Below are 461,373 nucleotides of genomic sequence, written 5' to 3' on the forward strand. Positions count from 1 at the left end.
AAAATTGGTAGCAACAGAATATCGAATATCTAATGGTGCTATCTCAGCCAATGGCTCTTCCCAAGTTAAATTGTCTGCGTAAGTATAGGCCAATTGTGCCGACTGACTGAAATTTTCTGAAATCAAATGATTAAAATTAAATTCAAAACCACTTTTAAACACTTCTCCAATATTTACAAACTGTCTAACTCCTGGGCTATTCATTAATTTAGGCTGAAGAGCTGTTTTTTCAGCTCCAATATAATCGGTAAGATAGGATGCAAAAAAATTGACTTCTGCCTGCCAATTCGATTCATCATAGCTTATAATCCAATCCATTTGATTATTTTTCTCTGGACTAAGCCCTGGATTTCCCAATAGCTCATAAGGATCCATGCCGACCGCAAAATAATTGATATAACGCTCAGTTAAGCCTGCACTCCTTTGAACTCTTGCCAGCCATAATGCAGTTGATAGATTATCGTTTATTTCCGTTTTGAAACCTAAGCTTAAAGCTGGGTTAATTTGATTTACTGAAGTTTCATTATAAAAATCATTAAAATTTTCCTCCGTATCCAAACTTTGACCACGGTTATATTCTATCCTAGCGGAAGCATGTATTGATGATTTATTCAACTGATAAGCATAGGAAGAAAAAACTGAAAATTTATCTATCTTTCCTTTTTGCCATGGATTATCATACACTCGCATCCCGGCATTAGGTCCCATCAAAAATTCTCTTTCCCTCTTTCCCTCAGCGGACTCTGCCTTATAATCAACGCCTAAAAAAATCTGCTCCCTTGCACTTAATTTCTGTAATTCTGACCGATAACCGTAATTCTCAGTTTCAGCAGGAGTGGAAGCATTCATCATCCTCGGATCTAAAGGCTTCAGTAAGTTATCCATCAAATGGTCTACTTTTGTGTAGTATGCCTTATTTACCCATTTAGTAAAAAAACGTGACTTGAATTGATGTTCATATTCTGAATTAATCATCCAGGTATCATCCGTTCTCAAGTCCATTCCAAGTGTCGGAAAATCCACATCTCTAGCGAAATTTCTATTGACTGTAAAGGATAACAGATCTGAAGCAGAAGGTTTGTAATGGAGATAAGCCCCAATACTACCTCTTAAAAAGTCACTTGCCACCCTTTCGCCATTTCCATCGCTATAATCACTACCTTCTGAATAAGAAAAAAGAATCCCTGTATTCAGTTGAGCTGATGTTAAACCGACTTTAGCTTCATTTCTGATTACATTTCCATTTGTTTCGTATAAAGCTGAGGCTCGTCCATGAAGTGCTACTTCAGGTGTAAATAGGGGCGACTCTGATACAAAATTAATTGTTCCGAATGCATTTCCGTATCGCAAAGCATGTGGTCCCTTCAATATCTCTACCTTCTTTATTTGATTTAACATGATTTGACTGCTTCCCGGATCCATCCTGTTAGGGCAGGCTGCATTTGCAGATTGAAGACCATCAATAACTACATTGAGCTGATCATATTTAAAGCCTCTCATAACAGGATCAAACCCAAAAGCTGGGCTTTTCCTGATTGCGTTTATTGCTGGATTTATTGATAAAATAGCGCCAGCATCATGATGAATTTTTTCTGTATCATTTAAGCTTAATTGCTCATCTTTTTCTGCCAAATTGGGCCTTAAGCTAATGACGCTTACCGGCTGAAGAATTTCAATATGCTTAGTTCTAAGTAATGGCTCATTAGATTTTAATGCTTCCGATATTTCATTCGATTTTAGTTGCCATTTACCATAATTAATATGGCTTAGCACCAATCTTTCACCTTCTACAAAATAAAGCTCAATTTCTCCACTTTCATTTGAAGCTCCAGATTGCTTTGCATATTGATAATATAGACCAACGATAGGCTCTTTGGTGTCAGCATCCAAAAATTTTAATTTTTCTTTTTTTTGTGCATAGGCAGATAAGCCTATTAGCACAGCCAGAAGCAATAAAATTGCTTTGGGCATAGTAATAGAATGAATCATAATATTTTAAATTTGAATAGATTATAATTTGATTTTGCAGCAAAACTATTGCTGCATTTTGTCTCAATATGGTCTATTCAAAAAAATAGGTGGGTGAAATATTTGACTCTCAAATATTCTAATAACAAAGGAATTAGTAACTGGTGTTTTTGAAATGTGGCCTATGATATGATTAGATTTGATGCCAACATATTTGTTTTTGATTATGAAAAGTTGCTCTACAAGCTTTACTAGAAAAGATTCTTGTTCTTTTTCCTTATTTGAGGCTTCATTTAACTTTTGAGATAAAAGACATTGTCCTTGACAGGTATTAATTGCCTTATCACGTTCTACACAGAGGTTCTCAATGATATAATCACGATTAAAACCGAATTGAATAAGAATAGCCAACTTTACCATAGGCAATGCCAAGATAAGAATTGAAAAAGATATGGCTATTCGTTTTTTCATTTTGCTGCGAAGGTAGCTTAATCATAAAATATATTATGTGCCATTAGTTACTTAATTCAATAATTTTTTCAATCGTTTCTTTATTATTTACGCCTAAGCCTTCTTGCTGATGTTGCATTACCCCTTCTGTATCAAAAACAGAGATAATGTTGGAATGAGAAAAGTCAATGGGAGAGATTTGTTTGTATTTAACCGCCACGATATTAGCAAATTCTCTTACGGTTTCTTCTGTTCCTCTTAGAAATAACCACTGATCACCTTCTAATTGATAATCTTTTCCAAATTGGGTTAATCGCTCTGGTGTATCATTTTCCGGATCAATACTCACTAATACATATTTCACATTTTCTTTTCCTTTTTCAGCTACTTGCTCTTCAATATTGCGCATATCAGCAGCTAATCTTGGGCATGCTGTCTGGCAAGAAGTATAGACCATTACCACAGCCAAAACACTTCCTTGCAAATCTTTGAACTCTATTTGCTCATTGTGCTGGGTAGTCCAAACAGAGGGAATGTTATAAATAGATAAATCATTAAATTCTTCTTTGGAAGTAATACCTTTATCTTCATCATTTGAGTCCGGTTTTTCGACATTATCACAAGCGAAAAATAGAATAGTAGCGAGAAACATCATTAGCGTTTTCATAGCGATTGTATTTTAAATTAATTAGTATTACGCCCTTTCAGGGCTTTGGAGATAGTTTTTTTTAAACACAGGGCTTCACCCTGTGTTAAAATATGACGTCCTTTCAGGACTTTCATTGATTTAATTCTAATGCATTCTTTTCGTAATCTTTTACACAGCGAAAGCCCATATTGCTCATGGTATTTCTAGCTTTTAAACTTGATCTTATGGCATAGCGCATGAAAGCGGCATAATTCATGAGATCATTAGCACTTACAGCTCCCCCTGCACAAAATAAATTAGCGTCTGTATTATTGTTGGATCTTGATTCTCCTGTAATAATGATGCTATTAAAATCATAAACCCATTCCCAAAGCAAGCCATGTAAATCATAAACTCCATAATAATTTGGACTACTTTGCCCTACTTCCTTCAAATAGGTTTTAGGTTTTTCATAGCCTGAAACTATTTTTTGGTTAAATAAGCTGTCTTCTCTAGCATCAACTGAATGCTCACTTGCCATTGCCGCAAATTCCCATTCATCTGTTGTAGGAAGTCGCTTATCTTGACATTCACAATAAGCTTTGGCTGCATACCAAGAGACATTATTGACAGGGCTATTTATTAAATGCTTAGGCACTTCACCATCAGCAGTCCATTTGGTCAAATAGCTGGCATCTGCAAATAATGCTTTCACATTTTCTTTTGACCATTGAGGATATTGCTTGATAAATTCGGCAAACTCTTGATGCGTAACAGGTTTAGCATCCATGTAAAATGGTTCTATTTCTACCTGCACTTCTTCTTGGCTTCCATAAAGGGGGATATAAACTCCCCCTTCAATTTTGCGCATCTCAATTTCCTGTCCATTTACATTTAAATGGAATAGGAAAAAGATTGCGATAGTGAAATATCTAAGCATGGTATTTTATTTATTGTTTTTTACTTGCTCAGGTGTAATGGTAGTTCCATTGTTGCCCCAATTGCTGTAAACATAATTGAGCACAGCAGCTACATCTTCATCGCTCAATCTTTGAGCAGGCATTGCGCTATTATAGGTTTCACCGTTTACTTTAATCTCACCTGTTAAACCATTTACCACTGCATTGATTGCCTTTTCTGGGTGACCATTTATATAATCAGATCCAGCAAGAGGCGGGAAGGTTTTAGGAATACCCTGACCTTCAGCTTGGTGACATGCCAAACAGTTTTGAGAGTAAATCTTTTTGCCTTTCGCAATACTGCTTTGTAAATTAAAATCAGCTGGTGCCGGTGCTGGCTCTTCAACTTTTGCTTCAACTTCTTTTTCCTGTGGAGGAGTGTTTTCTGCAATTTCAGATTCTGGAATGTAAGGAATTGCTTCTGTGCCTTCGTCATATACCACATGGTTTTCCTCACCAGATACGCTTAAAATACCCAAAGCACCTTTATTGAATGCTCTAAATATTGAGTGATCTACCAAAACCAAATTATCAGGAGACTCCACTGTGAACTCCAACATTGCTGAACCACCAGCTGGAACTAAAGTGGTCTGTACGTTCTCATTAATACTTTTACCACCTTCTAGGTACACTTTGTCAAAAATTTCACCAATTACGTGAAAAGAAGAAGCCAGATTAGGACCGCCATTTCCAAAGAAAATTCTTACGGTTTCACCCACTTGGGCAGTTAGTGCATTTTCACCCGTTAAAGCACCTACTTTACCATTAAAGACTACATAATCAGGGTTTTCATCCACCGCTTTTTGCAAATCAAAATCTTGCAAGCCTTTTTCTCCATGTTTGCCTTTGGTATAAAAATCACCTTGCATCACATAATATTCTTTATCTACAGGTGGCAATCCTCCTAATGGTTCTACTAGAATCAGTCCATACATACCGTTTGCAATGTGCATTCCAACTGGAGCCGTAGCACAGTGATAAACATATAATCCCGGATTGAGTGTCTTGAAAGAGAAGGTTTTCTGTTGACCAGGTGCAACAAATGAAGCTTCCGCTCCTCCACCTTGACCTGTTACAGCGTGTAAATCAATGTTATGTGGCAATTTATTATCAGGGTGATTTTTAAGTGTGAATTCTACTATATCTCCCACTCTTGTTCTAATAAATGAACCTGGCACACTTCCTCCAAATGTCCAGTAAACATATTCTACACCATCATCCATTTCAGCCACTTCTTCGATGATTTCCATATCAACAAAAAGCCTTTTAGCAGTTCGTTTACCAATAGGTTTAGGAACATGAGGAGGAGCGGTCAATTCCGCTTTCATGGTACCAACTACTTTAATGTCTTCATTTTTATTTTTGTTTGATTTCACAATTTCTTCCTGTTGCTGACAAGCCGCGAAAAGAAAGGGAAATATCAGTGCAAAAAACAAATAAGCGAATCGGGTCTGTGTTTTTCTATGCGTTTTCATAATCTCTAATTTTAAATATAATCGGATGTTTTTATCCTTTATTTACAGAAGCAAATATCTACAGAGAATTTTACAATAGAAATGTTCCAAATCAGGGATTAAGAAGTTTATTCACAGAGATAAGTCTGCGAAAACGCAGGAAATTAAATAAACTGTTCGTATTCGGAGAGTAAATTATACACCCCTGGGAGGTTTTCAATGCAAATACAACGACCATCCAAGGATAATAAGTTATCATTCCTATGGATTCTTTTTTCCTTAGGAAAGTTAAAATACTGCGTTTTATTGACTTTAAGGCACTATTCCATTGTTTTATGGTGCTCTAGAGGGCAGATTTAAACTTTATATTACCAATTTTTGCATTTTATTGCTGACTTAATCATTCATACTTTTTCCATTGATGAAAAAGTATGTCGGCCAGAGGCTGACCAGCTATTGGCTGGCAAAAAATCTAGGTAAAATGATGCTTCTTCCCGCGAATGCCAACGCCTGCCCGCCATTTTACCCTCCAGCCCGCTTTTTCGCTTAGGCGAAAGTGGGGGAGTTAGCCATTAATGAATTCAGCAATTAAATTCGGTCACTTATCATCCTAATTTAAATTCTATTTAACAGATCCTTAGATGCTTTGAATAACTATACTGTTCCAGAGAGGAAAGCAGGAACTTAAATAAACTGTTCGTATTCGGAGAGTAAATTATACACCCCTGAGAGGTTTTCAATGCAAATACAGCGACCATCCAAGGATAATAAGTCATCATTTTTCATATGGCTAATGGTTCGGCTAACTTGTTCGGCATTGGTTCCGGCAATCTGTGCAAGTTCTTGTCTGCTGAGCGTAATCATAATTTGCCCTTTATTATTCTTCTGTCCCACTATTTCCCCAGTATAAACAATAGCATAAGCCACCTTTTCATCCGTGGTCATTTGGGCAAAGAATTTATTTCGCATCTCACTTTTTCGAAGTTCTTTTGAGTAGAACATCATAATCTCAATAGTGAAATGCGTATTATTCAAAAAAGCATCATATAGCAACTCATTATTAAGAAAACAAACACGGGCATCATTGAGTGCTACTGCCCCTATAGGATAATTCTCTTTAGCCTCACCTTTATGCCCCATCATGTGACCAGCCTTAGCTAATCGCACAATATTTTGTCTTCCTGAAAAGCTGCTGCTTACAATTTTAACATCCCCTGACTGAATAAAGTATGCTCCAAATACAGGTGAGCCTTCAGAGAATATATATTGCCCTTTTGGATAAACCACCTGATTTTTGAATTCACTTATTTTAGCTAGCCACTCCGGATTTGTCTGTTTTACAAAACATGAAGTGGTAGTACATTCTTCGCAGCTTATTTTATTGGTTTTTTGGGGCATGAAATATTTAAATTACTGATAGTAAAGGTAGCTTTTGAAATAGTTAATTTCAATCAGTTATAATAATTATTATTGAAACTCAAGCTAAAACCCAATCCCATTGCCATTATTCAATTGATATTGATGTTCCTCCAAATAGTAAATTTCTGAAAGGTTCATAGGATTATGGACTTCTTTTTCCACACCCAAATGAGCAAGTAAAGCCTTTGATTTAGGGATGCTCAATTTGTTAAATTCATACATTAATTTCAATCTTCCTTTTCGCATTAAAGCTGGGTCGATTTGATGCAGTTCCGTATTGAAAGTGGCAATAATTTTGATGCCCAATCCATCACCTAAAATTCCATCAGTCAGGTTTAATAACATGGAAATGGCTGATGTTCTGGCACTATTATCAGACTTCAATAATTCTTCAGCATCTTCAATTACCAGAATTATGTTTCTGTTATCCAAAAGGAAATCGGTAAGAGCAAAATCATCTAGATTAAGCGCAACTTTTGGAGGGAGGAACACCATCCTTTTATTTACTTGGTGAATAAGGTATTTGATGTAGGAACTTTTACCAGTTCCGGGGGCTCCATAAAGTAAATAAAGACCCGAACCATCTTCTTTGGAGAGTTCCCTTTTCAGTTGTTCATCCACTGCATCAAAGCCTTCATTATAATGTAATGATAAATCAACATCCTGCTTTTTAATCTCTAGGTCTTTGGGCATTAAACCCATTTTACTTTGCACAATCATCGATATTCCTGACTTTTCTTTATTCACAAAAGTCTTCATCCCGTCTATTAGCTCCTCTTTCAACTTAGAGTTTTCACCATATGCCATTTGCATCATGCTCGAGGCGATCTCAAGTACAATCTCATCATTAAAAACATAAATAGTAGAAAGCATTTCCTCTCCCTCCTTTTCAGAAAATTTTTCTCGTTTATGTTTGCTGCTAATCTCATCAGAAAAATTCTTTTCTAGCCATTCACTAATTTTCTTGATGTCAACCTCATACATTTCAAAAGTATTGGGTACTTTTTCAAAACGACTAAAAAATATTTGCCCCGCATTTATGTCCCCTTGAAAATCAAAGGGAGACAATGTCCATTGAATTGATTGCTGGTTTTGATGGATGCTCTTCATTATGTGTTATTTTATGATTCTCAAATGCCAAATTAGCGGATATAGCAACGCATTCAAATTAATTTAAATTTCATTTGAGGTTCAGTTCAAAAATGATGAATACTTGGTTGTAAAATAAATATTACATAGTTTAATGGAATTATTATATTATATATTTTCAACTAAACCTATCAAGAATGAAAAACACTAAAGACTCCCACCTAAAATTAATTACTCAAAAAGGGAGATTTAAAATGGACTGTAGCCTTGCTATTTTTAGTAATGAAGAAAGAGCGATTTTAGAAAAATACGGACATTGGTTCAAGGCTTTGATTTCTGGTGAATTAGAACCTTATACTGAAAAACAAAAACTATTTATAGAGGCAGCAAAAAACGAACGACATCCCATCTCTATAGAAGAAAAAACATGGTTTAAATATACTAAAAGAAAGGAAATAGAAGAAAAACATGGACATGTGCTGAGTTCCAGGCCAGAATTAAAAACTGATCCATTTTATTCCAGGGAAGGTGCTAAACATTTGAGAAAAAGTCAAATGAGCATAATGGGGAAAAATCATTGGGCTTGAGTGGTTTATAAATTTTAAGTTTAAATTTGGCTGCCAATGTCAAATATTAGATTTTAAAACATGTATATTTTATTTCCGGGAAGACATCATATACTTACCTCATTTCAATTCGAATATCTTACACAAACAATAAAGTCATATTCTGAAAGTGCTTCAAATGATATAGTGGGTGTTATTTTTGCAGTTACTTCGGCAAATCATAGTGGAACAAAACGCAATCCTGTGCCTTTTTATCTGCGAGCTATGATGATACAGGAATTTTCAAAGAATCTTGATGTACCCACCTACGTTTTCGGAATTGATGATGTAGGCACCATTGATAATTTTGCAAACTATACAGTTAAACAGATTAAACATCAATCTGATGGGGAATTAAATCTTACCCCCGAAAACACTTCTGTTATTTGTTCCACACCAGTATTGAAAATGTACCAAGAGTTGGGCTTTACTATTCTTCCTGCTGAATTGGAAGATACTAACACTCAAAAATATCATGCTAAACTACCTTGGGATATAGTGGAAATGATTGTTGAAAATAGAAATTGGGAAAATGATCAAAATATCGTTCAGTTAATTCATGAATCAAGTTTTAAAATTTGGAATACTTATAATCTTGGAAGCAAAGTAAGAAAGATATTATCGGATCCAATAATAGGGGAAGACGGAGATATTACAGAATCAAGGGATTATAACACCTATGTTCGTCAAATGGATGAAATAGCAGAGCTTAAATTCAGAGAAACAAGCCCGTATATTTTATCGGGTCGAATTGGAGATATTGGATGTGCTGTAGGATCTTGGATTAAGCAGGCATGCGAAGTATCTGAATTGAGGGAATCAGATTTTTATGGAATTGAAGTAGCACGGCAGTTATATGATGTATGTATTCAAAGAAAGCATAATGGTGAATTCAAAAATCCGAATGTCTTCTTTGCACAAAAAAATGCTGTCACTTCTTTAGTCTTCGAACAGCAGTCAATGAATACAATCCATACTTCTTCACTGACTCATGAAATTGAATCTTATGGAAGCAGATCAGATTTGTTGAGTTTCATTCAAAATCGTTTTGATGAACTAAAATCAGGTGGTGTATGGATCAATAGAGATGTAATCGGTCCTGAAGATGGCGAAAAGAAAGTTTTAATGCTCTTAAATAATGAAGATGGAGCAAATGAAAATATCTATCAATCTTTTTCAAACCAAACAGAGTTAGCAAACCACCTTAATAGTCTTTCTACCTTTTCAAGATTCCTGAGGTTTACAGAAGATTTTAGAAAAGAAGAAAATGATCAAATCAGCTTTAGTCTAAAAACTATTGAAGGGAAAACCTATGTTTTACTGGAACTGAAAGATGCTGCCGAATTTATGTTGACCAAGGACTACACTGACAATTGGAATAGCGAAATGCATGAACGTTTCTGTTTCTGGAGCATCAAGGAATGGAAAGAACAATTAAGCGCAGTAGGTTTCGAATTATTAAATAATTCGGTTGCTTATACTAATCCATGGATTGCTAATAACAGATTCGTTGATAAAGTAAAGTTGTTTGATGAACAGATGCAAGAATTACCCTATCCACCAACCAATGCCTTAATGATTGCAAAAAAACTCTAGCTCTTAATTTGTGTAATAATTACATAATTAACTAACTTTATCAGTATGACTATAACTCAAAATATTAAGGTTGCTGTAGATGCAGTAGTTTTTGGCTATAATTCAACTGATGGGCTATCCATTTTATTAATAAAAAGGAAAAGTGACACTTTTCATGGTACCTGGGCACTTCCTGGAGGATTAGTCCATGAGGGTGAATCATTAGAACAAGCTGTAACCAGAGAATTAAATGAGGAAACAGGAGTATCCATTAATTATTTGGAGCAGTTATACACTTTTGGAAAACCAGAAAGAGACCCAAGAAATAGAGTTGTATCAGTTGCTTATTACGGATTGGTTAAACCTGATATTTTTAAACTTAAAGCTGCAACTGATGCAAGTGATGTTGCTTGGTTTGAAGTAAAAAAACTTCCAACATTAGCTTTTGATCATAATGAGATTATTTCAGAAGCCATCAAAAGACTTAAAGGTAAAATCACTTATGAACCTATTGGATTTGAACTCCTCGATGAAAAATTCCCTTTTTCAGAATTAGAAAAACTGTATATGACAGTATTGGATCGCCCATTGGATAGAAGAAACTTCAAGAAAAAGATCATGAAATTCGGCTTTTTAGAAGAAACCAATGAAAAGCAAAGCTTGTCAGGTGCTGGCAGACCTGGTAATTTATTTCAATTTAATCAGGAGAAGTACTTCCAACTCAAAAAGGAAGGCATAAACTTTGAAATATAACTCACTGTAAATTAAAGCTGTATAAAATTCTTTTATTATTTGCGTAAAAAATACATTAAATATTTTGTGTAGTAATTACACTTATTTATATTTGCGTACATTAAACGCAATTAGAAATGAAGACAGCAGTAATAATAGCAAGATTTCAGACCCCGTATTTACATAGTGGTCATACAGAATTAATTCAATCCGTAAAAGCTAATCACAATAAGCTCATTATCATTTTGGGTATTGCACCAATTGCAGGTAGCAAACGAAATCCTTATGACTATTATACCAGGGAAAAAATGATAAAAGCCAGCTATCCCGAAGTAATTGTACTTCCTTTATCTGATCATCCTGATGATAATGTTTGGTCGCAAAATCTGGATACTTTGCTCAAGAATACTTTTACTACAGAAGGATTCATTTTATATGGTAGCAGGGACAGTTTCATTTCCTATTACAGCGGAAAATATGAAACAGCAGAATTACCACAGCATGGTGATTATAATTCTACAGATATTCGAAAACAATATGCTGATAGAGTTACAAATTCAGAAGATTTCAGGGCAGGTATTTTATATGCCTATCACAATCAGTACACAAAAGTTTATCCGACTGTTGATGTTGCTGTCTTTAGAAATAATAGAACTGAAATTTTGCTGGGGCAGAAGGTAATCAACAAGAAATGGAGACTTATTGGTGGTTTTGCAGATGCTGAAGATTCCAGTTTTGAGGAAGCTGCAAAAAGAGAGTTAACTGAGGAATGCGGTTCAATAGAGGTCGGTAATTTAAAATACGAAACCTCACTCAAGATTAACGATTGGCGGTACAGAAATGAAGCTGATAAAATTATCACCACTTTATTTAGCTGTGATCATCAATCTGGAAATCCTACTCCTTTAGACGACATAGAGCATCTGGAGTGGATAAAAGTCAATGACTTATTTCAAATGATAAAGGATAAAACAATAACTGAGGAGCATATAGCACTATTTCAGTTCCTCTTGAAAAAATAATATTCACCATTAAGTAATAAAGCCATGAATAGAAATAACTTAATATTATTAGCCGATGCCTACAAATATTCTCACCACAAATTATATTACCCAGGCACAAAAAAAGTATATAGCTATTTGGAAAGTAGAGGTGGGAAATTTAACTCTACTGTCTTCTATGGACTTCAATATTTCATAAAAGAATATTTAGAAGGTATAGCTTTTACTCAACAAGATTTGGATGAGGCAATTCCTATTTTAAAGGAAGTTTTTGGCAGGGATGATGTTTTCGACCCTAGTAAATTCCAATACATATTAGATAAATATAATGGAAAACTGCCCATAAAAATAAAGGCCGTTCCAGAGGGTACGGAAGTTCCTGTAAGCAATGTACTATTGACTATTGAAAATACAGATCCCAATTGTTTTTGGCTAACCAACTTTTTGGAATCATTGCTTATGCAGGTATGGTATCCTATAACTGTTGCCACAATTAGCAAAGAAATTAAAAAGGTTTTGACCAATTTCTATAGGGAGACAGCAAGCAACGGAGCTGAAGCGGGTATTGAATATGTCCTAAATGATTTTGGCTTGCGGGGAGTCAGCAGTGTTGAAAGTGCTGGTTTAGGCGGTAGTGCTCACTTGGTAAACTTTCAAGGAAGTGATACAATCATTGGATCTGTCTTGGCGCAAAAGTATTACAATACTTCTACAATTTACGGAAAAAGTGTGCCCGCAACAGAACACAGTATTTGCACACTATTAGGGGAGAAAGGAGAACTTGATATCTTCAAACATGTGCTAAACAGCTTCCCAACAGGAATAGTAGCTTGTGTTTCTGACAGCTATAATATTTTCAAGGCTTGTGAAGAATATTGGGGCGAGGATTTGAAAACACAAATAATGGAAAGGGAAGGAGTATTGGTCATCAGACCAGACAGTGGTGATCCAATTAAAACCCTATTGAGAATTTTCGACATCCTATTTGATAAGTTTGGCTATACCATAAATGAAAAGGGATTTAAGGTGCTTCCACCTCAAGTAAGAGTGATTCAAGGAGATGGGGTAAACTACGATGCCATAAAAAACATCTTTCAAGCACTAAAAGAAAATAAAATCAGTGCAGAAAATTTAGTATTAGGCATGGGTGGGGCATTGCTCCAAAAGCTGGATCGTGATACACAGAAATTCGCTTTAAAATGCAGCTATGCTGAAATAAATGACGAAGGAGTAATTGTCCAGAAAAGCCCGACTGAGATGGATGAAAATGGAAATATCACTGAAAGTTTCAAGAAAAGTAAAGGAGGGCGTCTAAAGCTTATCAAAAGTGAGGGAGCATTCAAAACTGTTAATGAGCATGAATATCCAGAAATTGAGGACGAGCTTGATACCGTTTTTGAAAATGGAGAAATTATTCAGGATTGGACTTTTGAACAAGTGAGAGCTAATGCAAATAACACTTTAAACGATAAACAATATGATCTCAAAAGCAATATACAGAGCATTACATAATGCTAAACAAAAGAAATGGGGTAAAACTTTTTGGGCATTTGATATTCATGAGACCATTGTAAAACCCAATTGGTCAACTGAAAAAATATCAACTGAATTTTATCCTTTTGCAAAGGAAGCATTACAGTTAATCAGTCAGAGAATGGATGTTACAAGCATTTTATATACATGTACCCATCCTAAGGAATTAGAGAAATATCTGGTTTTTTTCAGACAAAGTGGGATTCACTTTGACTACGTAAACGAAAACCCTGAAGTAGTGAGCAAAAACTATGGATACTTTGAAAAGAAACCCTATTTCAATGTTCTTTTTGAGGATAAAGCAGGTTTCGATGCAGAAAACGATTGGAAAGAAGTATTAAAAATAATTAACAAAAATCAAGAGAGATGTTCGGTATAAACTATATTAAATTCGATTCAATGACCTATGTCATTCAGTATAAAAATGGAAAAATAGCTAGAGAAGGTAAAGGCTTATCATTCTTTTACTTTTCACCAAATTCTTCTATTGCATCCATTCCTACTGGCAGTAATGATATCAATTTCATTTTTACAGAGACAACATCAGACTTTCAGGAAGTTAGTATTCAAGGGCACATTACTTATAAGATTGAAAAGCCTCGTCAACTAGCAGAACTACTTGATTACACGGTTGATGGTAATGGTAACTACAAAAAAAATGACTTTGAAAAGCTAGATGAAAGATTGATAAATGAAGCTCAAACAGCTACGGCTTCTTTTATTAGAGAGATGGACTTAGTTGATTCTATTAACAGTTCAAAAGAACTATCATCTGAAATTTATCAGAATTTGAAAGATTCAAATGCGATATCTCAGCTAGGGGTTATTCCATTAAAAATTAATATCCTATCGATAAAAGCAACGCCAGAAACACAAAAAGCTTTAGAATCCAAAGCACGGGAGGAGTTACTGAAAAAGGCTGATTTAGCAATCTATGAAAGACGTAACTTCTCAGTTGAGCAAGAACGCATGATCAAGCAGAGTGAGTTGAATACTGAAATTGCAATTGTTGAAAAAGAGAAGGAGATTGCTGAAAAACAAATGGAAAGAGATGTTGCGGAAGCTGAAAACGATAGAAAAATAAGAGAAATGAAAGTAACAGCAGATTTTTCTGTTGAATCCAAACGTCAAGACCTGATAGATATTCAAGTTAGCAATGAAAAGAAATCTGCAGAATCACAGGGCTATGCAGTTGAGGCAATGATAAAGCCTTACAGAGATTTAGACTGGAGACTCCTTTCTGCTTTAAATCAGCAATCAGGTGATGCTCGCAACAATATTGCTTTAGCCTTTAGGGAACTTGCAGAAAATGCAGGTAAGATCGGTACTTTAAATATCAGTCCTGATTTATTTGACATGCTTCTCAAACAAGAAAAAGGAAAGAGATGAATTACGAAAGAGCTATAATCATAAAAGGAAAAACACGGTTAGAAAAGCTTCTTGATCGATATAACAGCAAATCTCAAGCGCAATTTTATATCAACCATAATGGTGGTGATTTTTCTGAATATGAAATGGAGCATGAGCAGTTTTACAATGGCTTTAACTATGCCAAAAAGCTAGTTAGTAGACAGTTAAAGTCCACTGTACTCGAAAGAAATTTCCTGCCCTCCTTTCTGTTTGAGAAAAACGACTTGATAGTGGTAGTTGGACAAGACGGTTTAGTCGCGAATACTGCCAAATACGTATCCACAAATCCTATTTTTGCAATTAATCCTGATTTAGAAAGAAATATGGGTGCTTTATTACCATTTGATTTAAATAGTTTGTCAGAAGGGTATAAACGAATACTAAGGGGGCAGAATGAATGCAAGCATATCACATTAGCAAAGGCTAAAATGAATGATGGGCAAGAATTACTGGCTTTCAATGATTTCTATATTGGAAAATCAAATCACAGCTCTTCACGCTACAAAATCATTTATCAAGGCAGGCATGAAAACCAATCTTCAAGCGGAATTATTATTTCCACTGGCGCTGGATCAACTGCATGGCTAAGCTCTGTACTAAATGAATTCAGGGGTTTGGAAAAGTTTTTAGGTTATAAAAGCACGGGCACATTTCAAAGCATGGAATGGGACGATGACAAATTATGCTATATTGTGCGGGAACCCTACAAAAGCCCAAATTTCGGTACTGATATGGTCGCAGGGTATGTCAATAGAAATGAAAAATTAATAATTGAATCTTTAATGCCAGATGATGGGGTTATTTTTAGTGATGGCATCATGGAAGATTATCTTGTATTTAATTCTGGTAGAACTGTAACTATTACTAAGGCTCATGACAAAGCCAAGCTCATTATATAAAATGGGCTTGGCTAAAGATGAAAATTACATTCCAGTTAGTAAAAATTAATGAAATGAAAAAAATCATATTTAATACTTCAGACTATAAATATTTAGCTCAAAAGGTTCTTGAACTGGGTGAATTTGAAAAAGGAGAATTAGAAACAAATACTTTTTCTGATGGAGAACGATATCAAAGAATATTATCTCAAGTTGAAAACCGAAATGTAATTCTAATTGGCGGTACTGTAAATGATTCTGCAACCTTAGAGCTTTATGATCTTGCATCTGCTTTAGTTAGCTATGGAGCAAATTCATTAAGTTTAGTAGTGCCTTATTTTGGATATTCAACCATGGAAAGAGCCGTTGCTACAGGGGAAGTTGTGACAGCAAAAACTCGTGCTCGTCTCCTTTCATCTATTCCAAGGAGTAATAAAGGAAATCATATATATTTATTTGATTTACATACAGAAGGTTTACCTCATTATTTTGAAGGAAACTTATTTCCAATTCACCTTTATTGCAAAGATTTAATAATAGAAGCCTGTCGAGAATTTGGTGGTGATAATTTTGTATTGGCTAGTACTGATGCGGGCAGGGCAAAATGGGTGGAATCGCTGGCAAATGACATGCATGTGAATGCTGCATTTGTGTTAAAACGAAGATTACAAGGTGACAAGACAGAGGTAAATGCCGTAAATGCTGATGTTGAAGGGAAAAATGTAATCATTTATGATGACATGATACGATCTGGGGGAAGTATAATTAATGCAGCCAAAACCTATAAAAATGCAGGGGCAAATAAAATTTTTGTCATAACCAGTCATGGACTTTTCGTTAATAATGGATTAGAAAAAATCAAGAATTCAAATATAATTGAGAAGGTAATTTGTACTGATACCCATCCCAACACACAACTTATTAAAGATGATTTTTTAGATGTAAGGAGTATATCGAGGCTTGTAGTGGATAATTTAAAATAAGAAGGATGAAAATTTCACTTAATAAATTCTCAATGCTTCAATTAAATATTAAAGTAAAGACAAATCGGCACAGGCTCTGCATCTAAAACTCAGCAAACCTAGTGGTCTCGGCAGGAATCGAACCTGCATCTAAAGTTTAGGAAACTTCTATTCTATCCATTGAACTACGAGACCAATGTTGCTTAAAAATAAAGCTGCAAATCTAAATTAGTAATAAGTGTTTTTCAAGTAATTCGGGAAGATTGTAAAATGCTTCGCTTCTACCAGTTTTCTTAATTTGTTTTTAAGCTCTTCTATATTTTCTTTTTTGGTTGCAGAGATGAATACCACATCATTTTGTTCTTTGTGCCAATAAGTGTTTTTCAGGTTTTTGACTTTTTCCTTCACGCTTAATTCTTCCTCATCTTCCAATAAATCCACTTTATTAAAAACTAATAAAGTTGGCTTATCACTGGCGCCTATATCAGTCAATGTTTGGTTCACCACACTAATATGGTCATCCAAAGTTGGGTGGCTTACATCCACCACATGAATTAAAACATCAGCTTCCCTAATTTCATCCAATGTAGATTTAAAGGATTCAATCAGGTGTGTAGGTAATTTCCTGATGAAACCAACAGTATCGGATAAGAGAAAAGGAATATCTTCAAAATTGACCTTGCGAACTGTAGAATCTACTGTAGCGAATAACTTATTCTCCGCCAAAATATCAGATTTTGATAAAAGTGTCATTAATGTAGATTTACCCACATTGGTGTAACCCACTATCGCAACCCTCACTATTTTTCCTCTTGATTTTCTTTGGGTTCTACTTTGCTTTTCAATTTTAGCAAGCTTATCCTTCAACTTGGTGATGGTATTGCGGATATTCCTTTTATCCGTTTCAATCTCTTTCTCACCAGCACCTCCACGAGTTGCAGTTCCTCCTCGTTGTCTTTCCAAGTGAGTCCACATACGGGTTAGGCGGGGTAATAAATATTGATTTCTCGCTAATTCTACTTGTGTTTTAGCTTGAGCTGTTTGAGCCCTGCTCAAGAATATATCCAAAATCAATAAACTTCTGTCATAGACTTTTACTTCCAGTTCTTTTTCTAGGTTTCTTAATTGAGAGGGCGTTAAATCATCATCAAAAACAATCCAATCAGCATTTTCAGCTTTTATGTAAGCACTGATTTCTTCTAATTTACCTTTACCCACAAAACTTCTAATATCAGGCTTTTCCAATCTTTGGGTAAACCTTTTGATTGTTTTTGCACCCAAAGTAGATGTTAAGAAAGCCAATTCATCTAAATATTCATTGACTTTCTCTTCGTTTTGATTTTGCGTAATGATAGCCACCAAAACGGCTTTCTTCTCATTCTTTTCCTCTGCAGAATTATTTTGCATATATTAATTTATAGATATTCTATTATGTGATTACGAATAAAATCCATCTTGGGTACTGGATTTCGAAGAATCACAATTATTTCTCATTTTATCAATCAAATGAGCTTATTTTAATTCATCCAAATAAAGTGCAACTGCTTCAATCTCGGTTTCGCTCAACTCTTCTTCGTAAGCTGGCATCACGCCTTTCCCTTTTTTAATCCATGCTACTCTTTCTGAAAGATTAAGCTTACTTTGCGTTAAATCAGGTGATTTAAAAAGTCCTTTTTTTCCATCTTTTCCGTGGCATTTTTTACATTCTGCCAAATAGATTTCTTTTCCATTTTTCAACAGATCTGCCGTGGATCCTTCGATATTTACTTCAGCTGCATTTTTAGCTGGACTATCATCAGAAACCGCTACTGTTTCATCTTTAGAAAAAGTTAAACTTCCAACCTCTGAAGCTCCATAAATGTAAAAAGTTAATAATAATGCGATAATAGCCATTGCTTTGTTTTCTTTTTTAAATGCCACAATTCCAATAGGTATAATAATCAGTACTAATACTAATTTCACCCACAAATAAGTTGGGGCAGATGATCCGTATAATGACAATAAATATCCGCCAGTTGCTAGCATGAGTACACCTAAAATAGGGTCAACCATTTTAAGTTTAGTTCTGACTTTTGTTAAAAGTTCTTTCTTATTAATCAATAACAAAACGGTCTTGAATAATAAGAACAGTAAAAATAAAGTAACCACTAATACGTGGGAGTGTAACATTCCAATTTCCATATCTATTTCTTTTTTGTACAAAAATAATAAAGGCTATGGGAATAATTTCATAATGTCCATTATATTTGAATTTTATGGGTATTTTAAAGTGAATTAGAGTATGCTAATCCGCATTATGTGATTACCTATCGAAATCTCCCCATCATAAAAGAACCGTAAGTGTTATTATTTGTAGATTTGTAATAATAAAATGAAAGTTGCTATCACTTTAAATACCTCATGGAACATCTATAATTTTAGGATGTCACTTATTCAAGCCTTGATAAAAGATGGGCATGAAGTAGTAGCTATTGCGCCCCATGATGAATATACAGTAAAGTTAATCGAAGCAGGTTGCGAATTTGAAGATGTTACGATGGATAGCCGTGGTGCTAATCCAATACGTGACCTAGGATTAACTTTTGAATTACTCAATATCTATAGAAGGGTGAAACCTGATATCATTTTACATTATACCATTAAGCCCAATATCTATGGTACTTTGGCTGCAGCTACTTTAGGAATTCCAGTTATTAATAATGTAAGTGGCTTAGGCACAATTTTCTTGAACGATGATTGGATTTCAAAAATAGCATTAAGCTTATATAGATTTTCCTTTAAATTCCCTAAAAAAGTGTTTTTCCAAAACCATGAGGACTACCAGCTCTTTATGGATAAAAGATTAATTCAAAGAAATATTTGCGAGGTAATTCCAGGTTCAGGTATAGATTTAAATGAATTCACTCCTCATCCGCCTCAAGAAAAATCAGAAGGGGAGGCATTTGAATTTTTAATGATTTCTCGTTTGATTATCGATAAAGGAATAAGAGAATATGTTGCGGCTGCAGCTATTTTGCAAGAAAGAGGAATGAATGCTAAGTTCAGTCTTTTAGGGAAATTAGATGAATTACATTCGAGAGGGATTTCTTCCGAGGAATTAAATTTCTGGATAGAAGAAGGTTATGTAAATTATTTAGGCAGTACTGATGATGTTCGACCCTTCATCAATAAGGCTGATTGCGTTGTCTTGCCAAGTTATAGAGAAGGAACTCCAAGAACATTATTGGAGGCTGCAGCAAGTGCTAAGCCAATTGTGGCTTCAAATGTTCCTGGATGTAACAATATAGTAGATCACAGATTGAATGGCATCTTATGCAAAGTAAAGGATGAAGATGATTTAGCCTTGAAAATGAAGGAAATGTATTATATGACTCCTGAAATGCGACATGAAATGGGTTTAAGAGGCCGTGAGATTGTGGAGAGACGCTTTGACCACAATTTAGTGATAGAGCGATATTTGAAAGCAATTGATCAAAACAGCACTTTAAAGCCCGAACTTAGAGCAGCATACGCAAATAATTTATAAGCATTTCCAATATATTATGGTCTTTTGCTTAATTGGTTATATTTTTACAATTAGTGAATAAAACTATCAAAAAAATCTACCTATATCCTATTAGTATTCTTGCACTTGCACTGGCTATGAGTGGCTGCAAAGTGTACAGGCAGAATATTATCCTTCAAACAGAATCAGATATTAAATCTGAGAATTTCAAAGAAGAGATTTCTAAAATTGAAGGGGCTTATAAAATACAAGCTGGGGACAAACTTAATATTGAAGTTTATACCAATAAAGGAGAAAGAGTAATCGATCCTAATATGGAACTCAATGCCATCACTGGTGGAGGAGGAGCAGGAGGAGGTCGTTTTATGCCCGATAAAGAATTTGAAGTTTTGCCAAATGGAACGGCTATTTTACCCTTATTAGGTGAAACTAAAATTGAAGGCTATTCCATTGCTGGTCTCCAAGAAGAATTAAAAGAACAATACTCAGAGTATTATATTCAGCCCTACATACGGGTTCGGCCATTAAATAGGAGAGTGGTTGTATTAGGAGCTATGGGAGGACAAGTGATTCCACTTGAAAACGAGAAAATGACGGTATTAGAAGTCCTAGCATTATCTGGTGGTTTAAATAGAGATTCAAAAGGAAGAAATATTAGATTGATTCGTGGGCCACTGGAAGATCCATCTGTTCAAGTAATTAATTTGGCTACCATAGATGGAATGCAAAAAGCAAATTTGAATGTGTTGCCCAATGATATCATCTATGTGGAACCAATCCGAAGGATATTTACTGAATCAGTTAGAGATATTGCACCCGTTATAGGAATTGTTACTAATGTGGTAACCTTGTTTATTGTGATTGAAAATTTAAATTAATCAATGACAGTGGACAATCAAGAGACACGATATAAAAGAAACTTAGAGTTAAGTAACTCACATAAGCCACAAAACCAACCAACTGAGGTAGTTGATTTATTTAAGCTCAAAACCATTCTTAAGAAGAATTTGCCTTGGGCAATTTTATTGATTGTTTCATCTCTATTTGTAGCTTTTCTATATGTCCGATACACAAATGTAAAATTCCAATCTTATGCGGAATTAAAACTTAACAAAAGAAGTGAGGCTAGTGTATTTGGTTTCAATCCCTTGAATGAAGAAAGTTCAAATCTTAATACGCTATCAGGAGAAGTAGAACTCATTCGCTCAAAACTTTTCTTAAAGCAAGTAATAGCAAAATTGCCTCTAGATGTATCCTATCATGTTATAGGTCGATTTAAAAATGAAGAACGCTACAAATTCACGCCATTTACCGTTAGTTACGAAGAGTCCTGTGCAGCCTACGGACAAAAATTTTATATTGATATTGTTGACAAAGAAAATTTCAAACTGTCAACCAATCCTGATGATGATAAATGGAAGAGTCTAAAATTTGGTCAATCATTTACATTTAATGGTTGTAAATATAAATTAGAAACTACTCCACATTTCTTTAATACTGAACGATTATTTTTTACCATTTCATCACCTGAAAGTTTGATGAGCTATGTCGAGTCCAATCTTTCAGTGGCTCCTGAGAACTTAAATGCAAATACCATAAAAATAACTTTTGAAGATTATAATCCATACAAAGTTGAAGCTATTGTTGAGCAGGTAAGTGAGCTTTACACAGAATATAGTAAAGAACAGAAAAACAGAGCAAATCAACTTAAAATAGAGTTTTTAAACAAACAATTAAGGCAGACTGAAAGTGAATTATCTAATTATGAGACTTATATAGAGGATTTTACTATTCAAAACAAAACGGTCAATCCATCAGAAGATGTCAACAGATTGATATCAGAAATGGTAAAAATGGACTCCATTTTATACGGAGTTAACTATCAGCTTGGAGAAATAAATAATATTCAAAATCAGCTGGAAAAAGACACTTTAAGTTTTGATCAAATTAATTATTTGGTGTTGCCTGCCAATATGCAACCACTATTTGAAGAGTTTTCTGAACTCAAACAGGAATATCAGTTGTCTAAAACTCGCTATAAAAAAGAAAGCCAGGTATTACTTCAAAGAAAGATAGAAATCAATGCTTTAAAGGATAGGATTAATAATTATTTAAGCAATAAAGCCGAAATTCTACAAGAAAGAAAAAGAACCATCTTAAATAGAAAGCGAGAAATTGAGAATAGGTTTAACCAATTACCTGCTAAAACCAATGAGCTCAATCAGAAAATGAGATTTTACTCCTTATACGAAGAGCTTTATTTGTCTTTAATGCAAAAGAAAACGGAATTTGAGATAGCTCAAGCTGGAACATTATCTGAAGTGGATATCTTAACTCCCGCTAATTTACCTAAAAAACCGATTGGACCATCTACAAACTTAATCTACATAGGGTCTTTCGCAGTAGGCTTTATTTTAAGTTTTATTTTTATAGGTTTCAGATACCTGATTTATGATGAAATTAACAGTATTCATGAACTTGAGCGATTAACCAGTATTCCAATTATTGCTAAAATAAGTCGCTTAAAAAAATATGTAGCTAAGAAAAGTGGAGTCATAGTATCAGAAAAACCAAGATCTCAAATTAGTGAGGCTTTTAGGACTTTAAGAACAAGTTTAGATTTTATTGGCATTAAAGAAGGTAAAAAGATCATCTCTATAAGTTCCACCACTAGTGGAGAAGGCAAAACATTTGTTTCGGTAAATTTGGCTGCCATCCTGGCCATGTCCAATAAAAAAGTGATTATACTCGATTTGGATATGAGGAAGCCTCGTGCCCAATATGCATTTAACTTGGAGCAAAATGAATTAGGTATTAGCTCTATTTTGAGTGGAGGAATTCACTGGAAAGAATGTATTAATATCACTAAAACCGATAACCTGCATTTTATTCCTTCAGGTATATTGCCACCTAACCCAGCAGAATTATTGGAAGGGGAATATTTTGACCAATTACTGAATGAGTTAAAAGAAGAATATGATATCATACTCTTAGATACTCCACCAATTGGCTTGGTTTCTGATGGGATTATTGCACTGAAAAAATCTGACCATTCACTATTTGTAGTAAGAGCAGATTATTCTAAAAGATCATTTATTGATGATTTGCATAGAAGCTTGAACCTGAATAACATTCAAAACATCTCCATAATCTTTAATGCGGTAAGAAAGGAAAACAAAGGTTATGGCTATTATCAAGATTACTACAATGATAATAACAGCAAATCCATTTCAACACTGAAAAGGCTCTTCAATATTTAATGAAGCAAAAAAACCTATTAATTACAGGTGCTACTGGTCTTTTGGGTCAGCAAATTCTATTAAGATTAACTGATCTGGATTATCAAATTTATGCTGTTAAAAGAGCTCATTCAGTTAGCCAGGTAGATTCAGAAAAAATTAATTGGGTTGAGGTAAATTCAATTGAGGATAATTTATTCAAGCGTGTTCCTGTAAGAATTGATTATGTAATCCATGCCGCTGCTTTTGTTTCTTATAAAAAGTCAGATGCCGCCAAAATTTTCCAAATTAATACGGATTGGACTTCGAAATTAGCTAAAGATGCTTTGGAAGCAGGAGTAAATAAATTTGTTTTCATCAGTAGTATTTCCGCTTTAGGTAAAAATTCAATTGATCATCTCATTGATGAAAACACACCTAAATCAGATGATGAATTTCTAAGCAATTATGGAAAAAGCAAAAGAAAAGCGGAAACAGTGCTATGGGAATTATCTAAAGAAGGCTTACCAATTATCATTTTTAACCCTTCAGTAATTATTGGTCCGGCAAAACGTTATCAGAGCAGTGCGCAATTATTTGGGTATGTTGGCGATCAAAAACCCTTTTACACCAAAGGTTTAATCAATTATATTGATGTGAGGGATGTGGCTGAAATTATTTTGAAGAGTTTGGAGAATGAAATCCAAAATGAGCAGTTCGTTTTAAATGCAGGATGTATTAGCTACCATGATTTTTTTAGCGCTATTGCAAAACAGCTCAATGTAAAAGCTCCCAATATAGGTGTTCCGAAATTTATGGTGATTTTGGGCGCAGTAATGGAAAACATATGGAGTAAAATTAGCGGTAAACCTGCAACACTCACCATGGAAACCGCTAAAATGGCGGGTAACAAGAAAATATATAATGCAGATAAGGCGAATAAAATATTTAATTTACGTTATAAGACTTTAGATGAATCCATTGAATGGACAGTGAAGGAAATGCTGATATGTAATGAGTTATAAATTACCTATCAGCATTTGTTAATGTTATAAGGGTAAAAAGGACTATTCTTTTATAAATGATTCTTGCAATATAACTTTTCCATTTTTAATAAGAACCAACTTGTAATAATCCTTTTTTAATGATCTTAAATCGATTTCTACTTCTTCGTCAAAATCACTACTCATAATATGTTTTCCATACTTATTAAATATCGAATACTGATAAATATTAGTAGTTTTTTCACTAGAATCAAACCCTATAGGACATGGCGGGTCTATCGGGGCTAATGTCAAATAATCAGAAGTTGGATTTGGGGATATGGCATAAGGAATATTATCACAGTCGCCTCCGCTACCAACACTAACATTTTTATATTCATAATTACTACCGCATGCATTTGATACGGTAACACTTACTATTCCCGAGTTACTTCCAGCCTTTATTCTAGCATAGTTACCACTTTCTGAAATTATTGACCAACCAATGCCTGAAACACCCCAATTATAACTAACTCCACTTCCAAAACCAACTGCATAAAAACTCCCTTGACCACCAGAAGCCATACTTGATTGTCCTGAAATATAGCCTGAATTAGAAGGGCTAGTTAAATTGATGTTTTTATTAAAGCAATAATTCCCATAAGGTGTTGAAACATTTAAACTTATTATTTGGTTATTTGAGTAACCAGATTTACCTCTCAAAGTTAGAGATGAAGTGCCTTGCCCTGACATTATCCTCAAACCACTACTAACTGTCCAATTATAAGTAGCTCCCCAAATACCACGGATACTATAAGTACGATTTGATGTACAGCTAATACTATTATTTCCTGCGATGTTTGTTACATTATCAGAAAATGTACTACTGGCATTATCATACATGATTCCTTTTTGCCCAGTCGAGAAAAAATTCCTACATCTTCTGTTACCGTAAGCCATTACATTTCTTGCATGAGGCACCCAAAGGTCATCCCATCTATCCGTTCTGTAAACTCCTTCGTCAGGCAGTCTATAATCACAAGGTGCAACACCTCCAACATTATTGTGCGGATTGTCATTGTAGTCTATATCACCAGCAGTGCCCATATTCGGGTCAGCCTGTGTATCACATAAAAAATCTCCATTTACTTCACATTTTTGCATCTGATCAGTGCTGGTACATCCCTTATACCAAAAGTTTGTTCTTCTACGAGCCACCGATTCTTGAAAACATTTACGCCAAACATTAGCATTATCCCCATTGAATACCTCTGACCCTAACCTTCCTGCCTTGTGCGTATGTTCCAACCCTAAATTATGGCCCAGTTCATGTGCCATAGTTCCTGCTACTCTCTCTATATTAAACTGGACAACATTTGGATTATCCACATCTTGCGAACCAACCCAAGAGTTACTATTGAATGGTAAATTAGGCGGTACTGCTGAACCTCCCCCATCATCAACAAGATGCATGGTAAATTGATTGGAATTGTGCTGGGCAACGAACATATCTAGTTCTTGAGCATTGGTTAGATCTCCATTAGCAAATTCAGAATTGTTGATATAAACGGGGCTTCTTATCAAATAAAACCTCACATCAGTTCCAGACTGTAAAAGCCTTAAATTGGTTTCCTCCAATAATTCTTCAATTGTTTGATTAGTAATAAATGTATTATTATCTATATCTCTATGCACAACGATCCGAAGGGGTAGATGATAACTGACAGATTGTGAACAGACAGTATTCATCTTTTCAAGATTATCATTTTTATATTCATTGTTTAAAGTTTTATTAAATTTCAATAGCTTTTCTTGTTGTTTTTTTTGATGTAGTAAATTTACCTTTTCCAGGTACTTGTTATTCCCATAATAATTAAGACTTTTGGCTTGAATCGAATCGACTCCTATAAACCCACATTCAGCTTTTTGTGCATTAATAATTAAAGGATATAGCAGGGAGAATACAAGGATAATATATTTCATAAGGCATTTTGGTGTTTGAAAATTTAATCCATTTTAATATTATTTTTTACTAAATAAATAGGTTGTGAGCCACAACTTCCAGTTTCATATTCATTAGTCTGCTCATCAAAAGTAATACCATTATAGCTAAATATTTTATAGTAATAATCGTCATCTGTAGCAGGATAATGATATACTTTTAAAGTATCTATATCCTTATTAGAAAGACTTATAAAGAATGTTAGAGTATCAATAGAGTCCCATGGTCTCGAAATCCCGAGGACTTGTAAACTGGGTGATACGTATTCTCCTGAATCCCCACAACTTCTGAATTTCTCTGTAATAATTTGATCCCAATTCAATGATTTCAATGTAATAGAGTCTGGGTGAAATTGATTAGAATTATGCCCGATTATATGTTCTCCATTTTCATTTAAAATTACAAATTCAAAATTTGGAGCAAACTTAAAATCCTCTTCATCAGAATTTTCTGATAAACTGCAAGCATTCAGAATAAGGGAGGTAAAAAATAAAACAAGGAATTTTTTTAACATTGTGTAAAGTTTTAGTTAAACTAACTTACTAAATCTTTAATTAAATACAAATAGATTTTTTGGAAATTTATAGGTTGTTCTTGATTTTCAGTTTTATGTCAAAGTATTTGTAGGATTGATTAATTAACCAAAATATATAAACTTTAAAATTTAATTCAACGTTGCTTGATTTTCACCTTTTAATAAGTAAATTTATTTAACACTATTTTATTGTAAAGCTCCATCCTGCTATCTGATTTGTTTTAATACAAATGATGTTGTTAATGAGTATAATTATAAAGTAGATTTAACCACTTATATATTATTTATGAGCGAATTTTTCAGAAACAGAAAAGACGAAGAAAAAGAGTTGATTAAAAAATTCGAGAATCATATCCAGGGCAAAGATTTCCACTTTTTTGATGTGGAAGAACTAGAAAAAGTGGTTGAATTGTATTTGGATAATGACAAATTCATGAAGGCCCTCAAAGCCAGTGAATTTGCAGTAGAACAATTTCCTTTTTCAGTAGAACTTTTGATTCTAAATGCACATGTTTTAGCAAGCAATACTAAATATGACAGTGCACTTCAAGTATTGGATAGAGCTGAAAACATTCAGCCCAATGATGTTGATTTATTATTGACCAAGGCTAATGTATTAAGCATTTCCAACAGAAATAAAGAGGCGATAGAATGCTTGGAGAAAGCCCTTACTTTCGCTGAAGATAAGGATGAAGTATTATTTCAAATGGGTATGGCTTATCAGCAACTCGGGAAATATGAGGAAGCGATTAAAAATTATAAAGCGGTTTTAGAAGAAAATATTGACCACGAAAGTGCTATTTACGAACTGGCCTACTGTTTGGATGTGACTGACCAATTGGAAGGCAGCATCGCTTATTATGAGAAATTTATAGATGCAGATCCGTATTCATACCATGCTTGGTACAATTTGGGGGTAGTCCTTCATAAACTAGGCAAATATGAAAAAGCAATAGAAGCTTATGAATATGCTGTGGCAATAGATGAGAATTTTGCTTCTGCTTATTTCAATATGGGGAATACCTATTCCGCCTTGGAGAAAAATAATAAATCCTTGGATGCTTTTTCTCAAACGCTAAGAATTGAGGGGCCAAGCGCTGAGGTTTTCTGTAGGATGGCGGAAATATACGATAAACTAGATCAAGCTGATTTGGCCATAAAGTATTTCCAAAAGGCCGTAAAATTTGATTCACTTTATGATGAAGCCTATTTTGGAATGGCACTTTGCCTTATTCAACAAGAAAAATGGATAGAAGCAGTACATTATTCTAAAAAAGCGATAAAAATTAATAAGCATGAATCAAAGTATTGGCAAGCACTAGCCAATGCTGAATATCAATTAGGCAATCAAAACTCAGCAATTGATGCTTATGAAGAAGCTGTAGCGCTTGATCCTGAAGAAGTTAGTCTTTTTTTAGATTGGTCATTTATTTACTATGAATCCGGTGATTTGGAAATAGCTATCAACATCATTAAAGAAGGAATGGAGGATAATCCTGATGCTTCTGAGCTCTATTATAGAATGACGGCTTACCTAATTGAGTACGGTAAATACAAAGAAGCCTTTATCTTTCTGGAAAATGCATTAGTTTTGGACTTTGAAATGCATACGGTGCTTTATGAATTCTTCCCGAGGGTAGAAACACAGAAGGCATTGTTCAAAATCATAGATCAATTCAGAAAAGATAACCAGTAAAACATGAACTACGAATTAAAAGACATCCCTGAAAGACCAGCCAAACCAAGAGATGTAGGATTTACCATGGCCATGGATAAAGGACTGAGCCTTAGAGAGGTGGAAGATTTTATTGATAGCAGTGGTGAATATACCGATATAGTGAAATTAGGATGGGCTACATCTTATGTAACCACTAATTTGAAAGATAAATTAGCGCTGTATAAAGATGCTGGAATTCCAACTTATTTTGGAGGCACATTATTTGAAGCTTTTGTAATCCGTGACCAGTTTGAAGATTACAGAAAGTTATTAGATAAATATGACATGCCTTTTGCGGAAGTTTCAGATGGTTCTATTGAATTACCACATGATTTGAAGTGTGAATATATAAGTAAGCTTTCAGATCAAGTGACCGTTCTATCAGAAGTAGGTTCCAAAGATGCTGAAAAAATTATTCCACCATACCAATGGATAGAACTCATGCAAACCGAATTGGATGCCGGTGCTTGGAAAGTAATAGGAGAATCTAGAGAAGCGGGAAATGTAGGCTTATTTCGTGCCAGTGGAGAAGTTCGTTCAGGTTTGGTACAAGAAATCTTGACTAAAATTCCATTTGAAAAAATTATCTGGGAAGCACCACAAAAAGCTCAACAAGTGTATTTCATCAAATTAGTGGGTGCAAATGTAAATCTTGGAAATATTGCTCCTAATGAAGTAATTCCACTAGAAACCATTCGTTTAGGCTTGAGAGGGGATACCTTCCACCACTTTTTGAATAATAAAGATTTACTTTAAAACTTATTTTTGTGCGGTCGATTAAAGAATATTTTGTATTGCTTTTAAAAGGCATTGCAATGGGCAGTGCAGATGTTGTACCCGGAGTCTCGGGAGGAACTATCGCATTTATTACCGGAATATATGATGAATTGCTGAACAGTATCAAATCAGTTGATCGTACAGCTTTTAGATTATTATTTCAGTCTAAATTCAAAGAATTCTGGAGCCATATCAATGGCTCCTTTCTTCTTACCTTGGTAGCTGGCATAGCAATTAGTATTTTCAGTTTAGCTCAGCTTATTAGTTTTCTATTAAGCACATACCCCGTTTTGGTTTGGTCATTTTTCTTTGGCTTAATCATTATTTCTGCAGTTTTAGTAGCGAGAGATATTGAAAAGAAAGACTGGAAATCGATTATAGCGGGTATAGTCGGAATTCTTATTGCTTATTTTATTACTTCAGCTTCACCTGCTCAAACTCCTGAGACTTGGTGGTTTGTTCTTATTGCTGGAGCCATTGCTATTTGCGCCATGATTTTACCCGGTATTTCGGGTGCTTTCATTCTCTTGATCTTAGGGAAATACAAGTACATGTTTGAAGCTATTGATGCATTTGATATAACCACAATGGCTGTATTTATAGTGGGTTGTATAATCGGACTTTTGAGCTTTGCAAGATTGATTTCTTGGTTTTTAAGAAATTATCAATCTATAACAGTTGCGGTACTTGCAGGATTTATGATAGGCTCCTTAAATAAAGTTTGGCCATGGAAAGTTGTAGATAGCTTCAGAATCAATAGTGATGGGGAACAAGTACCGCTATTTGACCATAATGTTTTGCCAAAAGAATTTTTGATTGAAACAGGACAAGATCCTCAATTAATGCAAGCTATTCTGATGGCAAGTTTAGGTATTTTATTGGTTGTAGCTATCGAGAAAATTGCTTCCATTTTCAATGTAAAGAATGTAAGTAAATGAAAACCTATGGTTTAATCGGTTATCCGCTTGAACATTCTTTTTCTGGTAAATATTTTACCGAGAAATTTGAGAAGGAAAATATCCAAAATTGTGAGTACCGATTATTCCCACTTGAAAATATTCAAGAGTTTGAAGAACTAAAAAACAAGAATATTGCTGGTCTGAATGTCACCATTCCTTATAAAGAAAAAGTAATTACGTATTTAGATGAATTAGATGAGCATGCTGAAGCCATTGGGGCAGTCAATGTAATCCAATTTAGAAATGGGAAAGCTAAAGGCTATAATTCGGATTATTATGGCTTTAAAGATTCTCTTATAAATTTCTTGCCGAAGGAGTTTAAGTCAAAAGCAATTATTTTGGGAACTGGCGGAGCCTCCAAAGCCATCAAACAGGTGCTGATTGATTTATCTATTCCCTTTAACATTGTTTCCCGTAAAGAAGGGTATGATTTTACTTATAATGATTTAAATGACAAACCTGAAATTCTTGATGACTACCATTTAATTATCAATACCACTCCTTTAGGCACATATCCGGAAGTAGAAGAAAAGCCCGATTTACCATATCATGTAATTACTAAAAATCATTATTTTTACGATTTAGTCTACAATCCTTCGGAAACTGCCTTTATGAAAGCCGGAGCAGCTCAAGGAGCCAAGACCATCAATGGATTGGAAATGTTGATAGGACAGGCTGAAAAATCTTGGGAGATCTGGAATAAAAAGTAATCATCATGAAAGGCAAAGAATACTTGCATAAAAAGTTTGGCTATATCAAGAAACTAAGTTTACTTATACTGGTAGTAAACCTCATTTATTTTAACCTTAAGTTTGGTTTCAATAATCCCAATATGGATATGAATACCATTTATATAGTATCAATGGGAATGAATATCTTAAGCGCAAGTTTTATATTAAATCATGTTAAGGATTTAGTGAAATCTGTGAAGTGATTATTCCTTTTAAATTATTTAGAAAGATTTTTATGTTTATTCTATAATTTCTTTTACTTTAGTAACCAATAAACTTGTATGAAATGAAGTTTTTGAAATTATTATTAAGGTTTTTCTATTTAATAAGCATCTCTTTTGGACTAGCAATACTCATAGCTAGTGTCGTATCTGTATTTAATAGTGTATTAAATTATGATCAAATCAATAGTTGGAATGATCATTATATAATGGTAACAGAATTGCAAAAGAAATTAATTCGTCCGCTTTTTCTACTTTCATTTTCATTTTTTTTCATAACGGCTATTTATTTTTATATGAAAGATGATCGTAAGAAGTTAAGTCAAATTTTACCATTTTAATTTGTTTAACCCTTGTATTGAATGATCAGTTTCATTCCAAAGAATGAATCATTTATTCCTTTCCCAATAACTCTACACATAATTGATTTGGCCCTGGATAATATTCTATAAAAATGGAATCAGTAGCTAAAGATTGCTCTTCGGCATATAATTTCAATTCTTCCAACATATCTTCGGGTGTAGGCATAGCCAAAACATTAGCTTCAATACAGCCTTTTACAGATTTATTTTTCTTAAAAGTCTTAATTTCCCAATTGTCAGGTATTTGATAAATAGGTTCATCCCCAATTACTACACCAATAAAATTCTGAACTGCTCCACTTTTAGAATCGGCTTCTCCATAATATACTATAGCTATGGAAGTAGCAGTTTCTTCTGATTCTACTAAATCTTTAGATTCCATGAATAGCATTTGCAAACTGTCTGAACCTACTTTTCCAGCATATTCAGTTCCTGCTATGCGAATTACAGGATTGTCCTCAACCGTCTTCTCAATAGACTTAAACCCGCCTAAAAAGGCATAACTGATGAGAGAGATAATTATTAACAGAACTATTACTAATAGAACTTTTTTCATATTTACTAAATTTCAAATTTGAATTTTAAAATTAACATAATTCTCTTTTAAGATTAAGAAGATTTTAAGTATTCTATTTGGTTTTTTTAACTCTTAGAGTGAAATAATAAAATCATCAACCTTTCTCCTTTAATAGTGCTCATTTTTCCATTCATGGAAAAGAACTCAAAATTTTAAACATAATAATCCTGTATTGTTAGATTAGCAGGAAATTAAATGTACATACAATGAAAAAAATAATATTAAGTATTGCTTTAATGGCTTTTATTGGTCTTTCTACGCAGGAAGTCAATGCCCAGCTATTTGGCAAAAAGAAAAAAGAAGATACTAAAGAAGAGAGTAGTTCGAAATCAAAATACAAGCCTTATTCAAAGGTGATCACATCAGAAGCTGAGTCTGATGAAGGATTATTTACTTTCCATAAAGTAGATGATAAATACTACTTTGAAATCCCAGAAGATTTATTGGAAAGAGAAATCTTGATAGTATCCAGAATTTCAGGTCATGTGAAGGGCTTGAATTTTGGTGGTGCTGGAATGAAATCTCGTCCACAGCAAGTAATTCGATTCCAAAAGAAGGATAATCAATTATTGCTTCGCTCTGTTTCTTATAACTCCGTAGCAGATGAAGAAGACCCAATTTACGAATCAGTAAAGAATAATAATTTTGAGCCAATTGTTCACACATTCAAAATTGAAGCTTTGGGTAAGGATTCGTCTTCTTATGTAGTTGATGTAGAAGATTTCTTTACCACTGATGTTCCAATGATTGGTGCTCTTTATGATTATCAAAGAAAAGCTTTCAAAATTCAAACGGTTGATAAAAGCAGGTCAGTTATCGTTCACGGAAAAGCTTTCCCTGAAAATGTAGAAATCAGACACATTTTAACATATAAAGGAAGTGAGATTCCTGATAACCAATTAACTGGAGCATTGTCGATTGAAATGAATCAATCGATGATTTTGCTACCTGATGACCCTATCGTGCCGAGAAACTTTGATGATAGAGTAGGATATTTCTCTATTCGTCAATTAGATTATTCTAAAGATTCTCATAAAGCAGATGACAATCGTTTCATTACTAGATGGAGATTAGAGCCATCTGATTGGGAAGCATATAACAAAGGTGAATTAGTAGAGCCTGTAAAACCAATTGAGTATTATATTGATCCTGCTACTCCATTAGAGTGGAGAGAATTTATCAAAAAAGGAATTGAAGATTGGCAACCAGCTTTTGAAGCTGCTGGTTTTAAAAATGCAATCGTGGCCAAAGATGCACCAACTAAAGAAGAAGATCCAGATTGGAGTCCTGAAGATGTTAGATATTCAGTGATTCGTTATATCGCTACTGATATTCAAAATGCACAAGGGCCTCATGTACACGATCCAAGAACTGGTGAAATTTTAGAAAGTGATATTCTATGGTATCATAATGTAATGAACCTTTTGAGAAACTGGTACTTCATTCAAACTGCTGCAGTTAATCCTGAAGCGCAAAAAGTGAAATTCGAAGAAGAATTGATGGGGGAATTGATCAGATTCGTAGCTGCTCACGAGGTTGGTCATACATTAGGATTACCCCACAACATGGGATCAAGTGTAGCCTATCCTGTTGATTCATTACGTTCTCCTGAATTTATGAAGACACATGGCGTTGCACCCTCTATTATGGACTACGCTCGATTTAATTATGTAGCACAGCCAGAGGATGGAGTTGAAAATTTCTTCCCTATGGTAGGTGAGTATGACAAATGGGCTATAGAATATGGTTATAGAGCTATTCCTAACATTGATACTGCCGAAGAGGAAGAATCTATTTTAAACGGATGGATTTTGGAAAAAGCAGATGATCCTGTTTATAGATATGGACGTCAGCAAAGAGGTGTTGTTGACCACACAGCTCAAACAGAAGATATTGGAGATGATTCTATGATTGCTTCTGAATTAGGTATAAGAAATCTTAAAAGAATTGCTGAAAAGCTTATTGAATGGAGCTCGGAAGAAGGTGAAAATTATGATGAACTTGCTGAATTATACGGGAATGTATTAAGTCAGTATAATCGTTATATGGGACACGTAACTGGAAATGTGGGGGGTATTAGCGAATATTATAAAACATCTGATCAAGAAGGTGTTATTTATACTCACGCATCTTTAGATAAACAGAAGAGAGCGATTGAATTTTTAAATGAGCAATTATTTGAAACTCCTGCATGGTTAATCGATAATGAGATTTTAGGTAGAATACAGTCTGATGGTATTATCGATAGAATTAAAGCATTACAGACAAGAACTTTAAGTAGTTTATTCAGTGGTTCAAGAGTAAAGAGAGTGCTGGAAAATGAGGCATTAAATGGAAATGATGCTTATAAGGCGACTCAAATGATGAATGATTTGCGCACTGGTATTTTCTCTGAACTAAGAACTGGTAGAAGCATAGATACTTACAGAAGAAATTTGCAAAAAGCTTTTGTTGAGCAATTAGGTGATTTAGTGAATATTGAAGATGAGGATATCCGTACTACAGACATTCCTTCTCTTTCAAGAGGAAATCTGGTTACTTTAAGAGCTGAAATCAATAGAGGGTTGTCAAGACAAAGTGATCAAATGTCTCGTTACCACTTACAAGATTTAGTAAGCAGAATTGATCAAATTCTAGACCCAAGAGGATAATAAGGTTGATTTTTATAATTGTTTAGTTCAAAGCCTTTCGAAAGCAATTTCGAGAGGCTTTTTCTTTTCATCCAGCTTGGAAGTGGTATTCAAATCTTAATATCTGAAAATTCTAATTATTAATTATCAAATTATTAATTACTAATTATGGTGCAAGTTAATATAGTTTGGACAAGTTTGTTAATAAAGTCTGGACAAAGTACCTTCCCATTTGTTAATAAAGTTTGGACAAAATAAAGAATTCTTCCTAAGGAATAAGTCCTCAAACAAACCGACTCAAAAATTTATCTGAATAAATTATTTTTGTGCTGACGAATGATCTACAGAAAGAAGAAAGAATAGAATGTTTTGGTAATTGCAAATCTACGACTCAAACAAAACACTTTAACTCTTCAAGAACAAAGTTTATTAGATGTAAAAGGTACTAATTTTGGCTCAATCAATACATTTCAAAAAGAATCATTCTTCCACCTATGATTTGAAAAGAGTTTTAAGTTAGCTGATTCAAGCTTCAAATTATAAACAAAATATTTTAAGGAATATCACAGGATATCCAATTGGTTATCAACTTTAATATATTGGATTGATTTTGATAATCTCTATAATCCAACCTCATTATTATTCAATTAAATTACTGTAAAGCTGTTTAATCAATGAAAATAGGTTGACAACTAATTAATTACCGACATACAACCTTGATGTTTTGCTTTATAGAATTGAATCTACAAATAAAGACTTGCTCATTTTTAATTCAAGAATTGAACCACAACCGCTATCACCCACCCTTACTCCGCATGATATTCTTAGATTTCATAAGCGGTTAGCCTCAGCATAAAGATAAAAATTCACCATTTATATAACTCAACTTTCGATCTAGTCCAATGCTTAACTTTCAACTAAAAAACCGAAGGCACTTCATACTATTTAAAACGCTCCAGTATAAAAGGATCAAGACTCACTGAAGGAGTATGCTTTGCAATAATTTCAGTAAGCAATTTTCCGGTTATGGGTCCCAAACTCCACCCCATCATAGCATGACCAGCAGCAACATTCAAGTTCTTGTATTGTGAAGACTTGCCAATAAAAGGTAAGCCATCAGGAGAAATTGGTCTAAGACCACTTACTGCAGACTCTTTTTCTTCTTCCGTTAATGTTAAATCACGGTAAAAATCACTTGCAGCAGCAGCTATGGTTTCCACCCTATTTCGCTTTATCTTTGTGTTATTCCCTGATAGTTCCATGGTACCTGCAAATCTCGTGAAATTTTGCATAGGGGTCACAGCAACTTTTGCTTCGGTTAATATAGCGGGTAGTTTAATATTAATATTTCTAGAAATATCCATACTATACCCCTTACCACCTTGGATGGGAATATTCAATCCTAATTGTTTGCTTATGGCCGTAGTCCAGCCACCCGAAGCTAGAAGGAATTCATCTGCTTCAACACGTTCCGAACTTGTTTTTAGTGACAAAATAGTATTTCCGGCCACCTCAAATCCATCTACTTTCTCTTCAAGAATAAACTGCACTCCGTGAGCTTCAAGCCACCTTTTCAGATTACTCATAAATACATTGGGAGTACCATGACTATCACACTGATAATGAACCCCTCCCAAAATATTGTCTTTGAATCCAGGTTCGATTTCTTTAATCCCTTTATTATCCAGTACTGAAACCTCTAACCCTAATTCCTTTCCTTTCTCAGCTAATTTCGACTCATGATCCTGGTTCTTTTCTGTCTTATAAACCATTAACAAGCCCTTCTTTTCCATATGGAATTCAAAATCAAGCGAATCAAGGATTTCTAAATACAAATCACGACTTCGAAGATTTAGATCTACTAGTACCGGGATGGCTTTATCCACTTTCTTCTTTGTAGAGGCTTTTTTAAAGTACCAGGCCCACTTAAAGAATTCTGTATCCCAACGTGGCTTTATATAAAGAGGACTGGAAGAATTGAACATCCACTTAATCCCCTGATTAATCATCCCCGGTTCTGCAATGGGTACAAAATGACTTGGAGTCACAATACCAGCATTAATAAAAGAAGCACCATCAATTATATTTCCTTTATCAACAATTGTTACCTGAAATCCTTCTTTTACCAGATAATATGCGGAACACAAACCGGTAATACCACCGCCTACAATCGCAACTTTTTTCATAATCTAAATTTTACAAAACCTGGAAGCCGAGAGAATAAGGATCAGCATCATCTATCACAATAGTATTGTAGCCGGTTACCATCGCCCAACCCTCTATGCTGGGAACTATTGATTTAATTCCTGCCAATTCTGTTTCTTCTTCTATTCGCCCAATAAATTTACTACCGATAATACTTTCATGAATAAATTCATCTCCTTTGTCTAATCTACCTTTTGCATACCATTGAGCCATCCTAGCTGATGTTCCCGTGCCACAAGGGGAACGGTCAATTGCTTTATCCCCATAGAAGACAGCGTTTCTAGCAGTAGAATTTTCATCAATAACTGCACCAGTCCACTGAATATGGCTTAAGCCATTGATAGTAGCATCTTCAGGATGCACGAAACTATGAGCTGCATTTAATTTATTTCGAAGTTCACGACTCCAAGTAATCAGCTCACTCGCTTGATAGTGCTCAAGACCTTTATAGTTATGCTGGATTTCAACAATAGCGTAAAAATTTCCTCCATAAGAAACATCAACCGTTAAATCACCAAGATCAGTACAACTCACCTTAATATTTTCTTTTGCCAAGTAAGACTTAATGTTTACTATTTTAACTGATACCACTTTATTTCCGTCTTGCTTATAGGTAACTTTTACTAAGCCAGCAGGAGTTTCTAAACGTAATCTACCGGGCACTTTTGGGGTCACCAAACCTTCTTCGATTGCAACAGTTACAGTTCCGATTGTTGCATGACCACACATGGGAAGACAGCCACTGGTTTCAATAAAAAGAATCCCACAATCATTTTCAGGATCTGAAGGTGCAAACAAAATGCTTCCACTCATCATATCATGTCCTCTGGGTTCAAACATTAGACCTCGCCTAATCCAGTCGTATTCGCTCATGAAGCGCTGTCTCTTTTCACTCATGGTGCGTCCTTCTATAAAAGGTTCACCTCCTGCTACTACTCTTACAGGGTTTCCACCTGTATGAGCATCAACACAAAAAAATGTTTTCCTTGCCATGCAATTCTATAAACTATCGGTTGTGAACCTGCCGTTAACGTTTCTCAAGATTCCCAGGGGATTACTGCTTTTCAGAGCCTCCGGTAATAATTCATCCGGCCAATCCTGATAAGAAATTGGGCGAACCCAGCGCTGAACTGCTGTCAGGCCAACCGAAGTAAACTTAGCATTAGATGTGGCGGGGAATGGCCCACCGTGAGTCATAGCAGCACACACCTCCACACCTGTTGGAACATTGTTATAAACAATTCGTCCCACGGTTTCCCTTAGCGATTCAATAATATCATTATATTCCTGCAGTTCTTGTTGATCAGCGCTTAAAATCGTTCCTGTAAGCTGTCCTTCCATGTTACGAAGCACCTCATTCAGTTGATCTTTATCCTTACATTTCACTACAACGGAAAAAGGGCCAAACACCTCTTTATGAAAAGCACTATTCTGAAGAAAAGATTCCCCAGATACTGAAATCACTTCCTGTCTTCCATAATTAGGCTGAAGATCCCCGTCAAACTTGTTTATCTGGTTATAGCCGTCCTGTGATAACACTTCGGATTTTGCTGCTTCAAACTGTCTCTGAATTTCAGGGCTCAACATAACACTGGGAGCAACTTTTGATAGCTTCGTACCCAGTTTTTCAATAAAACTATCTAAAGCAGGGCTTTCAATAGCAAGAATTAACCCGGGGTTTGTACAAAACTGCCCGCAACCAGCGGTGATAGAACCCGCATATTGCTCTGACCAATCATCACTTTTTTGTTCCAGTGAAGAAGGCAAGGCCACTACCGGATTCACACTTCCCATCTCAGCATATACTGGAATAGGCTCTGGTCTATTCGCTGCTAATTTTTCAATTGCAACACCCGCTTTATAACTACCAGTAAAACCAACCGCCTTAATCTTTGGATGTTTCACTAACCACTCTCCTACTTCAATTCCTTTACTGTTAAGATTAGAGAAAACACCATCTGGCATCCCAGTTTTAATAGCAGCATTTACGATGGCTCTGGAAACCAATTCGCCAGTTCCTGCATGCAAAGGATGTGATTTCACGATCACCGGGGATCCGGATGCAAGCGCACTTGCTGTATCTCCTCCTGCGGTAGAAAATGCAAAAGGGAAATTACTGGCACCAAAAACAGCTACGGGGCCAAAAGGTATTTGCATTCTTCGGATATCTGGTTTCCCTTCCGGATTGCTAATAATTGCATCGACCCAACTTCCATCTTTAAGCATTTCAGAAAATGCTCTTAGCTGATTAACAGTCCTGGTAAACTCCCCATTTGATCTGGCTTCTGGTAACCCAGACTCTGTCCTATATATTTCTTTTAGCGCCTCAGCATCAGCTTCCAATTCTGTAGCTATCGCTTCAAGAAACTCAGCAATTTCAAGGTCAGACTTCTTCTTATAAACCTCAAATGCCTTAGCCGCCTTTCCCACTGCCATATTGACTTCTTCTCTGGTGGCTTCAAAAAAGGTTGGTTCCGTTTCTTTATTATCTATTGGATTAAAAGTTCTAAATTGAACCTCTCCATCATTGGAAAGCTCTTTTCCTAAATAGTTTTTTCCAGTAATCATGCTTTCTTGTTTTTTTAAATTATAAAGATGTATAATCTACTAAAGTCGGTCTTTGTGCCATTGCATTATCAATAATTGCCAGAACTCTTTCCCGTTCTGCACCTTGAAGTGGTAATCTAGGTGGTCTGACATATTCTGTACCCAAACCTGTGGCTACCTCAGCTAACTTAATGTTTTGTACTAGTTGTGGTGTAATATCAAGTTCCAACAGCGGCAAAAACCACCGGTAAATTCTTAAGGCTTCCTCCAGATCACCTGCCTTCACTAGCTTATAAATAGCTACCGTCTCCCTAGGATAAGCTGCTACCAAACCCGCAACCCAACCATCAGCACCTGTAACCATACTCTCAAGAGCTAATGTATCCACACCACATAAAACTTTAAGGCGATCTCCAAATCTATTTTTAAGTCGCACTACATTGCTAATATCTCGTGTGGACTCCTTCACTGCCTCGATATTACTACATTCACCCAGTAGTTCTTCAAACATATCATGAGTTATCTCAATCTTATAATCCACAGGATTATTATAGATCATAATCGGTAGAGAAGTACTTTTTGCTATTTCTTTCAAATAAACTACCGTCTCATGATCTGTTGCCTTATAACGCATTGGAGGTAAAAGCATTAGCCCTTGCGCGCCCCACTCTTCGGCATCTTTCGCAACTTGAATAGCATCTTTAGTAGATTGCTCTGCTATGTTTATAATTACCGGAACTCTACCATTGGTAACTTCCAGTGTTTTTCTGACAAGAGACTTCTTCTCACTTGCTGTGAGAGTACTGGCTTCACCCAAGGTTCCACCTAAAATAATACCGTTTACACCAGCATCCAGCTGAGCCTTGATGTTCTTTTCAAATGTGATGAAATCTAATTCATCATTACTGTCAAACTTAGTTGTTACTGCGGGCATTACCCCTTCCCATTTAACTGCCATAATCTTATATATTTTTGACAAAATTAAATTGATTATTTATCATAACATTTGTAGATATTAGCTAAGACTAATACTATATTACCGTATATCTTTACATATTTATTTTTTTTTAACAATATTTACATAAAAAAAGCAAAGTGAAAGTCTTACCCTTTAAAATTCCCAAGCCTGAAAAAGAAGCTTTGGTTTATCAAGAAGACCATGAAAAAGTGTTCTATGATAAACTTCATCAGCATGAAGAGATTCAGATTAGCTATATAATGGAAGGAAGTGGTTCTCTAATTGTTGGTGATAGTATAAATGACTATCAACCTCATGATATTTTGGTCATTGGGGAAAACATTCCTCATGTATTCCGAAGTGATTCCCTAGCCTATCCCAAATCACTTATGTATACACTGTTCTTTACAAAAAAATCGTTTGGAAAAGAATTCTTCAACCTAACAGATTTAACAGGGCTTCAAAAGTTTTTTGATGAGTCTGAATATGGAATGAAAATAAAAGCTAACGAAAATAATTACACTCTTTATAACCGATTAAAACATCAAAATAAAATAGAGAGAATAGGATCCCTTCTATTTCTACTTAATGATCTGATTCGATCAAAAAAACAAGCCCTCTCTTCCTTTGTATACAGAAAGAAATATACAGAAGATGAAGGCAAGCGCATGAATGATGTTTTTCAGTATGCTATGGATAATTTTCAAGAAAGTATATCACTCGATGAAATTGCAGACATTGCTATCATGAGTAAAAATGCTTTTTGTCGCTATTTTAAAAAGAGAACCAACAAGACGTTTTTTCAGTTCTTGATTGAAATCAGAATAGATCACGCCTGTAAACTTTTGTATCAGGATCATGAGCTATCAATTTCAGTAATTTCAGAATTATGTGGCTTTCAGAATATCGCTAACTTCAACCGAAAATTCAAGGAATTAAAAGGATTAACTCCAACTCAATATCGTCACCAATCGAATTAAAACAACAGTTAATCTAAACCATTATGTTCTAAAAAATAATAAGTAATTAGCGAATACAAGTGTAGTGATGTGTTTTTTCCTTCATAAATTCCGTGAGAACGGTTTGGATAAGCCATCATATCGAATTGTTTGTTATTTCTAATCAATTCGTTTATTAAATATTCCATATTTTGATAATGAACATTGTCGTCACCAGTCCCATGAATCAACAGCAAATTTCCTTCAAGATTTTTAGCATATGTTACTGGAGATCCTTCTATAAATATATCCATATCTTCACTTGGTAACCCCATATAGCGTTCCTGATATATATTATCGTATAATAACTGATTAGCTACCCCTGCTATTGCTACTCCAGTTTTATAAATCTGCGGATAACGGAACAATAAATTTTGAGTCATGGAACCACCACCGCTCCAGCCCCAAACATTTACTCTGGTCTTGTCCAGATAAGGATAGGTTTCCAGTACCTTTTGTGCGGCCATAGCTTGGTCGTTGGTGTTCAGAACTCCCACATTTTGATAAATACTTTTTCTCCATTCACTACCTTTTAGGGACGGTGTACCACGATTATCAATATTGATTACCACAAAACCCTTTTGAGCCATATATATCTCATATAAACCAATCCATTGATCAGTTGCAACCACTCCCCATGGCTCTCCATACACATGAAATAAAACTGGGTATTTACTTGTGTCCTGAAAATTTAAAGGTTTAGTCATTCTTCCATCCATTTCAACCCCTTCTTCCGTAGTCACCTTAAAAAAGGTTGTCTCTGGTAATGACAAACTCTTCAATTGGTCTTTAAAAGGTTTATTATCTACCAGTGCTTCGATCACTTCATGCTTTGGAAGATTAACCAGATGCACAGTATTTGGTATATCTGTATTGGTATACTTATGAATAGCAAATTTCCCGTTTGGAGAGACATTGTAGGTGTTTACTCCTTCAAATTCAGCAGGAGTAATCCTCTCTAGATTACCAGTTCCACTTAGCGGAACCCTGAACAAATAACGTTGGGTAGCATTTTCAGGGGAGGCTACCAAATATAGATATTTATCATCTGTTTCATAATAGGCTGCCACATCATAATCACCAGGAGTCAACAGTGTTTTCTTTCCTGTTTCCAAATTAATCTTATAAATATGACGCCACCCGTCATTTTCCGTCATTCTCAAAAAGCTCTCTCCATCATCTACTAGTAATTGATTATTCTTGCCCCATTGGTTTGAAGAAATGTCAGGATACCGAAGATCGACCCAGGTATTCTCCGTTTCGGAATAGATTTTCTTCAGATCCGAAGAAGAAGGTTGATAGGTATAAACTGTTAGTTCATTCTGTTTTCTATTCATTTGCTGTATAAGCAATAAATCTTCATTAACCCACTGCATTGCAGGTAAGTAATGTTGTACCGGATCTCCGGGGATGGGTATCCAGCTCACCTCAGAAGTCTTTAGGCTGATCAAACCTACTTTTGCAGAAGAAGGGTCGAAGCCTACCTTTGGATATTGCACTGGAATAGGTTTTGAATATACTGAATCAGTATTATTCATCATGTAAAAAGTACCAATCTCTGACGCATCTAATTGCCAGAAAGCAATTTTTGAAGCACCGGGACTCCATGCAAAGCCATCACGCATACCAAATTCCTCCTCATATACCCAGTCAAAAGTACCATTGATGATATCACCGTTCCCATCTTTAGTTAACTGTGTGATTTTTCCGCTCTGAAAATGTTCTTTATAAATATTAAATTCGTGAACATAGGCCACAAACTGATTACTTTCGGAAAATTTAGCAAACATTAAAGAAGAAGGGGGGAAATCTCCCCCTAATTGTTTCAGCTTATCTGTATCAAAATCATACACCCAGAAATCACCTTTGGTGTTCGATCTCCAAACACGACTGGAGTTAGTAAAAATCATCACTTTACTACCATCAGGCGACAGCGAGAAATCCTCAATAGCCAGATTTTCAGCATTTACTTTCAGGTTTTCAGCAGAAAGGTATTTACTCCATTTATAGGTTTTACTCTCGTATCTAACTAGCTCGTCATATCCTTCTTCGTTTTTCTCAATACTCACAAAAGCATCGCCATCCTTAATCCAGGAAATGGGACGCTGATACTCTCTTCTAAATTCTCCAGAAGCAAAGATTCTCTCTAAACTTAATAGGGAATCATTTTCTTGTGCAATGGCAGAAAATGAAACAGCATAAAGCACTACAAGCTGAAACATTATATTCCTATACATTCTTATATCCATAATTTCTTAAAACTGATTGGACTCTTAGGCATTTTTAAGCTCTTCTATTTCTTCTATGGTTTTAGCTAGTGGATCACCTAGTAGTTTTACACCGCCTTGGTCTATTAGAAAATCTTCCTCAACGCGTACACCCCCAAAATCTTTAAATTTTTCCACCTCGCTATAGTTAACAAAATCAGTGTATTTACCTTGTGCTTTCCAAGAATCAATCAAGTACGGGTTGAAGTAGATACCTGGCTCCACTGTAAGTACATTCCCTGCTTCCAACTCTTTCCCTAACCGAAGTGATTTCAAACCAAATTCAGTGCTCTTCTGCATATGTTGGGTATATCCCACTAATTGCTCGCCAAAATTTTCCATGTCGTGTACATCCATTCCCATAAAATGACCTAGTCCGCATTGAAAAAATAGAGTATGAGCCCCAGCATTTACTGCATCATTGGTATCTCCTTTCATTAGCCCCAAAGCTTTTAAGCCTTCAACAATTTTACTACTGGCTAGCATATGTGCATCTATAAACTTATATCCTGGCTTTAAGGCAGCAATAGCAGTCTCATGAGCATCCAACACAATAGAATAAATATTGCGCTGTATATCGCTAAACCTTTCGGCTACAGGAAAAGTCCTGGTCATATCTCCAGCGTAATTCATGGAAGTTTCTGCTCCACAATCACATAAAATAATATCACCGTTCTTCACTACATCCTGAGTGGGGTGATTGTGTAAATACTGCCCATTTTTGGTTAGTATAATCGGAAAAGACAGATTCCCTCCTTCAGCAATAGCAATTGCCTGTAGCTCGCCAGCAATCTGCTGCTCTGTAACACCATGTTTTGTGTTTTTAATTGCATAACGGTGCATAGATGCCGTTATATTAACGGCTTTATGTAGTTCTTGTATTTCCTCAGTAGACTTAATAGAGCGTTGTGCTGCTACTGCCTTAACAAACTCTACCGAATAATTCTGATGCACATCCGCAATCGGAATACCAGTGAGATCAGTAATTTCTATGGTTGCATTACTCCTGTACGGTGGCAGGTAGTGTAAAGCTCTTCCGCTTTGTTTTGCTTTTTGCAGGGTATCCTGCAATTTAGACATTGGTTGAACAGTTTCAACGCCACATTTCTCAGCTAAATTAGCCAAAGGTTCTGCAGCCCCAACCCAGACCATATCTTCCGGAGTCAAATCATCTCCAAATAGAATTTCTTTATCTTCATCCAAATCTATTATCATATAAAGATCAGGATGGTTTATCCCAAAATAATATAAAAAGGTGCTATCCTGCCTGAATGGGTACCAATTATCTTTATAATTCATACCGGCCTCCATATTGCCAGGGAAAATAAGGAGGCCGGAATTCATTTCTTTCTTTAACACTTTGCGCCTTGCAGCATAGGTTTCTTTTGAGAACATCGATTCTTTCGTTTATTTTATAATTAATTCTTCCTCTATTATAGTTTTGATATTAAATCTTTGAGAGCGTATAGTGGCATTGGTTCTTACTCAAAACCATCTCATCCTGCTCACAAGTGCACGCCTTCTAGTTATCTCAGCAGGCGTAAATTGCAAGCTAATAAAGTACTAAACTTGAGAATTATAATTCACTTCAACAACTCACATTGCATTCTTGAACACAATAGTATCATAAATGGATAACATTCTATAAATCTTCTCATCTAAAAATCAAATTAGTAGTTAAATTGTAGCTCAAATAAAGAACTGACCCGCTAGTTCAAAATAGTTGTAACTTTTTTATCTCATCTTATCGAATGTTTGTGAATTCACTAGTACACATCACTCACATAATTTTAAAAGGACGAAAATTTCAATAATTAAAACAATTTTCAAAACAATAATAATCACATGCAGTTTAACAATTCTTATTTCCTGCTCCGTCAGTCAAAGCATTAAGGCATTCTGTTGTTTATGATATGTTTGTAAAAGAATTACAGGAGAAACGTAAAGAATATTTACAATCAGCAGTCTAGCTTATGATAACTGCCAAGAAAATATTATGAAGTTCTACAATTTGCACTAAAAGGCGAGAACTGCTTTCCGGTTAAAATCAGATCAAATAAGTCTCTTTCCAAAGACTTTGTGATAATGAATCAAGAACTTGCTGAAGTTTTTAGTGCTTCAAAAGACCGGAAAGGATACGGCTATTCTGTTTATTTCAGAAACCATAAGACATCGGCAACATGGAATCCATGATACCCCCACTGAGATTACTTTTGAGAGTTTGGATGATTTTCTCAAGTTTTTGAATAAAGAAAAGGAGTTCAGTTCACTAAAAGACAATTATCATTATATAAAAAATGAATTGCCCCAATTAAACCAGTGGTTGATTGAAAATCCAAAAGAGATAATTTCCAACTCAACTATTTGGTTAGATTTAGTCAAGGTTTGTCAATGGTTTATACATCATTTCGAAGCAAAAAAATACTACATTAGGGAACTTCCAATTTCTGTCCACACAAAATTCATCGAAAATAATGCTAAGACATTAAGAGCAATTGGTACCAGAAAATGTAATTCAATTGGAAATTGGCTTTGCACAAAGATTTTAACTTAAATATGATCAGGATATCATTCGCTTTCGATCATTAGATATATCTTGTTGGAAAAGTGGTGGTTACAATGATATTAGTGTTCCAATCGAACAATTCAGATCTCACAAATTAAAATGTAATCGAATTTTTATCATCGAAAATAATATGAACTATCTGACCTTTCCTGATATTCCAAACTCTATTGCGGTGTGGGGAAGAGGGTTTGCAATAGGTTCTCTTAAAAATATAAACTGGCTAGATGAAATGGATCTTTATTATTGGGGTGATCTGGGTGCCCAAGACTTTCAGATGGTGTCTCAAATCAGAAAATATTATGGTCAGGTAAAATCTTTTTTGATGGATAGTCAATTCTTGAGGAGTTTAGTCAATATATCACAGTAGGCACTATTACTAAAATTGAAAAACTCCAATTTCTTAACGAAAATGAATTGAACACTTTCCACCACCTTAAAGAGAACAATTTACGGTTAGAACAAGAAAGAATTCCGCAATCTTATATAAATAACCACATCAGATTATCTTTTCTCTAAAAGCCACCATCTTATTTTGTTTTAACAAATTATTAATTCTGGTAGTAGACATTTTAATCTTCAAATGTGCAGATAAAAAAGAGGGTGTCCGAAAAGTCGAGACACCCTTTTTTGTTTGTTGATTTTCTCTAAAAATATTATTTTAGAGTCGTACAAAATACAACGATGGCTAAGATAGTTTTTAAAAATCAAACAGGCAATTGCCCAGAATTATTTCCAGTAAACATTTTTGATAAAATCCCTGAAAATCATCCTGTCCGTTTAATTGACTCGGTGGTCAATTCATTGGATATCAGCGACATTCTTAAGAAGTACAAAGGAGGTGGGACATCGGCCTATCATCCCAGGATGATGATCAAGGTTTTATTTTACAGTTATCTCTCCAATGTGTATTCCTGTAGAAAAATAGCCAAGGCACTCCATGAGAATATTCATTTTATGTTTATATCGGGAAATTCAACTCCTGATTTCAGGACGATCAATGATTTTCGTGGTAAAATTTTAAAAGACTCGATCAAGACCTTATTTGCAGAGGTAGTGAAAATGCTGGTGGAAATGGGGTATGTCAGCCTTGATGTCCAGTACATTGACGGAACAAAAATAGAGGCTAAATCGAATAAATACACCTTTGTTTGGCGGGGCTCGGTTGAAAAGTACAAAGACAAGCTGGAAACAAAAATCAATAGCGTTCTATCGGATATTGAAAGGAGTATTTTATCAGACAATCAAGAAGTCAATAAGGAGGAATTGCCCCAAAAAATTGATTCGAAGGAGTTAAAGGAAAGACTTTCGCTACTCAACAAAAAACTAAAGGAGCCATCAAAGAAAGTTGCCAAAGAACTGCAAAAGCTTCAAGAGGAGCATCTTCCAAAGTTAGAGAAGTATGAAAAGGACTTGGAAATATTGGACAAGCGAAAATCCTACAGCAAAACCGATAAGGGTGCCACATTCATGAGAATGAAAGACGACCACATGAAAAACGGCCAATTAAAGCCTGCTTATAACTCCCAAATATCAACAGAAAATCAGTTTATCACCCATGTTTCCATCCATCAAACACCTGGTGACACCACTACTTTAAAATCACATTTGACCGGTTTTGAAGAACTCTACCATAAACAGAGTAAAGAAATAGTGGCCGATGCAGGATACGGCAGCGAGGAAAATTATGAAATGCTTGAAGAAAAAGGTGTTGAAGCCTACGTGAAGTATAATTACTTCCATAAAGAGCAAAAGAAAAAGATGAAGAACAACCCGTTTCTTCCACAAAACCTCTTCTATAATGCCGAGCAAGATTTTCACGTATGCCCCATGGGGCAAAGAATGGAAAAAATTGGAGAGGGGAAACGCACTTCAACTAACGGTTATGAGTCTAAAGTCGCTTACTACCAAGCAAAAAGATGCGAGCAATGTCCATTGAGAACATCTTGCCATAAGGCTATAGGTAACAGAAGAATAGAGGTAAACCACAGATTAAACCTTCTAAAACGGCAGGCCAGAGAAAACTTAACAAGCAAAAAAGGACTTGAGCACAGAAGTAAAAGACCAATAGAGCCAGAGGCTGTGTTTGGTCAATTAAAAAGCAACAATAAATTTAACCGTTTTACATTTTCAGGATTAGAAAAAGTAGAATTAGAGTTTTTGTTGATGGCAATAGGTCACAACTTCAGGAAAATGATAGCCAATAATGTGATTTTAACATCAAAATCAGATGCCGAATTACCAAGAGTTGGTAAAAATGCCCCTTATCATAAAATGTCCACAGAAATTAAGTCGAAAATCCATGGACAGCAAAAAATAAGTGAAAATGGATGTGGGTATCTGAAAATAGCGGCATAAAAAAAACTGTCCTTTTTGGACAGCCTCTTATACTAAACGTTATACCTTGTCCAAACTTTAATAAATTTGTCCAAACTTTATTAACATGCTCCAATTAAGATATCCTGCTCCAATTCACATTTTTCTTTTTCTGCTGCTCAACCTGGATTTTAATAAGTCTATTTTCTTCCATTTCTAGTTCCGGATCCTTAGCTATAACACTTTGCGCACTTTGCCTTGCTATAGATAAAATCGGTTCATCATCCCTCAAATCACCTATCATTAAATCAAGCTGACCGCTCTGCTGAGTGCCCATCATATCACCTGGCCCTCTTAATTCCATATCTACCTGTGCTATTTCAAATCCATCAGTAGTTCGTACCATAGTTTCCACTCTGGTTCTGGCTTCTTTACTTAATTTATAGCTGGTCACCAATACGCAATAGGATTGTTCAGCCCCTCTACCCACTCTTCCTCTTAGCTGGTGTAATTGTGCTAAGCCAAATCTCTCAGCATTTTCTATCACCATAACCGAGGCATTTGGAACATTCACTCCCACCTCAATCACAGTTGTAGCCACCATAATTTTGGTTTCTCCTTTTACAAATCTGGCCATTTCAAAATCCTTATCGGCTGGCTTCATTTTTCCATGCACTATGCTGATTGGAAATTCAGGAAATGCTCTTGCAATACTTTCATATCCATCCATTAAATCTTTCAAATCCAGCTTTTCAGATTCTTCAATTAAGGGATAAACCACATATATCTGCCTCCCTTTTTCTATTTCTTTTTTTATAAATCCATTTAGCTTTAATCGATTAGCATCATATTGATGAATGGTTTTAATTTCTTTCCTGCCTGCAGGTAATTCATCTATAATAGAGATATCCAAATCACCATAAACCGACATGGATAAAGTCCTGGGGATAGGAGTGGCCGTCATTATCAAAACATGGGGGACGAAGTTTTCATTCTTTTTCCATAGCCGTGCTCTTTGAGCAACACCATAGCGATGCTGTTCATCCACTATTGCTAGCCCAAGATTTTGAAACTGTACTACTTCTTCTAAAAGAGCATGAGTGCCAACGAGTATTTTCAGTTCTCCTGATTTTAATTCTTCATGAATGATTCTTCTCGCTTTGGTTTTGGTAGATCCAGTCAACAATGCGATGCTCACGCCAATTTTATCAGCAAATTCTTTTAAACCTTCATAGTGTTGATTGGCCAGAATCTGAGTAGGTGCCATTAAAGCAACTTGTGTTCCACTATCAATCGCAATAAGCGAAGCAATAAAAGCCACTATGGTTTTGCCACTCCCTACATCGCCTTGTAACAAGCGATTCATTTGTTTCCCACTTTTAAAATCGGCAAAAATTTCTTTTATCACTTTTTTTTGAGCTCCAGTCAAGTCAAATGGAAGATGTGATTGATAAAATTCGGTTAACAAATCTGTTTTCTGCAAAACTTGCCCTTTAAACTTCTCAAGCCGAACTTTTTTCTGCATAAGCAACCGTAGCTGCATAAAAAAGAACTCATCAAACTTCATTCTAAAGCGTGCTTTTTGGAGAAGTTGTTGGTTTTTCGGCACGTGAATTTGAGCAACAGCATCCTTTTTTGCTAAAAATGAATATTGCTGGATAATATGTTGGGGAAGTGTTTCTGGAATTCTGTTGTAGGCCTCTCGTAACAGAATTTTTTGAATTTTAAAAATGGCTTTACTATCCAAAAATTTTCTCCTCAAGGTCTCCGTTGTGGAATAAACAGGTTGCAAAAACTCTTTCTGAGCTGCCGAAGGTGTTAAAATCTCTATTTCAGGATGTGCAATATTGATTTTACTACCAAAGCGGGTAGGCTGACCAAAAACCACATAATCAATCCCACTTTTTAATTTAGGGCTAATCCAATTAATTCCCTTGAACCATACCAGTTCTACAGTTCCTGTTTCATCAGCAAATTGAACTACCAGTCTTTGTTTTCTTCCAACTCCTGCTAATTGCTTTGAGCGTATTTGTCCTTTTATCTGGACATTTGACATCTGCTGATGCAGATCTCTGATTTTGTAAAATTTGGTTCGGTCTTCGTAACGAAATGGATAATGCTGTAATAAATCAGCATAAGTGAATATATTTAATTCTTTATTGAGTATGCTCGCCTTTTGTGGGCCAACTCCTTTTAAAAATTCTATAGGCGTTTTAAAGAATGAAGCCATCCTAATTCCACTCTAAAGTATTTAAACTGTGGATAATATCTTTTTTTACATATTCTATAACAGGTGCCAAAGAATCATTTTCCGTAGCAGTCCTAAAATATAATGCTCCTCTCAAGAAATGAGTGGTGGAATCCGTAGTGTAAAACTGAAACTGACTAGGGACATCTCCTTTTAATTCAGCCAAAGATACTTTTTTGCCATTTGGAGTCATCATAATAGTTTCTTGAATAGAGCTCGCTTTGATTTGATGTTTGGTGGTTAATTTATAAGCATCATCAATATTTGCTCTTAATGAATCTCGATTATTATTTAAAGGTTTATATGTGATATGTACCTCAGCTATAAATTCAGGATAAAATAAGGCAAACCAATAGCGCTCTCTGATGTAGGATGAATCAGGCAAGATTTTGGCATGAACGGAATGCTCAAAACTAAATGGAAATGAATCAGGTAAAGCCTGATATTGATGGTTGGGTAAATCTATTCTATTATATCCTTTGGGCTTAGGATAATAGTCTGATTCACAAGCCATAAATAAAATGGTTGCAATGATAAATAGCCCGGAAATTTTCGAAATACTCATAGTACAAAGTTAATGGCTTAAGTTAAGCAAGCTTTCAGAAATTAAAAAAGTTTTGAATTTGTTAGTCATTTATAGTTTGGTCTGTGGTCTAAAGATGAAAATTTAACATAAAATAATCTCTCACATAATATTATCTTTTTAAATTGTAATCTGTTTATAAAGGCACTTTTTCAAATTTTATAAGCAAATCAATGTTCACACTAATTTAAGATTCGTATAAAATAAATGAATCATTAAATACCTTAATCTCTTACAGATAATTTCATATTATGGATACTAAAATAACTATAGAAAATACTCCCATAGATAAACAGAAAGCTATTTATAAATCACAAAGAGATTTTTTCGATAGTCAAAAAACCAAGGATTATGATTTCAGGAAATCGCAATTGCTCAAGCTGAAATCAATTATAAAAGAAAATGAACAGCAAATTATGGATGCTTTGGCCAATGATTTTGGTAAGCCGCCATTTGAAAGTTATGTAACTGAAATAGGGTTTTTGTATGATGAGATAAATTTCACACTCAAAAATCTTAAAAAATGGATGAAGCCAAAGAAGGTGAGTACTTCCCTAGTACATTTTCCATCCAAAAGTAGAATTATTTATGAACCAAAAGGCGTTACCTTAATTATTGGGCCGTGGAACTACCCCTTTCAGCTCTTATTAGCTCCTGTAATAGCAGCTATTTCCGCTGGAAATACTTGTATGATAAAACCACCAGAGGAAACCCCACATATTTCTCAATTGGTCAATGATTTAATTAGCAAAAATTTTGACGAGGGATTTTTGGCTGTAGTGATGGGTGAAGGTAGAGTTGTGGTGCCAGAGTTAATGGAGAATAATCGTTTTGATCATGTATTTTTCACAGGAAGTGTGCCTGTCGGAAAAATAATAGCGCAATTAGCAGCTCCACAATTAGTACCTGTGACTCTGGAATTAGGTGGTAAATCTCCTGCAATAATCGATGAAAAAACTAACCTGACTGTTGCGGCAAGAAGAATTTCATTTGGTAAACTGATTAATTCAGGACAAACATGCGTTGCCCCTGATTATTTGCTTGTTCATGAAAAGATAAAAGACGAGTTCGTAGATGAACTCAGAGCCACTATCATGGAGTTTTATGGTATCTCACCAACAGAAAGTAAGGATTTAACACAAATAGTGAATCAAAAAAGGTATGAAACTTTAAAATCTTATCTGAAAGAAGGAAAGATTGTTTTTGGCGGAGCTTTTGATGATGATAAAAGGAAAATAGAGCCAACTCTTGTAGAAGACATTACGGAAAATGATAAATTATTTCAAGAAGAAATATTCGGACCTATTCTACCAATTTTTACTTATTCTAAAAATGAGGAAGCTCTAGAAATTATTAGAAAAAATCCTGATCCATTGGCTTTTTATCTTTTCACCTCCCAAGCTAAAACTGAAAAATTCTTCCTAGATAGAGTTCGGTTTGGTGGTGGAGCTATAAATAATACCATAGTTCACCTGGCAAATCCCGAATTACCATTTGGTGGAGTGGGAAATAGTGGATCTGGGAATTATCACGGAAAATCCGGATTTATGGCTTTTTCTCACGAAAAATCCATTCTAAAATCAGGAACCTGGTTCGATTTAAGGAAAAAATACCCTCCTTTTGACGAAAATAGTATGAAAATGATAAAATTTCTGATGAAATGATTTCTAAATGTAATCAGAGATTTCACTAAATTTTTGAATTTCTAATAAATCAATCCTAATTCTCTTATGAATTAAAAGGCGTATCGATTAAATTGACTGTCAAATTATTACGCAATGGCAAAAACAATTATAGTATCGAATCGTCTGCCCATCAGAATTGAAAAAGAAGATGGGAAAAAAGTATATAAAACAAGTGAAGGTGGGCTAGCCACTGGCTTAGGTTCCATTTATAAAGAAGGTAATAATATTTGGATTGGTTGGCCCGGTATTTCGTTGGAACATGAGGAGGAAGAAGAAGTAGAAAAAGAATTGATAAACCACAATACGAGACCGGTTTTCCTTACCGAACATGATGTGGAGGAGTTTTATTTAGGCTTTAGCAACCAAACTTTATGGCCTGCTTTTCATTATTTTATTCATCATATGCGGTTCAAAGATGAAGAATGGGAAGCCTATTATAATGCCAACCGAAAATTTGCTGATGCTATTTCAAAATGGTTAGAGCCGGATGATATCATTTGGGTGCATGATTATCAATTGATGTTGGTGCCAAATATGTTAAGAAAACAATTCCCAAATGTAACCATAGGATTCTTTCAACATATACCATTTCCTTCCTATGAGGTGTTCAGAATGATACCTTGGAGAAAAAAGTTATTAAATGGAGTCTTGGGCGCTGATTATATCGGATTTCATACCTATGACGACATGCGCCATTTCTTAAGTAGTTGTCACCGTTTGGCGGGTTATAGCTATGAACGAAATCAAATTTTAGTTAAAAATAGATTAGTGGAAGCTGATTCACTTCCAATGGGAATAGATTATGATAAATATTTAGCATCAGCCACCAGTCAATTGGCTAAGGCAAAGGAAATATCCTATCGTGATTCTCTAGGCAAACAAGAGCTAATTCTTTCAATGGACAGACTGGATTATTCAAAAGGAATACCAGGTAGGTTGCAAGCTTTTGATAAGTTTTTGGATAGATATCCGGAATATCAAGGGCGGGTTTCATTATTTTTGATCGTGGTACCTTCTCGCGATCAAGTAGCCAGTTATAAAGCACTTAAAGAAAAAGTAGAATTCTTAGTGGGTCATGTTAATGGAAAATATGGTACTATTAACTATGTTCCTGTCCATTTTTATTATAGGAGTTTTCCATTGGATGATTTGTCCGCTTTCTATCGTATGTGTAAAATTGCCATGATTACACCTAAGCGAGACGGAATGAATTTAGTTTGTAAGGAATTTATTGCCAGCCGTGAAAATGAAGATGGCGTTTTAATCCTTAGTGAAATGGCGGGTGCTTCAAAAGAGCTTTCAGATGCTATTTTGGTTAACCCAAATGATGAAAATGAGATGGTGGAAGCCATTAAAAGAGCATTGGAAATGCCTTTGGCCGAGCAGAAACGCAGAATGAAAATCATGCAAGGCACTGTTAAAAAATATACCATCTTCCAATGGGTTGATTTATTCATGAATAACCTCAAAGACCTGAAAGAAAGACAGCAATCTATGGCCACCAAAAGGCTAGATAATGAATTAAAGAATTCCATTACTAAAGACTTTAAGAAAGCAAAGAATCCGATTATTTTCTTGGATTATGATGGCACTTTAATGCCTTTTAATGAAAATCCAGACGACTGTGCACCGGATGCAGAGCTATCCCAAATTCTACATCAATTAGCTGTTAAAGCAAAATTAGTGGTCATTAGCGGTAGAAAAGCCGCTACACTTGAAGAATGGTTAGATGAATTTAATATTGATTTAATAGCTGAACATGGTATAAAAACCAAAAGAGCTGGCGCTAAATGGGAAGTGAATGGAGATTTACAAGAGGATAGTTGGAAAAATGAAGCCAGAGATATTTTAGAGTTTTACATCCAAAGAACTCCAGGATCATTCTTAGAAGAAAAAGAGCATACGCTAGTTTGGCATTACAGAAAAGTGGAGAAAGGCTTAGGCGATTTGAGATCAAGTGAGTTATCGAGTCATTTGAAGCATTTTATGACCAATAAAGGATTGGATGTAATCGAAGGGGATCATGTAGTGGAAGTTAAACCATCCGTAATCAATAAAGGAAAAGCTGCAGTTGAAAGATTGAAAGGAGAAAAAACTGATTTTGTAATGGCTTTCGGAGATGATAGAACTGATGAAGATACTTTTGAGGCTCTTCCAAAAGATTCCTTAACCGTGAAAGTAGGCAGTGGATTTTCTTATGCTAAATATGCTGTTGAAAATAATGAGGAAGTAAGAGCGCTATTGCAGGATTTTGTGAATGAGTAAGATTAATATAAAATTTATTTTATCAGCATCTCTTATTCATCACTCCTATTGAAAGTGTTTTAACCTTCAAGTTTATATGAGATTTCAAAGGACATTCATTGCGAAAGTTGGGGTGAAAACACCCAAATGGGGGAGAGTACCTAGGTAAGCTCAGCTTTTTAATAAAAGTCAATGGCTTTATTTTCTAAAAGATCGAATTTCCCATTTTAATTGACTGATATTTCAATGAAGCTTGTAATTTTGCATTATGAACTATTTGCTCATAGAACAAGCCGACTTTAGAAATCAACTTAAACCATTCACTTTTACTCGACCAATTGCAGAAATTCGAGTAGGGATTTTAACCATTAGGGAGAAATGGGAAAAGCATTTAGATGCTTCATTATCTTACATTTCAACACCCGCTTTAAGTGAGAAATACCCTAAAAAAACTGAAGCTCAAAATATCTTAATAAACAGCTCTGTTTGCCCTAATTCTGAATTAGTAAGAGCGATTCAGTTGGGTGCTAGTTTGAAAAAAGATGGGATTTTAATTTCTGCCACTGCGACCGAAGAAGAAATAGGTTTTTTTGATCCTAAGCAAAAACTGGAAGAAGCTGCTGAATATGATGGTGAAATCACCTTGATCACTCAGAACTGGCATATTTTCCAAAAAAATGCAAGTGAAATCAGAAGTGATTTTGAATTGATAACTTCTGGAAGAAATTCACAGCATGTGAATGATCCACACACTACGGTTTACGGAGAGAAAAATATTTTTATAGAAGAAGGTACATCTATTAAAGCCGCTATTTTAAATGCTGAAAATGGTCCAATCTATATAGGAAAAAATGCTCAAATTCATGAAGGTGCTATAATAAAAGGTCCTTTTGCTATGCTAGATAATTCCCATGTAAATATGGGAGCTAAGATAAAGGGCGATTCTACCATTGGGCCTTATTGCAAAGTAGGTGGCGAAGTAAGCAATTCTGTTTTCTTTGCATATTCCAGCAAAGGACATGATGGCTTTATCGGGAACTCTGTAGTAGGCGAATGGTGCAATTTAGGCGCAGATACCAATACTTCTAATCTTAAAAATAATTATGCCAACGTAAAACTTTGGGATTATGCCAAAGGCGGTTTTAAAGATACGGGTTTGCAATTCTGCGGATTAATGATGGGTGATCATTCCAAATGCGGAATTAACACCATGTTCAACACAGGAACGGTTGTAGGAGTTTGCTCTAATGTTTTTGGAAGTGGATTCCCAAGAAACTTTATTCCTTCCTATGCTTGGGGAGGTGCTGCAGGCTTCAGCACATTCAATTTGAAAAAAGCATTTGAAGTAGCCGAAAGAGTGATGGAAAGAAGAGACAAGATTTTGGATGAAGTAGAACAAAAAATTCTGACTGAGCACTATGAGGAAAGTAAGCCTGATAGAATTTGGGAGAAAGACTAAAAGTGACAATAGTTGAGACCTGTCAGGTTTCAGAAACCTGACAGGTCTCTTTAAAATATTTATAAAATAAATCATACAAAATGAAAGTAGCAATAGGTGGCGATCATGCTGGATTTGAATACAAAAAACAATTAGTTGAATTTCTTGAAAAAGTAGGACATGAGGTAAAAGATTTTGGTTCAGATTCGGAGGCATCTGTGGATTATCCTGATCATGTGCACCCTTTGGCAGAAGCTGTTGAAAAGGGAGAGTTCGAATTAGGAATATTAATTTGCGGAAGTGCAAACGGAGTAGCTATGACGGCCAACAAGCATCAGGGAATCAGAGCAGGTATTGCTTGGGAAGATGAATTAGCGGCTCTAACTCGTCAGCACAATAATGCCAATGTCTTATGTATCCCTGCTCGTTTTATTGATTATGATAAAACATTATCTATTATAAAAACTTTCTTAGCGACTGAGTTTGAAGGTGGCAGACATGAAAGAAGAGTTGATAAGATTGGTTGTTAAATGGAAAAGAGCCTAATTTTCAAAAAAATTAGGCTCTTTCATGATCACCTCTTCAAAGAAGCCTTATTAAAAATATATTCTGGAATTTCGGGGTTGAATTGAATATCTAACACTATAAAATCAGTTCCTTCACCTTCCTTTAATACATCCTTATAATTCACATTTTTAGGATACCATCTCCCATCTATTTTTTCGATATTCTTCATTGTGATTTGCTTCAGAAGCTGTCCGCTTTTGGCATAAAGCTCTTCTTTTAAAGGAACAAATCTTTCTTGATCAACCCAGGTTTTGCGCTTTTGATAACTGGCATCTTCCACAGTAGCGTTAAGCTCTAAAACCCAGCATTTTCTATTATCCATAACTTCCTCTCCCGTAATTTGAGCATCATAAATTTCAGTAAGCTTTCGGTCTTCCATTAAATCTTCATAGGAAAGATCAGAGCCCATAACTGATTGTCTTAGCATGTGACCTGAAAGCTGAATGGTTCTGTCAGTGGAAGGATTATAAATCCATAGCTTATCTTCCAACTTTAGCATTTTGGTGCCTTTTTCACGATCTGGGGCTAGGTATTCTGTGAAAGCTTTTTCATTTCCCTCGGCATAGCCTTTAGATACCACTTCTCTGGTGTTCCTCCTCCCATGAATCACCATTTTGGATTCCGTTATAGTGGAATTGGAACTCATGTTTTCATCTACTTTCTGAAGAATTTCCTCAGCCGTGAATTGGCTTTGCCCTATCAAATTAAATGATACTAATAACATCAAAGCCAATATTTTCATGTAATTTCTCATACTTCTAATTCTTTAAATAAATGTGCAGTTTGTCTTTTGTAAATACCCAATCCTGAGAGCATATTCCCTAGAACCATAGCAAATACACCAGGAATAAATCCTATGTAAAATTGACTTGGAATCATTTTCGCTCTCAAAGTAGAAGGGATCATCATGCTTGATTGAGGCATTAAATCACTGATATCAACTCCTACTTCTTGCATATAATAGGTAGCTAATAGTCCCAGTATTGTTCCTATAATTGATCCCATACCTCCGATTAAAATTGCTTCAATAATTGATTTTCTGTAAATACTGCCTTTTGATTCTCCTAAAGCGAGCCTGATCCCGTATTCTTTATAGCGTCTTAATCCGCCCAATAAACCAGTATTCCATAGCACTACAGACATGGCGAATATTAATATGATCACTATGATTTGTGACATATAATTACTGTACGCCAACATATCACCCAGATTATTTTGCTGTTCTAAGCTGAACATTTCAGGAGCAAATTCATCCTCTGAAGAAGCATGCTTTTGATTAAATTCATTGGTAATTTCAAAAGCTTTTTCGCTTTCATATTGCCCACTTTCAAAATATCCTAGAATTTCTGTAGCGCCATTGTCCATATCCAACAAGACCTGCGCATCAGAAATATCCATGACCACGGCTCCTCGATCAAAACCTGCCGTTCCAAAATGCACTGTGCCTGAAACGATGAAATTCTGAAATGCCATGCTTCCGTACATAGTGGAGCCCACATAGGTAATTTCATCACCTATCTCAATATCTAATTTTTCAGAAAAATCGTGAGCAATTAAGACTTCTCCAATTTTACTGGGAATTTTTCCGCCTACCAAAGCCTGTTTAATATTCAATCTTTCTGCTTCTTGACTTTCCTTTGAAAAAAGTGAAATAGCCATAACGCTGGCTGGTCCCTGACCTTTTGTATTTCCTTTTTCATCGGCTATATCCAAAAGACCTCCAAACTTTATGCGCTTTACCCATTCCACACTAGAGTAAGATTTTTCTAAACTTTCTTGAAGTTGATCCACATCCAACAAAGCCAAGTCAATTGGTAATTGCTCTTTATTATCCGCATAAGATCGACTCATGATTTTCACATGACCGGTTTCAAATCTTGCATTTTGACGTATGATATCTTGAAAAACGCCTGCCAAATAACCGCTCAAAAACACTGTTAAAGTAACCCCTAAAGCCACAATGATGATAGGCAGAAGGCTGCGGTTTTTATCTCTTAATATTCCTTTCAAAATAAATTGTATCATTGGACTTTTCCTTTTAAAGCATCAACAGGATCCATTTTTGCTATCTTTCTGGAAGGTAAAAAGCTCACGATAGTGGCTGAAATTACCACCAAAGCTAGTGTACCCACCAAAAGACCAATACTAAAAGCAGGGTAAATTCGCTGAGCAATTGTTATCCCCATATCTTCTGGCGTTACATATTCGGGCATTCCGATTCCATTAGTGGCAAAATACCAGAAAACTGGTGTGCCAATTATGATTCCTACAACACTAGCCATTAAGCTGTACATACTACCTTCGATCGTGAATAATTTTACTACTTGCCAACGAGTCATGCCCAAAGCTATATAAGTCCCAATTTCTTTTTGTCGCCTGAAAATGGACAACACTTGAGTATCAAAAATCGCCAAAAGTGCGATGCCCAATAACAGCAAATACAAAATGGAACTACTGGCGCTTTTCATTTCAATTATTTCCTTAAGCTGGTTCAAAAGCTCTTCTTTTGAAATGAATTTCCAGCTTTCTATATCTTCATGTTGATAGTTTTCATTCGCAATAAAATAAGTAGCGTGTCCATTCAATTCCGTCATTTCCCAAAGCTTTTCAATTGGAATCCATATTTGACCTAAATCAACACCTGCTACATCCGTTTCAAAAATCTTTTTAATGGTGATTTCTGATGCATCAAAAGTTCCATTCTTATCTCGCCAACGCAGTAAAATCTGGTCTCCAATTTTAAGATTATTTGAATTAGCCATTCGCTGACCGATTAAAGCAGGAATTTCGGCTTCTGTTCCTTGAAATGCTTCGGTCGGAAGACTCAATGTTTTCTGGTGGGAATCTATTCCTTTCATCAGAATAGAAATCATTCTGCCTTCTGGATACAAAGAGGCTTGGCGAATTAAAATAGGAGATAGGTCTTCGCTTTTTGATAATGCCAATTTTCCATGAGCATCTGTTAAAGTAAACGGATCTAAAGGGTCATAATCTTGATGACGTAGCTGACCATTTCCATATTCCCATTTAATACTTTCCCTTTGTGCTTGCAGATTCCAGCCATCCAAATAACCATTAAAAAATATAATGACAATGAAAGTGAAAGCTAAAATCCCAACGTTCAGCCAGGTGCGCAATCCTGCACCTACTAAATTTCGATATGCCAGTTGAAATGCAAGCTTCATGACTGTTGGTTTTGAGCTGTTATAATTTCATCTTTTTCCACTTCCCCACCTTTTAGATGGATGATGCGGTTCAGATATTGCATTACCTTTTCATCATGAGTGGAAAATAAAAAAGTAGTACCGAGCTCTTCATTAAGCTTTTTCATGGTTTGGATAATGGCATGTGCATTGGTTGCATCCAAATTGGCTGTTGGTTCATCTGCCAACACGATCTTAGGTTCTTTCACCATTGCCCTGGCAATTGCTACTCTTTGACCTTCTCCACCTGAGAGCTTTGAAGGTTTTTTATCGGGTATATTTTCCAAACCCACCCATTCCAAAGCTTGCATGACTGCCTTTCTTCTTTCTTCCTTGCTTTTGTTTTGTAGGAGCAATGCAAATTCAACATTTTCAAAAACCGTATAAACAGGCAATAAATTATATACCTGAAATATAAAGCCCAAATGTAGATTCCTTAGCTGAGCAGATTCTTTATGACTCAATTCTGCCACATTTTTATCCATCACCCAAGCATTTCCGCTACTTGGCTGATCTAAAGAACCAATGATATTGAGCAAAGTAGTTTTACCAGAACCGCTGGGTCCAACTATTCCTGAAAATTCACTCTTCTCAAAATTGAGATTGATATTTTTCAAGGCAACAAATTCCCCTTCTCCTTCAGGAAATTTTTTGGTTACGTTTTCAAGTTTGATGATAGGTTCCATAAGCATTTTGTTTAATGATTTAAGACCAGCATAATGCGTACTCCTGGTCACTGAGAAATTATTGACTAATTCGTTCTGTTGAATTCCTTGAAATTCCGATGGATTATAATACCCCATTAAATAGCCTACAATTTTCTTGAACTGATGTTGATAATTTAGAAAAAAGGTAGTGCTTTCGGTTTCCCAGCTGTAATAAGCCAAACCACTTAAGCTATCAAAAAAGCCTAACGGGTAACTTAAACTAGTTGCCGTGATATTGGCATAGTTATCAGAAAAGTAATCATCACTATTTCCAAATAAAAGATGTTCTGTAATGACAGTAAGCCCATTACCTAAGCCGAAAGTATAATCAGCTCCGAGATTTATTAGATTTTGATTAGTCAAAGCACCAATATTTTCAGCTTTATGAATATAAGTAGATTCCAACCAAAGCCCGACTACCCAATCTAACTTTATATCTATTGCCCACCTGTTTTCAGCAATATTATTGAGTGCATTATCATTGAAGAACTCACTAGCATCTGCTTTTCTGTGGTGGTAAGTAAAACCAATCTCTCCTGTGAGTAATGGAAGTTGAACTCGCCCTCCAAATTCAGGGACTTTATCATTAGTTTCAATGGCATCAAAGCCTCTTCTTTTGCTATTTCCATATAAGCCCCACACCCAAACATTAGCATTTTTTTGAAAATAGTAATTACCCATAATTCCATAAACTCCATTGGTAAGAGCCAAAGGATCGCGTGGATCAATTTGATTGAACCATTGCAAAGGACGAAGCAAAGTCGCCACTCCAAAATCAAGCTTTTGCAATCCCGCTCTCAATTGGTAATTTTTTCCTGAGTAGCGAGCCCATAGTCGGTATGGGGCTAAATTCCCATCGGTTTGCACATCGTGAAAAGGATCGGAGAGCACAGAGCCACTGATATCTGCTGATGCCAGTATATCAAAACTCTTCCCTGAATCTAATACATGAGTGTAATTGATTTCAGGTATGTATCGTCCACCTGCAAATAAGTAATATTGATTATCGGGACTGTAATTACCAAATGCAGACACTTGCCCATCCCATGAAATCTGACTTTTCAGCAGAAAAGGAAAGAGAGTCAGCAATATGATAATTGTCCGTTTCATTGGCTATCTTTTGACAAAAACCCCATAGAAAAAGAAATTACTTAATTCCATAATGGCTTCATCCATGCTATTGAACATTTTTAGGAAATTTTCATCCTGCATTTTGGATTTTATTACTCCAAGCATCTCAATGATAAATTCAGGTTTCAAATCGGCTCTTACCCAACCCTCTTTCTTGGCTTTCTCAAAATCGGCTATTATTGCTTTGTATGATTTGAGCGTATGCTTGTGAATAAGTTCACTTAGTGCAGAGGCATCTTCTGTTAAGATCTCATTAATAAATTCTTTGCTTAAGTTTTTTGATTCTTGGTGCTTGAGGTGCAAAATCTCGTTGACTCTTTCGGGAAATGGTTTTTTCTCATCCATTATAGCCGAATATCTCCTTAAATTATCTTCTAAGATGGCTTCCAGGATTTCTTCTGCGGCATGTTCCTTATTTACAAAGCGTCTATAAAAGGTCATTTTACTCACACCTGCGTACTCGCAAATTTCCTCTACGGTTACTTTCTTTAAACCGTATTTCCAAAACAGATTCTTGGCGCTAGCTAATATCGCTTTTTGACTTTTCGTCATGTGCTTAAAATGTTACTAATTTATAATTATGTTACAATTATAGTAATATTTATTAAATACGTAACAATTTAAGAATGGTTTTTTATCCTGAAACTTTTATAGTTGATTGATTACTTCAGCAATAATTGTTTTGTCTATGCCTTTTTTAGAAAGAAAATATGCTTCTAATTCAGATTGACTAAGTTGATGGGTAGCTAATAAGCCTTTAATTATGGTTTTTAAATAATGCTGATTAGGTTGGTTAATCTCGTCAGACAAGTAATTCTCATTAGTAAAAGTAAAAATTGGTGCATCATCTTTTTCGCCTAAACATAACAAATTACCATACCAGCTATTTTCTTTTATGACTGAGGATTCTTGATTTTTAGCTCTTTCAAAATTTATATCAGTAGGTTTATGAGCATTGTTTTCTTGTTGAACCACTTCTATAAACTGCTGACGATTGATCAGATACATATTGCCAAGCGTTTCAGCCTTGTGGTTTTTATCAGGATTGATAAAACAAACACCGCCACCATTCCATACTTTTGCATTTTTAGCGAAGTATAATTCATGTGGTATTTCTATAGGTTTTTGGTCTAAGGGAGGAGTTTGGTCTTCACATCCATGATAAGTTCTAGTGGCACCCTCTGGCTTACCTCCTTGAATGTAGCACATAAATCTATCATAAGAGATATTGGAACCATAGCTCATGTACCAAATATAATCTGTCATCTTTAAATAAAGTCTTTATTAAAAAGTAATATTTTCAACCCAAAATCCAAAACAGAAGCATAACCATTAACATGGAACTTACGGACAATAAAATAGTTCCAATACTATAGCTTTTCAATGCTTGCTTAACACTCATGCCGCTAAATTCTTTTACTACCCAAAAGTATGAATCATTACTATGACTCACCATCATGGCCCCTGAACCAATGGCTAAAACCAAAAGAGAGGTTCCCGTTACGGTATCTAAGGTAGAACCAATTATGAGTGGTGCAATAATAGCACTGACAATAATCATGGCTGAAGTACTAGAACCCTGAGCTGTCTTAATGAAAAATGCCATCAAGTAGGCTATAATTAATATCATAAAGGGTTCTTGCGTTTGGATATTAATACTGTCAATCAGTAAATCGGAAAAGGCGCTTTCTTTAATGACTTGCCCATAAGATCCTCCTAAGCCAGTAATAACCAAAATAGGACCTGCTTGTAAAATGGCTTTTTTGATTAAGTCTGTTTTGAGTTCTGTTGACTTCTTCTTTAATAAATATAAGCCAATCAATACTCCAATGGCCAATGAAATAATGGGATTACCTATAGTTTCTAGTGCAATTAAAACCGAATTTTCTGAATCGATTATACCTAAAATACTACCGTTTGCAATGAGAATAATGGGTAAAATTAAAGGTAAAATAATGTTGGAAGATAGCTTTGAAGTACTGCTTTCATCTTTCTCATCTTCCATTTCAATATCTTCATTTAGTGTTTTCCTAGATATAAAACGAGCATATATACTCAGTATTAGAACCAAAAATAAGCTAATTACAATTCCCAATAAAAAAACTAGTCCAAGTTGGTCTGCTACCCCGAAATTCCCTATTACCGCCAACGGACCAGGAGTTGGAGGAATTAAGTTGTGTGCTATATATAATGAGGATGCAATGGTGACTGATGTGGAAATTCTGCTTACTTTAGCTTGCCCCGCTAGTGTTTTACTAAAATCAGAAAGGATAATATAAGCGACATCACAAAAAACAGGGATTCCAATTAAACCGCCCAGGGAGCTTAAAAGCAAAAAAGGCTTTTTTAATCCAAATACACGAATAAATAAATTGGAAAGATATTTTATCGATTGTAGTTCTTCTAATATCACTGCCAATACACATCCCAATAAAATCAGTATTCCGATATTGGCCAGCATATTACCAAAGCCAAAACTAATGACTTCAACAGATTGAATTACGGGAAAACCCAATCCAATTGCTGTTAAAAGCGCAACAGAAAAAAGCACAATGGCAGGGTGGAGTTTAAAACGTGCTGTTCCAAGGATAATCAAGATGATGGATAGCACAATCCAGAAAATAATGACATAAAAGTCTCCCATGTTTCTTAAATTGAATAGTGCCTATTAGGCAATTATGTGAGGCTCATTTGTATCTACTTGAATGTAAGAATCAAATAATAACACTTTGTATAATTTAATTTTAGATTTCATTTTGATGAATATAAAGAATAAATTTCAATTCCTATGAAGATTTTAATAGCTCCTGATAAGTTTAAGCATAGTATGTCTGCCCAAGACGTTTGCAAAATAATTGAGACTACCTTAAAAAAAGAATCTACTAATTTGAAAATTGAAAGTCTACCTATGGCAGATGGAGGAGAAGGAACATCTGAAATTTTAGCATTACAAGCTAATGCAAAACCAGTTACTGCTAAAGTGTACGACCCACTTATGCGAAATATAGAAGCTCAATATTTCATTAAAGGTAATACCGCATTTATTGAAATGGCTTCTGCTTCTGGTTTACAATTATTAAAGTCTGATGAGCAAAATGTATTAAAAACCACTTCTTTTGGAACAGGAGAATTAATCAAAGATGCCCTAAATAAAGGATGTGACAAGATCATTTTATGTATAGGGGGTAGTGCTACAAACGATGGGGGTGTAGGCATGGCATCCGCTTTAGGTTTTCAATTTTTAAATAATGAAGGAGAACAATTCCTTCCAACTGCCGAAAATCTACACCAAATCAAATCAATTAAATTACCAGAAGATAACTTATTGAAGGGTAGTAAAGTTTCTGTTTTAACGGATGTGAACAATCCACTAACAGGAAAAAATGGAGCTAGTTATCAATATGCAATTCAAAAAGGAGCTTTAAAAAAAGATTTAGAATTTTTGGATCAAGGAATGATGCATCTAAAGGATTTAATTTTCCAGCAATTTAATTTCAATATTGATCAATATCCTGGGGCGGGTGCTTCTGGAGGAATGGGAGGAGGCGCCACTTTTTTTCTAAATGCAGATTTGTATTCTGGCATTGAATTTATTGCAGATGCACTCAATTTAGATAATAAGGTGAAGAATGCAGACCTTGTGATTTCTGGAGAAGGCAAATTGGATACACAATCTTTTCAAGGCAAAGTAGTTTCTGGAGTTTTAAATTCTTGTCATAAAAACCATAAGCCCTTATTTTTAGTGGTTGGTTATAATAGTTTCAAAAATGAATTTCCAAAAGAAATTAAAGGGGTTTACAGTTTGACAGATTTAGCTAAAAGTCAAGAAGAAGCTATTAAAGCACCTGAAAAATGGTTAGTAGAAGCCACTCAAATATTATATGAAGATTCTATTTCACTACTGTTTTGACCTTCGTCCCAGATTTTTTTTGACTGTTTGGCATAAAATTCAAACCAAAAGTATAGGCTAAAGACAGGGAAACGATTTGATAATTTCCTCTTAGGTCATCTTCATACGTAAGGTCACCCACTTCTGTAGAGTACTTCCCGCCTAAAAAGGTTTGACAGAAATAATATCTTGCTTCTATCACAAAATAATTATCTCCTACGGATGGAAGCGTGAGCCCAGTACCGAATATAAAGCCATATTGAAATCTGTTCAGTTCATTGGGATCATTCGATTGATTTGTATCTCGATTGAAATCAATTTTATAAGAAGCGGAGAGATTTTCAGTATCATTTGTGATGCTTGTTTCACCTCGACCATTAAGCCAATAGCTTATCTGACCACCAACATTAAAGAAGTATTCGAACTTTCCAATCATTTTATTTTTTGCTGGGAAGCTTATTTCGAATAATATAGGAGCATCAAGATGATAATTATTGAATTTCGTTTCAATAGTTGAATCCATTACGGATCGTGTTTTCTTTACGTAATTCAATTCTCCATGGAGGCTGATGAAATCGGTTACCTTAAACTTATACATAAAGCCACCACCGAAACCTATTGGACTTCCATTTGATTGTGGTACACCTTGTAAGTTTTTACCTGCTGTATAGTTGGCAACATTAATGCTAGCGCGAGGACCAATATAAAATTGAGTACCGCCAGCATTGTACTGTGCAATTGCAACAGAGGAATAAATTAAGATGAAAAAGAATAAAATTTTAAACCTCATCGCTAAATTTTTTCGATAGTCGAAAGTTGACTCAAAGATATCATTTACTTTAATATCTTAAGTTAAAATTATCAAGGAGATAATACATGAATAAGTATGCTTAATTTCATTTAATAAGTATGATAAAATATAATTTCTGAATACGAGAATAAATTAATAAAACTCCTTAACCTCTATAATTGAAGTTTATTGAATGTTTTCTCTATGAGAAAAAGTTAGGGATATAATTTCCTTTTTAATAAATGCAATGGTTAATCTCTGTAATTATTACTTGATATTTAATTTTGAGTTTTCATTCAATTCATACATCAAAAGATGAATTTTGTAATAATTGTCATTGTACAATGTTAGATTCACCTCTTCATAAAAGATAAAATCGATCTTTTTTCTTTCTACATCCTATTATAGAATCAATTTATCGAATACTGCCTATTTGCTTTAAGTATCTAATAACTAGTAAAGTCTGTAGTTTGTAATATTTCATATTAGTTTACAGTTTAAGGGACTAAGTGATCAGTTAAATTTGTTGTAACATATGTTTTAGAGTTTTATAATTCTAAAACGATTAACTGTAGCCATTAATTAATGAGATCACTTTTAACGTTTATTCTTTTACTTTTTTCGATAGCCGGACTTTTTGCTGTAAATCCAGATCGTTTAGAGGTTGTTGTTCTATCAGATAATAATCTGTGTGATGATGATCTCAGTCCAACTGGATCCGCTTATGCAGTAATTATAGAAGATAACGGGAATGAAGATTCAAACTTAAAAGATTATACAATTAATTGGTATCAAGGAACTACTACATCTGGTACTCCAATATCTGTAGGTGCCTCTTATGATCAAATGGCTGATGGGACTTACACCGTCCAGGCTATTCATGATAAATCCACTTTCACTGACGAAGTAACCATTACTATAAACAATACAGAAGTTGGCCCAGATGCATATGTTAAGGAAATTAGAAATGCAAAAAATTGCAAAGAAAACGATGGTAGAGCTAGAGTTAGGGTAAGGGCTGATTTTCCTTCTGAAGGCCCCGATCATAGCCATGATGATCTTAAAGACTGTAAACATGGTATCTGTTGGAATTTTGTTTGGTATGAGGGTAATAATCCATTTATTGGAGATGTAGTAGCTGTTGGTGCTGATGCCAATAATCTTAAACCAGGCACTTATGCTGTAGTAGTTACCAATGAGTCAACTGGATGTCAGACAGTTGTAAGTTTATCAGTAGGGTTGGATGCGGAAGTACCGGTTGTAGATGGAAATGTGGTAGCTAATATAACGGATTGTGAAGATCCTACAGCAGGGGCTCTAACAGCATTTGTACAAGGGGAGAATAATAATAAATTTGAATTTGATTGGTTTATAGGTGGCTTTGTAAAAGACGCACCTGATTTTAATAATATGGCAACAATTACGGGGCTTACTGCCGGAAGTTATACTGTTGTTGCTAAAGAAAAAAGTTCAGGTTGTTCTGGGAATCCCTTAACCTTAACTGTAGAAGATTTAACTTCCATACCCGATGTTTTAGTCAATTTAGATCAAGAGCAAACCTCTTGTGATCCAGCTAACCCAAATGGGGCAGTTTCAGCTACAGCTGATGGAACTACCTCTGGTTATGATTTTGAATGGTTTGAAGGGCAAAATACACTAGATGCGAATTTAATTGGTACTACTGCTTCCTTGACTAACTTAGCGACTGGTTTTTACACAGTTCGAGCAACCAATATCTCAGATCCTAATTCTCAGAATTGTTCTTCAACTGCTGAAATTGAAGTGACTGAAACATTAACTTTCCCAACTAACATAAATGGAAACATAACGGATCAAACATTTTGTATTAATCCAAACGGTTCCATTTCTGCTAATGTAGATGGGGCAACTTCAGGTTATAATTTTTATTGGTTTGATGGAAATATAGCAAGCCCTGATATTAATAACCCTGATTTTACAGGAACAAGCTACAATAGTTTATTAGCAGGTGATTATACATTGGTAGTGCAGAATAATACTACTTTGTGTACTTCTGACCCAGAGGTATTTACTGTAGCAGATCAGACCTCAACCCCTGTTATTGCCCTTGCTTCCTCTTCAGAATTAACTTCTTGTAATAGTCCTAATGGAGCAATTTCTGTAACAGCAGAGGGAGGAACTAGTGGTTTTGATTTTCAATGGTTTAATGGTTCTAGTACGGCTGCATCTGATGAAATCACTCCATCACCAGGTGCAAGTATTAGTGGATTAAATGCTGGTACTTATACTGTTTTAGCAACAGATCAAACTACTGGTTGTTCAGAAACTTATGAGCATACAGTTTTAGATAACCGTGTTACACCAGTGCCCACTACTACTATTACAGATCAAACACAATGTGATCCTTTAAATGGTGAGATTCAAGCATCTGTTGGTGGAACCACAGCGGGTTATAATTTTTATTGGTTTGATGGAAATATTGCCGCACCAGATATATCTAGTCCAGACAGAACTGGTGCCACAATCAGTGGCTTAGTAGCTGGAAATTATACTTTAGTTGTGGAGGATGATGCTTCGAAATGCTTATCTTCTACTCAAGTTTTAACAGTAGAGGATTTAACTCCTACAATTTCAGGGGCAATTTCTTTAGTAGCATCACAGACATCATGTGATACTACCGCACCAAATGGTGAACTAAGTGTAACAGCTAATGGAGGCACTTCCTATACTTATGAATGGTTCGTTGGCAGTGATGCAACAGGAAGTAGCTTTGCAAGTGGCATCTCAGTTTCTGGATTATCAGCGCAAACCTATACGGTTTTAATTACTGATGCTAGCGGATGTACTGATGAAGTGAGTTATGACTTACCAGAAGAGATTAAAAAGCCATTAATTGACATTGACCCCACTACTGACATAATAGCGAATACGGTTTGTGACCCATCTTTAACCAATCCTGCTATCACTTATAGCGGAGCGATACAATCAGCGGTGACTTATGATGGAACAGCCATTACTTTATCAGATTATCGATTTGACTGGTATACTGGAACGGACACGAGCGTGGCACCTGTATTTACAGGAACAGGAGAAGATTCCTATACAAATATAGCAGATGGTACCTATACCTTGGTAGTAACCAGAATAACAGCAGGGCTAGGTTTCGATTGTTCATCAGATCCGGTAACGGTAGTAGTCCCAAATGAAAGAGAATCACCGGTTGGAACAATATCTTTAGACTTTGCACAGAGCTCTTGTGATCCTGCACAACCAAATGGTCAATTAACGGCTTCAGCCTTAACGGGCGGTTCAGCATCAGCAGAAGGTTATACTTATGAATGGTTTGTAGGGGGAGATACGAGCGCACCATTTGATCCTGCAACAGACGGCACCATATCCGGAACGGATGGGGAAGAGATTAGTGAATTAAGTGCCCAGACCTATACCCTATTAGTTACCGATTTAAGCAGTGGTTGTCAAGATGAAGTAAGTTATGCATTACCAGAAGAGATTAAAAAGCCGGTAATTGACATTGACCCCACTAATGACATTACAGCGAATACGGTATGTGACCCTTTTTTAACCAATCCTACTATCACTTATAGCGGAGCGATACAATCAGCAGTAACCTATGATGGAGCAGCCATCACCTTATCAGATTATCGATTTGATTGGTATACTGGAACGGACACGAGCGTGGCACCTGTATTTACAGGAACAGGAGAAGATTCCTATACAAATATAGCAGATGGTACCTATACCTTGGTAGTAACCAGAATAACAGCAGGGCCAGGTTTCGATTGTTCATCAGATCCGGTAACGGTAGTAGTCCCAAATGAAAGAGAATCACCGGTTGGAACAATATCTTTAGACTTTGCACAGAGCTCTTGTGATCCTGCACAACCAAATGGTCAATTAACGGCTTCAGCCTTAACGGGCGGTTCAGCTTCAGCCGCAGGTTATACCTATGAATGGTTTGTGGGAGGAGATACGAGCACGCCATTTGATCCTGCAACAGACGGGACCATATCCGGAACGGATGGGGAAGAGATTAGTGAATTAAGTGCCCAGACCTATACCCTATTAGTTACCGATTTAAGCAGTGGTTGTCAAGATGAAGTAAGTTATGCATTGCCAGAAGAGATTAAAAAGCCGGTAATTGACATTGACCCCACTAATGACATTACAGCGAATACGGTATGTGACCCTTCTTTAACCAATCCTACTATCACTTATAGCGGAGCGATACAATCAGCGGTGACCTATGACGGAGCAGCCATTACTTTATCAGATTATCGATTTGATTGGTATACTGGAACAGATACCAGCTTACCAGTGGCCTTTAGTGGATTGGGAGCTGACAACTACACAGATTTAGCTCCAGGAGATTATACACTTATAGTGACTAAAGAAGCAACTGGACCTGGTCAGTTTTGTAGTTCGGAAGCTATTACCGTAACAGTACCCAATGATATTACTACTCCAACAGCTTCTATCAATAAGGATGCATTACAAACTTCTTGCGGTAGTCCTAATGGGCAGCTTACCACCTCAGCTTTAACAGGCGGAGCAGCTTCAGCCGCAGGTTATACTTATGAATGGTTTGTAGGTACTGATACTAGCACTCCATTTAATAATGGCGTTGATGGAGATGTTATTGGTGGAGACGGAGAAACAATACAAAATATTGATGCTGGTGATTATGCAGTAAGAGTTACAGATTTAGCAAGCGGCTGTCAAACTGTTCAAAATATTTATTTGGATGAAAATATAATCGATCCAGTTGTAGAGGCAACTGTAACCACTCCTTTTGTCGATTGTAATACCGATGTAGAGATAACACCCAACATTACTTCAGCTAATGCGGCACCAAATGGACATGATTTTACTTGGTATGAAGGTCAATTTGCATCAGGTGCAAGTTTAGTTACTACTACAGATGATGGTGCCAGTCCTGTTTTAAGTGAACCTAACACTGGGGTTGCGATCTATTCTGGCTATTATACAGTGGTGGCAACAGATCGATATACTGGCTGTGTTTCTGATCCATTTACTATTTTTGTTGATAGGCCAATTCCACAATTTAATGTAGCTGCTCAAATTTATTTAAAGCCAGCACAATGTACTGACAATGATGGTATTATTACAGCTTTTGTAGATTCTAATAACAATGGAGTTGTTGATGCAGGTGAGGCGGATTATAGTGATTGGACTTTCGAATGGTATCAGGGCAGTCCAATAGATGCTAATTCTAACTTTTATACTAATCCTGAAGCTACATTCTTAGCAAGCGCTTTAGAAGTAGATCCTAATAACGTTAATTCTGGAGGGGTCCCGCCACCAAGTGAAACAAGTCCTCCCCCAGTATTTGCAGAGGAAGCTGCCAATCCAAATGCAGGTGCAACAATATACAGTAGAATTACTAATAGATACACTGTGGTTGTAACTGATAAAAGTACTGGCTGTAAAGAATTTTTAGTTGTAGATTTACCATATGTTGATGGTGCTGAAGTTACAGTAGCTAAAATGGATGTTGATAATTCTACAAATTGTTCAACACCAAATGGTAGACTAGAAGTTTTAGATCTTAATAATATTGCAAGTGGGCAAGATTTTGATGATTATATTTATAATTGGTATGATGGTACAAATGAGGCTGTAGCAAATATCATTACTGATGGAGGAGGAAATGATATCGAAACTGCTGTTTTAGATCAAATCAATGGTACCCCAGGTTTAACACCTGGTTATTATACAGTTGTGCCTATTGAGACCTTTGGTTCTAAATGTAGGCTTACTCCTCACACAGTGTTTTTAGATTCTGCAGCTCGACAGCCAGAGCTAGATGCAGCTATTACACCTAACACAAGCTGTGTTGGAAATGGAGAAATTACAATTACCCCTTCAAAAGGAGCAGGAGATACTACACAAGTAACCACCTATTCATACTCATGGAGTTCAGGTGAAACCACCGCTACTATAAGCGATAAATTGCCGGGAGATTACACTGTAACCGTTACTGATGATGATACAGATTGCTTTGTGACCAAAACTTATACTATTCGAGATGAAAGAGTAACCCCTGAAATATCCAACATTATAGCCACACCACAATTTTATTGCAATGCAAATGGTACGCTAAGGATACTTGATACTGACATCACCCCAGGAATTATCAGTGAATACGATTTTACTGTATATCTAAATGGAACTAATGCGGGTAATATTATAACTCCTACTCAAAATGCAGTAGCAGGCGGAGTTGAATTTACGGATTTAGGGGCCGGGACTTATTATGTGTCCGCAACTAGAAATGTTGCCGGAGCAGATGCAGAAGGCTGTACTAGTGCATTTATTCAAGAAGTGGTGGCTGATGAGTTAGATCCAGTAGTACTAAATTTAAGTCAAGAAGCGAATACTGCATGTGATCCAACTACAAATTCAGATGCTTCTATTGAATTAACAATGTCCACGCCTTCATCAGATGGTAGTATTTCTGGTGCAAATTATAATATTACAGTCGATAATCAGCCAGGAGCAACCTTGTCAAATCAAACTGGGATAACTAGTCCATTTGTATTTGGTGCGGATGCTCCAGGCAACGGTGAAAATGTGTTACCAGGTTCTTATACTTTCACAATTGAAAATACTGTTTCAGGATGTGTAACCACAAGAAGTATAACGGTAGAGGATAATCCAGAGCCAATAATCTTTAGCCGATCAGATTTAAATGTAAGAGGAGCAGAATATTGTGTGCCTAGCGGAAGAATAGAAGTAAATAACATAGGGCCGGCAGCCGTATCAGATTACACATTTACTTGGTATGAGGGAAAAGCGAACTATGATAGCAATACTCCAATAGGCGGGGTAAACGGCCCACTATTAGATAGCATGACATATGCCAATATAGGAGCGGGAGTTTATTATGTAGTGGCTACAAGAGATGCAGCCACGGATCCAGGTTCAGGCTGTAGTTCAGTAGGGGTCAGGGTTGAGATTCCAGATGCTCAGGTAGAGCCGACATTAGCATTAAGCCAGACAGTAAATACGGCCTGCGATGCGGATCCTAATTCAGATGCAACCATAACGGTGAACATGTCCACACCTTCGGGCTATTTACCAATATCGTCCTCTAATTATGACATTACATTTACGAGCAAACCGGCAGGGGCAACGGTAGCAGATGTAACGGATGTGGCCAGTCCCTATACTTTCACTTCTGCACCAGGAGATTTAATATTACCAGGAAGTTATACAGTAGAACTATTCAACAGAGAGTCCGAATGTATCACTACCCGATCAATTACGGTAGAGGACAATCCAGAGCCAATAGTTTTTAGCCGCTCAGATTTAAATGTAAGAGGAGCAGAATATTGTGTGCCAAGCGGAAGAATAGAAGTAAATAACATAGGGCCGACAGCCGTATCAGATTACACATTTACCTGGTATGAGGGAAAAGCGAACTATGATAGTAATACGCCAATAGGCGGGGTAAACGGCCCACTATTAGATAGCATGACATATGCCCATATAGGAGCGGGAGTTTATTATGTAGTGGCTACAAGAGATGCAGCCACGGATCCAGGTTCAGGCTGTAGTTCAGTAGGGGTCAGGGTTGAAATCCCAGATGCTCAGGTAGAGCCGACATTAGCTTTAAGCCAGACAGTAAATACGGCCTGCGATGCGGATCCTAATTCAGATGCAACCATAACGGTGAACATGTCCACACCTTCGGGCTATTTACCAATATCCTCCTCTAATTATGACATTACATTTACGAGCAAACCGGCAGGGGCAACGGTAGCAGATGTAACGGATGTGGCCAGTCCCTATACTTTCACTTCTGCACCAGGAGATTTAATATTACCAGGAAGTTATACAATAGAAGTATTCAACAGAGAGTCTGAATGTATCACCACCCGCAGCATCACGGTAGAGGACAATCCAGAGCCAATAATCTTTAGCCGATCAGATTTAAATGTAAGAGGAGCAGAATATTGTGTGCCAAGCGGAAGAATAGAAGTAAATAACATAGGGCCAGCAGCCGTATCAGATTACACATTTACCTGGTATGAGGGAAAAGCGAACTATGATAGTAATACGCCAATAGGCGGGGTAAACGGCCCACTATTAGATAGCATGACATATGCCCATATAGGAGCGGGAGTTTATTATGTAGTGGCTACAAGAGATGCAGCCACGGATCCAGGTTCAGGCTGTAGTTCAGTAGGGGTCAGGGTTGAAATCCCAGATGCTCAGGTAGAGCCGACATTAGCTTTAAGCCAGACAGTAAATACGGCCTGTGATGCGGATCCTAATTCAGATGCAACCATAACGGTGAACATGTCCACACCTTCGGGCTATTTACCAATATCGTCCTCTAATTATGACATTACATTTACGAGCAAACCGGCAGGGGCAACGGTAGCAGATGTAACGGATGTGGCCAGTCCCTATACTTTCACCTCTGCTCCGGGAGACTTGATTCTACCAGGAAGTTATACAATAGAATTATTCAACAGAGAGTCTGAATGTATCACTACCCGATCAATCACAGTAGAGGATAATCCCGAACCGATAGTATTAAGAAGATCCGATTTTACAGTTGTAAATTCTACTAACTGTTCTCCAAGTGGGAGTATAGAAGTTAATAATATTGCGCCAAATACTCCTGCTGGTGTAAATGACTATATTTTCACCTGGTATGATGGTGAAACAGACTATACTAATAATAATCCGATTTCAGGGGTTTCAGGTTCAATATTAGATAATACAAATTATGCTACTATTCATCCAGGAGTATATTATGTGTTGGCTACAAGAAATGTAGGGGTTAATCCAGGCTCAAGCTGTATTTCAAATGCAGTAAGAGTAGAAATTTTGGATGTAGCTGTTCGTCCTGACATTGTAATAGTAGAAAATGATCCGAACTCAAGTTGTGACCCTACGAATCCTAATGGAAGCATGAGTGCTTCAGTAAATGGCGAAACTCTAACGGATTACACTTTTGAGTGGTTTACAGGTTTAAATAATACAACTAATGCAGTTGATGCTTCTTTAATTTCTGGCGCTGCCGGAGAAACAGTAAGCGGATTGGCTGCTGGTAATTATACTGTAAGAGTTACGGATAATACTGCACCGGGTGAAGCTTGTTCAAGTATCAAATCTTTTTACTTAAGTGAAGATTTAACAATAAGTGTGGCTAAAAATGTAACATTTGATATCACTTTTCAATCTGATTGTTTTGATTCAGGTAGTATTACCGTAGCTTCATTAAATCCTGGGGCACCTTCTGATTTTACTTATGAATGGTATTATGAAAGTTATGATGGCAATGGTTTGATTAGCGGAGAAACGACTGCCTCTCTTACGGGAAGACCTGCTGGTAGCTATTATGTTATCATCACAAATTCAGCAACTAGTTGTGTAACTGATAACCCGATTGAAGTTGAGATTCCTTTTACTGCAAGTAGTCCTGCTATTGAACTGACAGATGCTAAACCTAATACGGATTGTAATCCTGTTACCCCTGATGGATTTTTAGAAGTAGCCGCTGATGGTGGTCAAACTTCAGACTATACTTTCACTTGGTATGAAGGTGGTTTACCAATTGCGTCAGATGCAAACTTAATTGGCAATGCAAATAGGTTAAATGAGTTGGATAGTGGTTATTATTCTGTCATTGTATATAGTGCTGTTACAAATTGTTCAGATACTGCACAATTCTATGTAGAATTTTTACCTGAATTGCCTAAAATCTCCTTGTCAACATCTCCCGTTACAAATTGCGGTAGCCCGAATGGAAGTGCCTATGCACAAATCTATAATCTTGATGGAAATTTTGAGTTTAACTGGTATATAGGGACATCCATAAAAAATCAACCTGATTTTACTGGGCCATGGCAAAGAGATTTGCCAGTTGGTGAATATATAGTGGAAGCAATTGATTTAGATGCACCAGATTGTGTATCAGATCCAGTTAGCTTCACTATAACAGAACGGATAGAAGAACCTCAGTTAAAATTGAATCAGATTAGTCCTAATACTTATTGTGATCCTGAAAAAGTAAATGGAGTAGCTGAAGCTATCCTTTATTATGTAGATGAAGATGACCCAACTGACTCTGTATTTGTCACATCCAATTTTGAAGTGCTTTGGTATAGAACAGCTTCTTTACCAGATTCTACTGCAGAATTTAACGGCAGAAAAAATTCAGAACTTTCAGCTGCTGAGTATACTGTTACTTACAGAAACGTAACAACTAATTGTTTATGGGAAGAAAATATTGTTATCACAGAGGACCTGACCGTAATTCCTCCTCCAGAAGTGGAAATCACAGAAATGTTTGATAGTTGTGAAGAGCCAAATGGGGCAGCAGAAATTTCTGCTTCAGATCTCAATCCTAATTACATTTATAAATGGTATTTAAATGAAATAAGTGATATAGCTGATTTTGAAACTACTGAAGTGGCTGAGTTAGAAATAGGGAATTATTTAGTTACTGCTACGGATACCGTTTCAGGTTGTATATCAGAACCAAGAGAGGTTGAAATTACTGATAATAGAAAAGCACCCATAATCAATCTTACTTTAGAGCCTGAGAATTGCGGTGATTATAATGGTGTTGCAAGCATTTCTATCAATTCTGACTATGAATATCGCGCAATTGAATGGGAAACACCTTATGGAACGGCCTTTGGAGAATCTTTTGATGAATTTACAGCAGGCGATTATAGTGTTACCGTCATAGGGAGTAATGGATGTGCCTATACAGAAGAATTTACCATCACCTCTGAAATAAATGTTTATAATGGGGTTTCACCTAATAATGATGGGGAAAATGATACATGGGAAATTGGGTGTATTGAAAACTTTCAACAAAATAAAGTTGAAATCTATAATAGAGCAGGGGCTTTAGTTTTCGCTGCTCAAAATTATGGTAATAACTCAAATGCCTTCGAAGGGCTTGGGAACAGAGGAGTATATGCTGGAGAAAAGAAACTTCCAGATGGAACTTACTTCTATATTATTGATAAGGGGGATGGTTCAGAAGTAGTAAAAGGATATTTAGAATTGTTTAGATGAGAATATTATTTTTTATCATACCGCTTTTTTTATGTGCTTTGACCAGCTTTGGTCAGCAAACGGGAGTATTGTCTCAATATCGTTACAATCAGCTTGTAATTAATCCTGCCTATGCTGGTCATAAAAATGATCTGACGCTAAACTTGCTACACAGAAACCAATGGGTGAATTTAGAAGGGGCGCCAGTAACTAATATTGCTTCTATCCATACTGGAATTAAGGATAAACATTCTGGATTTGGAATCACCTTTATTGATGAATCCATTGGTGTGCACGAAAGCTTTGCTTTATATGGTGTTTATTCTTTTAAGATACAATTTGAAACTGGCGTATTGGCTGCAGGTATTCAGGGAGGTGTGAATCAATTGAATTCTAATTTTGATGAGTTAAATCTTCAAAGCCAAACAGATGTGGTCTTTTCCACCTTTCAAAATACTTTAAACCCTAATTTCGGACTAGGGCTTTTTTACAGTAACAAAAAAGGCTTTGTAGGTTTATCTTCTCCTTATGTAGTAGAGAATCGAGTTTTAAGAACTGGAAATGGGCTGGCTGAGGCTAAAGAATCTAGATATTACTTTTTAAATGGAGGTTATTTATTTCCTATAAATAAAGATTTCATTTTTTATCCTTCTGCCATGATAAGGGTACAAGAAAATGCCCCTATGGGATTCGATATTAATGCAAATGCAATTCTTCAAGATGTATTAAATGTAGGGATGTCTTATAGAAGTAATGATGCTATATCATTAATGTGTTCGCTTACAGTTAATGAGAATTTTACATTTGGCTATGCATATGATTATACCATTTCAAATCTTAGTAATTATACCAATGACACCCATGAGCTAATGCTAATCTATAGGATCAATCTGCATAAAGAAAAGTGTTTTACATATTTCTAAAAGAAAATTAATCTGTTCATATATAAAACCATTGATCGAAAGCAGATTAGTGATTATTTATAATAACTTGAAAACCTGCTAACCTATCTCACCACTCTCCTGATTTCTTTTCTATAATCTGAAGGACTTTTGCCAGTAACCTCTTTAAACTGTCTGTTGAAGTGTGAAATATTGTTAAAACCACATGCGTAACAGATATCTGTTATATTTAAATTTCCTTCAGAAAGTAATTTTGAAGCATGTACTATCCTATGTTCGTTAACAAAATGCGTAAAAGTCTTATTAGAGATTCTTTTAAAATATCTGCAGAAAGCAGGAACAGTCATGGCCGCTTCTGCTGAAATTTCCTCTAAGGATATATTTCTCTTAAAATTATCCCTCACATAATCATATATTAAATTAACCCTTTGCTGATCTACTGCTTTAGCTTCAATCGAAACTGCTTCAGAATTGAGCAAATAGTAATCTTTAATCTCAGATAGTTCTTTTAGTATCTGAATTAAACCTACTAATCGATCAAAAGGAGGCTTATCTACCAATTCCTCTATTTTATTTCCAATCCTTTTTTTAGTATCCCCAGTGAAAACTATTCCAAGCTTAGCATTTTCTATGAGTTGTTTTATCGGTTGAATTTCTGGAAGATTCAAAAATACTGAACCAGGAAAATCCTCTTTCATTTGAATAATGGTTTCGGATTCGTTTCCTGTGAGCCTATCTGTAAAACCGTAGTGGGGTAAGTTAGAGCCAATCAACATTAAATCACCATCCTGATAATAGGATATATGATTTCCTATATGTCTTTTTCCATTTCCACCTTTAACGAATACTAATTCAATTTCAGGGTGAAAATGCCAAAATGGTTCTTTATTTGGTTTCGATTGCTCAAATTTCTTGATTAATACTGAACTTCCGAAGGTAGGTTCAATTTGTTCGAGTGTTGGCTTATAAAACTGCATAATGAGAGTTTAAACGCTTGAATCTAAATTTTGTTATTGAATTTTACCTCTTAATAACAATTAGATAACACAGCATGGTTAATATAGTATTGATATTGGAAAATCTTAACATAGTTGCTTGCAAAAAAGTGCCCTACATTTGTAATGTACTTAAAAGAAAAAGCTTATGAAAAATTTAAACATTCAAAAAACGGTATTTGCATTCGTATTGATAGCACTACCTTTAATGAGCTTTGCAGATGGATTCCCATTTGTGAAATTAACAAGCAAGGAAAACAAGATGATTACCTTAAGGGTAGGTTCAGCACAGTCTGATATGACTAATATAAGATTAAAAAATCAATTTGGTCAGGTTGTTTACAGTGAGACTGTAGAAAATGTAAATGGTATTTTGAAAAACTTTGATTTAAGACATTTAGAATCGGGTCAATACAAAATAGAACTTGAAAATGCATTGAATATCGAAGTATTGCCTATTACAATTACTTGGGATTCTGTAAGGGTTGCAAATGACCAATTTACTACCATACACAAACCATTTATCAATTTAAAAGAAAATGGCACGGTAGATTTCAATTATTTGAATTTAAATGCTGCATCAACTTCAGTATTGATTACCAATGATAAAGGTAATGTGATTTACAAAGAAGATTTAGGTAGCAATTCAGATATTGAAAAGCGATATGATATTTCTTCTTTAGAAAAAGGAAATTATCAATTCATAGTTCAAAGTGGCGATAGGAACTTTAAACATAGTATCGCCCTCTAAATTTGTATTCAATTAGTCGTTTCCATAGTAGGGCTCGCCATTGGAGAATGGCGGGCTTTTTTTATGCTCTTTTTAGGATAGAAACTTTTCCAAAGTTTTAAACTTTGAAAAAGATGGAATCAAAAGAATTATGCCATTTCTTTAGGCTGAGTTTCTTTAACCTTTATTCTTTTCACTCCACCATAAATAAATACTGTGGCAACAGCCATCATCACATGGCTTAAAGATAAGTAATTAAACCACCTATGAATACTAAATTCTGTTGCAAACACTAGAGCTGAAAGTGCAGCAAATCCAATTCCTGCCATTATATATTGAGTAGCTTTATTTTTAGTTTTAAGGAAGAGCAAGACTTCAATAGTGAAAACGACAAACATTAAGCCGTAGCCAGAATGGAGTTGTACATAAAAGAAATCTAATGTAAATAATACCAATCCTAAAAAGATCAGAAACTCAACTATATTTACTACCCCTAAAATCTTTACATATTTTTTATTTAGGACTATCCGCGTATGCTCTATTGCACCTCTTTCAATTAGCATAATGGCAAACATACTGATTATCCAACCCACTAATTTCCATGTTTTAGTGAATTCATAATAAAAAGCATGACCTATAATACCGCCAAAGGTAGTTGCCAGTCCCATCACTAGGAAATAATATTTGAAGTAGGTGAAAACTTGCCCTTTTCGAGGGGATACCGTCATTTTATAAAAATATAAAAAACATAAAAAGCTAACTAATAAATCGGTAAGAGTTACCATTGGCTCATCTATGCGAACACCAAATAATTCAATTTGAACAATATTATCCATATACTATCTATCGAAAAAGTTAAAAAAGGGTTACTCAAGTTACCTATATAACTTTTAGCCAATGTTTTTATTTTATAGAAAGTAATAAAGCGGAAGCTTTACGTTATCCGCTAAACTTTATAATTTGCTTCAAAAATATAAATGGTAAACCAGTCTGAAAATCCTTTTATGGGCAATGCCTCCTCCATTTATCAAAGCAAAGCGGCTTTGAAATGGATAGCATTAGCATTTTCACTTATAATTGGTTTCGCTTCGGTTTTATATACTAATAGTATAGTTGAAGAATTAAAAGAAAGGGAGGAGCGCTATATTGAGCTTTTTGCCAAAACACAGGAATACACTAGTGATCCCGATAATAGCGAAAACTTGATTTTCATTTTTCAGGAAATTGTTACCCCTAATAATTCCATCCCAGTTATTGTAGTAGATGCCGATGGTAATCCCAGTATTTATAGAAATATTGATATTGACAGTAGCAAACATGATGCAGAGGATAGAAAAAAAATATTAAAGAAGGAACTCGAAATAATGGAACAGGAATATGAGCCAATTGTCATTTCGTGGACTGACTCTAATGATCCTGAGGATTATCAATATATTTATTACAGAAATTCAGATTTGATTTACAGGTTGAGATATTATCCATATGTTCAATTGTCTGTTATAGCTGCTTTTGTGTTTTTTGGTTATGTTTCTTTTTCCTATTCCAGAAAAGCAGAGCAAAACCAGGTGTGGGTTGGTTTAGCAAAGGAAACAGCTCACCAGTTAGGCACACCGCTTTCATCCTTAATGGCTTGGTTAGAAATCATGAAAATTGATGATGATATAAAAGATAAAGAGGTGACTAAAGAACTCGAAAAGGATATAAGCAAGCTGGAGTTGATCACCTCACGCTTTTCTAGCATTGGGTCTGTACCTGTTTTAAAGGATGAAAATATATCCAAAATTATCCAGTCCACTGTCAGTTATTTGCAAAAGCGAACTTCCAAAAAGGTGTTGATCAATTTTGTATCTAAAGATGACTTAGTGACTGCTGATATCAATAAACCACTTTTCGACTGGGTGATAGAAAACCTATGCAAAAATGCAATTGATGCCATGAGTGGGGAGGGAGAAATTACCATCACTTTAAAAGAAGGAAAATATGGTGATGCATTGATAGATGTGAAAGATACTGGAAAAGGAATTCCATCTAGCAAAATAAAAGAAATCTTTCAACCAGGGTTTTCTACAAAGAAAAGAGGCTGGGGGTTAGGCTTAACCTTGGCTAAAAGGATAATAGAAAATTACCATAATGGAAAAATAACCGTGAAAGAGTCAGTTTTGAATAAAGGCACTACTTTTAGAATCATTTTAAGAAGGTAGTTTTTTTCATTAATCTAGCTAGCATAAACTACATAGCTGTCTGGCATTTATGATTTGAAAGTGGTTAAAAACTTTTCTAAATATAAAAGCTTCAACTCCTAATCATAAAACAAGTCTTCAATTGAAATATTTATATTGACTTTCCTGAAATTTAATTACATTTGCAACCCAAAGAATGAAAAAAAGAAATAACATACAATCTATTAAGAGGTCAGGCAGTCTAATATTTGGAATGGCAATGGCTGTGTTGTTATTTTTTCAGCAACCTTATGTAACTGATATTTCTGATAAGGTTGAGAAAACTGAGCAAAACGAAAAAGAAAAGCCTCAAGCAGAATATAGAATGCTGGCTTATGATGTGCTTTTGCCAGTAATGCAATTCAATTTATTCCATTCATTTGATTTATTATTAGAAATCCCTAATCCAGACAAAAAGGATTTCACAATACTTGAATGTGTAGAAAAAGCTTATCATAATTACTTTCATACACTATTTAGGCTCATTATATCACCAAATGCGCCCTAATTATTAAAGTAGTCCAATCAAGTTCTAGATTTTTAAAATCTAAGATTCAAAAATAATTTAATAAATAATCAAAATATAAATTGCTTCAGTAGATGGAGCGATTTAGATAATCACTTAAATAAATAATAAATACAGATGAAGAACAGAGGATTTATCGTGTTTATGACAGCTATAGTTACATTATTATGTATCTACTATTTGTCATTTACATTTGTTTCGAACGGCATAAAAGATGATGCCACTGCTCAAGCTACTGATGAAGCTGGGAATATTGATTACTCAAAAAGACAGAATTACCTAGATTCAGTTTACAATGTTCCTGTTTATAACCTTTTAGGTGTAGAGTTTACCTATAAGGAGGTTCAGGATATGGAATTAAACTTAGGCCTTGATTTACAAGGTGGTATGCACGTGACTTTAGAAGTTTCACCTGTAGATATCATTAAAGGATTAAGTGGTAATAATGAGGATGAAGCATTAATCAATGCTTTAGAAACTGCAAAGGAAAGACAAAAAACTAGTCAAAGCAGTTTTGTTGATTTATTTTACCAAGCTTTTCAGGAGGAAAACCCTGACAAAAAGCTAAGTGAATTCTTTGCTACTTCTGCTAACAGAGATAGAATAAGCTTCCAAACAGAAGACAGCGAAGTATTAAGAATAATTCGTTCAGAAGTGGATGATGCCATTGATCGTTCTTTTGAAATCTTAAGAACTAGAATTGACCGTTTTGGTACCTCTCAACCTAATATTCAGAAATTAGAAAATACTGGAAGAATTCAAATTGAATTACCTGGTGTTGATAATCCTGAACGGGTAAAGAAATTATTACAAGGTGTTGCGAAATTAGAGTTCTTACAAGTTGTTGAACTAAATGAGGTTTCAGATGCTCTTGGTGAAGCGAATGAAATTTTAGTAGCAGAGCAAAAAGCAAATCAAAAAGATGAATTAAGTTCTGACGATTCTACTGAAACATCAGAAGAAAGTGGAAATCTTGCAGATCTTTTGCAGGATGAAGATTCGGACACTACAGCTACTGAAGGTCAAGAAGCTGATACTGCTGATGCTAATCTTGATTCATTAGAGAACGCACAAAATGTTTCTCCTTTATTTAGTTTAATGAGAGGTCGTGGTTTAATATACGAAATCACTGATACGGCCAAAATCAATGATATCATTCAAAGAGAGGATATTCAAGCGCTATTCCCAAGAAACACAAGACTTTTATGGGATGTGAAGCCAAGAGAATTAGAAGATGGAACCGAGCTATTGGAACTTTATGTAGTAAGAACGCAAAGGGGAAATCAAGCATTATTGACAGGTGAAGTAGTCAACGATGCAAGACAAACATTTGATCAGGGAGGTCAACCGGCTGTTGATATGAGCATGGATCCGACCGGAGCCAGAAAATGGGCGAAAATTACCAGAGAAAATATCAATAACAGAATTGCTATTGTTTTAGATAATTATGTGTATTCTGCACCTAGAGTAAACAGTGAAATACCGAATGGTAAATCGATCATAGAAGGTGATTTCACTATGGAAGAGGCTAAAGATTTGGCAAACATTCTGAAAGCAGGTTCATTGCCAGCTCCTACCAGAATTGTGGAGGAAGCGATCATTGGTCCAACTTTAGGTAAAGAAGCCAGAGCACAAGGAATTATTTCTATCGTGGCTGGTTTAGGTATGGTGTTGATTTTCATGGTTGCCTATTATTCAAAAGGTGGTTTGATTGCCAACATTGCTTTGGTATTCAATATCTTCTTTATCTTAGGAATTTTAGCGCAATTGAATGCGGCACTGACTCTACCAGGTATAGCAGGTATTGTATTAACTATTGGTATGTCCATTGATGCCAACGTACTAATCTTTGAGCGTATTCGAGAGGAAATGCGGGCTGGTTCTCCATTGTTGAAAGCAATTTCTTCTGGTTATGCTAAAGCTTACAGCTCTATTGTGGATGCTAACGTAACCACTTTCTTGACTGGTGCTATTTTATATTGGTTAGGTCAAGGACCGGTTAAAGGATTTGCTATTACTTTAATGATTGGTATTGCATGTTCATTCTTCTCAGCGGTATTTATCACAAGAGTAATCGTAAGCTGGATGAGCAAAAAAGGTGATCAAAGTAAAATTTCTTTTGCTACTCCATTCTCTAAGAACTTATTGAATGATATTAATTTTAACTTTATGAGCAAAAGAAAAATGGCTTATATAGGTTCTGGAATTGTTATCACAATTGGTATTGTTTTAATGGTGACCAAAGGCCTGACATTAGGCGTTGATTTCACCGGTGGTCGTTCTTATATAGTGAGATTTGCTGAACAAGTTGAAACTACAAGCCTTAAAGTTGCTTTAGATGGAAAATTGGAGGATGCCGGAACGGAAGTAAAAACTTATGGTGCCAACAATATCCTTAAAGTAACTACTTCATATTTGGTAAATGAGGAATCAACTGAAGCAGATAATACAGTTAAAACTAAAATCGTTGACGGAATAGCGGAAGCAACCGGAATGAGCTATGTGGAAACTGAATCTGCAATGGGAGATAATGATTTCACTATAAGTGGTTCTTCTAAAGTAGGAGCAACTATTGCCGATGATATCAGAAACTCTTCTCAGGAATCAGTAATATTTGCGCTAATAGCAATCTTTATCTACATCTTAATCCGATTTAGAAGATGGCAGTTTGGATTGGGTGCGGTTGTGGCTTTATTCCACGATACATTATTCGTGTTATCAGCATTTGCCATTGCCAAACTACTGGGCTTCTCATTCGAAATTGATCAGGTATTTATTGCGGCAATCTTAACGGTAATCGGTTATTCCATTAACGATACTGTGGTTGTGTTTGATAGGATCAGGGAAACTTTGGGTATTAAATCGAAAGCTACTAATGAAGAAACCTTCAATACGGCTATCAATAATACAATAAGCAGAACTGTAATGACTTCTTTAACGACTTTACTGGTTATCTTAATTCTATTTATTTTCGGTGGAGAAGTATTAAGAGGATTCTCTTTTGCTTTATTGGTTGGTATCTTAGTTGGTACTTACTCTTCTATCTTTATTGCAACTCCAGTTGTATTGGATTTAGCAAAGAGAAAAAAGAAGGCCGTAGAAGCTTAATTTATATTTAATTGATAGTAAAAGGCCGAATCGGAATTATCTGATTCGGCTTTTTTACTTTTAATCCTTCTAAAAAGATTACTTCAAAGTTTTATTTTCCTCAGGGGTATACATGCCAACCATGACAATGTTGAAACTATATAAATCAAATTTTAACCACCAATTTACCTGAAACTCCTCCCTTTTCAATGTGCTCATGTGCATTTCGTATTTGGTCTAAAAAGTAAATAGTATCAATTAAAGGTCTTATTTGATTTGTACTGATCATTTTGGAAATTACTGAAAGATCCTTTCCATGGGGAGACACCCATGCGAATGTCTTATTCTTAACCTTTTTCCTTTTTCTTAAGCAAGGAATTAATGCTGCAATTGGACTGGGAGTATTGGAGATAAATACCCCTTTTTTATTTAATAAGGGTTTTGATTTACTGTATGTTAAATTGGAAGCAATATCATATATAACATCAAATTTCTCCTCAATGTCGTAAATTGACTTCTGTTTATAATTAAAAAAATGATCTACTCCCAAATCTAGCATTAATTGCTTATTTTGCTTACTTGCAACAGCAGTTACCTCAGCTCCAATTGATTTTGCAATCTGCACAGCAAAAACCCCAACTCCACCAGACGAGCCATTTATCAGAATTCGGTCATCCTTCTTGATTTTGACTTTTTTGACTAAGGATTGATAAGCAGTTAAAGCACACAAAGGCACTGAAGCAGCTTCTTCAAAAGAAAGATTCTGAGGTTTCAATGACAAAGTATCTGCTCGAGTTGCAACATATTCCGCATATGCTCCTGGCTTAGCAAATCCGAAATAGGATGGTTTTTCATTTGTATCAATCATACCATAAACATGATCTCCTACTTTGAAATCATGAACATCTTCTCCACATTTTTCTACTATTCCAGCTACATCATTTCCAAGAATCATGGGGAATTTATTACCAAGAACTTGTTTTAATTCCCCTTTTCTGATTTTATAATCCAAGGGATTAATACTTGCGGCTATTACTTTAACCAGAACTTGGTTTTTCTTTATTTCAGGTTTTGGGATGTCATTTTCTACAGATAGAACCTCTGAATTACCAAAACTATTTATTATGGCTGCTTTCATATGCGTATTATTGTTAAAGAATGGTCACCCTTGTTAATCGGGCTACATTATGGAATTGAATAGATTTTGAAAATTGTTTACTTTACCTGTGCTTGTCAAGTATTTTCACTTTTTAGAGCACGTTATTTCTCACAAATTTCTAAATCTTATTTCTTCTTTGAATTGATAAATATCAAGAAATGGGCTTGCTCAGTTTATTTCTGATTCTGCTTAATGTTTCAGGTGTCATACCAAGCATAGAAGCCAGATGGTTTAAAGGGACTTGATTGAAGAGTTGTGGTTGACGTTCAAATAATTGAATATAGCGTTCTTCAGCGTTCATTGAAAGGTGGGAAATGATTCTATCTTCCACAACAGAAAAGCAACTGGTTAAAAACATCTTTTCCAATTTGTCCCATCTTGGAATTTTTTCACCGATTGCATCATAGTTTTCTTTGGACAGTGTCAGTAGATTGACATCCGTTAGAGCCTGGAAATTGACCTTTGATTTTTGTCCATATATAAAAGCAGTTAAATCAACTGCAAAAAAGCCACTAGTAGAAAACCACTTTGTGATTTCTTTATCATTCTCATAGAGAAATTCTCTCAGAATGCCATTTTCGACAAAACCCAAATGAGGCACATATTGTCCAGTTTGAAAAAAATAATCTCCTTTTTTAATTTTTTTCTGCTTAAAAAATCCTTTGATACTTTCGAATTCTTTTTCTGTAATCCCAAAAGTTTCAATTATGCTTTTTTTTAGTTCAGACATCTACATTTGGTTTATCCATAGTAATTTAAAATGTCTTCATTTAGATCTTGATGGAATTATTCTAGTAACTCAAAATCGTTAAAAACACCATTCCGATTAAGGCTAAAATTGCATAAAGTGGCAACATAAATTTAAGATATTTTTCATAGCCAATTTTCACCAATCCTAAAGATGCCAAAACCAATCCAGTTGGGCTAACACTATTAAACAAGCCATTTCCAAGTTGATAAGCATTTACAATTACTTCACGGCCAATATTTACATTGTCTGCTAGTGGGGAAAGGATTGGCATAGTCAGTACCGCCATTCCTGAACTGGAGGGGATGAAGAAAGTCAAGCCTTGATAAATAAAGAAAAGCACATTGACAAAAACTCCTTTATTCATGCCTGTAGTAAATTCGCTTGCATAGAAAAGAATACTATCACTTATCAAACCATCCGTCATCAGGATTGTAATTCCTCTTGCCAAACCGATAATGAAAGCCACTCCAAGTAAGTCGCCAGCCCCTTGGATGAAAGAATTAATAAACGCACTTTCTTTCATTTTGGCTATAAATCCGATCACAATTGAGCCTGCAAAAAACACTGTGGTCATTTCTACAAACCACCAATCCCATTGGGATACTCCCATTATCATGATGACAAAACAAGCAGTGAAAACGAGCAGAATTGCACGTAATCTTAAAGTTAACGGAATGTCATTATCTTTACTTGCTTCATTTATGTATGATAAAGATTTTGTAGTACTGGCATCTACTAATGATTTCTTAGGGTTTCTTTTTACATTCCTTGCATAAATTAGGATATAAGCAATGGTCACGGCCATACAAACTACATAAATAATCACTCTTCCTTCCAGGCCGCTTGTCCAGCTAATACCTGCGGCATCAGATGCAATGATGGTGGCAAATGGATTCACTGTACTGCACATTACGCCTATGGCAGAACCGAGAAAAATACTGGCAAGCCCAACCATGGAATCATAACCTGCTGCTATGAAAATAGGAATTAATATGGGATAAAAGGCTAAGGTTTCTTCTGCTAATCCAAATGTACTTCCTCCTAAAGAAATCAGTAAAGTAGTAAAAATGATCAATAAAAATTCACGTCCTTTTAATGCTTTTGATAGCCAGCTCATCCCGGCATTAAAAGCTCCTGTTACATTCATGATCCCAATCATTCCCCCAATGATCAAAACCAAGAAAATAATATCAGCTGCTTCTATAATTCCTTTTATAGGAGCAGATAGAAAATCGATCACTCCTTGAGGCTGGGAGGGAAGTTGCTGGTAGGTATTGGGAATACTGATAGGTTTATAGATTGCCCCGCTCGTAAATTTTTCCAGCGGTATCTTGATGTTTAATTGCTCTAAACTAGCCTGAGTTGCGGGTAAATTATAGCTAGAATCTTGGCTTTGAATGCTAAACTGATCTGAGGTTGCCTCATAACTTAAAGAATTATAGCTACCAGCAGGAATTAGCCAGGTTAAAATAGTTACTAAAGCTGCAATAATTAATAGAATGCTTTGCGCTGCAGGAAATTTCATAGCAAAATGATTAAGTGGTTGGGCAAATATAAGCAGGAATATTAGCTTGGTAAACCACTTTCTTTACTATAGTAAATTAGTAACTGTAGAATTGATTTTATTAATCACGCAAAATTTTTTCTATTTTCTTGCCTTTTGCTAATTCATCCACCAATTTATCCAAATACCTTACTTTCTGGGTTAAAGGATTCTCAATCTCTTCTACTCTATAACCACAGATTACTCCTTTAATCAGCTTGGCATTCGGATTTAATTTAGCCTTCTGAAAGAATTCCTCAAAAGTAACTTTCTCGTCAATGAGTTTTTGTTGCATATTTTCATCAAAAGCTGTTAGCCATTCTATGACCTGATGCAATTCTTCTTTCGTTCTGCCTTTCTTTTCCACTTTAGTGACATAATGTGGATATACGGAAGCGAATGTCATTTTTGTCATACGCTCATCATGTTTGCTAGTGGTTTTCATGGGATGAGTTTTTATTTTATCCTGAGAATATAATTAAACTTTCTAACTTCCCTTCTCTTTCACTAACTTAAAAAATTTAGAGCGGTTTTTATTTCCTCTTTCAAAATTAAGTTCGATTGATTGCTTACTATTGTTTATCCCTCCAACCTGATTTTATCCACAAATTTTTCAAAACTTTTATCTTTATTATTCAATACAGGTCCGTGCCCAAAACATATAATCCTTGGATTTAACTCTGACAGTTTTATTAAGGAATTAATATTTTCATTCTTGTCAGTAGTGAATAAGTTTGGGGGTAAATGCAATCCTGTAATAGTAGTTAATAAATTCATATTGGTAGCTACATCACCTATTATCAATACCCCATCTTTTTCTCTGAAAAAAGAAATATGCCCAGAAGAATGACCAGGGGTTTCGATAACTCTGAAAGTTCCTAGGAAGTCTCCATTTTTCAATGTTTTAGTTACTATATGACCGGATCCTGCCCAATATCTTTGTTGAAATCGAGCAATAATACTTTTATTCGATGGATATTCACTGGTAACTAAACCGGTTTCTGTTCTGATAACTTCCTTTTCATGACACAATAATGGCACCCAATGCTTTTTGCAAATCAGATCACTACACCCTTGATGATCTGGGTGGGCATGCGTTAAGGCATGACTATGAATGGAGACTTCTTTTATGCTTTTTTGAATTTTATTATATGAAGTTCGGATACCTGAGTCAACTAAAACGCCCTCAATTATGTAACAATTTATACTGTTTCTTGGCATTAATGGAATGTGAAAAACATCCTTTGCGATTTTCTGCATTTTTTTCTCTTTTTATGCAAATCTACCGCAGCATTTAGGATACAAAAAGGACATTTGTCCTATGATGTTGTATAGATAGTATCTTTCCTGACTCTGCTTAACGTTCGATGCGTGACACCTAAATAAGAAGCAATATAGCCAATTTGTACTCTTTTGATGATTTCAGGTGAGTGCGTAAGGGTATGAACATATTTTTCTTTCGCTGATTTATTATTCAAGTTTCTGAGATGATGTTCTTTTTCAATGTATTCTTGTTCCATAACCATTGTTAATATGGATTTCCAAGACGGGATTTTTTCTAATAATTGATGAAATTGATTGTAACTGATCACTAATAAATCACAATCCTCAATAGATTGTATGCTTATTTTTGAAGGCTGTTTTAGAGTAAAGCTTTCATAAGAAGTTATAAATTGATACTCAAATTTGAAGCAAGTGGTATTTTCCTCCCCATCGGATTGTACAGAAAAATTTCTTACACCACCTTTAAAGATAAAGCCTATTTGGTTGCATATACTTCTCTCAGACACAAAATAATCTCCTTTTTTAAGTCTAGTGTTTTCAAATAAAGAAATGGAATAATCAATTTCCTCTTGATTTAAAATCTTAAGTTTAGTTAAATATTTATGTAATTCTTGCTGCATTTATTAACTCCAGATTTGATTTGCTGATGTTAAAATAATTGGAGCACTATCAGTAACAAGAATTGTCTGTTCATGTTGTGTAATATATCCACCCTTATTTCCAACCAAAGTCCAACCATCATTTAACCCCACGGCCAAAGTTGAATGGGTAGATATGAAAGTTTCAATAGCAACCGTAGTGTTTTTCTTAAATCTTTCTCGGTTTGTTTTTACCTTGTAGTTCAGAATGTTTTCAGGCTTTTCGTGTAAACTTCTACCAACTCCATGGCCAGCTAAATTTTTTAGTACTTTAAATCCTGATTTTTTAGCTTCCGATTCTATTAAAAATCCAATATCGGATATTTTAATTCCTCCTTTAATACTTTGAATGGCTTTTTGTAGAATATGTTTTGATGCATCTACAAGAGGTTGATGCTTATATATGTCCTCTCCAAGTACAAAGGAGCCTCCATTGTCAGACCAAAATCTGTCAAGTTCCGCTGAAACATCAATATTAATTAAATCACCCTCCTTTAATATCTTTTTCTCAGAAGGGATTCCATGTGCTGCTTCTTCGTTTACACTAATGCAAGAATAACCAGGAAATCCATAAGTTTCGTAAGGCGCTGATTTAGCTCCATAACTTTTTAAGATTACACCCCCATATTCATCCAATTCTTTAGTTGACATACCAACTTTAGCATGCTCTCTCATTAGTTTAAGTGTGATCCCGACCACTTCACTAATTATTTTCATTCCAATTAGTTCGGATTCTTTGGTTATTGACATTTTATTCTATTTAATCAACCATTTTATATTGCTTATGAAGTTACTAAATAAAATTATTTCTTTACAACCCACTATTGATATTTATAAATTGATCATTTAGTAATAATTTTTCAGCAAGTGCAGGCCTTTTTAAGGTAAATCCCCATCTTGTATGCTCTAGTTAGTTAGGAGGTCTTTCTCTGGCGCTTTGTATAATTTAATTGAAGTGTATACAATCCAAGAAAAGTAAAAGAAAAAAACAATCCTTTGTCCTACTGAAGGGATGTTAGGGAAAATCCAATTCCAAGAACCAAAAATAATGCTTAACCAGACAAAAATGAGCAATGGTAAATTACTGTTTTTCCAGTAATCTTTTGCTCTCATCAATTTAGGATATGAAAAGGCTCCAATCAGAAAAAATAGATAGCTTCCCAAACTTCCTACCATATGTAAAAGGCTTGTAGTAGAGGAGCGATTATCTAGATCAGCAGGAAAAATACCTGAGATTGTCATAAAAAAGCCACTTAGAAAAATGCCAATTAAAGGTAGTTTGCTTGATTTTTCAGTTGCAACTGATTTATATAAGCCAATGGAATAAACTGAAATCAAAAGTCCAGGAATAATATAACCAAAGAGGTTCCACATCCTCTTATTTGGAGCATCAACCGACCCAAGTTCACTAATCGCTTTATATAAAAAACTGTATTCGGGTCTTTGGTTTGACATAATAAAATAAGTAGCCCAAAGAAGAATAGTTGCCAAAAAACCTGCAATTGCAAAATGCCTATTATTCATTTCATTGTAATTAAATGTTTCGAAACAAAAGTAGCCATTTACGCAATCTTTAAAATTGATATAAATCAAAAAGCACTTTTTGAAGATCGTACTCTACTTAATGTTTCTTGAGTCATACCCAGATATGAAGCTAACATTCCTAGCGGAACTCGTAGTAATTTATTTTTTGATGTTAGTTCAAAAAATTGGTAACGCTCTTGTGCAGAATTAAACTGAAGGGAGATGATACGTTCTGATTGCTCCAAAAAATATTGGGAAATCAGCATTCGGCCAAATCTTTCCATTTTAGGAAAATCTTTGAAGCACTCTTCAAGATGGTCTAATGAAATTTTCACAAGTTCCGTTTCTTCTAAAGTTTGAATGTAAAAGTGGTCAGGGATATTTTGAAGAAAACTATAGATTGATGTCACCCACTCATTTTCTGCAGAAAAATTATCTGTGATTTCTTTATCGCCATTTAAATAGTAAATTCTAACAAGTCCTTTATTTATGAAGTATGTATGCTGGCAAGCTTTATTCGGTTTGTGAAGAAAATGATCTTTAGGGAAAATCACAGTTTCACCAATAGTTTCAAGTCGGGATTTCAGTTCGTTTGAAACGGGAATATATTGAGTAATATGATGTATTAAATTATTAATGGCTTTTGCTCTCTTAAAGTTAACATCTTATTGACCTTTCTAGGTAATTTGACAGATTGGGATAATTTTTCTAAGACTTAAAAATTCCAAATAATTTCAATTCCGTAATTTCTAATTAAGGTATAAAGGTATCTAAAAAGAACTTTTAAAGCTAAATGAAGACATATTTGGGGTCTTCATTATTCAGTGGGATGTTAAATTCATTATTTTAACTTTTTATTAAACCAATCAATCAGTATTGCATCTCTTTCTTTTTGCATGTTGGAAAATTTATGGTCAGTTTTAAATTTTTCGAGGGTGAAGTCGTAATTAATTGCTGTCAATTTTTGGGCTAGTTTTTCAGATTGATTTGGATTTATACTTTTGTCTTCTGTGCCATAGAGAATAAGTAAGCTTGCATCTTTATCTAATTCGTCAATCCAATATAAGACGGACCGTTTTGCTAATTCTTCTTTTTTATTTTTTTCATAATTAGGTATTAATTTGGCATATACCCATTTTTCCATTTCGGGTCTGTCCTTAATTAGGGCTTCCATATCTGACGGCCCATTGCCAACCACCGCTGTTTTGATTTTATCAGTATGCTTTAGAGATAAGTAGGTCATCATTCCACCTCTAGACCAACCGAACATTCCAATACGATTAGGATCTGCTTTTTCTATCTCCTCAGATGTCTCTATTAAGTTGAGTACATCATGTATATCATCTCCTCCAAATTCATCATTTTCTCGATAACAACTAGCAATCGCAACATACCCTTCTTCTACTAATTTAGAGGTGGCCAATACCAAAGTAAAAAGTGTTTTGGCTTTCGCTACTTTACCAATCTCTTTATTTCCGCCTCGATTGAAAATTATAACAGGAAACTTGCCTTCTTTTTTGGGTTCAGCTATAATTCCATTTACCAATAAGGAATCACTTTTATAGACTATCAAATAAAAGTTTATTTGATTCAAATATTCATAAGCTTTTAATAAGGAATTGTTATTGTGAGAATTTTTTAAAATTACAAAGCAAAGGGGGAGATTGAGAAATATCGCCTTTGTACTTTTTCAATAACTATGGTATTTTCAATTATTTTAATTGGATGACACATTAAGAAATCAAAGAGAATAATTGTAATAATAATTATGATGCAAAATTACACAATATATTACACTAAAATTAATTTTCATAATCAATGTGATTTATTATATATTACATTTTTTATTATAAATCATGTAAAAATAATTATGTAAACGTTTGGATAAATATTTTTTTTAGCTAGTTTTGATACTAAATAATATTTCAACCAAATGATTAGACCCAAAAATAGTGCTGAAAATAGTATTAACACTACATTTGCTTTAATTAATAAGTTGAATGTACCTTTGACATTTGCCTCCTTAAATGATGCACTGCTTAAGCATCCTAATTATCCTAGTTTATTAACTATTGTTGATGTACTGAAAAAGTTTAAAATCGATGCAATTGCTACAAAAACTGATTATAAAAGCCTTTTAAATTTCCCAACACCATTAATTGCTTATTTAAAATTGCAGGGTGGAAGATTTGTAATTGTTGAGGATGTTTCTGAAGATGAGATCAAAATATCTGATAGTAATAAAAATCAACACTTCAGGAAAGAAAGTTTTAATAAAATTTGGGATGGAATAGTTTTACTCTCTGAAAAAAATAGTAAAAGTGGTGAAAATGATTTTGCCAAAAAAATCTCTAAAGAAAGGTGGGATAGATTTAAATTTCCTTTATTATTTTCAATACTTTTTTTACTACTATCATTAAAGACCAGTCTTATTTATAATACTGATTTTTGGATCAGTTATTATCCTATACAGTACTTCTTAAATTATTCTGGGTTGGTTATTAGTTCATTATTGATTTGGCATGAAATAGATGGTCATAATCCAATCCTCAATAAAGTTTGCTCATTAAATCTTAGCGGAATATCTGAATCGAAAGCAACAGGATGCGATTCTGTTTTATCTAGCCAAGGTTCTAGAATTTTTAATCTAGTCTCCTGGAGTGAAATTGGTTTTATATATTTTTTAGGGATTTTACTTTTTAATATTTTTTCTCCAATAAGCAAGTATAATATCTTGATTTCTTTAAATTACATAGCACTACCTTTTATTATCTATTCACTATACTATCAAGGCATTGTCCTTAAGAAATGGTGTGTATTATGTTTGAGTGTGCAGCTAATATTAATAGCTAGTATTTTAAATAGTTATTTTACAAATATAGAGGCCTTTAGTTTTTCTCATTTTTTTAATGAGGTTACAATTATTGATCAGATTTTAGTATTATTTACTTCATTCTTACTGCCAATATTGGTTTGGTTTAATTTCAAACCAATTATTCTTTCCAAAAAGGAAGATATTAATAGAAAATACGAACTAACCAGATTTAAAAACAATAGAGATATGTTTTCTATGGTTTTAAACAATCAGAAGAAGATTCAACAATATTCGAATGATATAGGGATTTCAATAGGTAATAAGGATGCAAGTAATGTACTTATTAAGGTCTGTAATCCTTACTGTAATCCATGTGCTAAATCCTATCCAGATGTAGAAGAGCTTTTAGATAATTCTGATAATTGGCAGGTACGTATAATTTTTTCTGCATCTGGTAATATTGAAGATAGGGGCACAATGCCTGCAGCCCATTTTTTAGCTATTTACGAGAATGAAGGCAAATCAAAATTTTCTGAAGCTCTTGATTACTGGTACAATCTAGAAAAGAAAAATTATTTAGATTTTACTAGAAAGTACCCAATAGCAATTGATTTGATAAGAGCACAATTTCCTAAGCTGAAGTTGATGGCTCAATGGTGTGATGAAACAGAAATATCCTTTACTCCTACATTTTTTGTAAACGGATATCAATTGCCAAATCAATATAAAATAAAAGATTTAGTTTATATGTAAATGAAAATATTTCATTGATTATTAAGAGCGTTTTTTTCCGTGAACGATTCTTTTTAATACGGAACAATGGAAGCTACTGACGAGTAGACATTCACCTTTTCTGCTCCAGTTGAGGTGAATGTAAATTTTAGGAGCAATGGAGTATTACTTCTGCAAGGTGCAGGAGGAGTTTTTATAATTTTAATTTAATTCAAAATGAATACTACATTAAGTAAAATCGAAAGTTTATCAGGTACATTAAGTCGAGATGAAATGAAAAATATAACTGCAGGTTCTGGAACTTGCGGCTATAGAGATGCTGATGGTTATGGTTACTGTAATTTATCAAAGAATGAAGCACAATTCTTTGCTGAAGCTGGCGGATATTGGTGCTGTGATAGTTGCGCAAGTAATGGTGGAGGAGCATCATATTGTTAAAAAATATATCCGAGGCCGATAAAATCGGCCTCGGATTATATTTTAATTCAAATTAACATTTATTCTAATTGTAAAAATAATGTGTAGAAATTTAGTTATAAGTATTCTTTTTTTAATACCTGTTCTTTCCTGTACAAATAATACTGAAAAATTTGATAATCAAAAAGTAGAAGCTAATTCTATAGTTGTTATTATTGATAATTATGACTCTAAGAGTAAATTAAATTTTGAAAATGGAATAACAATTCCTGCAAAAACGTTACTAGAATTTAATAATTATCCTGAATTAAGTACTAAGTATAATTTTAAAGATAGTAGAAATGATACAATATCATTAAAATTAGAAAAAAGTTTTATCGAAGTTTATCATCGCTATAATACAATTTGGGAATTTAAGTATTATTTAAGACCAGGCGATACACTTATTCTTGATTATGCAGATGATTACCCTTTTGGATCGTTAGTCAATAGCAAGTCAAAGAAATTTGATATTAATTATGATATTATGGTTAATAGATTGATTTATAACGATAGTATACCAGCAAAGATTAAATTAAACTTTCCAATGGCATTTATGAATCGATCTAATGATATTAGGATTGAATATCAAAATGTAATAAATGAAAATAAAATAAAATCAAAAGCAGCCTTAATAGAAGAAACTCAATTATTAGATTCATTAAATGATAATAATTTAATTAATACGACTTATCATAAAAATAGAATAGTTAGTAATTATTTTGATTTGTTGTCATTTAAAATCGAAAATGAAATAAAAGAGAGTTATGAATCAATAAAAAAATTCCCTAACAATATCATTGGATTTGATAGCCTGATATTAAGTAATAGGACATTTGATTCACTTTTAAATTATTCGTCATACTTAAATTTCATTGACAAGTATATTTCAGAAAAATATGCAAATGAAATACCAAATATCAAATCTAAGAATAGTAATTATGAAGATTATAGAATTTTGTATGATTCAATTTCAAACAATAATTTTTTATCTAGTAAAACAAAGGAGATTGTTCTATATGAAACTTTAACAGCAATAATCAAGAATTTCCCAAATACTGAAGCTAAAGAATATTATAATTACTTCAAGCGCGAATTTAATGAAAGTAGATTTTTATCAGTTTTGGAAGATGAACATCAATTAAATCAAATTAATGTTGATGATATTGAACTTATTGATGTAAAATCAAATAAAACTAGTTTGTCCAATTTATTGGAAAAATATAAAGGCAAGGTATTGTATCTTGATTTTTGGGCTAGTTGGTGTAAGCCATGTATTGAGGTAATGCCAGATTCTAAAACGGTAGCAGATTCATTAGAAAACTATGACATTGAATTTATTTATTTATCTATAGATGAGAATTTAACAGCATGGCAAAAAGCTACTGCTAAACATAAAATGGGGCGCAATAATTTTCTAATCAAGAACAGAAGTAATTCTAATTTTCTTGATGAAATTAAACTTGAGTCAATTCCGAGATATTTAATTCTTGACAAATCAGGAAAAACTTATCAATTGAATGCGCCAGGGCCTAATTCAAAAGAGCTAATAAATACACTAGTGAATTTAGCTAGCAAGTAAAAATATCTTTATGATTACCTAATTTATTAATAATGAAATTTCATCATTATAGTCAACATGATACTATGGATTGTGGGCCTACATGCCTAAGAATGATTACCCGTTTTTATGGTAAATTTTATTCTTTACAGTCCTTGAGACATAAAAGCGGCATCAATAAAGAAGGAGTGTCTCTATTAGGAATAAGTGAAGCTGCTGAAGAGCTTGGTTTCAGAAGTTTAGCTTTAAGAGCCAATTATGATAAATTGAAGAAAGAAGGAGTTTTCCCCTTTATTGCATTTTGGAATGACAGCCATTTTATTGTTGTTTATCAAATTAAGGGAGATAAAGTATATGTTGCTGACCCAGCTAAGACCAAGTTAATTTATAGTAAGGCAGAATTCTTAGCTGGTTGGAGCAAGAATGTCGAAAACGGCCAAGAACCAGAAGGTATTGCATTATTTCTGGAACCCACGTCAAAATTCTACGAAATAGAAGATGAAGGAAAACAAAAAATAAGTTTTTCAATTTTATTCAAATATCTTTTTAAGTATAAAAAATTATTAGTGCAATTGATCATTGGGTTGGTTGTAGGAAGTCTGCTTCAATTAATAATACCATTCTTAACTCAATCTATTGTAGATGTAGGGATTAATACTAGAGATGTTGATTTTATTTATCTAATCTTAATAGCTCAAATGATGCTCTTTATAGGACAAACTTCAGTTAATTTTGTTCAAAGTTGGGTTTTATTGCATATAAACACTCGTATAAATATTTCAATTTTATCCGATTTCTTAATAAAGTTGATGAGATTACCAATTAGTTTTTTTGATACAAAACTAGTCGGAGATATTATTCAAAGAATGGGTGATCATCAAAGAATACAAAATTTCCTTACTAAGTCGACATTAAATACTTTATTTTCAGCGGTCAATTTTTTTGTTTTTATGATCGTAATAATAATATATAATTTTAAAATATTTTTAGTCTTTCTTACTGGCAGTGTAGCATATATAATTTGGGTATTGGCTTTCATGAGATATCGGAAGAAATTAGATTATAAACAGTTTGATGCATCATCTCAAAATCAAGGAAAAATAATTCAATTGATTAATGGGATGCAGGAAATAAAAATGAATAACTGTGAAGTTAGTAAAAGATGGGAGTGGGAAAGAATTCAGGCGAGGTTATTTAAGGTAAGTATTAAGCAACTTGCTTTGGCGCAGTATCAGCAAGGAGGAGGTTTTATAATAAATCAGAGTAAAAATATTTTTATTACTTTCTTTTCCGCTATGGCTGTAATTGAGGGGGATTTAACTTTAGGAGCTATGCTAGCTATACAGTATATAATTGGGCAATTAAATGCACCTATTGAACAATTTATCTTATTTATTCAGAGTGCTCAAGATGCTATGATTAGTTTAGAAAGGTTAAATGAGATTCATAATTTGGACGATGAAGAGCCTAATACAGGAGCATTAGGAAAATTAAATAAGATAAGTTATTTACCAGAAAATAAGACCCTACTTATGAGAAGTGTAAGTTTTAGTTATGAGGGGGCAGGAAATGAGAATATTTTAAATAATATTAATTTAATTATTCCAGCTGGCAAAATGACGGCAATTGTAGGAGCTAGTGGGAGTGGGAAAACTACGCTACTTAAATTATTACTTAAATATTACAGCCCTACCAATGGCGAGATCAAGATCGCTAATAATAGACTCGATGATGTAAGTAATAAAACTTGGAGAAAAAACTGTGGAGTAGTCATGCAAGATAGTTACATTTTTTCTGACAGCATTGCTAATAATATAGCGATCGGTGACGAAGAACCAAACATTGAACAGATAAACAATGCTATTTCTGTGGCAAACTGTAGGGATTTTATTGAGGCCTTGCCCCAAGGGTTAAATACAATAATAGGAGAAGAGGGTAATGGATTAAGCCAAGGACAAAGGCAAAGAATTCTAATTGCAAGGGCTGTTTATAAAAATCCTCAATATATTTTTTTTGATGAAGCAACAAATTCTCTTGATGCTAATAATGAAGCAGAAATAATGAGTAATTTAAATGATTTTTTCGTTGGTAAAACAGTTATAGTTGCTGCACATAGGCTTAGTACCGTTAAAAATGCTCATCAGTTAATTGTTTTAGATAAAGGCGAAATTATTGAAAAAGGTAACCACGATGAACTTACAAATATGAAGGGTTCATACTTTGAGTTGGTAAAAAATCAATTTGAATTAGAAGTATAAGTTCAATGTCAGATACTATCTCCACAGAAAACATTAATTCTGATAATACCTCTAAGAATAGAGATAATTTCGACTTAAGAAGTGATGAAGTGCAGGAAATAATTGGAAGGCCACCAAGCTGGATAATACGATGGGGCCTTTCTATTTTCTTCCTTGTTCTAATATTGCTCCTAGGATTAAGTTATTTTATTTCTTATCCCGATGTAATAAGATCTGAGTTTAAGCTTTCTTCAATTAATTCACCTAAAATTGTTGTAGCTAAGGCTGAAGGTCAATTAAATGAACTACATGCAGAAGATGGACAATATGTGGAAAAAGGAGAAATTCTGGGTATTATAGAAAGCACATCAAATCCAAAAAAGGTATTCCAAGTGAGCAAGAAATTGGTAGATTTTGTAAATGCACTAGATTCTAATGATTTAGACAAGATAGATATTGGAAATAATGAAATTCAGCAGTTAGGAGCACTTCAAATTAGCTATCAACAATTTTATCAGGCTGTGCTGAATTTCAACAACTACTGGACTTCTGGATATTTTTTAGAAAGGCGAAAGTCTCTAATTAGTAAAATAAATAATCTAAAGCAATTGAAACTAAGTCTTAAGCAGCAGCAGAAAATTTTAGCTGAAGATTTACTATTAGCAGAAGAAGTTTTTGTTATACAAGGAAAATTATATAATGAAGATATTATTGACAAAATTAGATTTAATCAAGAAAGAAGTAAGTTCCTTAATAATAAGTTAGTAGTAGAAAGGTTGAATGCAAGTATCTTAAATAATGAGTCTTCACTTGTTGATTTAAACAATCAATTGATCGAATTAGACAATACAATAGCAGAGCAAAAAGGATTATTTAGACAAGCAATTAATACATTTCAAAGTGAAATAATGAGATGGAAAAATCAATTTTTAATTATAGCACCTGAAACAGGATATATTAGCTACACGAATTTAATAGAGGAAAATCAGCATCTTAATATTGGAGAAGAATTGTTTTATATTATTCCAGAGAATATCAAACATATAGGCTTGATAAATATTTCGCAAAATAACTTAGGGAAAATAAAGATTGGGCAAAATGTAAATATCAAATTTTCAAGTTATCCAGCAGAGGAGTACGGAGTAGTAGAGGGCATTGTTGACCAAATATCTAATATAACTAAAGACGACAAATATCTAATCAAAGTTAAATTACCTAATGAATTAAAGACAAATTTTTCCAGAGAGATTGCTTATAAAGAGGGGTTGACCGCAGAGGCAGAAATCATAACACGTAAATCTAGATTTATTAATAAGTTCACTTACCAGATTAGGAAAGCGTTCAATTCAAGATAGAAAAATATTGATAATATTTCTGTTAGGGCAATACCCAGATGTGAAGCCAACATTCCAAGAGGCACTCGTTGCAATTTATTTTTAGATGTTCTTTCAAAGAATTGGTAACGCTCTTGTGCAGAATTAAATTGAAGGGAGATGATACGTTCTGATTGGTCCAAAAAATATTGGGAAATCAGCATTCGGCCAAATCTTTCCATTTTAGGAAAATCTTTGAAGCACTCTTCAAGATGGTCTAATGAAATTTTCAATAATTCCGTTTCTTCCAATGTTTGAATGTGAAAGTGGTCAGGGATATTTTGAAGAAAACTATAGATTGATGTCACCCACTCATTTTCTGCAGAAAAATTATCTGTGATTTCCCTATCTCCCTTTAAATAGTAAATTCTAACAAGTCCTTTATTTATGAAGTATGTATGCTGGCAAGTTTTATTCGGTTTGTGAAGAAAATGATTTTTAGGGAAAATCACCTTTTCACTAATTGTTTCAAGTCGGGCTTTCAGTTCCTTTGAAACAGGAATATATTGAGTAATATGATGTATTAACTTATTAATGGCTTTTGCTAGTCTTTTGTTTTCTTACAGTTAAATCTTTTAAATCAGGAAAACTAGAGATTTGTTGAGCTTTCATCACAGATATCTTGAATATAAATGATAGACGCTAACTATTTCCATTTGACTTCCCCTGGTCTATATTTCACTTTTAAATTATCTTCTATCTCATCCATAGTAAAGAATACAGGCTTAAGTTTACCTTGAGCATAAAGCTCCGCCTGATCATCATAATGTTCTGATTCAGGGTGGTCGCTTTCTCCATAAGGAATAATAGATCTGGCTTTTACCTGCTCTCCAAATTCTACTATGGAAACATAAGCATCACCTCCTTGTGCTCGAATATCCAAGCCTTTTAGGCCTACATCTGGTAAATAGCTTTCAAATTTACCAGAAGAGGCAAACATGATTCCTGTAATTGAAATACCTCCGTCTATAGGATAGCTTGTTTCAAGCGAATCAAAACTATACTGATCAGGATCAAGCACACGTTGATGCCTGTAAATATCTCCCCATTTTACTTTCCAAGATCCTTTTTCATTTTCAAGTTTTTCAATAGTTTGTTCAAATGCCACCAAGTTCGGAAGCTTGGTTCCAATTCTTTGTTGATAAAAACTTTTGAAAGTCCAGATATAAAATATTGTAGTTTCCACAGACTCGCTGCTACTATATTTATCCCAGGATTGAAGTAATTTCAAGGGCTCTTCAATTTTAGCAATCCTTTCAGGATCTGTTCGATTCACTTCTATCACTTCTTTCATTAAGGCTTGCAAATTTTCATTAGCATTATGAACGTAGGTGTCAAATTTAGCAGCCTCTAGTGATGCCATTGTCACGTTTTGCATACTATCCAACATGATCTTGGCTCGCCTGCCTCTGTTAGTATTGCCCTGATAATAAGTCATATAATCAGGATAATCCTCAGGATTAGGATTCTCGTGAGTGGTGGTAGTAAATGGCTTGTTGTTGCAGTTCTGGACATAACCACATTCCGGGTTCAAGAGCTGTGGCAATTCTTCTAAACTATGATATCCTTGCCATTGACTCTGCTTCAAGCTACCATCCACGGGTGCTTGCCAGTTCAATGAAGTATCTCTTTTGGGAATAATGCCATTGTACAAATAGAGTATATTTCCTTGATCATCTGCATAAGTGATATTATGTACAATCAATGAATTAATTCGCAAAGCCTCCTTAAATGATGAGAGATCAGCGGATAAGGCCATGTGATAAAGCTGCTTAAGCATGCCCCCTTTCTCTAGCCCAGCTATTTTTAAGCTAATGGGTTTTCCACTTTTTGATTCGGTTAAAATAGGACCATGAATGGTTTTTCGGAAAGTGACTTTTTGATGCATAAAACCTGAATCCGTCTTTATTTTTATGCTATCCTGATAAGTCTCCACCTCTAAATATTCTTCTCCAAATCGATATAAAGAAGAATCCTCAGGGTGGTCAAACTGGATTTCATAAGTGTCCGCCACATCAGGACCATTTACTGTCCAAGACCAACCTAAATGTTCATTATGTCCCATTACAGGAATAATTCCTCCGCCACTGCCCACCATACCATAAAAATTTAAGCCTTCGTCACTAGTCAATTGTACTTCATAGGGGCCATCATAACTGTAATGAGGATTGATAACAAGCATAGCATTATTTGATTTTGTTTTTTTTCCGCTTAAAGCAAAAGCATTTGAACCAATACTTTTTATATCATCCATCAAATATTCTACAATCATATCATCATTTAGGCGTGCCTCTGCCAACGCGGGAAATGAATTACGTTTATATTCAGCTAAAATATACCAAGGTTCAAATTGAGTAAGTAATTGCGGGCTTACTTCGGGATTGTTTTTCAAATAGTAATTTAGACCCATGGCATAAGCATCACACAATTTCTTGACTTTTGGATCTAAAGATTTGTATTCTTCCTTTGAAAGGCGTTCGATTTCGAATGCTTTCACCCGCACATCATTGGCTTTGCCCGCTTCCCCTTTCACCTCGGCTAATCTTCCAATAGACTCAATGAGTGTGCTTTCAATTTTCTCGAAATGATCTTCTGCTCTTGCATATGCAAAACCGAAAATGGTACTTTCATCTGTCTCTCCCTTTACGTGTGGAATTCCATAGATATCTCTGTAGATAGTGACTTCTTTGGCTAGTTTTTCAGCTGTTGAAGGTGTTGAGTCTGTAGTGTTACAAGCAAAGCTTAAACATAGTACAAGACTGAAAAGTAGAGAGTGGAATTTTTGCTTCATGGATTTATATTTTGCTTGACAATAAGATTTTGTGACTAAGAATGGAGTGCCTTTTTGGGAGGTTTTCACCATCAAGGTCAACAAACATTACTACAAGAATAAATAAAAACCCATAAACCCCAATTTTTTTGATCATTAATTGACAAATCGGGCTTATTTAATCTTATAATATATTGATTTTGATAAATCTGTCTCTATTCGAGCCGTGGTTCTTATAATTGACCCACTTGCCAAATTCATCTCAGAAATATTAGTCGTTAATTCAACTTTTTCAAAGTCTATATTTGAAAACCCATGTGAAAGCACATATACATCATCTGAGGTAGTGATATTAATTATTTCACCATTATTAATTTGCCTTAAATATCTAGGAGAAGAACCATGAAACCCAGTTTCAATCAGTAGCTCCTGCACAGATTCAGATTCCACTTCGATCGTATCTATCGTAATCTCTTTAGCATCACTATCTTTAAAGACAATATAAGGTTCTTGGTCTGGTTCATCACATGATTGGATAATGAAGAGAAGCCCTAAGGCTAAAATGGTATAAGTTTTCATAGGTTTTTAGTTTTTTTAATGAATATAACTGGTGGTGTTCTAATTTCAATACAGTATAAACTTCAATTGTTTATAATATATTGCTTTTAAGTATGCCTTTGTATTGTTAGTAGTAGTTTGAGAAATGCAGGTTTATTTCTTAACACAATTAAAAACCTGTCAATTATTAACTTTTACCGCAGATTAACTTTAATCTGTCTCCTTCTTTAAATCCTAAGACTTCGGACTGATTACGCTGTCCAGGTTTTTATTTAGTTTAATGTTTACCAATATTTCATGCAAGGTTTCAGCCGCTAAACCATGCAGAACCAATCGATAGGCTGCGCTATAAGTAGTTTCTGGCACCATTGGATGCTTGTTGTTCACTAGCCCTAGGTGGCCAGGTGTCCCTAAAATTTGCGCAGAGTAAATGGCTATAGTCTCATCCAATTGTAAGGAATTGGAAGCCCTTACAAAATCATTGGAAGTCAGGAATAACTGGTAAAAAGGAGTAAAGAGTTCGATAGCCGAACGGAGATCTAAAATATTAGTCCACTTGTTGGGAAACTCAATATGGTCAAATTGATCTTCGGTAATCATTTCCAGCTTCAATTGTTTTTTGGGTGGGGCAATGGTTATTTCCTTCTCCCTGAGCTGTCGGTTCAAGTTAATTACAAAATTATAAAGGTTGAGGTCATGCTTCAGAAAAAGGTCATCCTTTACAGCTTCAAAATCCTTAGGCTTAAGCGGACTGCCAACAATGTTTACGCCCTCGATATTACCTGCTATAAATTGCAGAATTTCCGTGCCGACATGAAAATGCCGGAAGATAAGTAGATTGGCATCTGGGCTCACAAATCTGCGTAAGCCCCAAGCTAAAATCCGGTGCAGTAATTTGGAGGAATTAAAAATTTTCGGAAAGAAGAACTTAAAGATATGGATGAAAAACATCGTTACTTTCGACCAAATCTGAATAAAGGGGAGGAGGTAACGAGCGGATTTGGAAGCATTGTCCCGCATCAAGGCACTCTTCGTTTTTTTATTAATCGGGATGCTATCATCCAAGTACAAAGCCAACCAGGGGTTTGGATCCCTTTCATCATGTGCGGATATATCCATTTCTTTCATTTTAGCTATTTTAATAATTTCCTAATTCTTCCAGTTGCATTTTATACAATCTGGCAGTAGTTTTTGCAGTTTTAGCAATCTTCTTTGCTATCTCAATATTCATGGCAGGGTGGTTGAGTGCCTCTTCCAAATTGTGAAAATGGTTTTCATCCGCCACACCATGATAAGTGAAAAACGATACTTGCGACTCTTTCAAATTCAATTGGTCTTTTATCATTTCGCCCCAATAGGCTGCCAAGCGCTTTCCGATACCTTCAATAATAAACATGGCACCTAATAAATCAATAGGGTTGGCTTTGCTGGCCTGCTGAAACATAAATGAAGTTAAAGCCACAGAGCCAATATTTTTCTCTCCTGCTTGAATGGTGGAAAGTTCCTCTCCCAATGCCACATAGTTTCTTTCCAGCATTTGATAATCCTTATGCTCAGTGGCGGTATGTTTGATAAATGCCGATCGTAATTCAAATAAATCTATGTCTATATTGGAGGCCGCACGAGAAATCCACTGAGAGCCATCAATTACCTGTTGTCGTAAGTCAAGCAGTAGCAGTTTATAATCTTCTAGACTGATTTTACCTTCGTGTATTTTAGTAATGATGGGCACTTTCAGCAGTTCGGTTTCAAAATCAATCCAAATTTGAGCCAACTGCCTGATCAACCATTCCGAAGTTTCTGATTTCTCTACCACCAGTTCAGGTGCTTCAATTTCCCTAAGAGGATAGCTCTTGTTTTCCTGTCCTTGATTGCCTTCAACTGTCAGTTGCATAAATGAGGTGACAAAACGCCCGCTTTCAGGCACCATGCAAAGTATCTTGTCTCCAGTCTTCAATTTGCCTGAATACATCAGCTCCTCCAGCATAATAAAGATGGAAGCTGCGCCTGTATTTCCTTTTGTACTGAGATTACTGAACCATTTTTCATCCGCAATCTTAGCTCCGCCTTTATGCATAAGTTCTTTGATGGGTTCCTTAAATATCTCTGAAGAATAATGACAGCAAAGCCAATCTACCTCTCTTGTATTGATTTTCCCTTTGTCTATTAAATCGAAATAGTGAGCTACTCCAGTCTTTATTACCTGATCTAATAGACGGGTGTCCTGTTTTAAATTGATGGCACCTGCCTGTGAAGCCTCTTCATAGCTGGGGTAGTCCAGCCAGGTTTTTTCAGCTTCGTTTTTATTGTCTGTTTTGCCAGTAAACATACAGACTGGGAATTCATTAGCGTGTGATTTGAGGTCAATCCAATCAATCTTAAGGGAGATACCCTTTTCATTCTTCTTGTTTTGTAGTACAAAGGCACCTGCTCCGTCCGAAAGCATCCATCTTAAAAATTCGGCATTAAAAGGCAGGGATTGAATTTGTTGTTTTTCAAAACGGGATGCTTTAAACAGCCTGCTGGCAAATTCACTGCCCACACAAATGGCATTCTGCTTTTCATTGCTTTTTATTTGGGAGAAAGCATTTTTCAATGCCATCATTCCACTGGCACAAACACTCTGAAAACTGGCTACTTCACAGCGGTCAAAAGGCAAGTCGGCATGCACCATACTTGCAAAGCCGGGTATCGGCAGATCAGCCTGCGTTGTGCCTGTGCAAAGTAAGGCAACTTGCTTGCTATCAAGTGTACTTTTCTTCAAAGCATTTTTAATGGCATTTACAGCCATTTGGGCATTTGAGTGGGTGCTTTCCTGATATTTATTGATGGCATAATATCTGGTTTTGATACCATTTTGCTTTAAAATGCGCTCCTTTGCCACACTGTTTTTTCCATTTATCCTCCCCAAATAATCTTCCATTTCCTCATTTTGAATGGCTTTGTTGGGTAGAAAAACTCCTGAACTTGTAATGAAAACTTCAGTCATAATTTAGGATTTAAGCTTTTGGAATAGTTTGTCCATGAAATTGAGGGCAAAGCCATAATTTTTGCGCGCTTTGCTATGATGTTGGTTGTGCCATGTGCCGAAAAGCATCCAGCTTTCTCCTTTTCCATGCCCGAATCGGTAGTTACAATGCCCTGCATAGTTCAGCAAAATACTGGCCAATGGATAGATGAAAATGGCCATAATTGAAAAAGGAATAAATGGAGCTATAGTTAAAGGAACGGTACTTAATAGAACTGCCTCCAACCAGTGAAAACTGTATACTGAGTAAACAGTGGGTGTTATAGACCGATGGTGGATATAGTGCACCCGTTTCATAAAAAATTTGGAATGCATCATGCGGTGCACAAGATAAAAGTGAATTTCATTCCATAATGTAAGAATGATAATACCTAAAATGATATTAAATGCCGTATTGGGAAGTAAAGAGATATTATCTGCCCGGATTAAATAAATGATGGGAATTACGGATAATCCAAAAATCACAATTGATAGAAGGGAGTGCTTTATTTCAAAACGAATTTGAGGAAGAGTCACTTTTTTCGGTTCTATTTTATGTAATATTTTTTTGCGTTCCAGCCTTTTGCAACAGTAAAGAAATAAGGGGGCGATGCCAAAATACAAGAGCATAAAATATCCGAACGATAGCCAAAATAGCCTAAAATAGGAATATTCGTAAAGGATCTTTTGAATCAAATCTTGCATGTGTTAACTCAATAATATGCCTTAGTTAAAGGAAAGCGACTATTAAATTTTTAAAAATATACTTTAAATATGATAATGGAAAAAAGTCTGTAAAGCCTAATTTATCATTTTCGCCACTCTTTTCTAATGCAATAGACACATTATTTACGGAATAAGTTGGATAGATTTATGATTTGGTACAGGTTGTGGCCTTATAGTTCATGGCCGTCTATTCGATAGTTGCCCGTGTCGTTAGTATTTCCAAATTGCAAATTCAAATTGTGTGATGTTCATTAATTTTTTAGATTTTCATTTTGAAGCAATTCAATCACCTTAGCAATTTGTTTGACTCTATATTCTAGATTCTGATAGTCAATTTTATTTGATGTATCTGTTATTTTATGATAATCTGAGTGTAAACCTGAAAAGAAAAAGTAAGATGGAATTCCTTTTTTATAAAAATTGTAATTATCTGATCTTGTAAATATGCCCATAGGATCTTTTAAATCGCTTAAGGAATAATCAAAAGTACATTTATTATAGGCCTGATCTGCTTCTTCAATAAGGTCATCTAAAGCTTTTGACTGCCCAGAACCTATACAATAAAGATAGTTTCCCTTGGAATGCTTCTCATCAATTCTAGCAATCATGTCAAGATTCAAATTGAGTATAATATTTTCTGGATTGAAGGATGAACTATTGACATGATAATATGAACCCAACAGCCCTGCCTCTTCTGCAGAAGTTGCAAGAAACATTATATTATATTTTAAATTTTTCGACTTAGAGAATTGCTCTGCAAGTTCTAATAATCCAGCAACACCAGAGGCATTGTCATCGGCTCCTGGGAAAAATTGATTATCAATTTTACCAAGATGATCATAATGTGCAGAAATAACTATAGTCTTTTTTGTTTTGCCTTTAACAATTCCGATAACATTGGCCGTTTCAAGAACATTATTTATTCTTTCGAATTTGGTTTCGACTGTAGTAATGGGAGCTTCGGCTATTCTATTTAACCTCATTAATTTCTTCAATTTCCTTATGTGTAAACCACTAATATTTTTCACTTGAGAATTTGGTATTAGAAAGGAATTGACAAATCTGATAGTATCCCATCCTGCGGGTCTGATGCTATCTATAGTCACTTTATTTAGTAAAGTGACTCTTTTTGCTAGTGTGAAATTTTTAAGGGTTCTTTTAACAGATTCGAATTGTGAGCCATTTTTTGGATTGGCTAGCATTAGACCAAAAGCATTTCGCTTTTCCAGTTTTTTATTGATATCGTAATATGCACGGAGATTATTGACAAAAACCAGAACTAATCGATCAGTCACGTCAATTTGATCTAATTCCTCATCCGTTCCCGTTCCACCAAATACAATTTCTTTCTCCACTTCAACATTTTGGAAATTACTTCCTTGTAATACTATTTTTTCGAAATTGTTAAGTCTGCCACGGGATGTTTCAATATATACTTCACCCCAATAGGTCTTTTTTAATTTAAATTTCTCAAGAAAGCTATTTTGATAATGTGGCTCTAACCCTAATTCCGAAAAGCTATTAGCAATAAATCTCTCTGCTTTCTTTTGACCTTCAGTTGCAGTCCCTCTACCTTCAAGTGAATCTGCACTCAAAATTTGCACGATATGTCTAAGATCATCTTTATCAATACTTGGTTCAAGTTCTTGACCAAATCCAATGAAATTTAAACTTATTAGACATGTAATAAGTACTACTATTTTAATGAAATGCATATAAACATCAGCATTTAGTAAATGATGGATAGGGATAAAAAAACTATTATTTCCTTATTCTCACAGCCGAAACAACAAACAAATCTACAAATTATGATGAAAATACTAGTCTGATTTATCCCTATTCAAACCCAACTCATTTTGATAATTGTTATTCTTCAGTATTGAAAAATTCGAAATGTTGAAAAATCATTTCATTTTCATCAATAGTACTACAAATCTTAAATACATCTTCGTTTTTCATTACTATTTCTTTTGCAGTCACGATTTTTTTTGATTGTAATTGAATTAAAATCAAAGTAAAAGGTTATTAACAGTATAATTTGACCTTTATTAAAAATAGAAATCTACACCTAAATATAGCTATGGCAACTATTTTTTGCTAGGAAAATATCAAACCAAAAACTCTTTCAAATCATTAATTTTGATGTTTCCTTCATAGTAGGCTTTACCAAAGATTACGGCAAAAACGCCCATGTCATTCAATTTTCGGATGTCATCTACATTGCGTACACCGCCACTTGCCAAAACGCATATATCGGGAAATTCATCCAAAATACTTTGATATAAATCAAATGCAGGGCCTGATAATGAACCCTCTTTGCTGATGTCGGTAGTTTTCACATATTTTAAGCCTCTATCATAGAAATATCGGATGTGTTCTATGATATCGATATCCGTATTTTGTATCCAACCTTTGTAAGCAATCTTTCCATTTAGCGCATCAGCACCTAAAGTGATTTTTTCCCTTCCGTAAGAGACAATCCAAGAAGCAAATAGCTCTTTTCTCTCAACGGCTATACTGGCAGCAGTAATGTAATCTGCGCCATACTCATATGCCTTACTTATATCACCGTCTGTATTGATTCCGCCTGTAAAATCAAGCTCTAAGTCAGTGTAACCATGAATAGCCTCCAAAATGTGATAATTCACAGGTGATCCTCTGTGTGCGCCATCTAAATCCACGATATGGACAACCTTTATTCCACTATCTTCCAGTTTTCTGGCCACATCAATAGGCGAATCATCATACACTTTAGCACTCGCAATATCTGCGCCTTCAACTCTAATAATTTTACCGTCTCTGATGGCGATGGATGGAATAATTTGAATCATAGTTAAAATGGTTTTAAGAGTATGATATTAAAAAATATAGGCGATTTTACAAGCCTCAGCCCTGTTACTATTTAGTTAAGCTTTAAAGGGCTTTGAAATTACAGCTTAAAATGGAATTTACAAAAGAAATAAGAAGAGAAAAATTCAGTTGTATGAATTTGAAATCATGCATTAAGCTGATTAAAAGCTAATTTTATAAGATTTTCTCCTTAGTTTTGAATACTTTATGACGCATTACGAAAAACAAATACATCATAGAATTAGCCGCTTTGTTCCTGAAAATTCTGTTGATTTAGCTTTTAATTTATGGAAGGAGAAACCTTTTCGCTTTGTTATAGCTAAAGCTAGAAACAGTAAATTGGGAGATTTTAGAAAAAAGTCAAATGAAGATTGGGCGGTAATCACGGTTAATGAAAATTTAAATCCTTATTCATTTTTAATCACTTATGTGCATGAAGTAGCTCATCATTGGGTATTTGAAAAGCATAGAGGCAGGGTTTTCCCACACGGTAAAGAATGGAAAAATGCTTTTAAAGAATTGATGCTACCATTTCAAACACCCGATATTTTTCCTGAGGGGATTCTGAAAGCATTAAATTTTTATATGGTAAACCCCAAAGCAGCATCTTTATCCGATATTCGATTGGCAAAAGCGCTAAAAGCTTTCGATCCTGTTAATCCTGATGAAATAAGTTTGCTTGAATTAAGCCAAGGACAAAAATTCATGCTTGAAAACAGACTTTTCGAAAAGCAGGAAACTCGAAGAACAAGAGTGAGGTGTAAAGAGGTAAATTCAGGAAAATATTATTTAGTCCATAAAATGGCTATGATTATTCCTGAGTAGGATTCAGTGCAGATAAGTCTAGCTTTACTTTAACCACAAACAAAGCTTTTCACTAAGTTTCACAAAGAAAATAATTTATAATGACAGCCTTAGGCTGTTACTTTGTGGTCTCTGAGAAATTCTTAGAGGTACTTTGTGGTTAAAAATAAAATTAGAAATCCAATCTTTTCATCACATGCTCTTCCACTCTTTCACAAAAAACCTGTGGTTTTAAAGTTCTCCAATTTAAGTGTTCAAATTGTCCACCACAATTGATATAAGTATCTACATTAAATTGCGCCCATTCCTCTAAAACAAAATCACGGAAATTAACACCCACTATCCATCCATCTTCTACCTCATCAAACCATTCTTCATAATACTCATCATCCGAACCATGAAAATTCAAAATATTTTCACCTATTAAAATGTATTTGTTAATGCCTTGTAATAACATATGCTCAATAATATTTCTCTTTAAATGCATGATGTCATTGTGCAAGGTGTCATTCCATTCACCTATCATTTCAATTACTGCAATTCCATCTTCATAATTGGCATAAAGGATTTTTATATAAAGCGTTTCTGAACCGATAGCATCCCAGGCAGGATCTATATAATAGCCATAAATGGTATCTGTGTATAGTTCATAGTTATATTCTTTTCCATGGAAAGGGGAAAGCTCGTCAGTCGAGGAGTCATAATATTTTAGCCAGTTGTAGTAGGGCTCGATGTGATGCATTTTGCAGTAATACGTTATAGGTTTTAAGTCTTAAGTTAGTCTAAATGCGTATTGAGGTAAAAAAGTTTTAGAAAATCGTGATTTGTTCTAATGTCAGTAAAGTTTTGGTAAAAACACCAAAACGGGGATGCGGTTTGACGGTTTTTTTCACCGTCTAATCGCTAATTGGCATCGTACTAGGATATCGGTCAGATGGTTTAGAGCTATCGTTTAAACAGCCTATTTAGGTATTAAATAATATCAAAACTCTTTCCTGTAAGCGTCAGTCCGAGGCAAAAACTGTGCTCATATCAGACTTTTAAAAAATTGAGATAATTCATTTTATTATTTATAAATCATCTTTTCCCAGCTTCAACCGCCTTCCTTACAGAGCCATGTTCTAACAACAATTTTTTAGCTGCTTCATATCCGATTTCCAATTCATGCATAATCATTTTTGTACCGCGATCCACTAACTTATCATTGCTTAATTGCATATCCACCATTCTATTGCCTTTTACATGCCCCAATTGGATCATAGCTGTAGTAGAAATCATATTTAACACCATTTTCTGTGCAGTACCTGCCTTCATTCTGGTACTGCCCGTCACAAATTCAGGCCCAACAGCTACTTCAATAGGGTAATCTGAAACCTGTATTACTTCAGAATTTGGATTGCAAGTAATGCAAGCTGTCTTAATTCCTTTTTCTTGTGCCATTTTTAAGCCGCCAATCACATAAGGTGTCCTTCCTGAGGCTGCAATACCTATTAAAAAATCTTTTTCAGAGATATTGTATTCTTGTAAATCTTCCCATGCTTGAGCTTGGTCATCTTCAGCAAATTCAACTGCTTTTCGGATCGCATTGTCACCACCCGCAATCAATCCTATTACCTTATCATGACCTACACCAAAAGTAGGAGGGCATTCTGATGCATCCAATATTCCCAATCTTCCACTAGTGCCAGCTCCGATGTAAAATAGTCGCCCACCAGCTTTCATTTTTAATACAATTTGCTCCAGTGCATTTTCGATTTGCGGAATAGCCTTTTGTACTGACAATCCAACGGAATGATCTTCTTGATTGATCCCTTGAAGTAATTCACCTATGGAAAGATTTTCTAGATTATTAAAATTTGATTCTGACTCTGTAATGCTCATCAATGTTGATTTTTATGATAAAGTGTCAAGCCTGCTATTGGGCTCTCCATAAAATTACCTGCTGTTAAATTATTTTTTGTTAAAACCATCCGCATGATGGAATTGGCATTGAAAGCCACTCCCCCTACAAAATGGATAGGTAAATTCTGATGTTCCTTAAATTTTAGAACGGATTTTTCCAGAAATAACTGAAATGAATCAGAAATAAGCTCAAAAAAGAATTTTTCTTTTTGATTAAGTAGTGCAAACTGAAAAAATTGAGCAAAAAAACGATTAGGATACGGCTTTTGGTATATCTGTTCTAGTGCAGTTTCCAAATTGATTTCTGGAAACTGATTGCTAAACTTTTCAGCTAGCTTATTAGGCATTTCGTTTTCCAAAAATGCTTTTAAAGTTAGTTTGCCGATATAATTACCACTGCCCTCATCTCCTAAAGCATAGCCTAGAGATACCATTCGTTCTGAAATAACCCCTCCATCATAATGGCAGGCATTTGCTCCCGTTCCTAAAATACAAACTATTCCCTCTTCATTACCGCAGCTTGCTCTTGTTGCAGAAAGCATGTCATCTTCCACATAAATTTGCTCACAATTAAAAAATAAAGAAAAAACAGATTTTATTTTTTCTTTATTTTTTAGTTGGTTACAACCTGCGCCATAAAAATTAATTTCTTTAACATTTTGAATGAGTATGTTCTTAAAATCAGCTTTCAGGCTTTCAAAAAGCTCTTTTTCAGAAATTAAGTAGGGATTTATTCCGCTTGTTTTCAATTGTTCAATGGTATTATCGTCTTTTAAAAAGCGCCAATCTGTCTTACTCGAACCGCTATCTGCTATAAGCTGCATTAATCTTTATAATTATTTTAACGTGTAAATTTAACATCAACTGAAATTTATATAACTTAGGAATCAATTAATAGGTAAAGTTGTGAAAAAAAGTAAACTGTTAGGGCTTTTGGGACTAGATAAAATTATAGAATCATTACAAAAATTGCTAGAAGTACGCATAGCAATGATAAGAACGGAGATAGAAGAAAAAGTAGCGGAGAAATTAGCTAAGATTTTACCATTGCTGTTGGTAGTAGCATCTTTAACTTTACTGATTCTATTTGGTAGTCTTACGTTAGCCTTTTATCTAACTGAAATAATGGAAAGCTATGTTTATGGTTTTGGAATAGTCTCGTTAGGGTATTTGTTGCTAACAATTGTTTTTATTCTTTTAAAGGATAGCAAATTTATGAAGAAAGTATTTAGTGATTCCATCAACAAATCAACTAAAGAAGATTAATTTTAATTTTTAAATTCGAAAAGCATGAGTAATCAGGAAAAGCTATTAGAAAGAAGTAAGAAATATGAGCAAGATTTATCAGAGCAATTAAGCGAATATTCAGGGAAAGCCGAGAAGTTCGGGAAAAATGCTTTGATGATTGCTGGAGGAGTTTTTTTAGCTTATCAAGCCGTAAAACTTATAACAGGGGGTGGCAAAAAAAGCAGAAAATCTCAGGTTTATAAGGAAGTAAATGAGGATGAAAGTGATTACGATGACTCACCTCGAATTATTATAAGAAGAGAGGAAAGTAGCGGTGGTGGAATTATGGATGCCCTTAAAGCTGAAGTAGGAGGGATTTTGGTAGCTATTGCTAGAGATAAGATACTAGAATTTTTGAGTCAATTAGAAAATCGAAAATCTGATGATAGAGAAGAAGGAGCTTAACCAACTGATAGGTGGCAAAGCAAACGGGCAGAAATTTTTTGCCTTGCTAATCGATCCCGACAAGGTTCATGATCGAGCTTCTTTACAACGTTTAGTCAATATGGCTATCGAAAATGAGGTAGATTTCTTCTTTGTTGGGGGAAGTTTGATCGTTTCTGATTTTCTAAGCAGTTGCATTTCGGACATAAAATCAGCAACTGATATTCCTATCATCTTATTTCCAGGTAATAACCAATATATAGATTTGCAATCTGATGCAATTTTGTATTTATCCTTGATATCAGGTCGAAATCCTGATTTATTGATTGGGCAGCATGTTCTTTCTGCGCCCATTTTAAAAAGAAGTAAAATGGAAGTTTGGCCGACTGGCTATATGCTTATAGATGGTGGTAATAAAACTTCTGTTTCCTATATGAGTAATACCAACCCCATTCCTCATGATAAAAGTGATATAGCCGTAAGTACTGCTATTGCAGGTGAACTATTAGGGCTTCAGCTTATTTATATGGATGCAGGCAGTGGAGCAGACAAAATGATCAGTGAAAAGATGATTGCTTCCGTGAAAAGAGCTGTTGATATCCCTTTAATTATTGGAGGTGGTATAAATTCTGTGGCTAAAGCAAAAAACGCCTGGAAGTCAGGCGCTGATGTGGTAGTTGTGGGTAATGCCATAGAGCAAAACCCACAATTATTGATAGAAATGACCGAAGCAAAAATAACGCTCAATCAGCAATTACATAGAATCTAGTAATTAATTGCACAGAGCTTTTAATTTGATTCCACAACGTCAAGAAGGAATAACCCTACTCGTTTAATTACCTAATTGTCTTTATTTAGGCTCCTCTTGAAAAATGCTTGAAACAGCGAACGTTTAGGGGGTATGATAATTTAATTTCTTTACCTCAAGTATTTTTCCATCTTAAATATGATTTCAGACTCTTCGATTAGTACAATTTCCACTTTTAAACAGTTTGATTTTTTTCGTTTTTTAGCGATTGGACGTACCTGTCCTGTAAAATAATGTGATGTTCATTTTTTTCTCGTCAGGCTGCCATTCGGACTGGGGGAGAAATTTTGTTCAAGGCCAGTTTCTTGGCGTTCGATGCCATGACACCAAAGAACACCCATACCCTTTCGTTTTGAGCGCCCCTTGCTTTTATTTTCCTTAACCCATAGTGGTTTTTATGGTTCCCAAAACTACCTTCCAACACCGTTGACCTGTCCTTGTTAAGTTCTGCCTGTAAGGCTTTTTCGGGCTTGCTTAATTTGACGGGCCTTTTTTGGCAAAGTTGGTGAAGATATGTTTAGAGGTAATGTAGCGCCTGTTTTCATTTGTAGGGTATATCTTGTCGGCAGACAGTTGGTGCAGTTGCCCAAAAAGCATCCTATGCTTTAAACAGCTTATCTTAAGTCTTTTACATTCGTTATAGGCATTAAAGTCCATCAGGTCAAAATACTGAATACCTCCTGTTTGTAGCATGTGGACTTTCATCCCAAATTCCACGGGCTTGTTCTCCTTTCCCCTTACTATTGGGCGAACATAGGGCTTATAGAGTGAAACAATGCGGTCTTTTACCTTTTCGCCAGGATTATTGAACAGGTATTCTTGTTGTTGCAGTACTTTTTTAATGGTGCGGATGTAGCCGTACTGGTGGGAAGTAAGTATTACTTCCGGATGAAGGTTGAGAAAATCCTGCAATTGCCCCAGCCCTTTGCCCAACAGGTAGATCAAGCTCTTCTTACGGGCCTTCCCTTTTTTTATGCTCTTCTTGCGCAGCCTATCATAGGTGAGCTGTTTGCGCTTTTGATCAATAAACTTGTTCCTCGGTCTTCTTTCACCGGTAACCTTGCAAAGTTTGAAAAGCAGTTTTTCATATACCCATTGATTGGACTCCCATAATAACTTTACATCTGTGGGAAAACGGATGCAGCTCTCATAGCAGGTGGCATCCATGGACAGCACATGGGTGTTCTCTATGTCATCCTTCCAATGATTGAGCAAAACTGTTTGCAACTGGTTTAAATCCGCATGCTTGGCAATATAACTCCTGACCCTTGAAGGCAAATTCGAATCCTTGATCAACTCCCCATCGGAGAGTGGCCTGTTGCAAAATATTTGCAAAGACCAATCGGTATTAAAACGCTCTATCAACTGGTGGTCGCTCAGGTTCAGGTAATGCTTTAAAAACATCAGGGCAAACATGCCCTCATTGCTCAACCATCTGGGAGCACCTTTACTGTTTTCATCCTGTGGGGGGAGACATTCTCCCAGTTCTTTTAAAGGAAGCCTTTCATGTACTTTTCCGATTTCGAGTGTCTTGAAAATATACCATTTTGGAGAAACTATTGATTTGAGTGGGAATAAATTCAGCTGTGCCATATATTGCAGTTGTTATTTGTTTTTTTCTCAACTACAATATAACACAAAACCCCGAAAATTGCCATATATGGCGAAATTCGGGGTTTTAAATTAACTTTCCCAAGTATTAATTCATTGAAAAACAATTATTTATATCTATCCAAGGGGAGCCTATTTAAACGTTCATTAAAGATTCTCTTCTTCTCATTTTCCCTGCAGGAATTCCGAACATCATTTTAAATCTTCTGCAGAAATAAGCAGTATCTTTATAACCTACTTCATGCCCAATATCTCTGATGCTTTTCTTAGAAGTTCTCAATAAGGTAACGGCTTCTTCCATTCGCTGATACTCGATGTAATCCTGAGGGTTAATTCCAGTAAGCATTTTGAAGTACTGCCCAACGTAATCTTCCGATACATTGGCAACCTCTGCAAGTTTCTTGTTTGATAAATCACCACCTAAATGCTCATTGATGTAATTGAATATGTCAATTAAGCGCGGATCTTTGAAGTAAGTGCTATTGGTAGCTAATTGCTCAACAAATAATTTGTTTCTAACAATATGTCTAAATAATTCTACTAATAAATATTCCGTTAAAACCTTTACCATTCTATCAGCACCAGGCTCATCGGTATCTAGTTCTTCAAAAATCTTATCATTCAAAGATTTTATGACATCATTACTAAAAATAAAAGGAGGGATGTCGAGAGAAGCAAAAAAGTTTACTGAATCGAAAACCTTTGCTTCAAAGGAAATATAACTAAAGCTATCACCACCTTCTGTTAATAACTCATCGTGGGTAATTGAATTGAAATATTCTGATTTACCTGTTATGAATTTGTCATTGGTAATGGTCTCAATTTGGCTACCTCTTCCATAAGTGATTTGATGTACTTTTCCTCCAGGAATAAAAGCAAAATCACCCTCTTTTGCTAAAAGTTTTTCCTCTCCGAGAAGTACTTCTCCTTTGTTTACCCAAATCACTTTATTCTCTACTTCATAGAGATTATTTACGGTTACAGGCTTTTGAATTTTGATATTTTTTGCTTTGACGAACTTAACGCCTAAAGACTCAATGATTTTGTTGTAATCTTCCATTTTCTTGTTTTATGAATGGATTAACTATAAAAAGTAAAAGTATTGTTTTGAATAATTGTATAAATCTAATGAATAATAGCTTTATATCAAAAAAAATAAAAAACGCACAACCTCTATGTATATGTAAGGTTGTGCGTGATAACGAAGTTTTTATTGAATTATTTTAAGAATTTGACTTTATAAGAATATTTGATCTTTGACCAAAATCTTTTCTTATTTCAGTATATTTCTTGAGATTACAATTTTCTGAATTTCAGAAGTACCTTCATATATCTGAGTGATTTTCGCATCTCTCATTAGACGTTCCACATGGTATTCTTTTACGAAACCATAGCCTCCATGTACCTGTACAGCTTCTACTGTGGTGTCCATTGCTACTTGAGAAGCGTATAATTTCGCCATGGCACTAGCTTGAGAGAAATCTTGCTTTTGGTCTTTCAACCATGCTGCTTTTAAACAAAGCAATCTTGCTGTCTCAATTTGAGTAGCCATGTCTGCTAATTTAAATGCGATTGCTTGATGTTGGTTGATTTCCTTACCGAAAGCCTTTCTTTCTTTAGAATATTTCAAAGCTAATTCGTAAGCCCCAGATGCAATTCCTAAAGCTTGAGCAGCAATACCGATTCTACCTCCATTCAAAGTGGACATTGCAAAATTAAATCCAAATCCATCTTCACCAATTCTGTTTTCTTTAGGCACTTTCATGTCTTGAAACATCAAAGAATGAGTATCAGAACCTCTGATTCCTAATTTCTCTTCTTTTTTACCTACTACAAAACCTTCGGTTTCTCTCTCAACGATCAAGGCGTTAATTCCTTTATGACCTTTTTCTTTATCGGTTTGCGCAATTACTAAATAAACAGAAGCACTGTTACCATTGGTAATCCAGTTTTTTGTTCCGTTTACTAAATAATAATCTCCTTTGTCTTCTGCAGTTGTTCTTTGTGAAGTAGCATCAGAGCCTGCTTCAGGCTCAGAAAGACAGAAAGCACCGATTATTTCACCAGTAGCTAATCTTTTAAGATATTTTTCTTTTTGTTCTTCAGTCCCATATTTTTCCAATCCCCAGCAAACCAAAGAATTGTTCACTGACATGGCAACAGATGCAGAACTATCTATCTTAGATATTTCTTCCATTGCCAATACATAAGAAACAGTGTCCATTCCGCCACCATTATATTTAGGATCCACCATCATTCCCATGAATCCTAGTTCTCCCATTTTTTTAATCTGTTCGGCAGGGAATTTTTCGTAAGTATCTCTTTCGATTACTCCAGGTAATAAATCATTTTGTGCAAAATCTCTAGCTGCAGCTTGAACGGCTAGCTGCTCTTCTGTGAGTTGAAAATCCATCTATTAATTATTTTTTAGTCGTTTCTGTGCAAAAACAGAATGTTCCTGCAAAAGTTTTGCAAATATAGGAAAAATCCATTTAATCTCGACTGCCTAAGAACATCATCACATAATACAACAATGTAACTAATGAAGCTATTGCTGCAACTAAATAAGTCCTAGCTGCCCATTTTAAAGAATCTTTGGCCATATCATGCTCTTGTGGAGTGGTTACTCCTGAAGTGGTCATCCATGCTAAGCCTCTTTTACTAGCATCATATTCTACCGGTAAAGTGATAAAAGCAAAAAGTGTAAAAACAGTATAGCATCCGATGATGACCATCATAGCTAGATCAAAACTAATTAGACCCTGTAGAAAAAATGCACCAAAAAGCATAGCCATAAAAACGAAATTAATAATTTTCGCACTTACATTCTGAAGTGGCACAAGGGCAGACCGCAATTCTAAAAATGCATAAGCCTTGGCATGTTGAACGGCATGTCCTACCTCGTGAGCAGCAACAGCCACTGCAGCTGCAGATCGGTTATTATAAACTTCAGAACTTAGATTTACTGTTTTATTGGCTGGATTATAATGATCTGTAAGCTGTCCTTCAACAGACATTACCTTTACATCATAAATACCATTATCCTTTAACATTTTTTCAGCAGCTTCTCTGCCTGAAATACCGGAGCTTAAAGTTATCTTAGAGTATTTCTTAAACTTACTCTTCAAACGGGATTGCACAGCATAACTAATGATGGCAAATCCGATAATAATTACAATTAAAAACATTTTATTATTTGTTTATTTTATTAATAATATTGGTGGTGGAATATCCTTCGACTAACTCGATTGTCTCAACTGTTCCACCGTTTTCCATTACGACATCTGCTCCCACAATGTTGCTGATTTTATAGTCGCTTCCTTTTACTAAAACATCGGGTTTAAGTAGTTTTATTAAGGATAATGGTGTGTCTTCCGTAAAAAATACAACGGCATCCACGAAAGCTAAGGCTGCAATGATTCTGGCCCTAGCGTTTTCATTATTTACAGGTCTAGTAGGGCCTTTTAATTTGCTTACTGAAGCATCAGTATTTAAGGCTACAATTAATTTATCGCCTTTAGCTGCTGCCTTTTCCAAATAATCCACATGTCCTAAATGCAAAATATCAAAACAACCATTAGTGAACACTACTTTTTGATCTTTCCACTCTTCCCTTTTATCATTTAAAACTTCTAATGAATATATTTTATCAGCTGTTGACATAGGCTTTATTAGCATTTCTTTTAGGAATAATCATACTTAAAAATAAAGATATTGATCCGACTCCAATAATTGCTATTGAATTGGTAGTATGCAAAACAAAAGCAAAAATTATTCCTTCTTTTTCTGCCACTCCATATAGTAATAAACCTGCTCCTACTAAATAATGGAAGGCACCTATTCCACCTTGAACTGGTGCTGCCATTCCAATCCCTCCTAAAACTAATAGAATAAACCCTGCAGAATATCCAAGATCAGCAGTTGACTCCATGCTAAAAAATACTACATAGGTCATGAAATAATAGCAAACCCATATACCTATTGTAGCAACCCAAAATAGCGCTGGATTTTTCAATTTTCTTACTGAAGTGATTCCTTCAACTAATTGACGAAGAAAAGCGGTTAACTTATTATAATATTTATTTTTACTTAAAAATGCCTGATTTCTTTTTAATAGAAAGAAAATCACAATGGCCCCTAATAGAAAGGTGATTCCTATTGCAATTAATGTCAAGAAGTTTTCTTCTAAGGTAGTGGCCTTATCTAAAAACAATTCCAAAAAGAAATTATTTAATCTGCGAAATTCTAATGCAAGTGTAAATGCAACTATGGCAATTAAACAAATCATATCGAAAATTCGCTCCGTTACCACACTTCCGAAACCTCTACTTACTGATACATCATCTGTTTTCTTTAGTACTCCGCATCTTGAAACTTCGCCCATCCTGGGAACTACAAAATTGGCTAAATAGCCCACCATCACAGCCAAAAAAGTTCTTGAGGTTTTTAAATGATAACCCAAAGGTTCTAATAACATATTCCAACGCCAGGCCCGTAATAGATGGCTGAACATGGCCAATGCGATGGATAGATAAAGCCAGTTTAAATTGGCTTTTTTGAAACTTGTCATAATCTCATTTAAATCGACATCTTTATAAAGATACCAAAAAAGTAGAGCAGCTACAGATAATGACAGCGTATATTTTATAAATGATTGGATTCCTTTTCTCAAAGTTTAGGGTAGTTTATTGTTAGCATCAGGAAATATTAAAGAAGGCTTAAATGATTTTGCCTCTTCAAAATCCATATGTGCATAACCAATGATGATGATGATATCACCAACCTGCACTTTTCTTGCGGCAGGTCCATTTAAGCATACCATGCCTGAGCCTCGCTCTCCTTTAATAACATAAGTCTCCAATCGCTCACCATTGTTGATGTTCACAATCTGGACTTTTTCATTTTCTATAAGGTTAGAGGCTTCCATCAAATCTTCATCGATGGTGATGCTTCCAACATAGTGTAATTCTGCTTGAGTAACCTTTACTCTGTGAATTTTTGATTTACAAACTTCAATTAACATACTATACTCTTCAAATTGGGATGCAAAGTTATGAAATTAAATAGAGCCTATAAGGCAAACATATGATATAAATTTATATCTGTTTGATATCCAGTATCAAATAAGGAAATTATAATCCCATTAATTATTAGACATCACTTAAATACATGTTATCTATTAATCTCACATTTCCCATAAACCCTGCAATGCACAGAACGGTATCTGGCGCCAAGTAGTTCTCTGTTTTGGGAAGTAAATCTTTATCGCTTACAATTTCAAAATATTCTAATTCTGCTTTATGATTGTCAAAGAGGTGCTTTACTTCTTTTTTTGCTTCTTCTCCTGATTGGTTTTCTTTTAATATTGACTTTGCCTCAGTTAATGCCTGATAAAATATTCTTGCTTCTTCCCTTTCTTCTTTACTTAAGCGTTCATTTCTTGAAGACATCGCCAAACCATGAGCTTCCCTTTTAATAGGTACGGTAATAATTTCCAAGTTGAAAAATAATTCTTCAACCAGCTTTTTGATAATGGTCAGTTGTTGTAAATCTTTTTGACCGAAAAAAGCATAATTTGGGAGTACAATATTAAAAAACTTAGAGACTATCAAAGCAACACCGCTGAAATGCCCTGGTCGGAATTTTCCTTCCATTACCTGATCTAAATCTCCAAATTCAAATTTAATAGTATTTCTCCCAGCATACATCACTTCATCCGAAGGTAGAAATAAGATATCGCAACCATTTTCATCCAGTAAATCTTTATCGGTATCAATATTTCGAGGGTATTGCTTTAAGTCATCCTGATTGTTGAATTGGGTTGGATTGACATAAATGCTACAGACTACTATATCTACTTTTTCTTTAGCAGTTGCAACCAAGCTCAAATGCCCTTGATGTAAAGCACCCATAGTAGGAACGAAGCCAATTTTTTTACCTTCTGATTTAAATTGAGTGATAAGAGCTTGAATTTCAGCAATTGAGCCAGTTGATATCATAAAAAATGCGCTAAATTAGAAAGTTTTGGAACAAATCTAGCTTATTAATCAAAAAAATAATGGAAAGTGAGTATTTTTTTGTATTTTTGTGCTTCGTTTATGAATTAATCAAATCCAATAAGCATATGTCAAAGCTTCGAATTCTTTACGTAGCCAATGAAATCAATCCATTTTTAAAAACATCAGAAGTAGCAGAATTTGTACGAAAACTCCCTCAAGCCATGCAGGAAAGAGGAATGGAGATTCGTATTCTAGTACCCCGCTTCGGTCTTATTAACGAGCGGAAGAACAGATTACACGAGGTAGTGCGCCTTTCAGGCATCAATATCTCAGTAGGAGAGGAAGAGAAACCTTTAATCATAAAGGTGGCATCAATTCCTAATGCTAAACTTCAGGTGTATTTTATTGACAATGAAGATTACTTCCAGCGTAAATTTGTATTTCATGATAAGGAAAATAATTTTTATCCTGACAATGACGAAAGAGCAATATTTTTCTGCAAGGGAGCGTTGGAAACAGTTAAGAAACTAGGCTGGGCGCCTGATGTAGTACATTGTAATGACTGGATGACCAGCTTGATTCCAATGTACTTAAAGACCACTTATAAAAATGACCCAATATTTAAGGATGCAAAATCTGTATTTACTGTGTATAATACAGAATTCTCTCATAAATTTGGGACAGATTTGGTGGACAAGGTAAAAATGCTTGATATAGAAGATAGCATGTTGTCCAATCTAGAATCAGCCGATTATGAAGGGTTCATAAAAATCGGTGCAGAATATGCAGACGCAGTTATTAAAGCAGGTGATGAGTTTAAAGGAAACCTTGATGAATTATTTTCAACATTCGACAAAGAAAAGAAAGTTGACACCATTGAAAAAGGAGAAGATTTTGAAGAATCCTATTTCAACTTATATACAGAATTGGCAGGCTAATACCGCCACCTCAATTATTACAGGGCCAGCTATCCTGCTGGCCTTTTTTTTCGCCTCATGTGAAGAGCCAATAGAAGTGGAGAGTGATTTAGTTCCAGGAGGGAATAATACTGAAATTCGGTATTTGGAAATTCCTCTTGAAATGAATCATACTGCCTTTGATTCTCGGTTGATTAGTACTAATGCAGTAACAGGGGCTAGGGGTCAAATTTTTGTAGGGCATCAAAACGATCCTGAAATCGGAGATTTTACAGCCAAAGCATATTTTGGTGCTATATTAAATAGTGATTTTGTAAGGGATAGCTTACCAGCGAATGCTACAGTAATAGAAACAAGATTAAAATTAGGCCTGAATTATTATTATGGTAATGAGTTTGCTAAACCTCAAAACTTTATAGTAACCCAATTAAGCGATACTTTAGATATAAACGGAGGGTTATATACAATTTATGATGAAATCCCTTCTGGGGATAAAGTATCATTAGATGAGGAAATCATTATTGATCCAACGGATACTATTGCAGATTATGTTCAACTAGGTAATAGTTTGGGTAGAAACTTATTAAGTCTAGTAAGAGATGAGGATTTGAATCCAGTTGAAATTTACAACTCAATAAGAGGATTTAAAATTGAAACAGAGCAAGGAAATAATAGTCTACAAGCTATTAGTTTAGCAAGTGGTGAATCTTTCATTGAAGTAATGTATGATTCTCCGCAGCAAGACACTCTTAAAAGTGTGATTTTTGATATTTCAGGTTCAAGTTTTACTAATGTTGATTATCGACCAGGATCTTTAGTACCTTCTGATTACTCTAGTAAAAAATCTTTTGATTTAACAGATCCTTCAAAAGCATATTTTAATAATATGATGGGAATTTCACCCAGAATTGATCTAGGTAATTATTTAAACTTTCTTGATACTGTAGATTTTCTGCAAATAAATAAAGCTGAATTATCGATAGGAATTAATGATTTTACTGTAACTGAAAATGGAAATAGTCAAATTAGGCCAGCAGATAATATCGTTCCCTATATTTTAGAGGAAGACGGAAATATAGCTAAGCAAGGGGAAGATTTTTGGGCATTTCAAGCTAATTTTAATTCTAATGGTGCACCAGCAAATCCTAATCAAGCTTCATCGCCAGTTAATTTATCATATGATAATAATAAGAAAGAAATAAAGGGCGATATCAGTTTTTTCTTGCAAGAGATTTACAATAATCCTGACCTATGGGACGAGGGATATGATTTTATGTTTACAGGGCAAATTATCAGGAGAAATGAAACTCCTTTTAATGAAACTCCAAAAATCAATATCGGGAATTTTGATAATTTCTTAGTTGATAAGGAAGATATTAAATTAAAAATATATTATACCACTTTTAAATAATTTGCAATATGTGTGGAATTGTAGCATATGTAGGTCATCAGAATGCTTCTGAGATTATCATAAAGGGATTAAAAAGATTAGAATATAGAGGTTATGACAGTGCTGGAATAGCACTTATGAACGATGATGTTCTTAATGTATATAAAAAGCAAGGTAAAGTATCTGAATTAGAAAATTTTTTAAAAGATAAAAATACTAAGAGTACTATTGGAATAGGGCATACTAGATGGGCGACTCATGGTGCGCCAAGTGATGAAAATGCTCATCCTCATTTTTCTGAAAGTGGAGATTTAGCCATTATACATAATGGTATTATTGAAAACTACTCTTCCCTTAAGCAGGAATTAGAAAACAAAGGATATACTTTCAAGAGTGAAACAGACTCAGAGGTATTCATCAATTTCATTGAGGATATTTATAAAAATAATGAGGGTACTTTAGAAGAGGCAGTACGATTAGCACTAACTAAAGTAATTGGTGCATATGCTATTGTTATAATGTCTACCAATCATCCTGACCAACTAATTGCAGCACGAAAAGGCAGCCCATTAGTAATTGGTGTTGGAAAAGATGAATTCTTTTTAGCTTCTGATGCAACGCCTATAGTTGAATACACCAATGAAGTAATCTATGTTAATGATTATGAAATTGCCGTAATCAAGGATAATAAGATCAGCATTAGAGATACAAAAGATGTAAAGATGACTCCATATATCCAAAAGGTAGACATGGAGTTAGAAGCCATTGAAAAGGGTGGCTTCGAACATTTTATGTTGAAAGAAATTTTTGAACAGCCAAAATCTATTAAAGATTGTTTTAGAGGTAGGTTAATAGCTAATGAAGCTAAATTAGTACTAGGAGGGATTAGAGATTATTCCACTGCTCTGATTAATGCAGAAAGAATAGTTATTGTGGCCTGTGGTACTTCATGGCATGCAGGTTTAGTTGCAGAATATATATTTGAAGAATTTTGTAGAATACCCGTTGAAGTAGAATATGCTTCTGAATTTAGATACAGAAATCCAGTAATCAGAGAAGGAGATATTGTTTTTGCTATTTCTCAATCTGGAGAAACAGCTGATACTTTAGCCGCTATGGAATTAGCTAAATCTAAAGGCGCAATAGTTTTAGGAGTTTGTAATGTTGTTGGTTCGTCCATTTCAAGGGTATCTCATGAGGGTGTTTATACGCACGCAGGCCCTGAAATAGGAGTAGCTAGTACAAAAGCGTTCACTGCTCAGCTGACCGTTTTAACGATGATTGCTTTAAAAACAGCATTGAGAAAAGGAACTATTGCAGAGCAACGCTATAGAGAGATTTTAGTTGATTTAGAAAACATTCCTGCCAAGGTTGAGAAGGCCTTAAAAACAGATAAACAGGTTGAAAAAATTGCTTCAATCTATAAGGACGCAAGAAATTTCTTGTATTTAGGAAGAGGTTACAATTTCCCTGTTGCTTTAGAAGGAGCTTTAAAACTAAAAGAGATTTCTTATATTCATGCAGAAGGTTATCCAGCTGCAGAAATGAAGCATGGGCCAATTGCCTTAATTGACGAGGAAATGCCTGTAGTGGTGATTGCAACAAGGGATAGCTCTTATGATAAGATTGTTTCAAACATTCAAGAGGTAAAAGCCAGAAAAGGAAAAGTGATTGCAGTGGTTTCCGAAGGTGATTCCTTAATTCCAGGTATGGTTGATCATACGATTGAAGTACCAGGAACCCATGAAGTTCTAATGCCAATGGTTTCTACTATTCCACTGCAATTACTTTCATACCACATTGCAGTTATGAGAGGATGTAATGTTGATCAGCCTAGAAATTTGGCCAAATCTGTGACTGTAGAGTAAGGTAATTACATATGCATTTCGCACATGGGGTTCGATATTAAAGTTTGAACAAGTTTAATAAACTTTGAACATGTTTGTTAAAATTTGAACAATGATTTTAGATAAAAGAGGCCTTAAATGGCCTTTTTTTATGTCCTCTTTAAATGGATGAGTTTTTTGAATCAAAAGTTTGAAATCAGCATCTTTTCAAGATACTTTTTGTTTAAAATAGTTTGATATTTTGTTTAATATAGTTTGAACATCAGTACAAAATGTTAACTTTAAAAAAAAATTATCAAAATGGGAGCTCCTAAAAAATATAAAACTAAAATTAAAGACGGACAAGGTGTTGGTGAAGGTATTGATTATAAGCCGTGGTATGAAGCCACAGAATATGTTCCAAAAACTGGCATCTACACTTCTCCAGGAGAGCGAAATAAGAAACTAGGAAACAATACTAGAAAAAAGGGGATAACTATACCTCGAATTCACCATCTACTTTCCAGTTATGAAATCTTCCTATTTACAGTTTTTGATTTAAACCCTAATATTATTGACATAAGGGAGCAATTTCCTTTATTGAAATTAGACGAAGTGAGTGATATTTTTAAGTATTTTAATATAAAGCAAATACAGTCAGACGAGCCACATGTATTAACCACTGATTTTTTAATTAGGTTAAAGGACAAGTCGGAACTTGCAGTGACTTTTAAGCCTACTGAATTCCTTAGTAAAAGGCAAATGCAATTATTTCAAGTAGAAAAAGAATACTGGCAAAGAAATGGTGTTGAATGGAAATTGTGCACTGAAAAGGAATTACCTCAATCAAAAACGTATTTAAAAAATATTAATGAACTACATAATAACTTGAAAACCTTTAAAGATAAATCCATTTCATTCTATATCGTTAATGCCATTTATTCATTTGTAAACGAATGCTCAAATGACTTAAGAAATCATTCCTTATTAGAAGTGGCGCAAATAATTGATGAAGATTTATCAATTGATACAGGTACATCAGTTACGGTTTTTAAAGTATTGATTGCGAAAGGAATTTTTCAATTAGACTTAAATCAAAATTTCTTTTCAGAAAATGTTAAAATCAGTCAAATCAAAATCTTAAAAAATGGAGCTCTTAGTAAATCAGATATTGCAGCATAATTCCAATTTCTTTAGAGTTCTATACTTCAATGTCAAATTAGATATTTGCGTATTAATCAATTTAAGTGAAGAACAAAATCAACTGGAACATCTGGATATAGATTCGCTTACAAAACACAATTATACAAATCCAACTAACCCTCCTTCAAATTTTAATACAACCATCCTAAATGAAGTAATTTTAGAATTAAAAGAGAAAACCTTGGAAAGGTGGGAAAAATCTTGGGAGCAAATAAAAGATCTTGTCACAGATGAACCTAATATTTTTGAAACTTCCTATTTAAATAAAAAGTGCAAAGCGGTTTCAGAACAGTATAATGTCTCTAGACATACTGTTAAGAGAAACATTTTCAATTATTGGAGAAATGGCAAGACGAAGTATGCAATTTTACCGAAGTACTACCTTTCTGGTGGAAAAGGAAAAGAGAGACAATTAGAACAAAATAATGCATTTACAATAACAGATAAGATAAAGGAGGAAATTCAAGCTGCCTATAAAGCAAATCGACCAGAAGGTAAAGATGGTACCTTGAGAGGAGCTTATATAAACTACATTAGATTAAAATATAAAAAAGAGTTTGATAATAAGGAGACTAAAACATACCCAAGTTTAACTCAGTTCTATTATTGGGGTACCAAAAATTTATCAAGCAGTGATAAATTGGCAATAAAAAAAGGGGTTTTATCAAGGGATAAAGACCATAGATTGGTACCTGGATCTTCTTATAACAGCGTTTTCGGACCTGGTATTTTTCAGATAGACTCCACCCCCTCTGACGTGGAAATTATATCCGAAATTGACTTAAGTGAACCAATTGGATGCCCTACAGTATATTTCGTTGCAGATATATTTAGTGGATTATGTACTGGAATTTATGTCACTTTAGAAAATCCATCTTACCACGAGGCTAGCACTGCTTTGTATTATAGTTTTAAAGGATTTTCAATGTTTGCTAATGATATGCTACTCGGTACTTTAAACAAGTTTAATGTTGATGCAACTAGTGCGTTTTATCCTAGTACTTTTCTTCCACATCAAATTGTTACAGATAATGGAAAAGAATTAGTTAGCCGTAATTCTAATAATATTATAACTGATTTGGGTATTGATATTGAGAACAAAGAAGCTTACCGAGCCGATTTAAAAGGTTTAGTTGAAAATTTTTTTAAAATCTATCACAAAGATCTAAAATGTTTCCCAAAAGAAATAGGACATAAAAATATGGCCGAGGGTAGAAGAGGTATTAAAAAGGCAAGAAAAAATGCCACTTACACTTTAAAGCAATATACTGCAATGATTGCAGTAGCAATGGCTAATTACAATCATAAGTGTTCATTGAAAAAATATCCGTTAGCTCCTGAAATGATAAAGGATGGGCTAGTAGATCCATCGCCAATTGAAGTTTGGAATTGGGGAATGAAAAATAGAACAGGATTACTTAGGTCAAGTGAGATTTCAAATCTCAAAGAGTTAATGCTACCAAGAGCTGTAGGGAAACTAAATAAGCATGATCTTGAGTTTGAAAAAATCAAGTATGAAACGCCTCTTCATAAAGATTTGCGAAATATACAGCAACAAACAGGAGAAGTCAAATTAAAATATGATATTTCATATAATCCGAATAATATGAATACCATTAATCTTTTCTTCAATAATGAAATTATAAAATGTAGCATTAATGAACAGAAAAACCCGGGACTAATTAATAAAAGTTTAAAAGAAATAAGGGCCTTTAACAAAGTTCGAAAGAATGTAAAAAAAGAAAAAGAGCATGATAGAGATTCTGGAACTATGGATATTTTAGATATGGCCGATTCATTTAAAAAAGAAAATGATAAGAAAAGAAAATCTAAAGGACAAAAAAGTACTAATAAGGCCAAGGTGAGCTACAACAGGGAAAGAGAAAAAGAATACGAAAGACAACAAAAAGAATTTAAATCCACAGAAGAGCCTAATTCAGATACAAAAATCATTGATATCAATACATCAAAAGAGAACAAAAGAATAGAAGGTGATATAGGTGATATCTTAGATGATATCTATAAAAATATGGACAATGAATAAATTACATGAAGCAGTTTATGTAAAGTCAGATAACCCTGATCATGAGGGTAATCCTGTGATTGAAGCCTTACCTAGGTTGAATAACATTAAAGATTACTTCCGATATTGTGCAACAAACTCCATACACACCAGAGAGGAAGCAATTGAAAAGCCTTATCATATACGAAGGGATTATTTAAACCAGTTACAAAGAGATTTTGTATTGCCCAATTATGGAATTTGGGACGTATACCAGATGATTGTCAATGCACTTTTCACAAGCTACTCTTCTCGAAACCCTATTAAGGAAAACACCACAGAAAAAGTAATCAAGGATTATAGAGATTTATTACAAATAAAGGATCTGACAACAAAAGTTGCAGTAAGCAACAGTTGTTCTTTGTTCGGAATAAGTGGAATAGGAAAAACAACCGCTGTAAATCTGGCCATTAGCACTTTTCCTAAAGCAATATTGCATAAGAATTTAGATTGTGAAAATTTTATTCAGATTCCGATTGTGAAGGTAGAATGTCCAAAGGATGGTAGTATAAAAGACCTATGTCGATTTTTTTTTATAGAGCTTGATAAAATTTTGGGTGATTCGACATATGAAGAAGATTACTGCAAAAAAAAAGATTCTGAAAGTGATCGAGTTAACGCTTTATCTAAATTAGTTCTCAAACATCATATAGGAATTATAATAGTAGATGAAATACAACATTTGGATGCACAAAAAAGTGGTGGTGAAAAAAGAATGCTTCGCTTCTTTTTAAATTTAGATAATACATTAGGTATCCCTATCATGCTTGTTGGGACTAGAGACGGTATCGCAATATTTAAAGATGATGACAAACTAATTAGGAGATTTACTGCATCTGGTTTCTTGGAATGGAACCCTAAGCCAGAAGATGGGGAGTGGAAAAGATTTATTCAACGCCTCTTTATTTATCAGTATACAGATGAGAAAGCTGATGAGAATATCGACTGGCCACGATTGTTTTATCATTATTCTCAAGGTATCTACTCTCGCGCATTCCAAATCTTTAAAATTGCGCATCATTTGGCCTTTGATTATAATAAAGAGAAATTTACCGTCTCCTTAATCAATCAAGTAATTAGGGAAAGGCTTTATATCGATGAGCCTCTATTTGAAATAAAGCGGAAAGATAAAATAAAGGAACGTAATTATAATTTCCCATTAGAAGAAATTGACTACACTGATTACAGATCAATAGAAGTAAAAAATAAATTAGTCGAAAAAAAGATTTCATCAAATATTTTCAAAGGCAAGGTAACAAAAACGCTAGAAAGAAATAAGGAATTAAGTGCACAAGAAATAGCAGATAAAATAATCTTAGATCTCACATCAAAACCTGAAAAAACTAAAACTGTAAGTAAAGAGAAGGCTATTAATGAGGAAGAGGAAGTACTGGCTGCAAATACCTTTGCTAATCTATTTTGTGAAGATAAAGACGAGACCTATCAAAAGGTAAAGGAATTTGGGGATATTTTCGATTTCGAAAAATTTAGATTGTAAAAACATGCTTTATTATTGGCCTCATGCATATCCTGATGAAATTCTATACAGTGTGATTGCCAGATATTTAAAAATTTCCGGAAGCCGAGGCCCCAAGCATTTATTAAATAATCTTTTTGACAGAAAAACTATTAGTGCAACGCTTGATCTACCTAGCGGATTAAAAGATTTAATACATAACCTAGAAATGTTTGATAAGGATGTTGAAATGATTTTGGCCGATAACACCCTCTTCCCGTATTATCAGCCATTTTTAACTCCAACAAAAGCTGGGAAAGTTAGACACTCCATGTTAAATAAATCAGGAGATATTCATACGCTGATCGGAATTAACGCTGGGATTTTCCCCGCTGGCAAATCACCGAAATATTGCCCCTTGTGCGTTAAAGAAGATAAATCTGAAAATATATCACCCTACTTGAGAAGAACCCATCAAATCCCATCAATACAAATTTGCACTCAACACAATATATATTTACTAGAATTAGATAAGAGTAGAGTTCATTTTAACAAACATGAGTATTTATTTCTTGAGGATCACTTAGATCAATTTACCTTAATTGAGCAAAATGAATCTACTGAATACCTTAACATTTGTAAGGATATTGAAAAATTGTTGAAAGGAAAGCAAAATACTTTTGATGTCGATGATCCTTTCTTCTATCGTAAGGAATTATTTAAACTTGGCTTAGTTAAAAACACAAATCAATTAGATATTCAGGGGTTATATGAAAGTTTTAATGAATTATATGACAACGCTTTACTGGCTAAATTTAAGTCATCGGTAAATTTGGTTAATCCTTCTTGTTGGTTAAAAGGAATATTTAGAAAACACAGAAAGGGCTTCGACCCCTCTCGACATATTTTAATTCATAATTTTTTCAAATATTTAGAAACAAAAAATGGAAGCCTGGAAATCAATGAAATCGAAAATATAAATTACCCTTGCTTAAATAAAGTATGCGAGCATTTCAATCAATCTATCCAAACTACATTTTCAAGACACATTGACCATAAATCCAAAAGGCAAATTACGGTGGTTGAATGTAATTGCGGTCATAAGTATACTCATAGTTATATAGCTAGTAAGCAAACCTATTTTGTTAGAATAAAAGAATATGGCTCCGTATGGCATTCTAAACTAAATCAACTTTTGGTAGAGAAAAAAATGAGTATAAGAGCTATTGCCCGAATGTTAGGATGTGACTCCAAGACGATCAATAAATTTAAATCAATTAAAGTAGTAGGCGATTCCACACCTAAAACTGAATTGAAGGAGAAGCAGGAAATTTGGCAACAACATATTAGGAAAAACCCAAAATTTGGTATTACTGAACTAAGAAAAAAGAAGCCTGCCCTTTTTGCTTTTTTATATCGGAATTGTAAAGAATGGTTACAAAAACAGCAATACCATAAATCTAAGCCAAATTCGAAATTAAGGATTAATTGGAAAGCAAGGGATCTGGAAATTCTTCAAGAATTAAGGATAGCAAGGTCAAATGCATTGACAGAAAATCCTAAAAAAAGAATAACAAAAAGCTTACTTCTCATAATGGTGAAAAAAGAAAAAATGTTTTATAACAATCAAGAGAAGCTTAAAAATTGTGAAGAATACTTATCTAAAACTCATGAGTCGAAGTATTTTCATAGAAAAAAAAGACTTGTTCTATCTGCTTTAGAAATGAAAGACGAAAAAGCAGAAATTACCTACTGGACACTCTTAAGAAAAGCAGGCATAAGAAAAGAGTACCTTAACTATGAATTAATTCAAATTACTAAAGGGATTGTAAATGGGACTTTTGAATTATCAAGACAAGCATTAATTAAAACTGCATAATTATGGCATTTGAAGTTATCTCAGTACCAAATGCAGTCTTTTCAGATCATCAATGGCAGTTGGAAACCGAAGTTAAAAAAATAGGTATAAAGCCTTATTATCAAAAAGAATACTTTCCAGTTGATAGGACGCCTAACATTTTAATTGGAGGGGAAATTGAAAATTTTGAACAATTAAACCCTAATGCCTTTCCAAAAGCAGATTTACATTTTCAAGAATTTGGAAAAGGTGACTGCATTAATTTCAAGGATTTAAAGACTGGAGATTTTGATTTTTATAACCCTAGAATATTATATGATGAATCAATGATATATCGAATAGAGCATAATGGGGAATATTATGTTTTCTTCTGTTACGATCTATTTAGGGTATTACTATTTATCACCAGTGAAATAGGTTCGTTCATTTTTAAAAATGAATTTTTAGACATTGCCTTGGATCACCGCGAAATAATAAAAGAGGATTCTAAAAAAAAATTAATATTGCAGTTCAATGAATTTCTTCCTAAAAATTTATTGAAAAATCAAACCTTTATTTTCAATGTTGCTTACCTTCTATTTTGTAAACCAATAAAAAAATATTGGGATGATATTAAATTCAATCCAAATATATCAAAAAGAGACTTTTCGTTCAGCCAATTAAATCTAAAAGAAGTAAAGATGAATGTGTGCGTTAAAAAATACACAAATTTCAATTTAGTGCTTCAAATAAATGATATTGACATAAATGAGACATTACCATTTGAAGTAATAAAAGTAATTATCCCCGAATTGACCGAGACTCAATCTACCAAAGATGCTTCTGATAAAAAGAAAAACCCATTGGAAAAGGAATTCCCTATCGTCCCAGATATAAGTCAAAAAGGTCATAATCAGCAAAAAAGAAGTTCTAAAATACCTATAAGTATTGGTAATAACTTTGTGAAAAAACGACCAGAAATTGTTTATAAAAGAAGCACAAGTAATAATAGGAAGATAAGGAAATCAAATACATACAATAAAGACATTCCTAATAAAGAATTGAGATTTAGTTTTGGAGGAAAATCATTTGATGTTAACAATATTAAAGCCAAGCTTGAATCAAACTTGAAGTTTAAAGAGTTTGATTACTCTAAAATCCCTAATGGATTATTCACCTTTTGTAAGGCTTTTGAAATTACTGCAAATGGCTTTGGTCTATCTTTCGAGTATGTCATAAGAGATGTTCCTGAACACCTTGTATTTTCTAACATGAATGGACAGAAACGAAAAATTTTAATTATTGAAGTAACGGATCCTGATCCATTTTTCTTGTTAGAAGTCGATTCCTCAGATGGTAAATATATCTCAACTTTGGTTTTTGAAGATGTTGAATACATTGAGAAGGAAGAGTTTTTAGAACAAATCATTTTAAAAATGAGTGCAAATGGAGGCGTTTGGCCAGTTCAATACTTGGTAGAGTACAGTAGGCATTGGAGAATAAGACATCCAAGAGGTCTTAAATCAACAAAACCGGAGGATCAGGAAATGTACGAGAAAGTACAGAATAAATTAGTTGATAATTTAATAGAATTTTTTGCTGCATAGCTTTCTACTTAAGGAATAATATGACTGATGATCTTAAGGTATCAAATTTGACTAATGTCAAAATCATCATCAGATTCATCGAATAATACGGTCATCTTATGTGATTCTAAGAATTTTTGCCTTAATTTAAGTCATTATTATATCAATTTAATCCACAAATGACTGTAACAGCCAACCAAAACCCTGAGCAAATTGCCAGAGACCGCATTGATCAAATGCTGATGGATGCTGGGTGGTTGGTGCAGGATAAATCCAAAGTAAACTTATCAGCAGGATTAGGAATAGCGGTTCGAGAATACCAAACAGACATTGGGCCAGCTGATTATGTGCTATTTGTCAATCGGAAACCTGCTGGAGTAATTGAAGCTAAAAGAGAAGAATCTGGCGAAAAGCTGACGGTGGTAGAAGACCAATCTACACAATATGCAAATGCATCTTTAAAGTATAACCTCAATAAAGAACCACTTCCATTTGTTTATGAAAGTACGGGAGTAATCACCCGGTTTACTGATTATCGTGATCCCAAACCAAGATCAAGACCTGTTTTTTATTTCCATCAGCCACAAACTTTACTCGAATGGTTTGATAAAAGTGAAACACTTAGAGCTAGACTGAGAAAAATGCCCGCTTTACCTGAAACTGGTTTACGCCCTGCGCAGATCAAAGCTATTAATAATCTAGAAAATTCATTTAAGGAGAATCGCCCAAAAGCACTGATACAAATGGCTACTGGTGCTGGAAAAACCTTTACGGCCTGCACTTTTGCTTACAGATTATTAAAGCATGTAGATGCCAGGAGAATTCTGTTCCTGGTGGACACCAAAAACCTGGGAGAGCAAGCTGAACAAGAGTTTTTGAAATATCAGCCGGTTGATGATAACCGGAAATTTACTGAGCTTTATAATGTGCAGAGGCTAAGCTCAAGTTATATCGCAACAGATAGTCAGGTATGTATTTCTACCATTCAAAGACTCTACTCCATATTGAAAGGACAAGAATTGGACGAGGATGTTGAAAAAGAAAATCCTAATGAAAAAGGCTGGAATTGGCAGAAGAAAGAACCTCTTCCAGTAGAATACACCAGTAAAAACCCCATTGAGCAATTTGATTTTATCATCATAGATGAAGCTCATCGCTCCATCTACAATTTATGGAAACAAGTCCTTGATTATTTCGATGCCTTTTTAATTGGCTTAACAGCCACCCCTGATAAAAGGACTTTTGGTTTTTTCAATCAAAATGTAGTGAGTGAATACACCTATGAGGATTCCGTTTCAGATGGAGTAAATGTTCCTTATGATGTATTTACTATAGAAACAGAAATCAGCAAAAAGGGCAGTAAAATTGAAGCCAAAACCGAGCAGTTTGTTGAAAAACGAGATAAACAAAGCAGAAAGCAACGCTGGGAAAGATTGGATGAAGATTATGAATACACTTCCAACAAGCTGGATAAAGATGTTGTAAACCCCAATCAGATCAGGACTATTATTCAGGCTTTTAAAAAAGTACTCCCTACAATTTTTCCAGACCGATTTGATGAGAATGGAGAATTTGAAGTGCCAAAAACATTAATTTTTGCCAAAACTGATAGCCATGCGGATGATATTATCAATATCGTAAGAGAAGAATTTGGAGAAGGAAATGATTTTTGTAAAAAACTCACCTATAAAATTGAGGAAGATCCAAAATCGGTATTAAATCGCTTTCGTAATTCATGGGCACCACGAATTGCGGTTACCGTGGATATGATTGCCACTGGTACTGATGTAAAGCCATTGGAAGTACTACTCTTTATGCGAGATGTGAAAAGCATCAATTATTTTGAGCAAATGAAAGGAAGGGGTACGCGCACCATCAATTTTGATGATTTGCAAAAAGTAACGCGTACCGCTAAACATACTAAAACTCACTTTGTAATAGTGGATGCCGTGGGTGCTACCAAATCTAAGAAAACCGATAGCCGACCGCTAGAACGAAAGCCTGGAACTCCGCTTAAAGATTTATTGGGAGCAGTGGCAATGGGTGCTCAGGATGAGGATTTGTTTACTTCCCTTGCCAATCGTTTGATACGATTAGACAAACAACTTACCGAAAGCGAAAAATCAGAACTCTTAAAGCTGACTAATGGGAAGGCCCTAAATACAATCAGCAAAGAACTATTAGAGGCTTATGACCCTGATACAACATCTCAAATTGAAGAAGATACTCAAAAGGGATATGCTGGTTCTTCTCCTGATGATATTGGGAAAGCAATAAATAAGGCTTTGGAGCAAAAGCGCAATGAAGCCACTAAAGTATTTACGGGGGAGTTAAATGAATATATTGAAAATGTACGCAAAGTACACGATCAAGTAATTGACACCATCAATCAAGATAAAGTCATCAGTGCGGAATGGGATAGTTTTACTACGGATAAAGCTAAAGATGTGGTGAAGGAATTCTCCACTTACATTGCAGAACATAAAGACGAAATTACTGCTTTAAGTATTTTTTACGATCAAGCTTATAACCGAAGAGCCCTTAGTTATCAGATGATAAAAGAGCTGATGGAAAAGCTCAAAAGAGAAAAGCCATTACTTGCACCTCATTATGTATGGGAAGCTTACAACCAATTGGAAAATGTAAAGGAGAATAGCCCTAAAAATGAATTGGTTGCCTTAGTTTCTTTAATTAGGAAAGTGAGTGGGATTGATAAAGAACTCATCCCCTATCATAAAACGGTAGATAAAAATTTTCAGGATTGGGTATTTAAACAAAATGCTGGGCAGCACAATAAATTCACCACTGATCAAATGGAATGGTTACGCATGATGAAAGACCATATTGCCAATAGTTTTCATGTCGAAGCAGATGATTTGGACTATACGCCTTTTGATGCAAAAGGAGGAAGAGGAAAAATGTGGGCTCTATTTGGTGAGGAAATGGATAATGTAATTTTAGAACTCAATCAAAACCTAACAGCATAATTATGAAAGAATCTCAGAAGAACCTTTTCGAGCATTCAGATGCAAAAGTCTCATTGTATGAAAAATACTTCTCTATCTATTTAAATGTTATTTCACGAACATTTATTGAAAACATCTATTTATTTGACCTATTTTGTGGAGAAGGCATTTATAAGGATTCGGGGAAAGGTAGTCCAGTTGTTGCAATGGAATGCATAAAAAGACATTATTTCTCCAATAACAAGAGCTGTCCAAATCTCTACATAACTTTTAATGACACTGGCTATTCTCAAATTGAAAAAGGTGTGCTTAAGACTGAAAGAGTTGAAAGATTTATTAATGAGATATATAGACCATCAAATGTAAATGTTGGTTTTACTAATATTGACTATAAAGATCTCATTAAGAAATTATTGAATAGAGTTTCAAAGTTGAATAATAATGAAAGAGCTTTAATATTTATTGACCCATGGGGTTACAAGGAAATTAAACCTGAAGATTTAAAAGAATTGCTCAGGGATGGTAAAACAGAAGTGTTACTTTTCTTACCTATTTATTTTATGTCGAGATTTGCAGAAAAATCAAAAGATTCTGCCTTTCATGGTGGAAAACCATTAAGAGATTTTTTGATAGAATTATTTGGTTCAGTTGATAATATACCAAAATTCAAAAGTCAAATTGATTTTATTGAAAAATTAAGACTTCAATTTAAAAATTACCTAAGTGTAGAATTTGTCGATACTTTTAAGATTGAAAGAGAAAAAAATCTATGGTTTACTCTTTTCTTTTTTACCTCTAATAAAAAGGGTTTTGCTAAAATGTTAGAAAGTAAATGGAGTTTGGATAAAAAGAATGGTGAGGGATTTAGAATTGCAGACCAGGCTCAAAGTGCATTATTTGATGACATAACTCAAACAGGATACATTGATAAACTTGAAGATTTTTTGACAAATAATAGTGGGGTTACAAATCAAGATTTACTTTATTTTGGACTTCAAAATAATTTTTTACCCAAGCACACAAAAAAAGCATTGGATAGAATTAAAGAAAAAAGAGATATAGAACTTATTTCCTTAGATGGACAAAAGGCTTCAAGCTATTATATTTCAAATGAAAAACGTCTTGTTGAAATTAAAATAAAGTAAAATGGCACAATCAAGTATAGAATGGACAGAAATGACTTGGAATCCAACTACGGGTTGTGATAAGGTCTCTGCAGGTTGTAAATTTTGCTATGCAGAAGTAATGAGCAAAAGACTTAAAGCCATGGGTATTGAAAAATATCAAAATGGTTTTGATATTAAAATTCATGAAGAGGAACTAAAAAAGCCTTATTCATGGAAAAAGCCAAGAGTGGTTTTTGTGAATTCAATGAGTGATTTATTTCATCCGGATGTTCCAGTGGATTTTATACAGAAAGTATTTAAAGTAATGAAAGAAAATCCGCAACATGTCTTTCAATTGCTTACAAAGCGACCTGAAATTTTGAAATATTATGACAGTGAAGGCTGGTTGGATTGGAGCCATAATATATGGATGGGTATTTCAGTCGAAGATGAAAGGGTAATGGATAGAATTGATTTATTAAGAGACACTAATGCCCGAGTTAAATTTCTATCATGTGAACCTTTAATTGGCCCTTTACCCAATATGAATTTAGAGAAAATTGACTGGGTAATTGTGGGTGGAGAAAGTGGAAGAAAGCCTCGCCCAATGGATACTGATTGGGTAACGGATATTAAAGACCAATGCAAAAAAGCTAATGTGGCTTTCTTTTTCAAACAGTGGGGCGGTACAAATAAAAAGAAAACAGGTAGAGAGTTGGAAGGAAGAACCTGGGATGAAATGCCTATTCAATGAATCTTAAAATTTAATGGAGACTAATAAAAAGGTGGTTGAGATTATTAATAAATCAGGAAATAAGGACTGGTTTAATAATCTTGAACTGAAAATTGATTACAAGTATATTAGCAATGGGGAAATCTCTAAAGATGGTTTCTTATCGATATATGCCTACTTTAGGCGTCAATATAATGGATGGGGTAAATATGAGGTTCTTCCCAATGAATTAAGTAAGTCTAAATCTATATTTAACTTAATAACAAATAAACTTGATCAAATACTTAATAGTTCAACTTCTGAAATTAATCAACTTAACAGGTTGTGGAGCGAAATCGTAAATCAAACTAATAATTTCCAGCGTAACTTAATTATTCCTTATGACATCCCTGAGACTTCTTTTTTAATAGATTTACATAAAGATGCAGATACATTATGTTGGACTGGAGCCTACGATTTCTTGGTACAAAGGAGATTGAATAATAATTCATTTATTCAGCGAGACTATTATGAAGGGACTATTCTTGGTTATGAATTCCGAAATAAGGATTCAATTATCACAAAAAGGAGAAATAAAGAAAAAGCTACTTTTACTCAGCTACGTAATGAACTTGAAAATCAATTCACACAGAGTGAACTTAGTCTTCGGGAACATATTGAGCACATAGACGAAACGGTAAATGATTCTATTCAAAAACAAGAAAATTTGCAAGAATCAAAGAATATTGGTTTTGATGAATGGTTTAATAAAACAAAAGAAGAAAAAGAAAATTCTGTAACTGAATATTATGAAAAAATAAAACAACTTGAAAACACTTACGAGGAAAAACTTAAATTAGAAAAGCCAGCCGATTATTGGGATCAAAGAGCTAAAGCACTGAGGAAAGATGGTTGGAAATGGCTGAACTGGTTAATTGGTTTTACAGTCGGTGGAGCGATCTTGTTTTTTTTACTCTTGATATTAATAACCACTGGAGACATAGAGAATATTTTTAGCAAGGTTGGGACAGCTATTAAATGGTCAATAGTATTAATAACATTCGTTTCATTCATTGCATTTGGTATTAGAACATTTGCCAAATTAGCTTACAGTTCTTTTCATTTGGTTCGAGATGCTGAAGAACGAAAACATTTGGTGTATGTATTTTTAGCGCTTTCAAACGAAAAGGATTTAGATAAAGAGGAAAGAAATCTAATTATCCAATCGATTTTTAGTAGATCCGATTCTGGTTTGTTAAGAGAAGAGTCATCTCCTACTATGCCTGGATCCACAATGTTTTTCGAAAAATTGTTTAAATGATGAGAGAGGATTGGATAGAAATTGAACTGGGTGAAATATTAAATTATGTACAACCGACAAACTATATCGTAAAGGACACCTCCTATAGTGATAATTATAATACTCCCGTATTAACACCGGGTAAATCCTTTATTAAAGGCTATACCAAAGAAACAGATGGGATTTACGATAATTTGCCAACTATAATTTTTGATGACTTTACTACTGCTTCAAGATATGTAAATTTTCCTTTTAAGGTGAAATCTTCGGCAATGAAAATTTTAGAACCGAAGACTTCAGATATAAACTTATCATATGTATACTATGCTATGCAGATACTTTCTGTTAGAAGTGACACGCATAAAAGATATTGGATTTCAGTTTATTCAAAAAAAACAATACCTTTTCCTAGTTTACCTGAACAAAGTGCAATAATATCCAAAATAGAGCAACTTTTTAGCGAATTAGAAAATGGCATTGCTAATTTAAGATCTGCCAAAGAAAAACTAGAAATTTACAGGCAAGCGGTACTTAAAAAGGCCTTTGAGGGGAAATTTAAGAAACATCTTATTTCTGAGATTACAAAGAAAGTGCAAATTGGGCCTTTTGGATCTCAACTTCATAAAGCAGAATATATTACAGGGGGAATACCTTTGATAAACCCAATTCATATTAAGAATGGGAAAATTTGTCCCAGCGATGAATATTCAATTTCAGTTGAAAAACGAAATAAGCTTCCAAATTACATTCTTAAATTTAATGATATAATAATGGGGAGGAGAGGTGAAATGGGGAGAGGAGCTATGGTAACAAAAAAGGAAGAAGGTTGGTTTTGCGGAACAGGAAGCCTTTATTTAAGACCATTACCAGATCTAATTTATTCCCCATTTCTATTTTATTATATAATTAGTCCTGTTGTGAAAGAGCAATTATCAGGAAGTGCAGCTGGAACAACAATGATGAATTTAAATAAGAAAATTATAAATAATCTATATGTACCATTACCTTCTATTGAAGAACAATATCAGATCGTCCAAGAAATAGAAACACAGCTTTCAGTATGCGATAAATTAGCAGAAAACATCAATGAAAGTTTAGAAAAATCAGAAGCATTGCGGCAAAGTATATTGAAAAAGGCTTTTTCAGGTGAATTATTAACCGAAAAAGAATTGGAAGCTTGCAAGCAGGAAGTAGATTGGGAGCCTGCTGAGAAGTTGTTAGAAAGAATCAAAAAATCAAAGTAAATGAATATAATACCCAAAGACCAAACAATACATGGATTGCTTAATAATCCTATGGAGCAATTAATTATTCCTGCATACCAAAGAAGATATGCATGGGGTTACAATCAAACATTTGCATTGTTTGAGGATATTGACATGCTACAGCCAAATGATGGACATCTCTTTGGAATGCTAATCTTACATACTGGATACCATCAAGGCGGAATAAATGAAATAGATGTAGTTGATGGTCAACAAAGACTAACCACCATAACTTTATTATTACATGCTTTAAAGACCAAATTTCATGAAGTAGGTAAGGAACATATTAACCATCAAATACAAACCATGCTGTTTTGTGGGAATGATTCTAGTACTCCGAAAATTATTCTTGGAGAACTCGATAATAAAGATTTTAAAAAAATATTAAAAGGTGAGCAAGAAGGTATAAAAAATCAGAATCTTATTAATGCATTAAACTATTTCAATGAGTTAATATCAGAAAGGATAAGTGAGGAAGGGGAAGATTGGCTAGATAAATTTTATAATAAATTAACCCATACAGCTAAAATAATCCGCTTAGATGTCCAACAGGCACAAGATGCTTATAAATTATTTGAAACCATTAATAACAGAGGATTGAGGTTGTCAGCAACTGATATACTCAAGAATTTTATACTAGGTCATGCAGCTAAAATAGGTGAACAAAAACTTGAAGAGGTGAAAGAACAATGGAGTACTTTAATTACTACTTTAGACGGTATTCCTACTGATGATTTTTTCCGACAATATATAAGTAGTATTTATACTAGGAGAGTAACAAAATCAAAACTGATTGAATACTTTAAAGAGGACTACTTGAATAAAGTAGATAATGTGGATTTGATTGGAGAATATGCATATTATTCAGATTATTATAATGGTGCCGAGGAGTCAAATGATCCGGAAGATGAAGTGGAAGAAGCCCCTGAAGATCAGCCAAAAAGCAAAAAAGTCAAAAATAGCCATTCTAGAATCGATATAACAAACTACATACAGCAAATTTTGAGTTGTGCAGAGGTATATTCAAATATCTGGAACAAGACTTTTGATGAAGAGAAATTAAATAAAAAACTTAGAGACTTAAGTGATATTAAATCATTTCCAACTTATATCTTCCTAATGCACTTTTTACAAAGAGGTAAAACGCTTAATGAAAAGCTAGAAGTATTGGATATGATTAGTGCCTTAATGTTAAGAAGGCATGTTTGCGCAAGAAGAACCAGCGAAAATGATATTATATTTTCAAGAGTTCTACGTATTGAGGATGATGAAAACTTTATTGATAATTTTAAGGAAGAATTAATACTTGATTATCCTAATGATGAAGAATTCGAGGACAGATTCCCAAATCACGAATTGAAGTCTAGTCTGCATAATAGAGCAAAATATATATTAAGGGAAATTGAATATACGCTAACTGGTGGTACAGGAGAAATTACTATAAATGCGGGAAATGATGTACATCTTGAACATATAATTCCACAAAAGATAAAGTCCCAAAAATCAAAAGAGGAATTTGGAGATTGGGAAAGTTATTTAGGTGAAAAATCACTCACTAAACATCCTAGATATGTAAACCGAATTGGAAATATGACTTTGATAGCGGGTGATCTTAATATCTCTGTTTCCAACAATCCTTTTGTGAGTAAAAGAAAGGCATATAATAAATCAAACATTAAATTGACAAAAGAGATAGGAGAAAATTATACAGGCTTCAAATTCAAAGATGTTGAAGAAAGAGGAAAGGAACTGGCAAAAACTGCTCTTGAAATCTGGAGAATTGAAGGTTAAATAAAATTAATATTACAAATGAATAAATTAAATATTCATAAATATGAAGATATCTGGAAGCCCTTAATACCAAATATCATCGAATCTGTCAGAGAAGGAAAATCTCTAGAATTAAATATGAATAACGCAGATTTTAAGGCTGTTGGGAAAAGGAAAAATTATAGTTTTCGACTGGAAATTGAAAATAATACTGTTAAAAACAATATTGATGGAAGTGCTTTAGCTAGAGATTTAGCGAGAATATTAACTAATAACACTAATTTTTCACAAGCTTTAAATAAAAGAACCGTACTTCTGCGACTAGATAAAAAATTTACCTTTAAAATGGAAATCGTTTAATCATGACAGAATCATCCTTAATATCAAAAGTATGGAATTTTGCCAATGTATTGCGTGATGATGGCGTAGGCTATGGTGATTATTTGGAGCAAATAACTTATCTGCTTTTTCTTAAAATGGCAGATGAGCTCACTCGTCCGCCCTATAATAAAAAGATGGATTTCCCTCGAATAAAGGATACCGAGGGTAATGAAATTGAAGATGGTGATTTTTGCAATTGGGAAACACTAAGCAAAAAACGTGGGGCTGAATTGGAAGCTTATTACAGCCAAATGTTACGTTCATTAGGCACTGAAAAAGGAATTTTAGGGCAGATATTCACTAAATCCCAAAATAAAATTCAAGACCCATCCAAATTGCTCAGGGTAATCGATATGATAGGAAAAGAGCAATGGACTATGGTAGGGGCAGATGTAAAAGGCGATATTTACGAAGGCTTATTAGAGAAAAATGCTTCGGATACCAAAAGTGGAGCCGGTCAGTATTTTACGCCTCGATCTTTAATTCAAGCCATGGTGGCTTGTGTAGCACCAGAGCCGATGAAAAGCATACATGACCCCAGCTGTGGTACAGGTGGTTTTTTCTTAGCTGCTTATGATTACATTATTAAAAACCATGAGCTGAATAAGGAGCAAAAAGCTTTCCTGAAGAACAATACCTTTTCCGGTAATGAAATAGTAGCCGGTACTCGCAGACTATGCCTGATGAATATGTTTCTGCATAATATTGGTGAAATTGATGGAGAAACCTTCATCTCCCCTAATGATGCTTTAATAGCCGATGAAGGAAATCGTGTAGATTACGTCTTAGCCAACCCGCCTTTTGGTAAAAAGAGCAGCATGACCATCACCAATGAAGAAGGTGAGCAGGAAAAGCAAGAGTTAAGCTACAATAGACAAGATTTCTGGGCTACCTCAAGCAATAAGCAGTTAAACTTTCTGCAGCACATTCGCTCACTTTTAAAGATAAATGGAGAAGCAGCTGTGGTTTTACCTGATAACGTCCTATTTGAAGGAGGATCAGGAGAAACGGTTAGGAAAGAGTTGATGAAAACCACGGAGCTCCATACCATTTTAAGGCTACCTACTGGTATTTTCTATGCGCACGGAGTAAAAGCCAATGTTTTGTTCTTTGATAATAAACCAGCATCCAAAGAAGCCTGGACACAAGATGTTTGGATTTATGATTATAGAACCAATGTGCATCATACCTTAAAGAAGAATACCATGAAGTTGGAGGACTTGCAAGACTTCATCAAGTGTTATAATCCCTCCAATCGGAATGACAGAAAGGAAACCTGGTCAGAAGAAAACCCTGATGGCAGATGGAGAAAATATTCCTATGAAGAAATTATTGCCCGTGATAAAACCAACCTCGATATTTTCTGGCTAAAAGATAAAAGCCTGGCAGACCTAGATAACCTTCCTGATCCAGATGTTTTAGCTAGCGAAATCATTGAGAATATTGAGGCTGGATTGGAGAGTTTTAGAGTGATACAAAAGGAATTGGATAGGTGATGGAGGAGATATTTAATAAAGCTACCGAATGGTTAGGAAACAATATTATTGCAACCTTGTTTCTGACATTAATCGTTTACATTGTAACCTATTTATGGAATAAGTACTGGAAGAATAAGCCACGAATTAAAATCCATATTTCTAATGTTTTGGTTAGTCAAAAAAGGGACAGAGGTTCAATGTCTGATTTTCATTTTGAATGGAAACCTCAATTAATATTAAATAATAACTCAAATTTCAACGCATATTCAATGCAAATTGATTTCCCTAACGGCTATGAGTTAATAGATGGCGCCCCACTTAATTATGTTTTGCCTAATCATCGCAGGCTTGAAGCCAATTCTAATATTGAATTAGAACTCAGTGCGAAAGTAATTAGACCTTTTACTGACTTAGTGGCTGTCACCGAAGAAAATGGTAAGTGCATTATTCATCCCGGACGAAAAATATCAGACCCATATGAATTCTTCAAACCAGAAAAAGTTAAAAAAATCAAAATTATTCTTTCATTTGAAAATGAACTAGGAAAGAGATTCTACCTCCATTACAGTAGAAAATCTGAACAAGAGAAGAATAAAATACTTTTGTTTAAGAATCCACTATTTTAGAAAACCTTGAAACTCGCATCACTTTTCGAGCTTATTTATCATTATTGCTATTAGAAAAAATCATCCCTATCAGTCCGACCACTAGTGTTATAATGAAAACCCACATTATGAATTTTAATCTCATTTTTTCGAATTCAATATAAGCGTCACAGCTAAACAAACATAAAATTAATACTATAATGCCTGATAGTTTAAAAAGATTTCTCATTTCAATTACAAGTTTCTTTAATAGCTTCTTTATATTGTTTATTTCCTAAATCAAATGATTTTTGATAATCTTCGCATCCTTTATTTTTATTACCCATCATCAAATGAATATTGCCTCTGATGCCATAAGCATCGGCATATCCTTTCCTTAATTCTATTGCTTTATTAATATCAGTCAGGGCATCTTCAAATCGCCTTAAATAATATTTTGCTAAACTCGAAAAATATAAGACTGGAGCATGATCTGGATCTATGGTTCGTGCTTTATCAAAATGTTCCAAGGCTTGAGCATATTTTTCATCATATATTTCTATTTGTCCTAAGAAATAATGGCTATTAAAATTTTTATGATTCCGTTGACGTGCTTTTTTAAAATAATGCTTTGCACTATCATTTTCATCTTTAATAAATTTGACCATGCCCAAATTGGAGAAAATCTCAGATGTAATGTAGTTTCTGAGCCCGATATTTTCTTCTTGTTCTGCGTAAATTAATGCTTTTCTAAAGTATTGAGCTGCTGTATCGAAATGATGTTTCTCTAAATAATAAGTTCCAAAATTTGATAATGTGACGCTATTGGTGCTGTCGATTTTTATAGCTTTCTCAAATTGTTTCAACATCAGATAAGGTTGATTCATTTCAGCATAAACTTTACCTCTATTAACGTAGATCCCATCAAACTCCGGATAAATTAACTCTGCAGAATCTAACAATTTCAAAGCAACTGAATAACGTTTGTTTTTTGCATACAGGCTAGCTTTTTCTATATAAGCTTTATAATGTAATGAATCTATAAATATGGTGCTATCAAAATACTGTAAAGCTTTTATATCTTCATTTCTTTTTGAATTTAATAAGCCATATAAATAATAAAGTTCAGCACTGTCCTCTCTTGCTAGATCCTCAATTAATATCTTTTCTGCTCTTTTGAAATCCTCCAAATACAAGTACTTTTTAAAGTCCTGCTTTATCTCCTTTTCAGTTCTACTGGTGCAGCTAAATAATATCAAAATAAAAAAAGGATAGAAAATGTATGTGTACCGTTTCATTTTTAAAAGTTAGTGATTTTTTTCAAGATAAAATAGAATATATCTCATATATTAAAAATGTGTATTCGAGCTAAAAAAATGGTAGTTGTGCAAACTTCTTTCTAAAAATATCAGAATTGTATAATACATTTGGATAGTAAGAATTCTACTGAATTTGGGTAACTTGTTAATTTACAAACCTTAAGCCATCCAATATGAAAAATAAGCCAGTAGACATAAAATACCTCAACATCCCCAACATCTGTTTTTCACTTACAGAAAAAAATAATGAGAGGGAAGAGAAGTTCATAAAGCAAAGAATGGAGAGAGGATTTGATGACAGTGAAACATGGGGCTTAGATCACACCATTGCCAGTTTTATCATCCCTCGATTGGAAAGATATCAAGAACTAGCTAATGAAAGATTAGACCGAGATAAAGAGCAAGTTCAAGATGTTGATACTCTTTTAGAAGCAATGAAATTGATTGAAAAAGACGGGGGAATCCATGACTGGAATAAAAAAGAAGAAGAAACGGTAATGAAAGGTCTTGCACTTTTTCCAAAAGTGCTTTTACAGTTGTGGTGGTGACGGATAAATGATCAATTTTTAAACTGCTCCACCCGACTTCTCAAAACCATTTCAGTATTTACAGAAAAATCCCATGTTCAATATTATTCAACTCCTTTAATACCAATTGCTGACCAAATGTAGAATCCAGTAAATCCACTGGGCTTTTTCCGTCAAAGATTAAATTACTCTCTTCTAACCATATACTGAAGTTCTGATCGTCACAGAATACATTTTGCCCAACAATATTAATATTCATTGCCTGAAATATTTTTTGAGCTTGATTTATTTTAAAAATATGCGACTCTCTCTTCATATATCTTTTTAAGGTTGCAAGGCTAATGTCTAAAAGAGTTGCCCACTGGAGATCATTAAGAACACAAAAGTCTTTTATCTCCTTAAATAATTTAGTGTTTACTCCATACTCTAATGCATTTACAATAGTAAAATGATCCGATAGAAAAGTCTCATAATCATATGAATCTAGTCTTTTAGGATAAGAGGTTTCTAATTGCTTTAGAAAAATAACTAGTTCTGTATTCGTAGTATTCATTTTTACTAAATTGCTAAGCTATTTATAAATGTACTTATTTATATTCTTTCTATAAAACTGTAAGTTAGCGGCAAATAACTTTACTGAAATAGATACCAATATAGGAAATCAGCTCACTAAAATAATTTCTTATGAAATCAGAATCAATTGACATAAAGTACCTAAAAATCCCCAACATCTGTTTTTCCCTTACAGAAAAAGATGATGAAAGGGAAGAGCAGTTCAGAAAGCAAAGGATGGAAAGAGGATTCGATGATAGTGAAACATGGAGTCTCGATTACACTGTAGCTAGTTTCATTATTCCCAGATTGGAGCGATATCAAGAATTAGCTAATGAAAGATTAGCCAGAGATAAACAACTTATCAGAGAAGTTGATATGCTATTAGAAGCAATGAAATTGATTGTAAAAGATGAAGGCAGCCATCTTTGGAACGAAAAAGAAAAAGATATAGTAACTCAGGGTCTAGCATTGTTTCCGAAAGTATTTACCACTTTGTGGTGGTAACATGATTTAAAAAATGTTGTATTTATAACACATTTCGCTTGATTTTCGTTAATTTGTTGGATATATACAACAAATATAACTGTGTCAAAGGCATACAAACTCTATTCAAATACAGAAATTCTTCAAAAAATCGGGCAAGCACTTAAAGACAGAAGAAAATTCAAGGGCATTACACAGGAAGAACTCTCTTTTCAAACGGGCTATGATAGAGGAACAATAGTTCGCTTAGAATCAAGTGGTAAAGTTTCCTTAGTGGTTTTAATTGAGGTTTCAAGATATTTAGATATACTGGATGGTGTGGTTGATGCGATTGTGGGGGAAGAACTTCCTTTAGAGGGGATTAAAGAAATGAATAAATTATTTGGGAAGAAAAGATAAATTAGTTTTCTCCAACAATAATTGTCTAATCAATATTGGAAAGCAAATTGAATCGATTTTCCGATTGAAGCAAAGGATAGGATTTTGGATGCAAAGATTTTAGTTAATAACTTATCGGTTAGTAATTTATCAGACTACTACTAAATAAGTTGAATTGTGCGGTAGCTCACTTTAATTCTCTTTTGATTGTAAGTACTATTAAACCTTCAGTTATTAATTTTTTTTCAATGATGAAAAACGACCTTGTATCTTTAATTAACGAAAAGACTGAATTAATAGAAAGAATAAACTTATCTAAAAACGTAGTAATAATTGCGCCTTACAATTTCGGGAAAGAATCTTTAATCAACTACTCAATTCAAAAAGCATCAGTTGAAACGGAAATCGTGTCCATTTCTTTAAATGTGCTTTTTTCAGTCTCCGAAGATGAATTTCTATGCAAATATGCTTCTGAAATCCTAAATAGCCTAAAAGCAATTTCTAAAGATTCTTTAGAGTCTTATTTGCGGACAATGTCATCTTTGGAAATATTCTATAACATTGAAGCCACAGAAAATGCTAGTTATAAAATTTCAGTATCAGCCTGCACTGCACCATTTAGTACCTTACAAAAGGAAGAAATTTTAAATTTGCCAGAAAAGATAGCAAAGGAGAAAAAAATTGATTTACTGATATGCTTATCTGAATTTCAAAGTGTACTGTCATGGAACAAGATCAAACCGTCATTTTTAGACTTATTCCATGAGATTGCTAAAAGACAGAATCATGTTAGATACTGCATCTCCGGATCTCATATCTACCAAATGAACAAGCTATTTGGAAATAAGAACAGCCTTTTATACAAATTTGGTCATATTACATATTTAGAGCCAATTGCAAAAGAGCAATTTTCGGATTACATTTCTAAAAGTTTTAAAAAGGTCGATAAGGTTATTGAAAGAGATTTGATTAGTAAAATTCTGAATGTAACTGAACGTAATCCGCGCTACACTGAATTCCTATTTTCAGAAGTCTTAAAATCTAATAACAAGATTATTTCCCATGAATGGGTAGAAAATTGTATTGAAATACTACTTAGGAGATATATTGCTAGCTACAAATCGAAATTGAGCCAATATAATGTAAATCAAAGGCTCTTTTTAATTGCGCTCTCAAAATCGAACGGTAAAAAAATATATTCCTTAGACTTTATTCGGAAAAGTGGGCTGGAATATTCAGCCAAACTTGATAAAGTCAAAAATTCACTACTTAAGGAAGGCACCATTTATACGATTTCAGATAAAACTATCAAATTTACAGATCCACTGTTCAAATATTGGCTAGCGGAAAATTTTGATTAAATTGGAATTATATAAATTATACGTAAGTAAATATTAAAAAATCAACCGCTCCCTGTTAAAACCTTCATGTTCTTGCAGATCAATATATCCTAATTGATTGGTCATAAGTTGAGTCTCTCCAATTGGAAAATCTCTTATTTTAGCATGATGGTGTCCGTAAATCCAATAATCAGGTTTAAATTCCATTATAAGATCTTCCAATTCAACTGCAAAAGCTTCGTTCAATATGCTGCCGCTGTATTTGAATGGGTAATTTATTTTAGTAGGAACGTGATGAGTTATTACGATTGATTTTTCATCTTCATTACAATCTTTTAGTTCTTTCTGAATAAATGAAAGGCAATCCTTATGTAATTGATTATATTTTTTTGGTCTAAGACTTAATCCATCGTCTTTAATCACCCTAAAATCATTCATACCATGCTTTATTTCATTTGCATATTGAGTTCCGATATAAGTCCAAAGTGTACTAAATATGAATCTGTAATTTCCTATTTGAATGGATTTATTATTTAGCAAAATAACATTATCTCGTATTTTCTCCTGAAATGAACCGCTTCTATCATTTATATCGGATTGGTAATATTCATGATTGCCAGGAATCCAATAGGTCATTTCAAAATTATCCGAAACATAATCAAAAAAGTTATCTGCAACATGCATTATGTTGAAAGGAATAATGTCACCTGCTAATATCAAAATATCACCTACAGCTTGCAAGGGATATTTCTCAATAAAGGCTTTGTTCATTATGAATTCTAAATGGAGATCGGAGGCAAATTGGATTTTCATTGGTTCAATAAATAAAATTGATTGATTCTCTAGGTTTAAAATTAAAATCCGTGTTCAATATAATGACTACTGATCTTATTAATTCTTCCGCTTACTATATCTGGATTATTCTCATTAATACCATTTAGTTCTATAAAAGCTCCGTCAATCAATTTAGAATGTTGTTTAATTTGTTGCAGTTTTAATTCTGATGCTGAACGAAACTTCTTGATTTTCTTATTTGATTCTTCAAAGTTCATTTCTTATCGAATTTTTTATCATTTGTAGATTTGAGTATTTCTGAGTCAGAAATACTTTTAGCTAAAGAGGCCAATCCGTCTTTAAAATCCTTTTTTAGTAATTTGACATCCTTGCTCAGATCTTCTAAACCATTCTCAATCTTCGATAAATAACCCTGTCTTTGATTAAGGATTTCCATGATTCTTAGCCGTTTTTCGTTGTACTTATCCATAGTAAAGTTAATTTATGAATACTTTTTGGTATTACCCACTAAGCCAAAATGATATAGGATCAAGGATTGTTCCCCAAATCTAGATTAGATACTATCGCTCAGGTCTATCTAAAAACTTTACACTTCTTAATTCAATTAATTCGAGATCGCCAGAATCTAATTCGATTAAAGCTTTGGTAACAGTCTCATCTCTATTTGACATATAAACATATCGATGAAAATATCCTTTGTCGTTAAATCGGGGGCCATATTTTATCAGTACTCTTCTTAAGTGACTCATTTTACAAATAGCTCTATTTCGGTTTAAATATAAGCATAAATCTTTAAATCCGCACAAATAGTCTGTGTTCTGGATTTTCTTTTCAATCTACTTTTACAAAGTGGATATCAATATAAAAATAGGAGAACAACTAGCGCAGTTAAGAAAACAAAAAGGCTATACCCAAGAGCACTTAGCTTCTATTTTGGAATTACATGAAGACTATATTGGTAAAATAGAAAGAGGACAAAGGAACCCTTCCGTTAAAACTTTACTATTGATACTCGATAATTTAAAGATAAAGTATTCTGATTTTTTTGCTCTATTAGAGGATGCTTGATTTAAATAAAGGCTCTTTGTAAAAGTTGTGACTTAATTATTTATTCCATAATTACTAATTTTATTATTGGTAAGCTTTATATAACACAAAGTTTATATCCCTACTCACAAGGTTGATTTACCTTCGCTTTTTTCAATTTTGTGGTCTGACAATAAATACCGTACTTCGCATCTGAATGCAGCAATTTAAACATATATCAGCATCTTTCTTTCTGAGCATATTCAGTATGCTTTTGTTGCATCAGGCATTGCCTCATAATCATCATCAGCATGAGTTAAATGATGCAATAGAAATTTCCGGACATCAACATTCTCATGCTCATGGCCATGAGCACGACAAAGAAGAAAATAAAGATCCCGATGATCTTTCCGGATTATTGGGTTTTCTATTGGGCAGTCACTCACACACCTACCATTCCAATGATTTTCAGATAAGAAATGAGATTAAACCACAAATTCAGGTTTCATCCACATTCGTTTTACCGGAACTGCAACTTTTTTCATTTGTTCATCATATCAGCATTGTAGAGCCTGTTCCCCGTTTCACGACAGGCTATCATCATCCCTATTTATCTACTCCCTCAGTTAGAGGCCCTCCCACATTAGGTTAATCTTTTTGTGTAAATCATACTGCTATATATGCAGTTGGCTTACCAATTTTCATTCAGGTTTAACCTAAAATAATTATACATGTTAAAACAAATCGTATTGGCTCTTGGCGGATGCCTGTTTGCTTTGAGTGGTTTTGCTCAATCCACTCAAATTGATCAGGTACTTCGGGAAATAGAGCAAAACAATAAAGAACTAAAAGCTTTCCAATCGCTCATGGAAAGTAGAAAGCTTGACTTGAAATCCGGGAATAATTTACCCGATCCGCAGGTTGCTGCATTTTACCTTCCGTTTGGTGAACATAACACCGGAAACTATTCGGAATTTCAGGTTTCGCAGTCATTTGAATTTCCTACGGTATATGCCGCACGTTCTAAATGGATTGACAAGCAAAGGGATCAGCTACAATTGGAATATAACCAGCGAAGACAGGATATTTTACTGCCTGCTAAAAAATTTTGCTTGGAGCTGATTTCACTAACCAAGCGTAAGGAGGTGGAACTACTACGCATAGAACAGGCCCGACAGGTCTTTGACCAGGTGCAAGAGCTATTTGAAAAAGAACAGGTTGGCATTCTGGAGCTTAATAAAGCCAAAATTGCCTGGATGCAGGATCAATTTCAGGTAGAACAAATTGAGAATGAAATCCAAAATGTACTGATTTCTCTTCAAAAGCTGAATGGAAGCGAACCCATCCGTTTTGAGCAGTCTGAATTTTTGGATGCCTTGACTATTGCACCTTCTGACAGTATCTGGGAACAAATAAAATCCAGTGATCCTGTCATTAAAGCATTAAAAGGAGGTGAAGCAGTTGCCATGCGACAAGTACAGGTGCAGAAAAACCAAATGCTGCCTAACCTTACTGCCGGCTTCAATCATCAGGGGGTAATGGGAAATAATTATTCCGGTGTGTATGGTGGAATATCCATCCCCCTTTGGAATAGCAGGAATAAAGTAAAGGCGGCAAAAGCACAATACCAATATCGGCAGTCCAATACCGAAGCGGTTACTACTGAACGTCATTCAAATTTCATGGAGCAATACAATCAGTATGATTTGATGCTTCGGAAATACCGGGAGTATACAACTACATTGGAAGGTTTAAATAGTGAAAACCTGTTGTTGGAAGCTTACCAGCTAGGACAAGTTTCCTTTATGGACTATTACGTGGAACTACAGTTTTACCGGCAGGCTTATGATAGAATGCTTGAAATAGAAAAAGAGTTACATCAGCTAAAGGCTGAAATCATGAGTTATGAATTATGAATTATGAATTTAAGTTCAAAAAATTAAATACTAGAAATATGAAAACGAGAAATATAGTATTCGCATTACTAATCCTTTTTACCATTTCATGCACCTCAAAGTCTTCAAAAGAAGAACACGGGCATGAACACGAAACCGAAGAGGCACAGGGTCACGCCCATGATGAAGAGTCAGACCATCAGCATGAGAGTGAAGATCATCACGAACAGGAAGAGTTTACAATAGATGTGGACTCTACCCACACACATGATGATGGCACTGAACACCATGACCACTAAAAACTAAGAGATATGCGATACATACTAATTTTAATTATGCTATTGGCAATTTCTTGTCAATCGGCAGAAGAGCACGGTCACGCCCATGATGCGGAGGGAGGCCACATAGATGAGGCAAACGAGATACCAAGGGTAGATTATACCCGATGGACTGATAAGACGGAGCTATTCGTTGAATTTCCGGTATTGGTGGTTGGGCAAACCAGTCGATTTGCGGCTCACTTTACCGTTTTGAAAAATCACAAACCCGTAAGGGAAGGTAGTGTAACGGTCAGTTTGGTTAAGGATGGAAAAGGAATCAGACATGCTGTAGAAGCACCTTCTTCTCCGGGAATTTTCTCTCCCTCCTTACAGCCAAATACTGCCGGGAGTTATCAATTGATGTTTGATATTAAAACACCTCAGTACCAGGATAGAATTGTAATTAACGATATCCAGGTGTTTGCAGATTCTGAAGAAGCCGCCAATGCAGTTGGGGGCAACGAAGAAGATGGAGGTGCCATCAGTTTTCTGAAAGAGCAAGCCTGGAAAATTGATTTTCAGACGGTACCTGCAATTTCTAGAGAAATCTACGATGTGATTAATACATCAGGCGTATGGCAGCCTGCACCGGGAGCCATGAGATCTCTTTCAGCCAATGCTTCCGGGGTGGTAAATTTTGTCATTGACAACCTTACTGAAGGTACAGAAATAAAAAGAGGTCAGGTGTTGATGACTATAAGCAGTAAAGGGCTTACCTCTAACAACTTGCAAACAGAGATTGAGCAATCCAGGGCAAATTTTGAACAAGCTAAAGCCGAATATGAGCGTAAAAAGCAGCTCTATGAGTCTAAAATTGTACCCAAAGCTGAGTTGGAACAAGTTGAAAGCAAATACAAGGTGGCTAAATCAAATTATGAAACCTTGAAAGCGGGTTATTCGGCCGGAGGAAAACAGATCAAGGCTCCTTTTGATGGGTATATAAAATCAATTTCCATAAGCAATGGTGGTTTTGTTAATCAGGGAGTACAACTTGTGACCATAGGCTCACATCGCACTAAGTTACTTGAGACTCAAGTCAGCACATCCTATGCTTCTGCCTTGCAGCATATACAAAATGTGTTCTATCAGAAGGAAAATGACCAATGGTCAAATATAAGTGCTTCTGGAGGATCAATTCTTTCGATTGGAAAAGAGGTTGAAAGCTTAAAACCGATGCTTTCGATTTATGCACAGGTTACAGAGGAAATTAACATGCCGGAAGGCAGCTTTACTGAAGTTGAGATTGCTTATGGTGAACCCAAGCAAGCTGTACTTATTCCCGAAGCAGCTCTATTGGAAGATTATGGTAGTTACTCTGTAATAGTTCAGCTTTCCGGAGAAAGTTTTGAACGGAGACCAGTTATGATCGGTCGGAGCAATGGAGAATTTACTGAGATTACTGAAGGGCTTGAAACTGGTGAAGTGGTAGTAGCCAGAGGTGCTTATCAGGTAAAGATGGCCTCTGTGTCAGGATCTACGCCAGCTCATGGCCATGAACATTAAAAAGGAAATGATATGTTAAATAAAATATTATCAATATCACTCCAAAACAGACTGCTAGTACTATTGGGAGCGGTGGTGTTAAGTGTGGCAGGTCTATATATGGCACGAACAATGAACGTGGATGTATTCCCTGACCTTACTGCACCTACAGTCACCATCTTGACAGAGGCACATGGTTTGGAGTCAGAGGAAGTGGAAAAGCTGGTGACTTACCAGTTAGAAACCGCCATGAATGGCTCACCTAATGTGAGAAGGATCCGTTCATCGTCAGCCGCAGGTATTTCTATAGTTTGGGTAGAATTTGATTGGGGTACCGATATTTATCGTGCCCGGCAAATTGTAAGCGAACGCATACCAATGGTCCGTGAAAATTTACCCAGTGGTATAGGCGCACCGACTATGGCACCTATTTCATCCATTATGGGAGAGATAATGTTACTGGGTGTAACTTCAGATAGCTTGTCGCCCATGGAACTGCGTACGCTTTCTGATTGGACCATCAGGCCGAGATTAAAAGCGATTGGAGGCATTGCCAACGTCATTGTGATTGGCGGGGATTATAAGCAATACCAGGTGTTTGGCCATCCCGAAAAGCTTAAATATTATGATGTAAGTCTAAGTGAGTTGGTGGAAAAAGTAAAAGAAGCCAATGTGAATGCTCCGGGAGGTTTTTTTAATCAACATGGTAACCAATACATTATAAAAGGTAGTGGTCGTGCTTACGCTGTTGAAGAATTGCAAGAGGCTGTGGTGAAGCATGTAAGTGGACAAACTATAAAAATAAAGGATGTGGCCACTGTGCAAATTGGGGCAGCAGACAAAATAGGAGACGGCTCCTTGAATGCTTCTCCTGCGGTGATACTGACCATATCCAAACAACCGAATGTGAACACATTGGATCTGACTCAAAGACTGGATGAGGCAATTGCAGAACTCGGACAAACACTGCCAGAAAGTGTTGAAATCAAAAGCCGGATTTTCCGTCAATCAGATTTTATTGATGCTTCCATTAGCAATTTGAATCAAACATTGTTGGAAGGTGCTTTTTTTGTAGTGATCGTGCTGTTTATTTTCCTAATGAATTGGAGAACCACATTGATCTCACTGCTGGCCATTCCTATTTCGTTATTGGTTTCAATCATTGTTCTCAAGCTGCTGGGCTACACTATCAATACCATGAGCTTGGGCGGTATGGCCATTGCCATTGGGGCGTTGGTAGATGATGCCATTATAGATGTAGAGAATGTATACAAGCGATTACGTGAGAATGTAAGGAAACCAAAAGGAGAACGACAGCCTGTTCTTACGGTAGTGAAGGATGCTTCCATAGAAATCAGGAGTTCTATAATAATAGCCACCCTGATTATTATTGTTTCGTTTGTGCCCTTATTCTTTTTGAGTGGAATGGAGGGTCGACTGTTGCAACCTCTGGGTATTGCTTTTGTTACTTCTGTACTCACATCATTAGTGGTAGCCGTTACTGTAACACCGGTATTGTGCTCGTATCTTTTGAAAAACGAACGGCTATTGTTAAAAAGTGCTGAAGGTACCAAGGTGGAGCGATGGCTGCAAAAGCGATATGCAAGTGTGCTTGGTGGTGCCATGCGTTTTCCTAAAACGATCATTGGGGTTACAGTTATTGCTTTTATACTGAGCATTGGATTGTTTACTCAATTAGGTAGAAGCTTTTTACCTGAGTTTAATGAAGGCTCACTTGTAATAAGTGTAGTAGGACCTCCCGGTATGTCCCTGGAAGAAAGCAATAAGGTGGGTAAACTGGTTGAACAACAGCTGCTAGAAATGCCTGAAGTTGATGTGGTGACCCGCAGGACGGGACGTGCAGAGCTGGACGAACATGCTCAAGGTGTAAATGCTGCTGAAATTGATGTTCCGTTTACTCTGGAAGATAAATCCAAGGAGGAGTTTTTTGAAGACGTGAGAACAAAACTTAGCATTGTGCCCGGTGTAAATATCACCCTAGGCCAGCCAATAGCTCACCGAATTGATCATATGCTTTCGGGAACACGGGCTAACATTGCTATCAAAATATTTGGCTCTGATCTCCAACGTTTGTATGAAGTGGGCAAAAGTGTGGAGCAAGCTATCAAACCCATACCAGGCTTGGCTGATGTGGCCGTTGCTCAACAGATTGAAGTGCCTCAAATTCGTATCAAACCGAAACGTCAGATGCTTTCTGCCTTTGGTATGACGGTTGGGGATTTTATGGAGCAGGTAGACATCGCCTTTGCAGGAGAGGAAGCTGGTGAAATCTATGAAGGACAAAAATACTTTGATCTTGTAGTGCGCTATCAGGATGATTTCAGGGATAAGATAGAGCGCATCAAAACTGCCCTCGTAAGCCTGCCTAATGGTGGTCAAACGAGCATAGATCAGCTGGCGACTGTATCATCAGTAAGCAGTCCGAATACCATCAGCCGTGAAGATGTACAGAGAAAGATCGTAGTGGCAGCCAATGTGCAAGGGCGTGATTTGCGGAGTGCGGTCAATGAGATACAGCAAACTATAAGCAGTAGCATTGATATACCAGAAGGTTATCGGGTAGAGTATGGTGGTCAATTTGAAAGTGAAGCTAAGGCCTCCCAATTATTATTGCTTACCGCTATCATAGCCATTCTAATCATATTTCTGCTGCTCTACTTTGAGTTCAAAGATATGAAACTGGCTTTTGTGGTGCTGATCAATCTGCCATTGGCGTTGATTGGAGGTATTCTTATTGTCTATTTTACTTCAGGCATCATTAGCATTGCTGCTACCATCGGTTTTATCAGCTTGTTTGGTATCGCTACGAGAAACGGAATTTTGCTTGTTTCCAGGTATGAAGACCTGCGAAAGGAAGGCAAACAAGGTCTTGTGTTGATCAAAGAAGGTGCTTTGGACCGGCTCAACCCTATTTTGATGACCGCCTTTACAACAGGTCTGGCTTTGATCCCATTAGCCTTAAAGGGCGGTGAGCCAGGTAGTGAAATTCAAAGTCCAATGGCTGTGGTGATCTTAGGTGGATTACTATCAGCTACAATTTTGAATTTGGTTGTAATACCTTGTGTATATCAGTTGGTTTCATTGAAAAAATAATGGGTTGTTTAACAGCTGAGTCTTTGAATAAAAGACTCAGCTGTATTTAAACATATTTTAGAGTTCAATGGTGTAATAACAATTCTCCTGAAGTTCAAAAATGCGAATAAGCCCATTGTCAACGACTTCAAGCTGCTCAGGTAGCGCTTGTTGATGTACTTCAAATTTCTCCATCGACATACCACATACTGAGAATCTCACATTAAGTCTTTCGGCTTCAGTGAGCATTTTAGAAACGGCCTCATTGCTTTTATCAGCCAGTTCCTTTACCACTTTACCACAAACGACTACTTCAAATTCTTCGTAGTCTTTACCAGCTTCGTTCAACTGCATAGCAGTCTTGAGTGCTGCTCCCATATGCTGAGTTGTACGCACAAGCAATGCATATTTATTTAATCCCTTTTCGTTTGCTTTACAAGGCACATTTTGTGCCTCTGAAGAATAACTAAGCCCCACTAATATGATTGTGAACAATAAGCCTTTTGATATATTAATTAGAATTTTCATGATGTAATATTTTTTGATTTAGATTTTAGCATGCTATCAACACAATAGCACAGCGAACCATTGAGGGCAAAGAATATTAAGCCCCCTAAAATGGCTATGTTTTTAAAAAGTGGTCCTGCAGTAGCCCATTGCCCAACCTGAATAGTAAAGGTTATGGGCAATAGGATTAGGATCAGGCCGATAGCTGCTATTCGGGTTTTAAAACCGAGAAGCAGTGCCATTCCCCCTATGAGCATAAATGCACCACTAACTATAATTAATGGTTCTGGAGAACCTAGAGCTAATATAAATTCTGCCATTTGTGCTGCCTTTAATCTGGCAGCAACTTTATCGACAAAAAGAATATGATTGAGTCCGGCAATAAGAAATATGCCACTAATGGCCACTCGCAATACAACAAGCGAGCGACTATTGATTAAATAGTTGTTCATTTTAGAAAATTTTAAACCCTGATGGGTTAAGATTCAATTAAAGATTAGATGACTCTCTGTACACCATAAGAAATAGTGCGTAAGTCGAAAACTAGAGAGTAAATTGAGGTTAATATTAACCTTTTGGAGGGCAGGGATCTCTCCCTAAAGTGGGTGAATTATATAATTGAGCCAATGCGATATTTCTTTCGATAGATAGCGCATGCAAGAGAGGGACAGGGTTAACTCCAAAAGTTGAAGTCATACTTGTAACACAGATGGCGTTGAGCATTTGAGTCAAACCCAACTCGGCCTTTCTGGTAGAAATTTCTGTGGGGGATGTGAAATGAACCTGTTTTGCTTTAGCACATTTTTTTTTGACCACAAAATTAATCTCATCGCTTATAGAATCTGCAACAACATTTGGTGCGAAACCAAATGAATAGGTGATTGCTAATATTATGGCAATAATTTTACGCATCATTTAAATGAGCAACGCAAGTGAGGTTTTTTTGTTGTGATTGGCTAGGAAGATTAGCTTCTACATGGCTTACTATAGCCTAAAGGATTTCTAGTTATATTATTGCAAATATTAAATGATTAAATTTTATTCCTCTCTTTATTTTTTGAGAGTTGTATGTGTGCAACGATTATAAATACCAACAATAGCCCTATAGAAACAAATGGAGACTACTGTTAAGTAGCCTCATAATTTTTTTTAACTATTAAAACCATCTGCCTACCTGTTTCTCATAAGCAAAATAATCTTCTCCAAAAATACGCTCCAGTACCTTTTCTTCCAGCCCAACACGGACAAATACAATCAAGGAACCGAGTAATAGCAGTACACCTGAATAGATACTGGGAATGCAAAGAAAAAAGCCAATCAGTGTGGTTAGTTGCCCTAGATGGAGTGGATTTCTGGATTTAGCATAAATGCCGGTTGAGAGTAGTAACCAGCCTTTTGTTTCACTTCTTCTATTCAATCTTTGTTGATTTTTAGCTGAGAAAACGATCAGGAAGGCTAGTGACATGAGACCAACGGCTGCCCAGCTCAACCAATGACTTTTCAATGCCTCAAATGGCACAATGTATTGATGATAAAATTCCGGGTATAACGAGAAAACTGTCACTAGCACTATTACCAATAACCATATCAGGTTATTCAATAAGGTAACAGTTTTAAGCTTAGGTGGCTTTTCTTTCTTTTTGGAAGCGTACATTAAAAATGTAAGTAAAAAGTAAAGGAGGAAAAACACCGGCAGAAATATTCTTAAATGTATCATTCGATTTTGGTTTTAGGTTTTGTAAATAATAATGTTGTAATACCTACTAAAGCAGCTATTAAAGATGCTATTAAGATACTGATTTTAGATACCTTGACCAATTCAGGATCACTAAATGCCAGATTTGTGATGAACAGCGACATGGTAAATCCGATACCGGCTATCATGCCCATGCCAATGATGTGCCGCCATCTTAATGAGAAATGCAATTCTGCTATCCCCAGCTTTTCTCCGATAAAGGAAAAGAGGCTGATTCCCAATACTTTCCCTACCGCTAGACCCAATAATACACCTAGGCCCAGAGAACCTGATACGACCTCCAAAAAGCTAACATCCAGTCTCACGCCTGCATTGGCAATGGCGAAAATAGGAATAATGAAAAAGGCATTAAAATCAATCAGTGCATTCTCCAGTTTAAGCAAAGGCGGTCTTGAGTTTTCAGTATCCTTTTTGATGGCCTTTAGTATTTTTCTTTGACGAATATCCTGCATGGGGTCTCGTGTATCAATATCTGTTTTCTCCAATTCAGCCACATTCCTGACGGTGCGTTCTTTCAATAATTTACTATCGAGTTTAGGTTTTACAGGAATGGTAATGGCAAAAAGTACCCCAGCTATGGTAGGGTGAACCCCAGAATTTAGAAAGCAATACCATAAAGCTACTCCTCCCAATATGTACCACAAGAGGTTTTTCACTCCAAAACGGTTACATAACATCAAAAGAATAAAAATGCTGGCTGCTGAACCTAAGTACAACCCACTCAGCTCGTTGCTATAAAACAACGCAATCACAAGAATGGCTCCTAAATCATCAGCAATTGCCAGAGCCACCAAAAAGATTTTAAGCTGAGCAGGCACTCGTTTACCCAACAGGCCAATGATGCCCAAAGAATAAGCAATGTCAGTGGCCATTGGAATTCCCCAGCCGTTTATATTTTCAGTACCGGAATTAAAACTTACAAAAATCAGTGCTGGTACAACCATTCCACCCAGTGCTCCCAAAAGCGGCATAGAAGCTTTCTTAAAGGATGATAATTCACCTACCAAAATTTCTCGTTTTAACTCCATTCCGGCCACCAGAAAGAATATAGCCATCAGGCCGTCATTGATCCATTCTTCAATGGTCAAACCAAAAGTAAAATGCTCAGATAGCCCAAAGAGAAATTCATCTTTAAGATAGTGATGGTAAGCATCCGCCCATTGAGAATTGCCCAGCACAAGTGCTATAATGGTTGCTGCAATCAGAAGCAGTCCTCCGGTTGTTTCCCTGTCCAGGAATTTTCTGGCCGTTTGACGGATATACGCTATTGTTGACTGATTATTTTTTACTGACTGATCCATTCTTTTGCTTCTTCTTTTTCTTTTAAATCAAAATACTTTATTTCCGCGTTGGTAAACGGTTTCATGAATTGGGTGATCCAATTCTGCCATTTTTTGTCGCCTACCATCGCTATTTTTTCATAATCATCGGCATGAGACATATCCATTTTTAAATCCTTCCAAAAGGCATTGAATTTCCAGCCTGAGAAATTCTCCATTTCAAAGTACCACCGTACTTTTTGCCCACGGTTCACAATGTTATGAATCAAAGGATGTATTTTCTGAATATCCTTTTCAGTCAGGTTGTCCTCAGCCCTGGTGGCTATTATGTTGTTTTTGGTAAATTCTAATATTTGTAGCATAACGTTCTAATTTTAATTACAATTTTCTTCTTTCCATTTCTGCTTTGGCTATGGCCCGATCTATGGCTTCTGGCTTTGTGCATTTATCCTGGACGTAGAATTCTTCGGCATATTTTAAAACCAGCTTCCTGATATCCTCATCCAGTGCGTTGAGACGGTGCTTATAGTCTTTGAATAAATACTCTTCCATAAGATTAAAAAAGTTTTAAGACGAAAAACGCCATAATCAATAAATAGGCAACATAAGCTGCATCAAATACAAATATTTGCCATTTGCTAAATCCATGAAGCTGCTTGCTTTGATGGACAAAAACCGAATAAAGCAACGGCATCAATCCAACAAAAGCCAGGTTGACCCAGTACAATTGAAAATCCTCCACGGGTGTGGTCACCAGGGCCAAAGGAAAAAATGCCACGGTCATGGTTACCGCATTGTCAGCTATCACGCTGGTGGTTCCTGCAGTAACCTCTCCACCCTTTACCACACTCCAGGTCTTAAATACTTCAGGAGCAGTGGTCATAATGCCGGTGATGAATAGTCCTCCGACAATCTCCGATATACCCAAAGCCGAAACGATGTTCTCAGTGGCTTTCACAATGAAAAATGCCCCGGCCGCTATGGCAAATGCCCCGGCAATGGAAAGCCATATTTTCTTTTGTGTCCATTCTACTTTTTCTCCTTCTTTTCTTCCTTTAACAATAGCGTGAGTTAAAAAGGCACCATAAGCCCCAAGCATAATCCATCCGTCAATCGGTTGCAAGCCTCGCCAGGCTTCCGGTAAGGTTAGTACTGCTACCAGTGCGATTATACCCAAATAGGGCAGTGACAAAACGGATACGGAACGCTTATTTAAAGCCAATAGATTAGCATCCAGATGTTCCTGATGTTTGGGGTTGTTTTTGAATTGTTTGCGTGACGCAAAATAGGCTATCGTAACCATGAGGGGAATGGAGATGATATTAGAACCTAGTAAGTTTCCTAAGCCTATATTTGATACACCCCGAGCAGCACTGGTGATATTGATAGCTACTTCGGGGCTTGCTGTTACAATCGCAAGAAAAGCAGCTCCTGCCGAAGCAGTGAGCCCCCATTGTTTACGCAACATTTTGAGCGGTGTGAGCAATTGGTCAGCTCCCCAATGTGCAGCCCATGCGGCTGCTACTAAAACTCCTACCCATAACCATGTACTCATTCTTCTGTTTTTATCGGTTAATTATTTATTTAGCTATTTTCAATATCCTTACCGCCCCCCGCATTACGAAGGTGAAAACAATTGCCCCAATGGCCAAATCAGGCCATTTGCTGTTTAGAAAATAAACCAAAACACCGGCCAGGATCACTCCGCCATTCACTATAATGTCATTGGAAGTGAAAATAGCGCTGGCTTGCATGTGGGCCTCCTCACTTTTGGCTTTATTAATCAGCCAGAGCGAAACCAGGTTGCCGATGAGGGCCAGTACTGCTATGACGATCATCCATTGAAACAGCGGTGTTCCGCTTTCGCTGAAAAACCTGCGCAATACTTCTGAAAAGCCTAAGAGCGCCAATCCCATTTGAAAATAGCCACTGAATTTGGCTACTTTCTTCTTTCTGGAAACTGCACCACCAACTGCAAACAGGCTTAGTGCATACACGATGGAATCTGCCAGCATATCCAGTGAATCAGCTATCAGGCCCATAGAGTTGGATATCCAGCCTGTGGTCATTTCTACTACAAAAAATCCAAAATTGATGCCCAGCACCCACCACAGTATTTTTCGCTGTTTTGAATCGTCAGGAGCCAACGGCAACTCAGCTTCATCTTCGGTATTTTCCAACCGGTCATTGAGCTTGAGTTCGCTGATTGCCTGATGGATCTTGTCCACTTCGTTTGTGTGATATACTTCCAGTCTGCGATTGGGGATATCAAATGAAAGTTGCTTTACCTCACTATAAGGCTCAAGTTTCATGCGGATCATCTGTTCCTCTGAGGGGCAGTCCATTTTTGTAATTATGAATGCGCTTTTCTTCATGTATTTTTTTGTTTACCTGTTAATGCAGTTGGCAAAAGCAGTTGGCAGTTGGCAGTTGGCAAAAGGTACCGTCATTTATTTCTTGGTTTATATTTTTCGGGAATTTCAATCATATGGTTTAGCATTCGGCCTACCTCTTCTGATTTAACAACAAGTTCATTTCGCTCTCCCTCCGATATATAATTGCAGGCTAACGCAAAATCATCACTAAATACCATATAATTTAATTGACAATGCACTTAAGGCCGTTAAATATGTAACGCCCTGTCTTCGGTAGCTGCCAGACAGGCCTCCTTAAAGGTCTCGGAAAAAGTGGGATGCCCGTGTGACATTCTTGCAATATCTTCGGCAGATGCCCTGAATTCCATCGCTACCACTGCTTCGGTATAACTGTCTGCAATCCGTGGGCCAATCATATGCACCCCCAATATCTCATCGGTCTGTTTATCGGCAATAACCTTGATAAAGCCATCGGTATCCATACTTATTTTTGCTCTTGCATTGGCCTTGAATGGAAAGGAGCCTGTTTTGATACTTCTTCCTGCTTCTTTCAATTCTTCTTCCGTCAATCCTACTCCTGCAACCTCGGGTTGGGTGTACACGATATTGGGGATGAGTGAATAATTGATATGTGGTTTTTGGCCAACAATCCGTTCGGCTACAAATACGCCTTCTTCACTGGCTTTATGGGCAAGCATTGCTCCGCGGATTACATCCCCTATGGCATACACCCCCTTGACATTGGTTTCGAGGTTTTCATCTACCTTTATCTGTCCTTTTTCGTTGGTTTCCACTCCTATATTTTCAAGGCCTAAATTGGCGGTGTACGGCTTTCGCCCAATGGCCATAAGGCAATAATCAGCTTCTAAATTCATTTCTTCTTTATCCGAAAGGTTTTCCGCTTTCAATTTTACCTTATTATCCATGGCTGTTGCATCTGTCACCTTATATTCCAAATAAAATTCAATCCCCTGTTTTTTTAGGGAACGGTGCAATTGTTGTCCCAATGCGCCATCCATAGTGGCAATGAGGCTATCAAAATATTCTACTATGGAAACCTTTGAACCCAGGCGGGCGAATACGGAACCTATCTCAACCCCGACAACGCCCCCACCAACAACCATTAAATGGTCGGGGATTTCGCTTAGAGCAAGGGCTTCGGTAGAAGAGATGATCCGCTTTTTATCGATTTCAATATTGGGCAGTGAAGCGGGTTTGGACCCTGTGGCAATGATAATTTTATCGGTTTCTATGGTTTCTGTTTTATCTTCGGCCTTAATCTCAATCGTGTTTTTGTCCATGATGGTGCCGTGGCCTTCATAAACGGAAACCTTGTTCTTTTTCATCAGATAGTCAACGCCATTGATGATTTCCTTTACCACATCCTGAACCCTTTGGTTCATTTTTTTGATATCGACATTAGCTTCTTTTACATCAATCCCAAAATTTTCAAATTGATGTTTGAGTTTGTAGTAATGCTCCGAGGCTTCCAGCCAGGCTTTTGACGGGATACAGCCCACATTTAGGCATGTGCCACCCAACGTGCTGTATCTTTCAATAATAGCCGTTTTTAACCCTAATTGAGCACATCGGATGGCACTTACATACCCGCCAGGGCCAGAGCCTATTATAGTTACATCATATTTTTGCATATTCACATTTTTTAAAGTTAAAGTTGATTATTGAGCCGTTAAGGTTCAGTTTTCAGGCAGGTCCAACGTGTTGCTTTCCCTATGACTTTTTGTAAACTTCTTTTAGCTTTTAACACTTTACATTATTCAAGTTTCTTACTTCTTATAAGCCAATAATCGCAAAGCATTAAACACTACTACCAAAGTTGAACCTTCATGGATGAGCACTGCAATACCGATATTAGCAAAGCCGAAAACCGTGGCAGGTATTAACAAGGCTACTATGCCCAAACTCATCCACAAGTTTTGCCTGATAATGCCTTTGGCCTTTCTACTTAAACCGATTGCAAAGGGCAAGGTTTCCAGCTTGTCGGCCATCAGGGCAATATCAGCTGTTTCCAGGGCTACATCACTGCCTGCAGCTCCCATGGCAATACCTACCGTGCTGTTGGCCATGGCCGGGGCATCATTCACGCCATCACCTACCATCGCTACTTTGGATTCTTTTTCCTTAAGTTCTTTGATGGCTTCTACCTTTTCTTCCGGCAGCAAGCTGCCCCAGGCATCCGTGAGGCCAATCTCTTTGGCCACTGCATCGGCTACTTTCTGGTTATCACCCGTGAGCATGATCATACGCTTGATACCAAGCTTTTTCAGTTGCTCCAGGGTGTTTTTAGCTTCTTTTCTGGGCGTATCCATCAAGGCAATGATGCCAATGTATTTGTCATTTTGACGGATCAGCATGGTGGTATTGCCATCTGACTCCAGTGATTTAACTTTTTCTTCTGTTTCCTTAGAGGGCTTTTTGTCATCCAAAGATTCAAACAGGTCCAGGTTACCGATGTACACTTTGTCATTACCAAGGGTAGCTTTGATTCCTTTGCCAAGCACCGCTTCAAGGTCTTTCGCATCAGGCACATCAGCACCCTTCAGTCGCTCTTTCCCATCCCGCACCACAGCTTTGGCCAGCGGATGGTCGCTCAGGCTCTCTACGGCTATGGCTATTTTCAATAGTTCTTGCTCGTTTACATCACCTAAAGGAATTACTTCGGTGAGCTTGGGCTTACCTTCTGTTAGTGTTCCGGTTTTGTCAAAAGCCAGGGCGGTGAGTACACCCAGATCTTCCAGCGGACGGCCACCTTTGATAAGCACCCCGCTTTTGGCTGCCCTGGCTACTCCGCTTAGCACTGCACTTGGTGTGGCAATGGCCAAAGCGCAAGGGCTGGCTGCCACCAATACGGCCATTGCACGGTAGAAACTTTCGCTAAACGTTTCGTCCAGTACCAAAAAAGCGAAATTGAGTATGACCACCAAGACCAATACAGAAGGCACAAAATACTTCTCAAATTTGTCGGTGAGCCGCTGTGTAGGTGATTTCTGGGTCTGGGCTTCATTCACCAACTTGACCAGTCGCGAAAGCGTAGAGTCTTTGGCTTCTTTGATCACTTTGATTTCCAAGGTATTATTGCCATTGATAGTACCTGAAAAGGCACGGTTCTCGTCTTTGATGTCTTTTTCCTCCGACCAGTTTTTATCAGGATTATCCACCGGTTCTTTATCTACCGGCACACTTTCCCCAGTGATAGGGGCCTGATTAACACTACTGGTACCACTGACAATCACGCCATCTGCTGAGATTTTACTATTGGGCTTCACCACGATGATGTCACCTACGCTTAGTTCCTCAATACCGACTTCTTCGGTCTTACCATTTCTCTTAAGCAATGCGGTTTTAGGAGCGAGCTCTGCCAAAGCAGCAATGGATTTACGGGCTTTGTTCATGGCATAATGTTCCAGTGCATGCCCCATGCTGAACAGGAACAATAACAAAGCACCTTCTGCCCATTCTCCCAAAATAGCAGCTCCAATGGCTGCCACCAGCATGAGAAAGTCAATTTCAAAACCTCCTTTGGCCACTGTTTGAATGGCTTCTTTGGCCGTAAAATATCCGCCAAAGAAATATGCTCCGATGTATAATGCGAGGCTCACCCAGGAAGGCACAGCCTCTACATAAGACAATCCAAAGCCAATTCCGAGCAATGCTCCACAGATAATGGAAAAAATCAGCTCCGTATTTTTACCGAAAATGCCGCCATGCGAATGTTCATCATCTTCACCTTCCTCATGGTCATCTTCCTTATTACCTTCCTTTTGATCTTCTTGATCTTCGCCTTTTTCATTTTCTTTTACTTGCTCAAGGAAACGTTCGGCACTCACCTGCGTATCGGGCATATCAAGCCCGTCTTTTCTCAGGGCTTTCAGGATTTCGGCCTCATCTGTTTTGGCGGTATCATACTCTACCCGCACCATGCCTGATGCCGATACGGAGGCTTCCATAATACCCGCTATACCTCGGAGACTACGCTCAATGTTACGAGCATGGCGTGTATGACGAATACCATCTACTTCTATGAGTTTATGTCCAAATTTTTCAGTGATTTCCGCCCCGGCTTGCTCCGCTAACGACTGGATACGATCTATGGAGATCAACTCCGGGTCGTAATGAAAGCAGAGCTGGGGTACTCCGTTATCCTTTTCATCAGACACATGCACTTTTTCCAAACCCTCTTTGCCTTTAAAACGCTCGATGAGTTTTGCCACACATTGGTCCTTCTCGTCCGGTACTTCAGGCAGGAGAAGAGGAATTTTTATTTGTAGTTTTTTCACTATTCTATTTTTTTTAATTCTATTTTACATAATGCTCTCGTGAAGTTATGTCAATTACTAATGCATAGGAATTGCATTTTTCAATTCGCACAATCAGCACAATTTCCTTTTACCATTAGGTTTACTTCCCTCTTGTTAAATTTTTCAGGTAGCTCAAAGCCGGGTATCCTGAACTTTGGAAGACAGTAGGTCTTTCCACATTTGTCACAATGAAAATGAATATGGGCATCATCATGCTTACCTACATCACAGGCATCTGAACAAAGTGCATATTTAGGCACGCCTGTTCCATCATCAATACTGTGTACCAGTCCATTATCTTCAAATGCTTTTAGCGTTCTGTAGATGGTAGTTCGATCCGATTTCACAAAGTCCCTGTATAGATCAGTAAGACTTACTGCTATCTCGTGGCCCAACAAGTACTCTAGCACAAGCAGCCGCATGGCTGTAGGTTTTATTTTGTGTTGCAATAGGTTTTCTTCTAGTTCTTTTATAACGCTCATAACTTATTTTTTCTAAGTATTACTTGTGTAAAATGAATCTTTAGTGTTTTACCTATTTCCGGCAAAATTGATTTCAGGCCGACTTCGTTTGTGTCAACATCTCCGGTAGCGCTTAGCATACAGGCTATGGCTTCACCTCCGTTAAAGTGTTTCAAGTTGCCAGAAAGAATAATCTGAAATGTTCTTTCACCTGCCGTTACTTTTAAAGGCCAGTTAAACGAAATCGGAGCATGTGGCTTACTTATAAAATCATCTACAGGGATAAAACCTGAAAAAGAGACCGTCATTTCCTCATCTTCTGCTTTGCTAATTTCCTCATTTAAATAATCAATACCGGTATCTATGGTTTTTAGATCTAGCTTTCCTGAAATCTCTTTGGTATTGTAATCCAAAAAAAGAAACAGCTTATGGCTTTCTGCAATTACTTGTTCATCTATTATTTCGGCCACCATCACGATATGCCCCTCGGTAGTCCGGTAAAGGGATTGCCCAACAGCCACCCATGTTTGCGCAAAAAATAGCAGTGTAATAAATATAATTTTCATGGTTAACGGCTATTTAAGTTTTCTTCGATATAATTTAGCGCTTCGGGTATATCAAGCTCACGAGTGCCATTTCCTGTGCGAATGTAAAAATGAGACCGGTCATCTTTATGCATATATACTGGAGTACCTGCAACTTTAATTTCAAGATGACAAACATCAAGCCTTTCTATTTGGTAAAAAGACACATGGACCAGAGCGCAATAATTTGTCCCTAATTTGGTGGAGACCAGTTGCATTATATACTGCTCAAAACCATCTCTTCCCGGTTTTTTTAAACAACGGTAGTCCTCGATCAGACCCAGTGGTTCACCATCATCATCAATACCTATGAATAGGTGTCCACCTTGGGTATTCATAAATCCGGCAATTGTTTTGGCTACTACCTCTTCCAAAGCTTTATTCGGCTTAAACTGCCTCAAGTCCCATCTTAAGGTAGATTTAAACTCTACCTGTTGGTTTTCTCCTGCCGCAATCAACTCCTTGATCTCCTCCAACCTATCCCTTCTTGTGGTAAGCTGAAATATTTTTTGCCTGACCATAAACATCAGTGCCAGGGCAATGCCCAGTAAGCCGAATAGCAATTTGATGATGGCCTGATCTAAATCCCATGAACTAACTTCCTGCTGATATGAAGCAAGCAGGTATTTCCACCAGTTGCCATTATCTCCCTGCATGTCATACATGTGGAGTGAAATAGCCAGGGGCTGTATCACAAATAGTCCAAAGGCTAATCCAATAAGTATATAAGCAAATACTTTCCGTTTTTTCATTTTATAATATCCTTTTATAAACCACAGGTGTCACCTCGCTTGGGATACACCTGTGGCTCTATAACTACTTCTTCCTATCCTGAAGGACTTTCTTCTTTTGCTCAAACTCCTCATCGGAAATCTCACCCCGGGCGTATCGCTCTCTCAGGGCTTCCATGGCCTTATCCTTCCGCCTGTTTTGTCCTGGAGTAGGGTAAGGGATTAAGAAAATCCAGAATAGGAGGATAAGCCAAAGGATCCACCAGATCCAGTGCATTCCTCCGAAATACCAATCGTGTATCATAACTGTAGGTTTTAGGGTTAAACATTTATTTAATTGTCATTTACAATTACCGGTGATTTACCATCGGTTACAATTACTTTGGTGTTCTTAGAGCCGACCAGATCTCTGGTGATTTCCAAGCTCTTGTATTTGATGAGCCGATCATTCAAGGTGGCGTTGATGATGGCCTGCTGCTTTTTTATTGCATCGGCCTCTATCAATAACCTTTCAGCCTCTTTCTTCTGCTTCTCAATGTTGAAATTGATTTGCATACGCTCTGTAATGATGGCCATCTCCTTTTCTTTCTTTTGTTTCTCCAGCTCAAAATCCAACTGGTTCCTTTTTATTTCATTCTCGATTTTTGTCTTCTTGGCTGTCTCGTCTGCATTGAGCTGAGCTTCGATGGTTTCCACCACTGCCTGTGGCAAATCGACTTCTTTAAGCATTACCAGATCCATGGCAAAACCATATTCACCGATTACCTTATTCATTTTTTCTTTAATGGTATTTTCAATCGTATTTCGTTCGGTAATCAACTGAGTGGCTTTATAATCAAGTCCCGTTTGCCGAAGGATTGTGATCAAATTATCCTCAATGACCGTTTCCTGATAACCGGCACCAAAATCCTGATAAATGCGAATGACCGAATCGGGAACAATATGGTATAATATGGTTACTTCAGAGCTTACCTCAATCCCTTCTTTTGTATGGAAATTGAGTTCCCGGGAGTAGTTGACAATCCGCGTATCAAAACGTTCTATTTTCCTACCGATAAATCCCATAAAATGATGAGGACCCGGCTTCATTACCGTTGGTTTCACCTTGCCAAAATGCACATCTACACCCACCTCTCCGGGTCTTACAATAGCACATCCCTGAAACAGCATAAATGCGATGATCAAGGGAACTAAGACTTTTATAGCTTTCATAATAATATCATTTTAATTTTTCAAATTATCTCTACATTTTGGACACCAGCTCCCCTGCATCACACTATCAGCGGTAGCCTGGAAACGATGACCGTTTTTACATTGCCACCTTAGGGGTGTTTTGGAGTTTATGTATTCCTTAGAAAGACACTTACCTCCCTTTGCATGAGCCATGGACTGCATTTTCTCAATCCCGTGGGGAACGTTGTTAGCACATAAAGGGCACCAGCTTTTCCGTATTTTCACACTAAATGGGGTGGCCTGCCACCGGTGGCCTTTTGCACATTGCCACCACAACCTGGACTTGCTGTTGATATATAAATCCGAAAGGCAAAGCCCGCTCCGTTCCCTGGCTAATTGCTGCATTTTTTCAATTGGTGACTCCATAATTTTTCACTTCATATCAAATCTTTTGATAGACTTTCCGGTCTTTATTCTGTAGGCATCATCTATTTCCGATACGTAAATAATGCCATCGCCCGGATCAGGCGTTTTGGCTTTTCCGCATATCAATTGCACGGCTTTTTCCATTTCTTCATTTTGGCACACAAGCTCCAGCTTTACTATCGGGCTATCGGTAAAATGAAAATCCAGGGAAGGAGAAGCTTCAGGATCTTTATGAGCTCCCGTACCTTCTCCCTTGGATAGCGTTACACTTTCAAATCCTGCATCTCGCAGAGACTCTACTACTACCTGTACTCTTTTTGGTTTTATATAAGCTTTTATTTCTTTCATAATTTTTTATTTATAATTTAATCCAAGTCTTAGTTTCTAATGGATGTCCTTTTATGGAACTGATACGCAAAATGTAAGTTCCTGTAGGATAACTAGAAACATTAATATTAATATTTTCATTGGACGAACTCATTTGAATGAATTGTCCCATTTCATTATATACCTTTACCTCATACTCATTTAAACCTTGAGTTACTTTCTCGATTGTTAAATAATGGCCAACCGGATTAGGATAGACTTTAAACATTTCTTTGGCAAGGGTTTGTTCTTTTGCACTTAATACTAGATTACGATCTAATGCACACTCAGCCAAAGTAGCTATTGCTAGCTTAGTGCATTTTTCATAAAATTGAAGATTAAACTGCCCCAGCGAATCTGCGGGAGAGTGATAAAAGGGGTTAAAGTCACTACTATACTCTTCATTAATTCCGATAGCGGTAAATCCATTACTCCAAAAAGGCGCATGATCGGTTGCTCCTGTTCCAGGATTTACAAAGTGCAGATTCAAGCCGACAGAATAGAGTGAATTTACTTCTGATGCTTTTTCAGCTAGTTGAATAGAACCTGCAATCGGTCTTGTATGGAGGTCGGCCACAAAATCCCCATTTCCATCCCACCCCAGCATATCTAAATTTATGTAGCCAATAATTGAATCACCATTAGCAGCAGCCAAAGATGTGTAAGCCTTACTACCGATTAACCCCTGTTCTTCTTCATCCCAAAAAGCGAAGACGATAGTGAAGGGAAAATCGAATCTTGAAAATATTCTAGCCGCTTCTATTACAGCCGCAGTTCCACTTGCATTATCATCAGCACCAGGTGCAATATTTATGGCTGGACGATTATCATAATGAGCACCAATTATTAGTTTTCTATCCGAAAAAACTGTTCCCGTTTTAATTCCAAATAAATTTTTACCATTTGTACTGAACTGCTGTGAGTCTATTTCATGACCATAAGAAAACAATTTTTGTTTGATAAATTGAAATGCTTTTTCATTGCCATCTTGATCGATATGTCGAGAATATATAGTATCTTGCACACCATTTATAAAAACTTTTTCCTCTCCTGACAACTGTTTAACGAAAAAAGTCAAAGAATCTAATTCGACCTTTTCCACTATACTTTGAACAGTAGAGTTTTGTGTCCATCCAGTTAGCGTAATAAGATTTAACGCTATAAGTAGAAATATAAATTTCAATTTCATATACATTTAAAATGGTTTAATAAGTCATGCTTTAAACATTATTAAAGCTCATGGCAGTGATAAATTAAAACATCAACTGCCATGAACCAATTTACTTAATGACTATGCGATGTTTGGCTTTTCTTCATTTCAGAAATCAGGTAATAGGCATTGTTCCAGGCTACCTGAGTGCCGTTAGGTAGTGGTTCTAATAATTTAATCTCTACCCATCCATCTTCTGTCATGCCTGTTCGCACTTCCACTGCTTTAAATGCCCATTCGGTTTTGCCATCTTCTTCATGAGCTTCCGCCATAAAAATATAAGGCTTGCCTTCTTCTTCTATAATGGCACTTTCAGGTAAGGCTTTTACCTGATTATTTCCGGTACGTATTTTACCATTGATATACATGCCCGGGATCAGAAAATCTTCCTTTTGATCTATCTCTGCGTGCACATGTACCGCTTTCGGATTTTGCTCAAACTGTTTGCCTACCGAATAAATTTTGGCTGTTAGCGTATTTCCCGGAACAGATTCCACAGTAAAAGACAACTTTTGTCCTTTCTTCACTCTGTGAACATCCTTTTCAAATACCATCAGATCGGCATGGATGTGGTCGGTATTGACGATCATAAACATCTCGGTCTGAGGATCTACATATTGGCCAACCTGAACCTCTACTTTTTCAATGTATCCATCTACAGGGCTTACCACAGGTACGTACTGGTAAATATCACCATCCTGTACTTTTTTCACATTCAGACTGAGCTGCTTCAATTGGGCTTCATAGCCTTTCACCTCACCTTTCATGGCCTGGTAGTTAGCCAATATTTCCTGATAAGCCTTCCCTGAACCTACTTCCTCTTCGTATAACCTTTTCTGCCGTTGGTTTTCTTTTTCCAAAAACTGTAGTTGGCTGTAAGCCCGTATATAGTCAGTCTGTAACCGGGTCAGGTTGGGATGAGAAATATAGGTCAATACCTGCCCTTTGCTAACCTGATCACCTTCAATCACTTTGATGGAAGTAACATTGGCCCCCAGTATGGCTGTTACTGTTGCTTCATGCTGAGGTGGCACTTCTAACTGACCGTTGGCCTCAACCACTCCGGAGAGTGCCCGGGTGGGCAGAGTATCTACCTTAATACCCAAACTTGCAAATTTCATATCAGAAAGATGGAGCTCGGCCATTCCTTCTTCACTATGACCTTCTTCTTTACCTTCGTGCCCAGCCTCGCCCTCACTGTGTTCTTCGTGAGAAACTTCATCTGAGTTATCAGCCGACTTACTGCCGCAGCCCGTAATTATCGATACCATCAGTACCAGTGCTAGTATATATATGATTTGTTTTTTCATTGTGTTTATATCTTTATCTGATAATCTATTCAGTTTTATTAAATGCTTAATTTGATGTTTTTAAGTAGTATTCCAGTTGGAAACGGCTATCCAGGTAATTGCCAAAGGCATTCCAGGAGTCCACTTCTATGCGAATGGCATCCCTGATGTTTTGCAGGAAGGTCACATAGTCAATGGCCCCTTCCCGATAGGCCAAAATAGCTCCGGCTCGTTGTTCCTGCGCCAGGGGTAGTGCTTCATCCCTGTAGTAGTTCCATGAATAAAGCCATTTCAGGTACTGTTCTTTCATTCCCTGATAGGCCGCATTCAATTCCAACTGGTTTTGTCGCAGGTTTTGTCCTGCAATATCCCGCTGTATTTTGGCCGATTGTGTCCTGCCAAGTTCAGGTCCGAAAAACAAAGGGATCCGAATACCGATTTGGTACTGATAAAATCCTGATTGCCCATCAACTTGTTGTCGTCCGTATTGGCCTTGCAACTGTGGAAAAAACTGCGAACGCCTTTCTTTTATGGTCGCATCCGCTACATCTACCCGTTGTTTTGAAACATTTAACATAGGATGATTCATCAGGGAATCGGCCACATAATTGAGCGGTTCATCCAACTGAGAAGTTGGAACATCCGGTACGGTAAAGAGGGTATCATTGGCAAACCAAAGGTTGAGCCGCTGCATGGCACTGAGGTAATCCCGATAAGCCTGCTCTTTTTGTATCTGTACCTGATTGGCCTGATTGGAGGTAGCCAGGTATTCCAGTTTAGAAGTAGCTTCAGTTTCCAAACGAATTCGTGCGGCTCTTTCAATATCGGTAAAAATCGAATCCAACTGCTCATACACCTGGTAGTTGTTTTTGGTGGCATACACCATCGCCCAGGCCTGGCTCACTTCCCTTTCCAGTTCTATCACGGAAAGGTCAAGGGCAGATTCGGCCAGTGCCACTCGTTCTTTTTGCAATTTCAAACGGGATGCTATACCAAAAACATCAATATTTTGCTGCTGAATACCAAACTGGGTGTAAACTCCATCCGATCCATTTCCTAACTCTTCTTTTCCAGTAAATACCTGGGTATTCCCTAAGTCCCAAGCTGTTTTCTTTAAGGCCTGTTGGCTTTCAATTTCCAAACGTGCCGATTGAATTTTAGGATAATTTTCTACTGCGCGCTTTCTTGCTTGTTCTAATGTAATCGTTGAAAGGCTGTCTTTCTCCTGGCCCTGCTGCTGTGCATTCCCCACAGCCGGTACACCAAACAGTCCACCACAAACGATCAGGGCAATGATCACATTGGCATTCGGTGCTTTCAGGCTTTTTCTTCTGTCACTTCTTCCTTCTACAAAAGTGTAAAGCACCGGCAGCACTACCAGGGTAAGCAATGTTGCGGTAAGCATACCACCAATCACTACGGTAGCCAATGGTCGCTGCACTTCCGCTCCGGCAGATGCCGAAAAGGCCATAGGAAGAAATCCGAAAATGTCTGTAGTTGCAGTCAACATAATAGGTCTGATTCGTTCTTTAGTTCCTGTTAGAATTCTTTCGCGAATGCTGGTTACGCCTTCTTCTTTCAATGAATTAAAGCGATTGATCAAGACCAGCCCGTTCAATACAGCCACCCCGAAAAGCACAATAAAGCCCACACCAGCTGATATGCTAAAGGGCATGTCTCGCATCCAAAGCGCAATTACGCCCCCAATAGCTGCCAGGGGAATCGCCATGTAGATCATAATAGACTGAGAGAATGACTGCAGGGCAAAATAAAGCAACACAAAAATTAGAAAGAGGGCTATTGGCACTACAATCATTAATCGTCCCTTAGCCCTTTGCAGGTTTTCAAATTCTCCACCATAAGTAATATAGTATCCTGGTGGTAAATCCAATTCCGCATCCAGTTTTTCCTGTATATCCGTTACAACAGACTCTACATCACGGCCCCTGGTGTTGACACCCACGTAGGTCCTGCGGAAAGTATTGTCGCGGGAAATCTGCATGGGTCCTGGTACATAGTTGATATCCGCTACTTCTTTGATGGGCACTTGTGTACCGTCCGGCAGGTCAATGTACAAGGTGCGCAAATCTTCTATGCTTCTCCGGTGATTTTCATCAAACCGGATCACCATATCGAACCGTTTTTCCCCTTCAAAAATGACACCTGCAACACCTCCGGCAAAAGCTGCACTCACATATTCATTCAGCTTTTCAATATCCAACCCATATTGTGCAATTTTCTTTCTATTGTAGCGCACAGTCATCTGTGGCAACCCCGAAGTACGCTCCGGATTGACATCTCCCACACCAGGAATGGTTTGGATGATCTCTGCCATTTGTTCTGCTTTTTGTGCAAGCAAATCCAGGTCTTCACCATAGAGTTTCACGGCCACATCTTCTCTTACACCGGTCAACAGCTCATTGAACCGTAACTCTACCGGTTGGCTGAAAACAAGGTTGACACCAGTCAGTTTTTCATCCAGTATTTCCTTTATCTCTGCAATGAGCTCTTCTTTAGTTTCTACTGTTGTCCATTTATCCATATCCTTTTCAAGAATAATGAACATATCGGCTATGTCCATCGGCATAGGGTCGGTAGGAATATCAGCTACACCTATTCGGGCCACAGCTGTTTTGATCTCAGGGAAATTGTCAAGTAAAATATTTTCAATCTTGGTAGATACATCAATTGCTTCACTCAATCCGCTTCCCGGCCGAATCAATGCCTGCATAGCTAAATCCCCTTCATCCAACTGCGGGACAAATTCTCCTCCCATACGTGAAAAAATGAACCCTGACAGTCCGAGTAATACGATCGCCACAATGATGACAATGGTTTTGAACCTTAAAGCACCTTTAAGTAATGGTACATAAGCCCATTGAATGCCATCTATAATTTTGTCACTTACCTTTTCCAGCCAGCGTTCAAACTTCCCAAACCAGTTTTTCTTGTTTTGGATAGGTTTCATGAATAATGCCGACATCATCGGAACATAAGTCAGACATAAGAAAATGGCACCAATCATGGCAAAGCCAAAGGTGTAGGCCATGGGCTGGAACATCTTGCCTTCAACCCCAGTGAGGAAAAGAATTGGGGCAAATACAATAAGAATTATAATCTGTCCGAAAAATGCAGAGCCCATCATTGTACTGCCGGCATCATAAGCCACCTCATCCATCACACCCTGATTGAACTTAATTTTCCCTGATCGGATCCGTTTCTGTATTTCATAGACCGTTCCTTCTATGATGATCACCGCACCATCTATAATAATTCCAAAGTCTATAGCACCAAGGCTCATCAGGTTGGCCCATACATTGAATTGCTTCATGAGTATGAAGGCAAATAATAGGGAAAGTGGAATAGTGGTAGCAGTAATAATACCCCCACGAACACTTCCCAACAATATTACCAGGGCGAATATCACAATGAGGGCTCCTTCCAAAAGATTTGTTTTTACGGTGCTGGTAGTTCTTTCAATCAGGGAACTACGATCAAGAAATGGTTTTATTTCCAAGCCTTCCGGTAAAGACTTCTGCACTTTTTTCATGCGCTCCTGCACATTCTGGATCACAGAATTAGGGTTTGATCCTTTGAGCATCAGCACCATACCACCAACAGCTTCCTGCCCATCCTGGGTGAATGCTCCATAACGAACCTGACTTCCGAAATGTACTTTCTCTGCTACATCACCAATCGTGACAGGAATGTTGTTTTCATTCCGTACTACTATTTCCCGGATGTCGTCAAGCGAACGCACAAGACCTTCTCCACGGATGAAATTGGCCATGTTGTTCTTCTCTATATATGCACCTCCTGTATTTACATTATTGCGCTGAAGGGCTTCAAAAACTTCTGAGATGGATACATTCAGTGCGTTAAGTTTTTCAGGATTGATAGCGATTTCATATTGCTTTATTTTACCCCCGAAGGCATTGACATCCACCACACCATCTACCAGTGTCATCTGGCGTTTTACAATCCAATCCTGGATTGTTCTAAGCTCAGTAGGAGAGTATTTGTCTTCATAACCAGGCTTAGGCTTGATAGTATATTGGTATATTTCACCCAGTCCGGTGGTTATAGGCCCCATAGATGGACTACCAAATTTCTCGGGGATTTTATCCCTAACCTCATTAAGCTTTTCCTGTACCAATTGCCGGGGTTTGTATATCCCCATTTCGTCTTCAAATACGATGGTAACTACAGATAACCCAAAACGGGATACGGAACGAATTTCTGTAACGCCCGGCAGATTCCCCATGGCTAATTCCACAGGGTAGGTGACGAACTGTTCTATATCTTCTGTGGCAAGGTTTTGAGACACAGTCATTACCTGTACCTGGTTATTTGTTATATCAGGTACTGAACCCAGATTGATTGTGGACATGGAGTAGATCCCCACCCCGATGAGCGCCAATGTAAGCAGGCCCACAATGAATTTATTCTTTATTGAAAAAGAAATGATTTTATTGATCATACGACTTTAAATTATTTGACATGGACAGAGAAGTAGTGGTGCAAACGAGCTGCGAGCCCCGCTAGGAGGATCAAGCAAGTCAACACAATAAAAAACGACTTTAGAATCTTTTTAGCAGTGATTTTCTTTCTTCTCTTTTTCCTTTTTTTTGATTTGTTTTTATTCAATTTTTTCAAGCTGTACAAATAGAATTGAACATGAATAAAGGGGTGCCTTTTTTCAAAAGGCAGGTGAAGAGGCGTTTAGCAAATTATCAGGATGATTAAAGACCTTTCATCTTAAAAAAGACTTTATCGGTCAGACATACTGATCCTGCTAAACCCGGAAAATCATGACATTGGAGGCTTGAGAAAACCAGAGATTTCAATGCTGCTGAAATCCTGAATATAAGAAGTGTAAACCACAGGTAGTTTCACGAGCTGCGTGAAATCAAGCCCTGCTGGAGTTAAAAAATGTACATGGCAACAATGGCATACGCATAGAGGAGAACAACCGTCCCACCCCTGATTTTGGTCATGGTCATGATTATTATCAGCAGTATTAACTACCGAGATGTTTTCTGAAGTATCCCGCTGCGGTACAGTATCCGCACAGGCTACCCCCGCCAGGGCCATGAAGTAGAAGCTCAATATGTAGCATGTAATTTTCACTGACACAAATATACGGATTAATTCAATGCAAGGTTATTGCAAAGTTGTATCTTCATATTAACGCATGTTTTCTTAGGATTGTTAGTACTTAAATAGTTAATACGTTAGCAGACCAACTAAAAATAGCTGGATATGCCTATTTGGAATCCTGCTGTTTTGGCTGCCGGGTTGCCCAACAAATCTGTCTCCCATATATACCGGTAGTTGACGCGGATCACGGTTTGAGATGAAGACCTGAAGCTAATGGCTGGTACAATTGCCTGTACGTCATCATGAATGTTTCCTCCTGTCTCTTCAAATGATCCTACGTTATAATCCACATGTTCAAGCCTTAGGGCCAGATTAATTCTGGCATTTTCCCAACCGAACATTTCACGCTTTAAAACGGTATAAACAAAATCTATAAACCCGCCTTGTTGTTGGCTTCCAAACTGCTGAGAGTAAGTAGTAGGAACGTCCACAAATGCCCATACCCATTCCCCTGTAATAGCCAGGTTTTTTATTGTGGAAGTGTTAAAATCAATTGCCAATACATCCAGCCTCCTTTTTTGATCCAGCACAAGTCCGTCTTCTTCGTATTTGTTATACACATCGCCCATCCAGGACAACCCTATTTCACCGATTTTCCGGTGGCGAATAGCCGTCTTTAGCGTGATAAGTGGAACGGCATTGAAGTTTTCCTCAAAACGATCTACATTTTCTTTGGCAGCCGGCAGCCAGGTTCGGCCTTCACTATTCGCCACTATCTGATCATTAAAACCATTGGTCACATAAGCTTCGTAGGCCCATACCCATTGCTTTTGATAGGTCTTTCCGTGCAATCCAAAGCCTACATTACTGAAAGTAGCCGGGATAATAGTAGTGGCAGAGATTGGCCTGTCTACAAACTCCCACCTCGGGCCATCGTGGTTTTGATTAAATGCCCCAATCGGGTTCATGATAATTCCTCCCCTGAAATTGAGTAATGGATGAAATTCAAAATCCAGCGCAGCAAACTCAATGTTGATCTCTTTGGTACCTTCTTCAAATTCTATTTCTGAGAGAAATTTAATCCGCTCAGTGATGGTGGAAGATATAAACAGGGTCATTCTCGGAATTTTAAAAGAGACACCCTCAGTAATGCCATCTGACACAAAGTATTCTCCCTGTGCTTCAATATAGCCCCCAATTGCTACCGGAAAACTTCCTGCCTGCAGAAAAGGCCGGTTATAAACTGCATCCATATTCAGTTGCAACTGAGAGCTGTCTGTCTGTTGGGCAAATGTTGCATGATTTAAACAAATCAATACCAGCAGATAGCCACTAATTTTATAAATAGATGAAGATGTTTTCATAATCTGTGTTTACTTTAAAGGTTTTAAGATTCGTTTCTGCCGGGCCTTGTACTACATTCCCGTTGGCATCAAATTCGCTCCCATGGCATGGGCATACCAGATAGTGTGGTTGTGCATTTACTTCACAGCCCTGGTGGGTGCATTCCATCCAGAGTGCCATGTAATCATCTGCTGAGAGCCTGTATAATGCAATAGGAAAAGCCAGTGACAACTCTCGCACCAGCACGACTTCTCTTGCTTTTCCACCCCATCAATAAATTCCTGTTTTGACACTGTGAGCCTGTTGTCTCGTATGTTTACAATCCTTAATAATAATAAGTATTTTTAATAAAGCAATTAGGCGAAGTGAGAGCAGTATTTGTGAACAAACAAGCTAAGAGCTATGTTCTCGCAAAGATATTCCTCACTTTGTTTTTACTCTTTTTAAATTCCGAACCAGAATCAAAAGAATTTCATCAATTGAAATATCTTGTATTAACACGAGACAGGAGCCAGAAGAGTATCTTATTGCTATTGTGGAACTAAACTTTAAAGCCATGAAAGTACTTAGACAATGCTGTGGAATCGATGTTTCAATGGATGCTCTGGATGTTGTTTTGATGACCCTCCAAGAGGATTTTGAATTAAAAATTGTATCAAGTGGTCATTTTGCCAATACCAAAAAGGATATTAAGAAATTGATGAATTGGGTTAAAAGACATCAACTTAATGATCTTCCTCTTCAAGTAGTCATGGAAGCAACAGGTGTTTATCATGAGCAATTGGCTTACGCACTTTACGATAATGGTTTTGAACTTGCTGTTGTTCTGCCTAATAAAGTAGCTAATTATTGCCGTAGCACTGATGTGAGGCGCATAGATGATAAAATTAGCGCCAGGCACATCGCTGAATTTGGTTTATTAAAAAAGATTGACAACTGGACAAAACCGCATGCCTCTTTATTAAAACTAAAAGGACTAAGCAGAGAACGAGAGCAATTACTCAATGAAAGAACCAGGGCCAAAAACCAACAACACGCCAAAGAACACATGGCAGAAGTCGATAAATTTACTTTAAAAAGAGCAAAGCAACACATTAAGTTCTTGGATAAGCTGATTGGCCAAGTAGAAACTCAGATGAAAGAAATTGTCGATCAAACTCCATGGTTAAAAAAGAAAATCGAATACATAAGCTCCCTAAAAGGGGTTGGCTTTATTACAGCAGCCATTGTAATAGCAGAAACAAACGGCTTTAACCTTATCCGAAACAGCCGTCAATTGGTATGTTATGCCGGTTATGACATCAACAACAAACAATCTGGAACATCGGTTAACACCAAAGCTAGAATTTCCCACAAAGGAAATAAACATATTAGAAAAGCACTCTACTTCCCAGCATTAACGGCAGTCCAACATGATGAGCCATTAAGTAATTTTTATAACCGTCTGTTCGACAGACAAAAGATTAAAATGAAAAGCTATGTGGCCGTGCAAAGAAAATTGCTGATACTGATCTATACACTATGGAAAAAAGAAGAAAGATATAATCCAGAATATTTCAAGGATAAATTTTTATTAGAGCAGCCCCGAGAGGCCACCCTAACCGAGCTGGATCAAGTCCGCTCTTGATTTGTTTTCTTAATAGTAAATTTAATGAAAAATGATTTGGTTTTCAACACAGAATCTCTGGCTATTGTATTTACCCGATGCACTGAGGTGCACCCAGAAAGTAACATCGGGACTCCGGCAATCGCTAAACACGAACTCCCTGCCAGTTTCAAAAATGTTTTCCTGTCCATCTTAAAGTGACTTTAGGAATGTCAAAAGCTTTTGTTTGTCAATATCACTCAACTGCTCAAAGCTACCCCGGCTATCATTTGCCTCTCCACCATGCATTAAAATGGCTTCTTCAATGCTTTTGGCTCGGCCATCATGCATGAGAAAAAACTCGCCTCCTTGCGAATCAGGTGACAGGCCCAAGCCCCAGAGCGGAGGAGTTCGCCATTCATACGTTTCTGCTGACCCTTCAGTGGCCCCATCGTCCAGTTCTGGCCCCATGTCATGGAGCAATAAATCCGTATAAGGATGAAAAGTCTTATTACTGAGAGCCGGAATGTCAGATTCAGGTGTTGTCCAGGAGGGAATATGACATAAGCCACAGTTGATATCAGTAAAGATTTGTTGCCCCTGGATGACATCAGAAATCTCCGGATCCCTTTGGATAGGTGCTTTGAGCGTTCTCAAGTAAAATACCACATCCCGAATGGTCTGATCACTAACTTCAGGATCGACCGATAGGTCTGTGGCCACATCTAAGGACTCAAAGGTAGAAGTGACACCCATATCCTGATTATAAGCGGTAGCGGTCTGCTGCAACAAATCAATAGCTGCGGCTTTCTTTCCAAAACGACCGATGAATTGCCCGTTGACTGCCTGGTGAAACCATTTTGGTTGGAAGTAATCGGGTGGATCAATATAATTGGGAATCCCTGATATTCCATCTCCATCCACATCATCCGGGTCGGCATTCTTCAGGATTTGTTCATCAGTAAGTGCTGCTAATAAACCAAGCCCGGTAACTGCAGGAGGGGTGAATTTCATAAAAGGTGTCCCCAAAGGTAGTTTTTCTGGCTCAAAACCTGGTATAGCCCGGTTTTGAAGCTGGGGAGCACCCGCAGTAAAATCCGTGCTTTGGCCGGGAGAAGTCTGGCCAAACCTTGTAAGAGTTGTAAAAGGATGGCCTTTACCATCACCTGGATGACAACTTCCACAAGAAGTAGCTACGAACATAGGGTCTAATCCGCTTTCGGGCGTGAATATTTCATCATTGAATGCCACATCTCCTGCCAAAAACCGGTTTTGCTCTGAAAAAGAGAGTCCTTCCATGGGTCCGTCAAGTAGCTCATTTTCGGCCGGTGCTTCCGGAAAAACCTCATCACAGCCGTAAGCGATGGCGGCCATGAAACAAATAACCGGCAAAACCTTAATTTTTATATTAATCATATTTTTAAATATTGATTAGGCAAACTTATTAATTTGTTTTGTCAAAGTAAAATTTTAGATTAATCTAAATTATGAAAAATGAATCATCTACAGTTGAGAATTATATCAAGGCCATCTATTCTTTATGTGACAAGAATGGCAAAACGACTGTGAGTGCTGTAGCCGAAAGAGTGCAAAACAACCCTTCATCAGTATCAGACATGATTAGGCGACTACATGAAAAAGGGTTATTAGAGAATAAGAGCAAGCTGATTTTGAGTAAGGAGGGCAATCTGCTGGCTTGTCAACTGATAAGAAAACACCGACTCTGGGAAACTTTTCTTGTGAGAGTACTCAATTTTAAATGGGATGAAGTACATGATATTGCTGAGCAGTTGGAGCATGTACATTCGCCACTACTCACAGAAAGACTGGAAGTCTTTCTTGAATACCCAAAATTTGATCCGCATGGTGATCCAATACCTGACAAAAAAGGCAACTTACCTGATTTGAATGCGATACCCCTTACTGAAGCCGAGGTTGATCAACTTTATATATTTCGGAGTGTTGCAACAGATAAAAGCGATTTTTTAAACCATTTAAATAAGAAAGGGCTTCAACTTGGCCAAAAATGGAAAGTAACTGAAAAAGAGGAGTTTGACGGCTCCGTCAAACTCCTAATTGACGAAAACAAGGAGGTGTATTTCAGTGAAACAGTAGCCCAAAACCTCTATGTGAGCGCTATATAGTGATCTTGGTTATCTCTACCGCAAACTGTTGCCAATCACGCTTACCGAGCTCAGGCTCATGGCTGCTGCTGCCAGCATTGGACTTAAAGCAATCCAAAAAATGCTAACAAGGCTTTTGCATCTGCCTGTAATTAATTGGTAGCCTCAGCCTTAAAACCCGCTTTCTGTACCGTTTTCTTTACTTCTTCTTCAGTCAGATCAGAAGTTTCTACAGTAAGTATGCGGTCATCACTTTCAAGGTTGACATCCCATTTTTTTATGTTCTTTTCCTCGTTCAAGAAGGGAGTCACTTTTGAAAGGCATCCGCCACAATTGATATTGGTTTTGAATTTTAAAGTGTTCATTATTTAGTCTATTTAAAGTTTATAATTTGATTCTTAAATTTTTGCTGCTTTCAACCGCAGACTATTGGCTACTACCGATACCGAACTGAAGGCCATCGCCATGCCCGCAATCATCGGATCAAGTAAAAAGCCGTTTACCGGGTATAAAAGCCCGGCTGCTATCGGGATACCGATAATGTTGTAAATGAATGCCCAAAAGAGGTTCTGACGAATACCCAATACGGTTTTCTTAGATAGCTTAAGTGCTTTGGGTATGGACTGAAGGTCTGAAGTTATCAACGTCATCTTCGCCACATCCATTGCTATGTCAGAACCTTTGCCCATCGCAATACTCACATCGGCTTGTGCCAGAGCGTGTGAGTCGTTGATGCCATCTCCAACCATCGCCACAATTTTTCCTTTGACTTGTAGCCCTTTTACAAAATCTGCTTTGTCGGAAGGCAATACTTCTGCTTTAAACTCCTTAAGGCCTACCTGTTCGGCAACTGCATGGGCTGTTTGCTGATTATCACCGGTGAGCATGTACACGTTAATGTTTCTTTCCTGAAGGGTTTCAATAGCTTTTTTAGATGTTTCCTTAATCTTATCGGCAATTGCCAGCACAGCTAAAGCCTGATCTTGATTGGCAAAAAAGATGACTGTTTTAGCTTCCTCCCGAAGTGTTTTGGCTTTTTTGTCAAGTTGATTACTCACACTGATATTATGTTCGGCAAGCAATCTTTGGTTACCGATATAGAAGCTCGTGCCATTTTTATACTTTGCTTCAACCCCCCGCCCCGTAATGCTGTTAAACTGTGAAATGGTTGCAGATTTAATGCCTTCCTCTTTTAGCTTTTGAACCACCGCTTCTGCCAAAGGATGTTCCGATTGCGACTCCATGGCCAGTACCATGGGCTTGAGCTTTTCGGATTGCCCCTCATCTTCCCAAAAGATATCCGTAACGACCGGCTTCCCTTCGGTGATGGTGCCCGTTTTGTCTAAAACAACAGCATTTACCTGATATCCTAATTCCAGGCTTTCAGCGTCTTTGATCAGAATATTGTTTTCAGCGCCCTTTCCGACACCAACCATAATAGCCGTTGGGGTAGCTAGCCCCAAAGCACAGGGGCAGGCGATCACCAATACAGCTACCGAGGTAAGCAATGCATGCGTGAAGGCATCATCTCCACCTACCAACATCCAGGTAATAAAAGTCACGATGGAAATAACCATTACTATCGGCACGAATATTCCGGCTATCTTATCCACCAGCTTTTGAACCGGGGCTTTACTCCCCTGGGCTTCTTGCACCATTTTGATTATTTGGGCAAGTAAGGTCTCCCCGGCTACTTTCTCAGCCGTAAAGCGAAAGCTACCTTTCTGGTTGACCGTCCCTGCAAACACTTTTTCACCTTTGCTTTTCTCCACCGGTATGGGTTCTCCTGTAATCATGCTTTCATCCACAAAAGAATTTCCCTCGGCCACTTCACCATCTACAGGTATCTTCTCCCCCGGACGAACCAAAATGGTATAACCCACCTCAACCGAGGCAATGGGCATTTCCACTTCCTCTCCATCCACAATCACTCTCAATGTTTTCGGCTGTAAACCCATTAGTTTTTTGATGGCAGAAGAGGTATTGGATTTCGCTTTTTCCTCCAATACTTTTCCCAGTGAGATGAAAGTGATGATTACGGTAGCCGCTTCATAATACACATGTGGATGTATGCCCCTATTGTGCCAAAACTCAGGAAATAAGGTATTGAACAAGCTGAAAATGAATGCAATCCCCGTACTCAGGGCCACCAACGTATCCATGTTGGCCTTCCCGTGCCTGGCTTGTTTATAGGCATTAATGAAAAAACTTCTGCCAAACCAGAATAAAACCGGAATGGTAAATGCCAGAGAAATCCATCTGCCCGGCACCCAGTCCATGTAGAACATGCCCAGAATGAATACCGGTAGCGTTAAGATAGCAGACCAAATGGTTCGTCTTTTTACTTCCTGATAATGCTTTTCCTGAAGCTCCTGCTGCGCTTCTGATGGGTTTTCAGCGTCAACAATCAAATCATAACCAACTGACTGTAGCGCCTTACGCAAATCCTCTGAGGTGAGTGAATCGTTATATTCTACTAATACCGAACTATTAGCGAAATTGACACTTGCCTTGGCCACACCTTCAGTATGGGTAAGGATGGACTCCACGCTGGAGGCACATGAGGCGCAAGTCATCCCCGTTACAGGAAAGGATTTTTTTAGTGTCTTGTCCATCTTTTGAGATGGTCTTCTTTTTGGTTCAATAATATCTATGGCTTCCATATATCATTTTTAATCTATATGTTCTGAGATGAACAATACAAAATTCGGAAGTGCAGAAGGAATAAGTACTATAGGATTTGCTGAAGGTTTTACAAAATTGTCAGTATGCCGAGCACACGGGATTTCAATATTGAATAATTATATGTTTATATGTTATCCAATGTGTTTCTTTTTCTATCAATAGTACTTTTAAACTGAGAAGGTGTCATACCAGTGACTTTTTTAAATTGACTACTTAAATGTGCCGAACTGCTGTATCCTAACTGAAAGGCTATTTGGCTCAGTGTAAGTTCATCATAGATCAGCAATTCTTTGATGCGCTCAATTTTCTGGCGGATGATATATTGCTCAAGGGTAATGCTTTCTACGGATGAAAAAAGCATGCCGAGATATTTATAGTCATAGTTGAGTTGATCAGCCATGTATTCCGCCCACTTTATATCTAAAACATCCTGAGAATGATGGATCTTTTGAATAATCAAATTTTTCATCTGCTCTATCAGTCTGCTTTTGCGATTATCTATAAGCGAAAAACCTACTGTCTCCAGCGCTTCATTTAACCTGCTTTTTTCTTCATCATCTAATCCTTCTTTGAGTTCAATCTCACCCAATTCCACATTTTGAAAGGGTATCTCCAATTCGTCCATGAGTTGCTTAACCGCTGTTATACAGCGCGGGCAAACCATATTTTTCACGTGTAATTTTCTGCTCTCTATCATCTCAATATTGTAATGGCACTTGATTAAATAAACACTATTTTAAGCGATATGATTTATAAAATCCGGTGTTTGATGTATGAAATTATGAGACTACATTTAAATGCAGCCAATCTCAATTTTGTTTATCGGGTATCTCTGGTAGAAATAATTTTGTGTGTGATAATAAAACTCAGTATTGGATTTACCACAATCGCCAAAAAAGGAGAAAGCCCTACCTCCAAAACTGGTACAATAAGCATCTTTTCATTGTAACTCCAGAAATTAAGTTCAATAGCTACCCATTCCGCTACGAAAGCAAACAAACCAGCCATTAGAAGTACTATAACAAATGATCTGAAATTGAAACTCCGAATCCAATACCTATGTTTTAATACCACAGCCACAAGGCCATATATGATAAATGTAAGTACCACATCCCCGATGGTGCATCCTAGAAAATAGATGCTTTTCATAAAGTAGTTATATTCTTCATATAGGCCTGCATGAAGGTTTTCCCAGATAAAATTTAGCACAAAGGCTATCAGGGATATCCAAAATATCAGGCTTTTGCGTGTAGGACTATGGGGTTCATTCATAAAAAAATTCAGGATCAACCTGCACATAAGGCTGATCCTGATATTTAAATTTTACAATGCTTTCACTTCAAAAGAAACCTTTAGTTTTTCCCAGGCAATAGCCACACTAGCCTTAGTATCGTTGATTTTAGTAACTGAATATGTTAGGGCTTCCTGAGTGTCAGCCAAAACTTCTGGTTCTACCTTTATTCTTACCACATCTTGTTTCTGATCGTAATCATCACTCATGTGCTGATCCCAGTTTTTATTGATGATCAACGTCCATTCCTTTTCACCCGGAATAGTGAAAAAACCATATTTACCGGCAGGAACTTTGGTACTATTGATCTCTACATCTTCAGAAAAGTTGATGGCTGTTGCTCTGTGCGCGCCCGTGGCCCACACTTTATCGTATTCTACCAGACCTCCCCAGATTGTTCTCCCTCGCACACTTGGGGAAGAATAATCAATATGTATATGTGTATTTCCTGCATTTCCCATAGCTGCCGTCTTTGGACTCTTGGGTTTAGGCTTATCATCATTTACAGCACCATGTGCAGCATGATCAGTTGCGACCTTCTTACAGCCTCTGGAAAACTGTAAGTGAACGATCTTCCACATATCACCTTCTACTTGCATGGAAAGGGTCACCAATCCGGCAGAATTGATCTGTTGGCCTTGCATTTCGCCCTTAATCAAATAATTGCCTCGCAATAGCGCCATTTCTTTGTTAACCAAGGATTCAGCTATTTCGATATCGAAGGTCATGTTTGCCATTTCTTCAATTTCTTTTCCCAAATGACCGTCTCTATAGTGCTCCCAGGAATCATCAACCGATCCCTGTTCGTATATTTTTGCTTTTGGAGAGAAAACTGCATTCAACGGCTCTAAATTTTTATCATTTACTGAACTGACAAATAAGTCCAGCACTTCGTTGGCTGTATTTTGGGGTTTGACTGAATCATTGCAGGAAAACATTAATCCTGATAAAGCCAAAATAGTGGTGGTAAATAATTTTTTCATCATAGTTACTGGTTTAGTTATAAATAGTTAAGCAATAGTAATTTCTTTATCAAGGTAAACCTGCTGGATCAAATTAAGCAGTTCAATACCTTCCTTTCTGGGTCTTTGGAATGCTTTTCTACCCGAGATAAGGCCCATTCCCCCGGCTCGTTTATTAATTACAGCTGTTTTTACGGCTTCAGCATAGTCCGAATCACCGGATGATGCCCCTCCCGAGTTGATCAGGCCTATCTTGCCCATGTAGCAGTTGGCTACCTGGTAGCGGCACAGATCAATTGGATGATCAGAAGTATACTTCTCATACATTTCTTTAGAAGTCTTACCAAAATCCAAAGCCTTGAAACCACCATTTGTTTCAGGCAGCTTTTGTTTGATAATATCTGCCTGAATGGTCACTCCCAGATGGTTGGCCTGGCCTGTGAGGTCAGCGGCTGTATGGTAATCCTTGTCCTTGGTTTTGAAGGCTTCATTTCGGGTATAACACCACAAGATAGTGGCCATCCCTAATTCATGGGCATAAGCAAAGGCTTCTGAAATTTCACGGATCTGCCGGTTTGACTCTGCCGACCCAAAGTATACGGTAGCCCCAATGGCGCAAGCTCCCATGTTCCAGGCATCCTTTACTGTTCCAAATAAGATCTGGTCATGCTTGTTGGGATAGGTTAGCAGCTCATTATGGTTGATTTTTACGATATAAGGAATTTTATGCGCATACTTTCGGGCGGTAAGCCCTAATACACCAAAGGTAGAGGCTACCCCGTTACAACCTGCTTCCAAACCAAGCTGTACAATATTCTCAGGATCAAAGTAGTCCGGATTGGGGCCAAAAGCACTCCCAGCGGAATGTTCAATGCCCTGATCTACCGGAAGAATTGACAAGTAGCCCGTGCCTGCCAGGTTACCACTATTATACAATCTTGATAGTGAATTAAGCACCTGCGGATTTCTGTTTGTATTCAGAAAAACCTGATCCAGATAATCCGGTCCGGGTATGGTAAGCCTTGTTTTGTCAATGGTTTTACAAGTATGTTGCAGCAGATATTCTGCCTGATCTCCTAAGTATTCCGTTATTTCTTTCATCTCTGTTGTATTTAATGGTAAGCTAAGATTTATTGAGTTTTAGTCCCGGCATAATCAAAATAGTCACCAACAGCAGGGTTATCCCGATAATCAAAAATGGCCATGAGTTACCAAAAGAATAAATCCACATACCCAACAATGGCCCCAGCACCTGACCGATGCTATTGGTAGAGGTTTGGGTGGATAAATAAGTCCCTGTATTATTTTCATCAATGAACGAGATCGAGGCTATGAGGTTTGGTGTTACCATTGCACCGCCTGTTGCAAAAATTATGATCATTGAGAATACATAGTAGTCAGCTTTAATCAATGTGAACAACCCCATCGATAAGGCAGCCAATAAAAAACCGATAATCAGTTGCAATTTCATGGGTAGTATATTTTCATCAAAACTGGCAAATAAAGGTTGCAAAATGGCCATTATCAAGCCACAAAGCATAAACCCAAGACCTACCTGTGTGGCATCAAAGATGAGTATATCTTTGGCGTACACGGAAAAAACAGTTTCAAATAGCGTAACAGCTAATTGTATTACTAATGATAGTAACAAGAGCTTTAAGAAGACAGTATTAGCCAACATCCCTGTTGTTTTGAGTTTCCCTTGCTGCTTATTTGTGTGCTGTTTCTTTGGTTTTTTGAGCCACAGCATAACGACTACCAAAGCGACTATTCCTAACAAAGCGATGGCCAAAAAAGGTACACTGAACCTGTTCAAGAGGAAGTGGCCTATTGCTGTATTGAAATGAAGGTTGGTTTGTGCCAGGTACCCACCAATCATTGGCCCGGCAATGACACCCGCGCTGACAGCCACTCCTGACCAGGCTAGTATTTTTCTTCGTTGTTTACTATTTGTAAGGTCACTTAGGTAAGCATTACTCGCGGGTATAACAGCAGATGAGAATATTCCTCCAAGGATTCTTGCTACATATAGGATGGTCAAAGAATTTGCCAGCCCCGTCATAATCTGCATCAAGGCAAAGCCAGCCAGACCCATAACGATGAGCACTTTCCGACCGAAACGGTCGGATAGCTTACCCCAAACTACAGCAAATAGCAGTTGAAAAAATGGGTAAATACTGGTAAGGATGCCTATGTGATAGTTGATATTTTCGTCAGATACCACTCCGGACTTTAGAGCAAGTCGTTCCGTATAGTAGGGCAAAACGGGCAGCAGTACGCCATACCCACTCATTACTACAAAAATACTTAATAGGACTATAATTATCCCGCCAAGCATTTCACGATTACCCATTATCTATTACCTATTTTCTTCTTCAACAGCTGCGCATTGATAGCCACTATAATGGTACTCAAACTCATAAATACTGCCCCAACCGCAGGTCCTAATACAAAACCAGAGGAATAAAGGACCCCTGCCGCGAGTGGAATCGCAATTACATTGTAGCCAGTAGCCCATATCAGGTTTTGTATCATCTTACTGTAAGTGGCTTTGCCAAATAAAATCAGATTGGCAATATCCTGTGGGTTGCTATTGACCAGAATAATATCTGCCGTTTCGGCTGCTACATCTGTCCCTGACCCTACTGCAATACCTACGTTGGCTTGTGCCAAGGCTGGGGCATCATTAACCCCGTCACCAGTCATGGCCACAAACTCACCTTTGCCTTGGAGTTCTTTTACGATTTCCACTTTCTGATGAGGAAGCACTTCAGAATAGTAGCCATCCAATCCTAATTTATCACTTACTGCTTTGGCTGTCTTTTCATTATCGCCTGTTGCCATTAACACTTTAATGTTGTTCTTCTTAAATACTTCGATGGCTTCAGCAGATTCTGCCCTTATTTCGTCTGCCAGTGCAATATAGCCTGCCAATGATCCATCGATTAAAACGAATACTACCGTTTCTGCGGCATCACTGTAAGCATCTTCAGGAATAGTTATTTTTTCATCTCGTAAGTATCCTGGACTAACCACTTTTATGTTTTTTCCTTCCACTTTTGCTTCCACACCTTTGCCAGTGATGGCATTGAAATTTTCTGGTTGAGGAATGGCCGTTTTACCTTCTTTTACCTTTTTCACAATACCGACCGCAATAGGATGTTCGGAACTTTGTTCTAACGCACTCGCCAGTCGTAAGACTTCATCCGAAGAGTATTGCTTATCAACTGATTCAACTCGTGTGACTCCAAAATCACCTTTGGTCAATGTCCCTGTTTTATCAAAGAGTAAAGTGGAAATCTTTCGGGATTCTTCAAAAGCTGTTCTGTTCCTGATCAGCAAACCATTTTGTGCAGAAACTGCTGTGGATATGGCAACCACCAATGGGATGGCCAAACCGAGCGCATGAGGACAGGCAATAACCATTACGGTAACCATCCTCTCCAAGGCATATACAAAAGGAAATCCTAAGAACAACCAAGTGGCCAATGTTCCGAATCCTATTGCCAAGGCAATATAGGTAAGCCACTTAGCAGCACGATCTGAAAGGTTCTGCATTTTGGACTTGGACTTTTGTGCTTCCTGAACCAGTGTGATCACTTTATTGAGGTAGCTGTCTTTGCCTGTATGTTCTACTTTTACTTTCAGTGAACCGTTTCCATTGAGTGAGCCACCAATCACTTTGTTTTCCAATCCTTTTTTAACAGGTTTGGATTCGCCCGTCAGCATGGACTCGTTCAGGTAGCTTTCGCCTTCTACAATAATTCCATCGGCAGGCACTTTTTCTCCCGGTTTGATCAGGATTATATCATCTTTTTGCAGGTCTTCTAATTTTACCTCTTCAATACTATCACCTTTCACTCTATGTGCTTCTGAAGGCATCATACTCACGAGTAGTTGCAAGGCTTTTGAAGCGCCAAGCACGGATTTCATCTCCAGCCAGTGGCCGACAAGCATGATATCAATTAAAGTGGCGAGCTCCCAGAAAAAATCCTCCCCTTCAAGGCCGAAAACTGTTGCAGAACTATAAAAATACGCAACACTAATGGCCATGGATATTAAAGTCATCATGCCCGGGGCACCTTCTTTCAACTCATCCTTCAATCCTTTTAGAAAAGGCCAGCCTCCGTAAAAATAAACTATGGTAGAGAGTCCGAACAGAATATAAGAATTGCCCGGCAACAGCCAATCGTAACCTAAAAATCTCTGGATCATCGGAGAAAAAGTAAGTATTGGAATGGTAAGTACCAGGGATATCCAAAACCGCTTTTTGAAATCTTCTATCATCATTTTGTGATGATCGTGTCCCATATCACCATGTCCGGGATTGTGGTCAGAATGACCAACATGGTCATGACCTTCATGTCCGGAATGATTTTCATGCTTTTTACTTTCTTCGTGCTTATGGTGTTTGTGATTATGCTCTTTATGATTTTCCATAACGTCTATATTTTATTTGTCGGGGTACTCTAAATTAAGTTTTTCAAGCTGTTCGGCTAAAATTTTGGCAGCTGTATAATTACGAAACCAGCGCTTGTCTGCAGGGATGATATGCCAGGGCAAGTGATCACAGGCATTAAGTACTGTATGGTATACTTTCCTAAAATCATCCCATTGTTTGGGTATCAGTTCATCTTCCTTCGCGTACTTCCAGCGTTTGTGTGGTTTCGTTTTACGTTCTTCAATACGCTCTATCTGCTCATCAGCAGATATATGCAGGTAAAATTTTAATATCAATGTATTATTGGCCAGCAGGTGATGTTCCAGTTCGTTGATCAAATTGATACGGTGCTCCAATACTTCAACTGACAGGCTTTTATTGACGGTAGGCACCAAAATGTCTTCATAGTATGAGCGATTAAAGACCTTGATCATTCCTTTTTCTGGAAAGTGGGGATATACACGCCATAAGAAATCATGCTTGACTTCATCTGCGGTAGGTTTCTTAAAAGATTTAACCTGCACTCCTTGCGGGTTCATACCGCTAAAGGCATGACGGATTGTACCGTCTTTACCTGAAGTATCAAGACCTTGTAAGACGATAAGCATGCTGTACCTGCCATCAGCGTAGAATTTATTCTGCAACTGAAAAAGCTCTTTTTGAAGTTTTTTCAGTGTTTTTTTAGTTTCCGCTTTATCAGCATGCTCAGGTGGAAGGGTGGATATGTGATCTAGCTCAATCATCTATCGGTCATTTTAAGTCTTTGAACCATTGCTTCATTTAGGCTACTACTGTATAACCCATAAGCATCAACCAATACACCCTTCATACCATTCTTACCGCTTATGGCAAACACAATGCTATTGTCATCAGGGTTACTCATGCCTTCGAACCGATAAAAAGCATCCACTTCAAAATCTTCCGGATGTAATTGTAGTTTGGAAGTGAGGCATTCCAAACATTCAGGCTTTAGATTGAAGTCTTCTGTATAACCTTCTTTTCTCAAGGCGTTAGTAGCTTCGCTCAGTGTGTCGTAAGATGTATTGCTATTTGCTTTGGTCATGATTTTTAAATTTTTAGTCCTTCTCATTTGTTTCCCATTGTAAAAACCACCTTTCTCCAACAAATACTAAAAACATTAGTACGATGGAAACCACTATTACCAAAGGATCACTGGAGGCCTTTATCCAGAGAAATGCACTCAAAACAATCAGATCAAGTAGAATGGCGATCATGACAATTGCTACGTTGACATTTACTTCTTTTCTAAGATTTTTTAAAACGCCCCACTGGAGTATTATATCCATGGTTAAGTAAAAAATAGCTCCAAGGGAAGCAATACGAGACAGGTCGAAAAATGCCGTGAGCAAAATGGCAATTATTACAGTATAAACTAACAGGTGCTTTTGCAACCCACCGGGCATTCCAAAATGTTTATGTGGGATTAGATTTATTTCCGTAAGCATAGCGGTCATCCTTGAAACGGCAAATATACTGGCAATCACCCCTGAAATAGTAGCTACTATGGCGATACCTACGGTAAACCACAAACCATACTTTCCAAATGCAGGTTTAGAAGCTTCTGCTAGTGAAAAATCTTTTGCAGCAATAATCTCTGGGATTGACAAATTAGCTGAAACTGCCAAAGCCACAAGTAAATACACCAGAGTGCAAATAAAGAGTGAAATCATAATGGCACGCCCCACGTTTTTATTAGGGTTCACGATTTCACCACCACTGTTTGTGATAGTAGTAAAGCCCTTAAAAGCCAGAATGGTGAACGCCAAAGCTCCTATGTAACTTGTTAACGTATAATCACCAGAAATGGAGGAAGGTAGGGCTTCACTAAATGAAAAACCTGCTGCCCACAGGCCTCCAATAGCGAAGATGGCTAAGCCTCCTATTTTGATAACTGCCATCATCAGGGAAGACCGTCCAATCACCTTATTGCCAGAAATATTTACTAAAAAAGCAACTACTAATAATAAAACCCCCAAAATAGGTATCCAAATACTATTTTCTTGTACATCAAAAAGCTGTAAGGTATAGGATCCAAATGTGCGTGCCACTAAGCTTTCACCAATCACCATTGAAAAAGCCATTAAAAGAGATCCTGCGGCAGTGATAGTACCTGGCCCATACGCTTTTTTCAGGTACATGGCAATGCCCCCGGCTGATGGATAAGTATTGGATAATTTTATGTAGGTATAAGCACTAAAGCCAGAGATAATGGCACCTACCAAAAAAGCCAGGGGAAACAAATCTCCTGAAAGATCCGCCACCTGACCAAGTAAGGCAAAAATACCTGCACCTATCATCACTCCAGTACCTAGAGCCACAGCTCCAGTTAGACTTAAGCTATTCTTTTTGTAATTTTCCATACTTTTCGTTCAACTATTTAGACACTAATAGCTATCGTCATATTCCATCGTAAAATAAGTTCCATCGTCCTGTATGAATTTCTGACGTTGCAATACAAAATTTTCAGTCAGATATTCTTCAACTGAATAGTTGATGGTTTTAATTTTCAATCCCATCATGTACGCTTCTATCACTGCTTTACTCCTGATAACCAAATTACCATTTTCTGTCCTCTTATCTCTATCTTTTATTGTAATTAGGCTCTTAGAACCGAAAAAACTTAATATTCCTGACTCTATGCTCATCTTCAAATGGATATCCCTCAATTCAGGACTACGTTGCAAATCATACAACTGTTTAAAATCTTTCGAAGTGACATCCACTGTTATCTTTGCATCACGAGGATCGGCAAACGGAAATACATTCAACAGCACATCAAACTCATTGGGATTGCACTGATATGTGGTCGTGTACTTTTCCGTAAGTCGGCCGCTTTCGTCATAAAGCTCTATTATTACCTTTATCCGATAAGTTTTGCCCTCCTGCTCTAACTCTCCCGTTAAAAATATCTGCTTGCTCTGCAGATCTCCATTTTGATCAAAGTTTTCACGTACTATTCTTTTTTGCGCTATTTGCTCAATGAACATTTCTTTCTCCTGACCATACAAAATTGCAGGAACAATTTGCAGACATGCTATGATGGTGAGTAGCGCACTACGCATGATGCTTCATCAGTTGGCTAATCTCTTTTGCCAGAACATCTGAAAGGTCAATCTGATTACTTTCATGCGGGATGGTGTTGCACGTTACGACCTGTTGTACCCCTGCATTTTTTAGATCCGCATAGGCTGAGCCAGCAAATACGGCATGTACCCCAACACAAACCGGTGGGTGCATTCCGGCTTTTTTTAAATGGCCGACTGTCTCTATCATCGTTCTGGCGGTGGAAATTATATCATCCACCAGTACCGGGGTGTGGTCTTTGTATTTTGCTACATCGGGGACGGACACTTCCACATCCCTGTCACCGTGCCTCACCTTCTCTAACACCGTAAAAGGTGCTCCGGCTTCTTCTGCTACCTGAGAAACCCATTGCTCACTTTCACTATCCGGGCCGATGAATACCGGCTTTTCAATATTATCGCTCACCCATTTTGAAATGTGTGATGCCGCATGGATCAGTTTATTAGGTACGGTGTAAATCTCACTTAACGAACTTCTACGGTGAAGGTGTGGGTCAACGGTGGTCAACGTTTCTGCAAAGCCTGATATTAATTCAGCAAAATACGTAGAGGTAATACCTTCTCCCGGATTAAACTGCTTATCCTGACGCATGTAGGCCAGATAAGGCGCTACCAGGCACGTACAGGCAGCACCAAGTTCTTTGGCCGTCTTACTTAAAAAGTACAGGGGCAGCAATTTGGCATCCGGCTCGTGTAATGTGCATACCATTACCACGCATTTATCTTTAACCTCAGAGTGAATCTGCACATAGCTTTCCCCATCGGGAAACTGCCGGATGGTTGCCTCTCCCTTTTCAGCCTTAAGGTGTCCTGCTATTTTTTTTGTAAGTTCTTCGTTGCCCGGTAAGGCAAAAACTATCATTTCCATATTTTAAGTCGCTTTGATTTTAATAATTTGTTTTTGTGCATCCAGGTAAGAAAGGGCGTATTCAAGCTCTCCTTGTGACTCAGCATGGATTTCAAACAGAGTATCGTTCTCTTCCACATGAGTACCCAATGGTGTAAGCAGCAAAATGCCTGCTGTCATCGCACCTGGAGCACCGGCCAGCTTAGCCACTTTGGCCAGTCTGCGATTATCAATTTCTGAAACTACTCCACTTGCTGCGGATCTAATCCTATGCTTATGGGGCGCTACCTCAGGTTCCCTGAAAAAACCTTGTGCCTCGCAGATAGCAGTGAATTTTTTGTAGGCGGCTCCACTTTTCAAAACTCTCAAAGCTTCAAGAGTACCTGACCCTTCGGCTGCTTTTCCTCCCATTTCAAGTAACCTGCCTGCCAATATTATTGCTCTTTCTCGCAGGTCATCAGGTGCATTGTTTTCATTTCTCAAGACGGATAAAACATCCTTAGCTTCCAAGGCAGGCCCTATACCCCTCCCCACAGGTTGTGACCCATCGGTTAATACAATATCAATATTCAGCCCGATGGCTTTGCCTACCGCAACCATCTTTTCTGACAGATGCACAGCAGCCTCCTGCGACCGCACCTTAGCCGTAGCTCCAACAGGAATATCAATCACCACATCGGTAGAACCTGCTGCCGCCTTTTTAGAAAGCACGGAAGCGATCATCTGCCCTTCGCTATCAATATCCAAAGCTTTTTCTACACGGATGAGTATATCATCTGCCGGACTTAGCTGTACTGATCCGCCCCAGGCAAGGCAACCGCCTTCCTGTTCCACGACATTTTTCATTTGCCCGGTGGTGAGATTTACGTTGGTGACTACCTCCATGGTGTCAGCAGTACCGGCAGGAGAAGTAATGGCACGGGAAGAAGTTTTAGGGATGGTCAACCCAGCTGCGGCAACAATAGACACTACCAATGGAGTAGTTCTGTTACCAGGCAAGCCACCGATGCAGTGTTTATCATAAACTTTATCCTTGCCCCAGTCCAGTTTAAAACCCACGTTAATCATGGAATGGGTCAGGGCAATCACTTCGTCCTGATTTAATGAGTTCCCTGTGCTGGAAGCCAGAAAAGCCGACAATTGAATATTAGATAAGTTACGATTGACGATATCGCCAATGATCCTGTCAAACTCGGCCTGGTTCAGTCGGTGTCCATAAATTTTCTTACGGACATCACTCATGGAATCAAGCGCATCTAAATGGCTCAGCCTAAGTAAGTCACCTTCTTTAGTTTCCAAGGCTTCAATAGCGGCATCAGAAAGACCCAATTGGTCATGACTTAATTGTGACTCATCATCCCAAACGATAAGAGACGCTACAATGGTTTTTTCTTCTTTTGAAACTTTTATACGATTTAAAGCCTCAAACCCTTCCGATATACAAACCGGGCAGTCCTTACGCATAAATACCATATATTCGTTTCGGGCATCTATGCCTAATCTTACTAGTTTTAATACGTTATGCCGGGTATCCTTTGCTTCCATCACAATTCTACCTTTTGATTAAGTTGAGGGATATCTGTTTGCCATCCTTTATTATCTTCCAGGGCTTTTGACAAAGCTTCTGCCTGCTCTGCTTCCCCATGAATAATAAACACCTTTTCGGGTTGTTTTTTAATTTCAGAGAGCCAATCAATCAAATCGTTTTGATCACCATGCGCACTCAGTCCTTCAATGTGTTCCATGTGCATGTTGAATGGCAGCCATTTGCCATACACTTTAATTTCTTTTGCACCTTCAAGTAGCTTTCTTCCTCTTGTTCCTTCTGCCTGATAGCCTACAAAAAGTAAGGTGTCGTTACTATTGCCTGATCTTGTTTCCATGTAGTTGAGTATTCGTCCGCCCGTCATCATACCGCTACCTGCTATGACGATCTTGGATTTATTATCTTCCCGCAGTGCCAGGGTTTCCCGATAGTTGCTCACTACCTGAAAATGAGAACACATTTCATCACATTCTTCCGGCTTAAGCTTGTGCCAGTCCCTGGAAGCATGAAATAGATGGAGTACATTAGCACCCATAGGGCTATCCATGATCATGGGTATTTTTGGAATCCTTTTCTCCTTCAAAAGCCTCCAAAGCATTAGCATCATGAGCTGAGTGCGCTCTACGGCAAAACTGGGAATGAACAGGCTTCCTCCACGCTCTACCGTTTCGTTGACTATACGTTCCAGTTCCGGGACAATACTTTCTTCTTCAGGATGAATCCTTCCTCCATAGGTGGATTCAATAAGCAGGACATCCGCTTTTTCAGGTTTTTTTGGCGTATACAAAAGCAAATCTTTTTTTCTGCCTATATCACCTGAAAACACCAAGCGGCTATCATTGGTCTCTACTTCAATAAAAGTTGATCCGATGATATGGCCATTGTATTGCCACCTTACTTTAAAGGCATCATCAATTACATGCCATTTACCTTCTGAAACAGGGTTGAAAAGCGGAAGGGTATTTTCAACGTCTTTTAAGTCATAGAAAGCCTCTGCCGGACTGTGCTTACTATAACCCTCTTTATTTGCCCTGGCTGCCTCTTCTTCCTGTATTTTAGCGCTATCCTTTAAGATAATTTCTGCGATCTTAAGTGTTGGAGCACTGCCATATATTTTTCCATTAAACCCAAGCTTAACCAAACGAGCCAGGTAACCGGTATGATCAAGATGTCCGTGAGTAAGCAGGACAGCATGGATAGATTTAGGATCATACTCAGGCTGTTCCCAATTGAGTAAACGTAATTCTTTTAATCCCTGAAACACACCGCAATCCACCATCAGTTTTTTATTTCCGGATTCAAGTAAATATTTGGAGCCTGTAACCGTACCAGCGGCTCCTAAAAAGTTTATGGTCATTTTATCATTCATTTGTTGTGTTACGTACTACCTGAGCAAATTTCCTCTCCCTCTTTGATGATTCTTTTGACTCGTGTATGAGAAATGCCCATTTCTTCAAGTACTTCGGGTTTATCGCATAGCTCCTTACAAAGCACGATCATCTTATCAATCAGCTTTTGCTTCTCAGCCTTTGTAAGGCTGGTAAGACATGTAACAGGGTGCAGACCAGACATATTTATCCGGTCGCTAATGCTTCCTTGCTGTGGATAATCCCAACCTATCAGTATTAGACCTGAACATTTGCCATATTGGATGGCATCTTCGGTAAACCGGGTATTGGTCACCACCCAGCCTTCATGAAATTTTGTCGCGTGTCCTTTGCGCTTTTCCCATTGCTTTTTCACATCCTCAAACCGGGATTTGATATAAAGTGGAATTTTCACATCACACTTATAACCTTGGCGGTTATGAAATTTGCACTCCACCATGAAGTGCTGATTATCTTTCTCAGCCTCCACATCTATTTCATGAGAGACGCAATGCCCCTGAATGATTACCCCGACTTTAGTACGGTACCCCTGATGTTTTAAAATTTCACCTACAAACTTTTCAAAGGGATATCCTGAACTGCAGCTCCAGAATCGCCTGCTTGATCTTATACCTGCCTGCTACAGGTTTTGAGTGCTTCCGTAGCATGGAGAATGCTTGGCTGTAGATTTTCTTTGTGGACATGCCCTCAACAAGCTGCGCTTCAATCTCACTCACAATCCGATCAATAACGGCAGAACCGGCCGCCATTTCAAGGGAGTGCCTAAGTTTTGTTGGTGAAAATGGTGCTTTTTCTCCGGAAGCCTTGGTTATTAAAACGGTCTTTTCTGGCATTCAGTCTACTTTAACAATTTAATGTTAAAGTTAGAATTTTACACTCGGATGTATTTATGATATCTCACTTTCGATGTACGAAATTACGCTATTCAAAGTCAGTCTCTGATCACTAGTTGAACACCTAAAATCAAGCCTCAAATAAGTCTTGATTTATTAGTTCCACGTATAGTATCTAATAAGATCTTCCTGATAAATCCAGAAAAATTTACTTATATCAAAGTAGTTCAAAGGAGCCAGGTTGTGCTTTGATTTCATTTCTTTAACTACGGCACCATACTCTAAATAATCATCGGGAGAAAAACAACTTTGAGAAAAAGCTTCAGCAATTTTTAAAGAATGACTGTTCCATAGTGGAAAGTAAGCAGGGCAATGAACTGCACAATATCTTGAGGCAAATTCTATGTTTTCATAATCGATAGAGTTGTTCCCGTTTTGAGCCACGCTAACTGCAATTAATAGCTCACCTTGACCTAACGAACTATCAATTTGCAATTTTTTGATATTATTTTGGAAACCACACCTTATGAAATAATCAGCTCTATCATGGTTGGCCACTGCCATCACCTTTTCTTTGATCACATCAATATCCTGATTGCCCGGTCGGAACCTGATGAAATTGATGAGTTTTTTATCAGTAAGAAAGTAGCCACGAATATCTTTAATATGGTTGATATGTTTCTCTATCATCTTATCCATCTTCATTATCAGCTATTGAGGTTTTAGGAGTCATCTTGTTTTTGGTAATGCTACCATACCATTGATTAAAAACCACACAAGCTGTCAGGTCTCCCGTTACATTTACTGCCGTTCGGAACATGCCCAACAAGCGCTCCACCCCAATAATGATGATGATTCCCTCTGCAGGAATACCCGCACTGCCCAGTACAGAAGCCAGGATTACAACCCCACCTCCAGGAATGGCTGGCGTGCCTATTGAAGCTGCAACAATGGTTACTATTACCACAATAATGTTCAACAAACTCATCTCCAGCCCATACGCCTGGGCGATAAATAAGGTGGTTATGGTTTGGTAAAGTGCTGTACCATCCATGTTGACCGTTGCGCCTATAGGGATAATAAAGTTGCTGATTGCGGGATCAACTTTCAGTTTTTCTTCTGCTGTTTGCAATGAGAGTGGCATAACGGCTGCTGAACTGGTCGTAGAAAAAGCCAACAATTGTGCATCCCTGATTTTTCCTAGAAATTTTAGTGGATTCCTTTTGCCGAGCAAGCTCACTATTAACAAATAGATACCCACAAGAATAAGTAATCCGGCTAGTACAACGGCCACATAATAACTCAGTCCGGCAAGAGAACTTAAGCCTACACTGGAAGTGAGTTGAGCCATAAGCCCAAAAACAGCCACAGGCACTAAAAGCATGGCCCACTTGACTACTGTCATACAAATTTCCTGTATTGCACTCAGCAACAACCTCACAGGTCTTAACAAGTCTGAGGGTAGTGACAGCACTGCCACCCCAATGATAATGGTGAAAATGACAATACTCAACATTTCTCCGCTGACCATGGAAGCCAGGGGGTTTTGGGGAGCAGATCGGTGATGATAGTTGGCACATCGTTTATCCCAAATGACAATTCTGCACTTTGAGCTCCTTTTGCCAAGGCCTCTTCATGTTCAGCTGCTGCCTGCTGGTGCAAATAGCGACCCGGTTTGAAAAGTGTGGCCAAGACAGTTCCAATGCTAACAGAAATAATGGTTGTTGCCACAAAATATAAGAGTACTCCTCCTCCAAGTTTTTTGAGGTTGTCTTTGTCATTGCTGGCAATGCCCGTAATGATAGATGCCACAATCAATGGAATCATGATCATCTGCACCAGCTTAAGAAATAGCATGCCGGGCAGGGCCAACCAATTGCCTAAAACATCTGCAGTAGCTTTACTAACCCATCCATTTTGTGGACTTAAAAGTAGACCAAAACCTACTCCTAGAAAAAGTGCAATGAGTACCTTTAACCAGAGCTTATCTGCTACCAGTTTTTGAAGATAGGTATTTAGTGATTTAAGAGATTTTATTTCTGTATCAAACATTTTCTAATCAGGCCTTTCGGCCACATTTGTTCTTTTACCGTATGTGTGAATTTTATTAAGTAAATAGGTTAAAGGCCCTCTAATTTCATATTGTCCATCTCCAGTATAATTTTGTTTGGCATATTTATCCACAGTTGGGAGAGCCAGAGAAACATCATCATCAGGCAATTTCATTTGAAGTATTTGCTGCTTGAAATCTTCAAGTCTTTTGAATCCCATTACCGTAACGGCTTCTAACCATACAGTATCCTCCTCTAAAGTGATTTCAATGTGCTTGTTATCAAATGATTTTCCTTTTTCGATGGTATATATTTTCTCAACATGCTGAACTGTTGAAAAAATAATGGTATCCTGCTTTTTCATGCTTATACTGAACTCACCGTTCTTGTCTGTCAACGTTCCTTTTTTGGTATTTTTATTAAATACATGTACGGCACTCAGCGGCTCATTCAGACTGTTGTCACATGAAATTATTCCTGACAAAGTGATTTCACTTTTTTGAGCTTTGGTGACCAAGGTTATTACTACAAAGAGAAATAACGTTATTATCATTCTACCTTTCATAATTGCCCTCCATTATTAATACCCAGACTTTTGTTCGTTTTTTTTATGGATTTCTCAGCACTTTCTTCCATTCCCGTCAATGCCCTTATAGCATCAATGGTTTCAGGTATAACAATAGCCTGGTTATCGACCACATATGCGTAATAGAGTTCATCTCCCTCGACTTTAAGCATATCTTGCCAAAGGGCTACTTCATACATATCGCCCCAGGGTCGTCCCATATCCAGGTACTTTTCTTTGATCGTATTATTGGAAACCAGACCATCGCTGTAGTTGATCAAGGTGATTCGCGTAGATGTCTGAAATGCTTCTATCACCTCTTTTTTATCAGCTTTCCGAGTAAGGCGGACATTCCAATAATGCAGGTGGCTAAGGGTTTGAGGTACTTTCACAGCCATGGTTACTATATCCAGTTCAGAGTCCACGCTCTGAGCGTCCGGCCCTTGGTGGCTGGGAATATCTTTCTCCGGAACGAGCGTATTCATGATGCCACCTAAATGGCTTTCCCAGGGATCTGTAGCCCTGCGTAGCAGAGTACCACGAGCACTCTGCAGCAGCCCTGCTTTTTTAAGAGCGGTAAGTGTACGCAAAATGGAGGTAGTGTTGCAAGAGACTACTCGGGTACTGTCCCGGTTCAGGGCAGATGCATAGTTGTTTTCTGCGCTAAAAGAATGGCCGGTGGTTTCATGTTTTTCTCCACCTTGCAGGATAAATTTTATTCCGCGCTCTTTATAAATTTCTACATTTTGTGCAGCTATCTTCTTTGGTGTACAATCTACCACCAGGTGAGCAACCCCTAATAGGTCTGCCATATTACCAGCCAGGGAAATACCGGCCTTTTGCATACTATCTTGGGCATCTTCAGTAGCTGCATATACAGAGTACCCTTTCTTTACTGCAGTTTGTATCCGCCAGTCGCTGATCACATCACATACCCCGGCTAATTCCATATCGTCTTGTCGCGCGATTGCATCGGCTACTCTTTTGCCAATTACGCCATATCCTATAAGTGCTATTTTCTTTTTCATCATGTTATTGATTTCTAATTGTAGTATGAATGTTATTTATGTTGGACAGTCCGAATACGATCAGCACAAAGCTTTGACCGATCTCCATCATCACTAAAATTTTGGCAGGGGTAGTTATTGGCACAACATCTCCATAACCGATGGCAGCAAATGTTACCACACTGAAATAAAATGTCTCGAATAAATACTCGAAGTAATTGAAGCTTTCAAATAGTTTAAACCCCAGAAAAGAAGATCGATTGGCAGCGACCAAACAAGTGAAATCTGCCGCATAGGAGAAAATAATGAGCATGACGAGCAGTCCGAAAATCCAGAGAAGTTGCCCAAAAGAATGACAATGTTTAATGGACTTATTGACCTGCCTGAAGGTAAAAAAGGTAAAGTACCCAGTCTTGATAAAGGCCAGAAAAATAACAAGATAAGGCACCCAGCTTAGGGCATGATCTACAAACTGCATAAGATAGACATACACAAGTGCTACAGTTGCGACCAAAACGAGTGCGGAGCGCATCTGTTTAATAAGTTGTTTTAAAAAATTACTTCTGGTTATTTTATAAGTCATCATGTATCGTCAGTTAATTACCTTTTGTTTTTTGATAATAGCTACTTTCCGGGATTGTCGAAGAATACTTACACCTATCACTCCGGCAAGCACCGAAGCAAATAAAATGGTTAGCTTGGCAATGAAGGTATACTCCTCATTCTGGAAGGCCAACTCCGTGACAAACAACGACATGGTAAAACCTATCCCCGCTATCATAGCTACTCCTGAAATATGTGTCCAGGAAATTCCCTGCTGCAGCTCTGCCAGCTTAAGCTTAACTAAAAGCCAACTGGCTCCTAAAATGCCAGTGAATTTCCCTACTAATAGTCCAAAAGTTATCCCCAGACTTACCGGGTGGCTCAAAATTTCAACTATATCCCCATGGATATGAATTCCGGTATTGACCAGGGCAAATATTGGAAGAATGAAAAATCCTACTACGGGTGCCAGATGATGCTCTATCTTTTGCAAAGGAGTTTCCGCATCATCTGATTTTTGTTTAATCTCTTCCAAAATTCCAAGTTGTTCTTCTGAGATAAAATTGCCCTTGATAGCTTTGGATTCCAAAAATTTTAAATGAAGTTTTTGGAGGTTTTTCAGATAATCCACTTCTTTGATTTTGACCTTTCCAGGAATAGTAAAAGCGGTGAGAATACCTGCAATGGTAGGATGGACTCCTGAGAAGAAAAATGCCAACCATACGCCTCCAATCCCAACAAGAGCATAAAACCAAGCTTTACGAACTCCAACAGAATTAGCGATTATCAATACCATTACAAACAAGATACCGTGAAGCAAATCCATATAAGAAATCCCAGCAGTATAGAAAACAGCTATGACGATTACGGCACCAAGATCATCAACTATGGCTAGTGCTACCAAAAACACTTTGAGCCCAGCCGGCACACGATTCCCCAACAAAGAAAGTACTCCAATTGCAAATGCAATGTCAGTTGCCATTGGGATACCCCAACCATGTTCTGTTGGAGAATTTAAATTAAAAATGAGATAAATGAGTGCTGGAACGAGCATGCCCCCAACAGCTGCCCCAATAGGTAAAATAGCTTTCCTAAACGAAGATAATTTACCTCCGATGATTTCTCTTTTCAACTCCAGGCCTACCTGTAGAAAGAAAATCGCCATTAAGCCATCATTTACCCATAACAATAAAGACTCAGAAATAGAGAATTGATCAATCCCGATTGATATTTCAGTATGAATAAAATTCTGATATACATCTTGAAAGGGTGAATTAGCCCATATCATAGCTATCAAGACTGCCAAAAACACTGCAATGCCAGAAGCAGATTGATTATTGAAAAGGTTATTTAGCGTGTCATTAATTTTTGCTATCATAGCAGTCTCCATTCATTGACCTAACAATTAAAATTATACTTAGTAAGCATAATTTTTGTGACTTTCATCCAGAATAGGTATTCAAATAGTCCTAATCGAATTATGCCAAAATTGAATTTAAGCCAATCCTTTTCAAACCACATATTTATCCCAAAGTCCGTATTTTTCTTTGATTTTTCCTTTGGGAATAGAAAGCATTGTTATAATAAGTCCAGCCACACTGGTGCTAATCACCATTGCTAGATTACTATTACCCATGAACCAAGGCAGCACTGCCAGTACTAGACCTAACAATGTGTTAAAATAACGAAAACTTCTGAGCACCTCGGCCATCGCCACAACCGCAAATACAATTGCAAGTGCCCCACCCAAATGATTTAAATCGGCAAATGGAGTTTCTATCCCAACCCCGAAAACCGTGGGAGAGACCATCAACCAAATCCCTAAAACTGTTGATATCGTCAACATCCAGGGGAAGCTCATTCCCCAGATTGAAGATTTAAATACCTTCCAAGGACTGTCATTAAATTCTGCCATTTCAGGGGAGCGTTGATCCTTTTCAGTAGAAAGTGCATCACCGCCTTTCCAAAATACTTTCCATAACGAATCCCCTTTTTGTTTTCGTTGCACCATATGCTGCCACATGGCAATCACTTCATCAATTTGTAATGGGATCATTGGAAGCATTACAATAGCTGAAAACAGGCATACCGAACACCAAGCCCCTACTGAAAGCGGCTGTGAAACGATTAAAAAAATGCTCACAAACCCAAGCGGGATTACCAAAATCCCAAAAAGCGTAACCATCCACGGCATGGTACGCCAACGGGAGGTTCCACCCATATATCCCATCAGAAATTCCAAAGTGTATGCAAGTGTTCCTAATGCAGCATCCGATATTGGAAAGGAGTGGGACATATCGGAATCTAAAACGGTCATAGTGCCGTCACCAAAAAAAGGATCCCAGGCATAGTCTATATACCCTAACTGAAAAGCTCCCAAATACCGGGATGCCAGCCACCCGATAAATGCCAGGCCAATCATAATAGAGCGCTGTGGCCAGCTTGAAGGGTTATAGCTCCAACCCGTAGGTACGTCACCGCCCATTTTCATAAACATGATCATGTTGGGCATACCAGGAATAAGAATCGACAAGGCAATAATTAAGGCCCCAACCATAGTGCTGTTATAATAAGCTACGGCTGTTGGTGCCCAGAAAATAAAGGGAGCCATACTGATCCATATCCCGATAAAACAAAGGATCCAAACGCTATAGGGGCGGTTTGGCTTGAGGGAACGCCATCCAAAAATCACCAGCAATATTCCGCTGATAATATCGCTCCAGCGCATTGCGGCAATACGATCACTAAGGGAAAGCCACACATCTCTTCCGCCACTAGGCTCGACCACATTCTTTCCATAATCAAAAGTGAGAGGGGAAGTAATCATCCAAAAACCAAGCAATACGATCGTCCAGTAAACCCAGAGCGTTTGCTTATGGTGGTCTTGGAGCATCGTAAGGCGGTCATCAGTAGACATTTTCATACCGCCCATGTCCATGTGTCCATGACCGCCATGCTCTTCCGTATGCATCATAGGACGTGTGATGCCTCTTGAGCCCATACCTTCCATTTTGTGGCCTGACATTTCGGTTTTTGCTTCGTCCTTTTTCACTAAGGTCATTCCGCATTTCGGGCACTTGCCTGGTTGATCAGTAACGACCTCAGGGTGCATAGAACAAGTGTATTGTATCTTTTTAGAAGATTTATCCCCATCATCCTGATGGGACATTGAGGAGTGGTCGTGGCTTTTCATACTATGACATAATTAAGTGTTTGGGAATCTATTTATAGCTACTTTTTCAGGTTATTCTCTTGATAAAATTTCTTGGGATTAGCCTTTAAGTTTTCAATCATCTTGGGCAATGTCTCTCGTAAACCGTGTTTAGGCTTCCAACCCAGAATCATTTTAGCTCTGGAACTGTCCATTTCAAAATGATCATTAGCAAGATCGATCATCCAAGGTTTAATAAAAGCTTTGCCAAATAAGTTCTGCATAAATGCCCCCATTTTGGCAAACCACTTTGGAATAGCGATGATGGGCATTTTTTCACCATGGATTTCTGTACTGATGATGTCTTGCAACTCCTTGTACGATAAAGTTTCTTCATCTCCAATATTGATAATTGTTTCTGACGGGAGTTCTTTCCTTTGGTCTACGGCCAAAGCTATTGCATCGATGACATCATCTCTGTGTACATAGGTGCTGCCATGGGCTGTATTGGCCGGATAGAGTCGTGCTGCAATTTGTTTTTCGTAAATACGCTGAACTTGATTGGTGATAGGTATTGAACTACCATCTTCGCTGTATACGCCTGCTATGCGCATCATCACTACAGGAATTTCGCCTCGTTTTTCATGCATTACTTTTTCGGTCGTTACTTTCGATTTTGGATAATCCCATTTAGGTTCCAATGGTGAATCTTCTGTAATGAGCACCCCCGGAGACGAAGGTTTGTAAACCAGCATGCTACTTGAGAAAATGAATTGCTCCACTTCAAAATCCTGTAGGAATTTTAACAGTCGTTCTGTGCCTTTGACGGTCACTTTATCGTACAGATCGGAGGGTTCCCCTAAAAAATCATAATAGGCGGCAAGGTGCACTACCGCAGCTATTTTGTTGCCATAGGCATAGCGAACTCTTTTGAAAGCAAAATCCATTCGATCATCGCTCGTAAGATCCACACATACACATTCAGCTTCTATAGGCGGAAAAGGATAGCCATCTTGGTCAAATCCAACTACGTGGTATTTTTCAGCCAGCTTATGAATCAAGGTCGACCCTATCATTCCACTGCTTCCTGTCACAATTACTACTTCGGTTTTGTTTTTCATTTTGCTTGATTTTTTTATTTTCTCATTTCCAGATATTCAACTGTTTCTTTTACTGTAAGGGGGCATGTAGCATTTCCGTTACGGGTAAAAAACACCGTGTTTTCTCCTTTCGACAAATAAGCTGGTTCAGGAGAGTTTTCTATATCTACAACACATACTTTCTCTCCTTGTATTTGATGAAAAGACACATGGTTTTTAAATGAATATTGCTGACCAATATTATTGGCTATGATCTCAAAAATCTTTCTCTCATAGCCATCTGTATTTTTATGTCGCAAGGTTTTAAAATCACTTTCTAACCCTAATATTTCACCTGTGTCATCCACACCTATGATAAGCTTTCCTCCCCTTGAATTCATGAAGCCTACTATAGTTTTTGCAATGACAAGCTCCAAGTCGCGGCTGGGTGTTTTCTTATTATAATCATAGCGAATGGAAGACTTAAATTCCACCCGCTCGTTTTCTCCCATTTCTATGATTTTATTGATGTCGCGCTGAAGAAGTCGCTCCTGCTTATCAATCAAAAGCCTCTTTTCTCTAATTTTTCGCCAGAGCATACCATATCCTCCACCGAGTATTGTTCCGAAAACAGTAAGGGTCGTATTCATACCCATCATGCGAAATGAAAATGATTGCCAGAGTTGATCTTTTAGTACATCTCCAATTAAAGAAAATGAGAAGGGTTGATGACTAAATTCGAATCCATAAAGTACCATCGTAAGTGGGTGAACCAGAAAATAGAACAAAGCTGCTCCTATGAGCGCATGAATTAAAATTATACTGAAGTCATTCCTCACATTTTTAATTTCCACCTCTATCTATCACTTTTATATTTATTTATTTCGATAACCTTTATTGAAGGAAGCGTTGTAAACAGAAGCTATCAAAGCCCCAAACAGCCACCCGAGTATAAACATTTCCACCAGTCCGATCAATGCTTCTGTCCAAGGGACGTCCATTCTGATCAGCGAAGTTGTGTCTAGCCCGTGTAGCAAACTGTTAAAAAACAGAATGGTGCCTTCACGGCCTACGGTGGACATGAGTATAATGCAGCCCAAGTAGAATACCACACCTGCTACTCCCCATGATAATGCGAATTTCTTAATGTTGATGTGTTGCATGATCCTTTTCGTTTTTTGATTGTTTTTCTTCTCTATTGTTGTGCCCAGTATGTCCTCCATGTCCTCCATGCCTACCCATCATAAAGAGGTGAGCTACGAAAAATATGATGATGAATATAAAAAGTGAATTGGATCCGTTGAACCCAAAAACGGGTAGCAGGAATAGTAAAAGGAATATCCCCAGACATCCTATTAACATCCATAGCATGTGATTTTTCATAGTTTTGGTGTTTTAGTGATGGCCAGTGTGTTTTTCTGCCCCAATCTTTTCTTTGTTCTTCATCATTGTTTCTTTATCCATCATGCCTTCTTTATGCATCATTTCCATCATCTGTCCCATCATGTTGGGTTTATCTTTCATCATGGTCATCATGTGGGTGCACATGGACGAATCCGCCTCAGCGATGTTCATCATTTTGTTCATCATATCAGGCTTATCTTTCATCAAAGCCATCATTTGGTCATTGTCTGACATCATCATACCCATCATCTGCTCATTGCCTTTCATCATCATTTGGGTATGATCATCTTCCATCATTTTGGTCATCAATTGTTCAGCTAATTCATGATCTGAAATGATGGTATTAAATATCTCATTTCGGGTATCGTCATTTTCTAACATTGTGCTTACATCCTTCTGTTGCTGGCAGGCAGATAATGCTGCAATCAATAAAGTGAGTGTTACCACTGTTTTCAAAGTATTTTTCATATCGTTATCTTTTAAGGTTAATACTTAGTATAGGTATATCGGCATGGTTTGCCAGGTTTTCGGTAATGCTCTTTCCTATCAGGTTAAAGAAGCCGGATCTCCCATGTGTAGTTAATCCAATAAGGTCAGCATTTACAGATTCGGAAAACTTCAGAATGCCGCGTTCTTCATTTAGCGAATTGTAGATGTTGGTGGTGCAGGTTCCTCCTCGAGGACAGGTTTCGTGAAAAGCATGCATTTTCTCAAGGCTCCTGTCCGTCTCCTCAAATGAAAATGGGACATTGACATAAAGAAGATGCATATTGGATTCGTTGAGATCAGCGAACTTCACCACCGTTTTGAAGGGTTCTTTGACATCTTCTTCAAAATTGGATGCAAAAACCACATTTTTAACGGGCCACTTAGACTTTTCTTTGATGATCAACACGGGTACAGTAGCATCTCTGAGGGCCTTTTGCGCATTGGATCCGATAAACATTTCTTTTGCACCCGATGCACCATGTGAACCCATTACTACAAAATCATGGTTATGATGTGGAATATGCTTCAGTATTTCTTCTCTTCCAACATCAAATACCAGAAACTGTTGTGCCTTCAGGCCCTTTGTTTCTGCTTTTTTTACTAATTTATTAAGCTCGTTTTTGGCATGCCCTATCTCTTTTAGGGTTTCGGGAAACCGTACTTCCTTCTCTTTATCTAGTTTGACCCAAGGCACGGGCGTTATCTTTAAATGCAAAAAATGAATTTCCGCACCTGATTTTTCTGCTATAGCTATGGCTATATCAGCCGCCCGGTTAGCAGTTGAGGAAAAGTCGGTAGGTACTAAAATATTTTTCATAGATATATTCAAATTTTATCGACTACTTTGCTTAAGGTGATCCCTTAAAAGAAACCCAAAAAATTTCTTTAAATATCACTGTAGGATCAATCCTTGTTATGTAAGTCGGGTTTTAAAGTTTTTACTTTGACCATATCACTAACCTCTGTGATATAAATAATGCCGTCCCCTGAGTGGGCTGTTTTTCCATTTTGATGTATAATCTCTAGTGATTTCTTCACTTTCTTGTCGGGTAAAACAACTTCCAGTTTTGCTATTTTAGCATGTGAAAATGGATGCCTCAAAGACGGAAAATCCTTCCGTTCATCCGTGTAGTGCCCAGTTCCCTCTCCTTCAAAGACCGTTAAGCAACAAACTCCTTCTTCACGCAGATGATTTACAATATCAGGTAATCGATCCGGCCTGACGAAAGCCTTTATTTCTTTCATTTTTGCAACGTCTTTTTTATGTCTTCATACTCTTCTTTGCTGATTTCTCCTTTGGCATACCTTTTTTTCAAAAGGTCTAACGGTGTTTCCTTTTTCGTTCTTTGTCCGGGTATATCCCAAGGTGTGGCGAAAATCCAGATTATAAATACCACCCAGATCACCCACCAGATGATGTGCATTCCTCAATAGTGTCCTTCAAACCAATGCATAATTTCTTATTTTATAATTTCAAATAATTTATCAACCTTTTATTGTTGGTTGTTATTCAAAATTACGAGAAAATACAGCTCTCTACTTTTGAAATCTTGTCTTTGTTGTATGATATTTCGTTCATAGAGTGGTCACCTTTTTTTTGTATTTTCCTTTTCTTTTATCTTGTCAGAAAGTCTCCTGAATAGTGCCTTGTTTTGAAGGTTACTATTGTCAATGAGTAGTCCTTTCAAACCATCTTTTGTTTCGATCCCATAAATAACAGACTTACCTGCTGCATCTTCATTTTCATCAAACCGGTAGAACTCTGAAATATTCAATTCCTCAATTTGAAAGCTGGCACACAGATCCTTACATTCCAGGCAATCTTCCTTCCTGTTGAAATTATAGGTGTAGCCTTTTTCTCTTAAGTCGCCCAGTGCTTCAGATAAGTTCTTGTAGTACCGGTTCTCGTTTTTCATTACTTCTTTATAATCAGATACAGAAAGACCGGTAACACGCTTAAATTGACTGGATAGGTAATGGACGGAACTGTATCCGAGCTTAACAGCAATCTCACTTAAGTTCAGTTCATCATACTTTATCAGTTCTTTCACCCTGTCCACTCTTTTGTTTATGTAGTAGGTCTCTATCGTAAGCCCCTCAATTTTTGAAAAAAGCTTGCTAAGAAAATTGTAGTTTTTACCTATTTCGTGTGCCAGAAAATCAGACAACATCACCTCTTTGGTAGATTTTTCAAGGATTTCTATATAGTGTTGAATTCCAAGCTTAATCTGTTCCATCAGGATTTCTTCTTTGTCTTCAAGAAGTTCAAAGCCATAAGTATCTAATCTGGACGCAATTTTATCTTTGGTCAGGGTCTCAGGCACTTGTATTGTAGCATGGCCAAGCTGAATTGTTGAAATAAATGCTCCGAGTTCCTCTAATTCATTTTTTACAACCAGAATGCATCTCGGACATACCATATTTTTAATGTTCAGATTTAATGTTTTCATCTGTTATAGGGGTTAAACTTCTTCTGATCCTGGATTAAATCCAGTGAAGGAGTATGGGCCGGTTAAAATCTTTGCTTATTGCGAAATGAATTACTTCAACAATAATTTTTGGCCGGCAATAGATTGCTCTGCGCAGAAAAAGTGATTAAGAATTTTTGAAAAGAATAGAATAAGGCTGAAAAAGCATGGAAGCTAGAAAATGGCAAACTTCATGATTAGCCTAACAGATGAATGCTAATTGAGGAAGGATTGAATAAAAATACGAATATGGTTACCACTAACGGGTGGTGGCAAATTGGTATATAAAAACGGGAGTAATTGTTTATTAAAGATATCTGCTTCAACATCTAAATTATAAATACGATAAAGCATTTGAAAGGCTGGAGCCTCAACTGGTGTTTGCTTCAACTCATATTTGATTAATGAGGCATACAGGTTATTCACTACTTCGTCACAGCACTCCTCCTCGTCAGCATCATGGCTATGCTTATCATCGTGATGATGATCTTTAGGGGCATTGTGATGATCATCAAGGTCATATACTTTTATTGAATGATGAACCATCTCATTAGTACTAGTTGGGTAATTGCCCCAAGAAATCACTCCAAAATTACAAAAAGCATCACAAACAAATACACTAATAAAACCTGTGAGGAGCAAGGTTACTATGTATTGTTTTATATTGTGCAATTTTATCATCATACCAATAGAAGTGATAACTACTGCATAAATGTCGGTAAAAATTAGGTATAAATCAAATGATAAATGTTAAGTAAAAACATGATATAAGTCACTATATTGACAAAAAATTTCAATGAGCATGTCCTTCTTCAGATTCAAGGAATTTGCCTTGCGGTCCTACCGCTTCTATATGTACCAGTTGTGCCCCGTAATGACCGGTGCGCGACACCGCATAGCCGGAAGCAATGAGTAACAAGGCAACCACTGCTACAGCCCAACGTTTTTGTTTGAAGATAAACTGACTGGCTAGCTGAGCCACAAAACCGGCAATGCTCAAGTATATGGTTCAGTCGGCCCATAAATCATGCTGCGCAAGCACCTGTTTGGCATGCGCTGTTAAATCATGGGTGTGTGGGTGGAACGTTCTCCCTGAAAGATAAGCACCTAGCGCACCTACGAAAACCATTCCCGTGATGACCCAATCTATTTCCTTTTTCAGAAAAATAACATTTGCAATGGCCAAAACGGCTCCAATCAATAACAATACGATTGGGAAGTGAACCATAAGCGGATGCAGATTGGGGAAGTCGTCCAGATCAGCTGTGACTTTCTTAGTCTCATGCTCATCGTGTTCATGCTCCTGTTGTGCTTGTATATGAGAATAATCCACTTGGGGCTGCTCCAAATGTGTGGAATCTTCTTTTGTGCTTTTTTCATGTTTCTCCCCTTCATGAGCAGAGAGCACAATGCATGACAACATGAAGTATAATAGTAGTCCTAATTTTTTCATAGCCCTTCAATAATTAAGAAAATTTAAAGCTATGCCCTTTGCCTGGAAACTTCAGTACAAAATCTCAACTTAGATGTATAATATTCTTCAGCCGACTAGCGATTAACAACCAATTTATTGATCATTGCTTCACTCAACGCTTCGGAATAAACACCATAGGCATCTACTAATACGCCTTTAAGTCCATCGGTAGATTTAATGGCGTAAAGAATGGAGTTATCATCCGGGTTGCTCATGCCTTCAAACCGATATACTTCTTTTACTTCAAACTGCTCAGGATGTAGCTCGAGCTTATCGGCCGGGCATTCAATACAATGCGGTTTGAGATTAAAATCGTTGGAATATCCTCTTTCTTTCAGGTCTTTTAATGCTTCAGATAGTGTTTCGTAGGTTTTCATTTTTTTCTTTTTGAAATTCATCCCAGTTACCATGCCATTCAACGGATTATAAAAGGAATATTACCAAGCCAATGCCCACAATCAGTACGAAAGTATATACAACGACTCTTTTGAAAGAAATACCGCCACCTCCGTGTTCATGATCATGGCCTCCATCGGTTTCCATCTTTTTTGTCCTGAAATTGAAGTATAGCATGAGTGCAGTAAATGCAGCAAACACGATGTTAAAATAGAAAGTGTAATCAATCTTGAATTGTGTCACTTCTTTTACTTTCCGGCTGCCTTCGGGTAATACGCCTAATAGATCAAAGCTATAATTGAGGATCAATGCCGTAATGACGATGCTGACGTACATCACCCCTGCAATGTAAAGGGCTATGCGGGTACCATAATATTTTCTATTCATATTGACCAGCGGTGGCACCATTAAGTCAGAGTAAATAAAGCCCATCAATCCGGCAAACAGAATGCCGTTCTCGTTGAGCACAGTCGCCAGCGGTATGTTTCCCATGGATCCAATGAATGTAGCTGCCGCTACAAATGGGGCTACCAGCGCGTTTTCCATCCGGATCACAAAATCAGGTAATTCCCCCTGCATACCATTTAAAAAAATTGCTTCCCAAAAAGACTGAGGGACTAATACAGAAACGAACCCCGCGATGGTAAAGCCAATAAGAATATCCTCCCAGGCCATTTTCCATTCCATCACAAATTTCTTTCCCACTAAAAACCAGCCCTCTTTCGACTTAATCCTTTCCTTCCAATCAAAATCCTCCTCTTCGGCAGATTCATCCTCAACTTTCTCTCTGGCAGCTTTAATCCATTTTTTAGGGGACGTAAGCTTGATGATAAGTCCACTAATAGTTATCAAAATTAGTCCTCCTATTACTTCAGCTACTATAAACTGCCACCCTAAGAAAATGAATATAAGGATACCAAGCTCAATGACTAGATTGGTGGAAGCAAACATAAATGCGACCGTACTTATGAAATGTGCTCCTTTTTGAAAAAGAGACCTCGCTGCTGCTAAGGCAGCAAATGAGCAGGAAGAAGAAATGGAACCAAACAAAGTAGAGAGTGAAATGCTTTTAACATTTCCTTTACCCATTTGCTGAGTCAATTTCTTCTTTGGAACAAAGGCCTGAATCATTGAGCTTATTATATATCCTAACACAAAAGCCCAGCCTGATTTCCAGAAAAACCCAATTGCAGTTTTTGAGGATTCTCCCTACAGATCTAATATATCATTCATAATTCCCATGATTTGATTGTCTTTATTGAAATTTTATAAAATAGCTTTAGGCCACAATAATTTCATTATTCAGGTAAACTTTTTGAATCAAACGAAGCACTTCAATCCCTTCCTTTTGGCCTTTTTTTCGAGCTATGATCTCGTATTTTTCATAACATTAAATGGTTAAACGGATGATTATTCGAAATTAGCTTACAGGTAAAAATTTTCTTATTTACCTTCATTTTTGTAATGCTTATAATTCTCAAATCCTTTGAAAACTTTAAAACACCCGACAGCAGATAGAGCTAAAGCAACGATATGGTAGATAAACATTTCAATTTTACCTAAATACATAAGTGTTTCAATTAATCCAGCTAAAAAAAACCACATCATGGCATAGCCAATTTGTCCTTTTACTTTATTTAATTTTGCTTGTTTTTCGTGCTTCATAATTAAAAGTCTAAAATAGTAGTATACTACCCCTTTCATATTTTTCTTCTGCTTATGAGAAATATGATCAACGGTAAAATAGAAAATTGTAGGACTGGTGAAAGGCCAACTTCTATGAGAGGAAGCATTGGCATCGTATCAGCATATGACCAATCTCCTCGCCATGTATGCCAAAACTCACCTAAAATAGCCCCTAGAAACCCTACAAGTACTAATAGTAAAGTTCTGGTAAATTTTAAACGTCTGATCCAATAAACGTTGTTGTATATAAGTCCGAATAAGAAGAGTAAAACCAGAACCATGAGCACATCCGCTATTGAGGCCAATGCACAAAAAGAAACGTGTTCAAGATCGTATTGAAAATTTTCATACAAAAATCCGTGAGCTACCTCCCAGCCAAAATTTAGCACAAAAGCTACAACAGATGTTCTAGCTACGAAATACTGATAATTACGCTTATCTGCTGCCTTCCTGAAAAAATGGATATATAACATTATAATCAACGTTAACGTAATAATCGGCACAACAAAAATACCAAAGCTTAGATTATCCATTACTTACACTATTTTAAAATTTCGCATCATTCCCATGTCCTCATGCTCCAGATTGTGGCAGTGGTATACAAACAAGCCTTTAAAATCTTTGAACTGCATGATAACTTTGGCACTCATCCCCGGCATCAACAAAACGGTATCGTGCCAGCCTTCATCAACAAAACCATCTTTTACGGCATCCCATAATTGGGGATCTACATCAGTGACATTTCTTTCTAAAATATTGAACTGCACCTGGTGAATATGGATCGGGTGGGGCATCTGCATCATATTGCCCATCATTCCCTGGTTGTTCATCATATCATTTTCACCGCCCATCATGCCGCCATCGCCCATCATTCCGTGACCATCCATCATGCCGCCACCATCGTCATCATTGTCCATCATACCTCCGCCATTGATCAGTTCCCAAACTTCGGTGCTTCCGAGCTTTACGGTCTCTTCATCAGCTACTTCGGTGGTTTCCCAGGTACGTCCGTTGATCGTCCACTCCATGTGTCCCATAGCGAAGGTAAATTGTCGCGGGGCGTTTAGATTTCTAGCTGTTGAGGGGTCAATGTAATCCGGCTGAGCTAATTGCCGCGGTAAGGTATAATCATTACTCCCCGAAGCATTGGCAAGCACGGTAAACACAGGATATTCGCTACCTTGTGGCAGGACACTTTTAGCACCTTCCATCATTCCTCCATTGCCCATCATTCCACCAGACATTAACTCAAGAGGGAAAGATGTGTTTTTCATGGTCAATTCAGTGCCTTCGGGTTTGTTGGTCAAGTCCAGCCAAACGTCCGCCCTTTTTGCCGGGCCGAGCATGAGATAGGATAATTCTTTGGGTGCATTTAACAAGCTTCCGTCCATGCCAAAAACAGTCACTGGACTTCCATCTTCCCAGGCCAGTTTGTAGATCCTTGAGTTTGACCCGTTCAGTAACCTCAACCTGTATTTGCAACCTGCTTTCAGGTTTAACCTTTGTTCAGGTCTGCCATTAATCAGTATCCGGTTTCCTAAAAACCCAGTCATGCGGCCCATCTGGCCATTTTCAAGATAGACCAGTTGATTATTATCATCAAAAGTTCGGTCTTGGATCACGACCGGAAGATCAAACTCCCCTTGCGGTAAGTTGAGTTGCTGTTCTTCCTCATCGGTGACCAGTAGAAGGCCTGCCAGACCATTATACACCTGTGGACCGGTGCGTCCATGTGGATGGGGATGAAACCAATAGGTGCCTGCCCGGTTCATTACTTCATATTCGTAGATGTATGTTTCTCCACTATCAATTACATCTTGCGGGTGGCCATCGTACCGTTCCGGCACATGCATGCCATGCCAGTGGACAATACTCTCTTCCGGCAAGTCATTTTGGAAGCGAATACGGACTTTCTGTCCTTTACTTACTTTGATGACCGGCCCCAGATAAGTCCCTTCTAGGGTTTGAAGCGCCTCCTTGTTGCCCTTAATTAATTTCCCCTCATACGCCCACACCTTTGTTTTTGAACCGGATAAAATGGATAAGTCACGCTGTACCGCTTTCAGTTCCAAATCAATATCGGGCTGAAAATCCTTGCCGAGTTCAGGCTTTGCTGTAGTGGAAGATTGACTGTCGCAGGAAGAAAAGAAAGGCCATATCATGGTTACCGCAGCACTTGCTCCAGCCTTTGCCAAAAATTTTCTTCTGTTTATTCTGAAAGGTTCTTTCATATCTCTTTAGGTTTAAATTATTTCCGTATCTGCTTTACCAACCAGACAATTAAAAGTACTAATACTACCAGCAACAGCCCCCAAAAGAGCCACATCCAGACACCACCGTGCATACCAAAATTTGTTCCGTGATCCATCATAATTTTCTGCCTTAGTTTTTACTTAATTCCGCTTTATCTTTCCTCATTTTCAAAAACCACTTTTCCCCAACGATAATCAGCGTTAGAAAAACTGCTGATACAATAATGAGTAGCATGTCATTCTGTGCTTTCATCCAAATGAAGGCCGCCAAAACAACTACATCAAGCACAATAGTGGTCAAAAGTATAGCTCCGTTTGCCTTGATTTCTTTCCGCAAATGTTTAAAAACACCCCATTGTATAATGATATCCATTATCAGATAAAATTGCTCCTAAAGATGCAATTCTGCTGAGATCAAAAAATATGGTCAAGGTGATGGCGATGACTATGGTATAAGTCAACATATGCTGTTGCAGGTTACCCGGCATTCCAAAATGCTTATGAGGTGTCAGCTTCATTTCGGTAAGCATCGTTGTCATCCTGGAAATAGCAAATACATTGGCCAAATTACTATCACTAATAGCAAGATTGTCAACAATAGAATAACAAAATTCATATAACCTATTTTTCCAAAACGTCAAACTAACTCTGAAGCGGCTTTATTGTGTTCTCATTATTTACTCTCTTTAACCCTCATGCTTTTCCTAAAGCCTATCACAAATTTATAAATAGCCGCTATCCCAGCTGGTACAGCTACGACATGATAGAATATCCCGTTAAAGCTTTTGGTGTAGGAGATGCCCTCTATCAGTGCAACTACAAAAAGCCACATAATACCATAGCCAATCTCTCCCCACGCTTCATTTCTCAGTAATTTTTGTTGTGAATTAAGCTTGTAACAATACTAGGTGTCAGATTCAGCGTTTTCCTTAACACTTAAAAACCACTTTTCACCTGCAAAAATCAATACCATGGAGACAGCCGCAACAATAACGACCAAAATATCACTGGTACCCTTCACCCATAAAAAAGCTCCAAGAACCACCGTATCCAGAATAATCGCTGTAATGACTATTGCAGCTTTAGCTTTTACTTCTTTACGGAGATGCTTGAGAACTCCCCAGTGTATGGCAATGTCCATAATAAGATAGAAGATAGCACCTAAAGAAGCAATCCTACTGAGATCAAAAAATACGGTAAGAATGATGGCTACGACTACAACGTAAACCAGCATATGCTTTTGAATTCTTCCGGGCATCCCTAAATGGCTATGCGGAATTAACTCCATATCCGTAAGCATGGCAGTCATTCGCGACACAGCAAAAATGCTGGCAATAATTCCTGAAACAGTGGCTACAATAGCAATACCTACTGTAAACCATAAACCATACTTACCAAAGGCCGGGCGTGAAGCCTCGGCTAAAGCATAATCCTTAGCTTCTATTATCTTAGGAATTGATAAATTAACAGAGACCGCTAACGAAACGAGCAAATAGATCACTAAACAGATGAGTAGTGAGATGATAATAGCTCTACCAACGTTTTTATGAGGATTTTTAACTTCTCCACCACTATTCGTAATAGTGGTAAACCCTTTATAGGCTAATATAGATAGGGCTAGTGCTCCTAAATAGCTGGCAATCGAATATTTTTCTTGTGCCTGCGGCTGTGGCAAAGCTTGTTCTAAATAAAACCCAGCTGCCCATAGACCACCAATAGCAAAAATGGCAATCCCCCCAATTTTTATAATCGCCATAACAAGTGACGATTTACCAATGATGTTATTTCCTGAGATGTTGACTAAAAAGGCAATCACTAAAAGTACAACTCCGAGGATAGGTACCAGAAAAGAATCATCCCCCACATCAAAAAGCTGTAGGGTGTAGGTACCGAAAGTCCTAGCCACTAAACTCTCATTGATGATCATGGAGAAGGCCATTAGCAGGGAGGCAGCAGCAGTCATGGTGCTCCTGCCGTAAGCCTTCTTAAGGATCATTGCTATACCGCCTGCAGAGGGGTATTCATTAGATACTTTAATATACGAGTAGGCACTAAATCCCGATATAACTGCACCTATGAGAAAAGCGACCGGAAAAAGTGCCCCTGATAACTCAGCTACCTGACCTAATAAGGCAAAAATTCCAGCACCGATCATCACGCCTGTACCTAGTGCGACCGCTCCAGTGAGACTAAGACTATTTTCTTTGTATTCAGACATTATTTCTTTTTAATTTATGGTGCCTGACCAAGGAGCGATCACTATACTATAAGTTAAAGCGCTCCCGTCAGGACTTTCCTAGCTTAAAATGACCAGTATTTGGCTTATTAATTTATTCGGCATCTATAAATTCGGAGGAATCGAGTACTAATCATTCATCATGCTCTCATTTTCTCCATTCATTTCCATGGACGTGGTATCATTCAACATGTGCTCGTCAGACTGCCCTTCTTCATGCATGTGATCATTATCACCTTCCATCATTTCGGTCTGGTCACTATCCATCATTTCACCATGATCCTGATCCGCTTTTTGACTTTGATTGCTACAGGAACTGGTAAGAACTACCATTATTAAAAGAGTAAAAAAATTGATGACTATTTTGTTTAACTTTTTCATAATTTGACATTTGATTTTTCTATGTGATCTAATATTTGATGGAGGGTTTTCTGATTTTTTCAATTGATCGATCTCCCTTTTGTGAGTTTCTGTGATTTCCTTAGCCTCCCTATTATTTATTTGGGTCTCGCGTTTCTTCATCTAACTTACCTTCAAACTCAGGTAAGGGTCTGTTTTTCTTTTCCTCTTCTGTCTCCACCACACCATTTTCTCTGATGTCGTTGATCAACCATTGCATTTCCATAATTTCCCTGCGTTGGGCTTTAATAATTTCGTCAGCGAGTTTCCTTACCCGTACATCCTTTATTTGAGCACGCTCACTTGTCAAAATAGCAATTGAATGATGTGGAATCATTCCTTCCATGTAGTCAACACCCGTGACGGTTACCTGACTTCTCACCAATCCTATACCACCGGCAATCAATACGATACCCAAGCCGATGATTGCTATGTTTGCTCCTCGCTTTTTATACATATTCAGCATATACAGAAGCATTATGATGATCATGGAACCGGCCATGATCAGTGTCATAAAAAACCTGGTTTCGCTAAACCAGAAATGATCAATGATTTGATAAGAATGGGTGTACATTAGAAAGAACATGGCCACCATTGATGTGGCTATCATTGCGAAAAATTTAAGGTAATTGCTATCGTTTTTTTGTTTGTTTTCCATCTTTTTGGTTTTATAGTTTAATTGTTATAACCTTAATTTTTTAATCAAAATCTTATCGAGAGTCCTCCACCAGCACCGAAGCGATTGTCAAAACTACCCATTAGAGAAAAGTTTTTAGATAGGAGAAACTCCGCACCTGCGTTCCACACAATTTCCTGAGTATAGCCCACATTGCTCTCAAGATCATTTACCCAACCGGCATCTAGCTGATATTCATAATAGCCAAAAACAATAAATCTTGGGAAAAGCATTACAGATCGACCTATACCTACTCTTGGTCTCAATTCGTTATCAATTCGCAAGTCCACATTAAACATATAAGGGGTGAACAATCGAATACCGGCCACTGCCGTGGTTTTTATATCATTCAGACTATTTCGTGTGGTATTTTCAACATTTACACCCCCAAAGACACGCACATAATCGTAAAGATAATATTCATAAGAAAATTCAGTTTCTACATTTTCATTCCAGCCATATTCCAGCGAAAAATTGAACTGGTTTCGGATGTTGGATGAAACCACATTTAGTGCGCCAGTGTGGGAGGCAATATCAGCCATTCCCCAGGTATAAAACTGATTGGTTTCATGCACAAGTTTGGACACGGGATATGGCTCCATTCGTGGATCTCTTGGCGTATCATAGCTTACTACACGTGCCATACCACCCATCATATGATAAAGGATATGACAGTGGAAGAACCAGTCACCGTATTCATTTCCATAAAACTCAATCGTTACCTTTTGCATCGGTGGCACATTCACGGTATGCTTTAATGGTGAATAATCTCCATTCTCATTGATTACCCTGAAAAAATGACCATGTAAGTGCATTGGGTGGTGCATCATGGTAAGGTTATTGAAAGTAATCCTTGTTACTTCTCCTTCATTGATCTTAATCTTATCGGTTTCAGAAAGTGGTATGCCATTCATACTCCAGATATAGCGGCTCATATTACCTGTCAGATTTAAGAGAATTTCTTTTACGGGAACATCCTCCGAGTAGGTTGTATTTTCTGTAGACTTGAGGTAATCATAGTTATATTCTGAAAACATATTCATTCCGCCCATTTCTGCAGATTCCATATTGGTTGATGGTGGTGAGGTTTGCATCATTTTATCATCACCCATTCCGCTCATTTTAGTTTCTTCAGGATCGTCCTTTTTCATATCCATCCCCTGATGCATTGATATGTCACTTTTCGTGTTGTCCATGTTCATGCCGCTCATTCCATCCTTCATCTGCATTCCCCAGTTTCGCATCATTTTTTCAGGGTCAACTTTTTTTGGACGGAATTTCAGGGCTGGGGCTCCCATACGCATATCCATTTTGGACATTTGCTTCATCATTGCAATTTTATCTGGCCGGGGCACCGCAGGTGCTGGTAGCATTTCACCTTGCCCCAGAAATGCGGATGCGGTACCGGATCCATCTTGCGCAGTGATTTTAAATTCCATTTTGCCTTCTTCTGGAATAGTCACAATGAAATCATACGTTTCGGCTATGGCGATGAAGGTCTTGTTGTGGGCAACAGGCTCCACATTAAGACCATCGGCAGAAACAATAGTGGGATTTCCACCACCAAAGGTCATCCAAAACTGCGTTGAAGCTGCGCCATTGATAATCCGTAACCTTACTTTTTCACCTGGTTTGAAGTCAGGGTATTCTTGCTTTTGCTCGCCATTCACCAAAAAAGCCGGGTAATAAATATCTGCTATGTCGGCACTTTCCATTCTCTGCCTCCAAAAATTAAGCTGTGCACCCAGTGCTCCACGAGCGATTACCTGGTTCAGTGGCGTGGCCGTTCCTTTTCGCCAGTTATACCACTCCGTTCCTCTTTTTAGAAAACGAAGAACGCTCATTGGATTTTCATTTGTCCAGTCTGAAAGCACCATCACCAACTCTTTATCATATTCAAGGGGCTCTTCCTTTGGTTGAATGACAATAGAGCCGTAAACCCCACTTTGTTCCTGAAGCATGGTATGCGAATGGTACCAGTATGTACCGGATTGCTTTAAAGGGAATTCATATTTTTGGGTATGGCCCGGCTCGATGGGTGGAGTGGTCAAGTAGGGTACCCCATCATAAAAATTAGGTAAAAGCAGTCCATGCCAATGAACTGAGGTTTCCACGTCCATTTCGTTTTTTACGTAGATCACGGCATACTCTCCTTCAGTGAACCGGAGGGTAGGCCCGGGAATGCTGCCATTAACAGTCATTCCTTTAACATCTTTGCCGGCTTTGTTGACCATTTCCTGTTTAAGCGTGATCGTGTATTCCCTAACCGGAAGGTTATCCACATTTCCTTCACCTGACTTTTCTGTAAGGTTTTGAGCCTGTACTGAAAACACACTTGTCAACAGGATGCATATTAAAAGTGAAATTTTTGAATTTTTCATAATATTTGATTTTATCACTAATTATTTCACTGCTCTTGATGAGCTATGGGTTTTGATAATTTTCCATTCATCATCCATTTTTTTCAAAATTGATGTGGCCGTTGCTTTACGCTCGACCTTGCGGCCATCTTCCGTCAAAACAATGTTATAGATATAGGACTCAGTCGTGAATGCATAGGGCATATCCAACACTACCGATATTTCATATTCACTAAAAGTGAATGATTCAAAATGACCAAGTTGGTGCAATGTGATTGGCGATATAGTCTCGGTAGGTTCCTTCTATTTTTCCTTGTTCCAGTACCTCCGAATCCTCGGTGAACAATGCGTAGGAATCTGTCACATCCAAACTTTCCAGGGTTTCTTTGTAAGTCTTCATTACTTTTTTAACTGCCTGCACTTCTGTGGCTAAATCAATTACTTCTTCCTGTTTCATCTCAGTTTTCTGATTTTCATCCGAGGTGGGCGAATTACAAGAGGAAGCCAGTATTAACGCTGTGAGCAGATATAAAAAATTCTTCATGGTGTTACTTCTTTTAGTTATTAGGGATTTAGTTTTTCCAAATATTTAATTAATTGTTCCTTTTCATCATTGGTCAGTTCTGCCTCCGGATGCATCCAGAGGTATTCTTTCAGGGGCATCTTACCATCACTGATTTGTGAAATCATGGAGCGAATTTTTTCACGTTGCATTCGCCCGGAATATTCCTGAAAGGTGGAGAAGTTAAGTTCGTCCTTGCCCTCATCAATGTGCTGCTGCAGTAACCACGCAAACGGACGAACCCTGCCGTACCAGGGATAGTTTGTATTGTTGCTATGGCAGTCATAGCAAGAGGCTTTTATCATCTGCTGAATGTTAACAGGTGCCTCAATCGTTTGTAAAAAGTCCGTTTTTGGTACTTCATTGCTCTGATTTTTGGGCATAGGAATAAATTGTATCCCTATGCTCAAAATCAAAATAATTATAGCTGCCTTTTTCATGACCGCTCTTACAAGCTGATGACTTCCTGTACTTTGCCACACTTCATCATCTTAGCACCAAATAGTGGATTTTTAATTTCCTCACTGGCACTTAACCACATACCACCTTTGTTATCGTTGTACATAGGGCAATACTGGTAGTATGTGCCGTGTCTGTACCGACAATAGCAGTCATATCTTTTATATCCTGGCTCAAGGCCTCAAAATGCTCTCTTTGATGCCCAATTTCGCTCTCTGCGATATGCTCACCGTGATTTTTGGCTACTTCCACAATCTCCTGCAGCTCAGTTTGCTTATCAGCATCAAATTGAGATATATCAAGACCTTCCAAAGCAGTAGCCAGTGTACCTCCCGCTTTGGCAGCTTCCTCTTGATTGTCATTCACAAGGGCATTCTTCACTGCCAGATAAGCATCAAGGACAGGTGTTATAGCTTTTCCACCTTCTTGATCATTGGTAGCTGTATTCTCTGCTTTTGCAGCCGTTTCCGCTGTGTTGTCAGCTGCTTTTTGTTCTGTTTTTGAGTTGTTGCATGAGATAATTGTCAATGCTAATCCGATTGTTAATAGTGTCGTTTTCATTTTTTTTGACTGTTTAGTGTCCATGGACAAAACGCAAACTTTTATTTTTTCAAAAATTTACGTCACGTCTTAAGATCTTATTTATTATTATTTAATAGTTACTTGATTGTTTCTTTTACACTTCCACACTTCAGCATTTTGTCCCCGAAGTATGGGTTTTTGATTTCCTTCTGATTTGAAAGCCAGTAGGCTCCTGAATTGTTATTTGCCATGGGGCAATACTCAAGGTATACTTCTCCCATTGAGAGTTCACCATCTTTCACTAAAGTGGTCATTTCATTACTCAACGAAGCGAAGGCTTTTCGCTGGTCATCCAAAGCAGTAGCCGAAACCACCTTTGTTACCTCTGCTTTAGCTGCCTGACCCTTGTCTACTTCGCCTAAAGACGCTTCCAGTTTAATTGCAGCCTTTTTGGCCTCATCAGTCTGTGATGCTACCAGGGCTTCTTTCAGATGGATGTAATGACCGTAGGCTGTGCCAAGATTTTTGTCTTTGAACGTAGGCTCCATTTTCTGACCCATTTCCTTTTTGTCGCCTTGACTACCGTGATCGTGCTGAGCAAATGCTCCAAAGCTTACTAAAGCCAGGGCCATTGCTAAAATTGTTTTTGTTCTCATTTTATTGTTATTTAAAGTTAAACATTTGAATAAGGGCTATCCCAGTCACCAGGAGAATTACTACACCCCAGATGATACGTCCAGCCCATTTTTTTTAATTTTGAAGGGGCTTTTTCATCCCCTGTTTTGCAACATTCTTTCATACGATGATACCTATAAAGCCTTTTTCTTAATTCTCTTTTTATTGGTCATAAAGAATAGAGTAAAGCCAGAGAGTACGGTTAGCAAACCAAAAACAGAAAATATTCTCAACAGCCAATTATTGAAGTCATCTCTGCCTTCGTAGTCCATGGTATGGCTCATCCATAAAAAATCAAACCATCTCCAGGCGCGATGCCTTACTCTTTGAAAACTTCCGTCTCTTTGAGACACATAGGCAGTCAGGTTTTCAGGGCTGTCAAACTCTATCTCCCATACAGGCAAAGGCCTGCCCCTATACTCGTGGTGTGACCCCACTTCGGTAAGCATCTCACTCGATTTGATCTCATATTGTTTAATAACGTGCTTTCTTGCTATCGACTCTGCCTCCTTCTTTGTGACACCATTCTTCTTCAAGCCAGTTTGACTGTGAATAAGCAGTGAGTCATTTATAAAGAAGTATGACTGCTCACCTATGAACCTCAAGGAGATATCATTGATCTGAACGGTGCTATCCAGTATGGGTAGTATGCCGATAGCTGCGGTATGATTTCGATGTTCTTCAATAAAATGATCACCGTGGATCTCATCTATATCGGTCCAACTAAAGTAAAGGCCGCTAATAGTCCAAAAAAGAAATTGCACTCCAATGATTACGCCTAACCACCGGTGCGTTTTTCTTACATAATATTGATTGTTCTTTCTCATTGAGCGTTATTAACTTCAAAAGAGATTTGCCTGTCAGCCCAACTTAAGGATATTCTGGCTGTGTTTTCTTCTAATACTTCCAGGTTATAGGTTAAAGTCTCAACGGGTTCTTCCAGCTGTTGGGAAATAGTGGCAAATCGTAAAATGTCTTTTTGCTGGTTATAATCATCAGCCAAATGCATGTCCCAGACTTCATTTAATATGATCGTCCATTTCTCTTGTCCCGGTATAGTATAAAACCCATATTTGCCTGCCGGAATAAGCTTTTCATTAATAATTACATCTTCCTGAAAAGTAATGTTAGTTGCCTTGTGTGCACCCGCTACCCATACTTCATCATAAGCCACCAGCCCTCCAAATATCTGACGGTTTCTTACGCTCGGAGCACTATATTCAATGTGAATGTGGTTATCGCCTATATTTACCATAGCCGTTTGCTTAGGGCTTTTAGGTTTATTTTTATTGTCTTGCGATACATCTTCAGTATGATCGGAATGATTATTTTCATTAGAATTATGGTCTGATGTACCACAGCTCCAGAAAATTGTAACAAGTGTTATTAATATGAATTGTTTCATTTGAATATGGGGTTATAGATTATTTTAATATGTTTTCAACCTCTCCGCAAGTGAGCATAGATTCTCCGAAGTAGGGATTGCGGATTTCCTCTTCGGTACTCAACCAATTTGCTCCCTTATTATCATCTGCCATAGGGCAAAACTGAACGTACAGTGTCTGGTCCATGGGTTTAAAGGCTTTGGTCATGGCAATCATTCCTTCAGATACCTTCTGAAATGTAGTGCGTAGTTCGGCTATCGTTTTAAGGTGCTGAACATGTTGCAGTGCATTTTTCAGGTCGCTGCTATAGCTCATCCAGGCATTGTGTGACTCACCGGTAAAAGCAGCCATATTCACCTTATCCAGTGTTGTTTTGAGATCAGAAGCGGCTTTTTGAGCCTGATCAAATTCATCAGCCGTTAAGGCATCCTTAAATTTGAGGTATTCAGTATAAAAGGGCCGCAATGCTTCTTTCGCCTTCTGACTAATTGACACTGGCTTAGTCTCTTTTTTCTTGACCTGGCCTGACGAAGCTGGCGTATCCATACCCCCGTGGTTATGCCCTGTCATTGCCGGGCCTCCTTCCGGATTCATCATGCTTGGCTTACCAGCCAACTGTGCTGCCGCATCAATGCTGAAGGTGCCATTGACTGCTATCTCTTCACCTTCTTCAAGGCCACTCTCCACAATAAAGCTGTCACCTAAACCCGGCCCAAGCGTCACATCACGCATCATGAAACTTACTCCACTACTAGTGGTATTTTTTACATAAACTACCGAACGCTTGCCTGTCCACATAACAGCAGTTTTGGGAACCACTATGTTATTTGACTTTTTCGGCAATGTAGCTTCTACCGTACCGGATGCAAACATTTCAGGTTTTAGCTGATTGTCTTTGTTGGGCACTTCTACCCTTGCTTTTGCTACTCTTGTCTTAGGATCAATAACAGGATCCAGGAAGGTTATCTTACCTTCAAATGTCTCTCCCGGTAGAGAGGCCACTGTAAAGTTTACCTTATCACCTTTTTTGATCCAGGGCATATCCGATTCATAAACATCAAACAATACCCATACCTTTGAAAGGTCTGCAATCTCATAAATAGCCTCTCCCTTTCGGATGTAATCACCCAGATTTACCATTTTCTCAGTTACATAGCCCGAAACATCAGCTTGAACAGCAAATTCCTCTTTCGGTGTCCCCACTTTGAGAATTTGCTCTACCTGACTGTCGGAAAGTTTCCAATTTTTGAGCTTTTCTTTGGCGGAATTAAACAATTGCGGCTGTGTATCTTTAATTTTTTGTGCTTCAAATAATTCCTCCTGTGCAGTAACCAAATCTGGAGAGTATATATAAGCAATGGCCTGCCCTTTCCTTACGAACTCACCTGTGAAATTGACCATCAGCTTTTCTATCCTGCCCGGTATATGGGAAGACTGAGAAAAAACCAGTCGCTCATCTTCCTGTACCTTTCCGTTCAGCCTAACCGACTTAACCGGATCCATGGTTCCTACAGCAGCCGTTCTGATATCAGCCAGTTGCATGGCGGTAGGCGACATACTTACTGCCATAGGGTCAAGTACTTCATTCTGATCATCCTCCAAAGGAATAAGGTCCATGCCACAGATAGGGCAGTCTCCGGGTTCACCCTGACGGATCTGAGGATGCATGGAGCAGGTTCACACGGTCTCTCCGGCTATTTCTGTAGTGTGCTGGTGCTCATCATCCATTTTACTTTCGGATGATGAACCACCAAAAATCAACCAACCCAGCAATAAACCTATTGCCAGCGTTGACAGTGCTATGATTATTATTTTTTTATTTGTGTTCATCTTAATATGTTTTTGCAGTTAAGTAATTGAGTTTGGCCAGGGCAATTTGGTACTGCGTTGCGGCCGTTGCCTTCATCTTTTCATATTTTAAGAGCTGCTGTTGCATACGCAGTACCTCTTCAAATTCATTTCCTGAATTACTGTAAGCCGTAAATAATAGATTTAAAGCCTGATTGGATTCCTGAATTTGTTGATCGTATAGCTCAATCAATTCTTGCTGTTGTTGAATTTCAAACCAGGCCATTTCGTAGTTTGACGTTAGGGTATTGGCAAAGTCCTTTTTTTGGAGTGAATAGCTTTCCTGCATGAGCTGTGCTTCTTTAACAGCGGCTTTATATTTACTCCTGAAAATGGGAATGCTGACAGAAACCATAGGCATTAGAATGTCCTGACCATTGTCGGGAAGTTCCACTTCAGGTCTGTTTCCCACAATAGCATAATCCAATCCTACACCAAATTTTGGAAGCCCTTGTTTGTAAGCGACCTCCTCACTTGCCTCACTGGAGGCTATTTTTAAGTCCAGTTCTTCCAGTACAGGGTTGTTCGTAAGCAAAGAGTCCTTTCTGAAATTATCAGGCAAGGCTTGAGCAACGAGTGAATCCTCTACGGTTACCAATGCGTCCTCCTCTCTGTTGAGTAGTTTATTAAACCGGGTCAGCAGAGGAGCTTCCTTATCGTTCAGAATGGAAAGGTTTGTAGTGGCGTCTTTCAACATAATATCCACACGCAAGAAGTCAACCATCGTACCCACTCCATTTTCAAACTTTTTGTTGGTAATGGTTTTATAAGACTCCAGTATTTCAATATTCTCCCGCTCAATCTCTTTCCATTGATTAAGTTCATAAAGCGGATAATAGGCCGCTGCCACTTGGTAATACAACCTATTCCGAGCGTCTAAGAAGGCTTGATATTTTGCTTCCGCCATTAAAGCTGCGGCATTTCCCTGTGCCCGTAGCGTCCCAAACCAGGGGAACATCTGCGTTAGGGAAAACCTTGCCTTTTGTGGTCGTACCCTCGTTTCCACCGGTGAAATGAAATAACCAAAAGAGAAATTAGGGTCCGGTAAAGTATTTACCTGCTCCACCTTCTGTATGGCCGCTTCAAATTCCCGATATTTCGCCTGTAATCCCGGATTGTTTTCCGCTGCTATTTTAAAATAGTCATCCAGGACCTGCGCCTGACTTACGCTGGTTCCGAGAAAAACAAGTATTACAATATTTACAATAATCTTCATGGTTGTGTCTTTTTAAATTTTCTTTCTTCCCTCATAGCGTATAAAACCGGCACGATGAAGAAGGTGACGGCTGCGAAGAACATACCTCCGAATGCTGGAATAGCCATTGGGATCATGATGTCTGCTCCGCGACCCGTTGAGGTAAGTATAGGCAGCAAGGCAATGATGGTGGTGGCGGAGGTCATCACGGCAGGTTTTATTCTTCGTTGACCAGCTTCCACTGTTGCCGCTCTTATTCCTTTCAGACTGTCTGTTTTATTACGATTAAAACTTTGATCTAAATAAGTAGCCATTAATACCCCATCATCAGTGGCTATACCAAACAAGGCAATAAACCCGACCCAAACAGCCACGCTCAAATTGATAGTATGTATTTGGAACAAGTCTCGGAAATTCGTACCGAAAAGGGAGAAGTCCGCAAACCAGGTCTGGCCATACAACCATAGCATGATAAAGCCTCCACTAAATGCCATGGCAATACCAGTAAACACCATTAATGAAGTCGCTACAGACTTGAATTGGAAGTAAAGGATGAGGAAGACGATACCCAATACCAACGGAACAATGATTGAAAGCCTCTTTTCAGCCCTTACCTGATTTTCATAGCTTCCTGAGAACTTGTAGCTGACCCCGGCAGGAACGACTAAATCACCTGTATCTATTCTTTCCTGAATAGCTGCCTGGGCATCATTCACCACTCCAACTTCCGAGTATCCGTCCCTTTTGTCAAATAGTACATAACCCACCAAAAAGGTTTCCTCACTTTTGATCGCCTGTGGTCCCCTCACATACTCAAAGTCCACCACCTGGCTGATCGGTATTTGTGCTCCTGTAGGTGTAGGCAAAAGGATCTTACCCAATGCTTCAGGATCGTCCCTGAGTTCGCGTGGATAACGTACCCTCACTGGAAAACGCTCCCTTCCTTCCACAGTTGAAGTAATTTTCATTCCTCCAATGGCTGTTTCAATGGTCTGCTGTACATCTTCCACATTAAGCCCATAGCGTGAAATCTCATCCCTGTTGATGTTAAGATGAAGATAGGGCTTACCTACAATTCTGTCGGCAAACACGGCTTCCGCTTTTACGGAAGGAACATTTTTAAGCACTTCCTCCAGTTGCAGCCCAAAGTCTTCTATCGTTTTCAGATCCGGACCATATACTTTGATACCCATGGGGGCTCGCATACCTGTTTGTAGCATCACCAAGCGGGTTTCAATAGGCTGCAGCTTAGGTGCTGAAGTTACTCCCGGTATTTTGGTGACCTTAACAATTTCATTCCAGATATCATCTGGAGATTCAATTTGCGGCCGCCAGTTGCGGAAATAATTCCCGTTATCATCAGGGATGAGTTCCTCCAAAACAACACCTCGGTTAATGGCTTCTTCATTAGAAAGGCTATCACCGCTATTGAGTATGAAGCGATCTTCCTTATCAACTTTGAACCTTATTCGGTGCCCTTTTTCACTGAGCATGTACTCCGGTTTATAGTTGATGACATTTTCGTACATGGAAATAGGTGCCGGATCAAGGGCAGATTCTACCCGTCCTAATTTGCCTACCGTTAATTCTACTTCCGGGATGTTGGTCAGGAGCATATCCAACTGACCAACTACTTTACGGTTGAACTCAATACCGGAATGTGGCATGGAGGTGGGCATGAGCAAGAAACTTCCTTCGTCCAGAGAAGGCATAAATTCTTTTCCTACACCCGGGAAAGTATGGGTCAAGCCTGACCAAACTGTAGTTGTCCGGACATCCCAGCCGAGATTGTCCAATGCTTTAGGAATAAACCCGAAAATGGTATTAAAACCCAACCAAACATTAGCGCCAAGCAAAATCAAGAAAGTAGGTATCAATAAAAAAGTTATTTTATTATCCAGGCACCATTTTAATATAGATTTGTAGTAATATTCTAAAAGCGTGAACGACCCCAGGATAAATCCTACCAATAAGGTCACAAAAACAAAGTTGAGTAACAGAGACTTTGAGGCTCCTAGCGGTAGCCAGTATTTAGCTAAAAGCCAGGTTACGCCAATTAGTACAATGATCAGCTCGGCATAATTGAAGAGAAATAATACAGGCCTGGAAAAGCGTTCCTTTTTAGCGTCAAAGATATTCTTTACAATTGCGATTGCACCAAACAGTACCAGCAGTACACCACCCCATATCTGAGCGGTAAAGAGTCCTATAATTCCAAATAATACTAATGCATAACCACCATATTTCTTAAGAAACCTATTATTGATTTTGAACCCAAAGAACCAATGTGCCAAGGTAGGCATGATCAATAGACTCACCAACAGCGCAGCTACCAAAGCGAAGGTCTTTGTGAATGCCAAAGGCCCAAATAACTTTCCTTCGGCAGCTTGCATGGTAAAGACCGGAATGAAGCTGACAATTGTGGTAGAAACAGCGGTGAGAATAGCGGTACCCACTTCTGAAGCTCCATTATAAATGGTATCTATCAGTTTTTGACCGGGAGGAGCTTCATCTATATGTTTAATAATGTTTTCAGAAAGTATAACTCCCAAATCCACCATCGTACCAATGGCAATGGCAATACCTGAAAGTGCAACTATGTTGGCATCAACACCAAAATAGCGCATGGCTATAAATACCATCAATACCGCAATCGGCAGGATACTTGAAATGAGAAATGAAGCCCTGAGATTATACACCATCACGATCACTACCAAAATGGTAATGAGCACTTGAAGCGAAATGGCTTCTTCCAGGGTTCCCAATGTTTCATAAATAAGCTCGGAGCGGTCATAAAACGGAACGATAGTCAACTGGCTTTCCCTTCCATCTGCCAACGTTTTTTTAGGCAGTCCCGGGGCTATTTCTTTGATCTTATCCTTGACGTTGTTAATGACCTGCAAGGGATTGGCACCATAGCGGGCCACCACTACGCCACCTACCACTTCAGCACCATCTTTATCCAGCAGGCCTCTACGGGTGGATGGCCCAAGGTAACTACACCTATGTCTTTAATACGGATGGGAACATTTTCCTGAACGGCCACTACCGCCTTTTCAATGTCTTCTACTTTTTTGATATAGCCCAATCCCCGGACTAGGTACTCTGCCTGGTTGATTTCGATGGTTTTGGCACCTACATCCCGGTTGGATTTAAGTACGGCCTGCATCACTTTATGTAGCGGGATATTGTAAGCCTTCAGAGCATCGGGATTGACGTCAATCTGATACTCCTGTATAAACCCACCAATGGATGCTACCTCCGATACACCTTCTGTGGCGTTCAATCCATATTTCACGTAGAAATCCTGGACGGTGCGTATTTCGTGCAAATCCCAACCACCTGTAGGGTTGCCTTGTTTGTCCCGGCCTTCAATGGTGTACCAGTACACCTGACCAAGGGCTGTTGCATCAGGGCCAAGGGCGGGCTGCACCCCTTCGGGTAACAAATCCCTGGGTAGGGCATTGAGCTTCTCGATAATTCGTGAGCGAGACCAGTAAAACTCTACATCTTCACTAAAAATGATAAAGATGCTGGAGAAGCCAAAAATCGAAGTGCTTCGGATGGATTTTACGCCCGGGATACCTAGTAAATAGGTAGTCAACGGATACGAAATTTGGTCTTCTATGTCTTGTGGCGACCGGCCTTGCCACTGGGTAAAGACAATCTGCTGGTTTTCGCCAATATCAGGAATGGCATCAACCGGTACAGGATCGGAGGGCAATGCACCCACCTGCCAGCCAAATGGTGCCGTTACAATGCCCCAGGCAATGAAGCCAATTAAGATGAGAACGGTAACTAACTTATTCTCAAGGAAGTATTTAATAATTTTATTAAGCATAATATGATTTTGTGAAAATGAACCATCAAAACAGTTATAAAACCCCTGAAACAGAGGTTTGCGCAATAAAGGATATGCCTCTATGCGTATTAAACATTATATTATGCAATCTAAATAAGGAATGACTGGTACAGCACATGAATGTCCTGACTCAGCTTGGGTGGGGAATAATTTAAATATTGTGTATCTGCATCAACAGCAAAAGGATTTATACCCAAATAGGTATAAGCAAATGCCACAAGAAAATCTAATTGGATGGATTTTAGTACAATTTTCGTTGTAGTAGCTTCATCAAATTCCATTGAGGCATACTGATTTTCGCAACAGCCTTTGCCTTGAAATTGATGTCCGGTATGGCTGTTTTCCTTAGTGCAGTCCATTTCCATTTGGTCCATGCCACAATTCAAGTCAGTTTGACCGAAAGTAATTGCCATTTTGGCTACATGCTCACCGCAAAGATGTGTAGCCATAGTTACTCCACTGCTACTGGCTAGCATTATGAATAGGAGAAATATAGAAATGACTTTTTTCATTTGATACTGCTTAACGCAATTCTCTTTTAAATAGTTTGAAAATAACTCTTTTACGTTAATGGAGCAAATATACAATCAATTAATTATACTATTGTTATAGAATTTTCTGAAAAAGTTATAAAATTTTGGATGCCATTAATCATAATTCAAGATAGTTCAAAACAAACATAGAAAGTACAAGCAGCGTAGTAATCCACAAAAAAACCATGCTCGGCATATTTTTATTTGTTCCATTTTTACAATTCTCACAGCTTTGAGTTTTCCTTTTCGGAGGGTAGGTTTTATAGAATGTAAAACCCAGTGACAAAAAAGCGACCGCATACAAATAAGGCCTTAGAGGGTGTAGCCATGAAAACCACGAGAATGCGCCAGATACACCTGCCATGGTAGTGAGCATGGCAGGTCCCCAGCAACAAAAGAATGGAGCAATGGCAGAAACCAGGCTTAGCCTTAACAAGCTATTTTTCTTCATAAAGAATACACTAAGATGTTAAGACTTCAAGAATCTTAATAGTCCAAATACCATTTAACTCATCATCTTCTTCGTCTTTTACCAATCCTTTTAACTGGATATTGCCGGGATTAAGCTTAGATAGTATGTCACTGGGAGTATCATCGCTGACAATGAATGTTTCTTCATTGACCTTAACCTTCCATTCATTACCCTCTTTAAGCAATTCTCCTTGTAATGTAACTTCTGCATTTTTGGCAGAAAACCCATTGTTCTTCACTTCTTTCTGGATTTTTTGTAAGGTCAGTTCATTGTCGGAAGCAAGCTTAAGATAAGCTTTACCATCATTGAGGCTTACTGTTACACTTTCCAGCCCATCCATTTTCTTGAGTCCACGCTCCAGGCCATAGGCACAAGGTGCACAATCCATTCCAAAGACCTCTTGATCTACTTTGATCAACTGAGCCATTACACCGCTCAAACTAAAAATTGTCAACAATGCTATTATTCCTAATCTTTTCATTTTCTTCTGTTTTTTAAAATTTATAACCAATAACTAATGTTCATTGAAAGCCTGTATTCCTCTTTGGACCCTGTGTTATATCCTGATAGAGCGGAAATAATGCTCCAAAGGATATACCCCAAGCTCCATAAAGCCCCAGGAATGAAGGGCCAATCATTACTTTTTTTCCTCTTTGATCAATGGGGATAAGCTGACCTTCACTGGTACTAGTGCCTGGAAACTCTGCTAATGACTCTACAAAAACACGCCAGTCGGGTTTTGGGTAATCCCCCATAAAGATGTTTGGGCGGTAGCCTATCACAAGGCTGGCATAAGGCAGATCTCCCAGCTGCTCATTACCCTCCTCGAAATAATATTGATAACCACCGCCAACCCAGGCATACCAGGTACGTGAAGCATATCCGGTAGAGATTGCTCCATGAATGGAGTTGCTTACATTGATACCACTCCTAGTTTCTTCTGTAGGTGTCGAAACACTTAAAATAGCCGTGGATTCAAAGCGTTTGCCAACCCCAAATGCATTGGAAAAGAAACGGTACCAGACCGATGCTTCTATGTCGCCATTTGCTGGCATGTTGTTGTTACCTCTTGTTCTGGGTGCTTCAGACAATCTGTTGATCATGGTGGGTGTAGTAATATTAATTTGCAGATCTTCCGTCACGCCATACGACCAGATGTACCTAAGCATAAAGGATTGATCATCTTCGGTAGCCAGGCTCATAGCTGCTGCATTAAAGTCAAATCCTCCTTTTGCCAAGGTGGGGGTTTGTAAACCATAAAGGGCCCGTGTCCCTGAGCGCTGACCTTAGAAATGGCTGTAACAGTTAGTAATATTAAAAAGGCTGTTCTTTTCATCGTATTATTTTAAAGTCCTAAAAATTGTTGAATTGGTAGTAGCAGGTAAGCTGAGAATAGTCCGAGAAGGTATAAACCAAAGGATATCCATAGGATAATTTTACTCCACCGGGCGGCTGTATCACATGGTGTCTCATTGCCATATTCGTCTATTTCACAGACCTGGTCTCTTTTGCGGCCATAAAAAAGCCAAAAGTTGAATCCGATCAAAATACCTGCTGCCAGAAAAGTCCATTCCTTATACTTGCTCAACCAGATCAATGCCGGAAAGTCCGAAACCATTCCGGCCACTACCGCTCCCATACCCACCGCTACGAGTAATGACGGAAGGGCACAGCACAGCAAGGTAGATACTGATGTAAACAAGGAAGCTATGCTGACGAAATCCTGTTTTAGTGATTTTAATACCCTCATAAAATTAGGCCGCCATTTTAGCGCAACTTTCTGCGCAGGCTTCACATTTTTCAGCACACTGCTTGCACACCTCACTGTCAAATTTGCCGCATTCTTCTGCACAGGCTTTGCATAGGTCAGCGCAAATGGCACAAACCCTGCTCGCGTAATCGGACTGGGAAGCCAGCATCTGTGTACATGCCGTACACAGCGCGATACAGTCCAGGCAAAGCTGGTGGCACTTTTTCATGTCCGACTCGCCTAAGTGCTGATCCAGACAGATGCGTGCTGCGGTGATACATGCGTTACAATTGTCAATACATTGCTGTAAGTCATTATTTAAAGGTTTCATGATTTGCGTGATTTAAATAAATTCCCTCACCAGCAACGGCAGCAAGGGAAAATAAATCAGGTAAGCCGTGCCTTACCTACTTTTATCCTTGTCCTATGCCCGCTTTGATCAGCTCTTCTTTAGAAATCCCCTGATTTTCACAGCAGGATAAAAGTGAGCCATTCACAGCAATAGCAGGTACTTTATTGATCCCATATTCTTCCAGCTTGCTCAGACAGGTCTTGTCCTCACACTGCTTCACCAAATCATAAATGGTGATCTCGCATTGCTCACAAGCCAAATCTTTCACCATTTGAACTACCGGGTCGCAAACAGGGCAGTTTGCTGTAAATATTTCTACTTGTCTTTTCATCTTTTCCTCCTTTTAAAATGTTCTGTTTTATATGTTTGAGGTTCTCTCCGGATAAGAACAATTCAAAGGTAAGTTCAGGTAGGGGGTGGTAACCAAGAAGAAAAATCAGAAAGTATAGATTTATTTTGTAGTGAAGCAAAAAGTAAGGGGCGGCAGTGTGTTAAGGCATTAAATATATACTGGTTAAGCCAGAAAATTTAACGAAATTAAGGGAATGAAATCTGTTTATTTATGTCAGTATTAAAATCGATTCCATTATTTCTACTTGCAGGCCTTTGTGAAATAGGTGGTGGCTACCTCATCTGGTTATGGTTACGAGAAGAAAAACCCGCATGGTATGGAATCCTGGGTGGATTCATACTCGCTCTTTATGGTGTTGTAGCAACATTTCAAACACAAAATTTTGCCAGAGTTTACGCAACGTATGGTGGAATATTCATTGTTATGTCATTGTTGTGGTCAATGAAATTTGATAATTACTCCCCAGACAAATATGACATAATCGGAGCATTAATTGCATTGTTGGGAGTTTGTATTATCTATTATGCACCAAGAAATTGAAAAAATGTATTATGCTATTGACGAACAATGGAATTATGAGGTTTAGGAATTATTTTTGATCCAATTTATTAAAGCGATCCAGGTGCTTTTTTAGTCGAGCAATTTCTTTCATTTTTTCAGTAAGATCCTCCACTTCAATGGCGGGAAATTGTTGTCGTAGCATCTCTATTTGCTCTTCATTACCACAATTGCCAGGACAAGCACTTGAAGTTTCGGAAATATTAATGGCCAGGGATTTTCGAAATGTTTCGTCCAGTAAAAGGTAGTGTGCTTTATCTAGGCCATTCCTTGCTGCTTTGAATTGTAGGAGAATTTTTTCCGGATCTTTCCCTTCATCCAGCATTTTTATCAAACCGTCCATTTGGCCCTTGATGCTTTGCAATCGTGTTTTTATATCCTTTGTTAGGTCTTTGGGTAGCATAATACTTCTCGTTTTGTTAAAAGTACTTTTCCGACTAGGGTGGTCAACAACATATTTTGTGATTTTCTAATTTAAATTAAACCATTGACCCAATATCCGATCCCATCGATGGATAGGCATAAACCATGTTCCTGATGTCTGCAACTGTTAGTTTACCTCGAATAGCCATTGCAAAAAGGTTGATCATTTCCTCTGCGTGAGGACCAATAATGTGCGCTCCTAAAATGTGCCCCTCATTGTCGGAAATTACTTTATAAGCGTAAGTTGATTCATTGATTCGTTTGGCATTGTACCAGTTTGATGCTGAGCCATCTTTTACCCGATATTCTTTACCTGCTTCTTTTGCCTGCTTTTCCGTCATCCCTACAGATGCCAAAGTTGGTAAGGTGAACACTGCGCTGGGCATTTCGATGTAGTCTGGTGTTTTGGAATTACCGCGAATAATATTGGCAGCCACAGCATGCCCTTCCATAACAGCAACGGGTGTGAGGTTTAGACCATGGCTGTCCGCTGCATCTCCCGCAGCGTATACTGATGGATTGGTTTTGCTTTGCAAGTATTCGTTTACCTGTATTCCTTTTTTGCTGTAAGAAACATTGGCCTTTTCAAGGTTCATGCCATCCAATTCAGGCACTCTGCCGGCAGCATTAACTACTAAGTCCGTTTGAATAGTTTTTTCACCATTTTTTGATGCTGCCTTTACGGTAAGCCCGTTATCAGTTTTTTCAACTGCAACCACATCCGACTCAAGGTGAAGTTCAATCCCCAATTCTTCAGTGGCATTTACCAAATGCTTCACTATATCGGTTTCAAAGTTTTCCAAGGGCGTTTTGCCTCTGTGAATTATGGTTACTTTACTTCCTGCTCTGGCAGCCAGATGAGCAAACTCCATCGCTATATATCCACCTCCTATAAAAGTAATTTCCTTAGGAAGCTCTTCCAGGTTTAGAAAATCTGTGCTGTCTATGGGTAAGCCACCTCCAGGTATATTCAGGATTACAGGTCGTGCACCTGTAGCAATTACAATTTTATCTGCTTCCAATAGGTTGTCTCCAATGCGGACAGTGTCTTCCGATTCAAAGCTGGCTGCTCCGTGATACATGTCTACACCCGCTTTTTCATAACCTTTCTCTACACCTTTCGGCATTTTGGCAACAAAGTCGTTTTTGTAAGCCATCAAGTCTTGCCAGTTAATAGAGCTATCTCCTTGAATACCGATCCCCTTCATTTTATTGGCCCGGTCAATGATTTCTGCAGCTCCAACCAATATTTTCTTGGGATCACAACCTCGTAATGCGCATGTACCACCGTAAGGTCTGGAGTCTGTAACAGCAGTCTTCAATCCTTTCTTAGCACACTTATTGGCTATGGTCATCCCTGACATTCCCGATCCGATGACAATTACATCATATTTCATGAACAACAGCTACTTTTTCCACCTTCCTGAATAGGAGGACATGCGACAGTTCCATAACTGCAATACACACAGCAATCCCCGTCTTTTGGCTTTAAGACTTGTTTGCAGCTTTCACACTCATAGAAGTACTGACATGCATCTGTTGGCATTGTTTCTTCTTTTTGATGTCCACAATTAGGACAGGTAATAGTGGATTGTAAAACGATTTCTTTTTCCATTATTCGTTGTTGTTAGGTTTTAGTACTACAGCTTTATAGCTGGTCTTTTCTTCAATAGCTGCTATAAGCTTCTCGGGTTGAGTTTGTTCGGGGTCATAATCCACTACAGCTATATCCCCGGGATATTCCACCGAATTGTCGACAACCCCTTTTGTTTCTTTCAAGACTTTATACAGATGACTTGCACAGCCCGCACAAGTGAGACCGGTGACTTTCAGCTTAACAGTCTCACTTTTTTGAGTAGTCTCTGCTGTTTTTTGAGATTCGGCAGTTTGCGCCATTCCATGTCCTGCGAGCAGGAAGACGAATGTTAGACTTAGAATGATGGTTTTCATGTTCTTATTTATTTGAATCAATGATTTTTTTATCTGTCACTTTATAGCCCGTTGCTTTCTCAACTTTAGATGCTAGTTGATCAACGGATACTTTTGATTGGTCAAATTTGACTGTAGCTATGCCACTTTCGTAGGATGAAGAAGCTTCGAGCACACCTTCACTGCTATTAAGCGCAGCATTCACACTATGCTCGCATCCTGTGCAGGTCATGCCTTTGATACTTAGCTCTGCATTTAGAATGTCACTTTCTTTCACCACGATAACTTTATCCCCTTTGCTGTTGTCAGGGAAAAAAATGCCGGAATAGGATGGGAAAGCAAGCATCAATACCGCAAAGACGGTAACAATTCCCAAAAACTTCTTAGACTGCCAAAAGGAGGGACGCTCATCCTCGTCACAGGCACAGTCGATTTCTTCCTGGGTCCTGGGTCGTAATTTCTGATACCAGGCAAACCCTAATACCAAAATGGTAAGGCCTATTAAATAGGGTCTGAAAGGATCCATCCATGAAAAGGACGAAGCAATGCCTCCAATCCCTGCCAGCGTGGCAAAAACGGGGGTAATACAACAAAGCGAAGCAGTAAAGGCTACCAACAAACCGGCTCCAACACTTTTGGAGGATGTATTTGTTTGATTTGAATTGCTCATGATACTGGTTCTTTTTTACTATCATTAAATAAACTTTCTAATACAGGTCTGATCACCTGTATATTATCTTCTACCAGTGAGTAGAAAACCGTTTGGCCTACTTTCTCGCTGGTTACAAGGCCTCCTTCTCTCAATTTCTTCAGATGTTGGGAAATGGCAGGCACGGTCATTTCCAAGATGTCACTCAGGTCACAGGGACAAAGTTTGGTTTCCTTGCTAAGCAGATAGAGCATTTTTAAGCGGGCTTCATTGCCCGACAGGCTCAATGCCATTGCTATTGTAGCTATAGATGGTGCTACTTTGTTAATTTCTTCTTTGCACTGTTGGATCTGCTCAACATCAGCAAAAACACGGATACACGATTTACTCATATTTTTTACTATTTAATCAATTGCTTAAATAACGAAGGTAAGAAAATAAAGTTTAAGTAAGTGCTTAAATAAAGTGAATTTCAAAAAAATAACTTTAATGCAACTTCGTATGCCAGTTCAATGCCTTTTGAGAGCGTAAGCCTCTGCCACATTGCAAACATTTGAAATGTCTATCTTGCCCGTTTACAGTGTGGCTTTTAGGTTTGTAAACGGGTTTTCTTCTAGCTGATCGCAGATTTTCTGCCACTTTTCCAACAAATAGCTCGGCATAGTTATAGCAGGTCACCGCCAGTACTCCGGACAAAAATACTTTGGTGAAAGCAGTGATTAATTATGGTTCGAGGAATGAAAAAGGATTGTTGTAGGAGCAGCTGATTACGGATTCCTATTTTGAGCGTTACCTGCTTCATTTACTACTGCCGGATTTTTTTGAAACCATTGCGATCATTGATGGGATGAAACTAGGGGTGGGGTTTGGGTATCCGGTGATAGGGGCTTCTCGTCAGCCAACGAGCCACTGTGTTGATTCTGCTAAATGCTGTTCCTTGGTAACTGAGCCACTCTTTTTCTGTGCCATTCCTTTGAATCCTGCCGTAAGTCTTCTCCCAGACCAGTTTGAGGATTTATCGTTCTTCCGGCTCTGAAAACACTAAATCTAGATAAAGCACTTTTCGGGTATACTCCCAGAACTGCAGGATGAGTGAAAGTAAGAAAATACGCCCCGCCTCTAGCTTTTGTTTCTGTTTTTCGGCATTATAATGTCTAACTTACCTTTTTAAGGTAGCTTTAGCATTTCTTAGAATTTAATGCTTCAAAAGCACCTCAAAAAAATTGGGTTTAAATAGTAATTGGAAAGGATTTTAAATCGTGATTTTATTTAGGGATAAATATTTCGCAAGTATTTATTAGCTTTGAAATGTTAATGTTTGAAAAAATCTTATTATAAGTCTAAATTAGTAACTAATACCTTTGATTCATTTCCTTTAGTTAAGATTTTTTGTTCAAACTTTTTTAAACAAAGTCTAAAAATTATGTTCAAACTTTTTTAAACAAGTGTTCAAACTTTATTGTTGAGCCCTAGGAAATAGAGCTCTGATAGGGCTCTATTTTTTTGTTTATAAGGCAAAATTTTATAAATCTATAATTTTAGCTTTATACTACTCATTTTAGCCGTTAGTCGTTAACAGATTTAAAGGGATATAGAGAATTACTTATTCATTAAATGAAATATATAATTGATTCTAATAAAATAACATTTATAGGTGTTGTACTTCTTTCATCTACAATTCCAATATTGAAAAACTATTTATTCTACACAGGGTGCGCTAATTAAACTTAATGCTAAAAAAACAAGTTGATTTTTATAATTTTGCCTTAATTTAATTTTTTTAATAATGAAAAGGTTTGTTAAAGGTAGATTAAAAAGTGTTAAGTATGTTTTTAAAGGTATGTTTAAGCTTTTATCTTCAGAACATGCAATTATTTCTCAGTGTATTATTGGAACAAGCTTTCTCATATTAGGGCTATATTTTAACATTACGAGAATTGAGTGGATGTTCCTATTTTTTTCAATAGGATTGGTTTTGACTGTAGAAAGTTTAAACACAGCTATCGAACTAACTTGTAACTTTATCCATCCTGCTCATCATAAAAAAATTGGTTTGATAAAAGATATTGCGGCAGGGGCTGTCGGTTTTGCTGCTATTTTTGCTTTAATAAACGCTATATTAATTTTTTACCCGTATATAACTAAGTTTTATATAGAAATTCAGTGTTAAATTATGATGTAAATTCTTAATCTAACCAAGAGGACCCTAATTATCCAGTAAATTCAATTTCTTAAGCATTTTTCAATTGAAGAGTATTTATAAAAACAATAGAACTTTTCTTTGTTGTATTGTAATTGTAAAAAGGGTGAAATCATAAATGATCCTTAAAAATCTGTACTGATATATTAGTCTCTCCTAAAATTCTTAACCACCTCTTTTTTCTTTCGTTTTATGGTAGATTTTAATATTTGATCCAACATCAAACTCAATAAAATACAAAATCCAATAATTGTAGGCACCAAAATATTATCTCCTAAGAAATCTAATGCTAATGCAATACATATGATGGCAATATTAGTGGCAATCATTATTAATGTTGTTCCTGAATGGCTAAAGCCTAATCGCATTAGAATATGATGCAAGTGTGTTTTATCAGGTGAAAAAGGGGATTTCTTTTTCATAGCCCTAGAAATAAACACCCTTAATGTATCGAAAAGAGGTATTATGATAACTGAAATTCCTACAGCCACTGAAGAATTAAGCTTAAATGGGGTTTCTACAGGCAAATAGTGGTTGTAATCAATAAACTTAATGGTGACCACAGCCAAAGCAAAGCCAATTAATAATGCTCCAGTATCTCCCATAAAAATACGGGATGGCTCCCAGTTGAAATTCAAGAAAGCAATTAAAGCGCCAATAAAGGCAAAGCAAACCATAGAATAATAAGTTTGCCCAACTAAAAAGAAGTATATTCCAAAAAAGAAAAAAGCAATAATCCCAATACTGCTAGCAAGGCCATCCAAACCATCTATCAAGTTATAAGAATTGGTTACCACTATTAAAGTAAATAAGGATGAAAAGAAGCTTATTAGATATGGAAGCTCTTCAATCGTAAATATCCCGTATAGTGAATTTAATTTTATATCCATTAAAAATATCACCATACAAGACGATAATAATTGAGCTGCTAATTTAACTGTTGGCCTAACAGGCACAAGATCATCCCTTAGACCCACTACAAACATAATCCCCATTGCCCCATATAAGAACTTAAAACGTTGTAAACCTGGAAGTGGCATCCATATTAAAAGAGCTATGATCATACCCATAAAAATAGCTATGCCTCCCATAGAGGGGGTATCACCTGTGTGTATCTTCCTCCCCCCGGCTTATCCATAATATTCCGCTTTTTAAAAAAGCCAATAACCAATGGTGTAACCAAAAAGGTTAGAATAAATGAAGTAATTAAACTAGCTAGGGTTTGAGGCATCACAAAGATTGTCTAAGCAAAAATACATAAAATTAATTAAGGTCCTTCAAATAGAAGTTTTTTATAATTGATAACCGCAATCAAGTGGAAGATTATTTTAAACAACTTAGTGAATTACTTTATAAATATAACCTCTTACATTTTGAGGAGCTAACCTTACAATAGAACGTAATAGTAGATTTCGGTTATACTCATAAGCTGACAAAAACCCCATATTTTTTAAATATTTCAGATAGTATTTTTCTATTTTTTGATAAGATGGTCACTCCTCTTCTACTTAGCAAAGATTTACCCGTTCTAGCTTTTACAAGGACTTCAGGTATATTGGCAAATATAAGGCCTTTGTGCAATAGGGTAGCCCACAGTACATAATCTTCAATATTTGTTTTTGGATCTATTGATGGATAACCGCCATGCACTAAAACTTTACTTTTCCGAAATACAGCAGTCATATGATTAATAGGGCATCGCAGTTTTGCGAATTTATAAATCTGGTGATGGTTCAATGGGACTTTTCGAAAACCTATTTCTTTTTCCATTTTTTCATCGAACTCCATTATCCAACTCCCCAAAACATCAACAGAGGGATTATCATTAATGAATTTCAATTGCTTTTCAAATCTATCTTTTAATGCAACATCATCAGTATCCATTCTTGCAATCCAATCATATTTACATATCGTTAAACCTGCATTTAGGGCTGTTGCTAAACCAACGTTTTTTTCAAGAGGTAAAATATCAAGAATATTACTCTTTTTCCTTTTCCATTTGGATAATATATCTTCTAAATCAGCTGTCAGTTTACCATCTTTGACTACAACAACCTGATCAGCAGGAGTACTTTGATTAAAAACACTTTCTAATGCCTCATCTAGAAAAGAAGGTGTTTCTCCTCTATAGAGTGATATGAGAACAGAAAATTTAATTGGGTGGTTGTTACTATTCATATTTATCAACTAAAAAATTATCATCAAAGAAAACGAAGAGGGATTGAAAAAGGCTAAATGCAACAATCCCCTTATTTACTCCTAAAATCACTTCAGTCAGAAATGCTACGCAAAAAATTATTAAAAAAGATAAATATAACATTTTATTATTTTTTAATCTTATTAGAGGATACACAATACTTCCTAGAAATAAAGACAACCCAATAAATCCAAAACCAATTAAATATTCTAAGTATTGATTATGTGTATTGTAACCCTGCCTATAACCGTATATGAAACCATTTTCCAAATACTTTTCCATCAGTACACTATGAGCATCTCCAATCCCGAAACCAATTAAAGGCTTTTCTGAAATAACATCAATTGCTGACTGCCATTCAGCTATTCTAACAGATAGACCATTCCATTGTCGATGATTTTCTGCTTTTATATCAAAACTAGCTTCTAAATTACGAAATCTATTTCCAATTTCATCGATGTTTGCAAACATAATAAAAAAGAGTACGGCTATAAAAGATAATATTAAAAACTTAATTTGATACTTTTTGCTTGAAGCAAATAGTAAATAGAGGCTCACCAAAATTGCTGAAAGAACAATAATTCTGGACATTAGCAAAACAATGCCCAAAAATAAGAAAATATAAACAGTGTAATCCCAAAGAGTATTTCTAGAAATAGTATTATAGCGAAAAATGATTGCTATTAAAAACAACAAGCTTAGATAGGTGGGATGAAAATTTGCATAAGAAGCTAATTCTGTATAAAGGAAGTGCCATTGCTTATATTCATAAATACTAAATAACGTGTAAAAACTCTCCTCGCGAATAGAGCGTAAGCTTGCACATATTAACATAAAAAGCAATGTAAATCCTGAAGTAATAAAATATGCTTTAGCAATTATTCTAAAATGCTTTTTTTCAAAAAATGGAGAAGCACTGCCAATTATTAAAGGGAATACCAAGAGACTAAGCTTTTTCTCTATCGAATAAAGTGCAGTTCCCATATCTTCTGAATAACTTAAGCTCAAAAGGTGGATCAAAAATGGAATTGATAAAATACCAATCACTTTAAAATTGGATAAAGACAAAGTATTTGAAGCTATTGCAATAATCCATAGGGTAGAAAGTAATATTGTAAGTATATTACTTACAATAAATGGTAAATAAATTGTGCATGGCAAAAAATAGATTATAATTAAAATAACATTAATTAAGTTACTTCGCCAGCTTTGTCTGTTTTTCAAGTTCATAAACAATGCATAATGAAACAAATACGTATGGTACAGCATGTGTAAAAGCTGAAAGAGTTGCAATGAAAAAAGGCATTGCTATATAAAATGATTTTATTCCAGTTTTATGGACAAAAGTAATCCATATTAAAGCGGATAATATAAATCCAATTAAACCAGTTTCCAAAAACATTGTTAATAGATAGTTATGTGCACCAATATTAAGATACTCCTCTGAATTACCTAATCCATGTCCAAAAATCCAAGTCGAAAGTGGCATTACCTTTGCATAATCATAAGCTCTAAAGAATATCTCAAATTTTGAGAGAAAACTAGAGTCATTAGCATAAAATGCAATAAACAAACTAGAAGCAATAGTAAAAAGAATGCCGAAAATTAAAACATTTGTTACAGTAATTTTTTTTACATATTTAATAAATATGAAGCTAATAATTGCAGCTAACCATGCCGCTCTAGAAAAAGTACTTACAAGTAATATTATACAAAGTAAATTTAACCACTTTCTCTTCACACCTGTTACCTTTGATAGGTATAGGTTTAGAAATAATACCGACAAAATAAGTAAACCTAGAAAATTAGTATCTAAAAACATAATACTATTTAACTTGTAGGAATAAATCCAATTAATACCTTCGTGGGTAATATCCCCGCGGGTGGGGTGAATAACCGGTACGGGAAATATTAACCTATAAATCAAATCAATCGTTAATATGATTAAACTAGCTATGATGAAGTAATTGGCTAATTTAATAACATCATAAAATTTAAGTCTATTTAAAACCATCACCCCAAATATAATGTAGCAAATAGATAACGTATAGCCTACAAAAGAACTTAAATTTGGATTCAAAAATGATTGACTTGTAGATAAATACACCAAAAGAATTAGTGGAATGATTGTAATATGATCTATTTTGACAGAATGAAATTTTATTATTGTAGTAATAAATAGAAGTAATGCCCCTAGCAAAAAAAAGATATATATAGGACTAAAGGGTAACTTTGTAATATAAAAACCACTAAATACTATAAGTAAGCAGCCAACAAATTTGTAAGCATTACCAGTCATAATATCTCCTGATAAATGTTAAAGTACCTCTTAGACATAGCTTCAGCGCTGAACTTTACGTGAGCTTTGTTGTAAGCCAAATTTTTGTCAATTTCTGGAGCTTTTTTAATGGCCTTTAAAAGCGACTCTACATTGTCTAACTCAAAAAAACTCACTTCCCTATTATTAAATAATTCTTTGAACAGTGGGGTATCTGAGCAAACAATCACTTTATTATGCTGAATAGCCTCCAACATTACAAGAGGCAAGCCCTCGGAGTATGAAACCATACCATAAGCATCCAAAAATTGAAAGAAATCTTCAACATTCTCTCTATAGCCTAAGAATAATATTTGTCTTTGTATAAACAATCTTTCTGTTTGTTTTTTCAAGGCTTCTAATTCAGGTCCTTGTCCAATTATTAAAACTCCTAAATTTTTATCTAAGGCAGCCGCATCAAGTAACTGATGTACACCCTTTCTTTTAGTTAACCCTGCGAAGACACCTATAACAATCCTATCCTTTTTGAGATCTCTAATTTTTTCGAAATCAGTATTACTGAGCTCTTCTAATCTTGCTTTTTTTTTAACTCGTCCATTATATGCAAAGGTTAGTTTCTCTCCAGGTAGCCATTTAGAATAATAATTTACCATATGCTCTGAAAGACCGACTATCCTGTCATGCTTTGACAATACTAATAACCATAGCCTTGAAAAAAAAAATGATATTAATTTATTGTAAGTGAACGAGAGGTCTTCCTTCATATAGTTATGCAAAGTCGTTACGCATTTACATTTGATTCCCCTTTTATGAAGAAAGACGTAAGCATCAGGTCTCAAGGAATGAGTATGTATTATATCAAAGTCAGACCAATCCCTCTTTTTCAAAAAAGAGATTTTTTCTGAATCGCAAGAGAATTTAATTTCATGTATGTCGTCAAAATAAAACACTTTTAAGTATTCTACTTTATCTTTTAAATGAATAACTAAATCTCTTGCAACTACCACAGGACCTTTATTTGCCAGTGAAGGCACAATGATTGCTACTCTCATTCTAATTTCTCAATTTTATCCATTACAAAATTAAATCTTTTTTCCCATGTATTTTCTTTTGCAAAAGAATTCAAATTCTTTTCAAAAGTTAATTTATACTGAGATAGTTCCCTTATTTGTGTAACCATTTCCTCAGCTGAATAATAAATTTTTAAAAACGGCTTTTCATATTGTAATATATCTGGCAAAGCCGAGCTAATGATTGGCACTCCACAAGCAGCATACTCAAATAATTTTGTAGGGAAAACGCCCGAGGTAAATGGGGTCAGTTCATAGGGAATAAGACCTACATCAAACAAGTGATAATAATTTACAAGCTCTCTTTTGTCCTTTCTTCCTACAAACAGAACGTTTTTATAATGCTTTAGTTCATTTGCCTTTTTGTCAACTACATTTCCAACAAACATAAAAATAAAATCCGGCAAAGCTTCAATCACGTTACTTAAAACTTTATAGTTTATAGAATCATGTAGAGCACCACAGTAGCCAACTACTTTTTTACCGTCTTTCTTTAAATTATTTAAATGAGCAATATGTTGAGGTTTTTTAAACATCTCAATTCCTACTCCTTGAGGTACATAATAGATTTGATTATTTAAATCCTTATAATCTAAAAAAGTATTATAGTTATCTACAAAAACAATGTTTGCTCTTTTTACAGCAAATCTTTCAGTTTCTTTAGCTTTCCCACTGATGGAGTTCATTACTTGTCTACGAGCTGCTAAATCTATAATAGTGAAAGAGTTTTCGGATATCAGTTTTACAGTAAATCCATTAACGTACGTAAACCAATAGATTATCTTATCCTTTTGTTGAACCCCTAATTTTTGCTTTATGATTAAAAAATTAATGAAATTAATAGGTTTTATAAAATGGAATGGGATATAATTTAATTGAGTGAAAATCATATTAGATAGTTTAGGGTTTTTACTATCATTTATAGTGGATCGTTCTTTAAGTTTTACAGATATTTTATTTAATATACTCCTTATACCATGATTTATTAATCCTAAAGGCTGCATGATTAGAACATTATTTTTCACAGATGAGCTTAATCTGTATATTAGTTCATGTTGCCGTTCCCAATTGTGTGACCAATAGACGGATGGAAAAAAAATTATTTTATCATATTTTCTTAAATCCATTGACCTTATTTTAAAAAAAAAAATGATGATTTAATATTTTATAATTTGAAATGGCTTTAAAAATGGCAAATGAAAAAATTCCTTTATTGAAATAAATGGTTTTGCTTGAAAAGATTTAATAAAAATCTTGATCCACATTCTAATTAAGATGTAATTAAATATTTCCTCTAAAAATATTTTCTTTTTTATATTTTGCTCATGCAATTTTCTTAGCCATATTCTTCCTTCTATGAAAGTTTTGCGTGAAATAGGAAATGTACTATTTGCTATTTCATAATGAAGTTCAATTTCCCTTTCAGTTGCTTCAATTCCTAACCATTTTAACTGTTCTTTGTAATTATTTTTTATGCCATTAATTTGAACATCTCTACTTGTATGGGATATGCTGCTAGAATGAATTCTATATTTTACTAAAGGTTTTTTCAGTGAAAAAATTTTGTACTCCTTAGCGAGCCGTACCCACAAATCGTAATCTTCAGCTGGAGGAAATTCCTTACGATATCCAAATTCTTGCATTATTCGTCTGTCACACATTATCGATGATTGAATAATGTAGTTATTAAATAACATAATAGATGAATATGCTTCTGAAGGAGCATTTTGAATGTATAATTCCCCAGTTTCAAAACCATTTTCATCAATAATAATAGAACTGCTCCCTACTAATACTGTATCTGGGTTATTTTCTAGAAAATTTATTTGATATTCAAATCTGTCTTGAATTGCAATATCATCAGAGTCTAACATTGCAATATATTTACCAACGGATAAGGAAAGTCCTTTATTTCTCGTAAAAAATAACCCTCTGTTTTTTTCATTAGAATAATATCGAATTCTTTTGTCTTCGAATAGCCTTATAATTGATTCTGTTTCATCTGTAGATCCATCATTAATTATAATTAGTTCAAAATTATCAAAAGTCTGATTTAAAACACTTTCTATTGAATCTTTTATATACGTCCCAGCGTTAAAGGCCGGCATAACAATTGATAATATTGGACTAGAAGCCTCCATATTACTTTTTAAATTTTTTTATCGAAAAATAGATTTTTGATAAAACTCTCCAAACCATTTTAGGGTTCACTTTTTTTCCTTTAAAGGTAGCTTTATTTATTCCAGTTTGATGTGTGTGTAAAAATTTTGTTCCGAATTCTCTTATCCAGTTACCTACTTTTATTGCATTAATTCTGGGTTTTGGTGTTAAATCTTTTTCAATTAACTCAATGACTTCATTATGAGTATTTGGAATATAACTGCACTCTAGATTTTCGTAAATAGCTCTACCAATAACTATGGTTGGCTTATTCCAAAAAGTTGCTTCCAAACCAATAGTTGAGTTGAAAACGATAACTTTGGAGCATATATCTATTAAAGAATAACTATCAATATTATCCTCAGCAGGGATTATATATAAATGAGGGTGTTTGAGCTTTAATCTATTTATATTTTCAGTTTGAGAATTTACCAAATTTGAAAGGTTGGGATGAACTCTTAAAAATAATTGATATTTATCTTTGCCTTTTAATGAGGTTGCAATTTTATCAATAGCATCATATTCAGATTCATAAAGTGTTTCAAGCCAACCATCCACAGATTCAAATTCGTCTCTTGAAGAATTGAATATACAAATCAACTTTTTATTTGGGTCATAATCTTCTGGTAAAGCTCCTTTTGTTTGGTTCTGAGAATGAACAAACCATGATTGCATCACTTTATCACGTCTTTCTTGGAAAAAAAGCTCACCTTTTAGTTTAGCTTCAGAAGGGTCTTGTTGCCATAATTCTTTAATTTCTTTTTCTGCTTGATCTCTAGAATGTGGGGTTTCATTCTTTCTAGCCATATAAGTATTAAAATTACCTCCTCTTTCATGAATTAGAAAATCAATATGTTTACTCTTGCAATATTCTAATATTGGGTGATATGAAGTAAAGCGGCCATTGAATAGGATAACTAAATCTGGGTTGATATTTGATATAATTTTTTGACTTTCTTGTAATATGTGTTTTGAATTATTCAGTTCTCTGTTTAATTCTTCTTTTCTCTTATCTAAGTCTATTTTGGGTTCTCGATATCTTGATATAATAGTTGAAGCAACTCCTTTCCCAATATTTATATTTCCTATGGTAAGATCTTTCAGTTCTTGTATAGAATTAAAATGAAAGCTTGAATACTCCTTATCATCCATAGGATTAATTGAAATTATATTTGGTTGTTTTCCACCTATTAATTTTAAACCTGCAACTCTTTTTGAAATGCAGATTTTACATAAAAGTTTCTTATGACTTGGATTAAAAAGGCAAGTAGTTAAGCTTTCTTCACAAAATGCTACATAAAGATCATCACCTTTGTCTGAATAAGTTTGAATTAATTCTAATTCAGTTTCAAAATGAGGTGTTTCAGGATTTATTGAAAATAATAATACTTTCATTTCTATTTTTAAAATATTTTGAGTCGATTTTTTAAAGCGTTAATAATAGCTTTGTTAAGGCCAAATAGCTTTGGAAAAAAGAATACGAAAATTGCACAAGAAGTAGAATAAACAAAGCCTTTCAAAAAGAAGTCTATATAAATCGAATTAAAAGCAGTGTAGTCAATAGATTTAATTAAAATTGAAATTCCGAAAAATGCAATAATTATTATTGCGATTTTTAGTATAAACTTTAATAGTCCAAAATTAAGGTATCGTGCATTAAGAAACAAAATTATTATTACCCCAAGCGCCTCTAAAAACACTTGTTTTATTGCTAATCCTGTTGCACCAAGGCCTAGACCGAAATTTTGATTTACAAGTAATATTAAGGTTATAATATGAATTGGCCCTAACATTAGTAATAGATTTCTAAATATTTTTGTTCTGCTAGTTGTATATATTATGGCACCACTCATGTTAGAAAAAGTTGAAACCAAAGGATAAATAAACATAATTTTAACAGTTAATTCGGCATTTAAATATTCTGTGTCAGCAAATATCAAAATTAAATCGCGACTAAAGATCGAACAGAAACAACAAATGAATGCAACAAAACTAAATATTGGTGGAGTATAAGTTAAAAATACATTTTTCATTTCAACCTTACTATCACTTTTGATTGAGAGCTCTTTCGTGTACAAGGGGATGAGTGAAGTTAGAAAAATTAGAATTATATTCGATAATAAGAAAGCGAAACCATAATATCCTTGCTGAATACTTCCTCCTTCTTTTTGCAAAAACCATCGATCAAAAATTGCAATTATTGTTCCGAAAAATAAATAGACAAATAGGGGACTTATGTAATTGAGTTGTTTTCTTAAAAAGTAAGTGAACTTGAATTTTGAAAATTTTAGAATACTTCGAAAATTAGGTTTTAAGCTGATATATGCTGCAATCATTGAAACCAAAACAACCAAAATTGAATAAAAGAAGTATGTATATAGGGTTAATTTATCAGAAAAGTAGAGGATTAATAAAAATACCAAACCAGATATTCGTCCTATCACCTTGAAAATTTCAACTTTTTTAGTTTCTCCAGTAGCGTCAAGTAGTTTCGTTAAAATGTCTTGGAACCAAAAAGATAATACATAAAGAAGACCTACGAGTATTATCTTCAAAGAAATATCATGAAAAATGAAATGACCTAAAGAAGTGATTTTTAGAATAATGACAATCAAAATAAAACTTAAGCTAATAGTAAAAGCATATAATAAGTAGAAGCTTAAAAGAACTAAGTTTTTGGTATTTTGAGAGTATTTTATGTAAAAGTAGGTAGATGATCTTAAGTCGAACAGTACAAATATTTTAGTTAGTATATCTGTTATGTAGCTGAATATCCCATAATTCGCTGCTCCTAAAGTCTTGGGTACTATAGCAGTAGTAATAAAGCCTACAACAACTGTAAATAGGTTAGATATTAATTTGAAGCTATAGTTAACTAGGAATGTTTTTTGTTCATTCCTCATTATTATCAGTAATTAGTACTTTAAATCTTCCTATACCTGTTATGTAATCTTCATTACTTGAGATTGGTGTATCATGATTTTTCTGACTTCCTGAATAGTAGAGATAATATGTTGAATCATTCCCTGCATTAATTAAAGATGGAGAGGCATATATTGTTTTATTATCCCAGGAGTTATCTGTTGTTTGCCAATCGACATCTTCATTGTATTTATAAAACGCATCACCATCTCTGCTGTAAGTCAATCCCAAATATATTTCTTCTTTCGGTTTATTAAAAATTGAATTCAGGCATAAAGTTAGATTGTCATTTAGGTTAATAGCCCCACTCGTATAAATATCTTCTTCAAAATTATTTCGATATGCTAGTTCTGATTTATCGAAAAGTAAGGGTAAAGTGCTTTTTGATCGAGAAATCCCTACTGCTCTTTCGCCAATAGATACTTCCCCAATCCATTCTCTTACAAATAATTTTTTTTTCTTTTTAAAATCCAGTAGAACATTTTGAGTATCTGAATAGCCATTAAATATCTTTATAAAATCGCTCCAATTGACGCCATCTTCTGAAGTTGCCATTGCAATAGAATACTCCGGATCTTCATTTTTCCTTCGTCTTTGATTTACAATTAAATGATATCGTCCGTTTTCTTTAAAAACAAATGGGCCATGAATTCCATTCATATCTGTACCCGAAAAAATTATATTATTATCTTTATTTCCATTGTAATCAACCAATCCTAAATTTGGTTTAACCCAGTCAATTCCATTCTCTGATGTTGCATAGCATAAATAAGAATTATAATCATCATTTGAGTTAGTAGGAAAACTTTCATACCACATTTCCCATTTAGTAGCTTGGGTTTTAAGAACAGTGCAGTATCCAATTAATCCATTTTCCCAAGGATTTGAGGCAATTAAAAGTGGTTCTGCTGATTTATCTGCTACAATAAACTTAATAGGGGGCTTTTCTTCTGCATTTAATATTAAATCAGCTAGGTCAGTTTCACAGCCACTTAATGAAATTAGAAATAAAATCATTGTGAGTCTAAGTTGTATGTGTATTGTTTTATTTATAGTTCCCCACATGGAATTTCTGTTTAAAAATTGATCTTCTATTAGTGTAAAACTTTAAGCTAAATTTATAATATCGATTTGATTACTATTAATTGGTTCAATTTCTTTTGGAATGTAAATATAATACAAACTTTAATATTTTACCTCACACATATTTAGGCATCTCCAGACTCAAACTATCAAATTCCTATATTTAATAATCTATAGGCTTCACTAATGCTTGAAGCCCTGAATCCAATGAATATTTAGGATTAAAATTTAGTAGTTTTTTGACATTATTGATGTCTGCCAAACTTCTTTTGATGTCGCCCTCTCTTTCTTGCACGGATATAGGTTTACCCTCATAAGCCAAAATATCTGCCAACTTCTTAAAAAGATGGTTAATTGAAGATGGAATCCCAGTTCCCAAATTAAATACTTGGCATTTGAGATCACTCTCAGCAGCTTGGATCAAACCCTCTACTACATCTGAAACATAGATAAAATCCCTTATTTGCTCACCGTCTCCATATATTTGAATTGGAAGATTGTGAATCATCTTATCCATAAATATAGAAATCACTCCAGAATAAGGTGAATCACTACGTTGCCTTGGTCCGAAAACATTGAAAAACCTTAATCCTACTGATCCTACGTTATAAAACCTATAATAATGCTGAGCAAAATCTTCATTTAATAATTTGCTATGTCCATATGGAGATGTGGGCACCTGATCTACAATTTCACCTATTGGAACTTTATCTACATTACCGTAAACTGCTGAGGAAGATGCATAAATTACTTTCCGTACTTTTTTGTTTTTAGCGAAATCAAGTACTTTTGCGAATCCCAAAGTATTTATGTTATAGGTTTCCAAAGGGTATTTCATTGACTGGGGTACGCTTACGACTGCAGCTAGATTAAAAATGTAATCGATATCATAAGGTAAGTTTTCCCAAAATGAATCATTGCTAATATCATCCTTTATGAAGATAACATTCTGATTATCAAATTCAGGTAGGTTTTGCTCAAAACCAGTAGCTAGATTATCGACAATTATAATTTTATTACATTCGATTTGAATTAATTTATCAACAAGATGGCTTCCAATGAAACCAGCACCGCCCGTTACAAGTATATTAGTTCCTTTTAGATTATTTTCTTTCATGTTCTAAATTTATTTTTACAAGTTTCCCACCTCATTTAAGGGGGGCTTTAATAGTTAATAGAAGTTTATTCATTTAATCTATTACGCTTAATAGTGTATCATTTTTAATTTAAAGGATCCATTCTATCTCCTTTATTAAAGCTTTTTTTAGCAGTATTTCCTATAATCTCATTGTAATGCTTAGGATGCAATCCAAAACCTGGACGAATACTTTTTACATTTTCATGCGTAAACTTCTCACCCTTTTTAATATCTTTTACCACATACAAAGAGCGAGAGAATACCTTTCCCTTTTTTTGTTTTTCAGTTAGTGAATAATTTACTTTTCCAATGGCTTTTTCAGCTTCTCTAACTGCTGTCACCATCTCTGTAAATTCCTTTTCATCCAGAGAAAAAGAAGCATCGGCCTCTCCAACTGAATGATTTAAGATAAAATGCTTTTCTATAATCTTTGCTCCAAAGCAGGTCGCTACAATTGGGACTGTACTCCCCATCGTATGATCTGAAAGTCCTGAAATAACATTATATCGTTCTGCCAAATCTTTTACCATTACCATGTTTGCCTCCTCTATTGGAGCAGGATAACTAGAGGTACATTTAAGCAAGGCAATGTCATTATTCCCCATTCTTTTGCAAGCGTCCAAAGCTAGTTCAATATCTTCCTTTTCCGCTATACCAGTTGAAAGGATGACGGGCTTACCTTTTGAAGCAACATATTCTATCAATGGAATATCTGTTATTTCAAATGAAGCAATTTTATAGGCAGGGGCATTAAGATTTTCCAGAAAATCAACTGCGGTTTTGTCAAAAGGAGATGAAAAGCAAACCAGCCCTTCCTCAGCCGCAGCTTTAAATAATGCTTCATGCCATTCCCAGGGAGTGTAAGCTTCCTGATACAATTTATAAAGATTTTTACCATCCCAAACAGTGCCTTTGATTTTAAAATCATCCTTTTCGCAATCTATAGTCATTGTGTCGGCAGTATAAGTCTGTAGCTTAATTGCATCAGCTCCCGTCCTTTTAGCAGCTTTTATTGTTTCAATTGCAGTTTCTAGACTCCCATTATGGTTAGCTGATAATTCAGCTATTATAAATACGGGAGACTCTTTAGTTATATTGAAATTATCTATTTTCATTATTCTATCATTCTAATTATTTGAAATGCTTCAGCATATGGTTTTCCAATTGCTACTCCCCACCTTTGTGCCTGTATTTTGAGTGCTTCAGGTGATCTGGGATGTGGATATTTTCTTTTCTCAAATTCATAACTCTCCATCCCCTTTATTTTAGCATCTAAATTTGATTCCTTTACACCTATAAAAAAATTAGGTATAAAATGCCTCGGGTCAGAAGATGCTCTCCATTCAGTACCCGATGGGGTTTCAAAAGTGATTATACTTTTTACATTTTCTGTTTCCATAGGTCTGCATGCTGTTAAAACTGCCTCAAAAGTTCTTTGATGGTCAACATTAACATCTCCACCATGATGTGTAAATATAACATCCGGCTCAAATGATGCTTTTTCTTTCTCAATCACTTTAATAATATCCAATAAAGCCACCGTATCGAATCTGTTATCTGGGAAATCATAGATACTTACTGAATCGTATCCAATAGCTGATTGTGCCGCTTTGATATTTTTTCGATGGGTTTCAAGTGCTTCAGCCCATTTTTCAACATCTCTTTGATCAGATCTTGAAGTTATCCCTTCTCCCAATATTACAACATGCGTTTTAACATTAAAATCATCTATGATTCGATTCATTGAGGCTCCCAAGCCTAAAAGCTCATCATCAGGATGAGCAACAACTATCAATATCCGCTTATTTTTTAGTGATTCTAACATCTGCGATTAATTTTTCTCCTGATTTAAGACTAGCTCTTGAAAATTCAAATTTAAAGAACTCTGTTTCCAAATAGGCGTTTGGATAACCTTCAGCATCCAGCATTCTTATATAGTCAAAAACTTCTTCAACTGATTTCAACTGACTAATATCACCATCGCTAGGTTTTCTTCTTTTAAAAACCTCACTTTCTCCTATTTGAGGCACAGGCTTTATATTCTTAGTAATAATTTCTGATATCATTTCACCGATTGTATCAGTAGCTCTAAGAAATATTTCTTCTGCTGTACCTAATAGAGATAAATCTTTTTTTATATATATGTCTCCAGTATCTAAGCCTTCTTCTACTTTTATGGCTGAAATCATGGTGTTTTTATAACCTCTGACTATTAGGTTTTGTAAAGGACTCCCTCCTCTTCCAAAAGGTAAATCCGTCATATGGAATAAAATACATTCAAAATTATCAAAAATAGTATCAGGAATTATATAAGACCAATGAGGGATAAATATTTTATCAGGATTTAATGACCGAATATTTTCATATTGAAACTGATTTTGATCATGTATTAATAACCATTCAATATTGCTATGCTTTTGTTTAAGATTATCTAACAGCTTAACATTCCATTTTTTACTACTCAAGATTATATATCTACTCATAATTTTTCATACTTATATTGAAATACTAATTCATTATTCTGTTTATAAGTATCAATGAGTTTGAACCCACATTTTTCAAAAGTCTTTGCAGAAGCTTTATTATCACTTTTCACTTCAGCGACTAAGGGTGATTCATTAACAGAATCCTTAATAGCATTCACCATTTTGGTACCATAACCCCGTCCTCTATATTCCTTGGATATTGAATAATCGATAAACCATTCAGAATTAATTTTATCTAATCGCATCTGGCCTACTGGAGTGTCTTGTTCATAAAATATAAATATCTTGCAGTTTTTATCTTTTAGTTTTTTTTCAAACCATTTTTTATGTCCTTCCCAGGATATATCGTCACTATTAAAGGAATTTTGTCTTACTTCTTTATCATTTACCCATTCAAACAAAAGTTCAACTTCTTTATTTGTTGCTAATGAATAACTCAACTCCATGTTCTTTTGAAATTTTGAATGAATTAACACATCAATAAATTCATTATTAAATCGTGCATGACCCTTTAAAACCGCTTCTTTTTTAAAGTCTCTCTCTGATAATGCAGTATAAAGTCGTGGCCTTAAATCAAATGCATAAGTATAAATTTTGTGCAAGCCTAATTCTTTAAATGCCACTTCTTCTATTAAAGCTAAATAGGTACTCCAGTGAAATTCAAAATGCTCTTTTTCCAATGAGGTTTCCATCACAAAAGAAATTTCCGCATTTTTATCAGTCCAATTGATATGCACCAATCCGCCATAACCTATGCATTGGCCATCTTTCAGGTAAGAAAAAAGTATCTGTCCTGGTTGTTCTTGGTCAAATAATTTGGCTATTACCTCATTAAAATAGTTGTCCTGCCCTTCTTTGGTAAGTGGCCTATCTTGACGCAGATGATAGATTTGCTCATTACGCCACTGCATGATGGCGTATCGGTCTTCCATTCTGATGGGTGCGATTGCATAGCCATCAGATTCAAATTTTTGTTGTGATAAAACTTTATAAGAGTTCATACTTCAATTCTGCCAATTTCCAATCTACCAGGGTGTCAATATCCTGCACTTCAGTTGCTCCCAAAACAATACAGGATGTTCGATCTCCAAATAACGTCTTATCTTTTTTAAAGCTTTCAACATTAAACCAGTACCATTGCCCTGCATCATGATAAACGGCTTCCAAATCTTGGGATCGTTTATCGAGGTTTTCAGGCCAAACCATTTTGAACTCATCGTTATTAGTTTTTTTAAGCCCTCTCCAAATAGGGTAAGAAAATTCCACTGATGAAAAAACTGTACTGAAATTCCCATCAATCAATTTCTCAAATCCCACTTTTAGCTTATCTGCTTTAATCAAAGGAGCTGTAGGATAGATGCAGCAAGCGTAATCATACTCTTTTCCTTTAACCTTATATTCTTCTAAAACCTCTATCAAAACGACTGAGGTTGTAGCAAAATCATCAGCATTTTCGGTTGAACGCATAAAAGGTACTTTAGCCCCAAATTTTTGAGCAATTTCAGCAATCTCAGGATCATCAGTAGAAACCATTACTTCATCGAATAAATCAGACTTTAAAGCAGTTTCGATAGAATGAGCTATGATAGGTTTTCCCAGAAAATCTTTGATGTTTTTTCTAGGGATTCTTTTACTTCCTCCCCTTGCTGGTATAATGCACAAGTTACTCATTTATAATATTCAGTAATTTTATCGATTACAAATTGTTGTTCTTCATCAGTCAAAGTCGGAAACATAGGCAAACTAATACAATGCCTATAATAAGTCTCTGCTATTGGCCTATCTCCTACTTTCCATCCAAACTGTCTGTAGTAAGGCATTAAGTGAGTAGGGATATAATGAATTTGAGCAAATATTTTATTCGTTCTTAAATGATTGTAGAGACCCAGTCTGTCCTCGACTTCAATAACATATAAATGATAGGCATGACCTTCTACTACACCTGATTGATCTTTGATAAAGTCTTTCCCTTCGAATGCATTGAAATATTTCTTAGCTATATCCCTTCTTCTTTCTAATCCTTCATCAGCTCTTTTTAATTGGCTTAAGCCTAAAGCTGCTTGAAAGTCTGTTAAACGGTAATTATACCCTAACTCCTGCATTTCCATGTACCAGGCAGGATAATCACTTTCACCACCTGCAAATTCAATGGAATTTTCATAAGAACTTTCATCCTTTGTGATGCCGTGGGTCCTAAGCTTTAAAAGCTTTTTATATAAGTCAACATCATTAGTGGTGATCATTCCCCCTTCCCCAGCAGCAATATGCTTGACAGGGTGAAATGAGAAAATCGCCAAATCAGCAAATTCACCATTTCCGCAGTTTTGTTTCTGTCCTTTACTATCTGTAAAGTATCCTCCTGGAGAGTGACAGGAATCCTCAATTATCCATAAGTCAAATTCATCCGCCAACTTTCTAAAAGCTTCCAGATCTACCGCTCTACCGGCAAAATCTACTGGGATAATGCCTTTATAAGTACCTTTAGACGAAGCCTCAAGAAGTTCCCTTACTTTATTAATATCTAATAAATATGTTTCAGGATCAATATCAGCAAAAACTACTTCACCACCACAATACCTTATACAATTGGCAGAGGCAGCAAAAGTAATTGGGGTAGTAATTACTTTATCACCCTCTTTTATATTTAGGGCAAGGCAATTTAAATGCAAAGCTGCTGTGCCATTAGCAACGGCAACTGCATATTTAGATCCTACATATTGAGCGAAAGCATCTTCAAATTCCTTAATTTTAGGACCTTGAGTAAGATAGTCTGATTGCAAGGTTTCCACTACTGCCTGAATATCAGTCTCTGTAATGTATTGCTTTCCGTATGGAATTACTTGTTGGCTCATACTTCAAAAGTAGGGTCTACATGTTCTTTAATAAGAGTACGTAAACTTTCAATAGTTTCCCACTCCTCATTTTCACCAGAGTTATATTGAAAACCTTTTTTTACCTTTTTGGCATTAAACTGTTTAATATAATCCTCTAACTTCCATTTATGAGTTGCTGGTAAAATGGTATAATATTTCCCCAAGTCATAAGTATAATATGAATCAGATGAAGTGATCATTTCTTCATGAACTTTCTCTCCTGGTCTGATTCCCACTTCAGGTTTTTCGCATTCAGGACCAATAGCCTCGGCTACGTCAGTAATTTTATATGATGGTATTTTAGGAACAAATAATTCTCCTCCCCAGGCATGTTCCAATGCATGCATAACCATATCTACACCCCCTTGAAGTGAAATATTAAAACGAGTCATATCTGGGTCTGTTATAGGTAAAACGCCCTCTTTCCTTTTATTTAAGAAAAATGGGATGACAGAACCATTGGAGCCCATTACATTGCCATATCTAACTACAGAGAATTTTATTGGATTATCACCTTTGATATTGTTAGCGGCTATAAATAACTTATCAGAAGTTAATTTAGTAGCACCGTAAAGATTGATAGGTGCGCATGCTTTATCTGTTGATAGAGCTACCACTCGTTCCACTTTTGTGGCAAAACAAGCATCAATCACATTTTGTGCTCCATTCACATTTGTTTTAATGCACTCATCAGGGTTATATTCAGCAATAGGAACATGCTTCATAGCAGCTGCATGTATGACATAATCGATGCCTTGCATAGCCCTTCTTAATCTTTCTCCATCTCTTACATCCCCAATAAAAAACCTTATTTGAGGGTAATCTTTATGTGGGTATTCCTGAGCCATTTGAAATTGTTTTTGCTCATCTCTTGAAAAAATGACAACCCTCTTAACACTTGAGTGGTTTTCGAAGATGTGCTTGGTTAATGCTTTCCCTAATGAACCCGTTCCTCCCGTTATTAAAACTGCTTTGTTTTTAAGTATGCTCATTTTATTATATATTTTTCAAAATCTTTATGCTCTTTTTGGAACAATTTTTCTTTGTCAAGAGATTTAAAGTATTCGTAAGTAATTTTTAAACCTTCTTGCCTGCTGACCTTTGGCTCCCAGCCCAATAGTTCTTTTGCTTTGGTAATATCTGGCTGCCTTTTCTTAGGATCATCTTTTGGAAGATCTTTATATACCACTTTTTGCGTAGTCCCCGTCAATTTAATGATTTCCTCAGCAAATTCCGAGATCGTGATCTCATCAGGGTTCCCTACATTTACTGGATGAGTGTGATCACTCAACAATAGTCTATAAATCCCTTCTACCAAATCATCTACATAGCAAAACGAGCGGGTTTGAGAGCCGTCTCCAAAAATGGTCAAATCTTCTCCTCTTAAAGCTTGCCCAATAAATGCAGGCAACACCCTACCGTCATTCAGCCTCATTCTTGGGCCATAGGTATTGAAAATTCTTACTATTCGTGTTTCCAATTGATGATAAGTATGGTATGCCATCGTAATGGATTCCATAAATCGCTTGGCTTCATCATATACTCCACGAGGACCAATCGGATTAACATTTCCATAGTAATCTTCTGTTTGTGGGTGAACCAATGGATCACCATACACTTCAGACGTTGAGGCCACTAAAATCCTAGCCTTTTTATCTTTTGCAAGTCCCAATAAATTGTGCGTACCATGCGCCCCTACCTTCAAGGTTTGAATCGGTATTTTCAAATAATCAATAGGGCTGGCAGGAGATGCAAAATGTAAAATATATTTTAAATCACCGGAAACGTGCACATACTTGGAGACATCATGATGATAGAATTCGAAATTTTCATTCCCCATCAAATGGGCTATGTTGTCCATTGACCCTGTAATCAGGTTATCCATCCCAATTACATCATAGCCCTCTTTTATAAATCGGTCACACAAATGTGAACCCAAAAATCCTGCTGCCCCTGTAATTAATATTCGTTCTTTAGCCATAGCCATTATCTTCCTATACTAAAATAAGTAAAGCCTAATTCTTTCATATGCTCTACTTCATATAAATTCCTACCGTCCAAAATCAACGGCTCTTTCAGTTCTTTTTTGATTTCATTGAAATCAGGTGTTCTGAAAACTGGCCATTCCGTCATAATCATCAAGGCATCCGCTCCTTTTAATGCTTCACTTGGGTTTTTGGAATAAACAATCTTATCACCCAATTGTCCTTTTACATTCTCCATCGCCTCTGGATCGTAGGCCTGAACCTTTGCCCCTGCTGCTAATAAAGCTTCAATATTATACAATGCCGGTGCTTCCCTGATATCATCCGTATTAGGTTTAAACGCTAATCCCCACATGGCAATGGTCTTGCCTTTTAAGTCATTTTTGAAATAACCGTTCAAATTATCCATCAAGCGGGTTTTTTGGGTGGTGTTCACTTCCATTACCGCATTTAGTATCTTAAAATCATAATTGGCATCCTTAGCCGATTTTGCCAATGCCTGGACATCTTTTGGAAAGCAACTCCCTCCATAGCCAATTCCAGCAAATAAAAACCTCTTACCGATCCTGGTATCGGTTCCGATCCCTTTCCGAACCATATCAACGTTGGCGCCCAATAGTTCGCAAATATTGGCAATCTCGTTCATGAAGGTAATCTTGGTGGCCAAAAATGAGTTGGCTGCATATTTGGTCAACTCAGCTGACTTTTCATCCATAAAGATGACAGGATTGCCTTGCCTTACCAACGGTGCATACAATCTTTCCATGATCTTGGTAGCCCGTTCAGATTGGGTCCCGATCACAACCCTCTCAGGTTTCATGAAATCATCTACGGCCACTCCTTCTCTCAAGAATTCGGGATTGGAAACCACATCGAAATCCACTTTTGCATTGTTTGCAATAGCAGCATGCACTTTGTCTGCCGTCCCTACCGGCACTGTACTTTTATCCACCACGACTGCATAATTCTCCAGAATATGACCCAAATCATCGGCCACTTTCAACACATATTGCAAATCAGCGGCCCCGTCTCCTCCCGGAGGTGTTGGTAATGCCAAGAAAATGACCTCAGCTCCTTTAATTCCCTCTGCAAGATCAGTGGTGAAATCCAGTCTGTTTTGTTTTACATTTCTTTCAAAGATTACTTCAAGGCCAGGCTCGTATATGGTTACTTTTCCTGACTGTAATTTTTTAACTTTTGCTTCATCTATATCCACACAAGTAACCTGATTGCCGGTCTCCGCAAAACATGTCCCCGTTACTAATCCTACATAACCTGTGCCTATTACTGCTATTTTCATTAATTATTATTGTAAATATTATAATCTTTTATTAACCAATCTTCTCTCAAAAAATCCTTTAATGTCATAAGTGACTCCATTTTCATTCAAATGGTTGGATAAATTGAAATCTTTAAATTCTTTGTGTGAAACTGCTAAAACAATAGCATTATAATCGGAGTTTGGGTTATCAATTAAATTAACTCCGTACTCAAGTTTAACCTCTTCTTTATCCGCTTGTGGGTCGTAGGTTTCTACTTCAATACCGTAAGATTGCAGTTCCTTGATCACATCTATTACTTTACTGTTTCTGATGTCAGGACAATTCTCTTTAAAAGTAATCCCCATAACTAATGCTCTTGAGCCCTTAATTACGGATCCTTTTTGAGCCATTAGCTTTACAACAGAACTGGCAACGTGAGCACCCATATTATCATTTATCCTTCTACCCGCTAAGATAACCTGCGGATGATAGCCTAATGCTTCCGCTTTGTGAGTAAGATAATATGGATCAACTCCTATACAATGCCCGCCTACCAGTCCTGGTTTAAACGGTAAGAAATTCCATTTAGTACCTGCTGCTTCCAGTACATCGGCAGTATCAATGCCCATTTTATCAAATATCAAAGCTAGCTCATTCACGAAAGCAATATTCAAATCTCGCTGTGAGTTCTCAATTACTTTTGCTGCCTCAGCTACTTTTATAGTTGCTGCTTTATGAGTTCCTGCCGTAATAATTTCTTTATATAATTGATCTACCTCTTCTGCAATTTCAGGAGTGCTTCCCGAAGTTACTTTTTTAATTGTAGGTAATCTATGCTCTTTATCTCCTGGATTAATTCTTTCGGGTGAATAACCACAAAAGAAATCTTGATTGAATTTCAAACCACTTTCTTTTTCCAAAATAGGGACACAATCATCTTCTGTACAGCCCGGATAAACTGTAGATTCATAAATTACGATATCGCCCTTTTTCAAAGTCTTGCCAACAGTGGCTGAAGCCATCTTTAAAGGAGTTAAATCTGGTTGTTTATATTCATTGATAGGGGTAGGGACTGTTACTATGTAAATCTGAGCTTCTGTTAAATCATTTATATCAGAAGTATAAGATAATTGACTGGCCTCTTTTAATTCATTTGAATCTACTTCTAAAGTTCGGTCGAATCCTTTAGAAAGCTCGTCAATACGCTTTTGATTAATGTCAAAGCCAATTGTGGGTCTTTTCTTTCCGAATTCTGCGGCTAAGGGTAGCCCCACATAGCCCAAACCAATTACTGCTATTTTTTTCATACTATAATCCAAATGAAGTGCAAAATTAGTCATTTTTGATTACTTAGGAAGTGAATGTGCTTTTTATCTTGAATGTATTCGAAAAGTGAAAGTTAGATTGGAAAAGTGAAATGTTAACAGCCAAAGGCTGAAAGGGGTAACCACGGAGTTGCACTGAGTTTTACACTAAGAACGCTGAGGACAGCCGAAGGCTGTTAATTTAACCACAAAAACAAAAGAAAACAAAAGTACAGCCAAAGGCTGTTTAAATAATTCTCGCAAAGGCGCAGAGCCGCCAAGTTTACGCAACGAAATAGTTATTAAGTTAGATCTTTATTAATTATCCTCCCATAACATTTCTAACTTCATTATATTCATATACTAATTAAAATCCTTTGCGGATTCTTTGCGCCCCTGCCTGCCGACAGCCAGGATAGCGTCTTTGCGTGAATAATCATACAGGCTTTGGCTGTCAAAGTCTTTCTTTAGCGAGAACCCAAAAATATTTCCTTATATACTTTTTTGAAATGAAATTTCCTTCTTACCTTTGTGAGCCAAAATGGTGGATGTAGCTCAGTTGGTTAGAGTATCGGTTTGTGGTACCGAGGGTCGTGGGTTCGAGCCCCATCTTCCACCCATTATACAATAGCTCAAGTCTTAAATGGTTTGGGCTATTTTTTTTCTCAAATCTCATTTTCTCAATTCTTTCTTTTAAATAGACAATTGACAAATTCGATTGAAATCGAATCAGTTGACAAAATTTAATCTCGATCTTATATGGAAAGTCCAAGCGAGTCGTTTAAACCAAAGAGAGATTTATATCACTAGAAAAAAATAGGTGTTACCACCATTTCCATTAATACTTAAATCAAAAATCTCATTTGCATTCGATAAATCAAATTAAAATGCAAAGGATAATCCGTGCATTTTCCCCCCATTTGGGGGAAATAAAAAAGGGGGCTTTGATTATTCCCTCTCAATAGCAAAAATTCTAATTGAAGATTCGTATTTTGCGGTTAAATTGAATTTATGCAATTTTACTGTCGCTTAGTCAGCAAACTCTATGGCAAAGAATACTTATAAATCTAATACTTTTAAAAAAGGAGATAAGGAGAAGAAATCCACCAAATTAAATTTCCAATGGAATTTTCTGAAGGACAGAAGATTGCATCTGGCTTTTGGGTTCTTTTTGTTAACCTCCTCCATTTTTTTATTTACTGCTTTTGTCTCCTATTTATTTACAGGAAAAGCTGACATGAGTGTATTGCAGTCTGTTTCTGAAACGGGTGTTAAAGCTTCTGGATCAGAAATGGATAACTGGTTGGGGCTTTTAGGGGCGCAGTCAGCTTATTATTTTATCTTCAAATGGTTTGGACTGGCTGCCTTTCTCATTCCACCTTTTCTATTTTTAGCTGGTTATCGTATAACTTTCAATAAGGCGATTTTCTCCATCAAAAGTGCATTCACTTTTATGGTATTTTTCCTTTTTTGGTTCAGTTTGCTGTTGGGCTTTATGGTGTTTGAATCGGGAAAAATAACTGCTTTCTCCTTTTTATGTGGTGGAATAGGATATGAATTAGCAGTGCTTTTCAATAGCCTTTTTGGATGGGGAACTTATTTAGTTCTAATCCTTTCTTTATTAATATTTATTGTTTTCTATTTTAATGTAACCACTTTACTATTCTTTAATTCTAAATCAGCTAATGAAGATCAAATAGCTGATGGGGATGAAAAAGTAAGTTTTTCTGAAGAAAAGAAGCATGTACATCAAACTGAAACGGAAAAGGCTACCGATGAACTAAAAGATGAATTTGAACAAGAGGAAGAGTCTTTGGATGATGCAAGCACTTGGACTGTAGCGGAACAAAAACCTAAAAAAACACCACCGCAAGAAGAACTGACCATGGAGGTGGAAAACACCTTAGAAAATAAAGTTGTTCAGGAAGAGCCTCCTCAAAAGGAAGAGAAGCCGGAAATGGAAGTAGAGGAATCTGATTTTGATGAGAAATTAGGTAAAAAGGTAGAGAATTATGACCCTACATTGGATTTGTCCTCTTATAAATATCCAACATTAGATCTTTTAGCAGATCATGATTCAGGGAAAGTGAAAGTCACCCAAGAAGAATTAGAAGCTAATAAAGATAAAATTTTGGAGACTTTGACCAACTTTAAAATCAAAATCCAAAGTATTAAAGCCACTATCGGGCCTACGGTAACACTTTACGAGATTGTGCCAGAAGCAGGAGTTAAGATTTCCAAAATCAAAAATCTGGAAGATGATATTGCCTTAAGCTTGGCTGCTCTTGGAATCAGGATTATTGCACCAATCCCAGGGAAAGGAACAATCGGTATTGAGGTTCCAAATAAGAATCGCGAGATGGTGAGCATGAAATCGGTATTGGCTACTGATAAATTCCTAAAAAGCGATAAGGAATTACCCATCATTATGGGTAAAACCATTAGTAATGATGTGTTTATTGCTGATTTGGCTAAAATGCCTCACTTGCTCATGGCAGGAGCCACAGGTCAGGGTAAATCAGTAGGTTTGAACGTAATGCTGGCTTCCTTGATTTACAAAAAACATCCATCTCAGCTTAAGTTTGTCTTGGTTGATCCTAAAAAGGTGGAATTAACCCTTTTCAATAAATTGGAAAGACACTTTTTAGCGATGTTACCTGGCACGGAAGAGCCAATTATTACAGATACCAAAAAGGTGGTGAATACATTGAATTCACTCTGTATCGAGATGGATAACCGCTATGATTTATTGAAAGATGCCGGATGTAGAAATTTGAAAGAATACAACACAAAATTTGTCAACAGGAAATTAAATCCTGAAAAAGGACATAAATTTTTGCCTTACATTGTGTTGGTAATTGATGAGTTGGCGGATTTAATGATGACTGCAGGAAAAGAGGTAGAAACTCCAATAGCTAGATTGGCTCAATTAGCTCGTGCGATTGGTATTCATTTAATTATTGCTACGCAGCGACCTTCAGTTAATGTTATTACTGGTATCATCAAAGCGAATTTCCCCGCTCGTTTATCTTTTAGGGTGACATCCAAAATCGATTCCAGAACAATCTTGGATACAGGTGGATCCGAACAGTTGGTCGGAATGGGAGATATGTTGCTTTCTCAAGGATCCGATTTGATCCGTTTGCAATGTCCTTTTATTGATACCCCTGAAATTGATGAGGTTGTAGAATATATAGGCAATCAAAGAGGTTATGAACGAGCCTATCAGTTACCTGAATTCTCAGGTGATGATGACGATAGTAAAGTAGGAGAGGTGGATTTATCCGAAAGAGATGCTTTATTTGATGAAGCTGCTAAATTAATTGTATTGCATCAACAAGGAAGTACCTCTTTGATTCAAAGAAAATTAAAATTAGGCTATAATAGAGCAGGCAGATTAATTGACCAACTTGAAGCTGCTGGAATAGTGGGCTCATTTGAAGGAAGCAAGGCTCGGGAAGTATTAATTCCTGACGAATATAGTTTGGAACAATTATTGAACAATATCGATAACAATCATTAGAATAGAATAGATAAAGACATGAGAAAAATCACAATAATTATGATGCTATGTATTTATAGCATTACCGCACTCGCACAAAATGATCCAAAAGCGAAAGAAATCTTGGATAAAATGAGTACTAAATACAGTAATATAACAGGCTTTACTGCTACTTTTACCCAAACGCTAGAGAATAAAATGGAAGATATCACCGATACTTTCAAAGGAGAAATCGTAGTGAGTGGTGATAAATTTAAGGCAGATGTTGCAGGGCAATTAATCGTTAATAATAACGAAACAGTCTGGACTTATCTTAGGGATGCCAACGAAGTGACCATCAATGATTATGATGAAGAAGCTGGTGAGATGAATCCTAGTAAAATTTATAAGGCTTATCAAGAAGGCTATAAATATTTGTACATGGCTGGAGAGGGTACAGCTCAATATCATGTAATTGATTTGGTTCCAGAAGATAAGGATGAGTCATTTTACAAAATCAGATTGAAAATAGACAAGAAAACCAATTTATTGGACAAATGGACGATATTCGATAGAGCAGGAAATATTTTCAATTATGAAGTGACCAATTTTAAAGAAGATAGTTCTCTAACGGACGAGGACTTTACTTTTGATCCATCTGATTATCCAGATATTGAAGTTTTAGATTTTAGATAATTTTTAATTTAAATCCACAAGGTTTTCAATACCTTGTGGGTTTTTATCATTTATGAACTACCAGAAACTCTCCCGCCAAATTAAAACTAAGTCAAGCTATCTTTGTGTTGGCTTGGATACGGATATCAACAAAATCCCACAACATCTTTTAAAAGAGAAAGACCCTATTTTCGAATTCAATAAGCAGATTATTGATGCTACGATTGATTATGCTGTGGCTTACAAGCCCAATATTGCATTTTATGAGGCTCTGGGCATAAAAGGTTGGGAAAGCTTACAAAAGACTATAGAATACCTACCGAAAGATGTTTTTACGATAGCAGATGCCAAAAGAGGCGATATTGGCAATACCTCCAAAATGTACGCAAAAGCATTTTTTGAACAGATGAATTTCGATTCCATCACTGTAGCTCCATATATGGGCAGTGACTCCGTTGAGCCTTTTCTAGAATTTGAAGATAAATGGGTAATCTTGCTTGCATTAACTTCCAATGAAGGCGGGAAAGATTTTCAGTTTGAAGAATTGAAATCCGGGGAGACACTTTATCAAAAAGTATTGGAAGTTTCTCAAAACTGGGGAACGAAAGAAAACCTGATGTATGTAGTGGGAGCTACCCGCTCAAAAGAATTCCAAGAAATCCGAAAATCAGTTCCTAACCACTTTTTGTTGGTGCCAGGTGTAGGTGCTCAAGGTGGTGATTTGGAAGAGCTTTCAAAATATGGTTTGAATGAAAATGGTGGGTTGCTAGTAAATTCTTCAAGAGGAATTATTTACTCCTCAACAGATAAAGATTTTGCACAGTCAGCTGGGGCAGCAGCAAAAGCTATTCAATTGGAAATGGAAGGCTATTTACAGAAATTTATTTAGCAAAGCCTAAACTTTTACTGTCAAAGTTTAGGCTTTGCTATTTTTATTTGGCTATTCATAAGTAATGGTATAACCCCTAATCCCATGTTCATGACTATCTAATCCTTGTTCTTCATGTTCTTTGGAAACTCTCAATCCGATAATTCTCTTCAACAAATAAAACAAGATGATGGCACATCCGAATGCAGCAGCACCACAAACAGCCACTCCAATTAATTGATTTAAGAATTGGTCCCAACCGGCTTTTGCTCCAAATACACCTACTGCTAAAGTTCCAAAAATTCCACAGGTCAGGTGAACAGAAACCGCACCAACTGCATCATCTAATTTCAATTTATCTAGTCCAATAGCTGAAAGTACCACCAAGTTTCCGGCTATAAATCCAATTAATAGCGATAAACCTGGAGTCATTAAATCCGCTCCGGCCGTAATTCCGACCAATCCAGCTAAGGTTCCATTAAGTGACCATCCCCAAGTCTAATCTTTTGAAGGTGAGATAGCCCATTACAAAGCCTCCTAAGGCACCAGCTGCTGCCGCTAGAGATGTATTCATTATGACTAAAGAAGTGGCCTGAGGTTCTGCAGAAAGCACAGAGCCACCATTAAACCCAAACCAGCCAAACCATAGCAAAAATACACCAATAGTTGCAAGTGGCACGCTAGAGCCTTCTTTATCAACTACTTTCCCGTTTACATATTTCCCTATTCTTGGGCCTAAAACTATAATGCCGGCCAAAGCACCCCATCCGCCAACGGAATGAACCAAAGTCGAACCTGCAAAATCGTAAAAGCCCATGGCATCTAAAGCACCACCGCCCCATTGCCAACTTCCTATGGCTGGATAAACAAAGCCAACAAATATGATGGTGAAAATGAAATAAGCTGAAATTTTAATCCTTTCTGCTACTGCACCAGAAACTATAGTTGCTGCTGTAGCAGCAAACATAGCTTGAAATAAGAAATCTGTCCAATAGGTATAATTTTGATTATAATCTAAACCCGCGAAATCATCTAGGAAAAAACCGTTGAAATCAAACCAACCTGGGCCGTCTGCAAATTCAGGATACATTAGATTAAAGCCAATTATAGTATAGGAAACTAATCCAATGGCAGGAGTTAAAGTATTCTTGAAAAGAATATTCACCGTATTTTTTGATTGGGTAAATCCAGCCTCTACACAGGCAAAGCCTAAATGCATGATGAATACCAGAGCAATGCAGAGCATCATCCATAAATTATTTACAGTTAAAATCTCTAGGTTGATTTCTGAAGCTTCCGTAGCGGTGCTTCCAAGATTAGCTGCTAATAAGGGTAAAAATAGACCCTGAATAGATGGTAAAAATGATAATTCCATAAAATTAGGTTTGATTTAAATCCAAATTTATGAAAAAATACAAATATGAAAATGTTTTGGGGTGGAATTTTAACGGATTTAGGATTTAAATGGGAATTATTCTATTAGAAGGGTTTAATTATGGCTTAAAAAATTGAATATCTTGAAAAGTGGCTTAAGTTTGGTTCACTTTTAGACCTCCGCTGATATGAGCTGGGATTATTCTCCACAATACTCTTACCATAAATACTCAAAAGTTTTCCCAAAGTTCCATCGGAACGAACTTACGGTAACTGTAATCAAGATAAATTACAATAGTTCTGTAGGAACGACCTTATATTAGGAGAGTAAATGTATTTAGGTTATATTGAAAGCATGTAGGCGATAAGGTCGCTCCTACGGAGCTTGAGATTGGCCACACAGTTTCAGTTACCATAATTAGGCCCCGATGGGCCGTAAACAGGTAAGCTTTGGTATTATGACTGGACTCAGAATAGTTTAATACCTCGCTAGTGTAAATTTCCCATCTCGCTGGCGCAAGCACAATGTCTTTAAGTTAAGATTTTATTAAGCCTCATCCTTAGACTTTCATTGAAATGGTGACGGGAATTCGCTCTGACGCTTTTGTAAAATAGATTTGAAATGCTGAATTATCCCATTCACTGAAAATTTAATACGAGATTCCCAGCGTCTGACCAATATTAATGAATTTTTAAAAAGTGATATCTTCAATTATCGGTCAGACGATTCCAACCGTCAGACTAAGAGCTGAGATATTTTTAAATACCTAATCCTTAATACTTTTCATTAGTTAGCATGTTGGAGTATTGACTTAACTTAACGGCATTGGGTGCGAGCTTCCCAGCTCGTGCCAATTTTTTTATAGTTTCTTAGCCTTTTCCCAATAAACATCCATTTCCTCTAGACTCATTTCTGAAATTTGTTTGCCTTCTTTTTTGCTTTCCGCTTCTAAGTAATTAAATCGCTTTATGAATTTCTTATTGGTTTTTTCTAGTGCCTCTTCAGGATTAATTCCAGCAAAGCGCGCATAATTAATCAAGCTAAACATCAAATCACCAAATTCCTCAGTAGCTTTTTCCTGATTGCCTGCTTCTTCCTCTGTTTTAAATTCTTGAATTTCTTCCTCTACTTTTCCCCAAACCTGCTCTTTTTTATCCCAATCAAAACCCACGCCCCTGGCTTTTTCTTGTATTCGAATAGATTTAATCAATGCTGGTAAAGATTTCGGAACACCACCCAATACGGATTTATTGCCTTTTTCCTTTAGTTTAATTTTCTCCCAGTTTTCTTTTACTGCTTGTTCATCATTGGCTTCCACATCTGAATAGATATGAGGATGGCGGTTGATCAATTTATCCGAAATCCCATTGAGTACATCGGCCATGTCAAAAGCTTTTTGCTCATCTGCCATACGAGCATAAAAAACCATATGGAGCATAATATCGCCCAACTCTTTTCTGATTTCTTCCAAATCATTTTCCAGAATAGCATCCGATAATTCAAAGGTTTCTTCTATAGTCAAGTGACGTATGCTTTCAATGGTTTGCTTTTTATCCCATGGACATAAATTTCGAAGCTGATCCATGATAGTGAGCAGTCTGTCAAAAGCTTGCAGTTTCTCTTCTCTTCTTGCGTCTGGGTATTTTTGGACTTCTTTCATATTGTTAATGTAATGGAATTGAGAAAAGCACAAGTTAAGAAACTTTGCTTTCTTAGTAGGCGTTATGAAAATAGAATGTTAAATTTGTGAATGGATTATCAGGGCAGCTAAATTGCCCTTAAAATTAAAAATATGACTACTTTTTTATTAGCAATCGGATTAATTGGAGCGTTTTTTATTTTAATGTCAGTTAGATTGATATTTATAAAAAATGGAGAATTCAAAGGAACTTGTGCATCTCAGAGTCCATTTTTGAATAAAGAGGGCGAAGCTTGCAGTTTTTGTGGTAAACAACCTGGAGAAAAGTGCGCAAATCCAGATTCTGAAGTTAACAAAGTATTGAATAAATTCTAAATATCGAGTTATATAAAAATTACAAAGCACAGTAAAAGTAATTTGCTGTGCTTTTTTTATGCTCTTGTTTTAAAGAGAGGTATCTAAAATATTTTTTTATCCTAATGCAACCTCTTCACTTTTCTCGCATCTTTACTGAGAAACTAACCCATAAAAACATGAAAAATTTAGTATTAGTCTTTATCCTTGCTCTTTTTGCTTGTCAAGTACAATCACAAGAAACGGAAACCCGCGCTTTATCAGATTTTACATCTGTTTCATCTTCTCAAAGTATTAGAGTCACATTGAAACAAGGCAGTGAACCAAAAGTAGAAGTAAGCACAACTGGTGAATTGGAAGATGTAGTTACTGATGTGAAAAATGGCAATTTGAAGATCGAGATGGAATCCAACAAAATTTTTAGAAATATTGAAGTGGAGGTAATTGTATATTTTCAGGAGCTAGAAAGCTTAAAAGCCAGTAGTTCATCCAGAATGATGTCTGATGATTTAATTGAAGCCAATAATTTGGAGATTAAAGGGTCAAGCTCCGCAAGAATGGACTTGAATGTAAAAGCCAACAATATTGAAGTGTCAGGCTCTAGTTCTGCACGTATTGCTTTATCAGCACAAGCTGTTAATATAGAAACCCAAGTAAGCAGTTCTTGCCGATTTAATTTAGATGGCAATGCAGATAATTTTGAGGCACAAGTAAGTAGTTCAGGAAGAATTGATGCTTCCGAATTCAGCTGTGAAAATGCTGATTTAGCAGCAAGTTCATCTGGAAGAATAGAGCTTAATGTTCAAGAGAAATTAATCGCCAAAGCTTCTTCATCAGGAAAAATTACGTACGGTGGCAAGCCAGCAATAGTGGATGCGAATACAGGTTCTGGAGGGAAAGTATCCAAAATGTAACCATCAAAATTCTAGATTCCTTTGAATCCTTAATCATGCTATGGCTTTTTTATTTAAAGTTAATCGCTAATTCTGCAAATATTAGTCATGGCGTGATTATAACCCTAATTTCCAACAATTAATAAAGTTTTTTGACGATTTTCGGGATTTATTATCTAAAATTCGAATAAAGAAGCATGAACTATAAAATATTTTTAATACTAGGAGTATTTATAATTACCCTTATTTCTTGTGGACCAAATGACGACTTTAAACAATTAAGCCATCAAGATTTCCTGGAAATCCATGATTTCAACATTGGACAAACGACTTTAAACCTGAAGGACAATGAAAGAAAGCGGCCAATTAAAGTGGAGATTTGGTATCCAACAAAAGACACAACTAAAGCTAACATAACAACTCAATATCCTTTTAAACTTCCCCCAACATCAAGAGATGCAGATTTAATTTCTGAAAAATTTCCTTTGGTTTTACTTTCACACGGTACAGGTGGGAATAGGATAAGTCAAATGTGGCTGGCCTGTGAATTAGTAGGAAATGGCTATGTTGTAGTGGCAGTTGATCACTATGGGAATACACTGGACAATAAAATCCCAGAAAACTTTGTTAAAGGCTGGGACAGGCCATTAGATATAAGTTTTACACTTGATGCCATTTTGAGTAATCCGAATTTCAATTCTATCATCGACACAACAAAAATCGGAATGGCAGGTTTTTCATTTGGTGGTTATACATCAATTGCTCTAGCAGGTGGAGAAATAGATTACAATCTACTCAAGGAATTCTCGAATACCGAAGAAGGAAAAGACGAGTTCGATTTACCAGAATTGGGAGATGTTTCAAAATTAATAACCCCAGAATTAATTGAAATAGGAAATACCGATTACAAAAATCTTAAAGACGATAGAATAAAAGCATTTGTCGCTATGGCACCTGCAATTGGACAAGGGTTCAAGAAAAAAGAGCAATTTTCTAATATTCAAAACCCTGTACTATTAATTGGGGCAAATAATGACAATAGGACACCAGTAGTTACGAATGCAAAGCATTATGCCAATTTGATAGAGGGCTCAGAATATGTTGAACTAGAGGGAGAAGTCGGACATTATATTTTTATGAATCAAGCAAAAAATGGATTAAAAAGAAATGCTCCTATGATTTTTAAGGATGATAAATCCATCGATAGAAAAGAAATACATAATAAAGTTGCTAAATACGTAGTTGATTTTTTTGATTCTGTAATGTAATTAAATGAATGCTAAAAGAAAAGGCTGACTAATTGAGATTTAGACAGCCTTTAATGTTTTTAGAGTAATACAAAAAGCCTTTATTTTCTAAAAGTTTTATCATAAAGTTCAATACTTTCTTGAATTACTTTGTGAGCTTCCTTTTTATCAAAGAAATCCTCTACTACCACTTTTTTGTTTTCAAGTTGTTTATAATCCTCAAAGAATCTTTGCATTTCTTTGGAGGTGTGTGGAGGTAAGTCATTAATATCATTCATATGATTTACGGACATATCATTAGCCGCAACTGCAATGATTTTATCATCGGCTTCTCCTTGATCAATCATTTTCATTACACCCAAAACCTTTGCTTTTACCATGCATAGCGGTGGTAATTCAATAGAAGTAATCACCATTATGTCCAATGGATCTTTATCATCGCAATAGGTCTGAGGAATAAAACCATAATTTGCCGGATAGTGAACAGAACTAAATAGCACTCTGTCCAACATTAAGTATCCTGTTTCTTTGTCCAACTCAAATTTACCCTTGCTGCCTTTAGAAATTTCAATTACGGCATTCACATACTCAGGCACCTCATCTCCGTAATGGATATCGTGCCAAGGGTTTCTTTTCTTATCTATCATCTTTAATTTGTAAAATATTTTTACAAAAATAAGGGATGAAGCTGAGAGCACCTACTTATAGTCTTATTAGATTGTTATAACTTTGTCATATGAACAAAAAATCTATTACCCCTACCATTAATCTAGAGCGAAAGAAAAGAATTTGGTTTTTGGTTAAAGCGATAGTCTTTATTGCTGCTCTTTTCGCCATAGATAATTTCAGAAATCAGATTCTGGCATTTGGTATTCCGGAACACTATCTCAAAGCATTAAGGCTTTACCTTTATGCAGACTTATGGATTTCTTTTATTAGGCTAGCAGTCGTTTTTTATTATCAACAAAAGCACAAATTATCCAAAGGGGTTAAAAGCAATTTTATTTTAGGGATAGATCATATTGCCAATATCTTGCACACTTTTGTGCTAATTGGGGCTATTCTACTCCTCTTTAATATCGATCCAATCAATCTAATTACTTCCTTAAGTATTGTAGCAGCAGCAATTGCCATTTTATCTAAAGACTATATTGCTAACATGATTAATGGTATGTTGATCATGTTTTCGGAGGAGGTGATGATTGGTGATGAGATTAAAATAGGGGAGGTAAAAGGTAAAGTGACCGATATCACTTTGGTGAACATGCATATTGTGAATGATGATGAGGATTTAATTTATATTCCAAATTCAATGGTCTTCACTTCTCAAATCTTTAACTATACCAAAAGATCAATTCGGAAAGTAAGTTTTGACTTTGATTTAAAAAATGAGCTTGCTACAGATGTGGCAGCTGTTGAAAAACATATAATTGATGCACTGAGTGAATACCATAAATATATTAAAGATGATAGTTATGTATTAAGAATTATCAAAATCAATGAAAATTTCACTTCTCTTAAATTTCAATTTGTCTTACACAGACATTCAGAAGTCCGTGAAAAAGATATAAGAAAAGCAGCTTTGAGGCATGTTTTAAAATATATAGGAGACGCTAAGCAAAAATAAATGCTATTATAGCCCCCAATCCCCAATTTTAGGTGTTTTTACCTAAAACCTATGGAATGCATCAGGCATTTCAACTCATAATTTTAGACAAGATACCAAAACTGGAAAGATAGCTTATTGAATCTGCCTTTAAGTCCAGTATGGACGACCTTATGGTAATTCTACCGACTTCACATTACCAAAGCCCCATAAGGGGCGACCTTATTCAAAAACATCTTATCAAAATACTGAAACACTTGCGATTGCAATCAGTTTTGTATCTTTATAACAAACCAACACAAAAAACTATGAAAAATACAGTATTCGTACTGGGTTTTGCATTGCTAATTTTTGCATGCCAACCCGCTAAAAAAGAAAATCAAGAAGAAGAAACACAAGAAAAAGAGGTTGTAGAACAATCAGCAGATCCTAAATTGGTGAAATTATGGGAAACAGACACTGTGATGACTACTTGTGAATCTGTTTTATTTGATGGAGAAGGAAGCAGATTGTTTGTGTCAAACATTAATGGTCAGCCATTGGATAAAAACGGTGAAGGATTTATCTCTATTTTAAACCTTGATGGGAGCGTTGAGGAATTAAAATGGGCTACTGGATTAAATGCACCAAAAGGAATGGGCATTTTTGATGGCCATCTTTATGTGACCGATATCGATAGAGTGGTAGCCATTGACTTGGAAACTGGTGAAGTAGCTAAAGAATTCACTCCAGAAAAAGCTGAATTCTTAAATGATATCACCACTTCTTCAAGTGCAGTTTACATCTCGGATATGGGCTTAGGCTTGATTCACAAAATTGAAAATGGAGAATTATCAACCGTAGCTGAAGGAGTTGAAGGTGTAAATGGCTTATTAAGCAAAGGAGATCATTTAATGACGTTGGACAAAAAGGGATTGAGGGCTTATGATTTAAGCAAAAATAAATTCTCTATGGTGAATGATTCCGTAACAGGTGGAGACGGTTTAACCATGCTAAATGATGAAACTTATATTGCCAGCAGATGGCAGGGAGAAATTTATCATGTGGCTGGTAATAAAGCTACTTTGTTATTAGACACTAAAGCAGAAGAATCTCAAACTGCCGATATCGGTTTAAATGCTGAGAAGATGATCGTTTACGTGCCTACCTTTTTTAAGAATAAGGTGGTAGCTTATCAGTTGGAGAAATAATAAAGAGATAGTGTATTTCAATAAAAACCCGCAAGGTTCAGATTGGCCTTGCGGGTTTTTGTTTTATCTTAATGAAAAAAAGCTTCCGAGTTGCCTCAGAAGCTTTTTTATAATTAAATAAGTCAACCTAAACTTAAAATCTTCTTGAATACTTAATCCGGAAAGATCTGCCAGGGTTTCTGCTGAATTCAATTTGATCTTCAGCATTGAAGGAACTAAAAACTCTTTCCTGAACGTCTCCTAAAATATTATCTACCCTAACTCCAATTTTGTTCTTACCATCGATACCAAAGGCTTTACTTACATTGAAGTTCAAGCTATGGAATGGAACTGTATAGGTACTTGGCGTTCTGTTAACGCCAACGATTGCTAGAGTAGGTCCCTGCACATTATATGCTAAACTTGATTCAAAACCAGACTCAAAATCTACATAATCTATTCCTACATTGGCAATATAAGGAGGTTGTCCCAAGAAATCTCTTCTATCAGAATACTCTTCTCCAGTTCTTAAACCATTTTTGGTGCCTTCTGCCTCCGTTTCGTTCCTTTCGATAAATGAATTTGCATAAGTAAAATTACCTTTGAATAAGAAATTTTGTAAAGCTGGTGTAATAAAAGCTAAGTTCTTTCTTAGTTCAAATTCTGCACCCATTATTTGACCATCACCTACATTTTGAGGTCTGACGTTGTCAGATTGAATATCGTCTCTAACCAGTTCAATAGGATTCACAAATCTCTTATAGAATACCCCTACTGAAACGGTTTGCCCTCTACTCATAAACATTTCGTATCTCAAGTCTAAATTATCAATATCTGTTTCGATAAGGTCTATATTACCTATGAAAGTTAAACCTGTTAATACATCAGGAATTTCTAAAGTAGATTTTTCTTTAAATGATGGTCTTGCTACTGTTTTGGAATATGACGCTCTTAAATTTGTATTTTCGAATGGTGAGTAAGTCAAGTTTAAAGATGGAAAAAGCTTCAATGATGATAAAACGTTCTCGTCTTCAAAAACTCTTGAGCCATTTTGGTTTTGACCAGTAAAGAACTGATCGTATTTCTCTGATCTAACTCCGACTATTGCTTTAATCTCATCAGTAAAAACTAGTTCGCTGCTCACATATGCACCAATAATATTAATACTTCCGTTGAATGCATTACTCGGTGTAAATCTCGTTCCAACATAGGTGCCAAATCGAGAGTCATCTATTCCTTCTTCTTCACCAATTATATTCTCAGGTAAAAATATTCTGTCTGCATCTCCATCAAGTTCCAGTAGGTTTTGGCTACCAAAGAAATCAACGCCAAAATCTTGAATTTCGTAATCTCTTTGTTTAAAGTCTTCACTAAAACCAAAATTGAATTTAGATTCATTACCATTGATATCGAAACCTTTTTTGAAATCAACTCTTCCACTGTAGTTTTGCTCATCAAGTAAACGCCAGATTCTTTGTGATTCTCCACCTTCTTGTGATTGGATAGCTAGGTTTCCTTCATCATCAGCTACTGTGAAAGGAGTGATTCTTACGTCTTTGTCTTCAACAGTTGAAAAAGTAGAAGCTAAAATCCAATCGATTTCGAAATTTCCTCTGTTAAAGCTATGAGTACCGTTTAAGGTCGCATTATTCATGATCCTCTCTGTATACTCTAAGTTGTTTAAAAAGGCAGTATATGAATTTGTTAAAGAAGCTGTCCTGGTCCTTTGCCCCGCTCTTGAAATACCGTTTTGTATTCTTAATACTTTAAGAGAGTATTTTGAGGCATCAGTTTTTAATGATAAACCTGCCAAACCACTTAATCTTGTATCTCTTGAGCTCAAAGACCCTTCGTAAATATTATCCGAAATCAATTCAAACTCATCAGCATCTTGAGGTCTTAAGTAGTATCCGTCAATTGCATTTTGATAGTGACTTGTACTTTTATTGTAATTTATAGCTACATTATAGCCTAATTTATAGGTGTTGATGTCAAATTGATTCCCTCTTGAGTATGAAGCACTCATATCCGGTAGATTATTACCATAAACATCTGCAGCCATGTTTGAATCGAATCTTCTGGTTACGTCACTTAGAAAGCGGATACTTTGTTCATCAGTCGGAATTGTACTTTGCAATTTTCCACCATCTAATTTAGCATTATAAGGTAGATCCCTTGTTCCGTCATCAATTCCTAAAAAATCTAAACCGCCACCTTGATAACTTCTAAAGTCTGATTGAAAATGCATTGAAGGATTATAGGTGGTACTAAATGAAAAACTAGAAGTCTTTTCTGATGGGAAATCTTTTAATTCTATATCAACTGTTCCTCCAACGAAATCAGCGTTTAATTCTGGAGTAAATGACTTATAGACAATAATATTGTTAATTAAGCTAGTAGGAAATATATCCATTTGAACAGCATTTTTATCAGGATCAAGTCCTGGTATATTCATTCTGTTTAAAGTGGTCTTAGTATATCTGTCTCCTAAACCTCTAACAAAAACATATTGTCCATCTTGGATAGATACTCCAGAAACACGTTTTACAGCTGTGGCAGCGTGGGAGTCACCGATTAATTTGAATGTTTCAGAAGATATGCCGTCCATAATGTTAGCGGACTTCTTTTTGACTGTAAGTAGCGCTGCTTCAGTTTCCCTAATAGCTTTAGCCTTTACTACAACTTCTTGCATTTGTTCGACAGATTCACCTAATCTAATCGTTCCTATTGCAGTAACTTCATCAGGTATTACTTCGATACCGCTGATTATTTTTGTCTCAAATGAAATAAAAGAAATTTTAAGATCGTAGGTTCCTGGATCTGCATTAAAGGAGAAAGCTCCCTCAAGATCTGTAGCTGCACCATTGGCTGTTCCATCAATAACCACGGAAACGCCAATCATTTCTTCACCTGTTTTGTTATCAATAACTTTACCTCTGATCGTTCCTTTTTGAGCCATCAGCAAGCTTGAGATAAATACAAGTGCGATAGTTAAAACTCCTAGTTTGATATTCATGATTTACTCTTATTAAATTTATAATGCAAAAGTAGCTAGAATTAAACTAGAGTAGTTTACCAGATAATTGTCTGTATGTTAATAATTTGTTAACCGAAATATTCTGTTAATATAGATACAAAAAAAATAGCCCTCAATTCTGAGAGCTATTTCCTTTATTAATTTGATTTTCTTGCTTAGAAAGAGTCTAACTGCCCTTGTGCTGCCGCATAAGACCAAGCTAATACACTTACATCTGCACCTACGGTTGGCTCTGATACAACTGCATTATTGCTAATGAACTTAGCGTTGTTTGCTGTGATTTGAGCAGCAAATTCAGTTTCAGTTCTATCATTAGCTGCTGCAGCTGCAGCTGCATCTAATTGATCAACAAAAATATCACCTATCGCATTTGTTGTATTAAATTCAAGTCCGATAAATTTGGTAATATCATTAGCGTAATTATCTGAACCTCTTGGATCATCATCATTATCATCAGCATCAATCTCAATATCTGAACCTTCCGCAAAATCGAAGAAATACGTATTTTGGATATCATATTTAGCACCGTCTCTTAGATCAGCATAATCACTAGAAGATAGGCCTCTTAAAGAACCGTTGATAAATTTACCAACCAAATTAGTTGATCCGTCATCTCCTTCTGAACCATCTAACTCCATACCATGGTCTCCATCCCATGCGTAACCATTTGCTTCATCAGCTCCGATATATACAAAGTTGTCAATAGTTCCACTCCATCCTTGATCAGTATCGTATCCATCATCATCTTGAGCCCAAACTATAAAGTTTGAAATATTAACAGTTCCGCCAAATATTTCAACACCATCATCTGAGCTATTAATTGACTCAACATGGTTGATTGTAGTGCCTGAACCTACACCACCTAAGGTTAATCCTTGTAATTCATTTCCAGGGCCTAATTCAGCACCAGTAAATCTAATTGATACATATTCAAATACACCTGAGTTATCGTCAGCAGCATCACCACCGTATAATCCTTCAGTTACTGTAACAGGAATTCCTTCGATCTGCGCTTCAGAAGCTTCAGCAGAAATAGGGGCGTTACCTAATATTAAAACTCCACCCCATAAACCTCTTTGAGTAGTTAAATCAAGAGAACTTTCAAATTCACCCACTCCAATTTCATCAGCGGTTGAAGTAAAAACTATTGGGGCTTCAGCTGTTCCGTTTGCCTGAATATCACCACCTCTAGCTATAATCAGTACAGAAGCTGCTGCAGCATCACCTGGGCGTCCCTTTATAATAGTTCCAGGTTCAATTGTTAATGTGTTGCCTGCAGTTACAATTACTCGTCCTGCTAGTTCCCATATTCTATCACTAGTCAGCGTAAGATCTTCTTCAATTAGACCTGAAAGAACTTCATTAGGAAACTGAGCTGGAGCTTCTCCAACTGAAAGCACATGCGTAACTGTTTCTGAATCACCATCTGCATCAATAGCTGTGAATTCAAATACAATGTTTTGATCTGCATCAGCTTCTTCTGCGGTATAAGAAAATTCTAATGATAAAGATGTAGCATTAGCTTCAAATTCTGGCTCTAAATAGGTGTCACCATCTTTAGTCACTGTTACACTCGCTAATCCATCTTCTGCAGTAATAGTTGCATTTACTGGTTCTAAGGTTCCTAAATTTTCAATCTCAGCAGTAGCTGGGATTCCTTCAATTGTTACTAGGTTGTTTGGCTCTGGATCATCATCACATGCAGTGAATAAGAATCCCGATACCAAAGCTAGCATCGCTATTAAATTAATTTTCTTCATCGTGAATAATTTTTAATTGAGTTTAAATTTCTTTGTGACAAAGGTGGTTTTTAATTGTTAACTGAATTTGTCAGTCTCTTTAGCAAATTGTTACCAATTTCATCCTCTATTAATTTTGTGTTAAAATAAAAAAGTAGCACAACGGGAATGCTTTTATATGTGTCTTGATATATTTGTGTTTCAAATATTAACCTTATGAAAATATCACAATTAACCTTAGCTTTTATTCTTTTTGTAATTTTTGCTCAATCGTGTAAGTCAACAAATTACTCCTTAAGCAAAGAGGAAAAATTATCTAATTTGCTTTTTGTTGCTCAAAATGATAAGGAATCAAAAGTCAATAAACTGGACGAAACAGTTGAACTAGATAGGCAGGAGTTCTCTTTGAGATTTTATAATAAACCCTACAAGCCAGAATCAAACGAATTTTATTCAACTCAAATTGCTGCTTTCTTAAATAAAGAGGAACTAGACAAAATTAAATTAGGGATGCAAAAAGCAGATTTGCCATTCTTTGAACCAGGCTCTGGTATGGCTCCAAGTAAAAGCGGGAAATATGAAAGCTTAATATTTAAGAATAATGGTCATCATTACACGATATATGAGAATTCGGATAGTAAAAGGCTTAATTTAATTAGTGAATCCGATGAAATCTTGAAATTAGAATTTGAGATTAATCAATTATTTTATGATGGCAATCAAATTAAAATGAAAGATACTGACTTAGACGAATTTTATATTGCAGTCTTAATCGACCGAAACCTAAATGGGGTAATTGATGAAGGGGAATTAAATAAGTTGACTATTAAATTAAAATAAAGTGTCAATGATTAGTTTGGATTGAAATAATTGAAGTGAACTTGTTTGATTTAAATGAATAGGGGCGGTTAAATTTAATCGCCCCTTATTAATTACTATTCTACTTGATAAAATCAGCCAATTGGCACTTGTTTTAATATTTTCTCGATGATGTCTTTGGTAGTAACGCCATCTGCTTCAGCTTCATAGTTGAGCAAAATTCTATGGTTCATAACATCATAAGCCACTTCTTTTATATCTTCTGGTAAAACGTAATCTCTGCCTTCCATATAAGCTACAGCTTTAGCACTTAGGTTTAAATTAATACTGGCTCGAGGCGAAACTCCATATTGTATATATTCTGCTTCTTGTTTCAAACCATAGTCCAATGGAGAGCGAGTGGCATAAACCAATTCGATAATATAACGCTCCAAAGATTCCGAAATCTCTACTTGATTGACCTGATCTCTGATGCTGAAGATTTCTTCTTTTGTTAAGATGGTATTAACCTCTTTATTAAATGTCATATTCGACATTCTTCTCATTACTTCCAGCTCCTGAGATTTGGTAGGATAGCTTACGGTTACCTTTAGCATGAATCTATCAACCTGTGCTTCAGGTAAAGGATAAGTTCCTTCTTGATCTACTGGGTTTTGTGTTGCTAAAACCAAGAAAGGTCTGTCTAACGGGAATGTAGTTTCACCGATTGTCACTTGTTTTTCCTGCATGGCTTCTAACAAGGCAGATTGCACTTTTGCAGGAGAACGATTGACCTCATCCGCTAAAACCAAATTTGAGAAGATTGGGCCTTTTTTAACCTCAAAGTTTCCTTGCTTCTGATTGTAAATCATGGTTCCGATCAAATCAGAAGGCATTAAATCAGGCGTAAATTGAATACGTTGAAAATCTAAATGCAAAACATTCGCTAAAGTGTTAACTGTTAAAGTTTTGGCAAGTCCAGGAACACCCTCTAATAAAACGTGTCCATTAGTGAATAAACCGATCAATAAACGATTGACCATATATTCTTGTCCAACAACTACTTTAGCCACTTCAGACATTACGTCCTTAACTTTTTGTTGCAATGCGCTTTTATTCTCTATCTGTGCTTCTTCCATGATTGCTTTATAAATCTCTTTCTACTATATAAATATTAATAATTAACTACACAAAATTTTTTCATTTGGCACTAAATATCAATCTCGATAGCTATCGGGATAAAATGTATCTCATTTAATGCCTAATAGGCTCTATTTGAATTTCAAATATATTATATAAATCTTAAAAATATAAACTCCTTAAAACCTCATCCTTAATCCTTCTCCAAATGGAGAAGGAGATTTTGGAGTTGTATATCAATTTGCCAGTTAGTAAGTAACGATACTATAAACCGCTTCATTTTCTTTGGTCAGCTTTTTTTTGCCCTCCAAAAATCCTAACTCAATCAAAAAACTAAAGTTGCCTACTTTTCCACCTAATTGTTTTACTAATTCCGCTGCGGCCAAGGCTGTACCACCTGTTGCCAATAAATCATCATGAATCATTACATTCTGTCCTTTTTTGATTGCATCTTTATGGATTTCCATAGTCGCACTTCCATATTCTAAGTCATATGAATATTTGATGGTCTCGTAAGGCAATTTCCCTTCTTTCCTAACGGGTACAAAAGGCACTCCTAATTTTTCTGCTATCATCATTCCGAAAAGAAAACCTCTGGATTCTACTCCCACTATCACATCAATATTATCATTTTTGGCTTTCTCTACAAACCAATTGACAATTTCAGTTACTAGTTTTGGATGAGAAAGAACTGGTGTTATATCTTTAAATATGATACCGGGTTTTGGGAAATCTACTATATCTCGAATTTGGTCATTAATTTTTTCTGCTAATGTCATGGTGTAGGATAAAGATTGTTTTAAATAGCTTTTAATTTCTTGATCAAATCTTCAAGCATCTCATCATCAAAATCGAGATGTGTCACAAATCTGACATCATGCTTACCAAAAGGAACCGCTAAAATTCCATTTTGCTTTAATTTTTCAACAAAATCAACCGATAAAGCATTATTTGCAAGTTTGAAAATCACGATATTGGTTTCCACAGGAAGAACAGAATCTACAAAACTTAATCCTTCTAATACATTGGCAATTTTTCTAGCTCTATCATTGTCCTCTTTAAGTCGATTTATATGATGGTCCAATGCATAAATTCCAGCAGCTGCAAGAAATCCTGCTTGGCGCATTCCACCCCCTAATACTTTTCTTACTCTTCTGGCTTTTTTGATTTCCTCCTGAGTTCCCAATAATAAAGAACCTACAGGGCAACCTAATCCTTTTGAAAGACAAATTGAAATAGTATCAAAATGCTTTCCATATTTTTTTGGATCATCATCTGTGGCAACCAAAGCATTGAATAATCTTGCGCCATCCAAATGGAGTTTTAGGTTTTTATCCTTGCAGAGCGAGCTAATTTTTTCAATTTCTTTGAAGTCATAAACACAGCCACCACCTTTATTCATAGTATTCTCTAAAGAAACCAAAGTAGAAATCGGTGCATGCACATCATTAGGATTATTGATATTATCTTGAATCATTTCGGCAGTAATTCTGCCTCTATCTCCATGCAATAATCTCACTGAAGCAAAGGAATTATAGGCTATTCCACCGCCTTCGTATAAATAGATATGGGATTTTTCATCGCAAATGACTTCAGTATGTGGTGCAGTATGCACTCTAATGGCAATTTGATTAGTCATGGTTCCGCTGGGACAGAAAATAGCAGATTCCATTCCGAAATAATCAGCTGCTTTTTGTTCTAAAGCATTTATGGTGGGGTCTTCTCCAAAAACATCATCCCCAACTGGTGCAGCCATCATGGCTTCCTTCATTTCAGGAGTTGGTTGGGTTATTGTGTCACTTCTTAAATCTATCATTTTAAGATACTTTTTCAAACCAATGGGGCAGTTTCACTTGGTCAGTATAAAATTTCTTTCTTGTGTGATTACTGTCAAAAGGAACGATTTTTTCGATACGGTCAGTTTTGGGATGGTAAAAAGCTTCTACATAAAAATCATTCAATAAAAATAAATTGACCTTATAGCGATAATAGCGGATGGAGGTCACAAATTCTCCTTCAACATATAAAGTCTTTATCTTTTTGAATAAACTTAAATTTACAAACTCTTCTACCTTCACTGACTTATTTCTTTTTAATGGTGTATAAATCTTTTCTTCGATCCTTTAAATTACGCACGCTTCCGTAAGTATGCAATTCTTTTAACAAATTAACATCTACATCTGCAATTACTGTCATCTCAGTATTAGGAGTGGCTTCCGTTTTTACTCCATTAGTAGGGAATGCAAAATCAGAAGGCGTAAACACTCCAGATTGAGCAAACTGAATATCCATATTATTTACTTTAGGCAAATTACCCACGCTACCTGCTATGGCAACGTAACATTCGTTTTCGATAGCTCTTGCTTGAGAACATAATCGAACTCTCATATATCCATTTTGTGTATCCGTCAGGAATGGAACGAACAGAATTTTAACTCCTTCATCGGCTAAAAGCCTTCCCATTTCAGGGAATTCTACGTCATAACAGATATTGACACCAATTTTACCACAGTCTGTATCAAATGCTTGTATTTTCTTTCCCCCTGTCATGCCCCATGCGCTTACTTCCGCAGGCGTCATGTGAATTTTTTCATAAGTTTCGCTAGTACCATCTCTTCGGCATAAAAATCCTTTATTGTAAAGTTTTCCTCTGCTGATTACAGGCATGCTTCCAGTGAGGATATTTACATTGTAATTAATCGCATATTCCTGAAAAATTTCTTTTAAAGGCTCGGTATATTTTGCCAATTCCCTGATAGCTGAGGCTTCATCCAAATGATTGAATTCCGCCATAAGTGGAGCATTAAAAAGCTCGGGAAATAATATGAAGTCACATTGATAGCCACTTACTACATCAATAAAGAACTCAATTTGTTCTTGCATGGCTTTTAAAGAAGGTGTTGGACGCATTTGCCATTGCACTAATCCCAAACGAATGACTGTTTTAGGAATGTGAACATATTCTTCAGAAGGTTCATAATAAATATTATTCCACTCAATTAAAGCTGCAAATTCTACTGATTGCTTATCGCCCGGTAAATATCCTTTTAATACTTTTTTTACGTGAAAGTCATTTGACAATTGAAATGATAAGGTTTTATCATAGATTTCCTTAGCAATTACTTTTTGGATGTATTGCTTTGGTGTCATCTTCTCTGCAAATTTTGAATAGCCTGGAAGTCTGCCACCTGCCACAATGGAGTGAAGATTTAATTGCTCTACTAAATCTTTTCGGGCATCATACATCCTTCTTCCAACCCTCATTCCTCTAAAATCAGGATGCACAAATACATCTATTCCATAAAGTACATCTCCATCAGGATTGTGTGTGTCAAAAGATTCATTACCAGTAATCTGCGGATAAGTGTGATTATCGCCAAATTCAGAATAATCCACAATTATGGATAAAGCACAGCCCGCAACCTGTCCATTAACTAAAACGCATAATTGCCCTTCTGGAAATTTATCAATAAGCGTTTTGATATGTTCTACTTCCCATAGGTCATCCCATCCCGCATAAGCTTTTTTCATTGATTTTAATAAGCTGCGGTAATCCTTTAACTTCAGATTCTCCAGGGTAACAATAAAATTATCTTGCATAGGTATTCAAAGTTGGCTTTTTAAATCAGCCTTTATAAAAATGATAAAAGCTTTTCAACATTTTTTTAGAAAGCTCAAAAAGTAAAAACCACAGCAATATAAGTGAGATTCACTAAATGCTGTGGTTTGAAATGATTAAATTTTAACCACAAATATTTATTATTTGGCAGAATATTTAATCATAGTGATTTGTCTCCTCAATAATAAGTCAGTCTTTGACCGTTAAATCGGAACGTTTACGTGTCTCTCCGCATGGTATGAAGAGCGTACTAGAGGCCCTGATTCAACATATTTCAGTCCTCTTTTCAATCCTTCTTCTCTGTACATATCAAAAACTTCAGGATGTACATATTCGATTACATCATGATGCCTTTTGGTTGGTTGTAGATATTGACCAACAGTTAAAATATCGCAACCATGTGCTACTAGATCATCCATAGCTGCAAACATCTCATCTTGTGTTTCGCCCAATCCAACCATGATGCCAGTTTTTGTTCTTTTTCCGTATTCTTTGGTAAGCTTAATTTGGTCTAAACTTCTTTGATATTTAGCCTGAGGTCTCACTCTTCTGTATAGACTAGGAACCGTTTCCACATTATGCGAAACCACTTCTTGGCCAGCTTCTATCATTCTATAAAGTGCATCCCATTTTCCTTTTACATCAGGAATTAAAGTTTCTATAGTAGTTTCAGGAGAAAGTTCTTTTGTTTTTACAACTGTCTGATACCAAATTTCCGCTCCTCTATCTTTCAACTCGTCTCTATTTACTGAAGTTAAAACAGCATGTTTTACCCCCATTTTTTTGATGGCTTCTGCTACTCTTTGTGGCTCTTGCTCATCATATTCAGGTGGGCGACCAGTAGCTACTGCACAGAATGAACAGCTTCTGGTACATACATTCCCTAAAATCATGAAAGTGGCAGTTCCTGCTCCCCAGCATTCCCCCATATTTGGGCAATTACCGCTTTCGCAGATGGTATGCAGTTTATTTTCATCCACAATTTTACGAACGTTAGCATACTCTTTACCAACAGGTAATTTTACCCTCAACCAATCTGGTTTTTTATTTTTCTTTTTTTCTTCTTGGCTTACTACCGGTAAATCTATCATATCAATCTATTAATCGATTCTTAATCTATTTTCTTGACCCAAACAATATGCTGACAAATGCTGCTGGGTAAAAGTTATAATTTTTTGTACCTAAAGGCACTAATTGGATTTCTCTACTGAAAATTTCTCCTAAAAACCCTACTTCAAATCCTGTTACTTTGCTTTTGAATGTTCCAAATTCAAATAATAAAGATGCTCTTAAGTGAGCTCCCATTACTACTTCCATCTGGTCGATTCCTGAAAAATATCCTGCCGGGCCAATAATGGAAGAGCCATTTAAATATTGAGAGTAAGTAACTAAACTACCACCTTCAGCTCTTAGGAAATATGGAGATACAAAACCTAATGTTGGGACCACCTGTAAATACTCCATTTATTTGAACCCCTTTTTGTTCAGCTTTTTTGAATAATAAAAGATCATACCCATACATTAACCTAGTGCTTATCAAGTATTTCTCCTTCCCTTCATAAAAAGAAGAAGAACTGAAAAACGTAGGGCTTGGAACTCTTCTTTCCTGAGGATGTCTAATATTTGCTATTTCTATACCATAAGTCTGAAAAATACGGTCAGTTTTTTTGGCACTATAACGGAAAAACCCACCTGAGAATAGTCCACCATTTGTAGCCTTAGTTATTCCAAAAAGAAACTCCTGTCCATAATCAAAAGGATCTTCATTCTGGCTTTTAGCCTCAAGGCAGAGAAAAAGTGGCAATATTGAGAGTATGAATATTTTTTTCATTTTACTGAAATAAGAATACAAATTTATGGTTTTAGAATGGGAAACTAAATATTTTTTAAAGCTTTCATCTAAAACTACATATAAACTGCTTATACATTATAAAAATGTTGAATAATGTTAACTTGCATTTGGAAATAACGATTAAAATTAAACATAGTTTATGGCAACTTCCTCAATTAAATACATTCACCCACTTAGAACAAATGCAATCCATAATCGTTCAGGAAATTCTTTAAATACTGATGCCCCTATAGATAATCATGGATTAGGGGAATTTTTTTCACCTACAGATTTGGCAGCAACCTCTCTAGCCAGTTGTATGTTCACGGTAATGGGCATATACGCAGATCAAAATAATCTTGAATTAGGGGAGATCGAATGTGATTTAACAAAGGAAATGGCAGCAAATCCGCGAAGGATTAAAGCCATTACAATTGATATAAATTGGAAAACCAACTTACCTGAGAATGAAATCCAGAATTTAAAGAAAATTGGATTGAATTGTCCTGTAGCTAAAAGCTTACATCCTGATATTGAACAGAATGTAAACTTTAAAATGCTTTAAATCAGGCAGCTACTCCTGATTTCAAATTTTGGTAACTAATTCCCATATGGGATTCATCATAAACGCATTCTCCATTTTTTATCAATAAAACTTGTGGTGATTGGTGCATTACTCTGAATTTTTCAGCTACCGCATTTGAAATGTCTCGATAGGAGATTAAATCTAAATAATAAGCTTTCACTTCATTCATTTCATTTTCTTTCCAGCTTCTTTCTAATCTGTTCAATGCCATTGCACTTATTGAACAACTAGTGCTGTGTTTGAAAATTACTACAGGATTTGTCTTAGATTCTTCAATGATTTTATCTAAGGTTTCTATGCTATCTAATCTATTCCAATTCATATTGTAAGTATTTTTTTAATCTTGTTGCTCTCCAGATTCAGCTTCTTGTTTTTTCCAAGTGTCAGGATGAACAGAATTGTCCCAGATCATACCTTCCTTCTTATCACGCTTTTCTTTCGGTTTTTTGCGATTCACATAACCTGGCTGTGTATCATCTTTCCAGATACTGGTGAAAAACGAAGATACCGATTGGAAAGTTCTAGCTAGGAATGGAACTTTGGTGTTTTCTGCGGCTAATATTTTGGTGCCTGGATGTGATTCAGTGCTTAGGTAAAAGTGTCTCTTAGTATCACCATCAAGTTTTGAAATGTCTTTGCTAGTCTCTTTCATTTCATCAGTTGGCTTTCTTCTTTCAACTACCGTCAGCAAGCGATCATCATGCAATTCTTGTTTTTTAGGTTTGCTAATTGTAGTGGTCATCAGTTTACTGTCGTCAAAAGGCTTGCGTTCTCGATTGGCTGGTTTCGATATCATCAATTTGTCTTCATCAAATGGCTTTCTTTCCCGATCGCCATGTACAGCAGTCATCAGTTTACTGTCGTCATAAGGTTTTCGCTCTCTATTAGCAGGTTCAGAGATCATGAGTTTTTTATCATCAAATTTATCTCTTTTACCATCATTCACTCTTTCGGTCATCAACTTCTCATTGTCAAATGGTTTAGGTTTTTTATCAGAAGCATCGATGGTTAATAATTTATCTCCATCAGGTTTGTTTGATTTATAATCTGGGCGTTCAGAGATCATTAGTTTATCATTATTCAATTTGGAATAATCATTTTTTTGACTTTTGGTCATGATTTTCTTTTCGTCCATTTCAGGATCCAAATCTGATACCGATGCAGTTTCTAGTTTGCTATTGTCGAAGCGCTTTCTCTCTTTATCTTGTCTCTTACTGTAAAGTTTTTTTCCGTCTACCTTACTTTTTCTCTCCTTTTTAGGAGCTTTCGATAAAGTTTCAGATGGATCGTTCAGATTAATTGATTTAGGAGTTTCTTGTGGACCACCTTTTTGTAAATTAACATTTTTTGGTTTTTCCTTTTTTTGAGTAACTGGACCTTCATCCGCAATTCGACTGTCATATGGAATATATGGAGTTCTTAATTCCGAAGGATCAGTAATTGCTTTCCTATCAGCAGATTTATAATTGGGTTGATTATCATAAGTTTTTCTTTTGGTTCGTTTGTCTGGATTATATTTCTTTGTTTTATAATCACTTTTTCGAGCTTTAAACCACATCACCTTACCCCAATCCCATTTGAATGGATTAATAACAAATACTTTATTACTTCCTTTGTTTGGATTGCCTTTTGCTTTCCTTCTTTTGGAAGTTCTGGTTTTTTTATCATCCATTTTTTTAGGGCTGCTTTTTTCTGATACTTCTAATTTATCTCCTCCAGTCTCTTGGGCATAAGTAACTGATGGTAAACAAAAGCAGCTAACCAAAAATATGGCAAGCCCTATTAATAAAAATTGATATAGTGGGTTTTTAATCAAAATATGTTTTCTAATCCTACAATTTAATGCCAATTTTCCAGAATATGAATTTTCTGTAAGTTCTGAGGCTTTATTTAATATTCAGCTAGTTTTTTAAGCTTTGTTTTTATTCTCTCTTTTGGTAAAAAGTTCTGCTCTAAATCTGCATTAAATGGGACCGGAGTATCCAAACTTCCTTCTCGCATTACAGGTGCATCTAAAGCTTCAAAACAATTTTCGCTTATCCAGGCAGCTATTTCTCCACTAATGCTTCCTGTCAAGCAATCTTCATTACAGATCAAGACTTTTCCTGTTTTCAATACACTTTTTTCGACTGTTTCAGTGTCCCAAGGCAACAAAGTTCTTAAATCAATCAACTCAACAGATAAATCTGATAAATCATTCATTGCTTCTTTTGCCCAGTGAACGCACATACCGTAAGTAATGATAGTAATGTCTGTTCCTTCTTTGATAATATTAGCTTTTCCGATTTCAACCGTATAATAATCATCAGGAATTTCATCAGTCAAAGAGCGATAAAGTGCTTTATGCTCAAAATACATTACTGGATTTGGGTCTTCTATTGCTGCAGCTAACAAACCTTTTGCTTCATAAGGATTGGAAGGAAAAACAATTTTCAATCCGGGAGTGTGGAAAAACCAAGCCTCATTTGATTGAGAATGAAATGGGCCTGCCGCAACTCCTGCTCCTGTTGGCATTCTAACTACCACATCAGCATTTTGCCCCCAACGATAATGTGATTTAGCCAGATTATTTACGATCTGATTGAATCCACAAGTCACAAAATCAGCAAATTGCATTTCAATCACGGACTTTTGCTTTTTGATGCTCATGCCCAAGCCAATTCCAATAATGGCAGATTCACAAAGCGGTGTATTTCTGATTCTATCTTTACCAAATTTATCGATAAAGCCTTCCGTGATTTTAAATACACCACCATAATCCGCGACATCCTGTCCCATTATTACTAATTCAGGATATTTTTCGAAAGATTGCTTTAATCCATCCGAAATGGCATCCACATATCTTTTAGGACTTTTCTTATCTGATTTTGGTGCTGTAGCTTTTGACTCGTGAGGCAAAAACAAATCAGCAACTTGCTGATCAGTATTTAATTCAGGATATACATCTTCTCCCGCAAGTTTTAAACCTTTATTGATATTAGCTTTAATCTCTGCTCTTAAATCATTTATCTCTTCTTGAGAGATGATTTTTTCCTTCAATAAAAATTGCTCATAATTATCAACAGGATCTTTTTTAGCCCATTTATCAAATAATTCCTGAGGAACGTATTTAGTGCCTGAAGCTTCTTCATGACCTCTCATTCTGAAAGTCATAGCTTCTATTAAAATAGGTTTCGGATTTTTGCGCATTTTTTTGGCGGCTGTATCCACTGCATGATAAACATCCAATATATTATTACCATCTACTTTGATGGCTTCCATTCCATATCCAGGCCCTTTGTCAATGAAATTTTTGAATTTGAATTGTTCATTGCTTGGTGTAGAAAGGCCATAACCATTATTTTCAATCATGAAAATAACGGGCAAATCCCAAACAGCTGCAACATTTAAGGCTTCATGAAAATCTCCTTCAGAACTTCCTCCATCTCCACTAAAAACCAAAGTTGCTTTATTTTCACCACTTAATTTATTGGCTAAGGCAATTCCATCTGCTACACCTAATTGTGGTCCTAAGTGAGAAATCATACCCACTATATGGAATTCATTGGTTCCAAAATGGAAAGACCGGTCTCTTCCTTTGGTAAAACCTTGCATTTTTCCCTGAAATTGCGAGAATAATCTGCTTAATGGAATTTCTCTTGTAGTGAAAACCCCTAAATTTCTATGCATTGGAAGTATATATTCATCATTTTCCAAAGCTGCAGCTGAACCTACTGAAATGGCTTCTTGCCCGATTCCAGAAAACCACTTGCTGATTTTATTTTGTCGAAGTAAAATCAACATTTTTTCTTCTATGAGCCGTGGCAACAAAATTTGCTTGTAAAGGTTAATCAGCTTACTGTTGGATAATTTTTTTCTATCGAATTGCATGAAAAAATACCTTATAGAAAGGCTTTAGAGGTTTAAGTTTAGTTTTTAAATTACTGTTTCTATCTTTGGGTTTCCTAAAAAAATCGGAAACAATTATCCGACAAATTTAAAGTAATGGTCTAATCTGCAAAAGCCATTATATTTTTTATTTTTGATTCACTCATTAGCTTATGATAAAATATAATTCTTTTACGCTTGATAATGGTCTGAATGTGTATGTTCATGAAGACAAAAATAAACCTTTAGCCGTTGTTAACCTACTATATGATGTGGGCTCAAGAGATGAGATGCCTGACAAAACAGGTTTTGCCCATCTTTTTGAGCATTTGATGTTCGGGGGTTCAAAAAATATCCCCAATTATGACGAGCCACTTCAAAGAGTCGGGGGAGAAAACAATGCATTTACTAGCCCGGATGTCACCAACTATTATGTAACTCTTCCAGCGCAAAATATTGAAACTGCTTTTTGGTTAGAATCAGACCGGATGATGTCTCTATCTTTCGACCCTAAAGTGTTAGAAGTTGAAAAAAGCGTGGTGATAGAAGAATTTAAGCAAAGATATTTAAATCAGCCTTATGGGGATTTATGGTTGAAAATGCGGCCATTGGCTTATGAAAAGCACCCTTATCAATGGGCTACTATAGGAAAAGAGATTTCTCACATCGAGAATGCCACCATGGATGATGTGAAGGATTTTTTCTTTACGCATTACAGACCCAATAATGCTTATTTGGTGGTGGCAGGAAATGTAGAAACTGATCAAATTAAGAATTTAGCTGAAAAATGGTTTGGTGAAATTCCTTCTGGGGAAAAAAGAGAAAGAAAATTACCTCAAGAACCCAAGCAAGAAAAGGCTAAGTTTCTGGAAATTGAAGCGGATGTTCCAGTAGATGCTTTGTATAAGGCCTATCACATGCCAGCCAAAACGGACGAAAAATATTATGCTACGGATTTAATGAGTGACGTCCTTGGAAGAGGGAAGTCAAGTAGATTATATAAGAAATTAGTAAAAGAAACTGGTGTTTTTTCAAACCTAGCTGCGTATGTAACAGGTTCAGTTGATCCTGGGTTATTGGTGATAAGTGGTCAGGTTTCATCTGGCATTAGTTTGGAAAATGCCGATAAAGCTGTTAAGCAAATCATTAAAGAATTGCAGGCGGAAGAAGTAGCTAATAAAGAATTGGAAAAAGTTAAGAATCAAGCTATTTCCACTATCGTTTATGGTGAAGTTGATATTTTGAATCGTGCGATGTCTATTGCTTTTGGTGCTGCGATGGGAAACCCTAATTTGGTTAATGAAGAAATAGATTTAATCAAATCGGTTAGCACAAAAGATATTCATGAGGCATCAAATGAAATATTAAGAGATGAAAATTGTTCCACTATTTATTATAATGCAAAGAAATGAATTTCAGAATAGGATATGGCTATGATGTACACCGCCTAGCAGAAGGCGAAGAGTTCTGGTTAGGAGGAATTAAATTAGATTATCATAAAGGTGGAGTAGGTCATTCCGATGCTGATGTATTAATTCACGTGATTTGTGATGCATTGTTAGGGGCAGCTAATTTGAGAGACATTGGCTTTCATTTTTCTGACCAAGATTCACAATTCAAGGGAATAGACAGCAAAATTTTACTGGAAAGAACAGTTGCTTTAATTCGGGATAAGGGATATGAGATTGGAAATTTAGATGTGACAGTTGGATTACAAAAGCCTAAAATCAATCCTTTGATTCCTGAAATGGTGAGTGTTTTATCCAAAGTGATGAAGATAAGTGAGGATGACTTATCTCTAAAAGCCACAACTACTGAAAAATTAGGATTTGTCGGTAGGGAAGAAGGAGTGGACGCACATGCAGTAGCACTTATTTATAAAGTAGAGCATCAAGGTGATTTAGATCAATAATAATGGATAACATCAAAATTATAACTACCGAAGACGGGTCTCATTCTCTTTATCATGAAGGATTGAAGGAGACTTATCATTCTTTTCATGGTGCTTTGCAGGAATCAATCCATGTATTTATTGAAAAAGGATTACGGTTTTGGAGAACTAAATCAGGCTTACCTAAGCAGGTAGAGGTTTTTGAAGTAGGCTTTGGAACTGGCTTAAATACCCTTTTGGCAGCTCAATTTGCCATGGAAAATGAAGTCAAAATCAATTTCACCACTATTGAACCTTTTCCATTGGATATGGAGATTATAAATCAGTTAAACTATGTGTCATCAATTGGTGAAGATAATTTAAAAACCTTTTTTGAAGAATTACATAAATGTGAATGGGGAGAAAAGGTGGAAATTAATCCGTATTTCTCCATTCATAAAATCAAAGCAAAGCTTGAAGATTTTAAAATTGGCGAACGCTTTGATGTGCTCTTTTTTGATGCATTTGCCCCTAGCAAACAAGCAGAGTTATGGACAGCTGATTTAATGCAGAAATGTTTTAATTTACTGAAAGATGGTGGTGTCTTCACCACTTACAGCGCTAAAGGTCAATTAAAGAGAGATTTGAAATCCGTAGGTTTTGAAGTTGAAACTTTGCCTGGCCCCCCAGGAAAGAAGGAAATGGTGAGGGGAATAGTGAATTAGAGTAATTTATAAATGCCTTTGCCATTATTTCTTAACAACAAAAGAAAACAAATGGCAGCCAAAGGCTGCTTGATTTTACCACAGAGTAACACAATGATTATCACAAAATGTCACTGAGGTTTTCACAACCTGAAACATAAGGAAGAACATGGAGATTAATCACAAAACAAAATTAATCAAGATTATTTACTGTTATTTTTACTCATATTATAATTACTAATGTGTTGAATAATTTCAAATAGTCTAATTTGATAAAATAAGGGCAATCAGCACCCAATTAGTTGCCAATGTGTGTCCTTTGTGAAACTCTTAGAGAACCTCGTATGTTCAAGAATTATTAAAAATATAAGTATTTTTAATAAAGCAATTAGGCAAAGTGAGAGCAGTATTTGTGAACAAACAAGCTAAGAGCTATGTTCTCGCAAAGATATTCCTCACTTTGTTTTTACTCTTTTTAAATTCCGAACCAGAATCAAAAGAATTTCATCAATTGAAATATCTTGTATTAACACGAGACAGGAGCCAGAAGAGTATCTTATTGCTATTGTGGAACTAAACTTTAAAGCCATGAAAGTACTTAGACAATGCTGTGGAATCGATGTTTCAATGGATGCTCTGGATGTTGTTTTGATTACCCTCCAAGAGGATTTTGAATTAAAAATTGTATCAAGTGGTCAGTTTGCCAATACCAAAAGGGATATTAAGAAATTGATGAATTGGGTTAAAAGACATCAACTTAATGATCTTCCTCTTCAAGTAGTCATGGAAGCAACAGGTGTTTATCATGAGCAATTGGCTTACGCGCTTTACGATAATGGTTTTGAACTTGCCGTTGTTCTGCCCAACAAAGTAGCTAATTATTGCCGTAGCACTGATGTGAGGCGCATAGACGATAAAATCAGTGCAAGGCACATCGCTGAATTTGGTTTATTAAAAAAGATAGACAACTGGACAAAACCAGATGCCTCTTTATTGAAATTAAAAGGTCTGAGCAGAGAACGAGAGCAATTACTCAATGAAAGAACCAGGGCCAAGAACCAACAACATGCCAAAGAACACATGGCAGAAGTCGATAAGTTTACATTAAAAAGAGCCAAGCAACACATTAAGTTCTTGGATAAGCTGATTGACCAAATAGAAACTCAAATGAAAGACATAGTCGATCAAACCCCATGGTTAAAAAAGAAAATTAATTACATATGCTCCCTAAAAGGAGTTGGCTTTATTACAGCAACCATTGTAATAGCAGAAACAAATGGCTTTAACCTTATCAGAAACAGCCGTCAATTGGTATGTTATGCCGGTTATGACATCAACAACAAACAATCTGGAACATCGGTTAACACCAAAGCTAGAATTTCCCACAAAGGAAATAAACATATTAGAAAAGCACTCTACTTCCCAGCATTAACGGCAGTCCAACATGATGAGCCATTAAGTAATTTTTATAACCGCTTGTTTGATAGACAAAAAATTAAAATGAAAAGTTATGTGGCCGTGCAAAGGAAATTGCTGATACTAATTTATACGCTATGGAAAAAAGAAGAAAGATATAATCCAGAATATTACAAGGATAAATTTTTATTAGAGCAGCCCCGAGAGGCCGCCCTAACCGAGCTGGATCAAGTCCGCTCTTGATTTGTTTTCCTAATTGTAAATTTAATGAAAAATCATTTGGTTTTCAACACAGAATCTTTGCGGTAAAAAGTAAACAGCCTTAGGCTGGTCTTCTAAATGTGGTTAAAATAAATCATTTTACTCAAAGTTAATGCTCATCAAATTATTGTTATTAAATTCATGCCATGGATTTAAGACTTTTCTTTAGCCCCGTTCCCGAGGAGATTTTTTACGATATCAAAAAACAGGGAAGCTTTTATAAAAATATTCAAGTCTATCAGGAGAAATTTCCTGATTATAAAAGTGCTGATATAGCCTTGATTGGAATTTCCGATAAAGGAAATAATGAAGAGAATGTTGGTACAGTAGGCGGAGCTGATGCCTTAAGAAAGAAGCTCTACAGATTATCAAAAGGCTCAGGTGCTTATAATATTGTGGATTTAGGGAATATTTCGGAAGCTATCGATACAGAGCAGACCTTTGGAAGAGTACAAGAAGTTTGCCATGCTTGTATTGAGAATAATGTATTGCCTATTTTAATTGGCGGTTCTCAGGATATGGGCTTTGCGCAGTATTTGGCTTATGAAGAGATGGAAAAACTCATCAGCGTATTAAATGTGGATGCTTTTTTAGATATGGAAGATAAAGAGGCTCCTGCCAATCAACAGCATGTTCAAAAAATGTTAATGCATCAGCCTAATTATTTATTTAATTATAGCCATCTGGCCTATCAAACTTATCTGGTAAATCCCCAGGCAATTAGCACGCTTGAGAAATTATATTTTGAAGCGCATCGAATAGGAGCATTACGCCATGATATCAAAGAAATGGAGCCAGTTATCCGTCAGGCGGATATGATGACTTTCGATTTGTCTGCCATAAAATCCTCTGATTTTCCTGCTACTGCTCAAGCTCAACCTTTCGGACTGACAGGGGAGGAGGCCTGCCAATTATGTTGGTATGCTGGTATTAATGAAAAATTAAGTGCAGTAGGCTTTTATGATTTTGATGTCACTAAAGATGATAAATCCAATAAGTCAGCAGCAGTTTTAGCTACTATGATTTGGTATTTTATTGAAGGTTTTTACCACAGAAAAGAATCAAGGGACTTCCGTTCTAATGATTATATGAAATATGTTGTCTCTATGCCTATGGAGCCAGAAATCTTAACTTTCTATAAAAGTAATTTCATAGATAAATGGTGGATGGAAGTACCAAATCCGTCTGGCAATAACCGATTCAATCGAAATTCAATTGTTCCGTGCAGCTATTCTGATTATCAGCAAGCCTTAAAGGGCGAGTTGCCTGAAAGATGGATAGTGATGCATTCCAAACTATTTTAAGAATAAGGCGTACTTTTATTTTATGAAAAATATTTTTGGAGTTATAATTTTTGTCTTTCTCATATCTGCTTGTAATCCGACCGAGCAGGCTGCCAACCAGTATATTAAAAATGCTATTGAATATCATGGAGGGCAAGCTTATGAAGCGCTAGATATTCAATTTCAATTCAGGGATAAACTATATGTTCTCAGACATGAGGGCGGGAATTTTCAGTATTCAAGAATTTTTGAAGATTCCACTGGTAGAAGAGTCAATGATATTCTGGAAAACAGTGGTTTTACTAGATTAGTTGATGGAGAAAAGGTGGAATTATCGGCTAAGGACTCAGCCGCTTATGCTAATTCTGTCAATTCAGTTCATTATTTTGCATTGCTCCCTTATAATTTGAAAGATGATGCGGTTTTAGCGCATAATAGAGAGGATGTACTTATTAAGGGTAAGGCTTATAAAACTATTGAAGTTAGGTTTAAGCAAGAAGGTGGAGGAAAGGATTATGAGGATGTATTTATGTTCTGGTTCAATGCTAACACTTATGAAATGGATTATTTTGCATATTCTTATGAAACGGAAGGAGGAGGTGTTCGCTTTCGAGAATCCATCAATAAAGAAAAAGTAGAGGATGTTCTTTTTCAAGATTATAACAACTACAAAGCAGAAAAGGGAACTGATTTGGCAAATTTACCATCTATGTTTGAGAAAGGTGAATTAGAATTACTATCGAAAATTGATTTAGAATTTTTTCCTGAGGCTTTATGATTGTATCAAAACCACGTTATAATACTGTTTTTGCATTGTCCATTTTTTTGGTACTGATTTTTGGTTCGTTTTTCTTATTACTTGACAGCCTCCTAAATAGTGAATCCTTTTTCATTCTGAAACTTATTTTAACACCCATCACTTTAGTTATTGCTTTATTAGTTTTAGGTAAATTATTAGCAGCTATTAAAATTGTAAAAGCAGGAAATAATAGATTGAATATATTTTTTCCTATCAGTCGCAGTCGAATTGATTTGCCATTAGATGAAATCAGAGGTTGGAGAGAGGATGTAGTGAAAACTAAGCAAGGAGAATTTAAAGAAACAAAAATCCTTTATGGTAAGAAAAAAGTGATAAAACTTTCTAATAAAGAGAATACCGAATACGATAAGTTAGTAAAATACCTCAATCAAAAAGCCAAAAAACAAAAGGCTGGTTAAAGGATTGAGCTCGCATATTGCACAGTATCTGCTTTTCAGAGGGCATTATTTATTTTAAAGAGTTTTGTTTCAAAAGGAGGATTAGAAATAAAAATGCTTTAAGCCACCCGGCTTGAGGGGACAAATTGAGAAGAAATGCATAATTGGACTTTATTAAATAAATAGTCTCAATTTTTTATCACACATTCTACCCGTATTGGAATCCCTTAATTTAATCACCTAAGACTGAAAAAATCAGGGCTATTTCCTTCATAGCCCCTAAATGAATCTGCTCATAAGTTTGACAAAGTGATATGTTTAACTAAATTCGGCTTGTTTTAAAACCAAATAAGACATTTATGGCGCAAAAAGTTGAAGAATTTAGTAGTAGGTGGAGTATAATCCTGGCATCCCTAGGAATGGCAATTGGTGCAGGTAACCTTTGGCGTTTCCCAAGAATTGCAGGGGAATACGGGGGTACTTTTATTATACTCTGGATGTTATTTCTTTTAGTTTGGTCTATTCCTTTATTAATGGCTGAATTAGCTTTAGGTAAACATTATCAAAAAGGGACACTAGGCTCTTTAGGTAATTTGGCAGGAAAGAAATTCAATTGGATGGGAACCTTTATCACCATAGTAACTTTAGGAATTGCATTTTATTATTCTGTGGTTACGGGGTGGTCACTTCGGTATTTCATTTTAAACACTGAAGTTCTCTTCGGTTATCTTTTTGGTGCGGGAGAACTGAACCAACAAATCGGTGAAACGGATTTCATGAATACCTTCTGGTCAGGCTTATCGAATTCCAGTTGGGTCGCAGTTGTTTGTTATATGGTAACTATTCTGGCTGCTATTTGGGTGTTGAGCAAAGGCATTAAAAATGGACTGGAGAAAGTGAATAAACTCTTAATCCCAACCTTATTTATCCTTTTGATGGTGGTTTCAGCTTTTGCTTTAAATATGGAAGGAGGTTATCAAGGCTTAGAATATTTATTTACCATTGACGTAGAGAAATTCTCAAATCCGACCATTTGGATTGAGGCTATTACCGACTCTGCATGGAGTACTGGTGCAGGTTGGGGATTGATGATTACCATTGGTTCTTTCTCTAATAAAAGAGAAGATGTTACTTTAAATACATTTTTAGGGGCATTTGGTAATAATACTGCAGCCTTATTAGCGGCAATGGCCATATTGCCAGCTGTATTTGCCATGTCAGCTACTCCTGAGGGAGCTATGGATTACTTGCATTCCGGTAGTCAGGCACTGACATTTACCGTGATCCCTCAGCTTTTTGCGCAAATGCCCGGAGGGCCGATATTATCTTTTATATTTTTTGGGGCATTTTTAATGGCAGCATTTAGTTCTTTGCTGCCTATGATGCAATTGCTCATTAAAAATTTAACGGATTATACCTTGACAAGAAAACAAGCCGCATTTGTGGCCGGAGCATGTTGTTTTATAATAGGGTTTCCGTCAGCTTACTCTCTGGACGTTTTCAAAAATCAAGATTGGGTTTGGGGATTAGGACTTTTGGTAAGTGGAATTTTTATAGCCTTCTTAGTTATCAAATATGGACCAACTAAATATAAAAAGGATTTCATAGATGAGAGTTCTGATTTTACAGTGGCGAATTGGTATTTTAAACTTATGGTTTATGCTATATTCCTATTCGGATTATTCTTAGTATACTGGTGGATGAGTCAAGGTTACAGCGATTATCCTTGGTTTGATGCAGAAGGAAACTGGAATGTGATGGACGTATACAGTAATGCGAGTATCGTTACCCAGTGGGGAATTGCATTAGTCATCGCGATAGTATTTAATGGATGGTTTTACAAAAAATTTGTTAGAAAATGATGAGTACTGAAGCAATAATCGGAATGGTAGTTTGTTTGACAATCACTTTGGGAGGGTTTATCGGTTTAGTGATAAAAGCCCTTTCAATGGATAAAAAGAAGGAAGAAAAATAAGATTAATAAATTGATATAATATTAAAAGGGGGAATCAATCGGTTCCCTTTTTTATTTTTTCTGTTCCTGTTTTCCTCGGTAAAATTAAATTAGTGCATATTATTGGTTAAGGGCATTCTTTCATTGTTTTATGGTGTCCCAGAGGGCAGAATTAAGTATTGAATTGCCAATTTTTGCATTTTAATTCTAGCTTAATCATTCATACTTTTTCCACGGATGAAAAAGTATGCAATCCCGATAGCCATCGGGACTAGGTAAAATGATGCTACTTCCCACAAATGCCAACGCCTGCCCGCCTCCCGAAAGCTTTCGGGAACTCTCCAGCCCGCTTTTTCGTTTAGGCGAAATTGGGGGAGTTAGCCATTAATAAATTCATCAGATGATAAATTCGGTTGTATTTTACTCTTATTTAAATCAAATTCACCTTGTTTCTAGATAATTTTTAACCACTCAACTAAAATTATTTATTCTTTGAATAACTATAGTGTCTCAGTGAGAAAAGTAGGAGTAAAAAGGAGAGAAATAGAAATCTCTATTATCTATAAATGTAAAAAGGGGAATCAGTCAGTTCCCCTTTTATTTTTTTGCTGCAAAAATTCTTTCACCACTTTTTTAGGTAAAACGTGATAGCCGTTAGTTGGCTTTAAGTTTTCAGGCTTATCTGTTGGGATGAGATGAACATGGTATCCATCCAATTCTTCAATGGCAATCATATCATCCACTTCATATAAATCGTCTTTATGAACTTCATCAAATCCATTCAGTAATTTATCTTTTGCTCTTTTCTTAATTTCAGTAGCCAATTTACCCACTAAAAATGTATTGGCATGATGTTCCATAAAATCACCTTCTTTGTAAGCACCGAGGTTAATGAAAAATAATTTCTTGTCTTTTTCTGTACTCTTTTCTTTTTGAAGGCTGATTTCATATCCGTCTACCACATCCAATTCCATATAAGAATCAACATGCATTTTTTCGGGTAGTCCAAACCATTTTTCTAATAATTGGAAATAGCAATCTTCTATAGTTTTGCCAACTGCAAAGACAACATCGTGCAATTCTGTATTTGATATTTCGGCTCTTCCGCCCAATACCACCGCATATAATTTGAGATTATTCATTTTTAAAACTTTATGAGAAATCAATAACTATTCTAACCAAATCAGGTTTAGCAAAGGTAAACTAAATTAAAAAATAAATTATGGCAAAAGTAACATTAGGCGGTAACCCGTCAAATACAGTAGCAGATTTACCTTCTGAAGGACAAAAAGCGCCTGATTTCAAATTGGTTAAAACAGATATGTCAGAAGTTTCACTTTCAGATTATAAAGGAATGAATGTTATTTTAAATATTTTTCCAAGTGTGGACACGGAGGTTTGCGCAATGTCTGTAAGAGAATTCAATGAAAAAGCAGCTTCATTAGATAATACGATTGTTCTATGCATTTCAAAAGATTTGCCATTTGCACAAGCAAGATTCTGCGGAGCAGAAGGAATTGAAAATGCTATTCCAGTTTCCAATTTTAGAAATGATAGTTTTGGAAAAGATTATGGAGTTGAACTAGTAGATGGTGGGTTTAAAGGTTTAAATGCAAGAGCAGTAGTGGTAGTAAATCCTGAAGGTGAAGTAATTTATAATCAATTGGTTCCTGAGATTGGCAATGAACCTGATTATGAAAAGGCTCTCAAGGCAGTGAAGGACACTCAACAGGCTTAAACAATTTATTTGAGAATCTTCAACTTATTTTAAGATTGGTACCAAATGAAAAAAGCCCAAATCAATCTGATCTGGGCTTTTTTAACTCTATTTTATTATAGAAAGGATATTGATTTAAATTTCAACTTTATTCACTTTCCTGTACTTTTACTTCAATTGTAATCGTTCCATTTCCATTAGTATCATCAATAGAAACGACTTTAATTAAACCTAAATAACTTCCTCTATCTTCATCTAATTTAAATGCAATTACGCTACCTTCTGATAATTGTGTAGCAGAAGAGTTAGTAGTAACCTCAGATTCTGCATTAGAAACTAGTTCAGAATTAGTTTCAATATTATCGAAATCTTCTGGGCTTAGGTCAGTTATTAAGAATCGGGTTGAATTCCTAGTTCCGAAGTTGTCCTCGATGGATAAGTCTGGATTAGTTGCTTCGTAAACAGCATTCAGTCCTGCATCATCAATTGCAGCAATAGTATTGTTGTTACTGTTGCCATAGTAGTAAGCAAAATCAATAGTAGAATTATCAATACCTGAAGCATCTCTGGCTTCACCATATGTAAATGTTTCGCCTGATAATGCATTTACAAATCCAGGGTTAGTATTTCCTTGTGCCCCTAGTAATATTGCGCTATAAGTAGAAATTGGTTCATCTGCTTCACCTACTTCAACAGCTAAAGTTCCTTCTCCAGTTCTTTCTTCTCCATCTTCCATTGCAACTGTAAAATTTAAAGTTAAGTTAGCTGCTTCTTCAGGGATTTGAAATCCAGGAATGGTAAAGCTACCTTCCGTTTCGCTAGCAACATTAAATGCGTTTAAATCAATTATTGTACTAGTTTCATCAGCATTTGGCGATAAACCATCACCCTCTAGCGTAATGGTCAAACCATCAAGTTCTATGTCAATAACTCCACCAACTACAGCAGCATCTGCTGAAAAATCAACCACTAAATTTATAACATCTCCTGGAAGGTACTCATCTTGCTCATCCTCAACAGATACAGTAACATTTGGTGCGCTTCCTACAGGTGTTTCGTCTTCGGCAGGGTCACAGGCAGTAAAAATGAACAAACTGGCCACTGCAAACAATAATCCGTTTTTCAAAAATTTCATCATAGTTTAACTCTTTTAATAATATAAAAATAAAATAATATAGTTATATCCGGTTTTATCTACTCGGATAATTTTAAGACCCATATTAAGGCCATAAGGTTGTCTTTAGAATGGAAAATTTTTGTTTAATTAAAAATATTATTGATTCTCTTAATTTTTTATTACTTTTATTTTGTTGAAATGTTAAACGTAAGTAATTAAATGTTAGTATATTAGTTGGTGATAGTTTGAGTGAAAGCTTAACTATAAGTAATTAAAAAAATATTTTTTAGGTATTTCAATTAATTTATATAACTTTATTGATAGAATTTTAAGGAATTAATTTTAACTTGCTTAAAGTTTCATTGTACTTTTACAACGAATTATTAATATTTCGCATTAGAAAACTAAATTTACCATCACTAAAAAACTGAATTATGGCAGAGAATAACCAAAGCATCTTTGACATGATAAACCAATACGGACCTTACGTTGGTATGGTCATCATTGGGGTAGCCGTCTTACTTGTTTTACTTTATTACTTAAGGTTAGGAACTTTAGGAGAATTTAAACAAAAGTATGATTACATTAACAAAAACGAAATTGATGTTTTATGGCGATCTGCTGTAATTATATTGATAGGCGCTGTTATATGGGTTAATTCCCTCTTTGGTGAAACAGAATTTTTATGGCTAGCCGTAAAAGTATTTATTTCTGGTATGTTGGCTCTTATCATCGGTGTAATTGTTCAAAATGTATTGAGATTTTATTTTCCTTTTTACATTGAGAAAAGATTAAAAAAATTACGCTATACCCCTAGGGTCTCTCCTAAAACAGGAAAACCTATGAAATTATTAAGTGAGGAAGAAGAAGATGTGTACCTTGATGAAGGTATGCAAGCAGAGGAAGATATATTCTCAGTTGATTATGATGTATGGGTTGATGAAGAAACTGGCTATACCAAAATTGAGAAATATTCTGGTCACTTGCATGCTTTACAATGTTCTGAATGTAATTATCAGACGCTTAAAGTAGTGAAAGAAGAAATAATTAAGTCGCCAACTTTAACTGAAGATGGAGAATTGATGAAATACTTTAAATGTTCTTATTGTGGACACAAAGCAAGAAAAACATTCCATATTGCAAAACTGAAGGAGCCTAGTCCTGAGACTTCAACTAGTGATAGTACTTCAGCTTCTGCTTAAGATTATAAGTTATTAAATTATAGAAAAGCCAATCAGAAATTTTGATTGGCTTTTCTTTTTTAGAATTGTATACAAATATTCTTAGGTTCGGTAAAAAATCTCAAAGCTTCCAAACCTCCTTCTCTCCCTAATCCGCTATTTTTCATTCCACCAAAAGGAGTCCTTAAATCACGATTCATCCAGCAATTTATCCAGACAATTCCAGTTTCTATCTGATTTCCTATTCGGTGTGCTCGTGGTAAATTATTAGTCCAAATCGTAGAAGCTAAGCCGTATTCACTTTCATTCGCTAGGCTTGTGGCTTCATTTTCATTTTTAAAAATATTTAAACTCACTACAGGTCCAAAAATCTCTTCTTGGTTGGTTCTACAATGATTTGATAGGTTCTCAAAAACATGTGGTCTTAAAAAATATCCATTCTTAGTAGTATGTTCATCCAATTCAATAGCTTCCTCTCCACATAATAATTTTCCTCCTTCTTCTTTAGCTAAAGCAATATAGCTTTTGACTTTTTCTAAATGCTGAGCTGAAACCAGAGCTCCCATATTAGTATTTTGATTTGAAGGATTGCCGACTGTTAAAGCTTTAACTTTCTCAACAAATCTGGTTTTGAAATCATCATATATAGATTCTTCAATATAAATACGAGAAGCACACAGACAGATTTCGCCTTGATTTGTAAATGATGCTCGAACTAAACCTTCTACAGTTTTATCCAGGTTGCAATCAGCAAAAACCAAGGCAGGGTTCTTTCCGCCTAATTCCAAAGATACCTTTCGAAACATAGGCGCTGAAATCTCTGCAATTTTTCTACCTGTTGCAGTTCCGCCTGTAAAAGAAATAGCTTTAACTTTCTTGTTTTGGACGATAGCATTTCCAATTTCTGGGCCAGTTCCATGAAGAATATTTAAAACCCCTTTTGGTAAACCTGCTTCAATGCAGATTTTACTGAACAAATAAGCAGTATAGGGAGTGATTTCAGATGGCTTGGCTATTACACAGTTTCCAGATGCTAATGCTGGAGCTATTTTCCAAGTAAATAGATAAAGCGGTAAATTCCACGGTGAAATACATGCCACCACGCCAATAGGCTTTCTTAATGTGTAATTAATAGAATCTTTTCCTGCATGTGATTCACTACTAAATTGTGTGATTGCATGAGCGAAGAATTCCATATTAGAAGCTGCTCTAGGAATATCAACCGTTTTTGCTAATTGAATAGGTTTACCTGTATCTATGCTTTCTGCCAATGCCAATTCTTCCAAATTATCTTTAATAAGATTTGATATTTTCATCAAATAGTTCGCTCTTTCTTTTGCTGATAATCCACTCCAATCGGGAAATGCTTTTTCAGCTGAAGCTATTGCTGATTTTAAATCTTCCTCATCAGAAAGTGGGATTTTGGCAAATGTTTCTGCTGTTGCAGGATTTACATCATCTAAATAATCAGCTGAATGAGGAGGTTTTAATTCTCCATTGATGTAATTGGCTATCATTTCCATATCAAATACAGTCTAATCGCCCTCCATCCACAGGTAAATTCACTCCATTTATATAGGCCGCTTTTTCTGAGGCTAAAAACAATACGGCATCAGCTACTTCATGAGGCTCGGCAAATCTACCAGCAGGGATTTTTGATTGCATATCTTTGCTAACTTCATCTAAACTTTTGCCACTTGATTTGCTTTTGCTTTGAATCAATCCTTCCAGTCTGCCGGTCATTGTTGCACCTGGTAAAACGTTATTTACGGTAATACCAAAAGGCCCTAATTCATTGGAAATAGTTTTAGACCAACTTGCGACTGCTCCTCTAACCGTATTAGAGATCCCCAAATTAGGAATAGGCTGACGAACAGAAGTAGAAATAATATTGATTATTCTTCCATATTCTTCAGATTTCATTTTAGGAATTACGGCTTGTGCCAAATATTGATTACAAATCAGGTGTTGTTGAAATGCAATCATATAATCTTTTCCCAAGGCTTCATGCGCTTGCCCAGGGCTCGGCCTTCCGGTATTGTTGATTAAAATATCCACTTGATGTTTAGCGCAATATTCTAATGCAATTTCTCTCAGAGATTCTGGATGGCAGTAATCAGCCACTAAAATATGATGTTCTTGATTATTGTTTGCTAATTCATTTTGTGTGGCTTCCAATTTGGATTTATCCCTTGCGATAAGGGTCACGTTGGCGCCTTCTTTTGCAAAAGCTTGAGCAATCGCTTTGCCAATTCCAGCTGTGCTTCCGCCAACCATTATTCTTTTTCCTGATAAATTTAAATTCATTTTAATTATTTTTATAGAAGAACATTTTCTGCTGTTAATATTATATTTCTGATTTTAAACTCCGTCTTAATTTCACTAAATTTAGAAGATTAACAAAATCAATTTACAGATAAGACTGTTTAAAGCTTTATAAATTGGGAAACGATGGCAATAAAAAAACCTTTTAACTTAACAAAGTGGGTGGAGGAAAACAGAGATTTGTTAAAACCACCCGTAGGGAATAAAAATTTATATAAAGAAGCCGGAGATTATATAGTAATGATTGTTGCTGGGCCAAATGCCCGTAAAGATTACCACTACAACGAAACGGAGGAACTTTTTTATCAATTGGAAGGAGAAATTTCCGTTAAAGTCCAGGAAGATGGCAAAGCAGTTACCATGGATTTAGGCCCTGGTGATATGTTTTTGTGCCCTGCTAATACGCCCCACAGTCCTATTCGAAAAGAAGGTTCTATTGGCTTGGTAGTGGAAAGAATTCGAAAAGGAACTGATATGAAAGACGGTTTATTGTGGTTTTGCGATAAATGTAATCATAAATTGCATGAGACCTATTTTCCTCTAGTGGATATTGAGAAAGATTTTCAGCCTCGATTCAAAGAGTTTTACGCTTCAGAGGAATTGCGCACTTGCGATAATTGCGGACATGTAATGGAAACAGATCCTAGGTTTGTATAAAAAGAGCCTATTAGGCAATTAATTAAGTTAATTTTATCCCGATAGCTATCGGAGTTGATATTGAGTACCAAATAATAAATATTTATATTTTTCATTATTAGATTCTGCATAGATGGAAAAAGTAGCAGACATAGCAACAAAAAGACCATTAAAGGTTGATATACATACGCATATTTTGCCAAAAAACTGGCCTGATTTGCGTGAGCGATATGGCTATGGTGGATTCATTCGTTTGGAGCACCATAAGCCTTGTTGTGCCCGCATGATGATGGACGATAAATTTTTCAGGGAAGTAGAAGATAATTGCTGGGACCCTAAGACGAGGATGCACGAGTGTGATCATCATAATGTGGATGTTCAGGTTCTTTCTACCGTTCCCGTGATGTTTAGCTATTGGGCAAAGCCAGCAGATGCACTAGATTTATCCATGATGCTGAATGATCACATTGCTAGCATAGTAGATAAATATCCTGATAGGTTTATTGGATTGGGAACTTTGCCTATGCAAGCCCCTGACTTGGCAATTAAAGAATTAGAGCGTTGTGTAAATGAGCTAGGTTTGGCAGGTGTGCAGATTGGTAGCCATATAAATGATTGGAATTTAGAAGCACCGGAAATATTTGCAGTTTTTGAAGCGGCCCAAGATTTAGGAGCCTCTATTTTTGTACATCCCTGGGATATGATGGGGAAAGATCAAATGCCAAAGTATTGGTTGCCTTGGTTAGTGGGTATGCCTGCAGAAACCTCAAGAGCAATTTGTTCTATGATTTTTGGAGGGGTATTCGAAAAACTTCCTGATTTGAAGGTAGCTTTTGCACATGGAGGTGGCTCTTTTCCTGCTACTATCGGTAGGATTGGACATGGTTTTGATGTACGCCCAGATTTATGTGCCATAGATAATCCGCATCACCCTAGTAAATATTTGAAAAAATTTTACGTAGATTCATTAGTCCATGATCCCTCCACTTTAGAATATTTGATTAAAACCATGGGAGAAGATTTCATTGCTTTGGGAACTGATTATCCATTTCCCTTAGGTGAATTAGAACCAGGAAAAATTATAGAAGGAAGTGATTTCTCCTATGAGTTAAAAGCAAAACTTCTAGGACAAAATGCTTTAAAATGGTTGGGTTTACACCAGGAAGAATATGCAGGGCATTGAGAAGGAATTTTTCATCGATACCAAAATAGGAAAACTCTTAATAGGGATTTCTCAAAATAAAATTGCCCGTATTTCATTTAATCAACCGAATAATAGCCTTAAGGGAATAAAGCCCAAAGTGGTGACTAATTTGGAAAATCAACTTTTGGAATATTTCAATGGTCACAGAAAAACATTTCAATTAGAATATTCTTTAATAGGAACAGATTTTCAAAAAGAAGTTTGGCAAAAATTACTTGAAATCCCTTACGGAAAAACCATTAGCTATGGTAAATTAGCAGCTCAATTAGGAGATGTTAAGAAAATAAGAGCTGTTGCCAATGCCGTAGGTAAAAACCCAATTCCGATCGTGATTCCATGCCACAGAGTAGTGGGGATGCATGGGAATTTAACAGGTTATATTGGCGGATTGGCAAACAAGAAGTTCTTAATAGAATTGGAATCAAACAGACAGTTGGGATTATTTTAGAGGATGTTTATTAGGTGCAAAATTCAAACTTACATCCTATATTTATTATTAGACATTATTTTATAGAATGGCAGAAAATTATCAGAATACACTTGAGTATGCAAAGAAAATGGATCAAGAGGATCCTTTAAAAAAATATAGAAATGAATTTCATATCCCTGTTATAGATGGGCAGCAAGTGATTTATTATACCGGGAATTCTTTGGGATTACAGCCTAAAAGAACTCGCGCTTTTATTGAAAAAGAAATGAAAGACTGGGAGCTTTTTGGAGTAGAAGGTCATTTCAATAAGAAAAAGGAAAACATCTGGTATAAGTATCATGAATATGGAAAAGAAGCCATAGCTGATATTGTAGGTGCCAAACCAATTGAGGTGGTGCCCATGAATAATTTGACTGTTAATCTTCATTTATTATTAGTTTCTTTTTATAGGCCAACCTCAGAAAAATTTAAAATAATAGTGGAAAAGGGCGCTTTTCCTTCTGATCAGTATGTTTTTGAATCTCAATTGAATTTTCATGCAAATCACGGAGGTCAAAAGTTATTTGATCCTGATGAGGCTTTAATAGAAATTGCTCCAAGAGAAGGAGAAGATACTTTAAGAACTGAAGATATTATTGCAACCATTGAAGAACACCAAAATGAACTTTGCTTGGTGATGATGGGCGGTTTACAATATTATACCGGACAATTTTTCGATTTGGAAAAAATCACAAAAGCAGCACATAAGGTAGGAGCCTATGCTGGGTTTGACTTGGCACATGCTGCTGGAAATATCGAATTAAAACTACATGATTGGGATGTGGATTTTGCTTCTTGGTGTACTTACAAATATTTAAATTCTGGTTCAGGTAATGTGTCTGGAATTTATGTGCATGAAAGATTTGCCAATGAAAAAGACCTTCCTCGGTTTGCAGGCTGGTGGGGACATGATGAAAAAGAGCGCTTTAAAATGGAAAAGGGCTTTGTCCCAATGGAGGGAGCTGATGGCTGGCAATTGAGCAACACTAATGTGTTAGGTCATGCAGCTCATTACGCTTCTTTAGAAATCTTTAAAGAAGTAGGAATGAAAGCCCTAAGGAATAAGAGTGTTTTATTAACGGGTTACCTTGAATTTTTAATTAATGAATTCAATAAGAAAGAAAAGATCTTTGAAATTCTTACTCCAAAAGAACCTGAAAACAGAGGTTGTCAATTATCCTTATATTTATTAAAATATGGAAAACCTTTATTTGATGAATTGATGAAAAGAGGTGTATTGGGAGATTGGAGAGAGCCAGATGTCATCCGTTTAGCTCCAGTTCCATTGTATAATACTTTTGAAGAGCAATTCCAATTCATAGAAAAGCTAAGGGATGCTGTAGAAGCCGTAAAATAAACTGATTTTGAAGAAAGAAATTAAACATATCGGAGTTTTAGGTGCAGGTTTAGTGGGTGCACTATTAAGTATTTATCTAAGAAATAGAGGCTATAAAGTAAGCCTTTATGAGAAAAGAGACGATATGCGAAGATCTTCTTCAGATTCAGGTCGCTCAATTAATTTGGCTCTAAGTAAAAGGGGAATTAAAGCTTTGGAAGACATAGGCGTAATTGAGGAAGTAAAAAAGATTATGCTTCCAATGGAAGGCAGGATGATGCATAGCCAAGATGGGGATCTTACTTTTCAACCTTATGGTAAAGAAGGTCAGTTTATTAATTCTGTTTCTAGAGGAAACTTGAATAAGATTTTACTGGAAAAAGCAGAAGCAGCAGGAGTTGAAATCAAATTCGAACATACTTGTAAATCTGTTGATTTAGAAGGTACTAGCGTGACTTTTAAAACTTCAAATGCAGAAAAAACCATTCAATTTGACCTGATTTTTGGTTCGGATGGAGCTTACTCACAGATGCGTCAGGCAATGTTGAAAACGGATAGATTTAATTATGAGCAATATTATATTCCTCATGGTTATAAAGAACTGTCAATCCCGCCAACAGAGGATGGGGATTTTGCAATAGCTCCAAATGCATTACATATTTGGCCAAGAGGTCAATATATGTTGATTGCGTTGCCTAATCTGGATAAAAGTTTTACCTGTACATTATTCTTTCCTTTTGAAGGACAGCCTTCCTTTGAAAGTTTGCAAAGTCCTCAGCAAGTATTAAATTTTTTCAAAAACACATTTCCTGATAGCTTGCCCCATTTAAAGAATATTCAGGATGAGTATTTTCAAAACCCAACCTCTTCTTTGGTGACCGTAAAATGTGAGCCTTGGGTGAAAAATAATTGTGTACTTATTGGCGATGCTGCACATGCTATTGTGCCATTTTATGGGCAAGGAATGAATGCGGGTTTTGAAGATTGCTATGAACTCAATTTTTTATTAGAAAAACATTCAGACGATTGGGAAAAGACATTAGAAGAATATCAAGAACTAAGGAAGAAAGATGGAGATGCCATTGCAGATTTAGCATTGCATAATTTTGTTGAAATGCGGGATTTAGTGGCAGATGAAAAATTTCTGGTTCAAAAGAAGATAGAAGCAAAGCTGCATGAATTATTCCCTGATAAATGGATTCCACTTTACTCTATGGTGACTTTTAGTGATTTGCGTTATTCCGAGGCCTATGAAATTGGAAAGAAACAACAAGCCATTATGGATGAAGTAATGCAAAAACCCAATATTTTAGAAAATTGGGAAAGCATTGATTTAGAAGCTATTGTCCAAAAACTCGATGACTAGCTTTTAAACTAAGAAAACATATTTTGTTGATTTCGTTTCTATAAAAGAACTAAAATTTTATAGAAATGGCATATACCGTAAAAATCACCAATGTGTTATCATTAACACATAACGTGAAACAGATTACAACAGAGAAACCAAATAATTATAAGTTCACACCAGGACAAGCAACAGAAGTAGCCATCAACAAGAATGATTGGAAAGATAAAAAGCGACCTTTCACCTTCACATCCCTTCCAGAAGATGAACATTTAGAATTTGTTATTAAAACTTATCACGATCATGAGGGGGTAACGCATGAAATCGATAGCCTAGTAGAAGGAGACGAACTGATTATTGATGATGCTTGGGGAGCTATTGAATTTAAAGGAACTGGAACCTTCATTGGTGGAGGTGCTGGAATAACTCCTTTTATTGCAATTTTCAGAAATATGGAGAAAAATAATGAGATTGGGGAAAATAAGTTGATTTTTTCCAATAAAAGGGGAGATGATGTAATCCTAGAATCTTATTTTAATGATATTTTAGGAGAAAATTTCATTTCTACCCTTACCCACCAAAATATTGAAGGTCATGAAAATAAAATCGTAGATATGGATTTTCTAAAAAGGCATTTGGAAGATTTCACCCAAAAATTTTACGTATGTGGACCTGATGCCATGGTGAAAGATGTAAGCAAACATTTAGAAATGTTAGGAGCAAGTCCTGACGCAATAACTTTTGAAAAATGAATGGTCATTGACCGTCTTTTTATATAAGGTCATAAGAGCAGTGGTTAATTTTTTACCAAGCATAATAATTCGTATCAATATTTAAACAGATTACATGATGAATATATTAATAAGTGGAGCAGACGGTAATTTAGGAAGTGCGATAGTGGATAAATTAAAATCAGAAGGGCATGGGATTTATGGTCTTTTCGGAAAAAAAGAAAATGCCCAAAACCCGGAAGTAAAATTTAAAAAGGAGTCAATTGATTTAACTGATCCAAAGGCTTCCTCTGATGCAGTTGAAAAAGCAAACAACGCTTTTGGAGAAATTAACGGAGCAGTTTTAACAGTAGGAGGATATGCAGGTGGGGGTATCAAGGATGTAACTATAGGTGACATTCATAATCAAATTAAATTGAATTTTGACACTGCTTTTAATTTAGTGAAGCCATTATTGAGGAAAATGCCAAAAGGAAGTCAACTATTCCTAATTGGTGCGAAACCGGTTTTATCAGCTAATGAATTGAAAGGTGTAGTTTCTTATGGATTGGCTAAACAATTGATTTTTAGTCTGGCAGATATTATCAATGCTGATTTTTCTGACCATGGAATTAGTGCGCATGTCATTGTGCCAAGCATAATTGATACCCCACCCAACAGAGAGGCGATGGCTGATATGAATTTCGATGATTGGGTAAAACCTCAGCAAATTGCAGAAACAATTTCACATTATTTAAAACATCCTGAGTTAAGAGAGGGTGTGATAAAAACTTATGGAAATATGTAAAGTAATTGTCTCAAAAGTTTGTTAACGTTTAACTTTTGAGACAATTTTTATTTTATGATTTTAATAGATTTCTTAATCCTAACAAAGCAATTATACTTCCTGCAACCAAAGAAGTGTAATACCAAGCTTCACTCATACGATAAGCATCTTCTTCCAGTAAATCATTAACTTTTTCACCAATAGATGCGTTTGGACTATGGTCTATTGCCCAATAAATAGTAAATGCACCAATAGCGATTAAAATAATCCCGCTTAAAAGTCCTTTTTTCATAGTTTAAAAAATTTGATTTATGCAATTTAATTAAAATTAAGAGAATTCTTAAACTGATATAGTTGGTGTTTTTTATTGTAATCAAAATTATTCTATATTTATGTAAGCAGACCGCAACTAATTTTTTGAGCTTACGATAAGCCTAGTAGATATGTCTAAAAAAGTAAAAAATATTCCTTGTGATTTATGTCTAAGCAGACGTAAATCTATGTTTAACGGACTTCCGAATGATGCCCTTTGCGCATTGAGTGAACATAAAAGTACTTTAGCTCATAATAAGGGGCAAGTACTTTTTCTAGAAGGTACTCAACCTATGGGGTTATTTTGCATAAGCGAAGGCAAAGTAAAAATCTATAAAACAGATGATTCTGGAAGAGAGCAAATCGTACGTTTAGCTCAAGAAGGGGATTTTTTAGGTTATAGAGCTTTACTCTCTGGTGAAAATTATAATTCATCCGCTACAATTCTTGAGAATGCAAAAGTTTGTTTTATTCCTAAAAGTAGTTTCACTGAGCTTATATCTAAAGACCAAGGATTTCAAAATAAATTGATGCAAGCCGTCTGCCATGATTTGGGCGTAATGGAGCAGAAAATGGCTGATATGGCAAATAAAACGGTTAGACAGCGATTGGCTACTACATTGTTAATGTTAAAAAGCTCATACGGGGTAGATGGCGATCAAAAAACTGAAATCGATATTGCATTAACAAGGGAAGATTTAGCAAAAATTGTAGGGACTGCCACTGAAACTCTAATTCGATTGTTATCCGATTTCAAGAAGGATGGACTAATTGACCTAAACGGCAAAAAAATAAGTGTCTTAGATGAAAGGGCATTAGCAAAAGAAATTGATCTCTTTGCTTAAACTCCTAATTTTCCAATAATCTCTGAACTAATATCACATCATTAGGCTTATGTCTGCTGATTATTGTAATTTTGTGCTATGCAAGAGAAAGCAGTCCATATTCAGAAAGAAGTAATAGAGGTAAATCTTAGCAAAAAGGATATCCGAAAAATGTCTGTTGATGCCATTGCAGCAGATTTAACCGCATCAGGTGAGAAAGCATTTAGAGCCAAACAGATTTATGAATGGCTTTGGATGAAGTCAGCGGCTTCATTTGAGGAAATGACTAATCTTTCTAAAAACCTAAGGGAATGGCTGGATCAAAACTATTGCATCAATAGAATTACCATTGCCGATAAGCAATTAAGTTCAGATAGGACTATAAAAGTAGCATTTCGACTGCATGATGGAAATGAAGTAGAAGGCGTGCTAATTCCTACCGAAAACAGAATGACTGCATGTGTTTCCTCACAAGTAGGCTGTTCTTTAAGTTGTAAATTTTGCGCCACAGGTTACTTGAAAAGAATGCGAAATCTGGAGGCTGCTGAAATTTACGATCAGGTGGTGATGATCAAGGAATTGGCGGAAACACATTACGATATGCCACTTTCCAATATTGTATATATGGGAATGGGCGAGCCGCTCTTGAACTATAAAAATATGATGGAGTCCATCGAGCACATCACTTCCGAAAAGGGATTGTTTATGTCTCCTAAAAGAATAACGGTTTCTACAGCAGGTATCTCCAAAATGATTAAAAAGTTGGCTGATGATGATGCAAAATTTAATTTGGCGCTTTCGCTGCATGCTGCCAATGATGAGAAAAGAAGCCAAATCATGTCCATTAATGACAGTAATAACCTTCCCGTTTTGAGAGAGGCTTTAGAATATTACCACTCTAAAACCAAAAATAGGGTAACGTTTGAATATTGCGTATTCAATAATTTCAATGATAGTCTGGAGGACGCAAAAGAACTGTGGCAATTCACCAAATATGTTCCTGCCAAAGTCAATTTAATTGAATATAATCCAATTGACCAAGCTGATTTTACCAATACGGATGAAGATAAGCTTGATAAATTTGCTGCTTTTCTTGAAGATAGAGGTGTAATTGTGAATGTCAGAAGAAGCCGAGGTAAAGATATAGATGCCGCTTGTGGGCAATTGGCAAACAAGCACTAGTCATCCTACTTTTAGGTGTTTTTACTTAAAATACCAAAGATTTTTATGTTAGTAATATAGATATGCTACTGTAAAAACGCCACAATAGAGAAAAACGGTGAGTCAATAATTATTAAAATATTCAAGTGATTTATACTTAATGCAATTTCTTTGCGTTATAATATCAGGTGTATGAATAATCATGTTTAACTCTAAATGATTATTCACTATGGAACATTTCAAAAATGCCACTCGAAAATTGTATGCTAAGCGTCCGTTGTTTTTCAATATTGGACTCGTTATAGCCATTGGTCTTTGTTTTATTGCCTTTGAATTTAAGGTTTTTATAGCGGAAGAGGATAAAGTTGAATTACCAGATGAGGAACCTGTAGTTTTTTTAAATGATGATGTGATTCAAACTTCCCATCCACCAAAGCCAATGCCCAAAAAATTGCCTGAACCTAAAGGAGATGTAAATATTGTGGAAGTAGAAGAATTAGTTGAGCCTGACGAGAAAAAAGAAGTAATTGATATTGAAGAGGAAATGAAGGATTGGGAAGATTTTTCAGAGCCCGAGGAGAAAGTGGAGGATAACACCCCCTATGATCCATTTGCATTAGAAGTAAAGCCACAATTTAATGGCGGAATGGACGGTTTTTACGAATATATTGCTAATGCCATTGAATACCCTTCATTCGAGCAAAAGCGGAATATTGGAGGTAGGGTAGTTTTATCTTTTGTGATTGAAAAAGATGGTTCTTTATCAGAAGTGAAGGTCTTAAAGAAGGTTTCTGAAGGTATCGATAAGGAAGCCACTAGAGTGATTGAAAATGCCCCAAAATGGAAAGCAGGAAAGCAAAGAGGTCAAGCGGTGAGAGTGAAAATGACTATTCCTATTTACTTTCAATTGAGATAAATATTAAAAATAGAATGGAAGCTTAAATAGCTTTCATTCTATCCTTCAAACCCAATTTTGCTGTGAGTTCCATCACAATACGGCTTATTTCCCGATGCCCCACATCTACAAAATGCAGTTATCTTTTCTTTATTTTCGATTTCCCCATTTGAATGTTTGATTTCGATTATCCCTTTCACCATCAAAGGACCATTTTTGCTGACTTCAACTTGGATAGCAGTATTTTCAGATTTATTTTCTTGTTTTTGATTTTTCCAATAACCTGAAAGTGCACCCGATGGACAGGCTTCCAACTGTTCCATAATTCTTTTGTCCTCTGCACCTCCTGTATTCACCCAAGGTCTTTCATCTGTTCTAAATACCTCTGGAAGTTCTCTCCAGCATTTTTCACTGTGAATGCAAAGAGAAGGTTGCCATTCCACCACTAACTCATCGGATTCATAAGATTTTTTAGTTGGTTTGATTTTCATTTCATTTTAGCGATTTGATTCATTAATTAAGTTAATGAAATTTTAGAAAAGATTTTAAGGGAACATTTAAAAAATCAATACAGATTGCTGGTCATTTTCAATTACCATTTATGGAAGAGATGTTTTATCAATATTGAAATAAGTCAAAAAGCTGTAAATTTACATAACCTGATTTTATTCATTTGAAAAAACAATTCATTCTCATATCGTTTCTTTTTTGTCTTTTAGCTCCTGCTATGGTGACCTATCTATGGCTAAAGCACCAAAAGAAGCAAGTTAAGCATGAGGTAAAATGGAAAATCATTGAGGGAATAGATAAATCTGAACTTGTTTTAATTCATCTAAGCAAAAACGAGGCAGCTGAAAAATTAGATTGGGAACATTCCAGAGAGTTTGAGTTTGAAGGAGAAATGTATGATGTGGTGGAATTTGAGGAAACTGCAGATAGCGTGAAATACTGGTGCTGGTGGGATTATGAAGAGACATCATTAAATAAAAATTTGGCTGAAGTGGTCAATAATTTATTAGGCAACCATCCTGATAAAAAGGAAAAAGAACAAAAACTGATTTCATTTTATCAATCTCTATTTTCAGAGAAAGTATTTCAATGGCAAGCTTTACAATTTGTAAGATTACCGTATTCATTTACAGAGTACGAGTTCATTCTAAAAGATTATAACAACTCTATTCCATCCCCGCCTCCTCAAAAAGTAGTTTAATTATTCTTTTTGCTATACTGATTAACTTGGATTTTTATATCCTCTACTAATCAGTAAAGTCTTCTATTTTTTAAACTATTTATAAACTAAAAATTTATAATGAGGAATATTTTATTGCTCTGCTTGTTTTTGGGCAGTTCCACTATTGCCTTTTCTCAAACAATTACCGTCAAAGACGCCAATACTTCTGAGCCTATTGAAATGGTCACTATTGTGAGTGAGGAGTTGCAGGAATTTATTAGCACTGACCATTACGGTAAAGCTGATATTTCAGCATTAGTAGGAGCTCAGGCTATACAAATACAACGATTAGGCTATCAATTAAAAGTCGTAAGCTATGAAGAGCTAAAGTCATCTAATTTTGAAATATTGCTTCAACCTAATAATTTCAATTTGAATGAAGTGGTCATTTCAGCTACAAGGTGGAGGCAGAATACTGGAGACATACCAGCTAAAGTAAGTTCAATTTCACCTGAGGAGGTCGAATTGCAAAACCCACAAACGGCAGCGGATTTATTAGGCGTTTCTGGCAAAGTCTATATTCAAAAAAGTCAGCAAGGTGGCGGGAGTCCCATGATTAGAGGGTTTGCTACTAATCGTTTGCTTTATACGGTTGACGGTGTCAGGATGAACAATGCGATTTTCCGTGGGGGGAATATTCAAAACGTCATTAGTTTGGATCCTTTTGCTACTGAGAATACAGAAGTTGTATTTGGTCCTGGTTCTGTTATTTACGGAAGTGATGCCATCGGTGGTGTGATGAGTTTTCAGACTTTATCAGCAGAACTTTCAGATTCTGGTTCTGCTAAAATTTCTGGAAAGGTAAATTCCAGATTTTCTTCGGCTAATAAGGAGAAAACTATTCATGCTGATATTAAATATGGCTGGAAAAAATGGGCGTTTGTAACTAGTGCTAGCCGCTGGGATTACGATCATTTAAGGCAAGGTAGCAAAGGTCCAGATGATTATCTAAAATCCTATTATGTAGAAAGAATAGAAGGAGAAGATCAAGTAGTGGAACAGGAAGATCCCCTAATTCAAAATCCTACTGCTTATACTCAAAAGAATTTTATGCAAAAGATCAGATTTCAGCCAAATGAAAACTGGGATTTCCAATATGGATTTCATTATTCTGAAACTTCTGAATATGGAAGATATGATCGGCATAATAGGGTAAGAAAGGGAGAGCCGAGATACGCAGAATGGAGATATGGCCCACAAAAGTGGATGATGAACAATTTGAATATCACCCATTCAAAAGAAACCAAGTTTTTTGATCAACTGTCTATCCGATTAGCACAACAACAATTTGAGGAAAGTAGAATAGATAGAAATTTTCAGGATAATATCCGAAGAAATAGATCGGAAGAAGTAGATGCTTATTCTGCGAATCTTGATTTTATTAAAAAGATTGGGAAGAAAAGTACTGTCTTTTATGGAACTGAATATGTATTAAACAATGTAAACTCCACTGGACAAGCTGAAAATATTGAAACAGGAACAGTTAGTAGTTCGGCTTCCAGATATCCTGAATCAAGCTGGAGTTCAATTGCAGTTTACACCAATTATGAATATAAACCTTCAGACAGGCTTACAGTGCAAGGAGGAGTTCGCTATAATCAGTTTTTATTGAATGCAGAATTTGATACAGCCTTCTATTCTTTTCCTTTTACAGAAGCTAAGATAAATAATGGAGCCCTTACTGGAAGTTTGGGAATGGTCTATCATCCTGGGGATTCATGGTCTCTCAATGCTAATTTTGGTACTGCTTTTCGTGCTCCAAATGTTGATGATGTAGGGAAAATCTTTGATTCGGAACCTGGAGCTGTAGTAATTCCCAATCCGAATTTAACTGCAGAATATGCTTATAATTGGGATATTGGAATAGCTAAAGTTTTCAATGATTTTCTGAAAGTGGATTTCACGGCTTATTACACAATTCTTAACAACGCCATGGTTCGAAGGAATTATCAATTGAATGGACAGGATAGCATCATTTTCGATGGTGAAAGAAGTCAAGTTCAATCCATTCAGAATGCAGCTATTGCTAATGTTTACGGGCTTCAGGCAGGAATGGAAATAAAATTTCCAGGAGGAATTAATTTATCTTCCGATTTAAATTATCAAATAGGTGAAGAAGAGCTGGATGATGGCTCAGTAAGTCCTTCAAGACATGCACCTCCATTGTTTGGGACTACTCGGTTGAATTTTAAATCCGGGGATTGGAATGTTCAGCTTTACGCCAATTACCAGGCAGAAAGACAACATTCGGAATTAGCGGTTGAAGAAAGAAGAAAAACCGAAATTTATGCTTTAGATGAAAATGGCAATACTTATGCACCTGCTTGGTACACCCTAAATTTTAAAATGAGTTATGAACTTTGGAAGGATTTTGGATTGAATTTCGGAGTAGAAAATATAACTGACCAGCGTTACAGACCCTATAGTTCGGGAATGTCAGCTCCTGGCAGGAATTTTATTGTGTCACTAAATTTGAACTTTTGATATTATTTTGATTTCAGGAGATTACTTTTAATGTAGTCTCTTGAATCTTTTCTTTTGATTTCCACTTTCAATTCCTATTGCCAATCATTATTCGTAATTTTGCAGCTTGATTGAGGAATCCATATGAACAAGTTAGAACAAGAGATTAGCAAGCGAAGAACTTTTGGCATTATTGCCCACCCAGATGCCGGTAAAACCACATTAACGGAAAAGCTTTTACTTTTCGGAGGAGCTATCAATAAAGCTGGAGCTGTAAAGTCCAATAAAATTGATACCGCGACCAAATCCGATTGGATGGAAATTGAAAAACAGAGAGGTATCTCTGTGGCTACTTCCGTAATGGGATTTGAATATAAAGATTTAAAAATCAACTTGTTGGATACGCCTGGTCACCAAGATTTTGCTGAGGATACTTACCGAACTTTAACCGCTGTGGATAGTGTTGTAATGGTAATTGATTGCGTTAAAGGGGTAGAGCAACAAACTGAAAAGTTGATGGAGGTTTGCCGGATGCGTAATACTCCAGTGATTTGCTTCATCAATAAACTAGATAGAGAAGGAAGAGACCCTTATGATTTGCTCGATGAAATTGAAGAGAAATTGGATATTCAGGTTCGCCCGCTTACATGGCCGATCGGAATGGGTAAAACCTTCAAAGGGGTTTATAATTTATTCAGTAAAAATTTATTGATTTTTAAACCTAGCAAGCAACAACTTACCGCTGAAGGAATTGAAATAAAAGATCTAAGCGATGAGAACTTAAATAAAAATGTTGGGGATACTTTGGCTGATCAGCTTAGGGAAGATGTAGAATTAATTGAAGGTGTTTACCCAGAATTGGATAAAGAAGAATATTTATCTGGAAAGGTGGCACCTGTGTTTTTTGGCTCGGCTATCAATAGTTTTGGAGTAAAAGAAATGCTAGATACTTTTATCAATATTTCTCCACAGCCTAAAGAAAGATCAACAGAGGAAAGAATAGTTAAGCCTAATGAAGAAAAATTCACTGGTTTTGTATTTAAGATTCATGCCAATATGGATCCTAAGCATAGGAACAGAATTGCCTTTGTTCGTATTTGCTCTGGTAAATTCCAAAGGGGAAGTAGTTATTTGAATGTAAGACACGATAAAAGATTCCGTTTCTCAAATGCTACAGCCTTTATGGCACAAGATAAAGAAACCGTAGATGAAGCTTATCCTGGCGATATCGTAGGTTTATTCGATACGGGCAATCTTAAAATCGGAGATACGCTATCAGAAGGCGAAAAAGGTATTTATAAAGGAATTCCATCCTTCTCTCCTGAGATTTTCAAGGAAGTAATCAACAAAGACGCCATGAAAACCAAGCAATTGGACAAAGGCTTAACGCAGTTGATGGATGAAGGTGTAGCGCAATTGTTTACTTTCGAGATGGGAGCCCGAAAAGTAGTAGGGGTAGTGGGTAATCTTCAGTTTGAAGTAATTCAACATCGTTTGAAAAATGAATATGGAGCTTCTTGTGAATTTGCTCCTATGAATTTGTACAAGGCCTGCTGGTTTAGCAGTAATGACAAAAAAAAGTTGGACGAATTTGTAAAATCTAAGTACCGCCACATTGCAAGAGATAAAGATGGAAAAATGGTGTTTATGGCCGAGACTAAATCTTGGATGCAAATGGTGGAAGATAATTTTCCTGAAATAGAGTTCCATTTCCAATCAGAATTTTAAGCTAGAATTAAGAGACTAGAAACTAGAATCAAGCCAGAGCTTTTCCAAAGTTTAGAATTTTGGAAAAGCAATTATATCTGAGCTCGGTTCATATGCAAGTCTAATCTTCAGTACTGACAAAATGGAGTGCTATAAAGGTCAAAAGATAGAATGATTATAATTTGCTTCTGACCTATTTTCACAATTGGAAATTAATGGTTTTATACTCCATCAGCCAACTTCAACACCTTTTCACTACAAAACTTCGTCACTTTAAATATGTTATATACCCAATTTTTCCGACTTTTGTCCTTATGAACTATCAGGAGTTTTTACAAATCGTAATGTATGAAGACAATCACCTTTTGGTGGTGAATAAACCTTCAGGGATGCTAGTGCAGGGAGATCAAACTGGTGACACTCCAATCTCGGAGCATGCTAAAGAATACTTAGCTAAAAAATATGATAAGCAAGGCAAAGTATTTTGTGGAACACCTCACAGAATTGACCGTCCAGTGAGTGGTACTCTTGTATTAGCAAGAACCTCTAAAGCTCTGGAAAGAGTTTCCAAATTATTTCATGATGGTAAGGTTGATAAAACCTACTGGGCTATTACAGAAAAAAGACCTCCTAAAACTGAAGATACCATCACACATTGGCTCAAGAAAGACTCAAATAAAAACCTAACGCATGCTCATATGAGTGATAAAAAAGGTGGATTAAAATCAACTTTATCATACAGACTAGTTCGAGCCTTGGGAGATAGAAATTTAATTGAAGTAAAACCTCATACTGGGCGTCCACATCAAATTAGGGTGCAATTGGCCAGAATAGGGTGCCCTATTATTGGTGATGTAAAATATGGCTTTCCAAAACCCACCAAAGATGGATCAATTGCCTTACATGCTAGATCAATTAGCTTTGAGCACCCAGTTAAGAAGGAACCTTTTAATGTGGTAAGCCCTATTCCAAAGGCATTCGTTTGGTCATTCTTTGAAGATGTAGTGTAAGAATAGAATTAAAGAACATTTTACCATTGGTGTAAATACCATTGTATTCATATTAAAAAATTCTTTAATTCCATTTTCACTAAAGTTCTTTTATGAAAATTTTACTGATTGCTTTTTTTGCTTTCTGCATTTCATTTTCTGCATTCACTCAAAGTTACGCATCTGATTCCATTCAAATAGCTGGAATTATTAAAGATGTTTTTGATGGGATGCGTGAGTCAGACACCATGAAAATGGCACCACATATGCATCAGAATGTGAAAATGCAAAGCCTCAATGTAGATGGGGAAGGCAATAATGTTAGCCAATTAAATGGTGCTTCAGGATGGCTTAATGCTGTTGCCAAAAATAAAGGTGAGCCTTGGAATGAGCAGGTAGATAATTTAAGGATACTTTCTGATGGTGCAGTCGCCACTGCATGGATGGATTATACCTTTTATTTAGGAGATAAATTAAGCCATTGCGGAATCAATTCATTTCAATTCATCAAAATAAATGAAAAATGGAAAATTATTTATATAATTGATTCAAGATTCAAAAAAAATTGTTCTGAATAACTTTAAACTATAACCTAAACTATATTAAAAATGGAAAATCAAGAAGAAACAAATACTGGTCAGCATTCTATAAAGTGGGGAGTCATATTAGGATTAATTTCCATTATTATTACCCTAGTTATTTATTTAATAGACATAACTTTATTAGCTAAATCTGGTGTAGGCCTAATTTCATTAGTAATTTCAATTGCTATTTTAATTTATGCTGGAAGAGATTATAGATCAAAACTTGGTGGATATATGTCGTTCAAAGAAGCATTTTTACATGCTTTCGTTGTTTTGATAATATCTGGTTTTTTGGGTGTTTTATTTAATATTTTACTATACAATGTTATCGATCCAGGCATTGTACCTATTTTGGTTGAAGCTCAAATGACTAATACAATGAAAGCTATGGAAACTTTTGGAGGAGGGTCTTCTGAAATGATGGATGGAATGGCTGAACAATTTGAGGAAAGTTTTACAGTCATAGGACAAGCTAAGGCATTTCTATGGTTATTAATTTTATACGCTATTGGAGCATTAATCATTGGTGCGATCAACAAAAAGAAAAATAAAGAAGAAGAATTTTAAAACTATCAAAAACCATATTTAAAAGCCATTCAATGCCATGTTGAGTGGCTTTTTGTTTTTCCAATAAAATATTGAAATAAACCATTTTTCATTTTTTCAGTATTTTATAAGGGATATAGGTTATCCAACGAAATATGTATTCAGTCGAAAAAGCTTTGGCTATTTCCTCACTGAAATATTAATTGGCTATATTGTCAACCTTAAAATGAAGATATGATGAAACTATTCAACAAGTCTTTTTATATATTTTTAACAGTGGTAATTAGTTCTACTTGGGCATGCTCCACTAAAACTGACACTCAAACTCAAGATATATCCTATGATATTGAACCTGTTGATTTTGACTTTGGTAAAATAAAAGAAAGAGGATATTTAACGGCTGTAGTAGACAACAGTGCAACGAGCTACTTTATTTACAAAGGCCAACCCATGGGCTATGAGTATGAAATGCTTAATTGGCTAGCGGATGATCTTGAAGTTGAATTAAAAATAATCAAAGATAACAGTATTTCTTCTGCTCTAGAAAAAATTAATAGGGGAGAAGCTGATATTGCTGCTTTTAATCTAACTGTTACAAAGGACAGAAAACAATTTGTAGATTTTACGAATCCACTCTATTTTGTAAGGCAAGTTCTCGTACAAAGAAAGCCTGAAAACTGGAGACAGATGAAAATCCATGAAATAGAAAATGAATTGATCAGAGACCCTATTCAATTAACAGGTAAAGAAGTTCATGTTAGAAAAAGCTCGGCTTTTTCTACTCGATTGGCAAACCTTTCAGATGAAATTGGTGGTGACATCGTGATAACTGAGGATAGTAGCAGTTTGGAAGTAGAAACCTTGATTAAAATGGTAGCAGAGGGACAAATTGATTACACTGTTGCTGATGAGGATGTAGCAATGCTTAATGCTACATATTATCCAATTATAGATGTTAAAACCCCCGTTAGTTTTTCTCAACAAATCGCATGGGCACTTCGATCTAATGCAGACACTTTAGAGAATAAAATCAATAATTGGTTAGAAGAAAGACAAAAAGAAACAGATTATTATGTGATTTATAATAAGTATTTTAAAAATCTTAAACGCTCTGCTAATAGATCTTATTCTGAATTTTCCTCTGTAGGTGGAGATAAATTATCTCCATATGATGATCAAATTAAAGAGACAGCTGAAAAGATAGGATGGGATTGGAAATTATTAGCTGCCTTAATATATCAAGAAAGTAAATTTGACCCTAATGTAGAATCTTGGGCAGGGGCTGTAGGATTAATGCAAATGATGGAACCAACAGCACATGAATTTGGAGCTACAAATCTATATGACCCAGATCAAAGTTTAACGGCAGGTGGAAATTATATCAACTGGCTTCAAAAGGCCTTTACAAAACATGTTGAGGACAGCGTAGAGCGGCAAAAATATATCTTGGCAGCATACAATGTAGGTATTGGCCATATGCAAGATGCTATACGCTTAACAAAGAAATATGGTGGAGATCCATCAAAATGGGATGGAAATGTTGAAAAATATTTATTATTAAAATCTCAAAAGAAATATTATACTGATCCAGTTGTGAAATATGGATATTGTAGAGGGGAAGAACCAGTAAATTACGTTAAAGAGATATTAGAAAGACATGAGCAATATATTTTATTGTTAAATTCACCTGATATTGAGGATGACTCAAAAGCACCAGTTATTTAGAGCATAATTTTTATATAAAAAATGTCAAAAATAGATCAACTTTTTAAAGAATATACGCAAGAGCGTTTTATTAAATTAAACAAAGAGCAATTTGTTTATATAGTAAATCTTTTTCCTGCTCTTAGAGTAGTAATGTCTGACGGAATAGTTGATCAAGAAGAATGGATAACAGTTAAAAGGTTAGCTAAGATACTAGGAGATGAATTTGCCTCAGAGGATTTAGGAGATGAAAAAGAAGAAAATTTGATGCTTATTTACAGGGCTGAATTCAGACATTTAATCAAAAACTTAGATAAATGGGAGGATAAATTTCTAGCTGCTTTAAAAGATTATTTCCATGAAAATGAATCATCCAGAGAATTTGTGGTGGAAACCATGTATCTTTTTGCCAGTGCTTCTGACGGTGTTTCACAAGAAGAAAATGAAGTAATCGAATATTTAACAAAAGAATTAGGCTTGGAAGATATTGAGCTTTAGAATTATAAGAATGACATCCTTTAGGTAATTTAATAAGCATAAAAAAAGCTTCATTGAAATCAATTTCAATGAAGCTTTTTAATTATAAACTGATTGATAGTTATAACATATTGAAGTATAACTATTTCCTATTCCTCCATTTCAACATCAATTATATTATCATCTTTTTTCCTATCTATCAATTTGTTCAAAGGGTCAACTCCTGCTTTAACTGGCTCACCTCTCACTTTTAAAGTAATAGAATGCTCTCCAGGAGCTATTTTATGCTTTTCTAGATACAGTGGATTGGTTCTCTTTCTGCCACTCTCATCTCGATCTTCAGCAGCAAAAACACCAATATCCATATAATCACCATCATATTTGGCAGGAGTTTCTTGACCAGTGCTATCAGCATAAAGCTTCTGTGAGGTTAATTTTATGGTCACTTCATAGATGCCATCTTCTAGTTTTTTAGCAGTGGCCATTTCAGCCTTATTTTCATAAAGCGTGATTTTCTTCCAAGTATCTTCCAAATAATACTTTAAACTATCAGGGGTAACCGATTCAAAATATCGATATAAATCATGGCTACCTGCAAAAGGTGGAGTTTCTTTATGAGCGAATTCATCTCTAAAGCCTCGGATAGCTTTGTTCATCAAACTATCGCCTATGAAATCTCGCAATCCATAAAGGATCAAACTACCTTTTCTATACCATTGATAAGATCTATTGCAATCAATAAATACATTTTCCTTCTTTGATTCGAATGCCCTACCTCTTAAATAGCCATTTAATTCATCCTCAAGGAATCTTTTCATATTCGCCTTTCCATATTTTCTTTCTGATAAAACTAAAGCAGTATACTCTGCCAAAGATTCTGAAATAAGATTGGCTCCACGAGTAGAGTTAGGCACCACCTGATGCCCCCACCATTGGTGTGCTAATTCATGGGCAGTTACAAAATAAGCATAATCAAAATCATCAGGATCACTGAAATCAGCTATCCAGCCAAAGCCCTCAGAATAAGAAACCTTATAAATATGATTTAGTAGAGCTTATGATTTTGATCTCAGTTTCCCCACATGAGATCAGAAGAAATTAGGCTAAAATCAAATTGAGGTTTATCGCCTTTTTCATAATATAATTAATCATTTGTATTTAGATACATATTATCTCTTTTATGCATAAAAAAGCATATAATAATAGTTTACAATATAGTTTTATGCAATATGTAATGAATAATATGATAGAATATTGTAATTGATAATCTTTAAATTTAACTGATATGATCAAAGAAAGAAATAGTTAAGCTCAATTACAATTTAAAAATTATATGGTCAAGAGTGCATCATTTCAAACCAGACATGTATGAATCAATTATTATAAGTCCTCAAAACGTTTTCTTTTAGAAGATTTAAATTATTTCTTCTTCCGTTGTTAAATTGCTGTTAGCATTTTATATCTATTCTGAGCTCTTACCAAAGGAAATATAAGATATTACCAACTCGAAAGGAGATTGAGCTATAGAAATTGAAAACTCTACATTTCCATTACTAATGGTCCTGATCCAATACAACCCCATAAATCTTGGCTGAAGGAATGGAATCTGAATTCTTTTATCAAGAATACGACCTTCAATTGTTGTGCTCCGATATTTAGCACCCATAAAATTTTTTGAAACAAATAGAGTACAATTATCCGTATCGGTAGATAATAGTGAAAAGAAAAATAGCCTCAGCTTTCATTAAGGCTATTTTTCTTTTTTTTACTGAGCTAATTATTCCTTCACATTGTCATTATATTGCATTAGGATCTACGTCAACCGGAGGATCGAAAATTGTCTCTTGGGACCATTTTCCAAACTCAACTCTTTCTTCAAGTTCTTCTAATTCAAATTTCCGAGCTAATTCAAAGATGTCCCGGGAATTTTCTGATGTATTTTTAAAATCTGTCATAATAATATAAAATTTAAGTGAAGTTTATTTTAAGTCTTAACTTTTCTGAAATTATATTACAAATTGTTTTAAATTAGAAAACAATTATAATTTCAATTAAAATAACTACCGAAAGCATTTTCTTCCTCAAAAGTTCGGATTATTTTTTCTTCCTTTTCAATTCTTTTAATTACTGGGTTTTTGCTCCAAAAAGCAGGACGATATTTAGCTTTTTCAATATCTGAGATAGTAAGGTCATCTAATTTTGGTTCAGAAAGCCGCCTTAATTTTTTATCTGTAAATTCATATATCAAAAATTTAGATTCTACTCTTGAGGGATATTTGGTATTATTTACCCAATAGTCATAATCATAAATGGTTCTAATTTGATTAATTACACCACTAGAATTATCAAAACTAATAATCCATCTATATTGTGAATTATCAACTCTCACTTTTACTTCAGAATCCATACCAGTAATATTTTCTGCACCTAATCCATTATTAATTATGGCCTCATATTGTATTAATTTACCCTGATTAACTGAGAAAATAACCTCAGAGGAAATCCATAAATTAGAATCACTATTTTCATCTAATTGAGGAGGGTTACAATTCATTATTACGAAAGTCTCCTCATCAACCTTATATCTATCAATTATCTCAAAAGTATAATTCTGAAGGCCTTTTTCTGAAAAAGGTGTGATAATAGATGAATTTTCTCCACTAATTATTTTAATCATAGTTGTTGCAAAGGGAAAATTTTGAAAAATCATATAGGGTGATTCTTTGGTAGTTTTTTTTCTTGCAAACCTTGCCTGATTCTGTTTTATTCCCTTTACCTCATTTCGACTAACGGAAACTTTATAAAATGCTTCTACATATTCAGTTGCTAATGTATCTTGGTATGAAACTTGCCTATAGAAACCATAGCCATATCTGGCTGAATTTGTTTTCAGCCAGCTAGAAATTTTACTTGCAATTTTATTGCCTTCATTTCTTGCAATAACTTCATCAAGCATAATCTTTTCAGCTAAGATGCTTATTTTATTATATTTATTTAGATGAATAACTTTTATAATTTTACCATAACCTACATGGGAAAAAACTACTTCAATACTATCAGAATTAAAACTATCTGGAATTGAAAAGCTAAATTCACCTTCTTCATTTGAAAGTGTACCGATTTCTAGTTCTTCAGAGTAGATATGTATAAACGAAATAGGTTCATTTGATAAGCTATCTTTTACTATTCCTTCTATCTTTTGTCCTGAACAAACAATTGAAAATAAAAAAAATATTAATAAATAAATTATTTTCATATTAATTAATAAATTTAAATATATCAGACTCTAATTAGAGTCTGATATTAAATGTGTATCTATTCTCCAAATGTAGTCGATAATTTTCCACCTACATAAGCACCTTTCTCTTGACTGTATCCACCTTCTGCAGATGCAGTCCACTTACCAAACTCAACCCGTTCCTCAAGCTCCTCTACTTCAAATTGCTTTGCTAATTCAAAGATTTCCTCCGATTTTTGATTTTCATTTCGCAAATTTTTCATCGTAATATAAAATTTATAGTTTAAAAGGATGTTAATTTAATTCACTTTACCCATCCCTTATAAGTAAAGTTCTCTTTAAAATGTAACTTGAAAACTTATCTCGATATTTAAAACTAAATGTTTACACCTTTTGTCTATTTTAAAATAATCCAATTCGGATAAATTAAAAATTTTTAGCCCAATATTAAGATGTACTTATAATAATTAGGTATCGTACATGCTACATTTTTAATCATAATTCAATTAAGTCGGATTTTATCAAATACAATGTTTTGACTAATCCCAAATACCCTTAGAACGTTTTAGATATTCCAGCTTTCACATACGCACCCTCTTTTTGATTAGCACCAGCTTCAGCAGAAGCTGTCCACTTACCAAACTCCACTCTTTCCTCAAGTTCCTCTACTTCAAATTGTTTTGCTAGCTCAAAAATTTCTTGAGTCTTTAGATTTTCATTTTGAAAATTTTCCATAATTAAAATATTAAATAGTTTAAAGGGATGTATAACAATTTAAACTTTACCCATCCCCGTTAAATAAAGTTTACTTTTTCTCATAATATAACTTATAATCAATTTCAAGATTATTATGTAAAAACCTAATATTAAAAGGTTGTCAAAATTAAATAATGGAGTTAGGCTTTCCGAAATTTTTGCATCTTCATAAAATATCACAGAAATTGATTCAATAAACCGACTCGGAAATTCAATAATTTTATATTGATATTTAAAAATCAGCCAACCTAAATAAAATGATATTAGTAAAAAGTTAAGCGAACCATAAACTAAGTAATAAATATTTTTTCTATTTAGTTTGATTTCCTTAAAAAAGAAAATAGGATTTTTGATAAAATTCAATACCACTTTGTTTGATCTTTTTAACAAGTTTGGAGTATTGGTGATATCTGATAAAACCCAATAGCCATCATATCTTATAAAAGGATTTAACTCTGTTAAGGATTTAATTAGAATAGTGAAAGATACTAAAAGTAAAAATGCTTGGTTTATAATTATTGAAGTAGCTATTAAAATAGTTGAATAAAATAATTCTAGATAAATGCCCGCTAAATTAGTTATAATTCTTTTGTTTTTATCTAATGTCCAGATGTTACTTACATCTGCATATAGTATAGGAAATACCAAGTAGAATCCAAAACCAATTTCACCATGTTTAATTTTAAAATATTTGCAAGCCCCTATATGCCCTAGTTCATGTATCAACATTGTTGAATAAAGTAATATTGTATAAATTACAAAATGTTTTATTTCTAAGTTTTTTAAATCCAAATTAAAATATTGTATCAAAAATATTACATTCAGTATCAATAAAAGCACAAACGAATACCAAAAAAAAGTAGGGTTAAATAATTTAGTAAATGGGCTGGATAATACACTTGCAATCCTTTCAGGTATCACTTTAACTTTAAGAGAAAGAAAAGTTTTCTTTTTAAAATTTGTTTCTTCTATTAACAAATCTTTGTCTGCAAAATTTTTTTTAAGTAATTCTTGTAAATCTTTAAATGTGATTTCTTTGTTAAATCTTACATTAAAATTTTCAAGAATTTGAGAATTTTCTTTAGAAGATTTAATAATTTCCAATAAGTCTTTAGTTTCACTATTAACCAAAATATGGTTATTATTTTGGGTAACAACTAACCATTTAACAGTATCAAATTTCTTTATCTCAAAATCTTTCAACATAATTAAATGATTTTGGATTTAAGTGAAAGCAATGATTTCAAAACCGTTACTGTGGTAAATATCCTATTATGATCGTCAACTAAAACATTCACACCAAAAGAACTTTTCCTCCATTTTGTAACCTCTGAATGATTAATTACTGAAGTTGCTGGAATAGCTAAAATACGAATTGATTTCCAACTTCCATCTTTCATTTGATTTCTTAAGATATAATCAACACTTTTCATAATTGATGTTCTATATTTTTGGAAATCACACTCAACTAAGGCATTCATTGCAAGCGCAGTATAGAAATTAGATTTTTCACCTAAAAATGAATCACTCCAAGATCCATCAATATTCTGCTCCTTGATTAAGTTATCGGACAATCTGTATGCATGGGTAATATATTCAGATTTCTTTTGAAATGCCATTATCGCAAAGGATGTAGCATAGATATGACTAGTCCACCAGTACGATGGCAATTTATCATTTTCAATATTCCCAAGAAGAAATTTATAAGTCTTGTCGTTGTACTCATTTAATTCGGAGGTATTGCAAAAAATGTATGCATTACTTGCCGAAATACAACACTTACTTTGAGTCCAGCCCGCTATACTAATATCACTGTCTAAGTTTAATCTCTTTCTTATTTTATTCTCATTATTGTATGTGCACCAACCACCTTTATTACTTTGATAGGCTACTAGTTCATTTATTTGTTCCGAATCGAGTTTAAAATCATTTTTGGTTAGAGCTCCTAATAGGAAAGCCAAAGAGTCTCCATCATTAATTATAGAATCGTTAAATCCAAATTCGCTTTTTTCACCGTTAACTGTTTCAATAAATAGTTTTGAATTGAATAATTTTTTTACGATTCTTCTTGACTCTTTATATCCCGACAACATAAAGCAACTATATGCTGAAATCCAGTTCTTCCCTTCTCCTGCAGAAGTTATAAAGTCATTTAATTGATTATCTTTGCTAATATCATTTTCAATTTTCTCTAATCCATAATCAATTGACTCATTAAGGGTGGTTCCAAAATTCTTAAAATTTTTTCTTAATAGTTCTTCCGAATTTCTGAATTTAGATCTAGTCTTCATAATCAGAAGATTTATTTCATTAATCTGAGATTGAATAGAAAATATCTCCTCTTTAAGAAATTGCTTTAGCTCCAAAAGATTTAATTCTAAGCACAATTCTAAGCTTTTATTCAATTTATCTTGAGCATTTCTTAACATTTCTGCAGCTAATCCAGATGAATAGAAATATTGTTGAAAAAATCTATTTTTATTAATTTTTTTAACTTCAATTTTATTATCCAATAAACTCCTGTAGGTCAATACATGAGGGTATGTTATTTGCTTACTATTCAAATCATCATAAAAATCAGCAACATCATCATTATACTGGAATGCAATATGAATTAATCTAAGACATTCATAAACTTTCTTATTATTCTCATTTGAGTTCGATAAAAAACCTAATGCTGAAACTATTGCGAAGCACAAAGAAGATTTTAACTCTGAAAGATTTTCATATTTACACTTACTAAACGAACTATCCTCCATCGATATTTTTTTTTCAATTTCAAATGCCTTATAGTAATCGTTTTTATACTTTTTAAAATCAATCCAAAAATTGTGGTGATAAGGAAATAACTGACTTAATCGTACAGAAATAGATTCAAGGTCATGGATACAAGCAATTATATCTTTTTTATCTACCTCAATATTATCTAAACAAGAATCTAATTTTAAAATTGATTTAAAATAAGAATAGCTTATATAACGAAGTTCAGAAATTTTATTCTCATCTATATTGGGGTAAGCTGACTTAAATAAATCGACAAGTGCAGTATAGAAATAGTTTTGCGAAGACTTACTCGAGACTTTACTAAAAGTAGGTTTTGATTGATGTAATATTTGCATTAAATTAATATATTTTTTGTATGACAATACTAGTAGCAGATACTTAAAAAAACAAAATATTTATAAGTTTTTTCTATAGAAATTCTTTATAATGAGTATAAGATTTACTTATATCCATTAAAGCACCTGATATGGAGCTAAAACATTATATAGTCATAAGACATAAAGCCTAAGTAATTTTATACAATAAGATTACAGAGCAATATAACTAATGTAAATTTACTTTAAAAAATACATTTTAATAGAAGAAACCATTTATCAATATCTAATCCTATGATTATCTAAAATAATGGTATTATAATTGTACCCCTGATTTATGTATTACTTTTGATAATACCTCTTAACCTGAGTTTAATAATTAAAATAAATATTTGCTAAATTTTTCATAAATTGCATAGAATGTCATGCTTTTTTGTACATAAAGTTTTTGAAAAACTATAACATAAATACTTAAACATGACTCTCACAGACGATAAAATTTCGGTGATTTTCTATCTTATCGATTAATTTACAGCAGAATATAAAAATTCCATTAAAAATCATACTTTTGGTAAAAGACCCAAGAGAAGGTTAGTTGTGAGTAATAGTGAAGTTGTTACTATCACGGTTTATTTCAATTCGAGTAGTTTTAGAAACATGAACCATTTTTATCTCCACCATATCCAAAAGCATTTATCCCACTTATTCCCTGAGACTGTTTCCTAGTATCCTTTTGTTGAATTGATGCAAAGTTTCACCAAGCCCATTGTACTTTTTCTAAGGACCTGCAGTCTGGGTAAGGGGACTGGAGTTTCTTTTGTAGACTTGACCACTATTAGAGTTTGTAAAAACAAAAGAATCAAACGTAATAAGGTTTTTAAGGATATTACCGAGATAGCAAAATCAAGTATGGACTATTTTTATGGTTTTAAGCTACATTTGGTCATTAATGACCGTGGTGAGCTACTGAATTTCATCATTACCCAAGGCAATATGGATGATAGGGAACTATTGAAAAACAAAAGCTTTATCAGCGAGCTAAAAAGGAAGTTATAAACCGATAATGGATATATTTAAAAGGATCTGGCCAATATCCTATTTGTGGATGGCATCCATTTAATAACCAATGTTAGAAACAATATGAATAATGTACTCATGGAGAAACGTGACAAGATTGTGATTTGAAAAAGATCGATCATAAAAATGGTAAACAACGAGCTCAAGAATATATGCCAAATAGAACATTCCAAACACCGATCATTTGAAAATTTCTTCACTAACCTTGTTTAAGGTCTGATTGCTTACAGTTTCTTCCCTAAGAAACCTTCAATAAATATGAAACCGACTTCACTGATCATATAGCAATATTTTAAAAATGCAGTTTTTCAGCTTGAGGGTTTTCCATCACGTTAATATCATCCAGCATAATACTGCCGGAATCAGCATCTTGTAATGTTGCTATGGTTCGCATTAAGGTAGATTTGCCTGCTCCATTTGGACCCAACAAACCAAACATTCCCTTTGGAATAGTTAGCGAAACGTTGTTTAGTGCCTGCACTCCATTGGAGTAGGTCTTGGATAAGTTTTGGATTGATAGTTGCATTTTGCTTTATTAGATTAGTGAAAAAACAAAGCAATATAATTATTTTTTTATTTAGTACAGATGTTTTTATATGAGTGGGTTTGACTTTGCTTTGTAACTTCAGTTTTAAGCCAGAGTCAAGAAATAGAATTATTTATGGTAATTGAATGAACAATAATTTAATAACTACTGAAGATTTCTACACTTAAATTTTAGGAAAGTTAATATGGTATTTAACTGCCAATAATCGAGCGGACATTATAAATGAAGCAGTTACTATAAAATTAATATCCCTTTCAAGTTCAAAGTAATTTAATAAAGTATAGAGCATACCACCCAAAAGACAAACGCTGGCATAAATTTCCTTTCTGAAAATAACGGGAGTTTCATTAACCAAAGTATCACGAATTACGCCTCCAAAAACGGCTGAAAACATGCCCATTATAGCAGCTATTTCCCATCTTACACCCATCGATAATGCTTTTTCAACTCCAGCAACGGTAAAGAGAGCAATTCCCATTGAATCGAAAAGGCTTAGAGTCCTTCTTAAATTTTGAAGAAACTTATTGAAAAAACTCGTCAGCAAAACCCCAAATAGAATAGTGTAGATAATATTCATGTCGCCAACCCAAGATAATGGATAGCTTCCCAACATGATGTCCCTTAAAGTTCCGCCTCCAATAGCAGTCACAAAACCAGTAAAACCAGCACCAAACCAATCTTCTGATTTATCTTTTACAGCTAATGCACCTGAAATGGCAAAAACTAATGTCCCTAAAAGCTCAAGTGCATATTGAATTTGCATAAATCAACTATTGTTAAACTATGGTCGGATTTTTTCGATTTTGGAATGTGTTTCCAAGTAAACAGGTAAAGCGGCTGATCCATACCAATTGTAAATGTCATAAGCCAGTAAATCTGCTTTTATGGCAGGATCAGTAAGTAAAAGCTCTGCTACTTTTGCTTTGTCAGGCTCATCAAAAATATAGATCCCTCGGTAATCATTACTATTTTTACCCAAAGGACCAGCCACAATCAATTCACCTGCTTCAGCTAGTCTGCCAATATTTTCCATATGTCCTCTGAACAAACTGTCAACTCTCGCTTTGTCCTCTATATTTCCACCACCTGTTTTCAGCATTACTAAAGTATAAGACTTCATCCCATAATCATCAGCGCCTAATGAGTCGGCTAAATTCTTATCATAATTTGAATTTTGAGAGAGTCCCAAAAATGGGGAGACTAAGAAAAGGCAAAGCAAAAGTAGATTCTTCATGTTTTTTATATTTAAAATGTGATTTTCATTTCAAAAAGTCTTCAATTAAACTTAAAAATTCTTCTGGTTTTTCAGCATGAATCCAATGACCAGCGCCTTCCACCATTTTAATTCTAGCATTTGGGAAGAAATTATTGATGGCTATGTGGTCTTCTGATTTGATATAATTGGAGTTTTTACCACCTATGAATAATGTATCTTTTTCAGTAGTCAATCTCTTTTCCAAGCCTTTCCCTACCACCTCAATATTCTTTTCTAAAACGGATAAATTGATTTTCCATTCGAATTCTTTTTTATCATTTCTGGTCAGGTTTTTTAGCAAAAACTGTCTTACTCCTTTTTCAGGCACATATTCTGACAATTTTTTATCTGCATCGCCTCTAGATTCAAGCTCGTCTAATTTAAGACTACAAAGTCCTTCTAATATTGAATCATGATGAACAGGATATGCTTTTGGAGCAATATCCACCACTACTAATTTATCATATAAATCAGGATGCTGAACGGCAAAATACATAGCTGTTTTTCCGCCCATTGAATGACCAATTATATGAGGGTTTTCAATTTTGTTGGATTCAATAAATTCTTCCAAATCTTCCGCCATTACCTCATAATTGTGTACATCATCATGCGGTGAATCACCATGGTTTCGTTGATCTACCAAATAGACTTTAAATTTTTCCGACAGTTTCCGTCCAATTGTCATCCAATTATCCGAAGAACCAAAAAGTCCGTGTAAAATAATTAGCGGCTGTCCGCCATCACCTAATTCTTTATAATTTAATTTCATTTCATTCTATATTAGATTTAAGAGTCAAGATTTAAGAATCAAGACAAGTTTCATTTATCCATTTTAACCAAAGTCCAAGTATCTAGAACAACAAATTCCATCACTCAACTTCCTACTTCAAGCTCCCTACTTCTAACTTCAATCTTCCCTTAATTCTCTCAAATAAAGCTGAATCGTATTCTCCAACCCAAAATAAAGCGCATCGCAAATTAAAGCATGGCCAATGCTAACTTCATCTAGGAAAGGAATTTTTTCTTTCAAATATTTCAAATTTTCTAGGCTCAAATCATGCCCAGCATTAATTCCAAGACCTACTTCTTGAGCCTTTTTAGCAGCCAAAACAAATGGTTCAACTGCTTTTTCTCTATCCTTAGCGTAATTGGCAGCATAAGGTTCTGTATAAAGTTCAATTCTATCAGTGCCAATTTTGGCAGCTGCCTCTATAAGTTTAAGATCAGTACCAATAAAAATAGAAGTTCTTACTCCCATACTTTTCAATTCGGAAATCACATCTTTCAAAAAGTCATGATGTTTGATGGTATCCCAACCCGCATTGGAAGTTAAAACGCCTGGAGGATCAGGTACTAATGTGGCCTGAGCAGGTTTATTTTTTTCGACTAATTCTAAAAATCGCTCATCAGGATAGCCTTCGATGTTAAATTCAGTAGTCACAATTGGTGCTAAATCGTAAACATCTTTTGTTGTGATATGTCGTTCATCAGGGCGGGGATGGATAGTAATTCCTTGTGCGCCAAAACGTTCGCAATCCTTGGCAACATTGACTACATTAGGGTTTTCACCGCCTCTTGCATTACGCAAAGTGGCAATCTTATTGATATTGACGCTTAAGCTTGTCATAATTTTATTTTTATATGATAACTTTGTCGGCAAGTTAATGATTTTAAAAATTTACTATGAGCTTAAAACAACAAATTGATACGGATATTAAAAATGCAATGAAAGCTAAAAATAAAGAAGAGCTTCAAGCATTGCGTTCTGTAAAGTCTATGATTTTATTAGCTGAATCAGAAAAAGGTGCAGAAGAGAACCTTACTGAAGATGCTGAAATGAAATTGTTAATGAAAGCAGCTAAGCAGAGAAGAGAATCTGCAGATACTTATAAGAGTAATGGCAGAGACGAATTGGCTCAAGCAGAATTATTCGAATTAGATGTAATCGAAAGATATTTACCTAAACAAATGTCTGAACAAGAGCTTCGTTCAAAATTAGAGGATATTATTTCTAAAGTAGGTGCTTCTGGTCACTCAGGATATGGGAAAAGTAATGGGAGTTGCCACTAAGGAATTAGCGGGCAAGGCTGATGGGAAAATGATTTCTCAATTAGTAAAACAAATATTGGCCTCTTGAAATCTTCAAAGATTCCATCTGCCCTTTAAAAATAATATTTTCAGATGAAAACCCTTGATATCATTTTGCTGATACCCTTGTTTTTTGGTGCTTATTTAGGCTTCAAAAAAGGATTGCTATTAGAGATAGTTTCTTTAGTGGCTTTAGTTTTAGCAATTATTGGTGCTTTTAAATTATTGGATTTTGGTATGGAAGTATTGCAGCCCTATTTTGATAATTGGGAGCAGGCTTTGCCTATAATTTCCTTTATTTTACTCTTTATTGCTATTTTACTGATCGTAAATTTGATTGGAAAGATTGTCAAAAAGATTTTAGATATGACCCTTTTAGGAGGGCTTGATAATTTTGCTGGAGCCGTAATAGGGTTGTTGAAATGGGCATTTGGTGTAAGCTTAGTGCTTTGGATGGGAGAGTCAATTGAAATCAGTGTTTCAGCTGAAATGGCTGAAGGAACTTATATTTATCCTATTGTGGCTTCTATTGCTCCTTTTATGGTAGATTTAATTTCAACCTATATGCCATTCATTCAGGATGTTTTCGATCAGTTAAAATCTCAATTTTTATTTGATCAAACATGATTTTAATTGTAGATAATTTTGATTCTTTTACTTATAATTTGGTTGATTATTTCAATCAGCTTGGAGAGAAATGCGAAGTTGTCCGAAATGATGTTTCGCCCAAAAAAATAGATTTAGGTAAATATTCAGCATTGGTTTTATCGCCAGGACCCGGCAAACCTGAGGATGCTGGATTTTTAATGGAGTACATCAGAAATTATGAGAATAAGTTACCTATTATTGGGATTTGCTTAGGTCATCAAGCAATAGCTAAACATTTTGGGGCAAATGTGGTAAAAGCTATAAAGCCAATGCACGGGAAAATATCAACTATTCATCAGTTGATTGATGATGAATTATTTCATGGTATGAAACAGGAATTTAAAGTTGTAAGATATCATTCTTTGGTAGTTGATAATCTAGAAAAAACTATGCTAATGCATTTGGCAAATACTTCTGAAAATGAAAACATGATTTTCAAACATAAATTTCTTCCAATTTATGGAATTCAATATCATCCAGAAGCAGCTCTCACAGACTATGGATTGAAAATTCTATCAAATTGGAAAGCTATAGTAAATAGAAAAAAGGAAGCAATAGTGAATAAATTGTAGTAGTTTAAAGGAAATTGATATATTTAACCCTATTAAATCTTCTAGCGTTTAATTAAAAGTCAATATTGCATCGCATTAAAGAAGATTGTATATTATTAGTGAATTAAATTAGATTATGGAAATACATAAACAAGGAGAATATAGTTATATAGATGAAGGATCAGGTGAGCCATTAGTACTTTTACATGGTTTGTTTGGGGCTTTAAGTAATTGGGAAGCGGTTGTTGGTAAATTTTCCCAAGAATATCGCGTTTTAATTCCCTTACTACCTATTTATGATATGCCAATCAAACAAGCTGGACTAGGTGCATTAACTGATTTTGTGGAAGGATTTGTAGCCCAACAGGGTTTGGATCAAATGACCTTAATTGGAAATTCATTGGGAGGTCATGTTGCATTAATTTATACTTTAAGACATCCTGATCAAATTAAGCGATTAGTGCTAACAGGTAGTTCAGGTCTTTTTGAAAACACTATGGGCGGTTCTTTTCCTAAAAGAGGGAGTTATGATTATATTCAGGAAAGAGTGGCCTATACTTTTTATGATCCGAAAACAGCAACAAAAGAGTTGGTAGATGAGGTTTTTGAAACTACCAAAAGCATTCCAAAATGTATGCGAATTGTGGCTATAGCCAAATCGGCTCAAAGGCATAATATGCGAGAGGAAATTAAGAAAATTACCGCACCAACCTTATTAGTTTGGGGCTTAAATGACACCATTACTCCACCAATGGTAGCACATGAATTCGATAAATTAATCCCAAATACTACCTTAAAATTTATTGATAAATGTTGTCACGCTCCTATGATGGAACGTCCGGAAATCTTTAACAATTATTTGGATGATTGGTTGAAAAGTACAGAACTTGTAGAAACAGCATGACAATAGATTTAATTAACGATATGATCCCACCTCTTAAGGTGACTGATGATGCCGCTAAAGCATTAGTGTGGATGGAAGAATTGAGGCTTCATGCACTTCCTGTTATAAAGGATAAAAAATTTCAAGGCTTCTTGACTGAGGAGATGATTATTGATCAAAATAACGTGGATGCTAAAGCAGGTGACTTTATTCTTAAGGGAGAAGAATGCTTCGTATTTGATTATCAGCATACGTATGAAGCGGTTAAAAAAGCCACCGATTTTGATTTCGAATGTGTGGTGGTGGTCAATGAAGATAATGAATACTTAGGAGTAGTTGTATTATCTGATGCATTATCAATATTTTCTCAATCCGCTTCTATTCAAAGCGAGGGCGGAGTTATTGTGCTATCCTTAAATCAGGCGGATTATTCATTGACTGAGATAAGCCGATTAATTGAATCCAACGAAGCACAAATAATGGGTTCTAGCTTAAATATTGATAAAAATGAACCTACTAAATTCAGGTTGACCCTGAAAATCAATAAAATAGATTTAACTCATATCATTGCCACTTTAGAGCGTTTTGGTTATAAAGTGGTAGCCAAATATCAAGAAGTAAAATCAATATCCAATGAAAAAGAAAGATTGGATATGCTAATGAGATATTTAGATGCCTAATTCAGTTAAAATTGCACTTCATGGCAAAGTATTTAATGATGAAGTCAAACCCCATATCAAGCGAGTAGTAGATTTTTTAACTGGCTCTAGTGTAGAGTTAATAGTTTCTCAATTATTTGCTAAAAAATTTACCGAATCTTTTCCTGAATATGCTGATTTTGAAGTTTTTAAAAAGTTACAAGCAGAGGATAATGTAGATTATCTCATAAGTTTAGGGGGGGATGGCACTTTGCTTGAGGCAGTTAATTATGTAGGTGATTTAGAAACTCCAATTTTAGGAATAAATACAGGTCGATTAGGTTTCTTAGCCACTACACCAAAGGATAAAATAGATAAAGCACTTTCGGATTTATTAAAAAAGAATTATAAAATTGATAGCAGAGCATTAATTTATTTAGAAACAGATTCAAAAGTGTTTGGTGAAAAACCTTTCGCTTTAAATGAATTTGCAATCTTAAAGACAGATTCTTCTTCTATGATTACAGTCCATACTTATGTGGACGGGGAGTACCTAAATTCCTACTGGGCAGATGGATTAATTGTAGCTACCCCAACAGGATCTACAGGTTACTCCTTGAGTTGTGGTGGCCCCATAATTTTACCACATTCCAATAATTTTGTAATTACTCCAGTGAGTGCACATAACCTGAATGTCAGGCCATTAATCGTTTCAGATCAAAGTGTAATTTCTTTTAAAATTGAAGGACGCAGCAACAAATTTCTTGTATCCCTCGACTCAAAATCCCATTCTGTCGATTCTTCCATCAAAATGTCAGTTAGAAAAGGAGAATTTAAAGCAAATTTGATTACGTTTGATCAATTGAACTATTTTGATACACTTAGGCAAAAACTGAATTGGGGCTTAGATTTAAGGAATTGATTGCCACATAATTAAAATATTTCCCTTATTTTTGCTCTTTAAGTAAAGAACCAGTATAGATATGAAGAAACTAATACTTGCATTTTCTATTTTAATGTCAGCTTTGATGATTTTACCGGAGACTGCTGACGCTCAAATTTTTGGAGGAAAAAACAAAAGAAGAAAGAGTAGTCGGAAAATTGGTTCTTTTGCAGGATCCAAAAAGCTTGTAAATCCCGAAATATCATATTATGCAATTGGAGGAGGAATAAATGCATTAAATTATTTCGGTGAAATTGCACCTAGACCTACTTCCCTTAGTACAGATATTTCATTCACTCGCCCTGGGATAAATTTGTTTTTAAAGCAAAAATTTGGTGACAGGTATAGCTGGAAAGTGAACTTTATGTGGGGAAGGCTTCAGGCATCAGATACAGAAACAATTGGATCAGATAATTTCACAACTGAAAACGCAAATAGGTATTTAAGGAATTTAGATTTTAGAAACGACATATTTGAATTATCATTTCAAGGTCAATTAGACTTGATTAAGCATGGAGGTAGATTTTCTTCTCGTCCACCTTTTAATATCTATGCTATTTTCGGAATAGGCTTAATTTATCACAATCCTAAAGGAATGGTCCCAGAATATTTCTCAAGAGACCCATTCTTAGCCAATAATCCTCAAGATTTCCTAGGTGGAAATTCTCCGAGGTATATTGAGCTAGATCAAGCTGGTGAGTGGGTTAGTTTACGTGATTTAGGAACGGAGGGGCAGTTTTTTGATGCTGAAACTCGTCAAGAATATAAAGATTTATATGAGAAAGAATTGCCTCAGCCGTATAGTAGATTACAAATTGTTATTCCAGTAGGGATAGGAGCTAGATATAAACTGACCAATAATTTAGATTTGGCATTGGAAATAGGCTACCGACATACTTTTACCGATTATTTGGATGATGTAAGTGGTGAATACGTTGATTTATCAGGTTTTAGTGGCTCAAATGCTGCTTTAGCTATGGCAATGTCAGACAAATCAAATCAGTTTGATGCAAATACCTTTAGTGAAAACATTCTTCCAGCGCTCTACACTCAAAGAATTAATACCTATAATACTGCTCTAAACCCTGATTTTACATGGAGTAGAGCCGCAGGATATGGTAAAGCTTCGGGAGTTGGTAATGATGATTTAAGACGTAATAATAGAGGAAATCAAAATGATAATGATATTTATATTACAACAAATATCTCTATCACATACATTTTGGGCGGTGGGCTCGTTAGAGGAGCAAAGTTTAGATAATTTATGTTGAAATCTTCTTCCATAAAATATAGATGTCTAAAGTGCATCTTCTTCTTTATAATCTTCCTTCTTCCATTAAAAGAAACCTTAGCTCAGTCTAAAGAATTCGGTGGAGGTTTGGCTAGCTTTAATTATACAGGTGATCTCATACGTACGTATTCTGTAGAGAATCAAACTTTAGGGGTCAATCTATTTTATGCCAGAAATTTTGAAGATGGATGGGGAGGTAAATTGAATTTTGCTGCTGGAAGAATAAAAGGAAGTGATCAAAATCCAATAGATCCACAAGCCCAAATTAGGAATGCATCATTTCAAGACTTTATTACAGAAATATCAGGCCAAGCTACTTATGAGTTTTTAGATTTTAGAACTGACAGGGCATTAGTTAAATTTACTCCTTATCTATCAGCTGGAGCGGGTTTTTTCCTAATTAATAGAGCTGATAAAAATGCCGATTATAGTGACATACAATTAATGATTCCTTTTGGTGGGGGTGTTAAGTATAGTTTAGGGCCATTATGGACTTTAAATTTAGAGTTTTCAGCCAGAAAATTATTTTATGATTATTTGGATAATATATCTATTCAGCAAGTAACTGATAAGAGAAATTCCGATTTCCAATTTGGAGATTGGAATGATAATGACTGGTATTATTTTACCGGTTTTTCAATAAGTTATACTTTTTGGGCAGTGGATTGTCCAGTGCCTTTAAAAAAATAAAAAGTAGAAACTCTTCACAAGTTTATTAATAGTAATGATTTTTGTACATTGCGGCCTTATTTGGAGCAGTTGATTGAACATGGAAAAAATTTTGGATAAAAACAATTTACCAAAACATGTAGCCGTTATTATGGACGGTAATGGAAGATGGGCTAAAAAGCAGGGTGCAGCCAGAGTTTTTGGACATAAAAACGCAATTAAGTCTGTTCGAGATACTGTGGAAGGATGTGCGGAATTAGGAATATCTCATTTGAGTCTTTATGCCTTTTCAACTGAAAATTGGGCTAGACCCAAAATGGAAGTGGATGCATTAATGCAATTATTGGTTTCCACAATTAAAAGTGAGATGAAAACTCTAATGGAAAATGATGTCAGACTCTCTTCTATTGGAGATATAGAAAAATTACCGAATAAGTGTTTTAAAGAGTTGCAATCTGCAAAAGAGCAAACAGCAAATAATAAGGGATTGAATTTAATTCTGGCTTTAAATTATAGTGGCAAATGGGATATTGTTCAGGCTTGTAAAAGAGCCTTAAATGATAATAATAAATCAGAATTGAATTCAGATGATTTAACTGATCTGAAGTTTGAAAATTATTTATCTACAGCAGGAATTCCAGACCCAGAGCTTTTAATTAGAACCAGTGGAGAATTTAGAATAAGCAATTTCATGCTTTGGCAATTAGCCTATACAGAAATATATATCACAGATGTTCTATGGCCTGATTTTAGGAAAGAGCATTTAAATGAAGCATTATTAAACTACCAATCTCGAGAAAGAAGATTTGGAAAAGTATTAAGTGAATGAAACGACATTTATTAATTATAATTAGCATTTTATTTAGCGTTTACACTTTGTCAGCGCAAATCAATCCATCAATGGATTACAGTAAACCCCGCAAATATGAAATTGTGGAAGTTGTAGCCAATGGGTTGGAATATCTAGATGAGGGAGCAGTGATAGCCATTACGGGTATATCTAAAGGGGATAGAATAGATATTCCTGGTGATGATATTGCTTATGCTATCAAAAAAATGTGGCGGCAAGGACTCTTTGCTGATATCATAGTTAAGTACGAGATAGTAGAGGAGGGGAAAATAAAATTAATTCTGGAGCTTACGGAATTACCTCGTTTAACGCGTTATACCTTTGAAGGAATTAAGAAATCTAAGGTATCTGAAGTATCTGATGAATTGAGCTTGGTGAAAGGCAGGATTTTAACTGATGCTTCTGTAAAAAATGCCGAGCTCAACATAGTAAAATACTTTAAAGGAAAAGGATATTTGAATGTTGAAGTAAATTCTACTCAAAAGCCCGATAATTTGGTTGGTAATGGGGTGCAATTAATTTTTAATATTGATAAGAAAAATAAAGTAAAAGTTGCAGACCTCTATATAGTAGGTAACGAAGCATTCGGTGATAGAAGATTAAAAGGTAGATTAAAAAATACTAATGAAAGATTACGTTTTACTTTGTTTGAGGACATTGTTAGCAGAGCTTTACATTCAAAACCCAAACATTGGTTTCAATTCATAGCTAAACAAGACTCAGTTGGTCTAAATCGGGCTTTAGATTATTTTGGAGAGCATGTAAATGTCAATTTCTTTAAATCCTCTAAACTTGTGAAGGAAGATTATGAAGAAGATAAGAAATCCTTGATTGATTTTTATAATAGCAAAGGATATAGAGATGCTGAGATAACCTATGACAGTATTTTTAAGGAAGGTCAGGACATTGCAGTAGAAATTGGTGTTGATGAAGGTCAAAAGTATTATTTCCGAGACATTAATTGGACGGGAAATTTCAAGTATAATGATGAAGTTTTAAGCTCGGTGCTAAATATTAGTAAAGGAGACGTTTATAACTTAGAGAAGATCAATAGAAAATTGAATTACGATCCTACAGGAAATGATATCAGCTCCATTTACATGGACAATGGTTATCTTTTCTTTAATGTTACCCCTGTAGAGGTAAATGTAGAACAGGATTCAATTGACTTGGAATTAAGGGTGTATGAAGGTGCTCAGGCCACTATCAATAAAGTAACCATAAATGGAAATACTAGAACAAACGACCATGTAGTTTTAAGAGAGCTTAGAACTATTCCAGGTGAGAAGTTTAGTCGTAAAAAATTAATACGGACTCAAAGAGAGCTTTCTCAATTGGGATATTTTAACCCGGAAACAGTTAATCCAACACCAGTTCCCAATCCTAGTGATGGAACAGTTGATATTAATTGGGAACTTGAAGAAGTTTCAAATGACCAAATCCAGTTATCCGGTGGATGGGGTGGTTTTATAGGTTTCGTAGGAAGTTTAGGAGTTACCTTTAATAATTTCTCTCTCAATAATTTCTTGGATTTTGGAAACTGGGATCCGCTTCCAGTGGGTGACGGTCAAGTGTTGTCATTGCAGTTTCAAGCAAACGGACGTCAGTATCAGAGCTACAACTTCTCCTTCACAGAGCCATGGCTGGGTGGTAAAAAACCTAATGCCCTAACAGTAGGGGGTAGTTATTCTTATCAAGGTGATTTTGTTAATTTCAGAGATCCGCGATCAGGAATATCAGGTTCATTCAGAATATTCAGAGGGTTTGTTAGCTTATCTAGAAGATTGAAATGGCCAGATAACTATTTCACTTTGGCGAATTCTTTAGAATATTCGAGATATACCTTAAATAATTCTCAAAGGTTAGGTTTCCAATTAGGGTGTACAGATTGTGAAGCCAATAATATTAATTTTAAAACTACTATTGCCCGAAATAGTGTTGATAATCCAATTTATCCTAGAAGTGGTTCAAATGTCAGTTTGGCAGTTTCATTAACTCCTCCTTATAGTTTATTGAATAATAAAAACTATGATGAATTGTCATTTGAAGAAAGTATTAATTTCTTGGAATTTAACAAATGGATGTTTGATGCTTCTTTCTTCAATCAAATAGTTGGAGATTTGGTAGTGAATACAAGAGCTAATTTTGGTATTATTTCCAGTTACGGAGACAAAGTTGGTGTGGGACCATTTGAGAGGTTTATTCTGGGTGGCTCAGGACTAGCAGGTCAAGGCTTTATTTTAGGTAGTGATATTATAGCACTAAGAGGTTATGAGGATAATTCACTAAGACCTACTGAATTTGTCAGAAGTTTTGAAAACGGAACAGTTAATAACCGACAAATTAGTGGTGGAACTATCTACAACAAATTTGTAATGGAATTGAGATATCCTATTTCCCTTAATCCTTCTGCTACAATCTTTGTGTTAGGTTTTGGTGAAGCAGGAAATACTTGGACCGATTTCAGTCAATACAATCCTTATGATTTAAAACGTTCAGCAGGTGTAGGTGCGCGGATTTTTATGCCTGCTTTCGGTACTATCGGCATAGATTGGGGATATGGATTTGACAATGCACCAGGCACAAATAGACCAAGTGGAGGCCAAATTCACTTTACAATTGGTAATCAACAAAGATAAATTGGTATGAGATTTGTTAAAGTCCTAATAACAATTGTAATTTTAAGTCTGAGTTCGCAAATGGCGAGTGCACAGAAATTTGGATACGTTGATTCTAAATTCATTTTAAGTAAGATGCCCGAGTATAGTGAAGCAAAACAAGAAATTGATGCTTTAACTTCGGCTTGGCAAAATGAAATCAAACAAATGCGTAAAGAAATAGAATCTAAATACGCAGAGTTAAAGGCTGAAGAAGTTTTACTTACAAAGGAATTAAAAGAAGAACGATTGGCTGATATTGAGGAGAAAGAGAAGGAAGTTGAAGAGTATCAAAATAAAGTATTCGGGTTTAATGGCTTACTTTTTTTAAAGAAAAAGGAATTAATTAAACCAGTTCAGGATAAAGTATTTGAGGCAGTAGAAATTGTAGCCAAAAAAGAAAGATTGCAAATAGTATTTGATAAAGCGGGTGAGCTTATCATGATTTATACTGATCCTGTCCATGATTATACGGATTTGGTTCTAGAAGAATTAGGATTAATTGACGAAAACGATTTAAATAAGAATTAATAAAGTGAAAATTACGATGAAACCCACACGACTTAAATAATCATTTGATAAAACAAAACTGATTATTTTTGTTGCAGAAGGTTCCATTTGACCATTAAAAATTAAAAGTATACAGATGAAAAAGGGATTATTATTAATTTTAGCATTGGGTTTATTTTATACAGCTAGTGCCCAAGAAACGAAAATAGGATTTACAAATGCTGATTATGTTTTGAGCTTAATGCCAGAATCTAAAGAGGTACAATCTCAAGTTGAAGCATATGAAAAGCAATTTTCAAATTCTATCCAGCAAAAGTATCAGGATTTTCAAGCCCAAGTTGCAGAATATCAGCAAAATGCTCCTACAATGACTGAGCAAGTTAGAGCAGAGAAAGAGCAAGAATTGCAAGGTTTACAGCAATCATTGCAAAAGTTTCAGCAAGATGCTGAGCAGTCTATAGCCCGTAAGCAACAGGAATTGTATCAGCCGCTATACGAGAAAATCCAAGGTGCAATCGATAAAGTGGCAGCAGAAAATGGTTATACTCATGTTCTAAGAGCAGAAGCTTTATTATATATATCCGATGAAGATGCTGGTGATATTTCTGAATTAGTATTGAACAAATTAGGCGTTGAAGCACCAGATGCTTCTGCAACTGATGAGTAATCATTATTGAACATATAAAATTTCTATTTAACAGAAATTTATTGAAATTAGCCCTGAATTTATTCAGGGCTTTTTTATTTCCTAAATATGAGCAAACACCCGCCTTTTCTTGGTAAAAATGATTTGATAATAGTTATTAGCCCCTCAGGAGTGATAGATAAAGATGCAGTTTTAAAGGGAGCTAAAATATTAGAAGAAGCAGGTTTCAAAATTGAGTTTGCCCCCAATATCTTTAATGCTCATTTTAAATTCGGTGCTAAACATCATGAAAGACTATCCGATTTACAGTTCGCCCTAGACCACAAAGAAGCAAAAGCTATTTATTGTGCTAGAGGTGGCTTCGGTATTACTCACATAATTGATGCTTTGGATTGGACAAGGTTTAAGAAACATCCTAAATGGATAATTGGTTTTAGTGATATCACAGCTCTCCTGCACGCAGCATTTCAAAATGGGTATTGCTCATTGCACGCCAGTGTTCTACAAGGTTTGCCAAAACTTTCAGGAGATTATCAGAAAAAATTAATTGAATTTTTATCTGGAAATATTAAAAGCTTAAAAGCTACTAGCACTTTTAATAAAGCAGGAAAAGCTAGTGGTCAGTTAATAGGAGGAAACTTATCCTTATTGGTTCATCAAATTGCCACACAAACAGAATTAGATTATGCAGGTAAAATTCTTTTTATAGAGGAAGTAGCAGAACCTCTATACCATATCGATAGAATGCTATTGCAATTAAAAAGAGCAGGTAAATTGAAAGACTTAGCTGGATTGGTAGTAGGGCAATTCACAAATATATCTGAAGACAAATCTATTTATGGTCAGTCAGTAGAGGAAATTATTTTGAGCCATTGTGAAGAACATAATTTTCCGATTGGCTTTAATTTTCCTTTTGGGCATAGGGAGGAGAATATGCCGATTGCTCATGGAGCAAATGTAAGTTATGAAGTGAGTGAAAATGATGCTTATTTGAATTATTTAAATGATAATGCAGAAAATAACTTACCATAATAATAATCTAAACATTTATAAGTTTATTCTCTGAACTTTATAAACCAACTATCAACCCAAATGAAACCAATTTCAATAATATTAATAATTTTCCTTTCAGTTTTAGCTCAAAAAGCAACTAGTCAAAATAAATCCCTTGTTTTATGGGATGAAGAGAATAGCCAGCCTGTTGAAAGCGCATTGATCTTACATCAAAACCAGGCAAAGGAAAGTGCTATCAGTAATAGTAACGGATTATTTGAACTCCCACCATCATGGCAAAGCGATGATTCTCTTTTCGTCCATCATGTGAATTATGAAACTACAACTTTCAGCTTTTCCAAAGACTTAAAAGATACCTTAAACATCAAGCAACAAGATTTTATGTTAGATGAGGTGGTTGTTTATGCAGAAAAGACTGTGGAGCAATTTTTAGAAGATATTGTAGCCAATACTCAGGCGAAATTAAAGTTTCCAGTTAAGTATGACGGTTACTATAAAGAATTTACTTTAGAGAATGAAAAGTACATCTCATTTGCAGATGCTTCTATGCAGTTTTATTTAGAGGATAAAAGAGATGATATAAATATAGATGCCAGCTTACTGGAAAGTAGAGCTGTAAATTTAGAGACGAGTGAAGAAATTGATTTATCTCTAGTAGCACCTATAGGTTTTGAAAGTGCACTGGCTTACAAAGACCCAAGTAAGGTCAGTAGTTTTTTAAATCCAAATAATTACAAAAACTATAATTATTCAATTTCTGATGGAAGTCCTTTAATTACAATAAAGATTAGCCCTAAAAATCCTGAACAAGATGTTTGTAAAGTTGGTAAAATTCTAGTTGAGAAAAAAGACTCTACTATTTCTTTTATCCAGTTTCAATACCATCCTCTTTCAATTAAAAATTCCAAAGAAGTTAATATGTTAGTTATGAAGGCAAAAGTTTTACAGAACAAAGTTTCAATAAAATATAGGTACTATGAGGATGAGATAATTCTAGATTACGTGAGAATGAATATTTCGATGAGAATTTATAATGATAAGAAAATAGATCAAACCAATACTTTTATCAATGACCTAAGTATCCTAAAACCATCCGAAAATCAAGAGAGCATTAGTTGGGGTGATAGATATCGAAAAAAATCTATTGCTAAAAATGGAACTGACTTTCAAACAGAGTTCTGGAAAAATGCCTCTCATGTCTCACTCAGTCCGGAGGAATTAGAACTGATTAATAGTGATCATAAAGATTTAGATGCTAATTAAGTATTGAAACTACTTAAGAAAATAATTCAACTTCAACCCCTTGCAGCAACCGATAGCAAGCTTAAGGTCTCATTAAGAATATATGGCTTAGGTTTATTGGTTATAGTTATTTTCTCCATTTTTAAAATAATTGCAGCTGACTTTGGCTTATATGAAAGTTATCATCACCATGTAACAGATAGTTTGGCAAATGCGGAATCTTTAGAAAGAATTTTATACGTTTTATTAACTTCTGTAATTATCTATCCTTTGGTAGAGGAATTGTCTTTTAGATTATGGTTAGTAAAGAACACAAAGCGATTCTTCTTGGGCTTAGGGTTTTTCTTTATATTAATTTTATTAGTCTTAACCGAATTTAATAAACTGGTTCCCATTAATTTCGATTTATCATTTGTTATCTTCTTTATTTCTTTTGGATTGCTTTTAGCTTATCTGTTATTTAAGTTAATGCCTGAAAGCTTTGAATTACCTCCTATTTATCTACTAATTATTATTTCCAGTATTCTGTTTGCATTACTTCATCTTAATGTAACTGGGAAGCAAACTAATATATTGGGCTACTTAATTATACTTTTGCCTTATTCTATCAAGGGGTATTTTTATGGTTATATTAACTATAGGATAGGTTTTAGGTATTCTTTTTTGGTTCATGCTTTACATAATTTTGTCATCCTGAGTATTTCCTTACTGATGAAATAAATCAATATTTTTTTTGTAAAGCGACATTGATTCAATCACCTACCCCAACAAAAACCCAGCTAACAAGCCTATCAAAACCACATAAGGAGCTGGAATCTTAGTAAAAAGTAGGATAGCCACCGTACCAATAATTAAACTGAAATTCAGCATGGTAGTTTGCACAGGTTCAAAAAGCAGAAAAATGGCCGCTACCACCATCCCAGAACTGACAGCCGTAATACCTTCCAAAGAAGCCTTTATAATTCTAAATTTTTTCAGTTGATCCCAAAACCTAATTAAGAAAATCATCATTAAAGTACCGGGCACAAATATTCCCACCGCAGCTAAAAACCCACCTAAAATTTCACCCCAAACGCCATATTCCCGCATAGAAAGTGCGCCTATATAACTGGCAAATGAGAAAGTAGGGCCAGGAATTGCCTGAGCAATAGCAAATCCACTTAGAAATTCTGAAGATGATAAGTAGTCTTTAAAGTCAACAAATTCTGTATAGAGAAATGGAATCAATACCTGGCCTCCGCCAAATATCAAACTTCCGTTCCTGTAGAAGTTCTCTAAAAGACGAATGGGTAAAGATTGTGTGAATAGACCAATGAGGGCAATTAAAATCAAAACACTAATCCAGATGATCAAAGCAGTCCATCTGATTTTGATTTTTTCTTTTTCCTCAATAGGTTGAGATTTGTATTTGAAAGCAGTAATGAACCCACCTGCAAGGATTAAAGCTGGAAATAAATATGGAGAATTAATCCAAACTGAAATAGCAGCAGATATAACTAATAAAATGACACTGGTTTTAGTGTGAATTACTTTTTTAACAATCCTATAAGCTGCAGTAGCTACGAATCCGACTGCAATGGGCTGCACAAAGGTCAGAAAGTGTGTTGATAATTCTTTCTCATCAATGTTGGACATTAATATTCCGAAGCCAGTCATTAATGCAACTCCCGGAATAGACCAAACAAACAAGGTTAAAAAGGCAAAAGGTGCTCCTCCAATTTTTACCGCTAAACCAGTTAAGATTTGAGTAGAAGAAGGCCCTGGCAACATTTGACACAAGGCATTCATTTCTATCAATTCTTTTTCGGTTAAATAACCTCTTTTATAAACCAAATGGTCTAAAAAAAACGCAAAATGAGCAGTAGCACCCCCAAAAGTGGTGAGAGACAGGATAAAAATATCCTTTAAATAGATCAGGTATCGGATATTTCGAACCACTAATTATTTTTTCAGCAACCCAATTTCTGCTAATCTTTCCGCTAAAAACTCTCCTGCTGACATATCTTCATATTTTTTAGGGTTATCTGTATCTACGCAACTATCTAAACAAGTTAAGTCCATACTCGATTTAGGATGCATAAAAAATGGAATACTGTATCGAGAAGACTTCATTTGCTCTTTAGCCGGATTCACCACCCTGTGTATTGTAGATTTCAATTTGTCATTGGTCAATCTTGCCAACATATCACCTACATTCACAACCAATTGATTAGGTAAAGCCGTAATTGGAATCCATTCACCATCTCTTCTGAGTACTTGTAAACCATCAGCACTTGCTCCCATCAAGAGCGTAATCAAATTAATATCTCCGTGTTGGGCAGCTCTTACAGCATCTGCGGGCAAATCTTCTGGTTTTTCAATTGGAGGATAATGTATTGCTCGCAAAATACTATTGCCGTAAGTTACTTCAGAATCGAAATAATTTTCGTCCAAGCCTAAATATAGCGCAATAGCTCTTAGCATTTCAAAACCTGTTTTTTCAAGTTTCTGATAGGCATCTTGAGCTAATTCTGCTAATTCAGGCACCTCCGAAGGCCACAGATTATCAGGATATTCTTTTTTCAGCTCATGACCATCAGGTACAAATTGTCCTACTTGATAGAATTCTTTCAGATCGGGCACTTTATGTCCTTTTGCCTGTTCTTTTCCCTTGCTTGTATAGCCTCTTTGTCCGGCTAACTCTTCTTTTTCGTAAGCTTTCTTCTGCTCTGTGCTTAAATTGAAGAATTTCTCAACAGCTGCATAAAGTTTCTGGCTTAAATCATCACTTAAATAATGTCCTTTTATAGCAACGAACCCTATATTGTTGTAAGCTTCACCTAATTCTTTTACAAATTGGGCTTTTGTCTCTGCAGTTCCGTTGGTGAAATCTTCCAGATTTAAGGAAGGGATTTCATTATATAATTTTTTGCTCATAACAGTATCGAGGTTTATTGAGTTGATAGTGTAACATATTCACACTACCTTAGTACACTTTATTAAAGTAAAATAAAACAAAAAACATAAAACCATGAAAAAAGCCACGATAAGATTTAGTATTTTATTTGCGATGGCAGCAATTTTTGCTTGTAGCACCGGAAATAAAGAAGAAAAAGCTGAAACAGAAGATAAATCAATGGAAGAAAAAACAGAAGAATCAGTTTCTTCTATTAGTTTGACACCGGTAGAATCCCCAGAATTTGATGATTCCATGTTGGAGATGTTAAGTCCTATGGAAAACGAAACAAATTTGGAGCCCGGTGCTGTTAAGTTTTCTTACAATGTAAAAAATTATGAGTTGGCGACTCAAACTATTGATGCCGATGTGAAAAATTGTGCCAATTCACCGAAAGGTCAACATATTCACTTGATATTGAATAACCAACCGTATTCAGCACATTACGAATCGGAATTCACCAAAGATTTAGAAGAAGGTCATTATGTAGCGCTATCTTTCTTATCTCGTTCTTATCACGAAAGTGTAAAGAGTTATGGAGCAGCCAATGTTCGTCAGTTTACAGTCGGCAAAGAACCAAGCGGTCAGGAAATTGCTGATTTATCAGACCCCCACATGTTTTATAGCCGTCCGAAAGGGACTTATACTGGGAAAGATGCTCAGAAAGTATTGTTAGATTTTTATTTGTTGAATACGGAACTTTCCGAAGAAGGAAATAAAGTTAGAGCAACCATTAATGGAGAAGAATTTATGCTCGATAAATGGCAGCCTTATTTTATTGAAGGGGCTGAAATGGGTGAAATGACTATTAAATTAGAATTATTAGATGCAAAAGGAGAGTTAATTCCTAGCCCATTTAATCCTGTGGAAAGAACTGTTACTTTAAAAGAAGGTGATGCTTCTTGAAAGTAAAGATTAATTAGTGATGAAATAGCTTGTGATTTATGAATTGCAGGCTATTTTTTATTAAAAAACTGATGAATTAAGGTCGCTCCTACGGAGCTTGGAGAAGCAGTTTTCAGGTGATAATTACCATAATATAGCCCCTCTGGGGCTAAAAAAGAGGCTATCAATATTATTTCACTAAATATCTGATTTCATAATAATAAACTAAAATTTAATGAGGTATTTATGAGTCCCATAGGGACGAGCATATGGTAACTCTAATCAATACACTTTCTTAAGTTCCGTAGGAACGATCTTATAGTATCCACCTTGGTAATAAAAATGCATTGACTGCCTTCTCGTATAGATAGTTTTATCTAAACTTATGCATTGACAGGCTATAAAAACTCACAGAAACTTGAAGATAAAAGACCTTAAAGGAGAGTGTCAGTTTAAAGTCCCAGAGGGACGACCATATAGTAAAACAAATTATAGCACTTTCTTAAGTTCCGTAGGAACGACCTTATATTATCCAAGCCCAGCTCATACCTAGCAAACATTAATTGTCAACTAACAATTGAAAAAATATTTTGTCAATTGAAAAATTAGCACATCATTAGCTAATTACTTAATTTTAGCGCTGAATTGAAAAATGAATGAAATAGGTAGTGAAATGGCAATATGCTATGATAATAACTGTATAAAGTAATAACGAAAATAATATGAACTATCCAATAAGCAATCGCATCAAGAATATGTCTGAATCCGCAACCTTAGCTATGGCAGCTAAAGCGAGAGAATTAAAATCTCAAGGGATTGATATTATCAGTTTGAGTTTGGGAGAACCAGACTTTAAAACACCAAAACATATTCAAGAAGCGGCCAAGAAGGCAATTGATAGTGAAAAATATTTTGCGTACCCACCAGTTTCTGGATATCAAGATTTACGTGAAGCGATAGCTGAAAAATTGGAAAAGGAAAATGGTATTCCTAGTTCTCCTGAGCAAATAGTAGTTTCAAATGGTGCAAAGCAGTCCATTGCTAATCTTATGTTATCCATGTTGAACCCAGGTGATGAGGTGATCGTATTTGCTCCATTTTGGGTGAGCTATACGGAGTTGGTAAAATTGGCAGGAGCAACCCCCGTTTATGTAACCGGAACTCTAGAAAATGATTTCAAACCTACTGCTGAGCAATTAAAAGATGCCATCACCAACAATACTAAAGCAGTCCTATATTCCTCTCCTTGTAACCCTACAGGAAGTGTTTTTTCTAAAGAGGAATTGGAGAAACTGGCGATGGTATTAAGACAGTATGATGATATAGTTGTAATGTCTGATGAAATTTATGAACACATCAACTTCGGAACTGAAGGTCATGTAAGCATGGGTTCTTTGCCGGGTATGGCGGAAAGAACCATCACTATCAATGGATTTTCAAAAGGATTTGCCATGACGGGTTGGAGAGTAGGCTATATTTCTGCTCCATTGCCAATAGCAAAAGCGGCCACTAAAATCCAAGGGCAAATTACTTCAGGTAATTCTTCTATTGCACAAAGAGCGGCCTTGGCTGCTATTACTGAAGATTTGAAGCCGACATTTGAAATGACCAAAACCTATCACAAAAGAAGAGATATGGTATTGGATTTGCTAAAAGATATTCCGGGTGTTGTAACCAATGTGCCTAAAGGAGCTTTTTATATTTTCCCTGATATCAGCAATTTCTTTGGAAAATCTGATGGAGAAACTAAAGTGAAAAATGCTGATGAATTGGCAATTTACATTCTGAAGAAAGCCAATGTTTCAGTGGTGACGGGAACAGCCTTTGGCGCCCCTAATTGTATAAGGATTTCTTATGCGGCTTCCGATGATGAATTGAAAGAAGCAATGGCTCGATTGAAAAAAGTATTGGCAGAATTAAAATAATTAATCCTATTTTATGGAAAACCTGTCAGGTTTAAATTTGGACATGTATCATGTATCAATATTGGAACGTAATGAGAATATTGAATAGAACAAACCTGACAGGTTTTATTATTAAAATTAAATTAGGCGAAAGGGAAATAATTTCACACTTAATATTTGCATATGGCTATTGAAAGCATTCCTGATCTTTTTAAAGCATTTCAAAAGCTAAAAGTATTAGTCATCGGTGATGTAATGATTGATGCTTATATCTGGGGCACTGTTTCCAGGATTTCTCCTGAAGCACCCGTGCCAGTCGTAAATGTGAAAAACCGTGAAAAAAGAATGGGTGGGGCGGCCAATGTTGCCCTAAATCTTCAATCATTAGGTGCAGAACCCATTTTATGTGCGGTTTTAGGAGATGACGAGGAAGCCAATATTTTTGAAGATTTACTAGAGAAAAGAAATATTACAGCTAAAGGGATTATTCGAAGCAAAGACAGAATAACCACCATTAAAGAGCGGGTTTTGTCAGGTTCTCAACATCTTTTAAGGGTTGATTCGGAAAGCCTTGAGCCCCTAAACTCTTCAGAAGAAAATTTACTATCGCAAAAAATTTTGGAGCTGATACCAGAAGTGGATGTAGTGGTTTTTGAGGATTACGATAAAGGCACCATCAATGCTCAAATTATTCAAGATACTGTTGAAAGAGCTCAGGAGTTAGGTAAACCAGTAGTGGTAGATCCTAAGAAAAATAACTTCTTTTATTACAAAGGAGTGGATTTATTTAAACCTAATCTGAAAGAATTGAAAGAGGGGATGAATGTGAATTTTGAGCATTCAAATCAGGAAGTGTTAAAATCACAAACTCAATTACTTCGAGAACGCCTATCATGCAAAATGGTGATGACTACTTTATCGGAAAAAGGAGTTTATATACAATCCGAACAAGAGGATTTTTTGATTCCGGCTTACAAAAGAAGTATTTCGGATGTTTCGGGAGCGGGTGATACAGTAATTAGCATTGCAGCTCTTTGCATGGCCTTGAATTTAAAGGCAGGTTTTGTAGCCACATTATCAAATTTAGGAGGAGGAATTGTATGCGAAGAATTAGGTGTAGTGCCAATTGATGCCAAAAAGTTGGAAGTAGAGGCAATAAAGCATAATTTACAGTTATAAATTGAGGCATTAAACTTAAAAGCCAAGTGTTTCTTACGGAATGAAATTTTCAAAACTCAAAAATGCTTTTGCAGAATGGCTGAATAACTTGCTTTACAGTAGCAGAACGCAAGTTTTGAATACACTGGTTTCTTTAAAAGCATTTATTTGGCTTACCGCAACTATTCTTCTTTTATATGTTTTTGGTTTTGAAACCGAACAGGATGAATTAGAGCAAGTTTTCTTGGGTTTGGATGTAGTGCTTATCATTTATTTCAGCACTTTTCTTATTCGTTTACTTTATGAGTTTAGACGTACCGAATTTATTAAAAATAATAAATTAGAGACTTTTTTGGTATTGATTATCATCGTTAATACCATCAGTCACCTTTTTCTCGATAATAAGATAATGGGTTTTTTTATCGAGAATTTTGAGTTTGAAAGCTACGAAGATGCTTATTTGGCCTTAATCACTTTCTTCTTCATTATCCTGATTCTTTATGAACTGGTCAACGCATCTGATATATTTTCACGCCTTAAAGCAAGCCCTTCTCATTCATTCATAGTCAGCTTTATTATATTGATACTTTTCGGAACAGGAATGCTGATGTTGCCCGCCATGACAGTTCAAGAGGGTTCGATGAAGTTTATGGATGCCTTATTTACTTCTGTGAGTGCATGTTGTGTTACAGGATTGATAGTGGTAGATACAGCTACTTTCTTTACTCTAAAGGGGCAAATCGTAATTATGATGTTAGTGCAAATTGGTGCTCTAGGGATAATCTCTTTTGCGGCCTTTTTTGCTAATATTATGAAAAGCGGAGTAGGCATTAAACAGCAATTGTTTTTGCAGGATTACCTGATCAGTGAATCTCTTTTTTCTGCAAAGGGCTTATTGCGGAAAATCATTTTCATCACCATTTCATTGGAGCTTATCACCTTTGTATTGATTTATTTTACCTGGGGAGATGGGGTGGTCTTCAATTCACAAGCTCAAAAACTGTTTTTTACGGCTTTTCATGCAGTCAGTGCTTTCTGTAATGCAGGCTTTAGCCTTTTTACAAATGGCTTGGCCGAACATGGAGTTGCCACTAGTTATATCCTTCATATTGTTGTAGCTGTTTCCATGATATTTGGAACTATCGGTTTTTCTACTATTCAGGATATTTTTAATATTCAAAGATTAAGAGACCGTTATCAAAACCCTTGGAAAGATTGGAATTTAAGCACCAAAGTAGCAGTTTACACCACTGCTTTCTTAATTGTTTTTGGGATGTTGGTATTTTATCTATTGGAAAGAGATTATATCTTGTCAGACAAGAACTTTATCGAAGCTATAATTACTAGCTTTTTTCAATCCGTAACCAGAACCGCGGGTTTCAATACAGTGGATATAGGAGCTTTAAGAACCCCAACACTAATATTGCTGGCATTTCTCATGTTTATTGGTGCGTCCTCGGGCTCAGTAGGTGGCGGAATTAAAACTTCTACTTTTTATTTAATTCTGGTTTCGGTATTTGCCACGATTAGGGGGCGGTTAAAAATCGAAATTGACAAAAGATTTATTCCAAAAGAATTACTGTTTAAGGCATTGTCTATCTTTTTCTTTGCCGCCTCCATTAATTTGATCGGGGTATTTATTTTAACATTAACAGATAGTAATTTCTCATTCGTTCAAATTATTTTTGAACAAGTTTCGGCATTTGGAACAGTAGGTTTAAGTACTGGTATTACTTCTGAATTATCTACTGCTGGTAGGACGGTTATAATTCTTTCTATGTTTGTTGGAAGGGTTGGGACGCTTACATTTGCTTTTGCATTAAGTAGCAGGCAGACTACACAAAATTATAAATATCCTAAAGCGCATTTGATGGTGGGCTGATATTATGATGTATAAAGTATTAAATGAAAATCTCTAGATTTAAAAATACAATAATTGAATTGCTGAATAACGCAATTTATAAGAGTAAAAAGCCCGTCCTCACCACGGTTCGCTCTGTTAAAGTGTTTTTATGGATAGCTGCTTCGGTCATATTACTATATGAATTTGGATTTGATGTAAATAAAGAGGAGTTAGAACAGGTGTTTCTGGCATTGGATATAATCCTGTTTTTTTATTTTTTAAGTTTCCTCATTCGATGGCTTTACTCTTTTAGAAGACTGGAATTTTTACAATCTCATAAACTAGAATTTATATTAGTCATCATTATCCTCGTAAATTCTATTAGTTATTATGCTTTTGATAATAGAATAGTATATTTTTTACAGGACTTTTTTGAATTCAATAGTTATGCGGACGCCTATCAAACTTTGCTGGCTTTTTATTTTATTATTTTAATTTCATATGAAGGAGTAAAAGCGAGTGTAATTTTATCTCAACTCAAAACGAAACCTGCCAGAACCTTTATCATTAGTTTTATAATCTTGATCTTTTTTGGGACTGGTGTTTTAATGTTTCCTGAAATGTCAGTGGAAAACGAAACTATGCCTTTCATGGATGCATTGTTTACTGCGGTAAGTGCAAGTTGTGTGACAGGTTTGATTGTTGTAGATACGGCTACTTACTTTTCGTTGAAAGGGCAATTTGTCATTATGATTTTAATGCAGTTTGGTGGCTTGGGCATCATTACATTTGCTTCTTTTTTAGCTTCACTATTAAAGACAGGAGTAGGGATCAAGCAACAACTAATGCTTCAAGATTTCCTTGAAAGTGATTCTTTATTCTCCGCCAAAGGCTTATTGAGTAAAATCTTTTTTATCACTTTTTTAGTAGAGTTTATTGCCTTTGTTTTAATATTCTTCTCTTGGGGGCAGGATGTTCATTTTAATACCGTGGGGCAGAAGGTTTTCTTTTCAGCCTTTCATTCTATCAGTGCATTTTGTAATGCAGGTTTTAGTTTATTTACCAATGGCCTATTTGAACAAGGAGTAGCCACCAGTTATATTTTACATATTATTATTGCCATAACTCTGATTTTAGGAGGGATAGGGTTTTCTTCACTTCAGGATTTGTTTTCACTTTCCAATCTTAGGGATAGATTTAGAAACCCTTGGAAGGAATGGAAATTGAGTACCAAAATAGCAGTATATACTTCCTTAGTATTGCTCATCACAGGCATGATAGCCTTTTATTTTATAGAAAGAGACAACACTTTGGCTGATATGAATTTTATGGAAGCTTTGATCACCAGCTTTTTTCAATCTGCAACTGCAAGAACGGCAGGATTTAACACTGTGGACTTTAGTGCCTTGAAAATCCCGGCCTTGGTGCTAATCTCTTTCTTAATGTTTGTCGGGGCGTCATCAGGTTCTGTGGGTGGAGGGATTAAAACCTCAACTTTTTATTTGTTGATTAAATCAGTGGTTGCAACTTTAAATAATAGGGCTAAAATTGAGATCGATAGAAAATTCATACCTAAAGAATTACTTTATAAAGCCTTGTCAGTCTTTTTCTTTGCCGCAACTATGAATTTGATGGCTATTTTTGCTTTGACCATAACGGATGGTGATATTACGCTGGAAAGATTGATTTTTGAACAAGTTTCAGCTTTCGGTACGGTAGGCTTAAGTACTGGGATTACTGCTGATTTATCACTTGGCGGTAGAATTATCATTATTTTATCAATGTTTATTGGTAGAGTAGGTACTTTGACCTTTGCTTTAGCCCTCAGCAATAGAGCTACAAGCACGACACACAAATATCCTAGGGCGCATTTGATGGTGGGGTAAATTTATTTTAATAACTTTAAATCAAAGAATTATCTATGGCAAATAAATACCTTGATTTTGTGGCGGATGAGCATTTATTAAAATGTGTCGAAAATCTTCATAATTCATATTTGAAGGCGAAAGAAAATATTTCCAAAAAGACTTTTTATAAAAATAAGGTAGATACCATAAAACTAATCTTTGATTCAAAATTTAATAACCTAGATGAAGAAGAAATAATTGAAACAGAAATATTAAGACAAATAGATAAATCTATCAATAATTCAATAGGTACATTTCATGAAGAAGTGTTGGGAGGTATTAACGGCTATGAAAAAGGAGAATTAAGCGGATTTGATATAAAAGCTGAGGATGATACATTATTTGCGGACATTAAAAATAAGCATAATACCATGAACAGTAGCTCTTCGGAAAGCTTGTTCCAAAAACTAGCAAGATACGCTGATGATTATAAACTGGCAAAATGCTATTGGGTACAGATTTTAGCAAAGAAGAGTTTTAATGAAAAGTGGTTTGCTGAGATAAATGGAAAGGAATACAGTCATAGTCGGGTTTATAAAATTTCAGGTGATCAATTCTATTCATTATTAACCGGTAAGGAGGATTCCTTTTTTAAACTTTATAAAAAACTACCTATAGCAATTTCCGATTATTTAGGTTCCATCAAATCTGAGAATAAAATCCAAGAAAACTCTGCTTTAACTGAAATTCAAGAATCGATTTCAGAATCTCAACGCTCGATTTTTGACCAAATCACTTTTGAAAATTATAGTTACTATCTCGGTTTTGACAGGCTGTAATATTGATTCAAAAATTTTACAATCGAAAACCCTAATTCTTGAGCTAAATTAACTGGAACTGCATTGCCAATCTGTTTGTATTGTTGGGCAACCGATCCAGCAAATTCCCAATCATCCGGGAAAGTTTGTATACGAGCATATTCCCTCACAGTAAAAGGTCTTGTTTCATCAGGATGGCACCTTTCTGTTTGTTTTTGTGCAGGGCTGCATGTCAATGTTAAAGAGGGCTCGTCCCAACCAATTCTTCTTGCCATTCCGGTTTTACCACCGCCCAAGAAATAACTGCCACCCATATACTCTTTTTGAATGTCAACGGGCAAATCTCTCCAATAACCTTTAGGAGGGACTAAATCCAAAACATTCTTTTTGTATTCGGGATATTTTGCTCCTGATGATTCAGGAACATCAGAATTAAATAACTCTCCTTTTTTCAAGGCATCTTTTAAATTATAAATCTTTTTGTGTGGTTTAGGATATTCAAATTCTATATCAATATCCTTTCTTATACCTACTAAGATTAGTCTTTCACGTTTTTGTGGAACCCTATATTGAACAGCTTTTAAAACTTGAACTGGAATAACATTATATCCAATTTCATCTAAAATGGAAATCATGCCTTGCAAAGTATTCCCATTATCATGGCTTAGAAGTCCGCGTACATTTTCTCCTATACAAATGGAAGGATTTACTTCTGTTACAACTCTTGCGAATTCATAAAACAATGTGCCTCTTGCGTCTTTTAAGCCTAATTTTTTTCCAGCATAACTGAAAGCTTGGCATGGGAACCCTCCAGTAACAATATCTACCTTATTATAGAGTTCGCTAAAGTCAAAGTTTTTAACATCTCCTTCCAAAACCTTCCAATTGGGTCTGTTTTTTCTTAACGTTTGGCAGGCCCATTTATCAATTTCATTTAATGCAACGCATTTCAATCCAGCTTTTTCCATGCCAACAGCCAATCCACCTGCCCCTGCAAATAGCTCTAATACAGAATATTCATTATCTGGTGCTTCATAATTGGAAACTTCATCTTCTAAATTTTCCTCAAATAATGGCTTAAGAAGTGTTTGAACATCATCTTTTCTGTAAACACGATAATTTGACACAGGTTCTCGAACTGCATTTAAAATCCCTTCTTTATCCCATCTTCTTAAAGTTTCCTTACTTTTGCCGATTAATTCGGATGCTTCTGATAATGACAAGTATTCTTTCATATAACCATCTTGGTAAACATTACACATTGGTTACAAATTTATTAATTATATTTAAAATTCTAAGTGATATTTAAAGTAGTTTTCCTTTTAATAAAGAAATTTAAGTTAAGACCATTCATTTTTTCCAAGTGCCAATCTGGCATAAGAAATTCTTTGGTGTTATTTTCGCTTAATAGAGCACATGGCAAATATTGAATTTTATAAATATCAAGGAACAGGCAATGATTTTGTGGTGGTGGATAACCGTTCCCAAATGCTGGATAGAACCGATAAGACCATTGCCCAAAAACTTTGTGACCGAAAATTTGGAGTGGGATCAGATGGATTAATACTAATTGAAAATCATGATGAATATGATTTTGAAATGATCTTTTTTAATCCTGATGGCTCGCAAAGCATGTGTGGAAACGGAAGCCGATGTGCGGTGAAATTTGCTCAATTTTTAGGCATAATTAGGGATAAAACTACTTTTCTTTCAACTGATGGCGTGCATGAAGCCACTATTGAGGGAGATATTGTTCGCTTGAGTATGCAGGATGTAGCTCAATCTGAAATCAATACTTTTCCAGAGCATTTTACAATTAATACAGGTTCACCGCATTATGTTATTTTTGCCAGCAACATAAAAGAGAAAGATGTAAAAGAAGAAGGGGCTACTATTCGTTACAGTGATGAATTTGCAGCTGAAGGCATCAATGTTAATTTTGTAGAGAAACTATCTGTGAATAAAATTTCAGTTAGGACTTATGAAAGAGGTGTTGAAGATGAAACCTTGTCATGTGGAACTGGAGTAACAGCATGTGCCATTGCGCATGTGTTGCATGGAGGAGTTTCTCCTGTTGAAATTGAAACCTTAGGAGGACAATTAAGTGTTGAATTTGAGTTGGAAAATGGTAACGCAAAAAATGTTTGGCTAATTGGACCAGCGAAGAATGTTTTTAAAGGTGAAATCGAACTTTAAAAATTTCAATAAATCATAAAAAAGCGTGTAAATTAGCACATATTTTAAATTATTATAGCAAAAAAGAATGTTTGATTTTTTAGCAAAAGGACTTACCAAGGTATTCGGAACTAAGTCTGATAGAGATATAAAAGAAGTTCTTCCATTAGTTGAGCAAATTAATAAAGAATTTGCCAAGTTAAAGGACTTATCGCATGATGAATTAAGAGCTAAAACAGCTGATGTTTTAGATAGAATCAATCAATATTTGAAGGATATTGATGATGAGATAGCTGCACTTCATACTAAAGTGGATGAAGATCCTGATATGGATTTGCACACTAAAGAGGATGTTTTCAATGAGATTGATGCGCTGGAGGAGAAAAGAAATGAAAAGTTGGAGGAAGTCCTTATGGAAGTATTGCCCGAAACTTTCGCAATCGTAAAGGATACAGCGCGTAGGTTTATGGAAAACGAACAACTGGAAGTAACCGCTTCTATGTTCGATAAAGAAATGTCTGGCAAGGCGGAGCATGTGAATCTGAAAGGCGATAAAGCCATTTGGGATAATACGTGGAAAGCTGCTGGAAACGATATTACCTGGGACATGATGCACTATGATGTGCAGTTGATTGGTGGTATCGTGCTCCACAAAGGTAAAATTGCAGAGATGGCAACAGGTGAAGGTAAAACTTTAGTGGCTACTTTGCCTGCTTTCTTAAATGCATTAGCGAAAAGAGGCGTTCACATTGTTACCGTTAACGATTACTTAGCAAAGCGTGATGCCGAGTGGATGGCGCCTATTTTCCAGTTCCATGGAATTTCGGTTGATTGTATTGACAATTTTAGACCTAACTCAGAAGAAAGAAGAAAAGCTTATCAATCGGATATTGTCTACGGAACCAATAATGAATTTGGCTTTGATTATTTGCGTGACAATATGACGCGTGAAACCAAAGAATTGGTTCAAGGAAAACACCATTTTGCCATGATTGATGAGGTGGATTCTGTTTTGATTGATGAGGCCAGAACTCCATTAATTATTTCAGGGCCAGTTCCCAAAGGAGATGTTCATGAATTTGATTCCCTTAAGCCAAGAATTGAAAAACTAGTACAAGAGCAAAGAAAATTAACTTCAGACTTTCTTTTAGAAGCCAAAAAGCTCATCAAAGAAGGTAAGGAAGATGAAGGTGGCTTGGCATTGTTCAGAGCATTTAGAGGTTTGCCGAAACATAAGCCTTTAATTAAATATTTGAGTGAGCAGGGTATTCGTCAAATTTTGCAAAAGACGGAAAACATCTACTTGGCTGATAATTCTAAATTAATGCCAGAGGCAGATGAGCCTTTATTGTTCACCATAGAAGAGAAAAACAATAATATTGACCTTACAGAAAAAGGGATTGATATCATCACAAAAGATGGTGAAGATCCTAATTTCTTTATTCTTCCAGACATAGGAGTTGAAATCGCGAATTTGGAAAAAGATGAGTCTTATTCCGATGAAGAAATGCTGGAGAAGAAAGATGCACTAATCAAAGATTATGCAGAGAAAGCAGAACGTATTCACTCTGTGAATCAGTTATTAAAAGCTTATACACTTTTCGAGAAGGATACTGAATATATTTTAGTAGATGGAAAAGTGAAGATTGTAGATGAGCAGACGGGTCGTGTGATGGAAGGAAGAAGATATTCTGATGGTCTCCACCAAGCGATTGAAGCCAAAGAAAATGTGAAGGTTGAAGATGCTACACAGACTTATGCCACTATCACATTGCAGAACTACTTTAGAATGTACCACAAATTAGCGGGTATGACGGGTACTGCTGAAACTGAGGCAGGAGAGTTCTGGGATATTTACGAATTGGATGTGGTAGTGATTCCTACCAATAAGCCAATTGTTAGGGATGACCGTCAAGATAAAGTTTATAAAACAGTAAGAGAGAAATTTAATGCCGTTGCTGCTGAAATTGAGGAAATGAGTAAAGCTGGAAGACCTGTTTTAGTGGGTACTACTTCCGTGGAAATTTCCGAGATATTAAGCCGTATGTTGAATATGCGTAAAATCAAGCATCAGGTATTGAATGCAAAACAACATGCCAAAGAAGCAGATGTAGTAGCCGAAGCTGGTAAACCAGGAACTGTAACCATCGCAACCAACATGGCGGGTCGTGGTACGGATATTAAATTGGCTAAAGAGTCCAAAGAAGCTGGAGGTTTAGCGATTATCGGTACGGAAAGACACGAGTCAAGGAGGGTTGATAGGCAGTTAAGAGGTCGTGCGGGTCGTCAGGGAGATACTGGTTCATCTCAATTCTTTGTTTCCCTTGAAGATAACTTGATGCGTATGTTTGGTTCAGATAGAATAGCCAAACTGATGGATAGAATGGGATTGGAAGAAGGTGAAGTAATTCAGCATTCCATGATTTCAAAATCCATTGAAAGAGCGCAGAAGAAAGTAGAAGAAAACAACTTCGGTACTCGTAAGCGATTACTAGAGTATGATGATGTGATGAACTCTCAGCGTGAAGTGATTTACAAGAGAAGAAAAAATGCGCTTTATGGCGAAAGATTGCAGTTGGATATCATGAATATGTTGTTTGATACTTGTGAAGATATTGTCAATAATTCCAAAGCAATGGATGCATTTGACGATTTCAGATTAAGTATTTTAGGAACCTTTGGAATTGACTTCGAAATCAGCAAAGAAGATTATGAAGCTTCAAAGCCTAATGAGCTTACGGAGAAATTATACAATCATGTTTATGCTTCTTATAAAGCTAAAAATGATAGAATTAAAGATAAAGCTTATCCAATTTTAAAGGATATATCCAAAACGAAAGGAGCCACGGTACGAGAAGTTATGGTGCCTTTTACAGATGGTAAAAAGCAAATTGGGGTAGTCACTGATCTACAGAAAAACCTGGATACGGAAGGTCAGGAATTGATACTTTCCATGGAGAAAATATCTACCCTCGCCATCATAGATGAAAATTGGAAAGAGCATTTAAGAGAGATGGATGACTTAAAGCAATCTGTTCAAAATGCTGTTTATGAGCAGAAGGATCCATTATTGATTTATAAATTTGAAGGTTTTGAGCTATTCAAAAGATTTATTGGTAAATTGAATGAAGATACAAGCTCATTTATGATGAAGCTTGATTTACCGGTTCAGGATAGTTCTCAGGTTCAAGCAGCTGCTCAAAGAAAACAAGAGCAGAATTATAAAGAAAGTAAAGAGGAGTCAGGTTCTGTATTAAGTGGAGGTCAAAATAAAAATAGGCCACCGGTAGAAAAGCAGATGCCGGCAAAATCTGAAAAGATTGTAGGTAGAAATGACAGAGTTTCTGTACAGTATCAAGACGGAAGCGTAAAAAAAGACGTTAAGTTTAAGACAGTAGAGGAAGATGTTAAAAGCAATAAATGTGTTTTATTAGATGAGTAGATTTGGAACCAGCATAGCGTTTTTATTATTTGGCTTTTTTATAATAGGTTGTGTTAGTACGCAGCCAACTTCCACTGCAAGTAAATCTTACAGTGAAGATTTAAGTCAATATCGCCCTAAAGTTGATACTGCATTTGAAATGGAGAATGAAAAAAGCAGTTTCAGAAAGACAAGTGAGAATTTTGATCCAAATGCTGATGTAACAGGTCTTTTGAATAAAAAGCTTGATACTTTGGCGGAGAATAATAAAGAGATTCGATATGTAAATGGTTATGCTATTCAAGTTTATAGTGGAAGTAGCAGTTCTGATGCCTATGCAGCCAGAGATACGGCCAGAGTTGTTTTACCTGAAATCAGAACTGATGTGGAATATAAACAACCCATTTATAAAGTAAGAGTAGGAAGGTTTACAGAAAGACTGGAAGTTCAAAGGACATTATTGAAATTGAAGCCCAAGTTTCCTGATGCTATTTCTGTTCCTCAAAGGATTTATATTAATTAATTGGGGCATGTGATTTTTATTAATGTCTGGCATAATAGTTTAATAGGTTGTTAGCAAATAATAAATAGAATCCGCCAGAGGCGGTAGTAGTTTCCACTAGCGGGACGCTAGCGGAAGGAACTTACTTTTTTCTATCGCCATATTCTGGATGGTGAGGAATACTGGCGCCTCTGACGCTGAAGATTTCAACAACAAATTTTTTCGCTTTAGCGAAAATCCTTTCCCGAGTGGTCGGGACAGGTTGTTTTCTTCCCCGATAAAGTCGGGGCAAGTTGTTTCTACTGTGGTTAAAAAATAATGTTTGTTAATCTGTAAGAATGAAAGCAATCTTCACCACGACCGAAATTTCAGTTAAGACTTAAAATCAAAACATAAAATGGATTTAAAATCAGAGATTCAATCACTGGCAAAGTCACAATTTGAAGAAATAAAAGGGATTCGAGAGCATTTACATCGCAATCCTGAATTATCATTTGAAGAATTTGAAACGGCTAAATTCATCAGTAAAACCCTAACCGACTGGGGAATAGAGCATCAAACCGGAGTGGCTGAAACAGGTACAGTGGTTTTAATCAAAGGTAAAAATCCAGATAAAAAAGTAACGGCTTTAAGAGCAGATATTGACGCCCTCCCCATTACAGAGCAAAATGAGGTCCCTTATAAAAGCCAAAATGTTGGCGTAATGCATGCTTGCGGTCATGATGTGCATACCTCTTCCATGCTGGGGACAGTAAAAATCCTGAACCAATTAAAAGACCAATTCGAAGGCACCATTAAAGTGATTTTCCAGCCTGGAGAAGAAAAAGTACCAGGTGGAGCTTCCAAAATGATTAAGGAAGGAGTTTTGAAAAAGCCCGATGTTGATAATATTATTGGACAACATGTAATGCCTTTAATTGATGCCGGTAAAGTAGGTTTCCGTAGCGGAATGTACATGGCTAGCACCGATGAATTATACATGAAAGTCATTGGGAAAGGTGGACATGGCGCTATGCCAGAATTGAATGTTGATCCGGTTATCATCACCGCACATATTTTAGTCGCACTTCAGCAAATTGTAAGTCGACACGCTAGCCCAAAAATCCCATCTGTTTTATCTTTTGGAAAAGTAATTGCAGAGGGAGCTACTAATGTCATTCCAAATGAGGTTTATTTAGAAGGGACTTTCCGCACCATGGATGAGGAATGGAGAGCTTCTGCTCATCAAAAAATGAGAAAGATGGCTGAAGGTATGGCAGAAAGCATGGGAGCGAAATGTGAATTCGAAATCAGAAACGGTTATCCTTTTTTGGTTAACGAACCAGAATTGACAGATAGAGCTAAAGCCAATGCCATAGAATTTTTGGGTGAAGAGAATGTGGAGGAACTGGATTTATGGTTAGCCGCTGAAGATTTTGCCTATTTCTCTCAGGCTACTGATGCTTGTTTCTATCGTCTTGGCGTTAGAAATGAAGCTAAAGGAATTAACTCCTCTGTACACACACCAACTTTCGATATTGATCCGCTTGCCTTAGAAACAGGGATGGGCTTAATGGCTTGGTTAGCTATAAAAGAATTAGAAAGTAAATAATCATCAGAATTTAAGCTTAGTTTTCCTAGCGTAGAATTGAACGTTTAATCCTACGTTTAATCGCCAAATAGTTCATTTAAGTCAGTTATTAAGGTTTTTGTTCCCAATTAAAATATTAGTAAGTTTAGAAATGTAAAATAGATATATAGTCACCAGGGGGTTACTATATTCAATTGTTACATTCCATAAATATGAAAATTCTTTACCTCTTTATAATATTCTTATTCGCTTCTGCTTGTAATAAAAATAATCACAGGCAAACTGAAAAAAGGTCAGATAAAAACCAATCAAAAGAATCATTAGCTCAAAAGCAACTGATGATAGCAAATGAATTCTACGAAAAAGACCAGTTTGAAAAGTCTGCTAAAGAATTTACTAATACTATTAGACTTGACTCGACAATTGGAGAAGCATATTTTAAACTTGCATATTCTTTAGCCTTGACCAAAAAGACACTTTACGAAGAGGCTAAAGAAAAGAATAAAAAGATGACACTTGAATTTATCAACCAAAAAGATACCTCTGCCACCACTATAATAAATAACTTTATCAAGGCAGCTCAACTCAATTACAGACCTTCTGCCTCATATTACAATGCAGGCATATATACGAGTACATTTCATTTAGATGGTTCTAGTGCGATAAAGCTTTTTAATAAATCACTAGAATTGAAACCTAATCAACCAGAGGTGATTTTAATGATAGAGAACATTAAAAAAGACATGGAAGCTGATTCTAGCAGTCAAGTAAAATGAAACGGAATGTAACACTAGCTATGAATGAATGGGGTTTCATCGGTCAGGAAAGTTTGGCGGTACTTGGAAAGTCAGCCACAATCTGTAAATTTATTAATTGCTGTGGCTGTGTGCAGATGGCAAGCTTAGTGCTTTTTAAGCCCCACTCATCATAGCCTTAGCGTTACCAGCAATAACATTCTTTGAAATTGATTCGTATTTGGTGTATATTTACATCAAATTATTAATTATGGCACGTCAAAGTATATCATTTACCAAACCGAATGACGAGTGGCTAAAATCACAAGTCGAAAGTCAAGAATATTCAAGTAAAAGTGAATTAGTGAATGACTTAATTCGACAAGCAAGAAACCAACAAAGGGAAATCGACTGGATTAAAGCAAAACTCGAGAAAGCTGAGAAAAGTGGCTTTACCAATGCTACTAAAGAGCAGATTTTAGCACAATCAAAGTCTGATATTCGTGGCTGAATATAAATTGAGCAACGAAGCCAAAATTGACCTTATTAGAATACATCAATATGGAGTAAAAGAGTTTGGAGAGATACAGGCAGACAACTATTTCAACACATTTTTTGATTACTTTGAAATGATAGCTGAGAGACCTTTTTCATACGAGTCAGTCGACTACATAAAAGAAGGATACAGACGTTGTGTTTGCGGGGCTGACAGCATCTATTTTAGAATCAATGATAATGACAATATTGTTGAGATTATGGCAATCGTTGGTCGACAGGATATTACTGGGATAATAAAATAAAGTTGCCAAGCATAGCAAAAGGGTTTTATACAAGCGTTTGAGCACATTTAAATGAACGATTTGAGAACAATATGGAATGAACTAACATCAAGGTACACTGAGAATGATGAACTTATTGATGAACTATGGACGGAAATAGAAAAGAAGTACACAGCTAAGAAGCGCCATTATCATAACCTGACTCATTTAGAATACATGACAGACAGAGCAATCAAACATAAAGACCTTTTAATTGATTTTGACACTGTTCTGTTTTCTATCTTCTATCACGACATCGTTTATAATATCAAACGGCAGAACAATGAACAAAAAAGTGCTGAAATCGCCTATGATCGACTAAGTAAACTTGGTGTGCCAGCCTACAAAATAGCAGCTTGTCAAAATCAAATTATTGCGACCAAAGATCATAATGACAACGACAGTAGTGACACAAATTATCTTGTGGACTTCGACCTTGCCATTTTGGGCGATACAACTGAAAACTATAAGACATATAGAAAGAAGATCAGAGACGAATATTCAATCTACCCTGACTTTCTTTACCGAAAAGGGAGAAAGAAGGTGCTCCAGCACTTTCTTGATATGGACAGAATATTCAAGACGAAGGAGTTCTATGAAAACTTTGAGCTACCTGCACGAGAGAATTTAAAAACTGAATTACAGGAGCTATAATGCGGTTAATTGATAAACTATTCAAAAGACTAGAGCCGAAAAAGCAGCCAGAAGACTATTACGACATTGCTGTAACACAGGAGTATATTAAAGTCGAGCATCCTGAACGAAAAACAGGACAAATCAACTGGAACGATATAGATGAAATAGTAGTAGTTACAACAGACGAAGGGCCATTTCTTCCTGACTTTTGGTTAGTTCTCTTGGGCAAAGACAATAGTTGTTCACTGCCACAAGGTGCTCCCAAGTATGATGAAGTGTTCGAAATTATTTCAATGTATGAAGGGTTCAACTTTGACGAGTATATTAAATCAGTATCTAGTGTAGAAAAAGCTAGATTTGAATTATGGAAAAGAAATAATTAAAAAGGAAGATGTCCCGACAAAAGCTTTAATTAATGCAGGTTCTAGTGCTAAATTATAAGTAAAGAATATAACAAATAAATGTCAATTTGTGAAGAATGCCTGCCCTAAAAAAGAAAGCCTGCATTCAAATCTAGAATTACAGGCTTTCTTTTTGATTAAGTTTAATAAATTCTCTTAAAACAAATTCATAAATTCATTCACAAGCTGATCTTGGAATTTTTTGTTCACTCCAATGGCAAGTAAAACGGAAAGTACAAGTCCGATTGTAGCGTAAAGGAAATCCCTACCTACAATTTTACTTGCTCTTCTTATATTTTTTATTCTCTTTTTATATCTCTTTTTACTAATGGCAATGGCTACTTCTCTACCGCCTAGTAATCCGATAAAAACCCAAGTAGTACTAATTGGAACCGTGCTGATAACTTTGAAATAGTAAAGTAAAATAGCATATACGAAATCCACTATAGTGGCCGCCCTAATGTCTGTAACACCCGCTTTTTCATTTACAATGCTTTGTATTTTATCACCTTTAAGGAAAAATAAGATCCCCATACCGATGAAAATAAAGCCTGCAAAGCCAATAAATTCATAAACATTTAAGCTTCTAGGGAGGAAAACCGCAATATTGGCAGCGTCTTGGGAAATCCAAACTGACCAAAGTGCACCACTAATAATCCATTGAATGGGTGTCCAGAATTTAGCAGGTTTTTTACTTTTAAAGTATTTGGAGACAAATTTGGAAACAATGAACCAAACGAAAATGGCAGAAACAAATGCCAATCCATATCCAGTTAAACTTTTACCAATCATGGCTCCTATAGAGGATGCTTGAGTGGAGAAGGCGCTTAAAAGTAAGAATGTTGTAGAAACTGGCATCCTAAAACGCGTCAGGACCAATAGTAAAATTGGTGCGGCTAGTTGTAAGAAACTAAATGAAGTGGGTGCTTGATCAAAACCTTTTGTTAATAACCTTTGACTACTAACATCTCCATCGAAAACAATCCAACTGTAAAGAACAGTAGCAAGGAAGATTAACCCCATAAACAACCATAAAATCCACCATGGTTTTTTGCTATTTGAGGCTATAAAAGTTCCAATAGTCTGTATACTGTCATTGGCAATAGCAGAATAGGCTGCTAAACCAAAGCCTACCCACATTGCAATTTGCGGATATGGGGTAATGATGCCACAGATAAAAGTGAAAACAGCTATCAAAGTGATAAAAGCTTTTTCCTTTTTAGCTATCTCAAAGGTTTTGTAGGTAACTTCAGAAACTGTATTTCTGTTATACTTAAGGAATGGTTTCTTAGCCATAAAAAAAATGATTCAATACTGCCTTTTAGCAAAATTATGTTTCAGTCACAAAGCTAATTAATCTTAGTGAAACATTGAGTTAAAAAATTGTTAACAATGTTACTTCAATGTTAATCATATTCTTAATGCTTAAAAATTTATATTTATGGGTAGAATTAATATTAAGTTTAAGTTAACTGGGGTAATATTTAATTCTTAACAATTGCTTTACTTTGTAAATGCAATTACTAAGTATTTTGAAGTTAATTTTGCATTTCAAATCACCATAAGAAAATAGTAAATTATCAACAATCCAGTTTTAAATAATGAGCAAAAGTGGCAATCAACCTTAAAAAGGGTTGTATTGATTGCATTTAATATTTTTCTATTTCTTCTGGCAATAGATTTTATTGGTTATTCCTTTAGGTTGTTGAATAAGGATATAGCCAATTCCATCATAAACCTTACCGCAAATCCATTTATCAGTCTTTTTATAGGGCTTTTAATTACAGCTATTATTCAAAGCAGTAGCACAAGTACTTCTATGATCGTGGCTATTGTAGCTTCAGGGTCTATTGAGTTTTCTGACGCAATCCCAATGATTATGGGAGCAAACATTGGGACTACCTTAACCAGTACCTTGGTTTCATTGAGTTTTATCACTAATCGGGATGAATTTAGAAAAGCTATAGGAGCAGGTGTTGTCCATGATTTCTTTAATATTCTAGTGGTTGCAATTTTATTTCCTTTAGAATATAATTATGGGATTCTGACCAATTTATCTTCAGCAGCATCCAATTTTATTTTAGGGGCTGATTATGTAGCGCAAAATTCTGAATTTAGATACTTTCTGTTTACTAAGCCAGTAGTATTGTTTATTGGAGGCTTAATACCTTATCCTGTTGTTTTGGCTATTTCTTCATTTGTAATGCTAGCCATAACAGTGAAATTTTTATCCAGGACTTTATATAAATCAATTACAGGTGGTTCAAGGGAGTTTTTACAGAAATACTTTTTTGGAAGTCCATATCGCTCATTTTTCTGGGGAATTGTTTTTACAGCTGGCGTTCAAAGCAGCTCTGTAACAACATCAGTGATTGTCCCATTTGTGGCAACAAGAAAAATTAGCTTGAAGCAAAGTTTCACCTTTATATTAGGAGCAAATATCGGGACAACCATAACAGCTTTGATTGCAGCACTTTTTAAATCAGAAGCAGCGGTAAGTATAGCTTTGGTTCATTTATTTTTCAATCTGATAGGGGTATTAATCTTTCTGCCTTTTCCAATTATCAGAAATATTCCAGTTAAAATGGCTAAGTCTTTTGGGCGTTTGGCTATGAGGTTTAGAATCGCTGGTTTTGCTTATATTATCTTTACCTTCTTCCTGATTCCATTCGTTTTAATATCCTTTAATAAAGAGGAAGGGAATGAAAAAGAGGTGGATGTTAAAATAGAGGAAAGTTTAAATAAACCTGTCAATCCGACTGATTCATTGGATTAATTCCCCAATTACATTTAATCTTTCAAATACCATTTCTGTATGTGGAGCATCTATTAGTTCATCAGTTAAATCTTGTCCTGACCAATGTTCGTAATGAGTGCCGTTTCTCCATAATTTTGAATCGGTTGCATCATATATAATTCCCTTATAAGCTATCCAGATTTCTTCTCTGTCCTGTCCATTCCGCAAAGCAAGCTGTTGAGGGCTATATTTCTTCATTAGTTACTTTTTTAAAATTAAAACTAATCAATATTTAATTTTATTACATGTTAATTTATTTCAAATTTCAGAATAAAAATCTGGAAAAATATAATTTTTGGGAATAATCTAACTCCTCTTGGTTTTTGGACATTGAGTATGTCTTAATGTTCAAAATATTTCTAATCAAATAATTGAAAAATACATATAGAACTACTCCTGTAACTTTATCCATTAGCTAATCAAAACACTTTTAAAGCAGTCAACTAATTTTGCATTGTATAAAAAATTATAAGAATATGTCAACTTTAGTGTCTCAATCAGAAAAAGTAACCATTGAAGAACAAACTGATGTTCAAGCTGCCATGATTACTTTTCATGGAAGTTTAAATAGTGAAGATTATCGTGCTGCAATGTTAGCGAATTATGATTTGTGTCAGCAACCACATATTAAAAATTGGCTGCAAAATAATACTGACGCTGGAGTATTGTCATTAGATGATCAAAAGTGGGTTTCAGAAAACCTGATACCTAAAGCAGCTCAGGAAGTAGAGAAGATTGCGGTAGTAGTTTCAAAAGATGTATTTAGAAAATTTGCTGCTAAAAATATTTTGGATAAGCAGAAAGGAAAATTAAATTTTCAATATTTCAACAGCTTGGAGGATGCTAAAGCTTGGTTGAAATCATAAGATATTTCATGTTAAATAGGGGATAGTTTAGGTTAACAAAAAAGGCAGGGGTGGTTCCCTGCCTTTGTTTTTTTACAGCCTAAGGCTCCGGTTTTCCTCGGTAAAATTGTAATAATGCTTTTGGTTGGTTTAAGAGCACTTTTTCTTTGTTTTATGGTGTCCCAGAGAGCAGAATAAAGTATTAAACTGCTGATTTTTGCATGATATTGCTAGCTTAACTAGTCATACTTTTTCCATTGATGAAAAAGTATGCAAAAAATCTAGGTAAAATGATGCTACTTCCCGCAAATGCCAACGCCTGCCCGCCATTTTACCCTCCAGCCCGCTTTTTCGCTAAGGCGAAAGTGGGGGAGTTAGCCATTAATGAACTAGGCAAATAGATTCTGTCATATTATACCCTTATTTAACTTCGTTTAACTTGTTTTTGGATATCTGTAGACTATTTGACAGAAAAATTTACTCTTTGAATATCTAAGGTGTCCCAGCGAGGAAAACAGGAAAAAGAGGGTGTCCGAAAAGTCGAGACACCCTTTTTTGTTTGTTGATTTTCTCTAAAAATATTATTTTAGAGTCGTACAAAATACAACGATGGCTAAGATAGTTTTTAAAAATCAAACAGGCAATTGCCCAGAATTATTTCCAGTAAACATTTTTGATAAAATCCCTGAAAATCATCCTGTCCGTTTAATTGACTCGGTGGTCAATTCATTGGATATCAGCGACATTCTTAAGAAGTACAAAGGAGGTGGGACATCGGCCTATCATCCCAGGATGATGATCAAGGTTTTATTTTACAGTTATCTCTCCAATGTGTATTCCTGTAGAAAAATAGCCAAGGCACTCCATGAGAATATTCATTTTATGTTTATATCGGGAAATTCAACTCCTGATTTCAGGACGATCAATGATTTTCGTGGTAAAATTTTAAAAGACTCGATCAAGACCTTATTTGCAGAGGTAGTGAAAATGCTGGTGGAAATGGGGTATGTCAGCCTTGATGTCCAGTACATTGACGGAACAAAAATAGAGGCTAAATCGAATAAATACACCTTTGTTTGGCGGGGCTCGGTTGAAAAGTACAAAGACAAGCTGGAAACAAAAATCAATAGCGTTCTATCGGATATTGAAAGGAGTATTTTATCAGACAATCAAGAAGTCAATAAGGAGGAATTGCCCCAAAAAATTGATTCGAAGGAGTTAAAGGAAAGACTTTCGCTACTCAACAAAAAACTAAAGGAGCCATCAAAGAAAGTTGCCAAAGAACTGCAAAAGCTTCAAGAGGAGCATCTTCCAAAGTTAGAGAAGTATGAAAAGGACTTGGAAATATTGGACAAGCGAAAATCCTACAGCAAAACCGATAAGGGTGCCACATTCATGAGAATGAAAGACGACCACATGAAAAACGGCCAATTAAAGCCTGCTTATAACTCCCAAATATCAACAGAAAATCAGTTTATCACCCATGTTTCCATCCATCAAACACCTGGTGACACCACTACTTTAAAATCACATTTGACCGGTTTTGAAGAACTCTACCATAAACAGAGTAAAGAAATAGTGGCCGATGCAGGATACGGCAGCGAAGAAAATTATGAAATGCTTGAAGAAAAAGGTGTTGAAGCCTATGTGAAGTATAATTACTTCCATAAAGAGCAAAAGAAAAAGATGAAGAACAACCCGTTTCTTCCACAAAACCTCTTCTATAATGCCGAGCAAGATTTTCACGTATGCCCCATGGGGCAAAGAATGGAAAAAATTGGAGAGGGGAAACGCACTTCAACTAACGGTTATGAGTCTAAAGTCGCTTACTACCAAGCAAAAAGATGCGAGCAATGTCCATTGAGAACATCTTGCCATAAGGCTATAGGTAACAGAAGAATAGAGGTAAACCACAGATTAAACCTTCTAAAACGGCAGGCCAGAGAAAACTTAACAAGCAAAAAAGGACTTGAGCACAGAAGTAAAAGACCAATAGAGCCAGAGGCTGTGTTTGGTCAATTAAAAAGCAACAATAAATTTAACCGTTTTACATTTTCAGGATTAGAAAAAGTAGAATTAGAGTTTTTGTTGATGGCAATAGGTCACAACTTCAGGAAAATGATAGCCAATAATGTGATTTTAACATCAAAATCAGATGCCGAATTACCAAGAGTTGGTAAAAATGCCCCTTATCATAAAATGTCCACAGAAATTAAGTCGAAAATCCATGGACAGCAAAAAATAAGTGAAAATGGATGTGGGTATCTGAAAATAGCGGCATAAAAAAAACTGTCCTTTTTGGACAGCCTCTTTGTTTTTTTACAGCCTAAGGCTGTGTGCTTTTAACCACTAAGCGTCTCTAAGAATTCACCAAGTGACCTGTCTGTACAGGCAGGCACAAAGGGTATTAAAGTTGCTCAATATTTATTTGAATAAAAAAACCACAAAAGAATCAACTAAAACTAAATTTTGTTTTCTGTTGACTCTTTTGTGGTTAAAATAGTATTTGTAGTTAAACTACTTTATTTATTTCTGCTCATTTCATTGTCAGCTGGCGATTGACCTCTTGGCGTAGAATTCCTTCTTTGATATAATTCAAATTTATTAGGGATATTTCTTGGCGGCCAGTAGTTGTTTTCTTCATCTACATCAGCTGTTTCTCTTTTAGGATCCACCTGAAATTGAACGATTTCCTTTTGAGAAATAATTACTTTTGTGGCTGTATTTTCTCTCTTTCTCCAGATTTCAGCAGGATATTTTAAAGTCTCTTTGCTTCCATCTGTATACGTAACTTCCACAATGATTGGCATTACCAGCCCTCCTTTGTTTTCATATTTAACTTCGTAGAAATTATATCCACCATCCAATAATTCTTCCTCTTTATCTGTTAAAGAAGCTCTGAATGATTTATAGGCTTTTCTGTCATCACTATCCACTTCAAAAGGATCGTAGCTGTTATAGAAATCTTTCAATTCAGGATGCTTTTCGACTACTGTTTTAACACCTTCTTCATTGTTTTTATCAGGCGTTACATGGTAGCTACCTTCCTCTGCTCTTTCTTTTCTGATTTTGTTTTCTACATCAGGATTTTTAGAATCCAATTTGTACCATTCCACATCTGCAATAGCAATGTCTACATGGTCAGTGCTGTAGAACCAACCTCTCCAGAACCAATCTAAATCAACAGCTGAAGCATCTTCCATGGTACGGAAAAAGTCAGTTGGAGTAGGGTGTTTGAAAGCCCATCTTTCAGAGAACGTTTTAAATGATTTATCAAAAAGATCTCTGCCCATTACAGTTTCTCTTAATATATTGAGAGCAGTAGCAGGTTTTCCGTAAGCATTATTTCCAAATTGGATGATGTTTTCAGAGTTGGTCATAATTGGACGGATATTTTGTTTGTCCCCTTTCATATAAGAAATAATATTTCCAGCTGGTCCTCTGCGGCTAGGGTAGTTTGGTTCCCATTCTTGCTCAGCTACAAACTGGACAAAACTGTTTAATCCTTCATCCATCCAAGTCCACTGACGCTCATCAGAGTTTACAATCATTGGGAAGAAGTTATGCCCCACTTCATGTATAATTACCCCTATCATACCATATTTAGTTCTGGCTGAATAAGTGCCATCTGGAGCTGGTCTTCCGTAGTTGAAGCAAATCATTGGATATTCCATACCGTTTGCAGCTTCTACTGAAATAGCCACAGGATAAGGATAAGGAATGGTCATTCTTGAATATACTTCCAATGTGTGAGCTACAACTCTTGTAGAATATTTATCCCATAATCCCCAAGCTTCTTTTGGGAAATAAGACATTGCCATTACAGTTTTTCCATCGATCTCAACACCCATTGCATCCCATATAAATTTACGAGAAGAACCAAATGCAAAGTCACGAACGTTTTCTGCATGGTAAGTCCAGGTTTTAGTTCCTGAAGCTTTACTTTTTTCAGCTTTCTCAGCTTCTTTTTTAGTTACAATCAAAACTGGATCATCAGCTGTTTTTGATTCTTCCCATCTTTCTAATTGATCTTCAGTTAGAACCGCATCAGCATTTTGTAATTCACCTGTAGATGCTACGATATGATCTTCAGGAACTGTGATATTCACCTCATAATCTCCGAAAGGCAATGCAAACTCACCGCTTCCGATGAATTGCTTGTTTTGCCATCCTTCAAAATCATTGTAAACTGCCATTCTTGGGAACCATTGCGTGATGGTGTAAACTGTATTGTCATCATCTTCAAAGTGGTCGAATCCACCGCGACCACCCATTCTGGCTCTGTCATTGATGTTGTAATACCAGTCAATTGAGAAAGAAATTTCTTCACCTGCTTTTAAAGGCTCATCCAAATCAATTCTCATCATGGTATTATTGATGGTATAATTCATATCATTACCCTCAGCATCCACCAATTTTTGGATTTTGTGACCACCATCGTAATCAGGATAACCCATCATACGATCAATCTGTCCTTCACTTGCTCTATCCGGAATACTGGTTTCAGCCACATCATAAGTCATGCTGTTTTTTGCACGCATATTCTGATCCAACTGTACCCATAAATAAGTTAATTGATCTGGTGAATTATTGGTGTAAGTGATGGTTTCAGAACCTATGATTTGATTCTTTCCTTCATCCAAGGTTACATCAATTTTGTAATCGGCTTTTTGTTGCCAGTACATATGTCCTGGCGCACCTGAAGCTGTCCTGTAAACATTCGGTGACCTTAGCATATAATCCAATTGCTCGAATTTGCCTTGGTTTTTGTACTCTTGAGCAGTTGCTGCAAAAGCAAAAAGTGCCATAAAGGCGGTAAATATTCTCTTCATATCTATTTTAATTTAATGTACTACTTACCAAAATTTTGTTTCCATCATGATTGTCACGGCTATTCCCGCTATGGCGCTGGAAACAATCAGCACCCAATCCCTTCTTTTCATTCCAAAAATGTCTATAAAGATAAAAGATAAAACCAAGAAGACCAGCACTATAATGATTTGCCCAACTTCTAACCCCACATTAAAGGCTAACAATTCCATGACAATCGAACTGTTTTTGCCCAAAATCGCTTTTAAATAATTACTAAAGCCTAAACCGTGAATCAAGCCAAAAAGCAAAGCAAAAATATAATTCAATTGCATATTCCCAGAGCTTTTCAAATCTCTTTCTTTTTTGAAAAGATTGGCAAAAGCAGTAATAAAGATTGTCACTGGGATTAAAAACTCTATTAATTCAGGATTTATTTTTACATAGTCTAATGTAGATAATGCAAGTGTAATGGAATGCCCAATTGTAAAGGCAGTTATTAAGATTAAAACCTTTCTCCAATCGCGCATTAAATAAATGGCTGCTAATGCTAAAACGAATAAAATGTGATCGTATCCGTTAATGTCCAGTATGTGATCAAGTCCTTCTAAAAAGTAGGCTTTAAATGTTGACATATCCTTTTATGTAATTTTCAAGTTTTATGGTAACAAAACATAATATTACCATAATTTTGCAAAACAGACACGAGACTTTTAAAAATGTTATACAGTAATTTTATTATCGGTTTTTTCTGGATGCTTAGCGGATTGCTACATCCCTTTTATGTTTCCATTACAGATTTGGTTTATAAGGAAGATAGCAAATCAGTGCAGATCATGCATAAAGTATTTGTGGATGATTTTGAGCAAACGCTGAATAAGCATTATAATGTAAGACTTGATATTTTGGCAATGGAAAGCACAGCTGAAATTGATGAAATGGTAAAAGATTATTATTCGAAAAGATTTGCTGTTGAAATTGATGGGAAAGAAAGAGAGATCGTCTATATCGGAAGTGAATTAGAAGAAAATGTGCTTTGGGTTTATCAGGAAATCTATAAGGTCAGGAAACCAGAAAAATTCAGAATAACCAATACGGTTTTATTTGATGAATTTGATACCCAATCTAATCTCGTTCACACCGATTTAGGCGGTAAAATCAAAACCTTGAGATTAACAGAAGGTGATGGAACTCAAGAAGTGGAGTTTGAGGTTTATTGATTAATAAGTATATTAGTTATTATGACTACATGTAACGAAAATATCCGAACTAAAATAAGAAATACTATTCATGAGATTGATTCTGATGCAGAAGTAATTTTATTTGGCTCAAGAGCAAGAGGTGATGAAAAAACCGATTCCGATTGGGATATTTTAGTGCTCACAAATTATCCTTCAAATTTAGAAATTGAACAAAAGTTTAGAGATAAAATATATGACTTGGAATTAGAAACAGGTCAAGCTTTATCAATATTTGTGTATTCAAAAGACGACTGGAACACAAAGCAAAAAGTAACTCCTTTTTATGAAAATGTAAATACAGAAGGCATTGCTTTATGAATGCGGAAGATAGAAGGGTATATGTTAAATATAGGATAGATACAGCCTATAAAACTTTTGAAGCCGCAAAAGTATTAGCCGAAAATAACTATTGGAATTCTGCCGTAAATAGATTGTACTATTCAGTTTTTTATGCTGTTAATGCTATCTTAGTCTTAAACGAGATCCATACCAAATCACATTCCGCTACTAAGAGTCAATTTTCTGTCCATTTCATTAAAACTGGTAAGCTTAATAAAAAATACGGAAAATTGTTATCTCAATTGTTTGATTGGAGACAAAGAGGTGATTATGGAAATGTCTTTGAATATGAAGAAAAAGATGTTATGCCATTATTTGAACAAGTAAATGAAATGATTTCAGAAATTGAAAAGGAAATCAAACTAAGTTAAAGTACATTCAAACTCTGTTCCTTTATCTTCTCCAACTCTTCTTTCATTTGAATTACCTGCTCCTGTAAATCAGAATCATTGGCTTTGGAACCTAATGTATTGATTTCTCTACCGATTTCCTGACTAATAAAGCCCAATTTTTTACCGTGAGATTCTGCTTTGCTTTTAAGCGTATCTAAGAAATATTTTAAATGGATGGATAGGCGTTCTACTTCTTCATTCACATCCAACTTTTCAGAATAGTAAATTAATTCCTGCTCCAATCTTTCCTGATCATAATCTACAGATAGGGTCAATTCTTTAACATTGTTTTGCAGTCTTGTACGGATTTTCTCCATTCTTTTAGGCTCAATATCTTTTGCTTTTTCTAATTTTTCGGAAATGGTATTGATGTAGCCTGCTAAAACATCGCTTACTGTTTTGCCTTCTGAATCTCTGAACTCATTACATTTTTCTAATGCATTTTTCAGCGTGTCAATTATTAGCAGCTGATCATCTTCTGTAAGCTGATCATCTTCATATTTAATTATCTCAGGTGCTTCCAATGACATTTTCATGATATCATGGAATTTCCTACCATTCAATTCTTCCAATTCTGAAAGCTTTTCCAAATATGCGGTAAAAAGCTCTTGATCTATATTGGGCAAAGCCAATTGCTTATTTTTTTTGGAAATATTTATGGAAACAGAAGCTTTTCCACGGATCAGCATTTTGGTTATTACATTTCGAACTTCAATTTCTTTTGAATTCAAAATTTTAGGAAGCTTCAAGGATAAGTCTAAAAATTTAGAATTGAGTGTTTTGATTTCTACCTCAACTGTAATGTTATCGTTTTGTGCTTCAGCAATGCCAAAGCCAGTCATTGATTTGATCATGAAATTTTAATATCTGTATTTAAGCATCCGCAAAAACTGTTTTTTGCGCTGCATCTCAATCTATTTTTTTGGAAGAATAGTTTAAAAATCGTATCCGATACTTAAACTCAATTTAGGATCTTGAACTATATAATCTTCTATTGGGTAAGCGTAATCAAGCCTTATGTAATAGCCCAATAAAGTGGTTCGTAAGCCTAATCCAAGCGAAGATAGCCAAGGGTTTTTATAATTTCTAATAACAGCCTTAAAATTGTCAGTTTCTATATTTTGGCGATTAATACTATTATCCTGATCCCAAGGACTTCCTCCTAACCAAGCGGTACCAATATCATAGAAACCAATTAATTGAAAGTTTCTAGCAAAATTCGAACTCATGGAGTTATTACTTAGCACTCTAAAAAGCGGGAATCTTAATTCATTACTCAATAGCACAACATTTTTACCACTAAATTCATTTAATTGAAAACCTCTTAATCCTGTAACAAATTCATGAAAAAGAATATTTGAATTAGATATAGGGCTTTCTGCAGAGTTCAGAGCCAATGGATTTTCCTCAGGGGTTACTTCAGTTCCAGGAGCGGGTTCATTAATTCTTCTAAAAACCCAATTATCAACCCCTCCTAACATAAAATAAGGAGAGTTTTTACCAAAGAAGCCTCCCGCATAAAGTCTACTTGCAAAGGTGATCTCACGAAATACTTTTTGATAATTCCTAATGTCAATATATAACTTGCTGAATGATTCGCCTGCATTAAAACCACCAGTATAGTTCTCAAAAGCAATTTTACCTCTTAAACCTTGTCTCATATTTAAGCCAAGTGGTTCCGAATTATCATAGATATATTCTATCTTCCCACCAAACAGCCAATCATTTTGTAAGGGGTTTTTTGCAAGATTATTACTTTGTGTTAATACATTGAAGCTGCTTTCAATATATTGCTGATAAATAATATGAGGTTTTACACTAATCCTACTATTGTTGGAAAATGGAAAGGCACCGCCAAAACTAAAATTATTAAGGGCATATGTTTGATCAGTAAATCTATCATCTAATTTAGTAGCATAAACTTCCCTCTCAAATCTAACACTATAATCAACTAATCGCTCCAAATATTGATATTCACCAAATATGGAACCGCTTTTAAAATCTTGCAAGGAAACATCAAATCCTCCATAAAATTTATTATTCTCTCTAATATCATTCATTTGATATCTTGAATACATAGAAAGTCCAATTAAAGGATCTATTTTCCAGGAGGCTGTTACATTATTGGTTGTAAAGGTAGGTTCGTAATCAAAGGGACCCATTAAGCTGGCAGTATTTCTAAGTTTGCTTAAATTTTTAAGGAGAGAACTTTCCTTCTTTTCATTTTCAAATTGCTGTTCTTCAAATTCAAAATTATCTGCATCTAATTTTGCGGTTGATTCATCCTCCTGATTCAATTTTTTCTGAAGACTTGATAAAGAAGAATCCTGTTTGAAGTTCTGGTTGTTTATCTCAACTTCATTACTTCTAGATTTTTTCTGTTTTTTTGGTGGGCCTTCAGTGTTCAATTTTCTACTTAACTGCACTTGCTTTCTTAATGTAGATGGCAAGAATTTAGCTTCATTTCCTGAGAAGTCTTTTCTAAAATAAAACTTTTGATTTCCATTTTGATCTAGTACAACTGAATAGAAATTTAATTCAGGTCTAATATCAAAATTACGGATTCCTGTACCATAGGAGGTTATTTGTTTAGAGGTTTTCTTTTGGAGGTCATAACGGTATAAATTAAATATTCCTGATTTATCACTTACATAAAAAATAGTGGTGCTATCTGGGATTACAACTTTAGAACTCTGCCCAAAATCCTTAGTTAATTGATTGAGCTGATCAGGTTTGTCGATATCAAGTTCAAAAAGATTAAAATTCTTGGCTATATCTTTATATTTATACTCAGTTGAGATGCTGTCTGTATTTCTGTTTGAAGAAAAGACAATTCGCTTAGTTTCTGGAATGAAGGCAGGATGCAGATCATCAAATACATCATTGGTAAGCCTTCTTATGTTTGGTCTTCCTGTGCTTATTAAATATAAATCAGATTGAGCATTAATGTTGGCACTTACTACGGCAGTTTTTCCATTCGGATAGATATCTATTTGGTTTACCTGATCAAACCTTCTAAGATCTCTTTTTTGCATTTCTTTTGTATATGGATTATAAAGATGTAGGAAATTAACTCCTCTCTCGTAGCTTACAATCCCTAATGTTGCACTATCACCCCAATCCATAGCTGGGGCAAAAGTATCTTCAAATTCTTCTAATCTTCTTTGACCACCTTTAAAAATTGTTTTTTCATTTCCACTGCTTATTTCTCTTAATTTAACTTTAAATCTCCCTCTATTATTGATAGAATATGCCAGAAAATCACCATTCGGGCTTATTTTAGAAGTATAATCTAATCCATTTTGCCAAGGTTTTGAAATCTGGTTTTTCTTAGAAGGCTCCTCTGTTTCCATATCAGAGAAATTATTGATATAGAAATACCTGTATTCATTTAAGAAAGCTTTAAAAGGAATCCCGAGTGTATTGGTAATACTTTTTTCTTCATTCCGAATGATTCGAGTCAGATTTAAGGTATTGGAAATATTAATTCTCCCGTATTTTTCGGATATGAAATTCCAAATAGACTGACCAGCTAATTCGGCTTCGATACCTTCTAATTTATCTATGTTTTTAGCATTATTGTCTACTAAAAAGTTTCGGACGAAGTCATCCATTTCAGCACTCCAACCATAAGCAATGTATGCTGCAACACCACTGATGAACCAATCAGGTACGGTAAACAAAGAGTTTGACTGGAACACTTCTGAAACTAAGCCGCCACCGAAAAGCATATCCTTAACATAAAGCTTAGATACTTTATAAATTAATTCTTCTTTAAAATCTTGATAGGAACCAGAGAAAGCTAATTCAACATGCGTTTTTAGAAAGTTTGTTTGGCCACTAATGTCAAATTGTGCTTCATTTAGGCCTACATTGCTTTGATTGTAATCTAAATTACTGTTAAAAAGAAAGATTTTAGTCTTATTGTAAGGTGCATATCCCATTATATCGGTTATGCGTAAAAAATCCTCTTCTATATTTTCTGCTAATTGTTTAGCTAATTTTTGTCCTCCGTAGTAGTAATAAATATCAAAATGAGGTGTGCTATAGTATTTCCACTCAAAATAGCGGTATTGTATCCTACTTTTACCAAAATTTTCTTCACTATTTTGGGCATATAAGGTATTGGACATAATCAGAAAGATTATGCCAACAAAAATTATTGTGTTTTTTAAAAAATTCCACTTCATACTAACTTGAATATAATGGATAATAACGGTTTATGTTTACTTCATCGTTCAATTTTTTTAAATTATTTATAGATTCTACAAATTGACGTGCAAAATATGGAGCTAAAGAAACTCCTTTTGTTCCCAAACCATTGAAAGTAAATACGTTCTTCATTTCAGGATGGTTTCCAATGAGTGGTCGTCTATCTTTTGAGGCCGGTCTGATTCCTGCTACTTGGTCTATAATTTCATACTCAGTTTTGAGTAAATCATCTAGTTTATCTGTCAGTTGCTTTCTGGCTTTTTCTGTTGGCTTATAGTCCAAATTTTTCCATTCGTAGGTGGCGCCTACTCTGTAAAAATCTTGATGGGGATTTTTAACTATAAAAACTCCTCTATTAAAGATGATATCTTCAGGTAAAGGTTTTTCAGTTTTAATGTGAAGGATTTCACCTTTTACTGGAGCGGTTGGAAGCCAATCAAAAAATGGATTATTACTCAAAGGGCCATCACAGAAAATAATATTTCTTCCTCTAATTTCATCGTAAATAACTTGATTTTGCTGGATTTCTAACCTTTGATAGTCTAGAGGTTCCTGTATAATTTGACTATTTATTATTAGATTTTCCTTGTGGGAATCAAGCATTTTTTTGACATCTAAAAATCCGCTGGTTTTAAGTAGAATGCCGCCATAAGAATCATCAATGAATTCTGAAAACTTAGATTCTGTATAGGTTTTTTCAATAAATGGGCTGTTTTTTTGTTCTTTTGCCATCCAATCATTTTGATCTTCTAATGACAAAAAGGGTCTGTAGATAGCTTTTTTATGTAAAAAATCAGATTGGAGCAATTCTTCTAAATCACCATAAAATTTCTCTAGATATGGGAAAAGCTCCTCTGCCATCCAGGTTTGTTTCATTTTTCGACCTGTAACAGGATTATATAATCCAGCTGCCACCTTGGAACTAGAATTAGGGTTTTCATCTGAGAAAACAACGAATGAGGCATCATATTTTCTAAGGTGTTCAATCACAGCTACTGAAGCTAAGCCATGTCCTACGATTATAAAGTCAACTTTCATAAATATGATATACTTCTAATTTCAATATTTAATAATCCTTATTTTAGGCAAACAGTTTTAATTTCAGCAAATTTGCATCAAACTTTAACGATATGATAAACATAAAGCAATTTGTTTTTAATCCATTTATGGAAAACACCTATGTGGTTTATGATGATAATAAAAATGCTGCAATTATTGATCCAGGATGTTATGAAGGATATGAGCAGGATGAGTTGGTGAATTTCATTAAAGCGGAAGGCTTAAATGTGGAGCAATTAATCAATACTCATTGTCATATTGACCATGTTTTGGGAAATGCTTTTGTGAAAGATAAGTTTGGGGTGGAATTATACATGCATGAAAAGGATTTGCCTATTTTAGAAGCTGTCCCAACTTATTCTGCTGCCTATGGGTTTGCAAATTATCAGCCTACTCAACCTGATCATTTTATAAAAGAAGGCGATATACACAAAATTGGAGATATTGAATTTGAAGTTTTATTTCTTCCTGGCCATGCTCCAGGGCATATCGGATTTATGAATGAAGCTGAAAGGGTTTTTATAGGTGGAGATGTTTTATTTGATGGAAGTATTGGAAGAACCGACCTTCCTGGTGGCGATCATGATACTTTAATCAGCAGCATTCAAAATAAGCTTTTTAAATATCATGATGATGTGAAAGTCTATTGTGGACATGGCCCAGAAACTACATTGGGTAAAGAAAAAGCTACAAATCCATTTTGCGCTATTAAATAAATTAGAATGATAAAAAAGAATATTCCAAACATCATTACTGCTGCTAACCTTTTTACGGGTGCGGTCGGAGTTTATTTTGCAAGCCAATTCGATTTTGAATCAGTGGCTTTTTGCATTGTTTTGGCAGCGGTATTTGATTTTTTAGATGGAATGCTGGCCAGAGTATTAAAAGTGCACTCTGAAATCGGTAAGCAATTAGATTCTTTAGCTGATATGGTCACTTTTGGGTTTTTACCCTCTTATATTCTTTTTCAGCTTTTACAAATGAATGATGCAGGTATTCTGAGCTTTTCTGCCTTTTTGATTGCTGTTTTTTCAGCTTTTAGACTGGCAAAATTTAATATTGACACTCGCCAATCAGAAGAATTCATAGGATTACCAACTCCTGCGAATGCTTTATTTATTGGATTTTTATTTTTCTTAAGTGATATGGAAATGGTCATTTTTTTATTTACAACGCCTGCTTTACTCATCATTTCAGTTGTCTTTTCATTGTTATTAGTCGCTGAGCTACCTATGATAGCTTTGAAGTTTAAAAACTTCAATTTTAAGGAAAATATTTTCAGATACTTAACTATTATAATGGCTATAATTTTAGTTAGTATATTTCAATTTTCTGCTATACCTGTCGTTATCCTGCTTTATATTTTGTTATCCATGATTAAGTTTACATTGTTTTCGGGAAATTAATTTAACTAAAAAGCTGTTAGGTCAGTGATTTAAAATATTAATGAAGTACCTCCTAAGTGTTATATTGACCATTTTTGCTTGTCATCACCTCTGTAGTCAATCTATTTTTGAAAAAGACGGACTTATAAAAGTGGCTACTGATACTGAAGGAGTGTATAAAATTGATTTAGCTTTTATCGAATTAATTGGATTAAATGCTCAAGAAATTAATCCCAATAAAATTCAAGTTTATGGAATGCCAGGTGGGCATATTCCTCAATCAAATGCTATTGACTATCCTTATGATCCACAGGCAATTCCAGTCAAGGTAGAAGCAAATGCGAATGATAATTTTGAATCCGGAGAATTTATCTATTTTTATGCGGATGCAGTTCAGAATATAAATTATGATTTTGAAGACGGGATATATAAGTATAGTAATAATCTTTACAGTGATCATCTATTCTTTTTTATCGATTTTAATGCGGATGAAGTAAATAAGATTGAAACGTTAAATTCAAGCGAAATCCAGGCAGATAAAATAATTGATTGGTTTGATGCTGTTTATTTTCATGAGGTTGATAAAACCAACATTTTACGATCAGGAAGGCAGTGGTTTGGAGAATCCTTCAGTGTGAATAAAACACAAGATTTTTCATTCCAATTATCTAATGAATTGGTAGAAGGTAAAGAAGTTGTTTCAACAACTCGATACATGGCTCAAACCTATAATGCCGCAAATCTAAATATTGGTCTTAATGATTTTGATTTAGCTTCGGAAGAAATGCCAACAGTTTCAGATTTCACCATATTCCCATACAGGAAGAAAGGTGAAATCATTTTAAATCACTCAACTTTATCCACTTCATTATTGTCAGGAAATGAACTTAATGTACAAATCTCTCATGAAGCTCTGGGTTCAGGTCGGTCTGATGGATACCTGGATTATATTTTTCTGAATGTCCCCCAAAAGCTTGAGTATGATGACGAGCAAATAGTTTTACGAAATAGGGAATTCCAACAAGCAGGAAATTATCAATTATATTTTCAGGAGCTCAGTTCGTCTCATTTTGTGTGGGATGTGAGTGATTTGATGAATTATAAAACATTAAATTTCCAACATCAGACTTTTAATTTTTCTCAATCAGAAGATGAAGGGGAAAGGAAATTTGTAGTTTTTGATGAGTCAACTGCCTATGACCTTTCCTACATAGGAGAAGTTGGTTCTCAAAATTTGAAATCTGGTGCTACGCCCGATTATTTGATAATAGCTTTTGATGATTTTGTTTCAGAGGCTCATCAATTAGCTAATTTTAGGAGAGAGCACAATAACTATGAGGTGAAAATAGCGAGCGTAAGTGAAATTGCCAATGAATTTGGCTCAGGCAGGAGAGATGTATCTGCCATACGAAACTATATAAGGTATTTTTATAATAAAAATCCCGATAAATTGAAATATGTATTAATGTTAGGGGGGGCTTCTTATGATTATAAAGACAGAGTAGCTAATAACACTAATTTTGTGCCAGTTTATCAATCCAGAAATTCATTACATCCCGTTTTAACTTATGCTTCAGATGATTTTTATGGATTTATGGATGAGTCTGAAGGGATATGGGAAGAGGGATTTGATAATATAGATGATATTGATGTGGGGATAGGTAGAATTCCTGCCAAATCAAGAATAGAAGCCTCAAATGCTGTCCATAAGATTATTCATTACGAAAGTAGCCCACAGGTTTTTGATAAGTGGAGGAATGATTTATATTTCATTGCTGATGATGAGGATGGCAATATATTTCATAGAGACTCAGAGATATTAAGTAATTATGTGATTGATAATTTTGGGTTTTATAATATCAATAAATTGTATTTAGGCGCTTTTGAGCAAGAAATTTTTGCTAGTTCTCAGCGATCTCCAAAAATGAGGGATGCAATAAATGAGATGGTCGATAAAGGGGCATTAATCGTGAACTATATTGGCCATGGTTCGGAAAACAGTTGGACGAACGAATCTATTTTGAGTAAAAGCATGGTCGATGAATGGAGTAATTTGGATCGATTGCCGCTTTTTGTGACGGCAACTTGTGAATATGGAAGGTTTGATAATCCAAACGTAATTTCGGGTGCTCAAGAGATGCTATTAAAACCGGATGGAGGTGCCATCGCATTGCTAACCACTTCTCGTCCAGTTGAATCTAGCTCTAATGCTACTCTTAATCGCTCATTTTTTGAACATGTGTTTAAATCTGATGGTGGAAACCCTCAAAAATTAGGGGATATTATTAAAAACACCAAAAACTCAGGTATTGTAGGAGTTAAGAATAGAAATTTTATTCTCTTGGGTGATCCTGCTGTAACTTTAGCAGAGCCTAATAATAATTTAAAAATAGAAGGAGTAGTGAATGAAGAGGGTGTTACGGATACAATTAATAGTATGTCAAAAATTACTGTTAGTGGTATTGTGGAATCTCCTTCTGGTCAAAAACTTAATGGTTTTAAAGGAGAACTTACTGCTGAGTTTTATGATAAACCAACTGAAAGAAGTACCATTGACCCTGCAGAAAATGAGTTTGATTTTTTAACCTACGATAAAATTATTTATAGAGGAAACTCTTCAATTATTGATGGAGAATTTGATTTCACATTTTATGTCCCAAAAGAAATAGATTATAGAATTGATAAAGGAAAATTCAGTCTTTATGCAAATCAGGAGGAGAGTTTAGAAGATGCTAGTGGATTTAATGATAGTTTCTCAGTAGGAGGGAGTAGTCCTATGACTAATCAGGATAATGTTGGGCCAGATATTAATATATTTTTAAATGATCGCGATTTTAAAGCAGGCGGAAAGACGGGTAGCAATGTTGAATTGATCGTGGATTTATTTGACGAGCATGGAATAAGCATATCCAATAGCAGTGTAAACCCAGGGATCACAGTGTCTATAGATGGTAATGTTGCTATTAAATTGAATGATTTCTTTTATTATAATCTTGATTCCTACCAAGAAGGATCAATAAATTATAATATTTCTGATCTATCTGAAGGGAATCACTATCTGACGATTACTGCGCTTGATGTTTTCAATAATAAATCAAAATCAACAATCGAATTTCAAGTAGTGGGGAACGAAGAACTTTCCATATTAGATTTCAGTATGTTTCCAAACCCAACAAGTGAAGAAGTGAATTTTAGATTGAGACAAAACAGAAAAAATGAAGAAGTTGAAATAAATTATCATATACTTAATAATCAAGGTCAAACCATTTATTCTCATAGCTATCAAACAACAGATGACTTCCGAGAAGATAAATGGAACCTAAAAGATAAAAATGGAAGAAAACTTTCGCCTGGAATATATTTTGTGCGGGTTTTTCTTCGTTCTGTAGAAGATAATGCAAAAACTAACCAATTTAAAAAGCTAATTGTAATCAATTGAGTATATTTGAAGTAAACCAAGATAAAATGCGAGCAGCAAGATTAATAATTATTACCGCTATAACATTTTTTTCAAGTGCGGCCATAGGGCAAATAACTGGCCCACCCACTACAGTTTCAGGGCAAGATGCTGAAAGAAATGTAATTACTACCGCTATGCCTTTCCTTTTAATATCTCCTGATTCACGTTCAGCAGGTATGGGAGATGTAGGGGTAGCCCTATCAGCTGATGCCAATGCCATGCAATGGAATGCAGCACGATTAGCATTTGTAGAAAATGAAATAGGTGCATCAATTTCATATTCACCATGGCTGATGAGTATAGGAGTTACTGATATGTCAATATCATATTTAAGTGGTTATTACAGATTAGATAAAGAGCAAGTAGTGGGGATTTCCATGAAATATTTCGATTTAGGAAATATCTTTTTTACGGATGATGGAAATACGGGTACTGATTTTTCTCCTAAAGATTTTTCAATTTCTGCTGCTTATTCTAGAAAACTGAGTGATAATTTAAGTGCTTCTTTAACGGGTAAGATAGCAAGGTCAAATTTATTTGGAAACTATACCAATAATAACCAATCAAATCCTAGTCCTGCAACTGCTGTTGGAGTTGATTTAGGCGTTTTTTATACGAAAGACTTGCTGTTTAATGGAAAGGATTCTGAGTTTTCTTCTGGTTTGCAAATTGCGAATATTGCAAATAAAGTTTCTTATAGTGGAGATGATAATGAGCAATTTTTACCCATTAATTTAAAAATAGGATCAGCTTTTACTACAAATTTAGATCCTTATAATAAATTAACTGTATCCCTTGATTTTAATAAATTAATGGTCCCTACTCCTAATGCAGAAGACACAACTACTGCAACATTGTTAGAAGGTATGTTCGGATCATTTGGGGATGCGCCAGGAGGTTTTCAAGAGGAGATAAGAGAAATCACGATTTCTTCAGGAGTTGAGTATTGGTATAATAATGTGTTTGCAGTTAGAACAGGATATTTTTATGAACATATGACAAAAGGAGGTCGCCAATATTTTACAGCTGGCTTAGGCTTCCGATATCAGGTACTAGGGTTAGATTTTTCTTATTTAATCCCTACTAAACAAAACAATCCTTTAGCTGAAACACTTAGATTTACTGCAGTCTTTAAATTTGAAAGCTTAGGAATGGCTAAAGCTTCTGTTGCAGAATAATTAGACCCTAAAATTTCTTATCATATTAAATTATTTTCTTAAGTATGCTCGATAGACAAGTAGCTCCAAAGTCCTTTATGTTAAAAGATTTGTCCTTAACAAAACCAAAAATAAAGGAATTGTCAAATGGAATGTCTGTTCATATAATTCAGGATGAAACCAATCCAGTATTGAAGATTGATGTGTTATTTCCAGCGGGAAAAGTCCATGATGAGAAGCCAGCTCAATCTTTAATTTGTGCGAAAGTGATGGTAGAGGGGACTAAAAGCTACCGTGGAAGCGAGCTACAGGAACTTTTGGATCATTATGGTGCACATTTAGATGTGTCGGTGGATTACGACTATACAACTGTAAGCTTATTATGCCTCAAAGAGCATATACATTCACTCTTGCCAGTATTGAAAAGTGCCATTACCGAACCTTTATTTGATAATGAAGATTTTGAAAAAATTAAGCTTCAACAACTGCAGAAAATAAGAGTTAATAACCAGAAAAATGCCTTAATAGCTACTAAAAACTTAAGAAAAAAGTTACTTAATGGCACTCCTTATTCCAGCACATTAGAAGAGGAATATATTAATGAAATTAAAATAGAAGACATTCAAAATTATTTTAATCATTTTTTCACTTTAAAGCCTGATTTCATTGTTGCTGGAGATTTTGATAATAATATTTTTGATTACTTCGAGGAGCATTTGGGGATGCTTGAATTTTCTAAAATTGAAACTGATTATAAAAGCCAATTATCTCCCATAATTAGTGATGATTTAATTAAACGAGAAGGATCTGTTCAGGCCTCTATAAGAATGGGAGCAATCTCCATAGCTCGTTCTCATCCTGATTATTTTGATTTATCCATAACAAATGAAATATTGGGAGGCTATTTTGGTTCTCGATTAATGAAAAACATTAGGGAGGATAAAGGTTATACTTATGGTATTTATTCTGTTTTAATTAACTACAAGCATTTGGATTATCATATTATCGGTGCAGATGTGAAAATTGATCATGTTGAAGATACTGTTTCCGAAGTTTATAAGGAAATGGAGGAGTTAAAAACAAATCCTGTACCTGCAGGAGAAATTGAAACTATAAAAAACTATATGCTGGGTAAAATAGCCAGCAGTCTTGATACAGTTTTTCACCAATCAGAAAACTATAAATCTAAGCTTGCGGAAGGAGCTGATTATTTGAGTTATTTTGAAGATTACGTTAATAGTATACGAAATATCACCTCAAGTCGTATTTTAGAGATTAGTAATAAATACTTTTCTGATAAATATTGTGTAGTAAAAGTGGCTTAAACTAATTTCTTTATTTACTAAAAATATTTACGGATAAAATGAATTGAATGATCGTTTTTCAATCTACATTTGCATCCTAAATATGACAATCAAACATAAAGTTTTAGCGGTAGAAAAATTATTCAAACGTCTTGATAATGAGATTACTGAATTCAGAAAAGAATCTGGCATCTATTGTTTTTCTGGGTGTGGAAAATGCTGTAATAAACCAAATATAGAGGCATCACCACTTGAATTTCTTCCTTTAGCCTTCCACTGGTTTTCCCAAGGAAAGGCAGATGAAATGCTGCAAAAGTTGGAAGAAAACCAATCGCTCAATTGTATGGTCTATCAACCCCTTTCTGTTGATGATCAAAATCAGGGTCATTGTGGAGAGTATCAATACAGAGGATTAATTTGTAGGCTATTTGGCTATGGAGCAGGCAAAGATAAATATGGTCAACTTCGTATGGTTACTTGTAAACTGATTAAGGAAAATCAAGTTGAAAATTATGAGAAGGCTGTAGAAATGCTGAAATCAAAATCTACAGTTCCTGTATTTTCCGATTATTACCAAAAGTTGATGCAAATTGACTTCAGGCTGGCAAAAGATATGTTGCCTATAAATGAAGCTATTCAAGCAGCTTTGGAGGCTTTAATGCAATACTATGCTTACAGGGCTTTTCCAGCAGGGAAAGGGGTGGCTTAAAAATATTTGGATTTTAAAACAAGAAACCCGAAAGAGCAATCTTTCGGGTTTTAGTTTATTGTCTAGTATTTAGAGTTTAGACTCTAATCACATATGAATAGGCCTATTGTCAGTAGCCGCTAAACAAGCTTCTTTCACAGCTTCCATATAAGTTGGATGCGCATGAGACATACGAGAAACATCTTCAGCAGATGCACGATATTCCATGGCAGTAACTCCAGCTGCTATCATATCAGCCGCTCTAGCACCAATGATATGGATTCCTAAAATCTCATCTGTCTTTTTATCAGCAATTACTTTTACCAATCCTTCCATATCGCCACTTGCTCTGGCTCTACCTAGCGCTTTGTATGGAAAAGAACCTGTTTTGTATTCAGTTCCTTTATCTTTTAATTCTTCTTCAGTATAGCCTACTCCTGCCACTTCTGGCCAAGTGTACACTACATTCGGGATTAATTTGTAATGGATGTGAGGTTTTTGACCTGCCATGGTCTCGGCAACGAAAACTCCTTCTTCCTCGGCTTTATGGGCTAGCATTGCACCTCTCACTACATCTCCGATTGCATAAATATTATCAACTTCAGTTTTTAGATCTTCATCAACAGAAATCCTTCCTTTATCATCAGCTTTAAGTCCTGCAGCTTCTAAATTCAGACCTTCAGTATAGGGCTTTCTTCCAACAGCTACTAAGCAATAATCACCTTTAATAGTTTCTTCTTTGCCTTTATCAGTTTCAAAGGTAACCTCCACTTCTTTGCCTTTATTTTCAACTTTGGTCACTTTATGCTTCAGCTTCAAGTCCATGCCGAGCTTTTTCATGCTCTTTTTCATTTCCTTGCCCATAGTGCTATCCATGGTTGGGATAAGGCTGTCCATAAATTCAATCACCGTTACTTTAGAGCCAATTCTTTTATAAACTGATCCTAATTCAAGTCCTATAACTCCACCACCAATCAAAATTAAATGCTTTGGTACTTCCTTTAATTCTAAGGCTTCGGTGCTGCTGATCACTCTTTTCTTATCAAATTTCGCAAATGGAAGCTCTACCGGTTTTGAACCTGTAGCAATAATTACCTTGTCAGTACTTAGCTCTTCTTTTTTACCATCAGATTTAGTGACTACAACCGTATTTTTGTCCTTAAAAGAACCAACACCAGTGTGAACATCAATCTTATTTTTCTTCATTAGATAAGCAATGCCGTCAACATTCTGCTTCACCACGTCTGCTTTGCGGTTAATCATTTGTTTGATATCCACTTTTAAGTTGCTAAGATTAATTCCATGCTCTTTAAAAGTAGTTTCTGCATTGTGATAATGCTCAGAAGAATCCAACAATGCTTTTGACGGGATACAGCCTACATTAAGGCAAGTTCCACCAAGCGTATCGTATTTTTCAATAATGGCTGTTTTCATCCCTAGTTGTGCACAACGGATAGCAGCTACATAACCACCAGGACCGGAACCAATTACTGTAACATCGTACTTGCTCATTTTTTTATCTAGTTAACTCTGCAAATTTAATTGCTTTAATTCACAGAATGATTTATTATTTTATTTCTAATTGTCTTATGTTTCAAGTTTTAAGTTGTAAGTTTTTTCTGGAAATGAAAAATCATTTTCTTCAGTTGGTTAATTTTGTTTAAAGTTTTATTGTAACTATCAATTTGAATGTATTGAAAGTTATATGATAATTCAACTTGAGTGTCTAGTTCAAAAAGTGAACCCATAGCAATACCTAAAAAATTATTAAACTCTTTACTGCCATTTCTACCAGCTCCTTCTGCTATGTTTGAAGGAACTGATATCGATGATCTCCTTATTTGTGAAGTAAGTCCATATTTTTCTTCAGGTGGAAATTTTTGTGTTAACTCATAAATATTCTGGGTTAATTCCATGGATAATTTCCAAATTCTTAATTTTCTGTAATCTTGCATATTATATTTATTTGATTGAAAAATTAATATAATGATTTTAGCAGAAAATAAATATTGAAAATTAAAACCACAACATACAACCTACAACTTAAAACCTATTACCTAAACCCAAATTTAAATACCTAAAAGTAGCCTAGTCGGATCCTCCAACAATTCTTTCACCCTAACCAAGAAGCTAACAGATTCTTTACCATCAATAATTCTGTGGTCATAGCTAAGGGCTACATACATGATCGGCCTAATTTGTACCTCACCATTAATTGCTACAGGTCGTTCTACTATATTATGCATACCTAAAATTGCTGATTGTGGCGCATTGATGATTGGTGTTGAAAGCATAGAACCAAAAATGCCACCATTGGTAATAGTGAAAGTTCCACCTGTCATTTCATCTATACTTAATTTACCATCTCTAGCTTTTACGGCTAATCTTATCACCTCTGATTCTACCTCATTAAATGAAAGCTTTTCAGCATTTCTGATAACAGGAACCACCAAACCTTTAGGAGAAGAAACGGCAATCGACATATCTACATAGTCACTATAAACCATTTCATTTCCGTCAATTGAAGCATTCACAGCTGGAAATTCTTTCAATGCCATCGTGCAAGCTTTTGTAAAGAATGACATAAAGCCTAAGCCAACTTCATATTTCTCTTTAAATTGCTCTTTATATTTTTTACGTAAATCCATGATAGGCTTCATGTCCACTTCGTTGAAAGTGGTCAGCATAGCCGTTTCGTTTTTCACGCTTACCAATCTGCGGGCAACGGTTTTACGCAAGCTCGACATTTTCTCTTTTCGCTGCTCACGATTACCACTCGAATCTGGAGAAGGTAATTTTTCCGTCTCTATTCCTGAGTCGGATGATTTACTTTCTTTTGTTTCTGGTTTGGATGATTGCTTTTCTGCATTTTCAGCATCCTCTTTGGTGATTCTACCATCTTTCCCGCTTCCTTTTATATTGGAAGGGTCAATTCCTTTTTCTTTCAATATCTTGGCTGCTGCAGGAGAAGCATGACCCGTTGCATAGGTTTCTTTCCCATCATCCTGAGATTCAGAACTAGAATCGCCTTCTGAAGAACTTTTCTCTGAAGAAGATTCACTTGGAGCCCCACCTTCAGCCACTTCAATTTTACAGATAGTAGCACCAATTTCTATTGTGTCATCTTCTTGCGCAACAATTTGTAAAAATCCATTTGCTTCAGCAGGTAATTCAAAAGTGGCCTTGTCAGATTCAACTTCCGCAATTACTTCATCTAACTCTACATAATCTCCATCTGATTTCAACCAAGAACTTATAGTGACTTCTGTGATGGATTCACCAACGGTAGGGACTACCATTTCATGCACTTCACCCGTCTTTTTCGGTTCACTGCTTGAAGAAGAACTTTCTTTCTTTTCCTCCTTGGGTTCTGCTTTTTCTTCTTTATTATCTTCTTTTTTGTCCTCAGATTTTTCTTCTGATTTGGATCCACCGCCTTTGGCATCTTCATCTATCTCGCAAATGACTGCGCCAACTTCAACAGTTTCGTCTTCTTGAGCCTTAATTTTCAATACACCGGAAATTTCAGCAGGCAATTCAAAAGTTGCTTTATCTGATTCCAGTTCTGCAATGATTTCATCTTGTTCAACAAAATCACCATCTTTTTTTAACCATGAGGCAATGGTTACTTCCGTGATTGATTCGCCTACTTCTGGTACTTTTATTTCTAAACTCATGTTTCTCTGAATTCTGTCTTAAAAAATTTTATTTCTTTGTGTCAAATGCTTTTTCAACTAATGCTTCTTGTTCTGCTTTATGTACTTTAGCATAACCAGTGGCCGGTGATGCACTTGATTTTCTTGATATCAATTGTAAACCTGCTTTATTAGCTATAGTTCTAAGCATATAAGTCCAATAGCCCATGTTTGAAGGTTCTTCTTGTACCCAAAATATTTCAGGATCTTTGAATTTTTTCAATGCATTATCTATTTGGGTCATCGGGAAAGGGTGTAATTGTTCAATCCTAATAATTGCAACATCCTTTCTTTTGTCGTTTTGTTGTTTTTCAAGTAAATCATAATAGACCTTACCAGTACACAACAGTACTCTTTTTACGTTTTTATTAGTCACATAGTCATCTTCATATATTTCTCTGAATTTACCTTCAGTGAATTCTTTTATAGGAGAAATTACTTTTGGATGACGTAGTAATGATTTAGGGGCAAATTGGACTAGTGGCTTTCTAAACTCCCACTTTACTTGTCTTCTAAACATATGAAATAAGTTAGCAGGCGTTGTGATATTGGTCACTACCAAATTCTCTTCAGCCGCTAATTGCAGAAATCTTTCGGGTCTGGCATTTGAGTGCTCAGGGCCTTGACCTTCATAACCGTGTGGTAGTAACATTACCAATCCGTTCATTCTTTGCCATTTACTTTCAGCTGAGGTAATAAATTGGTCAATCATAACCTGTGCTCCGTTGGCGAAATCGCCAAATTGTGCTTCCCAGATTACCAAAGCACTTGGAGTAGCCATGGCATATCCATATTCGAATCCTAAAACACCAAATTCAGATAATAATGAATTGTATATTTTGAAATTCTGCTTTTGATTTTCCTCAATATGATCCAGATTACAATAAGGCTCATTAGTTTCTGCATCAAAAAGGTAAGAGTGCCTATGCGAGAAAGTTCCTCTTTTTACATCTTGGCCAGACATTCTAACAATATTACCATCTGCAAGTAATGATCCGTAAGAAAGTAATTCAGCATCTGCCCAATTGAGCATTTTCTCATCAAAGAAATTTTTCTTACGCTCCTTTAAGAGTTTATCTATTTGTTTTAATGGCTTAAACCCTTTAGGTAAAGTAGTTAAAGCTTTTCCTATTTTGTCTACCAATTCTTGGGAAATTGAAGTGTCAGGTGACTCTATAAAGTCTTCTGATTTAGCTCTTCTCAATTGCTCCCATTCTTCCTCAATTTTTTGAGGCTTATACGGTAGTGGTTTTTGTTTTACTTCATTTAGCCTATCCTGAAGTTGCTTTTTGAAATCCTTCTCAAGTTTTTTAACAGAATCGTTGTCCAAGTCACCTCTCTCTGTCAGTTTTTTGACATAAACCTCTCTAGGATTAGGGTGCTTAGCAATTTTGTTATAAAGTTTAGGTTGAGTGAACTTAGGTTCATCACTTTCATTATGACCATGTCTTCTGTAGCAGAGCAAATCAATGAAAATATCTTTTTGAAATTTATGTCTGTATTCTACCGCTAAATTTGCGGCAAAATTTACTGCTTCTGCATCATCACCATTCACGTGCAAAACAGGAGCATCTATCATTTTGGCTATGTCTGTACAGTATATCGAAGAGCGAGCATCATCATAATCAGTAGTAAAACCAACTTGATTGTTGATAACGAAATGAATTGTTCCTCCTGTTGAATAGCCCTCAAGCAAAGACATTTGAGTGGTTTCATAGACAATTCCTTGTCCTGCTACTGCAGCATCTCCATGAATTAGGATTGGTAATGCTGCATTAACATCTTCACCGTATTCATCATCAATTTGTGCTTTGGTATAGCCTAATACTACAGAATTTACTGCCTCAAGGTGAGAAGGGTTAGGAGTTAATTTAACATAAGATTTTTCACCATTTGATGTTTCCAAATAGCTTGAATAACCCATATGATATTTTACATCACCATCTCCCATGGTTAAATCAGGATCAGTGCTTCCCTCAAACTCAGAGAATATTTGCTCATAAGTTTTATTCATGATGTTGGCTAAAACATTTAGCCTCCCACGATGAGCCATGCCGATCACTACTTCTTTAGTGCCTAATTCAGAAGAGCGATTAATCACTTTGTCTAGAAATGGGATAGTGTTTTCACCACCCTCAAGTGAGAATCTTTTTTGTCCTAAAAATTTTGTGTGAAGGAAGTTTTCAAATACTACCGCTTCATTCAATTTAGAGAGTACTCTTTTTTTCTCATCTAATTTTGGCTGATAGTCGCCTTTAGAACTCTCCGCTTTATCTGTAAACCAATCCACGATTTTAGGGTCACGGATGTGCATATATTCAAACCCTATGGAACCGATATAAATTTTGTCTAAAGCTTCAATTATGCTTTTAAGGCTTGCTTTTCCAAGACCAATTTCTTGACCAATAGAGAATTCTTCTTTCAAATCTTCCTGCTTTAATCCAAATTCTTCCAGACTAATTCTGGCGTCATGGGGTCTTCTGTCTCTTACAGGGTTTGTCTTTGATTTCAAATGACCACGCATTCTGTAAGCTTGGATTAGATTACGAACCTGAGTTTCCTTTGAAGAAACTCTTGTTTCAGATGCTTGTCCATTTCCGCCAAAATCCTTTTGTGAAAACTCAAATCCTTCAAAGAATTTTTGCCAAGAATCATCAACTGATTGGGGGTCTTTTTTATAAGATTGGTAAAGTTCCTCTATGTAGTTGCCATGGGCGTTAGCAATATATGTGTATTTATCCATTATGGAATTGTTTTATTTTTCGATAAGCAAATATAATCACTTCTAAAATACTATTGAAATTGCATAAGCGATTAAACAATTTGAAAAGGTTGTCAAGTATTTAGCTTGTTCTAACGCTATGAATCTTCATTTGTTGAGGATATTGAAAAATTATGGATGTTGAGGTGAAATTTAAAAATGTTTGTTTAATCAGATATTTTTTGTAATTTTTAAAGAATCATTTCATTATTCGTATAAATTCTGTTTTTTTAATTTCAGGACATGATTGGGACTAACTTTCGAAAATATTGTTTTACGGTTTTCTTGTTTTTGAATTCTGTATGTTTGATTTATTCCCAGTCTTCAGATAAAAATTATGTACCTCTTAAGCGTTTAATGGCTACAGAATGGTCGGCAAAGTCTGCAGGTTTAGTTGCTAATAATGTAACTAGTGTTATGCAATCGCATTCAGGCTATATCTGGTTAACGACTTATAACGGGATACAAAAATTTGATGGATACAAAACAGTTACTTTTGGTCAAAATGAAATACCCTTTTTAAGAAGTAGTGGTTTTAGAAATATCTATCACAGCCCTACTGATCATACCCTTTATTTTTCTTCTCAAAGTAGTGGTCTCGTTAAGTATAATGAGTTAGATGGCTTCTATCAGCTTAATGCTGAAAATGGTGATATGCCTTCTTCTGTTGAGGATGTTTTAATAGACCGAAGAGGAGATATGTGGATTGGATCTGTGAATGAAGGCTTGTTCTTATTTTCAGGAGATAGTATTGTTAAATTTCAAAATGAAATATTAGAAGCTAGTAACATCTTGGCAATATATGAATCAAAAAGCAATGAATTATTTGTAGGGACTGAAGGAAATGGGCTATTTGTAATAGAAAACCATAAAGTAAAAACTAACTATACTATTGAAAATGGACTAAATAGTAATATAGTTAACGTAATTTCTCAAGTTGGTGATACTATAATTGCTGGGACCCAATCAGGAATGAACTTTCTTTTTAATGATACTTTAAGGACTATTAGTTTTATGGAAGGGGAGTCCGTAAATGCACTCCTTCATTCAAATCAATTTTTGTGGGTAGGTTCTGATAATGGTCTGGGGAGAATTAATTTAGTAAATAATACCACAGAATTTATTTCGTCATCAGGGTATATTGATATGACTAGAATCAATGATATAACGCTTGATTCTGAAGGTAGCTATTGGTTGGCTACAGGTAAAAATGGTATGGTGCAGCTTAAGGAAACAGGTATTATAAATTACAATCTTTTTGATGGGCTAGAGAACGACAACATTAATATAGTGACTGAAAGAAAGAATGGAGAAGGTTTCTTTATTGGCTGTGATGACGGCAATATTTTCATTTTGGATTCTAATCAAATTAAACCATATGAAATAAATAATACTATAAAACCAACTGGTATAAGAGATGTATATGAACAGAAAAATGGGACTGTATGGATTGCTAGTTATAAAGGATTGATTAGAAAAAGAGGAACAGAAGAGAAATTATATGGATTATCTGATGGATTACCTTCTCTTGATTTGAGAAGGATTTTGGAAGATGAGAAAGGTAATATATGGGTAGCGAGTCGATCGGGCGGATTAATAAAAATTCAAAATGAGGAAGTTGTAAAGGTTTATAATCGAAATAATGGTTTAAAAGCAGATTTTATTCTAAGTATAGAAGAAGATAAAGAAGGGAATTTGTATTTAGGGACACATAGTGGAGGGGTAGCTATTTTAAATTCTGCTGGGCAGATTAATAATATATCCTTAACTAATAATGATCAAGGGATCATTGTTTTTAATACTCATGTCTGTAATCCTGATTCTTTTTGGGCAGTAACTACTGCGGGTATTTTTTATTTAAATAGGGAAATATCTCAAGAATTGAAATTTGCCAGAAGCTATACTAGTTTAAGTATTTTTGATTGGCTTGAGGACAATAATGGAGATGTATGGTTGACAACTAATAGAGGTGTGATCAGTGTCAAGAAAGAAGAGATTGAATTGTTCTTAAAAAACCCTAATCACAAAGTAAAATCACGACTAATTACAGAAGCCGATGGTATGTACGATGACGAATGTACAGGTGCAGTTCGTTCTTTAAAGTCAAAAGACGGGAACTTATTTGTTCCTACACTTGGTGGGATTAGTATTATTTCCCCAGATAAAATGAATACAAATACTAAGCTTCCAAATGTTTATATAGAAAATTTAAAAACACAAGACAGCACTTATGAAAATCAAACTAATATTGAATTAAATTCAAAAGTCAATAGATTTAAATTTAATTATACTGCTTTAAGTTTTTTAGCTCCAAATGTTACTAGATTTAAATATAAGCTAGAGGGCTTCGATTCTGAATTTACTGAAGTCTCAGGAATAAGGTCTGCTGAGTATACCAACCTGCCACCTGGAGAGTATACGTTTTTGTTGTATGCGACTAATAATCATGGCTTATGGACTCAAAATCCTGCTAAATTTCATTTTGAGGTAAAGCCGGCATTTCATGAAACTTTTTGGTTCTATTTGTTATTGGCATTGATTATTTTCTTTTTGATTTATGCTATTTACAAATGGCGTGTCAGTGGTATTCAACAAATGAATAAAAAGCTCATTAAGGTTAATAGTGAACTTGACGGATTTGTCTACAGTGCATCTCATGATTTGAGATCCCCATTAGCTTCCTTGTTAGGTCTGATAAATTTATCTCGAACAGACCCAGAGAATTCATTTGATTATTTGAATAAGATGGAGAAGAGCGTGAAAAGATTAGATGACTTTATTTCAGAAATCATAGATTTTTCAAGTAATGAGCGTAAAGAGGTTGTTTGTGATGAAGTAGATTTTAAGCATATCACTCAAAGTATAATTGATGAATTATCTTTTTTGGATACTGATGATAAGGTTAAAAAGGAAGTTGATATTATTCAAAAAGGTGTTTTTAATAGTGACAAAAGAAGAATAGCCGTAATTTTCAGAAATTTAATATCAAATGCGCTGAAATATTATGATGATTCAAAGGATCAACCTTATTTGAAAATTAAAGTAGATTCCAATGCTGAGAAAGCAATAATTTTAATTGAAGATAATGGAATTGGAATTGCTCAGAATGAGCAGGAAGAGGTTTTTAAAATGTTTTATAGAGCAACAGAAAGAAGTACTGGCTCTGGCTTAGGGCTTTATATTATTTTAGAAACGGTAGAGAAGCTTAAAGGCTCTATAAAGATGGAATCTGAAAAATTTGTAGGTACTAAATTTCACATTGAAATTCCATTTTATCAATAATTGGCTCAATTTGAAGTAGGCTATATTTAAAATTCATAAGCTATTTACAATTACAATCTTTTTTCATTACCTTTGCGAACTAAATAAAAGAGGGACGTGATCCCTCGTGATTGCTAAAACTAAAATAAGAAATGGCAGTAAAAATCAGATTGGCCCGTAGAGGTCGAAAAAAAATGGCAATGTACGATGTAGTCGTAGCCGATGCCCGTGCACCACGTGATGGTCGCTTTATTGAAAAAATTGGTACTTATAACCCAAATACGCCAGTTGCAGCTATTGAGTTGGACAACGATAAGGCTTTTCAGTGGTTAATGAATGGTGCCCAGCCAACCGATACGGTTCGAGCTATGTTATCATACCGTGGCTTACTTTATAAGAAACACTTACAAATTGGTGTGATTAAAGGTGCCATGTCTCAAGAAGATGCTGATAAGAAATTGGAAGCATGGATGAAAGACAAAGAAGCTACGATTAAAGGAAAAGAAAAATCATTAGCAGATAAAGCAGCAGCTGATAAGAAAGCTAGATTAGAAGCTGAGTCTAAAGTGAATGAAGCTAGAGCTGAAGCTATTAAGAAGCGTCAAGAAGAAGCTGAGGCTGCCGCCAAAGCTGCAGAAGCTCCTGCTGAGGAAGAAGCACCTGCTGAAGAGGAGGCAAAAGAAGAAGCTCCTGCAGAGGAAGCATCTACTGAAGAAGCTCCAAAAGCTGAAGCATCTGAGGAGAAATCTGAAGAAGAAAAGAAAGAAGATTAATATTCTTCAGCCATGAAGCTTGACCAATGCTTTCAATTAGGTATGGTACTAAAGCCTCATGGTTTAAAAGGAGAATTATATATTTCTCTGGATACTGACTATCCGGAAGATTATCAAGAAATGGAATCAGTATTCTTGTTGCAAAACGGAAAGCTGGTTCCTTTTTTTATTGAGCATATCCAACTTAAGCATAAAGAGGCTCTGTTAAAGTTTGAAGATGTTGATGATAAGGATGCTGCTTTAGCTATAAGAGGCTGTACTTTACATTTGCCCTTGACGGAATTACCAGAATTAACAGGAAATCAATTTTATTTTCATGAAATAAATGGATTTCAAGTTGAAGATACTGAAAAAGGTATGTTGGGGGTAGTGAAAGAAGTCTTTGAAGCAGGACATCAAGACTTGATTGGCATGGACTATAAAGGTAAAGAAGTGCTTATTCCAATTAATGATGATGTTGTTTTGAATGTGGATAGAAATAAAGCGATTTTAAAAGTAAGCTTACCAGTAGGCTTGTTGGAATTGTATATGGAGGAAGAAGATAAACAAGATGAGGATTGATATTATCACATGTTTACCAAAGCTTCTAGAAGGTCCGTTTTCTGACAGTATCTTAAAGCGAGCTCAGGAAAAAGAGCTAGTTGAGATTCATGTTCATGATTTAAGAACTTATTCTAAGCATAAGCAAAGAAGTATTGATGATTATGCTTATGGTGGCGGTGCTGGCATGGTTTTGCAGATAGAACCTATAGCAGCAGCTATTGATGATTTAAAATCACAAAGAACTTATGATGAAGTGATTTATATGAGCCCGGATGGTGAGCAGTTTACGCAAACTTTAGCAAATCAATTAGCACTGAAAGGAAATCTATTGATTCTTTGCGGGCATTATAAAGGAGTGGATGAAAGAGTTCGTCAACATTATATAACCAAAGAAATAAGCATAGGAGATTATGTGATTTCTGGAGGGGAGTTAGCAGCAGCAGTAGTGACAGATGCCATCATCAGGTTATTGCCAGGTGTACTGTCTGACGAAACTTCTGCTTTAACAGATTCTTATCAAGATGGGTTGTTAGCGCCACCTGTTTATAGTCGACCAGCCGAATTTAAAGGCTTAAAAGTGCCTGATGTTTTATTGTCAGGCCATGCCGCCAATATAGAAAAGTGGAGATTTGAGCAGGCAGTGAAAAGAACAGAGGAGCGAAGACCAGATTTATTGAAAAAAGAATAAAAAAATAAAGTTTAGGGATGCAAAGAATAAAATTATCCTTATATTTGCACTCCATTTTTCGGGCAAGTACCGAAACCATTATCGGAAAAAAGAAAGAGCCATGAGCGATTTGATCAAAGAAATTGAAAAAGAATATCACGAAGCAGTAAGTAAATTTCCTGATTTTAAGGCAGGTGATACTGTGAATGTTCACGTGAAAATTAAAGAAGGAAATAAGGAGCGTATTCAGCAATACCAAGGTGCTGTAATCCAAAAAAGGGGTTCTGGTAACTCTGTTACTTTCACTGTAAGAAAAGTATCTAGTGGTATTGGTGTTGAAAGAATTTTCCCTTTAATCTCTCCAGCTATCGATAAAATCGAAGTAGTGAGAAGAGGTTCAGTAAGAAGAGCTAAACTATACTACCTAAGAGGTAGAATGGGTAAATCTGCTAGAATTAAAGAGAAAATCTAAGCAATATTCGAAAAGTATTCGAGGCGATTATGGAAACATAATCGCCTTTTTTTTCGTTGAAAATCAGATTTAACTCGATTAAATGTATTAAATCTTAGATTTATTCTACTTTTACATTGATGTTTACTAAGTTTTATCAATACATAAGGGCCTTTAGTTTGGATGTTGTGGCAGGTGCTGTAATTAGTGCCCGGTGGATTGGTAATTACTTTAATGCAGACATACCTTTTGCTGCTATTCTGGCATTAGGCTTGACGGTTTGGATCATCTACACCATTGATCATTTACTTGATGCCAGAAAGATAAAATCCAAAGATGCTTTATTTAGACATATCATTCATTATAAGAATGCTCCCTACATTTTTGGTTTAATAGCCATAGTTTCTATGGTGTTAATTTTTGTGTTACAAACTCTTAAACCCTTTTTGATCGGATATGGGCTTGCTTTAGGTTTTGCAGTATTTTGCTACCTCATTTTTGTCCATTTTATAAGAAAAAAAGTTTATTGGGGAAAGGAATGGTTTATTGCACTTGTTTATGCTACAGGGATATGTCTACCCACTTTTGCCTACATTCAAAGTATACCTCCCATTTTAATTTATTTCTGGATCCAATTATTTATACTGGCAAGCATCAATCTTATTCTCTTTAATATGATTGAATATAAGGTGGATAAAAAACTGGGTTTTAATTCTTTTGCTACAGTTAAAGGGGCTGATTTTTCGAGAAGAGTTATTTTATTTTTGCTATTTTCTTTTGTCGTAATTTGGTCTTCATCTTTCTTATTCTTCAAAGCAGAAGAGCTGCTGGATTATCAAGCCATGTTTATTTTAATGGCTTCAGTTTTGGCTATGGTGCTAAGTAAAGAGGTGGTTTTAAGACAAGAAGAATGGTATCGAGTTATAGGCGATATAGTTTTCGTACTTCCCATAATTGAAATCATATTGATTGATGGCTGATTTTAATCGAATTTCGTCATTATATGATTTTTTGAAAATTTTAGTTTTTGGTAAGCAGCTTGAGAAAGCTAGCAATCATTTTTTAAATCAAATTTCATCAAATAGTAGTGTCCTTATAATAGGAGGAGGCACGGGGAAAATTTTACGGAATTTTAGTTCAACCCATCAAATAAAATACCTTGAACTTTCTGAAGCCATGATTAGAAAAGCAAAAAAGATAAATTCCGAAGCAAAAGTGGAGTTTATCCAAGCTGATATTTTAAAATGGGTAACTAATGAAAAATATGATTTAATTGTCACGTCCTTTGTGTTGGATTGCTTTAATGATAGTCAACTGAACGAAATTCTTCCTAAACTTAAAAACATATTAAAAAGAGATGGTAAATGGATACAAACAGATTTTTATCCTAAAAGCAGCACTCATAAATTATTGATTAAAATCATGTATGTGTTTTTTAATATCACAACGAATTTAAATGTGAAAAAACTAGCTGATTTTAATTCACTTTTCGAAAAGCATAATTTTATTTTCAAGAGAAATGCCCTTTTTTACCATTCTATGGTAGAAAGCAAAATTTATCAAAAGATTGATTGACCATCTCCTTTCGATTTCGGATTTATCATCTTAATTTTGCCCAATTTATTTAGCCCCGAAAAAAATAAAAAAGCTCATGCCTAAAGACAACAGTATTAAGTCAGTACTCATCATCGGTTCAGGTCCTATCATTATTGGACAAGCCTGCGAATTTGATTATTCAGGTTCTCAAGCCTCTCGTTCATTACGAGAAGAAGGAATTGAAGTAACGCTCATCAATTCCAATCCTGCTACCATTATGACAGACGAGGTAACAGCCGATAATATTTATTTAAAGCCGCTGACTAAAAAATCAATCATTGAAATTTTAGAAAAGCACGACATCGATGCTGTTTTACCAACTATGGGTGGACAAACAGCTCTGAATCTTGCTATCGAATGCGATAAAGCTGGTGTATGGGATAAATATAAAGTGAAGATGCTCGGAGTGGATGTAGATGCCATTGACACTACTGAAAACAGAGAGCTTTTCCGCTTAAAAATGAAAGAATTGGGCGTTGGCGTTTGTGATGGCGAAACGGCTACTTCCTTTTTACAAGGAAAAGAAATTGCTCAAAGAATTGGATTTCCATTAGTAATTAGATCCTCTTTTACTTTGGGAGGATTAGGAGGTTCTATCGTGAAAGACCCTGCAGAGTTTGATAATGCACTAAAAGATGGTTTGCATTCTTCTCCTATCCATGAGGTATTGATTGAGCAAAGTATTTTAGGATGGAAAGAATACGAATTGGAAATCCTTAGAGATAATATAGGGAATGTAATTGTGATCTGTTCTGTAGAGAATTTTGATCCTATGGGTGTACATACTGGAGATTCAATCACAGTCGCACCGGCTCAAACCTTACCTGACACTGTTTATCAGGAAATGAGGAATTTGGCCATTAAAATGATTAAAGGTATCGGAAATTTTGCTGGTGGTTGTAATGTACAATTTGCGGTAAACCCTGAAAATGATGATATCATAGGAATTGAGATCAATCCAAGGGTTTCTCGTTCTTCTGCCTTGGCTTCTAAGGCAACGGGTTATCCAATAGCCAAAATAGCTGCTAAATTGGCTATCGGTTATGATTTGCATGAGTTAAAAAATCAAATTACCAAAACCACTTCTGCCTATTTCGAGCCTTCTTTAGATTATGTAATCGTAAAAATTCCACGTTGGAATTTCGATAAATTCCCTGGTTCTGATAGAAGATTAGGTTTCTCCATGAAATCAGTAGGTGAAGCAATGGGAATTGGAAGAAATTTTCAGGAAGCCCTACAAAAAGCTTGTCAATCTCTCGAAATCAAAAGAAATGGATTAGGGGCTGATGGAAAGGAGCTTAAAAAGCAAGATGAATTATTATATAGCCTGGAAAACCCGAGTTGGAACAGATTATTCCATATTTATGATGCCTTTAAGTTAGGAATCCCTTTCAAAACTATTCAAAAGCTGACCAAAATAGATAAATGGTTCTTGGAGCAAATCGAAGAGCTTTTGGTGTTGGAAAAAGAAGTGGAGAAATATTCCATCGATACTATTCCAAAGGAATTGATGATGGAAGTGAAGCAGAAAGGCTATGCTGACAGACAAATTGCCCACTTGGTTCATTGCCTGGAAAGTGAAGTTTATAAGAAACGTCACGAAATGGGCATCAAGCGAGTATATAAATTGGTAGATACTTGTGCCGCAGAATTTGAAGCGCAAACTCCTTATTACTACTCTACCTTCCAAGAGGAAAATGAGTCAGTAGAAAGTGGCAAGAAGAAAGTTATCATTTTAGGTTCGGGTCCAAACCGAATCGGTCAAGGAATTGAATTTGATTACTCTTGCGTGCATGGTGTGTTGGCTGCAAAAGAATGCGGTTATGAAACTATCATGATTAACTGTAATCCTGAGACAGTATCTACTGATTTCGATACTGCCGATAAATTATATTTTGAGCCTGTTTTCTGGGAACATATTTATGATATCATTTTACATGAAAAACCAGTAGGTGTAATCGTTCAGTTGGGTGGTCAAACTGCCTTGAAATTGGCTGAAAAATTAAACCGATATGGTATTAATATCATCGGTACATCTTATGAAGCCTTAGATTTAGCTGAGGACAGAGGTTCATTCTCTAAATTATTGGCAGATAATGACATTCCTTATCCGAAATTTACGGTAGTGGAAGATGCGGATAATGCATTAGAAGTTTCTAAGGATATCGGATTCCCAATGTTGGTTAGACCTTCTTACGTATTAGGTGGTCAGGGAATGAAAATTGTGATTAATGAGAGAGAATTGGAAGAGCATGTGGTAGATGTTCTTAGAGATATTCCTGGTAATAAAGTCTTATTGGATCATTTCTTAGATGGAGCGATTGAAGCAGAGGCGGATGCCATTTGTGATGGCGAAGATGTTTACATTATAGGTGTGATGCAGCATGTTGAGCCTGCTGGAATTCACTCTGGAGATTCTTATGCAGTTTTGCCGCCTTATAATTTGGGAGATTTTGTATTAACTCAAATCGAAACTTACACTAAAAAGATTGCTTTAGCGCTAGAAACTAAGGGCTTGATCAATATACAATTTGCCATCAAAAATGATATTGTTTACATCATCGAGGCAAATCCAAGAGCATCCAGAACGGTGCCATTCATTTGCAAAGCTTACCAAGAGCCTTATGTAAATTATGCCACTAAGGTGATGTTGGGCGAGAAAAAAGTGAAAGATTTCAATTTTAATCCTGTTAAAAAGGGTTATGCAATTAAAGAACCTGTTTTCTCATTCAATAAATTCCCGAATGTAAACAAGGAATTAGGCCCAGAGATGAAATCAACTGGTGAATCCATCTATTTCATTGATGATTTGATGGATGATTATTTCCTTAAAATTGTTTCAGAACGAAACCTTTACTTGAGTAGGTAGTAAATATAGAATGACAAATTCCTACTGCTAAATTTGAAACTTTAGTAGTGGGAATTTGTTATTTTGTATAGTAAGAAATAAATTTTGGCATAAGCCATAAGGAACAAATATTATGTTTAAATTTTTATTAATCCTTTTTTTGGTAGGATATCTTATTTTCAAAATAGGAGGATTTCTGTTTAGGTTGTTTTTAGGGCGAACTTACAAAGCAGCTCAGGAAAGACAATATAAGCAAAACAACAAGGGTAGAACCACTAAAGATGGGATTAATATTGACCACGTTCCCAATCAGAAAGGGAAAAGAACCGGTGGGAATTTCAAAGGTGGTGAATATGTGGATTATGAGGAGCTTTAATTACTAAGCAAACACCTTCTTACCTGACCAAATAAATGCTAAAATCAATCCGGCAACGATATGCCAAATACCCCACCATCCGGCAATGATGGCCATTCCGCCAATTCCATCGAAGAAGTTAAATATTAAAACTAATCCTAAGCCAGAATTTTGGATACCTGTTTCTATGGAAATGGCTTTACGCTCGCTTTCCTCCAATCCACCCAATTTTGCCATCCAATAGCCACTTAAGAAGGCTAATCCATTATGGATTAAGACGATCACAAAAATGACATGAATGTATTCTAAGAAGTAGTTGGCATTTTTCATGAATGCAATTACCACAAAGGCTGCAAATATCACGATTGATAGTATATTAACTGGTTTTCTGATTTTTTGTGCTATTGTAGGTTTATATTTTGCAAAGCTTACGCCTAAGATAACTGGTATAACTATCAGATAGATTATTGTGGAGAACATATCCCAAATATTCAAAGATATGCTACTTTTTAATCCTTCGGTGCTGCTAACAAAGGATGACCAAAAAGCAAAACTTAAGGGTGTCATGAAAATAGCTGCAGATGTCGTCATAGCTGTTAAACTTACTGATAAGGCTGCATTTCCTCCTGCCAGTTTGCTGATGAAGTTACTGATATTTCCACCTGGGCAGCAGGCGACTAATATCATTCCCAGCGCCATGCTTGGTCGAGGTTCAAAAATAAAAATCAATATTAAGGTAATAATAGGCAAAACCACCCATTGTGATACCAATCCTATAATTGATGCTTTAGGATTGAGTAATACCCGTTTGAAATCCTCTACCTTCAAGTCCAGCGCCACGCCAAACATGATAAAGCCCAGCAAAAAATTTAACAGCAATAAACCTTCACTATTGAAGTTAAGTGATACTTCATCCATATTCATTCAGCCAATATATAAAAAATTATGCTGAGGACATTGAAAAAATCATAGGTTTCAATTCAATTTCGTGAAGTTTATATCCAGCAATATTATTAGCTTTTAAAAACACAAAGACTGATCCTTCGGTCTGACGGTTTTCCACCGTCTGACCGATAAATAGAATAACTAGCTAAAAGGAACGGCAGTTAGAATTTCACTCCATCAATTCAGCTTTCAAGAACTTTCCCGTATAACTATTTTCTATTTTGATCAATTTTTCAGGCGTTCCCGTAAATACAATTGAACCACCACCTGTACCACCCTCAGGTCCTAAGTCGATGATATAGTCTGCTACTTTTATGACGTCCATATTGTGTTCTATCACTAAAACAGTATTTCCTTTATCCACCAATTTTTGTAAAACTTCTAGCAGATGTTCAATGTCTTGAAAGTGAAGTCCAGTAGTTGGTTCATCTAAGATGTAGAATGTGTTTCCAGTATCCTTTTTCGATAATTCCGTTGCTAATTTCACTCTTTGCGCCTCACCACCGGAAAGTGTAGTGGCATGTTGTCCTAAAGTGATGTAGCCTAATCCAACTTCTGAAAGGGTTTGAATTTTCCTTAAAATTTTAGGCTGATTAGTAAAAAAATCAACCGCTTGTTCAACGGTCATATCCAAAACATCTGAAATTGATTTTCCTTTAAAGCGAACTTCCAGCGTTTCTCTATTGTATCTTTTGCCTTTGCAAGTCTCGCAAGGAACGTGAACATCTGGCAAGAAGTCCATTTCAATCAATTTCATGCCAGCTCCTTCGCAAGTTTCGCATCTTCCGCCTTTCACATTGAATGAGAATCTACCTGGCTTATAGCCTCTTATTTTAGCTTCAGGCAAATTGCTAAACAAAGCCCTGATGTCTGTAAAAACTCCCGTATAAGTTGCTGGATTAGATCTTGGAGTTCTGCCAATTGGAGATTGATCCACTTCAATCACTTTATCCAAATGCTCCAAACCTTTAATGGATTGATGTTCCATGGGGTCTTTTTTGGAACGATAGAATTTCTGATTAAGAATAGGGTATAGCGTATCGTGTATTAAGGTAGATTTTCCGCTTCCTGAAACACCTGTCACACACATCATGGTACCCAAAGGAAAATCAACATTTACATTTTGTAGATTATTACCTTTAGCTCCTTTTAGTTGAAGTTTCTTGCCATTGCCTTTTCTTCTTTCTTTAGGGATTTCAATTTTTAAATCCCCAGTTAAATATTTCGCAGTCTTACTTCCTTGCTTTAAAAATTCTTCTGGAGTTCCTGCAGCTACAATTTTTCCGCCATGTCTGCCTGCGCCAGGTCCAATATCCAAAATAAAATCAGAAGCCAACATCATATCTTTATCGTGCTCGACTACCATCACAGTATTACCTAAATCTCTTAAGTCTTTTAAAGCAGAAATGAGTTTAGTATTGTCTCTTTGATGAAGTCCAATACTCGGTTCATCCAGAATATAGAGAACGCCTACCAGCTGAGTCCCGATTTGTGTTGCCAATCTAATTCTTTGAGCTTCTCCACCTGAAAGGGTTTTAAGTGGACGGTCGAGTGATAAATAATCCAATCCAACATCCAGCATAAAACCTACTCGCTTCCGGATTTCTTTTAAAACTTCAGCTCCAATTAGGTTTTGCTTATCAGAAAGTCTTTTTTCAATATCTTCAAACCATTCTCCTAATTTGCTTATGCTCATTAGCGCCAATTCGGAGATGTTTTTTCCGTCAATCAGAAAGTGAAGTGATTCTTTCTTCAATCGCTGACCATTACAATCGGGGCATAGTTGAATAACTGTATATTCTTCAAGCCAATCCCGCATTTTATCAGTACCGCTTTCCTGTTGTTTCTGCAAAAATTTGATAATGCCTTCGAAACTAGTACTCCATTGCGTGCCTGGGTATTTTTTGGAACTGACTTCTACTTTCATCTTGCTGCCATAAAGCAATATATCTAAAACTTCCTCTGGAAATTTTTCGATAGGTGTAGTCAGATTTACATCAGTATTTTTCAGTAATGCATCTATTTTCTTAAAAATCCAGATGTCTCGGTATTCACCCAAAGGTGCGATTCCACCTCTGCTAATACTCAATTTCGGATTTGGGATTACGGTTTCTTTGGTAATGTTTTCTAATTCTCCCAAGCCTTTGCAAGTTGGGCAAGCGCCATAAGGAGAATTAAAAGAGAAACTATTGGGAGCTGGTTCATCATAAGCTAAACCTGTTTCTGGATCCATCAGGTTTTGAGAGAAATGTTGAATGTTTCCATCCGTATCTCGCACCATCATGATGCCATTTCCGTGCTTTAAGGCAGTTTTCACCGATTGAGTGATGCGGTATTTGTCTTTTTCACTGACTACAATCCTATCCACTACAATCTCAATATCATGTGTTTTGTATCGATCTACCTGCATGCGGGCATCAATTTCCAGAATCACACCATCCACACGAGCTTTTGTAAAGCCCATTTTCCGTATCTGCTGGAAGAGCTCTCGGTAATGTCCTTTTCTACCTTTTACCACTGGTGCTAATATGCTCAATTTAGCATCAGGAAATTCACTGATTAAATGCCCGATAATTTGATCTTCCGTTTGGCGCTGCATTTTCTTACCTGTTTTGTAAGAAACGGCTTCACCTGCACGGGCATAAAGCACCCGCAAAAAATCATAAATTTCGGTAAGAGTCCCAACCGTTGAGCGTGGGTTTTTAGAGGTTGTTTTTTGTTCAATCGAAATAACAGGAGAGAGTCCGTTGATTTTATCTACATCAGGTCGCTCCATATTGCCGATGAAAGAGCGGGCATAGGCAGAAAAACTTTCCATATAGCGTCTTTGCCCTTCCGCATAAATGGTGTCAAAAGCTAAACTTGATTTGCCACTGCCGCTAATTCCAGTCACAACAACAAGCTTATCACGAGGAATTGAAATATCTATATTTTTAAGATTATGCTCCCTGGCGCCAATTACTTCAATGTATTCTTCCTGACTGGCTGTGGTTGTATTTTTGACTTTATGATCTGCTTCTTTCGTTAAACTCATTCTCTAAATTTATAACCTGCTAATTTACAAAATAGCATAGAGGATTGTTTGGTTTTGGGAAAGATTTATTTTGGAATGGTATTGAGTTTTAAGTACGTATTGCAAGTCTACCTAAGCACACGCGACACGCGTGCGCTAACTTTCGGATATTCTTCACTATTTACCATAAGTTCCAGAGGAACGACCTTATGAGATATGAATTAGCCCCAAGTTCTCAATGAGAGTCTCATTTAAACATGACTTTTAAAAAAGAAGACTATGATTTTATTGAAACTTTTTAGGCAATAAGGTCGCTCCTACGGAGCTTTGGAAATGTCTATAGTTTAAAGTTACCATAATTAGGCTCCTATGGAGCCATAAACAGGCAGTATATGGTATTTATGAATTGCTTACTCCGCTGGCGCATGCGTGTCGCGTGTGCCAAGTAGAATTAATATCTCCTCTTCACCCCAAACCAAATAAATACTAATCCTAAAATAACATAAGGAATACTTAGCCATTGCCCCATATTAAGAGCCATATTGGCTTCGAATGCAGACTGGTCTGCTTTTACGAATTCTATAAAAAATCTTGCTGTGAACATTAGAACCAGCATTAATCCTAATATAAATCCTTTTTGAAATTTTTGTTTTTTGTCTAACCAAAATAGAATTCCGAATATTACTAAATAGGAGAGGGCTTCATATAATTGTGCGGGATGTCGTGGAATATTGTCTATGCTAGTGAAAATAAAAGCCCAGCTCACATTAGTAGGATTTCCATAAATTTCTGAGTTCATTAAATTACCTAAGCGAATACAAACTGCAGCTAAAGGAATTACTAAAGCGATGGTATCTAAAATCCAAAGTTTTGAGATTTTTTCTCGCCATGCAAAAATTAAAAGAGCAATTATGACTCCCACACCACCACCATGGCTAGCCAATCCACGATAACCAATAAATTCAAATGAAGGAGAAAAGCTGAAAGGAAGTAGAATTTCCAATAAATGATTTTGATAGTAATCCCAATCGTAGAAAATGCAATGCCCTAATCGAGCACCGATGATTGTTCCCACTACTAGATAAACTGCTAGATTATCGAGTAATTTTATATTGACATTATCTCTGTTAAAACGCCATTTTACAAACTGATAGCCTAAAACAAAGCCTAATCCGAAGAGTACTGAATACCATCTTAATTGGTAAAAGCCAAAATCTATTAATGTTCCATCGGGGTTCCAGATGATATAATTGAGCATTTATTTCCTATTAAGTTGAACTTGTCTATTTATACTTTCCTCCAAAGATATAAAAGTCTCCGTTCTTTCAATTCCTTCTATGGGCTGAATAAAGTCGTGCAATATATTTTTTAAGTGATTAGTATCTCTGCAAACTATTTTCACAAACATAGAGTAGGCTCCCGTGGTATAATGGCAGTCCACTATTTCGGGAATGGCTTTTAAAGCCGATACCACATCATCATATAAAGAGCTTTTTTGCAAATATACTCCCAAGAAAGCGGTCACATCCAAACCTAATTTAGATAAATCCACTTGTAATTGAGAGTTTTTAATTAAGCCTAATTTTTCCATTTTTCGCATTCTAACATGCACAGTTCCAGGCGAAACAAAGACTTCTTCTGCTACTTCGGTGAAAGGTCTGCGTGCATCCTGCATCAAGATGTTTAATATGGCTAAATCGGTATTATCAAGTTGATAATTTTCCATAGGTTTTAAAGTATTAATTTATTGAATAGTCAAATAATATCCTTTAAAATTACGAATACTGTATTTATTTTCAAATAATATTAAATAATATTTAACGTATTGATGTTTTTATTACCTTTGAAATTTCAGAAAGGCAAAAAGTGCCTCACCCACCGAAGCTATAGCAAAGGTGGGTATAGATATTGAAACGATGATTAAACCAACCTACGCTAAAGCTACGGTTGGGAAACCTTGTAAGGTGATGGAATTGGCAAACATGCCCTCCTGTCTCGGGGGTGGAGGTTTGGGAAAAAGCGCGGACATTTCACGATAATTTGTATAACAGTTTATCGTGGAAACTGTAGCCTAACTGCTCCTTGAAGGTTCGAATCCTTCCCTTACAGCAAATAGTGGTTATTCTTTTTACTTGATTAAAAAGAATCAAAAAATCAAGACAAAACAATGCTACAGCGCAATTGCTATCGCTGGCCCGCTGTTTTGTCTTCCCACCCGCTTATTAAGCTTCGCTTAATGTTGGGGTTGCATTTTATAGATGTTTCATCAAGTAATTGATATTGATTTATAAAAAAAAAGGGAGAAGATTATATATTGTAAGGTGATGGAATTGGCAAACATGCCCTCCTATCTCGGGGGTGGAGAATTTGGGATAAAGCGAAGGTATCCCACGATAATTTTCTTAGTTGTAGTTTATCGTGGAAACTGTAGCCTAACTGCTCCTTGGAGGTTCGAATCCTCCCCTTACAGCTAGAGTTTACAAAAAATGGCAAACAAGAGGTTTGTAAAGATTGAAACAATGGATAATTGGAAAGCTCTGAGTTATTTTGACAAGGGGCTTTTTAAGATGTCATTTACCTTGTAAGGTGATGGAATTGGCAAACATGCCCTCCTATCTCGGGGGTGGAGGTTTGGGAAAAAGCGCAGGCATTTCACGATAATTTGTATAACAGTTTATCGTGGAAACTGTAGCCTAACTGCTCCTTGGAGGTTCGAATCCTCCCCTTACAGCAAAAGCTGGATTTCTTTATATTATTTAAAAGGTTGTCCGCAGGCGTCTAAAGACGCTTAAAATGTCTCGCAAAGTCGCTGAGGCGCAAAGTTTTCGCAAAGAGAACAAATTAATCTTCTTGTAGATTTAGCAAGGAGTAACATCCTTTAGATAAATGGTCTGATATGGATGAGGATTTTGGTAAATATTGTAAGGTGATGGAATTGGCAAACATGCCCTCCTGTCTCGGGGGTGGAGGTTTGGGAAAAAGCGCAGACATTTCACGATAATTTGTATAACAGTTTATCGTGGAAACTGTAGCCTAACTGTTCCTTGGAGGTTCGAATCCTCCCCTTACAGCTAATATCCACCGAAGCTTTAGCCTAGGTGGGTAATTACCTGTAAAGATAAATCCCGTTAAAATTTGATTTGCTCATCTTACAAGTCTGCACACCTTGTGCAATGAAATGAAACAAAATTTCCTTTGCCGTATCCATGTCGCACATTTGATAAGATATCTCTTCCTGAATTTCTAGCCTAGAAACTCTCTCTAAAGAAGCAATTCCTATTTTCCATTCATTAACAGCAGTTTCGCTTAATTCGATTTGATGGTTGAATTTATCGATGATATTGGCTTTGTTTACAGAGGTCGTATGCATGATTTGATGATTTTTTGTACTGTAAAACTCGTCTAAAACACTCGTATTTCAAAATAACTCAATATATTATCGTTTAAATTCAATATATGAGGTATCAATTTGACTAATGCAAGGATGGATAAAGTGATTTACAGATGTAAGTTTTGGCTGGATTAAAGGAATATTGGTTGATAGTCTAGTGTATATTTTAATCAGAGATTAAAATGGATAGATTCCTTTCTTCAAAGGAATAGCCTGTCCCGCACATTAAGTCGGGAACGCACAAAAAAAAGGAAGTAGAAATATGATTTACAAAAAAAGAGGCTGATTAATCAGCCTCTTTTTTGTTTTCTTGGTTAGTGTCCTCTTTATCTTGGTCTTTCTTACTTTTCTTATCTTCTTTCTTTTTTTTCTTCGATTTGATAAAGAGTGTTTCTGCTTTACCATCATGATCAGCTATGATGGAGTCACCAATTTTTATACTTTCGTTTAAGATCTCTTCCGCAACCAAGTCTTCCAGATATTTTTGGATGGCTCTGTTCAATGGCCTTGCACCATATTGCTGATCATAACCTTTCTTGGATAAGAAATCTTTAGCTGCATCCGTTAAATCAATATCATAACCTAAAGACAACATTCTGTCAAAGACTTTCTTCAATGAGATGTCAATGATTTTGTGTAAATGTTCTCTTTCAAGATGATTAAATACGATTACATCATCCAGCCTATTCAAAAACTCAGGACTGAATGCTTTTTTCAGTGCATTTTGAATAGTGGATTTCATTACCTCATTTGAATTATCTTCTTTGGCGCTATTTGAGAAACCAATTCCAGCTCCAAAATCTTTCAAGTCACGAACTCCAATGTTAGAAGTCATAATAATGATTGTATTTCTAAAGTCTACTCTTCTTCCGAGTCCATCAGTTAAAATACCGTCATCTAATACTTGCAACAATAAGTTGAATACATCTGGGTGAGCTTTTTCAATCTCATCCAAAAGGACTACGGAATAAGGCTTTCTTCTCACTTTCTCAGTAAGCTGACCACCTTCTTCGTAACCTACATAGCCTGGAGGTGCTCCGACTAATCTCGATACGGAAAATTTCTCCATGTATTCACTCATATCAATTCTGATAAGAGCATCTTCCTTATCGAATAAATAAGTAGAAAGAACTTTAGCTAACTCAGTTTTACCTACACCAGTTGGACCTAAGAAAACGAATGAACCAATCGGTTTTTTCGGATCTTTTAAACCAATTCTTGTCCTCTGAATGGCTTTAGATAATTTTCCAATCGCTTCATCTTGGCCGATGACTTGCTTTTTCAAATCATCGCCCATTCCTTTAAGCTTTACACTTTCGTTTTGAGCCACTCGCTTGGTTGGAACACCCGTCATCATCGCAATTACTTCTGCAACATTGTCTTCGCTTACTGTATATCGCTTAGCTTTGGTGTCTTCCTCCCATTTTCTTTTCTCAGTTTCAAGCTCATCAATCAGCTTTTTCTCAGTATCTCTAAGTCGAGCCGCTTCCTCATATTTCTGACTTCTAACAACTTGATTTTTTTCTTTTTTGATGTCCTCTATGGAAGCTTCTAATTTTACAATAGCATCAGGGACATGAATATTATTCAAGTGAACTCTTGCTCCTGCTTCATCCATTACATCAATGGCTTTATCAGGTAAAAATCTATCAGAGATATATCGATCACTTAATCTCACGCAAGATTCAATCGCTTCATCTGTAAAATTAACATTATGATGCTCTTCGTATTTATCTTTGATGTTCATTAGTATCTCCCTTGTTTCTTCAGGAGTGGTAGCATCTACCATTACCATTTGGAAACGTCTGGCTAATGCACCATCTTTTTCAATATATTGTCGATACTCATCTAATGTTGTAGCACCAATACATTGAATTTCTCCTCTGGCTAATGCCGGTTTGAACATATTACTGGCATCCAAAGAACCTGAAGCACCACCTGCACCCACTATGGTGTGCAACTCATCAATGAATAAGATCACATTCGGAGATTTCTCCAGCTCATTCATCACGGCTTTCATTCTTTCTTCGAACTGACCTCTATATTTTGTTCCAGCTACTAATGAAGCCAAATCCAAGGTTACCACTCTTTTACCAAAAAGAACCCTAGAAACTTTTCTTTGAACAATCCTTAAAGCTAAACCTTCGGCTATGGCAGTTTTACCAACACCTGGTTCACCTATTAAGATCGGATTATTTTTCTTTCTTCTTGATAAGATTTGGGCTACACGCTCAATTTCTTTTTCACGACCTACTATAGGATCTAACTTATCTTCCTCAGCCATTTTGGTCAAATCGCGGCCAAAATTATCCAAAACAGGTGTTTTAGATTTTTCGCTAGTTTTAGATCCACCTGATCCTCCACTACTTGTTTCTCTTGAGCCACTTCCGAATATTTTTCCAGAATCCTCATCACTATCTTCAGTATCAGAAGATGCCATAGGATTTTGAGTTTGATATTCTAAAAGCTCTTTTATAACATCGTAATTCACATCAAATTTCTCCATAACTTGAGAAGCGATATTATCTTCATCTCTTAAAATGGATAATAATAAATGCTCAGTTCCGATAAGTTGACTTTTAAAAATTTTAGCTTCCAAATAAGTAATTTTCAATACTTTTTCGGATTGCTTTGTTAGCGGTATATTGGCTAGATTTTTTACGTTATTTGTAGCAGTTCCCCTTGTACTTCGTTCTAATTCCCCTCGAAGTTCATCGAGCGAAACGCCAAGCTTTTTCAAGAGACTGATTGCTACGCCTTCTCCTTCTCTTACCATTCCTAATAGTAAGTGCTCTGTACCAATATAGTCGTGGCCTAATCTAAGCGCCTCTTCACGGCTCAAAGAAATTACCTCTTTAACTCTGTTTGAAAATTTTGCTTCCATATGCTTACTGCTCGATATTCTAACTTAATGCTCAAAGGCATATTTAAATGTAACTATTATAAAAACTAAATAAAAAACCTAAGGTTTAATTTATTTAATATTTGACTGCCGAATGACAGTTTTTGTATTCGGCCCTTCATTCATCAACAAATCTATAACACTTAAGTTCGGTTCAAAATTGTTGCCAAAACTCTGGTTGTAGTCTTTAGGTTTGAATAATTGGGCTAAAAATTCAGGTTTTTTAGGGTGTATTAACGACCTGGCATCCATAACGTTTCCAGAAACCTTTTTTTCATAGCTGCCGCTTTCGGTAATTTTTATTTTTTGGCCTGTGATTTTAAGACAGATTGTCAGTAAGTCTAAATTCAGATCCCATAAATAAAGATAGTCCTTTTCATAAATAGGTTGGAATTCATCTGCAAAAAATTCAAAATAGGGTGATTTACCGTAGCAAGTTTGAATACTTCTCCAATGTTTCTTATTCCAATTTTGGCTGTTGTCTATTTTTATGTCTTTTGATTTTATCTTTTTATTAGCTCCCTGAAGAGGTACAGTTAAAACCTCAATTTGCTGGGAAGATAATAGATGGCACCTATTTCGATAAGTTTGCTTTTCAAAAAACTCATTCGCCTCCAAAATCAATTCCTCTTTTTCCACTAGACTTGAAAAAAATGCTACGGAGGGTAAATATTGTAATTCTATTAAAATGGATTTCTGCATTTAAAATTAATTCCTCAGAAAATTATAAAATGATTTCACCTAATCCTTCTCTTAGAATTTCTGCAGGCTCTTTGGTGCAATCTATTACGGTAGAAGGATTATTATGGCCGTATCCGCCATCGATTACGACATCCACTAAGTTTTTGAAAGATTCATAGATTTCCTCTGGGTCAGTTGGGTATTCCACTATATCGTCATCATCTTTAATGGAAGTGGTGATAAGGGGGTTTCCTAAGGCTTTTACGATTGCAAGAGGTATATTATTGTTTGGAATTCTGATCCCAACCGTTTTTTTATTGGCATTGACGATTTTCGGTACATTACTATTAGCTGGTAATATAAATGTAAAAGGGCCAGGTAAATTTTTCTTCATCAACTTAAAAGTTGGGGTGGAAAGATTTTTCACATAATCCGAAATATGACTCATGTCTTCACAGATAAAGGATAGATTGATTTTTCCAGGCTTAATTCCTTTTACCCAGCAAAGTTTATCTATGGCTTTTCGGTTGGTCAAATCGCAACCCAAACCATAAATAGTATCAGTAGGATAAATTATAACTCCCCCATCTTTTAAAATGTCTATAATCTGTTGGATTTTCCTCGGGTCAGGATTTTCTTCGAATAATTTGATAAATTCAGCTGCCATACACAATATTAATCAATTTGAAATTAAATAGAATAGTTCAAGCCCAAACAAAATCCTTAAATTTGCATTTTAATTTAGGTCAATAGCAAAGTATATGAAAAGAAATAAATTTCTAATAGGTTTTGTGATAGTGTTTTCTATCCTTATAACCTCCTTCGTTTTCTATTTTTATCAAGTCTTTTTCTCTGAAAATATTTTGGTAGAAAAAGGGGATGAGATGATCTTGATAGAAGAGGACATGAATTTTCAAGATTTACAGGATATTGTTTACGATAGAGGCATAGTAAACGATATGCTGTCCTTCAGTTTTGTAGCAAAGCTTTTGGATTACCAAGAGAACATGAAGCCAGGTCTTTATCTGATGAAAAAGGACATGACCAACCTTCAAGCGATTAGAATGCTGAGAGCTGGAGAACAAATACCTACTACCACAACTTTTAATAATGTTAGACTAAAACCTGATTTGGCTGGAAAAATCACGGATAATTTACAGGCAGATTCGGTTGAGTTTTTAGCTTTATTGAATAATGATTCATTAATAAGTGCTTATGGTTTTACTCAGGAGAATATATTAAGTATGTTTATTCCTAATACCTATGAGGTGTATTATACCATTTCTGAACAGAGATTATTTGATAAGATGTATGCAGAATATCAAAAGTTTTGGACTGATGAAAGAAAGCGAAAGGCAGTAGCTCTAGGATTGTCTCCAACAGAAGTGAGTGCTTTGGCATCTATAGTGCAAGCGGAGAGTGTGCAATCAGATGAAAGACCTAAAATTGCAGAAGTGTATTTGAATAGATTAGAGAGGAATATGCGTTTGCAGGCAGATCCGGCTTTGGTTTATGCGGTAGGGGATTTTACCATTAAAAGAGTGTTGAATGTTCATAAGGATGTAGATTCGCCCTATAATTTATATAGATACAAAGGCTTACCTCCTGGGCCAATAAATCTTCCAGAAATTGAATCAATAGATGCAGTTTTAAATCCTGATGAACACAATTATATATATTTCTGTGCTAAACCTGATTTTTCAGGATACCATGCTTTTGCAACTAATTTAAGGCAGCATAATAATAATGCAAGAGCCTATCAAAATGCTTTAAATCGCTCAAATATTTACAAATAATTTATGTATCAATTTGAACACAAATTAAGGGTTCGCTATGCTGAAACCGACCAAATGGGCTATGTTTATTATGGAAACTATGCCACTTATTTTGAAGTCGCAAGGGCAGAATCTATCCGTAGCTTAGGATTATCTTATAGAGAAATTGAAGAGGAGGGCGTGATTATGCCTGTATTGGAGAATTATTCCAAGTATTTACGGCCTGCCCGGTACGATGATGAATTGACTATAAAATTATCTATTCCTAAGTTTCCTGATACTAGGATACGATATGAATATGAGGTTTTTAAAGAAGACAAATTAATTCATAAAGGATATACTGTATTGGTTTTTGTAAATAGAAATACAGGAAAACCTTGTCAGATGCCCGAAATATTGATTAAAATCATGAGTCCTTTTTTCAAATGAAGTTTAAATATTTAAAAATCATAATGTCCATTGGCTTTTTAAGAAGAACAATACACTTCTTAAAACGAAAGCGCTTGAAGAGGAGTGGGGTTTCTTATTTTAATTTAATTAAAATTTTTATTGGAGAATTAAGTGATCATAATTTGATTGAAAGAGCCAATAATGTTGCGTTTCAGTTTACATTGGCCATTTTCCCTGCCATTATATTCTTATTTACATTGATACCTGAATTGCCTATTGATAATTTGACCGAGGAGGTGATGAGCTTGCTTCAGGAAACCATGCCACCATCTATATATCAAGAGGCTGAATCCACCATTCATGATATATTGTCCAAATCGAGGGGAGGACTGCTATCCGTTGGTTTTATCTTTGCACTTTATTTTGCGACCAATGGAACTAGTGCATTAATGACGGCCTTTAATAAAACCTATCGCACCAAAGACAGTAGAGGATTTTTTAAGGCTAAAGCAATAGCGATTGGCTTAACTTTTCTATTAGCTTTTGTGCTATCCTTATCAATAGTCTTACTGATTGTTGCGCAGCAGTTGATATACTTTTTGGAGGATTTTGGAATTATAAGCGATAGTTTCGAGGTCTATATTTTCATTGGCTTAAGGTTTTTGGTTATATTCTTCCTTTTCCAGATAGCCATTTCAGTAATTTATTATTGGGCACCGGCAATCCATAAAAGATGGCACTTTTTTAATCCTGGCTCCATATTGGCCACCTTTTTATGCTTGGCCGTTTCTTTTGGGTTTTCCTTTTATATCAATAATTTCGGAACCTACAATAAGCTTTATGGTTCAATCGGAGCCTTAATTGCCATTATGATCTGGTTTTCCTTTTTGTCTTTATTTTTAATTGTAGGGCTGCAGTTGAATGTGAGTCTAGAGAAAGCGAGAATTAAGAATAAAATTAAAGCTGATTAATATTTTTTAAGATTCCGTTTGCACAAAAAATATTTTCACCTACATTTGCAATCCGATTCGCACAAAGCAAATCATTTTTACAATTTAGAGGCGTGGCAGAGTGGTCGATTGCGTTGGTCTTGAAAACCAATGTACCGCGAGGTACCGGGGGTTCGAATCCCTCCGCCTCTGCAATTAGCTAACCCGTAATTACTTTGAATATCAGGTAGTTACGGTTTTTTTTTATTCCAAAAAAGTCAAATAAAAATCAAATACGTACTGGAATATTTTTTCTAATCGGTAATATATTGCCGATAATATAAATATTCTGCCTTTATATCTTCACAAAATTTATAATCGGCAAAATATTGCCGTTTTGTTTGATTTCGATTCGTTTTTGTTGTTATTTGTTCAAAATCGGCAAAATATTGCTGGAATGGATAAAAAAGAATTAGGAAATAGCATACGAGAAAGAAGAAAATTCCTCAAAATCACGCAGGAAGATCTGGCTGATATTTCAGGAATATCGGAAAGGACATTACGTTCCATTGAAAAAGGAGAAGCCAATCCTGAGTTGGACAGTTTGTTGAACATCTGTGAAGTATTGGGATTGTCAATTGATACGAATGTGATGAAATGAGAAGGAGAGCTGCTATATATAACAATAAAGTATTAGCAGGCTACTTAGAAAAAACTAAGGAAGGTGAATATCTATTTCAATATGATGAAGAATATCTAGCAAATTCTGAGACTTCAGCCATCAGTTTAACGCTTCCTAAATCAGAGAAAATTTATAGATCTAAAGTACTGTTCCCTTTCTTTTTTGGGCTCCTATCAGAAGGAGTTAATAAGTTAACGCAGTGTAGGTTATTGAAAATTGATGAAGAAGATCATTTTAGCTTATTAATGAAAACTGCTAAAATTGATACCATTGGTGCTATCACAGTAAAAGAATTATCAGAATGAATTGTCCGGGCTGTTTGAAAGAAGTTGAAATTGGGTTTTGCAAAAAATGTTTGCAAGAGCTTTTTGATGGTCAAAAAGTAGCACATACTTTGTCTTTTAATTCTCCTTATGAAGAGAAATCTGATTCTTATCTAGAGCATACAAAGAAGATATCTATTTCAGGAGTTCAGGTAAAATATTCCTTAAGATTAGAAGATAATGAATTAAAACTGACGGATACTGGAGGACAGTATATTCTTAAACCCATTCCTACTGGCACATTCAAGTTTTTAGATCAAGCGCCAGCAAATGAGCATCTCACTATGCAAATCGCTAAGCAGTTATTTAAAATGAATGTCCCAGCTAATGCATTGATGGATTTTAAAGATGGTAGCCCAGCATATATAGTCCGTAGATTTGACCAAACTCATAATAAGAAAATCCAACAAGAAGATTTTGCACAAATTGCTCAGATGACTTCGGAAACGCATGGGGAAAACTACAAGTATGACTTATCTTATGAGGAGATTGCTGAACTCATCCAAAAATATATTCCTACTTATATAATAGAGCTAGAGAAATTCTTACGGATGATCTTGTTTAATTATGTATTTTCAAATGGTGATGCTCATTTAAAAAATTTCTCTGTTTTGCAATCCGAACAAGGTGATTATGTTTTAACTCCTGTATATGATCTTTTGTGCACTCGTATTCATTCACCAAGTGAATCAGACATGGCGCTGGATTTATTGACAGACGGCTTTTCAAATGCCTTTGAGGCTTCGGGGTTCTATACTTACCAGGACTTCTTTGAATTTGGTCAAAGAATTGGCATTAAAGATTCAAGAATCAGGAAAATACTAGCTGAATTTATTAAATCAAATAAGGCCGTTCACCAGCTTATTGAACAGTCATATTTAAATAATGAATGTAAAAAGCTATATGCAGATTACTATGAAGATAGATTGAAAAGAATGAACATGAACATGGAGTAAGCTTCATGGTCGTTTTAGCTGTTTACATTTTTGGCTTGTTCACGTTACGTGAACATCTTTGTTTTGTGAACATATAAGAAAATTTGATCGAGGTGAAACACTTAATTAGGGTGAAACATTTGCTAGCATAATTTGGCATCTATTCTAAATATACATTTAGCCTTGTCAGTTCCTTTCAAGCGAGTATTATGAGTGATGGAGAAATTCTGCGTAAAGGTAGATATGAGGAAACTGAGAGGTGTTTTTTTTGAAGTTTTGACCGAAGTCAAAATTAAATTCAAGAAAAATAGAATTTATTTTTTCTAGGGGGACAGGGGTTCAAATCCAAAAGGGATTCCTTAAAGTGTTTCACTTTTGTTTCACTTATTAATTTTAAACGTAAGTAATGTATTGATATACAGTATTTTATAAGATTTAATAACAATCCCTCCGCCTCTGCATAAAAAAGTTAAAACCGTCTATATGGACGGTTTTTGCGTTTATGGGTGTCAAATTGTTAATGCTCTAAATATAAAACATCAGGCTGATGTTGGTTCACTTTACTCTTCAACTATAATAACCTGATGCTGAATTTCCTCAAGTTTATACTGATTTAGAACTATTTTTGTCTTAGTATAAAACGAATAGGAATTACTTTTCTTGATCGAACGGCTCTTCCTCTTTGTTTGGCAGGATTCCATTTAGGAGAATTCTTTACTACCTCGATGGCTAATTCGTCACAACCTCCTCCAATTCCTTTCACAGCTTGAACCTGTGTGATGCTACCATCTTTTTCAACTACAAATTGTATATAAACTACTCCCTCAATATTCATTCTAGCTGCAGCAGTAGGGTAGTTATCGGTAAGTTGATCTCCTACATACGCATAGAAGGCTTTAATTCCACCTACAGGCGCTGCGTCTTGTTCCACTATCATAAAAATTTTATCCGCTTCTTCTTCAGGAGGTTCAGTTTCTAAATCTTCTTCAAATGTTACCTGCTCGATTTTTGTATCCTCGTTCATTTCAATATCCAATTTTAGATCCAAATCCTCTAAAATCAATTCTTCATTGGCAACTTCAATAATCTTGGGTAATTGGATTTTTGGAGGTGGTGGAGGTGGCTGTGTTGTAGGAGGAATCTCAATTATTTCATTTGTTGTTTTATTTAAACTTCCTAAATCTAGTACTGTAGCATTTTCATATGTTTTATATTGAAATACTGCAAAAACTACAGAAATTGAAATCATTAAACCGAAATTGAAAAAAACATTTTTCAATCGGTATATATCAACTCGGGGGTTTTTCTTTGCTTCCATGATTTCTACCTTTTAAATTCAATAACATCTACCTTGGGTGATTAAATTGTTTACTTAAAATACGAAATCAGGGGGTGAAAGAATAGTTAAGTATCTGGTAAATAGGTAGTTTTTGTATTAATCATGGAAAAGGATGACCAATGTCATCAAATAGATGGTTTTTAAAATTTTCTTAAATAATTAATCAAAAGAATATTGCCAGTGTTCAAAGCAATTAGATGCAATCACTATTTTTAGTAGCTATTTTTTGATTAAAATTAATTCTTCTTGTGGTTCTGTAAGATATTCAGCTCCATCTTCTGTCACCACCACCATTTCCTCAACAGAAATCGTTTTTTCACCGCCTTCAATTTCCCAGGCATAAAAACCGTCATAAGCGAATACCATTCCTTCTTTTAAAGGTTTCAGTGAAGCTTTGGAAGGAGTGATGCCTTCCTTTCCACCACCAAGTGAGGGACCAACATCATGAGCAACATAGCCAACAGGATGTCCAGTGCTCCATGGGACTGGTAAAGAACCATTTTCTTTCATCCATTCTCTTTGAGCTTTATCCAACTCAAAACCAGAAACGCCAGGCTTCATATTTTCAAATACCAATCGATGCCCTCTTTTCGCTACATCCCAATAACGCTGGATTTCTTCTGGAGCTTTTTCTTCTCCCTCTTTCAATACATAGGCAAAACGCTGTATGTCGGTTACCCAGATACCATAAACTTTGATTCCAAAATCTGTTTGAATCACATCTCCAGGCATGATTACTTTATCAGTGGCATGTGAATGTCCTCTGTCTGAACCAGAGTTCACGTTCGGATTTTGCTCGGGATTCCAACCGTCTTCATAGCCATAAGTTTTGATTTTGTCATTTAAGAATTTCGCAACTTCAGCATCAGTGGTCTTACCAGGGATTATCATTTCATAAGCTTCAACTTCCCACTGAGCTGTTATTTCTGATGCTTTCCGCATAATTTCAACTTCCTCAGGTAATTTGATAGAGAGCCATTCATAGACTAATTCTTCAGAAGAAACCAATTTCCTCTCAAAATCATCGCCAAAGCTTTGAGCTAATTTTTTGTATTGACTATGGCTTAAACCATCTGCAGTTGAATTAGCGGTACTCACGTTGATTGCAATCTTTTCAGGCTTAAGAGACTTAACATACTCAGTTGCCAATTGAAAAACATCTTGTTCTCTTGAAACACTGATAATGCTATCATGTAATTCCAATTCACGCAAAGCAGTAACTTCCCCAAAAGATGAAAAGACAGTAGATTGAAATTTGTCATTTGATTTGGAGAAAACATAAAATGAAGTTCCACCAGCATTCTCTCCCCCAATGTGTAATGCCATTGGGTCATTATTATTTTCCCGACAAATCACCATCCAAGCATCTACCTCAGCTCTTTCCATGGCTTCTGGTAATAAATGATTAATTCGCTTTTTGCGGATTTCCGGCCAAGGGTTTTTACCCGTGAAAGGGTTGTCTATTTTCTCGCCCTGTTTTTCCTCAAAATTCGGATTTTGACAGGAGAAAGTAAGAATGAGGGAAATCAGGATTAGTAAAGTGGTTTTCATCTGAAGAATCATTAGGTTTCAATAAGCAATTTACATTTTTATTTGAATTGCATAAAAAAGCCCTAATCATTTCTGAAAAGGGCTTTTAATTGAATTTTAAACTTATTTGTAATCTAATAATTAGATTACAAATATTTTTTATTTGGTACTTATTATCTGATGATTACAAACCTCTCTCAAGTAATTGCCTAATAGGCTCTATTTAATTACTTCGCATAAGAAACGGATCTCATTTCACGGATAACCGTTACTTTTATCTGTCCCGGATATTGCATGTCTTTCTCTATTTTTTGAGAAATATCAAATGACAATTGCCCAGCTTTTTGATCAGATACATTTTCAGCATCGACCATCACACGCAATTCTCGTCCTGCTTGGATAGCATAGCATTTGTTTACACCGTCAAAGTTTAAAGCAAGCTCTTCCAGTTCTTTTAGTCTTTTGATGTAACTATCCATAATTTCTCTCCTTGCACCTGGTCTTGCGCCTGAGATAGCGTCACAAGCCTGTACAATAGGGGAGATTAAAGTAGTCATTTCGATTTCATCGTGGTGAGCACCAATTGCATTTAAAACTTCTGGGTGCTCCTTAAATCTCTTAGCGAACTCCATTCCTATAATAGCATGTGGTTGCTCTGGCTCTTCTGGCCAAACTTTTCCAATATCATGCAATAAGCCAGCTCTCTTAGCCAATTTAGGATTCAATCCTAATTCTGATGCCATGGTAGCACACATATTGGCAACTTCTCTTGAGTGTTGCAATAAGTTTTGCCCATAAGAAGAACGGAATCTCAATCGACCCACCATCTTGATTAACTCTGGGTGAAGTCCGTGAATTCCTAAATCGATAACGGTTCTTTCCCCGATTTCGACTATTTCCTCATCTATGTTTTTGGTAGTCTTATTTACGATTTCTTCGATTCTTGCTGGGTGAATTCTACCATCCTGCACTAATCTGTGCAAAGATAATCTAGCAATTTCCCTTCTCACTGGATCAAAACCAGAAATGATGATAGCTTCTGGCGTATCATCTACTATGATTTCCACCCCAGTTGCAGCTTCTAAAGCACGGATGTTTCTTCCTTCTCTACCGATGATTTTACCCTTGATATCATCACTTTCGATATTGAATATAGACACACAGTTTTCTACCGCATGTTCAGTAGCAGTTCTTTGAATAGTAGAAATTACAATCTTCTTAGCTTCTTTGGTGGCAGAAAGCTTGGCTTCCTCCATAATGTCTTTTATTAATGAAGATGCTTTGGTTTCAGCCTCATCTTTTAGCGTTTCAATTAGTTGCTCACGAGCCTCATCAGCAGTTAAATTAGCTGCTTTCTCCAAAATATTAACTTGTTGCTCCTTAATCTTTTCAAGCTCTTCTTTTCGCTTGGCAATTACTTCTAATTGAGCATTAAGATTTTCTTGAAGCTTTTGAGTCTCGTTTTCTTTTCTTTTGAATTGCTCAATCTCTTTGGAGAAGTTTTGCTCTCTTTGCTTCAGCTTATTTTCATTAGCTGCCATTTGGGATTTTCGTTGCCCAATTTCGTCCTCAAAATCTGATTTCTTTTTAAGATAATGCTCTTTTGCTTCGAGCATTTTATCTTTCTTGATGTTCTCCGCATTTACTTCAGCTTCACGAACAATCAAAGCTGCTTTATCTTGTGCTTCTCTCTCTAGCTTACTAAGCAGGCTTTTTTGAGCAATTTTGCTTAACACAAAGCCCAAAAGCAGTCCTACTACCCCGGAAATGATTATGTATATAGTTCCCATTTTTATTTATTATTTAATGGGAAGCGGTGATGTGGATATAGAACCCAAAATTAATTACTGAAATTTCTGATGTTTGATTCTGATTATCAGTCCCGATATTTATCGGGATAACAAACGTCTCTCAAGTAATTGCCTAATAGGCTCTATTTTTCTGAATGGAAGGGATTATATTGCTTGATTTATTAAATGCTCAATAGATTTTATTTTATTCAAAACCGATTCGTCATTGCTTTGTAAATTTTCTTCAACGCCAAATCTGTCAACAATAGCATCAAAAGCTACCATCGAAAGTAAGTCCTGTTTGTCATCAATCCCGAATTTTTCTCTATAAGATTTCAATCGTTCATTGATTAATTTTCCGGCTCTTCTCACTCTTTCTTCTTCTTCCGCTTTCACTGTCATGGGATATTCCCTGTCAGCAATTTTAATCTTGATTGAAAGTTCTCTCATAAACCGGTTATTATCTATCTTGTTAAGTGCAAGATGCACTTATCAATCTCTTTAATGTAATCGTCAATTTTACCCTTCATCTCAGAAGCCTCTGCTTCACTCTTCCCAATACTTCCTACAATTTTACTAATTTTATCTTGATTTTGAAAGTCGTTAATTTTCTCGTCTTTAGATTTTAAAACAGCTTTTAATTCTTCATTTTCCGCTTTTAAGCTTCTCAATTCATTCTTAGCATTTTGATATTCATTCAAAAGTAATTGAACTTTTCGCTCTAGGGCATTTAATTCGTTATGTGTAGCTGCTTGATTCATTTTATTTTCTGATTACTGCCCCAATTTCGCTTTCGAAAGCCTTCATCAGTTTGTCCATTGTTTTATCAATAATCTTATCTGTCAATGTCTTCGTTTTGTCTTGCAAGGTGAAGGATAAGGCGTAAGCTTTTTTTCCTTTCTCGATTTTGTCGCCTTGATAAACATCAAAAACATCTATTTTACTGATTAAGTATTGTGCTTGTTTCAAGCTTATCTTCTTAATTTCATCATATGAAACATTGTCATCTATCACTAATGATAAATCCCTTTTAACTTCAGGGAATTTACTCACCGGCTCAAATTGGATATTGACATTGACCATTTTCAATAGCGCTTCCCAATTGATGTTTGCATAGAAAACATCTTGCTTCAACCCGCTCAATTTCAGGGCTTTTTTACTTAGTTTACCCAATTCAGCAACTTCTTTTTGCTTGATTTTTAACTTCAAGCCATAGTCGAAGCAATCGTTATGAAATTCTTCATTTTCAATACTTTCCGCATTAAATTTATTGAAAATTTTCAGAACTGCCGAATAGAGATCATGAAATTTTACAGATTCATTTTTTCGAATCCAATTTTCAGCTTCATTTTTCCCCGTCAGGTAAATCCCAAGGCGCATTTGCTCCTTATATTTGGAATTAATTTTTTTATAAACTTTTCCAAATTCATAGAATTTTAAGTCAGTTTGTCTCCGATTGATGTTGTAAGCTAAGACATCCAAAGCGGTAAACATCAAATCTTGACGCATTACGCCTAAATCCTCACTCAATTTGTTAAGGATTTCAACATTTTCTTTAGAATTGAAACCATCCAATTGTTCACTGAAACCAGGTTTTGTTAATGAATTGGTCATGATTTCCTGGAAACCATTGGCAGTTAAGAGTAAACCAGCCTCTTTTCTCATTTTAACCGGGTCAACTTCAGGAAAACTTGCCATATAGCTGCTCGAAAGTGTTTCTGGCAAGTCAATATTGTTAAATCCGTAAATTCTGATGATTTCTTCAATTACATCGGCTTCTCTGGTCACATCTACTCGATAAGGCGGAACTATCGCTTTGAAGCCAGTCTCGATTTTGTCAGTAGTTTCAATATCCAATCTATTGAGAATGGTATGAATTTCATCCTGCTCCAATTTTTTGCCAATCAATCGGTCGATGTTTTTATATTTCATCATTACTTCTCGATTTGGAATGGCTACTGGATATTCATCGTGAATTTCACTACTGATTTGTCCACCTGCTACTTCCTGAATTAATAATGCTGCTCTTTTGAGTGCATAGACGGTGATATTTGGGTCTGTTCCCCTTTCATATCGGAAAGAAGCATCCGTTTTTAGTTGATGGTGCTGCGATGTTTTTCTAACACTGTCTGCAGAGAAATATGCAGATTCTAAAAATACTTTTGTGGTATCATCCTTAACTCCGGAATCGATTCCTCCAAATACTCCTGCTATGCAAAGTGGATTTGAATCTCCATCGCAAATCATTAAATCTTTAGCTGACAGTTTTCTTTCTTTCTCATCTAAAGTGATGAATTTACTGCCTTCAGCTAAATTCTTAACTTTAACCGTATTGCCTGAAATTTTATCAGCATTGAAAGCATGAAGCGGTTGACCTAATTCGTGCATCACGAAATTGGTCACGTCCACCACATTGTTGATGGGCTGTAAACCGATGCTTTTCAAGGCATTTTGTAACCAATCAGGGCTTGCTGCTACTTTAATTCCTGAAATGCTCAAGCCGCTATATCGAGGACAAGCTTCTTTGTTTTCAACTTCAACTTTTATTGGGAGGTCTTGATTATCCACCTTGAAATCTAGAATTGAAGGAAATCTTACTTCTTCACCAGTTACGGCTTTTATATCTCGTGCTGCTCCAATATGTCCCATGGCATCGGCACGATTTGGCGTTAGACCGATTTCATAAACTATGTCAGATTCAATATTGAAATATTCTGCAGCAGGAGTTCCATTAGGCTTGTCAGTGTTCAATACCATAATTCCATCATGGCTAGCACCCATTCCGATTTCGTCCTCAGCACAAATCATTCCCATGCTGACTTCACCACGAATTTTTGATTTCTTGATTTTGAAAGGTTCGTCTGGATTAGGATATAGTGTGGAATTCACCGTTGCCACCACCACTTTTTGACCTGTAGCTACATTTGGTGCACCACAAACAATTTGTACAGGCTCATCTTCACCTATATCAACTGTGGTAATGCTCAATTTATCCGCATTAGGGTGTTTTTCGCAGGTTTTGACTTCTCCTATTACCAAACCTTTCAATCCGCCTGGAACGGTTTCAATTTCTTCCATGCCTTCCACTTCCAATCCAGTGTTGGTCAAGGTTTCTGAAAGTTCTTCAGGAGATTGCGTAATATTTATATAGTTCTTTAACCAGTTTAAAGCGATCTTCATTGCTGTATTTTTATACTTCTCTATTAATAAAGATGGGTTCTGATGGAGCCCATTTTATTTTCCAAAAACAAAATTAAAGAAATGATTGATAAGGAGAATGATTAATTACGCTTATTCGTAATTTTTCCTGTTTTATTTGTTGAGAAAGCCTAAGGCTTTCATTTCGTTTTACAAGCCAAAGGCTTGAGGTGACTCACGCAAAGGCGCAAAGCCGCTAAGTCCACGCAACGAAAAACAATAAAAATAAATAATTATTTAGATTTATGATAAAAAATTATGTCTCCCTTCGCGAAAACTTTGCGCCCCTGTCTGCCGATCAGGCAGGATTGCTGCTCTGCGAGATATTTTTTACGTCAAAGACGCTTGCGGACTTTTTGTTATATTAGTAAGAAAAAAGAAAAGTCTGACTATTTACCCTTATTCATAATTTTTCTCTCCAGCATTAATAGGAATGGAGATATTATTTTCTGGTGGAGGTACAGGGCAGCTATAGCCTTCAGTATAGGCACAATATGGATTATAGGCTTTATTGAAATCCAAAACGACTTGCTGTTGTCCTTTTTTATAATCGACTTCCAAATATCTTCCAGCACCATAAGTGGTTATAGCAGAGGTTTCATCATAAAAAGAAAGGAAAAAATGGCCATCAACTGCAGATTGTAATAAAGTTAAATCTTGATGTGAACCTACAATATCAAAATGTAAAATGGCCACTGCCTGATAAGTTTTTAGTTTATCATCACTTGTTCTTAAGTCATAAACTTTACCATCTTCAAGTGCTTCAACAGAGGCTTTCACTTTGAAACTTTCATCTACATCAAAATAGTTTAAGCCTTTGAACACCACATTTTGTTCTATAAATGGAGATTTTCCATCATTTCGCATGAAACTGTCTTTTTCATGACGGAATGCTTTCATTTCTTCAATGTAGTTGCTTTCAACTTCAGGACTTTCTCCAGAATCAAACAAACTAAAAACAGCAATCAAAATGACTGCTGCTATTACGATATAAGTTAAGACTTTAGTTGGCTTCATTTTTAGAAGATCACTTTCCAGATGTCATTAAATATGGCAAATGCCATCAAACTTAGTAATAAAACCATACCCACTTTTTGTGCATTTTCAAGGAATTTATCAGATGGTTTTCTTCCAGATATGATTTCGTAACTAAGGAATACAACATGGCCACCATCCAAAGCTGGGATCGGTAGAAAGTTCATAAAAGCCAATACCATTGAAAGAAGACCGGTAATTCCCCAGAATTTTTGCCAAACCCATTCTCCCCCAAAAATTTGAGCAATACCAATTGGCCCTGATAAAGATTCTGAAGCAGAAACTTCTCCGCGGAAAATCTTACCAAATCCTTTAATATTTAACCAAATTACATTGAATGCTTTAGCTGTTCCAGTAGGAATTGATTCAGCAAAAGTAAATTTTTCATGCTCTATTTTTATTTGAGGTTGAAACGTAAACCCTAAAGTCCCCTCATCACTAACTAGAGCCTGTAACTGTTCAATTTTCTCATTTCTTTTTACAGTTAATCGAACCTCTTTTCCCTGATTTTCAGCTAAACGCTCTTTAAAGAATTGGAAATATTTTATTTCTTCTCCATTTACCGCAATGATTTTATCTCCCGGTAGTAGACCCGCCATATCTGCATTACTTTGAGGGGTTATGTTATCAACCTCAAATTCATATAAGGGCTCAATGAATGCAACTCTTTGATTGTCCTCAGAGATTCTTTCAATCATATCATTGGGAATGGGAATTACAATTTCCTTACCATCTCTCAAAACAGTATAATAGCTGTCAGATTCCAATAATACATCTGAACTTGTTAAGTCCCTTACTTTTTCGTATTCCTTGCCGTTTACATTAATAATAATGTCACCTGTTTGCAAACCAATTTCTTTGGCTGGCTCATAAGCGTAAATACCGTTTTCCGTAATGTTTTCTTTTGATTGATAAGTTTCACCATAACCATATTGAAGAAATATGAAAATGATAATACCAGTAATGACGTTTACAATAATTCCGCCCATCATTACTATCAATCTTTGCCAAGCGGGTTTTGCTCTAAATTCATATGGCTCAGGTACCTTATCCATGTTTTTAGTATCCAGAGATTCATCTATCATCCCTGAAATCTTAACAAAACCACCTAAAGGAATGGCACTTAATGCGTATTCTGTTTCACCGTATTTGAAACTAAAAATTTTTGGAGGGAAACCTATTGAAAATTGTTCCACTCTCATACCAAAAGCCTTGGCTGCCAACAGGTGGCCAAACTCGTGCAATCCTACTAAAATAGATAAGCCCAATATTAATTGGGCGATCATAATAACTGTTTCCATTAATTTATTAACTCAAAAGCTTTAATTCTAGTTTCTTTATCTGTTGAAATATAATCTTCCAAACTAGGGGTTTTTATATAGTGTACTTTGTCAAGGCAATTTTCGATTACTTCTGACATCCCTAAAAAGGAGATTTTGTCCTCAAGAAAAGCCGAAACTACTACTTCGTTTGCTGCATTCAAAATGCAAGCAGCATTTCCTTCTCTGCCTAGTGCATGAAATGCTAAAGCTAAATTACGGAATGTATCGCTATCGGGTTGTTCAAATGTTAGCTGCGGATAATCCATAAAGTTAAAGCGAGGGAAATCAGTTTTTAAACGATCAGGATAGCTTAATGCAAACATAATCGGCACTCGCATATCAGGAAGCCCCATTTGCGCTTTTATGGAGCTGTCTTCAAACTGCACCATACTATGGATGATGGATTGTGGATGTACGACTACATCTACCTGATCTTCCCTAAGATTGAATAACCATTTGGCTTCAATTACTTCCAGACCTTTATTCATCAAACTGGCAGAATCAATGGTGATTTTTGCACCCATATCCCAATTAGGATGTTTTAAGGCTTGCTCTTTCTTTACTGACTCTAAAAATTTCTTGCTTCTTCCTCTGAACGGGCCACCAGACGCGGTTAGAATTATTTTTTCAATTGGATTATGAAATTCCCCCACCAAGCATTGGAAAATGGCGGAATGTTCAGAATCTACAGGATAAATATTTACACCTTTTTGTTTAGCTAATGAAGTGACTAGTTCTCCTGCAACTACCAAGGTTTCTTTATTTGCCAAAGCAATATGTTTTCCTGCTTCGATGGCTTTGATGGTAGGTAGTAAGCCTGCGTAACCAACCAGAGCAGTCAGTACAACATCAATGGTTTCCATTTGCACTACACTGGCCAAAGATTTTTCTCCTGAATAAACCTTTATTCCCAAGGGATCGAGCACATTGAAGACCTTATCGTAAAAAGCATCATTTCCAATTACAACCGCATTAGGTCTGAATTGGATAGATTGCTGAATGAGTAAATCAACATTATTTTGGGCTGTCAATACTTCAACTTGAAAATGATCAGGATGTGATTTGATAACCTCTAGGGCTTGTGTTCCAATTGAACCCGTAGAGCCTAAGATGGCTATCGATTTTTTATTAGACATAAGTCAATTAATATATTTTTAATGTGTGTATTTTTCCATAGCCTCTGCTATTTTTCTGTCGTTTGAAAGACGCGGGACTTTGTTTTGACCTCCCAGCTTTCCTTCTGAACGCATATAATTAATAAAAGAGGCTTTTTTGAGTGTTCTTATTTTTAATGTTCTTAAGATGCTGCCTGTAATCAGATCATCGTAGTAACTGTTTCGTTTTCTTAAATTTATATCCAATTCCTTAGAAAATGCTTCCAAATCAATCGGAGGATTATCAAATTCTATAAACCACTCATGGTGAGGCAATCCGTCTTTTGGAGTTACTTGTGGAGCAACTGTAAATTCCGTTATTTTTACGTTTTCAAATTTCTCGCATGTTGCTTTCATCGCATTTTCCACTTCTTCACCAATCACATGTTCCCCAAACGCAGAAATAAAATGCTTAATCCTTCCAGAGACCACTACTCTATAAGGATTCATGGAAACAAATTTCACCGTATCTCCAATCGAATAGCCCCACAATCCTGCATTGCTGTTGATGATCAAAGCATAATTCTTATCCATCTCCACTTGATCAATCATCAATCTGGTAGGGTTTTCATCAAAATATTCTTCAGCAGGTATAAACTCGAAAAATATCCCACTGTTTAATAAAAGCAACAACCCATCTTCCTTCTGTGAATCTTGATAAGCAATAAAGCCCTCTGAAGCCGGATAGGTTTCGATTGAATCTACTTTTTTACCGATACTTTCGTAGAGCTTGTTTTTGTAAGGCTCAAAATTAACCCCACCATAAACAAACATCTCAAAATTAGGGAAGATATCTTTAATAGGCTTGTTGACTCTTGCTTGAATTCTGTCAAAATACATTTGGACCCAAGGCGGAATTCCTGAAATCAGGCTCATGTCTTGATCCAGCGTTTCATCAATTATCCGTTCTAATTTTTCTTCCCATTCTTCTATACAATTAGTATCATAGGACGGCAGCTGATTAGTTCGCAAATAATTAGGCACATGATGATTGACAATGCCTGATAATCTACCTGTATTTATTCCAGCTTTCTGCTCTAAAGTCGGTGCACCAGATAAGAAGATTAATTTTCCATCTAGAAATTGAGATTTACCAGTTTCGTGCACATAACTTAATAAGGCATTTTTTGCGCTGTTAATATGGTTGGGAATAGAGTCTTTGGTAATAGGAATATATTTGGTTCCTGATGTGGTACCACTAGTTTTGGCAAAATAAGCAGGCTTGCCTGGCCAAAGTACATCGCTTTCTCCCTGCAAAATTTTATCTACATAAGGCTTTAGTGCTTCATAATCCCGGATTGGGACTTGCTTTTTAAAATCTTCATAGGTTTGAATGTTCTCAAATCCATGATCTTTTCCGAAAGCCGTATTTTTGGCTTTATGGATGATATTTTTAAATATTTTGACTTGGGACAGAGCCGGTTGAGCTGCCCATTTTTTTTGTTGGTTGACTATAATAGCCGCCAAAGGTTTACTTAGTACTGCACGTATTCCCATAAGCCCAAAATTAAGAAAATTATTAGGAACCCTTTTTGATTCTAAGGGCTTTTATATATAAATTGTAATTATTAATGATTGCTGGTTATGGAAACTACAATAAACTCAGATTTTTTAAGCTTGTCGGAACCAGATAAAAAGAAAGTTTTGGCTTTGATAGAGAAGCTTAAATCGGAAAAAAATATAAAGAAAAAGAAAAAAGACAGGATTCCTGGTTTGCTAAAGGGTAAAATACATATGAAAGATAATTTCGATGACCCAATTGAGGCCTTTAAGGATTATATGTAGTGAAGTATTTATTAGATCCACATTTGATAATTTGGTTTCTTAGAAATGACGATAAAATTCCTCCAGTAATCAAATCTTTAATTATTGATGGGGATAATCAGTGTTTTGTAAGTATTGTTTCTCTTTGGGAAATATCAATAAAGTACTCGCTTGGCAGGTTAGACTTGCCAGTAACACTAAAAGAATTAGATTATTTTATTTTGGAATCAGGTTTTAGCTATTTACCCATAGAACAATCCCATGTTTTTCAAAGTGCAAAACTACCATTTCATCATCAAGACCCTTTTGATAGATTAATTATTGGACAAGCGATTGAAGAAGATTTCCAATTAATATCTAAGGATAGACAATTCTCTAAATATCAGGTTTCAATGCATCCTTGGAAGTAACAAATAAACCTGTACTGTTTCTCAATAAATTAGAATCACCTTATTATTATATCTCAGCCTTATTGCGTACTTTTGCAGTTCGATTATGAAGATGAACGGTCCATGGCCGACTTGTTATTGAGGTCAAATAGCTCAATGATTAATTTTTCTACCAAATCACAATAATCGAGCAAAGTTATATAGATGAAGAACATTAGAAATTTTTGCATTATTGCGCACATTGACCATGGTAAAAGTACTTTGGCAGATAGGCTGTTAGATTCAACCCAGACAGTGAATGAGCGTGAAAAAATGGAGCAGTTGTTGGATAATATGGATTTGGAGCGTGAGCGCGGCATCACCATCAAATCCCATGCAATCCAAATGGATTATAAATTGAATGGAGAGGAATATATATATAACCTTATTGATACTCCAGGTCACGTGGATTTTTCCTATGAGGTTTCCCGTTCCATTGCCGCTTGTGAAGGAGCGCTTTTGATTGTAGATGCTGCACAAGGTATTCAAGCGCAAACCATTTCCAATCTTTATTTAGCTATAGAGCACGATTTAGAAATTATTCCAGTGCTTAATAAAATAGACTTGCCAGGGGCCATGGTAGAGGAAGTGTCTGACCAGATTATTGAATTAATTGGCTGTAAAAAGGAGGATATTTTACATGCGAGTGCAAAGGAAGGAATTGGTATAACGGAAATTCTAGAGGCCATTGCGCACAGAATTCCAGCTCCAACAGGTGACCCTAATGCACCATTACAAGCCATGGTTTTTGATTCTGTTTTTAATCCTTATAGAGGAATTGAAGTTTATTTTAGAGTTTTTAATGGTGAAATATCCAAAGGAGACAAGATTAAATTCATCAATACTGGCAAGACTTACGAAGCAGATGAAATCGGAATTCTAAAATTAACTCAACAGCCAAAGAATACTATTAGCACTGGAAATGTTGGTTATTTGATTAGTGGTATTAAGGTAGCCAAAGAAGTTAAAGTAGGTGATACTGTTACCCACGTTGAGAATCCCGGCAAAGCAGTTCAAGGATTTGAAAATGTAAAACCCATGGTTTATGCTGGGATTTACCCTGTGGAGACTTCAGATTTTGAAGAACTGAGAGCTTCCATGGAAAAGCTGCAATTGAATGATGCTTCCTTGGTATGGGAACCAGAAACCTCCGCTGCTCTTGGCTTTGGTTTTAGATGTGGCTTCTTAGGAATGTTGCACATGGAGATTGTGCAGGAACGTTTGGAGCGTGAATTTGATATGACGGTGATTACCACAGTTCCTTCCGTACAGTTTCATGCCTTTAAGAAAGATGGAGAAATGGTCAAAGTCAGTGCGCCATCGGAATTGCCAGATTTAGGAAGTATTGACTATTTGGAAGAGCCTTATATTAGAGCACAAATTATAACAAAAGAAGATTTTGTAGGCCCTGTGATTTCTCTTTGTATGGATAAAAGGGGGGAGATCAAAAATCAGGTATATTTAACACAAAGCAGAGTTGAATTAACTTTCCATTTACCTTTGGCTGAAATTGTTTTTGATTTCTTTGATAAATTAAAAACAATTTCAAAAGGCTATGCTTCATTAGACTATGAATTGGTAGGCTATCATAGCAGTAATTTGGTGAAATTGGATATCCTTCTAAACGGAGATAAAGTGGATGCTCTTTCTGCCATCGTCCATAGGGATAAGGCTTATGAGTGGGGAAAGAAATTGTGTGAAAAGTTGAAAGAGTTAATACCTAGACAACAATTTGAAATAGCAGTTCAGGCCGCAATTGGTACTAAAGTAATTGCCAGAGAATCCGTAAAAGCGTTACGTAAAAACGTATTAGCGAAGTGTTACGGTGGTGATATTTCACGTAAAAGGAAGCTTTTGGAGAAGCAGAAAAAAGGTAAGAAAAGAATGCGTCAGGTAGGAAATGTTGAAATTCCTCAGGAAGCATTTATGGCAGTACTTAAATTGGACTGATCCACATATATTAGTTAAACATTACATAAGCATAACATCATGCCTATTTTATTAGATGGGAAGAAAATTTCTTCTCAAATAAAAGAAGAATTAAAAGCAAAAGTTGAAGCATTGAAGAAAGAAGGAGGTAAAGTGCCTCATCTTTCCGCTATTTTAGTTGGGACTGATGGTGCCAGCCAAACTTATGTGGAAGCTAAAGTAAGGGATTGCCAAGAAATTGGTTTTGAGTCTTCTAAGTTGCTTTTCGATGATTCTATTTCAGAAGCCGAACTTTTGCAAGAGGTAGATAAACTGAATAATGATGAAAGAGTAGATGGATTCATCGTTCAATTGCCATTACCTAAACATATAGATGTTAATAAGGTGTTGAATGCTATCAAACCTGAGAAAGATGTGGATGGCTTTCATCCTGTAAATTACGGAAGAATGGCTTCCAATTTACCGGCTTATGTTCCTGCTACTCCATTTGGTGTGATGGAATTAATCAAGCGCTATGATATTCAAACAAAAGGAAAGCATTGTGTAGTTGTAGGAAGAAGTCATATAGTTGGTTCGCCAGTATCTATATTAATGGGAAGTGCGAATTATCCTGGAGATGCCACCGTTACTTTAACCCATCGCTACACAGTAGATTTAGCAAAATATACTAAGCAAGCTGATATTTTAATTGTAGCAGTTGGAAAACCAGGTTTGATTACAGCCGATATGGTGAAAAATGATGTGGTAGTAATAGATGTTGGGACAACAAGAGTTCCTGATTCAAGTAAAAAATCAGGCTTTGCTTTAAAAGGAGATGTTCTTTTCGATGAGGTTTTCAAAAAAGCTACACATATTACTCCAGTTCCAGGTGGAGTTGGACCGATGACAAGAGCAGGTCTATTAATGAATACATGGTTAGCTGCTCAAAAAGAAATTTATGGACAAGAACTCGTTTGATCCAAATGTAGAACTTCCCTTAATGGAATCTTTTTATACCATTCAAGGAGAAGGATTTCACAGTGGAAAAGCAGCTTATTTCATTCGCTTAGGAGGTTGTGATGTGGGTTGTGTTTGGTGTGATGTGAAAGATTCCTGGGATGCCGATAAATGGCCACTCAAAAATATAGATGAAATAGTAGATGATGCTTATCAATATGAGTCTCGTTTGGCTGTGATTACCGGAGGTGAGCCTTTTATGTACGATATGCATGGCTTGACCAAACGATTATTACAGAAAGGATTTCATGTAAATGTAGAAACTTCAGGAGCTCATCCATTTACTGGGATGGTCGATTGGATTTGTTTATCACCAAAGAAATTTAAAGCTCCTTTAGATCATTGGTATGAAAGAGCAGATGAATTAAAAATCATTATCTTCAATAAATCAGATTTTAAATGGGCAGAAGAACATGCCAAAAAAGTGGGGACTGATTGTAAGTTACTTATCCAGCCAGAATGGAGTAAACGTGAAGAAATGATGCCTTTAATTGTAGAATATGTAAAAGAAAACCCAAAGTGGAGTATTTCTTTGCAGACGCATAAATATTTGCAAATACCTTAATGCCTAAATTCCTTTTGAAATTCTTCCGTATCCGCTAAATTGGGATATGAATTTCAAAATAATAGCACTCTCTTTAATAATTATGTTTTTCAATCTGACTTTATTTGGTCAGGATTATAAATGGAGAACAGAAAGATTAGTTGAAAAATCTAAAGAAGCCCTTTACCAAAGAAATTGGGATGCGGCTGTCCAATATTTAGATGATGCAATTGAGATTGAACCGGATAACCACCATCTTTATTTAGAAAAAGCTACTTTATTTTACGGGATAAATGATTTAAATAAAGTGGTTTCTTCATTGGAAAAGGCTTTTTCATTAGATGAGAAGTGGCCAGCCAAATACACCGATTATTATTTTATTTTAGGTAAAGAATCCTTTGACCGAGGGAAATATAAATTAGCCAAAAGACCACTTGAAATTTATCAGCAAAGAGGCTATAAAGAAGATTACCTTAAAATGGTGGGAATAATTTCACAATCTATCGACTACGCATTAGACGAGTTAGAAAAGCAACCTACCCATAATGAAGAGATTAAATCTATAGAATCAGATAAAATTTTCCGAAGTATATATTTCCCCTTCTTTACTTTATATCCTTCTGAGTTTTTGTATTTCACAGGACAAAGAACTGGGAGTTTGGCAGAGGGTATTTACCGAGCTAAGTTATCAGGAAATCAATTTGAAAATGTGGAGGAAGTCCCGGTTATTAATACAAAAGATAATGAGGGTGCAGCTGCAATTTCAGCTGATGGTAGGGTAATGGTGTTCACGGGCTGTAATAAAAGAGATGGCTTAGGTAGTTGCGATTTGTACATTTCATATTATGAAGGGGACAAGTGGCAGAAACCAGAAAATTTAGGAGTAAAGGTGAATTCCAGTGCATGGGAGTCTCAGCCTTTTTTATCATCAGATGGAAGATTCTTAATATTCAGTTCAAATAGAAAAGGAGGATTTGGTAAAAGAGACCTTTATTATTCTAAGAAAGTCGAAGGAGAATGGACTAAAGCCACAAACCTTGGTGATGATGTAAATACTTTTGCAGATGAAATTTCTCCTTTTCTCACTTTATCAAACGATAAGTTATACTTTAGTTCAAATGGTAGAGTGGGAATGGGTGGTTTTGATATCTATAAAATAGACTGGCCTATAAATAAAGGAGAAATTGAAAATATTGGACTACCTATCAACACCTATAATAATGAGTTATCTTATCACCAGAAGTTTAGTGGAGAAAGATATTGGGCTAGAGAGATTCAGTCAGAAGAGAAATATCCGCCAGCTAAAATATTTTTTGAGGAAACCGAAATTGGTAGTGAAATTAACCTGGTCTATGGAACCGTCTTAGATGCCACGGATAGTTCAAAGTTAAAATCCAGAATTCAGATTTACGATTTAGAATTGGATAGTCTTGTTCAGGAAACTTATAGTAATTCATTAGACGGAAATTACAAGGTGGTTATTCCACGTCAATCAGAATATTCTTTTTATATAGAAGCTTCAGGATATTTATTTCATTCCAAGAAATTAAATGTCAATGAACCCAAGACAGAATTTAATTTTGCTCTTAAGCCGATTCGAAAAAATGAAATTGTAGTATTAAACAATATTTATTTTGAATTTGATAGTTATGAATTATCGGATAAATCTGGCAATGAAATTAATAAAATTGCGAATTTTTTGATTCAAAACCCTGAAGTAGAGATAGAAATTGGCGGATATACAGATGAAGTTGGTTCAGCTGTGTATAATAAAGAATTATCCCAAAAAAGAGCTAATGCTGTTTATAATCAATTAATTCAAAAGGAAGGAGTAAATAGAAACAATATAAAAGTTGTAGGTTACGGAGCCAAAGAATTACCTTCAGGAGAGTACTTAAAAACAGTTGTATTCAAAATAATCTAGTTCAAAATTATATTAAAATAATTATATTATAACAATTTTTTCATATAGTTGTTTCTTTTCATTATATTGTATTTAAATGTAACATATCTACAAAAGACTATATTGGACAGAAATATATAATTTTTATTTGGTAATTAATTTTCAAGAAAAATTTATATTTTGTTAGGTATTTTCATTGAATGTTATGTACATTTAACTTTTAATTATTGTTAACCTAAACTAAAATAAGTATGAAGAAGATTCTACTAACATGTTTCATGTTGGTGTTCGTGCTACATGCATGGGCACAGGATCGCACTGTAAGCGGAACAGTCACTGATGATGAGACTGGTGAAGCTTTACCGGGTGTGAACGTATTACTAAAAGGTACTGGTACAGGTATTACCACTGACTTAGATGGTAATTACAAAATATCAGTTCCTTCTGAAGGAGGGACATTGGTATTTACATTTATTGGAATGGTCAAGCAGGAAGTTCCTATTGGGGCTCGTTCTGTAATTGATATTCAAATGGCTACTGATATTCAACAATTATCAGAAGTTGTTGTAACAGGATATGGATCTCAGTTAAAGAGAGAAATTACTGGGTCAGTATCTTCTGTTAGAGGTGATGTGATCGAAGATTTACCAATGCAATCTTTTGATAGAGCGATACAGGGGAGAGTAGCAGGTACTCAAATATCTGCAGCAAGTGGACAACCTGGTGGGGCTATGAACATTAGAATTAGAGGGGTGGGTTCCATCAACTCTAGTAACGATCCATTAATTATTATCGATGGAGTTCAGGTTGGTACACAAGGTGGTGGAACATCTCAAGGGTCTTCCAACCCTTTAAACTCTATTAACCCAAATGATATTGAGTCAATCGATATTTTAAAAGATGCTTCTGCATCTGCAATCTATGGAGCTCAAGCAGCAAATGGTGTTGTGATTGTTACTACTAAGACAGGTAGTAAAAAAGGTAAAACACAAGTTAATTTAAGTGTTCAAGAAGGTGTAGTGCAACCATTTAATTTATATAATGTATTGGATGCACAGGATTTTACTACATTCCAAGCTGAGCAGCAAACCAATGTAGGAGTTGATCCTTCTACTCCTGGAACTGGAGCTTATGAATTGTTTGGTAATCCTGAAGACCCATCTACTTATGAGGAGTATGACTGGGTAAATGCTATGTTCCAAGATGCAAGATTTAGAACATATGATTTATCTATGTCTGGTGGTGATGAAAAAACACAGTTCTACTTTGGTGGTTCTTACAACAAACAAGAAGGTCAGGTAATCATGTCAGATTTCGAAAGATTTACTGGTAGATTGAACTTAACACATCAAGCTACTGATAAATTGACTGTAGGTGCAAAATTATCATTAGCGCATAATAGAACTTTCGGTTCAATTGCAAACGGTAACTTCGTTAATGGTTCATGGGTAGCAAGTTTTGAAGCAATTCCAACTTCTCCTGCTGTTGATGGAAATGGAGATTATAACCCTTATCCTACAAATGGTTTATCTCACTTATTTGGGTATAATATCTTACAAGGTGTAAACGAGGAAGTAAGATTAGGTAGAACATTGCAAACTGTTTCTAGTGCGAATGCTACTTACCAAATTACTCCAAGTTTATCAGCGACTGGTTTTGTAGGTATAGATTTCTCTATGAACAGAGATGATAACCAAAGACCTTCTACTATTCCAGTTTTTGCTGCTTCAGGTGGTTCAATATTTGTTAATAATAGAAGAACTATAAATGTGAACACTAACTATAACCTAAACTACAGCAAAATATTTGCTGATGTACACAGAGTTAAAGGTATTTTAGGTTATGAATATAAATTTGAAGAAAGAGAAGGAGCAAGTCTAGGTGCTAACCAATTTGCAAATCCATTCTTTAGATTGCCAGGCGATGGTCAGCCAACTTCAGTTGGAGGTTTTTTCCAAGAGTATAAAAGACTGGGTGTATTTGGTAAAGTAGATTATGATTATGACGACAGATACTTAGTAAGTGCTACTGTAAGACGTGATGGTCATTCAAGATTTGGTTCTGAGTCTAAATACGGTACCTTCTATGCTGGATCCATTGGTTGGAGAGTATCAGATGAAGTATTCTTACAAGATGTTAGTTTCATTGATGACTTGAAATTAAAAGCTAGTTATGGTGTGTTAGGTAATGCAGAGATGAGAGATCCAGACAATCCTACTGTGCCTTTAAACTATGTCCCTCTTACTAACTGGGGTGGTGCAA

At 35.8% G+C, this 461,373-nt stretch carries 416 protein-coding genes, 3 tRNA genes and 9 pseudogenes (2 of these 428 only partly in view); 180 read left to right on the forward strand and 248 right to left on the reverse strand.

Annotated elements, in window-relative coordinates; all coding sequences use genetic code 11:
- From ABWH96_RS02845 to ABWH96_RS02875, 7 genes are all read right to left on the reverse strand, one after another.
- Positions 1-1,989: the 5' portion of a TonB-dependent receptor domain-containing protein gene (locus ABWH96_RS02845; protein ID WP_375580020.1), read on the reverse strand. The gene continues 276 nt to the left of window position 1, outside the view; only the first 1,989 of its 2,265 coding nucleotides appear in the window; the start codon lies at positions 1,987-1,989; its stop codon lies off the left edge, out of view.
- Positions 1,990-2,052: 63 nt separating this feature from the next.
- Positions 2,053-2,439, reverse strand: coding sequence for a hypothetical protein (locus tag ABWH96_RS02850; RefSeq protein ID WP_375580021.1), 387 nt, complete (start codon positions 2,437-2,439; stop codon positions 2,053-2,055).
- Positions 2,440-2,482: 43 nt separating this feature from the next.
- Entirely contained in the window at positions 2,483-3,085 is a 603-nt protein-coding gene (locus ABWH96_RS02855) for an SCO family protein (RefSeq protein WP_375580022.1), read from the reverse strand.
- A gap of 112 nt (positions 3,086-3,197) precedes the next feature.
- Entirely contained in the window at positions 3,198-3,986 is a 789-nt protein-coding gene (locus tag ABWH96_RS02860) for a formylglycine-generating enzyme family protein (RefSeq protein ID WP_375580023.1), read from the reverse strand.
- A gap of 6 nt (positions 3,987-3,992) precedes the next feature.
- A complete protein-coding gene (nirK, locus tag ABWH96_RS02865) occupies positions 3,993-5,480 on the reverse strand; it encodes a copper-containing nitrite reductase (protein WP_375580024.1) in 1,488 nt (495 codons plus the stop codon).
- Positions 5,481-6,143: 663 nt separating this feature from the next.
- Positions 6,144-6,857: a Crp/Fnr family transcriptional regulator gene (locus ABWH96_RS02870; RefSeq protein ID WP_375580025.1), complete on the reverse strand. Its 714-nt coding sequence runs from the start codon at positions 6,855-6,857 to the stop codon at positions 6,144-6,146.
- A gap of 84 nt (positions 6,858-6,941) precedes the next feature.
- The gene (locus ABWH96_RS02875; protein WP_375580026.1) at positions 6,942-7,988 is read right to left on the reverse strand and encodes an AAA family ATPase; all 1,047 of its coding nucleotides are present in this window, start codon (positions 7,986-7,988) and stop codon (positions 6,942-6,944) included.
- 176 nt (positions 7,989-8,164) lie between these two features.
- Here ABWH96_RS02875 and maoP point away from each other — a divergent pair, with 176 nt between their 5' ends.
- The 9 genes from maoP to ABWH96_RS02920 all read left to right on the forward strand — a co-directional run bounded on the left by maoP (position 8,165) and on the right by ABWH96_RS02920 (position 16,684).
- Entirely contained in the window at positions 8,165-8,554 is a 390-nt protein-coding gene (maoP, locus tag ABWH96_RS02880; RefSeq protein ID WP_375580027.1) for a DUF413 domain-containing protein, read from the forward strand.
- A 60-nt stretch (positions 8,555-8,614) separates the two neighbouring features.
- The gene (locus ABWH96_RS02885) at positions 8,615-10,168 is read left to right on the forward strand and encodes a transferase (RefSeq protein ID WP_375580028.1); all 1,554 of its coding nucleotides are present in this window, start codon (positions 8,615-8,617) and stop codon (positions 10,166-10,168) included.
- A gap of 45 nt (positions 10,169-10,213) precedes the next feature.
- The gene (locus ABWH96_RS02890) at positions 10,214-10,900 is read left to right on the forward strand and encodes an NUDIX domain-containing protein (protein WP_375580029.1); all 687 of its coding nucleotides are present in this window, start codon (positions 10,214-10,216) and stop codon (positions 10,898-10,900) included.
- Between the two features lie 116 nt (positions 10,901-11,016).
- Positions 11,017-11,901 (forward strand): NUDIX domain-containing protein, encoded by an 885-nt coding sequence (locus tag ABWH96_RS02895; protein ID WP_375580030.1) that lies wholly within the window; start codon positions 11,017-11,019, stop codon positions 11,899-11,901.
- Between the two features lie 24 nt (positions 11,902-11,925).
- Complete coding sequence (locus ABWH96_RS02900) at positions 11,926-13,392, forward strand: nicotinate phosphoribosyltransferase (RefSeq protein ID WP_375580031.1); 1,467 nt, start codon at positions 11,926-11,928, stop codon at positions 13,390-13,392.
- Entirely contained in the window at positions 13,358-13,792 is a 435-nt protein-coding gene (locus ABWH96_RS02905) for a hypothetical protein (protein WP_375580032.1), read from the forward strand. The genes ABWH96_RS02900 and ABWH96_RS02905 overlap by 35 nt, the downstream gene beginning before the upstream one ends.
- A 20-nt stretch (positions 13,793-13,812) precedes the next feature.
- Entirely contained in the window at positions 13,813-14,802 is a 990-nt protein-coding gene (locus tag ABWH96_RS02910; RefSeq protein WP_375580033.1) for an SPFH domain-containing protein, read from the forward strand.
- Positions 14,799-15,722: a sugar kinase gene (locus ABWH96_RS02915; RefSeq protein ID WP_375580034.1), complete on the forward strand. Its 924-nt coding sequence runs from the start codon at positions 14,799-14,801 to the stop codon at positions 15,720-15,722. Before ABWH96_RS02910 ends, ABWH96_RS02915 begins: the two co-directional genes overlap by 4 nt.
- Before the next feature lie 53 nt (positions 15,723-15,775).
- The gene (locus tag ABWH96_RS02920; protein WP_375580035.1) at positions 15,776-16,684 is read left to right on the forward strand and encodes a ribose-phosphate diphosphokinase; all 909 of its coding nucleotides are present in this window, start codon (positions 15,776-15,778) and stop codon (positions 16,682-16,684) included.
- Between the two features lie 102 nt (positions 16,685-16,786).
- On the opposite strand, the gene ABWH96_RS02925 is transcribed toward ABWH96_RS02920, so the two are convergent.
- The 3 genes from ABWH96_RS02925 to ABWH96_RS02935 all read right to left on the reverse strand — a co-directional run bounded on the left by ABWH96_RS02925 (position 16,787) and on the right by ABWH96_RS02935 (position 18,844).
- Positions 16,787-16,858, reverse strand: a tRNA-Arg gene (locus ABWH96_RS02925).
- 33 nt (positions 16,859-16,891) lie between these two features.
- The gene (gene hflX, locus ABWH96_RS02930) at positions 16,892-18,070 is read right to left on the reverse strand and encodes a GTPase HflX (RefSeq protein WP_375580036.1); all 1,179 of its coding nucleotides are present in this window, start codon (positions 18,068-18,070) and stop codon (positions 16,892-16,894) included.
- A 105-nt stretch (positions 18,071-18,175) separates the two neighbouring features.
- Positions 18,176-18,844, reverse strand: coding sequence for a c-type cytochrome (locus tag ABWH96_RS02935; RefSeq protein ID WP_375580037.1), 669 nt, complete (start codon positions 18,842-18,844; stop codon positions 18,176-18,178).
- Between the two features lie 190 nt (positions 18,845-19,034).
- On the opposite strand from ABWH96_RS02935, the gene ABWH96_RS02940 reads away from it, so the two are divergent.
- From ABWH96_RS02940 to ABWH96_RS02955, 4 genes are all read left to right on the forward strand, one after another.
- Positions 19,035-20,189, forward strand: coding sequence for a glycosyltransferase family 4 protein (locus tag ABWH96_RS02940; RefSeq protein ID WP_375580038.1), 1,155 nt, complete (start codon positions 19,035-19,037; stop codon positions 20,187-20,189).
- Between the two features lie 116 nt (positions 20,190-20,305).
- Entirely contained in the window at positions 20,306-21,046 is a 741-nt protein-coding gene (locus tag ABWH96_RS02945; RefSeq protein WP_375580039.1) for a polysaccharide biosynthesis/export family protein, read from the forward strand.
- A 3-nt stretch (positions 21,047-21,049) separates the two neighbouring features.
- Positions 21,050-23,428, forward strand: coding sequence for a GumC family protein (locus ABWH96_RS02950; RefSeq protein WP_375580040.1), 2,379 nt, complete (start codon positions 21,050-21,052; stop codon positions 23,426-23,428).
- Positions 23,428-24,411, forward strand: a complete 984-nt coding sequence (locus ABWH96_RS02955; protein ID WP_375580041.1) for an NAD-dependent epimerase/dehydratase family protein — start codon at positions 23,428-23,430, stop codon at positions 24,409-24,411. The genes ABWH96_RS02950 and ABWH96_RS02955 overlap by 1 nt, the downstream gene beginning before the upstream one ends.
- Positions 24,412-24,453: 42 nt before the next feature.
- Here ABWH96_RS02955 and ABWH96_RS02960 read toward each other — a convergent pair whose 3' ends face one another.
- A complete protein-coding gene (locus ABWH96_RS02960) occupies positions 24,454-26,352 on the reverse strand; it encodes a zinc-dependent metalloprotease family protein (protein ID WP_375580042.1) in 1,899 nt (632 codons plus the stop codon).
- Between the two features lie 23 nt (positions 26,353-26,375).
- Positions 26,376-26,885 (reverse strand): hypothetical protein, encoded by a 510-nt coding sequence (locus ABWH96_RS02965; protein WP_375580043.1) that lies wholly within the window; start codon positions 26,883-26,885, stop codon positions 26,376-26,378.
- Positions 26,886-27,192: 307 nt separating this feature from the next.
- Between ABWH96_RS02965 and ABWH96_RS02970 the strand changes: the two genes are divergently transcribed.
- From ABWH96_RS02970 to ABWH96_RS02995, 6 genes are all read left to right on the forward strand, one after another.
- On the forward strand, positions 27,193-28,602 hold the full coding sequence (locus ABWH96_RS02970; RefSeq protein WP_375580044.1) for a tetratricopeptide repeat protein: 1,410 nt from the start codon (positions 27,193-27,195) through the stop codon (positions 28,600-28,602).
- A gap of 3 nt (positions 28,603-28,605) precedes the next feature.
- Positions 28,606-29,379, forward strand: a complete 774-nt coding sequence (locus ABWH96_RS02975) for a phosphosulfolactate synthase (RefSeq protein WP_375580045.1) — start codon at positions 28,606-28,608, stop codon at positions 29,377-29,379.
- An 11-nt stretch (positions 29,380-29,390) separates the two neighbouring features.
- Positions 29,391-30,338, forward strand: coding sequence for a DUF368 domain-containing protein (locus tag ABWH96_RS02980; protein WP_375580046.1), 948 nt, complete (start codon positions 29,391-29,393; stop codon positions 30,336-30,338).
- Entirely contained in the window at positions 30,335-31,069 is a 735-nt protein-coding gene (locus ABWH96_RS02985) for a shikimate dehydrogenase family protein (protein WP_375580047.1), read from the forward strand. Before ABWH96_RS02980 ends, ABWH96_RS02985 begins: the two co-directional genes overlap by 4 nt.
- A 5-nt stretch (positions 31,070-31,074) precedes the next feature.
- Complete coding sequence (locus tag ABWH96_RS02990) at positions 31,075-31,293, forward strand: hypothetical protein (protein WP_375580048.1); 219 nt, start codon at positions 31,075-31,077, stop codon at positions 31,291-31,293.
- An 83-nt stretch (positions 31,294-31,376) separates the two neighbouring features.
- Entirely contained in the window at positions 31,377-31,652 is a 276-nt protein-coding gene (locus ABWH96_RS02995; protein WP_375580049.1) for a hypothetical protein, read from the forward strand.
- Between the two features lie 52 nt (positions 31,653-31,704).
- Here ABWH96_RS02995 and ABWH96_RS03000 read toward each other — a convergent pair whose 3' ends face one another.
- Positions 31,705-32,229: a hypothetical protein gene (locus ABWH96_RS03000; RefSeq protein WP_375580050.1), complete on the reverse strand. Its 525-nt coding sequence runs from the start codon at positions 32,227-32,229 to the stop codon at positions 31,705-31,707.
- Between the two features lie 227 nt (positions 32,230-32,456).
- Between ABWH96_RS03000 and ABWH96_RS03005 the strand changes: the two genes are divergently transcribed.
- Positions 32,457-34,901 carry a zinc-dependent metalloprotease gene (locus tag ABWH96_RS03005; RefSeq protein WP_375580051.1) on the forward strand — a complete coding sequence of 815 codons (2,445 nt, stop codon included), beginning with the start codon at positions 32,457-32,459 and terminating at the stop codon, positions 34,899-34,901.
- A 920-nt stretch (positions 34,902-35,821) separates the two neighbouring features.
- Here ABWH96_RS03005 and ABWH96_RS03010 read toward each other — a convergent pair.
- The 4 genes from ABWH96_RS03010 to ABWH96_RS03025 are packed head-to-tail and all read right to left on the reverse strand — an operon-like array spanning position 35,822 to position 40,590.
- Positions 35,822-37,066 carry an NAD(P)/FAD-dependent oxidoreductase gene (locus ABWH96_RS03010; protein WP_375580052.1) on the reverse strand — a complete coding sequence of 415 codons (1,245 nt, stop codon included), beginning with the start codon at positions 37,064-37,066 and terminating at the stop codon, positions 35,822-35,824.
- 10 nt (positions 37,067-37,076) lie between these two features.
- A complete protein-coding gene (locus ABWH96_RS03015) occupies positions 37,077-38,078 on the reverse strand; it encodes a 4-hydroxyproline epimerase (protein WP_375580053.1) in 1,002 nt (333 codons plus the stop codon).
- Positions 38,079-38,084: 6 nt separating this feature from the next.
- Positions 38,085-39,653: an aldehyde dehydrogenase (NADP(+)) gene (locus tag ABWH96_RS03020; protein ID WP_375580054.1), complete on the reverse strand. Its 1,569-nt coding sequence runs from the start codon at positions 39,651-39,653 to the stop codon at positions 38,085-38,087.
- Between the two features lie 19 nt (positions 39,654-39,672).
- Positions 39,673-40,590, reverse strand: coding sequence for a dihydrodipicolinate synthase family protein (locus ABWH96_RS03025; RefSeq protein ID WP_375580055.1), 918 nt, complete (start codon positions 40,588-40,590; stop codon positions 39,673-39,675).
- 137 nt (positions 40,591-40,727) lie between these two features.
- Here ABWH96_RS03025 and ABWH96_RS03030 point away from each other — a divergent pair, with 137 nt between their 5' ends.
- Positions 40,728-41,570 (forward strand): AraC family transcriptional regulator, encoded by an 843-nt coding sequence (locus ABWH96_RS03030; protein ID WP_375580056.1) that lies wholly within the window; start codon positions 40,728-40,730, stop codon positions 41,568-41,570.
- Positions 41,571-41,578: 8 nt separating this feature from the next.
- Here ABWH96_RS03030 and ABWH96_RS03035 read toward each other — a convergent pair whose 3' ends face one another.
- Entirely contained in the window at positions 41,579-43,810 is a 2,232-nt protein-coding gene (locus tag ABWH96_RS03035; RefSeq protein ID WP_375580057.1) for a DPP IV N-terminal domain-containing protein, read from the reverse strand.
- 51 nt (positions 43,811-43,861) lie between these two features.
- Positions 43,862-45,250 carry an aminopeptidase P family protein gene (locus tag ABWH96_RS03040; protein WP_375580058.1) on the reverse strand — a complete coding sequence of 463 codons (1,389 nt, stop codon included), beginning with the start codon at positions 45,248-45,250 and terminating at the stop codon, positions 43,862-43,864.
- Between the two features lie 703 nt (positions 45,251-45,953).
- On the opposite strand from ABWH96_RS03040, the gene ABWH96_RS03045 reads away from it, so the two are divergent.
- The 3 genes and pseudogenes from ABWH96_RS03045 to ABWH96_RS03055 all read left to right on the forward strand — a co-directional run.
- Positions 45,954-46,409 (forward strand): DUF3322 domain-containing protein, encoded by a 456-nt coding sequence (locus ABWH96_RS03045; RefSeq protein ID WP_375580059.1) that lies wholly within the window; start codon positions 45,954-45,956, stop codon positions 46,407-46,409.
- 37 nt (positions 46,410-46,446) lie between these two features.
- Positions 46,447-46,788 (forward strand): DUF2220 domain-containing protein, encoded by a 342-nt coding sequence (locus ABWH96_RS03050; protein WP_375581503.1) that lies wholly within the window; start codon positions 46,447-46,449, stop codon positions 46,786-46,788.
- Positions 46,789-47,102: 314 nt separating this feature from the next.
- Positions 47,103-48,614 (forward strand): annotated as a pseudogene (locus ABWH96_RS03055) (IS1182 family transposase); the annotation flags it as partial.
- A gap of 256 nt (positions 48,615-48,870) precedes the next feature.
- On the opposite strand, the gene recG reads toward ABWH96_RS03055, so the two are convergent.
- Together recG and gldD are read right to left on the reverse strand one after the other, a co-directional pair.
- On the reverse strand, positions 48,871-50,964 hold the full coding sequence (gene recG / locus ABWH96_RS03060) for an ATP-dependent DNA helicase RecG (protein WP_375580060.1): 2,094 nt from the start codon (positions 50,962-50,964) through the stop codon (positions 48,871-48,873).
- Position 50,965: 1 nt separating this feature from the next.
- A complete protein-coding gene (gene gldD / locus ABWH96_RS03065) occupies positions 50,966-51,547 on the reverse strand; it encodes a gliding motility lipoprotein GldD (protein WP_375580061.1) in 582 nt (193 codons plus the stop codon).
- Positions 51,548-51,816: 269 nt separating this feature from the next.
- Here gldD and ABWH96_RS03070 point away from each other — a divergent pair, with 269 nt between their 5' ends.
- From ABWH96_RS03070 to rpiB, 4 genes are all read left to right on the forward strand, one after another.
- A complete protein-coding gene (locus ABWH96_RS03070) occupies positions 51,817-53,229 on the forward strand; it encodes an aldehyde dehydrogenase (RefSeq protein ID WP_375580062.1) in 1,413 nt (470 codons plus the stop codon).
- Positions 53,230-53,343: 114 nt separating this feature from the next.
- A complete protein-coding gene (locus ABWH96_RS03075) occupies positions 53,344-55,515 on the forward strand; it encodes a bifunctional alpha,alpha-trehalose-phosphate synthase (UDP-forming)/trehalose-phosphatase (protein WP_375580063.1) in 2,172 nt (723 codons plus the stop codon).
- Positions 55,516-55,762: 247 nt separating this feature from the next.
- Positions 55,763-56,953 (forward strand): GlmU family protein, encoded by a 1,191-nt coding sequence (locus ABWH96_RS03080; RefSeq protein ID WP_375580064.1) that lies wholly within the window; start codon positions 55,763-55,765, stop codon positions 56,951-56,953.
- Between the two features lie 80 nt (positions 56,954-57,033).
- On the forward strand, positions 57,034-57,462 hold the full coding sequence (rpiB, locus tag ABWH96_RS03085; RefSeq protein ID WP_375580065.1) for a ribose 5-phosphate isomerase B: 429 nt from the start codon (positions 57,034-57,036) through the stop codon (positions 57,460-57,462).
- A gap of 44 nt (positions 57,463-57,506) precedes the next feature.
- On the opposite strand, the gene ABWH96_RS03090 is transcribed toward rpiB, so the two are convergent.
- From ABWH96_RS03090 to ABWH96_RS03120, 7 genes are all read right to left on the reverse strand, one after another.
- Positions 57,507-58,253, reverse strand: a complete 747-nt coding sequence (locus ABWH96_RS03090; RefSeq protein WP_375580066.1) for an outer membrane lipoprotein-sorting protein — start codon at positions 58,251-58,253, stop codon at positions 57,507-57,509.
- Positions 58,250-59,524 carry an ABC transporter permease gene (locus ABWH96_RS03095; protein ID WP_375580067.1) on the reverse strand — a complete coding sequence of 425 codons (1,275 nt, stop codon included), beginning with the start codon at positions 59,522-59,524 and terminating at the stop codon, positions 58,250-58,252. The genes ABWH96_RS03090 and ABWH96_RS03095 overlap by 4 nt, the downstream gene beginning before the upstream one ends.
- Entirely contained in the window at positions 59,521-60,684 is a 1,164-nt protein-coding gene (locus ABWH96_RS03100; protein ID WP_375580068.1) for an ABC transporter permease, read from the reverse strand. The genes ABWH96_RS03095 and ABWH96_RS03100 overlap by 4 nt, the downstream gene beginning before the upstream one ends.
- On the reverse strand, positions 60,681-62,519 hold the full coding sequence (locus ABWH96_RS03105) for an ABC transporter ATP-binding protein (RefSeq protein WP_375580069.1): 1,839 nt from the start codon (positions 62,517-62,519) through the stop codon (positions 60,681-60,683). Before ABWH96_RS03105 ends, ABWH96_RS03100 begins: the two co-directional genes overlap by 4 nt.
- A 3-nt stretch (positions 62,520-62,522) precedes the next feature.
- Positions 62,523-63,092: a TetR/AcrR family transcriptional regulator gene (locus ABWH96_RS03110; protein WP_375580070.1), complete on the reverse strand. Its 570-nt coding sequence runs from the start codon at positions 63,090-63,092 to the stop codon at positions 62,523-62,525.
- 96 nt (positions 63,093-63,188) lie between these two features.
- Positions 63,189-63,806 (reverse strand): hypothetical protein, encoded by a 618-nt coding sequence (locus tag ABWH96_RS03115; RefSeq protein ID WP_375580071.1) that lies wholly within the window; start codon positions 63,804-63,806, stop codon positions 63,189-63,191.
- A gap of 34 nt (positions 63,807-63,840) precedes the next feature.
- Entirely contained in the window at positions 63,841-65,184 is a 1,344-nt protein-coding gene (locus tag ABWH96_RS03120; RefSeq protein WP_375580072.1) for a GntP family permease, read from the reverse strand.
- A gap of 144 nt (positions 65,185-65,328) precedes the next feature.
- Between ABWH96_RS03120 and ABWH96_RS03125 the strand changes: the two genes are divergently transcribed.
- Positions 65,329-66,450 (forward strand): glycerate kinase, encoded by a 1,122-nt coding sequence (locus ABWH96_RS03125; protein ID WP_375580073.1) that lies wholly within the window; start codon positions 65,329-65,331, stop codon positions 66,448-66,450.
- Here ABWH96_RS03125 and ABWH96_RS03130 read toward each other — a convergent pair.
- The gene (locus tag ABWH96_RS03130; protein ID WP_375580074.1) at positions 66,431-67,219 is read right to left on the reverse strand and encodes an outer membrane beta-barrel protein; all 789 of its coding nucleotides are present in this window, start codon (positions 67,217-67,219) and stop codon (positions 66,431-66,433) included. The two genes, ABWH96_RS03125 and ABWH96_RS03130, sit on opposite strands and share 20 nt — an antisense overlap.
- A 585-nt stretch (positions 67,220-67,804) precedes the next feature.
- Between ABWH96_RS03130 and ABWH96_RS03135 the strand changes: the two genes are divergently transcribed.
- Both ABWH96_RS03135 and ABWH96_RS03140 read left to right on the forward strand, forming a co-directional pair.
- Complete coding sequence (locus ABWH96_RS03135; RefSeq protein ID WP_375580075.1) at positions 67,805-78,283, forward strand: gliding motility-associated C-terminal domain-containing protein; 10,479 nt, start codon at positions 67,805-67,807, stop codon at positions 78,281-78,283.
- Positions 78,280-79,185, forward strand: a complete 906-nt coding sequence (locus ABWH96_RS03140; RefSeq protein WP_375580076.1) for a type IX secretion system membrane protein PorP/SprF — start codon at positions 78,280-78,282, stop codon at positions 79,183-79,185. Before ABWH96_RS03135 ends, ABWH96_RS03140 begins: the two co-directional genes overlap by 4 nt.
- An 83-nt stretch (positions 79,186-79,268) precedes the next feature.
- On the opposite strand, the gene ABWH96_RS03145 is transcribed toward ABWH96_RS03140, so the two are convergent.
- The gene (locus ABWH96_RS03145) at positions 79,269-80,141 is read right to left on the reverse strand and encodes an AraC family transcriptional regulator (RefSeq protein ID WP_375580077.1); all 873 of its coding nucleotides are present in this window, start codon (positions 80,139-80,141) and stop codon (positions 79,269-79,271) included.
- 166 nt (positions 80,142-80,307) lie between these two features.
- On the opposite strand from ABWH96_RS03145, the gene ABWH96_RS03150 reads away from it, so the two are divergent.
- On the forward strand, positions 80,308-80,910 hold the full coding sequence (locus tag ABWH96_RS03150) for a DUF3244 domain-containing protein (protein ID WP_375580078.1): 603 nt from the start codon (positions 80,308-80,310) through the stop codon (positions 80,908-80,910).
- A gap of 128 nt (positions 80,911-81,038) precedes the next feature.
- Here the strand turns inward: ABWH96_RS03150 and ABWH96_RS03155 are convergent, their stop codons facing one another.
- Positions 81,039-81,725: a DUF6962 family protein gene (locus ABWH96_RS03155; RefSeq protein ID WP_375580079.1), complete on the reverse strand. Its 687-nt coding sequence runs from the start codon at positions 81,723-81,725 to the stop codon at positions 81,039-81,041.
- A 141-nt stretch (positions 81,726-81,866) separates the two neighbouring features.
- On the opposite strand from ABWH96_RS03155, the gene ABWH96_RS03160 reads away from it, so the two are divergent.
- The 3 genes from ABWH96_RS03160 (at position 81,867) to secDF (ending at position 86,742) form a co-directional block, all read left to right on the forward strand.
- On the forward strand, positions 81,867-83,090 hold the full coding sequence (locus ABWH96_RS03160) for a sensor histidine kinase (protein ID WP_375580080.1): 1,224 nt from the start codon (positions 81,867-81,869) through the stop codon (positions 83,088-83,090).
- Between the two features lie 175 nt (positions 83,091-83,265).
- Positions 83,266-83,616, forward strand: coding sequence for a hypothetical protein (locus tag ABWH96_RS03165; RefSeq protein ID WP_375580081.1), 351 nt, complete (start codon positions 83,266-83,268; stop codon positions 83,614-83,616).
- A 135-nt stretch (positions 83,617-83,751) separates the two neighbouring features.
- Positions 83,752-86,742: a protein translocase subunit SecDF gene (gene secDF, locus ABWH96_RS03170; RefSeq protein ID WP_375580082.1), complete on the forward strand. Its 2,991-nt coding sequence runs from the start codon at positions 83,752-83,754 to the stop codon at positions 86,740-86,742.
- Positions 86,743-86,887: 145 nt separating this feature from the next.
- Here secDF and ABWH96_RS03175 read toward each other — a convergent pair whose 3' ends face one another.
- The 10 genes from ABWH96_RS03175 to ABWH96_RS03220 form a co-directional block, all read right to left on the reverse strand.
- Complete coding sequence (locus ABWH96_RS03175) at positions 86,888-87,859, reverse strand: NADP-dependent oxidoreductase (protein ID WP_375580083.1); 972 nt, start codon at positions 87,857-87,859, stop codon at positions 86,888-86,890.
- 172 nt (positions 87,860-88,031) lie between these two features.
- Complete coding sequence (locus ABWH96_RS03180; protein ID WP_375580084.1) at positions 88,032-88,610, reverse strand: Crp/Fnr family transcriptional regulator; 579 nt, start codon at positions 88,608-88,610, stop codon at positions 88,032-88,034.
- Positions 88,611-88,671: 61 nt separating this feature from the next.
- A complete protein-coding gene (locus ABWH96_RS03185) occupies positions 88,672-90,156 on the reverse strand; it encodes a YfcC family protein (protein WP_375580085.1) in 1,485 nt (494 codons plus the stop codon).
- A gap of 100 nt (positions 90,157-90,256) precedes the next feature.
- The gene (locus tag ABWH96_RS03190; RefSeq protein ID WP_375580086.1) at positions 90,257-90,619 is read right to left on the reverse strand and encodes a DUF2200 domain-containing protein; all 363 of its coding nucleotides are present in this window, start codon (positions 90,617-90,619) and stop codon (positions 90,257-90,259) included.
- Positions 90,620-90,753: 134 nt separating this feature from the next.
- On the reverse strand, positions 90,754-91,434 hold the full coding sequence (locus ABWH96_RS03195) for an MBL fold metallo-hydrolase (RefSeq protein ID WP_375580087.1): 681 nt from the start codon (positions 91,432-91,434) through the stop codon (positions 90,754-90,756).
- A 59-nt stretch (positions 91,435-91,493) separates the two neighbouring features.
- Positions 91,494-92,078: a Crp/Fnr family transcriptional regulator gene (locus ABWH96_RS03200; RefSeq protein ID WP_375580088.1), complete on the reverse strand. Its 585-nt coding sequence runs from the start codon at positions 92,076-92,078 to the stop codon at positions 91,494-91,496.
- Positions 92,079-92,081: 3 nt separating this feature from the next.
- Entirely contained in the window at positions 92,082-92,846 is a 765-nt protein-coding gene (gene map, locus ABWH96_RS03205; protein WP_375580089.1) for a type I methionyl aminopeptidase, read from the reverse strand.
- Positions 92,847-93,002: 156 nt separating this feature from the next.
- Complete coding sequence (locus ABWH96_RS03210) at positions 93,003-93,620, reverse strand: DUF998 domain-containing protein (protein WP_375580090.1); 618 nt, start codon at positions 93,618-93,620, stop codon at positions 93,003-93,005.
- 65 nt (positions 93,621-93,685) lie between these two features.
- Positions 93,686-94,174 carry a Crp/Fnr family transcriptional regulator gene (locus ABWH96_RS03215; RefSeq protein WP_375580091.1) on the reverse strand — a complete coding sequence of 163 codons (489 nt, stop codon included), beginning with the start codon at positions 94,172-94,174 and terminating at the stop codon, positions 93,686-93,688.
- A gap of 287 nt (positions 94,175-94,461) precedes the next feature.
- A complete protein-coding gene (locus tag ABWH96_RS03220) occupies positions 94,462-95,193 on the reverse strand; it encodes an alpha/beta hydrolase family protein (RefSeq protein WP_375580092.1) in 732 nt (243 codons plus the stop codon).
- A 360-nt stretch (positions 95,194-95,553) separates the two neighbouring features.
- Between ABWH96_RS03220 and ABWH96_RS03225 the strand changes: the two genes are divergently transcribed.
- From ABWH96_RS03225 to ABWH96_RS03245, 5 genes are all read left to right on the forward strand, one after another.
- Entirely contained in the window at positions 95,554-97,188 is a 1,635-nt protein-coding gene (locus ABWH96_RS03225; RefSeq protein ID WP_375580093.1) for a vitamin K epoxide reductase family protein, read from the forward strand.
- A gap of 195 nt (positions 97,189-97,383) precedes the next feature.
- The gene (locus ABWH96_RS03230; protein ID WP_375580094.1) at positions 97,384-97,605 is read left to right on the forward strand and encodes a hypothetical protein; all 222 of its coding nucleotides are present in this window, start codon (positions 97,384-97,386) and stop codon (positions 97,603-97,605) included.
- A gap of 79 nt (positions 97,606-97,684) precedes the next feature.
- Positions 97,685-99,205 (forward strand): TlpA family protein disulfide reductase, encoded by a 1,521-nt coding sequence (locus ABWH96_RS03235; protein ID WP_375580095.1) that lies wholly within the window; start codon positions 97,685-97,687, stop codon positions 99,203-99,205.
- A 32-nt stretch (positions 99,206-99,237) separates the two neighbouring features.
- On the forward strand, positions 99,238-101,442 hold the full coding sequence (locus tag ABWH96_RS03240) for a peptidase domain-containing ABC transporter (RefSeq protein ID WP_375580096.1): 2,205 nt from the start codon (positions 99,238-99,240) through the stop codon (positions 101,440-101,442).
- Between the two features lie 89 nt (positions 101,443-101,531).
- Positions 101,532-102,776: an HlyD family secretion protein gene (locus ABWH96_RS03245; RefSeq protein WP_375580097.1), complete on the forward strand. Its 1,245-nt coding sequence runs from the start codon at positions 101,532-101,534 to the stop codon at positions 102,774-102,776.
- Here the strand turns inward: ABWH96_RS03245 and ABWH96_RS03250 are convergent.
- From ABWH96_RS03250 to ABWH96_RS03285, 8 genes are all read right to left on the reverse strand, one after another.
- The gene (locus ABWH96_RS03250) at positions 102,743-103,246 is read right to left on the reverse strand and encodes a Crp/Fnr family transcriptional regulator (protein ID WP_375580098.1); all 504 of its coding nucleotides are present in this window, start codon (positions 103,244-103,246) and stop codon (positions 102,743-102,745) included. The two genes, ABWH96_RS03245 and ABWH96_RS03250, sit on opposite strands and share 34 nt — an antisense overlap.
- Positions 103,247-103,440: 194 nt before the next feature.
- A complete protein-coding gene (locus ABWH96_RS03255) occupies positions 103,441-105,585 on the reverse strand; it encodes a penicillin acylase family protein (protein ID WP_375580099.1) in 2,145 nt (714 codons plus the stop codon).
- 153 nt (positions 105,586-105,738) lie between these two features.
- The gene (locus tag ABWH96_RS03260) at positions 105,739-106,143 is read right to left on the reverse strand and encodes a hypothetical protein (protein ID WP_375580100.1); all 405 of its coding nucleotides are present in this window, start codon (positions 106,141-106,143) and stop codon (positions 105,739-105,741) included.
- Positions 106,144-106,356: 213 nt separating this feature from the next.
- Positions 106,357-107,241, reverse strand: a complete 885-nt coding sequence (locus tag ABWH96_RS03265; protein ID WP_375580101.1) for a DUF6999 family protein — start codon at positions 107,239-107,241, stop codon at positions 106,357-106,359.
- 19 nt (positions 107,242-107,260) lie between these two features.
- On the reverse strand, positions 107,261-109,111 hold the full coding sequence (locus tag ABWH96_RS03270; RefSeq protein WP_375580102.1) for a beta-ketoacyl-ACP synthase III: 1,851 nt from the start codon (positions 109,109-109,111) through the stop codon (positions 107,261-107,263).
- A 3-nt stretch (positions 109,112-109,114) separates the two neighbouring features.
- On the reverse strand, positions 109,115-109,666 hold the full coding sequence (locus ABWH96_RS03275; RefSeq protein WP_375580103.1) for a sterol desaturase family protein: 552 nt from the start codon (positions 109,664-109,666) through the stop codon (positions 109,115-109,117).
- Positions 109,667-110,106: 440 nt separating this feature from the next.
- Entirely contained in the window at positions 110,107-111,570 is a 1,464-nt protein-coding gene (locus ABWH96_RS03280) for a M20/M25/M40 family metallo-hydrolase (RefSeq protein ID WP_375580104.1), read from the reverse strand.
- Positions 111,571-111,963: 393 nt separating this feature from the next.
- On the reverse strand, positions 111,964-112,686 hold the full coding sequence (locus ABWH96_RS03285; protein ID WP_375580105.1) for a HisA/HisF-related TIM barrel protein: 723 nt from the start codon (positions 112,684-112,686) through the stop codon (positions 111,964-111,966).
- 226 nt (positions 112,687-112,912) lie between these two features.
- On the opposite strand from ABWH96_RS03285, the gene ABWH96_RS03290 reads away from it, so the two are divergent.
- Positions 112,913-113,530: a transcription elongation protein SprT gene (locus ABWH96_RS03290; protein ID WP_375580106.1), complete on the forward strand. Its 618-nt coding sequence runs from the start codon at positions 112,913-112,915 to the stop codon at positions 113,528-113,530.
- Positions 113,531-113,681: 151 nt separating this feature from the next.
- On the opposite strand, the gene ABWH96_RS03295 is transcribed toward ABWH96_RS03290, so the two are convergent.
- From ABWH96_RS03295 to ABWH96_RS03305, 3 genes are all read right to left on the reverse strand, one after another.
- On the reverse strand, positions 113,682-114,251 hold the full coding sequence (locus ABWH96_RS03295; RefSeq protein WP_375580107.1) for a hypothetical protein: 570 nt from the start codon (positions 114,249-114,251) through the stop codon (positions 113,682-113,684).
- 335 nt (positions 114,252-114,586) lie between these two features.
- On the reverse strand, positions 114,587-115,390 hold the full coding sequence (murQ, locus tag ABWH96_RS03300; RefSeq protein ID WP_375580108.1) for an N-acetylmuramic acid 6-phosphate etherase: 804 nt from the start codon (positions 115,388-115,390) through the stop codon (positions 114,587-114,589).
- Entirely contained in the window at positions 115,390-116,235 is an 846-nt protein-coding gene (locus tag ABWH96_RS03305; protein ID WP_375580109.1) for a BadF/BadG/BcrA/BcrD ATPase family protein, read from the reverse strand. The genes murQ and ABWH96_RS03305 overlap by 1 nt, the downstream gene beginning before the upstream one ends.
- Before the next feature lie 82 nt (positions 116,236-116,317).
- Here ABWH96_RS03305 and ABWH96_RS03310 point away from each other — a divergent pair, with 82 nt between their 5' ends.
- Genes ABWH96_RS03310 through ABWH96_RS03320 form a run of 3 tightly spaced genes read left to right on the forward strand, consistent with a single transcriptional unit; the run spans position 116,318 to position 117,851 of the window.
- Entirely contained in the window at positions 116,318-116,677 is a 360-nt protein-coding gene (locus tag ABWH96_RS03310) for a phage holin family protein (protein ID WP_375580110.1), read from the forward strand.
- A 24-nt stretch (positions 116,678-116,701) separates the two neighbouring features.
- On the forward strand, positions 116,702-117,103 hold the full coding sequence (locus tag ABWH96_RS03315) for a hypothetical protein (protein WP_375580111.1): 402 nt from the start codon (positions 116,702-116,704) through the stop codon (positions 117,101-117,103).
- The gene (locus tag ABWH96_RS03320; RefSeq protein ID WP_375580112.1) at positions 117,081-117,851 is read left to right on the forward strand and encodes a geranylgeranylglyceryl/heptaprenylglyceryl phosphate synthase; all 771 of its coding nucleotides are present in this window, start codon (positions 117,081-117,083) and stop codon (positions 117,849-117,851) included. Before ABWH96_RS03315 ends, ABWH96_RS03320 begins: the two co-directional genes overlap by 23 nt.
- A 295-nt stretch (positions 117,852-118,146) precedes the next feature.
- On the opposite strand, the gene ABWH96_RS03325 is transcribed toward ABWH96_RS03320, so the two are convergent.
- The 9 genes from ABWH96_RS03325 to panC form a co-directional block, all read right to left on the reverse strand.
- Positions 118,147-118,314, reverse strand: a complete 168-nt coding sequence (locus tag ABWH96_RS03325; RefSeq protein ID WP_375579424.1) for a hypothetical protein — start codon at positions 118,312-118,314, stop codon at positions 118,147-118,149.
- Positions 118,315-118,364: 50 nt separating this feature from the next.
- Complete coding sequence (locus ABWH96_RS03330; protein ID WP_375579431.1) at positions 118,365-119,483, reverse strand: transposase; 1,119 nt, start codon at positions 119,481-119,483, stop codon at positions 118,365-118,367.
- Between the two features lie 154 nt (positions 119,484-119,637).
- Complete coding sequence (locus tag ABWH96_RS03335; RefSeq protein ID WP_375580113.1) at positions 119,638-120,561, reverse strand: AraC family transcriptional regulator; 924 nt, start codon at positions 120,559-120,561, stop codon at positions 119,638-119,640.
- Between the two features lie 213 nt (positions 120,562-120,774).
- Positions 120,775-121,914: an acyl-CoA dehydrogenase gene (locus ABWH96_RS03340; protein WP_375580114.1), complete on the reverse strand. Its 1,140-nt coding sequence runs from the start codon at positions 121,912-121,914 to the stop codon at positions 120,775-120,777.
- Positions 121,915-121,993: 79 nt separating this feature from the next.
- Entirely contained in the window at positions 121,994-122,689 is a 696-nt protein-coding gene (locus ABWH96_RS03345; protein ID WP_375580115.1) for a zinc metallopeptidase, read from the reverse strand.
- 4 nt (positions 122,690-122,693) lie between these two features.
- Positions 122,694-123,164 carry a D-glycero-beta-D-manno-heptose 1-phosphate adenylyltransferase gene (gene rfaE2, locus ABWH96_RS03350; RefSeq protein ID WP_375580116.1) on the reverse strand — a complete coding sequence of 157 codons (471 nt, stop codon included), beginning with the start codon at positions 123,162-123,164 and terminating at the stop codon, positions 122,694-122,696.
- The gene (locus ABWH96_RS03355; protein ID WP_375580117.1) at positions 123,151-124,173 is read right to left on the reverse strand and encodes a lysylphosphatidylglycerol synthase transmembrane domain-containing protein; all 1,023 of its coding nucleotides are present in this window, start codon (positions 124,171-124,173) and stop codon (positions 123,151-123,153) included. The genes rfaE2 and ABWH96_RS03355 overlap by 14 nt, the downstream gene beginning before the upstream one ends.
- 3 nt (positions 124,174-124,176) lie before the next feature.
- Positions 124,177-124,524 (reverse strand): aspartate 1-decarboxylase, encoded by a 348-nt coding sequence (gene panD / locus ABWH96_RS03360; protein ID WP_013454177.1) that lies wholly within the window; start codon positions 124,522-124,524, stop codon positions 124,177-124,179.
- Positions 124,525-124,651: 127 nt separating this feature from the next.
- Entirely contained in the window at positions 124,652-125,500 is an 849-nt protein-coding gene (gene panC / locus ABWH96_RS03365) for a pantoate--beta-alanine ligase (RefSeq protein ID WP_375580118.1), read from the reverse strand.
- 125 nt (positions 125,501-125,625) lie between these two features.
- On the opposite strand from panC, the gene ABWH96_RS03370 reads away from it, so the two are divergent.
- From ABWH96_RS03370 to ABWH96_RS03450, 17 genes are all read left to right on the forward strand, one after another.
- Entirely contained in the window at positions 125,626-126,438 is an 813-nt protein-coding gene (locus tag ABWH96_RS03370) for a glycogen/starch synthase (RefSeq protein ID WP_308349889.1), read from the forward strand.
- On the forward strand, positions 126,395-127,828 hold the full coding sequence (locus ABWH96_RS03375; RefSeq protein ID WP_375580119.1) for a DUF4270 family protein: 1,434 nt from the start codon (positions 126,395-126,397) through the stop codon (positions 127,826-127,828). Before ABWH96_RS03370 ends, ABWH96_RS03375 begins: the two co-directional genes overlap by 44 nt.
- 8 nt (positions 127,829-127,836) lie before the next feature.
- Positions 127,837-129,675: a glutamine--fructose-6-phosphate transaminase (isomerizing) gene (gene glmS, locus ABWH96_RS03380; RefSeq protein WP_375580120.1), complete on the forward strand. Its 1,839-nt coding sequence runs from the start codon at positions 127,837-127,839 to the stop codon at positions 129,673-129,675.
- A 279-nt stretch (positions 129,676-129,954) separates the two neighbouring features.
- The gene (locus ABWH96_RS03385) at positions 129,955-130,815 is read left to right on the forward strand and encodes a TnsA endonuclease N-terminal domain-containing protein (protein WP_375580121.1); all 861 of its coding nucleotides are present in this window, start codon (positions 129,955-129,957) and stop codon (positions 130,813-130,815) included.
- Complete coding sequence (locus tag ABWH96_RS03390; RefSeq protein WP_375580122.1) at positions 130,781-132,880, forward strand: hypothetical protein; 2,100 nt, start codon at positions 130,781-130,783, stop codon at positions 132,878-132,880. The genes ABWH96_RS03385 and ABWH96_RS03390 overlap by 35 nt, the downstream gene beginning before the upstream one ends.
- Positions 132,873-134,396: an AAA family ATPase gene (locus tag ABWH96_RS03395; protein ID WP_375580123.1), complete on the forward strand. Its 1,524-nt coding sequence runs from the start codon at positions 132,873-132,875 to the stop codon at positions 134,394-134,396. The genes ABWH96_RS03390 and ABWH96_RS03395 overlap by 8 nt, the downstream gene beginning before the upstream one ends.
- Positions 134,397-134,400: 4 nt before the next feature.
- Positions 134,401-136,233 (forward strand): TnsD family Tn7-like transposition protein, encoded by a 1,833-nt coding sequence (locus ABWH96_RS03400; RefSeq protein WP_375580124.1) that lies wholly within the window; start codon positions 134,401-134,403, stop codon positions 136,231-136,233.
- A gap of 2 nt (positions 136,234-136,235) precedes the next feature.
- On the forward strand, positions 136,236-137,798 hold the full coding sequence (locus ABWH96_RS03405; protein WP_375580125.1) for a Tn7-like element transposition protein TnsE: 1,563 nt from the start codon (positions 136,236-136,238) through the stop codon (positions 137,796-137,798).
- A gap of 158 nt (positions 137,799-137,956) precedes the next feature.
- Positions 137,957-140,764, forward strand: a complete 2,808-nt coding sequence (locus tag ABWH96_RS03410; protein ID WP_375580126.1) for a type I restriction-modification enzyme R subunit C-terminal domain-containing protein — start codon at positions 137,957-137,959, stop codon at positions 140,762-140,764.
- Positions 140,765-140,766: 2 nt separating this feature from the next.
- Complete coding sequence (gene tcmP / locus ABWH96_RS03415) at positions 140,767-141,888, forward strand: three-Cys-motif partner protein TcmP (protein WP_375580127.1); 1,122 nt, start codon at positions 140,767-140,769, stop codon at positions 141,886-141,888.
- 1 nt (position 141,889) lies between these two features.
- A complete protein-coding gene (locus ABWH96_RS03420) occupies positions 141,890-142,603 on the forward strand; it encodes a DUF5131 family protein (RefSeq protein ID WP_375580128.1) in 714 nt (237 codons plus the stop codon).
- 13 nt (positions 142,604-142,616) lie between these two features.
- A complete protein-coding gene (locus ABWH96_RS03425) occupies positions 142,617-143,882 on the forward strand; it encodes a DUF6161 domain-containing protein (protein WP_375580129.1) in 1,266 nt (421 codons plus the stop codon).
- Positions 143,879-145,105: a restriction endonuclease subunit S gene (locus ABWH96_RS03430; protein WP_375580130.1), complete on the forward strand. Its 1,227-nt coding sequence runs from the start codon at positions 143,879-143,881 to the stop codon at positions 145,103-145,105. The genes ABWH96_RS03425 and ABWH96_RS03430 overlap by 4 nt, the downstream gene beginning before the upstream one ends.
- A complete protein-coding gene (locus ABWH96_RS03435) occupies positions 145,106-146,917 on the forward strand; it encodes a DUF262 domain-containing protein (protein ID WP_375580131.1) in 1,812 nt (603 codons plus the stop codon).
- Positions 146,918-146,935: 18 nt separating this feature from the next.
- Positions 146,936-147,256: a hypothetical protein gene (locus tag ABWH96_RS03440; protein WP_375580132.1), complete on the forward strand. Its 321-nt coding sequence runs from the start codon at positions 146,936-146,938 to the stop codon at positions 147,254-147,256.
- Between the two features lie 2 nt (positions 147,257-147,258).
- Complete coding sequence (locus ABWH96_RS03445) at positions 147,259-148,773, forward strand: N-6 DNA methylase (RefSeq protein WP_375580133.1); 1,515 nt, start codon at positions 147,259-147,261, stop codon at positions 148,771-148,773.
- Complete coding sequence (locus tag ABWH96_RS03450; protein ID WP_375580134.1) at positions 148,773-149,381, forward strand: hypothetical protein; 609 nt, start codon at positions 148,773-148,775, stop codon at positions 149,379-149,381. Before ABWH96_RS03445 ends, ABWH96_RS03450 begins: the two co-directional genes overlap by 1 nt.
- Before the next feature lie 209 nt (positions 149,382-149,590).
- On the opposite strand, the gene ABWH96_RS03455 is transcribed toward ABWH96_RS03450, so the two are convergent.
- A complete protein-coding gene (locus ABWH96_RS03455; protein ID WP_375580135.1) occupies positions 149,591-150,637 on the reverse strand; it encodes a tetratricopeptide repeat protein in 1,047 nt (348 codons plus the stop codon).
- Between the two features lie 194 nt (positions 150,638-150,831).
- Here ABWH96_RS03455 and ABWH96_RS03460 point away from each other — a divergent pair, with 194 nt between their 5' ends.
- Positions 150,832-151,206 (forward strand): hypothetical protein, encoded by a 375-nt coding sequence (locus tag ABWH96_RS03460; protein WP_375580136.1) that lies wholly within the window; start codon positions 150,832-150,834, stop codon positions 151,204-151,206.
- 58 nt (positions 151,207-151,264) lie between these two features.
- On the opposite strand, the gene ABWH96_RS03465 is transcribed toward ABWH96_RS03460, so the two are convergent.
- Complete coding sequence (locus ABWH96_RS03465; RefSeq protein WP_340152674.1) at positions 151,265-151,738, reverse strand: antitoxin Xre/MbcA/ParS toxin-binding domain-containing protein; 474 nt, start codon at positions 151,736-151,738, stop codon at positions 151,265-151,267.
- 131 nt (positions 151,739-151,869) lie between these two features.
- Between ABWH96_RS03465 and ABWH96_RS03470 the strand changes: the two genes are divergently transcribed.
- The 3 genes from ABWH96_RS03470 (at position 151,870) to ABWH96_RS03480 (ending at position 153,962) form a co-directional block, all read left to right on the forward strand.
- Positions 151,870-152,244, forward strand: a complete 375-nt coding sequence (locus ABWH96_RS03470; protein WP_340152673.1) for a hypothetical protein — start codon at positions 151,870-151,872, stop codon at positions 152,242-152,244.
- An 81-nt stretch (positions 152,245-152,325) separates the two neighbouring features.
- Complete coding sequence (locus ABWH96_RS03475; protein WP_375580137.1) at positions 152,326-152,622, forward strand: helix-turn-helix domain-containing protein; 297 nt, start codon at positions 152,326-152,328, stop codon at positions 152,620-152,622.
- A gap of 227 nt (positions 152,623-152,849) precedes the next feature.
- On the forward strand, positions 152,850-153,962 hold the full coding sequence (locus tag ABWH96_RS03480) for a hypothetical protein (protein WP_375580138.1): 1,113 nt from the start codon (positions 152,850-152,852) through the stop codon (positions 153,960-153,962).
- A 33-nt stretch (positions 153,963-153,995) separates the two neighbouring features.
- On the opposite strand, the gene ABWH96_RS03485 is transcribed toward ABWH96_RS03480, so the two are convergent.
- The 4 genes from ABWH96_RS03485 to ABWH96_RS03500 all read right to left on the reverse strand — a co-directional run bounded on the left by ABWH96_RS03485 (position 153,996) and on the right by ABWH96_RS03500 (position 155,485).
- On the reverse strand, positions 153,996-154,754 hold the full coding sequence (locus tag ABWH96_RS03485) for a metallophosphoesterase (protein ID WP_375580139.1): 759 nt from the start codon (positions 154,752-154,754) through the stop codon (positions 153,996-153,998).
- A 41-nt stretch (positions 154,755-154,795) separates the two neighbouring features.
- Positions 154,796-154,993, reverse strand: coding sequence for a hypothetical protein (locus ABWH96_RS03490; protein WP_085516256.1), 198 nt, complete (start codon positions 154,991-154,993; stop codon positions 154,796-154,798).
- Positions 154,990-155,205: a hypothetical protein gene (locus tag ABWH96_RS03495; RefSeq protein WP_139827959.1), complete on the reverse strand. Its 216-nt coding sequence runs from the start codon at positions 155,203-155,205 to the stop codon at positions 154,990-154,992. Before ABWH96_RS03495 ends, ABWH96_RS03490 begins: the two co-directional genes overlap by 4 nt.
- Positions 155,206-155,296: 91 nt before the next feature.
- On the reverse strand, positions 155,297-155,485 hold the full coding sequence (locus ABWH96_RS03500) for a hypothetical protein (protein WP_139827960.1): 189 nt from the start codon (positions 155,483-155,485) through the stop codon (positions 155,297-155,299).
- A gap of 100 nt (positions 155,486-155,585) precedes the next feature.
- On the opposite strand from ABWH96_RS03500, the gene ABWH96_RS03505 reads away from it, so the two are divergent.
- The 6 genes from ABWH96_RS03505 (at position 155,586) to ABWH96_RS03530 (ending at position 162,573) form a co-directional block, all read left to right on the forward strand.
- Positions 155,586-155,804, forward strand: a complete 219-nt coding sequence (locus ABWH96_RS03505; RefSeq protein ID WP_139827961.1) for a helix-turn-helix domain-containing protein — start codon at positions 155,586-155,588, stop codon at positions 155,802-155,804.
- 175 nt (positions 155,805-155,979) lie between these two features.
- A complete protein-coding gene (locus ABWH96_RS03510) occupies positions 155,980-156,414 on the forward strand; it encodes a hypothetical protein (protein ID WP_375580140.1) in 435 nt (144 codons plus the stop codon).
- Between the two features lie 79 nt (positions 156,415-156,493).
- Positions 156,494-157,678, forward strand: a complete 1,185-nt coding sequence (locus ABWH96_RS03515) for a TolC family protein (protein ID WP_375580141.1) — start codon at positions 156,494-156,496, stop codon at positions 157,676-157,678.
- Between the two features lie 38 nt (positions 157,679-157,716).
- Entirely contained in the window at positions 157,717-157,956 is a 240-nt protein-coding gene (locus tag ABWH96_RS03520) for a hypothetical protein (RefSeq protein WP_375580142.1), read from the forward strand.
- Positions 157,957-157,968: 12 nt separating this feature from the next.
- Positions 157,969-159,480 carry an efflux RND transporter periplasmic adaptor subunit gene (locus ABWH96_RS03525; protein ID WP_375580143.1) on the forward strand — a complete coding sequence of 504 codons (1,512 nt, stop codon included), beginning with the start codon at positions 157,969-157,971 and terminating at the stop codon, positions 159,478-159,480.
- 12 nt (positions 159,481-159,492) lie between these two features.
- Positions 159,493-162,573, forward strand: coding sequence for an efflux RND transporter permease subunit (locus tag ABWH96_RS03530; protein WP_375580144.1), 3,081 nt, complete (start codon positions 159,493-159,495; stop codon positions 162,571-162,573).
- A 57-nt stretch (positions 162,574-162,630) separates the two neighbouring features.
- On the opposite strand, the gene ABWH96_RS03535 is transcribed toward ABWH96_RS03530, so the two are convergent.
- The 24 genes from ABWH96_RS03535 to ABWH96_RS03650 form a co-directional block, all read right to left on the reverse strand.
- Complete coding sequence (locus ABWH96_RS03535) at positions 162,631-163,080, reverse strand: DsrE family protein (RefSeq protein WP_375580145.1); 450 nt, start codon at positions 163,078-163,080, stop codon at positions 162,631-162,633.
- A complete protein-coding gene (locus ABWH96_RS03540; protein ID WP_375580146.1) occupies positions 163,077-163,511 on the reverse strand; it encodes a DoxX family protein in 435 nt (144 codons plus the stop codon). The genes ABWH96_RS03535 and ABWH96_RS03540 overlap by 4 nt, the downstream gene beginning before the upstream one ends.
- 115 nt (positions 163,512-163,626) lie before the next feature.
- Positions 163,627-163,974 carry a hypothetical protein gene (locus ABWH96_RS03545; RefSeq protein WP_375580147.1) on the reverse strand — a complete coding sequence of 116 codons (348 nt, stop codon included), beginning with the start codon at positions 163,972-163,974 and terminating at the stop codon, positions 163,627-163,629.
- Between the two features lie 241 nt (positions 163,975-164,215).
- The gene (locus tag ABWH96_RS03550; protein ID WP_375580148.1) at positions 164,216-164,776 is read right to left on the reverse strand and encodes a methyltransferase family protein; all 561 of its coding nucleotides are present in this window, start codon (positions 164,774-164,776) and stop codon (positions 164,216-164,218) included.
- Positions 164,773-166,116, reverse strand: coding sequence for a Na+/H+ antiporter NhaA (gene nhaA / locus ABWH96_RS03555; protein ID WP_375580149.1), 1,344 nt, complete (start codon positions 166,114-166,116; stop codon positions 164,773-164,775). The genes ABWH96_RS03550 and nhaA (ABWH96_RS03555) overlap by 4 nt, the downstream gene beginning before the upstream one ends.
- Positions 166,101-166,457, reverse strand: coding sequence for an STAS/SEC14 domain-containing protein (locus ABWH96_RS03560; protein WP_375580150.1), 357 nt, complete (start codon positions 166,455-166,457; stop codon positions 166,101-166,103). Before ABWH96_RS03560 ends, nhaA (ABWH96_RS03555) begins: the two co-directional genes overlap by 16 nt.
- Before the next feature lie 16 nt (positions 166,458-166,473).
- Positions 166,474-166,647, reverse strand: a complete 174-nt coding sequence (locus ABWH96_RS03565) for a hypothetical protein (protein WP_375580151.1) — start codon at positions 166,645-166,647, stop codon at positions 166,474-166,476.
- Positions 166,648-166,651: 4 nt separating this feature from the next.
- On the reverse strand, positions 166,652-167,650 hold the full coding sequence (locus ABWH96_RS03570; protein WP_375580152.1) for a sodium:calcium antiporter: 999 nt from the start codon (positions 167,648-167,650) through the stop codon (positions 166,652-166,654).
- 25 nt (positions 167,651-167,675) lie between these two features.
- Positions 167,676-168,470: a cation transporter gene (locus ABWH96_RS03575; RefSeq protein WP_375580153.1), complete on the reverse strand. Its 795-nt coding sequence runs from the start codon at positions 168,468-168,470 to the stop codon at positions 167,676-167,678.
- A 248-nt stretch (positions 168,471-168,718) separates the two neighbouring features.
- Positions 168,719-170,122 (reverse strand): dihydrolipoyl dehydrogenase, encoded by a 1,404-nt coding sequence (gene lpdA / locus ABWH96_RS03580; RefSeq protein ID WP_375580154.1) that lies wholly within the window; start codon positions 170,120-170,122, stop codon positions 168,719-168,721.
- A 135-nt stretch (positions 170,123-170,257) separates the two neighbouring features.
- Positions 170,258-172,768, reverse strand: a complete 2,511-nt coding sequence (locus ABWH96_RS03585; protein WP_375580155.1) for a heavy metal translocating P-type ATPase — start codon at positions 172,766-172,768, stop codon at positions 170,258-170,260.
- 80 nt (positions 172,769-172,848) lie between these two features.
- Positions 172,849-173,271 carry a Fur family transcriptional regulator gene (locus tag ABWH96_RS03590; RefSeq protein WP_375580156.1) on the reverse strand — a complete coding sequence of 141 codons (423 nt, stop codon included), beginning with the start codon at positions 173,269-173,271 and terminating at the stop codon, positions 172,849-172,851.
- A complete protein-coding gene (locus ABWH96_RS03595) occupies positions 173,268-173,816 on the reverse strand; it encodes a hypothetical protein (protein WP_375580157.1) in 549 nt (182 codons plus the stop codon). Before ABWH96_RS03595 ends, ABWH96_RS03590 begins: the two co-directional genes overlap by 4 nt.
- A gap of 2 nt (positions 173,817-173,818) precedes the next feature.
- The gene (locus ABWH96_RS03600; RefSeq protein ID WP_375580158.1) at positions 173,819-174,586 is read right to left on the reverse strand and encodes a helix-turn-helix domain-containing protein; all 768 of its coding nucleotides are present in this window, start codon (positions 174,584-174,586) and stop codon (positions 173,819-173,821) included.
- Positions 174,587-174,650: 64 nt separating this feature from the next.
- Positions 174,651-174,869, reverse strand: a complete 219-nt coding sequence (locus tag ABWH96_RS03605; protein WP_375580159.1) for an SHOCT domain-containing protein — start codon at positions 174,867-174,869, stop codon at positions 174,651-174,653.
- 29 nt (positions 174,870-174,898) lie between these two features.
- Positions 174,899-175,777 (reverse strand): SPFH domain-containing protein, encoded by an 879-nt coding sequence (locus ABWH96_RS03610; RefSeq protein ID WP_375580160.1) that lies wholly within the window; start codon positions 175,775-175,777, stop codon positions 174,899-174,901.
- A gap of 12 nt (positions 175,778-175,789) precedes the next feature.
- A complete protein-coding gene (locus ABWH96_RS03615) occupies positions 175,790-176,164 on the reverse strand; it encodes a zinc-ribbon domain-containing protein (protein ID WP_375580161.1) in 375 nt (124 codons plus the stop codon).
- A 6-nt stretch (positions 176,165-176,170) separates the two neighbouring features.
- The gene (locus tag ABWH96_RS03620; protein ID WP_375580162.1) at positions 176,171-176,512 is read right to left on the reverse strand and encodes a P-II family nitrogen regulator; all 342 of its coding nucleotides are present in this window, start codon (positions 176,510-176,512) and stop codon (positions 176,171-176,173) included.
- Between the two features lie 10 nt (positions 176,513-176,522).
- A complete protein-coding gene (locus ABWH96_RS03625; RefSeq protein WP_375580163.1) occupies positions 176,523-177,719 on the reverse strand; it encodes a M20/M25/M40 family metallo-hydrolase in 1,197 nt (398 codons plus the stop codon).
- 95 nt (positions 177,720-177,814) lie between these two features.
- Positions 177,815-179,050, reverse strand: coding sequence for an efflux RND transporter periplasmic adaptor subunit (locus ABWH96_RS03630; protein ID WP_375580164.1), 1,236 nt, complete (start codon positions 179,048-179,050; stop codon positions 177,815-177,817).
- Positions 179,051-179,096: 46 nt separating this feature from the next.
- Complete coding sequence (locus tag ABWH96_RS03635) at positions 179,097-183,509, reverse strand: CusA/CzcA family heavy metal efflux RND transporter (protein WP_375580165.1); 4,413 nt, start codon at positions 183,507-183,509, stop codon at positions 179,097-179,099.
- Positions 183,510-183,838: 329 nt separating this feature from the next.
- Complete coding sequence (locus tag ABWH96_RS03640; RefSeq protein WP_375581504.1) at positions 183,839-184,123, reverse strand: DUF6660 family protein; 285 nt, start codon at positions 184,121-184,123, stop codon at positions 183,839-183,841.
- Between the two features lie 152 nt (positions 184,124-184,275).
- Complete coding sequence (locus ABWH96_RS03645; RefSeq protein WP_375580166.1) at positions 184,276-185,493, reverse strand: hypothetical protein; 1,218 nt, start codon at positions 185,491-185,493, stop codon at positions 184,276-184,278.
- A complete protein-coding gene (locus ABWH96_RS03650) occupies positions 185,468-185,653 on the reverse strand; it encodes a ubiquinol-cytochrome c reductase iron-sulfur subunit (RefSeq protein ID WP_375580167.1) in 186 nt (61 codons plus the stop codon). The genes ABWH96_RS03645 and ABWH96_RS03650 overlap by 26 nt, the downstream gene beginning before the upstream one ends.
- 376 nt (positions 185,654-186,029) lie before the next feature.
- On the opposite strand from ABWH96_RS03650, the gene ABWH96_RS03655 reads away from it, so the two are divergent.
- Complete coding sequence (locus ABWH96_RS03655) at positions 186,030-187,100, forward strand: IS110 family transposase (protein WP_375580168.1); 1,071 nt, start codon at positions 186,030-186,032, stop codon at positions 187,098-187,100.
- Positions 187,101-187,271: 171 nt separating this feature from the next.
- Here ABWH96_RS03655 and ABWH96_RS03660 read toward each other — a convergent pair whose 3' ends face one another.
- The gene (locus tag ABWH96_RS03660) at positions 187,272-188,474 is read right to left on the reverse strand and encodes a di-heme oxidoredictase family protein (RefSeq protein ID WP_375580169.1); all 1,203 of its coding nucleotides are present in this window, start codon (positions 188,472-188,474) and stop codon (positions 187,272-187,274) included.
- 71 nt (positions 188,475-188,545) lie between these two features.
- Here ABWH96_RS03660 and ABWH96_RS03665 point away from each other — a divergent pair, with 71 nt between their 5' ends.
- Positions 188,546-189,202 carry a metal-dependent transcriptional regulator gene (locus tag ABWH96_RS03665; protein ID WP_340152652.1) on the forward strand — a complete coding sequence of 219 codons (657 nt, stop codon included), beginning with the start codon at positions 188,546-188,548 and terminating at the stop codon, positions 189,200-189,202.
- Positions 189,203-189,333: 131 nt separating this feature from the next.
- On the opposite strand, the gene ABWH96_RS03670 is transcribed toward ABWH96_RS03665, so the two are convergent.
- The 63 genes and pseudogenes from ABWH96_RS03670 to ABWH96_RS03980 form a co-directional block, all read right to left on the reverse strand.
- A complete protein-coding gene (locus ABWH96_RS03670) occupies positions 189,334-189,546 on the reverse strand; it encodes a heavy-metal-associated domain-containing protein (protein ID WP_340152651.1) in 213 nt (70 codons plus the stop codon).
- Between the two features lie 33 nt (positions 189,547-189,579).
- On the reverse strand, positions 189,580-191,844 hold the full coding sequence (locus ABWH96_RS03675; RefSeq protein ID WP_375580170.1) for a heavy metal translocating P-type ATPase: 2,265 nt from the start codon (positions 191,842-191,844) through the stop codon (positions 189,580-189,582).
- 146 nt (positions 191,845-191,990) lie between these two features.
- On the reverse strand, positions 191,991-192,563 hold the full coding sequence (locus ABWH96_RS03680) for a helix-turn-helix domain-containing protein (protein WP_375580171.1): 573 nt from the start codon (positions 192,561-192,563) through the stop codon (positions 191,991-191,993).
- A 122-nt stretch (positions 192,564-192,685) separates the two neighbouring features.
- Entirely contained in the window at positions 192,686-193,015 is a 330-nt protein-coding gene (locus tag ABWH96_RS03685) for a hypothetical protein (RefSeq protein WP_340152648.1), read from the reverse strand.
- 174 nt (positions 193,016-193,189) lie between these two features.
- A complete protein-coding gene (locus ABWH96_RS03690) occupies positions 193,190-194,143 on the reverse strand; it encodes a DUF2911 domain-containing protein (RefSeq protein ID WP_375580172.1) in 954 nt (317 codons plus the stop codon).
- Positions 194,144-194,167: 24 nt separating this feature from the next.
- Positions 194,168-195,220 (reverse strand): class I fructose-bisphosphate aldolase, encoded by a 1,053-nt coding sequence (locus tag ABWH96_RS03695; protein WP_085516268.1) that lies wholly within the window; start codon positions 195,218-195,220, stop codon positions 194,168-194,170.
- A 22-nt stretch (positions 195,221-195,242) separates the two neighbouring features.
- Positions 195,243-196,472: an MFS transporter gene (locus tag ABWH96_RS03700; protein ID WP_085516269.1), complete on the reverse strand. Its 1,230-nt coding sequence runs from the start codon at positions 196,470-196,472 to the stop codon at positions 195,243-195,245.
- Positions 196,472-198,559 (reverse strand): copper-translocating P-type ATPase, encoded by a 2,088-nt coding sequence (locus ABWH96_RS03705; protein WP_085516270.1) that lies wholly within the window; start codon positions 198,557-198,559, stop codon positions 196,472-196,474. Before ABWH96_RS03705 ends, ABWH96_RS03700 begins: the two co-directional genes overlap by 1 nt.
- A 12-nt stretch (positions 198,560-198,571) precedes the next feature.
- On the reverse strand, positions 198,572-199,303 hold the full coding sequence (locus ABWH96_RS03710) for a PPK2 family polyphosphate kinase (RefSeq protein WP_013454193.1): 732 nt from the start codon (positions 199,301-199,303) through the stop codon (positions 198,572-198,574).
- The gene (locus ABWH96_RS03715; protein WP_041650602.1) at positions 199,300-199,623 is read right to left on the reverse strand and encodes a hypothetical protein; all 324 of its coding nucleotides are present in this window, start codon (positions 199,621-199,623) and stop codon (positions 199,300-199,302) included. Before ABWH96_RS03715 ends, ABWH96_RS03710 begins: the two co-directional genes overlap by 4 nt.
- A gap of 13 nt (positions 199,624-199,636) precedes the next feature.
- The gene (locus ABWH96_RS03720; RefSeq protein WP_013454195.1) at positions 199,637-200,941 is read right to left on the reverse strand and encodes an APC family permease; all 1,305 of its coding nucleotides are present in this window, start codon (positions 200,939-200,941) and stop codon (positions 199,637-199,639) included.
- Between the two features lie 24 nt (positions 200,942-200,965).
- Entirely contained in the window at positions 200,966-201,643 is a 678-nt protein-coding gene (locus tag ABWH96_RS03725; protein ID WP_085516271.1) for a hypothetical protein, read from the reverse strand.
- Complete coding sequence (locus tag ABWH96_RS03730; protein WP_375580173.1) at positions 201,636-202,532, reverse strand: ribose-phosphate pyrophosphokinase; 897 nt, start codon at positions 202,530-202,532, stop codon at positions 201,636-201,638. Before ABWH96_RS03730 ends, ABWH96_RS03725 begins: the two co-directional genes overlap by 8 nt.
- Positions 202,533-202,535: 3 nt before the next feature.
- Positions 202,536-204,056, reverse strand: coding sequence for a thymidine phosphorylase family protein (locus ABWH96_RS03735; RefSeq protein WP_375580174.1), 1,521 nt, complete (start codon positions 204,054-204,056; stop codon positions 202,536-202,538).
- Positions 204,056-205,426, reverse strand: coding sequence for an MBL fold metallo-hydrolase RNA specificity domain-containing protein (locus ABWH96_RS03740; RefSeq protein ID WP_375580175.1), 1,371 nt, complete (start codon positions 205,424-205,426; stop codon positions 204,056-204,058). The genes ABWH96_RS03735 and ABWH96_RS03740 overlap by 1 nt, the downstream gene beginning before the upstream one ends.
- A gap of 8 nt (positions 205,427-205,434) precedes the next feature.
- The gene (locus ABWH96_RS03745; protein ID WP_375581505.1) at positions 205,435-206,055 is read right to left on the reverse strand and encodes a restriction endonuclease; all 621 of its coding nucleotides are present in this window, start codon (positions 206,053-206,055) and stop codon (positions 205,435-205,437) included.
- On the reverse strand, positions 206,006-206,278 hold the full coding sequence (locus ABWH96_RS03750) for an ATP cone domain-containing protein (protein ID WP_375580176.1): 273 nt from the start codon (positions 206,276-206,278) through the stop codon (positions 206,006-206,008). The genes ABWH96_RS03745 and ABWH96_RS03750 overlap by 50 nt, the downstream gene beginning before the upstream one ends.
- A 156-nt stretch (positions 206,279-206,434) precedes the next feature.
- The gene (locus ABWH96_RS03755; protein WP_375580177.1) at positions 206,435-206,977 is read right to left on the reverse strand and encodes a hypothetical protein; all 543 of its coding nucleotides are present in this window, start codon (positions 206,975-206,977) and stop codon (positions 206,435-206,437) included.
- A pseudogene (locus ABWH96_RS03760) lies at positions 206,970-208,330 on the reverse strand (dicarboxylate/amino acid:cation symporter). The gene ABWH96_RS03755 and the pseudogene ABWH96_RS03760 overlap by 8 nt, the downstream one beginning before the upstream one ends.
- Before the next feature lie 3 nt (positions 208,331-208,333).
- Complete coding sequence (locus tag ABWH96_RS03765; RefSeq protein ID WP_085516277.1) at positions 208,334-208,894, reverse strand: carboxypeptidase-like regulatory domain-containing protein; 561 nt, start codon at positions 208,892-208,894, stop codon at positions 208,334-208,336.
- Entirely contained in the window at positions 208,891-209,925 is a 1,035-nt protein-coding gene (locus ABWH96_RS03770) for a type II glyceraldehyde-3-phosphate dehydrogenase (RefSeq protein WP_085516278.1), read from the reverse strand. Before ABWH96_RS03770 ends, ABWH96_RS03765 begins: the two co-directional genes overlap by 4 nt.
- A gap of 1 nt (position 209,926) precedes the next feature.
- Entirely contained in the window at positions 209,927-210,487 is a 561-nt protein-coding gene (locus ABWH96_RS03775; RefSeq protein WP_013454204.1) for a potassium channel family protein, read from the reverse strand.
- A gap of 6 nt (positions 210,488-210,493) precedes the next feature.
- Positions 210,494-211,822, reverse strand: coding sequence for a Na+/H+ antiporter NhaA (nhaA, locus tag ABWH96_RS03780; RefSeq protein ID WP_085516496.1), 1,329 nt, complete (start codon positions 211,820-211,822; stop codon positions 210,494-210,496).
- A 132-nt stretch (positions 211,823-211,954) separates the two neighbouring features.
- Positions 211,955-213,637: a vitamin K epoxide reductase family protein gene (locus ABWH96_RS03785; protein ID WP_085516279.1), complete on the reverse strand. Its 1,683-nt coding sequence runs from the start codon at positions 213,635-213,637 to the stop codon at positions 211,955-211,957.
- 38 nt (positions 213,638-213,675) lie between these two features.
- A complete protein-coding gene (locus ABWH96_RS03790) occupies positions 213,676-214,671 on the reverse strand; it encodes an NAD-dependent epimerase/dehydratase family protein (RefSeq protein ID WP_375580178.1) in 996 nt (331 codons plus the stop codon).
- Between the two features lie 59 nt (positions 214,672-214,730).
- The gene (locus ABWH96_RS03795; protein ID WP_139827962.1) at positions 214,731-215,528 is read right to left on the reverse strand and encodes a helix-turn-helix domain-containing protein; all 798 of its coding nucleotides are present in this window, start codon (positions 215,526-215,528) and stop codon (positions 214,731-214,733) included.
- Between the two features lie 21 nt (positions 215,529-215,549).
- Entirely contained in the window at positions 215,550-215,906 is a 357-nt protein-coding gene (locus tag ABWH96_RS03800) for a DUF5676 family membrane protein (RefSeq protein ID WP_375580179.1), read from the reverse strand.
- On the reverse strand, positions 215,818-216,057 hold the full coding sequence (locus tag ABWH96_RS03805; protein WP_085516283.1) for a hypothetical protein: 240 nt from the start codon (positions 216,055-216,057) through the stop codon (positions 215,818-215,820). The genes ABWH96_RS03800 and ABWH96_RS03805 overlap by 89 nt, the downstream gene beginning before the upstream one ends.
- 12 nt (positions 216,058-216,069) lie before the next feature.
- The gene (locus ABWH96_RS03810; RefSeq protein WP_085516284.1) at positions 216,070-216,546 is read right to left on the reverse strand and encodes a hypothetical protein; all 477 of its coding nucleotides are present in this window, start codon (positions 216,544-216,546) and stop codon (positions 216,070-216,072) included.
- A gap of 4 nt (positions 216,547-216,550) precedes the next feature.
- Entirely contained in the window at positions 216,551-217,384 is an 834-nt protein-coding gene (locus ABWH96_RS03815) for a universal stress protein (protein ID WP_375580180.1), read from the reverse strand.
- Positions 217,385-217,470: 86 nt separating this feature from the next.
- A complete protein-coding gene (locus ABWH96_RS03820) occupies positions 217,471-217,812 on the reverse strand; it encodes a P-II family nitrogen regulator (RefSeq protein ID WP_375580181.1) in 342 nt (113 codons plus the stop codon).
- On the reverse strand, positions 217,809-217,991 hold the full coding sequence (locus tag ABWH96_RS03825; RefSeq protein ID WP_375580182.1) for an SHOCT domain-containing protein: 183 nt from the start codon (positions 217,989-217,991) through the stop codon (positions 217,809-217,811). Before ABWH96_RS03825 ends, ABWH96_RS03820 begins: the two co-directional genes overlap by 4 nt.
- 162 nt (positions 217,992-218,153) lie before the next feature.
- Entirely contained in the window at positions 218,154-219,017 is an 864-nt protein-coding gene (locus ABWH96_RS03830; RefSeq protein WP_375580183.1) for a helix-turn-helix domain-containing protein, read from the reverse strand.
- Positions 219,018-219,251: 234 nt separating this feature from the next.
- Positions 219,252-219,716: a hypothetical protein gene (locus ABWH96_RS03835; protein ID WP_375580184.1), complete on the reverse strand. Its 465-nt coding sequence runs from the start codon at positions 219,714-219,716 to the stop codon at positions 219,252-219,254.
- 112 nt (positions 219,717-219,828) lie between these two features.
- The gene (locus tag ABWH96_RS03840) at positions 219,829-220,035 is read right to left on the reverse strand and encodes a hypothetical protein (RefSeq protein WP_375580185.1); all 207 of its coding nucleotides are present in this window, start codon (positions 220,033-220,035) and stop codon (positions 219,829-219,831) included.
- Positions 220,036-220,044: 9 nt separating this feature from the next.
- Positions 220,045-220,488, reverse strand: a complete 444-nt coding sequence (locus ABWH96_RS03845) for a hypothetical protein (protein WP_375580186.1) — start codon at positions 220,486-220,488, stop codon at positions 220,045-220,047.
- A 95-nt stretch (positions 220,489-220,583) separates the two neighbouring features.
- The gene (locus ABWH96_RS03850; protein ID WP_375580187.1) at positions 220,584-220,919 is read right to left on the reverse strand and encodes a phosphoribosylpyrophosphate synthetase; all 336 of its coding nucleotides are present in this window, start codon (positions 220,917-220,919) and stop codon (positions 220,584-220,586) included.
- A 13-nt stretch (positions 220,920-220,932) separates the two neighbouring features.
- Complete coding sequence (locus tag ABWH96_RS03855) at positions 220,933-222,036, reverse strand: permease (RefSeq protein WP_375580188.1); 1,104 nt, start codon at positions 222,034-222,036, stop codon at positions 220,933-220,935.
- A gap of 312 nt (positions 222,037-222,348) precedes the next feature.
- The gene (locus tag ABWH96_RS03860; RefSeq protein WP_148230070.1) at positions 222,349-222,570 is read right to left on the reverse strand and encodes a hypothetical protein; all 222 of its coding nucleotides are present in this window, start codon (positions 222,568-222,570) and stop codon (positions 222,349-222,351) included.
- A gap of 35 nt (positions 222,571-222,605) precedes the next feature.
- Positions 222,606-223,064, reverse strand: coding sequence for a hypothetical protein (locus tag ABWH96_RS03865; protein ID WP_221406413.1), 459 nt, complete (start codon positions 223,062-223,064; stop codon positions 222,606-222,608).
- 63 nt (positions 223,065-223,127) lie between these two features.
- The gene (locus ABWH96_RS03870) at positions 223,128-224,822 is read right to left on the reverse strand and encodes a multicopper oxidase domain-containing protein (protein ID WP_375580189.1); all 1,695 of its coding nucleotides are present in this window, start codon (positions 224,820-224,822) and stop codon (positions 223,128-223,130) included.
- Between the two features lie 151 nt (positions 224,823-224,973).
- Positions 224,974-225,216, reverse strand: coding sequence for a hypothetical protein (locus ABWH96_RS03875; RefSeq protein ID WP_375580190.1), 243 nt, complete (start codon positions 225,214-225,216; stop codon positions 224,974-224,976).
- Positions 225,185-225,382, reverse strand: a complete 198-nt coding sequence (locus tag ABWH96_RS03880) for a hypothetical protein (protein WP_375580191.1) — start codon at positions 225,380-225,382, stop codon at positions 225,185-225,187. The genes ABWH96_RS03875 and ABWH96_RS03880 overlap by 32 nt, the downstream gene beginning before the upstream one ends.
- A gap of 365 nt (positions 225,383-225,747) precedes the next feature.
- Positions 225,748-227,061, reverse strand: coding sequence for an APC family permease (locus ABWH96_RS03885; RefSeq protein WP_375580192.1), 1,314 nt, complete (start codon positions 227,059-227,061; stop codon positions 225,748-225,750).
- 147 nt (positions 227,062-227,208) lie between these two features.
- On the reverse strand, positions 227,209-227,460 hold the full coding sequence (locus ABWH96_RS03890) for a hypothetical protein (protein WP_375580193.1): 252 nt from the start codon (positions 227,458-227,460) through the stop codon (positions 227,209-227,211).
- A gap of 112 nt (positions 227,461-227,572) precedes the next feature.
- Positions 227,573-227,935 carry a DUF305 domain-containing protein gene (locus ABWH96_RS03895; protein WP_375580194.1) on the reverse strand — a complete coding sequence of 121 codons (363 nt, stop codon included), beginning with the start codon at positions 227,933-227,935 and terminating at the stop codon, positions 227,573-227,575.
- 245 nt (positions 227,936-228,180) lie between these two features.
- Positions 228,181-230,535, reverse strand: coding sequence for a multicopper oxidase domain-containing protein (locus ABWH96_RS03900; protein ID WP_340152627.1), 2,355 nt, complete (start codon positions 230,533-230,535; stop codon positions 228,181-228,183).
- Positions 230,536-230,556: 21 nt separating this feature from the next.
- Positions 230,557-230,784 carry a nuclear transport factor 2 family protein gene (locus tag ABWH96_RS03905; protein ID WP_375580195.1) on the reverse strand — a complete coding sequence of 76 codons (228 nt, stop codon included), beginning with the start codon at positions 230,782-230,784 and terminating at the stop codon, positions 230,557-230,559.
- Complete coding sequence (locus tag ABWH96_RS03910) at positions 230,762-231,058, reverse strand: hypothetical protein (RefSeq protein ID WP_375580196.1); 297 nt, start codon at positions 231,056-231,058, stop codon at positions 230,762-230,764. Before ABWH96_RS03910 ends, ABWH96_RS03905 begins: the two co-directional genes overlap by 23 nt.
- A 20-nt stretch (positions 231,059-231,078) precedes the next feature.
- The gene (locus ABWH96_RS03915; protein WP_188467854.1) at positions 231,079-231,516 is read right to left on the reverse strand and encodes a heme-binding domain-containing protein; all 438 of its coding nucleotides are present in this window, start codon (positions 231,514-231,516) and stop codon (positions 231,079-231,081) included.
- A 91-nt stretch (positions 231,517-231,607) separates the two neighbouring features.
- Positions 231,608-232,096 (reverse strand): DUF3347 domain-containing protein, encoded by a 489-nt coding sequence (locus ABWH96_RS03920; RefSeq protein WP_375580197.1) that lies wholly within the window; start codon positions 232,094-232,096, stop codon positions 231,608-231,610.
- 98 nt (positions 232,097-232,194) lie between these two features.
- On the reverse strand, positions 232,195-232,713 hold the full coding sequence (locus ABWH96_RS03925) for a DUF3347 domain-containing protein (protein ID WP_375580198.1): 519 nt from the start codon (positions 232,711-232,713) through the stop codon (positions 232,195-232,197).
- Between the two features lie 153 nt (positions 232,714-232,866).
- Positions 232,867-233,559, reverse strand: a complete 693-nt coding sequence (locus tag ABWH96_RS03930; protein WP_188467851.1) for a hypothetical protein — start codon at positions 233,557-233,559, stop codon at positions 232,867-232,869.
- Positions 233,556-234,137 carry a DUF2911 domain-containing protein gene (locus ABWH96_RS03935; RefSeq protein WP_188467850.1) on the reverse strand — a complete coding sequence of 194 codons (582 nt, stop codon included), beginning with the start codon at positions 234,135-234,137 and terminating at the stop codon, positions 233,556-233,558. The genes ABWH96_RS03930 and ABWH96_RS03935 overlap by 4 nt, the downstream gene beginning before the upstream one ends.
- Positions 234,138-234,156: 19 nt before the next feature.
- Positions 234,157-235,947: pseudogene (locus tag ABWH96_RS03940) on the reverse strand (efflux RND transporter periplasmic adaptor subunit).
- Position 235,948: 1 nt separating this feature from the next.
- A complete protein-coding gene (locus ABWH96_RS03945; protein WP_375580199.1) occupies positions 235,949-237,181 on the reverse strand; it encodes a TolC family protein in 1,233 nt (410 codons plus the stop codon).
- Positions 237,178-241,001 (reverse strand): annotated as a pseudogene (locus ABWH96_RS03950) (efflux RND transporter permease subunit). The gene ABWH96_RS03945 and the pseudogene ABWH96_RS03950 overlap by 4 nt, the downstream one beginning before the upstream one ends.
- A gap of 110 nt (positions 241,002-241,111) precedes the next feature.
- A complete protein-coding gene (locus ABWH96_RS03955; protein WP_375580200.1) occupies positions 241,112-241,534 on the reverse strand; it encodes a hypothetical protein in 423 nt (140 codons plus the stop codon).
- A gap of 139 nt (positions 241,535-241,673) precedes the next feature.
- Positions 241,674-242,006 (reverse strand): mercuric transporter MerT family protein, encoded by a 333-nt coding sequence (locus ABWH96_RS03960; protein WP_375580201.1) that lies wholly within the window; start codon positions 242,004-242,006, stop codon positions 241,674-241,676.
- A gap of 10 nt (positions 242,007-242,016) precedes the next feature.
- Positions 242,017-242,508, reverse strand: coding sequence for a heavy-metal-associated domain-containing protein (locus ABWH96_RS03965; RefSeq protein ID WP_375580202.1), 492 nt, complete (start codon positions 242,506-242,508; stop codon positions 242,017-242,019).
- A 40-nt stretch (positions 242,509-242,548) separates the two neighbouring features.
- Complete coding sequence (locus ABWH96_RS03970; protein WP_375580203.1) at positions 242,549-243,265, reverse strand: hypothetical protein; 717 nt, start codon at positions 243,263-243,265, stop codon at positions 242,549-242,551.
- A 107-nt stretch (positions 243,266-243,372) separates the two neighbouring features.
- Positions 243,373-243,777: a hypothetical protein gene (locus ABWH96_RS03975; protein WP_375580204.1), complete on the reverse strand. Its 405-nt coding sequence runs from the start codon at positions 243,775-243,777 to the stop codon at positions 243,373-243,375.
- 413 nt (positions 243,778-244,190) lie between these two features.
- Positions 244,191-244,460, reverse strand: coding sequence for a thioredoxin family protein (locus ABWH96_RS03980; RefSeq protein WP_375580205.1), 270 nt, complete (start codon positions 244,458-244,460; stop codon positions 244,191-244,193).
- 231 nt (positions 244,461-244,691) lie between these two features.
- Between ABWH96_RS03980 and ABWH96_RS03985 the strand changes: the two genes are divergently transcribed.
- Entirely contained in the window at positions 244,692-245,021 is a 330-nt protein-coding gene (locus tag ABWH96_RS03985; RefSeq protein WP_375580206.1) for a YnfA family protein, read from the forward strand.
- Positions 245,022-245,070: 49 nt separating this feature from the next.
- Here ABWH96_RS03985 and ABWH96_RS03990 read toward each other — a convergent pair whose 3' ends face one another.
- The 6 genes from ABWH96_RS03990 to ABWH96_RS04015 all read right to left on the reverse strand — a co-directional run bounded on the left by ABWH96_RS03990 (position 245,071) and on the right by ABWH96_RS04015 (position 248,432).
- Positions 245,071-245,442 carry a metal-sensitive transcriptional regulator gene (locus ABWH96_RS03990; protein WP_375580207.1) on the reverse strand — a complete coding sequence of 124 codons (372 nt, stop codon included), beginning with the start codon at positions 245,440-245,442 and terminating at the stop codon, positions 245,071-245,073.
- A gap of 76 nt (positions 245,443-245,518) precedes the next feature.
- Entirely contained in the window at positions 245,519-246,859 is a 1,341-nt protein-coding gene (locus tag ABWH96_RS03995; protein WP_375580208.1) for a dihydrolipoyl dehydrogenase family protein, read from the reverse strand.
- Complete coding sequence (locus ABWH96_RS04000) at positions 246,856-247,077, reverse strand: GDCCVxC domain-containing (seleno)protein (RefSeq protein WP_317489925.1); 222 nt, start codon at positions 247,075-247,077, stop codon at positions 246,856-246,858. The genes ABWH96_RS03995 and ABWH96_RS04000 overlap by 4 nt, the downstream gene beginning before the upstream one ends.
- Positions 247,077-247,412, reverse strand: a complete 336-nt coding sequence (locus ABWH96_RS04005) for a heavy-metal-associated domain-containing protein (RefSeq protein ID WP_375580209.1) — start codon at positions 247,410-247,412, stop codon at positions 247,077-247,079. The genes ABWH96_RS04000 and ABWH96_RS04005 overlap by 1 nt, the downstream gene beginning before the upstream one ends.
- A 4-nt stretch (positions 247,413-247,416) precedes the next feature.
- The gene (gene merTP, locus ABWH96_RS04010) at positions 247,417-248,061 is read right to left on the reverse strand and encodes a mercuric transport protein MerTP (RefSeq protein ID WP_375580210.1); all 645 of its coding nucleotides are present in this window, start codon (positions 248,059-248,061) and stop codon (positions 247,417-247,419) included.
- Positions 248,058-248,432 (reverse strand): ArsR/SmtB family transcription factor, encoded by a 375-nt coding sequence (locus ABWH96_RS04015; protein WP_375580211.1) that lies wholly within the window; start codon positions 248,430-248,432, stop codon positions 248,058-248,060. Before ABWH96_RS04015 ends, merTP begins: the two co-directional genes overlap by 4 nt.
- A gap of 1,394 nt (positions 248,433-249,826) precedes the next feature.
- On the opposite strand from ABWH96_RS04015, the gene ABWH96_RS04020 reads away from it, so the two are divergent.
- On the forward strand, positions 249,827-250,210 hold the full coding sequence (locus tag ABWH96_RS04020) for a diacylglycerol kinase (RefSeq protein ID WP_375580212.1): 384 nt from the start codon (positions 249,827-249,829) through the stop codon (positions 250,208-250,210).
- 176 nt (positions 250,211-250,386) lie between these two features.
- Here the strand turns inward: ABWH96_RS04020 and ABWH96_RS04025 are convergent, their stop codons facing one another.
- From ABWH96_RS04025 to tviB, 21 genes are all read right to left on the reverse strand, one after another.
- Positions 250,387-251,331 (reverse strand): MraY family glycosyltransferase, encoded by a 945-nt coding sequence (locus ABWH96_RS04025; RefSeq protein WP_375580213.1) that lies wholly within the window; start codon positions 251,329-251,331, stop codon positions 250,387-250,389.
- A 331-nt stretch (positions 251,332-251,662) separates the two neighbouring features.
- Complete coding sequence (locus tag ABWH96_RS04030; RefSeq protein WP_375580214.1) at positions 251,663-252,418, reverse strand: glycosyltransferase; 756 nt, start codon at positions 252,416-252,418, stop codon at positions 251,663-251,665.
- Positions 252,411-253,661: an O-antigen ligase family protein gene (locus ABWH96_RS04035; protein ID WP_375580215.1), complete on the reverse strand. Its 1,251-nt coding sequence runs from the start codon at positions 253,659-253,661 to the stop codon at positions 252,411-252,413. The genes ABWH96_RS04030 and ABWH96_RS04035 overlap by 8 nt, the downstream gene beginning before the upstream one ends.
- Complete coding sequence (locus tag ABWH96_RS04040) at positions 253,633-254,736, reverse strand: hypothetical protein (RefSeq protein WP_375580216.1); 1,104 nt, start codon at positions 254,734-254,736, stop codon at positions 253,633-253,635. Before ABWH96_RS04040 ends, ABWH96_RS04035 begins: the two co-directional genes overlap by 29 nt.
- Entirely contained in the window at positions 254,733-255,767 is a 1,035-nt protein-coding gene (locus ABWH96_RS04045; protein WP_375580217.1) for a glycosyltransferase family 4 protein, read from the reverse strand. The genes ABWH96_RS04040 and ABWH96_RS04045 overlap by 4 nt, the downstream gene beginning before the upstream one ends.
- A complete protein-coding gene (locus tag ABWH96_RS04050) occupies positions 255,764-256,810 on the reverse strand; it encodes a glycosyltransferase (RefSeq protein ID WP_375580218.1) in 1,047 nt (348 codons plus the stop codon). The genes ABWH96_RS04045 and ABWH96_RS04050 overlap by 4 nt, the downstream gene beginning before the upstream one ends.
- 132 nt (positions 256,811-256,942) lie before the next feature.
- On the reverse strand, positions 256,943-257,926 hold the full coding sequence (locus ABWH96_RS04055; protein WP_375580219.1) for a glycosyltransferase family 2 protein: 984 nt from the start codon (positions 257,924-257,926) through the stop codon (positions 256,943-256,945).
- 1 nt (position 257,927) lies between these two features.
- Positions 257,928-259,340, reverse strand: coding sequence for a hypothetical protein (locus tag ABWH96_RS04060; protein ID WP_375580220.1), 1,413 nt, complete (start codon positions 259,338-259,340; stop codon positions 257,928-257,930).
- 8 nt (positions 259,341-259,348) lie between these two features.
- Complete coding sequence (locus tag ABWH96_RS04065) at positions 259,349-260,848, reverse strand: hypothetical protein (protein WP_375580221.1); 1,500 nt, start codon at positions 260,846-260,848, stop codon at positions 259,349-259,351.
- Entirely contained in the window at positions 260,838-261,884 is a 1,047-nt protein-coding gene (locus ABWH96_RS04070) for a hypothetical protein (protein ID WP_375580222.1), read from the reverse strand. Before ABWH96_RS04070 ends, ABWH96_RS04065 begins: the two co-directional genes overlap by 11 nt.
- 229 nt (positions 261,885-262,113) lie before the next feature.
- Positions 262,114-263,067, reverse strand: coding sequence for an NAD-dependent epimerase/dehydratase family protein (locus tag ABWH96_RS04075; RefSeq protein ID WP_375580223.1), 954 nt, complete (start codon positions 263,065-263,067; stop codon positions 262,114-262,116).
- A 104-nt stretch (positions 263,068-263,171) separates the two neighbouring features.
- Positions 263,172-264,203 (reverse strand): pseudaminic acid synthase, encoded by a 1,032-nt coding sequence (pseI, locus tag ABWH96_RS04080; protein WP_375580224.1) that lies wholly within the window; start codon positions 264,201-264,203, stop codon positions 263,172-263,174.
- Positions 264,203-264,913, reverse strand: a complete 711-nt coding sequence (locus tag ABWH96_RS04085; protein WP_375580225.1) for a PIG-L deacetylase family protein — start codon at positions 264,911-264,913, stop codon at positions 264,203-264,205. The genes pseI and ABWH96_RS04085 overlap by 1 nt, the downstream gene beginning before the upstream one ends.
- Entirely contained in the window at positions 264,891-265,571 is a 681-nt protein-coding gene (locus ABWH96_RS04090) for a formyltransferase family protein (RefSeq protein ID WP_375580226.1), read from the reverse strand. The genes ABWH96_RS04085 and ABWH96_RS04090 overlap by 23 nt, the downstream gene beginning before the upstream one ends.
- On the reverse strand, positions 265,568-266,575 hold the full coding sequence (locus ABWH96_RS04095; RefSeq protein WP_375580227.1) for a GNAT family N-acetyltransferase: 1,008 nt from the start codon (positions 266,573-266,575) through the stop codon (positions 265,568-265,570). The genes ABWH96_RS04090 and ABWH96_RS04095 overlap by 4 nt, the downstream gene beginning before the upstream one ends.
- The gene (gene pseF / locus ABWH96_RS04100; protein WP_375580228.1) at positions 266,562-267,245 is read right to left on the reverse strand and encodes a pseudaminic acid cytidylyltransferase; all 684 of its coding nucleotides are present in this window, start codon (positions 267,243-267,245) and stop codon (positions 266,562-266,564) included. The genes ABWH96_RS04095 and pseF overlap by 14 nt, the downstream gene beginning before the upstream one ends.
- Positions 267,242-268,426: a UDP-4-amino-4,6-dideoxy-N-acetyl-beta-L-altrosamine transaminase gene (pseC, locus tag ABWH96_RS04105; RefSeq protein ID WP_375580229.1), complete on the reverse strand. Its 1,185-nt coding sequence runs from the start codon at positions 268,424-268,426 to the stop codon at positions 267,242-267,244. The genes pseF and pseC overlap by 4 nt, the downstream gene beginning before the upstream one ends.
- Positions 268,423-269,439, reverse strand: a complete 1,017-nt coding sequence (pseB, locus tag ABWH96_RS04110) for a UDP-N-acetylglucosamine 4,6-dehydratase (inverting) (protein WP_375580230.1) — start codon at positions 269,437-269,439, stop codon at positions 268,423-268,425. The genes pseC and pseB overlap by 4 nt, the downstream gene beginning before the upstream one ends.
- Positions 269,436-270,428: a UDP-glucuronic acid decarboxylase family protein gene (locus ABWH96_RS04115; protein ID WP_375580231.1), complete on the reverse strand. Its 993-nt coding sequence runs from the start codon at positions 270,426-270,428 to the stop codon at positions 269,436-269,438. Before ABWH96_RS04115 ends, pseB begins: the two co-directional genes overlap by 4 nt.
- Before the next feature lie 5 nt (positions 270,429-270,433).
- Positions 270,434-271,732: a UDP-glucose dehydrogenase family protein gene (locus ABWH96_RS04120; RefSeq protein ID WP_375580232.1), complete on the reverse strand. Its 1,299-nt coding sequence runs from the start codon at positions 271,730-271,732 to the stop codon at positions 270,434-270,436.
- Positions 271,733-271,750: 18 nt separating this feature from the next.
- Positions 271,751-273,034, reverse strand: coding sequence for a Vi polysaccharide biosynthesis UDP-N-acetylglucosamine C-6 dehydrogenase TviB (tviB, locus tag ABWH96_RS04125; RefSeq protein WP_375580233.1), 1,284 nt, complete (start codon positions 273,032-273,034; stop codon positions 271,751-271,753).
- A gap of 507 nt (positions 273,035-273,541) precedes the next feature.
- Between tviB and ABWH96_RS04130 the strand changes: the two genes are divergently transcribed.
- The 4 genes from ABWH96_RS04130 (at position 273,542) to pyrF (ending at position 278,043) form a co-directional block, all read left to right on the forward strand.
- Positions 273,542-273,617 (forward strand) — tRNA-His (locus tag ABWH96_RS04130).
- 426 nt (positions 273,618-274,043) lie between these two features.
- Positions 274,044-276,521, forward strand: coding sequence for a DNA translocase FtsK 4TM domain-containing protein (locus tag ABWH96_RS04135; RefSeq protein WP_375580234.1), 2,478 nt, complete (start codon positions 274,044-274,046; stop codon positions 276,519-276,521).
- Between the two features lie 18 nt (positions 276,522-276,539).
- Positions 276,540-277,175: an outer membrane lipoprotein carrier protein LolA gene (locus ABWH96_RS04140; RefSeq protein WP_375580235.1), complete on the forward strand. Its 636-nt coding sequence runs from the start codon at positions 276,540-276,542 to the stop codon at positions 277,173-277,175.
- Positions 277,176-277,227: 52 nt separating this feature from the next.
- Positions 277,228-278,043, forward strand: a complete 816-nt coding sequence (gene pyrF, locus ABWH96_RS04145; protein ID WP_375580236.1) for an orotidine-5'-phosphate decarboxylase — start codon at positions 277,228-277,230, stop codon at positions 278,041-278,043.
- 51 nt (positions 278,044-278,094) lie between these two features.
- Here pyrF and ABWH96_RS04150 read toward each other — a convergent pair.
- Positions 278,095-279,397 (reverse strand): annotated as a pseudogene (locus ABWH96_RS04150) (ammonium transporter).
- Between the two features lie 859 nt (positions 279,398-280,256).
- A complete protein-coding gene (gene mazG, locus ABWH96_RS04155) occupies positions 280,257-281,057 on the reverse strand; it encodes a nucleoside triphosphate pyrophosphohydrolase (protein ID WP_375580237.1) in 801 nt (266 codons plus the stop codon).
- A 132-nt stretch (positions 281,058-281,189) separates the two neighbouring features.
- On the opposite strand from mazG, the gene ABWH96_RS04160 reads away from it, so the two are divergent.
- From ABWH96_RS04160 to ABWH96_RS04170, 3 genes are all read left to right on the forward strand, one after another.
- Positions 281,190-281,411: a hypothetical protein gene (locus ABWH96_RS04160; RefSeq protein WP_375580238.1), complete on the forward strand. Its 222-nt coding sequence runs from the start codon at positions 281,190-281,192 to the stop codon at positions 281,409-281,411.
- 158 nt (positions 281,412-281,569) lie between these two features.
- Complete coding sequence (locus tag ABWH96_RS04165) at positions 281,570-282,304, forward strand: head GIN domain-containing protein (protein ID WP_375580239.1); 735 nt, start codon at positions 281,570-281,572, stop codon at positions 282,302-282,304.
- A gap of 176 nt (positions 282,305-282,480) precedes the next feature.
- Positions 282,481-283,551 (forward strand): alpha/beta hydrolase family protein, encoded by a 1,071-nt coding sequence (locus ABWH96_RS04170; RefSeq protein ID WP_375580240.1) that lies wholly within the window; start codon positions 282,481-282,483, stop codon positions 283,549-283,551.
- An 80-nt stretch (positions 283,552-283,631) separates the two neighbouring features.
- Here the strand turns inward: ABWH96_RS04170 and ABWH96_RS04175 are convergent, their stop codons facing one another.
- Positions 283,632-284,177: an inorganic diphosphatase gene (locus tag ABWH96_RS04175; protein ID WP_375580241.1), complete on the reverse strand. Its 546-nt coding sequence runs from the start codon at positions 284,175-284,177 to the stop codon at positions 283,632-283,634.
- A gap of 89 nt (positions 284,178-284,266) precedes the next feature.
- Between ABWH96_RS04175 and ABWH96_RS04180 the strand changes: the two genes are divergently transcribed.
- Positions 284,267-285,157, forward strand: a complete 891-nt coding sequence (locus ABWH96_RS04180) for a mechanosensitive ion channel family protein (protein ID WP_375580242.1) — start codon at positions 284,267-284,269, stop codon at positions 285,155-285,157.
- A gap of 287 nt (positions 285,158-285,444) precedes the next feature.
- The gene (locus ABWH96_RS04185; RefSeq protein WP_375580243.1) at positions 285,445-286,326 is read left to right on the forward strand and encodes an SMP-30/gluconolactonase/LRE family protein; all 882 of its coding nucleotides are present in this window, start codon (positions 285,445-285,447) and stop codon (positions 286,324-286,326) included.
- A 133-nt stretch (positions 286,327-286,459) separates the two neighbouring features.
- Here the strand turns inward: ABWH96_RS04185 and ABWH96_RS04190 are convergent, their stop codons facing one another.
- Both ABWH96_RS04190 and ABWH96_RS04195 read right to left on the reverse strand, forming a co-directional pair.
- Positions 286,460-289,321: a TonB-dependent receptor domain-containing protein gene (locus ABWH96_RS04190; protein WP_375580244.1), complete on the reverse strand. Its 2,862-nt coding sequence runs from the start codon at positions 289,319-289,321 to the stop codon at positions 286,460-286,462.
- A 176-nt stretch (positions 289,322-289,497) separates the two neighbouring features.
- On the reverse strand, positions 289,498-291,102 hold the full coding sequence (locus tag ABWH96_RS04195; protein WP_375580245.1) for a hypothetical protein: 1,605 nt from the start codon (positions 291,100-291,102) through the stop codon (positions 289,498-289,500).
- Between the two features lie 195 nt (positions 291,103-291,297).
- On the opposite strand from ABWH96_RS04195, the gene ABWH96_RS04200 reads away from it, so the two are divergent.
- Positions 291,298-291,921 (forward strand): hypothetical protein, encoded by a 624-nt coding sequence (locus tag ABWH96_RS04200; RefSeq protein WP_375580246.1) that lies wholly within the window; start codon positions 291,298-291,300, stop codon positions 291,919-291,921.
- 113 nt (positions 291,922-292,034) lie between these two features.
- Here the strand turns inward: ABWH96_RS04200 and ABWH96_RS04205 are convergent, their stop codons facing one another.
- The 8 genes from ABWH96_RS04205 to ABWH96_RS04240 form a co-directional block, all read right to left on the reverse strand.
- On the reverse strand, positions 292,035-293,018 hold the full coding sequence (locus tag ABWH96_RS04205; protein ID WP_375580247.1) for an AAA family ATPase: 984 nt from the start codon (positions 293,016-293,018) through the stop codon (positions 292,035-292,037).
- A 249-nt stretch (positions 293,019-293,267) separates the two neighbouring features.
- A complete protein-coding gene (locus ABWH96_RS04210) occupies positions 293,268-293,798 on the reverse strand; it encodes an adenine phosphoribosyltransferase (protein ID WP_375580248.1) in 531 nt (176 codons plus the stop codon).
- A gap of 20 nt (positions 293,799-293,818) precedes the next feature.
- Positions 293,819-294,835: a threonine aldolase family protein gene (locus tag ABWH96_RS04215; protein ID WP_375580249.1), complete on the reverse strand. Its 1,017-nt coding sequence runs from the start codon at positions 294,833-294,835 to the stop codon at positions 293,819-293,821.
- Position 294,836: 1 nt separating this feature from the next.
- Positions 294,837-295,097: a hypothetical protein gene (locus ABWH96_RS04220; protein ID WP_375580250.1), complete on the reverse strand. Its 261-nt coding sequence runs from the start codon at positions 295,095-295,097 to the stop codon at positions 294,837-294,839.
- A 4-nt stretch (positions 295,098-295,101) separates the two neighbouring features.
- Positions 295,102-296,619 (reverse strand): GNAT family N-acetyltransferase, encoded by a 1,518-nt coding sequence (locus ABWH96_RS04225; RefSeq protein WP_375580251.1) that lies wholly within the window; start codon positions 296,617-296,619, stop codon positions 295,102-295,104.
- A 222-nt stretch (positions 296,620-296,841) separates the two neighbouring features.
- On the reverse strand, positions 296,842-297,729 hold the full coding sequence (gene lipA / locus ABWH96_RS04230; RefSeq protein WP_085516356.1) for a lipoyl synthase: 888 nt from the start codon (positions 297,727-297,729) through the stop codon (positions 296,842-296,844).
- Between the two features lie 25 nt (positions 297,730-297,754).
- On the reverse strand, positions 297,755-298,102 hold the full coding sequence (locus ABWH96_RS04235; RefSeq protein ID WP_375580252.1) for a hypothetical protein: 348 nt from the start codon (positions 298,100-298,102) through the stop codon (positions 297,755-297,757).
- The gene (locus ABWH96_RS04240) at positions 298,041-298,469 is read right to left on the reverse strand and encodes a hypothetical protein (protein ID WP_375580253.1); all 429 of its coding nucleotides are present in this window, start codon (positions 298,467-298,469) and stop codon (positions 298,041-298,043) included. The genes ABWH96_RS04235 and ABWH96_RS04240 overlap by 62 nt, the downstream gene beginning before the upstream one ends.
- 160 nt (positions 298,470-298,629) lie before the next feature.
- Here ABWH96_RS04240 and ABWH96_RS04245 point away from each other — a divergent pair, with 160 nt between their 5' ends.
- Positions 298,630-299,034, forward strand: a complete 405-nt coding sequence (locus ABWH96_RS04245; RefSeq protein ID WP_375580254.1) for an OsmC family protein — start codon at positions 298,630-298,632, stop codon at positions 299,032-299,034.
- A 1-nt stretch (position 299,035) separates the two neighbouring features.
- Here the strand turns inward: ABWH96_RS04245 and ytxJ are convergent, their stop codons facing one another.
- The 3 genes from ytxJ to ABWH96_RS04260 form a co-directional block, all read right to left on the reverse strand.
- Positions 299,036-299,377: a bacillithiol system redox-active protein YtxJ gene (gene ytxJ, locus ABWH96_RS04250; protein ID WP_375580255.1), complete on the reverse strand. Its 342-nt coding sequence runs from the start codon at positions 299,375-299,377 to the stop codon at positions 299,036-299,038.
- Between the two features lie 15 nt (positions 299,378-299,392).
- The gene (locus ABWH96_RS04255; protein ID WP_375580256.1) at positions 299,393-300,871 is read right to left on the reverse strand and encodes a hypothetical protein; all 1,479 of its coding nucleotides are present in this window, start codon (positions 300,869-300,871) and stop codon (positions 299,393-299,395) included.
- A 74-nt stretch (positions 300,872-300,945) separates the two neighbouring features.
- Positions 300,946-302,925, reverse strand: a complete 1,980-nt coding sequence (locus ABWH96_RS04260) for a thiamine pyrophosphate-dependent enzyme (RefSeq protein WP_375580257.1) — start codon at positions 302,923-302,925, stop codon at positions 300,946-300,948.
- 170 nt (positions 302,926-303,095) lie between these two features.
- Between ABWH96_RS04260 and ABWH96_RS04265 the strand changes: the two genes are divergently transcribed.
- From ABWH96_RS04265 to ABWH96_RS04300, 8 genes are all read left to right on the forward strand, one after another.
- A complete protein-coding gene (locus tag ABWH96_RS04265) occupies positions 303,096-304,334 on the forward strand; it encodes a M16 family metallopeptidase (protein ID WP_375580258.1) in 1,239 nt (412 codons plus the stop codon).
- The gene (gene ispF, locus ABWH96_RS04270) at positions 304,331-304,834 is read left to right on the forward strand and encodes a 2-C-methyl-D-erythritol 2,4-cyclodiphosphate synthase (RefSeq protein WP_375580259.1); all 504 of its coding nucleotides are present in this window, start codon (positions 304,331-304,333) and stop codon (positions 304,832-304,834) included. Before ABWH96_RS04265 ends, ispF begins: the two co-directional genes overlap by 4 nt.
- Before the next feature lie 2 nt (positions 304,835-304,836).
- Positions 304,837-305,517: a tRNA (5-methylaminomethyl-2-thiouridine)(34)-methyltransferase MnmD gene (mnmD, locus tag ABWH96_RS04275; RefSeq protein WP_375580260.1), complete on the forward strand. Its 681-nt coding sequence runs from the start codon at positions 304,837-304,839 to the stop codon at positions 305,515-305,517.
- A gap of 567 nt (positions 305,518-306,084) precedes the next feature.
- Positions 306,085-307,155 (forward strand): IS110 family transposase, encoded by a 1,071-nt coding sequence (locus tag ABWH96_RS04280; RefSeq protein ID WP_375580261.1) that lies wholly within the window; start codon positions 306,085-306,087, stop codon positions 307,153-307,155.
- 164 nt (positions 307,156-307,319) lie between these two features.
- Positions 307,320-308,477: a formimidoylglutamase gene (locus tag ABWH96_RS04285; RefSeq protein WP_375580262.1), complete on the forward strand. Its 1,158-nt coding sequence runs from the start codon at positions 307,320-307,322 to the stop codon at positions 308,475-308,477.
- 22 nt (positions 308,478-308,499) lie between these two features.
- Entirely contained in the window at positions 308,500-309,234 is a 735-nt protein-coding gene (locus tag ABWH96_RS04290) for a DUF6503 family protein (protein WP_375580263.1), read from the forward strand.
- Positions 309,231-309,674, forward strand: coding sequence for a hypothetical protein (locus ABWH96_RS04295; protein WP_375580264.1), 444 nt, complete (start codon positions 309,231-309,233; stop codon positions 309,672-309,674). The genes ABWH96_RS04290 and ABWH96_RS04295 overlap by 4 nt, the downstream gene beginning before the upstream one ends.
- Before the next feature lie 338 nt (positions 309,675-310,012).
- On the forward strand, positions 310,013-311,515 hold the full coding sequence (locus ABWH96_RS04300) for a sodium-dependent transporter (RefSeq protein ID WP_375580265.1): 1,503 nt from the start codon (positions 310,013-310,015) through the stop codon (positions 311,513-311,515).
- A gap of 673 nt (positions 311,516-312,188) precedes the next feature.
- On the opposite strand, the gene ABWH96_RS04305 is transcribed toward ABWH96_RS04300, so the two are convergent.
- Positions 312,189-312,749, reverse strand: coding sequence for a DUF1543 domain-containing protein (locus ABWH96_RS04305; protein WP_375580266.1), 561 nt, complete (start codon positions 312,747-312,749; stop codon positions 312,189-312,191).
- 80 nt (positions 312,750-312,829) lie between these two features.
- Here ABWH96_RS04305 and tpx point away from each other — a divergent pair, with 80 nt between their 5' ends.
- Positions 312,830-313,345, forward strand: a complete 516-nt coding sequence (gene tpx, locus ABWH96_RS04310) for a thiol peroxidase (protein WP_375580267.1) — start codon at positions 312,830-312,832, stop codon at positions 313,343-313,345.
- A 127-nt stretch (positions 313,346-313,472) separates the two neighbouring features.
- Here tpx and ABWH96_RS04315 read toward each other — a convergent pair whose 3' ends face one another.
- Complete coding sequence (locus ABWH96_RS04315; RefSeq protein WP_375580268.1) at positions 313,473-314,462, reverse strand: hypothetical protein; 990 nt, start codon at positions 314,460-314,462, stop codon at positions 313,473-313,475.
- A 413-nt stretch (positions 314,463-314,875) separates the two neighbouring features.
- On the opposite strand from ABWH96_RS04315, the gene ABWH96_RS04320 reads away from it, so the two are divergent.
- On the forward strand, positions 314,876-315,643 hold the full coding sequence (locus ABWH96_RS04320) for a hypothetical protein (protein ID WP_375580269.1): 768 nt from the start codon (positions 314,876-314,878) through the stop codon (positions 315,641-315,643).
- A gap of 59 nt (positions 315,644-315,702) precedes the next feature.
- On the opposite strand, the gene ABWH96_RS04325 is transcribed toward ABWH96_RS04320, so the two are convergent.
- A complete protein-coding gene (locus ABWH96_RS04325) occupies positions 315,703-317,145 on the reverse strand; it encodes an aldehyde dehydrogenase (protein ID WP_375580270.1) in 1,443 nt (480 codons plus the stop codon).
- 1 nt (position 317,146) lies between these two features.
- Positions 317,147-317,929, reverse strand: a complete 783-nt coding sequence (locus tag ABWH96_RS04330) for an SDR family oxidoreductase (RefSeq protein ID WP_375580271.1) — start codon at positions 317,927-317,929, stop codon at positions 317,147-317,149.
- A 144-nt stretch (positions 317,930-318,073) separates the two neighbouring features.
- Between ABWH96_RS04330 and ABWH96_RS04335 the strand changes: the two genes are divergently transcribed.
- The 7 genes from ABWH96_RS04335 to ABWH96_RS04365 all read left to right on the forward strand — a co-directional run bounded on the left by ABWH96_RS04335 (position 318,074) and on the right by ABWH96_RS04365 (position 324,455).
- Complete coding sequence (locus ABWH96_RS04335) at positions 318,074-318,604, forward strand: 3-hydroxyanthranilate 3,4-dioxygenase (protein WP_375580272.1); 531 nt, start codon at positions 318,074-318,076, stop codon at positions 318,602-318,604.
- Between the two features lie 112 nt (positions 318,605-318,716).
- Positions 318,717-319,766, forward strand: coding sequence for an amidohydrolase family protein (locus tag ABWH96_RS04340; protein WP_375580273.1), 1,050 nt, complete (start codon positions 318,717-318,719; stop codon positions 319,764-319,766).
- On the forward strand, positions 319,753-320,235 hold the full coding sequence (locus ABWH96_RS04345; RefSeq protein ID WP_375580274.1) for a methylated-DNA--[protein]-cysteine S-methyltransferase: 483 nt from the start codon (positions 319,753-319,755) through the stop codon (positions 320,233-320,235). The genes ABWH96_RS04340 and ABWH96_RS04345 overlap by 14 nt, the downstream gene beginning before the upstream one ends.
- Before the next feature lie 67 nt (positions 320,236-320,302).
- Positions 320,303-321,613 (forward strand): kynureninase, encoded by a 1,311-nt coding sequence (kynU, locus tag ABWH96_RS04350; protein ID WP_375580275.1) that lies wholly within the window; start codon positions 320,303-320,305, stop codon positions 321,611-321,613.
- Between the two features lie 7 nt (positions 321,614-321,620).
- Positions 321,621-322,958, forward strand: coding sequence for an FAD-dependent oxidoreductase (locus tag ABWH96_RS04355; RefSeq protein WP_375580276.1), 1,338 nt, complete (start codon positions 321,621-321,623; stop codon positions 322,956-322,958).
- Positions 322,959-323,023: 65 nt separating this feature from the next.
- A complete protein-coding gene (locus ABWH96_RS04360) occupies positions 323,024-323,689 on the forward strand; it encodes a flavodoxin reductase (RefSeq protein WP_375580277.1) in 666 nt (221 codons plus the stop codon).
- A gap of 94 nt (positions 323,690-323,783) precedes the next feature.
- Positions 323,784-324,455, forward strand: coding sequence for an SDR family NAD(P)-dependent oxidoreductase (locus ABWH96_RS04365; protein ID WP_375580278.1), 672 nt, complete (start codon positions 323,784-323,786; stop codon positions 324,453-324,455).
- 52 nt (positions 324,456-324,507) lie between these two features.
- Here ABWH96_RS04365 and ABWH96_RS04370 read toward each other — a convergent pair whose 3' ends face one another.
- Complete coding sequence (locus tag ABWH96_RS04370) at positions 324,508-324,726, reverse strand: hypothetical protein (protein ID WP_375580279.1); 219 nt, start codon at positions 324,724-324,726, stop codon at positions 324,508-324,510.
- A 151-nt stretch (positions 324,727-324,877) separates the two neighbouring features.
- Between ABWH96_RS04370 and ABWH96_RS04375 the strand changes: the two genes are divergently transcribed.
- The 3 genes from ABWH96_RS04375 to ABWH96_RS04385 all read left to right on the forward strand — a co-directional run bounded on the left by ABWH96_RS04375 (position 324,878) and on the right by ABWH96_RS04385 (position 327,647).
- The gene (locus tag ABWH96_RS04375; RefSeq protein WP_375580280.1) at positions 324,878-325,591 is read left to right on the forward strand and encodes a Crp/Fnr family transcriptional regulator; all 714 of its coding nucleotides are present in this window, start codon (positions 324,878-324,880) and stop codon (positions 325,589-325,591) included.
- 78 nt (positions 325,592-325,669) lie between these two features.
- Complete coding sequence (rlmN, locus tag ABWH96_RS04380) at positions 325,670-326,752, forward strand: 23S rRNA (adenine(2503)-C(2))-methyltransferase RlmN (RefSeq protein WP_375580281.1); 1,083 nt, start codon at positions 325,670-325,672, stop codon at positions 326,750-326,752.
- Between the two features lie 208 nt (positions 326,753-326,960).
- Complete coding sequence (locus ABWH96_RS04385) at positions 326,961-327,647, forward strand: energy transducer TonB (protein ID WP_375580282.1); 687 nt, start codon at positions 326,961-326,963, stop codon at positions 327,645-327,647.
- Positions 327,648-327,685: 38 nt separating this feature from the next.
- Here ABWH96_RS04385 and ABWH96_RS04390 read toward each other — a convergent pair whose 3' ends face one another.
- The gene (locus ABWH96_RS04390) at positions 327,686-328,117 is read right to left on the reverse strand and encodes a (4Fe-4S)-binding protein (RefSeq protein ID WP_375580283.1); all 432 of its coding nucleotides are present in this window, start codon (positions 328,115-328,117) and stop codon (positions 327,686-327,688) included.
- 236 nt (positions 328,118-328,353) lie between these two features.
- Here ABWH96_RS04390 and ABWH96_RS04395 point away from each other — a divergent pair, with 236 nt between their 5' ends.
- From ABWH96_RS04395 to ABWH96_RS04430, 8 genes are all read left to right on the forward strand, one after another.
- The gene (locus ABWH96_RS04395; RefSeq protein WP_375580284.1) at positions 328,354-328,836 is read left to right on the forward strand and encodes a hypothetical protein; all 483 of its coding nucleotides are present in this window, start codon (positions 328,354-328,356) and stop codon (positions 328,834-328,836) included.
- Positions 328,837-328,935: 99 nt separating this feature from the next.
- Positions 328,936-331,341 carry a TonB-dependent receptor domain-containing protein gene (locus tag ABWH96_RS04400; RefSeq protein ID WP_375580285.1) on the forward strand — a complete coding sequence of 802 codons (2,406 nt, stop codon included), beginning with the start codon at positions 328,936-328,938 and terminating at the stop codon, positions 331,339-331,341.
- Between the two features lie 123 nt (positions 331,342-331,464).
- Positions 331,465-333,048 (forward strand): peptide chain release factor 3, encoded by a 1,584-nt coding sequence (locus tag ABWH96_RS04405; protein WP_375580286.1) that lies wholly within the window; start codon positions 331,465-331,467, stop codon positions 333,046-333,048.
- Between the two features lie 293 nt (positions 333,049-333,341).
- The gene (locus ABWH96_RS04410; protein ID WP_375580287.1) at positions 333,342-334,037 is read left to right on the forward strand and encodes an RluA family pseudouridine synthase; all 696 of its coding nucleotides are present in this window, start codon (positions 333,342-333,344) and stop codon (positions 334,035-334,037) included.
- 92 nt (positions 334,038-334,129) lie between these two features.
- Positions 334,130-334,594: a hypothetical protein gene (locus ABWH96_RS04415; protein ID WP_375580288.1), complete on the forward strand. Its 465-nt coding sequence runs from the start codon at positions 334,130-334,132 to the stop codon at positions 334,592-334,594.
- 30 nt (positions 334,595-334,624) lie between these two features.
- The gene (locus ABWH96_RS04420; protein WP_375580289.1) at positions 334,625-335,167 is read left to right on the forward strand and encodes a DUF4199 domain-containing protein; all 543 of its coding nucleotides are present in this window, start codon (positions 334,625-334,627) and stop codon (positions 335,165-335,167) included.
- 213 nt (positions 335,168-335,380) lie between these two features.
- Positions 335,381-336,871, forward strand: coding sequence for a transglycosylase SLT domain-containing protein (locus ABWH96_RS04425; RefSeq protein WP_375580290.1), 1,491 nt, complete (start codon positions 335,381-335,383; stop codon positions 336,869-336,871).
- A gap of 21 nt (positions 336,872-336,892) precedes the next feature.
- Positions 336,893-337,348, forward strand: coding sequence for a hypothetical protein (locus tag ABWH96_RS04430; protein ID WP_375580291.1), 456 nt, complete (start codon positions 336,893-336,895; stop codon positions 337,346-337,348).
- A gap of 128 nt (positions 337,349-337,476) precedes the next feature.
- Here the strand turns inward: ABWH96_RS04430 and ABWH96_RS04435 are convergent, their stop codons facing one another.
- The 7 genes from ABWH96_RS04435 to ABWH96_RS04465 all read right to left on the reverse strand — a co-directional run bounded on the left by ABWH96_RS04435 (position 337,477) and on the right by ABWH96_RS04465 (position 344,440).
- Positions 337,477-338,244, reverse strand: coding sequence for a hypothetical protein (locus ABWH96_RS04435; protein ID WP_375580292.1), 768 nt, complete (start codon positions 338,242-338,244; stop codon positions 337,477-337,479).
- An 879-nt stretch (positions 338,245-339,123) separates the two neighbouring features.
- A complete protein-coding gene (locus tag ABWH96_RS04440; RefSeq protein ID WP_375580293.1) occupies positions 339,124-339,282 on the reverse strand; it encodes a hypothetical protein in 159 nt (52 codons plus the stop codon).
- A 92-nt stretch (positions 339,283-339,374) separates the two neighbouring features.
- Entirely contained in the window at positions 339,375-340,583 is a 1,209-nt protein-coding gene (locus ABWH96_RS04445) for a carboxypeptidase-like regulatory domain-containing protein (RefSeq protein WP_375580294.1), read from the reverse strand.
- A gap of 59 nt (positions 340,584-340,642) precedes the next feature.
- A complete protein-coding gene (locus ABWH96_RS04450; RefSeq protein ID WP_375580295.1) occupies positions 340,643-340,828 on the reverse strand; it encodes a hypothetical protein in 186 nt (61 codons plus the stop codon).
- Between the two features lie 292 nt (positions 340,829-341,120).
- Positions 341,121-341,300: a hypothetical protein gene (locus tag ABWH96_RS04455; RefSeq protein ID WP_375580296.1), complete on the reverse strand. Its 180-nt coding sequence runs from the start codon at positions 341,298-341,300 to the stop codon at positions 341,121-341,123.
- A gap of 39 nt (positions 341,301-341,339) precedes the next feature.
- The gene (locus ABWH96_RS04460; RefSeq protein ID WP_375580297.1) at positions 341,340-342,527 is read right to left on the reverse strand and encodes a hypothetical protein; all 1,188 of its coding nucleotides are present in this window, start codon (positions 342,525-342,527) and stop codon (positions 341,340-341,342) included.
- A gap of 2 nt (positions 342,528-342,529) precedes the next feature.
- Positions 342,530-344,440, reverse strand: a complete 1,911-nt coding sequence (locus tag ABWH96_RS04465; RefSeq protein ID WP_375580298.1) for a hypothetical protein — start codon at positions 344,438-344,440, stop codon at positions 342,530-342,532.
- A 723-nt stretch (positions 344,441-345,163) separates the two neighbouring features.
- On the opposite strand from ABWH96_RS04465, the pseudogene ABWH96_RS04470 reads away from it, so the two are divergent.
- Positions 345,164-345,709: pseudogene (locus tag ABWH96_RS04470) on the forward strand (IS982 family transposase).
- Positions 345,710-345,809: 100 nt separating this feature from the next.
- Here ABWH96_RS04470 and ABWH96_RS04475 read toward each other — a convergent pair.
- The 5 genes and pseudogenes from ABWH96_RS04475 to ABWH96_RS04495 all read right to left on the reverse strand — a co-directional run.
- A pseudogene (locus ABWH96_RS04475) lies at positions 345,810-346,022 on the reverse strand (ATP-binding cassette domain-containing protein); the annotation flags it as partial.
- A gap of 184 nt (positions 346,023-346,206) precedes the next feature.
- Positions 346,207-346,806: a trimeric intracellular cation channel family protein gene (locus tag ABWH96_RS04480; protein ID WP_375580299.1), complete on the reverse strand. Its 600-nt coding sequence runs from the start codon at positions 346,804-346,806 to the stop codon at positions 346,207-346,209.
- Positions 346,807-346,824: 18 nt separating this feature from the next.
- On the reverse strand, positions 346,825-347,277 hold the full coding sequence (locus ABWH96_RS04485) for a YciI family protein (RefSeq protein WP_375580300.1): 453 nt from the start codon (positions 347,275-347,277) through the stop codon (positions 346,825-346,827).
- Between the two features lie 25 nt (positions 347,278-347,302).
- A complete protein-coding gene (locus tag ABWH96_RS04490) occupies positions 347,303-348,067 on the reverse strand; it encodes an alpha/beta fold hydrolase (RefSeq protein ID WP_375580301.1) in 765 nt (254 codons plus the stop codon).
- A 138-nt stretch (positions 348,068-348,205) separates the two neighbouring features.
- A complete protein-coding gene (locus ABWH96_RS04495) occupies positions 348,206-348,925 on the reverse strand; it encodes a pyridoxine 5'-phosphate synthase (protein ID WP_375580302.1) in 720 nt (239 codons plus the stop codon).
- Positions 348,926-348,981: 56 nt separating this feature from the next.
- Here ABWH96_RS04495 and ABWH96_RS04500 point away from each other — a divergent pair.
- The 15 genes and pseudogenes from ABWH96_RS04500 to ABWH96_RS04570 all read left to right on the forward strand — a co-directional run bounded on the left by ABWH96_RS04500 (position 348,982) and on the right by ABWH96_RS04570 (position 362,648).
- A pseudogene (locus ABWH96_RS04500) lies at positions 348,982-349,435 on the forward strand (GatB/YqeY domain-containing protein).
- Between the two features lie 44 nt (positions 349,436-349,479).
- On the forward strand, positions 349,480-350,013 hold the full coding sequence (locus tag ABWH96_RS04505; RefSeq protein WP_375580303.1) for a CvpA family protein: 534 nt from the start codon (positions 349,480-349,482) through the stop codon (positions 350,011-350,013).
- Positions 350,010-350,606: an anthranilate synthase component II gene (locus tag ABWH96_RS04510; RefSeq protein ID WP_375580304.1), complete on the forward strand. Its 597-nt coding sequence runs from the start codon at positions 350,010-350,012 to the stop codon at positions 350,604-350,606. The genes ABWH96_RS04505 and ABWH96_RS04510 overlap by 4 nt, the downstream gene beginning before the upstream one ends.
- Positions 350,607-350,721: 115 nt before the next feature.
- Complete coding sequence (locus ABWH96_RS04515) at positions 350,722-351,489, forward strand: alpha/beta fold hydrolase (protein ID WP_375580305.1); 768 nt, start codon at positions 350,722-350,724, stop codon at positions 351,487-351,489.
- Positions 351,486-352,148: a cbs domain containing protein gene (locus ABWH96_RS04520; protein ID WP_375580306.1), complete on the forward strand. Its 663-nt coding sequence runs from the start codon at positions 351,486-351,488 to the stop codon at positions 352,146-352,148. The genes ABWH96_RS04515 and ABWH96_RS04520 overlap by 4 nt, the downstream gene beginning before the upstream one ends.
- Positions 352,141-353,028 (forward strand): NAD kinase, encoded by an 888-nt coding sequence (locus ABWH96_RS04525; RefSeq protein WP_375580307.1) that lies wholly within the window; start codon positions 352,141-352,143, stop codon positions 353,026-353,028. Before ABWH96_RS04520 ends, ABWH96_RS04525 begins: the two co-directional genes overlap by 8 nt.
- 61 nt (positions 353,029-353,089) lie before the next feature.
- The gene (locus tag ABWH96_RS04530) at positions 353,090-354,310 is read left to right on the forward strand and encodes a hypothetical protein (RefSeq protein ID WP_375580308.1); all 1,221 of its coding nucleotides are present in this window, start codon (positions 353,090-353,092) and stop codon (positions 354,308-354,310) included.
- 3 nt (positions 354,311-354,313) lie between these two features.
- A complete protein-coding gene (locus ABWH96_RS04535; protein WP_375580309.1) occupies positions 354,314-355,030 on the forward strand; it encodes a DUF6089 family protein in 717 nt (238 codons plus the stop codon).
- Between the two features lie 79 nt (positions 355,031-355,109).
- Positions 355,110-355,838, forward strand: coding sequence for an isoprenyl transferase (locus tag ABWH96_RS04540; protein WP_375580310.1), 729 nt, complete (start codon positions 355,110-355,112; stop codon positions 355,836-355,838).
- Positions 355,835-358,498, forward strand: coding sequence for an outer membrane protein assembly factor (locus ABWH96_RS04545; protein ID WP_375580311.1), 2,664 nt, complete (start codon positions 355,835-355,837; stop codon positions 358,496-358,498). The genes ABWH96_RS04540 and ABWH96_RS04545 overlap by 4 nt, the downstream gene beginning before the upstream one ends.
- Before the next feature lie 114 nt (positions 358,499-358,612).
- A complete protein-coding gene (locus ABWH96_RS04550) occupies positions 358,613-359,047 on the forward strand; it encodes an OmpH family outer membrane protein (RefSeq protein WP_375580312.1) in 435 nt (144 codons plus the stop codon).
- A 115-nt stretch (positions 359,048-359,162) separates the two neighbouring features.
- On the forward strand, positions 359,163-359,693 hold the full coding sequence (locus tag ABWH96_RS04555) for an OmpH family outer membrane protein (RefSeq protein ID WP_375580313.1): 531 nt from the start codon (positions 359,163-359,165) through the stop codon (positions 359,691-359,693).
- An 87-nt stretch (positions 359,694-359,780) separates the two neighbouring features.
- Positions 359,781-360,704 carry an LD-carboxypeptidase gene (locus tag ABWH96_RS04560; RefSeq protein WP_375580314.1) on the forward strand — a complete coding sequence of 308 codons (924 nt, stop codon included), beginning with the start codon at positions 359,781-359,783 and terminating at the stop codon, positions 360,702-360,704.
- A 60-nt stretch (positions 360,705-360,764) separates the two neighbouring features.
- Positions 360,765-361,949 (forward strand): hypothetical protein, encoded by a 1,185-nt coding sequence (locus tag ABWH96_RS04565; RefSeq protein ID WP_375580315.1) that lies wholly within the window; start codon positions 360,765-360,767, stop codon positions 361,947-361,949.
- Between the two features lie 3 nt (positions 361,950-361,952).
- A complete protein-coding gene (locus ABWH96_RS04570; RefSeq protein WP_375580316.1) occupies positions 361,953-362,648 on the forward strand; it encodes a type II CAAX prenyl endopeptidase Rce1 family protein in 696 nt (231 codons plus the stop codon).
- A gap of 39 nt (positions 362,649-362,687) precedes the next feature.
- Here the strand turns inward: ABWH96_RS04570 and chrA are convergent, their stop codons facing one another.
- Entirely contained in the window at positions 362,688-363,866 is a 1,179-nt protein-coding gene (chrA, locus tag ABWH96_RS04575; protein WP_375580317.1) for a chromate efflux transporter, read from the reverse strand.
- Between the two features lie 3 nt (positions 363,867-363,869).
- On the reverse strand, positions 363,870-364,844 hold the full coding sequence (locus ABWH96_RS04580) for an isopenicillin N synthase family dioxygenase (RefSeq protein WP_375580318.1): 975 nt from the start codon (positions 364,842-364,844) through the stop codon (positions 363,870-363,872).
- A gap of 94 nt (positions 364,845-364,938) precedes the next feature.
- Between ABWH96_RS04580 and ABWH96_RS04585 the strand changes: the two genes are divergently transcribed.
- The 6 genes from ABWH96_RS04585 to ABWH96_RS04610 all read left to right on the forward strand — a co-directional run bounded on the left by ABWH96_RS04585 (position 364,939) and on the right by ABWH96_RS04610 (position 373,339).
- Positions 364,939-365,769, forward strand: a complete 831-nt coding sequence (locus ABWH96_RS04585) for a phosphopeptide-binding protein (protein ID WP_375580319.1) — start codon at positions 364,939-364,941, stop codon at positions 365,767-365,769.
- A gap of 701 nt (positions 365,770-366,470) precedes the next feature.
- On the forward strand, positions 366,471-367,673 hold the full coding sequence (locus tag ABWH96_RS04590) for a pyridoxal phosphate-dependent aminotransferase (protein ID WP_375580320.1): 1,203 nt from the start codon (positions 366,471-366,473) through the stop codon (positions 367,671-367,673).
- A gap of 162 nt (positions 367,674-367,835) precedes the next feature.
- Positions 367,836-368,831, forward strand: coding sequence for a bifunctional heptose 7-phosphate kinase/heptose 1-phosphate adenyltransferase (locus tag ABWH96_RS04595; protein WP_375580321.1), 996 nt, complete (start codon positions 367,836-367,838; stop codon positions 368,829-368,831).
- A gap of 40 nt (positions 368,832-368,871) precedes the next feature.
- Positions 368,872-370,692, forward strand: a complete 1,821-nt coding sequence (locus ABWH96_RS04600) for a TrkH family potassium uptake protein (RefSeq protein WP_375580322.1) — start codon at positions 368,872-368,874, stop codon at positions 370,690-370,692.
- 23 nt (positions 370,693-370,715) lie between these two features.
- Positions 370,716-372,539 (forward strand): TrkH family potassium uptake protein, encoded by a 1,824-nt coding sequence (locus ABWH96_RS04605; RefSeq protein WP_013453897.1) that lies wholly within the window; start codon positions 370,716-370,718, stop codon positions 372,537-372,539.
- 35 nt (positions 372,540-372,574) lie between these two features.
- Positions 372,575-373,339 (forward strand): Eco47II family restriction endonuclease, encoded by a 765-nt coding sequence (locus ABWH96_RS04610; protein WP_375580323.1) that lies wholly within the window; start codon positions 372,575-372,577, stop codon positions 373,337-373,339.
- On the opposite strand, the gene dcm is transcribed toward ABWH96_RS04610, so the two are convergent.
- Positions 373,315-374,580: a DNA (cytosine-5-)-methyltransferase gene (gene dcm / locus ABWH96_RS04615; protein WP_375580324.1), complete on the reverse strand. Its 1,266-nt coding sequence runs from the start codon at positions 374,578-374,580 to the stop codon at positions 373,315-373,317. The two genes, ABWH96_RS04610 and dcm, sit on opposite strands and share 25 nt — an antisense overlap.
- 154 nt (positions 374,581-374,734) lie before the next feature.
- On the opposite strand from dcm, the gene dapF reads away from it, so the two are divergent.
- The 9 genes from dapF to ABWH96_RS04660 all read left to right on the forward strand — a co-directional run bounded on the left by dapF (position 374,735) and on the right by ABWH96_RS04660 (position 383,557).
- Positions 374,735-375,514 carry a diaminopimelate epimerase gene (dapF, locus tag ABWH96_RS04620; RefSeq protein ID WP_375580325.1) on the forward strand — a complete coding sequence of 260 codons (780 nt, stop codon included), beginning with the start codon at positions 374,735-374,737 and terminating at the stop codon, positions 375,512-375,514.
- A 67-nt stretch (positions 375,515-375,581) separates the two neighbouring features.
- Positions 375,582-378,935, forward strand: coding sequence for a preprotein translocase subunit SecA (secA, locus tag ABWH96_RS04625; RefSeq protein WP_375580326.1), 3,354 nt, complete (start codon positions 375,582-375,584; stop codon positions 378,933-378,935).
- Positions 378,928-379,437 carry an SPOR domain-containing protein gene (locus tag ABWH96_RS04630; RefSeq protein ID WP_375580327.1) on the forward strand — a complete coding sequence of 170 codons (510 nt, stop codon included), beginning with the start codon at positions 378,928-378,930 and terminating at the stop codon, positions 379,435-379,437. The genes secA and ABWH96_RS04630 overlap by 8 nt, the downstream gene beginning before the upstream one ends.
- A 376-nt stretch (positions 379,438-379,813) precedes the next feature.
- Complete coding sequence (locus ABWH96_RS04635; RefSeq protein ID WP_375580328.1) at positions 379,814-381,007, forward strand: M20 family metallopeptidase; 1,194 nt, start codon at positions 379,814-379,816, stop codon at positions 381,005-381,007.
- Positions 381,008-381,198: 191 nt separating this feature from the next.
- The gene (locus tag ABWH96_RS04640) at positions 381,199-381,762 is read left to right on the forward strand and encodes a hypothetical protein (protein WP_375580329.1); all 564 of its coding nucleotides are present in this window, start codon (positions 381,199-381,201) and stop codon (positions 381,760-381,762) included.
- A gap of 229 nt (positions 381,763-381,991) precedes the next feature.
- Positions 381,992-382,231 carry a type II toxin-antitoxin system ParD family antitoxin gene (locus ABWH96_RS04645; protein WP_375580330.1) on the forward strand — a complete coding sequence of 80 codons (240 nt, stop codon included), beginning with the start codon at positions 381,992-381,994 and terminating at the stop codon, positions 382,229-382,231.
- A 7-nt stretch (positions 382,232-382,238) separates the two neighbouring features.
- Positions 382,239-382,520 carry a type II toxin-antitoxin system RelE/ParE family toxin gene (locus ABWH96_RS04650; RefSeq protein ID WP_375580331.1) on the forward strand — a complete coding sequence of 94 codons (282 nt, stop codon included), beginning with the start codon at positions 382,239-382,241 and terminating at the stop codon, positions 382,518-382,520.
- 51 nt (positions 382,521-382,571) lie between these two features.
- Complete coding sequence (locus ABWH96_RS04655; RefSeq protein WP_375580332.1) at positions 382,572-383,192, forward strand: hypothetical protein; 621 nt, start codon at positions 382,572-382,574, stop codon at positions 383,190-383,192.
- Positions 383,192-383,557 (forward strand): hypothetical protein, encoded by a 366-nt coding sequence (locus tag ABWH96_RS04660; protein ID WP_375580333.1) that lies wholly within the window; start codon positions 383,192-383,194, stop codon positions 383,555-383,557. Before ABWH96_RS04655 ends, ABWH96_RS04660 begins: the two co-directional genes overlap by 1 nt.
- 174 nt (positions 383,558-383,731) lie before the next feature.
- Here ABWH96_RS04660 and ABWH96_RS04665 read toward each other — a convergent pair whose 3' ends face one another.
- Positions 383,732-384,871: a hypothetical protein gene (locus ABWH96_RS04665; protein WP_375580334.1), complete on the reverse strand. Its 1,140-nt coding sequence runs from the start codon at positions 384,869-384,871 to the stop codon at positions 383,732-383,734.
- Positions 384,872-385,214: 343 nt separating this feature from the next.
- Between ABWH96_RS04665 and ABWH96_RS04670 the strand changes: the two genes are divergently transcribed.
- On the forward strand, positions 385,215-386,351 hold the full coding sequence (locus ABWH96_RS04670; protein ID WP_375580335.1) for a Na/Pi symporter: 1,137 nt from the start codon (positions 385,215-385,217) through the stop codon (positions 386,349-386,351).
- On the opposite strand, the gene ABWH96_RS04675 is transcribed toward ABWH96_RS04670, so the two are convergent.
- Positions 386,340-386,570, reverse strand: coding sequence for a cytochrome b5 domain-containing protein (locus ABWH96_RS04675; RefSeq protein ID WP_375580336.1), 231 nt, complete (start codon positions 386,568-386,570; stop codon positions 386,340-386,342). The two genes, ABWH96_RS04670 and ABWH96_RS04675, sit on opposite strands and share 12 nt — an antisense overlap.
- Positions 386,571-386,848: 278 nt before the next feature.
- On the opposite strand from ABWH96_RS04675, the gene ABWH96_RS04680 reads away from it, so the two are divergent.
- Positions 386,849-387,238 (forward strand): STAS/SEC14 domain-containing protein, encoded by a 390-nt coding sequence (locus ABWH96_RS04680; protein ID WP_375580337.1) that lies wholly within the window; start codon positions 386,849-386,851, stop codon positions 387,236-387,238.
- Positions 387,239-387,826: 588 nt separating this feature from the next.
- Positions 387,827-389,338: pseudogene (locus tag ABWH96_RS04685) on the forward strand (IS1182 family transposase); the annotation flags it as partial.
- A gap of 401 nt (positions 389,339-389,739) precedes the next feature.
- Here ABWH96_RS04685 and ABWH96_RS04690 read toward each other — a convergent pair.
- Both ABWH96_RS04690 and ABWH96_RS04695 read right to left on the reverse strand, forming a co-directional pair.
- A complete protein-coding gene (locus ABWH96_RS04690; protein ID WP_375580338.1) occupies positions 389,740-392,049 on the reverse strand; it encodes a M1 family metallopeptidase in 2,310 nt (769 codons plus the stop codon).
- 24 nt (positions 392,050-392,073) lie between these two features.
- Positions 392,074-392,661: a HupE/UreJ family protein gene (locus tag ABWH96_RS04695; RefSeq protein ID WP_375580339.1), complete on the reverse strand. Its 588-nt coding sequence runs from the start codon at positions 392,659-392,661 to the stop codon at positions 392,074-392,076.
- Positions 392,662-392,745: 84 nt separating this feature from the next.
- Between ABWH96_RS04695 and ABWH96_RS04700 the strand changes: the two genes are divergently transcribed.
- The 3 genes from ABWH96_RS04700 to ABWH96_RS04710 are packed head-to-tail and all read left to right on the forward strand — an operon-like array spanning position 392,746 to position 393,977.
- Positions 392,746-393,246 carry a DUF6702 family protein gene (locus tag ABWH96_RS04700; protein WP_375580340.1) on the forward strand — a complete coding sequence of 167 codons (501 nt, stop codon included), beginning with the start codon at positions 392,746-392,748 and terminating at the stop codon, positions 393,244-393,246.
- 21 nt (positions 393,247-393,267) lie between these two features.
- Complete coding sequence (locus tag ABWH96_RS04705; RefSeq protein ID WP_375580341.1) at positions 393,268-393,585, forward strand: nucleotidyltransferase domain-containing protein; 318 nt, start codon at positions 393,268-393,270, stop codon at positions 393,583-393,585.
- Positions 393,582-393,977 carry a HEPN domain-containing protein gene (locus ABWH96_RS04710; protein ID WP_375580342.1) on the forward strand — a complete coding sequence of 132 codons (396 nt, stop codon included), beginning with the start codon at positions 393,582-393,584 and terminating at the stop codon, positions 393,975-393,977. The genes ABWH96_RS04705 and ABWH96_RS04710 overlap by 4 nt, the downstream gene beginning before the upstream one ends.
- Here the strand turns inward: ABWH96_RS04710 and ABWH96_RS04715 are convergent.
- The 3 genes from ABWH96_RS04715 to ABWH96_RS04725 form a co-directional block, all read right to left on the reverse strand.
- Positions 393,974-394,852, reverse strand: a complete 879-nt coding sequence (locus ABWH96_RS04715; RefSeq protein ID WP_375580343.1) for a YicC/YloC family endoribonuclease — start codon at positions 394,850-394,852, stop codon at positions 393,974-393,976. The two genes, ABWH96_RS04710 and ABWH96_RS04715, sit on opposite strands and share 4 nt — an antisense overlap.
- A gap of 81 nt (positions 394,853-394,933) precedes the next feature.
- Positions 394,934-398,131 carry a hypothetical protein gene (locus ABWH96_RS04720; RefSeq protein ID WP_375580344.1) on the reverse strand — a complete coding sequence of 1,066 codons (3,198 nt, stop codon included), beginning with the start codon at positions 398,129-398,131 and terminating at the stop codon, positions 394,934-394,936.
- Between the two features lie 58 nt (positions 398,132-398,189).
- Positions 398,190-399,248 (reverse strand): NAD(P)/FAD-dependent oxidoreductase, encoded by a 1,059-nt coding sequence (locus ABWH96_RS04725; RefSeq protein ID WP_375580345.1) that lies wholly within the window; start codon positions 399,246-399,248, stop codon positions 398,190-398,192.
- Between the two features lie 92 nt (positions 399,249-399,340).
- Here ABWH96_RS04725 and ABWH96_RS04730 point away from each other — a divergent pair, with 92 nt between their 5' ends.
- From ABWH96_RS04730 to ABWH96_RS04755, 6 genes are all read left to right on the forward strand, one after another.
- Positions 399,341-399,985, forward strand: a complete 645-nt coding sequence (locus ABWH96_RS04730) for an MBL fold metallo-hydrolase (RefSeq protein ID WP_375580346.1) — start codon at positions 399,341-399,343, stop codon at positions 399,983-399,985.
- Positions 399,986-399,991: 6 nt separating this feature from the next.
- The gene (pssA, locus tag ABWH96_RS04735) at positions 399,992-400,675 is read left to right on the forward strand and encodes a CDP-diacylglycerol--serine O-phosphatidyltransferase (RefSeq protein ID WP_375580347.1); all 684 of its coding nucleotides are present in this window, start codon (positions 399,992-399,994) and stop codon (positions 400,673-400,675) included.
- A 40-nt stretch (positions 400,676-400,715) separates the two neighbouring features.
- Positions 400,716-404,093 carry a type IX secretion system sortase PorU gene (gene porU / locus ABWH96_RS04740; protein ID WP_375580348.1) on the forward strand — a complete coding sequence of 1,126 codons (3,378 nt, stop codon included), beginning with the start codon at positions 400,716-400,718 and terminating at the stop codon, positions 404,091-404,093.
- Positions 404,090-405,292, forward strand: coding sequence for a type IX secretion system outer membrane channel protein PorV (gene porV / locus ABWH96_RS04745; RefSeq protein WP_375580349.1), 1,203 nt, complete (start codon positions 404,090-404,092; stop codon positions 405,290-405,292). Before porU ends, porV begins: the two co-directional genes overlap by 4 nt.
- 44 nt (positions 405,293-405,336) lie before the next feature.
- Entirely contained in the window at positions 405,337-406,596 is a 1,260-nt protein-coding gene (locus ABWH96_RS04750; protein WP_375580350.1) for a M16 family metallopeptidase, read from the forward strand.
- 82 nt (positions 406,597-406,678) lie between these two features.
- The gene (locus ABWH96_RS04755; protein ID WP_375580351.1) at positions 406,679-407,284 is read left to right on the forward strand and encodes a YkgJ family cysteine cluster protein; all 606 of its coding nucleotides are present in this window, start codon (positions 406,679-406,681) and stop codon (positions 407,282-407,284) included.
- 87 nt (positions 407,285-407,371) lie between these two features.
- Here ABWH96_RS04755 and lpdA (ABWH96_RS04760) read toward each other — a convergent pair whose 3' ends face one another.
- From lpdA (ABWH96_RS04760) to ABWH96_RS04775, 4 genes are all read right to left on the reverse strand, one after another.
- Entirely contained in the window at positions 407,372-408,775 is a 1,404-nt protein-coding gene (lpdA, locus tag ABWH96_RS04760; RefSeq protein ID WP_375580352.1) for a dihydrolipoyl dehydrogenase, read from the reverse strand.
- An 89-nt stretch (positions 408,776-408,864) separates the two neighbouring features.
- Positions 408,865-409,218: a four helix bundle protein gene (locus ABWH96_RS04765; RefSeq protein ID WP_375580353.1), complete on the reverse strand. Its 354-nt coding sequence runs from the start codon at positions 409,216-409,218 to the stop codon at positions 408,865-408,867.
- 114 nt (positions 409,219-409,332) lie between these two features.
- Entirely contained in the window at positions 409,333-410,940 is a 1,608-nt protein-coding gene (gene odhB, locus ABWH96_RS04770) for a 2-oxoglutarate dehydrogenase complex dihydrolipoyllysine-residue succinyltransferase (RefSeq protein ID WP_375580354.1), read from the reverse strand.
- Between the two features lie 28 nt (positions 410,941-410,968).
- Entirely contained in the window at positions 410,969-413,701 is a 2,733-nt protein-coding gene (locus tag ABWH96_RS04775) for a 2-oxoglutarate dehydrogenase E1 component (protein WP_375580355.1), read from the reverse strand.
- Between the two features lie 324 nt (positions 413,702-414,025).
- On the opposite strand from ABWH96_RS04775, the gene ABWH96_RS04780 reads away from it, so the two are divergent.
- The 9 genes from ABWH96_RS04780 to ABWH96_RS04820 all read left to right on the forward strand — a co-directional run bounded on the left by ABWH96_RS04780 (position 414,026) and on the right by ABWH96_RS04820 (position 424,234).
- Complete coding sequence (locus tag ABWH96_RS04780) at positions 414,026-417,001, forward strand: two-component regulator propeller domain-containing protein (protein WP_375580356.1); 2,976 nt, start codon at positions 414,026-414,028, stop codon at positions 416,999-417,001.
- Positions 417,002-417,132: 131 nt separating this feature from the next.
- Positions 417,133-417,753, forward strand: coding sequence for a 30S ribosomal protein S16 (locus ABWH96_RS04785; protein WP_375580357.1), 621 nt, complete (start codon positions 417,133-417,135; stop codon positions 417,751-417,753).
- Positions 417,754-417,765: 12 nt separating this feature from the next.
- Positions 417,766-418,314, forward strand: a complete 549-nt coding sequence (gene rimM / locus ABWH96_RS04790) for a ribosome maturation factor RimM (protein ID WP_375580358.1) — start codon at positions 417,766-417,768, stop codon at positions 418,312-418,314.
- Positions 418,304-418,984: a tRNA (guanosine(37)-N1)-methyltransferase TrmD gene (trmD, locus tag ABWH96_RS04795; protein ID WP_375580359.1), complete on the forward strand. Its 681-nt coding sequence runs from the start codon at positions 418,304-418,306 to the stop codon at positions 418,982-418,984. The genes rimM and trmD overlap by 11 nt, the downstream gene beginning before the upstream one ends.
- Positions 418,985-419,084: 100 nt before the next feature.
- Complete coding sequence (gene rplS, locus ABWH96_RS04800) at positions 419,085-419,435, forward strand: 50S ribosomal protein L19 (protein ID WP_375580360.1); 351 nt, start codon at positions 419,085-419,087, stop codon at positions 419,433-419,435.
- Positions 419,436-419,554: 119 nt separating this feature from the next.
- On the forward strand, positions 419,555-420,394 hold the full coding sequence (locus ABWH96_RS04805; protein WP_375580361.1) for a UbiA family prenyltransferase: 840 nt from the start codon (positions 419,555-419,557) through the stop codon (positions 420,392-420,394).
- Complete coding sequence (locus ABWH96_RS04810) at positions 420,387-420,989, forward strand: class I SAM-dependent methyltransferase (protein ID WP_375580362.1); 603 nt, start codon at positions 420,387-420,389, stop codon at positions 420,987-420,989. Before ABWH96_RS04805 ends, ABWH96_RS04810 begins: the two co-directional genes overlap by 8 nt.
- Before the next feature lie 76 nt (positions 420,990-421,065).
- Complete coding sequence (gene carB / locus ABWH96_RS04815) at positions 421,066-423,879, forward strand: carbamoyl-phosphate synthase large subunit (RefSeq protein ID WP_375580363.1); 2,814 nt, start codon at positions 421,066-421,068, stop codon at positions 423,877-423,879.
- Positions 423,880-423,991: 112 nt separating this feature from the next.
- Positions 423,992-424,234: a hypothetical protein gene (locus ABWH96_RS04820; RefSeq protein ID WP_013453857.1), complete on the forward strand. Its 243-nt coding sequence runs from the start codon at positions 423,992-423,994 to the stop codon at positions 424,232-424,234.
- A 3-nt stretch (positions 424,235-424,237) separates the two neighbouring features.
- Here ABWH96_RS04820 and ABWH96_RS04825 read toward each other — a convergent pair whose 3' ends face one another.
- The 8 genes from ABWH96_RS04825 to ABWH96_RS04860 all read right to left on the reverse strand — a co-directional run bounded on the left by ABWH96_RS04825 (position 424,238) and on the right by ABWH96_RS04860 (position 435,812).
- Positions 424,238-425,131 carry a bile acid:sodium symporter family protein gene (locus tag ABWH96_RS04825; protein WP_375580364.1) on the reverse strand — a complete coding sequence of 298 codons (894 nt, stop codon included), beginning with the start codon at positions 425,129-425,131 and terminating at the stop codon, positions 424,238-424,240.
- Positions 425,132-425,327: 196 nt separating this feature from the next.
- Positions 425,328-428,192, reverse strand: coding sequence for an excinuclease ABC subunit UvrA (gene uvrA, locus ABWH96_RS04830; RefSeq protein ID WP_375580365.1), 2,865 nt, complete (start codon positions 428,190-428,192; stop codon positions 425,328-425,330).
- A gap of 430 nt (positions 428,193-428,622) precedes the next feature.
- Positions 428,623-429,429 carry a prolipoprotein diacylglyceryl transferase gene (lgt, locus tag ABWH96_RS04835; protein WP_375580366.1) on the reverse strand — a complete coding sequence of 269 codons (807 nt, stop codon included), beginning with the start codon at positions 429,427-429,429 and terminating at the stop codon, positions 428,623-428,625.
- Positions 429,430-429,897 (reverse strand): Lrp/AsnC ligand binding domain-containing protein, encoded by a 468-nt coding sequence (locus ABWH96_RS04840; protein ID WP_308350900.1) that lies wholly within the window; start codon positions 429,895-429,897, stop codon positions 429,430-429,432.
- 1,380 nt (positions 429,898-431,277) lie between these two features.
- Entirely contained in the window at positions 431,278-431,541 is a 264-nt protein-coding gene (locus ABWH96_RS04845) for a hypothetical protein (protein ID WP_375580367.1), read from the reverse strand.
- A 307-nt stretch (positions 431,542-431,848) separates the two neighbouring features.
- Entirely contained in the window at positions 431,849-434,446 is a 2,598-nt protein-coding gene (locus tag ABWH96_RS04850; RefSeq protein ID WP_375580368.1) for an ATP-dependent Clp protease ATP-binding subunit, read from the reverse strand.
- Between the two features lie 90 nt (positions 434,447-434,536).
- Entirely contained in the window at positions 434,537-435,166 is a 630-nt protein-coding gene (locus ABWH96_RS04855; RefSeq protein WP_375580369.1) for a WbqC family protein, read from the reverse strand.
- 22 nt (positions 435,167-435,188) lie between these two features.
- A complete protein-coding gene (locus tag ABWH96_RS04860) occupies positions 435,189-435,812 on the reverse strand; it encodes an L-threonylcarbamoyladenylate synthase (protein ID WP_375580370.1) in 624 nt (207 codons plus the stop codon).
- A 94-nt stretch (positions 435,813-435,906) separates the two neighbouring features.
- Here ABWH96_RS04860 and mltG point away from each other — a divergent pair, with 94 nt between their 5' ends.
- From mltG to ABWH96_RS04895, 7 genes are all read left to right on the forward strand, one after another.
- The gene (gene mltG / locus ABWH96_RS04865; protein ID WP_375580371.1) at positions 435,907-436,941 is read left to right on the forward strand and encodes an endolytic transglycosylase MltG; all 1,035 of its coding nucleotides are present in this window, start codon (positions 435,907-435,909) and stop codon (positions 436,939-436,941) included.
- A gap of 3 nt (positions 436,942-436,944) precedes the next feature.
- Positions 436,945-437,349, forward strand: a complete 405-nt coding sequence (locus tag ABWH96_RS04870) for an acyl-CoA thioesterase (RefSeq protein ID WP_375580372.1) — start codon at positions 436,945-436,947, stop codon at positions 437,347-437,349.
- 74 nt (positions 437,350-437,423) lie between these two features.
- Positions 437,424-438,281, forward strand: a complete 858-nt coding sequence (locus ABWH96_RS04875) for a YihY/virulence factor BrkB family protein (RefSeq protein WP_375580373.1) — start codon at positions 437,424-437,426, stop codon at positions 438,279-438,281.
- 86 nt (positions 438,282-438,367) lie between these two features.
- Positions 438,368-438,452 (forward strand) — tRNA-Ser (locus ABWH96_RS04880).
- Between the two features lie 244 nt (positions 438,453-438,696).
- Positions 438,697-438,900, forward strand: coding sequence for a helix-turn-helix transcriptional regulator (locus tag ABWH96_RS04885; protein WP_375580374.1), 204 nt, complete (start codon positions 438,697-438,699; stop codon positions 438,898-438,900).
- Positions 438,897-439,226, forward strand: a complete 330-nt coding sequence (locus ABWH96_RS04890; protein WP_375580375.1) for a HipA N-terminal domain-containing protein — start codon at positions 438,897-438,899, stop codon at positions 439,224-439,226. The genes ABWH96_RS04885 and ABWH96_RS04890 overlap by 4 nt, the downstream gene beginning before the upstream one ends.
- A 50-nt stretch (positions 439,227-439,276) precedes the next feature.
- Positions 439,277-440,200, forward strand: coding sequence for a type II toxin-antitoxin system HipA family toxin (locus tag ABWH96_RS04895; protein ID WP_375580376.1), 924 nt, complete (start codon positions 439,277-439,279; stop codon positions 440,198-440,200).
- A 598-nt stretch (positions 440,201-440,798) separates the two neighbouring features.
- Here ABWH96_RS04895 and ABWH96_RS04900 read toward each other — a convergent pair.
- The 10 genes from ABWH96_RS04900 to ABWH96_RS04945 form a co-directional block, all read right to left on the reverse strand.
- Positions 440,799-441,497 carry an energy transducer TonB gene (locus ABWH96_RS04900; protein WP_375580377.1) on the reverse strand — a complete coding sequence of 233 codons (699 nt, stop codon included), beginning with the start codon at positions 441,495-441,497 and terminating at the stop codon, positions 440,799-440,801.
- A gap of 240 nt (positions 441,498-441,737) precedes the next feature.
- Positions 441,738-443,069 carry a M24 family metallopeptidase gene (locus ABWH96_RS04905; RefSeq protein ID WP_375580378.1) on the reverse strand — a complete coding sequence of 444 codons (1,332 nt, stop codon included), beginning with the start codon at positions 443,067-443,069 and terminating at the stop codon, positions 441,738-441,740.
- Positions 443,070-443,275: 206 nt separating this feature from the next.
- Entirely contained in the window at positions 443,276-444,838 is a 1,563-nt protein-coding gene (gene rny, locus ABWH96_RS04910; protein ID WP_375580379.1) for a ribonuclease Y, read from the reverse strand.
- Between the two features lie 165 nt (positions 444,839-445,003).
- Entirely contained in the window at positions 445,004-445,288 is a 285-nt protein-coding gene (locus tag ABWH96_RS04915) for a cell division protein ZapA (protein WP_308350775.1), read from the reverse strand.
- A 14-nt stretch (positions 445,289-445,302) separates the two neighbouring features.
- Positions 445,303-445,599, reverse strand: coding sequence for a hypothetical protein (locus ABWH96_RS04920; protein WP_375580380.1), 297 nt, complete (start codon positions 445,597-445,599; stop codon positions 445,303-445,305).
- 1 nt (position 445,600) lies between these two features.
- Positions 445,601-448,018 (reverse strand): phenylalanine--tRNA ligase subunit beta, encoded by a 2,418-nt coding sequence (gene pheT / locus ABWH96_RS04925; protein WP_375580381.1) that lies wholly within the window; start codon positions 448,016-448,018, stop codon positions 445,601-445,603.
- 417 nt (positions 448,019-448,435) lie between these two features.
- On the reverse strand, positions 448,436-449,053 hold the full coding sequence (locus tag ABWH96_RS04930; protein WP_375580382.1) for a DUF1684 domain-containing protein: 618 nt from the start codon (positions 449,051-449,053) through the stop codon (positions 448,436-448,438).
- Positions 449,054-449,055: 2 nt separating this feature from the next.
- The gene (gene rseP / locus ABWH96_RS04935; protein WP_375580383.1) at positions 449,056-450,372 is read right to left on the reverse strand and encodes an RIP metalloprotease RseP; all 1,317 of its coding nucleotides are present in this window, start codon (positions 450,370-450,372) and stop codon (positions 449,056-449,058) included.
- The gene (locus ABWH96_RS04940; protein WP_375580384.1) at positions 450,372-451,529 is read right to left on the reverse strand and encodes a 1-deoxy-D-xylulose-5-phosphate reductoisomerase; all 1,158 of its coding nucleotides are present in this window, start codon (positions 451,527-451,529) and stop codon (positions 450,372-450,374) included. The genes rseP and ABWH96_RS04940 overlap by 1 nt, the downstream gene beginning before the upstream one ends.
- Before the next feature lie 18 nt (positions 451,530-451,547).
- Positions 451,548-453,044 carry a GH3 auxin-responsive promoter family protein gene (locus tag ABWH96_RS04945; RefSeq protein ID WP_375580385.1) on the reverse strand — a complete coding sequence of 499 codons (1,497 nt, stop codon included), beginning with the start codon at positions 453,042-453,044 and terminating at the stop codon, positions 451,548-451,550.
- Between the two features lie 87 nt (positions 453,045-453,131).
- On the opposite strand from ABWH96_RS04945, the gene ABWH96_RS04950 reads away from it, so the two are divergent.
- From ABWH96_RS04950 to ABWH96_RS04980, 7 genes are all read left to right on the forward strand, one after another.
- Complete coding sequence (locus tag ABWH96_RS04950) at positions 453,132-453,332, forward strand: DUF2281 domain-containing protein (RefSeq protein ID WP_375580386.1); 201 nt, start codon at positions 453,132-453,134, stop codon at positions 453,330-453,332.
- On the forward strand, positions 453,332-453,721 hold the full coding sequence (locus ABWH96_RS04955) for a type II toxin-antitoxin system VapC family toxin (RefSeq protein ID WP_375580387.1): 390 nt from the start codon (positions 453,332-453,334) through the stop codon (positions 453,719-453,721). The genes ABWH96_RS04950 and ABWH96_RS04955 overlap by 1 nt, the downstream gene beginning before the upstream one ends.
- A gap of 183 nt (positions 453,722-453,904) precedes the next feature.
- On the forward strand, positions 453,905-455,689 hold the full coding sequence (gene lepA, locus ABWH96_RS04960) for a translation elongation factor 4 (protein ID WP_375580388.1): 1,785 nt from the start codon (positions 453,905-453,907) through the stop codon (positions 455,687-455,689).
- A gap of 39 nt (positions 455,690-455,728) precedes the next feature.
- On the forward strand, positions 455,729-456,625 hold the full coding sequence (locus ABWH96_RS04965; protein WP_375580389.1) for a bifunctional 5,10-methylenetetrahydrofolate dehydrogenase/5,10-methenyltetrahydrofolate cyclohydrolase: 897 nt from the start codon (positions 455,729-455,731) through the stop codon (positions 456,623-456,625).
- On the forward strand, positions 456,606-457,229 hold the full coding sequence (locus ABWH96_RS04970; protein WP_375580390.1) for a 7-carboxy-7-deazaguanine synthase QueE: 624 nt from the start codon (positions 456,606-456,608) through the stop codon (positions 457,227-457,229). Before ABWH96_RS04965 ends, ABWH96_RS04970 begins: the two co-directional genes overlap by 20 nt.
- A 46-nt stretch (positions 457,230-457,275) precedes the next feature.
- On the forward strand, positions 457,276-459,132 hold the full coding sequence (locus tag ABWH96_RS04975; RefSeq protein WP_375580391.1) for an OmpA family protein: 1,857 nt from the start codon (positions 457,276-457,278) through the stop codon (positions 459,130-459,132).
- Positions 459,133-459,362: 230 nt separating this feature from the next.
- A protein-coding gene (locus tag ABWH96_RS04980; RefSeq protein ID WP_375580392.1) for a SusC/RagA family TonB-linked outer membrane protein crosses the window boundary here: on the forward strand, positions 459,363-461,373 show its 5' portion. Its footprint extends 1,058 nt past the window's final position; the window shows 2,011 of its 3,069 coding nt (coding positions 1-2,011); it begins with the start codon at positions 459,363-459,365; its stop codon lies off the right edge, out of view.

It is taken from the genome of Marivirga tractuosa (assembly GCF_042140215.1).
Taxonomy (GTDB): domain Bacteria; phylum Bacteroidota; class Bacteroidia; order Cytophagales; family Cyclobacteriaceae; genus Marivirga; species Marivirga tractuosa_A.

Excerpts from the sequence above, each read along its gene's own strand:
- ABWH96_RS03225 (WP_375580093.1), top strand. The coding sequence starts at position 95,554 with ATGATTAGACCCAAAAATAGTGCTGAAAATAGTATTAACACTACATTT.
- ABWH96_RS04565 (WP_375580315.1), top strand. The coding sequence starts at position 360,765 with ATGAAACCAATTTCAATAATATTAATAATTTTCCTTTCAGTTTTAGCT.
- ABWH96_RS04205 (WP_375580247.1), bottom strand. The coding sequence starts at position 293,018 with ATGGAAGAAGCACAGATAGAGAATAAAAGCGCATTGCAACAAAAAGTT.
- ABWH96_RS03880 (WP_375580191.1), bottom strand. The coding sequence starts at position 225,382 with ATGACAACGATGCTTACCGAAATGAAGCTGACACCTCATAAGCATTTT.
- ABWH96_RS03750 (WP_375580176.1), bottom strand. The coding sequence starts at position 206,278 with ATGCCAGAAAAGACCGTTTTAATAACCAAGGCTTCCGGAGAAAAAGCA.
- ABWH96_RS03965 (WP_375580202.1), bottom strand. The coding sequence starts at position 242,508 with ATGAAAAGATTAGGAATAATAGCATTGTTGACAATTTTTAGTTTGAGC.
- ABWH96_RS02995 (WP_375580049.1), top strand. The coding sequence starts at position 31,377 with ATGAAGTTTTTGAAATTATTATTAAGGTTTTTCTATTTAATAAGCATC.
- ABWH96_RS04175 (WP_375580241.1), bottom strand. The coding sequence starts at position 284,177 with ATGATAGATAAGAAAAGAAACCCTTGGCACGATATCCATTACGGAGAT.
- ABWH96_RS04385 (WP_375580282.1), top strand. The coding sequence starts at position 326,961 with ATGGAACATTTCAAAAATGCCACTCGAAAATTGTATGCTAAGCGTCCG.
- ABWH96_RS04915 (WP_308350775.1), bottom strand. The coding sequence starts at position 445,288 with ATGAGAGAACTTTCAATCAAGATTAAAATTGCTGACAGGGAATATCCC.
- ABWH96_RS03540 (WP_375580146.1), bottom strand. The coding sequence starts at position 163,511 with ATGAACAACTATTTAATCAATAGTCGCTCGCTTGTTGTATTGCGAGTG.
- ABWH96_RS03985 (WP_375580206.1), top strand. The coding sequence starts at position 244,692 with ATGTCAGTATTAAAATCGATTCCATTATTTCTACTTGCAGGCCTTTGT.
- ABWH96_RS04400 (WP_375580285.1), top strand. The coding sequence starts at position 328,936 with ATGAGGAATATTTTATTGCTCTGCTTGTTTTTGGGCAGTTCCACTATT.
- ABWH96_RS04345 (WP_375580274.1), top strand. The coding sequence starts at position 319,753 with ATGCAGGGCATTGAGAAGGAATTTTTCATCGATACCAAAATAGGAAAA.
- ABWH96_RS04950 (WP_375580386.1), top strand. The coding sequence starts at position 453,132 with ATGGAAACTACAATAAACTCAGATTTTTTAAGCTTGTCGGAACCAGAT.
- ABWH96_RS04535 (WP_375580309.1), top strand. The coding sequence starts at position 354,314 with ATGTTGAAATCTTCTTCCATAAAATATAGATGTCTAAAGTGCATCTTC.
- ABWH96_RS04525 (WP_375580307.1), top strand. The coding sequence starts at position 352,141 with ATGCCTAATTCAGTTAAAATTGCACTTCATGGCAAAGTATTTAATGAT.
- ABWH96_RS04755 (WP_375580351.1), top strand. The coding sequence starts at position 406,679 with ATGACAATCAAACATAAAGTTTTAGCGGTAGAAAAATTATTCAAACGT.
- ABWH96_RS04705 (WP_375580341.1), top strand. The coding sequence starts at position 393,268 with ATGACTACATGTAACGAAAATATCCGAACTAAAATAAGAAATACTATT.
- ABWH96_RS04225 (WP_375580251.1), bottom strand. The coding sequence starts at position 296,619 with ATGCAAGATAATTTTATTGTTACCCTGGAGAATCTGAAGTTAAAGGAT.
- ABWH96_RS04965 (WP_375580389.1), top strand. The coding sequence starts at position 455,729 with ATGCCTATTTTATTAGATGGGAAGAAAATTTCTTCTCAAATAAAAGAA.
- ABWH96_RS04180 (WP_375580242.1), top strand. The coding sequence starts at position 284,267 with ATGAACAAAAAATCTATTACCCCTACCATTAATCTAGAGCGAAAGAAA.
- ABWH96_RS03685 (WP_340152648.1), bottom strand. The coding sequence starts at position 193,015 with ATGAAAAGCATCTATTTTCTAGGATGCACCATCGGGGATGTGGTACTT.
- ABWH96_RS03135 (WP_375580075.1), top strand. The coding sequence starts at position 67,805 with ATGAGATCACTTTTAACGTTTATTCTTTTACTTTTTTCGATAGCCGGA.
- ABWH96_RS03480 (WP_375580138.1), top strand. The coding sequence starts at position 152,850 with ATGATGAAAAACGACCTTGTATCTTTAATTAACGAAAAGACTGAATTA.
- ABWH96_RS03370 (WP_308349889.1), top strand. The coding sequence starts at position 125,626 with ATGTCAAAGCTTCGAATTCTTTACGTAGCCAATGAAATCAATCCATTT.
- ABWH96_RS04265 (WP_375580258.1), top strand. The coding sequence starts at position 303,096 with ATGATAAAATATAATTCTTTTACGCTTGATAATGGTCTGAATGTGTAT.
- ABWH96_RS03395 (WP_375580123.1), top strand. The coding sequence starts at position 132,873 with ATGAATAAATTACATGAAGCAGTTTATGTAAAGTCAGATAACCCTGAT.
- hflX (WP_375580036.1), bottom strand. The coding sequence starts at position 18,070 with ATGCAAAATAATTCTGCAGAGGAAAAGAATGAGAAGAAAGCCGTTTTG.
- ABWH96_RS04185 (WP_375580243.1), top strand. The coding sequence starts at position 285,445 with ATGAAAAATACAGTATTCGTACTGGGTTTTGCATTGCTAATTTTTGCA.
- ABWH96_RS03515 (WP_375580141.1), top strand. The coding sequence starts at position 156,494 with ATGTTAAAACAAATCGTATTGGCTCTTGGCGGATGCCTGTTTGCTTTG.
- ABWH96_RS03570 (WP_375580152.1), bottom strand. The coding sequence starts at position 167,650 with ATGAGTACATGGTTATGGGTAGGAGTTTTAGTAGCAGCCGCATGGGCT.
- ABWH96_RS03185 (WP_375580085.1), bottom strand. The coding sequence starts at position 90,156 with ATGAAATTTCCTGCAGCGCAAAGCATTCTATTAATTATTGCAGCTTTA.
- ABWH96_RS04160 (WP_375580238.1), top strand. The coding sequence starts at position 281,190 with ATGACTACTTTTTTATTAGCAATCGGATTAATTGGAGCGTTTTTTATT.
- pseI (WP_375580224.1), bottom strand. The coding sequence starts at position 264,203 with ATGAAAATAGATAATTTCAATATAACTAAAGAGTCTCCCGTATTTATA.
- ABWH96_RS03815 (WP_375580180.1), bottom strand. The coding sequence starts at position 217,384 with ATGAAAAATATTTTAGTACCTACCGACTTTTCCTCAACTGCTAACCGG.
- ABWH96_RS03550 (WP_375580148.1), bottom strand. The coding sequence starts at position 164,776 with ATGATACATTTAAGAATATTTCTGCCGGTGTTTTTCCTCCTTTACTTT.
- ABWH96_RS03630 (WP_375580164.1), bottom strand. The coding sequence starts at position 179,050 with ATGAAAAAACAAATCATATATATACTAGCACTGGTACTGATGGTATCG.
- ABWH96_RS04490 (WP_375580301.1), bottom strand. The coding sequence starts at position 348,067 with ATGAAATTAAATTATAAAGAATTAGGTGATGGCGGACAGCCGCTAATT.
- ABWH96_RS04750 (WP_375580350.1), top strand. The coding sequence starts at position 405,337 with ATGCTCGATAGACAAGTAGCTCCAAAGTCCTTTATGTTAAAAGATTTG.
- ABWH96_RS03095 (WP_375580067.1), bottom strand. The coding sequence starts at position 59,524 with ATGATACAATTTATTTTGAAAGGAATATTAAGAGATAAAAACCGCAGC.
- ABWH96_RS03070 (WP_375580062.1), top strand. The coding sequence starts at position 51,817 with ATGGATACTAAAATAACTATAGAAAATACTCCCATAGATAAACAGAAA.
- ABWH96_RS03345 (WP_375580115.1), bottom strand. The coding sequence starts at position 122,689 with ATGTTTTTAATTGTAATTATTATCGGATTTGCCATCATTAGTTATGCT.
- ABWH96_RS04975 (WP_375580391.1), top strand. The coding sequence starts at position 457,276 with ATGAATTTCAAAATAATAGCACTCTCTTTAATAATTATGTTTTTCAAT.
- ABWH96_RS03100 (WP_375580068.1), bottom strand. The coding sequence starts at position 60,684 with ATGAAGCTTGCATTTCAACTGGCATATCGAAATTTAGTAGGTGCAGGA.
- ABWH96_RS03865 (WP_221406413.1), bottom strand. The coding sequence starts at position 223,064 with ATGTTATATATCCATTTTTTCAGGAAGGCAGCAGATAAGCGTAATTAT.
- rny (WP_375580379.1), bottom strand. The coding sequence starts at position 444,838 with ATGGGAACTATATACATAATCATTTCCGGGGTAGTAGGACTGCTTTTG.
- ABWH96_RS02990 (WP_375580048.1), top strand. The coding sequence starts at position 31,075 with ATGAAAGGCAAAGAATACTTGCATAAAAAGTTTGGCTATATCAAGAAA.
- ABWH96_RS03650 (WP_375580167.1), bottom strand. The coding sequence starts at position 185,653 with ATGGCACTCTGGATGGAATGCACCCACCAGGGCTGTGAAGTAAATGCA.
- ABWH96_RS04540 (WP_375580310.1), top strand. The coding sequence starts at position 355,110 with ATGGAAAAAATTTTGGATAAAAACAATTTACCAAAACATGTAGCCGTT.
- ABWH96_RS04165 (WP_375580239.1), top strand. The coding sequence starts at position 281,570 with ATGAAAAATTTAGTATTAGTCTTTATCCTTGCTCTTTTTGCTTGTCAA.
- ABWH96_RS04810 (WP_375580362.1), top strand. The coding sequence starts at position 420,387 with ATGGCTGATTTTAATCGAATTTCGTCATTATATGATTTTTTGAAAATT.
- ABWH96_RS04245 (WP_375580254.1), top strand. The coding sequence starts at position 298,630 with ATGGCAACTTCCTCAATTAAATACATTCACCCACTTAGAACAAATGCA.
- ABWH96_RS03595 (WP_375580157.1), bottom strand. The coding sequence starts at position 173,816 with ATGAAAATTATATTTATTACACTGCTATTTTTTGCGCAAACATGGGTG.
- ABWH96_RS03690 (WP_375580172.1), bottom strand. The coding sequence starts at position 194,143 with ATGATGAAAAAATTATTTACCACCACTATTTTGGCTTTATCAGGATTA.
- ABWH96_RS04555 (WP_375580313.1), top strand. The coding sequence starts at position 359,163 with ATGAAAAAGGGATTATTATTAATTTTAGCATTGGGTTTATTTTATACA.
- ABWH96_RS03900 (WP_340152627.1), bottom strand. The coding sequence starts at position 230,535 with ATGAAAAATTCAAAAATTTCACTTTTAATATGCATCCTGTTGACAAGT.
- merTP (WP_375580210.1), bottom strand. The coding sequence starts at position 248,061 with ATGAGCAATTCAAATCAAACAAATACATCCTCCAAAAGTGTTGGAGCC.
- ABWH96_RS03130 (WP_375580074.1), bottom strand. The coding sequence starts at position 67,219 with ATGAGGTTTAAAATTTTATTCTTTTTCATCTTAATTTATTCCTCTGTT.
- ABWH96_RS03810 (WP_085516284.1), bottom strand. The coding sequence starts at position 216,546 with ATGAAAAATACTTTGAAAACAGTGGTAACACTCACTTTATTGATTGCA.
- ABWH96_RS03425 (WP_375580129.1), top strand. The coding sequence starts at position 142,617 with ATGGAGACTAATAAAAAGGTGGTTGAGATTATTAATAAATCAGGAAAT.
- ABWH96_RS04690 (WP_375580338.1), bottom strand. The coding sequence starts at position 392,049 with ATGAAGAGAATATTTACCGCCTTTATGGCACTTTTTGCTTTTGCAGCA.
- ABWH96_RS03470 (WP_340152673.1), top strand. The coding sequence starts at position 151,870 with ATGAAATCAGAATCAATTGACATAAAGTACCTAAAAATCCCCAACATC.
- ABWH96_RS03955 (WP_375580200.1), bottom strand. The coding sequence starts at position 241,534 with ATGAAAAAAGTCATTTCTATATTTCTCCTATTCATAATGCTAGCCAGT.
- ABWH96_RS04885 (WP_375580374.1), top strand. The coding sequence starts at position 438,697 with ATGGATAAAAAAGAATTAGGAAATAGCATACGAGAAAGAAGAAAATTC.
- ABWH96_RS04655 (WP_375580332.1), top strand. The coding sequence starts at position 382,572 with ATGAACGATTTGAGAACAATATGGAATGAACTAACATCAAGGTACACT.
- ABWH96_RS04785 (WP_375580357.1), top strand. The coding sequence starts at position 417,133 with ATGGCAGTAAAAATCAGATTGGCCCGTAGAGGTCGAAAAAAAATGGCA.
- ABWH96_RS04450 (WP_375580295.1), bottom strand. The coding sequence starts at position 340,828 with ATGAAAAATTTGCGAAATGAAAATCAAAAATCGGAGGAAATCTTTGAA.
- ABWH96_RS04905 (WP_375580378.1), bottom strand. The coding sequence starts at position 443,069 with ATGAAAACCACTTTACTAATCCTGATTTCCCTCATTCTTACTTTCTCC.
- ABWH96_RS03735 (WP_375580174.1), bottom strand. The coding sequence starts at position 204,056 with ATGGAAGCAAAGGATACCCGGCATAACGTATTAAAACTAGTAAGATTA.
- ABWH96_RS03730 (WP_375580173.1), bottom strand. The coding sequence starts at position 202,532 with ATGGAAATGATAGTTTTTGCCTTACCGGGCAACGAAGAACTTACAAAA.
- ABWH96_RS04210 (WP_375580248.1), bottom strand. The coding sequence starts at position 293,798 with ATGACATTAGCAGAAAAAATTAATGACCAAATTCGAGATATAGTAGAT.
- ABWH96_RS03430 (WP_375580130.1), top strand. The coding sequence starts at position 143,879 with ATGATGAGAGAGGATTGGATAGAAATTGAACTGGGTGAAATATTAAAT.
- ABWH96_RS03040 (WP_375580058.1), bottom strand. The coding sequence starts at position 45,250 with ATGTTCTCAAAAGAAACCTATGCTGCAAGGCGCAAAGTGTTAAAGAAA.
- ABWH96_RS04260 (WP_375580257.1), bottom strand. The coding sequence starts at position 302,925 with ATGCAATTCGATAGAAAAAAATTATCCAACAGTAAGCTGATTAACCTT.
- ABWH96_RS04410 (WP_375580287.1), top strand. The coding sequence starts at position 333,342 with ATGAACTATCAGGAGTTTTTACAAATCGTAATGTATGAAGACAATCAC.
- lpdA (WP_375580154.1), bottom strand. The coding sequence starts at position 170,122 with ATGCAAAAATATGATGTAACTATAATAGGCTCTGGCCCTGGCGGGTAT.
- ABWH96_RS04325 (WP_375580270.1), bottom strand. The coding sequence starts at position 317,145 with ATGGAAATGATAGCCAATTACATCAATGGAGAATTAAAACCTCCTCAT.
- ABWH96_RS02890 (WP_375580029.1), top strand. The coding sequence starts at position 10,214 with ATGACTATAACTCAAAATATTAAGGTTGCTGTAGATGCAGTAGTTTTT.
- ABWH96_RS03920 (WP_375580197.1), bottom strand. The coding sequence starts at position 232,096 with ATGAAAACGACACTATTAACAATCGGATTAGCATTGACAATTATCTCA.
- ABWH96_RS04635 (WP_375580328.1), top strand. The coding sequence starts at position 379,814 with ATGGATTTAAAATCAGAGATTCAATCACTGGCAAAGTCACAATTTGAA.
- panD (WP_013454177.1), bottom strand. The coding sequence starts at position 124,524 with ATGTTAATTGAAGTTTGTAAATCAAAAATTCACAGAGTAAAGGTTACT.
- ABWH96_RS04140 (WP_375580235.1), top strand. The coding sequence starts at position 276,540 with ATGAGAAAAATCACAATAATTATGATGCTATGTATTTATAGCATTACC.
- ABWH96_RS04190 (WP_375580244.1), bottom strand. The coding sequence starts at position 289,321 with ATGAATATCAAACTAGGAGTTTTAACTATCGCACTTGTATTTATCTCA.
- ABWH96_RS04850 (WP_375580368.1), bottom strand. The coding sequence starts at position 434,446 with ATGGAAGCAAAATTTTCAAACAGAGTTAAAGAGGTAATTTCTTTGAGC.
- ABWH96_RS04290 (WP_375580263.1), top strand. The coding sequence starts at position 308,500 with ATGAAAAATATTTTTGGAGTTATAATTTTTGTCTTTCTCATATCTGCT.
- ABWH96_RS03255 (WP_375580099.1), bottom strand. The coding sequence starts at position 105,585 with ATGAAGCAAAAATTCCACTCTCTACTTTTCAGTCTTGTACTATGTTTA.
- lepA (WP_375580388.1), top strand. The coding sequence starts at position 453,905 with ATGAAGAACATTAGAAATTTTTGCATTATTGCGCACATTGACCATGGT.
- ABWH96_RS03165 (WP_375580081.1), top strand. The coding sequence starts at position 83,266 with ATGAAAAAAAGAAATAACATACAATCTATTAAGAGGTCAGGCAGTCTA.
- ABWH96_RS03080 (WP_375580064.1), top strand. The coding sequence starts at position 55,763 with ATGAACTATTTGCTCATAGAACAAGCCGACTTTAGAAATCAACTTAAA.
- ABWH96_RS03120 (WP_375580072.1), bottom strand. The coding sequence starts at position 65,184 with ATGGGAGACTTTTATGTCATTATTTTCTGGATTGTGCTATCCATCATC.
- dcm (WP_375580324.1), bottom strand. The coding sequence starts at position 374,580 with ATGTGTAATGTTTACCAAGATGGTTATATGAAAGAATACTTGTCATTA.
- ABWH96_RS04170 (WP_375580240.1), top strand. The coding sequence starts at position 282,481 with ATGAACTATAAAATATTTTTAATACTAGGAGTATTTATAATTACCCTT.
- ABWH96_RS04395 (WP_375580284.1), top strand. The coding sequence starts at position 328,354 with ATGGTGACCTATCTATGGCTAAAGCACCAAAAGAAGCAAGTTAAGCAT.
- ABWH96_RS04930 (WP_375580382.1), bottom strand. The coding sequence starts at position 449,053 with ATGAAGCCAACTAAAGTCTTAACTTATATCGTAATAGCAGCAGTCATT.
- ABWH96_RS04595 (WP_375580321.1), top strand. The coding sequence starts at position 367,836 with ATGGCTATTGAAAGCATTCCTGATCTTTTTAAAGCATTTCAAAAGCTA.
- ispF (WP_375580259.1), top strand. The coding sequence starts at position 304,331 with ATGAATTTCAGAATAGGATATGGCTATGATGTACACCGCCTAGCAGAA.
- ABWH96_RS03285 (WP_375580105.1), bottom strand. The coding sequence starts at position 112,686 with ATGATTCAAATTATTCCATCCATCGCCATCAGAGACGGTAAAATTATT.
- ABWH96_RS03525 (WP_375580143.1), top strand. The coding sequence starts at position 157,969 with ATGCGATACATACTAATTTTAATTATGCTATTGGCAATTTCTTGTCAA.
- ABWH96_RS04305 (WP_375580266.1), bottom strand. The coding sequence starts at position 312,749 with ATGAATAATCTCAAATTATATGCGGTGGTATTGGGCGGAAGAGCCGAA.
- ABWH96_RS02910 (WP_375580033.1), top strand. The coding sequence starts at position 13,813 with ATGACCTATGTCATTCAGTATAAAAATGGAAAAATAGCTAGAGAAGGT.
- ABWH96_RS04295 (WP_375580264.1), top strand. The coding sequence starts at position 309,231 with ATGATTGTATCAAAACCACGTTATAATACTGTTTTTGCATTGTCCATT.
- rseP (WP_375580383.1), bottom strand. The coding sequence starts at position 450,372 with ATGGAAACAGTTATTATGATCGCCCAATTAATATTGGGCTTATCTATT.
- ABWH96_RS04855 (WP_375580369.1), bottom strand. The coding sequence starts at position 435,166 with ATGCAGAAATCCATTTTAATAGAATTACAATATTTACCCTCCGTAGCA.
- ABWH96_RS03495 (WP_139827959.1), bottom strand. The coding sequence starts at position 155,205 with ATGGATAAGTACAACGAAAAACGGCTAAGAATCATGGAAATCCTTAAT.
- ABWH96_RS04075 (WP_375580223.1), bottom strand. The coding sequence starts at position 263,067 with ATGAAAGAAAATAATCTAAAAGGAACTAATATACTTGTAACGGGCGGT.
- ABWH96_RS03510 (WP_375580140.1), top strand. The coding sequence starts at position 155,980 with ATGCAGCAATTTAAACATATATCAGCATCTTTCTTTCTGAGCATATTC.
- ABWH96_RS03575 (WP_375580153.1), bottom strand. The coding sequence starts at position 168,470 with ATGAAGAAAAGCGCATTCATAATTACAAAAATGGACTGCCCCTCAGAG.
- ABWH96_RS03075 (WP_375580063.1), top strand. The coding sequence starts at position 53,344 with ATGGCAAAAACAATTATAGTATCGAATCGTCTGCCCATCAGAATTGAA.
- porU (WP_375580348.1), top strand. The coding sequence starts at position 400,716 with ATGAAGTACCTCCTAAGTGTTATATTGACCATTTTTGCTTGTCATCAC.
- ABWH96_RS04070 (WP_375580222.1), bottom strand. The coding sequence starts at position 261,884 with ATGATTTTATTTCTAATTTCATTAAGTGGCTGTGAAACTGACCTAGCT.
- ABWH96_RS03235 (WP_375580095.1), top strand. The coding sequence starts at position 97,685 with ATGTGTAGAAATTTAGTTATAAGTATTCTTTTTTTAATACCTGTTCTT.
- ABWH96_RS03670 (WP_340152651.1), bottom strand. The coding sequence starts at position 189,546 with ATGAACACTTTAAAATTCAAAACCAATATCAATTGTGGCGGATGCCTT.
- kynU (WP_375580275.1), top strand. The coding sequence starts at position 320,303 with ATGGCAGAAAATTATCAGAATACACTTGAGTATGCAAAGAAAATGGAT.
- ABWH96_RS03855 (WP_375580188.1), bottom strand. The coding sequence starts at position 222,036 with ATGATTCAGGCCTTTGTTCCAAAGAAGAAATTGACTCAGCAAATGGGT.
- ABWH96_RS03150 (WP_375580078.1), top strand. The coding sequence starts at position 80,308 with ATGAAAAATTTAAACATTCAAAAAACGGTATTTGCATTCGTATTGATA.
- ABWH96_RS03440 (WP_375580132.1), top strand. The coding sequence starts at position 146,936 with ATGAATAAATTAAATATTCATAAATATGAAGATATCTGGAAGCCCTTA.
- ABWH96_RS03725 (WP_085516271.1), bottom strand. The coding sequence starts at position 201,643 with ATGCGTAGTGCGCTACTCACCATCATAGCATGTCTGCAAATTGTTCCT.
- ABWH96_RS03180 (WP_375580084.1), bottom strand. The coding sequence starts at position 88,610 with ATGTCTGAACTAAAAAAAAGCATAATTGAAACTTTTGGGATTACAGAA.
- ABWH96_RS04805 (WP_375580361.1), top strand. The coding sequence starts at position 419,555 with ATGTTTACTAAGTTTTATCAATACATAAGGGCCTTTAGTTTGGATGTT.
- pseB (WP_375580230.1), bottom strand. The coding sequence starts at position 269,439 with ATGAGCATACTTAAAAACAAAGCAGTTTTAATAACGGGAGGAACGGGT.
- ABWH96_RS02885 (WP_375580028.1), top strand. The coding sequence starts at position 8,615 with ATGTATATTTTATTTCCGGGAAGACATCATATACTTACCTCATTTCAA.
- ABWH96_RS02870 (WP_375580025.1), bottom strand. The coding sequence starts at position 6,857 with ATGCCCCAAAAAACCAATAAAATAAGCTGCGAAGAATGTACTACCACT.
- nhaA (WP_085516496.1), bottom strand. The coding sequence starts at position 211,822 with ATGATAGCAAAAATTAATGACACGCTAAATAACCTTTTCAATAATCAA.
- ABWH96_RS02960 (WP_375580042.1), bottom strand. The coding sequence starts at position 26,352 with ATGAAATATATTATCCTTGTATTCTCCCTGCTATATCCTTTAATTATT.
- ABWH96_RS04515 (WP_375580305.1), top strand. The coding sequence starts at position 350,722 with ATGGAAATACATAAACAAGGAGAATATAGTTATATAGATGAAGGATCA.
- ABWH96_RS02985 (WP_375580047.1), top strand. The coding sequence starts at position 30,335 with ATGAAAACCTATGGTTTAATCGGTTATCCGCTTGAACATTCTTTTTCT.
- rplS (WP_375580360.1), top strand. The coding sequence starts at position 419,085 with ATGAGCGATTTGATCAAAGAAATTGAAAAAGAATATCACGAAGCAGTA.
- ABWH96_RS03790 (WP_375580178.1), bottom strand. The coding sequence starts at position 214,671 with ATGATAGGGTCGACCTTGATTCATAAGCTGGCTGAAAAATACCACGTA.
- tviB (WP_375580233.1), bottom strand. The coding sequence starts at position 273,034 with ATGACTAATTTTGCACTTCATTTGGATTATAGTATGAAAAAAATAGCA.
- ABWH96_RS03210 (WP_375580090.1), bottom strand. The coding sequence starts at position 93,620 with ATGAATAATAGGCATTTTGCAATTGCAGGTTTTTTGGCAACTATTCTT.
- ABWH96_RS03265 (WP_375580101.1), bottom strand. The coding sequence starts at position 107,241 with ATGGATATATCCGCACATGATGAAAGGGATCCAAACCCCTGGTTGGCT.
- ABWH96_RS03645 (WP_375580166.1), bottom strand. The coding sequence starts at position 185,493 with ATGAAAACATCTTCATCTATTTATAAAATTAGTGGCTATCTGCTGGTA.
- ABWH96_RS03835 (WP_375580184.1), bottom strand. The coding sequence starts at position 219,716 with ATGATAAAATTGCACAATATAAAACAATACATAGTAACCTTGCTCCTC.
- ABWH96_RS04710 (WP_375580342.1), top strand. The coding sequence starts at position 393,582 with ATGAATGCGGAAGATAGAAGGGTATATGTTAAATATAGGATAGATACA.
- ABWH96_RS03635 (WP_375580165.1), bottom strand. The coding sequence starts at position 183,509 with ATGATCAATAAAATCATTTCTTTTTCAATAAAGAATAAATTCATTGTG.
- ABWH96_RS04610 (WP_375580323.1), top strand. The coding sequence starts at position 372,575 with ATGGCAAATAAATACCTTGATTTTGTGGCGGATGAGCATTTATTAAAA.
- ABWH96_RS04455 (WP_375580296.1), bottom strand. The coding sequence starts at position 341,300 with ATGGAAAATTTTCAAAATGAAAATCTAAAGACTCAAGAAATTTTTGAG.
- ABWH96_RS04055 (WP_375580219.1), bottom strand. The coding sequence starts at position 257,926 with ATGGAGGCTTCTAGTCCAATATTATCAATTGTTATGCCGGCCTTTAAC.
- ABWH96_RS03010 (WP_375580052.1), bottom strand. The coding sequence starts at position 37,066 with ATGAAAAAAGTTGCGATTGTAGGCGGTGGTATTACCGGTTTGTGTTCC.
- ABWH96_RS03175 (WP_375580083.1), bottom strand. The coding sequence starts at position 87,859 with ATGAAAGCAGCCATAATAAATAGTTTTGGTAATTCAGAGGTTCTATCT.
- ABWH96_RS04135 (WP_375580234.1), top strand. The coding sequence starts at position 274,044 with ATGGCAAAGAATACTTATAAATCTAATACTTTTAAAAAAGGAGATAAG.
- ABWH96_RS03845 (WP_375580186.1), bottom strand. The coding sequence starts at position 220,488 with ATGAAAAAATTAGGACTACTATTATACTTCATGTTGTCATGCATTGTG.
- ABWH96_RS03015 (WP_375580053.1), bottom strand. The coding sequence starts at position 38,078 with ATGGCAAGGAAAACATTTTTTTGTGTTGATGCTCATACAGGTGGAAAC.
- lpdA (WP_375580352.1), bottom strand. The coding sequence starts at position 408,775 with ATGAGCAAGTACGATGTTACAGTAATTGGTTCCGGTCCTGGTGGTTAT.
- ABWH96_RS02905 (WP_375580032.1), top strand. The coding sequence starts at position 13,358 with ATGATCTCAAAAGCAATATACAGAGCATTACATAATGCTAAACAAAAG.
- ABWH96_RS03315 (WP_375580111.1), top strand. The coding sequence starts at position 116,702 with ATGAGTAATCAGGAAAAGCTATTAGAAAGAAGTAAGAAATATGAGCAA.
- ABWH96_RS04200 (WP_375580246.1), top strand. The coding sequence starts at position 291,298 with ATGAAAATATCACAATTAACCTTAGCTTTTATTCTTTTTGTAATTTTT.
- ABWH96_RS03980 (WP_375580205.1), bottom strand. The coding sequence starts at position 244,460 with ATGAAAAGACAAGTAGAAATATTTACAGCAAACTGCCCTGTTTGCGAC.
- ABWH96_RS02875 (WP_375580026.1), bottom strand. The coding sequence starts at position 7,988 with ATGAAGAGCATCCATCAAAACCAGCAATCAATTCAATGGACATTGTCT.
- ABWH96_RS03885 (WP_375580192.1), bottom strand. The coding sequence starts at position 227,061 with ATGTCTGAATACAAAGAAAATAGTCTTAGTCTCACTGGAGCGGTCGCA.
- ABWH96_RS04235 (WP_375580252.1), bottom strand. The coding sequence starts at position 298,102 with ATGGAGTATTTACAGGTGGTCCCAACATTAGGTTTTGTATCTCCATAT.
- ABWH96_RS04730 (WP_375580346.1), top strand. The coding sequence starts at position 399,341 with ATGATAAACATAAAGCAATTTGTTTTTAATCCATTTATGGAAAACACC.
- ABWH96_RS03740 (WP_375580175.1), bottom strand. The coding sequence starts at position 205,426 with ATGAATGATAAAATGACCATAAACTTTTTAGGAGCCGCTGGTACGGTT.
- ABWH96_RS03875 (WP_375580190.1), bottom strand. The coding sequence starts at position 225,216 with ATGGATATCATTATACAATGGGGTGTTTTTAAACATTTGCGGAAAGAA.
- ABWH96_RS04370 (WP_375580279.1), bottom strand. The coding sequence starts at position 324,726 with ATGAAAAAAGGACTTTTAAGCGGGATTATTTTAATCGCTATTGGTGCA.
- ABWH96_RS04495 (WP_375580302.1), bottom strand. The coding sequence starts at position 348,925 with ATGACAAGCTTAAGCGTCAATATCAATAAGATTGCCACTTTGCGTAAT.
- ABWH96_RS04320 (WP_375580269.1), top strand. The coding sequence starts at position 314,876 with ATGGCAGAGAATAACCAAAGCATCTTTGACATGATAAACCAATACGGA.
- ABWH96_RS04195 (WP_375580245.1), bottom strand. The coding sequence starts at position 291,102 with ATGAAGAAAATTAATTTAATAGCGATGCTAGCTTTGGTATCGGGATTC.
- ABWH96_RS03535 (WP_375580145.1), bottom strand. The coding sequence starts at position 163,080 with ATGAAAATTCTAATTAATATATCAAAAGGCTTATTGTTCACAATCATA.
- ABWH96_RS03890 (WP_375580193.1), bottom strand. The coding sequence starts at position 227,460 with ATGAAAAAGTTAAACAAAATAGTCATCAATTTTTTTACTCTTTTAATA.
- nirK (WP_375580024.1), bottom strand. The coding sequence starts at position 5,480 with ATGAAAACGCATAGAAAAACACAGACCCGATTCGCTTATTTGTTTTTT.
- ABWH96_RS03545 (WP_375580147.1), bottom strand. The coding sequence starts at position 163,974 with ATGATGCGTAAAATTATTGCCATAATATTAGCAATCACCTATTCATTT.
- ABWH96_RS03870 (WP_375580189.1), bottom strand. The coding sequence starts at position 224,822 with ATGAAAGAACCTTTCAGAATAAACAGAAGAAAATTTTTGGCAAAGGCT.
- ABWH96_RS04765 (WP_375580353.1), bottom strand. The coding sequence starts at position 409,218 with ATGCAAGATTACAGAAAATTAAGAATTTGGAAATTATCCATGGAATTA.
- ABWH96_RS04585 (WP_375580319.1), top strand. The coding sequence starts at position 364,939 with ATGAAAAAAGCCACGATAAGATTTAGTATTTTATTTGCGATGGCAGCA.
- ABWH96_RS04870 (WP_375580372.1), top strand. The coding sequence starts at position 436,945 with ATGTATCAATTTGAACACAAATTAAGGGTTCGCTATGCTGAAACCGAC.
- ABWH96_RS03405 (WP_375580125.1), top strand. The coding sequence starts at position 136,236 with ATGGCATTTGAAGTTATCTCAGTACCAAATGCAGTCTTTTCAGATCAT.
- carB (WP_375580363.1), top strand. The coding sequence starts at position 421,066 with ATGCCTAAAGACAACAGTATTAAGTCAGTACTCATCATCGGTTCAGGT.
- ABWH96_RS03720 (WP_013454195.1), bottom strand. The coding sequence starts at position 200,941 with ATGGAAAATTACAAAAAGAATAGCTTAAGTCTAACTGGAGCTGTGGCT.
- pssA (WP_375580347.1), top strand. The coding sequence starts at position 399,992 with ATGATAAAAAAGAATATTCCAAACATCATTACTGCTGCTAACCTTTTT.
- ABWH96_RS04580 (WP_375580318.1), bottom strand. The coding sequence starts at position 364,844 with ATGAGCAAAAAATTATATAATGAAATCCCTTCCTTAAATCTGGAAGAT.
- ABWH96_RS03625 (WP_375580163.1), bottom strand. The coding sequence starts at position 177,719 with ATGAAATTGAAATTTATATTTCTACTTATAGCGTTAAATCTTATTACG.
- ABWH96_RS03860 (WP_148230070.1), bottom strand. The coding sequence starts at position 222,570 with ATGAAGCACGAAAAACAAGCAAAATTAAATAAAGTAAAAGGACAAATT.
- ABWH96_RS03960 (WP_375580201.1), bottom strand. The coding sequence starts at position 242,006 with ATGAAGAAAAATAGCTTGTTAAGGCTAAGCCTGGTTTCTGCCATTGCT.
- ABWH96_RS03785 (WP_085516279.1), bottom strand. The coding sequence starts at position 213,637 with ATGAAAAGCCACGACCACTCCTCAATGTCCCATCAGGATGATGGGGAT.
- ABWH96_RS04945 (WP_375580385.1), bottom strand. The coding sequence starts at position 453,044 with ATGGGAATACGTGCAGTACTAAGTAAACCTTTGGCGGCTATTATAGTC.
- ABWH96_RS03990 (WP_375580207.1), bottom strand. The coding sequence starts at position 245,442 with ATGCTACCCAAAGACCTAACAAAGGATATAAAAACACGATTGCAAAGC.
- lipA (WP_085516356.1), bottom strand. The coding sequence starts at position 297,729 with ATGATAGATTTACCGGTAGTAAGCCAAGAAGAAAAAAAGAAAAATAAA.
- ABWH96_RS02935 (WP_375580037.1), bottom strand. The coding sequence starts at position 18,844 with ATGGAAATTGGAATGTTACACTCCCACGTATTAGTGGTTACTTTATTT.
- ABWH96_RS03025 (WP_375580055.1), bottom strand. The coding sequence starts at position 40,590 with ATGGCAGTTAAATGGGAAGGGGTAATGCCCGCAGTAACAACTAAGTTT.
- ABWH96_RS03155 (WP_375580079.1), bottom strand. The coding sequence starts at position 81,725 with ATGGATAATATTGTTCAAATTGAATTATTTGGTGTTCGCATAGATGAG.
- ABWH96_RS03600 (WP_375580158.1), bottom strand. The coding sequence starts at position 174,586 with ATGAAAAAACGGAAAGTATTTGCTTATATACTTATTGGATTAGCCTTT.
- ABWH96_RS03335 (WP_375580113.1), bottom strand. The coding sequence starts at position 120,561 with ATGGAAGATTACAACAAAATCATTGAGTCTTTAGGCGTTAAGTTCGTC.
- ABWH96_RS04375 (WP_375580280.1), top strand. The coding sequence starts at position 324,878 with ATGTCTAAAAAAGTAAAAAATATTCCTTGTGATTTATGTCTAAGCAGA.
- ABWH96_RS04720 (WP_375580344.1), bottom strand. The coding sequence starts at position 398,131 with ATGTCCAATACCTTATATGCCCAAAATAGTGAAGAAAATTTTGGTAAA.
- ABWH96_RS04045 (WP_375580217.1), bottom strand. The coding sequence starts at position 255,767 with ATGAGAGTAGCAATCATTGTGCCTTCACTGGCAAATAAAGGTCCTGTG.
- ABWH96_RS04840 (WP_308350900.1), bottom strand. The coding sequence starts at position 429,897 with ATGGAAAATTATCAACTTGATAATACCGATTTAGCCATATTAAACATC.
- uvrA (WP_375580365.1), bottom strand. The coding sequence starts at position 428,192 with ATGAGTTTAACGAAAGAAGCAGATCATAAAGTCAAAAATACAACCACA.
- ABWH96_RS04040 (WP_375580216.1), bottom strand. The coding sequence starts at position 254,736 with ATGACTGGTAATGCTTACAAATTTGTTGGCTGCTTACTTATAGTATTT.
- ABWH96_RS03800 (WP_375580179.1), bottom strand. The coding sequence starts at position 215,906 with ATGGAGGACATGGAGGACATACTGGGCACAACAATAGAGAAGAAAAAC.
- ABWH96_RS02895 (WP_375580030.1), top strand. The coding sequence starts at position 11,017 with ATGAAGACAGCAGTAATAATAGCAAGATTTCAGACCCCGTATTTACAT.
- ABWH96_RS04665 (WP_375580334.1), bottom strand. The coding sequence starts at position 384,871 with ATGGCTAAGAAACCATTCCTTAAGTATAACAGAAATACAGTTTCTGAA.
- ABWH96_RS03930 (WP_188467851.1), bottom strand. The coding sequence starts at position 233,559 with ATGAGAAAGAACAATCAATATTATGTAAGAAAAACGCACCGGTGGTTA.
- rlmN (WP_375580281.1), top strand. The coding sequence starts at position 325,670 with ATGCAAGAGAAAGCAGTCCATATTCAGAAAGAAGTAATAGAGGTAAAT.
- ABWH96_RS03765 (WP_085516277.1), bottom strand. The coding sequence starts at position 208,894 with ATGAAAGGTAGAATGATAATAACGTTATTTCTCTTTGTAGTAATAACC.
- ABWH96_RS02855 (WP_375580022.1), bottom strand. The coding sequence starts at position 3,085 with ATGAAAACGCTAATGATGTTTCTCGCTACTATTCTATTTTTCGCTTGT.
- ABWH96_RS03465 (WP_340152674.1), bottom strand. The coding sequence starts at position 151,738 with ATGAATACTACGAATACAGAACTAGTTATTTTTCTAAAGCAATTAGAA.
- ABWH96_RS03385 (WP_375580121.1), top strand. The coding sequence starts at position 129,955 with ATGGGAGCTCCTAAAAAATATAAAACTAAAATTAAAGACGGACAAGGT.
- ABWH96_RS03560 (WP_375580150.1), bottom strand. The coding sequence starts at position 166,457 with ATGCTACAAATATTAGAATTTACCAAAAACAACATAATAGCCACCAGG.
- mnmD (WP_375580260.1), top strand. The coding sequence starts at position 304,837 with ATGGATAACATCAAAATTATAACTACCGAAGACGGGTCTCATTCTCTT.
- ABWH96_RS03295 (WP_375580107.1), bottom strand. The coding sequence starts at position 114,251 with ATGCATCACATCGAGCCCTACTACAACTGGCTAAAATATTATGACTCC.
- ABWH96_RS03240 (WP_375580096.1), top strand. The coding sequence starts at position 99,238 with ATGAAATTTCATCATTATAGTCAACATGATACTATGGATTGTGGGCCT.
- ABWH96_RS03705 (WP_085516270.1), bottom strand. The coding sequence starts at position 198,559 with ATGGAAAATCATAAAGAGCATAATCACAAACACCATAAGCACGAAGAA.
- ABWH96_RS04095 (WP_375580227.1), bottom strand. The coding sequence starts at position 266,575 with ATGAACTCTTATAAAGTTTTATCACAACAAAAATTTGAATCTGATGGC.
- ABWH96_RS04030 (WP_375580214.1), bottom strand. The coding sequence starts at position 252,418 with ATGAATAGTAACAACCACCCAATTAAATTTTCTGTTCTCATATCACTC.
- ABWH96_RS03710 (WP_013454193.1), bottom strand. The coding sequence starts at position 199,303 with ATGATTGAGCTAGATCACATATCCACCCTTCCACCTGAGCATGCTGAT.
- ABWH96_RS04545 (WP_375580311.1), top strand. The coding sequence starts at position 355,835 with ATGAAACGACATTTATTAATTATAATTAGCATTTTATTTAGCGTTTAC.
- ABWH96_RS03260 (WP_375580100.1), bottom strand. The coding sequence starts at position 106,143 with ATGAAAACTTATACCATTTTAGCCTTAGGGCTTCTCTTCATTATCCAA.
- ABWH96_RS03715 (WP_041650602.1), bottom strand. The coding sequence starts at position 199,623 with ATGACCAAAGCAAATAGCAATACATCTTACGACACACTGAGCGAAGCT.
- ABWH96_RS04530 (WP_375580308.1), top strand. The coding sequence starts at position 353,090 with ATGAAGAAACTAATACTTGCATTTTCTATTTTAATGTCAGCTTTGATG.
- ABWH96_RS04340 (WP_375580273.1), top strand. The coding sequence starts at position 318,717 with ATGGAAAAAGTAGCAGACATAGCAACAAAAAGACCATTAAAGGTTGAT.
- ABWH96_RS02850 (WP_375580021.1), bottom strand. The coding sequence starts at position 2,439 with ATGAAAAAACGAATAGCCATATCTTTTTCAATTCTTATCTTGGCATTG.
- ABWH96_RS04715 (WP_375580343.1), bottom strand. The coding sequence starts at position 394,852 with ATGATCAAATCAATGACTGGCTTTGGCATTGCTGAAGCACAAAACGAT.
- ABWH96_RS04090 (WP_375580226.1), bottom strand. The coding sequence starts at position 265,571 with ATGAGTAGATATATAATCTTGAGTAGTAAAAAATGGAATGTTAAGCTG.
- ABWH96_RS03925 (WP_375580198.1), bottom strand. The coding sequence starts at position 232,713 with ATGAGAACAAAAACAATTTTAGCAATGGCCCTGGCTTTAGTAAGCTTT.
- ABWH96_RS03530 (WP_375580144.1), top strand. The coding sequence starts at position 159,493 with ATGTTAAATAAAATATTATCAATATCACTCCAAAACAGACTGCTAGTA.
- ABWH96_RS03145 (WP_375580077.1), bottom strand. The coding sequence starts at position 80,141 with ATGCAGTTTTATAAGCCAACACTCGAACAAATTGAACCTACCTTCGGA.
- ABWH96_RS03280 (WP_375580104.1), bottom strand. The coding sequence starts at position 111,570 with ATGCATTTCATTAAAATAGTAGTACTTATTACATGTCTAATAAGTTTA.
- ABWH96_RS04330 (WP_375580271.1), bottom strand. The coding sequence starts at position 317,929 with ATGAATTTAAATTTATCAGGAAAAAGAATAATGGTTGGCGGAAGCACA.
- ABWH96_RS03110 (WP_375580070.1), bottom strand. The coding sequence starts at position 63,092 with ATGACGAAAAGTCAAAAAGCGATATTAGCTAGCGCCAAGAATCTGTTT.
- ABWH96_RS03565 (WP_375580151.1), bottom strand. The coding sequence starts at position 166,647 with ATGGAAGAGTATTTATTCAAAGACTATAAGCACCGTCTCAACGCACTG.
- ABWH96_RS04560 (WP_375580314.1), top strand. The coding sequence starts at position 359,781 with ATGAGCAAACACCCGCCTTTTCTTGGTAAAAATGATTTGATAATAGTT.
- ABWH96_RS03140 (WP_375580076.1), top strand. The coding sequence starts at position 78,280 with ATGAGAATATTATTTTTTATCATACCGCTTTTTTTATGTGCTTTGACC.
- recG (WP_375580060.1), bottom strand. The coding sequence starts at position 50,964 with ATGGCTTCATTCTTTAAAACGCCTATAGAATTTTTAAAAGGAGTTGGC.
- glmS (WP_375580120.1), top strand. The coding sequence starts at position 127,837 with ATGTGTGGAATTGTAGCATATGTAGGTCATCAGAATGCTTCTGAGATT.
- nhaA (WP_375580149.1), bottom strand. The coding sequence starts at position 166,116 with ATGGATCAGTCAGTAAAAAATAATCAGTCAACAATAGCGTATATCCGT.
- secA (WP_375580326.1), top strand. The coding sequence starts at position 375,582 with ATGTTTGATTTTTTAGCAAAAGGACTTACCAAGGTATTCGGAACTAAG.
- ABWH96_RS03660 (WP_375580169.1), bottom strand. The coding sequence starts at position 188,474 with ATGATTAATATAAAAATTAAGGTTTTGCCGGTTATTTGTTTCATGGCC.
- ABWH96_RS03820 (WP_375580181.1), bottom strand. The coding sequence starts at position 217,812 with ATGAAAGAAATAAAGGCTTTCGTCAGGCCGGATCGATTACCTGATATT.
- ABWH96_RS04890 (WP_375580375.1), top strand. The coding sequence starts at position 438,897 with ATGAGAAGGAGAGCTGCTATATATAACAATAAAGTATTAGCAGGCTAC.
- ABWH96_RS02950 (WP_375580040.1), top strand. The coding sequence starts at position 21,050 with ATGACAGTGGACAATCAAGAGACACGATATAAAAGAAACTTAGAGTTA.
- panC (WP_375580118.1), bottom strand. The coding sequence starts at position 125,500 with ATGATATCAACTGGCTCAATTGCTGAAATTCAAGCTCTTATCACTCAA.
- ABWH96_RS04820 (WP_013453857.1), top strand. The coding sequence starts at position 423,992 with ATGTTTAAATTTTTATTAATCCTTTTTTTGGTAGGATATCTTATTTTC.
- ABWH96_RS03105 (WP_375580069.1), bottom strand. The coding sequence starts at position 62,519 with ATGAAACGGACAATTATCATATTGCTGACTCTCTTTCCTTTTCTGCTG.
- secDF (WP_375580082.1), top strand. The coding sequence starts at position 83,752 with ATGAAGAACAGAGGATTTATCGTGTTTATGACAGCTATAGTTACATTA.
- ABWH96_RS03020 (WP_375580054.1), bottom strand. The coding sequence starts at position 39,653 with ATGATTACTGGAAAAAACTATTTAGGAAAAGAGCTTTCCAATGATGGA.
- ABWH96_RS04060 (WP_375580220.1), bottom strand. The coding sequence starts at position 259,340 with ATGAAAGTATTATTATTTTCAATAAATCCTGAAACACCTCATTTTGAA.
- ABWH96_RS03035 (WP_375580057.1), bottom strand. The coding sequence starts at position 43,810 with ATGTTTCAGCTTGTAGTGCTTTATGCTGTTTCATTTTCTGCCATTGCA.
- ABWH96_RS03200 (WP_375580088.1), bottom strand. The coding sequence starts at position 92,078 with ATGCAGCAAGAATTACATAAATATTTAACTAAACTTAAGATTTTAAAT.
- ABWH96_RS03640 (WP_375581504.1), bottom strand. The coding sequence starts at position 184,123 with ATGGCCCTGGCGGGGGTAGCCTGTGCGGATACTGTACCGCAGCGGGAT.
- ABWH96_RS03610 (WP_375580160.1), bottom strand. The coding sequence starts at position 175,777 with ATGAAAGCTATAAAAGTCTTAGTTCCCTTGATCATCGCATTTATGCTG.
- ABWH96_RS04630 (WP_375580327.1), top strand. The coding sequence starts at position 378,928 with ATGAGTAGATTTGGAACCAGCATAGCGTTTTTATTATTTGGCTTTTTT.
- ABWH96_RS03420 (WP_375580128.1), top strand. The coding sequence starts at position 141,890 with ATGGCACAATCAAGTATAGAATGGACAGAAATGACTTGGAATCCAACT.
- ABWH96_RS03005 (WP_375580051.1), top strand. The coding sequence starts at position 32,457 with ATGAAAAAAATAATATTAAGTATTGCTTTAATGGCTTTTATTGGTCTT.
- ABWH96_RS04425 (WP_375580290.1), top strand. The coding sequence starts at position 335,381 with ATGATGAAACTATTCAACAAGTCTTTTTATATATTTTTAACAGTGGTA.
- ABWH96_RS03195 (WP_375580087.1), bottom strand. The coding sequence starts at position 91,434 with ATGCAGAAAATCGCAAAGGATGTTTTTCACATTCCATTAATGCCAAGA.
- ABWH96_RS04020 (WP_375580212.1), top strand. The coding sequence starts at position 249,827 with ATGAAAAGGTTTGTTAAAGGTAGATTAAAAAGTGTTAAGTATGTTTTT.
- ABWH96_RS03330 (WP_375579431.1), bottom strand. The coding sequence starts at position 119,483 with ATGGCACAGCTGAATTTATTCCCACTCAAATCAATAGTTTCTCCAAAA.
- ABWH96_RS04510 (WP_375580304.1), top strand. The coding sequence starts at position 350,010 with ATGATTTTAATTGTAGATAATTTTGATTCTTTTACTTATAATTTGGTT.
- ABWH96_RS03615 (WP_375580161.1), bottom strand. The coding sequence starts at position 176,164 with ATGGAGTCACCAATTGAAAAAATGCAGCAATTAGCCAGGGAACGGAGC.
- ABWH96_RS03160 (WP_375580080.1), top strand. The coding sequence starts at position 81,867 with ATGGTAAACCAGTCTGAAAATCCTTTTATGGGCAATGCCTCCTCCATT.
- ABWH96_RS04415 (WP_375580288.1), top strand. The coding sequence starts at position 334,130 with ATGAAAATTTTACTGATTGCTTTTTTTGCTTTCTGCATTTCATTTTCT.
- trmD (WP_375580359.1), top strand. The coding sequence starts at position 418,304 with ATGAGGATTGATATTATCACATGTTTACCAAAGCTTCTAGAAGGTCCG.
- ABWH96_RS03915 (WP_188467854.1), bottom strand. The coding sequence starts at position 231,516 with ATGAAAAAGGCAGCTATAATTATTTTGATTTTGAGCATAGGGATACAA.
- ABWH96_RS03850 (WP_375580187.1), bottom strand. The coding sequence starts at position 220,919 with ATGGTAACTGGGATGAATTTCAAAAAGAAAAAAATGAAAACCTACGAA.
- ABWH96_RS04550 (WP_375580312.1), top strand. The coding sequence starts at position 358,613 with ATGCCCGAGTATAGTGAAGCAAAACAAGAAATTGATGCTTTAACTTCG.
- ABWH96_RS03445 (WP_375580133.1), top strand. The coding sequence starts at position 147,259 with ATGACAGAATCATCCTTAATATCAAAAGTATGGAATTTTGCCAATGTA.
- ABWH96_RS04825 (WP_375580364.1), bottom strand. The coding sequence starts at position 425,131 with ATGGATGAAGTATCACTTAACTTCAATAGTGAAGGTTTATTGCTGTTA.
- pseC (WP_375580229.1), bottom strand. The coding sequence starts at position 268,426 with ATGAGCCAACAAGTAATTCCATACGGAAAGCAATACATTACAGAGACT.
- mazG (WP_375580237.1), bottom strand. The coding sequence starts at position 281,057 with ATGAAAGAAGTCCAAAAATACCCAGACGCAAGAAGAGAAGAGAAACTG.
- ABWH96_RS04845 (WP_375580367.1), bottom strand. The coding sequence starts at position 431,541 with ATGCATACGACCTCTGTAAACAAAGCCAATATCATCGATAAATTCAAC.
- map (WP_375580089.1), bottom strand. The coding sequence starts at position 92,846 with ATGTCAATAACCAAAGAATCCGAACTAATTGGAATGAAAATAATTAGT.
- ABWH96_RS04445 (WP_375580294.1), bottom strand. The coding sequence starts at position 340,583 with ATGAAAATAATTTATTTATTAATATTTTTTTTATTTTCAATTGTTTGT.
- ABWH96_RS04300 (WP_375580265.1), top strand. The coding sequence starts at position 310,013 with ATGGCGCAAAAAGTTGAAGAATTTAGTAGTAGGTGGAGTATAATCCTG.
- mltG (WP_375580371.1), top strand. The coding sequence starts at position 435,907 with ATGAAAAGAAATAAATTTCTAATAGGTTTTGTGATAGTGTTTTCTATC.
- ABWH96_RS02900 (WP_375580031.1), top strand. The coding sequence starts at position 11,926 with ATGAATAGAAATAACTTAATATTATTAGCCGATGCCTACAAATATTCT.
- ABWH96_RS04605 (WP_013453897.1), top strand. The coding sequence starts at position 370,716 with ATGAAAATCTCTAGATTTAAAAATACAATAATTGAATTGCTGAATAAC.
- ABWH96_RS03910 (WP_375580196.1), bottom strand. The coding sequence starts at position 231,058 with ATGAAGAATTTTTTATATCTGCTCACAGCGTTAATACTGGCTTCCTCT.
- ABWH96_RS03230 (WP_375580094.1), top strand. The coding sequence starts at position 97,384 with ATGAATACTACATTAAGTAAAATCGAAAGTTTATCAGGTACATTAAGT.
- ABWH96_RS04970 (WP_375580390.1), top strand. The coding sequence starts at position 456,606 with ATGGACAAGAACTCGTTTGATCCAAATGTAGAACTTCCCTTAATGGAA.
- ABWH96_RS03125 (WP_375580073.1), top strand. The coding sequence starts at position 65,329 with ATGAAGATTTTAATAGCTCCTGATAAGTTTAAGCATAGTATGTCTGCC.
- murQ (WP_375580108.1), bottom strand. The coding sequence starts at position 115,390 with ATGAGCATTACAGAGTCAGAATCAAATTTTAATAATCTAGAAAATCTT.
- ABWH96_RS02915 (WP_375580034.1), top strand. The coding sequence starts at position 14,799 with ATGAATTACGAAAGAGCTATAATCATAAAAGGAAAAACACGGTTAGAA.
- ABWH96_RS03290 (WP_375580106.1), top strand. The coding sequence starts at position 112,913 with ATGACGCATTACGAAAAACAAATACATCATAGAATTAGCCGCTTTGTT.
- ABWH96_RS03410 (WP_375580126.1), top strand. The coding sequence starts at position 137,957 with ATGACTGTAACAGCCAACCAAAACCCTGAGCAAATTGCCAGAGACCGC.
- ABWH96_RS03975 (WP_375580204.1), bottom strand. The coding sequence starts at position 243,777 with ATGAGGGTATTAAAATCACTAAAACAGGATTTCGTCAGCATAGCTTCC.
- pheT (WP_375580381.1), bottom strand. The coding sequence starts at position 448,018 with ATGAAGATCGCTTTAAACTGGTTAAAGAACTATATAAATATTACGCAA.
- ABWH96_RS04480 (WP_375580299.1), bottom strand. The coding sequence starts at position 346,806 with ATGCAAATTCAATATGCACTTGAGCTTTTAGGGACATTAGTTTTTGCC.
- ABWH96_RS03995 (WP_375580208.1), bottom strand. The coding sequence starts at position 246,859 with ATGAAATATGATGTAATTGTCATCGGATCGGGAATGTCAGGGATGACC.
- ABWH96_RS03945 (WP_375580199.1), bottom strand. The coding sequence starts at position 237,181 with ATGAAGATTATTGTAAATATTGTAATACTTGTTTTTCTCGGAACCAGC.
- ABWH96_RS04640 (WP_375580329.1), top strand. The coding sequence starts at position 381,199 with ATGAAAATTCTTTACCTCTTTATAATATTCTTATTCGCTTCTGCTTGT.
- ABWH96_RS04065 (WP_375580221.1), bottom strand. The coding sequence starts at position 260,848 with ATGAGGAATGAACAAAAAACATTCCTAGTTAACTATAGCTTCAAATTA.
- ABWH96_RS03605 (WP_375580159.1), bottom strand. The coding sequence starts at position 174,869 with ATGATACACGATTGGTATTTCGGAGGAATGCACTGGATCTGGTGGATC.
- ABWH96_RS04025 (WP_375580213.1), bottom strand. The coding sequence starts at position 251,331 with ATGGGAGGCATAGCTATTTTTATGGGTATGATCATAGCTCTTTTAATA.
- ABWH96_RS03305 (WP_375580109.1), bottom strand. The coding sequence starts at position 116,235 with ATGCAGCTTATAGCAGATAGCGGTTCGAGTAAGACAGATTGGCGCTTT.
- rfaE2 (WP_375580116.1), bottom strand. The coding sequence starts at position 123,164 with ATGTCAACAGCTGATAAAATATATTCATTAGAAGTTTTAAATGATAAA.
- ABWH96_RS03190 (WP_375580086.1), bottom strand. The coding sequence starts at position 90,619 with ATGAAAACCACTAGCAAACATGATGAGCGTATGACAAAAATGACATTC.
- ABWH96_RS04335 (WP_375580272.1), top strand. The coding sequence starts at position 318,074 with ATGGCAATAAAAAAACCTTTTAACTTAACAAAGTGGGTGGAGGAAAAC.
- ABWH96_RS03655 (WP_375580168.1), top strand. The coding sequence starts at position 186,030 with ATGAAAGTACTTAGACAATGCTGTGGAATCGATGTTTCAATGGATGCT.
- lgt (WP_375580366.1), bottom strand. The coding sequence starts at position 429,429 with ATGCTCAATTATATCATCTGGAACCCCGATGGAACATTAATAGATTTT.
- ABWH96_RS04695 (WP_375580339.1), bottom strand. The coding sequence starts at position 392,661 with ATGTCAACATTTAAAGCCTACTTTTTAGAAGGACTTGATCACATACTG.
- ABWH96_RS04505 (WP_375580303.1), top strand. The coding sequence starts at position 349,480 with ATGAAAACCCTTGATATCATTTTGCTGATACCCTTGTTTTTTGGTGCT.
- ABWH96_RS02970 (WP_375580044.1), top strand. The coding sequence starts at position 27,193 with ATGAGCGAATTTTTCAGAAACAGAAAAGACGAAGAAAAAGAGTTGATT.
- ABWH96_RS04520 (WP_375580306.1), top strand. The coding sequence starts at position 351,486 with ATGACAATAGATTTAATTAACGATATGATCCCACCTCTTAAGGTGACT.
- ABWH96_RS03770 (WP_085516278.1), bottom strand. The coding sequence starts at position 209,925 with ATGATGAAAAAGAAAATAGCACTTATAGGATATGGCGTAATTGGCAAA.
- ABWH96_RS03450 (WP_375580134.1), top strand. The coding sequence starts at position 148,773 with ATGGAGGAGATATTTAATAAAGCTACCGAATGGTTAGGAAACAATATT.
- ABWH96_RS04280 (WP_375580261.1), top strand. The coding sequence starts at position 306,085 with ATGAAAGTACTTAGACAATGCTGTGGAATCGATGTTTCAATGGATGCT.
- ABWH96_RS03755 (WP_375580177.1), bottom strand. The coding sequence starts at position 206,977 with ATGGATAAGATGATAGAGAAACATATCAACCATATTAAAGATATTCGT.
- ABWH96_RS03390 (WP_375580122.1), top strand. The coding sequence starts at position 130,781 with ATGGAGCTCTTAGTAAATCAGATATTGCAGCATAATTCCAATTTCTTT.
- ABWH96_RS04015 (WP_375580211.1), bottom strand. The coding sequence starts at position 248,432 with ATGAGTAAATCGTGTATCCGTGTTTTTGCTGATGTTGAGCAGATCCAA.
- ABWH96_RS04645 (WP_375580330.1), top strand. The coding sequence starts at position 381,992 with ATGGCACGTCAAAGTATATCATTTACCAAACCGAATGACGAGTGGCTA.
- rpiB (WP_375580065.1), top strand. The coding sequence starts at position 57,034 with ATGAAAGTAGCAATAGGTGGCGATCATGCTGGATTTGAATACAAAAAA.
- ABWH96_RS02940 (WP_375580038.1), top strand. The coding sequence starts at position 19,035 with ATGAAAGTTGCTATCACTTTAAATACCTCATGGAACATCTATAATTTT.
- gldD (WP_375580061.1), bottom strand. The coding sequence starts at position 51,547 with ATGAGTATTTCGAAAATTTCCGGGCTATTTATCATTGCAACCATTTTA.
- ABWH96_RS03000 (WP_375580050.1), bottom strand. The coding sequence starts at position 32,229 with ATGAAAAAAGTTCTATTAGTAATAGTTCTGTTAATAATTATCTCTCTC.
- tpx (WP_375580267.1), top strand. The coding sequence starts at position 312,830 with ATGGCAAAAGTAACATTAGGCGGTAACCCGTCAAATACAGTAGCAGAT.
- ABWH96_RS02955 (WP_375580041.1), top strand. The coding sequence starts at position 23,428 with ATGAAGCAAAAAAACCTATTAATTACAGGTGCTACTGGTCTTTTGGGT.
- ABWH96_RS03590 (WP_375580156.1), bottom strand. The coding sequence starts at position 173,271 with ATGAGCGTTATAAAAGAACTAGAAGAAAACCTATTGCAACACAAAATA.
- ABWH96_RS04485 (WP_375580300.1), bottom strand. The coding sequence starts at position 347,277 with ATGAAGAATCTACTTTTGCTTTGCCTTTTCTTAGTCTCCCCATTTTTG.
- ABWH96_RS04405 (WP_375580286.1), top strand. The coding sequence starts at position 331,465 with ATGAACAAGTTAGAACAAGAGATTAGCAAGCGAAGAACTTTTGGCATT.
- pyrF (WP_375580236.1), top strand. The coding sequence starts at position 277,228 with ATGAACTACCAGAAACTCTCCCGCCAAATTAAAACTAAGTCAAGCTAT.
- ABWH96_RS03090 (WP_375580066.1), bottom strand. The coding sequence starts at position 58,253 with ATGAGAAATTACATGAAAATATTGGCTTTGATGTTATTAGTATCATTT.
- ABWH96_RS03435 (WP_375580131.1), top strand. The coding sequence starts at position 145,106 with ATGAATATAATACCCAAAGACCAAACAATACATGGATTGCTTAATAAT.
- ABWH96_RS03675 (WP_375580170.1), bottom strand. The coding sequence starts at position 191,844 with ATGGAAGCCATAGATATTATTGAACCAAAAAGAAGACCATCTCAAAAG.
- ABWH96_RS03680 (WP_375580171.1), bottom strand. The coding sequence starts at position 192,563 with ATGATAGAGAGCAGAAAATTACACGTGAAAAATATGGTTTGCCCGCGC.
- ABWH96_RS04600 (WP_375580322.1), top strand. The coding sequence starts at position 368,872 with ATGAAATTTTCAAAACTCAAAAATGCTTTTGCAGAATGGCTGAATAAC.
- ABWH96_RS04725 (WP_375580345.1), bottom strand. The coding sequence starts at position 399,248 with ATGAAAGTTGACTTTATAATCGTAGGACATGGCTTAGCTTCAGTAGCT.
- ABWH96_RS04940 (WP_375580384.1), bottom strand. The coding sequence starts at position 451,529 with ATGTCTAATAAAAAATCGATAGCCATCTTAGGCTCTACGGGTTCAATT.
- ABWH96_RS03825 (WP_375580182.1), bottom strand. The coding sequence starts at position 217,991 with ATGCACATCATCTGGTGGGTGATCTGGGTGGTATTTATAATCTGGATT.
- ABWH96_RS03805 (WP_085516283.1), bottom strand. The coding sequence starts at position 216,057 with ATGAAAAATCACATGCTATGGATGTTAATAGGATGTCTGGGGATATTC.
- ytxJ (WP_375580255.1), bottom strand. The coding sequence starts at position 299,377 with ATGAATTGGAATAGATTAGATAGCATAGAAACCTTAGATAAAATCATT.
- ABWH96_RS02965 (WP_375580043.1), bottom strand. The coding sequence starts at position 26,885 with ATGTTAAAAAAATTCCTTGTTTTATTTTTTACCTCCCTTATTCTGAAT.
- ABWH96_RS03700 (WP_085516269.1), bottom strand. The coding sequence starts at position 196,472 with ATGGGTAATCGTGAAATGCTTGGCGGGATAATTATAGTCCTATTAAGT.
- ABWH96_RS04360 (WP_375580277.1), top strand. The coding sequence starts at position 323,024 with ATGGCATATACCGTAAAAATCACCAATGTGTTATCATTAACACATAAC.
- ABWH96_RS03460 (WP_375580136.1), top strand. The coding sequence starts at position 150,832 with ATGAAAAATAAGCCAGTAGACATAAAATACCTCAACATCCCCAACATC.
- ABWH96_RS04365 (WP_375580278.1), top strand. The coding sequence starts at position 323,784 with ATGATGAATATATTAATAAGTGGAGCAGACGGTAATTTAGGAAGTGCG.
- ABWH96_RS04115 (WP_375580231.1), bottom strand. The coding sequence starts at position 270,428 with ATGGCTAAAGAACGAATATTAATTACAGGGGCAGCAGGATTTTTGGGT.
- ABWH96_RS04465 (WP_375580298.1), bottom strand. The coding sequence starts at position 344,440 with ATGCAAATATTACATCAATCAAAACCTACTTTTAGTAAAGTCTCGAGT.
- ABWH96_RS03320 (WP_375580112.1), top strand. The coding sequence starts at position 117,081 with ATGATAGAGAAGAAGGAGCTTAACCAACTGATAGGTGGCAAAGCAAAC.
- ABWH96_RS03830 (WP_375580183.1), bottom strand. The coding sequence starts at position 219,017 with ATGAAAACATTAAATCTGAACATTAAAAATATGGTATGTCCGAGATGC.
- ABWH96_RS04440 (WP_375580293.1), bottom strand. The coding sequence starts at position 339,282 with ATGACAGATTTTAAAAATACATCAGAAAATTCCCGGGACATCTTTGAA.
- ABWH96_RS04775 (WP_375580355.1), bottom strand. The coding sequence starts at position 413,701 with ATGGATAAATACACATATATTGCTAACGCCCATGGCAACTACATAGAG.
- ABWH96_RS03455 (WP_375580135.1), bottom strand. The coding sequence starts at position 150,637 with ATGAAACGGTACACATACATTTTCTATCCTTTTTTTATTTTGATATTA.
- ABWH96_RS04590 (WP_375580320.1), top strand. The coding sequence starts at position 366,471 with ATGAACTATCCAATAAGCAATCGCATCAAGAATATGTCTGAATCCGCA.
- ABWH96_RS04680 (WP_375580337.1), top strand. The coding sequence starts at position 386,849 with ATGTCAACTTTAGTGTCTCAATCAGAAAAAGTAACCATTGAAGAACAA.
- ABWH96_RS04285 (WP_375580262.1), top strand. The coding sequence starts at position 307,320 with ATGGATTTAAGACTTTTCTTTAGCCCCGTTCCCGAGGAGATTTTTTAC.
- ABWH96_RS03520 (WP_375580142.1), top strand. The coding sequence starts at position 157,717 with ATGAAAACGAGAAATATAGTATTCGCATTACTAATCCTTTTTACCATT.
- maoP (WP_375580027.1), top strand. The coding sequence starts at position 8,165 with ATGAAAAACACTAAAGACTCCCACCTAAAATTAATTACTCAAAAAGGG.
- ABWH96_RS03115 (WP_375580071.1), bottom strand. The coding sequence starts at position 63,806 with ATGACAGATTATATTTGGTACATGAGCTATGGTTCCAATATCTCTTAT.
- ABWH96_RS02920 (WP_375580035.1), top strand. The coding sequence starts at position 15,776 with ATGAAAAAAATCATATTTAATACTTCAGACTATAAATATTTAGCTCAA.
- ABWH96_RS04120 (WP_375580232.1), bottom strand. The coding sequence starts at position 271,732 with ATGAAAATAGCAGTAATAGGCACAGGTTATGTAGGATTAGTAACGGGG.
- tcmP (WP_375580127.1), top strand. The coding sequence starts at position 140,767 with ATGAAAGAATCTCAGAAGAACCTTTTCGAGCATTCAGATGCAAAAGTC.
- ABWH96_RS02860 (WP_375580023.1), bottom strand. The coding sequence starts at position 3,986 with ATGCTTAGATATTTCACTATCGCAATCTTTTTCCTATTCCATTTAAAT.
- ABWH96_RS03775 (WP_013454204.1), bottom strand. The coding sequence starts at position 210,487 with ATGATGACTTATAAAATAACCAGAAGTAATTTTTTAAAACAACTTATT.
- ABWH96_RS04315 (WP_375580268.1), bottom strand. The coding sequence starts at position 314,462 with ATGATGAAATTTTTGAAAAACGGATTATTGTTTGCAGTGGCCAGTTTG.
- ABWH96_RS03500 (WP_139827960.1), bottom strand. The coding sequence starts at position 155,485 with ATGAGTCACTTAAGAAGAGTACTGATAAAATATGGCCCCCGATTTAAC.
- ABWH96_RS04215 (WP_375580249.1), bottom strand. The coding sequence starts at position 294,835 with ATGATAGATTTAAGAAGTGACACAATAACCCAACCAACTCCTGAAATG.
- ABWH96_RS03695 (WP_085516268.1), bottom strand. The coding sequence starts at position 195,220 with ATGAAAGAAATAACGGAATACTTAGGAGATCAGGCAGAATATCTGCTG.
- ABWH96_RS03270 (WP_375580102.1), bottom strand. The coding sequence starts at position 109,111 with ATGACTGAAGTTTTCATTACAAGTTCAGGAGTTTTTCTACCCAACAAA.
- ABWH96_RS04700 (WP_375580340.1), top strand. The coding sequence starts at position 392,746 with ATGTTATACAGTAATTTTATTATCGGTTTTTTCTGGATGCTTAGCGGA.
- ABWH96_RS04420 (WP_375580289.1), top strand. The coding sequence starts at position 334,625 with ATGGAAAATCAAGAAGAAACAAATACTGGTCAGCATTCTATAAAGTGG.
- ABWH96_RS04240 (WP_375580253.1), bottom strand. The coding sequence starts at position 298,469 with ATGAAAAAAATATTCATACTCTCAATATTGCCACTTTTTCTCTGCCTT.
- ABWH96_RS03340 (WP_375580114.1), bottom strand. The coding sequence starts at position 121,914 with ATGGATTTTCAACTCACAGAAGAGCAGCTAGCCGTTCAAGCTGCAGCT.
- ABWH96_RS03400 (WP_375580124.1), top strand. The coding sequence starts at position 134,401 with ATGCTTTATTATTGGCCTCATGCATATCCTGATGAAATTCTATACAGT.
- ABWH96_RS03490 (WP_085516256.1), bottom strand. The coding sequence starts at position 154,993 with ATGAACTTTGAAGAATCAAATAAGAAAATCAAGAAGTTTCGTTCAGCA.
- odhB (WP_375580354.1), bottom strand. The coding sequence starts at position 410,940 with ATGAGTTTAGAAATAAAAGTACCAGAAGTAGGCGAATCAATCACGGAA.
- ABWH96_RS04860 (WP_375580370.1), bottom strand. The coding sequence starts at position 435,812 with ATGGCAGCTGAATTTATCAAATTATTCGAAGAAAATCCTGACCCGAGG.
- ABWH96_RS04660 (WP_375580333.1), top strand. The coding sequence starts at position 383,192 with ATGCGGTTAATTGATAAACTATTCAAAAGACTAGAGCCGAAAAAGCAG.
- ABWH96_RS03665 (WP_340152652.1), top strand. The coding sequence starts at position 188,546 with ATGAAAAATGAATCATCTACAGTTGAGAATTATATCAAGGCCATCTAT.
- ABWH96_RS04005 (WP_375580209.1), bottom strand. The coding sequence starts at position 247,412 with ATGAAAACCATCATTCTAAGTCTAACATTCGTCTTCCTGCTCGCAGGA.
- ABWH96_RS03895 (WP_375580194.1), bottom strand. The coding sequence starts at position 227,935 with ATGTATAAAAAGCGAGGAGCAAACATAGCAATCATCGGCTTGGGTATC.
- dapF (WP_375580325.1), top strand. The coding sequence starts at position 374,735 with ATGGCAAATATTGAATTTTATAAATATCAAGGAACAGGCAATGATTTT.
- ABWH96_RS03935 (WP_188467850.1), bottom strand. The coding sequence starts at position 234,137 with ATGAAACAATTCATATTAATAACACTTGTTACAATTTTCTGGAGCTGT.
- ABWH96_RS04085 (WP_375580225.1), bottom strand. The coding sequence starts at position 264,913 with ATGTTAGAATCACTAAAAAATAAGCGGATATTGATAGTTGTTGCTCAT.
- pseF (WP_375580228.1), bottom strand. The coding sequence starts at position 267,245 with ATGAGTAACTTGTGCATTATACCAGCAAGGGGAGGAAGTAAAAGAATC.
- ABWH96_RS02975 (WP_375580045.1), top strand. The coding sequence starts at position 28,606 with ATGAACTACGAATTAAAAGACATCCCTGAAAGACCAGCCAAACCAAGA.
- ABWH96_RS04460 (WP_375580297.1), bottom strand. The coding sequence starts at position 342,527 with ATGTTGAAAGATTTTGAGATAAAGAAATTTGATACTGTTAAATGGTTA.
- ABWH96_RS02945 (WP_375580039.1), top strand. The coding sequence starts at position 20,306 with ATGAGTGGCTGCAAAGTGTACAGGCAGAATATTATCCTTCAAACAGAA.
- ABWH96_RS04675 (WP_375580336.1), bottom strand. The coding sequence starts at position 386,570 with ATGAAGAAATATAGCCCTCAACAGCTTGCTTTGCGGAATGGACAGGAC.
- ABWH96_RS03485 (WP_375580139.1), bottom strand. The coding sequence starts at position 154,754 with ATGAAAATCCAATTTGCCTCCGATCTCCATTTAGAATTCATAATGAAC.
- rimM (WP_375580358.1), top strand. The coding sequence starts at position 417,766 with ATGAAGCTTGACCAATGCTTTCAATTAGGTATGGTACTAAAGCCTCAT.
- ABWH96_RS04000 (WP_317489925.1), bottom strand. The coding sequence starts at position 247,077 with ATGGAAAAAGAAATCGTTTTACAATCCACTATTACCTGTCCTAATTGT.
- ABWH96_RS03620 (WP_375580162.1), bottom strand. The coding sequence starts at position 176,512 with ATGAAAGAAATAAAAGCTTATATAAAACCAAAAAGAGTACAGGTAGTA.
- ABWH96_RS04390 (WP_375580283.1), bottom strand. The coding sequence starts at position 328,117 with ATGAAAATCAAACCAACTAAAAAATCTTATGAATCCGATGAGTTAGTG.
- ABWH96_RS04900 (WP_375580377.1), bottom strand. The coding sequence starts at position 441,497 with ATGGAAGCAAAGAAAAACCCCCGAGTTGATATATACCGATTGAAAAAT.
- ABWH96_RS04920 (WP_375580380.1), bottom strand. The coding sequence starts at position 445,599 with ATGAATCAAGCAGCTACACATAACGAATTAAATGCCCTAGAGCGAAAA.
- ABWH96_RS04430 (WP_375580291.1), top strand. The coding sequence starts at position 336,893 with ATGTCAAAAATAGATCAACTTTTTAAAGAATATACGCAAGAGCGTTTT.